Source organism: Streptomyces tendae (genome assembly GCF_008632955.1).
In the GTDB taxonomy this organism is placed as follows: Bacteria; Actinomycetota; Actinomycetes; order Streptomycetales; family Streptomycetaceae; genus Streptomyces.
The window spans coordinates 3,594,663-4,046,201 of record NZ_CP043959.1 but is presented as its reverse complement, the minus strand read 5'-3'; the positions used below and the strand labels follow the sequence as shown (position 1 = coordinate 4,046,201).

The window sequence follows — 451,539 nt, the reverse complement described above, 5'->3', positions numbered from 1 at the left end:
GCACGAATCGGCCGAGCAGCATCGCGATGCCGAGGGTGGTGTTGAACCACTGGGTGTCCGCGTTCAGGCCGGCGAAGGCCGAACCGTTGTTGTTGGAGGCCGACGTGTAGGCGTACAGGATCTCGGAGAATCCGTGCGCGCCGCTGTTGGTCATCGAGTGGCCGGGGGTGGGCAGGGCCATGGCCGCGGCGGTGAGGACCAGCACGAGTGCCGGGGTGACCAGGATGTACAGGGCCGCCTGCTTGATCTCGCGGGTGCCGATCTTCTTGCCCAGGTATTCGGGGGTGCGGCCGACCATCAGGCCGGCGATGAACACCGCGATGACCGCCATGACCAGCATGCCGTAGAGGCCGGAGCCCACACCGCCGGGCGCGATCTCGCCCAGCATCATGCCGAGCAGGGTGATGCCGCCCCCCAGGCCGGTGAAGGAGGAGTGGAAGGAGTCCACCGCGCCGGTGGACGTGAGCGTGGTCGACACCGCGAAGAGGGACGATCCACCGATCCCGAACCGGACCTCCTTGCCCTCCATCGCCCCGTTCGCCAGCTCGAACGCGGGGCCGTGGTGGGAGAACTCGGCCCACATCATCAGCGAGACGAAGCCCAGCCAGATCGTGCCCATCGCGGCGAGGATCGCGTATCCCTGCTTCACCGAGCCCACCATGACGCCGAAGGTGCGGGTCAGGGCGAACGGGATGACCAGGATCAGGAAGATCTCGAACAGGTTGGAGAACGGGGTGGGGTTCTCGAAGGGGTGGGCGGAGTTGGCGTTGAAGTAGCCACCGCCGTTGGTGCCGAGTTCCTTGATGGCTTCCTGCGAGGCGACCGCGCCTCCGTTCCACTCCTGCGAGCCGCCCGTGAACTGGCCGACCTCGTGGATGCCGGAGAAGTTCTGGATGACGCCGCAGGCGACCAGCACGATCGCGGCGACGAACGCCAGCGGCACCAGGATGCGCACGACACCACGCACCAGGTCGGCCCAGAAGTTGCCCAGCTCACCGGAGCGCGACCGTGCGAAGCCGCGCACCAGTGCCACCGCGACGGCCATGCCGACGGCCGCGGAGACGAAGTTCTGCACGGCCAGACCGGCGGTCTGCACGACGTGGCCCATGGCCTGCTCGCCGTAGTACGACTGCCAGTTCGTGTTCGTCACGAACGACACGGCCGTGTTGAACGCCTGGTCGGGATCGATCGAGGCGAAACCGAGCGAGCCGGGCAGAACACCCTGGAGCCGCTGGAGGGCGTAGAGGAGGAGGACGCCGGCCAGGGAGAAGACGAGGACACCGCGCAGATACGCGGGCCAGCGCATCTCTGTGTCCGGGTCGGCACCGATGCCCTTGTAGATCCACCTCTCGACGCGCAGGTGCCGCTGGGAGGAGTAGACCCTGGCCATATAGGTGCCGAGGGGGATGTAGACGAGCGCCAGAGCGCCCGTCAAGGCGAGCAGTTGAAGCACGCCGGCGGTTACGGGACCCATGCTGTGGCTCAGAACCTCTCCGGGAAGAGCAGAGCGAATACGAGATAGCCCAGCAGGGTGACGGCCACGACCAGGCCGACGACGTTCTCGGCGGTCACAGCTTCGTCACCCCCTTGGCGATGAAGGCCACCAGCGCGAATCCCGCGAGCGCGGTGACGACGAAGGCCAGATCGGCCATCGCGCACTCCTGAAGTCGGTCGAACGGAACGGACAACAAGAGGAAAACGCCTCCGCGGTCGGATCGCGGCAGGCGTTGACGGCTCCCTGACGGCATCGCGGGGCATCTTGACGGAACGCATACGCCACCCGCCCCTACCCGTGAGTAACGGACCGATGTGCAGGTGAGACGCCTCACAGCAGCCGAAACCGGCAGACCGGTGCGTCCGGCTCCCGGACGCTCCACGGCCAGCGGACCGGTTGGCGTCTGGCGAAAACGGGGTGCAGGGGTGGGTGGAGGTGCGATCACCGCACTCCTCGTGGGCCACAAGGACCGTTGTCAGAGGCGATGGGCAAAATCGCCGCCATGAACGCCACTCCTGTCACTCCGCCACGGCCGGTCGATGTTGTCGCGGTCTTTCCCCAACCGGCCCCGTTGGCCCGCACGGCGACCCGTCTGCACCCCCGCCCCGGGACGCCGACGTGGCACGACAGCTCGATCGGCGGGCCGATGCTGTGGCCTGCCGAGGAGTCATGGCCGCACTGCGAGGAACCGCATGTGGTGGACGGCATCAACCCAGCCCTGTCCCCGGCGGATCTGCGAGTGGAGCGGCGGATCTTCGCCGCATCGCACGGCCGGGACCTGACTCCGGAGGAACGGGAGACTCTCGAGCGGATCCGGCCCCCTCGGACCTGTCCTCTGAGGCCGGCGGTCCAGTCGTACGACGGCCCCCTGGCGATGCTTCCCGTGGCGCAGCTGTACGCACGGGACGTGCCCGATCTGAGCCCGCCGGAGGGCAAGGACCTTCTGCAGGTTCTGTGGTGCCCCTTCGATCATCCGATCATGCCAAGGACCCTGCTCTTCTGGCGTTCGGCAGCCGCCGTCACCGACATCCTCGACACGCCCCCCGAACCGTCCGTAGTGCAGTTCGACGGGTATCTGCCGGAGCCGTGCGTGCTCGAACCGGAGCAGATCACCGAGTACCCCGACCACCTGGAGCTGAGCGAGGAACTGCGGGAGCAGCTCAAGCGCTGGAAGGTGCCGCAGGCGGCGGAGGAAGACATGGACCCGGACACGTACTACGACTGCGTGCTGTCCAACGCACCCGGCTGGAAGGTCGGCGGCTGGCCCGCCTGGAACTCCACCGACCCCAGCCAGCGGTCCTGCTCCGAGTGCGGCACCGGCATGGAGGTCCTGATGACCGTCGCCACGTTCGAGGAAGGGGACGACGCCGGGAACAGCTGGTCTCCGCACCCCCACCCAGGTGCCGGACCGTACCCCGGCCACCGCGGCTACAACGCGACCGGGGTCCAGATTGGCAGCGGCTACCGGCAGCACCTGTTCGTCTGCCCGGCGGAGCCCGAGCATCCGCACATCGAGTTGATGACGTGACCCGTCCGCGGCGTGCAGCCAGGGCGTCACGGAGCGGGCATGCCGTGACGCCGGGCGGCCAGAAGACTCCCGGTACCGGACAGAGGACCCATGGGTTGCCGAACCCGGCGTTTCGACGCTCATGACCGGGCCGCGTCACCTGCCGCCGCGCGGCGGCGTCACGTTCGGCCGCACCCTGCCGGACCCCGGTCGCCGACCGAGCCGGCGGGGCCGGCGGGGCCGGCCACCGGACGGTTCGTCTGGTGTTCCGCGGTTCGGACGGACAGCCTTCGGTCGCTGGTGGCAGGCGCTTTCAGGGGCGGGCGGTTGTCGACGGACGGCGTGGCGGCCGCCGGGCGCGTCGGGACCTGACCGGATCGGACGTCCCGTTGGAGGGCGGGCAGCGTCAGCTGCCACCAGTCGGAGAGACGGCCGGTGAGCGCGTGGGAGCCTTCCAGCGCCTCCGTGAGGGTGCAGAACCCGTAGAAGGCCCGGACCAGGGTGCGGGCGGTGGCGGCCGGGCGGACACCGGCCGGCAGGGACCCCTCGGCCCGGGCCTGGGCGAGCAGGCGTGTGGCCGCGGCCGTCCAGAGAACGAAGGGGTCGGGAAGATCCACGTTGATGGTGTGGCGCTCGGCCCAGAGGCGGGCACCCGCGCGGGTCAGGGAGTCCTCGGCGAGGGCGCGGGCGATCTCGTAGCTCAGTGCGACGAGGCGCTCCAGGGGTGGCACGCTCGGGTCGTCGTACCGGGGTACGAGGCTCGGCCAGGTCGCGAAGCCGTCCCGGACGACCGCCTGGGCGATGCCTTCCTTGCTGGCGTAATGGAAGTACACGGATCCGCTGGTCCGTCCCGACCGGGCGCTTATGTCGTTGACGCTCGTGCCGGCGTAGCCCTGCTGGGCGAAGAGGCAGGCGGCTGCCTCCAGGAGTGATCTGCGGGTTGCTCTGGCCCGTTCCTGCAAGATCTCGCGCACCTCGTTCGGCTCCGTAGTGAACGGCCCACAATGTAGTGCGCCCGCGTACGCCTGGAGCAATGAACTGGCAGTCTCACGCAGCGATTGCGGTATTTCTTTCGAATCTGAACACCAAAGAGTGGATATTGCCTTCCGGGGTGCCGCTCCTGGTTCGCTCATTCTCTTTTCCGTCGCATACCGGGGCGTGGTCTCTCGCCGCCCGCATATGCCGCAACTCGCTTTGCCCGCAGCGGGGATGACGCTGCACCAACAGCGTGTGAGTGGCGGGCCGAGGCACGCACTTACACCCTGATCGCCTGCGGGGCGAGTACTCGAAACGGTGATTGCGCCGTTTTTCGCGAGTTAAATATCGTAGCCGTTGCAATGTTTTCTCTTTGCGGCTGATGCCCCGAAATACGAGTCGTCCTGGCCGGTGAGTTCCCGAAGCGCATCGGCCCTCGTCGCGCCCGTCGTCGCGTGGCCTCCGCCGCCTCACCCGCGTAGTCGCGCGCTCCCGCGACTCGTGTGCCCACTCCCGCCCTCTCGCCCAGGAGGCCACCATGACGCCACCCCTTCGAACCCTGTCGAACTGGTCACCTGAGGCCGTTGTCTTCGACTGCGACGGCACGCTGATGGACACGGAACGGCATTGGCAGGACGCGCGGAACCGCGCTTTCCGTGAGTTCGGTCTCCTGCCTCCGCCGGGCTTCGCCGAACGCGCCAAAGGCGTGCACTACGTCGATTGCGGCCGCCTGATGGCCGAGGAGACCAACAAACCCGAGCTGGCGGCGGACCTGACCACGGCGCTCCTCGCACACTTCATGTCTCTCGTGGCGGAGGACCCCCTCACCATGCCGGGTGCAAGTGAGATGGTGCGCCTCCTGTCCGGGCGGCTGCCGCTGGCCGTGGCCAGCAACTGCCCGCTCGAAGTGGTGGAGGAGAGCCTCGGCCGCGCCGGGCTGCGCCGCCACTTCCACCACATCGTCGTGCCCGGGGTGCCGCCGGGGGATCGCGTCGAGGGCGATTCCGGGAAGGACGCCGAGCGACCGCAGGCGGTACGGCCCAAGCCATGGCCGGACGTGTACACCACGGCGGCACGTCTGTGCGGAGCCCGGCCGGAAACCGCCCTGGCCGTCGAGGACTCCCTCACGGGCATCGAGTCGGCGTGGCGTGCCGGTCTGCGGATCCTCGGCGTGGGACCGCTGCCTGACGACGGGAACACCGGGCATGCAGATGCCTGGGTGCCGGCCCTGGACCGTCCGGAGGTACTCGGGTGGGTGCGGAACTGGCGGCCTGCCTCGTTACCGGGCGCCGAGAGGGATCACGACCGTCACCGCCCGCTCTGACCGACCGACTCGGGGTTCGTCTTCGGCCGGGCACCAGGTGTCCGGGGTCCCACTCCGCCGCCCGGTTGCCGGGGCGACCTGGACACCGAGGCCACCGCTCCCGGACCGGTTCCCGTGGGTGCCTACCGGTCGGCGGGAGTGATGCGCTTGCCTGTGACGCGCGTGGGCCGGATCGCCACCCAGACATCCCGCTTACCGCCCGCCCACGGATCCGTGTGGGCGCGCCGGGTGAGCTCACGCACGGTGTCGGGTTCGGTGACGACGCTCGCGGGACCGACGGCGAGGACGCTCCATCCACGGCTCATCGCTTCGTCGACGTGGTCGACCTCGAAGGCGACCTCGGTGCCGGCCGCGGCCGCCGGCACGGAGCCGGGCTTGGTGCGGAAGACGATCTCGTCGTCCACGACCTCGTAGTTGACCGGGACGACCGCGGGATGTCCGCCGGACGCCGTCACGGCGATACGCCCGACGCCGTGCGTGGACAGCAGCCGCCGGCATTCCTCCGGGCCGAGGTCACGCAACTGCGGACGCAGCAGCGCATGTCCCTGACCGGGTGGCAGATCGACACCCGCTCCGCGCAGTGCCGTGACGGTGGTGCCCAGTGCGGCGGCCAGCGTCAGGAGGGTCGCCATGCTCGGGTCGGCCGACTGTTCCTCCAGGTACGCCAGGTACTGCGGCGAGATGCGAGCTCGGCGCGCCGTCTCCTCCCGGCTCAGCCCCTGCCTGCGGCGTTCGAGGGCCAGGCGCCGGCCGATGTCGCCTGGATTCAGTTCCTCCGGCACCGGGCCGGTCGCGGCAGGAGGGAAGGGCACGTCGGCGGCGTCGGCATGTCCGTGCTCGGTGTCGAGGTGCTGGATGTGCGCGTCGGGGCCTGGGAACACGAGCGTGATGTCGTCCGTGTCCGACCAGCGCACGTCGTAGGGAGGCGTTCCGTCGTCATGGCGCAGTCCGACGATCTCGCCGTCGCGCCTGACGACGCCGGTCGCCGGGCTCTCCACGACGAGCCGGTCGCCAAGGTGAGCTCGCATGACCGCCGCCCTCTCCTCGGAATGCCGCTGTATCCAACGTGCCACGGTCGGCACCCCGCCGCACGGCATGACCGGACCGGACGGTGCCCGGCCGTCCGCGCGCCCATCCGTAGGGCCGTCGCCGCCTGCCCCGCTCACCGAACCGCGGACGACCGGACGCGTGCGCGATCCCCCGCAGGCCCTCGGCACGGCACCGGACATCCCTGGCACCGTCCCCGGCGCTGCGGTGTCATGGAAAGAGCACGTCGGGGCGCCCCGCACGCCGGTGCGTGCGGGACGGCGCGGCGGGCTGTCGAGGGCGGGGAGGCGGCGGGTGCCCTCCGGCTCGGGGAGATCCCCCTTCACACTGCCGGTACGGGTGTATCCCCCTCGGCGGAGACGGTCGGACGAGCCGGGGACGGGCAGCCGGGGACGGAAGGTGTGACACCTGGTCCCTTCGGCCTCGCCCCGGTGTATGACCGGACGGCACCGCGGGTACCCGGTCCACCCGAGTTTCGTACCGACGGAACACTCCCACCGAGGAGATGACCCGGATGCTCATACTCGGACTGCTCCTCGTCGGAGCCGTAGGGGCCTTCACCGGCCTGGTGATCGCCGGCAACCTCTCCGGTGGCCCCCAGTACACCGTGTCCGTACTCGGCCAGGACATCGCGACCATGAACACGCTGGCCGTCTTCTGCGCAGGGCTGACCCTCGGCCTCCTCTTCTGCCTGGGCCTGGCCGCGGTGGCGAGCTCCGTGGTTCGTCGCCGCCACGGCCGCCCTCGCACATACCCGGCCCACTCCCGTCGGCCGCCCGAGTGAGCGGCACCGGAGAAGATCTGGGACAGCGGTGACCCGGCCTTGATTCGGCGTGCCTAGTCGGCCCGGCCCCGGGAAAGGCGGGCGTCCACGGCGACGACCCCGTCGACGCCCTGACACAGGCCCACGATCACCGGGACGAGACGCGCCTGCGGCACCTGTCCCCGAAGGGTGACGACACCGTCTCGGGCTTCGACGGTGACGCTGCCCTCGTCCAGGCCGAGCATGCGCCCCAGGATGTCCTGCTCCACCTGACCGCGGATCTCGGCGTCCGGGCGGATGAAGACGTCGAGCAGGTCGCTGCGGGTGACGATGCCGGTGAGGAGCCCGTCGGCGTCGACCACCGGCAGCTGCTTCACGTGCCGCCTGCGCAGTTCCCGTGCGGCCCGGGGGATCGTCCAGTCGGCGCGGGCGGTGAAGACGGGGCTGCTCATGAGTTCGCCCGCGGTCTGTGCCCGGGCCTTGCTCCAGACGTGCTCGCCGGTCCCGCCCCGCCCCTGCGGATCAGGCGTGCCGGTCTCGTGCCGCAGCACGTCGGACGCGGACACGACGCCGACGAGATCGCCGGCGTCGTCGACGACCGGTGCCGCGACGATGTCGTTCGCGTCCAGCAGGGCGGCTGCCTCGTGGAGCGGTGTGGTGGGGCGAAGGGTGACGACCTCCTCGGTCATCACGTCTCCGACCGTGTGGCGGTGCAGCATGACGTCAGTCTCCTCGTCCGCATCACGACGAGCGGCTGTGGCCGGACCGCCCGCGCGGACCACGTGCGATGCGTCGACCCGTACCCGCCGTCTCCCCCACCCATGACAACACCGCGCCGCTCAGGCGACCAGTGAGGTTCGGCCCGGCGGGGCGGCCGGACGGTCCTGAGGCCAGGGACGCGACATCGTGCGCAGCCGAACGGCCAGATGGTGGTCGTCGGTGTGGACGGTCGGCGTCGAGTCTGACAGCGGTGGAGGCGCCGACGCGGGAGACCCGACCGCGCGAGGCCCTGTCCCGGCCCGCTGAGCGGGCCGGGACAGGGCCCAGTGGCCCGGTTCCGGGCCGGTCGGCCCTGGCCGGGGTGATCGCGTGCCGGGAGGGTGGAACCGACGCGCCGCACTTCCGCGGCCTGTCCCAGAGGGAGAGTCCAGTGAGTGATCCGGTCATCGTAGGGGCGGACGGTTCGGCGTCCAGCCTCACCGCTGTCGATGTCGCGGCCCGCGAGGCACACCTACGGGGCACATCGCTGCGCATCGTCCACGCCATCGGCAGCCCGTCCGCACACCTGCCGCCCGGCGCGGCGCCATGGAGCCCGGCCGATCACGGCCTGGAGGCGATGGTGCACGGGCTACCGGCCCGGGCCGAAGAGCGGGCGCACGCGGTCGCGCCGGGCCTCGAGATCACTCGCTCGGTGGTGACCGGTGACGCGATCGAGGTCCTGGAGATCGAGTCCCGATCAGCGGCGCTGACCGTGGTCGGCAGTCGCGGCCTGACGGGCTTCTCCGGGCTGCTGCTCGGCTCGACGGCCGTGCATCTGGCCGCGCACGGCCACGGCCCGCTCATGGTGGTACGCGGCCGTCCGGACCCGGCCGGCCCCGTGCTGTGCGCCGTGGACGGGTCCCCTGCCGGGGAGCGGGCGGTGGACTTCGCGTTCGCCGAGGCCGCGCTGCGCGGTGCCCCGCTGGTGGCGCTGCACGTGTGGAACTCCTGGAGCGCACGCGCCTGCGAGGGACCCGGCGATCCGCCGGCCGCGGTGGTGGCGGACGCCGACCGGCTGCGGGAGGCCGAACAGCGGCTTCTCGACCGGGCCGTCGCCGGCGGGCAGGCGAGCTACCCGCAGGTCACCGTCGAACGGCGCCTGGTGCGGTCGCGGATCCGCACCGCGCTGATCGACGCCAGCCGGGAGGCCCAAGTGGTGGTGGCCGGAGCCCGGGGCAACGGCGGCTTCACCGGCCTGCTCGTGGGATCGGTCAGCCAGGCGCTGCTGCACCACGCCCACTGCCCCGTCACCGTCGTCCGCGGCCAGGGGTGACCCTGCTGATCGGCACTGAGGGCAGTAACACTTCAGCGAAGGGGATTTTCCTTCGCCCGGCTGGGGTTCACACCTTCGATACGATACCCAACGGGGTATATCGAAGGAGTGTGGGTTGTTGTGGAGCTGGCGATGGCGGCTGAGGAACTCAAGACTGCGCTCAACCGGCTGCGCCGGGCGCAGGGTCAGATCGCGGGTGTCATCAAGATGATCGAGGACGGACGGGACTGCGAGGACGTCGTCACCCAGCTCGCCGCGGCGTCCAGGGCCTTGGACAAGGCCGGTTTCGCGATCATCGCCACGGGACTGCAGCACTGTCTGACCGATGCGGACATGGCCGCTTCCGGTGACCGGGAGCAGATGCGTACGCGGCTGGAGAAGCTGTTCCTCTCCCTGGCCTGAGCCGGTGCCCGCGGTACCGGATCACCCGCCCGTTCACGGCGGGTGATCCCATGCTGCGGCATGCGAAAGGGGAGGAACCCAAAGCCGGGTCCCTCCCCTTCATCGTGTGGTTCAGCGGTTGCGCAGCGCGGCCAACGACTTGTCGAGGTCGGCCGCGCGGGGACGGTTGTGGGGGAGCCTGGCGAGCATGGCGGCCATGCCGCAGGTGTTGGTCAGGGCGGAGAAGACCAGGCCGGCCGCGATGCCCGCGGAGAGGAGCTGGAAGGCGGGGTGGACGACGAGCCCGAGCAGCAGGCCGAGCAGCACGATCACTCCTGCGGTGAGCCGCACCTGCCGCTCCATTCCCCAGGAGGTACGGGAGGCGCCCTGGGGGCGGTGGAGTTCGTGGCCGTCGGCCGCCCAGGCGCCGGTTCCTCCCGACAGGGTGGCGGCGGTGACACCGTTCTCCGCGAGGATCTTGCAGGCGTTCTCGGAGCGGGCGCCCGAGGCGCAGACGACCAGGACGTCGCCGTGTCCGGTGGCGTGACGGATGTCGGGCAGCGCGCGCCGGATCTGGTCGAGGGGGATGTTGAGCGCGCCGGGGAGATGGCCGCCGGCGTATTCGCCCGGGGTGCGCACGTCGATGACGGTCAGTTCGTGCAGGCGCGTGCGTGCCTCGTCGGTGGCGAGGGCCGTGGGTGTGGTCATGGCAGATGTCATCCTTGCGTGTCGGAGTGGTGGGCTTGATCTCAGGGGAGCCGGCCCCAAGGCGGCCTTGAGATGCGTGGTGGGCTGGAGAAGGTGTCCTGGTCCCTGGTCCAGCCGTTGGCGGCACTGGCGTTCAGACGATCACGTCGACGAGCATGAAGGCCGCCACCGCCAGCAGGACGCCGGCGAAGGTTCTCTGAAGGGTGGTGCCGGAGATCTTCGTCGCGAGTCGTTTGCCGTCCCAGGCGCCGAGGATCGCCGCGCCGGTGAAGGGGCCGATGATCTCCCAGTGGAGCCCGCCGGTGGTGCCGGTGCGAGCGGCAAGCGCGGCGAGTGAGTTCACGGTGATGACGAGCAGGCTGGTGCCCACCGCCCGGCGCATGGCCAGTCCCAGGACACTCACCAGTGCGGGCACGGCGAGGAATCCCCCGCCGACCCCCAGGAAGCCCGTCACGGCGCCGAGTCCGGCACCGGCGCCGGCCGCCTTGCCGGGACGGATCCGGTCCGGCGGCAGGGACGGGGAGGGCCGCAGCATGCGCAGGGCCGCCAGCGCGGCGACGACCGCGAAGGCCGCCGTCAGTAGCGCTTCGGGCAGGCGCCCGGCGGCAGCGCCGGCGAGGAAGGCGGGGACGATGCCCGCCGCGGCGAACAGCGCGCCCGTCTTCCATGCCACGTTTCCGTCGCGGGTGTGGGCGTACAGGGCGGTGGCGGAGGTGGCAGCGACGATGAGCAGGCTGGCGGTGGTGGCGGCGGCCGGAGTGAAGCCGAGCAGGTAGATCAGTGCCGGCACGGCAAGGACGCTGCCACCGCCGCCGAGCGCTCCGAGGGCGAGACCGATGACGGCCCCGGCGACGAGGGCGAGTACGAGTACGGTCACGCTGTTCGGCCGCTGTTCCCGCGTTCGTCGACGACCGGGTGCCCGGCGGCGGCCCACGCGTTCATGCCGCCCTCGACGTCCACCGCCCGCGCTCCGCGTTCGGCGAGAAGACGCGCGGCGTGTGAGGAGCGGTGACCGCTGCGGCAGATCACCACCGGCGGACGGCCCTGCGCCTCGGCCGGCAGCGTGGCGCCGAGGAAGAGTTCCGCCAGCGGTATGTGGACGGCGCCCAGGGCGTGGCCCGCGGTCCACTCGGGCTCTTCGCGGACGTCCAGCAGGACCGCGTCGGCCTGGTCGCCGTGGGGACGGCTGCGTGCCTCGTCGACCGTGACCCGGTGCCCGTTCCGGACAATGAGGGGCATCACGTGCTTCCTTCCTTGTGCTTCCTCGCGGGGGTAACGGCCGGGATCAGCCGGAGGCCAGGGACAGTCCGGCTTCCGTCGCGGCGTCGAAGCCGTCGTCGACGGCGACCACATCCCGGCCGGCGGCATGCAGCAGGGAGGCGGCGATCGCCGCGCGCATTCCGCCCGCGCAGTGCACCCACACCGTGCCGTCCGGCACCTCGCCGATGCGCCCGTGCAGTGCGTGGACCGGGATGTGGACCGAGCCGTCGATGTGGCCGCCCGCGCGCTCCGAGTCCCGGCGCACGTCCAGCACGACCACGTCGTCGCCGCGTCGGCGGGCATCGGCGAGGTCGGCGAAGCGGGCCCGCGGGAAGGAGACGAGGTGCTCGCCTTCACGGACCCAGCCGGCCGGGTCGCCGGTGGCGGCGGCGGCCGGGCGGTCGATGCCCACCCGCGCCAGCTTCCGCTGCGCGTCGGCGACCTGCTCGGGGGTCTCGGCCAGCAGGGTGACGGGCTTCCCCCACGGGATCAGCCAGGCCAGGTAGGTGGCGAGCTTGCCCTCGCCCTCGAAATTGAACGACCCGGCCACATGCCCCTCGGCGAAGGCCATCCGGCTGCGCAGGTCCACGACCCACTCGCCGGCGGCCAGCCGGGAGGAGATCTCGCCTGCGTCGGCACGCTCGGGCGGGGTCAGGTCGACGGGGGCGGGGCCCGCGGCGTTGGCCGGTCCCATGTGCGCGTAGTAGGCGGGCACGTCCTCCAGCCCGGCGAGCATCCGCTGAACGAAGGTGTCCACGTCCAGGGTGAACGCGTCGTTGCTGGTGCGTTCCTTGCCGATGGTGCTCGCGTCCCCGCCGGCCTGGGCGGAGGAGCAGAAGCTGCCGAACCCGTGGGTGGGCAGCACCGGCACGTCGTCGTCCAGTTCGGCGGCCAGGCGGTGGGCGGAGGCGTGCTGGGCCCGGGCCAGCTGCTCGGTGAGCCGGGGCTCCACCAGGTCGGGGCGGCCCACCGTGCCGATCAGCAGCGATCCGCCGGTGAACGCCGCCACACCGCGTCCGACCTCCTCCAGGACGTAGGAGGTGTGGTGCGGGGTGTGCCCGGGCGTGGCGATCGCACGCAGGACCAGGCCCGCGTCCACGTCCTCGGTGTCGCCGTCGGCGACCGGGGTGCGGGCGAAGGAGACGTGCGCCGCAGCCGGTACCAGATAGGCGGCGCCGGTGACACGGGCCAGCTCCAGACCACCGGTGACGTAGTCGTTGTGCACGTGGGTCTCCGCCACGTACGCGATGCGTACCCCGCGTCTGGCGGCGTCGGCGATCACCTGGTCGATGTCGCGCGGCGGATCGATGACCACCGCGGCAGCGGCTCCGCCGGCCAGGTAGCTGCGGTTGCCCAGGCCCTCGAACTCGAGGGTGTCCACGAAGAACACGGCTACGGCTCCTCCACAAGAGACTATGTACCCCGGGGGGTATTCAACGTCCACCTTAACAGGAATACCCCCGGGGGTATTCCTGTGTGAGTGTTCGCCACTGTCCGGCTGCGGCATTGCGCCCACTGCGCCGGGTACCCGCTGGGGTATCAAGGAGCCGGGTTCAACGTTTCACCGAAGGAGCAGCGCACCGTGTCCTACGACCGCACCGTCCGCCTGGCCGAGACCGACTTCGGCACCGCCACCGCCGCCGTCCGCCAAGCCCTGGCCGACCAGGGGTTCGGCATCCTCACCGAGATCGACGTCCAGGCCACACTGAAGGCCAAGCTCGGCCACGACATGGAGGACTACCTCATCCTGGGCGCCTGCAACCCGCCGCTCGCCCACCAGGCCCTGGAGGCCGACCGCTCCATCGGTCTGCTCCTGCCGTGCAACGTCGTCGTCCGCCGCGACGGCGACCACACGCTCGTCCAGGCCCTCGACCCGGGCACCATGGTCACCCTCACCGGCCTGGATGCCCTCAAGCCCGTCGCCGACGAAGCCACGGCCCGACTCGACGCCGCGCTCAGCGCGCTCAGCGCCACCTGACCCCTCCCCGGCTCAGCGTCTGCCCGCCCAGGCACGCGGTGCCGCAGTCCCTCTCCCGGCCGGTGCCGCGCGGCCCTGCCGCACCCGGTCCAGCCGGACGAGGGCTCACCGACGCCCGGCCACAGAAAGCGACCCCGCAGCGCGAGATCAAGAGCGAAGAGACCGACCACGTTGCCGTGGACGGGGGAAGCACACTGGAGGAGAGCTGATGCCGTCGGCTTTCGCGCCCGCCCACGTGGGCAGCTCCACGCTGCCCGAAGAGCGGGACAAGCCGTGACGGCGTGACACGGAGATGTGATGACGAACCGCGTGCACACCATCGGGCATTCGACCCGCACCTTCGACGAGGTGCTGTCGATGCTGCGGAAACATGACGTCACCGACCTGGTGGACGTCCGTTCCTATCCGGCCTCGCGCACGTTCCCGCAGTGGAACCAGGAGGCCGTCATCGAGAATCTCCCACCGGACATCCACTATCGGTGGATCCGGGAGCTGGGCGGCAGACGTCACACCCCGAAGGGCGTCGAAAGCGTCAACACCGCGTGGCGGGTGAAGGCGTTCCGGGACTATGCCGACCACATGATGAGCAGCGAGTTCGCGAAAGGGCTGGATGAGTTGCTCGACCTCGCCGCGCACGGGCGGCCGGTGATCATGTGCAGTGAGGCCGTGCCGTGGCGCTGCCACCGCAGACTCATCACCGACGCGCTGCTCGTCGCGGGTGTCGAGGTCGTACACATCATGTCCGCCACAGTGACCAAGCCGGCTCTCTTGAACGAGAACGCGGACGTTCACCATGGCCGCATCACCTACCCTGCGCCCCGAGGTGCGTGAGATGAGTACGGACATCGTCGCGGAGGTCCGCGCGGAGGTCGCAGCCATCCCGGCAGGCAGCGTCGCTTCCTACGGCGACATCGCGGAATGGATCGGAACGAGCCCCCGGCAGGTGGGACGCGCGATGAGTCTGCTCGACGAAGGCGTGCCCTGGTGGCGCGTGGTCCACGCCGACGGGACGCCCGCGACGTGCCACCAGGGTCAGGCGCCTCGGCTGCTGGCCGACGAGGGGATTCCGATGCGCGGCACACGAGTGGACATGCGACGCGCACGGCACCGCAGAGAGGGGCCCGTCCCGCCGTCGCCGTGATCTCCGACGCGCACGGGAACGGTCCTTCGCAACGGCATACCGACGCCGTCCCGGCCCGCCGGTCAGGCCGGTCAGGCCGGTCAGGACGTCGTCGCGCGGGCCAGGGCGATGGCGCCCGACAGCCGCTCCCCCGCCTCGTACACCATGTACGGCACGCCCCCGTCGGTGCCGAACGACGGCGACGCCGCGCGTCCGTTCTCCGGCGCCGCGCCGCCCGAGGCGTAGAACACGCCGAGGTGGTCGCGGCGGGAGAAGTCGCTGCCCACCTCGGTGATCAGGATGTCGCCGCCGCTGCCCTTGTCGGTGTTGTAGACGACGTACGCGCTGCCGCCGCGGGTGAGCAGGTGCGGTCCGCCGACGTTCACCGCGCCGACCGCGGCGTGGTCGATCAGGGGCCGGTCGGAGAACTCCCAGGTGCGGCCGTCGGGTGACCAGCCCCAGCCGATGTCCCGGTGGTCGGCGGTGGTGTTCCACATGAAGAGCATCACGTAGCGGGCGCCGCGCGCGGGCAGGTCGTGCCGGAAGACCCGGGCGTAGGAGGTCTCGGTGGTGCCCGCCGGCATCATCGACGTGCTGAGGACCGTCTTGTCGTAGGTGAAGTGCACGCCGTCCTTGGAACGGGCGAGGCGGGTGGTGGTGTTCTCGCCGTGGAAGTACAGCCACAGCTCACGGACGTCGGCGTTCCACAGCACGTGCGGTGAGGAGACGTGGCTGACCTTGTAGTGCGGGGACCAGGTGTTGCTCACGATCGGGTTGCCCGGGTACTCCGTGAACGGGCCCTCCAGGGAGTCGCCATGGGCGAGGCAGATGCCGCCCGGCGCGTCGTGCGGCGCGTAGTACAGGTAGTACCGGCCGAGCGGGGCGCTCAGCTTGTCGTAGACCCCGCGCACGCACGGGAAGATGATCTCCCCGGTGGGGTTGTAGGAGAGCTGTCCGGCCGTGAGCAGGGTGCGGACGTGGCGGTAGTCGGGGAAGCCGCCGGGGGCGGCGGCGGCCTGGCCGGCGCCCTGCGCGCCGAAGGCGAACACGGCGCCGCCGGCAGTGGCGGTGCGCAGGAAGGTGCGGCGGTCGAACGTCATGGGGTCACGGCTCCTTCGGACGGGGGGGGCGGGGGTACGGATCGTGTGCGGCTCACAGTTGGGTGGCGGCGGTGACGACCAGACCGCCGAGGGCGACGCACCACACGTAGGGCAGGGTGCGCAGCATCACCTGCTGGGGGCCGACGCCGGAGTACTGCGCCGCCCACACGGTCTGGGTGCTCGTCGGGTCGCTGACGCCGAACACCTGGTTGTAGGAGGCGGTCAGGCCGAGCACGGCCACGGCCGGGTAGATGCCCGCGGCGATGAGGACGCCGGCGATGCCCGCGCCGAGGCCGTAGACGTTGAGCGGCCCGCGGTACAGACACAGCGGCACCAGCAGCGTGAAGACCAGCACGAAGACGATGGGGTTGCCCGGCGCGACGGCTTCGACGAGCGGGTTCAGGGCCTTCACCGCACCGGGAAGTTTCACCGCGGCGAGCAGGACGCCGATCGCGACGAAGAGCGCGATGGGAGGGGCGGCGATCTCGAAGCCTCCGTAAAGGGTGCGCAGGAGCCTCTTGTTGAGGTGCCCGGGCCGGGTCGTGGTCAGCAGGGCCCACAGCACACCGGCGAGCATCGACGGGATGATGGCCACGTCGAAGCCGAGCGCGAGGACCAGCGGCACGAGGGGGGCGACCAGCGCGTACCAGGGGGCGTCGCCCATCCGGCGGGCGCGGGCGCGCCGCCGCTCCCGCGGGCTTCCGCCGCCGTCGCGCTCGGCTGCCGACGCGAGCGACCAGGCGTGTTCGACGCCCTTGCGGCGGGACTCCACGAGCACGAACAGCACCGCGAAGAAGGCCGCGAACGGGAACAGCTTGAGCATGAAACCCTTCACCGTGTCGACGGGCAGTTCCAGCGCGGTGGAGAAGAACTGCCAGACGGGCAGCTCGAAGGGCATGCCGGCGGCGATACCCATCAGAATCGTGCCGGCGGCGGTGGTCTTCGGGACGCCCACCGCGATCATCGCGGGGATGCCGATGATGCCCGCCATCATCGCCGCGGGCGCGGAGCCGGTGACGGTGCCGACGAGGGCGGAGACGGTGAGGACACCCAGGGCGACGACGGTGGGGCGGTCGCCGCCGAACTCGACGATCTTGCGGACCAGGGTGCCCGCGATGCCGGTCTCCTCCATCAGTTTCCCGAGCCACGAGCCGATCAGCACGGCCAGCATGGTCGCGGCGAGGGCCGGGGCACCTTCCTGGAGAACCGTGTCGAGGATGCTGTTCTCCCCGGTGAGCGGCGCTCCGGCGGCGACCGCGATGGCGACGCCGAGGAGGACCAGGGCGAAGGCGGTGGGGAGCACGCGGGCCAGCATGAGCCCGACCCCGGCGAGCATGAGCAGCAGGATGACTATTCCCATGGCGGGCCTCAGTCCTCTCGGAGGGCCTGGACCGCGCCCATCAGCGCGGCGGTGAGCAGGAGCGGGGTGCGGCGCAGGCCGCAGACGGCGCCCGCGTAGGCGTGCGCGACGAGTTCGCCGGCTCCGGCGACGTGCCCGGGGACGCGCAGCGGGCCGATCCGCAGGGCCGTGTGTCCGAGCCGGTCGCGCAGCGCCCGACGCGCGCCGGCGTCCTCGTGCAGCAGGCAGTGGGCCCGCTCGTGGGCGAGGGCCGCGGCCCTCAGGGAGCCGGCGGGGTACAGGGGCCGCCAGCCGAGGAGGTCCACCAGGTGCTCGCCGAGGGCGAGGGTGTCGGTGAACAGCTCAACGGTGGGCACGGGCCGGGAACGGTACCGGGCCAGGAGCAGCCGGTCCGCGCCGCCGGTGGTCTCCACGACGCGCGTCCGCGGGGCTGCGGGGCCGTTGCCGGCCGGTGCGTCGGCGGCCAGCTCCGTGCCGAACTCCGCCGCCGCCCGGGCCCATTCGGCCAGCAGTGTCTCGTCGCGCGTCTCGTGCCCCGGGGTGCTGGCGAGCAGCCGTACGCCGAACTCCGTGTCGTCCAGTGCCGCGAGGCGCGCGCAGGCGGCGCGCAACTCCTCCCGGCGGGCCGGGGAAAGCGTGCGGAGTGGGGAGCCGGCCGGGACCGGGGCCCGGTGTGCGCGGCCTAGCGGTGTCGGTGACTTGCTGCGGCGGGCTCGCGGGTCCGGGGCCTGGTGTGCGCGGCCGGACAGGGCCGTCGCCCGGTGTACGCGGGCGTTCATGTGCGTACCTCCAGGACCGCGACGACCGGCTCGTCGGCCGCGCGGGACCGCAGTTCGCTGCGGGCGAGGGCCAGCAGCGGTTCCGCCTCCAGGACGCCGGAGAGGTCGGCGATGCGGGAGCCGAACAGCAGCCGCAGCGCGGGGGCCCGCACTCCCCCGTCGCCGTAGGAGGTGGAGTCGCGTACCAGGCCCGCGAGGAGTTCCGGCGCCTCGCCGACGGTGGTCGAGGCGACGGTGGCATCGGCCGCGTGCAGCCGCACCACGCCGTCGGCGTCCAGCACCCGCACCGGGTGCCGGGCCTTGCGGAGACGGCGGCGCCGGACGGTGCCGTACACGGTGTGCGCGGGCGTGGCGGCGAGCACCTCGACGGCGGCCGGGTCGGCCCGCAGGCTGGCGGCGGCCAGTTCGAGCCGTTCGGTGTCGTCGGCGCGGTGGGCCCGGTCCTGGGTGCGCAGTTCGGTGGCTCCGGTGGCGACGGCACGTACGGTGTTGGTCTGCGGGTCGACGGTCACTTCCACCTCCACGGCGGCCGGATCGGCACCCTGGGCGACGACGGCGGCCTCGGCCTCGGCGCGCACGCCGAGGATCTGCTCCTGGGTCGCGCCGGGGACGATCCGCTCGATCTGCTCGCGGACGAGGGCGAGGGCCACCCCTATGGGGCTGATGACCTCGTTGTGCCGGGCGATGCGGCCGGGCAGGCCGGTGTCGGCGGCCAGGTGCGGGGTGACCGAGGCGGCGCCGCCTCCCCCGCCGACCAGCACGGCGGTGTCCCTGTCGAGTCCGTAGTCGCCCATCATCGCCTCGGTGACCTGCCGGACCTGCCGTACGCCCGCGTCGAGGAACCGGGTCGCGGCCCCGTCGACGTCGGTGCCGAGGGCGTCGGCGAGCGGGAGGAGTGCGGCGCGGGCGACCTCGGGGTCGCAGGCGGCGAAGTCGCCGGCGGGGACCCGGCCCAGAGCGTTGGCCGCGCAGGTCAGGGTGAGGGCGAAGCGTCCGCCGGCCGCCTCGACGACCACGTAGTCGTCCGGGTCGCCGTCGAGGGGGGACACGGTGGCCAGGCTGGCGCCGGCCAGGTCGTCCAGGGATGCGAAGCAGGCGTACGGCAGGCCGGCGATGTGGGCGCTGCGCGGGCCGACGGCGTGCAGCCGGCCGTCCGCGACGCGGGCCATGGAGCCGCCTCCGACGCCGACGGTGCGCACGTCGAGCGCGGACAGGTACGACGGTCTGCCGAGAATCGTGGCGTGCCGTACGGCGACCTTGCCGCGGCGGACGACGCTGATGTCCGTCGAGGTGCCTCCGGTCTCCAGGAAGACGCCGTCGCTGACCCGTTCCCGCATCAGCGCGCCGGCGACCCCGGCCGCGGGACCCGACAGCACGGTGAGGAGGGGGCGCCGGCGCATCTCGTCCAGCGACATCACGCCCCCGTCGCAGCGCATCACCATCAGCGGTGCCGTCACCCCGGCGGCGGTGATGCCGCGGTCCACCAGGTCGGCGGTGGCGAGCATCCTGGGCAGGATGGCCGCGTTCACCACGGCGGTGCGTGTGCGTTTGCGCAGTCCGTACAGGGAGGTGATCTCGTGCGCGGCGGTCACCGGCAGTCCCCGCTCGCGCGCCACGTCCCGCACGGCGCGTTCGCCGTCCGGGTCGTCGACGCCGAACGGCTCGGTGGCGACCAGTACATGGGCCCCTGCGGCGACGACCGTGTCGACGGCCGCGCGGACGGCCGCGGTGTCGTCGGGGTCGGCGACGTGGGCGTAGTGCAGCGGAAGCGATTTGCCCGGGGTGAGTTCGAGGGAGGCGAGCCCGGCGAGCCGCCGGGTGGGCAGAGCACCGGGACCGGAGCCGATCCCGATCAGGCCGACGGGTGCGACGTCGCCCTCCAGGAGCGCGTTGGTCGCCTGGGTCGTGCCGTGGGCGAGGAACGCGACGTCGGCGGGGGTGCGGCCGACGTCCTTCAGCAGCCGGTCGAGTGCCTCGACGATGCCGTGGGCGACACCGTCCTCGTGGTGGTGGGTGGTGGGAACCTTCGCCTGGGCCACGAGGTCCAGGGTGACGGAGTCGACGGCCACGGCGTCGGTGAAGGTTCCTCCGACGTCGATGCCGACGCGGATACGGTGCGGGTGCGGGGTCGGGGCCATGGGGAAACACCTCCTTGTGTTCGTGCGCACGGCAACGACGGTGCGGTTCGGCGCGGTGGGCCGGTGCGGGGCTCAGTAGCCGCGTACGTCGGGCCAGTGACGCTGCACGCCGGCCCGGTCCAGCACGCGGGTGAACTCCTCCAGCCGCTTGTCCTCCTCCTGGACCTGGTGCGGGCGGACGCCCTCCTCCAGGCAGTGCGCGGCGAGTGCGCCGGCGACCTCGCCGATGTTCCATTCGACCGGGTGGAGGCGGTAACAGCCGTTGGTGATGTGGGTGGTGCCGATGTTCTTGCCGGCGGGCAGCAGGTTGCGCATCCGGCGGGGCAGCAGGGCGCCGAGGGGGATCTCGAACGGCACCGAACCGATGTCGATGTAGGTGTCGCCGCCGGTGGAGGGGTGCAGGTCGATGCGGTAGCCGCCGACACCCACGGAGTCACGGTGGCGGGTGCCCCCGTAGGGGCCGACGAGGTCGATGGCGACGTCGTGCTCGGTGACGGTGGTGACGGCCTTGATACGGCGGGACTCACGGACGTAGGGCGCCTTGGCGAGACCGTCAGTGGTGCCGGTGACGTCGGGGCGCAGCCGCAGGCCGGGGAAGCCGGTGCCTCCGTCGGTCCTGGGCGCCTCGGTCTGGAGCCAGTACAGGACGGACAGGGAGAGCTGTCGGGCCTCCTCGACGGCGGCGCGGGACGTCTCCTCACCGCCGCCGACGAGCGGCTTGAGCCAGTAGTCGTTCAGCGGCCAGTTGACGAGCGTGATGTCGGAGTCGAAGGCGCCGGGGCGGTGCAGGGCGCGGGCCAGGATGCGGCGGAACCCCCACAGTTCCTTGTCGCCGGCGTCGGCGCTCTGGTCGGCGTCGACGCGCAGGGGGTCCACGTCCGGGTTGGGTACGAAGGTGCGCGGCACCGGGGCGAGGGAGCGGGGGTCGGGGGCGAGGAAGCCGAGGAGCGGGCCCGGCCAGAAGTCGGGCCGGTAGGAACGCCAGAAGCCGTAGTCGGCGGGGCGGTCGATGGTGTGGTTCTCGCCCTCGTGGTGGGAGAGCGCGAAACAGACGGTGATGCCCTGCTGGTTGAGGGGGTCGGCGGTGTCCGGGGCGTGCGGCTCGTCGTACTCGGAGCGGGCCTCGGCGCCCACGGCGTGCTCCACATTCGCGAGTTCGAGCAGTTCACCGGTCTCGGTGGCGTCCAGGACGTAGGGGGCGGCGACGGTGTGCCGGGCGCCGTCGCGGACGTCCTCCACGGTGACGGCGCGCAGGACGTCGCCGTCGGTGTGGGCGGCGACCGGCCGGGTGTGGGTCAGCACGGTGAGCCGGCCGGCCGCGATGTGCGGGGCGAGCATCGACTCCAGGACGGTGAGGGCCACCCGCGGTTCGTGGCAGAGCTTGCTGACCCGGCCGGCGCCGGGGTTCAGGTGGGGCAGGTCCCGGGCCTCGGCGCGGAGCGGATACCACTGCCGGTAGTACGCGCGGATCCCCTCGCGCAGCGCCCGGTAGCCGGCCGTGACACCGAACTGCTCGACCCACGGGTGCTCGTCCGGCGGTACGGCCTGGGCGGTGAGCTGTCCGCCGATCCAGTCGGTCTCCTCGGTGAGGACGACCGTGCGTCCGGCGCGGCAGGCGGCCAGCGCGGCGGCGACGCCGCCCGTGCCGCCGCCCGTGACGAGGACGTCGGTGTCGGTGGGGGTTCCGGTGGGGATGGGCATACGGTGCTGGCTCCTCGCGGGGTGAACGGCGTGCGGTGGAACGCCGTGGTGCGGGCGTGGTGGAGGCGGTGGGACGGGCCGGGGGGTGAAGTGAGCCGCGGTGGTCCGTCGACGCGTCGCGACGGTTCCGTCGGGGTGGGGAAGGCCGTCGACGGCGTGCGGGGTGACGTCAAAGGGTGAGGGGTGCGGTGTGCGGGGTGATGTGGGCGGGCGGGTCGGGCGGAGGTCCGGTTCGGTGGTCCGGGCGGGCCGTCACCCGCCGGCCTCCGGGTCCTGTCGGGGTGCGCGGCCGGGTGGCGGGCCGGTGGTGGGTCCGGGGCGGAAGGCACAGGCCACCAGGGGCTCTTCGTGCTCCTGTCCGGACATCTGGGCGATGAGCAGACGGACCGCGGCTGCGCCCAGGTCGGCACGGGGCACGTCGAAGCCTGTCGGTGACTGGGCGGTGGCCAGATCGGCGGGCGGGGACCCGAGCAGGGCCAGGGACAGGTCACCGGGCACGTCGAGACCGGCCTCGGTGACGGCGGCCTGCAGCGCCCGCCAGACCGCTCCGCTGTCGGTCTCCTCGGTGACGAAGGCGGTGACGCCCTCGTCCAGTCGCGTACGCACCCACTCCGGGGTGATGTCGGCCTCGGGGCGCGAGGTGCGCACCACGACGGCCCGGTCGTCGGCACGGTCCTGGTGGCCGTACCGGGCGAGCCCGGCGCGGAAGCCTCGCTCACGGTCGGTGGACGCCAGGGCGTCGTCGTCCTCGCGCACGAACAGGAGGCGGGTGTGCCCGAGTTCGGTGAGATGCCGGACGACGTGGGCGGACGCGGCGACGTAGTCGGCGCCGACCCAGGCGAGTCCCTGCGGCTCGTCGCGGCGGCCGATGTGGACCGCCGGGTAGCCGTCGGCGACGAGCTTGCCCAGCTGGTCGTCAGGGACGTGACGGCCGAGGAACAGGCATCCGTCCGCGAGCCGCACCCGGTCCAGCGCTCCCGGCTCGTGCGCCTGGGCGCCCCCGGAGCTGGAGCCGGTGAACAGCACCAGGTCGTACCCCTGGGCGGCGGCCTCCTGCTCCACGCCGACCAGGAACGGGTAGTAGGAGTGCTCCACCGCGGTCGGGAAGGTCGCGGTGAAGCTGAACACGCCCAGCAGGTTGTTGCGGGCCGCGGCAAGCCTGCGGGCCGCGGGGTCGGGCACGTAGCCCAGTTCCCGCGCGGCGGCCAACACCCGGGCGCGGGTGTCCTCGTGCAGGGCGATGCCCTGCTTGTTCCCGCCGAGCACCAGCGACACCGTCGTCTGGGACACGCCGGCGAGCCGGGCCACCTCCGCCTGACGGGGCCGACCACGACGCGGCCGCGACGGCACCTTTTCAGCCATGCTCAACCCTCCGGACGGCTCGCGACTAATGCGCATTAGCGGGGGGCCGGACGGGACTCCGGGGGCACTAATGCGGATTAGTGAGCAACAGTGCTCCTGCCCGGCAGGCCGGTCAAGGGACCAGGGACGACTAATAACCGACTAATATTCCGCACCCTCGCTCTGCTGGGCAGTCGGTGCGGGTCCTGTACGTTCTGCGCGTGAACCGGCCCGGACGAACCCCGCCGTCCCGGCCGACGGGCGACGTACCCGGCCATCACACCGACGCGGGCAGCGGAGTTCCCGTCTCCGTGGCCAGGGCAGCGAGCAGCCAGTCGTGGGCGGTGCAGGGCGTCGTTGCGGCCGCCGGCCCGACTCGGTGGCGACCTCGGCCACCAGGTCCAAGTACCGGTCGATCCGCGGGTCGCCCGCGAGCTGCCTGGCCGGCCGGCGTCGAAACTGCGGCTGTGCTGGACGCCGCACGCGTGTGTGTACGCGTCGACCAAGCTGTCCAGGGCCTCGCCAGGCCGTGGGTCCCGCTCCCGCTGGTTGCTGTGAGCCTCGCCCCCGCGTAACACCCCTCACGCCAAGATTTGCTGTGTCGGTGAGCTGGCGATGGCCGGCCTGAAGGGCCGGCGCTTCATGCGGTAACTCCACTGCAGCACCAACCGCATCATCAACGACGTGAAAGCCGTCCTGGTCCTTCACCGCGCCTCGGCGTGAGGTGGAGACGCTCAGCTTGTCCTTCAACCCGCTGCCTCCTGTGGCCGGAGGTCAGAGTGTCGGTGACCGGTGATACCTGTAGGGCATGGAAGATGCGTCTCCGGGTGCGACAGCCCTCCTGCGAGAAACCTTTCCGGCGGAGGTCCGCCACAGCCCTTTGGGCTGGGAGGCGGTTCGGGCATGGGAGCGCAGGAACGGTGTGGTGTTGCCTGAGCCGTACCGCACCCTCGTGGCCGAGATCGCGAACGGTACGGACGACGGGCCGCCTGAGGAGGGTGGTCTGCTGTCCGTGGGGGAGAAACCAGACAGCTGGCCCGTCTGGGAAGCGGACTGCTGGATGAGCCCGGAGCCGTTCGACGGCACCACCGTACGCACACCCGGTCAGCCGTTCCCCCTCGAGGAGGAATGGCAGTGGGAGTACGACTACCACGACCACAACCGGCACTCAACTCTGTTGCACCAGAGCTACCAACACGGCTCCGTGCTGCTGGGCAGCGACAGGCCCGGCGAGTACTGGACGCTGGTGGTGACCGGGCCACAACGCGGTCGGGTGTGGTGGCTCAGAGGCGGATGCGCTGCACCGTATGTCAGCTCCCCGTCCGATCAGCCTGGGGGCGATTTCCTCCACTGGGTGAGGGACTGGCACGTCGGACAGGGCTGGTGGCGGGCCGAGTAGCACCACCTCAGACCACGGTTTCGACCACTCGATCATGCAGAGCGGCAGGCCCTTCCTGACCAGTGGACCGCTTCGACTACTACCGCCTGCTGGAACGCGTGTACCGGGGTGAGGCCACGGTCGAGGACATCAGGAACAGTTCCGAGCGGTTCGACAACCACTACTACGCCAGCCCTCTCTGACAGGCAAAGACAACCGCGACCTGACCACCGTCCGGCGGCGCACGACACCCTGTTGAGCGGCGCGAAAGGCGGCACATCTTCTCGGCAGCCCCTGCTCCGCCGAGGCGGGCGGCAGGATGCCGTCGGCCGTGAGCTCGGCCGACTGTGGTCGCGTGGCCGGCGACAGCCGCCGACCGGCGCCGTGATCAATGGCTTGATTTCATCTACCACCTATCAGCGGCGGCCACGAAGGATACGCATGTCCGGGCCTCGATCGAGGCCCGGTCCGTTCGAGTCCGTGCAGTCCCACCACCCAAGGGAGAAGCATGCGTACCGAGATCGTTCTGTCCCAGGACGCCCCCGAGCTCGACCTCGACCTGGATCTGCGGGTCTCCGATCTGCCGGAGCAGGCCGAGTCGTTCGGGCAGGGCACCTACACCTCGCCGAGCAGCTACGCCATCGGCACGCGCTGCCCCGTTTGTTGCTGACGGGCTGAGGCCCCTTGGGGGCTCTTCCGAGCGGGGCGGTGCCGGTACACCGCCCCGCTCTTCCGTACGACGGCGGCGAGGAGCACACACGTGGCGGCGGAGTCCGAAGCCCACCGGGCGTTTTCAGCATTCGAGGTACGGGAGCCCGTGCTCGTCCGTATGGCGAGCCGGCCGCGCGGCACCGTTCTGGCGGGCGTCGACGCCGCCGATCCGGTGCCCGGAGCACGGCGGCTCGCCTCCGATCCCCTGCTCGGCCAGGCGGTCCGGGTGGCGAGCGGTTCGCCGGCCCACAGTCTGGACCGTCTGACGACCGACGAGGGCGTGGCCGCACTGGGTCGCAAGCGGACCGTGAGCGCCGCGCGGACCCTGACGCGGTACGCCCGCCGCGCCGCGGCGCGTCCGACGCCGTTCGGTCTGTTCGCGGGTGTCGGCAGGGCACGGTTCGGTTCGGCGGCGAAGGCGGAGCCGGGTACCGGTGAGGTCGCGGTGCGGCTCGACGGGGCGTGGCTGCGGCGCCGGGTGCTGGCGTGGCTCGCCGAGCCCTCGGTACGGCGGCGCGTGGACGTCGTCCTCAACGACCTGTCGTTCCTGCGGGACGGTCGGCTGCATCTGCGCACCGGCGGGCAGGAGCAGTCGGTGCGGGACAACGCGCTGGTCGGCGCCGTGCGTGAGCAGGCCAGGACCCAGGTGCCGTACGCCCGTCTGCTCGCCTCGCTGGCCGAGCGCTTCCCGTCGCTGGACGCCGAGCAGCTCGACCGTCAGCTGGCGGAGCTCGTCCGGCACGGCTTCCTGCTCACCTCGATCACCCCGCACCGTATCGACACAGCCCTGCTCGACGGCATCGAGGCGGCCCTCGACGGAGCGCTGCCCGACGACGCCCGTGCGCTGCGGGAGCTCAGGGCCGCTTGTGCGCGGCATCAGGAGGACCCCCCTGGGCTGGGCGGTGACTCCTGGCACCGGCTGCTGGACAAGGTGCGGTGCCTCGACGTTCCCGGCGCGGCCGGGGACACGCGCGGCCGGCCGCCCGTACACGTGGACCTGCGCATCCCCGGCGAGTTCGTCGTTCCGGAGACGGTCGGCCAGGAGGTGTGCCGGTACGCGGGCGCGATCTGGGCGATCACTCCGGAGTGGACGACGCTGTCGTACATGCGGGACTACCGTGACCGTTTCATCGAGCGGTACGGCACCGCCTGCGCCGTTCCGTTGGGCGAACTGGCGGACCCGCACCGGGGGCTGGGTCTGCCTCCGGAGTACGGCTCGGAGCCCGCCTACGCACGCACCGGCCCCGGCGACGAGGCGGACGGTCCCCGGCGGGCGCTCGTCGGGGAGCTGATCCAGGAGGCCGTCCTGTCCGGCGGTGACCTGGTGCTGACCGACGACGTCGTACGGCGTCTCGCCGACGTCGCCCGTCACGATCCCGAGGCCGCGCCGCCGCGCGGTCTCGAACTCTGCTTCCAGGTGCTCTCCGACAGCACCGCCGCCCTGGACCGCGGCGAATTCCAGCTGCTCGGGAGCCCGCACATCGGTGCCTGGGCGGCCGGCGCCACCGCGGGGCGGTTCGCGGAGGTCACGGGTCTCACCGGTGAACTGTCCCGGCTGGCCTCCGAGACGTCCGGCGCCTCGGACGGTGAAGTGATCGCCGCGCAGGTCGAGTTGCTGCCCCGTGAACCACGCGGCCTCAACATCGTCCAGGTGCCCCGGCTGCTGCCGTACCGCATCCCCGTCGGCGTGCCCGACGACCGGGACGATCCCCGTTGCCTGGACTGGCGCTCGCTGCTCGTCGCCGCCGGTTCCGACGGGCTGCGGCTGTTGCACCCCGACAGCGGCCGCCCGGTCCGTCCGGTGCTGCCGCACATGCTGGCCCTGGACACGCAGGCTCCGCCCGTCGCGCGGTTCCTGATGGATCTCGCGACGGCGCGGCCGCGGGTGTGGTCGGGCTGGGACTGGGCGGGGCACGAAACCCTGCCGTATCTGCCCCGCGTCCGGTACGGCCGGGTGGTGGTGATGCCCAAGCGGTGGCTGCCGGGGCGCCGGCTGCGCGACGCGGCGCGGGCCAAGGGCGCCGATGTGTGGGACGAGGGCCTCGATGCCTGGCGCCGGCGACTCGCCGTACCGGACCGGCTGCAGATCGCGCGCAACGACCAGATGTACCCCGTCGACCTGCGCGACCGGTGGGACCGGGACCTGCTGCGCGCCGAACTGACCACTACCCACCCGCGGTTCGTGCTCCACGAGGATCTGACGGCCGACGGCGCGGGGCTCGGCTGGAACGGCGGCCACAGCACGGAGATCGTGGTGCCGCTCGCGGCAGCGCGGCCGTCCGGCGGGCGTCCGGCGACGGCCGGTGACGAGCGGGCGCGTACCGCACCGCCCGTCCGGCGCGCTCCCTCGCGGTTTCATCTGCCGGGCGAGGACTGGCTGTTCGTCAAGTGGTACGCGGAGCCGTCGGCCCACGCCGCCTTGCTCGCCGATCATCTTCCCGCGGTGCTCGCCGAGGCCGAGGACGACGTCGACCGCTGGTTCTTCGTCCGGTACCAGGATCCCGAACCGCATCTTCGCCTGCGCTTCCACGGTGAACCCGGGGCACTGAACGGCCGGGTGCTGCCCACGCTCAGCCGCGCGTCGCGTGTACTCGTGGAGAACGGGGCGCTGCGGTCGATGTCTCTCGACACCTACCGGCCCGAGAGCGACCGGTACGGAGGCGAGGCCCTTCAGGAGGCCGCCGAGCGCCTCTTCCGCACGGACAGCCTGTCGGCGATCGTGCAGGTGCGTGCCGCACGGGGCGCCGCGCGGGTGCTCTCCGCCGACGTGCTCGCCGGAGTCGGGCACGCGGTGCTTCTGGAGTCCCTCGGGGACTGGGACTGGTGCGGCTGGGTCGACCGGATGTTCACCAAGACCGAGGAGCACGAGGTCTACCAGCGGCACCGGGCCCTCGCCGACCGCCTGATCCGGCCGGGGAGCGTGGTGGTGTCAGCCGCGGAAGCGCTGAGGGCACCCGCGCTGGGCGCGCTGTGGTCCGAGGGGCCCGAGCCGCGTGCGTACGGGCGGTTGATCCTGTCGGCCCCGGCGGCCGACCGCGACGAGGCCCTGCTGTCGCTGCTGCACATGCGGCACAACCGTCAGTTCGGTATCGACCGGTCGGCGGAAGCGCGCGGGTACGCGGTACTGCGGGGCGCGGTGCGGAGTCATCTCGGGCGACGGCGGCACGGCAGCGCGGGCGGGAGCGCACGATGAGTGGGGCAGACGTGACCTCCGGCGGCGGAACTCGGGTACGCGTGGACGGTGTGCCGACGGCGAGACTCCGGGAGTGTGCCGGCGCCGTGTCCGGCGACATCCTGGACCGGCTCGCCGACCCCGCAGCCACGATCGCGGCCACGCGCATCCCCGCCGAGGCCGCTGACGACGGGCGCGCCGAGCCGGTCTGGGCGGAGCTGACCCTGGGCAGCGGCACTCCCGGGCTGGCGCTCGCCTTCGCGGGGGCCGCCCGCGACGCGGCGCGGCAGGTGCCGCGCGCCCACGCCTATCTCACGGCGGGCACCCGCGCGGTGTCCGGTGGGTCCGTCGCCGCGAGCGGCATCTTCAAGGGGCCGGGTGCCCTGGCGTTCGCCGTGCTGGTCGCTCACCGCACCACCGGCGGGTACGTCTCCGCGCTCGAGCGGTTCGACGCCTACCAGCGTGATCTCGTACGGACCGTCCTGCCGCCCGTCGAGGACCGGCCGCTGCCGACCATCGGGCACTACGAGGTGGTCCGTGGTCTGACCGGAGTGGGCCGGTATCTGCTGGCGCGGGCGGAGACCTGTGAGGAGCCGCTGCGGGCGGTCCTCGGCCACCTTGTGCGCCTGTCCCTCGGCACCGTGGAGCACCAGGGCGCGCGAGTGCCGCGCTGGTGGGCTCTGGACGCCCCTCGGATCGGCTCGGAGACGGCGTTCCCCGGCGGTCACCTCAACCTGGGTCTGTCGCATGGCGTGGCGGGACCGCTCGCGTTGATGGCCTTGGCGTGGGAGCAGGGTGTGCGGGTGGCGGGGCAGCGGGAGGCGATGGAGGCGACGGCCGGCTTGCTGCGGACGTGGGCGGTGACGGACCGGCACGGTCTCTTCTGGCCCGGTTATCTCTCCTTCGCCGAGTGGTGTCGCGGACCTGCCGCCTATGACGGAACGGCCAAGTGGCCGGGATGGTGCTACGGAGCGCCCGGTGTGTCCCGTGCCCTGCAACTGGCCGGGCGTGCCCTCGGCCGGACGGACCTCTCGGACCTCGCCCGAGCCTCGGTGGAACGGCTGCTCGTCCTCCCCCGGTCGGACTGGGGCGTCAACGACCATGCTCTGTGCCACGGTTGGGCCGGGGCCCTGCACCAGCTCGGCCGGCTCAACGAGGAGTGGCAGGACCCGCGGCTCGCCGTCCTGCGGGACGACATCGCCGCCGAACTCGTCTCCGCCTTCGATCCGGCGCTGCCCTTCGGACTGAGGTTCACGATGACGAAGGTGCCGTTCGGTTCCGACGTCTCCGGTTACCTGGACGGGGCCGCGGGCGCGGCACTCGCCTTGGACGCGTACGCGGTGGACGGCACGCCGGCCGACTGGGACATGCCCCTGATGCTGGCCTGACGCGGGCGGCGGGCCGGGCGTGGGCGGCGGGGCGGGCGTGGCCGGCGCGCCGGCCAGGTCTTCCGTCACCGTCCGGTCGGCACCCACGTGAGGGCTACGGCGGAGCTGCTCACGCCCTGGTATCGCCAAGCGCGTTCGCCTTCCGTCAACTTCTCGCGCGGTGGCGGGAGAAGTCCGTGGACGAGGTCCTCCGGCCGGCGTGTCGGGGCCGACGACACATCGCCGGGTTCCGCTGCTCCGGTGAGGAGGGGGTCCCGGGGCCGTCGTCAACGACGCGCCAGCGCCAGCATGCTCAAGCCGAACATCAGCACCCCCAAGGGAAGATGGACCGACGGAACGTGCGCGATCCCCAACACGACCTGGAGGGAGGCCAGTGCGAGAAATCCCGACGCGTACCAGATCGGCCGGGGCGAGCCGCCCCCCGGCTTCCACGCCAGCACCGCGGCGAGCACGTACAGCATCGACGCCCCGTACATCACGCGTGCTCCGACGCTGTGCAGCGTCTCCCCGTAGGACGCGGTCAGGAGCAGTCCGGCGGAGACCGCCTGAAGAAAGATGGTCAAGGTCTGCAAAGCGACCGCGAACCGCAGGAACGAGGTGCCGCGTTGCGCCTGAACCGTCATCTGAGTGGCCATGTCCTAATCCCCCTGCTCTCCCCTCGGGCCGCGCCGAGGGGTATGGATCGACAGCGTTCACCGACATGACGACGCAGGCAGCCGAAAGGTAAGGCGAGGGACAGCAGGGAGCATGGGAACCGTGGAGACAAGCGCAGCCGATGCGGCCACCGACCGACGGCAACTGATGAGTGTGGCCTACCGGTTGCTGGGGTCGGTGACCGAGGCCGAGGATGCCGTACAGGACGCCTACGCACGCTGGTACGGGCTGCCGCGAAGCCGACGGGAGGAGATCCGTTCCCCCGCCGCCTGGCTGACGACGGTGACCAGTCGTATCTGCCTGGACCTGCTCGGCTCCGCGCGGGCCCGCCGCGAACGCTACGTCGGCGCGTGGCTGCCGGAGCCGCTGCCCGACCGCACCGAGTGGGAACGCGCGGACGGCGTCGACCCGGCGGGGCCCCAGGACCCCGCCGACCAGATCGTCCTCGACGAGTCGGTGACCACGGCCTTCCTCGTCGTCCTGGAGTCGATGACGCCCGCCGAGCGGGTGGCGTTCGTCCTGCACGACGTCTTCCGTTACCCGTTCGCGGACATAGCCGATGTGCTCGGGCGGACCCCCGCCGCATGCAAGCAGCTGGCGGCGTCCGCACGGCGGCGGGTGAGCGTGGCGCGCACCCCGGTCAGGACAGCTCAGGCCGACGTGGTGAGACGCGTCAAGGAGGCGTGGGAGAACAAGGACGTCGCGGCCCTCGTGGGTCTGCTCGATCCGGCAGCGGTGATGACGGCCGACGGCGGCGGCATGGTGGGCACCGTGCTGCGCCCGGTCGAGGGCGACGCCCGCATCGCCCGGTACATGGTCGCGATCGCGGACAAGGCGCCGGGGCTCGAACTGCTGCAGCGGTCGGTCAACGGAGTGCCGGGGCTGGTGGCCCGACGTGACGGGGTCGTCGTCACCGTGGCCTCGTTCGACGTGGTGGACGGGAGCGTCACCCGCATCTGGGTGGTCCGCAACCCGGAGAAGCTTCGGTCGTGGGCCGTGGCGGGCTGAGGTCAGGACATGTCCGACGCGGAGCAGGAGACGGCTCACTGTTGACCTCGCCGGTCCGCTGCGACGTAAGCCGGCCGGATGGGGTGGCGGCGTGGTTGGGCGGCGGCCCCGCTGGGCGGTTGGACGGTCGGAGGCTTGGGCGGTTGGGCAGTTGGGCGGCGACACGCTCAACGCGCGCCTGGCCGCGACAGGGGCTTGTGCGGCACGGGGTCAGGCCGTGCCGCACAAGCGGTCAGTGGCCGACGCCTGCCGTCTCGTTCCGCGGCACGGCGTCGGATTTCGTGCGCAGGACCCCGGCGCCCACGGCGGTGGTCATGCACAGCAGGGTCAGCAGGATGAAGGTGTGGTTGAGGGCCACGACGTGGGTCAGCCAGCCGATGACGGCGGGGCCGGCGAGCATGCCGACGTAGCCGAGCCCGGCGACGCGGGAGACGTTCGCGCCCGCTGCCGCCGGGTCGGCGTGCCCGGCCGCACTGAACAACTGCGGGACGGTACCGGACAGGCCCAGACCGAACAGCGCCCAGCCGGCGAACGCGGTCCACATCCACGGCCCGAGGGCCACGAGCGTGATGCCTACGGCGGCCGTGATCGCGCCGTGGCGCAGCACCGCCATGGAGCCGAACCGGGCGACGACACGGTCGGCCAGCAGACGGCCGATGGTCATGGCCGCCGCGAAGGTGCCGTAGGCGAAGGCGGCGGTGCTGGTGGACGCGCCGAGGACGTCCCGCAGGTGCAGCGCGCTCCAGTCGTTGGCCGCGCCCTCGCACAGCATGACCATCAGCGCCAGGACGGCGAGGAGCCAGACGCGTCCTCCGGCGCTGCGGCCCGCAACGGCCGGTGACGCCTGCGTCTCCACCACGGAGCCGTCCTCGCCGGTCGCGGGGGCGGCGGGCATCAGGGCGCGTACCGAGACCAGGGCGATCACAATGCTCACGGTTCCGATCGCGGCCATGGTGGCGACCGGGCTCACCCCGGCGCTCGTCGCCCCCGCCGCGACAAGTGCGGCGACGACTCCGCCGACGGAGAAGGTGGCGTGGAAGCCCGACATGACGGGCCGGCCGTACGCCTTCTCCACGTGCACGGCGTGGGCGTTCATGCTCACGTCCAGGCCGCCGTTGCAGGCGCCGAAGACCAGCAAGGAGCCCGCCAGCGTCCACGGATCGTGTGCGAGGCCCGGCAGCACCAGGGAGGCGCCGCACAGCACGGCGGTGGCGGGAACCACGACACGCGCGCCGAGCCGGTCGGTCAGTGGACCGGCCACCTGCATCCCGGCGAAGGCGCCGAGCCCGAGCAGTACGAGCAGGCCGCCCAGCGTCGCGTGACTGATGCCCACCCGTTCCTCGACGGCCGGGATGTGCACCACCCAGGCGCCCATCAGGGTGCCGCACAACACGAAATAGACATACGTCGCCACACGGGCGCCGAGAAGCGAGCGTTCCATGCCGCCCACCGTAACGAACAGATCGGATGTTCGGTAGCCCGCGTAACGAACATCTTGAGTGTTCGGTCCCGGGTGGTGTTCAATTCCGGCATGAGCAACGCAGACCGGCACGGGTTGATCACGAAAGTCGTCAGGGACTCCGGTGGTGCCACGGTCCAGCAGCTCGCGGAGCTGACCGGAGCCTCGGAGATGACCATCCGGCGCGACCTCGACACCCTGGCCGCCCAGGGCGTCCTCGAACGCGTCCGGGGCGGGGCACGGAGCCTGCTGCTCAGGGGCGAGGAACCCCCGTTCGCGCTGCGCGCCCACGAGGCGGTCGACACCAAGCGGCGGATCGCCGCCAAGGTCTCCGCTCTCATCGCCGACGGCGAGAGCGTTCTGCTGGACAGCGGCACGACCTGCCTGGAGGTCGCCCGCCTTCTGCGCGAGCGGCCCGTCACCGTGATGCCTCTGTCCCTCCAGGCCATCCAGCTGTTCGGGGCGACACCCGGTCCGGCCACCCTGGTGGTGCCCGGCGGTCAGCCTCGCGCCGCCGAGGGGGCCCTCACCGGCCCTCTCACCCTTGCCTCCTTGGCGGCCCTGCGTTTCGACACCGCCGTCATCGGCTGCTGCGGTCTGAGCGCGACCGACGGTCTGACCGCGTACGACCTCGACGACGCCGCGGTGAAGAAGGCGGGCATCGCCTCCGCCCGCCGCACCCTCCTCGCCTCGGACGGCAGCAAGTTGGGCCGCACCGCCTTCGCCTACGTCGGTCCCTCGACCCTCCTGCACACCCTCGTCACGGACACCACCGCACCCGCCGACGAGGTGACGGCGCTCGAGAACGCGGGCACCATCGTCACCACCGTCTGACCACGCACGCCTGGAGTCGCCCCCAGCCCAAGGCCGCTACGGCCAGCATGGTTGCACGCAGGATCCCAAGGGAGGAACACGTGACCCTTCACGCTGTACGTCTCGACGTGGCCGCAGCAGCCATGGTGGTGCTGTCCGTCGACAGAGTCGTCACTGACTGGACGGCCCGCCACTTCGGGCAGTGGTGGACCGCCGGCGGGGCTGTCCGCTGGGAGCGACGACTCGACCTGCATGACGCCCTCGTCTCACTCGCCTATGGCCTCATCTGCTGGAGACGCCTCAAGACGGCTGGTCCAGGTCGCCCATTAATTGCTTTGCCTGGAAGGCCGCGATCTGGTCCGCTACCGAGAACTCTGACGCACAGGCCGGACAGGTCGTGTGGCCGAACAGATGGGTCAGATGGTCTGCGACCGCTGGCTGCTCGGCCCTGACGGCCAGTCCGTGCATCCTTGACGCCAGCGGTGGCAGGTCCGCGGGGGGCTGCCCTGCGAACCTCGGTGAGTATGGGGCCCTCGTGGCCGACAACCCGAAAGTGCGCGTTCGGGTCCCGATGGCGAGTGCCTCGGAGTCTGCGGGAGAGGTCGATCTCCAAGCTCAGTGCACAGGACGGGCACACCACGGGGTACTCATCGCGGCGCAGGTTACGCCTCCAGATAGGCACCCCCTCAAAAGCCAGAAGGTGCTCCAACCAGTACAGAAAGTCGTCTTCATCGCCCTCGAAGGGCCTTGCAGTCACGTGGTTCTGCGTCAGCTGGTGCAGCTCGTTGATCGCAGCCGGGTAGCGCGCCTGGACGTAGCCAGGCTCGTGAAGCTGCTGTTCCTCGACGACGATGCGGCCAGCCAGCCCAAGCGCCTGCCAACTGCCGCCCGGCTTGCGACCGGTAGCGATGTCCGCCAAAACGGGCACGGCGGCAAAGCTAGCCGAGTACACCGACCTCTGGTGGTAGAGCGAGGCCCAAAACTCATCCCACGCCTCGTCAGCCAGCTCGGGATCACCGATCTCATCGAAGAGCCGTGGTAGGTCGGATGCGAATCCATAGGCGTGCTTCAGACGCGACCAGTCCAGTGTCATGCCCACAATCATCCCAGCAGCATCCGACCGGCGTACCCCACCAAGATCGTGTTACGAGTTCTTAGGGGCGACGGTTCCTGCCGACGGACGAGGACGGAGTCGGCAGGAACCGTCGCTCACGATCAGGGGTTCCAGTAGACGTCTACGAAGGCCCGGTCGAAGCGTCGTGCTGCCAGGTCCTCGCGCTGGATCACCCAGTGGACGGTTGAGCCCTCATAGCCCGCCACGTCCTCGCCGGCGAACCAGTCGGCGAGCAGTACCCAGTCCGCGGGGTCGGCCGAGGCCGCTGCCTCCCAACTGCCCGACGCCGCCGCGTGCTTGACGGCTGACACGGCGGCCTCCACCGGGTCGGCGTACACGGCTTCCTCGTCCGCGTAACCGCCGAGCTGCATCGGCCCCGCGGGGGCGATGTCGTCCCGCGTCTTCTCCCAGACCCTGACGAGTTCTTCAGCACGGGGGTGGCCGGGAAGGAGCACAGAGCGCCGCTCCCCGGGAGGAGTGAAGTGCGCGTGGTACGGGAGCGACACGTCGATCCGCGCGCGCAGCGATCCCTGAGGGTAACTGTCGAACATGGCCCGGTACTCGTCCACGTCTCCGGGGTTCCAGGACTCGTGCTTGTCCCGCTCCGTGACGGTCGCGCCCTCGGGAACGTACACCACCTGGCCTGCGGATTCGGGGAAATCGCCTTCGGGCCAGGCGAAGAAGAGCAGGTGGCCGTCGGGTGGCAGGGGCAGGTCCGTCCCGTCGGCCGGAAGGGCCGCGAGGTCGATGGAGGCGACAAAAGGGTCCCCGGGGGTGGGCATGTCGGCAGGAAGCTCGAGCGGGCCGCCGAACCGGCCCACGACGGGTTCCGGCCCGTCTTCGCGTGTCAGAGTCACGCAGGGGCGAGCGGTGGACAGCCACCGCTCCACGTCGTCGGCCGGTATGCCGCGCGCTAGCGCCTCGTCACGGAAGGGACGTAAGCGGTCTCGCAGTTCAGTGTTCACGGGCGGACTCTAGGGGACGGGTCCGACAACAGCGCTGCCCCGCGTGGCCACGTCCTTCACGGGAGCTGGATCGCGCTCCAGGCGTCGACGTCGCACTGTCCGTCGGCATTGTTTCCCGCGCTCACAACCGTGCCGTCGGCGCGCAGGCCGAGGGTGTGCGTGGAACCGGCAGCCACAACAACGATGTCGGACCAACCGCCGACCTCGCACTGCCCGGAGTGGTTGTCTCCCACAGCGAGCACTCTCCCGGACGCCGTGACCCCGACGGTGTGGTGACTTCCGGCGTCGAGCGCCACCACGTCCTCCCAGTCGTCGACCGCACACGCCCCGCTTGCCCGCTCTCCGGTCGCCACTGCCCGCCCGTCGGCCAGGAGCCCGACGGTATGCAGACATCCGGCCGAGATGGCGGTCAGGTCACGCCACCCCTCGACGGCACACTGCCCTCGTCGGTTGTTCCCCGCGGCCAGTGCGGAACCGTCCGCCGTCACACCGGCCGAGTGCCAGTCACCGCACGACACGGCGACCACCTCGGTCCATGACCGCACGTCGCACTGGCCTTCCGCATTCCGGCCGGCTGCCAGCACATGGCCGTTCGCCAAAAGCCCCAGCGTGCGGCGCCAGCCCGCGGCCACGGCCACGACCGCTCGCCATCGGGGGACATCGCATTGCCCGTCGCCGTTCCACCCCGTCGCCAGCACGGTGCCGTCCGACCGGAGGCCCACCGTATGCGACTTGCCGGTGTTCGACGCCGTATGGACGTTGCCGGCCGCCACCGCGACGACGTCTCGCCAGCGCTCGACGCGGCATTCGGCGGCTGCGGTGTTGCCCACCGCGAGAACGGTTCCGTCACCGCGCCGGCCGACCGAATGACGCCTTCCGGCCGCCAACGCCGACGAGCGAGCGAGCATTTCACCTCCTTGCACGCGCGTCCGTGACATGGGACCGCACCCTATGTCGTCACCCCAGGGCGGCAGCGGGTCAGGGCCCGGCGTCCGAGGAACACGGCGCCCAGCCCCAGCGGGACGGCCACGACGGCGCCGACGAGTCCGTTACCGGTACCGGGACCGCCGCTCGCGGTGGCCAGGTGCAGCACCGCCAGGACCGTGCCGAGCGCTCCCGTCGCGATGGCCCCCATCCCGCCTGCGCGCGTGTTGCCGGTACTGATGCGGCGGCCGGCCCGGGCGAGGGCCAGCCAGCCGATGACCAGCCCGAACGCCCCTACTGCGAGCGCCAAGTTGGCCCCTGTCCTTCCGTCACCGATGATCCCGCCCTCGGCGGCCGCCACCAGTGCCGCTGAAGCACTCATGTCGCATACCTCCCTGTTCCTTCGTCGGTTCCTTCGTCGCCGCTTCCGAGGCGCGAAGTCCGTTCGAGGATGCACGTGGGCCTTCCTGCCCGTCGTCCAGCAGACGGAGGCACTTCCCCCTCCCGCCGCTGCGGCATCCGGATACCGCAGCGGCGGCACGCGGGCGGGCCCCTACCGCACACGCGGTAGCCTGCCGCTCGTCCATGAGCCGGACTCCCCCGCAGCCGCGTCCCGCTACGGTGCACCCATGGACAAAGGACGGTTCACTGTCCCGGCCGAAGTCACCCAATGGGCGACCGCGTTGGGCGTGACGGCGCTGCTGCTGGGCACGGGGCTGTCCGGGCCCCACCCGTCCGGAGGACGCGCACTGCTCGGCTCCGCGCTGCTGGCGGCAGGCGGGTTGGTGCTGGCCGCGCGCCGACGGGCGCCGCTCGTGGTCCTGGCCGTCACCGGACTGTGCGCGGTGGGCCACCTGGGGGCGGGGTTCGACGCGCTCGCCGTCTCCTACCTGGTGGCGGTCTACGGCGCGGTGCGTGCCGGGCACCGCACCGTCACACTGGCTGTCTCCGTGGGCCTTCTCGTCGCACTCCATCTCACGGCCCTGGCCTTCCACGACGGGAACCCGCGCGAGATCGTCGGACAGGCCCGGAACACCCTTGAGCTCGCCTGGCTGATCGCCGCCTTCGCCGCCGGGGAAGCGGTGCGGCAAGCCGAACGACGGGCCGACGAAGCCGAACGCACACGTGAGGAGACCGCGCGCCGCCGGGCCGACGACGAGCGGCTGCGTATCGCCCGGGAGCTGCACGACTCCCTCACTCACCAGATCTCCGTCATCAAGGTGCAGTCCGAGGTCGCCGTCCATGTGGCCCGGCGCCGCGGCGAGCAGGTGCCGGAGACGCTGCTCGCCATCCAGGAAGCCGGCCGGGAAGCGAGCCGGGAGCTACGGGCGACCCTTGAAGTGCTGCGTGACGACGACACCGCCCCGCCGCGCGGACTCGACCACATGAACGACCTGGTCAAAGCGTTCCAAGGACCCGACTTGGAGACGACCCTGACGGTCGAAGGACATCCGCACGAGGTGCCGGCCGCGGTGAGCCGAGCCGCTTACCGGATCGTTCAGGAGTCGCTCACCAACGTCACCAGGCACGCCGCGGCGACCACTGCCTCGGTCCTCGTCGACTATCGGCCGCCGGGCGCACTCGCCATCCGCGTCGACGACAACGGGAACGCCACCGCTCGTCCCGTACCGACGCCCGGTCTCGGGCTGCTCGGCATGCGGGAACGTGTCACAGCCCTGGGAGGCCGTCTGCGCGCCGAGCCACGCGGTACGGGCGGTTTCACCGTCCAGGCCGAACTGCCCACGGACGGAGTTCAGTGATCCGGGTCCTGCTTGTCGACGACCAGCCGCTCATCCGCAGCGGCTTCCGCGCGCTGCTCGACCTCGAGGACGACATCGAGGTGGTGGCGGAGGCCGCCGACGGCCAGGAGTGCCTGGTACTCGTCAAGGAGCACCAGCCTGACGTCGCTCTCGTCGACATTCGGATGCCCGTCATGGACGGCATCGAGGCGACCCGGCGCATTGCCGCGGACCCGGCCCTGGCCGGCGTCCACGTGGTCATGCTGACCAACTACGGCATGGACGAGTACGTCTTCGAGGCGCTGCGCGCCGGTGCCGCCGGATTCCTGGTCAAGGACGTCCTGCCGGACGACTTCCTGCACTCCGTGCGCGTCGCCGCCCGAGGTGACGCACTCCTCGCGCCGACCCTCACCCGCAGGCTCATCGACCGATACGTCACCCAGCTGTCGCCCGCCCGCACCGGCAGCGGGCTGGAGAGTCTGACCGCCCGCGAACGCGAGGCGGTCGCCCTGGCCGCGCACGGGCTGTCCAACGACGAGATCGCCGGCCGCCTGGTCATCAGCCCGGCAACCGCCAAGACCCATATCAACCGAGCCATGGCCAAGCTCCACGCCCGCGACCGCGCCCAACTCGTGGTCCTCGCCTATCAATGCGGGCTGGTGACTCCGCGGGGCACCTGACGCCGCACGCCATGGCGCCCACGGTGTACCGATCAGACGTCGTCCAACTGGACGGTGGTACCGGGCTCGAGGCGCTCGACCGGGATGCCGGTCAGGCCCTTCTCACCGAGAAGGGTGGCGGTGGAGTGCAGGCCGAGGTCGCTGAGCATGAGTTCGTGGATCTGGATGACGCGCTCGGGCTTGACCGTGCGGACGAAGTCGGCGGCTTCACCCAGCTTCGTCCAGGGGCCGCTGGTCGGCAGCAGGAGTGTGCGTACGGAGGCGTCGGGCGCGAAATAGGCGTCGCCGGGGTGGTAGACGGCTCCGTCGTCGATGAGGTAGCCGACGTTGTCGGGGCACGGGATGTCGGCATGGATCAGCGCGTGGCGGTGGCCGTGGACGGTGACGGTGAGGGAACCGATGCTGAAGGTGTCGCCCGCGGTGACGGCGTGGACGCGGCCGTCGTGGCTGCCGAGGGCGGCCGCGACAGTGGCCGTGCCGTAGACCTGCAGGCCGGGCTGGGCTTCGAGGGCGGCGGCGACGAGCTTCTCGTCGAAGTGGTCGAAGTGTTCGTGGGTGATCAGGACGGCGTGGGCCCGGGTGACGGTCTCCGCCGCGTCGGACGCGAAGGTGCCGGGGTCGATGACCAGGCGGGTGCCGTCCTTCTCCAGCGTGACGCAGGCGTGAGCGTGCTTGGTGAGCTGCATGGTGGGTTCTTTCCGAGTGCCGACCAAAATCTACAATCAAACTGTACAGTACAGCTGTAGAAGACATTCTTGGGTCCCACCTACGGAGCATGCATCCAAGCTGTACAGTTTGGTTGACGTATCCGTCTATGCTGATCCGGTGGACGACAAGCAGCTGGCTGAAGAACTTCGCCTGACCATCGGACAGCTCGTACGCACCGTGCGCAGCGCCGACACGATGCCGCCCGGCGAGGCTGCCATCCTGGGCTACCTGGACCGCAGCGGCCCACTGACCACCGCCGACGTCGCACAACAGCGTGGAGTCAGTCATCAGTCGGCTGCCAAGGCGGTCAAAGAGCTCCTGGCTCAGGGTCTTGTGCGTGCCGAGGCTCACCCCAGCGACGGGCGTAAGTTGCTGCTCCACCTGACGTCAACGGGAAGAGAGCGTCTTGCCGAAGAGCGTCAACGGCGTGCCGACTGGCTCAGCACCGCGATCGACGGTGCCCTCAGTCCCGAGGAACGCAAGACGCTGGAGGCGGCGTTGCCTCTGCTGACACGACTTGCCTCACACCTGGCCGGCAAATAGCCCAGCGGCCGCGGTATTGACCCGCGCGCCCGGGCACCGGCCGACGGGCAGGAGCTCAGCCGGTCGGGTCCCGTCGCCGTCCGGCGCGATGCCGTCCATCGCGGCGTCCACCCTGCACGCGATTCCACCCTGTACGCGATTCCACAGCGCGGCAGCCGGCGTTGCCCATGGGCCGCCGGGCGGCATATGTTGGCCGGATGAGCGAGCGTCCGCTGCAGGAGCCGACCCTGCTGATCCTCACGGCACTGGCCGACCGGCCGCGCCACGGCTACGCCGTCACACAGGAGGTCAAGGCGCTGTCCGAGGGCCGTGTCGTCCTGCGCACCGGCACGCTCTACGGCGCCCTCGACCGCCTCCTGAAGGACGGCCTGATCGAGGTGCACCGCGAGGAGATCGTCGACGGGCGGGCCCGAAAGGTCTACGCCCTCGCCGCGCCCGGGCGGGAGACGCTGTCGGCGGCGGCCGAGCGGATGGCGGCGACGGCCCGCGAGGCCACCCGCCGGCTCGGGGTCTCCGGCCGTACGGTGCCACAGGCGTGATCGGTCCGGTCCTCCGCCTGTATCCGCGGCGGTACCGGCTCGAGGCCGGGGAGGAGATCCTCGCCGTGTACCGGGAGTCGGTGGCCGATGCCCACGCCGTGGAGCGCGTCAGGGAGGCGGCCGACATCGCCGGGCACGCCCTGCGGATGCGGCTCGGAGTGAGCTCCGCGACCGGCGCCGGACGCTTGCTGGCGGAGGCGGCCCCGCAGGTCGCCGGTGTGGCGGCGGCCTACTGCGGGCTGCACGTGAGCCGCTGGTACGTGGCGGGGTCCCTGTCACCCGCTTTCCCACCCTTCGAGGCCGACACCTGGACCGTACGGCTGTTCGCGTCCGCGCTGGTGACCATCGGCGCCGTCACCGCACTGACGAGCAGGTGGCGCGCGGGGGTGTGCGCGACGGCCGTCGGACTCGTGGCTCTGGCGGTCGCGACCGTCGCCAGCGGGCCCGCGTTCGGCGATCCCGTCGTCACGCCTGTCATGGCGCTGCTCGCGGCGCTGGCCCTGGCGGCCGCCCCTCCCGATCTGCCGCCCGGCGCGCGGGCCCGGGCCACAGCGGGCGTCGTGGCCGCCGCGGTGTGGCTGCCCGTCACCGCGCTGTACGCAGGCGTCCTGCCGGTGAGCACGGACCACGGCCTGTGGCCGCTGCTGGTCCTCGCGGCCTCCGGCGTCGCGCGCGCCCTGCGGCACCGGTCACTCAGGCTCACCGCCACGGCCGCGACAGCCGTCGCCTGCCCACTGTTCCTCGCCTACGCCCACACGATCGGCCCCTGAGCCCCCCTCCCCCACCGGTCCGGATGGCCACCGCGGCACGCGCCCGGACCCCACGTCCCACACCTCCGCCATAGTCAGTTGAACGACATATACTCTCGTACGTCCTATCAGGATCCAGGACGTCCAGCTCGCGTGCCCGCCACCCGGACGCGCCGACTCCGAGGTTGATCACTCGATGCCGTTCACGCTCTCCCACCCGGCCGCCGTACTGCCGTTGCTGCGGCACCCGTTCTCGCCGGCCGCCCTGGTCTGCGGGTCCCTGGCTCCGGACATGCCGTACTTCCTCGGCACGGCCGGCATTCCGGTGAGCGCGCAGTCCTGGTACGAGCCGCTCCTCAACGCAACCACGTCCCACCAGGTGTCCGGCATGGCCGTGCCGGCGGTGTTCGGGACGATGCTGCTGGCGGCGTACGCGCTGGTGCGGCGGCCGGTGGCAGCCCTGCTGCCGGCCGGGCTCCCCCTTGCCGACGGACACGGGCAAGGACGCGTCGGGGGTGCGCGGCGGGTGGGCTGGGTCCTGTTGTCGCTCGTGATCGGCATCGTCACCCACCTCGTGTGGGACTCCTTCACGCACGCCGACGGGTACCTGGTGACCCACCTCGGCGTCCTGCGGTCCTCGCTGGCCGGCGACCTCACGGTGGCTCGCGCCCTCCAGCACCTGAGCACCGCCGTGGGCCTCCTGGCCGTCACGCACCACCTGTGGCGCAAGGCGCGCGGCACCTCTTCGGGAGGCAGCGTCGGGCGGGACACCCTGTCCAGGACCACCCGCCGCGCTTTGGCCGCCGCCCTGTCCGCCACCGTCCTGGCCGGTGCCGCGGCCAACACGGCCTCCTTCTCCGACTACCGGGGAGGCCCCGGTCCGGCCGACCGGAACGGCACGCGGGACGCGACGGAGGCGGTCCTGTCGGACTGGGTGACGGGCGGCGGCGCCGCTCTGGCCTGCGCGGTCCTGGCGTACGCCGGAGGGTGGTGGACGCACCGGGCACTGCGCCGCACCACCGCCCGCCGGTCGGCCCTCACGGGGTGAGGCGCGCCCGGGCCATGCCGAACGTGAGGCTCACCTCCGTGGTGAGCAGGTCCTGTCCCGATGGGCCGTCCTGGTCGGCCAGTCCCTGGGCGGGCACGCCGCCCTGCTCACCGCCGCCGCACACCCCGAACTCGTCCGCGCACTCGTGCCCGTCGAGGCCGGTCCCGGCGGCCGGAACCCGAATGAGCGCGCGGGCGTGGGGAGTTGGCTCGACTCATGGCCGACACCGTTCCCCTCACGCGAAGCGGCCGCCGCGTTCCTCGGAGGCGGATCCGTCGGCGCGTGGGCGGCCGGGCTGGAGGAACGCGCGGACGGGTGGTGGCCGCGCTTCGACCTGGACGTCATGGTCCGCTCGTTGTCGGAGAACGCACAGTGTTCCTTCGTGCACGAGTGGGCGCAGGTCGTCTGCCCCACTCTGGTTGTCCTGGCCCGGTCCGGCTTCATCACCTCCCGGGTAGCCGACGAGATGCTCCGGCGGCGGCCGGCCACCACGGCCGTGACCATCCCGGGCGCCGGCCACGACCTGCATCTGGAACAGCCCGAGATCCTGCACACCGTCATCTCGGACTTCCTCATGAGTCTCACCTGAAGCTGCCCCTTGCCGAGGGCACGAGCTGGGCCGACCGCAGGCCGGCTGGCAGGTGGGCCAGCAGGCAGGCAGGCAGGCAGGCAGCACAAGTCCTGCCCGGACCGGGGTCGTTGAGGTCAATCGGTCGGTGGTGCGGTGGTGTCGCGTGCGGGCAGGGTCAGCTGGGTGCCTGTCCAACGGCTGCGGAGGCGGCGGTCGTGGGAGACGAGCAGGACCGTGCCGGGGTAGTCGGCCAGGGCTTGTTCCAGGTCCTCGACGAGGGCCGGGGAGAGGTGGTTGGTGGGTTCGTCCAGCAGGAGCACGTCGCTGGGGCGACTGAGCAGGCGGGCGAGCGCCAGGCGCCGGCGCTGGCCGGTGGACAGTTCGGTGACGCGGGCCGCGAGGCGTTCGGAGGTGAACAGGCCCAGGGCGAGGAGGCGTTCGGCGTGGTCTTCGGGGTGGCCGGGGAGGCCGCGGGCGTAGGCCTCCAGTACCGTCTCCCCCGGCCTGCCGGGCGCCGGCTCCTGCGGGAGGTGACCGATCCGGCCTCGGCGGGTGATCCGGCCGGTGTCCGGGGTGAGCCGGCCGACCAGCACGCGTAGCAGGGTGCTCTTGCCGGTTCCGTTGGCTCCGGTGATCAGGAGGCGGTCCCCGGCCTTGACGGTGAGGTCGGTGCGGGCGAGGCGACCGGTGACGGCGACGCCGGATGCCTCCAGGACGGTGCCGGAGAGGCGGCCGGCCGAGGGTGGGGTGGGGGTGAAGCTCAGTGGCTCGGGCGGCTTCGGAACCGGGTCGGCGAGCAGGCGGCGCAGGCGTTCCTCGGCGTTGCGGATCCTGCCGGCGACGGACTGCTGGACACGGCCGGCGGCACGGTCGTAGGCCATCTTGTTGCCGTCCTTCATCGCACGGCCGGGGGCGACCCGGCGGGCGGTGACCGCGGCGGCCTCCCGTTGCGCGGCCACGTCCGCCTCCCAGTCGGCGTGTTCCTGTTCCCAGCGGCGGCGGGCGGCGGCCTTCTCCGCGATGTGGCCGGCGTAGCCGTTGCCGTAGCGGGTGACGGTGCGGCGGTCGGCGTCGACCTCGAGGAGGGTGGTCGTGACGCGGTCGAGGAAGGTGCGGTCGTGGGACACCGCGACCGTGGTGCCGGGCCGGGTGCGCAGGTGATCCTCCAGCCAGGTCAGGGCGTGGTCGTCGAGGTGGTTGGTCGGCTCGTCGAGCAGCAGCACCTCAGGGGATGCGGCCAGGAGTGCGGCCAGGCGGAGGCGGACCTGTTCGCCTCCGGAGAGGTCACCGATGGGGCGGTCGCGGGGCAGGTGGGTCAGGCCCAGGCCGTGCAGAGCGCGCTCGACACGGGCGTCGGCCTCGTAGCCGCCGCGCAGTTCGAACGCGGTGAGCAGGTCGCCGTACTCGGCCAGCACGCGGGAGTTGCTGCTCGGGGTCTGGTCGGTGGCCATGGCGGCTTCCAGGCGGCGCATACGGGCCTGCATGGCGCGCAGGTCGCTCAAGGCGTCGTCGACGGCCTGCTGGACGGTGTGGTGGGCGGGCAGGCGGGCGTCCTGCGGGAGGTGGCCGATGCCACCGTCCGCCTGGACGGTGACGGTGCCGCTGTCGGGCTGTTCGACGCCGGCCAGCAGGCGGAGAAGGGTGGTCTTGCCCGAGCCGTTCTCCCCGATGATGCCGGTGCGTTCACCCGTGGTGAGGGTGCAGGTGACCGCGTCGAGGACGAGGCGGCCGTTGTACGACTTCGAGACGGAGCGGGCGGTGATCTGCGTGGGCACGGGAGGTCTCCTGGACGTTCGGGTGACGGACGGCCGCCGTGGCGGGCCGGTGGGTCGGGTGAGCGTCCGGGAAGAGCATCTCCACATCCTTACTGCGACAACAGTTGCGTTAGGATGCTGTCATGACGGCAGGGGGCGCGGCAAGCGCGAAACCCGGAACGGCCGAGGGAGCCGACGGGGCGGGCGAGGGAGGCCGGGGCGGCGGGGCCGTGGTGCGGCGGCCGGGCGGGCGCAGCGCGCGCATCCGGGGGCACGTACTGCGGGCTGTGCGGGAGTTGCTCGTGGAGCGGGGGTACGACGCGTTGAGTGTGGACGCGGTCGCCGAGCGGGCCGCCGTGCACCGCACGACCGTCTACCGGCGCTGGCGTGACGTGGGCGGACTGCTCGCCGACGTCCTCGACGCCGCCGGCAGCGACGGCTGGCAGCCGCCCGACACCGGCACCCTCGAAGGCGACCTGGCCGCCCTCAACTCCGAGGTCGAGGCCGGCCTCACCGGTGAACCTGTCACCGCCGCGCTGATCGCCGCTTCCTTCCGCTCCCCCGAGGCGGCTTCGGCTCTCCGGCGGTTCTGGGAGGACCGGTACGCGCGGTGCGCGGTCGTGGTGGAGCGGGGCGTGGCGCGGGGCGAGTGCCCCGCAGGGACGTGTGCGAGAAGGGTGCTCGTCGCCTCCACGGCACCGGTCTATCAACAGGTCCTGCTCATGCGGGGCGGCGACGATCCCCTCCTCGCGCGACAGGCGGCACGGGGCGCGGCGCTGGCCGCGGCGGGCGGGGTCTTCTTCGGCGGGCGGCAGGGGTAGCGCACAGCACGCCGACGAAGACGGCTTCCTTCCCCTGGGGCGGCTGACGAGGGCGTCAGCCCGGCAGGCGAGCCGGCAGCGTCACGTTCGTGCGGGGCAGTCAGTCGACCGCACGCAGTACGAGCCGCACGACGGTCATGACCCCTCGTCCGATCCACCCGAGCAGACCCGTCTCCACGGCCAGCTCCGCAGCGTCCGCAGCCGCATCCCCCCGGTCCGACCGGGGACGGCAACGGGCACAAGCACGAGGCCAACGACGCTTCTGCGCACCGCAGTTCCTACACAACACCATGACCCCATTCTCCCCCGGCAACTGACACAAAGGGCGCCACCGGCGCCTTTGCCGCCGCGCACTCACTCGCGGGTGGGCCGGTCCCGTGGTCCATGCGTCCTCAGGTGATCACCCGGTGATGTCAGTCATGTCTGCGGCCTACCGCAGTAAACAACAGCCCCAACGGTCCGCTTCAGCGGTCTTCAACGGATCGTCGGGTGCCCGGCCACACGCCCGGGATCGTTGAGGCCATGCAGCGGCGCACCCACTCTCAGGGGGTGTCCGGCAGCTTCTCCGTCACAGCGACGGCGCCCGTCGACTGTCACCCGCGAGGCCTGTCACGTCCCCGGGTGTGGCGCGGTGAGGTAGTGCTGCACGGTGGGTGCGAGCCAAGCCGTGATCTCCTCGGGATGCAGTTCGGCGGCGGGCGGGAAGCGCAGCACGTAGCGGGTGAGCGCCAGGCCCAGCAGCTGTGAGGACACCAGCGCGGCACGCGCGGGCGCCTGTTCGGGGTCGGGGCACACCCGCAGGGCCAGCGGGAGGAGTTGGTCGCTGAAGATGCCCCGCATGCGCCCGGCGCCGGCCTCGTTGGTCACGCCGACCCGCAGCAGCGCGGTGAGCACCTCGTTCTGCTCCCACGTGTCCAGGAAGTGCGTCACCAGCACCCGGCCGGCCTCCTCCCGGGGAAACGAGGCCGGGTCGGGCAGCCGGAGGTCGATGGCGACGGCCGCCGCGAACAGGCCCTCCTTGTTGCCGTAGTAGCGCATGACCATGGACGGGTCGATCTTCGCGTGCTGGGCGATGGCGCGGATGGTGGCGCGCTCGTAGCCGTCGGCGGCGAACCGCTCGCGGGCCGCGTCGAGGATGGCCCGGCGGGTGACGTCGGAGCGGCGGGCGGGGGTGGCGGGCATGCTGTGACTCATGCCAACGATCGTATGCCAACACCCGTAGGCCAACAAGCGTTGACACCCGGGCGGGCACAAGCCTACGGTTGCCAACACACGTTGACCAACAATCGTTGGCCCACAACCGTTGGCGACTGGGAGGTCTCCATGAACGGCACCGACACCGGCGAGAGCACCGGCCGCGCCGCGGGTTACCCGCATCCCGTGATCGTCGTCGGCGCCGGCCCCACCGGCCTCCTCCTGGCGGGCGACCTCGCCGAGGCCGGAGTCCCCGTCACCCTGCTGGAGAAGCGCCCGCACAGGATCAGCAACCTCTCCCGCGCCTTCGGCGTACACGCCCGCACCCTCGAGCAACTGGACGCCCGCGGCCTCGCCGACGATCTGATCGCCACCGGCAGCACCCTCACCGGGCTCCGGCTCTTCCGCCGCCTCTCCCTCGATCTGAGCACGCTGCCCTCCCGCTTCCCCTTCCTCCTGATCACTCCGCAGTACGAGGTCGAGCGCCTGCTGGAGCGTCGTGCGCAGCGGCTCGGCGTTCGGTTCCAGTACGAGAGTGAACTCCTCGCGCTGCGGCAGGACGCGGACGGCGTCGACATCGACGTCCGCACCGGGGACGGATCGACGGTCACCCGCCGAGCCGTCTACGTCGTCGGGACCGACGGCCACCACAGCGCCGTGCGCCGGGCGATCGGCCAGCCCTTCCCCGGTGTCTCCGTCATCACGTCCCTGTTCCTCGCGGATGTCCGGCTCGCCGAGAAGCCCGAGACCGTGCTGACCGTCGACGGCGCGGGCGACGTGTTCGCGATGATCGCCTCGTTCGGCGACGGCTGGTACCGGGTGATGGGCTGGAACCGCCGCCACGAGGTTCCCGACGACGCACCGCTCGACCTCGAGGAGGTCAAGGACGTCACCCGTCGTGCCCTGGGCACCGACTACGGCATGCACGACGCCCGCTGGCTCTCCCGCTTCCACAGCGACGAACGCCAGGCGCCCGAGTACCGGGTCGGACGGGTCTTCCTCGCCGGTGACGCGGCGCACATCCACTCACCGGCCGGCGGGCAGGGCATGAACACCGGCCTGCAGGACGCGGCGAACCTCGGCTGGAAACTCGCGGCCGTCGTCAAGGGGCAGGCGTCCGACAGCCTCCTCGACACCTACCACGCCGAACGCCACCCGGTCGGCAAGGCGGTTCTGCGCAGCAGCGGGGGCCTCGTCCGGCTGGCCCGGGCACAGAATCCGGTTCTGCGCGCGGTACGCGCCGTCGTCTCGGCTCTCGCCAACGCCGCCGCGCCCGCCCGGGCCAAGGCGCTGGCCCAGCTCACCGGCATCGGCTACCGGTATCCCGCCCCGCGAGGCGCCCACCGCCTCGTCGGAACCAGAGTCCCGGACATCGTCCTCGACGGCGGTCACCGCCTGTACGAGGCGCTGCGCGGTGGCCGTTTCGTCCTCGTCACCCCGCGCCCCGCGCACCTTCCGCCCGGCGCCGCCCCGGACGACGGAGCCGACTTCCTGCCGGCCGTCGAGCACTGGGCCGGCAACCGTCGTACGGCCGTGCTCGTCCGCCCCGACGGATACGTCGCCTGGGCGGCGGACGACGCCGGCACCGATGTCCTGGAGACCGCCCTGGCCTCCCGATATCTCACCGCCCGCTGAGCGGCGGTGGCCCCGCCCCACCGCACAGGACACGGTGCGACAACCAGCCTGCTTCGCCGCCTCACATTCTTCCGGCCTGCGTCGTCATGTCGGTGAGGGCAGCGACTGGTGCCCCGGAACGGAGTGAGGAAATGAAGGTTTTCATCGCTGGTGGGCGCGGCCGTGTGGGGTCCCGCCTCGCGGACAACCTGGAGGCCAAGGGCATCGAGGTGGTCTCAGGAGGACTGGAGGACGGAATCGACGTGATCTCGGGTAAGGGGCTCTCCGAGGCTCTCGTCGGAGTCGACACCATCGTGAACGTCCTCAACACCCCCCGTTTTGACGCGGAGGGGGCGATCTCGTTCTTCGAGGGCGCGATCGACAACCTGACTGTGGAAGGCGAGCGGGCAGGTGTCCGCCATCACATCGTGCTCTCCATTGTCGGCGTCGGGGAAGGGGACGCGTCGGAGATCGGGTACTACCTCGGCAAGGTGGCGCAGGAAAAGGCCGTGCGATCCGCTTCGATCCCCGCCACCATTATCCGGGCCACTCAGTTCCAGAGCTACATTCCTGTCCTTATCGACCAGCACACCGTGGACGGGAAGGTTCTCGCTCCGAGGTCCTTCATCCAGCCCGTCGAGCTTGACGAAGTCGTCGATCTGCTCGCCGAGGCCGTCACGACGCTGGAGCCGGGGAGTGTGGTCGAGATCGCTGGACCCGACAGGTTTTACCACGACGACCTGTTCCGTGCCACTCTGGCCCATCGCGGAGACCATCGGGAGGTGGTGACCGTGGACGGCCAGGAGCCCATCGAGGCCATGGTTCCGCGGGGCGCGTACCGGACAGGCAGCGTGCGGTACCCGATCGCGGGGATTCCCACCGCCTGAATGCGACAATGAAGGAATGTGGAACGTCTGACCGTCAGCGATAGGTGAGGCGTGCCGCACTCCACTGGGAAGGGGTGCCCCGTGTCGGAAGATTTCCCTGCCGGATCAGCGGAGTTCGGAGGAGCCGAGCGTGACGAATCACGGGCTCTCGATTCGGTTATGGCGGAGCGACATCGCCTGCTGTCGCTGGCCTTTCGCATGACGGGCACCCTGGCCGACGCCGAGGACGTCGTGCAGGAGACATATGCGAGGTGGTATCGCCTCGAGCCCGAGCAACGCGACGAGATCGCCGTGCCTGCGGCATGGCTGATGCGAGTTGCGAGCCGCATCTCACTCGACCTGCTGGGTTCCGCACGGGCACGGCGGGAGACGTACGTCGGGCAATGGCTACCGGAGCCAGTTCCGGCTGATCTCTTTGCGGACACGGCGAAGGCGCCACTGAACTCCGGTCATCTCGCTGCTGATCCGCTTGAACGTGTCACCCTCGATGATGCCGTCAGCATGGCATTGCTGACGGTCCTTGAGGCCATGACCCCAGCGGAGCGAGTGACATTCGTACTGCATGATGTGTTCGGCGTCCCGTTTGACGAGATCGCGGCTGTGGTAGGGCGTTCAGCGGCGGCAACAAGGCAATTGGCAACGTCCGCGCGCCGCCATGTGCGGCGAGGAAGACGCGCACAGGTTTCTCCACATCAGCATGACGAGGTTGTTCGGGCATTCCGTGACGCAACGGTGGGCGGGGACATCGAGGAGCTGCTCCGCGTGTTGGCTCCGGACGTCGAACTGCGAGTGGACGGCGGCGGCTTCGTCAATGCCGCGCCTCAGGTCATCCGTGGGTCGGATCATGTGGCCCGGTGGTTCTTGGGAGTGTGGCGCAAGCAGCCCGCCCTTCGTCTTGAGCGACGCGATACAGCTGACGGTCTCGGTTACATTCTGCGAGCTGAGGGACATCGATACGGAATGGCTACCTTCGACGTCGGTGATGACGGCGTCACGAGCGTGTGGCTGATGCTGAACCCTATGAAGCTGACGAATTGGCCACTCGACCAACAGCGGCCACCACAGTGACCTGCTGAGGACCCACGCCCTCGCCGACGAAAGCAGAACGCCTCTCCCGAGGCCACCCGCGCGAGAGGGCGTGGACACCGCGGCTCGCTGCCTCTTGCGGGCTTTCGACGAACCGAACCGGCCACCTTTCCCTCACCCGCCGCCTACGGGCATGGCCTTGGCCGCGTACGGGTGAGGCCGTGCCCGACCGCCGGCGTCACCGGGTTGCCAACGCCGGGGTGCGCCGGCGGGGTCGACAGGTGATTCTCGGGTGTCGCCCGGTGCGAACCGCTTGATCACGTCCGCGGGCACTCAGGCAGGGGCGTGGCGGCGGGTGCTCGACACGGCGTGCGGGGCAGCGTGGTGCACCGGACGGCCGGTGGCCGGGACCGCGATGCGCCGCAGGGAGACACTCGCCGTGACGAACAGAGCGGTGAAGACGGCCAGGAGAAGGACGGAGACCCACATCTGCCGCCCGCCGGACGCCTGCCAGCCGCTCCAGGCGGCGGAACCGGCCCACAACAGCATCGCCGCGGCGTAGAAGGAACGGATACGACGCAGCTGCCGTACTGCCCGGAGGAACTGAATACGTTCGGTCTTCTGTGCCATGCGCCCCCGTCTACCCCCGAACGCTGAGCCCATCAGGGTCAGGACGAGATCTTTCGACACGGACGCCACGGTCACGGTGTGGCGTGGCCGCTGGAGCGCGCTCCACAACACGACCGTTCGGACCACGAGCCGTCTCCTCGTGTTCATCCGCCCGGCCCGGCATGATCGCCGGCGGTCCCTAACGTCCCCGCCATGCCACGCACTTCACTCATGTCCCCGCCGGCCCGCACCGCGCGCCCGCGGCGTGCTCCGCGGTCCCGCGTCGCGCTCCTCGCCTCCGTACTGCTCGCCGTGTCCCTCCCCACGGTCGCCAGTGCCGAGGACTCGCCCCCGTCCGCCGACGCCGACACACCGGCAGGCCGAGTGGTCCTCTCCACCGACTTCTCCGGGACCTCACTGCCTCAGGGTTTCAAGGCCGTGGAGGGCGCCTGGCAGGTCAAGGACGGTCGTTTGTACGGCAGTTCCGCGAACGCCTCGCAGCTGAGCCGGATCACCTTCGGCGAACACCTCAACGACTTCCGTATCGAGGTCACCGCTCGTTTCGAGTCGGCCGTCGACGCCGCGCGCTGGACCGCCATGGGGCTCGACCTGCCGGCGAACGGAGCCGTCCCGTGGTCCATCGCGACCATGCGGACCGGCACCACCGCGGCCAACGGCCTGGAGTTCGCCCAGCGCACCCCGGCGAACGCCTGGAATGTCACCGACACCCACGCGGCGCCGTACGCCGCGGGCACCGGCAGGGACGTCAAGATAGCTGCCGAGGTGCACGGCACCAAGGCCGTCTGGTACTTCGACGGCAAGGAGGTCACGCGGACCTCCAAGGTCGCCCGATCCGCCGACGGCGTCCAGGGCCTGCTGGTCAACGGGGCCTCGGCCTCCTACGACGACCTCAAGGTGACGGAGCTTCCGCCGCAGAGCTACATCCGTGCGGCCGGGGCGCCGCTGACCGTCATCGCCCATCGTGGCGCCTCCTCGGCCGCCCCCGAGAACACCCTGGCGTCGCAGGAGATCGCCCGCCGGGGCGGTGCCGACTTCGTCGAGAACGACGTCCAGCCCAGCAAGGACGGCGTGCCGTACGTCCTCCACGACGGCACCGTGGACCGCACCACCGACGGCAGCGGTGCCGTCCGGTCGCTGACGTCCGCGCAGATCGACGCGCTCGACGCCGGCTCCTGGTTCGCTCCGCATTACAAGGGGGCGCGGGTCCCGACGCTGGCGGCCCAGCTGGACGACCTGCGCACGCGTGGCGGCGACCTTCTGCTGGAGATCAAGGGCGCGCACACGAAGGACGAGGTGGCCACCATCGTGGACACCATCCGCGACCACGGTATGACCGGACGCGTGTTCGTGCAGAGCTTCGAGGTGGACGCCCTGCGCTACACCCACGAACTCGCTCCCGACCTGCCGCTCGGCCTGCTGCGCAGCACCCTGGACGCCGACCCGGTCGCCCTTGCGAAGGAACTGCACCTCGCCGCGTACAACCCGGAGGACGGTGCGCTCAGCAAGAAGCCGTCCGTCATCTCCGACCTGCACAAGGCCGGTGTGGCCGTGATGGTGTGGACCGTGGACTCCGCCGACCGTTGGAAGGCACTGGAGAGTGCGGGTGTTGACGGCGTCATCACCAACCGGCCGACCGAACTGAACGGATGGAACAGCGCGTTCCGGCAGAGTCGGTCGGTGCCCCCGGCCAAGCCCGCGGTCCGCATCACCTCCCCCGCCGCCGACGCCGTGCTGGACCGTGCGCAGTCGCCGGTTCCGACGGTGCAGAGCGACAACAGCTCGTCGGTGACGCTCACTCTCGACGGCCGCTCCGTCCCGGCCGGCAAGCCCCTGGAGCTGGCCACCCTCGCCACCGGACCGCACACCCTGCGCGCCGTGGCATCGGGCGAGGGCGGCACCGCCGAGGACACGATGACCTTCACCCTCAAGGCCACACCGACAGGCTTGGCCCACCTCATCTTCACCTCGGGCGCCAAGGACTCCGCCGTCGGCTCGATGACGGCCATGCTCGGACTCAAGCAGTATTCGGTGCTGGCCACCTGGGCGAAGGTGCAGTCGGGCAAGTCCCTGAGCAAGGAGCGGGCGGCACTCATCGCCGAGGACGCCCGCGCCCTCGCCACCGCCCACTGACCCGCCTCGTCCCACCCGGCCGACGTTCACCGGTGTGGGGCGGACCTCTGACACCGGTCGTCCTGTGATGGCACCACCACAGGACGACCGCCGGACGCTGTGCACCGTGGGCACTGCGTGGAGTCGAAGTTCCCCTTCTAGCGCGATGCCGGCCGCTCGGGCAGGGCCGCTGTCAGGTCGACCTCGACCAGTTGTCCGGCGAAGCCGAGCCGGGCGACTCCCAGCAGTGTGCTTGCCGTGGTGAACGCCGGCCCCAGGGCCGAACCGGTCAGACGCCGCCACGCGCCACCGAGCACCGCGCCGTCGTCGCTGACCACGTAGATCACCGAGCGGACGACGCGGTCCGGCCCGGCGTCCACCGCGCTCAGGGCCGCGACGGCGTTGGCCACCACCTGGTCGATCTGGGCGCCCAGATCACCCGGCCCCACCAGCTCCCCTGAGCGGTCGAGGGGGCACTGTCCCGCCAGATAGGCCGTCCGGCCCGCCTCCACGACGGTGATGTGGTGGTACCCCGGAGTCGTGTGCAGTTGGTCGGGATTGATGCGCGTGATCTTGGCCGTCATACGCGCGAGTCTCCCGGACCGGCCGGCTCGGGCGCATCACCTTTTCCGCCCGTCCACACCCCGCACCACCCTCCACCACTGTCGCTCTGGGCACCCGTAGTGCCCCATCGGGCAGCCCGCACTGGCCTCACGCCCGGTGACCGGCCAGGACGGGCCCGGTTAGTGTCTGAGCCCGAGCCGATACGTCCCGCCGGCATCACGCCCCGCCGTGGTGCCGTCGAGGAACTCCGTCGGCCGGTGACCAAGGATCGGGAAGAGGCGGCGTACTCCCGCGTGTCGGGGGACAGCCGGGAACGGACCATGCACAACGAGCCCACGGACGACGGCACGGCACAGCCCGACCCACCTACGCCTGCCACGCAGACGTCCAGCACGGGGACGAACAGCCGTCGTCGTCGCGGCCCCGGCCCCTTCACGCTGATCGTGCTGCCGGGAGTGGTGACGCTCTCCGGGGTCTTCGTCTTCCTCTCCTTGGCCGGCGTCTTCGACACGGCAGTGCCGCAGGATCAGGCGCCGCAGGGGGCGGAGTCGTCCGTCAGCAAGGTGGACGGTTCCTACGTCCCCTGGCTCCGTCGGGCCATCGCGGACTGCCCCGGCATCACCCCCGCGCTCCTGGCCGCGCACATCGACCAGCTGTCCGGGTGGCAGAGCGACAGCGCGAGTCTCTCCGAGCAGGGCCTCGCCCGTTTCACGGCAGCCGACTGGAAGACCTGGGGCCGGGACGACGACGGCAACGGCACGTCCTCGCCACGCGACGCGATCGACGCGATCATGGCGCTGGGGCGGCGGGACTGCTCGCTGGCGGAGAAGATGACCGCACTGCGCACCAAGGGAACCGTCAACGGGGAGGTCGCCGACCTCACCCTCGCCGCGTACGCGGCCGGAGCGGACGAGGTCACGAAGGCCGGCACAGTCCCCCCGTCGGTTCGCGACTTCGTCACCGAGGTACAAAAGCGGCGGCCTCAGTACGACGCCCTGGTCCAGCGGAACCCCGAGCAGGAGAGCGGCCAGGCGACCGGCCCCCTGCTGCAACCGCCCGTCACCATGCTCACCGTCACCTCGCCGTTCGGTACGCGCCGGCACCCGCTGACCGGGGTCACCAAGCTGCACACGGGCATCGACTTCGACGCGCCGCAGGGGGCCCAGGTGTCCGCGGCCCGCGAAGGGCGGGTGGAGTTCGCCGGCATGACACCGGCCTACGGCTACCGCGTGGTCGTCAATCACGGCACGATCGAGGGCAAGCGGCTGGAGACCACGTACAGTCACCTGTCCGCGCTCCAGGTGACCACCGGTCAGAGCGTGGCCACCGGGCAGCCCCTGGGACTTGCCGGTTCGACAGGGCTGTCCACCGGTCCGCACCTGCACTTCGAGGTCCTCCTCGACGGCCAGTACATGGAACCGAGCGCCTGGCTCACGGGCGGCGGCTGAGCCCGGCGCGTGCCGGTTGACCCTCCCCTTACGTCAGGCTCAAAGCTGGGTGCCGACGAAAGGGAGGGTGAATGGGTTACTCCGTGGGGCAGGTCTCGGCCTTCGCCGGTGTGACGGTGCGTACGCTGCATCACTACGACAAGGCGGGACTGCTCTCCCCCGGCGACCGCAGCCACGCCGGATACCGGCTGTACGGTGAGGCCGACCTGGTCCGTCTCCAGCAGATCCTCTTCTACCGTGAGCTCGGCTTCTCCCTGGACGAGATCGCCGAGATCCTCGAGGACCCGCAGGCGAGTCCCGTGGACCGCCTCCGTGACCGGCAACGGCAGTTGCGTGAGGAGATCGCCCGTCTGCAGCGGCTGGCCGAGGTGGCGGAGCGGGCGATCGAGGTCCGGAGAACCGGGGTGCCCATGACTCCCGAGGAACGCTTCGAGGTCTTCGGTGAGATCACCTTCGACCTGAGCTATGCCACCGAGGCGGAGCTGAAGTGGGCGCGTTCGGAGGGGCAGCGCGAGGCGATGGCCCGCGCGGCCGCCCACACCAAGGAGGACTGGCGCCGGCTCATGACAGAGGCCGCGGCCTGGCGCGCGGAACTGCTCGCGGCCTTCGACGAGGGGACGCCGGGCGACGGCGAGCGGGTCATGGACCTCGCCGAGGAGCACCGGCTGCACATCTCACGCTGGTTCACCTCCTGCCCTCCCGACATGCACCGGCGCATCGCCGACGACTTCGTCGCCGACCCGCGCGCTTTCGCTCTGGTCGTACCGCCCGCACAGCAGCGTCCGGGCCTGGCCGCCTACACACGCAGGGCAGTTCACGCCAACGCGGACCGCCAGGCGGGTGGTCACCTCGACCCGAAGGAGAACCGATGAGGATCCTGATCGCCGCAGCCGGATCGCTGGGCGACATCGCGCCCTACACGGGCCTGGGCGCCGAACTGCGCCGGGCGGGACACGACGTGGCCGTCGCCACCACGGACACCTTCGCGCCCCTCGTACGCGGCGCGGGACTGGAGCGAGCGGGTGCCCGCGGCGACGGGCGGGAACGCCCTTGTGGGCGCGGCGGGTTGGAGGTACACCTCAATGCTGGGTGTGCCCGTGGCCGCACCCACTCGCCCTTTCGAAGACGGCGTCGTGCCGGGAGGCCGGAGCCCGCTCACCGTCGTCCCGGCTCCGGCCGCGTCGGACGGGACTCAACTCGACGCGAATTCCAGCAGGTCGGCGTTGAACGTCTCGGCGAACTTGGGCACCATGGCCAGGCCGTGCGGCGCCCCGGGGTACACCTTGTAGACCGCCTGCTCGACCAGTTTCGAGCTCTTGTCGCCGGCGGCGACGATCGGGACGATCTGGTCGTCGTCGCCGTGGACGATCAGAGTGGGTACGTCGATCTTCTTGAGGTCCTCGGTGAGGTCCGTCTCGGAGAAGGCCTTGACGCAGTCGTAGGCACCCTTGATGCCGACGGTCATGCTCCAGAGCCAGAACTCGTCGCGCGTGCCCTGGGTGACCGTGGAGCCTTCACGGTTGGCACCGTAGAACGCCGCGCTCAGGTCCTTGTAGAACTGCGAGCGGTCGGTCTCCACACCTTTACGGATGTCGTCGAAGACGTCGATCGGGGTTCCCTCGGGATTTTCGTCGGTCTTGAGCATGAGGGGCGGGATGGCGCCCACGAGCACCGCCTTGGCGACGCGGTCCGTGCCGTGCCGGCCGATGTAGCGGGTCACCTCACCGCCGCCGGTGGAGTGCCCGACCAGGATCACGTCGCGGAGGTCGAGTTTCTCGATCACGGCGGCGAGGTCGTCGGCGTAGGTGTCGAGGTTGTTGCCCTCCCAGCTCTGGCCGGAACGACCACCGCCGCGCCGGTCGTGGGCGATGGCCCGGTACCCGTTGTCGGCCATCAGCTTCAGCTGGGGATCCCAGGCATCGGCGATGAGGGGCCAGCCGTGGGAGAAGACGACGGGTTGGCCGCTCCCCCAGTCCTTGTAGAAGATGTCCGTACCGTCTTCGGCAGTTACGAAGGACATGAGTCGTCCCTTCACGCTGTTCCGGGAACTCCGCACCGCGGTGGGGTTCAGCACCTGTCGCGGCCGCCGGCCCTCATCCACGTGCACCGCACCTGACGCGCGGTCAGCGACGGCAGGGCCAAGAGCCTGAGACGGCCGAAGGCGCGTCTTTCCGCCAGCCTAACCCGACCGGCGCAATTCCAGCGCGTCGAAAGCCCTTAGCGCCGAGGAGGCGACGGCAGGATCAGAATCCGAGTTCGCTCAGTCCCGGATGCCCCTCGGGGCGGGGACCGAGCGGCCAGTGGTACCGGCGCTCGGACTCGCTGATGGCGAGGTCGTTGATCGAGGCGTGCCGCACCGCCATGAGACCGTCGTCGTTGAATTCCCAGTTCTCGTTGCCGTACGAGCGGTACCACTGCCCTGCTTCGTCATGGCATTCGTAGGCGAATCGCACCGCGATGCGGTTGCCGCCGAATGCCCACAGTTCCTTGATCAGTCGATAGTCCAGCTCCCGGCTCCATTTGCGCGTGAGGAACTCGACTATGCCCTCTCTGCCGGTGACGAACTCATCGCGGTTACGCCACCGGGAATCCTCCGCGTAGACGAGTGACACCTTGTGCGGATCACGGCTGTTCCAGCCGTTCTCCGCCATCCGCACCTTCTGCACTGCCGACTCGTAGGTGAACGGTGGTACCGGCGGATGGTCTGCCATGGCTGCTCCAGCGTTGTGGTGACGTGCCGGTCACTGCGGTCCCGGGCGCTGCTTCGACGCCGATCGCTCTCATCCAACCGTAGAACCGCGTCGCGGTGGCTGCTCACCTGGAGGGGCGGGCGGACCGCGTGTCGCTGGGGCGTGGCGGAAAACCGGCGGCAGGATCGCGGCATGCATCAAGTTCCGGACGACGGCATGATTCTCGTGCCAGGCGGGTCGCTCATCACCTCCACTGCCAACGCCTACTGGCGTTCCTGAGCATCGCAGCCGTGGCCGGCGGTGTGCGCCCCCGACCCTCGGCGAGTGTCCCGCACGGGCGACCGCAGGTAGCGTTGTCCGTCCGGACAGCTCGCCTCTGCCGGCCCGGTCCCACACCGGGACGCGCGAGGCGCGAGATGCACGGAGGTCGGTGTGTCCACGCATCACGAAGTGCGGGTACGACGAGCGTACGAGGAACCCGAGGACACGGACGGCGTGCGGGTGCTGGTCGACCGGCTGTGGCCCCGCGGGTTGGCCAAGGAGAAGGCCGCGTTGGACGAGTGGTGCAAGCAGATCGCGCCTTCCAGCGACCTGCGCACGTGGTACCGGCATGATCCGGACCGCTTCGGTGAGTTCGAACGCCGCTACCGCGAAGAGCTCGCCGCCCCGGAACGGACGGAAGCCCTGGAGCATCTGCGCGAGATCGCGAGCACCCGGACCCTGACCCTCATCACGGCCACCAGGCATCCGGAGATCAGCGAGGCCGAGGTACTGGCACGGGTCCTCAGCTGACCCGTCGCTACAGCCGTCACGACCGCGAGGGACCGCCCTGCCGCCGTCACCCGACGGGCACGGGGTGATCCGGCCCCGCCGGCTCCGTCACGCGTCACGTGGTCCACCTTGATCGGCCGCACGCGCGCCGCTCGGGATCGGCCGCCGTACGGCGTGTCGTCCGCTGCGCAGGGGGACGGCTTCCGCCACGGGTGGGCGCTTGCGGCGTGGGCGCCCGCCCAGGGACCCGGGCCTGCCTAACATCACCGTCATGGCGTCTCCCCACCGTCGTTCGCCGCGCATCTGGTGGGCACCGCGTGCCCCGGCCGCCGGGGCCGCGGTGATGGCGACCGGCATCCTGTCGGTCGGCCTCCACCTGGTCGGTCACGAGGCGCTGTCCCGGGTGGCACTCGTACCGGCGTGCGCCGCCTGGATCCTGCTCGCGGCGAGCTTCGCCCACCTGCTGCTGTCCGACCGGGTGGGGTGGGCGACGCGGACGGACACGCCGGGCGCGCTGACCGCCGTCGCCGCCACGGCTGTGTTGGGCACCCGATTCTCCCTGCTCGGGTGGACCTCCGTGGCGGCCGCCCTCCTGGCTCTCGCAACACTGCTGTGGCCGGCCCTTCTGATGCTGGTCGTGCGCCACTGGGGGCGGCGCATGCCGGGGTCGGTCTTCCTCGGGTGCGTGGCCACGGAAGGACTCGCCGTGCTGGGGGCGACGTTGGCCGCGGCCACCTCGACGGCTTGGCTCGCTCACACCGCGCTGGTGATCTTCTGGTTGGGTCTCCTCCTCTGCGCCGCCGCACTGATGCGGTTCGACGTGCGGGAGGTGGCACGTGGGGCCGGAGATCACTGGGTCGCGGGCGGCGCGTTGGCCATTTCCGCCCTCGCGGGGGCGAAACTGATCGACGCGGCTGACTCCGGCATGCGCCTCTGGAACGACGACGACAGCGCCGTGATGCGGCACGCGACCGTCGCACTTCTGGCGGTGGCCCTCGCGGCGTGGGCGGTCCTCGCGGGCTGTGAAGTAGTGTGGCCGCGGCTTCGGTACGACGTGCGCCGTTGGTCGACCGTCTTCCCTCTCGGTATGACGGCGGCGGCCACCCTGTCGGTCGCCGCCGCCCTCGACGTCGCATGGTTGGAGGGGCCCGGCCAGGCCCTTGTGTGGATCACAGTGGCCGTGTGGTCGGCTGTCGTCCTGGGCGCCGGTGCCTCCATGTGGGCCGAGTATCACGGCACTTCGACGCAACGTGCCGGGGACACCGGCTCCGGGGGAAGGTGAGTGGTGCGTGCCGGGCCCGTCCCCCAGGAGTCCGGTGGTGGGCGTTCCAGCTCGTCAGTGTCTCCGACGTCACGGGGTCGCTCGCCGGGCAGGCGACGCGGGCGTGGGCCTGTGCCCGATGGCCGGCCCACGGCCCGTATTCTGCTGAGCATGAGTGCCGCGCAGCCTGTCCGACGCCGCGACGCGGGAGGCCGGCCCCAGCCCGCTCCCGCATCGCCGGGACCAGGTGCTGGATCATGCGCACGCCTGAGACGACGTTGATGTTGTAGGTGTCGTTCCATTCGGCGGGGCTCGCGTCCGCCCACGAACGGTGGCGGTAGAAGCCCGCGTTGTTGACCAGGATGTCGACGGGTCCGTCGGCCTGGGCCGCGCGGGCCACCTCGGCGGCGCCCTCGTCCGTGGCAAGGTCTCCCAGGGCGGCGGTCGCGGCGCCACGAAGTTCGATGCCCGGCCGGGTCCGACGGAAGCGGACGAAGGAGCGACGGCGGGCTGCGACGGGAGCTGACGGGAAGCTCGTTGACAACACCGTAGTGACGGGTGCGGCTACGCGCGCGCTGAGCGCAGGGCGGCTCACCGTGATTGCCGCACGAATCACCGATGCTTCGCGGTGAGTTCGGCAGCCGCACAGCACCTGACCCATCTCGCGAGGACCCTGTTCAGAAGATCGTGGCGTAGCCGGTGTCAGAAGGCGGGGTTCACGCCCGTGCCGTCCGGGTGCGCCCGGTGGGCGGCGAGGAGGCCACCGGGCCAGCTGGAGGGCGGGGCCTTGTCCGGGAACCGCAGGGCCTGCGCCACCACCGCGTCGCCCAGCGCGGTCTCGATGTCCAGGCGCGGGATGCGAGCGAGGGCACGGGCCAGTGTCTCCCGGTCGCCGGCCTCGATGAGGTCGGTCCTGCCGAAGTCCGCCAGGACCGCCAGCCTGACGAGCCTCGGCAGCGTTCCCATCCGCTCCGCGATACCGGGAGAAGTGTGCAGGGCCACGGCCTCCCAGACCTGCCGCACCAGCGGTTCGGGCCACCCGTGGTCCCTCAGGAGCGTGCTGGCGGCGTCCGCGCCCTCCACCTCGAAGCGCTGCGGACCGTCGTGGGCCGCCGCCGTTCCCGCGTCATGGAACAGGCAGGCCACGGCCAGTGCTTCGCGTTCCTCGCCTTCGAGGCCCTGCTGCCGTCCCAGGTGATCCGCCAGCAGCCATACGCGGACGCTGTGGTTGAGGATCGCGGGATGCAGGATGGCGCGTACGTACGCGTGCGCCAGGCCCCCGATCGCCCCGGCGAAGGTGACGTCCATGACAAACCCTTCCCGTGCGGCAGCCGCCCACGAGGGCGTGCCGTGTGATGTCGCGTGCCGTGAGGTGTCGGTGCCGTTCTAGCCGACGGAGCCGGTGTCGGAAGGGACCGCACAGGATCCGTCGGCGTCACACCCGGCCTGGTCCGCCGTGGCGACGAGCGTGGGCCTGGGTGCGTGATCCCGCCGAGCGCGCTCGAGGACCTGAGCGAAGACCTCCACCGGCTGGGCACCGGAAACACCGTACTTCCCGTCGACGACGAAGAACGGCACGCCGGTGACGCCCAGCCGTGCGGCCGCCGCCTCGTCATCCCGCACCTCGTCGGCGTACGCCTGGCGGTCGGCGAGTACGGCGCGCACCTCGGCCTCGTCGAGTCCGGCGCGGACCGCGAGTTCCACCTGGTGACCGACGTCGTAGATCGAACGTCCGGAGGCGAAGTTCCCCTCGTAGAAGAGGTTCAGCAGGGCGTGCTGCCGGCCTCGGGCCGCCGCCAGGTGCAGCAGACGGTGCAGGTCGAAGGTGTTGCCGTGGTCCCGGTGGTCGACGAGGTAGGTGAGCCCTTCGTCCTCGGCGACGCGTGCGAGGTTCTCCTCGGCCGCCCGGGCCTGTGCCGGGGTCATGCCGTACTTCGCCGCGTGGGCCGTGTCGGTCGTGGAGCGGGTATGCCGCAGCCGGGGGTCGAGTTCGAAGGAGCGGTGGGCCACCTCGACGTCGTCCCGGTGCGGGAACGCGGCGAGGGCCTTCTCGAAGCGGGCCTTGCCGATGAAGCACCAAGGGCAGGAGATGTCGGACCAGATGTCGACGCGCATGACTTTGCTTTCTCCAAGGCTTTCTATCGAGGTGACGACGGGGCGGGGTCCCACCGCCGGACCGCCGGCCGTGGTGACCTTCGCGAGTTTCAGGGCGGGCCACCTCGGAGTCGGGAAGCAGCGCGGCGAGTCGGAGGCGGCACCGTCCCTGCCATGTGGTCCCCCTTCTTCCCGTCCGGCACGGGCGTCCCCCGGAGGGCCGCCGACGGACGAACGAGATCTGACTCCGAAAGTAGCGACACATAGACCGTACGGTCAAGAATTGCGCCGCAACGGCTGCGGCTCGCCATTAACGCACTGCCTGCGGATGATCCACACCCAGCCCCGTTCCCTTTGACCGTTCGTTCACGTAATGGACAACGGTATCGACGCCCGCGCGCGCACGCCGCCGGACTGGTCGGCGTGATCGGCCCGAGCTCGAACGAGGACGACACGCCTGGTCGCATCCGATCGACGTAACTAACCTCTGTATGGCGTTTGACAGGTTAGGCAACGGGGGGTCTACTTGACGCGAGGCAACCCGTCGTCGAGACATTGAGGGGTTAGGCAATGACTGAGGTACGCCACCAGTACGCGACGGTGTCCGGACACCGGGTTCACTACCGTGAGGCGGGTCCCCGGGAGGCGCCCGTGCTCGTCCTGCTTCACGGGTTTCCGACCAGCTCGCGCATGTTCCGCAGCCTCGTACCGGCGCTGGCCGACCGGTTCCGGATCATCGCCCCGGACCACATCGGCTTCGGGCACTCCGACACCCCGGCGCACGACGCGTTTCCCTACACCTTCGACGCCCTGACCGACGTCACCGAGGGCCTGCTGCGTCATCTCGGCATCACGCGGTACGCGATCTACGTCCAGGACTACGGCGCCCCGATCGGCTGGCGGCTCGCCCTGCGCAACCCGGACGCGATCACCGCGGTCGTCACCCAGAACGGCAACGCCTACGAGGAGGGCTTCGTCAAGGAATTCTGGCTGCCGGTGCGGGCGTACTGGGACAACCCCGGTCCGGACACCGAGGCCGGGGTCCGCGCCGCCCTGTCGCTGGACGCGATCCGATGGCAGTACCTGCACGGGGTGGCCCGGCCCGAGCTGGTCGATCCCGAGACCTGGACCGCCGACCACCGGGACGTGAGCCGCCCCGGCAACGACCTCGCGCAGCTCGCCCTCTTCCGTGACTACGCCACGAATCCGCCCCTCTACCCGGAGGTGCACGCCTACTTCCGTGAGAGTCAGGTGCCGTTGCTCGCCGTATGGGGCGCCGGGGACGAGATCTTCGGCCCCGAGGGAGCACGTGCGTTCGCCAACGACCTGCCCGACGCGGAGATCCACGTGATTCCGGGCGGAGGTCACTTCCTCCTCGAAAGTCACCTCGACACCGTGGCCGGGTACATGCGCGGATTCCTCACCGGCGTCGGGCAGCCGTCGGCGTGAGCAGATGCCCGGCAGCCGACGGCTGCGGTGTCCGGCCGGACCGGCTGCCGTGTCCGGCCGGACGCCGCCCGTCGTACGAACGGGCCGTGTCCGTGCGGCACACGTCATCGCGTCCACCGACCCGCACCGGCGACGCCGTGAGGGTGGCCCGGAGCAGCCACGGATGAGAATTTTGACTGTTCATTCCCAAATGGTTACCCTTGCGCCATGGCAAGGGTCAGAGAGTTCGACACCGAGGCGGCGGTGCACGCCGCCATGGACGCTTTCCGCTGCAAGGGCTACGAGGGCACGTCGATCCAGGACCTCGTGGAGGCCACCGGTGTCGGCCGGGGATCCTTGTACGCGGCCTTCGGCAACAAGGACGGCCTGTACCTGGCGGCCATGGACCGCTATCGCCAGCTGTACGCCGTGCCGCTGATCGACATGCTGCGCGCGGGGACTCCGGCGCGTGAGCTCCTGCGTGAGGTGCTGGTGGCGACGGTGGACGACATCGTCCAGGACGGCGCCCGCAAATCGTGCCTCATCGTCGGCGCCACGACCGAGCGTGTCACGCAGGACCCGAAGGTCGCGGCGCATGTGCGGGCGACGACCTCGTCGATCGAGGACGCCTTGCGTGACGTCATCAGTTCGGCGCAGGCCGACGGGCAGCTGCCCGACACCCGCAACGCCCGCGACCTGGCCCGCTACCTCATCGTGACGATGCAGGGCCTCAAGGTGATGGGGGCGATCAACCCCGACCGCGCCTCACTCATGACCGTCGCCGAGACGGCCCTCGACACCCTCGGCTGACCGCGCCCGCTCCCCTCTCCCCCTCCCTCCTCCTCCACGGCTGCGATGTCGGTCCCCTGCCGTAGTGTTCCCGGCGCTCGCATCTACCGGGAGGATCAAGACAATTGACTGGCCTGTCCGCATTTCCGCTGCCGTTCCACGTGACCCCTTCGGCAGCGTTCGCCGCGCCCCGGACGCTCCGGGAGATCGAGATGACGCGGTGCAGCTCGCTTCTGCGGGCGAAGCCGGCGTGGTTCGAGAAGATGCACGACGCGGGCATCGTCGCCCGGTGGACGCGCGAAGCGACCGCCCAGGGACTCACCGAGGCCCAGGTCCGCTACGTGCTCGACGAACTCGCGCACTACGCCGCGCTGCGGGACGGGCACACCGGCATCGAGGTGTCCGCGGTCGACGGGGTGTGGCAGTCGGACACGCTGATCGACGACGCGCTGCGGTCCCGGCTGCGTGAGGCGGTCCGTGTGCTGGAAGAGGTCCCCGAAGAGGAGCTGGACCGGCATCCCGGATCGGACGGTCAGGTGCTCGATCTCGTCCACCCGTCCCTGTTCTGTCTCGTGCGTGAAGTCAGCGGCGGACCGGAGCGGGCCTGGCGCGCTCCGACCGGCCACTACGCGAAGTACGAGTTCTCGGAGCGGTTCCAGTGGCTGCCCACGGACGTCGAGGTGGGTGACGACGGGCAGGTCGCCTTCCTCTCGTACGTCAACAACGTCCACCCCGAGAGGCATCGCGAACTCGCTTCCGTGCTGCCGGAGTTGTTCGCGCGCATGCTGCCGCTGTGGGAGAACGTGCTCACCGACTTGCGCCATCCGCGGCCCCTGCGCATCACAGCCGACCCCTACGGGTGGTACGACTCCGAGCCGGAGTTCCCGGACAGGTCCTCCTACGCCGACGACGCGAGCTTCCAGGAAGCCGTCCGCGCGTACGAGGAGGCCACGGACGACTGGTGGGACAACCGCCGGCCTGTCATACCCGACGCCCCCGTGTTCACCGCGCCCGAGAGGCCCGCCGCGTCGGACAGGGTGAGCCTGCGGGGCCGTCGGCTCCAGGTCGTCGTCAAGCTCGCCACCATCCGTCTCACGCCGGACCGGCCCGAGTACGCGGGTGGTTCCTGGCACGTGGAGGGGATGCTGAACGAACGGATCGTGTCGACCGGCATCTACTACTGGGACAGCGACAACATCACCGAGAGCCGGCTGAGCTTCCGGGCGGCACTCGGCGACCCGGACTACGAGCAGAACGACGACAACGGTCTGCGCGAGGTCTACGGCCTGGAGGACGAGGACGCCCTGAACCAGGTGCGGGGATCGGCGTCCACGCCGGAGGGCCGCTGCCTCGCCTTCCCGAACGTCCTGCAGCACCGCGTCGGCCCGTTCCGGCTCGTCGACCCGGCCCGGCCGGGGCACCGCAAGATCCTCGCGTTCTTCCTGGTGGACCCCTCGGAGAGGATCGTCTCCACCTCCGACGTTCCGCCGCAGCAGCCCTGGGCCGACACCTCGACCATGACGCTGGAGGAGGCCAAGGCGTACCGCGAGGAGCTCATGCGGGAGCGCAAGTTCTTCGTCGACGAACACAACGAGCAGCTCTACGAGCGCGCCTTCTCCCTCTGCGAACACTGAACCGGCGGTCCCCCTCGGCGCATGATCGGATCGGTTCGCAGCGGTCGGGCGGGGGCGGGTCGGCCGCTGCCAGGGTTGACGGCGAAGGGAGGCCTCATGATCTCGGCACTCAACCAGCTCGTCGATCGCGTCGAGGAGCAGCTCACCGGGGAACTCGACGTCAGGAAGCTGGCGGCGGGGCTCGGGACGACCGAGTACCACCTGCGCCGGATGTTCTCGTCGCTGGCCGGCATGCCGCTCTCGGAGTACGTGCGGCGGCGGCGCATGACCGTCGCCGCCGGTGACGTCGTCCGCGGCGAGGAGGACCTGCTGGAGATCGCCGTCCGCCACGGGTACGGCTCACGTGAGGCGTTCGGACGTGCGTTCCGGGCGGTTCACGGTGCCGGTCCCGCGGAGGTGCGCCGCGACGGAGGCCCCCTGCGTACACAGCCGCAGCTCAGGTTCCGCCTGACCGTCGAAGGGACTACCCCCATGGACACCCGCCTCACCGACCGCCCCGCGTTCCGCCTCGTCGGACACTCCACCCGGGTCCCGCTCATCCACCATGGCGTCAACCCGCACATCCAGCAGCACATCGCCGCGATCCCGCAGGAGGAGCACCAGCGTCTCAAGGCGCTCGGCGTCACCGAGCCCGCGGGCCTGCTCCAGGTCAGCGACGACGTCGACCCCGACGCGCGGGAGGGCACCGAGCTGACCTATCTGCACGGCGTCGCCGTCGGCCGGGACACTCCGGTCCCGGACGGGCTCGACGCCATCGAGGTGCCGGCCGGCATGTGGGCGGTGTTCCGTACCAGCGGGCCGCACCCCGAGGCCCTGCAGTCGGCGTGGGCGGCGACCGCGACCGAGTGGTTCCCGTCCAACCCGTGGCGGCTGCGGCCGGGGCCCTCGATCGTCGCGGTCCTCGACCGCGCGGCCGACTTCTCCACCGCGACCTGCGAGCTGTGGCTTCCCGTCGAGCGGCCGTGACACCGCGGCGGGCCTGACGCCGCGGTGGTCGTGGACCGCGCATGGAGTATCTTGAGCGCTCGAACCGGTGGTCAGCGCCGGTCCGGGCGCTCCTCCGCGGCTTGGGCAGCAGCCGCCTGCGCTTAGAATGATCACGCCGTTCTCGCGGACATGACACCGCTCCGGCTCCCTTTCCCCCACGCATGTGGAGCGGTACTCGACGCTGCCCACCAAAGGGATTCGTCCTGTTTTGTTATGGATCGCAGCGTTGGAGAAGTGCGTGCGCAGAAGTAGGAGATCCGCGAGACCCGCGACGGAGTCGCGTCGCGGGCCACGTGGGCGGCAGGAGCGGGGCAACCGGATCGCGATCCTCGATGCGCTACGGCTCATCGCGGCCCTGATGGTGGTCTTCTACCACTATGTCGCCTTCGGTGAAGGGTGGGACGGCCCGCAGGCACAGCTGTTCCCCGTCATCTTCCGGCCCTCGGCGTACGGCTGGCTCGGCGTCCACCTGTTCTTCATGATCAGCGGCTTCGTCATCTGCATGAGCTGCTGGGGACGCACCGTGCCGGACTTCTTCACCTCCCGGGTGATCCGGCTGTTCCCCGCGTACTGGCTGGGTGTGCTGGCGACCACCGCCGTGGTCGCGCTGGTCCCGGGCGGTCTCGAGCCGCACGCGTGGCGTGAGGTGCTGGTCAACCTGACCATGCTCCAGTGGCCGGTCGACATCGAGCACGTCGACGGCGTGTACTGGACGCTCTGGGCGGAGCTGCGCTTCTACCTGCTGTTCGCCCTCGTCGTGTGGCGTGGTCTGACCTACCGGCGTGTCGTCGCGTTCTGCTGTGTGTGGGCCACGGCCGCGCTGCTGGCGAAGGGGTACGGCTCCGGCCCGCTCAGCGACCTGCTCATGGCGCAGTACTGCTGGTTCTTCATCGCCGGCCTGGCCTTCTACCTGATCTACCGCTTCGGCCAGAACATGCTGCTCTGGGGCATCGTGGCCCTGTGCTTCGCCATGGGCCAGCTCACCGCCGCGCGAGGATGGCGGAACACGCTGCAGTACGTCGGCCACAACGTCCCCAGCTGGGGTGTCGCGGTGCTGGTCACCCTCTTCTTCGCCGTCATGGCGGGAGTCTCCCTCGGCTGGTTCCGCCGCGTCGACTGGCGCTGGCTGCCCGCGGCCGGGGCACTCACCTATCCGCTCTACCTGTTCCACGAGTCCATCGGCTGGGAGATCTTCCACCACCTGCAGTACCGGGTGGACCGCTGGACACTGCTCGGCGGCACGGTGGCGGGCGTGCTCGTACTGGCCCACCTGGTGCACCGGTGGGTGGAGCGGCCGGTCTCCCAGCGGCTCAAGCGAAGCCTGAGAACCGCCTTCGCCCAGGTCCGGGCCGCCGACGACGGCAAGGACCGCATGCCGGACAGCGTCCCCCGGACGTTCATCGGCCACGGCGCCGGGCCGCTCCCGCAACCGCCGGCCGGGCCCGAGCCGGAAGGCGTCGCCGCCCCGGCCCTGCGCTGAGCCGCCGCCGTCCGGACATCGCGCCGCCGCGTCGGTGGAGATTGCCGGAAGGCCGACCCTGTTCGACGCTTTTCGATTAGTGTCGGCGCCCGGAGTATCCACCGACGGCGGGCGAGGAGTTCACCATGGCAGAGGTCGTACTGTTCCATCACGTGCAGGGGCTGACCTCCGGAGTCGTCGCCTTCGCCGACGACCTCCGCGCCGTGGGACACACCGTCCACACACCCGACCTGTTCGACGGGCGCACCTTCGCCTCACAGGAGGAGGGCTCCCGGTACGTCGAACAGGTCGGCTTCGGCGAGATCACCGGGCGCGGGGTCCGCGCGGCCGGCCCCCTCCCCGACGACGTCGTCTACGCCGGCTTCTCGCTCGGGGTGCTGCCCGCCCAGAAGCTGGCGCAGACGCGGGCGGGGGCGCGTGGCGCGCTGCTGGTGCACGCCTGCATCCCCGTGTCGGAGTTCGGTCCGGCCTGGCCCGGGAAGGTGCCGGTGCAGGTGCACGCCATGGAGGACGACCCCTTCTTCACCGAGGACATCGACGCCGCTCACGCGCTGGTCGCCGAGCACCCCGACGCGGAGCTGTTCCTCTACCCCGGCGACCGGCATCTGTTCGCCGATCGCTCGCTGCCGTCCTACGACCCGGACGCCGCCAGGCTCCTGACGCAGCGGGCGATCGACTTCCTCGGCCCCGTCGAGGACCGGCGCTGAGCGGTCAGCGTCCGCGGAGGGCGTCGGTCGCGTACTCCCAGAGACGGTCCGCGGCCTGCGGGTCGAGGGCGTGCGCGGCGACGCCGTCGGCCGGATTCTCCTCGTCCGTGACGGTCCGTGCCTCCTGGTTGTCCTCGAAGTAGCGGCCCGTCACCCCCTTGAGGAGGGGCGAGGCGGCGAGCAGGACCGACGTGGCGGCTCCCTGGGCGGGTGTCTTGTAGTACGGGAGCGGCGTCAGGTTGCCCTCGTCGTCCATCACACCGAACGCGCGCATGGTGTCGTCGTCCAGGTGTCGTTGCAGGTTGGTGAGGATGTAGCCGGGGTTCAGCGCGTTCGCGGTGATGCCGTCGGCGGCCCAGCGCCGGGCGCCCACCGCGAGGAGCACGCCGGCTGACTTCGACTGCCCGTAGGCGGCCCAGGGGTCGTAGGGGCGGCGTTCGAAGTGGGGGTCGTCGAAGTCGAAGGGCGCGTTCAGGTGGGCGCCCGAGCTCACCACCACGATGCGGGCGGCGCCGGCCTCGCGCATGCGGGGGTGCAGGCCGGTGGCCAGGGCGAAGTGACCCAGGTGGTTGGTGGCGAGCTGCATCTCCCAGCCGTCGGCGGTGAGGGTGCGGGTGGGCAGGGCCATGATGCCCGCGTTGGCGACCAGGATGTCGAGCGGACCGTGCCAGGCCCGCACGAAGGCGTCGACCGAGGTGAGGTCGGAGAGGTCGAGGGCCGCGGCGTGCACGGGACCGGCGCCGTCGACGCCGGCCAGCTCCCGCACGAGCGGTTCGGCGCTCCGCGGACGCCGGGTCGCGACCGTGACCTCGGCCCCGGCGGCGGCCAGCGCCCGTACGGTCTCGGCACCGAGCCCCGAGGCGCCGCCGGTGACCACGGCGCGGCGGCCGGTGAGGTCCACGCCGTCGATCACCTCCCGTGCGTCGGTGTGGGCGGTGAAGGGCGTGGTCAGGAGGGCGGCGGCGGGATCGTGCCGGGGCGACCGGAGGGCCTGAGGGTTCGTTGTCATGCTTCGACGTTACGGCGGGCGGGCTGGACGAGCTATGGTCGATCGTCCTGCTTTCTTTAGCCGTCGTACGACCCGGGAGGCCGTCGTGGATCCGCTGGAAGACGTGCTCACCCTGGTGGAGACGCGCGGCCATCTGTCGACGAGTCTGGCGGCGGGCGGACGCTGGGCCGTGCGGTTCGAACCGCCGCAGGGGGTGAAGTTCAACGCCGTCCGACGCGGCTCCTGCCTGCTGGAGGTCGACGGTGTGGGTGGGCCGATCGCGCTGGCGGAGGGCGACTGCTACCTTCTCACCGGTCCCCGTTCCTTCACCCTGCGCAGTGACCTGGAGACCTCGCCGGTGCCCGCCGGGCCCTTGTTCGCCCGGGCGGAGGACGGTGTGGCCAGGGCGGGCCTGGGCGACGACGTGTTCCTGGTGGGCGGGCGGTTCTCCTTCGGTGCCCGTGCGCAGGAGCTGCTCCTTGACCGGCTGCCCCCGGTGGTGCACGTCCCCGCCGCCACCCCGCACGCGGAGACGGTGCGCTGGGCGCTCACCGCCATCGACGAGGAGCTGACACGCGGGCAGCCGGCCGCGGGGCTGGTGGCCGAGCACCTCGCCGTCGTCATGCTCGTCCATGTGCTGCGCCTGCATCTCGCGCGCGATCCGGACACGGCCTCGGGATGGCTGGCCGGACTCTCCGATCCGGCGGTCGCCGCCGCGCTGACCTCGCTGCACCGGGAACCGGCGCGTGCCTGGACCGTCGCGGAACTGGCGCGGGCCGCCGCGGTGTCGCGGTCCACGCTGGCCGTACGCTTCAAGACGTCGGTCGGCCAGGGGCCGCTGGAGTACCTCACCCGGTGGCGCATCGAGCTCGCGGCCCGGCAGCTGCGGCAGGGCAGCGCCACCCTCGCGATGATCGCCCGCTCGGTCGGCTACGGATCCGAGAGCGCCCTCAGCGTCGCCTTCAAGAGAGTCATGGGGACGTCTCCCGGCGACTACCGAAGACAGCAGGCGGGGCCGTCGTCACCGCTGCGGGGAACGCCGTCATAAGCTGGGCCGCGCACGCGAGGGACGGGAGAGCGGGATGGCCGAGGCGACGGAGCTGACCGGGGTCATGGCCGAGCTGGCCGCGCTCGACGACCCCAGGATCCGCGCGGTGAACGAGAAGCACGGCGACGACCACGGGGTGAATCTCGGCACACTGCGCGCGCTCGCCAAACGGCTCAGGACGCAGCAGGACCTCGCGCGGGAGCTGTGGGCCACCGGGGACACCGCGGCGCGGCTGCTGGCGCTGTTGGTCTGCCGCCCCAAGGCCTTCGACCGGGACGAGCTGGACGCCATGCTGCGCGAGGCGCGCACCCCCAAGGTGCAGGACTGGCTCGTCGGCTACGTCGTGAAGAAGAGCCCGTACGCGGAGGAGCTGCGCGTTACCTGGTTCGCCGACCCCGACCCGGTGGTCGCGAGCGCCGGCTGGGCGCTCACCACGGAGCGGGTGGCGAAGAAGCCGGAGGGTCTGGATCTGGCCGGGCTGCTCGATGTCGTCGAGGCGGAGATGAAGGACGCCCCGGACCGGCTGCAGTGGGCGATGAACCACTGTCTGGCGCAGATCGGCATCGAGCACCCCGGACACCGCGCCCGCGCGATCGCCATCGGTGAGCGCCTTGAGGTGCTGAAGGACTACCCGACGTCCCCGGGGTGCACGTCTCCGTTCGCGCCCGTGTGGATCGACGAGATGGTGCGCCGGCAGCAGGCCGGGTGACGGCGCGGGTACCTGCCCGGACGGCACGGTCAGCCGGCTTCACCCGTGCCGCGCCGACGAGGTCGCCTGCGCCGGCCGAGGCGGAATACCGGCGGCCCCGGCCGTGTTGGCCGCGATTGTTGATCAACGACGAGGAGAGGTCATGCCTGCGATTCTTCGGCCCCGTGCGCTGCGTCCCGGCGATCTGGTGGTGGTCACCGCGCTGTCGGGCCAGCTCGAGCCGGGAGAGGAGCCGCTGCTCGCGCGTGGTGTGGCGATCCTCGAACGGATGGGTTTCCGTGTGCGGGTCAGTGCGGCGGTCGACCCGGCGCGGAGCCGCTGGTGGGCCGCGGGCACTCCGGCCGAGCAGGCGGCCGAACTCAACTCCCTGCTCCGTGACCCGGAGGTGCGGGCCGTCGTCGCGCACACCGGCGGACAGGCCACCGTCGGGTACCTGGATCTGATCGATCTGGAGGCGATCCGGGCCGACCCCAAGCCGATCGTGGGCTACAGCGACATCTCGCTGCTGCACATGGCACTGCACGCGAGGACCGGCCTCGTGGGCTTCCACGCGGACATCGCCACCCACGGGTTCGGCAGTGACTGGTACACGCTGGGCGACGAGGCCCGTCGCACCGAACTGGTCGACCTCTACACCCGTGTGCTCACCGAGCCCGAAGCGCCGGGCGCGTTGCCGCCGCAGGGAGCCTGGGAAAGCTGGCGGCCGGGACGCGCGGAGGGACCGCTGTTCGGCGGGCTGCTGAACCGCCTGATCCTGCTGCAGGCGACGCCGTTCGCGCCCGACGCCGAACGGTTCGAGGGCGCCGTGCTGTTCTGGGAGGAACTGCAGCGGCCGGTCTCCCGTATCTGGAACGACCTGCACACGCTGCGGCTGTCCGGGGTGCTGGACCGGATCGCGGGGATGGTGGTCGGCGTCCCGACCGAGGTCACTCCGCATGAGGGCGGCGGGGGCCGCGCGGACCTCCGCGACGTCGTGCTCGACGTCCTGGGCGAGCGTGACATCCCGGTGCTCGCTCAGGTCGACTTCGGCCACACCTCGCCGAACCTGCCGCTGCCCCTCGGCGTCCGCGCACGCGTGGACGCCGACAACCGGACGCTTTCCCTGCTCGAACCGGCGGTCGCGGGCAGGTGACCCCCCCTGCGGCCTCGGTCCGGCGTCCGACCCGCGCGCGCCCTCGGTCCGACGTCGCGCCGCCATCCGAGACGGACGGGCCGGCGCTCCGCGTCGGCGGGCAGCGCCGACGCCACGGACCGGCCTCAGGCGTCGGCAGGCGCGGCGGACCGGCCTTACGCGTCGTGAGGCGGCGCGGACAGGGCGGGCCGGCCTACGCCTCGCCGGGCGGCGCGGACGGGGCCGACCGGCCCTGCCCGTCGGCGGGCTGCGCGGGCGTCAGCTGGGCCTGGACGGCGGGGCCGTAGCGTTCGACGGCCTCCTCGACCGGCGTGGCCCTGAGGTCCGTTCCCCGGGCGATGCCGAACATCACGCCGAGGCCGACCAGCGCGGCGAGGGCCAGTTCGGCGCGCAGCCCCGCGTCGGGTCCGGGCAGGCGGGCGGCGAGCCGACCGGTGACCTGAGCGCGGAAGTTGGCGCGCAGGATGTCGCCGTGGTCGCCCTGCAGCGGCGCGAACGCGATCCGCACCAGGGGGTCGGACCCGCGTTCGCGCTGGCTGACCAGGACGTGCCGGACCATGTGCCGGCCCAGGTCGTCCAGCGGCGCGTCGAGGAGCGCGGCGGCGTCCTCGTCGAAGGACATCACGTGGGCGAAGACGGCGTCCTTGTTGCCGAAGTACTTGAGGATCAGCGGCGGGCTGACCCCGGCGCGCTCCGCGACGGCCTTGAGGGTGATGTCGGCGTGGGCGTGGCGGGCGAGGAGGTGGCGGGCGGCGCGCAGGATGGCCGCCTTGGTCGCCTCGGCGTCCCGCCGACCGGCGCGGGGTGCCGCGCCGGGCGGTGGGGTGTCGGTGCTCACGCTTCCTCCATCTTGGTGCCGTCGGCGACGGGCCGGACATCCTTCGCACGGGCGGGCCCCGTCTCGGGGGCCGGGCCGCCGGGGATGAGCAGCGCCACCGCGCAGGCGACGAGGGCGATCGTGCCGGCGATGCCGAAGGCCATGAGGTAGCCGTGGAGCGTGGGCAGCGGGTGGCCGCCGACCGGGCTGGTGTGGTGCACCAGGACGGCGGCGACAGCGGCGCTGGAGACAGCCTGTCCCACGGTGCGCATCAGGACGTTGACGCCGTTGGCGGAGGCGGTCTGCGTGGCGGGGACGGCGCGCAGGATCAGGGCGGGGAGCGCCGAGTAGGCGAGGGTGGTGCCAATGGAGACGACCGTCGCACCCACCATGATCATCACCAGGGAGCGGCTGTCGGCGATGCGCACGCCGTAGCCGGCGGCGATGACCGCGGCGCCCAGGGCGAGGGTGATCCTCGGTCCGCGTGCCGCCGATATGCGGGCGGAGAGCGGGGACAGCAGCAGCATGACGACGCCGCTGGGCAGCAGCACCAGTCCCGTCTGGACGATGGACAGCCCCAGGCCGTAGTCGCTGGCCTCGGGGGCCTGGACGAGCTGCGCGGTGACGAGCGTGTTGGCGTAGAAGGCGAAGCCCGTCAGGAGGGCGGCCACGTGGGAGAGGCCGACGCGCGGGCTGGACACCAGGCGCAGGTCCACCAGCGGGCGTTCGGCGCGCAGTTGGTGCAGCCACCACACGGCGAGGACGAGGACGGCCGCGGCGGACAGGCTCACGACCGGGGCGCTCCCCCAGCCCCACTGGCCGCCCTGCGACACCGCGAGCAGCAGGCAGACGAGGCCGGCGGCCAGCCCGAGGGCGCCGGTGACGTCGAACCGGCCGGACTCACGCACCGGTGACTCGGGCACCGCCCAGCGGATCAGCGCGACACCGGCGGCGCCGAGGCCGGCGGTGACCCAGAACATGGCGTGCCAGTTCGCGTACTGGATGATCAGGGCCGCGGCGGGCAGGCCGAGCGCGGCGCCGATGCCGACGGTGGAGCTCATCAGCGCGATGGCGGAACCGCGTCGCTCCGGGGGCAGTTCGTCGCGCAGGATGCTGATCGACAGCGGTACCACGGAGACCGCGGCCCCCTGGAGCGCCCGGGCGGTGATCAGGAGCGCGATGTCGGTGGTGAGCGCGCAGACCACCGACCCCGCGGTCATGAGGGCGAGCGACAGCAACAGCACCAGGCGCTTGCCGTACATGTCACCGGCCCGGCCGAGCACGGGGGTGAGGACGGCGCCGGACAGCAGGGACGCGGTCACCATCCAGGAGACGGCGGACGCCGACGCCCCGGTCAGGCGGGGCAGGTCGGGCAGCAGGGGGACGACGACGGTCTGCATGACCGCCATGAGGATGCCGCCGTAGGCGAGGACCGGGATCGTGAGCCGGGCCCGCAGTCCGGCGCCGCCGGTCGGGTCGGGTATCGGACGGGCGACGCCATGAACACTCCAGCGACGGAAAGTGTGGTGATAGCGATTCACTTTAGCAGTGAATTCCTATTCACCTGGACGGAAGGCCGCTGAGGACGCAGGGAGCGCTTGCGTCAACGCCACCACCACCTTGCCCACTTATAGATGGATTCGCCACTTTCCTCCTATTCCGTGCAACGCCGTTTGCGCGTTTCTGCTCGAAAGGACGCCTTTTCGAGCACCTATTGACATGTCTCCGTCGGTCCCGTCAGAGTCGTTGCCGCCAGTGATGCCCGGTCGTGGATCGAAGGAGCGTTCACTCATGCCCGAACTTCCCCTGTTTCCCGCCGATTGCTCCTGGGAGGCGCGCTGGCCACCGGCGTGGCGGCCGCCGCCGGCGCGGGTGCGGCGCACGCGGCACCGGCCGCCGGTGCCGGCGCGGCCGTGCCGGTGCGGACCCCGCCGCCGCCCCGGTCAGAGATCCATGATCGACGTGCCCTTCGACGCCCACGAGACCGTCCGCGTCGGGCTGATCGGTCTCGGCAACCGGGGGTCCGGCATGGCCGAAGGCTGGGCCGCCGTCCCCGGGTGCCGGGTGACCGCCGTCTGTGACATCCGCGCCAACCGCGCCACTCCGTGGCGAACCGCCTCGTCGCCCTGGGCAAACCACGCCCCGCCGAGTACGGCGGCTCCGCGGACGCCTACGCACAGATGCTGAAGCGCGACGACATCGACCTCGTGTACATCGCCACGCCCTGGGAGTTCCACCACCGCCAGGGCAAGGCCGCACTGGAGGCGGGCAAGCACGCGATCGTCGAACTGCCGTCGCCACCGAGCTCGACGAGTTGTGGGATCTCGTCGACACCTCCGAGCGCACCCGCCGTCACCTGATGCTGTCGGAGAACTGCTCCTACGGCCGCAACGAGCTGGCCATGCTGAAGATGGCGCACGACGGGCTGTTCGGCGACGTCACCAACGGCCACGGCGGCTACCTGCACGACCTGCGGGACCTGCTGTTCTCCGACACGTACTACACCGACGCCTGGCGGCGGCTGTGGCACACCCGCAGCACCGCGTCGTTCTACCCGATGCACGGGCTGGCGCCGATCGCCGCCGCGATGGACATCAACCGCGGCGACCGCATGACGGTGCTGCGGGCGACCGCCACCGAACCCAAGGGCCTCGCCGACTACCGGGAACGCTTCATCGACAGGTCCCATCCCTCGTGGAAGGAGACCTACATCAACGGTGACCTCGTCACCTGTCTGATCGACACCGCCAAGGGGCGGGTCATCAGGGCGGAGCACGACGTCAGTTCACCCCGGCCGTACAGCAGGATCAACAGCCTGGCCGGCAGCCGCGGGATCTTCGAGGACTACGCGGGCACCTCGGCGACCGGGGGACGGATCTACGTCGAGCCGGACCACAGCGGGCACTCCTGGCGCGACTTCGACTCCTACCGCAAGGAGTTCGACCACTGGCTGTGGAAGAAGATAGGAGACGACGCGGCGAACAACGGTGGCCACGGCGGCATGGACTACGTACTGCAGTGGCGGACCGTCCAGTTGATGCGTGCCGGGCTGGTGCCGGACATCGACGTGTACGACTCGGCCTCCTGGTGCGCCCCCGTGCCCTTGAGCGTCAAGTCCCTTGCCGCGGGCGGCCGTCCGGTGGAGATCCCGGACTTCACGCGTGGCTCCTGGGTGAACCTCCGCATGGGCCTGGACTCCCGTGAGTCGGCCATGCCTCCCGTCGTGTGACCGCCGTACCGGACGACCGAGCTGAGGAGCAGGACGTATGAAGGCGACCCGATGGGTCAGTTCCCTGAGAGCGGTGGCGGTGGCGGCGGCGCTGACGCTGGCCGCCGTGCCCGCCGCCACCGCCGCGGAGTCCCCGGCGCAGTCGCCCGCGGCACGGACCGAGGTGTCGATCTCGCCGGTGGACCTGGACGGTCCGGCCATCGAAACCGTCCAGGTGACGGTGAAGAACGCCGGCCCGCAGCGGATGCGGTCGCTGAAGGTGGCGTTCACGGGCCCGGTCGGCTGGGCGGTCCAGCCGTCCGTCACCGCCGTCTCCGGTTCGTTCGCCGCTGGCGCGACCGCCTCGGCCGAGTTCCGCATCCAGGTGCCGGAGAGGCGGAGCGGGTTCACGCTGCGCACCTTCACCGCCACGGCCACCTACACCGGCGGTGACGGGGCGGGTTCGGCGACCGGCACCCGCACGGAGACCGTCGGCAGCCCGCTGCCCGATCTCGCCGCCGCCTACAACAACGTGGGGGTCACCGACGAGAGCGACACCGCGCCGGGCAACTACGACGGGGACGGCAACAGCTTCTCCGCGCAGAAGCTCGCGGCGGTCGGACTGACGCCGGGCAGCACGGTACGGGCCCTCGGCGCCGAACTGACCTGGCCGGACGTCGAACCGGGCACCAAGGACAACGTGTCGTCCCAGGGCCAGGCGATCACCCTGAGCGGGCAGGGCGGCAGACTCGTCCTCCTCGGTTCCGGTGTCACCAGCGGGGCCACCGGTACGGCGACCGTGTACTACACCGACGGCACCAGCAGCCGGGGCTCGTTCGGCTTCCCCAACTGGTCGTTCGACCCGGCCGACGCGCACGGTGCCACGCTGGTGGCGTCCAGCGACGGCCGCAACCGGCCGGACGGGTACGGCAACGCGGGGATCGACTACCGGATCTTCGCCCACTCCGTGCCCGTGGACGCGACGAAGCAGGTGCGGTTCGTGGTGCTGCCGTCCAACGGCAACGTCCACGTCTTCGCGATGGCCGTCGCCCCCTGAGCACCGAGCGGTCACCGCTCGCCGACGGTTCGCCGCGCCCTGTGGCGGCCGTCGGTGTGGCGGTTCAGACGGCGTGGACCTTGATGCCCGCCTCGGTGAGACGGGCCGCCGTCTCGGCGGGCAGCCCGGCGTCGGTCACCAGCACGTCCACGCGGTCCAGTCCGCAGATCCGCGCGAAGGCGCGCCGGCCCATCTTCGAGGAGTCGGTGACCACGATGACGCGGCGGGCCCGCTCGGCGAAGAGCCGGCTGACGCTGGCCTCGTCCTCCTGGTGGGTCATGAGCCCCAACTGCGGGTCCACGCCGTCGACTCCGAGGACGGCGACGTCGAGGACGACCTCGTTCAGCACTCCCACGGTGAGCGGTCCGACGAGCTCGTACGTCTGCGGGCGGGCCACTCCGCCGGTGACCACGATCTTCACCTGGGGGCGGACCGCGAGTTCCCCGGCGATGTTGAGCGCGTTGGTGACGACCGTGAACGCGGGCGCCGACGTCTCGGCCGGCTCGCGCCGCCCCCGGCCCTCGCGGCTGCCGCCCGCGCGCAGGGCGAGGGCCCGGGCCACCTCGGTGGTGGTGGTGCCGCCGTTCAGGCCCACCACGTCCCCGTCGGCGATCATCCCGGCGACGGCGGTCGCGATGCGCTGCTTCTCGGGAGCGTGCCGGGAGGACTTGTAGCGCAGGGGCAGCTCGTAGGAGACGCCGTGGGCGATGGCTCCGCCACGGGTGCGGACGAGCATCTGCTGTTCCGCGAGCTCGTCGAGGTCACGGCGGATGGTGGCGGGCGAGACGTCGAGTGCGGCGGCCGCGTCGTCGACTTCGATCCTGCCCTCGCCGGCCAGCAGTTCCAGCAGTTTGCTCCACCGATCGTGCTTGGACATGTGTCGGACTCCCTCGGCCTCGGTACTGCGCTCCGGACACGGTAAGGGACACCGTCGTCGACGGGGCCCCGGAGAACCACTGTGCGTGATGTTGCTCGGAACATCGTCACTCCCCGCATGTGCACGCAGCCAGTTCGCCCGTTTTCGCAACGGTCGGGTAACGACGTATGGACCTGACCTGCGGCGTGCCTGAATACTGCCCGACACGACAGGTGCTCATTACTGCTCGAAAAGCTCATCGATTGAGCATGTTCACGCATCGCATGTGGAGACAAGGCGGTAGACGGCAGTGAAGAAGAGAATGCTCGTCCTCTCGGCGGCCTGTGCGGCCGGTGCTCTGGTCCTGACCGCGTGCGGCGGCAGCGGGGAGTCCGCGGACGGAACGGTGACCCTGAAGCTCGTCGCCGCCGACTACGGCGACAAGGCGTCCAACAGCTCGACGGTCTACTGGGAGGACGTGGCCAAGCGTTTCGAGGCAGCCAACCCGAAGATCAAGATCGATGTGCAGGTCGTCAACTGGAACGACATCGACACGCAGGCCAAGACGATGATCCAGAGCGGCAACCTGCCGGACATCCTGCAGACCGGCGGCTACGCCGACAAGGTCGCCGACGACCTTCTCCACAAGGCCGAGGACGTGCTGTCCCCGGCCACCCGTGACAACCTGATCGACTCGTTCGCCGAGGCGGGCGAGGTGGACGGCGTGCAGTACGGCATTCCCTTCGTCTCCTCGGCCCGTGCCCTCTTCTACAACAAGAAGCTGTTCGCCGACGCCGGCATCACCGAGGCGCCGAAGAGCTGGGCCGACGTCAAGTCGGCCGCCGAGCGCATCAAGAAGAAGAACCCGGACGTCGTCCCGTACGCGCTGCCGCTCGGTCCGGAGGAGGCGCAGGGCGAGAGCCTCATCTGGGAGCTCGGCAACGGCGGCGGCTACACCGGCGCCGACGGCAAGTACACCCTCGACAGCGAGGCCAACGTCGAGACCTTCGAGTGGCTGCGCGACAACCTCGTGAAGCCCGGACTCACCTACAGCAACCCCGCCGCCACCGACCGCAAGACGGCCTTCGCCGACTTCGCCGCGGGCAAGGCGGGCATGCTCAACGGCCACCCGTCGCTGATCCAGATGTCCAAGGACGGCAACGTCGACTACGGCGTCGCGCCCATTCCCGGCAAGGACGGCGCCCTCGACTCCACCCTGGGCGTGGCCGACTGGGTGATGGCCTTCAAGGACCGCGGTCACCAGGAGGAGATCAAGAAGTTCCTCGACTTCGCGTACTCCAAGGAGAACACGCTGAAGTTCGACGAGATGTACAACCTGATGCCCGTCACCGAGGACACGCTGCAGGAGATGACCTCCAGCGGCAAGCACAAGGACCTCGAGCCGTTCTTCGAGCTGCTGCCGAAGGCGTCCTTCTACCCCCTCGGCGACACCACCTGGGACGCCGTCTCCGCCGAGATCAAGAAGAGCGGCGGCACGGCGGTCGGGGAGGACCCGGCCAAGGTGCTCGGCGACCTGCAGAAGAAGGCCGAACAGGCCCTCGCGAACCAGTAGATCCGCAGGCACCGACACACGGAAGGCACCCCCGTGTCCAGCAATGTCACCTCCGGCGGCCCCAGGCCGCCCCGCACGGGCCGGAGCGGCGCCCGCCGCTCCGGCCTCGGCCGGCTCGGACCGCTGCCCTGGATCGGGCCCGCCGTCCTGCTCATCGTGGTCGTCGTGCTGTGGCCCGTCTACGAGATGGTCCGCACCTCGTTCCTCAAGATCAGCGTCAGCGGCTTCGTCCGGGGCTGGGCCGGCCTGGACAAGTACCGGCAGCTGTTCGACGAGCCGGGCCTCGGCTCCGTCGTCACCGCCACCGTGGTGTGGACCGTCGGGGTGGTCGCACTGACCATGGTGATCTCCCTGGCCCTGGCCCAGCTGTTCAACCAGCGGTTCCCCGGCCGCCGTCTGACCCGGTGGGCGCTCATCGCCCCGTGGGCCGCGTCCGTGCTGATGACCGCCATCGGCTTCAAGTGGATGCTGGACCGGACCGCCGGTGTGCTCAACACCGTGATGACCGACCTCGGCGTCATCGACTCCCCCAAGGACTGGCTGGGCGACCCGTCGACCGCCTGGCCCTGGATGATGTTCGTGGCGGTCTTCGTCTCCCTGCCCTTCACCACGTACACCCTCCTCGCGGGACTGCAGACCGTGCCCGACGAGGTGTACGAGGCCGCCCGCGTCGACGGCGCCGGCGTGTGGCAGACCTACGTCCGCATCACCCTGCCCCTGCTGCGCCCGGCGTTCCTGGTCGGCGTCGTCATCAACCTGATCAACGTCTTCAACTCGTTCCCCGTCATCTGGGGCATGACCCGGGGTGGCCCGGACAGCGACACGGCGACCACCACCGTGTTCATGTACCAGCTCAAGAACTCCGACATCGGGGAGTCCGCGGCCATGTCCGTCGTCAACTTCGCCCTGGTCGTCGTGATGGTGGCGGCCTTCCTGAAGGTCAGCCGCTGGAACCAGGAGGAGGCGTGATGGCCCAGCAGACGATCCCGGCCCCCCTCACGAAGACCGCGCCGGCGGAGGCGAAGGAACGCAGGCCGGCCCGCCCCCGGCGTGCGCTGCGGCCCCGTACGGTGCTCGTCGCCGCCGTCGCCTGGCTGATCGCCGCCGTGTTCCTGCTGCCGTACCTGCAGATGGTGATCACCGCGCTGCGCCCGGCCGGTGAACTGCGCGACGCCACCTACCTGCCCGACCAATTCGCCTGGTCCAACTTCGTCGACGTCTGGCGGGAGTCGAACCTCGGCAGCAACCTCCGCGTCACCCTCCTCGTGGCCGGCGGCTCCACCCTTCTGGTCCTGCTGGTCGCCGTCCCGGCCGCCTACTACACGGCCCGGGTCAAGTACCGCGGGCGCAAGGTGTTCCTGCTGCTCGTGCTGGTCACGCAGATGTTCCAGCCGACCTCGCTGCTGGTGGGCCTCTACCGCGAGTTCTACCAACTGGGCATGCTCAACTCGGTGTGGACCCTGGTGCTGTGCAACGCCGCGTTCAACCTGGCGTTCGCGATCTGGATCCTCACCGCCTATTTCTCCGCCATACCCGTGCAGTTGGAGGAGGCAGCGATGATCGACGGTCTCGGCCGGGGCGGTGCGCTGCTGCGGGTGACGCTGCCGCTGGCCATGCCCGGCGTCGTCACCGCGGTCATCTTCACCTTCATCGCCGCGTGGAACGAGTTCGTCATGGGCCTGACCCTGTCCACCGTCCCGGAGAGCCAGCCGCTGACCGTCGGCATCAACAGCTTCATCGGCAACTACACCGTCCAGTGGAACTACTTGTTCGCCGCGTCCGTGATCGCGATCGTGCCCGTCGTGGTGCTCTTCGCCTTCATCGAACGCCACGTGGTGTCCGGGCTCACCGCCGGCTCGGTGAAGTAGACGGCCCTTCGCGCCGCGTCCCCCACTCCCCGTTCCTGAAGGAGCACATCGCCTTGTCCACTTCCTCCCGCACCTCGGCCGAGATCGCCTCCCAGCCCACCGTGTGGCGTCAGGCCGCCGCGTCCCTGCCGCGCCAGGCATGGGCCCTGCCGAGGCGGGGCGAGCGCGTCGCCGTCGTCGGCTGCGGCACCTCCTGGTTCATGGCCCAGTCGTACGCGATCCTGCGTGAGACGGGCGGCCACGGCGAGACGGACGCCTTCGCCGCCTCGGAGTTCCCGTCCGGCCGGCAGTACGACCGGGTCCTCGCCATCACCCGGTCGGGCACCACCACCGAGGTGCTCGACCTGCTGCGCCGGGTCAAGGGCACCGTGGCGACCGGCGCGATCACCGCCGACCCGGAGACCCCGGTGATGCAGGCGGCCGACGCCGTCGCCGTGCTGGACTTCGCCGACGAGGAGTCGGTCGTCCAGACCCGGTTCGCCACGGCCAACCTGGCGCTGCTGCGCGCCCACCTGGAGTCGGAGGGTGCGCTGCCCGCCGGTGTCCTGCCGCTGGACGCGGTCGTCCGGGACGCCGAACGGGCCGTGTACGAGGGCCTCGACGCGGCCGTCGTCGGCGCCGAGCAGTTCACGTTCCTCGGCACCGGCTGGACGTGCGGGCTGGCGCAGGAGGCCGCGTTGAAGATGCGGGAGGCGGCGGGCGCGTGGACGGAGGCCTACCCGGCGATGGAGTACCGCCACGGGCCGATCAGCATCACCGGGCCGGGACGGGTCACCTGGGCGTTCGGCCGGCTTCCTGAAGGGCTGGACGACGACGTGGCCCGGGTGGGCGGCACCCTGGTGGCCGACTCCACCGGTACGGCCGGGAGCCTGGACCCGCTCGCCGACCTGATCCGGGCCCAGCGACTCGCCGTGGCCTGCGCCGAGGCGCGCGGCTACGACCCCGACCGGCCCCGCAACCTCACGCGGTCCGTCGTCCTCCAGGACGGTCATGCCTGAGTCCGCGGCCCGGCGCGTGGCGGGCGGTGCCGGTAAGCGGGCGGGCGGACTCCTGCCCGCCGGCACCCGGGTGCAGGGCCGGGCGGCCATGCTGCCGGCCGCCGGTGCGCCGACGGGGAACCGGGCGGCCGGTCCTCTGACCTCCGGTGCGCGGAAGGGGGGCCGTCACCCGTGATCCTCACCGTCACCCTGAACGCCGCCCTCGACGTCACCTACGGGGTCGACAGCCTGCGTCCGCGCACCTCGCACCGCGTGGGCACCGCCCACCGGCGGGCCGGGGGCAAGGGCGTCAACGTGGCCAGGGTCCTCGCCGCCCTGGGGCACGACGTCACCGTCACCGGGCTGGCCGGCGGCCCCACCGGCGCCCTGCTCCGCGAGGACCTGCGTGCCGTGGCGGGGCTGCGTGACGAACTGGTCCCCGTGGCGGGCGAGTCGCGGCAGACAGTCACCGTCGTGTCCGGCGACGACGGCGACGCCACCGTGTTCAACGAGCAGGGCCCAAAGGTGAGTTCGCGGGAGTGGCGGGCCTTCGCCGACCGTTTCGCGGTGCTGGTGCGTGAGGCGTCAGTGGTCACGCTCTGCGGCAGTCTGCCGCCAGGGCTGCCGTCCGACGCGTACGCCCGCCTGGTGCGCACCGCCGCCGGGGCGGGGGCGCTCACCGTGCTGGACACGAGCGGTCCCCCGCTCCTCGACGCGCTGGGTGCCGGCCCCGACGTCGTCAAACCCAATGCCGCCGAACTCGCGGCCGCCACCGGTTGCGCCGACGCCGCAGAGGGGGCGGCGCGGCTGCGTGCCCTCGGCGCCCGCTCCGTCGTGGTGTCGTCCGGACCCGACGGCCTTCTCGCCGACACCCCCGGCGGCCGTCTGCGCGCCGCACCCCCCGAACGGCTGGCCGGCAACCCCACCGGGGCGGGCGACGCCTGTGTCGCCGCCCTCGCGGCGGGGCTCGCCGGCGGCGCGGACTGGCCGGTCGTCCTGCGCGAGGCCGTGGCCCTGTCGGCCGCCGCCGTCGCCCGCCCCGTCGCCGGTGACGTCGACGCCGGCGTCCACCGACGTTTCCGTACCGCCGTGATCGTGGAGGAACTCCATGCCCCTCAGTCCCACTGACGACATCGTCGGCCCCGCCTTCCGAGCCGGCGTCGGCGTCGGGGCGTTCAACGTGGTGCAGCTCGAGCACGCCGAGGCCATCGTGAGCGGCGCCGAGGCCGCCGGGCGGCCCGTGATCCTCCAGATCAGCGAGAACACCGCCCGCTACCACGGTGCGCTCGCGCCGGTGGGCCTCGCGACCCTCGCCGTCGCACGGGCGGCGCTCATACCCGTCGCCGTGCACCTCGACCACGCGGAGTCCGTCGACCTGGTGCACGAGGCGGTACGGCTCGGCTTCTCCTCCGTCATGTTCGACGCCTCCCGGCTTCCCTACGGGGAGAACCTGAGGGCGACCCGGGAGATCACCGAGTACTGCCACGCGCGGGGCGTGTGGGTGGAGGCGGAGCTCGGGGAGGTCGGGGGCAAGGACGGCGCGCACGCTCCCGGGGCGCGCACCGATCCGGTGGAGGCGCGGGACTTCGTCGCCGCCACCGGGGTCGACGCCCTGGCGGTGGCGGTGGGCAGTTCCCACGCCATGACCACCAGGGACGCCGTGCTGGACTTCGCGCTCATCGCCGCCCTGCGCGACACCGTGGGTGTGCCGCTGGTGCTGCACGGCTCGTCCGGGGTGGCCGACGCGGAGCTCGCCCGGGCCGTGGAGGCGGGGATGACGAAGGTCAACGTCTCGACCCACCTGAACAAGGAGTTCACCCGGGCCGCCCGCACCTACCTGCACGCCCACCCGTCGGCCGTCGACCCCCGCAGGTACCTCGGCCCGGCCCGGGACGCGGTGGCGGGTGCGGTGACCCACCTGCTGAAGGTGCTGCACAGCGGGCACGAGTGAGGTACGGCGGGCGGCCTCGGCGGCGGGGGTGTCTGGTGCCCTGAGGGGCGATCAGTGGCATATGTCGCCCGGAGTGTGTTTGATCACGACGTTGTGAGGCTCGCCCGGTTGGAGCGCCCGTCGGGGCATCTGGCAGGCTGGTCCTGCGGCAACCACGCACGGACGACGAGGACCGGCGCCGGACCGCCCCCACCGACCAGGCACCGCTGCCACCGGACGTACACCGGTGACGCGGTGCCGAGCGGTGTGTGCCCACACCCGGCTCCCACTTCGGAAGGCTCTTCCCTGCCATGCCCTTGGCTTTGTTCGCCCTGGCCGTCGTCGCGTTCGGCATCGGCACGACCGAGTTCGTCACAATGGGTCTCCTCCCGCAGATCGCCGACGGCGTGGCGGTGTCCGTGCCGGACGCGGGCAACGTTGTCTCCGCCTACGCCCTGGGCGTGGTCGTCGGGGCGCCGCTGCTGACCGCGATGGGTGCGCGGGTGCCGCACAAGCGGCTGCTGCTGATGCTCACGGGCCTGTTCGTCGTCGGGAACGTCGCCTCCGCGCTCGCCCCGAACTACGGGCTGCTGTTCGCCGCGCGCATCCTCGCGGGCCTCCCCCACGGCGCGCTGTTCGGCGTCGGCGCCGTCGTCGCCTCCAAGCTGGTCGCACCCGACCGGGCCGCCCGCGCGGTGTCGATGATGTTCCTCGGCCTGACGGTCGCCAACATCGTCGGCGTCCCCGCCGGGACCGCGCTCGGGCAGCAGCTCGGCTGGCGCTGGGCGTACGCGGCGGTGGCCGTCATCGGCGTGCTGGCGCTGGCCGCTCTGGTACGGCTCGTGCCCCACCAGCCGCGCGGCGAGCAGGCCGGTGTCCTGCACGAGCTGCGCGCGATGAAGAACAAGCAGGTGCTGCTCGGCATCGTCACGGCGGTCGTCGGATTCGGCGGCTACTTCGCCATGTACAGCTATCTCGTGCCGATGCTGACCCACCTGACCGGCATCTCGGACTCCTCGACCACCCTGGTGCTCGCGCTTTTCGGCGTCGGCATGACGCTCGGCACCCTCGTCGCCGGCCCGCTCACCGACCGGGCGCTGCGCCCGACCCTCTACGGCGGTTTCGCGCTGCTGGCGGCGGCGCTGGTGACGCTGCACTTCGTCATCGGTCACCTGGTGCCCGCGCTGATCGTCATCACGGTGACCGGTGGCCTGAGTGCGCTGATCACCACGCCGGTGCAGATGCTGCTGATGACGAAGGCGCACGAGGCGCCGACGATGGCGGCCGCGTCCAACCACTCCGCCTTCAACCTGGCGAACGCGGGCGGTGCCTGGCTGGGCGGCCTGGTCATCGCGGCCGGCTGGGGCTGGTCCTCCCCCACCCTGGTCGGCGCCGCCCTGGCCCTGGTGGGACTTGCCCTCGCCGCGACCGGCGGCTACCTCGACCGGGGGTCCCGCGCCTCGAAGGTCGTCCTCGCGTCGCCGGGCGCCGACACCCACCGCACACCCGAGAAGACGCCCACGACGGCCTGCCCCCAGGACCCGTCGGTCTGACCCGCCGACCGGCAGCCTCGTCACCCCCGGGCCGGCCCTGGCCGCCCGGGGCGTTGTTTCTCCACCGGCCCTCCGCGGAACCGCGAAGGAGGACGGCCGTTGCCTGGCCGACCAGGCGGCGCCACCAGTCCAAAGGGGTGACGGTGATGGCGCGGCCGGGGTCCTGGTCCCAGGCCGTGGCGTGCCAGTTCCTCCGCGGACACGCGCACGTGCCGCTCCGCGTTCTCCGTCATCACCACGGTCCGAGCATGCGCAGACTCTGGCACACCCCACCGACAACCGGCTTCCGCGTCTGCCCCGAAGCTCTGGACTTGCTCAAAAGGCGCTTCGGACGGCGTGCTCGCGGGGCATCGTGCGAGCAGCCGATGAACGGCATCCGCGGAGGGGACGGTCATGTTGGTGGTGCTTCTGTTGGCCGGAGGGTTCATCGTGGTGATCGCCTCCTTGATCATGTGGTCCGTGCTCCGGACGTTGTCCGGCACCGGGACCCGTCCCGGTCCGCAGCCGGCCGCGCGCCGTTCGCGGGGTGCCGGCGGAGCCTGGACGGGCGCACACAGCTCGCACGGCTCGGCGTCGGCACACGGTGCGGGCAGCAGCGATCCTCAGCCGAGCTGGTGGGACGGGGGCTCGGGCGGGAGCTCCTCGAGCGGATGCTCGGGGGACACGGCGTCCTCGTGCGGCAGCACCTCCTCCTGCGGGAGTTCCTCCTCGTCCTGCGGCAGCAGTTCGTCCTCGTCCTGCGGCAGTTCCTGCTGACCCGAGCCCGAGGCGCCCGGCGCACCGTCACCGCGAGCGCGTCATGACCGGGCGTGGGCGGGCAGCCGTACGCTGCCCGCCCCTGCCCGGTCCGCCGAGTCCGTCAGCCGCGGTCGGCCGCCGACGTCTCCTTGCTGTCCGTGCGGTCCTTGCCGTCGTTGCGGGACAGCGCGCCGGGCCACCACGCCTTGGGGCCGATGTCGATCACCAGCGCGGGCACCAGGAGCGAGCGGACCACGAGGGTGTCCAGCAGCACGCCGAAGGCCACGATGAAGGCGATCTGCACCAGGAAGGCCAGCGGAATGACCATCAGCGCGGCGAAGGTCGCCGCGAGGACCACGCCGGCCGAGGTGATGACGCCGCCGGTCGTGGTCAGTCCGCGCAGCACGCCCTGCCGGGTGCCGTGCGTCAGTGCCTCCTCACGGACCCGGGACATCAGGAAGATGTTGTAGTCGACGCCCAGGGCCACCAGGAACACGAATCCGTACAGCGGGACAGACGCGTCGGTGCCGCTGAAGCCGAAGAGGTGCTCGAAGACCAGCGCGGAGATGCCGAGGGTGGCCAGGAAGTTGAGACCCACGGTCGCCACCAGCAGCACGGGCACGAGCACGGACCGCAGCAGCAGCACGAGGATCAGCAGGATCACGACGAGGATGATCGGGACGATCAGGGTCCGGTCGTCGGAGGCGGTCTGCTGGGTGTCGACCTGCTGGGCGGTGTAGCCGCCGACGAGCGCGTCGGCCCCGGAGATCGCGTGCAGGTTGTCGCGCAGCCGCTGGACGGTCTTCTTCGCGGCGTCGCTGTCGGCGGCGGCCTCCAGCGTGGCGTCGATGCGCGCCCGTCCGTCGACGACCAGGGGCTCCCCGCCGCCGGGCCTTCCGGAGGCGGAGACCGGGTCGGCGGAGGCGACGCCCTCGGTCCTGCGGGCGGCGGCCGTCACCTCGTCGAGGCGGTCGGCGTCGGTGAGGATGACGGCCGGGTTGCCCGATCCGCCGGGGAAGTGCTCGCCGAGCGTCTGCTGGGCGGCGACCGACGGCGCGTCGTTCACGAAGATCTCGTCGAGCGGGGTGCCCTTGGCGGACAGCGACGGGGAGAAGGCCGCGAAAACGGCGAGGACCAGCGCGGTCAGCAGCCACACGCGGCGCGGCCTGCGGTCGACGGTCGCGGCGACACGGCGCCACACCCTGTGCCCCTCGACGGAGGCGTCCGACTCCTTGGGCCTGGCGGGCCAGTACGCGCCGCGGCCCAGCAGGGCCAGTGCGGCCGGCAGGAAGGTGAGCGCCGAGACCACGGCGCACACGATGCCGATGGCGCCGACCGGGCCGAGGGCGCGGTTGTTCGTGAGGTCGCTGGCGAGCAGTGTCAGCAGACCGAGGGCCACGGTGGCCGCGCTGGCGGTGATGGCGCCGAACGACCTGCGGGCGGCGGCCAGGGCGGCCGCGAACCGGTCGCCGCTCACGGCGAGTTCCTCGCGGAAGCGGGCCGCGAGCAGCAGGGCGTAGTCGGTGGCCGCGCCGATGACGAGGATCGACAGGATGCCCTGTACCTGGCCGTCGACCCGCACCACGTCGTGGTCGGCCAGGACGTAGACGACCGCGCAGGCGAGGCCGAGGGCGAAGACGGAGCCGAGGATGATGACGAAGGGCAGCAGGACGCTTCGGTAGACCAGCAGGAGGATGACCAGTACGGCGGCGAGTGCCACGCCGAGCAGCAGTCCGTCGATGCCGGCGAACGCGTCCGACAGGTCGACCTGACTGGCCGCGGGGCCCGCCACCTGGGCCTTCGTGCCGGGAACACTTTCCGCGGCCTCGCGCACCTCGTCGACCACGTCCGCCAGGCCGTCGCCGAGGTCGGTCTTGAGCTGCACGACCGCCTGCAGCGCCTCTCCGTCTCTGGAGGGGAAGGCCGGTGAGGGTGTGCCGACGACACCGGGCCTGCCGGCGAGTGCGGCGACCGCGCGGGTGGCATCGGTGCGCTGGGCGTCGGTGACGCGGTCTCCGTCCGCCGTCCATACGACGATCGCCGGGAGCGTCGCCTGCTGGTCGAACGCCTCACGCTCGTCGAGCACCTGCGTGGACTCGGCGCTCTGCGGCAGGAAGGAGGCCTGGTCGTTGGTGGCCACCTCGCCGAGCTTGCCCGCGTACGGGCCGAGCATCCCGCCCACGCCGAGCCAGACGATCAACAGAGCGAGCGGGACGAGCCAGCGGGCCCGGCGTGGTGCGGTTGTCATGTGAGTTCCTACTGACGCGAGGGTTATGTCACTGATCAATTATGTCAATGATCGAGTGATCCTATACTGGCCCTCATGAGCGGCTCCGAAACCCCCGCATCTCCTCCGCCGGAGGAGTGCCCGACAGGGCTCCAGTCATTCGCGGTGCAACTGCGCCGGATGACTGCCGAGTTCAACCGCATCGTCCAGGAGTTCGCGCAGGAGCACGGCCTGCACCACACGGACATGCAGGCACTGATCGCGATCCTCGACGCCGGCGGGCCGGATGAGCCCATGACGCCGGGTCGCCTGCGCAAGCAGCTCAACCTCACCTCCGGTGCGATGACAGCATGCCTGGACCGGCTGGAGCGGGCGGGTCACATCCGGCGTGTCCGGGCGGTCGACGACCGTCGCGTGGTGCACCTGGAGTACGCGGAGCGCGCCAAGGGGCTGGCCCGGGAGTACTTCCGGCCGCTCGCGCGGAGCACCGACGCCGCCCGTGAGCGCTTCACCAGTGATGAGCTGCGCGTGGTCATCCGGTTCCTCGGCGAACTGAACCAGGAACTGACGCTGCTGCGCCGGCACGGGGACTGACACAAGGGGCGGCGGACGGCCGGACCGGGGCACACGCCCGGCCCGGCCGTCCGCCGTTCCATCTCCGCACGCCACCGGTCGGCGACCTTGCACGCGACCGCCCGGTGACCCGACACACCGTCGGAGCAACCGCATCCTCCCGATGACCGGCATCGAAAAGGATGAGCGTTGTCGCGCCCTGGAGACAGCGGCCCGCGCCCACCCCCTCACCGCCCGGGACGCGGGAGAGGCCGTCGAACAGGGCCCCGCGCAGGCGGTCCTGACGGCTCCCCCGCATCCGTGCCCCAGGTCACCGGTCCGATCACTGGCACGGCCGGCCGCACGCACCGGACCCCGGGACGCGGACGTCCGGATCAGCCGTCCGTGACGGGACGCCGGTCGTCCAGTGCCGGACGCCGGTCGTCCGGTGCGGTGAGCGACGCGTCCAGCACCGGGTGGAGCAGCGGGCGTTTGGCGCTGCGGCCGTCGCCGGAGGACCGGCCCCTCAGCCGGCGGAGCAGCCATGGTCCCAGGAAGCCCGCGGCCCACCGGAGTTCCGTGCCGACGGCGCGCACGCCGGTGGGCAGGGTCTGGGGCGGGAGGGGGTGGGTCCAGGTGTCGTCGCTGCCCGGCAGGGACAGGGCCTGGGCGAGGGCGGCGGCGATGCGCCGGTGACCCAGGGGGCTCGCATGAAGCCGGTCGTGGCTCCACAGCCGGGGGTCGCCCGCCACCGGATGGAGCGCCGTCTCGGCGACGATCACCCCGTGCCGCCGGGCGGTGTCGCGTATGCCCTCGTTGAGCTCCGTGACCCGGGGGATGAGGGGGCGCGCGATCGGGCAGACGCGGGAGAGGTCGGGCACGGTGATCGTGGCGACCAGGGCGCCCTGTGCGGTGAGGGCGCCGAACATGGCGTCCAGGTGGGTGCAGACCTCGTCGGCGTCGAAGCGGGGTCGCAGCAGGTCGTTCACTCCGGCGACGACGGTGGCGAGGTCGGGCCGCAGCGCGAGGGCGGGGGCGAGCTGCTCGGCGTGGATCTGCGCGGCGAGGCGGCCCCGTACGGCCAGGTTGGCGTACTGGAGGGCGGGCTCGTGGCGGGCGAGGTGCTCGGCGAGGCGGTCGGCGAAACCGCGCAGGCCGCCGATGTCGTCGCCGTCGCCGAGGCCCTCGGTCTGGCTGTCCCCGAGGGCGACGTAGCGGAGGTAGGAGGTGTCAGTGCCGGGCACGGCTGTGCCGCCTTCCTTCGAGTACGGCGACGGTCCGCAGGCACCAGTCGCGGTTCTCCTGCTCGAACGCCACGCCGCGGAGGCAGGTCAGGTAGGGGCCGATCCGGTCGCCGTGTCGGAGGAAGTCCTCCTCGTCGCGTTCCCCGCGCAGGCGCCGCAACAGCGCTTCGAACAGCTCGATCCGGGCGCGGGCGATCTCGGCGCGTTCCGTGAGCTGCTCGACGAGGACGGCGGTGTCGACCCGGTCCGCCGCCTGCACCTTGACCATGAGGTCGTCCCGGACGAAGGCGGGCTTGGCGGAGGCGGCCGTGAATGCCTCCAGCTCCGCCAGGCCGGCGTCGGTCACCTGGAACAGCCGCTTGTTGGGCCGGCTCTCCTGGACCACCTCCCGGCCCTCGACGAGGCCCTGCTGCTCCAGCCGGGTCAGCTCGGCGTAGAGCTGCTGAGGCTGTGCGTACCAGAAGTTGGCCACGCCCACGTCGAACGCCTTGGCCAGCTGGTAGCCGCTGAGCTCGCCGTCGAGCAGCGCCGCCAGCACCGCGTGTTTGAGTGCCATGCGATCCCCTCCTGCTCCGCCTCTGTCGCGTCGCAGGCTCCCCATGATAGTCATGAATCTGACTACTCACATCCATGACTATCAAGGTGGTGTGGCCCGTGAACACCGCGGACCGTTTCCGTGCAGCCGTCGACAACCGGGACCTGGCTGCCCTGGAGGACCTGTTCACCGACGACATCCGCCTCTACAGCCCGGTGAAGTTCACGCCGTTCGAGGGCAAGCCGATGGTGACGGGGCTCTTCGGGGTGCTGCTGCGCACCTTCGAGGACTTCCGCTACGTCGGTGATCACACCGGCACCGCGCAGACCAGCGCGGACGGGGCGACGCTGCCGTCCGCGGTGCTGCTCTTCCGCGCCACGGCGGGCGGCAGGGAGATCCATGGCATCGACCTGCTGCACTTCGCCGAGGACGGCCGGATCAAGGAGTTCACCGTGATGGTGAGGCCCCGGTCCGCCGTGGAGGCGCTCGGTCAGGCCGTGCTCGAAGGCCTCGTGGCCGACGGCCTGGTGCCTGCACCGTAGGCCACCGGCCGACACCCAAGGCCACCGGCCGGCACCCAAGGCCACCGGCCGGCACCGTGGGAGACCGGCCGGGCACGCGGTGCGGCCGCTGCTGTTCCCCGAGCTCCGGGCCTTCCGGCGGCGTATTCTGCGGGCGTGGAGCTGCGGTTCGAGACACGCCACTCCGACTCGCCGTGGGTCGACAGCGTCTGGACGTGCACCAGTGAGCAGGTCGCCACCATGACGTCCGTCGCCGGGGTGCGGCTGGGGCTGGTGTTCTGGCAGCAGGACGGCCGGTCGTACGCGGCGGTCACGGGCCCCGAGACCCGTACGGGTACGGCACCCGTGCCCGAGGGGGCCACGTTCACCGGGATCGAGTTCGCCGTGGGCAGCACGCTGCGTATGGTGCCGACCGCGGAGCTGATCGACGGTGGTGTCGCGCTCCCCGACACGTCGCACCGGACGTTCCGGCTGGACGGCGCCCGCTGGGAGACGCCCGGTCCCGACGACGCCGAGGCGCTGGTCGAGCGGATGGTGCGGGCCGGGGTGCTGGCCCGCGATCCGTTCGTCACGGACGTGCTCCGCGGCCATCGGCCCGCCGTCTCGCAGCGGACCGTCGAGCGACGCTTCCGCGCCGCGACGGGGCTCACCCAGGGCGCCGTACGGCAGATCGAGCGGGCGCGCACGGCGGCGCACCTGCTGGCGGCCGGCCATCCGGCGACCGACGTCGCGGTCAAGCTCGACTACTTCGACGAGCCGCATCTGGCCCGGGCCCTGCGGACGTATGTCGGGCGCACCGCCCGGCAGTTGCGTGAGGGCGCGGGCGGTGCGATCGGCCTCGACGTCGATCAGCGCCTGACGTCGTAGACCATTTTGACGATGCCGTTGGAGTACGTCTGCGACTCCCGCAGTGCGAGCATCTGCTTGTCCCGGTCGGCGCGGCCGAACAGGCTCTTGCCGGCGCCGAGCAGCACGGGGAAGACCAGCAGGTTGTACTGGTCGATCAGGCCCGCGTCCGACAGCCGCCGGGCCAGTTCCGCACTGCCGTGGATGAAGATCGCGCCGCCGTCGCCCTCCTTGAGCGCGGCGACGTCCTCGGCCGAGCGCAGGACCGTGGTCGGCCCCCAGCCATCCACCAGGGCGTCCTCGGACAACGTCGTCGACATCACGTACTTCGGCAGGTCGCGGTAGGCGGCGTGGTCCTCCGATCCGGGCCAGACGGCGGCGAACGCCTCGTAGCTGCGGCGGCCGAACATCAGTGCTGTCGTGTCGGCCAGTTCCTCGCCCTTCAGCGACCAGGCCTCCTCGACGAAGTCGAGGTCCTTCACCACCCAGCCGCCGCTGCGGTGCTCCTCCCCCGGCCCTCCGCCGGGCGAGTCCACCACGCCGTCCAGCGACATGAATCCCGTGTACACCAGTTTCCGCACGATGCGCCTCCTCGGTCCCCCTGTGCTTGCGTGTTCACGTTAGAGGGAGGCGGGGACGGCCGTCTTGGACGAAAACGACAGCGACGGCGGTCGGCGGCCTCGTCACGCGGGTCAGCGGCGGCCGGGTGAGGCGTGGGGCTGGAGCAGTTGGTCGACGGGAGCGTGGTCGTCGGTGAGGACGGGGGCGTCGCCAATCCATGAGGTGAGTGCGTCGCCCGTGGCGATCGTCCAGCCCGTGCGGCGGGCGTCGAGCGCCCTCTGGATCGCGCGCAGGTCGACGGTGCGGTCGGAGGCGACGACCACGACGTTGCCGCCGACGGGCTCCTCGGAGCGGGCGAGGCCGATGTCGGTGGGTTCGCCGAGGAGTGCGACATGCTCGAACACCTCGCCGACCGTGACCAGTTCGGCCTTCGTGAAGGACATGTCGCCGTGGTCGATGAGGTTGGCGACGTACAGGCCGTCCGCGGCGAGGACGCGCCGTACCTCCGTCAGCGCCTCCACGGTGGTCAGGTGCCACGGGACACTGACACCTCCGAACGCGTCGCCGACGACGAGGTCGAGACTGCCGGTGTCCAGCCGCTTCAGCCCCAGCCTGCCGTCCTCGGTGCGCACATCGATGCCGGTCCCCGGCGCGAGCCCGAATCGTTCGCGGTCGATGCGGACGACCCCGCCGTCGATCTCGGAGACCACGCTACGCGTGCCGGGGCGGGCGGCCGCGAGATAGCGGGGCACGGTCAGCCCGCCACCGCCCAGGTGGTGGGCGGCGAGCGGCTGATCCCCGGGGTACGCGGCGTCGGCCACCGACGCGACGGCCTTGACGTAGGTGAACTCCAGGTGGGTCGGGTCGTCGACGTCGACGTAGGAGTGCCGCACGCCGTCCAGGACGAGCGTGTGGCCGCCGTCCCGGGCGGGGTCGGCGACGACCTGGGCGCAGTGGTACCTGGTCTCGACGTCACAGTCGCCCGGCGCGACGGAAGCCGCCAGGCCTCCCGCGGCCAGGGCGAGCGCCAGGGCGGCCGGGGCGCCGTTCCGGCCGCGCATCCGCCGGCTGACCGGCACCGAGGCGATCACCAGCAGCGCGCCGAGGCCGATCAGGATGCCGCTGACCGGCAGTCTCGACAGCAGGACGAAGCCGGTCAGGACGGTGCCGACGATCGATCCCACCGTCCCGATGCCGGACAGCCGGCCGACCACGGTGCCGGTCTCGGCGAGGCTGGTCAGGCGCACCTTGGTCACCAGGGTGTCACCGCGGACAGCAGCGCGCCCGGCACCAGGACGGTCAGCGCCGCGACGAGGATCAGCAGCGCCGGCGCCCCTTCCGCCGTGCTGCGGAGCACGGCCGGAGTGAGAGCCACGACCACGCCGGAGATGCCGAGTGCGGGTCCGAGGAGCCGCAGCGGATCGACCTGGTCGGCGATGCGCCCGCCCAGCCAGGAGCCGAGCGCGATCGCCGTGAGGGCGATGCCGATCACCATGGTGCTGGTCTCGAGCGTGAGGCCGAGGTACGGGGCCAGCAGGCGCAGGGCGACGATCTCGACGACCAGCACCGCGGCCGAGGCCCCGAAGACGAGGACGGCGGCGGCCCTGGGGCCCAGGCCGGGGCGGCTGGGCCCCTGCTCGGCGACGGGTGAGGAAGACAATCCGGTCACAGGCGGCATCCTTCCACGCGGGCGTGGACGACATGCCGCTGCGCGCTCCCCCGCCCCGGGAGTCGGGACCCGGTCAGTCCGCGTCCGCGCGGACCCGGTAACTCACTGCCGGGTAAGGGAAGTCACCGGCGTTGAGCGTTCCGGTGCGGTAGGCGAGGTCGCCGGTCCCGCCCGGTGCGCCGGTGCGGCAGCCCGGGTTGAAGAAGACGTCCACGTTCCGGTCCGACACGGCCAGGTACGACGCGGCCGGTGCGGGAAGTTCCCGGCACCCGACCGCGTCGAGGTCGGCGGACATCGCGGCGCCGCCCTGCTGGGCGCCGGTGTAGAACGTCACCCCTGGCCGCCAGTCCGTGGCTCCCGCCTGCGGCGCCGCCGCGACGGTCAGCAGCACGGCCGCGGCCCCCGTCACCAGAGCCGCCGCCTTCCTGAGTCGTGTCATCAAGTGCCTCCCGGTATCTGTGCGTCATGGTCGGTCGTCAGTGTTCGACCACACTGTGATTTCGGTTTCAACGAAAGCGTGAGACGTGAACCGGCCAGGCTCGCCCGCCCTTCGCCGGCTCGAAAGGCCGGGCGCTCCGGCCGTCGCATGCCGCATCATGACCACATGAAGGCTCGCTTCCTCGGTATCGCCGAGTTGACGGATGTCCCGGACGTGGCGGTCGTGGTGGACGTCATGCGTGCCTGCACGGTGGCCGCCTGGGCCTTCGCCCGGGGCGCCGAACGGATCGTCCTGGCCGAGTCCTTGAAGGACGCGCTGGACCTCAAGGCGCGTCATCCCGCGTGGGCCGCGTTGAAGGACGGCCCGCCCGCGCCCGGCTTCGACCTGGTCAACTCCCCCGCCCTGCTGCGGACCGCCGACCTCGGCGGACGCACCGTCGTGCAGAAGACCACGGCGGGTACCGTCGGCGCGCTCGCGGTCAAGGACGCCTCGCTCGTGCTCTGCGCCGGCTTCGTGGTCGCCGAGGCCACCGCCCGGGTCCTGCGCGAACGTGCCCCCAGGAGCGTCACGTTCGTCGTCACGGGCGAGGACGGGCGCGCCGAGGAGGACCTGGCGTGCGCCGAGTACATCGCCGCGCGCGCCGGCGGGGCCGGAACGGACGCCGCGGAGTTCCTGCGCCGTGCCGGTGCGTCGCGTGCCGCCGTCGAACTGACGCAGGGGGTGCGCCGGGGGTCCAGCCCGGAGGACGTGCCGCTCTGCCTGGAGGTCGACCGGTTCCCGTTCGCCATGGCCGCGACGGTGGAGGACTCGCTCATGGTGCTGCGCCGGTACCCCGTGCCCGGACACCCGGCGTGACTCCGGGTGTTGGCTCGACGGGCCGCCGTCGGACCTGACGGTCACTGCCGGCCAGGTCACCGTCGGCCCCGCCGGACAGGTTGCCGTCAGACCTATTGACAACGATGTCAGCAGCGTGATCTAGTCCGCTTCCGTCCCGCCAGGTACCCACGGTCCCGGTGCGAACGGAGGATGCCCGGCCCCCGCGTCCCGCAGGCACGCCCTGTGACCACGTCCGCAGCAACGAGCCCACCCGGCCCGTCCCTTGACGATCGCCTCCCGTGCCGCACCACGGGGCAGGCGAGGAACAGGAGACCGCTTCCATGCACAGACCCCTCCGTCGATGGCGCCGTCGCGCCTCGACCGTCCTCGCCGCACTCGTCGTCACCGGCGCGGGCCTCGCGCCCGTACCGGCCCTCGCCCAGTCCCCCTCGGCAGCGCGGCCCTCCTCGGCCGCCGAGTCCTCCACGGCCGGTGAGCACCTCACCTCGCTCGTCAACCCGTTCATCGGCACCCAGAACTTCGGCAACACCTTCCCCGGCGCGAGCGCCCCGTTCGGGATGGTCCAGGTGAGCCCGGACACCGGCGGCCAGGGCGGTTACGACTACCAGCAGGACAAGATCCACGGGTTCAGCCAGACCCACCTGTCCGGCGTCGGCTGCTCCGTGATGGGCGAGCTGCCCCTCATGCCGACCACCGGTGCCGTCGACACCGTCGATCCCGACGCCTACCGCTCGGCCTACTCCCACGACGACGAGAAGGCCGAACCCGGCTACTACCGCGTCGGGCTGACGACGTACGGCATCGACGCCGAGCTCACGGCCACCCCGCGCACCGGCTGGCAGCGCTACACCTTCCCCGCCACCGACCGCGCCAACGTCCTGTTCAACACGGGCAAGGCCAACCAGCGGGTGTACACCTCGGAGGTGCACGTCGTCGGTGACCGGACGGTCGAGGGCCGGGTCGAGGCGGGCAACTTCTGCGCCGGCAAGGACCGGCACACCGTCTACTTCACGGCCACCTTCGACCGGCCGTTCGGCTCGCACGGCACCTGGCGGGGCAGCACCCGCAGCCCCGGGGCGCGGGACGCGGCCGGTGAGGGCGGCAACGGCGCCTGGGTGACCTTCGACGCCCAGGACGACCGTGACGTCGTCGTCAAGGTGGGCCTCTCCTACACGGGCGTCGAGGGAGCCCGGAAGAACCTGAAGGCGGAGACGGACGACTCCTACGACTTCGACGCCACGCGGGCCGCGCTGCGGGACACGTGGGAGCGCCGGCTCGCCGCAGTGACGGTCGGCGGAGGGTCGGCCGAGCGGCGCCGCGCGTTCTACACGGCCCTGTACCACGCCCAGTTGCACCCGAACCTGGCCGGGGACGTCGACGGCCGGTACGCGGGCTTCGACGGCAAGGCGCACACCGCGTCCGGGTTCACGCCGTACCAGAACCTGTCGTTGTGGGACACGCACCGTCCGCAGAACCAGCTGCTGCAGTTGCTGGAGCCGGAGGTCGCCCGCGACGTCGCGCTGTCGGTCGTCGCGATCGGCCGGGACGGCGGCTGGCTGCCGCGCTGGTCGCTCGCCAACAGCGAGACCAACATCATGACCGGCGACCCCGTGACCCCTTCCTCGTCGAGGCCTGGTCGAAGGGCCTCCTCAAGGGCCACGAGAAGGAGGCGTACGCGCTGCTCCGGAAGAACGCCCTGGAGACACCGCCGGACGAATCCCCTACAACGGCCGTGCGGGATCGCCGCGTACCTGGAGCGCGGCTATGTGCCCAGCGGGCTGGAGCTGGGGAAGGACTGCCCCGACAAGGGGGGTGACAACGACTGCGTCCATCCCGCGTCGGCGACCCTGGAGTACGCGGCGGCGGACGCGTCGCTCGCCCTGATGGCGAAGGGCCTCGGACACAGCGCCGACGCCCGCCTGTTCGCGGCGCGCGGCCAGTGGTACCGCAACCTGTGGGACTCCTCGATCCAGCAGTTCCGGCCCCGCACCACCGAGGGCACCTGGATGACGCCGTACGACCCGGTCGAGGCGGGCACCAGTTCCACGAGGGCGGCGCCTACCAGTACCAGTGGCTGGTCCCGCAGGACCCGGCCGGCCTGGTGGCCCTGATGGGCGGCAAGCGGAAGACGGAGCAGCGGCTCGACGCCTTCTTCGCCTACGACAAGCTGCTGAAGGACCCCGCCGGGACCGCCCGCGACGAGTGGATCTCGGCGCCGTACGACTACTACGGCAAGCCGACCTACAACCCGAACAACGAGCCCGACCTGCACGCGCCCTACATGTATCTGTGGGCCGGCGCTCCCGCCAAGACCGCCACCGTGGTCCGCGCCGCGACGACCTCTTCACCGACGGTCCCGACGGCATGACCGGCAACGACGACCTGGGCACGATGTCCGCCTGGTACGTCTTCTCGTCCCTGGGCCTGTACCCGACGACGAACGGCGGCGACTTCCTCGCCGTGTCCAGCCCGCAGTTCCCCTCGGCGGTGATCCGCATCGGTGCCTACGGGAACCGGCAGGGCGGCACCCTGACCGTGAAGGCGCCGGGCACCAGCGACACCCGACGGTACGTGCAGCGGGCGGAGTTCGGAGGCAAGGACCTGCGCGCCACCTGGCTGGACTGGGACGCCGTCGCCAAGGGCGGGCACCTCTCCTTCCTGATGGGCGACAGGCCGTCGGCGTGGGGCACGGGCAAGGACGCAGAGCCCCCGTCCGTGAACCGGGCGGCCGCCGACTCCCGGCGCCACCTCGACGCCTCGCTCCGTACCGCGGCCGACGTGGTGCCGACGTCCGACAGCGCCCAGAACGTGCGGCTGCACCTGGACGTACTGGGTCAGGCCCCCGGTACGCTCCGTGCGTCGGTCGGCGCCGAGGCACCCGGCGGATGGACGGTGAAGACCTCCGGCCCGCTCACCCTGGCGTCCCAGCGGCTCCCGGTGCAACGGACCGCGACGGTGGACGTGCGCGTCCCCGCCGGGACCGCGCCGGGCACGTACACCGTGCGGATCACGGCGGCCGCGAACGGTGTGCAGAGCGTGCGGCGGGTCGCCACCGTCGAGGTGCGTGAGGCCGCGCGGTGTGCCGGGGACGGCGGTGAGCAGTGTGCCGTCGACCTCGGCGGGGCGCGCAACCACGACGGGACCGCGACCACCGCGGCCTCCGGCGAGGGCGACTTCGACGGGTCCGGGTGGAGCTACGACGGTGACCTGCTGCCCGCGGCGGGACCCGTCGTGTGGGACGGCGTGACCTACGACGCTCCCGATCCGTCCGGTACGGCCGCGAACTTCGTCGAGGCCCGCGGTCAGGCCATGCTCCTGCCGGCCGGGTCGTACGGCACCCTGCGTCTGGTCGGCGCGGCTCACCACGGTCCGGTGACCACCGGCCTCACCGTCCGCTACACCGACGGCACCACCGCGGAGCTGCCGGTCACCGTGGGCGACTGGGCGGGGTCCGCGCCGGCGGGCACCTCCGTCGCATTGGAGATGCCGCACCGCATCAAGCGGGGGCAGGGCGTGGACGGCCCGCCGGTGCGTCTGTTCGCCGACTCGGTGGCCCTCGACGCGACGAAGACGGTCCGCTCGCTCGGTCTGCGGAACGATCCGCGGGTGCAGATCTACGCCGTCACGCTCGGCTAGAGCGCCGGCCAGGCGGTCGGGGGCGGCGTGACCGTGACGGTCACGCCGCCCCCGACGGCACTCATGACACGGGGGCCCACGCTGACGCGTTCCTCCGGTCACGCCCGGTAGCGTGCCCGGTGCAGACGAGACCGGAGCCGCGTGGATCCCAGGGGACCCGTGGACCCCAGTGGATCGAGGTGGCCGCCGATGGGTGACGAAAGTGTCCTGCACCCCAGCCTGATCGTCCCGGTCGGGCATGTCGAACCCGTACCGCGCCGCGTCCGCGGCCTCGTGGACGGGCACGTCGTCTTCGACACCCGCCGCGCCCGGTACGTGTGGGAGTGGCCGGGATACCCGCAGTACTGCATCCCGCCGGAGGACCTGGTCGAGGGCATTCTGATCGACGACGGCCGGACCGGGAAGCTCGGCGCGGGGCCCGCCCGACGCCACTCGCTGCGGGTGGGGGACGCGGTCCGCGAGGGCGCCGCCTGGATCTGGCAGGACGGCGCACCGGAGGCCGTCGTCGGCACCGTCCGCTTCCGGTGGGACGCGCTGGACCGGTGGCTGGAGGAGGACGAGCCGGTCTTCGTCCACCCCCGAAGCCCCTACACCCGGGTGGACGCGCTGCGTTCGTCCAGTGCGGTGCGTGTGGAGCTGGACGGCGTGGTCCTCGCGGACGCCCCGCACTGCGTGAAGCTGTTCGAGACCGGTCTGCCGACCCGGTACTACCTCGACCCCGCCCACATCAACTGGCCGCTGCTGCGCCACACCGACAACGTCACCCAGTGCCCCTACAAGGGGACGACGAGCGGATACTGGTCCTTCGACAGCGAGGCCGGCACCCACGAGAACATCCTCTGGGCGTACGACTTCCCCACCGTCCAGTGCTCCAACATCGCGGGACTGGCGGCGTTCTACAACGAGTACGTCGACCTGTACGTGGACGGCGTCCTCCTGCCCCGCCCGACCGGCACCCCCGGCGTACCGCCCAGGTAACCGCCGCGGCGGGCCTGAGCAGCCGGCGGTTACCTGGGCGGAACGCCGGAAGCCCTCGGGCCCGCGCGGAATATCCGGTGGAGCGGTGTCTCCGTCCGTGGCTACAGTGCTCCGCGTCCCAACCGCCGAGCCGAGGACAGCCCGTTGTACACCCTGTGAGACCTCCCAAGCGCTGATCTGTCGCGCGTCGCCTCTGCAGCGGCGTGCTGATTCCTGCTGCGGATCTCTCGCGGATCTCTCACTGAGAACGGTGTACTTCTGTGCTCAACACCTGGGTTGTCATACCCACCTGCCTGCCGTTGGTCCGGCGCCGCTGCCACACCTGTGCGTCCGGGCGTTTCCGGGCGAGCGGCAAGTTCCGCGTCAACGCCCACCACAAGCTCATCGACGTCTGGCTCCTCCTGCTCTGCACGGGGTGCGGGGAGACGGCGAAGCTCTCGGTGCTGGAGCGCGTGCGTGTGCGCTCCGTGCGGCCCGAGGTGCTGGACCGGCTGCACGACAACGACCTCGGTCTGACGGCCGAGTTGCTCCAGGACCCGGGCGTGCTGCGCCGCAGCCGTGTCGCCCTCGACTGGGCCGGCGCCTGGCGGCTCGACACCGGCGGTTCGGGCCACCTCGACGAGGAGGTGGCCGACGTCTCGGTCCGGTTCGCGGCGCGGGTCCCGGTCCGGCCGGTGCGTCTGGTCGCCGACGGGTTCGGTCTCACGCGGGGTGAGGCGGAACGGCTGGCGGCGGAGGGGAAGTTGGTCTCGGCGGTCCGTCTGGGCAGCCGTCCTTGCGGTGACTTCACCTTCACGCTCAAGCGCTGACCGCGCTGCGAGGCGAGGGGGCCCGCCCGGTGGATCTCGCCGGGCGGGCCCTCTCGGTCATGACGGTGTCTCGGCGCCGAAGAACAGGAACGTGGGGCGGGTGGACAGGTCCCGGAAGGCGTCGGGGAACAGGTCGCGGGCGGCCGGGTCGGGCTGCGGCTCGCTGATCAGGACGCGGTGGAACCCGGCGGTGGTGAAGGCGTCGGTCATGGCGTGCAGCGGTTTCCGCCAGAACCGCATGGGGTGCGACTCCCCCTCGAAGTTCCAGTCGAAGGTGTAGCTGGTGGTGGCGAAGTAGTCGGGCCGGGGCTCCTGAAAGGTGTACGCGACGAACGGGTGGTCCACCGACGCGAACAGCCGTCCGCCGGGCGCGAGCACCCGCCGTATCTCGGTGAGCACCGGCCCCCAGTCCTCCAGGTAGTGCAGCACCAGCGAGGCCACGACGTCGTCGAAGGTACCGTCCTCGAACGGCAGGGGCTCACGCAGGTCGGCCCGGTGCAGGGCCACGTCGTCGCCGAGCCGTTTCCTGGCCAGCGCCAGCATCCGCGCACTGGCGTCGACCCCGGTGACGGTGGCACCCCGGTCGCGCAGTGCGGCGGACAGCGGGCCGGCCCCGCAGCCGACGTCCAGGACCCGGTGGCCGGTCACGTCTCCCGCGAGGGCGAGCATCGCGGGCCGGGCGTAGTACGCGTTCACGGGGTTGTCCTCGTTCTCCCGCACGTACGCCTCGGCGAAGCGGTCGTAGTCGTTCACTCCGTCCGTGTGCGCGTCCGCGTCGGCGGGGAGGGCCGGGCTCTCGGGGTTCTCGGTCGCGTGTCCCATCGGCGCAGCCTAGGGCCTGTCTGACAACTTCCGTCGTCGCCCGGAGGGCGGGGGCGCGGCGTCAGGTGCGTGCTCTCGGCGTGCCTGCCCCAGGCCCTCGTACCGGCTGTACTTGGGCCTGGGGCCGGTGCGGCGAGAGTGCGTGCAGGGCGTCGCGCAGCAGACGGAAATGGTCAGACAGGCCCTAAGGGGAGGCGTTCGCGCCGGGGGCCGGTCAGCGCGCGAGGAGGTCGATCACGCCCGTCAGGTCCTCCTCGCCGCTGCCCTCGGCCAGGCGACGGCGCATCAACGTGAAGTAGGCAGTGAGCAGTTCCGGGCTCACACCCTGCTCCTCGGCGGTGGTCAGGAAGGTCGGTGTGCCAGCCACCTGCATGGCGAGCGTGGAGACGACGTCCTTGGTGTAGTCGCCGCTGCGCAGCTGGTCGGCGGTCTGATGGACGGCGGGGGCCATGGCGACGAGCCAGTCGGCGAGCAGCGGGGCGAACTTCGTGGGGTCGATGTCCTCCCCGCGGATCAGGGCGAAGGCGTGCGCCGCCCCGGCGAACATGCCGTACATGGCGCTGAGCAGGGCCACGTCGTACAGGGCCGCGAAGCCCGCGTCCTCGCCGACGAAGGTGGCCGCGGCCGGGACGGCCAGGGTCTGGCGGTGCTGATCGAACAGCTCGCGTGAGCCGCTGAGGAGGATGTGGGCGCCGGCGTCCGGGACGCCGATCATCGGCGGGACGGCCATGATCCCGCCGTCCAGGTAGCGGGCGCCGCGCTCGCGGGCCCAGGCGGCGCGGGCGCGTGCCTGGGCGGGGGTGCCGGTGGTCAGGTTGACCAGGTCCTTGCCGGTCAGATCGGTCCTGTTCAGTGTCTCCTCGACCGAGGCGTCGTCCAGGAGGCACACGACGGTCAGGGTGTTCGCCGCGACCGCCGTGGCGGCGCTGTCCGCGGCCCGCGCGCCCGCGGCGGTCAGCGCCGCGGCGCGGGAGGGGGTGCGGTTCCACACGGTGAGGGGGTGGCCGGCGGCCAGCCAGGCGCGGGCCAGCGCGGTGCCCATCGCGCCGAGGCCGAGCAGGGTGACGGGAGTCTTCGTCCCGGTGGTGTGCGACATACCGATCAGGCTGGCCGCACCTGCGGTGGTGATCAAGTACGCACTCGCAAGTGGGTGGTTACCTTGGGGTGAGCGAGCAGGTAGAAGGGGTGGGGACATGGCGACGTCGAACCGGCCGGGCGCGTCGGACGGACACGTCTGCGGGATCGACACGGCGATGGAGGTGATCGGCGGCAAGTGGAAGGTGCTCATCCTGTGGGCGCTGCACGAGCACCCTTGTCGCCGCTTCGGTGAGCTGCGCCGGCTGCTTCCCGGCGTCACCGAGAAGGTGCTGGCCTCCCATCTGCGGGAGTTGGAGGCGGACGGCGTGGTGCGCCGGGTCTCCTACGACGAGGTGCCGCCCCGCGTGGAGTACTCGCTGACCGGGGACGGCGAGCGCCTCAACGACGCCCTGGAGCCGCTGGCCGCCTGGGGGCGCGAGCGGCAGGGGCCGGACGGCGGACGGGGGGCGGCGCGATGACGGCCCGGGTGCCCGGGAGCGCCCGCCCCGTCGTCGGGCGGGCGTGTGCGCACCCTGGTCAGTCGGACGCGCCCGGGCCCTGGGGGTCTGCGGCGCCCGCCTGCGCCTGTGCCGTCAGCGCCTCGCGGGCGGCGGTGAGGATCTGCTCCGAGACGGGGTCGCCCTTCGTCGCACGGGACAGCGTCAGGGCCCCCACCATGGTGCAGAGGCGGACGAGGCCATCCTGGTCGTCGTCGGTGAGGGTGTCGGCGAACCTCTGCACGCCCTCGGTGTACACGCGGTGGGCCTCGGACTCGCTGCCCGCCCGCGCCCGGTCGGTGGCGAAGCCGGTGATCGGGCAGCCTCCGCCGCGTCGTCCCGGTGTTCGACGGAGAGGTAGCTCTCGACCACCTCGCGGACGCCGTACTCCGGCGGGTACGCGTCGGCCGTCTCCTCGAAGGCGTACGCGGTGGCCTCGTCGACCAGGGCTTCCTTGGAGGCGAACTGCTTGTAGAAGCCGCCGTGGGTCAGGCCGACGGCCTTCATCAGGTCCGCGACGCTGACGTTCGTGCCCTGCTCACGGAAGAGGCGGGAGGCGGTTTCCACGACCCGCTGCCGGTTCTCCTGCGCCTGCGCCTTCGACACACGGCCCATCGTTCACTACCTCCCAGTAGATGTCAGCTGACATCTTACATCGTGACCCGGCCGCGCGGGTCACACGATGCCCAGGACCGCCTTGCCGTGCATGCGCTCCTCGATCAATCCCTCCCCCGCCCGCGTTCGTCCGCCGCCGAGAGCCGGCGGGCGGGTCCGCGCCGTCGCCCACCAGGCGAGGGCAGGCCCCGCATTGTCCATGGCCCGGCCCCCTGGGCCATCCGAATGCGGCATCCGGGGCGCGTCCGTCCCCGGCGGGCGTGTGGCGTGGCGAGCCCGTCCGGTCGGGCCGAGCATGGGGGGTGCCCTGCCGGACATCGGCCTCCCTCCGCTGTCGTGGGGTACTCCGTCCGCTCGGCCCCTCGACGAGGAAGTGCCCATGTCCTTCAATCCCCTGGAACAGCGTGGTATCCCGCTGGACCGCCAGCTGCGCAACTGGCGCGAGCTGAACGTGGAACCGATCGACCCGGACCGGTGTGACCCGTACACGCGGTGCCGGATCATCACCATGAACGGGATCGAGGTGGAGGCGATCCTGTTCAGCCACCAGCTCGCCCGCCACACCGTCGACCCGGAGATCAAGCGGCAGCTGGCCCGGACCCGGTACATCGAGGCACAGCAGCAGAAGGTGGTGAACTGGCTGCTGCCCGGCCTGTCCTCGGTGCTGGAGACGACCATCGCGTACGAGCAGGTGGCCGTCGACCTGACCGCCTGGGTGGCCCGTATGGAGCCGGACCCGTATCTGAAGCAGGCCTACCAGTTCGGTGTGCTGGAGGACTTCGACCACCTGTACCGGTACGCCAACCTGTACGAGATGATCGAGCACCGCAAGGCGGAGTCCATCGTCGACAACCTCACCGAGGTCATGCCGGGCCGGCCCACGCGGTACCACCACCGCAACCCGGTCGACAACGTCCGCGACCCCTACGCGAAGGACCAGGCCAGCCCGCTGTCCAAGCTGCACGCGTTGACGATCATGTCGGCGGAGCAGCAGACCATGAACTTCTACATGAACACCGGCCCCACCTACATGGAGCCGATCGCCCGCCAGCTGTACCAGGAGATCGGGCTGATCGAGGAGGAGCACGTCACCCACTACGAGTCCCTCGTGGACCCGGGCGAGACGTGGTGGGAGCAGCTGGTCAACCACGAGTACAACGAGTGCTACCTGTACTACTCCTTCATGGAGCAGGAGAGCGACCCGAAGGTCAAGGCCATCTGGGAGCTGCACCTGAACATGGAGCTGGAGCACCTGCACACGGCCTGCGACCTGATGCGCCGGCACGACGGGCGTGAGCCCGCCGAGGTGCTCGCCCCCGAGCTGCCCAATGTGCTCACCTTCGAGCCGAACAAGGCCTACCTGCGCGAGCTGCTCGACACGCAGATGGACCTGACCACGCTCGGGGCCGGTTACGTGCGTGAGGCGCACGAGCGGTTCGAGCAGATGCAGGAGCAGATCCACGGCGGTGAGGCCCCGCCGAGCGACCGGGTGATGCACGAGCACGACGCCATGTTCGGCCGCGAGTACCGCGTGCAGACCGAGGGTGAGCACCCCGACCCCGCCCAGCGCGAGAAGTAGGAAGGGCCCCAGATGTCCGAGTTGCAGACTCCGCAGGCCGGGGACGACCACGCCGCGGACAACGACGTCGTCTCGCTGCTGATGCGCCAGCACGGCGACATCCGCAACCTCTTCGACGAGGTGGAGGCAACCGCCGGAGACGAACGCCGGGACGCCTTCCGGCGGCTGGTGCGGCTGCTGGCGGTGCACGAGACCGCGGAGGAGGAGGTCGTCCATCCCTTCGTCCGCCGGGCGGTGGCGGGCGGCGAGCAGATCGTCGAGGACCGGCTCACCGAGGAGCGCGAGGCCAAGGAGATGCTCGCGTCCCTGGACGAGATGGACCCCGACGACCCGCGGTTCCTCCCGCAGTTGATCCAGCTGCGGCACGACGTGCAGACGCACGCGCGGGCGGAGGAGCGCTACGAGTTCATCCACATCCGCCGCAGCACCGACGTCACCGACCTCGCCGCGATGGCCAGGGCCATCAAGGCGGCCGAGGCGATGGCGCCCACCCGGCCCCATCCGGGCGTCGAGTCCGCTGCGAAGAACATGGCCCTCGGTCCGGTGGCCGCCCTCATGGACCGCACCAAGGACACCGTGCGCAAGGCCATGGGAGGGAGCTGAACCCCCCACGACAGGCGCCGGCCGGCGGGGCTGGCCGGCGCCGTGCGGGGTAGACGGCGAGCGGCAGCCGATCGTTCGGGAGGACGGACCGCACCGTGAGCACCTCTGACCCGTGGACCGACGCGGACACCGCGCGACGCCCGGAGACGCGCCGCTCGTTGCTGGTGTGCGCGCTCATCGGCGCGGCCGTCATGGCGGCCGTGGACGAGATCGTCTTCCACCAGGTGCTGCACTGGCACCACTTCTACGACCGCTCCACGTCGGGCGTGGGTCTGGTGTCGGACGGTCTGCTGCACACCGCGGAACTGCTGGCGCTGGTCGCCGGGTTCTTCCTCTTCGCGGACCTGCGGCGGCGCCGGGCGCTCTCACCCGCGCACGCCTGGAGCGGGGCCCTGCTGGGAGCGGGCGCGTTCCAGGTCTTCGACGGCGTCGTCGACCACAAGGTGCTGCGCGTGCACCAGATCCGCTACGGGGTCGACACCACCCCGTACGACTGGGCGTGGAACGCGGCGGGGTTCGTGCTGTTGCTGGTCGGGGGCGCCCTTCTCGTCCGGGCGAGGCGTGCCGTGCGGACCGGGCATGCCCCGTCCGGGCGGGGAGGGCGACGGCCGTCGTGACGCCTGCCGTGTCCACGGCGTTCGGAGCGCCGGCCGCCCTCGGGTGCGTCCTCGCGGGCGCGGCGTACGTGGCGGGTGCCGTCCGGCTGATCGGGGGCGCCCTTCTCGTCCGGGCGAGGCGTGCCGTGCGGACCGGGCATGCCCCGTCCGGGCGGGGAGGGCGACGGCCGTCGTGACGCCTGCCGTGTCCACGGCGTTCGGAGCGCCGGCCGCCCTCGGGTGCGTCCTCGCGGCGCGGCGTACGTGGCGGGTGCCGTCCGGCTGATCGGGGCGCCTTCTCGTCCGGGCGAGGCGTGCCGTGCGGACCGGGCATGCCCCGTCCGGGCGGGGAGGGCGACGGCCGTCGTGACGCCTGCCGTGTCCACGGCGTTCGGAGCGCCGGCCGCCCTCGGGTGCGTCCTCGCGGGCGCGGCGTACGTGGCGGGTGCCGTCCGGCTGAGACGACGGGTGACGCCTGGCCGCGGTGGCGGACTGCGTCTTCGCCGGCGGCTGCGCGGCGGTCGTCTGGGGTCTCGCGGGACCGGTGCCGGGCGGGCCGTTCACCGCCCACACCGGCCGGCATCTGCTCGTGGCCATGGCGGGTCCCGCGCTGCTCCCGGTCGCCCGTCCGCTCACCCTCGTCCTGCGGCTCCTGCCCCCGGGGACTCTCCGCCGGGGGCTGCTGCGCGTGGCGCACTCCCCCGTCGCCGGGTGGCTGCTGTTCCCGCCGGTCGCCGCCGCCGTCGACATCGGCGGCTGTGGGCGCTGTACCGCACGGATCTGTGGTCCGCCGCCCACCGGCACCCCGTGCTCGGGGGCCTGCTGGAGCTGCACATGCTGCTCGCGGGTCTGCTGTTCGCCATGGCCGTCTGCGCCGTCGACCCCGTGCGCCGGCGGTGGGGACTTCCCCTGCGGGCCGTGACACTGCTGGCGGCCGGGGCGGCTCACGCGGTACTGGCCAAGAGCCTGTACGCGGCCGGCCCGCCGGGCACCACCTTCGCGCCGCCCGACCTGCGGGCAGGCTCACAGCTGATGTACTACGGCGGCGACGCCGTCGAGGTCCTCCTCGCGCTCACCCTCGCCGTCCAGTGGTACGTGACGACGGGACGACGGCGGGCGCGGGAGGCGGTGCGGCCGGAGCGTGTCGGCAGCCCTGCGCGGACGGGGGCGCCCGCCGGGCTGGCGGAACGGGGGCGGGACTGGGCAGGATCCGCTCGGCCGATGCGGTACTCGCGGTGATCCCCCTCATGTGATCCCGTGATCGTTGCCGGACACCGACCGGCGGCGCTCCGAGCGAGAACGGCACCCCGCACGTCGCCCCCACTCGTACGGCAGGCATACTTCCGGCACCCCCCACTGTGTGCGTCACCGCACACCTTCCGGAGGGATTCGCCCAACCATGACACCCCTTGTCCTGCCCTGTCTGCTGCTGCTCTGGTGCTGGCTCGCGTACGGCCTGCTGCCGCTGCGGTGGCAGAACTCGCACCTCGCCGGCCCCGATGCCTCTCTGCAGCGGGCGTGCGAGGCTGCTTCCCGGGGCCGCTGGGAGCCCGCGGCCCGGCTCTTCGAGGAAGCCGGTCAGGACTGGGAGCGCCGTACCCTGTACGCCCAGCGACTGGGAGACGTCGCCGCCGGAGGGCACGACCGCTGGCTGAAGGCGTGGGAGGAGGCCAGGCCAGGGAACCCTGACGCCGCGCTGGTGGCGGGGTGTGCCGGAGTGGCGTACGCGTGGAAGCTGCGAGGCGGCGCGCCCGCGCACAGAACGTCACGGAGCCAGTTCGAGGACTTCCACCGGGAGTTGCGTGCCTCGCGGGACGACATCGAGCGGGCTTCGGCGCTCCGTCCCGACGACCCGTCGCCGCTCGTCGCGGAGATCTGGAGGGCACGCGGACTGGGCTACTCCCATGAGGAGATGCATGCGTTGTGGTCCCGCGTCACGGACCTGGCTCCCCACCACTTCGAGGCGCACAGCGGCGCGCTTCGGTACTGGACCGCGAAATGGCACGGCTCGCGTCAGCTCGTAAGCGAGTTCGCCGAGAAGGCGGCCGCCGGTGCGCCGCCGGGGAGCCTGCTGGCGGTGCTGCCGATGATGGCCTGGTACGAGAACCACTTCGACAAGCTGAGTGCCGCCGACTTCCTCGACCGTGAGGTGCGTGCATTGGTCGACGCGGCAGTCGCCGACGTGGCGCTGGCCGACCCGGATCACCCGAGGCTTCCGGAAGCGCGGCACCTGCTGGGCTACTTCCTGTTCCGGCAGGGCCGGTACAGGGCGGCCAGGGAGCAGTTCCGCCATGTCGACGGCTTCACGGAGGCGCTCCCGTGGCGGTATGCGCACGTGGCATCGCTCCACTACCGAGCCGTCCGTACGAAGACGGGCCGCAAGGCCCTCATGGATCGTCGGATGCGCTGATCACCGATGCGGTCGTGGCCGGGGCCCGGGTTAGGGTGCCTCCGTGGAACGGATAGTGGTCGTGGGTGTCACGGGTGCGGGCAAGTCCACGCTCGCCCTGGCCCTGAGCGGTCGTCTGGGCCTGCCGTACCACGAGATGGACGCGTTGTACTTCAACGGGCCCCGGTGGGCCGTCAACGAGCGCTTCGGCGAAGACGTGTCGCGACTCACCGCGGAACCGCGCTGGATCGTCGACTCCCTCGGTTACCCGGAGGTCCGTGACCTGCTGTGGGACCGGGCCGACACCGTGGTCTGGCTGGACTATCCCAAGCGCGTCGTCATGCCCCGCGTCCTGCGCCGGTCGTTCCGGCGCACCGTCACACGCGAGGTCCTGTTCGGCGGCAACCGGGAGACCGTGGCGGGCTGGCTGAGCCGGGAGCACCCGGCCTGGTGGGCCTGGTCGCAGCACGGGCCCCGCCGCCGCGAGATCGAACGCCGTGTCCACGACCCCCGCTTCGCCCCACTCGACACCCACCGCTTCAGCCACCCCGACGCCACGGCAGCCTGGCTGGCGTCCGTCTGACCTGGCGGGCGACGCGTCCGGCCCGTCCGCGCCAGGCCCTGTGCACCGACCTGGTCCCAGGGCATGAGCCGTTGGACCTGGTTCCACGGCATTGGCCGTTCCTGCGTACTCCCCTGCCGGCGGCGTGCGGGTGCTGTGTGGCGCTGTTTGACGGTTGGGGCGGTATGCGATCCCCTGCGCGTCCGTGCGCCCCTCACGGCTCCTCCCGCGGGCCGGGAGCGGTTGCGCAGGCTCGGACGTATGGGGGACATCACAGCAGACCGCATGTGCGCGGGCCGGGGAGATGGCACGGCCTGCCCGAACGGCGAGACCGACATCCTCGTGGACGGCGTTCGGTGTGAGGAGTGCCTGCACCACTGGGAGCTGGACGAGACCATGCCGTCGCGTCGATCGGTGGAACGGGTCGAGCTGCCGCGCCCGTTGGACGCTCCCTGGGAGGCCGGCCCGGACACCGCCGCCTGACCACGCGCCGTGCGGGACGAAGTCCCGGACGGCGTCACCACTGGCGGTGCACGGTCGCCTTGCCGCCGGTCACCAAGCTGGCCGGCGGGACGTCCTCGGCCACGACCGCGCCGGCGGCGACGACCGCGTCACGGCCGATGCTGACGCCGGGGAGGATCGTGGCGCCGGCGCCGATCCACACGTTCTCCGCCACGTCGATGGGCGCGCCGGTGAGGTACAGCCGCCGCTCCTCCGGGTCGACCGGGTGGCCGCTGGTGATGAACGTGACCTTCGGGCCGATCATCACGCGCTCCCCGATCCGGATCCCGGCGTAGTCCAGGAACGTGCAGTTCTGGTTGATGAAGACGCGTTCGGCGAGGTCGAGATTCAGACCGTGGTCCGTGTAGAAGGGCGGATAGATCGTGACCCGAGACGGCAGCGGCTTGCCCAAAATCTGCTCGAACAGCCTCGCCTTGCCCTCCTCGTCGTCGAACGGCATGACGTTCAGACGGGACGTCAGCTCGGTGACTCGCACGACCCGCTCGGCCATGGCCTGGAACTCGGCGCTGTGGATGCGCATGAGACGGTCGCTGGGCATGTCGTGGTCCCCTCCTCGTTCCGCATGTGCAGGGCGCATGATGCCACCGCATCGCGGCCACGAGCGATCATGCCGTCCGCCGGCCGCCGGTCTTGGTCGGCGGACGGTCGGCCTGCCCCGCCGCACGTTCCGTTGGCGTCCGGCGAGGCCGGGCAGGCATCACTGACGTGGTGCCGCCCTGCGGTGCCGCCCCGCACGCCGTCCACCTGCGGGTCGGATCACGGGTGCCGCTGCGGGGCGGCAGGCCTCGTGGACGCCTCGGCGGTGTCGTACCCGGGCGGGGTGGAGGGCAACTGGGGCAGAACCTCGGCCAGGTCACGGTGGATCCGGTCGGCTTCTCCACGGACCTGGACGGGGATGTCGCCGCGTTCGGCGACGAGGCGGTCATAGACAGGGGTGGGCTGAAACACGATGGGGGCGCTTTCCCTTTCCGATCACACGTTTCCCAGGACTGACGCAGCATACGAGCCGCCCACCGCCCTCCGACGACGGGCCCCGGCCCCTGAATCGCCAGTGAACGGGCTTCACGGAATCTCCACGGCCGGTGTTGCGTGCGTATTACAGTCTTCCCTGTGCGACTGGCTCTTGTGTCGCGCAAGAGATGAATGGGCCGGATTGATTCCATGTGCCCGAGGTGCGCAGTGGGGGGCTTCATGCAGGAAATGGTCAAGGGCGCGAATGTGGCCCTGGCGGACCTCAGCGAGGACGTCGGATCGGTCATCGTCAGTCTGGGCTGGGCCAGCCCGACCGGCGAGGGCGACGCGGACGTGTCGGTACTGCTGCTGGACGCGAACGGCAAGGTGCGCAGCGACAGCGACTTCTACTTCTACTTCTACAACCATCCGGTGGCCGACGACGGAAGCGTTCAACTGCTGGGAAAGACGCCGACGGCGGACGGCAGCGAGGACCGGATCAGTTTCGACCTGACCGCGGTGCCGGGCGAGGTCGAGCGGATCGTCGTCGCAGCGAGCAGGTACGAGGGTGCCAGCTTCGGTGAGCTGGAGGACGTGAGGATCACGCTGGCCGACGCGGCCGGGGAGGGTCTGCTGCGGTTCGCCGTCGATGACGCCGACTCGATGACAGCGGTCATCTTCGGCGAACTGTACCGGCGGGGCGAGGGGTGGAAGTTCCGCGCCGTCGGACAAGGGTACGCGACCGGGCTCGCCGGGCTGGCCACCGACTTCGGCGTGGACATCGAGGACGACGCGGCCACGGAAGCACAGGCGCACGCGGAGGCGGCAGCGGATCCGGAGGCCGGGGAAGAGCCGGAAGCGGTGCTCGATGCCGTTGGCGACAGCGTCGGCGCGGGCGGGCCGGGCGACGTGACGACGTCCGTGCCTGTCGCGGAGCCGGCCGGGCAGGCACTGATGGATGCCGTACCCGCCCCTCGCCGACCCGACGACCACGCGGACAAGCGCCAGGCGGACGAGGCCTGGGCGGACCTGGCCAAGAAGCCGGCCGCCCGGCCACGTACCGCGAAGAAGAAGGTCACCCTTCCCGCGACGGTGAAGAAGACCCTGGCGGAGAACGACTCCTGGAGGGCCGCGAGGCTGTTCCCGGTGTCCGTACTCAAGAGCGACCGGGACCGTGAGATGCGGGCCACCTCCGTGCTGCTGTCGGTGATGGCGCAAGTGCCGGAGTTCAGCCGACGACTCACCGCGGCCTTCGGTGCCCCGGCGGGCCGCATGGAGACGTTCACGGAGGTCTCCCTTCCCCACGGCGACAGTCCGCGCCGCCCGGACGGCGTCATCCGCGTGGAGCGGGCCGGGAAGCTGTGGACCGCCCTGGTGGAAACGAAGACCAACGGCAACGCGCTCAAGGCCGAGCAGGTGCAGGCGTACATGGACATCGCCGCGCGCCGCGGTTACGAAGCCGTGATCACGCTGACGAACGACGTCGCCCTGGAAGGCAGCCCGCTCGTCGACGTCAAGATCGACAGGCGGCGCAAGCACAAGGTCGCCCTGTGGCACTTGTCCTGGGCGGAAGTAGCCCACCAGGCGCAGATGTTGATCAGGCACGAGGGGGTGGGCAACGCCGCGCACGCCTGGCTGCTGCAGGAACTGCTGCACTACCTCCAGCACGAGAACTCCGGCTGCCACGGCTTCCAGAACATGGGGCCCTCCTGGGTCCCCGTGCGCAACGGCATCGACGACGAGACCCTCTGTCAGGGGGACGGCCGGGCGCTGGAGGTCGTCGAGAACTGGGAACGGCTCATCCGCCAGGTCTGCCTCAGGCTGGGTGGCGAACTCGGGCAGAAGGTCCTGCCCGTCCAGCGGGCCAAGCGCGGAACGGACCCGAAGGAACGCCGTGACCGCCTCGCCGACCAGCTGTGCCTCGACGGGCGCCTCCAGGCCGAGCTGCGGATCGACGGCACCCCCGGTGTTCTGACCGTCGGCGCGGACCTGCGCACCGGCAAGTTGCGCACCGCCATCGACGTCCCCTCCCCCGAACAGGGCTACCCGCTGAGCTGGGCCAAGCAGCTCGTCCGGCGTCTGGCGGACGCGCCGGCGGACCTCCATGTCGAGACCCTCGTCGACGGCACCGGCCCGGGTCCGCGCGGCACCCTGGAGCGGCTGCGTCCCGAACCGGCGGATCTGCTCCCCAAGGACGGCGCGACCAAGATCACCGGTTTCCGGCTCTCCCTGTTCAAGGGGATGGGAAGCGGACGCGGCAACGCCGAGACCGGCTTCATCCGCAGTGTCGACGACGCCGTGCACCGCTTCTACACCACGGTCGTCGTCCACCTGGACACCCCCGTGGCACGCCGGAAGCCGACGAAGGACCGCGTGGCGGCGGCGGCCGAGTGAAGTGACGCACCGCCGGTCGCGGGCGAGGTACGACTGCCGCCCGCGGCCGGCGGTCGGCGCCGCGCCCGAGCCAGGTTCACCGTGGGCGCCCCACGCTGCCGTCCGCGGGGCAGGCCGTGCCGTCAGCGAGTTGGTCGGCCAGGGCGTCCAGTGAGCCGGCGTGCAGGTCGAAGCCGTCGGCTGGAGAAAGGGGTCCACCCAGGGGCCGGGCGACGTACGCGCACCGCATACCTGGCCTCTGCGCTCGGCGCGGGTCTCCCAGGCGTGGGCGGCGACCATGAACAGCCGTTGCGGCGGCGTCCCCGAGGCGTCGACGGCCGGCCGGTGGACGGCCGGGTCGGCACGTCGAAGACGAGGGCGTCGATGCTCGAGGGGCGCGGCACGGGGAACTCCAAGGGCAGGACGGAGAGGGACGCTCAGAGGCGTACCACGATCAGGGCGATGTCGTCGCGGCCTCCGTCGGCCACGCCCAGGCGGGTGAGCAGGGTGTCGGCCAGGGGCTCAGGGTCCAGCTGCGCGTGGCCGGCGAGCGCGTCGGTGAGGCGGAGCAGGCCCGCGTCGATGTCCTCGCCCCGGCGTTCGATGAGCCCGTCGGTGTACAGCACGAGGGTGTCGCCCGGCAGGTAGTCGACCGTGGCCTGGGGGCGCGGGGTCCGCTCGGTGAGGATGCCGAGCGGTGGGTCGGTGGCCTGGTCCAGCAGGAGCACCGTGCCGTCCGGGCTTCCCAGGAGCGGTGGGGGGTGGCCGGCGCAGGTGTAGGTGATGCGCCGCCCGCGGGTGTCGACGACGGCCTTGGCCGCCGTCGTCGCGAGCGCGCCCTCGAAGGTGCGGGCGTAGCGGCTGAGGAGATCCATCGCCCCGCCGGGCTCCTGGATGGCGCGTACGGCGGCGGACAGGGCGCTGCGGAGCATGCCCATGACGGCGGCCGCCTCCAGGCCGTGGCCGACGACGTCGCCCACCGCGACGGTGAAGCTGTCGTCCGCCAGGTCCACCACGTCGTACCAGTCGCCGCACACGTTGAGGGACCGGGTGGCCGGCATGTAGCGCACGGCGATGCCGCGGTGGGAGGCCAGGTCCGGGGCGTGCAGCATGACCTCCTGCAGGGCCAGGGCGGTCCGGCGTTCCCAGTCGTGCGCGGCGCGGAGCTTCTCGTTGGTCTCCTGGAGTTCCCGCGCCCGCGCGTACAGCTCTGCCTCCGCCGCGGCCCGGGTCCTGCCCCCGCCCGTCGGCGCGTCGCGCGCCGTGCGGGACAGCAGGAACTCGGTCATGTCCTCGACGCGGTGCACGATCCACGCGATCTCGCCGTCGGGTCCGAGGACAGGTGTGTTGACCGGCGACCACCACCGTTCCTGGAACTCGCCGGGGCGGCCGGGCACCGCGAGGTCGTACCGCTGCACGGCCAGGGAGTCCGGTTCCCCCGTCTCGAGGACCCGCTGGAAGGAAGCGCTCAGGTTGCGGATGCCGTCCGCCGCCGGATCGTCGGGGTTCTCCGGGTAGACGTCGAACAGATGGTGACCGATCAGGTCGTGGCGGGCACGGCCGGTCACACTGAGGTACATCTCGTTGACCTCGACCACCACGAGGTCGGGGTCCAGCACCAGGTAAGGGCTGGGCATGACCGAGAACAAGGCCTGGTAGTCGACCCTCGGTGTGCTCATGTGCGGTCTCCCGTCCGCGCCGGCGCGTCACGGACAGTATGCGCCGTGGAGGACAGCGACGGCCCTCGGCTCGCCCGGCTGCCCGGGCGCGCGCGGGCAGCGCACGGGGAGTTCACGGACCACGCCCGGCCGCGATGAGTTCGCGTGGCCGGACGAGTCACCCTCATCGGACACCTTCATCGGAAGCGGCACACGACGCCGCCCCGGCGGCCAGGAGCGGACACCATGAAGCTGACGACCATCACCAACGTCTCCGTCGACGGGGTCATGCAGGGCCTCGGCGGCTCGGAGGAGGACCGCAGCGGCGGCTTCGAGCGCGGCGGGTGGGCCCTGCCGCTGGTCGACGAGGAGGCGATGGCCCACCTCGGCGAGGTGTACGGGCGCGCCGACGCGTTCCTGTTCGGGCGCCGGACGTACGAGATCTTCGCGGGCTCCTGGGGCGTCATGCCCGACCCGGAGAGCAACCCGGTCGCGGCACCCCTGCACGCCCGGCCGAAGTACGTCGTCTCCTCGACGCTCACCCGCCCGCAATGGGCGCGCACGACCGTCCTCTCCGGTGACCTCACCACCGCCGTCCGCGAGCTCAAGGAGCGGGGGCAGGGCGAGCTGCAGGTGCACGGCAGCGGGCAGCTGGTGCGGTGGCTCGCGGCCCACGGTCTGGTCGACGAGTTCGTCCTGCTCACCTATCCGGTGATCGTGGGCCAGGGGACGCGGCTGTTCCCTCAGGACGGCCCGGACAGCGCCCTCGACCTGGTCGACTGTCGGTCCACACCGGGCGGGGTGACGATCCAGGTCTACCGGCCCGCCGGCCGTCCCCGGTACGCGACGGACACACCGGCCGCCACGTCGTGACGGGCACGCGGGCGCGTGTCAGAACGGCATCTTGCCGCGCGCCCGACGGCCGGCGGAGCCACTGCGGCCGACCGCACGGGAGCTGGAGCTGAAGGGCTTGCTGAGCAGCCGCCCGAGCGGGCCCGGAGCCTTGGAACCTGCCCGGGAGCCGAAGCCGAGCGTGCGTTGCGTGCCGTTCTGAGGGTGCCGCGACAGACGGGGGACGAAGAACGCGAGCACGGCGATGACCACGCAGACGGCGACGATACCGACGACCATCATGAAGGCCTCCTGAGATGTTGCGGTGGAGCTGTGACGTGCGGACCGGGCGGTCCGTGCGACCACTCGTTCCCGCTTCCGGCGCGAACACGCTTCCGTTTCCGGTCGGGTGCCACGCCCGCGCCTCAGCCGTGCACAGCGGCACCGTGATCCCCACGTGATCGCAGGCGCGTAACGTCCCCCGGGCCACGACGACTTCGTGGCGTCGACGGTGAAACCGGGGAGGGGGGCGGCACATGGAGTACCGGTACGCGGCGATACCGGCCGTGGCGGCGGGTTGATGCTGACGCTGCTGCTGTGGTGGGCGGGGCCGGCGCCGACGCCCTGCAGTTGGACGGGGCCGCGGGGGTGCTCGGCATCGAGACGGACGCCGCCCTGCGGAGCTGGCTGTACCCGTGGGCGTACGACCCCTACGCCGGCGCTCTCGCGGACGGGTCCGCCGTGTCGACGTCCGACGGTTCCCACTACCTCGGCCTCCACCACACGGCGATGCAGATCCGCTTCGTCGCCGTGTTCGTGTTCTACGCGGCCGGGGCCCTGCTGCTCGTCCGGCGGATCCCCGCGGAGCGCGGGCGGGTCCGGCCGGCCCTGCTGGCGTTGTGGGCCTGGGGCCTGGTGGCGGGCACCCTGGCGGTGACGGTGTCGTCCCCTGGCTGATCGCCGCTGGGGGACACGGCAGTTACCGCTTCCTGCCACACCTGGCCGGGCTCTCCTCTTCCGGGCGGACGGTTCTGGTGCCGCTGGCGCTGGCCGCGGCGGTGTGGACGGTGTTCGTGACCCGGCTGGCACTGAAGCACGCGGAGCCGCAGCCCCGCGGGAACGTACCGGCACGGGCCGCGCTCGTGGCCGCCACCGTGGGAACGGCGGTGGTCGCGGTGTCGGTGGTCGTGCTGTCGTACCAGGAGAACGCGGCGCGGATCCAGACGGCGTTCACGGGTGCAGGGTTCCTCAGCGAACCGGGCGATCTGCTGCGCCAGTGGCTGGTGCTGAGCGCGTGGTCCGGTCCGGCCGGGGTCCCTTCGGCGACTGGCTGCTGGTCCGGCTCGGAGACGTGCTGCTGCTGGCCGTGGTCTGGTGCGCGCTGCGGTGGCTGCCCGGGGTGCTCACCCATGTCTCGGTCCCGGCGATGGCGGCGGGCGCGGTCTGTGCGGTCGTCCTCGGGCTGCTGGCCCGGCATCTGGTGCGTGTGGCGGTGGTCGACGGGTCGTGGAACTACCGGGGTCTGCTCCAGGCGGCGTCCGGGCTCGGCGACGGGACGAGCGCCGCGGTGCTGTGGGGCACGCTGGCGGGCGTCGCGGCGGCGCTGACGCTGAGGACGTCCGGGAGGGGGATGGCGACGCCGGGCTCAGGGGGGCCTGGCTCGGCGGACCCCGGATCGCCGGTGCCCGGCCCGGCAGGCGATGCCGGCCCGGCGGGCGGCCCCAGCATGGGGAACCTACCCAGCGCTGCCGACGGCCCCATTCCGGACGGCTCCGTAGATGCCCGGGACAGCGGGCACCCTCGCCCCGGCGAGCAGTCCCGGCCCGGCGAGCAGCCCCCACTCCGCTAACGCCCCCGCTGCCACCGGCCCCGACCCGCACGGCCCCGTAGATCTCCGGGAACGGCGGGCAGCCACGCCCCGGCGGGCGGTACCAGTCGGCGGAGGGACCCAGCTCGGTCGGCGTCGCCCACGCTGTCGGCGGCTCCGGCGCGGAGGCGCCCGCGTCGGGGGAGCCCGGGGCGGGCGGATGCCGGACCGGCGGGCTCCGGTTCCGCTTCCGCGCAGGTGAAGGGAGACGGGTAGGGTCGGAGCCGGTGTGTCCGCCGGAGCCGACGAGGAAGCGCATGATCGAAGTCGAGGTGGTCCAGCTTCTGGTGTCGCCCTCCCACCGGCTCGACGGGCGGCCCTCGGACGGGCCCGCGCCCGGCCCGACGACGAGCGTGTCCGCGCGCCGAGGTGCGGGCGAGGCTGGGGCTGGTGGGCGACCGCTACTACGCGCAGCCCGCCCACCGCGACGCCTCCGTGACGATCATGTCCGCGGAGAACCTGCCCACGGACATCGACCCCGCCGTCGACCTACGGCAGACCCGGCGGAACGTCCTGCTCCGCGGCGTCGACATCGACGCGTACGTGGGCGCGACGATCAGTCTGGACTGCGGGCCGGGGCCGGTGCGGTTCTCCGTGAACCGGCCCGCGCGGCCGTGTGCCTGGATGAACGTCACCGTCGGCCCGGGCGCGCAGCGCGCGCTCAGGGACAAGGGCGGGGTCCGGTGCACCCCGCTCGACGACGGAGTCCTGGCCGTCGGGCCCACGCGGTTCGCCGTACTGTCGGAGCCCACCCCGCCCGCCCCGCGCCGCTGACACCCCGCCCGCCCCGCGCCGCTGACGCCGCGGCCGGTCGCGACGGCCGCCCGCCCCAGGGCCGTCGCTACTTGATCACGGCGTTGGCGCCGATGATCACCAGGCCGATGACCATGTCGCCGAGTCCGGCCCGCAGCGACGCCGGCCACCGTCGGCCCGCGTGGCGGGCGGTCCAGACGCCCCACCCGGCGAGGATCAGGGTGTTGAGCACCAGCGCGACATCCACCGCGTCGGCCTCCGACCACCAGTCCGGCACCGCGAACAGCAGCAGGATCACCGTGGGGAGCGCCGCGGCGACGACCGGCCACTCCGCGATCATGGCGCGCAGTCCCGCCGTCAGTCCCCCGGGCTCCGCGGTCATGCGGTGGGAAAGGACGTGTGCGTAGCCGTGCGCGGCCGCGGCGGCAAGGGCGGTGAGCAGGACCCACAGGGCGTCCGAACCGGCGGTGGTCTGCTCGTCCGGGGAGTCCAGAGCGGCCGCCAGGGCGCTGGCCAGGACCAGCCCGTAGACGCCGCTGAGCAGGCGCGGTTCGGGGGGTTGCCGTCCCGTTGTCGGTGGGTCGGCCGGGCGGGGGGACGGCTGGGCGGGTTCGCGCATCGCTGCGGCCTCCGGTGGGAGGGGCGGGACAGGGGGACACGGCACACGTGAGGCGGCCGGAAACCCCGGCCGCCTCACGTGTGCCGTGTTCTGGATCAACTGCCGGATCACCCGGAGGCAACGCCCTGTCCCGGAAGCTGCCCCATTTGCCCGACCCGGCGACGGGCGGCGGGCGGCGGGCGGTGATCCGCGGGCGGCGGCCCGGTGTCCACAGCCCGCAGTTCACCGCCCGGCCGACCGGTCACCCCTCGGCCGTACGGGCCTCCGCCCGCTGCTTGCGCGCCGCCATGACCGCGTAGATCAGCACGCCGGCGAACAGGAAGAGCACCCCCTGGTAGACGGCCTGGTAGCCGGCGCCTGCGACCAGCCACAGCGAGAACGCTGCGGCGACGGACGCGACCACCGCGTCGCGGACCAGGCGGCCCCGGTCGACCCGCTCCCGGTGCCCGGAGACGAGGTGGAACAGCTGCGCGGCGGTGGCGAGCAGGTAGGGCACGGTCGCGGTGAAGGTGGTGACCAGGACCAGCGTCTCGAAGATCCGGGCCGTGCCGGAGGCGTAGTTCCACACGGTGAGCAGGGAGGCGAGGAGCACGGTGACACCGACGCCGACCGTCGGCACCCCGCGCCGCTTGCGGGCGAGGGCGGCGGGGAAGAGTCCGTCCTTGGCCGCGGCGTACGAGGTCTGCGCGCTCATCAGGGTCCAGCCGTTGAGGCAGCCGGTCATCGACACGAGCGCGGCGAGCGCCACCGCCCAGCCGCCCCAGGCCCCGCCGAACATGGCGTTGACGGCGTCCGAGAACGGCGCGGTGGAGTCGACCAGCCGGTTGTGGGCGACCGTGCCGAAGACGGCGAGCGTGCCCAGCAGGTAGACGACCGCCGCTCCGGCGGTGCCGATCACGGTGGCGCGTCCCACGGTCCGCCGGGGGTCGCGCACCTCGCCGGCGCTGACGGCGGCGGACTCCACGCCGAGGTAGGAGAAAAGGAGGATGGCGGCCGCGGCGGAGATCGCGCCCGTCGCGCTCTCCCCGCCGGCGCGGAAGGGGCCGAGGTTGTCCGCGTCGAAGGCGAACAGGCCGCCGACGGCGACGAGCAGCAGGGGCACCAGCTTGAGCACGGTGGAGACCACCTGCACGGCGCCGACGTAGCGGGTGCCGGCGATGTTGGCGAGGGCGGGCAGCCACTGAAGGACGAGGGCGGCGAGACAGGCGGTCCAGCGGTGCTCGTTCACCGGGATCAGCACGTCGAGGTAGCCGACGGCGGCGACGGCGAGGGCCGCGTTGGACACCCAGGTGGTGATCCAGTACGCCCAGGCGGCGAGGAAGCCGGCGAAGTCGCCGAACGCCTCGCGGGCGTAGACGTACGGGCCGCCGGTCCTGGGGTCCCGTTCGGCGAGCCGGCCGAAGACCAGGGCCAGGGCGATGGCGCCGACGGTCAGCACGCCGAAGGCGACGAGGCTGATGGTGCCGTAGGGGGCGATGGAGGCCGGGAGCAGGAAGATGCCGCCGCCGATGATGTTGCCCATGACCAGGGCGGTGGCGACGGGCAGGCCGAACCGGCGGGTGCGCCGTCCCGTGCCGTCAGGGGTGTCGCCGGAGTGGGCGGGGCCGTCGGTGGTGGCCTGCGGGGCCGGAGCCGGTGGGGGGACGGTTCCGGTGACGTGCATGGGGTGGTGCGCCTCTCTTCGAACTGGCGCCCGGGATCGCCGGGCCGGAGCAATGGTCGGACATCCCCGTGGATCCCGCCAAATCGGACGTAATCGTCCGGCGGAATCCCGTCCGGCTCCGGAAAAGGTGCACCGTGAAGGCTCCGGGACGCGCAATCGTCCCGCGGCGCGTCGCACCTCCCGTGGTGGGGCATGACTCAGACGCCGCCCATGCGTATGAGCCACCAGTCCGGGGTGACCGCGGCGTCCGCCGAGCCGTGGGGCGCGACGGGCCGCTCCTCGACGGTGTCCTCGATCCGGATTCTGTCGGGCAGGTGCGAGAAGCGCGTGCGGCGCTGCGCATCCGCCTCGTCCCCGGGTTCGCGTACCTGGTCCATGCGCCTGCTCCTTGTCCGAGGGCTGCCGTGTGACCGGTCAGATCATGACGAGTATGCGTTCCGCCAGCGTCACCTGTCAAACAGGTGACGATGACGCTCTGCGTCGGCCGTTCCCCGGCGGTAGCGTGAGGGGCGACGGCCCGTTCCCGGGCACTGCGGAGGCTGCCCATGCCTACCTGGTCGTTCCGGTTCCAGCTGGGGCAGTACGTCAGGACGAGCCTGTGGATCCTGCCGGTGCTGGGACTGGCCCTGGGGGCCCTTCTCGGCGAGGGCGCGCTGGCCCTGGACGACATGGTGGGGATCCCGACCGGCTGGCGGTACACGGCCACCACGGCGACGGGCGTGCTGACCGCCATCGTCGGTGCCATGGTCGCCCTGCTCGGATTCGTCGTCACGATCGGTGTGCTGGTCGTCCAGCAGGCCACCGGCACGCTGTCCCCGCGCTACATGCGCCTGTGGTACCGGAACCGGCTGCAGAAGGCCGTGCTGTCCCTGTTCGCGGGCACCTTCGCCTTCGCGTTCACGCTGCTGCGCCGGATCGGCCCCGGCACGGTGCCCGATCTCGGCGTCACCCTGGCCGGCCTGGCCGTCGCGGTCAGTCTGGTGATGCTGCTGGTCTACCTCAACCGGTTCGTGCACGACCTGCGTCCCGTGGCCATCGCCGACCGGGTGCGCCGCACCGGCCTGCGGGTGCTGGGCACCTCGCTGCAGGCCCAGGGGCGGTGCACCCTGCTCGACGAGGCGGCCCACCCGGGACACGGCACACCGGCCGAGGTCGTCCGCTCCGCAGACGGCGGGGCCCTCCAGGGGATGGACGTGGGTGGGTTGATGAGGGCCGCCGCGCGCCACGACTGCGTGCTGGTGGTGGCGCACCGCGTGGGTGACTTCGTGCCTCCGGGGGCCGTGCTGATCGAGGTCCACGGGGCGCCCCGCACCCCGCCCGAGCCGCGCCGGCTGGCCGGGCTGGTGGCGCTGGGCGCCGAGCGGACCGTCGAGCAGGACCCCGCCTTCGCGCTGCGCGTGCTGGTCGACATCGCCGTCCGGGCCCTGTCCTCGGCGGTGAACGACCCGACCACCGCCGTCCAGGTCCTCAATCACATCGACGCGTTCCTGCACGAGGTGGGCCGGTCCGAGCTGAGGGGCAGGCACGTGCTCGGCGACGCCGACGGCGCCCCGCGGGCCGTCGTACCCGGCCGGAGCTGGGAGGAGTACCTCGAGCTCGGCGTGACGGAGGTGCGCGAGTACGGCGTCGGCTCGCTGCAGGTGTGCCGGCGTCTGCGGGCCCTGCTGGAGGGCCTGCTGCCGGGTGTCCCGGCGGAGCGGCGTCCGGCGGTGCGCCGCCAGCTCACGCTGCTCGACGCCGCCGTGGAGCGGGAGTTCCCCGACGCCTTCCGCCGCTCGCTGGCCCGCACCGGCGACCGCCAGGGCATCGGGGGCGGGAGCCCCTCCCCCGGCACCCCGCCGCGTCACGGTCCCCGGTAGGTCTCCAGCAGACGCAGCCACACCTCCCCGAGGGTGGGGAAGGCGGGTACGGCGTGCCAGAGCCGTTCGACCGGGATCTCCCCGGCGACCGCGAAGGTCGCCGAGTGGACGAGTTCGGCCACGCCGGGTCCGGCGAACGTGACGCCCACGACGGTGCCGCGGTCCGGGTCCACCAGCATCCGGGCCCGGCCGCGGTAGCCCTCGCCGTACTGGTGCGCTCCGGCAAAGCCCGTCATGTCGTGGTCGAGACGTCGACCCGGCGGCCGGTGCGTTCGGCCTCCATGGTGGTGAGGCCGACCGCGGCGACCTCGGGCACGCCGAAGACCACCTGGGGCACGGCCGCCGTGTCGGCCGTACCGACGTGGGTGCCCCAGGGCGCGTCGTCAACGGGCCGTGCCGCCGCCCGGGCCGCTATGACGGCGCCGGCGATGCGGGCCTGGCACTTGCCCTGGTGGGTGAGGAGCGCGACCGGACGCCCCCTCCGGGTCGCCTTCATCGACGAGGGAAATGAGTCACCGCCCGATACGTCCACCTCGCCGCGCGGTTCGCACCGTCGCAGGGCAGGACGACAAGTTCCGGCTTCAGCTTCATGCGGTGCTGCATCCACTTCGAGAGAGGTGACCGGGACGCCGAGTGCGTCACCGATTGAACTGGTGACGAGGTTGCGGCAGGCTCGCCACCTTTCAAACAAGTGACGAATTGGGTGACGTCCACCGAGGTGGCTGACGGGACGGATCGCTCAGCCGAGGCGGTCGGCGGGCTCAGGAGCGAGGTACTGGTCCCGGCGGGCGGCCACGAACTCCTCGACGGCCTGGGCCGGTACGCCCGTCACCCGCTCGACGTCGTCGGTGACCCGGTCGTAACGGTTCTCGCGGTGCAGCCGGCACATGGTGACGATGTGGTCCTCGATGTGCGGGGGCAGTCCCGCCCGGGAGAGAACCTCCTCCCGCCACCGCTCCAGGGGCACGTCCGTGTAGACGACGGACCGGCCGAGCGCCCGGGAGTACTCTCCGGCCATCTCCGTCATGTCCATCGCGCGCGGGCCGGTCAGCTCGTAGACGTGGTCCAGGTGGCCCCGCCGGTCGGCCAGCAGGCCGGCCACGACCCGGGCGACGTCGGCGACCGCGACGGGCGACGTGCGTCCGCTCCCGAAGGGCAGGGCGAGCGTGCCGTCCGCCATGATCGACCGGGCGGCGAGCGTCGTGAACAGCGGATTGTCCAGGAACGACGTGGGCCGGACGTGCACCACGGGCAGACCGGACCAGTCGAGCACCCGCTCGGCCAGCCAGTGCAGGCGCTGCTGGTGGGACTCGTCGGTGCTGGTGGCGGTCATCTGCGACACCGTCATCTGGGACATGCCGACCAGGACGTCCAGCTCGCCGTACTCCCGCGCCACGCTCGCCACGACGGTCGCGGCCAGCAGGTGGTCACGGGAGACCGGCATGGCGAAGTACATGCGGTCGATGTCCCACAGGCCGGCGGCGACGGTATCGGGTCGGGTGAGGTCACCGAGGACCACCTCCGCGCCGAGCCGGCGGAGTCCCGCCGCCCGCTCGTCGTCGCGACGGACCAGAACGCGTACCGGTACGCCGTCAGCGCGAAGGTGTTCGATCACCGCGCGGCCCACACCGCCGGCGCCGGTGACGAGGACGGACTGACGAGAAGGCATGGTCGGCCTCCCTCCGGCCCGGCCAGGCCCGCCACGCGCCCGTCGGCATCCGTCCGGTGCAGGCCGCCGCCAGGCGCACGGCGCGGTTCCGGCGGGCCCGGTCTCAAGGATGTGACCAGCTTCGCACAGGCGGCCCTGCCCTTCGCGGCGAACGGCGGACGGCAGGCCACCGCGCCCGCCGCGCGTGGACGGCGGATCGTCACCGTGCGGGCGCGGGGCGCGAATGCGCCGGCCGGACCGCCGCGCCTTGAGCAGCCCGTTCGCCCGCTTGCGGGCGCGGTAGGCGGCGGCCTTGAGCTTGTTGCCGCAGGGACCCGTGGCACACCACTCGCGGCGCGCGCCGCGGGACCGAACGTCGTTGCTTGCGGCAACGGCGTGCCGCGCGAACCGGTGCCGTCACGACGCCGGTCCGCGCGACCGCAGTGTGTCCCGGTACCTACTTCTCGGCCGGCAGCGGAGAGGCGTCGGCGCCGCCGGTGCGCAGGAACTCGGTCAGGGTCGCGAGCAGCGCGTCGGGGGCCTGCTCGGCGAGCCAGTGGCCGGCGTCGGGGATCACCGTCCCACGGACATCCGTGGCGACGCCCTTGAACGAGTCGGCCACCGCCGGCCCCCAGCTCTCCGCGCCGCCGATGCCGAGCACCGGCATGGTCAGCTTCGTCGTCGCGCGCTTCTCGTTCTGCGCGAGTGTGTCGTCCCAGGCCCGGTAGAAGCCGAAGCTCCCCGTCAGACTCTCCGGATCGGACAGGAGGCGGACGTAGTAGTCCATGGCCTCCTTGGACACGCCACCGCCCTGTACGGCGAACTCGTAGCCGTAGAAGATGTCCTCCCTGCCCGTGACGAGCCGCTCCACGAGCGGGTCGTCGACCCGGTTGAAGGGGATGTGCCACAGCCTGTTGTTGAGTGGCTCGGGGACGAACAACGGGGGCGAGGGGGTGACGCCCGGAGGTCCGGGAACCTCGGCGAAGGCCACCCGCTCGACCCGCTCGGGGAAGTCGGCGGCCAGTGCGTAGGCGATGATCATGCCCGTGTCGTGGCCGACCAGGGAGAACCGCTCATGACCGAGCGCGTCCATGAGAGCGGTCAGGTCCTTGGCGAGGGTGCCGGTGTCGTATCCGGTGCGCGGCTTCCCGGTCAGGCCGATACCGCGCTGGTCGGGGGCGATTACCGTGAAGTGGCGGGCCAGTTCCGGCATCACCAGCCGCCACGCGTACCAATTTTCGGGCCAGCCGTGCACCAGCAGCAGAGGCGGACCCTCACCGCCGACGACCACGTGCTGGCGCAGGCCGTCGGTCTCGACGAAGCGGTCGCTGAACGTCCGCCTGAACTCCGCGGACAGCCCGGGTGAATTCGCGACGGTACCGAGCGTCTTCGGGGGCACCGTGACGGTGGTGGGCGGGGCGGTGGAGGCGTCACCCGCGGAGGGGCCACCCCGGCGCAGAGAGGCGTCGGCCGTCGTCAGGGCCCACCCGCCGACCAGTGACATGGCCGCGACGGTGGCTATCAGGCCGCCGATCACGGAGCGTCGCCGACGTCTGCGTCCGGCCGGTGGCGAGGGTTCCGGGTCCTCGGCGGATGAAGGGTCTTCTGAAGCGTTGTTCATGTGCTTCTCCTTTCGCGGACCGAACGTAGCATCGGCTCCAATTACCGGCATGTCACTGTTTGTTGTGGAGGGACGGACACAGCCCGTGACGGGGGGCGTACAGCCGTGCCGCGGCCTCTGCCGGGGCGGGTGCGGTTGCGCCGATGGAGTGAGGAGCCGCCCGCCGGACCACCCGCGCCGACGGGGGCGCGGAGGGCCGGGCGGCCTCCGGTCGGGCGGCGGCGGACAAGGGCGCGTGCGCAACGTCGCCGCTCCGTTCGACCTGAGGGCGTTCCGCCGTCATGCTGGGAGGAGGAGGTCTTCCACACTCGTCAGGGGGCCTCGATGAGAGCGATACGAGCTCATGATCGCGACGCACCCGTGGACAGTCTGGTCGCGGAGGAGGCCCCGTATCCGTATGCGGGCCAGGGCGACGTCGTCGTGAAGGTGCGCGCGGCCTGCTTCACCCCCGGTGAACTCACCTGGCCCGCCTCGTGGGTCGACCGGGGCGGCAGGGAGCGGGCCCCCGTCGTACCGGGGCACGAGGTGTCCGGGGAGGTCGCGGAGGTGTCGGTCGGCACCACCGGACTGTCCGTGGGACAGCGGGTGGTGGGCCTGACCGACTGGAACCGGGACGGCACCCTCGCCGAGTACGTGGCGGTGGAGGCGCGCAATCTCGCGCCGCTGCCCGCGGGCATGGATCACGTGCACGGGGCGGCCCTGCCGATGCCGGGTCTCACGGCCTGGCAAGGGCTGTTCGTGCACGGCCGGATCGAGACCGGGCAGAGCGTGCTGGTGCACGGAGCGGGAGGGGGGGTGGGAATGGCAGCCACACAGCTCGCCCGTGACGCCGGTGCGCGTGTGCTCGGATCGGGCCGCGCGAAGAGCAGGGAGCGGGTGCTGGAACTGGGCGCCGAGGAGTTCGTCGACCTGGAGCAGCCGGCGTGGGAGGAAGCCGTGGGCCTCGTCGACCTCGTCTTCGACGCCGTCGGTGGGACGGTGCTCGACCGCTCGGCCGCCGTCCTCAGACCGGGCGGCACCCTGATCAGCATCTCCCGCCCTCCGACCGTACGGCCCGAGGACGGCCGGGCCCTGTACTTCATCGTCGAGCCCGGCCGTGACCACCTCGCGCAGGTCGTCGACCGGTACCGGAAGGGCCGGTGGCGGCCTTTGGTGGGGAGTGTCCGCACGCTTCCCGAGGTGCCGGACGCGTTCCGCACCAAGTCCGGTACGGCCGGCAAGACGGTCGTCGCCGTCGCCTGAGTCCCGTGCGACCGCCGGGACCGGGGCGTCGCACGCCGCTCACGCGCGGACGTGCGGCCCCCCGAGCGACGGCGTCGTGCCGGACTCCGGCCGGCGGAACGGGAGTTCCGTACACGGAAAGCAGACACTCTCATGGATCTGAAGCTCGAACTCATCGTGCTGCCCGTCTCGGACGTCGACCGGGCCAAGGCCTTCTACGAGGGCCTGGGATTCCGCCTGGACCTCGACAAGGCGGCCAGTGAGGATTGGCGTGCCGTGCACTTCACGCCGCCCGGTTCGGAGTGCTCGGTCATCTTCGGCAAGGGCCTGACGTCCGTGCCGCCGGGCTCCGCACAGGGCATGTACCTCGTCGTCGACGACATCGAGAAGAGCCGCGCGGAACTCGTCGACCGCGGTGTCGAGGTGAGCGAGGTCTTCCACGACGCGAACGCCGTCTTCTACCACGGCCACGGCGGCGGGGACTTCACCCACGACCCCGGCCAGGGCCAGGGCCGGCTGCCGGGTCTCCACCCGGACCGGATGTCCTACGGCTCCTTCGCCACCTTCAGCGACCCGGACGGCAACGGCTGGGTGCTGCAGGAGGTGCAGCAGCGGCTCCCCGGCCGCTGACGAGCCGCCGGCCCGCCGCGCGACTCCCCACGGCCGCCGCCCGTTTCGCGCGGGCGGCGGCCGTGCCCCGTCGACAACCACCGCTGGTTCCGTCACCGGCCGGTGCGGGTGTGTGTCCGTCGTCAGGCGGACGCGGGGACCCGCAGGTAGTTCAGGCCGCTCGCGTCGAACCACATGTGCTGCGGGGAGCGGACCATGCGCAGCAACACGTCCTCGCAGCCGGGACAGCGCAGCACCGTACCGGGGCCTCCGAGGTAGGCGTGTGCCTCGGCCAGCATCATGCGCCGGCCGCAGCCCTGGCACTGTCCCGAGGCCATGGTCATGTCGGTGCCGAACAGCGACTCCAGGTCCCCGGCGGCGGCGTTGCCGTCGAGGAAACCTTGCGTGACGGTCATGGGAATCCCGTTCCTTCGTTCATCCGGTGGGTCCGAAACGTTCGGTCCGGATGCGGCCGGGGTCGTGCCCGAGTGCCACGAGCAGACCGGCCGCCGTTTCGACGAATCCGGTGGATCCGCAGACGTAACAGGTCGGCTCGAAGTCCGGCGGCCATCCCGCGGCGGTGAGATCGTTCGCGGTGATACGCCCGGGAGGCCGCGGCCAGCGCTCCGGAGCGGAGCGGCTGTAGAGAAAGGTCTTGTCGAGCCCCGGGTCGTCCGTCCGCAGGTCGCTCACGAACAGCTGCGACGCGGGGCCGCGCAGGCTGTACACCAGCCGGAAGGGGACGCGGCTGCCGGCGGCGCGCCGGGTGCGGATCATGGCCATCAGCGGCACCAGGCCCGAACCGCCGCCGACGAGGAGAACGGGCTCCCGCTGTACGTCGGGCCGCCACACGAACCAGCCGCCGACCGGCCCGCGCAGCTCCACCAGGTCCCCCACCGCGAGGTCGTCCACCAGGTACGGGGACACCTCGCCGTCGTCGACCCGCTCGACGGTCAGCTCGACGCGTTCGCCGTCGCCGGACGCCGAGCCGATGGAGTAGCTGCGCTGCGTGCTGTAGCCGTCCTCCGCCGTGAGCCGCACGTCGACGTGCTGCCCCGCCAGATGGCCCGGCCAGCCGGGTACGTCGAAGACGAGGGTGCGGGCGTTGTCCGACTCGTCCCGTCGCTCGGTCAGGCGGGCCGGCAGCCAGAGCAGCCGCCCGCCTAGTCGCCCTGATACCGCTGCTCGCGCCATGGGTCACCGTAATCGTGGTAGCCGACGGTCTCCCAGAAGCCGCGTTCCTCCTCGTCGAGCAGCTGGATGCCGCGCACCCACTTCGCGGACTTCCAGAAGTACAGGTGCGGCACGAGCAGGCGCGCCGGACCTCCGTGTTCCGGGGGGATCTCGTCGTCGTCGTAGCGGTAGGCGATCCATGCCCGCCCGTCGAGGAGGTCCTCCACCGGGATGTTGGTGGTGTAGTCGCCGTAGGAGTGGACGAGGGCGTACTCGGCGCCGGACTCGACGTCCTCCAGCAGGACGTCCAGGGAGACGCCCTGCCATCGCGTGCCGAACTTCGACCACTTGGTCACGCAGTGCAGGTCGACGGTCGGGGTCTGGGAGGGCAGCGCCAGCAGCTCTTCCCAGTTCCACAGGTGTCGCACACCCGTCTCGGTGCGGATGGTGAACTCCCAGTCGTCGAAGCTCACTTCCGGCGTGGGGCCCGCGGACAGCACGGGGAATCCGGTGGTCTCGTACTGCCCGGGTGGCAGTTCGTGCCCCTTGTCCCGTGCCCGACCGTGGAACCCGCGTGAAATGACGGCCATGTCGCATCCCCATTCTCCGAGCGGGCAGTCCCCATTTTTCAGGAGTCGGGGCGGCCCGGCATCTCGGCGGGACCGTCGCCCTGCGCGGGGGCGGTGCCCGTGCGGCCGAGCAGGGGCAGGGCCACCAGCGGAAAGACGATGCAGGACAGCAGTCCCGCCGCCACCAGCGCCGCCGCGTTCTCCGGCCGGATGGCGTCGAGCCGCACCCCGATCGTCGTGGCCGCCACGATCAGCGGCAGGGACGTGGCCTGCAGGAGTCCGGCGGCGACGAGTTCCGCGCGGGAGAGGCCCGCCCCGCGGTAGAGCAGTGCGGGCAGTCCGCGCACGAGCAGCAGGGCCGCGAGGAACAGCGGCACCCGCAGGACGGTGCCGGCGTCGGCGAACAGCGCCACGAGGTCGAACTGGATGCCGCTGGTGACGAAGAAGACCGGGACGAGGAAGCCGTAGCCGATGCCGTCGAGCTTGGTGTGGAACTGGGGGTGCCGGCTCCCGGCGTCCGGGTCGATCAGGCGGAGCACGGCCCCGGCGACGAAGGCGCCCAGGACGGCCTCGAAGCCGAGGTGCATGGCCAGCGCGGACAGGCCGACGATGAGCAGCATCGTCAGCCGGACCCGGATCTGGGCGCTGGTGTCCGCCAGGCCGGTCACGGTCCTGGACAGCCACCGGGAGCGGGTGGCGCGGATCGACGTGACGACGACGAGCACCGTCAGGCAGGCCAGGCCGAGCAGCAGGAGCAGCCGTGAGGCGAGGCCGGAGGCGTGCTCGGAGAAGAACAGCGACAGCAGGATCACCGCGCAGAACTCCCCGGCGGACGCGCCCCCGATGACCAACTGTCCGACCGGGCGGTCGGCCGCGCCGGCGTCCTTGAGGACCGGGATGAGCAGTCCGAGGGACGTGGCCACCAGGGCGATGCCGACCAGCAGCGGGCTCTCGGCCAGACCGGCGAGGTCCAGCGACCAGCCGACGGCGGCGGCGAGGGCGATCGAGCCGGCCAGGCCCAGGCCGACGAGCCGTGCGGCCGGTCCGCGCCATCGTTCGAAGTCGATCTCCAGTCCGGCGAGGAACAGCAGGAAGCCCAGCCCGATGACCGACAGCGCCTCGACCGTCCCGTCGGGCTGCACCCAGTTCAGGACCGCCGGTCCGAGGACGACGCCGGCCACGATCTCCAGGACCGGGCCGGGCAGTGGCAGGCGGGGCACCAGGGCGAGGAGGAACGGAACGGCCGCGGCCACCGCGAGCACGATGACCAGGTTGTCGTACGACATGGTGGCTCCCGTGGCCTCGGACCCTCCCACCATGCACACGCGACGCGACGCCACGCATCCCGTCCGGACGCCTGGAAAAAATCTTCGCCGGTGATGTCGAGAACCGCCGTCCGGCTCCGTCCCCGCTGTGGACGCGACGACAATGGGTCGCACCAGCACCGAGGAGAGAACCACGATGGCCAAGTACCTGCTGCTGAAGCACTACCGCGGCGCTCCGGACCCGGTGAACAACGTTCCGATGGACCAGTGGACCCCGGAGGAGATCTCGGCCCACGTGCGGTACATGAACGACTTCGCCGCCCGGCTGGAGAAGACCGGCGAGTTCGTCGACGGCCAGGCGCTGGCGCCCGGGGGGTCGTGGGTCCGGTACGACGGCGAGGGGCGTCCGCCGGTGACCGACGGGCCGTTCGCCGAGACCAAGGACCTCATCGCCGGGTGGATGGTGATCGACGTCGACAGCCATGAGCGCGCCGTCGCACTGGCCGGGGAGCTGTCGGCCGCGCCCGGTGCGGGCGGCAGGCCGATCCACGAGTGGCTCGAGGTGCGTCCCTTCCTCACCGCGCACCCCACCGTCACCGAGTGATCGAGCCGATGGACGAGGCGCTGCTGAGGGCGCTCACCCCGCGTGTGCTCGGGATCCTCGGCCGCCGCGGAGCGGACTTCGCGGCGGCCGAGGACGCCGTGCAGGAGGCGCTGGTGGAGGCGGTCCGCGTCTGGCCGGAGGACCCGCCGCGCGATCCGCAGGGCTGGCTGGTCACCGTGGCCTGGCGCCGGTTCCTCGACGCGACGCGGGCCGACACCGCGCGCCGCAGGCGTGAGGACCGGGTCGAGGAGGAGCCGCCGCCCGGGCCCGCGCCCTCGGTGGACGACACGCTCCGGCTGTACTTCCTGTGCGCCCACCCGTCGCTGACGCCGGCGTCCGCGGTCGCGCTCACCCTGCGGGCCGTCGGCGGACTGACCACGCGGCAGATCGCGCAGGCGTACGTGGTACCGGAGGCGACCATGGCGCAGCGCATCAGCCGTGCCAAGCGCACCGTCTCCGGTGTGCGGTTCGACAGGCCCGGCGACGTGTCCACGGTGCTGCGGGTCCTGTACCTGGTGTTCAACGAGGGCTATTCGGGCGATGTCGACCTGGCGGCCGAGGCGATCCGGCTCACCCGGCAGCTCGCGGCCGTGATCGACCACCCGGAGGTGGCGGGGCTGCTCTCGCTCATGCTGCTCCACCACGCGCGGCGGGCGGCCCGTACCGCGCCCGACGGAAGCCTGGTGCCGCTCGCCGAGCAGGACCGCGGCCGGTGGGACACGACCCTGATCGCCGAGGGCATCGGCATCCTCCAGGCGGCCCTGGCCCGTGACCGGCTGGGCGAGTTCCAGGCGCAGGCCGCCGTCGCGGCGCTGCACGCCGACGCGCGCAGCGCCGAGGAGACGGACTGGGTGCAGATCGTCGAGTGGTACGACGAACTCGTCCGGCTGACCGGCAGCCCGGTGGTGCGGCTCAACCGCGCGGTGGCCGTCGGCGAGGCCGACGGGCCGCGCGCCGGGCTGGCGGAGCTCGCGGTCCTGGACGACTCGCTGCCCCGGTACGCGGCGGTCGCGGCGTACCTCCACGAGCGAGACGGGGACCCGGAGACGGCGGCGGCGCTGTACGCCGAGGCCGCGCTGAAGGCCCCGAACCTCGCCGAGCGCGACCATCTGACGCGTCAGGCGGCCCGGCTCAACACCCGCGGACGCCGCTGAGCACACCGCCGGGGAGGCGTTCGTCCTCCCCGGCGAGGGCGAGCCGTCAGCCGCTCGACGGCGGCCTCGATGTTCCCGGGCGGCACACCGGGGGTGTAGTCCAACACCAACTGCCTGCTGTTGGGGCAGCTGTTGGAGAAGGTGACCGGTCTGCCCGCCGCGATCACAGCATTCACGACATGTCGTGGGCGGGCCCCTCGGCGTCCCTGGTCTCGACCGTCTCGGACCTCAACCGCTTCCATGCCCTGCTGCCGGCCGGTGAGATCGTCGGCCCGTCCTCGCCGGCGGAGATGCGGCGCACCGTTCCCGTCGTCTCACAGGAGGGGAGGACGATCGACTACGGCGTCGGTCTGCACCCGCTGGAGACCCCGGGCCCGGGACAGGAGACGTACTGGGGGCACGGCGGCCGGCAGTGGTGCGTCGCTGTCAACCTCCAGCGGTGGAACGCCCTTGACGCCTGCGGCTGTCCGCGACCCCACGCCGTCGACGCGGCGCTGGATGCCTTCCACCGCCTGGCGATGTACGGCTGACGGCGGTCCGGTCACGGACCGCTCCCCCGCGCCCGTCGTCCCAAGCGGCGTCAACTCCCCTTGCCCGTGCGGACGGGCGGCCCTCACACGCTGCTGACACCCTCGTCGCCTACCCTCGTCGCAGGAGACACCGGGAGCGGTGCGGGTCCATGTCGAGGAGGCGGGGGTGTTCGGTAGGGGTGCGTGGTTGCTCGCGGGCGCCGTGGCGGTGACCGGCATGCTGGTGCTGGGTCCCAGCACACCCGTCGGTCTCCCCTTCGCCAGGACGGTGCCGGCCGACGCCGCCAAGGACGTGGTGCCGAACCGGGTCATGACGTGGAACCTCTGCAACCCCTGCGACCAGGACAACGTCGACCGTGCGGCGGAGATCGCCAGGTACGCGCCGCAGATCGTCGGCCTGCAGGAGGCGTGTGTGCGGGACGTCGAGCGGATCAGGGACCACCTGGCCAACCTGCACGGGCTGGACTACCACGTCGAGTACGGTCCGGTGCTGCGCAACTGGAGCCGCTGCGGGGGAGCTCCGTGGAAGCCGGGGGGCTACGGGCAGGCACTGCTGTCTGCGGCCCCGATGACCGACGTCGTCCTCGAGGAGTACCCGCACGGCGGGTCGGAGGACCGCGGTTACCTCGCCGTGACCACCGAGGTGGCCGGACAGCCGGTGCGGGTCTTCAACACGCACCTGGCACAGCGGCGTCAGGAGTCGGTGCGCGAGGAGCAGACCCGGGTGCTCGCGCCGCAGGTCGCGCGGTACGACCGCGCGATCGTGCTCGGCGACTTCAACGCCGTACCGGAGTCCCCCGAACTCGCCCCGATGTGGGCGCTCGCCGAGGACACGGACGCCGGCTGCCGGCCGTCCTCCGCCGGCGACTGCAAGCCGACGACCGACTGGCAGAGCAAGTTCGACTACGTGTTCCTGAGGGGCGTTTCGGCGCTGGGGCACGAGGTGCTGGACAGCGAGTACTCCGACCACCATCTGCTGCACACCGATGTCACGGCGAGCTGACTCCTGTTAGAAGGCGCGAATCGTGGAAACACGTTCGACGAACCGACTACAAGGGAGTCTTTTGATGGGCATCATCGCTTGGATTTTCATCGGTCTGATTGCCGGCGCCATCGCCAAGGCGCTCATGCCGGGCAAGGACCCGGGCGGCATCATCATCACCATGCTCATCGGTATCGCGGGAGGTCTGCTGGGTGGCTTCCTCGGCAAGGTGATCTTCGGGGTGGACTCCATCGACGGCTTCTTCGATCTGTCCACGTGGATCGCGGCCATCATCGGCTCCGTCATTCTCCTTGCCCTGTACCGGGTGTTCGCGGGTCGCAGCCACCGGGGCGGTCACGCGCACGCCTGACCGCGCATGCACCGGTGTGAGGTGACACCACCGCAGGCAGCCGCCTGCCACGCGGAAGGCCCCCGTCCGGAGGACGGGGGCCTTCCGCGTGCTCACGGCCGGTCGCGTCCGGCGCGTGGACCGGTGCGGAGGTGGGCGCGTACGCCCTGGAGGCCGAACAGGACGAGCAGTTCGACCGTGTCGCCGTCCGCGCTGCCCAGCCAGTGCGGCAGGGAGGTGTCGAACTCGGCCGCCTCACCGGGTGACAGCGTCAGGTCACGCTCACCGACGAGGAGCCGCAGCCGGCCGCTGAGGACGTAGAGCCACTCGAAGCCCTCGTGGGTCTGGGGCGTCGGTTCGGCGGGGTCCGGCCGGGCGGGGATGATCATCTTGAAGGCGTGGACCCCGCCCGGGCGGCGGGACAGCGGGACGAAGGTCATCCCGAACCGGGTGACCGGCTTCAGATGGATCCGCGGGTCACCGGTGCGGGGTGCGCCCACGAGGTCGTCCAGCGGGACGTCGTAGGTCCGGGACAGCGGCAGCAGCAGCTCCAGGGTCGCCCGGCGCTGTCCGCTCTCCAGCCGGGACAGGGTGCTCTCGGACACGCCGGTCGTCGCCGCCACGTCCGCGAGGGTGAGTCCGCGGGCCCGGCGCAGGGCGCGGAGCCGTGTTCCCACGGCGTCGAGCACGTCGTCGTCCGTCCGGCGGTCCATCGGGCCAGCTTGCCACAACGGCAAGATTCCGTGCCGGATCGGTGTACGGCTGCCGACACTGGGGCTCCCGACGACCTGAGGAGTCCTGATGAGCACAACCGATGCGGTCACCTTCTGGGACGGCGTCCACGCGGCCCGGCCGGCCGCGGACCGCCCCTCCCCCAATGTCCGCCTGACGGAGACGGTGACGGGGCTGCGGCCCGGCGACGCCCTGGACCTGGGCTGCGGCTCCGGCGGCGACGCGCTGTGGCTGGCCCGCCGGGGCTGGCGGGTCACCGCGGCGGACATCTCGGCCGTCGCGGTCGGGCGGCTCACCGCCCTGGCCCGCTCGCACGGCCTGCACGACCGGGTCACGGCCGTACGGCTGGACCTGCGCGCGTCGTTCCCGCCCGGCACGTTCGACCTGGTCACCGCGCACTACCTGCACACGCCCTACGACCTGGAGCGGTCGGCCGTCCTGAGCTCGGCCGCCCGGGCGTTGCGGACGGGCGGCCGCCTGCTGGTGGTGGACCACGGCTCGACCGCCCCGTGGTCGTGGGACCAGGACCCCGCCATCCGTCACCCGAGTGCGCGGGAGGTCGCGGCGGAGATGGACCTCGACCCGTCGGTCTGGACGGTGGAGCGGGCGGACGCGTCCCGCCGCGTCGCGGCGGGTCCGGACGGCCGCACCGCCGAGGTGACCGACCATGTGCTGCTCGTCCGCCGCACCGCCTGACCGCGCATGAGGGAGGAGACCACCGTGCCCGGCACCGAACGCCGTCGCCGGCGTCGCGACACCCCGCCGCCCCGGACGGGCGGCGGCGAGGCCGAGGTCCTGCGCGCCTTCCTCGACTACCTGCGGGCGTCCGTCGCCGCGAAGGTCGAGGACGCGCCCGAGCCACGGGTGCGCACCGCCCTGGTGCCGTCGGGGACGAACCTGCTCGGCCTGCTCAACCATCTGACGTGGGTGGAACGCTCGCTGTTCCTCGGGGAGACGGTGACGGACTGGCCGTCGACGTTCCGCGCCGCGCCCGAGGACGGCGTCGCCGACGTCGTGGCGCGGTACCGGGAGGCGGTCGAGCGGGCCGACGGTGTCCTCGACCGCTGCACCGACCTCGGCGCCCCTCTCCCCCGGCGTCGTCCGGGCCGCCCGGCCCCCAGCGTCCGCTGGGCCCTCACCCACATGATCGAGGAGACCGGCCGGCACGCGGGACACGCGGACATCCTGCGCGAACTCCTCGACGGCACGACCGGCCGCTGACACTCACCGCGCCGGTCCGGGCGATCCCTCGGTGTCCTCCTCACCGCCGGAGGCGAGGAAGTCGATGACCTCGCGGACGACACGCCCGGGGGCGTCCTCCATGAGGAAGTGGCCGGCGCCGGGGATCACGACGAGCTCGGCGCCGGGGATGTCGTCGCGCAGACGTTCGGCGTAGCGCACGGGCTGCCACTCGTCCTCCGCGCCCCACAGGATGCGGACGGGCAGGGTGAGCCCGCCGAGCCGGTCGGTGATCTCCTCGGTGTACCGGGAGTCGTAGTGGCGTACCTGGTGCTCGAAGAAGGAGGCGCGGCCCAGCCGGGACGCGTGGGGCGCCAGGTAGGCCCGCAGGACGTCGCCGGTCATCAGCGACTTGTCGGCGACCGTCATCGTCAGTTGCCGGGTCAGCAGGTCGTCGAACGCCTCCTGCGGCATGGCCGCGTGGTCGTCCAGGTCCTCGTCGATGATCCGGCGCCAGGTGGCGGAGGGCCACGAGTCGTAGCTGACCGAGTCCATCACCATCAGGCGCCGCACCCGGCCGGGGTACGCGAGGGCGAAGCGCAGGGCGACGGCGCCGCCGATGTCGTGCGCGACGAGACTGACCCGGTCGAGGCCCAGGGCGTCGAGGAGCTGGCCCAGGAGATCGCTCTGGGCGGCGACCGAGGTGTCCCGGTGCGCCGGGCGTTCGGAGAGGCCGTACCCCAGCAGGTCGTAGGTGAGGGTGCGGTGACCGGCCGCTTCCACGTGAGGGACGACCTCGCGCCACTCGTAGGAGTGGGAGGGCGTGCCGTGGATGAAGACCACCGGCTCGCCGCTGCCGCCCTCCCGGTAGGCCACACGGGCTCCGTCGACGATGAGGTGGTCGGTCAAGGTCGTCATCATGCCTTCCTCGAGGGCCGGGGGCGGAGGGACGGTGGCGGCCGTTCGGACGCGCCGCGCCCCGTAGACTAGGTAGACCAGTCTACCCAGTGAGGGGAGGCCATGACCGAACGGCAGCAGGCGCCGGGAACACCGGGCACGGGAAGGCGGCGGCCGGCGCGAGAGCGGATCCTCGTGGCCGCGGGGCGGCGCTTCTACCGCGACGGCGTGACGGCCACCGGCATCGACACCATCACCGCCGAAGCCGGGGTGGCGAAGATGAGCCTCTACAACAACTTCTCGTCCAAGTCCGACCTCGTACGGGCGTATCTGGACGGACGGCACGAGGCCTGGCTGGAGCGGTACCGCGCGCGGGTGGGGCCGTCGCCGGATCCCCGCGACGGCGTGCTCGCCGTGTTCGACACCTACATCGACGGCGCCGACAGCGGGGACGGGGAGGACTTCCGCGGGTGCGGGCTGCTCAACGCCGCCGGGGAGATGCCCGCCGACACGAGGGCCGGACCCAGGTGCGCCGGCACAAGGAGGAGGTGGAGCGGCTGATCGGGGAGCACCTCAGGGCGCTGCTGCCCGGCCGGCCCGACACCGCCCGGACGACCGCGCGGCATGTGGCGTTCCTGCTGGAAGGAGCGATGGTCCGGGCGGGCCTGGAAGGCGACAGCCGGTGCCTGCGGGACGCCCGCTCGATGACGGAGGAGATGCTGGAGCGAGTGTGACCGTACGACCGGGGGCGGTGTGCGTCCGCGACCCTCGCGCGGTGACCATGCGGGCGAATCCCGCGCCGCCCGCGTTGCCCCGGGGACTCCCCGTGGTACGTGGCAGGAGATGTCCACGCCCCCCGATCCGGCCGCCCCGCCCGGCCCCCGCGCACACGGCACCGTCGCGCGGGTGCCGGATGCACTGCGGACCGCCGCCGCGTACGCGTGGCGGCTGATCGCCGTCGGGTTCGTCGTACGGGCCGCGTTCTCGGTGCTGGGGCAGTTCCACCGCATCGCGGTCGCCGTCTTCCTCGGCCTGGTGTTCACCGCGGTGCTCCGTCCCGTGGCCGGCCTGTTCGCCCGGGGCATGCCGCGCGCGCTCGCCGTGGCGGCCGCGGTCGTCGGCGGGTTGGCACTGGTGCTCGGCGGCCTCGCCCTGGTGGCCGAGACCATCGCCGGGCAACGCACCACGCTGGAGAAGGAGTTCGTGTCCGGCGTGGACCGGGTCGAGCGGCGGCTGGAGCAGCCGCCGTTCCGCCTGTCCCCGACCGTGTTCGACGACCTCCAGTCCCGTGTCGGCGATCTGCTGTCCAGCCATCGCGCGACCGTGGTGAGCACCGCGCTCAGCGGTGTGGGGCGGGTGGTGGAGGTCCTCACGGTGCTCGCCCTGGCCCTGTTCTGTGCGGTGTTCTTCATCCACTCCGGGGACCGGCACTGGCGGTGGTTCTGCGATCAGCTGCCCCCGTCGGCGCGGCGGCCCTGGTCGGTCGCGGGCGCCGCGGCCTGGCGGACGTTCACCGGGTACACCCACGGCATCCTGCTGGTGGCCGTGACCAACGCGGTCCTGGTGGGTCTGGCGCTGTTCGCCCTGGGGGTGCCGCTCGCCGTGCCGCTGGCAGTGCTGGAGTTCGTCGCCGCCTTCGTCCCGCTGATCGGCTCCCCCGTGGCGCTGGCGGTCGCCTCCGTCGTCGCGCTCGCGTCCAAGGGGCCGGTGACCGCCCTGATCGTGCTGGCGCTGATCGTGGTCATCGGCCAGATGGAGGGGCACGTGCTGCACCCGCTCGTGCTGAGCTGGGCCGTGCGTCTGCATCCCGTCGTCGTGGCCCTGTCGGTGGTGGCGGGCGCGGTCGCGGCGGGCGTCGTGGGCGCGGTGGTGGCCGTGCCGCTGGTGGCGACGGTGTGGTCGGTCCGCCAGGCGCTGCGGAGCGGGGACGGCGAGGAAACCGCTGCGAAGGCGGGCGGCACGGGCGTCCAACGGCGGGGGGGCGGCCCAGGCCCGCCGACCGCGGAGGGGGCGGCCCGGGCACCGGGCGTCAGGCGGAATGAGGAGGCCGGGCGAGGGGCGGGCGGGGCGGGTCAGGCGGCGAAGCCCACGTTGCTGACGTACTCGTACTGGCCCCACTCCGAACCGAGGTCGACGACGACGTCGCTGATCCACGCCTCGTCGAGCGCCGCGTCGTCCTGCGCGGCCCAGGCGTCGACGACGCGGTCCCAGTGGCGGACGTTGAGCGTGCGGTACGAGATGACGCGCTGGCGGGGCCGGTCGACCTGGGACTGGTTCAGCGGGTGGAACTCGACGCGGGTGCCGCGCCCTCCCGGTTGAGGCGGGCGAGCAGGTAGCGGGCCACGTTCTGGCGGCGCACGGCACGGTAGGCCGTCTCGACACGTTCCAGGTTGAGGCGGGTGGGGGTCCGGCTGCCCTCCAGCCACGCCTTGAGGGTGCGGTCGGTGACGGTCAGGCCGGCCTCCCGGGCCGCCTCTCGGGCACGCTCGGTACGGGTGAGGTAGTGCAGGCGGGCGAGCAGTCCGCGCCGCGCGGTGACGGGGGTGGCGACGAAACCGGCGAGCGCGTCGAGGCGGCGGGCGGCGGCCTCGTGGCCCTTCAGACCACGGGCCCCGAACGCGCCGAACTCGATGTTCCGCTCCGGCACCCCCAGCTCCTCGGCTCTCGTCCGTCGACCGGGCCTTCCGTACGCGCCCGTAGGCCACCGGATCACAAGATCGTCGGGGGCTTGCGGCCGTTCCGTACCCTGGTGGACATGCGTGTGCGCCCCACTTTGAGCTGGACCCCGGCCGACGACCTGCCGCCGGGCACCACGGACCTGGAACCCGTCGTCGAGGCGCTGCGCGCCGGCGGTGTGCTCGTGCTCAGTGGCGCCGGCATCTCCACGGAGTCCGGGATCCCCGACTACCGCGGCGAGGGTGGGAGCCTGAGCCGGCACACCCCGATGACGTACCAGGAGTTCGTCGCCGAGGCCGCCGCCCGGCGCCGCTACTGGGCTCGCAGTCACCTCGGCTGGCGCACCTTCGGGCGCGCCCTGCCCAACGCGGGGCACCGGGCCGTGGCCGCGTTCGCCCGTCACGGCCTGGTCTCCGGCGTGATCACCCAGAACGTCGACGGGCTGCACCAGGCCGCCGGCAGCGAGGGGGTCGTGGAGCTGCACGGCAGCCTGGAGCGGGTGATCTGCCTGTCCTGCGGGACGGTCAGCCCGCGCCGTGAGCTCGCGGAGCGGCTGGAGGAGGTCAACCCGGGGTTCTCGCCGGTCGCCGCGGGCATCAACCCCGACGGCGACGCCGACCTCACCGACGGGCAGGTCGGGGACTTCCGCGTGGTGCCCTGCGCGGTCTGCGGCGGGATCCTCAAGCCGGACGTGGTCTTCTTCGGGGAGACCGTGCCGCCGCAGCGGGTCGAGCTGTGCCGGGGGCTGGTGCGGCAGGCGTCCTCGTTGCTGGTCCTGGGGTCGTCGTTGACGGTGATGTCCGGTCTGCGGTTCGTCCGGCTGGCGGCGGGGGCCGGCACGCCGGTGCTGATCGTCAACCGGGACCCCACCCGGGGCGACCGGCACGCCCTGACCCGGGTCGAGCTGCCACTCGGCCCCGCCCTCACCACGGTGGCCGGCCGGCTGGGCGTCACGGTCGGGGACGCGGCGGCCTGAGCGGGGCGCGGTGCGGCGGCAGGCGGTGCCTCATGTCACCGGACGGGCGCCCGGTGTCACGTGAGGTCACGGGCGGGCGGCCCGGGCGCCCGCGACGTCGCGCGGGAGGCCGCCGGGCGGCGCCCGGCGTCAGACGGCCGCGGCCAGGCGGCGCCTGAGTTCGTCCTCGGAGACGTCCTCGATGTGGGTGAGGAACACCCACAGGTGCCCCGAGGGTCCCGGAGGATCACCGTGCGGTCCCGTGGAACATGTCGGTCGGCGGCTGGAGGATCTCCGCGCCCTCCGCCTCCGCGCGTGCGGCGAGGCTGTCGACGTCCGGGACGAAGACGTGCAGCGTGACGGAGGTGCCACCGCCGAGCGAGGCGGGCGCCGCGAAGGACGCGTTCTCCGCCTCCTCGACGCTCACGTCGCCCAGCATCAGGACCGAGCGGCCCACCGTGATCTCCGCGTGCAGCACTCCCCGCCCGGCGCGTCGACGCGGAAGTCCTCGCGCGCGCCGAACGCCCGTCGGTAGAAGTCGATCGCCGCGGCGGCGTCGTCGACCATGATGTGCGGACCACCGCGTAGTGGTAGCGGTCGGGGATCTCGGCCGGTGCCATGCGCTCGTCCATGACGGACCTCCTCGGGGCGCCACGGTCCGGTACCGCGGCTCTCGGGGACGAACGTAGAAACTCAAGTCCGGTTGAGGTCAAGTTCCCGCAGGTGTCCGGCCGTTGCGCGAGTCAGCCGATCTCTTCGGCCAGGGCGACGATGATCCCCGCGGGGCCCCGGAGGTTGCAGAGCCGGTAGGCGTTCCCGTACCGGGCCACCTCGCCGAGGAGTTCGGCGCCGTGGGGGCGCAGGCGGGTGATCGTGTCGTCGATGTCGTCGACGGCGAACATGACCCGGTGCAGACCCAGTGTGTGGGGCGGCGGCACGGCAGGCTGCGCGGCGACCGCCTCCGGGGCGTGGAACGTCGTCAGTTCGAGCTTGCCGTGGCCGTCCGGGGTGCGCATCATCGCGATGGCGCTGCGGACCCCGTCCAGGCCGAGCATCCGGTCCGGGGTGCTTCCTTCGAGTTCCGCCTCGCCCTCCAGCTCCATGCCGAGTTCGGCGAAGAAGGCGACGGCGGCCTTCAGGTCGTCGACGACGATGCCTACGTTGTCCATGCGCTGAATCGCCACGGGTGCTCCCTCTTCGTCGCTTCGCTCGCCGCGTACCGGACAGTCGTACCCCTGGGACGGAGCCGGCGCCGCGTTCTCGACACCCGGCGTGTGCCAGGGCGCGGAAGGGGGCGGCGGGAGGGAGTCCGGAGGGTCACTCCAGGTCGAAGGCGCGGCGGGCCCGTTCGATCTCGGGCATGTGGGTCGTGGTCCACTCCAGCAGGACGTCGACGGGGCGCCGCATGGTCTTGCCCAGCGGGGTGATCCGGTACTCGACGGCGACCGGGCGGGAACTGACGACCTTCCGCTCCACGATGCCGTTGCGCTCGAGCCGTCGCAGCGTCGCGGTGAGCGACTTCTGGGTCACCGCCGGGACGGCGCGGCGCAGGTCGTTGAACCGGCAGGGCCGTTCGCAGAGTTCGTTGAGGACGCTCAGCGACCACTTGTCCAGCACCTGGTCGAGCAGCTCGCGGTGCGCCATCTCGATCCGCAGCTCGCGGCCCTCTCGGCCGCCGTCGGTTTCCGGCACGATACCTGGTCTCCTTGAAGTGTCCTTCGTACACCAAGTATCAAAGGTATACCTACTTCTTCGACACGAGGAGACCCCCGTGGCCGTCCGCCGTTTCACGCCCGAAGGCATGCTGCAGCCCACCCCGTACGAGCACGTCGCCGTGGGGACGGGCACGCGGCACGTGCACGTCAGCGGCCAGATCGCCCGGACCGCGGACGGGGTGCCGCTCGCGCCGGGGGACCTCGCCGGGCAGGTCGCCCACTCCCTCCGGGCCACGGCGCGCGGCCTGCGGGGCGCGGGCGCCTCCTTCGACGACGTACTGCGCCTGACGTTCTACGTCACCGACTGGGCGCCCGAGAAGATCGGGCCGTTCATGGCAGGCGTCGAGGAGGTCGCTGAGGAGATCGGGCTGAGGGTGCCGCTTCCGCCCTCCTCCCTCATCGGGGTCGACCACCTCTTCGAGCCCGACGTCCTGGTCGAGGTGGAGGCGACAGCCGTCCTGGACTGACCCGGCTGCACCGCCGCCGACGTCTTTGCCTTCTCTTTGCAACGTGGGCCGCCGCTCCCTCGTCTCTCCGCACGATCCATCACCCAGCCCGCCGGGCGACCGTGCGGGCGGACCAGGAAGAGAGCGTTACATGCGCCGAAACGTGTTGAGCGCGGCGGCCCTTGCCTGCACCGCCGTGCTGGCGACTGCCGTGCCGGCCTTCGCCGACGACCCCTCCCCCGTCCCCGACACCGCGGTGTCCACCGAGCAGCCCCGCGACCAGGCGGCCGAGACCGCTCCCAGCCCGGTCCCCGCCGAGCCCGGTACGGGGGCCCCGGCCGAGGACACCGGCAGCGTCAGCGTCGTGCCCCGCGGGGCGCCGGACACCGGTGACGCGCCGGCCTCCGCGCAGGCCGGCGGCGACGGTCTGCTCCTCGGCGGCGGCGGCGCCGCCGCGGTGGCCGCCGCGGGCGGTGCGGTGTTCCTCGTCGTGCGCCGGCGGGCGTCCGGGGCATGACGCCGTTCTCCAGGCGTGCCTTCGTCACCGCGGTGGCGGCCTGCGTGGTCGCCGGCTGCGGGGCGGAGACGCCCCGGACCCGCCGCGGTCCGGGGCGACCGGGCCGCCGGGGACCCGGAACCCGGCCGTGGGGTCCTCCGCCGACGCGCCGCGCCCCTTGGGGCGTTCGGTGCCGGTCGGTCTGGAGATCCCGGCCATCGGGGTCGACACCCCGGTCATGCGGCTGGGGCTGGCCCCCGACCGCACGGTCGAGGTCCCCCCGATCACGGCCGACGACCAGGCCGGCTGGTACCGGCACTCCCCCACGCCGGGGCAGCGCGGACCTTCGGTACTCCTCGGCCACGTCACCGTGGGTGCCTACGGGGACGGGGTGTTCCGTCACCTGGCGCGGCTGCGCCGGGGCGACGGGATCACGGTGCGTCTGGAGAACGGCACGGCGGCCCGGTTCGCCGTCACCTCCGTGCGGACGGTCGCCAAGGCCGACTTCCCACGGAGGCGGTCTACGGCGACGTCGACCGGCCCGAGCTGCGGCTCATCACGTGCGGCGGGCCGCTGGAGGGCGACGAGTACCGCGACAACGTGATCGTCTTCGCGGCGCTGAGCGCCACCACCCCTGACCCGCCCCCTGTGCCGGGCCGTCGTACCGGCGGCCCGGCATCCGTCCCGAGCGGTACCCCGTCACCGGGGCCGCCCCGACCATGGAGAGCATTGAAACGGTCCCGCGAGCAGGCAGCGTCCGAACTTTTCGCTGCCCTCTACCCGCGCCTCGCCGGCTGGTGCCGTCGGCTGGTCGACGACGACGAGACGGCCCACGAGATCGCCTCGGAGGCGTTCACCCGGCTGTGGTCGCGCTGGACCTCCGTGACGGAACCCCGGGGCTTCCTGTACGTCACCGCGGCCAACCTGGTCCGCGACCACTGGCGCCGCCTCGAACGCGAGCGGAAGACCGTACGCCGGGTGGGCACCGAGGCGGCGGTACGGCCGCACAGCGAACCCTCCGACCCCTCGGTGCGGTTGCTGGTGCAGTCGCTGCCGGAACGCCTGCGGGTGCCGATCCTCCTGCACTACTACGCTGACCTGCCGGTCCGGGAGGTGTCCGCGGTGACCGGACGCAAGGAAGGAACCATCAAGGCCGATCTTCACGCGGCCAGGGAGCTGCTCCGTGCCCACCTGAGGAGAAACCTTGATCACACACGCTGACGAGGACCCGGAGTTCGAGCCGGACGACCCGCTGGCCGTGCTGTTGCGGCCCACGTCGGAGCATCTCGGGCCGCCGCCGGGCCGGTTCGAGACGATCCGGCGCCGGGCGGCCCGGCGGCGGCTGGTCCGCACGGCGGTCGGCGCCGGTGTCACGTGCGCCGTCGCCCTGCTCGTCGCCCTGCCGTTGCAGAACGCGGCGACCTCCGACCGGCCCGTCACCCCGACCGTCCCGCTGGCCCCGCCGCCGGTGACCACCACGCCCTCCCCCACGACAGGGCCCACGGTGTCGCCCCGGCCCGCCGAGTCCCCCGTCGACGACCACGCCGGCACGAACGGCCCGCAGTCACGCGCCTCGGAGCCACAGTCACGCGCCTCGGAGCCACAGGCCCGTGATCTCGTCGTGCCCACACCAGGGCCGGTGGTGTCGGACGCGGCCCCGGAGGACCGGCGGAGGCGCTGACGCGAGGTCAAGGGGTGGTACTCGGGGGCGGCGGGCAGCTCGGGTTGGCCGGGAGGTCGGAGGGCGGCTGCGGAGGTGCAGCGGCTCGACGGTCGCGGATGGCCGCGTGACTCCCAGGGTCGTCGCGGTGCGGGACCGGAACCAGGCCGCCGTGTGCCCGGGTGTGCGGCACCCAGGGGAACGGCGACCTGGTGGCCCCCGCCCGCCGGGCCGACCATGGCGTCATGACCAGCAACGACACACCCCACGCCCCGCACCCGCACGTCGGAATGTGGGTGACCGCGGACGGACACATCCGCCAGGAGCTGCTGCCGAACGGCCGCTACGACGAGGCCCGCGGCAACCGCCGGAGCGCCTACACGGGCCGCTACACCGTCACCGGTGACCACATCGACTACGTGGACGACACCGGTTTCACCGCCACCGGCGACGTCCGCGACGGCATCCTGTACCACGAACATCTGGTCCTCCACCGCGAGGACGACCGGCGCGCCCGGGAGGGAAGGCGCGGGTCGCGCGGCTGACCGGTCGCGTGCAAGCGCCGACTCCGGGGCACCGTTCGGTGCCCCGGAGTCGGCGTTGCCGTGAACTCGGGGTGATCACCCCTGTGCACGCCCGGTATGTGTTCAGTCGCGGGTGGCGTCCGTCGCGGTGTCCGGTGCGGGCACGGAAGGGTCGCCGGGTACGGCGCTGAGGGAGCCGAGCAGGACGAGGGCGTCGGCGGAGGGGGTTCCTGGTTCGGCCTGGTAGACCACGAGCTGCTGGGCGGGGGCGCTGTTCACGGTGAACGTCTCGTAGTGCAGTTCCAGGTCACCGACCTCGGTGTGATGGAGCAGCTTGGCGTCGTGGGTCTTGCCGCGTACGTCGTGGCGGGCCCACAGCACGCGGAAGTCCGGGCTTTTCATGGACAGTTCACCCACGAGCAGGCACAGCCGCTCGTTGTCCGGGTCGATGCCGGCCGCCTGCCGCAGGGTCGCGACGGTCGCCTCGGCGGCCCGCTCCCAGTCGCGGTAGAAGTGCGCTGCCGCCCGGTCCAGGAACGCCATACGCAGCAGGTTGTCGGCGTGGGTGAAGTCGGCGAACAGGGCGTGCGCGAGCCGGTTGCGGGCCAGGATGTCCAGGGCGGGGCCCAGGACGAAGGCGGGTGTGTCGTTCCACGTGTCCAGGAGCCGTCGCAGGGGCGGCGCGACGCGTTCGGTGCGCTGCGCCCGGCGCACGCGGCGGGGGGCCGGGCCGGCGACGCGGTGGAGGTGGGCCACCGCCTCGTCGTCCAGCCGCAGGACCCGCGCGACGGCCTCGAGTATCTGCCGCGAGGGGTGGCGTTCACGGCCCTGTTCCAGGCGCGTGTAGTAGTCGGTGCTCACTCCGGCGAGCATGGCGACCTCCTCGCGGCGCAGACCGGGCACCCTGCGGCGGCCGGTCGAGGCGGCGCCCACGTCCTCGGGGCGCAGCCGTGCGCGCCGTGCGCGGAGGAAGTCTCCCATCGCGTTCTCGGCGGTGGGGTCCCTGTCTGTGTCCATGTGTCGAGGCTAGAGCTTCGAAGTGCCGGGTTGGAGGGCTGAAGGGGGGTGCGCTTCACCCAGGGTCCGCGCACCCCGGGAGGGGGGGCGGGGTGCTCAGGCGGCCGGCGTGTACAGCACGTGCGCGCGGGAGGCGTGGACCTCGTCGCGCAGGGCGGCGAGGTCGACGCCGAGGACACGGCCGTCCCACTTGCGGGGCTCGCCGTCGACGAGGACGGCGGTGATGTTGCGTGCGTCGGAGCCCAGGACGACGGTGCCGATCGGATCGTTGAGCGGCATGTTGTTGATGTCCTCGGCCCCGATCACCAGCAGGTCGGCCTTCTTGCCCGGGGTGAGTGAGCCGGTGACGCCGACGAGGCCGTTGGTGCGGGCGCCCTGGAGGGTGGCGAAGTCCAGGACGTCACGGGTGGTGATGCGGCGGGGTGCCTCGTCGGTGCCGTACGTGGCGTTGACGGCGCGCATCCGCTGGATGGTGTGCAGGGCCCGCATCTGCGTGAACATGTCGCCGGCCAGGGCGACCTCGACGTCGATGCTCAGTCCGGGGCGGATGCCGGCGGCCAGTGCCTCGTCGACGGCGGGAACCGCGGTCTCCAGGCCGATCTGGGCGTCGGAGGTGGGGGCGAGTGCCACGGTGGTGCCGGTCTCCCCCATCGCCTTCCACGCCTTCGGGGTCAGCCCGGTCGCGTGGATCAAGGTCACGTCGGGGCCGAGGAGGCCGTCCTCGGCCCAGCGCGCGATCGCCTCGGAGGAGGTGGCGCCGAAGACGGCGTCCACGCTGACTCCGAGGCCCAGGTCGTCCGCGACGCGCGCGAGTCGGGGACCGTAGGCGAGGGCCGGTCCGGCGACCTCGTCGGTGGCCAGGGCCGCCAGGCGGAGGGTCAGCAGCTGGTCGTCGCTGCTGAAGTACTGGTTTCTGAGGCGGGCGAGGTCGCCGGGCCACTGCCCGTCCCAGTCCCCGAAGTGCGGGCCCATGGAGGCGTGCACGCCCCGGATGCCGGTGTCACGGAGCGCCTCGACGGCGGCGTCGGAGTGCGCGCGGGAACGGGAGTTGTGGGAGAAGTCGAGCATGGTGGTGATGCCGCTGTCGATCGCGGTGAGGGCGGCGAGCTTGGTGCCGGTGTACATGTCCTCGGGCCGGTAGACGGTGGCGTAGCCGGCCAGCGTGGACATCACGTAGCCGCCGAGGTCGTCGACGTCCGGCATGATCCGCCGCAGCTGGGCCTCCCAGGCGTGCCGGTGGGTGTCGACGAACCCGGGGCTGAGGATGCTGCCGGTGACGTCGACGACGACGGCGTCCCCGGCGCTGAGGTCCGTCCCGACGGCGGTGATGGTGTCGCCCTCGACGAGGAGGTCTCCGTGGTCGATGACGCCGAGGTCAGGGTCCATGGTGACGAGGGTCGCGCCCCGGAACAGCACGCGGCGTTCCGCGGCGGGGCGACGCCTGAGCTGTTCGAGGACGGCGGCGCTGGTGGTGTCGTTGACGTGCATGGCGGATCCTTGATCGGTGGGCTGCGGCGTGGTCACCGCTCGGCCCTCAGCCTCGATCGCCCCGGCCACGACAACCAGACCGCCGTCATCCCAGGTGCCGGGCACCCTGGGTGGGGGCGGCAGGGGGCGGGGATGCCGTGAGCGCGATGATCACTGACATCACGGTCCGCCCGGGCGTCCTGAGCATCCGGCTCGATCTGCTGCTGGTGCCGGGCCACCGGGAGTACGGGGCCGCTTCGCCCCGGCGGAGGACCACGATCGCCTTCTCCTCCGTGCTTGAGCTGCACCGGACGGGCCGGGGCGTCGTCGAGCCCGCGGTCGCTGCGAGCGGCTCGCCCGGCTTCGGTTCGGTCGGCTCGCTGACGCGCGACGGGAACGCCTACGAACTACCGGACGACTGGGGCACCATGCTGCTGATGCCGTCCACGCCGTCCCTGGCCGTGGAGGTCCAGGAATCGCGAAAGTGGCTGTGCGGGGCGCGTGACCACGTCTCAAGCCCGCACCGCCCTGACGGCCGGCATGACCTGCTGCGGCCGCCCGCCGGGCCGTCCCGGTAAATGAGTCGACAGTGTCTCTCCGTGCGCGGCAGAGTGGCCGTCCGTGACGACCAGTGAGCTGTGGAGCCGTGCGGCCGCCGAACGCTATGACGCCGAGGACACCGAGATGTTCTCGGCCGCCGTCCTCGGGCCGACCGTGGACTTCCTCGCGGAGCTGGCCGGGGACGGCCGGGCCCTGGAGTTCGCCATCGGGACCGGGCGCGTGGGGGTACCTCTGCGGGAACGTGGTGTGCCGGTGACGGGCATCGAACTGTCCGAACCCATGGCGGCCGTACTGCGGCGCAAGGTCGACGAGGACACACTCCCCGTCGTCATCGGGGACATGGCCACCACCGTCGTGCCCGGCACCTTCACCCTCGTCTATCTCGTCTACAACACCATCTCCAACCTGCTCACGCAGGACGAGCAGGTCGAGTGCTTCCGCAACGCCGCACGTCACCTGGCACCCGGTGGCCGATTCGTCGTCGAGTTGGGCGTGCCTCCGTTGCGTTCGCTGCCGCTCGGGCAGGTCGCCGTGCCGTTCGACGTCAGCGAGCGGCATCTGGGCTTCGACACGTTCGACCTCGTCGAGCAGATGCTCGTCTCGCATCACTTCACCCGCGACAGGGACGACGGTCGCTACCGCCGCGACGCCTCCCGGCACCGCTACGCCTGGCCGGCGGAACTCGACCTCATGGCGCGGATCGCCGGGCTCGGACTGGAGCGCCGCGTCGCGGACTGGGACGGGTCACCGTTCGCCCAGGACTCCCCCAAGCACATCTCGGTGTGGCGCAGGCCGGCCTGAGCCCGGCCAGCCCAACCACCACGTACACGCCCACTCCTGCACGGCGTGCCACTCCCCTGGTGACCCCAGGCTCCCCGTCCGCGCGAAGTCCCGGACGACGCCCCACGCTGGTCAGGATGCACGCGTCGATCCTGCCGCCCCGTCAGCGATGACTTTGCTGCGAGGTGAGGGTCTGACCCTGGACAGCACCGCTGGTGACAGGAGTGCAGGGGCTTATGAGTCGTTCGGTAACGGCAGCACGACGACCACGTGACACCGAGGTGTGGGGCCTGGTTCACGCCGAGCGGGCCGCCCTGGCCGACGATCTCCGTGAGCTCACGGACGATCAGTGGGCGACGCCCTCGCTCTGCGACGGGCTGACCGTACGCGAGGTGCTGGCGCATCTGACCGCGGGGGCGAGTCTCGACACCGTCAGGTGGCTCGCGGGCGTCCTCCGCTGCCGGTTCGACTTCGACAAGCAGGTGGCCCTGCGGCTCGCCCAGCAGCTCGGGGCCGGCCCCGGTGAAACCCTCGACCGTTTCCGGCAGGCCGTGCCGAGCACGACCAAGCCCCCGCTGCCCGTCATCGCGATGCTGGGCGAGACCGTGGTGCACGGGGAGGACATCCGGCGTCCGCTCGGCACACGGCGCGCGTATCCCACCGGGACCGCCACGGCCCTGGCCGAGTACTACAGCGGCACGGACCTCGTCGTCGTCGCCAAGGGGCGTATCGGTGGGCTGCAACTCGTCGCCGACGACGGCCCCTTCGCCGCCGGGGCCGGGCCGCTCGTGTCCGGGCGCACCGTGGATCTGGTCATGGCGATGACGGGGCGTGCCGCCTGCTGCGACGAACTCCACGGCGAAGGCGTGGAGTTGTTGCGGAGGCGGTGCGGAACACCCGGGACGCCCGGGTGAGGGCGTGAGCCCGACTCCCCGTCCCCCCACGGGCGGGGAGTCGGGCTCACGGTTCAGGGGTCAGGCCGCCGGCAGGACGCCCGTGCGGGCGACCTCCGCGTACCAGCGTGCGCTGGCCTTGGGGATGCGGGTGCCCGTCGGGTAGTCGACGTACACCGCGCCGAAGCGCTTGCTGTATCCGTGCGCCCACTCGAAGTTGTCCAGCAGGGACCACAGGAAGTAGCCCCGGACGTCGGAGCCGTCCAGGATGGCCCGGTGGACGGCGGCCAGGTGCTCGCGGACGTAGGAGATGCGGGCCGGGTCGTTGACGTTGCCGGACGGGTCGGCGTAGTCGTCGAACGCGGCACCGTTCTCGGTGATGACCAGCGGCAGCTTCGGGAAGTCGCCGGACAGCCGGCGCAGCAGGTCGTACAGGCCGGTGGCGTCGACGGCCCAGCCCATGGCGGTGCGCTCGCCGGGCGGCTGGTGGAAGGCGACCCGGTCGGCGGCCGGCCACGGGCTGTGCGGGCTGTTGCCGTGTCCGTCGGAGGTGTGGGTGCCGCTGCCGTCCGTCTCGGAGACGACGGTGGGCGTGTAGTAGTTGACGCCGAGGAAGTCCAGCGGCTGGTTGATCTGTTCCAGGTCGCCGTCCTTCACGAAGGACCAGTCGGTCAGGCCGGCCGTGTCCTTGAGGAGGTCCTCCGGGTAGGCGCCCTGCAGCATCGGGCCGGTGAAGACCCGGTTGGCCAGGGCGTCGATGCGGCGCACGGCGTCCGCGTCGCCCTCGCTGCCGGTGAGCGGGCGGACGTGGTGGATGTTGAGGGTGACCGAGCACTGGGCGGCGGCCGGGAGACGGTCGCGCAGGGCCTGGACCGCGAGTCCGTGGCCGAGGTTGAGGTGGTGGGCGGCGCGCAGGGCGGCGACCGGGTCGGTGCGGCCGGGGGCGTGCACGCCGGAGCCGTAGCCGAGGAAGGAGCTGCACCAGGGTTCGTTGAGGGTGGTCCATGTCTTCACCCGGTCGCCGAGGGCGTCGGCGGCGATGGCGGCGTACTCGGCGAAGCGCTCGGCGGTGGCGCGCTCGGGCCAGCCGCCGGCGTCCTCCAGCTCCTGGGGCAGGTCCCAGTGGTAGAGGGTGGCGACGGGCTGGATGCCCTTCTCCAGCAGCTCGTCGGCCAGGCGCCGGTAGAAGTCCAGGCCCTTCTGCACGGCGGGGCCGCGGCCGGTGGGCTGGATGCGGGGCCAGGCGAGGGAGAACCGGTAGGCGCCCAGGCCGAGTTCGGCCATGAGGGCGACGTCCTCGCGCCAGCGGTGGTAGTGGTCGGTGGCCACGTCACCGGTGTCGCCGTTGCGGACCCGGCCGGGGGTGCGGGAGTAGGTGTCCCAGATGGACGGTGTGCGTCCGTCCTCGGAGGCGGCCCCCTCGATCTGGTAGGAGGCGGTGGCGGAACCCCAGAGGAAGCCCTTGGGGAAGGTGCGGGCGGCGTCCGGGGCGGACGCGGTCTGCTGTGCTGCGGTGACCACGTAAGTCCTTTCGAGGTGGCGGGCCCGGTTCACGGGGGTGCGCGAACCGGCCCGGTGGGGGTGTCGGTTCGGGGCTGCGGAGGGGCGGTCAGCCCTTGACGGCGCCGGCCATGATGCCGCTGACGATCTGGCGTCCGAAGACGATGAACATCGCCAGCAGCGGCAGGGTGCCGAGCAGCGCGCCGGCCATGATGAGCGACTGGTCGCGGACGTAACCCGCGCTGAGCTGGGTGAGGGCGACGGGGACGGTCGGGTTGGTCATGTCGAGCACCACGAACGGCCAGAAGAAGTCGTTCCACGCGTGCACGAACGTGATCATGAACAGGACGGCCATGGCGGGCCGCGCCACCGGCAGCACGATGCTCCAGAAGATGCGCAGCGAGTGCGCCCCGTCCACCCGGGCCGCCTCGACGAGTTCGTCGGGCAGCGCCTCGGAGAGGTACTGCCGCATGAAGAACACGCCGACGGCGCTGACCAGCGTGGGGAAGATGACGGCGGGCAGCTGCTGCGACCAGCCGAGCTCCGACATCATCATGAACAGCGGGACGACGCCGAGCTGCGGCGGCACCATCATGGTGCCGATCACCAGCATGAGCAGGATGTTGCGGCCCTTGAACCGCAGCTTGGCGAAGGCGAAGCCGGCGAGCGTCGCGAAGAACACGGTGGACAGGGCGATCACCCCGGCCACGATCGTGCTGTTGATCATGGCCTTGCCCATCGCCGCCTCGTCCCAGGCGCGGGCGAGGTTGCTGAACAGGTTGGGGCCGGGCAGGAAGGGCGGCGGCGTCTGGCTGACCCGGGTGTTGTCGGTGGAGGCCGCCACCATCGTCCAGTACAGCGGGAAGATGGACAGGATCGCCATGATGGCGAGCAGGACGTAGGCGAGCGGTCCCGCGTGGTGGGTGCGCCCGGCGCGTTCGCGCAGCAGACGGCGTCCGCCGCGGCGGGCGGGCTTGTCGGGTGCGGTCCGGACCGGGGTGTCCGTCCGGACCGGGAGGCTGTCGGTGGTCATGGCGTCTCCAGGTCAGGACTTACGGGAGCGCAGGCGCTTGATCAGGTGCTGCGTCACGAACGCGAGGACGAGCAGCATGAACATCGCCCAGGCGACGGTCGCCGAGCGGCCCATCTGGTAGTTCTTCCAGCCCTCTTCGTACAGCAGCAGGCCGAGCGTCTGGTACTGGTTGTCCGCGCCGCCGGTGACGCCGTTGGGGCCCTGGCCGAAGATCAGCGGCTCACCGAACAGCTGGGTGGCGCCGATCGTGGAGAGCACGATGGTGAAGACGATGGTGGACCGGATACCGGGCACGGTGACGTGCGTGAACTGCTGCCAGCGGGAGGCGCCGTCCAGGGAGGCGGCCTCGTACCGGTCGGCGGGGATGGCCTGCATGGCCGCGAGGTACAGCAGGGCGTTGTACCCGGTCCAGCGCCAGATGACGATGGTGGAGATCGCGGCCTGGGCGGGCCACTTGTCGGCCTCCCAGTTCACCGGGTCGATCCCGACCGTGCCGAGCGCCCAGTTGATCATGCCGAAGTCACGCTCGTAGATCATGGTGAAGACGAGCGCGGCGGCGCCGACGGACGTGGCGTACGGGACCAGCGACGCGACGCGGAAGAACAGCGAGGCGCGCATGCGGTAGTTGAGCAGGTGCGCCATGCCCAGGGCCATCAGCAGCTGCGGCACCGTGGAGATGATGCCGATGGTGATGGTGTTCTGCAGGGCGTTCCAGAACCGCGAGTCGCCCCACAGCTCGACGTAGTTGTCGAACGCCACCCACTCCATGATGTCGAGCGTGGCCAGTTCCACGTCGTGCAGGGAGATCCACGAGGTGTAGATGAGCGGGTAGAAGCTGAACGCGGCGAAGACGACGAAGAACGGAGCGATGAACGCGTACGGCGCGCCCTTGACGTCGAGGCGGTGCAACCAGGCGCCGCGCCACCGCGAGTTCTCCTTCCCGTCTCCCGTGCGGGACGGGCCCGGCGGCTCCTCGCCGGCCAGGGCCTTGGTGGTGGAGGTGGCCACCGGACTTCCTTCCTCAGAACGGATGGGGAGCCGTCCCGGGCCCGCTGCCCCGAAGGGCGGGGCGGGCCCGGGACGGCCGCTGTGCGACGGTCAGCGGACCGCCTTCTCAATGCGGTTCGCGGTGGTCTTCCATGCCTCGTCACGCGGCGTCCCCTGCTCGACCAGGGCCAGGCCCTGGGAGAAGGTGTCCTTGATGGTGCCGTCCTTGCGGCCGAGGACCTGCTTGTCGGGGATGTCCTGCGCCGCGGCACCGAAGATCTGGCCGAGGGGCGCACCGCTGAAGTAGTCGGACGTCGCGTTCTTCACGGTGGGGTCCTCGAGGGCCTTCTGCGAGGACGGGATGTTGCCGAGGTCCTTGAAGATGCGGGCCTGCTGCTCGGGCGCGGTCAGCCAGGCGACGAGCTTCTGGGCCTCCTCCTTCACCGGGCTCTTCTCGATCACGCCGAGGAAGGAACCGCCCCAGTTGGCGCCCTTGGGCGCGCGGGCCACGTCCCACTTGCCCTTGTTGGCGTCACCGGCCTTCTCGCTGATGTGGCTCAGCATCCAGGCGGGGCACACGGCGGTCGCGAAGGTGCCGTTGGACAGACCGGGGTCCCAGCCGGGCTGGAACTGGCGCAGCTTGGCGGTCAGGTCCTCCTCGGCCGCGTCCGACGACAGCTCCCAGGCCTCCTTGACGGCCGGGTTCGTCTCGTAGATCAGGTCGCCCTGCTCGTTGTAGTACTGCTCGGGGTAGCCGTAGACCATGGCGTTGAACAGGCCGCTGGCGGAGTCCGTGTAGGCGACGTCGCCGCCCTTGTAGTTCTTCTTGAAGGTGCGGCCGACCTCGACGTACTTCTTCCAGTCGCCTTCCCACAGCTTGGCGACCTGCTCGCGGTCGGTCGGCAGGCCGGCCTTCTCGAAGTAGTCCTTGCGGTAACAGACGGCCATCGGGCCGATGTCGGTGCCGAGGCCCAGCACCTTGCCGTCCTGGGTGGTGATCTGCGACTGCTTCCAGGGCAGGAAGTGGTCGGTGCCCGCCACGCCCTTGAAGTCGGCGAACATCTTCGCCCGGGTCTCGGTGATCTCCTTGGCCCGGCCGATCTCGATGCCCTGGATGTCCTTCAGGCCCTTGCCGGCGGCGAGCTTGGTCTGCAGCGCGGTGTAGTAGGTCTGCTCGTCACCGGCTATCTCGGCCTTGATCGTGACGCCGGGGTTCTGCTTCTCGTACTCCTCGAGGAGGCCGGTCTCCTTGATCCCCATGACGCCGAACAGGCCCATGGTGATGGTGACCTTGTCGCCGTCCTTGCTGCCACCGGTGACCGAGTCGCCGTCGCCGCTGCAGCCGACGACGAGCGCGAGCGCGCCGACGGCCGCGGCTGACGCCACCGCCTTCCTGCGCAACGAACCGAGAGTGCCCATGGATCTCCTCCTAGCGACGGCGCTGACACATCGGAGTGACGAGTTCTGCGATGACTACAGCGGCTCTGAATCGAGTGGGAACGTGCCCAACTCTGGGTGGGCACGTTCCCACCGCGCAACGAAGACTCGTAGCAGCGGCGCAATCTGTCAATAACTTGAAAGCAACTTCCGCGTGCGAGGCGGGCCGCGTGTTCGCCTTCCGGACCCTGGGGGTGCTGTGCCGACGCGGACGTCTGCAAGAATTGCCGCAGGTCACCTCCGCGGCAGAGAACGCCGCCGCGGCCGCCGAGGGGGGAGTGCATGACCGGCAACCGCCGTCCCACGATCAAAACCGTCGCCGCCCGCGCGGGCGTGGGTCGCACCACCGTCTCCCGTGTCGTCAACGGTTCGGATCTCGTCAGCGCCGACGCGCGGGCCAGGGTCCTGGCGGCGATCAAAGAACTGAACTACGTCCCCAACTCGGTCGCCCGCGGCCTGGTCACCAACCGCACCAACGCCGTGGCCCTGGTCATCCCGGAATCGGAGAGCCGGCTCGGTTCGGAGCCGTTCTTCGCCGCGCTCATCCGGGGTGTGAGCGGCGCGCTCGCCGAGAGCGGCACCCAGTTGCAGCTGATGCTGGTGCGTGACCAGGCCGAACGCGACCAGCTCACCGAGTCGGTGGCCACCCGCCGGGTGGACGGCGTGCTGCTGGTCTCCGTCCACTCCGAGGACCGGCTGCCCGGCATCCTGGAGGAGATGGGCCTGCCCACCGTGCTCGCGGGCCGCCGCGACGCGGGCGAGCAGCTCAGCTACGTCAACTCCGACAACGCCGGGGGTGCCGCCGAGGCCGTACGGCATCTGCTCGGCCGCGGCAGGCGGAGGATCGCGACGATCAGCGGCCCCCAGGACATGGACGTGGGCCGTGCCCGTCTCGCGGGGTGGCGCACCGCGCACCAGGAGGCCGGCGTCCCGGCGGACGAACTGCTGCTGGAGACAGGGGACTTCTCGGAGGACAGCGGCGGCCGTGCCATGCGTTTGCTTCTTGAACGCGCGCCGGATCTGGACGCCGTCTTCGCCGCCTCCGACCTCATGGCGGTGGGCGCCCTGGCCGAATTGCGCCGCCAGAAGCGCCGCGTGCCGGACGACGTCGCCGTGGTCGGCTTCGAGGACTCGGTGCTGGCCCGGCACACCAACCCCCCGCTGACCACGGTGCGTCAGCCCGTGGAGGAGCTCGGCCGCACGATGGCACGTATCCTCACCGACATCACGTTGAACGACGCCCCTCGCCGGCAGATCACGCTCCCCACGGAGCTGGTCGTGCGCGAGTCGTCGTAGGGCTTGGGGAGGACGTCATGGTGCGGGGCTGGGTCCTGCCGTTGCTGATCGTGGTGGCCGGCGTCGCCGCCGCGGCCGGGCTGCACGCGGACCGGAACGACGGCGGGGCGGTGGTGGTCCTGCTGGCGTTCGTGGCGTTCGCGGCGGTGAACTCGCCCCTGATCTTCCCGAAACCGGCCGGCGCGCTGGAGGCGCAACGCCGCAGCGAGGAGGACGGCCGGCCGGTCGTCTACTGGCGGCCGGGCTGCCACTACTACAGGCGACTGCGGTTCCGCCTGGGCCGGGACGCCCGCCGGGCGCACTGGGTCGACATCTGGCGCGACCCGGCCGGCGCGGCGGTGGTGCGGTCCTTCGCGGAAGGGAACGAGACGGTGCCGACCGTGGTCCTGACGGACGGGCGGGGGTACGTCAATCCCGACCCGGAGTGGGTACGCGAGCGCCTCTGACACACCCGCCCGCACCGCCGCCCAGGTGTGTCAGTCCGGCTCGTGTCCCGTTCCGGCCGGGGCGGGGTCGCCGACGGTGTAGACGTCCTTGACCTTCACCTCGGTGACACCGCGCCCCTCCGGGAACACGGCGCGCCAGTCGCCGGTCACGTGCAGCTCGTCGGTGCCCATCGCGCGGACGACCGTCAAGCCCTCGTCGTGGGCGCGGTGCGCCTTCCACCACAGGTTCACGAACGCCTGGGAGCGGATGAGGTGCATCCAGTCCGTGCGGTACAGCTCCCGGTTGTAGTTCGACTCCCCCATCGTGGAGACGAACTTGGAGTACATCGCCTTCACGTACTCCAGGGTCACCTCGTCGTCCTCGGCGATCGCGCGGTCCCGGACGTCCCGGAGCGCGACGCGGAACTTCTCCAGCAGGCTCTCGGTGGCGCCGGACGTCCACGACTCGTGGATCTCCGGCGGGTCGCAGAGGGCGTACCGGGGACCCGAGTGGCGCAGCAGCAGGCGCAGGGTCGGCTCGGTCACCCACAGCGGACCCGGCTCGTCGCGGCTGCCGATCGGGTTCGGCAGGACCGCGTCGTGCTCCCAGGCGGGAGGGGTGATCAGATGGACCCCCGCCCGCCGCCGGTCGTGCCGGTTGCCGGTGGAGTGCTCCAGCTGGCCGAGCGGCAGGTGGGTCTTGAGGGCGGACAGGTAGGCGCCGTTGATGTCGAGCGCCGTCACCTCGTGCCGGCCGGGCGGGAGTTCGGGCCGGGTCCAGCGGGGGCGTGCCTCCCAGATCCGGTCGGCACCGCGGGCGCTCTGCTTGCGGAGGATGTCGGGGCGGTCAGTCGCCGTCCGGGGCGGTGAGCCAGGCGACGAGGGTGCGCCAGCGTTCGGGCTGGTCGGTGTCGCGGGGGCCGACCAGGTACACCTCCTCGACGAGGTCCTGTGAGCGCAGGCCGTGGCGGGCGGCGTAGGAGCCCACGGCGGCATAGGTGAGGTCGAGGTCGTCGTGCGGGCCCTGGTGGGTGGCGACGGCGGCGGTCCGGCCGGGCAGAAGGAGTTCGCGCACGGTGTCCGGTGCGTCCGTGGGCAGCGGTGCCTCGGCGGGGAGGTAGACGGTGGCGTGGCCGTGGCCCTCGGTGAACAGTTCGTGTGCGTAGCGGCCGCCGGGTGGGAGTACCGGGCGGTGTCCGGCGGCGGCGTCGAGGTCGCGCATCGCCGCGTCGTACCAGTCCAGGCCGGCGCCCTCGGGGACGTCGAGGGACACCGCGTACACGCGCCGGGGCGGGAGGACCTCCAGGGTCACCGTCCGCTCGGCGCCGGGGTCGAGGAGTTCCCGGAGGGCCTCGACGGCTCGCTGGGTGCGGCCGAGCCGGTCCTCCAGACGGCGCAGATGGGCGGCCACGACCTGCCGGGCCGTGTCACGGTCCGCCTCGCCGCGCCGGCCGTCGTCCTCCTCCGCCGCCAGGAAGCGCCGCAGGTCCGCCAGCGGGAGGTCGAGGTCGCGGAACCGCCGGATGGTCTGGGCGGGCCGTACCTGTGCGGGCGCGTAGTAGCGGTAGCCGGTCACGGGGTCGACCTCGGCGGGGACCAGCAGGTCCTGCTCGTGGTACCGGCGCAGTGTGCGGATGCTCAGGTGGGTGATGCGGGAGAACTCCCCGATCGTCAGCCGCTCCGTCATGGAGTCCTCCTCCTGTCCGTCCCGGTGGCCGGTGTCGTCGTGTGCCGGCCTGCCCTGGGACCGGCCTCCGTGCCGGCCGGTTCCAGGGTGCACCGTGTGTCGTCAGGGTGTGATCTCCAGCCGGGTGATCCTTCCCCGTGCGTCGCGCTCGAAGGTGAAGCGGAGTGTCACGGGGCTGCCGGGGAAGTCCCCCGACACCTCCGCGACGGCGCGGCAGGCGGCGGCCGTGCCGGTGACCTCACGGACGTCGTACTCCACGGGCGGCACCTGGTCGCGCCAGCGCGCGACCTCGACGAGCCCGCGATGGGTACGGCCTTCGTCGCGTACGACGACATTGTCGTCGAAGAGCGCGAGATGGCGCTCGCGGTCGCCGGCCGTGGCCGCGGCGACGTACTCCTCGACGAAGGCGCGGGCCTCCCGGGTGGGGCGGCTCGGCGCCTGCGCGCCCGTGCGGTGGGTGGGGTCGGTCTGCATGGTTCTCTCCGATGTCGGCCGGCCGTACGGAACCGCACGGCCGGTGCGGTGTGCGGGGTTCAGACGGCCCGTACGGTGCCGCCGTCCACGGTGTACTCGGCGCCGGCCACCGCGGCCGCCCGGTCCGAGACCAGGAAGGCGATCACCTCGGCGACCTCCTCCGGTTCGGCGGGCTGCCCGAGCGGGATGCCGCCGAGGACGCGCATCAGCTCGTCGAGGGCGGCCTCGCGGCTGATGCCGCCCTCCTTCATCCGACGGGTGAGCATGCCCTCGGCGCCCTCGGTGCGGATGAAGCCCGGGGCGACCGAGTTCACCCGCACCCCCGCCGGCGCCACCTCGTTGGCGAGTCCCTTGCTGTACGTGGTGAGGGCGGCCTTGGCCGCCGCGTACGCCAGGGTCGAGTCGTGCAGCGGCATGCGGCGCTGGATGGAGGTCACGTGCACGACGGCGCCGGTGCCGCGGGCCACCATGCCGGGGAGCAGGGCGCGGTCGAGCCGGACGGCGGACAGCAGGTTGAGTTCCAGCTCCCGGGCCCACAACGTGTCGTCGAGGGCCGCGTAGCCTCCGGCCGGTGAGCCGGAACCGCCGACGACGTGCACGAGGACGTCCGGGACGCCGACGCGTTCGGTGACGGCCGCGGCCGACGCGGCCACGCCCTCGGCGGTCCCCAGGTCGCCCTGGACGAAGATCGCGTCGCCCGCCCGGGGTGGCGTACGGGCGATGGTGACGACCTTCGCCCCCGCCTGCCGGAGCCGCTGCGCGGTCGCCAGTCCGGTGCCCTTGCTGCCGCCGGCCACCACGGCGACGCGTCCTTCGAGATCGGTGTCGTTCATGTCCGCCACCCTGGACCCTCTCCCGGGGGGAGACTCAAGCGTCCGCCGTCGACGGCACCGGGGACGGACCTGCGGCAATAGTCATGGACACGCTGCACGGGTGATGGGATAAGGTCCGGAAGCTGATCACTCGTTTGTGATCTTCGCGTGGCGTCCTGGGGAGGGTGCGCCACACTTCCATCGCCTTTCAGGGGGGTCCTCCATGGCTCATCCACCCATGCCCATGACACCGATGCCAGCGCCCGGTCCGGTCCTGCGCTCGCCCGTGGGTCTCTCGCACGCCGTGACCGTGCTGCTCGGCCTGGTGATGCTCGCCGACGTGCTGAACATGGCGGCCGCGTTCTTCATGCGGTCGCAGATGGACCGGATCACCTCCGGCGTCGGGGACGTCGACCTGACGGACCTCGACCGGGCCGATTCCGCGCTCGCCGGCACCGGCGTGTTCTACCTGCTGGCGCTGCTGGCGACGGCCACGGTGTTCATCATCTGGTTCCACCGGGTGCGCCAGAACGCGGAGGTGTTCGCTCCGGACACGCAGCGCCGGTCCGCCGGCTGGGCGATCGGCGCCTGGTTCATCCCGTTCGCCAACCTGTGGATCCCACGCGGCATCGCCCTCGACGTGCTGCGGGCCGGCGAGCCCGACCCCTACGGGGGCACGGTGCGGCATCAGGGCCTGCTCAACGCCTGGTGGGGGGTGTGGATCGCGTCGAACGTGTTCGACCGTTTGGCGACCCGGCGGTACGACGACGCCGAGAGCCCTCAGGCGGTCCACGACGCCACGGGGTGGCTGATCACCGGGTCGCTCCTCGACATCGTCGCGGCGGTGCTGGCCGTGCTGTTCGTCCGCAGGCTGACGGCCGCTCAGAACGCCAAGGCGCTGGCGGGGCCGGGTCTGCCGGTCGGCTGAACCGCCTCACCCGCGGAATGCCACCTCGACCGCGGAACGCCACCTCCGCCGCGAACGCCCCCTCGCCGGGCGGCCGGCACCCGCACCGGGACGCCGGGCGCCCGGCGAGGGCGTGTGGCGGCCGGTCCGGCGTCGGGTGTCGGGCGAAGGGCGTGCCGCGGCCGGTCCGGCGTCGGGTGTCGGGCGAAGGGCGTGTGGCGGCCGGTTCGGCGTCGGGTGTCGGGCGACGGGGCGAGGGCGCTCCGGAGAGGGACGCCTAGCGTCCCGCGTACGCGCACGTCCAGGCCGACATCCCCTGCAGCGCGGCGAGACGTTCGGCGACGGCGATCTGTTCCTTGCGGGTGGCCAGGTCCGCGCGCCGAGCGTACTTGAGCCCGCCGGCCGCGACCCAGCTGGACTGCGAGAACTGCAGCCCGCCGTAGTGGCCGTTGCCCGTGTTGGCCTTCCAGTTGCCGCCCGACTCGCACCGGGCGATGGCGTCCCAGTCCGGTCCGGAGCGGCCCGCCTGGGAGGCGGTCGCCTCCCCGGCGGCGCCGAGGGCGGTCGCGGCGGCCAGAACCATCACGGCGGCCCCCGCGCGGAATCCGCGCGCACGGCGCCCGGTGACCTGAGAGGCGTTTCGTCTCGATGTCATACACCCACTGTTATGTCACCGAAGGGTGTGACGGCATGCCGGCCGACCGCTCCTTACGCCGGTCGGAGTAGGCGGCGTCCGCGCCCCGGACGGGCCCCGCATGGTCTAGCCTGCCTCTCATTCCCTTGACCGAGAGGTGAGTTCGTGGCTGCGACACAGGGCGACACGGCAGGGCCGGACGGAGCGCGGACGCCGCGGGGCCGTACCCGCTGGGGTGTGGTCACCGCGATCCTCGGGCTCCCGGCCCTGGTCGTGTTCACGTTCCTGCTGATGACGGCCGTCTGGGTGCTGGTCCCTGACGGCTCCTGATCCCGGTCCGTGATCCCGCCGGACACATGACTCTCCGGCGGGTCACGGTGGGCCAGGCGGTCAGGTGGAGGCCTCCACGGCTTCCTTGATGCGGCGGCCGAAGGCGGGGGCGTCCTTGCGGGACGCGCCGGCCGCCAGCGGGAGCAACAGCTTTCCCACGCCGTGCCCTTCGAGCACGTTGAACAGGCGCAGCCGGGTCCCGCCGTCCGCCGTGGGCTCGAGGTCGTACCCGCCCTCCTTGGCGGTGATGGAGTTGTGCGACACCTCGTGCCAGCGCAACCGGGTGGGCGCCGTCAACTCGCTGATTTCGAAGTCCCGTTGGGAACGCATTCCGGCGTCCTTGACAGTGCTGTGGAACACGGTGCCCACATGGGTGTCGCCGTCGGGGCTCTTCTCCATCCTCAGGACGCGGGGGCTGAACTCGGGGTCGTGCCGGCCGTCGGCGAGATAGTCGAAGACGTCCTCTATGGGCCGGTCGATGTCCACGACGACCTCGAACTGATTACTCATGGTTTCTCTCCCACTCCCAGGCGCTCCGGGGAAGGGCCCCGGACAAAGGGGTCATTCCCACGGTAACCGGACGTGCGGGACCTGCCCAGACGGCGGGGTCGCGCGGCCGCCGGTGCACGGCTCGGCCGGCAACCGGCGAGGGCGGGGATCAGTCGGTGGCGGCGAGTGCCTTCCGCAGGGTGTCAGCGGTGGCGGTGGGGTCGTAGCCGTCGGGGACGCCCTCGACGAGGACGATGTCGCCCTCGATGTGCCGGGACCGCAGGGGCGCTATCTCCCGGTAGGCGGGCGAGTCCCACCACTGCCGTGCCTGGTCGATGCCCGGGAAGCCGATCACCACCAGGTCTTCTGACCAAGTGCCCTCCTTCACCTCGTGCTGGGTGGCGTGCACCAGGAAGCGGCCACCGAACGGCTCGAACGTGGCGGGGATGCGCTCGATGTACTCCGCGATGTCCGGGTGCGGGGCGGCCGGCCGCAGGCGGGCGATGGCGTAGGCGGGCATGGTGTCCTCCACGGTGCGTCGGTCCGGTTGACGCGCATGGTGCGTCGGTCGGGTACGCGGTGATCGTGGCACTCGGACTAGGGCCGGGTCGATGACCTGGGAGGTAAGGAAGCGGGCAGCGCACCCTGCCGGGAGGGACCGTCGGCGGCGACCGGGGGACGGGGTCCGTCACCCGGACGAGCGCACTGACCGGACGGGTGGCACAGCAGGCGGACGATGCGACAGGCGGCCTGTCGGGGCGCGTAGCACAGTGGGTCCATGAACCGTCACCGACGCCCGCCCCGGCGCGCCCCGTGGATCGCCGGCGGTGCCGCTGTGCTGCTCCTGGGCGGCGTCGGCGTGTGGGCGTGGGTGGCGCAGGACGACGGGACGCCCAGTCCCACGCCGTCCGCCTCGCACGATCTCACCCTGCCGACCCTGGGCCCGCTGCCGACGCCGACGTCCGAGACCTCTCCGTCGGCCACGGCGGAACCGACTCCCACGGGCACCGGGGCGCCCGTGCCGACGGCGTCCCGTCCGGGCCGGCCGGCCGAACCGAGCCGCGGTCCGACGCCGGGTCCGGTGCCGCCGGGCCAGGGACGGACCGCGTCCCCGGGCGCCCCGGACCAGGGCACGGGGACCGGGCCGGCCGTTCCGGACGGCGGGGCGGGCAGCCGGCCACCGGCACCTCAGGAGGGGCGGCCCCCGTCCGAGGCCGCGCCGTCCGGCCGGATTCCGGCGCCGCAACCGCCCGCCGCGACCGGCGGGGCCGACGCGGGCACCCCGCAGGTTCCCCGCACCGCACCGGCGGTGCCCCCGGGGGCGACGCAGCCGGGACCGCGTGTCCCGCCGCCACCCGGGTCGCAGACGCGCGTGCCCACGCCGCCCGCTCCGGCGCTTCCGCCGGCCGCCTCTCCCGGTCCGCACCTGCCACCCCCCGCCCCCACCCGGACGCCGCAACCGAAACCGACCCCGACGACCGCGCCGACCCGCACCACCACGCCAGCCACGCCCACCGCCGAGCCGACCACGGCACCCACGTCCACGCCCACTGCGCCGAAGCCCTCCAGGACACCCGCCGCCACAGCAGTGCCGAAGCCGCCCGCGACGCCGACACCCGAGCCGTCCGGTGCGCACCCGCGGGTGACCACCACGTGGTACACCTCCCGCGCCGCGACGGCCGCCGCGCAGCGCATGGCCGCCGCCGGGACGGTCGGCGACCCGGCCTGCACGATGTCCGCCGTGGGCCGGCCCGACCCCGCGCTGGTGCCGTGGGAGAGCCGGATCGGCATCGGCCACCACGGCGCCTACTGGTGTCTTGTCTGGTGATCCGGTGCGGACCGTCACGGCGTAGGCTGCCCTCGGCACGGACACGGCTGCTCGGGGGAAGACATGACGGCTGGCACGGCACCGACATGGGCGTCGGCACTGGAATCTGTGGTGGTCTACGCGCAGGGCGCGCTCTGCCGCCGCGTGGCCCGGGGCACCGTCCCGGCGGACGGCCGGGTACGGGTGAGGGGACTGCCGCGCTCGCTGGATCCCCACTCGGTGCGGGCCCGCGTCCTCTCCGCGCCGGGTGTCCGGGTCACCGAGGCACGGGCGGAGGCCGAGGCGGAGGTCGTCGACGCGGACGCGGCCGACGAGGCCCGGCGTGAGGTCGACCGGCTGGTGGACGCGTACAAGGCCGTGGAGGCCCGTCGCGAGCGGCAGTTGAAGCGGATCGAGGAGGTCGCCGGGCTGCGCCCGGTCCCGCCCGGCCGCAAGCGGGACGACCCGCACCGCCGCACCCCGGTGGACGCCTGGCTGGAGCTCGCCGACTTCGTCGACGAGCGCCTGGCCGGTCTGCACGCGACGCTCCGCGAGCTGGAGGAGGAACTGCGGCGCGCCGACCACGAGCTCGACGTCGCCCACGACCGGCTGGAGCGGGCCGGCACCGACACACCGCGGTCAGGGGTCGCCTCCTCGTACTGCGCCGTACTGACGCTGGCCGGCGCGGGCGAGGCGCAGGGCGGGTCCGAGGTGGAGGTGGAGATCGAGTACGGCGTGCCCGGCGCCGTGTGGGTGCCGGCCTACCGTCTGGCCCACCGTCAGGGCGAGGACAGCGGGCGGCTGGTGCTGCGCGCCTCGGTCGCCCAGCGCAGCGGCGAGGACTGGACCGGCGTGCGCATCGCCTTCGCCACGGCCGACCTGCGCCGCCGTACCGACCTGCCCCGGCTGCGGTCGGTCCGCATCGGACGCAGCCAGCCCGCCCCCGCACCGTCCCGCTGGCGTGAACCACCGGCGGGGCTCACCGACTTGTTCTCCGGGTACGACACGGCCGGTCCCGCACCCCGGACCGAACCTACGGCGGGCGCCATGATGGTCGCAGGTGCCGTGGCGGGGGGTCCTGTGGCGGGAGGTCCCGCGTACGACGCGCCGCTCCCGCCGCCTCCGGCGCCCTCCGCGCTGCCCGCCCCCGGCGCCGCGTACGGCGCCGCTCCCCAGGGCTTCGCGGACCACGCCCGGTCCGCCGCCCCGAACCGGCCGCGTGGGCGGGCGCGTCCCGGTGCGGGGCCCTCCGTCGCCCGCGCGGCAGCGGCCCCCAAGGCGCCCGCGCCGCCGGCCGCCGGTGCGGCCCCGGCCGCTCCCCCGCCCCCGCCCGTACCGGGCCCGCCCCAGCCGGACGACGCCGAACTCGACTACGTGGCCCTCGTGTTGAGCGGTCCGGACGAACCGGTGGACCGCCGGGGCCGGCTCTTCCCCGGCTCGGGCTTCGACCCGGTGACCGCCGAGTACCGCCGCCGCGCCGAGAAGCCGGCCGCGCTGCCGCTGCCCGGCCACGCCGTGCGGCCCCGTGAGTCGGCGGGTTCGTTCGATCACCGCTACGACGCGGCGGCACCCGCCGACATCCCCTCGGACGGCACCTGGCACACCGTCACCGTCGGCGAGATCCCGGTCGGCCTGCGCACCGAGTACGTCTGTGTGCCGGCGGTGGAGCAGACCGTGTACGCGACGCTGGTGCTGTCCAACGCGACGGACCAGGCGCTGCTGGCCGGCCCGGTCGAGGTGAGCGTCGACGGGGAGTACCAGCTGACCGCCGCGCTGCCGACCCTCGCGCCGGGCGGTGTGCGCCGGCTGGGGCTGGGGCCGGCCGAAGCCATCGGTGTCACCCGCCGGACGCACCTCACCGAGTCGACCGCGGGCCTGCGCAACAACGTCACCGTGCTGGACCACCGCGTCCATGTGGAACTGGCCAACCGGCTCCCAGTGCCCGTCCGCGTGGAGGTGCGCGAGCGCGTGCCGGTCACCTCGGAGGCGGACGTACGGATCGAGGAACGGGCCGACTGGACGGCGCCCGAGGACACCGCCGACCCGGAGCGGCACGCTCCGGGTACCCGGATCTGGCGGGTCGACCTGCCGGCCGGCGGTACGGCCGCCCTCGACGGCGGCCACGAGATCAGGATCCCGGCCGGCAAGGCCCTGACCGGCGGCAACCGCAGGAGCTGACACAGATGTCCACGTCTTCGGAGCCGCTCGCCCCGATCCCCCTTCCCGTCACCGCCGTCACCTGCACGGAGGACCGCGCGCACGTGGAGCGCACCGCCACGCTCGAACTGCGCGCCGGTACGCAGCGGTTGCGGCTCGGACCCGTCAGCGCCCTCGCCGTCGACCGGACGTTGCACGCCGAGCTGACGGCCGACTTCCCGGTGACCGTCCTCGACACGCGGATCGTGCGCGCCTGGACACCACGCGGACCGGGGCCCGCCGCCGACGACTCCCCGCTGCGCCGGCGTGCCGCCGCCCTGCAGGAGGAGCGGCTGGAGCTGGAGCAGCGGCGCGACCGGCTGCGGGCGCGCGGGGACGCGCTCGGCCGGCTCGCCGCCGATCTGCTGCGGGAGATCGGTGAGGGCGCCGGCTTCGGCGAGACCGAACGCGACCGCTGGTCGCGGGAACTGGACCGGGTCGACCGGGAGCGGGAGACGCGGGCCGAGGAACTGCGCGAGGCGGAGGCGCGGCTGACGGCCGTGTCCGGTGAGACGGCGGAGGCGGAGCAGGCCCTCGCCCTGGCCGAGACGGAGCCCGCCGAGCTGGTCGGCCATGTCGAGCTGACCGTCGAGGCGTCCGTCGCGGGGCGGGCCGGGCTGCGGTTGAGCCATCTCACGCCGTGCGCGCTGTGGCGGCCTGCGTACCGGGCCGTGCTCGACGGGGACGACCTCACCCTGGCCACGGAGGCGATCGTCTGGCAGCGCACGGGCGAGGACTGGTCCGGCGTACGGCTGACCCTGTCCACGGCACGCTCCTCGGCGGCCACGGAACCGCCACGCCTCGGTGAGGACCGGCTGACGCTGCAGGACCGCACGGCCGAGGAGCGCCGTACGGTCCGGGTGGACCTGCGGGAGGAGGAGATCGCGGAGCTCGGGCCGGTCCCCGTGCAGGGGCTGCCGGGCGTGGACGACGGCGGGGAGGTACGCGTCCTGCACGCGCCGGCGCCGGTCTCGGTGCCCGCCGACGGCCGCGCGCACCGCATACCGGTGTCCTCCTTCACCACCACCGCGCGCAGTGAGTACGCCTGCGCGCCGGAGCTGTCCCCGCTGGTCACCCAGGTGGTGCGGTGCGACAACCGGTCCGGGCACGCGCTGCTGGCCGGACCGGTGGACCTCGTCCGGGGCAGCGGCTTCGTGGGGCGCGGCACGCTGGACTTCACCGCCCCCGGTGCGCCCGTGGAGCTGGCCTTCGGCAGCCGCGACGACCACCGTGTCGTACGGGAGACGGAGGAGACCCGCGACACCACGGGCCTCACCCAGCGCACCGTGCTCACCCGGACCGTCCGTCTGCACCTGTCCCGCTTCTCCGCCCCGGACGAGCGGGACGACAGGGTCGTCGCCGTCCGGGAACGTATCCCGGTGTCGGAGGTCTCGGCGGTGGAGGTACGGCTGCGCGAGGACGCCTGCTCCCCCGCACCGGCCGCGGTGGACCCGGACGGCATCGCCCGCTGGGACGTCCCGCTCCCACCGGGCGGCCGCCGTACGGTCACCCTGGTCTACGAGATCTCGGCGAGCAGCAAGGTCTCGGGTCTCTGAGAGCCGGTGCCCGGCACCACAGCAGGGTGAGGTGCGCGCGTGAGCACGCGCACCGCGTACCGGGGGCGGTAGTTGCCGTGCCGCTCGACCGCGGGCCGCACGTCCGACACGTGGGACGCGTCCGTGTCCACCGGCCCGTGTCCGGCATGCTCCGGCACTCCCTGTGCGGACGACCGGGCGCCGATCCGTGCCCCTGAGCCCCGCACACCCCTTGGCCGTAACGGCGGTATTTCGCACGCCCGTTCCCCACCCGTACCGGCGGGCGCCGTGCCGGTGTCGTGTGCCGTCTGTCGCATGACGGTGCCAGGGGGCTGGGAACCCGGGGCGTGTTGCTATACAGTTCGTCAGCAAGCGGGTTACCCGTGGTAATGGCGTACGGACTCGACTCGAGGAGGCCCCGGCATGGCCCTCACCACCTCCCGGGCACAGCACCCGGATCAGCCCGCGGACGACGACGTGGCCCGTCGGCTGCTCGACTCGTCCGCGCAGCTCTCCTACGACCCGCTCACCGAGGTCGACTGGGACACCCCGCTGGACAAGGACTTCCACGGGGCCAGCCCGGAGTGGAGCACGCTCTACGGCACCGCGTACTGGGACGAGATGTCCGACGCGCAGCGCAAGGAGCTGACCCGGCAGGAGGCGGCGTCCGTCGCCTGCACCGGCATCTGGTTCGAGATGATCCTGCAGCAGATGATCCTGCGGGACATCTACTCCAAGGACCCCACGGACGACACCTTCCAGTGGGCGCTCACCGAGATAGCCGACGAGTGCCGGCACTCGATCATGTTCGCCCGCGGCGCGAAGAAGCTCGGCGCGCCGGCCTACCGCCCGCGCCGGGTCGCCGTGGAACTCGGCCGGCTCTTCAAGACCACCGCCTTCGGCGAGGCCGCCTACGCGGCGATCCTGGTCGCCGAGGAGGTCCTCGACGTGATGCAGCGCGACTGGATGCGTGACGAACGGGTCGTGCCGTTCGTGCGCACCATCAACAACATCCATGTCGTCGAGGAATCGCGGCACATGATGTTCGCCCGCGAGGAGACCCGTAAGCACCTCGCCCGGGCCGGGCGCGTGCGGCGCCGGATCCACGCGGTGATGATCGCGATCGCCGCGTACGTCATCGTCACCAGCATGGTGAACCGCAAGGTGTACGCGAACGCCGGCCTGGACGAGCAGCGCGCGCTGCGCGAGGCCCAGGCCAACGAACACCACAAGTCCATGGTCCGGGCGAGCTGTTCGGGCCTGATGGAGTTCCTCTCCTCCGTCGGACTGCTCACCCGGCCCGCGCTGTTCTTCTACCGGCGCGCCCACCTCATCTGACCACGTACAGCCTGCCCCCACCGGGCCCTCAGCGGAGCGGACGACCATGGCCTTCGCGATCACCCAGACCTGCTGCAACGACGCCACCTGTGTGTCGGTCTGCCCGGTCAACTGCATCCGTCCCACACCGGAGGAACGCGCCTTCGGCAGCACGGAGATGCTGCACATCGACCCCAAGACCTGCATCGACTGCGGCGCCTGCGCGGACGCATGCCCGGTGGACGCCATCCACCCCGTCGAGCGGCTGACCGGCGGGCAGCGCGAGTACGCGCATATCAACGCGGCGTACTTCGAAGGCGAGGGCGCCCGCCCCGTCGCCGAGGAGGAGCGGACCGACCGGGGACCGGTCTTCCACGACTGGGGGGCGCCGTCGTTCGACCGGGTACTGCCGCCGGACTTCGGGCCGCTGCGGGTCGCGGTCGTCGGCACCGGCCCGGCCGGGATGTACGCGGCGAGGGACCTGCTGCTGCACACCCGCGCCGAGGTCACCCTGGTCGACCGGCTGCCGGTGGCGGGCGGACTGGTGCGGTACGGGGTGGCACCGGACCACCCGGCCACCAAGAAGGTCGGCGAGAGCTTCGCCCGCTTCCACACGCATCCCCGGGTCCGCCTGTGCCTGGGCCTGGAGGTGGGCACCGACGTCTCGGCGGACGAACTCGCCGCCCACCACGACGCGGTGATCTACGCCGTCGGCGCCACGGAGGCCAGGCGGCTCGGAGTCCCCGGCGAGGATCTGCCGGGCAGCGTCTCCGCGACCGAGTTCGTCGCCTGGTGCAACGGGCACCCCGACCTCGCCCCGGACGCGTTCGCGCTGTCGGCGGCACGGGTCGTCGTGGTCGGCAACGGCAACGTGGCGCTCGACGCCGCACGGCTGCTGGTGTCGGACCCGCGGTCCCTCGCCGGGACCGCGATCGCTCCCCACGCACTGGCGGAACTGCGCCGCAGCAAGGTGCGCGAGGTGGTGGTGCTCGGGCGGCGCGGTCCGGAGCACGCGGCGTACACCCGCAGCGAGTTGCGTGCCCTGAAGCACCTGCCCGGCGTGGATCTGCTGGTCGACGACCACGATCCGCGTATCGGCGCGGCGATCGACGTGGCGGCACCGCACGACAAGGCCGCGGCGCTGGAGGGCCTGCCACGGGAGACCGTCGACTGGACCCTGCCCCCGGGCACGGACGGCCGGCGGCGCATCGTGTTCCGTTTCCTCTCCGCGCCCGCGGAGGTGTGCGGGGACGAGGCGGTCCGTGCCGTGCGTGTCTCCGGCGACAGCGGTGAGGCCCGGATACCGGCCGGACTGGTCCTGCGGGCGGTCGGTCACCGCGGGGTGCCGCTGGCGGGGCTGCCGTTCGACGAGGCCGCCGGAACCGTGCCGAACGAGCGCGGCAGGGTGACCGGCAGACCGGGCACGTACGTCGTCGGCTGGGTCAAGCGGGGCGCCTCGGGCGGGATCGGTGCCAACCGGGTGTGCGCCACCGAGACGGTCGGTTCCCTGCTGGACGACGCGGTGGCGGGCCGTCTGCCCACGCCCAGCGGCAGCGTCCGGGCATTCCGCCGACTGGCGCGCCGCAAGGGGCGCTGACCCGCGCGGCGTCCTCCGAGGGAGGCCCGGGTGTATCCCCCGGGCCTCCCTGAGGTGTCCCGGGTGGATCGTGGCGTGCGCCGGTCCCCCGCCCGGCCGAGGTGAACCTGGCGTGCCGTCATGACGTCGTGCGCCCAGGCCGCCGACACCGGCCGAGCGTGCGGGACCGTGGGGGGTGACGGTGTACCGGTGATCGGCGGAAGTCCGGGGTGTCCGCGTTACGGACGTCTCCGAAGGGGGCACTGGAGCCGAATCCGTCGTCCGTGGTGCGGCGAGGGAGAAGGGAGCGTGCCGCGTGCTGCTGAGGACATTCCGCTGGGCCTTCGCCGTGACGGCTGTCGGCCTGGCGGGCGGGGTGCTGTACGACGGCTGGACGGCGCTCGGGATCGTCGCCATCCTCGCCGTGCTGGAGATCTCGTTGTCCTTCGACAACGCGGTGATCAACGCGGGCATCCTCCGGAAGCTCAACGCCTTCTGGCAGCGGATCTTCCTGACCATCGGCATCCTGATCGCCGTCTTCGGCATGCGGCTGCTGTTCCCCGTGCTCATCGTGTCGGTGAGCGCGCGGCTGGCGCCGCACCGGGCGGTCCATCTGGCGCTCACCGACAAGGACCGCTACCAGGAGCTGGTCACCGACGCGCACCCGTCGATCGCCGCGTTCGGCGGCATGTTCCTGCTCATGATCTTCCTCGACTTCATCCTCGAGGACCGGGAGATCAAGTGGCTCGGCCCGGTGGAGCGGCCCCTGGCGAAGCTGGGCAGGGTCGACCTGCTGTCGGTCTGCGTGGCCCTGGTCGTGCTGCTGGTCACGTCCATGACGTTCGCGACCCAGGCCCACCAGCACGGCGGCAGCCATGCCGACAAGGCGCAGACGGTGCTGGTCTCGGGTGTCGCGGGACTGATCACCTACTTGGTCGTGCACGGGCTGTCGGGCTTCTTCGAGGGCCGGCTGGCCAAGGAGGAGGGCGGCGAGGACGCCGCGCAGCCGGGCGACGGAGGCGGGGGCCGTCCGGTGGGCGCCCTGGCGGGCCGGGCGGCCTTCTTCACGTTCCTCTACCTGGAGGTGCTGGACGCGTCGTTCTCCTTCGACGGTGTCATCGGCGCCTTCGCCGTCACCAACGACATCGTGCTGATGGCGCTCGGCCTGGGCATCGGTGCCCTGTACGTCCGGTCGCTCACCGTGTACCTGGTGCGGCAGGGCACGCTGGACGACTACGTGTATCTGGAGCACGGCGCGCACTACGCGATCGGCGCCCTGGCCCTCGTCCTGCTGGTCAGCATCCGGTACGAGATCAACGACATCGTCACCGGGCTGATCGGTGTCACCCTCATCGGCGCGGCCTTCTGGTCGTCCGTCCGCCGCAACCGCGCGTCGGCCGGATGAGCGGCGGACGACCGGCCCACGGTCCCACCACGGCCCGCCCGGCCGTCACGCATCGGACGGCTCACCGCCCGGCGGTCACGCGCCGGACGGCTTGCCGAGGACGTACGGGGACAGGACGTCGGTGACCGTGCGGTTGCGGGGTGCCGGGACGCCGAGTTCGGCGGCGAGGCCGGCCACTCCCCCGCTGAGCCACGGCAGTTCGAGACGGTGGCCGTGCTCCAGGTCGTTGTGCATGGAGGACGTCATGTCCGCGGGGAGGGTGTCGCAGAAGGCGAGCTGACGCTCGGCGAAGTCGTCGGCGAGCGCCACCCCCGACGCCCGTGCGACGGCCACGACCTCCTCCATGACCTCCCGCAGCAGCACGCGCGACCGCTCGTCGGAGCGGACGACACCGAGGGGCTGCCGGACGGCCGTGGTGGTGGCGGACAGGCCGACGAGGAAGACGAACTTCTCCCAGATCACGCGGTCGACGTCGGCGCTCAGCTCGGCGTCGATGCCCGCGTCGACGCAGGCCTGGAGCAACTGGCGTGCGACGGACTCCTGCTCGGGACGGCGGGCGCCGAAGACCATGCGCTGCAGGGAGCCGTTGTGCCGGACGACCCCCGGTTCCTCGATGAAGGCGGAGATGAAGCAGGCGCCGCCGAGCAGGGACTCCGGCGGCAGGTGGCGGCCGAGGACGGTGTCCTTGTGCACGCCGTTCTGCAGCGACAGCACCGGAGTGCCGGCCAGCTTCGACGCGGCCAGCTGACGGGCGACGTCCTCGGTGTCCCAGAGCTTCACGGCGACGACGACCAGGTCCGCGGAGTCCAGCTCCGTGACCGCCCCGGCCACGGAGCCCGGCGGGGTACGGACGTCCCCCAGAGGGCTGCGCACCAGCAGCCCGGAGCCGCGCACGGCCTCCAGGTGACGTCCCCTCGCCACGAAGGTCACCTCGTGCCCCGCGGCGGCCAGTCGCGCCCCGAAGTAACCGCCGACCCCACCCGCTCCGACAACCGCGATACGCATGGCCACCCGTCTCCCTTGATAACCGTATGGGAGGTTACTATCGCCTCATGGGAGCCGTGCCGCAAGCACCGCGTACGAGAGTCACCGCCCGGGTGCGGGACCTCCGGTTCGACGCGGGATCGCTGTCGCTGAATCTCGTGGCGACCGTGGGGCGCAGGCCCGTCGCTCCGGTGGAGCGGATGGGGGACGTCGAGCGGCTCGGCGCGTGGTGCCGCGGGGTGGGGCTGACCCCGGCACCCGGGTGTGCGGGGGAAGCGCTGCTGCGTTCACTGCACGCCCTGCGGGACGCGGCGTTCGACATCGCCTCGTCGGTGCTGGACGGGCACCGCCCCTCTCCGGCGTCGATCGCCCTGGTCAACGAGCTGGCCGCCTTCGAGGCACCGGTCGCCCGGCTGGAATGGACGCCGGAGGGGGTGCGTCCGGCGCCGGGCAGCCTGCCGCTCACCGAGGACGCCCTGCTGTCGGTGGTCGCCCGGGACCTGGCCGGGCTGGTGTCCGACGCGTCCCGCAGGGAGCGGCTGGGCATGTGCGCGTCGGAGTCGTGCCGGATGCTCTACCTCAACCCGGCCGCGGGCCGGTCCCGCCAGTGGTGCTCGATGCGGCGCTGCGGCAACAACGCCAAGGCGGCGGCGCACCGTCGGCGCAGGGCCGACGGAAACAGCTGGAGACGAGACGACTCGTCTTGTTAGAGTGGGGGCATGCGCCACTTCTTCTTTCTCTGAGTCCGGGCGCGGCCGACGCCGCCCTTCCCGCCCACGACACGTCTCACCTCAGGGAAAGTCCCATGCGCGAACGCGCCCACACCGTTGCGTCCGCCCGCTCGGCGCAGCTGTCCGTCAAGGACGTCACCAAGTCCTACGGCCCCCGCACCGTCCTCGAACAGGTCTCGTTCACCGTCCGCACCGGCGAGCGGGCGGCCGTCATCGGGGAGAACGGCGCCGGGAAGTCCACCCTGCTGCGGCTTCTCGCCGGGGCCGAGGAACCGGACGACGGGGAGATCACCGTCCACTTCCCCGGCGGCACCGGCCACCTCACCCAGACCCCCGAGCTCGACCCGGGCCGTACCGTGCGGGAAGCGGTCGACCGGGCGCTCGCTCCGCTGCGCGCCATGGAGCGTCGTCTGCGCGCGGCGGAGGAGCGTCTCGGTGAGGCGTCGGAGGCCGAACTGGCCGAGTACGGCGACCTGTTGACCGCGTACGAGCAGCGCGACGGATACCGGGCGGACGCCCGGGTGGACGCCGCGATGCACGGGCTGGGGCTGGGCGGCGTCACCCGTGACCGGCTGCTCGGCTCGCTCTCCGGCGGCGAGCAGTCCCGGCTGGCGCTCGCCTGTGTGCTGGCCGCCGATCCCGAACTGCTGCTGTTGGACGAGCCGACGAACCACCTCGACGTGGCCGCGGTGCACTGGCTGGAGGAGCGCCTGCGCGCGCACCGCGGCACCGTCGTGGCCGTCACCCACGACCGGCCGTTCATCGAGCGGGTCGCCACGACGATCCTGGAGGTCGACCGGGACACCCGCACGGTGCGCCGGTACGGCGACGGCTGGGCCGGCTACCGGGCGGCGAAGGCGGCCGCGCGGCGCCGCGCCGAGCAGGAGCACGCGGAGTGGCTCGAAGAGGTCGCCCGGGCCGAGGAGTTGCTGGAGGGGGCGGGACGCCGGCTGGCCGGCACGGGCGGGGACCCGCGGCAGGGTTTCGGCAAGCACCGCCGTTCGCACGAGGCCAAGCTGGGCGGGCAGGTGCGGGCGGTGCGCGAGCGGCTGGCCCGGCTGCGGCGCACCCCGGTGCCCGCGCCGCCCGAACCCCTGCGGTTCACGGCCGCTCCGGCCACGGCGGACGATCTGCCTCCCGCCGATACCGTGCTCGCCGAGCTGAAGGAGGTGGGCGTCGGTGAACGGTTGCGGCTGGACGGGCGGTTGACCGTCCAGCCCGGGCAACGGCTGCTGGTCACGGGGGAGAACGGGGCCGGGAAGTCGACGCTGCTGCGGGTCCTGGCGGGTGATCTGGAGCCGGACGCGGGAGTGGTGCGCCGCCCGGCCGGCATCGGCTACCTGCCCCAGGAGCTGCCCGTCCGCTCCGGCCGGCTCCCGCTGCTCGCCGCCTTCGCCGCGCGGCGGCCGGGCGCGCTCGAGGAACACCGCGAGACGCTGCTGTCCCTGGGACTGTTCCGCGAGGAGGATCTGTCCGTGCCGGTCGCGGCGCTGTCGGCGGGACAGCAACGGCGGCTGCAGATCGCCCGGCTGGTGACCCGGCCGGCCGACCTGCTGGTGCTCGACGAGCCGACCAACCATGTGGCGCTCGACCTCGTCGAGGACCTGGAGGCGGCGCTCGCGGCATACCCGGGCGCGGTGGTGGCCGTGTCCCACGACCGCGGCTTCCGCACCCGCTTCCCGGGCGGACACCTCCGGCTGCGGGGCGGCAGACGGGCCTGAACCGCGTGTTCCACTGCCTGGTCACGCCGGGCTGTTCGCACCCCACCTCCTTCGGCCGGGGCGGTCACCCCTCCTCGGCCTGTAGGCGCCGGCGTCCGCCACCGAGGGACGCCGGCGCCGGTGAGGAGGCGGTCGCAGGGCCGTCAGGCTCCGGCCGCACCGGTCCCCGGACGCGTCAGCCCGAGGCGGAAGAGACTCTCCGCGGTGTCGACGATCGTCTGCTAGGCGTCGCGGGGTCCCAGAGGTCAAGCGCGGCCTGGGATCCACCCCGGCGGCGCGGGCCCGGCCGGTGCGACGGCGGCGTGGCCCGCGCCCTCCTTCGACGTGGTGGGTGCGCCGGTCACCGAGCCGGCCGACGGCGGGCCGGCGCGCGCAGGACGAGCCAGCCGGCGGCCGCGCCGATCACGTACCAGAACAGGTCCGGTGCGTTGAACGTGGAGCCGAGGACCAGGCGGGCCGCGGTGCTGCGGGCGGACAGCTCCGCGGGCAGGCCGGTGAGCTGGAGCAGTTCCACCGCCCAGCTCACCGCCAGCGCGACTCCCGCGGCCCGCGCCGGGGGCGTACGTGGGGCCAGCAGGACGACGAGGGTGAGGACCAGCAGCGTGTACAGCGCGTCGCCGCCGTACTTGGCCACGTCCCCCGTCGCCACCGCCCTCAGACCCAGTCCCGCGCCGACGGTCACCAGCGCCGCCGCGGCCGCCACGAGCCGGGTGCGCCCCGTCGCCGTGGTGACGGGTGCCGCGCTCCGGCCTGCGGGCCGTTCCTCTCCGAGAGTCCTGTCGCTCATGGTGGTCGAGTCTGGCACCCGTCGCCCACGCGACCGTTGCCAACCCGTGTCCTACGTGGGCGGAAACGGCTGAACGGCGTGCCCGGCGCGCACGTTAGTGGAGGGCGGACGGCCTCCGCGCCGGCCCATCCCTTCCCTCTCGCACCGGCCACTGCAAGGAGTTTCGCCACCGTGGGCATCACCGACCGGCTCGACCGCCACCAGCCCCTGGTCCTGGGTCTGTTCCGCATCGTCATCGGACTGCTGTTCACCAGTGAGGGCGCGGCCACCCTCTTCGGCGTACTGGACCGGAAGGCCACGCCCGCCGGCGACTGGCCGTTCTGGTACGCGGGGGTGATCGAGCTGGTCTGCGGCGTTCTGGTCCTGCTCGGGATCCTCACCCGTGGGGCCGCCTTCCTCAGCTCGGGTGCCATGGCCTTCGCCTACTTCACCGAGCACCAGCCGGACGGCCTGTTCCCCCTGCAGAACGGCGGCCTGTCGCCTGCGCTGTTCTGCTGGGGGTTTCTGCTGCTGGTCTTCTTCGGGCCGGGTGCGCTGTCCCTGTCGGCACTCGTCCGCCGGGGTCCCGCGTCCACGGGACGGCAGTAGCCGCACGTGTCGTCGCGCGGGCCCGGCATCACCGCCGTTTCCCCGCCGGGCCGAGGGCTCCGCATCACACTCACCGTGGTGCGGGGCCCTTTCCCGTCGGCGCCGGCGGTGACGTCCACGTTGATAGGCAAGCGAGTGCTTGCCTATAGTAGGGGCGTGGCCGACGACGACCTCTACAAAGCCCTGGCGGACGGCACCCGCCGCACCATCCTCGACGAGCTCGCGGAGAAGTCCGGGCAGACCTTGTTCGAGATCTGCGGGCGCCTGAGCATGAAGCACGGGCTCGGCATCTCACGCCAGGCCGTGTCCCAGCACCTCGCCGTCCTGGAGGCCGCCCGGCTCGTCAGGACCCGGCGCGAGGGCCGCTACAAGTTCCACGACCTCGACGTCACGCCACTGCGGCAGATCACCGAGCGCTGGCTCGACCCCACCACCCCGGCACCGGAGGACCCCTCATGAAGATCCACCTGACCAGCGTCTTCGTCGACGACCAGGCGAAGGCCGAGCGCTTCTACACCGACGTTCTCGGCTTCATGAAGAAGCACGACGTCCCGCTGGGTGAGAAGGACCGGTGGCTCACCGTCGTCTCCCCCCAGGACCCGGACGGCACCGAACTCCTCCTCGAACCGGCCGGACACCCCGCGGTCAAAGCCTACCGAGACGCGCTGGCCGGGGACGGCATCCCGCTGGCCCAGTTCGCCGTCGACGACGTACGGGCGGAGTACGAGCGCCTGCGCGAGCACGGGGTCCGTTTCACCCAGGAGCCGCTGAGCATGGGCCCCGTCACCACCGCCGTCTTCGACGACACCTGCGGCAACCTCATCCAGATCGCCACACAGGCGGGCTGACCTCCTAGACCTCACGCACCCCGCACACCGGCAGCGAAGGCCCCTCCGAACCACTCGACACTCCACTGTTGAACGCGTTCAAAACTTCGCGATAGGGTGAGGCAGGCGAAGAGGCCGGAGGGTCCGATGAAGATCGTTCTGCCCGGGGGCACCGGACAGGTGGGCACGGTCCTGGACCGCGCGTTGAGCGCGGCCGGGCACGAGGTGGTCGTCCTGACCAGGCGTCCGGAGCGCCGGCGGGACGTCGGCTGGGACGGCGCGACCCTCGGCCCGTGGGCCGAGGAGATCGACGGCTCGGACGTCGTCGTCAACCTCGCGGGCCGCAGTGTTTCCTGCCGGTACACCCCGGAGAACCTGCGCGCCATGATGGACTCCCGCGTCACCTCGACGCGCGTGGTGGGCGAGGCGATCGCGGCGGCCCGCCGGCCGCCGCGGGTGTGGCTGCAGATGAGCACCGCGACCGTCTACGCGCACCGCTTCGACGCCGCGAACGACGAGGCCACCGGAGTCGTCGGCGGCTCGGAGAGCGGCGTTCCCGACTACTGGGCGTACAGCGTCGAGATCGCCAGGAACTGGGAACGGACGCAGGCCGAGGCGCGGACGCCCGCGACGCGGAAGGTCGCGCTGCGTGCGGCGATGGTGATGAGCCCGGACCGGGGCGGGGTGTTCGACATGCTGCTGCGGCTGGCCCGGCTGGGGCTGGGCGGTCCCGTCGCGGGCGGCGCGCAGTACGTGTCGTGGATCCACGACGAGGACTTCGTGCGAGCGGTGGAGTTCCTCGTCGCGCGGAGGATCTGGAGGGCCCGGTGAACCTCGCGGCTCCCGGCCCGCTCCCCCAGCGCGCGTTCATGCGGGTGCTGCGGGCCGCGTGGGGCGTGCCGGTGGGCCTGCCCGCCACCCGCTGGATGGCCGGGCTGGGGGCGTTCGCGCTGCGCTCGGACACCGAACTGCTGCTCAAAAGCCGCAGGGTGGTCCCCGGACGGCTGCGGGAGGCCGGCTTCGCGTTCACCCCGCCCGGGTGGGAGGAAGCGGCGGCGGACCTGGTGCTCCGGGCGCGGACGGCGCGCGGGGGCGGGTTGCGCGCGCGTGCCGCGCGAGCGCGGGGCGGCGTTGCGCCGGGCCGCTCCTGATTCCTCTCCGGCGACCCCGGACAGCCCGACACCCCCGCACCCCCGCACCACGATCCGCGCCCGCCGGTCCGGCCGTGGCGCCGGCCGCCTCGGCCGGACCTCAGCTGCTCACCGGAAACGCCACAGGTGATCGGCCGTGCCGTTGTCGGCGAACTGGACGACCTGCGCGCTGTCCGCGGTGGACATCCCGTCGACACCCAGCACCTTGCCGCTGTGCCGGTTGCGGATGCGGTACCAGCCGTCCCCGTCGTCCAGCAGCGTCCACAGGTGGTCGGCGGTCCCGTTGTCCTCGTACTGCACGACCCGCGCGCTGTCCGCGGTGGACATCCCGTCGACACCCAGCACCTTGCCGCTGTGGCCGTTGCGGATCAGGTACCAGCCCTCGCCCCGGTCGATCAGCTGCCAGGCGTGGTCGCCGGTGCGGGTGTCGGCGAACTGCACCACGCGGGCGCTGTTCTCGGTCGACATGCCGTCCACGGCGAGGACCTTGCCGCTGTGCCGGTTCTCGATGCGGCGGAACGGCGGCTCGGGCGTCCAGGGCCGCCCGTCCGGGGACGCCGTGGGGAAGGCGGTGATCCGCAGCCGTGCCGCGCCCATCGGGATCAGCGTGACCCGCTCCACCGGTGCCTCGCTGCGGGCGGGACCGTCCTGGAGGGGGGCGACGACGTGCTCGTCGTCGGCGGTCCACTCCGCGATGCGCCGTGCGTCGGCGGTGATGCGGACGGGGGTGGTGGCATGCGTGAACGGGTTGTCGGGGACGGGGCCGACGGTTCGGGACACCTCCGGCCGGGGGGTGGCAGTCAGGCCGTAGTTCCAAGGTGAGGTGGCGTGCACCTCGTAGGCGGGGAAGGTGTCGTCGCCCGCGTAACGGTCGTAACGCTCACCGATCTCGAGGGAGTAGGTGAGGGGTCCGTGCTGGACGCTCACGGCGCCGTGCTGGTCCGGCAGGTGGCCCACTTCGGTGCGTTGCGGCAGGCGGAGCGTGACCACGTCGCCGTCGTGCCAGGTGCGCGTCACGTGCGCCCAGCCCGGTCCGCCGGGTGCCGTCACCGGTCGTCCGGCGACCCGCAGTTCGGGTGCGGAGCACCAGCCGGGCACACGCAGGCGCAGCGGGAAGCGCACCGGGCGCGGGGTGGAGACGGTGAGCCGGACGGTGTCGGTGAAGGGGTAGCCGGTGTCCTCGGTGACGGTGACGGTGGTACCGCCCGCGACCCGCGCGCGGACCGTGCACGGCGCGTACATCGCGGCGGTCAGGCCGCCGTCGTCGCCGGTCAGCCACAGTTCCTCGGTGAAGTACGGCCAGCCCATGCCGTAGTTGTGGGGACAGCAGCGGTACTGGTCGACGCCGGCGTGGAAGGCCTGCATGGCGAAGCCGTTCTGGAACTGGCCCTGCGTCTTCGTCCTGTCGTCCAGGTCCACGCTGTTGGCGCTGGTGATGTAGTGGATCGCCCTGCCCTGCGGGTCGAGGGACGCGGGGAGCATGTTGAACGCCAGGTCCTCGCAGCGGTCCGCCCACACCGGGTCCCCGGTGATGCGGGTGAGCAGTTCGTGGGAGGCCATGAACTCGACGATCCCGCAGGTCTCGAAGCCCTGACGTGGGTCCGTGAAGCCGGGCCGGTAGTTCTCGTCGCCCGCCATGCCGCCGCCCGGGAACCTCCCGTACTCCCCCATGACGGTGTCGTAGGCGCGGTAGGTGGCACGGGTGAGTTCGGCCGAGCCCGTCACCTGGGCGTACTGGGCCGGTTCGCGGAAGCCCTGGGCGATGTTGACGTTGTGCCGCGAGGGTGTCGCGCCCGTCCAGTCCGCGCCCAGGGTGTGCATCTTCGCGGCCAGGTCCAGCAGGAAGGGTTCCCCGGTGCGGCGGTGCAGCCAGACGGCGACGTCCAGTCCGTCGCCCCAGCGGTAGGAGATCCAGCTGGTGTCGAAGGCGCCGGGCCCCTGGGCGTTCATGTACCGCAGGAAGCGCAGCAGGAAGGGCAGGACGCGTTCGTCGCCCGTGAACTCCTCATGTGTACGCAGGGCTTGGAGCAGGGGCAGAAAGGGCCAGAAGTCCGGACCGCCGCCCAGCGAGGTGCGCAGGGCGCGCGGCCCGAAGAAACCGTCGGGCTGCTGCGTGGCGAGGACCGCGTCGATCCACCGGCGTGCGCGGGCCAGTGCGCTCGGGTCACCGGTGGCCACGGCGAGCGGCACGTATCCGCGCAGCCAGTACGGGAGTTCCTCCCAGCCGGGGCGCTCGGGGTGCACCCAGCCGGTGGTGTCGAAGTCGAGGAAGTGGGAGATCTCCTCGTACCGGCCGCACAGGCCGTCGAGCTGGAGCCGCAGTTGTCCGGCCAGCCAGCCGCGTGGGGTGACACTGCCGGCGGGCAGTCTGCGGAAGGCGTCCGGGAGTGGCGTCGCGGCGGGGGGCGGGGAGGCGCCCGGTCGCGGGGAGGCCGCTGCGGCGGTGCGGGTGAGGGGGCCGCCGAGTGCGGCGGTACCGAGCCCCAGGGCTCCGGCCCCGAGGAGTGTGCGTCTGGTGACGGGCATGCGCGGGCTCCTGTTCGACGTCCTGGATCGGTGGGGGGTTCGGAGGACGGGACGGACGGGCGGTGGCTCGCCGTTCGGTCTGCGGAGCGTGTGTATAACGTTGTAAGGCCCAGTCGGGATGACAGCACGGAGCGGGGCGTCTGTCCAGGGTTCCGACACGTCCGCCGGGACCGCCGGTGCGCAATGCGAACAGTCCGGTACCGCGAGCGGGTTGCGGGAAGGGTCGCTACGGGCATGACTGGGGCCGTAGGATCAGGTGATCTCGTGGGGGTGGGCATGCTCAGGCGGCGTCCGGGCACACCGACGCTCGAGGAGGTGGCCGCGCTCGCCGGTGTGGGGCGGGGCACCGTCTCCCGCGTCATCAACAACGCGGCGGGCGTGAAGGACACGACACGCCGCGCCGTGCAGCGCGCCATCGCGGAACTGGGCTACGTCCCCAACCTGGCGGCCCGTACGCTGGCCGGCCGGCGTGCCGACGCGGTCGCCCTGGTCATGACGGAGCCGGACTGGCGGCAGTTCGGTGAGCCCTTCTTCTCGGAGATCGTGCGGTCCGTCGGGGACGCGCTCACCGAGACCGAGGTGCAGCTGCTGCTCACCCTGGTGCGCACGGACGCCGAGCGGCAGCGCCTCGTGGAGTACGCGCGCGGCGGCCGGGTCGACGGCGTCATGCTGATGTCCGTGCACGCCGAGGACGCGCTGCCCGACATGCTGGCCGAGGTCGGCCTGCCCACCGTCCTGCTGGGCCGGCGCTCCAGCGACGAGAGCGTGACCTACGTCGACGCGGACAACGTCGGCGGGGCCCGCAGTGCCGTGGCACGCCTCCTGGACACCGGCCGCCGCGCGGTCGCGACCGTCACCGGGCCGTCCGACATGTACGTGGCCCAGTGCCGGCTGCGCGGCTACCGGGAGGCGCTGGAGCGGGCGGGCGTCGAGGGCAGGGCGTCCTGGATCGCGGAGGGTGACTTCTCCGGTGACAGCGGGTACCGCGCGATGGCCGAACTCATCGAGCGGGCGCCGGAGATCGACGGGGTGTTCGCCGCGTCGGACACCATGGCGGCGGGCGCCCTGGGCGCGCTGCGCGCGGCGGGACGGCGGGTGCCGGACGACGTCGCGGTGATCGGCTTCGACGACTTCCCGCTCGCGCAGCACACCGATCCGCAGCTGACGACGGTGCGCCAGCCGCTGGAGGAGATCGGGCGCACGATGGTGCGGCTGCTCCTGGAGGAGATGGAGGAGCCGGCGGTGGCCTGGCGCCACGTCATCCTCCGCACGGAACTGGTGGTGCGCGGCTCAGCCTGACGACCCGTCGCCCGGTCCGCCGGGCGCACCCGGTGTCCGTCGAATGTTTCGGGAGCGCTCCCGGCACTCCTGGGCCCTCGTTGATCAACGCCCTGACCTGCGTCTTCGAAAGACGTTCGACGGGTTGTTGCGCGCAGGGTTGTCAGGGACATGGACGCCTTCTACAGTCCCGTCCCGGAACACCACTGGGAGCGCTCCCATCAATGGGGAGGCGGGAGCGCTCCGCCGGTAACCCGCACACCTTTCCCGGAGAGGTCCCCACATGCCACGGTTACGGCACCACCCCGCACGCTGCGCGCCGTGTCGGCCGCGCTGCTCACCGCTCTTGCCGCGCTCGCGGCACTGCTGACCGCGACCGCGCCGGCCCAGGCGGACACCACGGTCTGCGAGGAGTTCGGGTCGACGGTCATCCAGGGCCGCTACGTCGTCCAGAACAACCGCTGGGGCACCAGCGCCCGCAGTGCGTCACCGCCACGGACAACGGCTTCCGCCTCACCCAGGCCGACGGCTCGGTGCCGACGAACGGCGCGCCGAAGTCGTACCCGTCGGTGTTCAACGGCTGCCACTACACCAATTGTTCGCCGGGAACCGCCCTCCCCGCGCGCATCAGCGGCATCTCCAGCGCCCCCTCCAGCATCTCGTACGGCTACGTCGACAACGCCGTGTACAACGCCTCGTACGACATCTGGCTGGACCCGACGCCCCGGACCGACGGGGTGAACCGGACCGAGATCATGATCTGGCTCAACAAGGTGGGCCCGATCCAGCCGATCGGCTCGCAGGTCGGCACGGCCACCGTGGCCGGGCGCACCTGGCAGGTCTGGTCCGGCGGCAACGGCACCAACGACGTGCTGTCGTTCGTCGCGCCGTCCGCGATCAGCAGCTGGAGCTTCGACGTGATGGACTTCGTCCGGGCAACCGTCGCCCGCGGACTGGCGGGCAACGACTGGTACCTGACGAGCATCCAGGCAGGCTTCGAACCCTGGCAGAACGGCGCCGGCCTGGCGGTGAACTCCTTCTCCTCCAGCGTCAACACCGGCGGCTCGGGCGACCCGGGCACCCCGGCCGCCTGCACGGTGTCGTACGCGACGAACGTCTGGCCGGGCGGCTTCACCGCGAACGTCACGGTGACCAACAACGGTTCGGCTCCCGTGGACGGCTGGCAGCTCGCCTTCACGCTGCCCTCGGGACAGAGCGTCGTGAACGCCTGGAACGCGTCCGTCTCCCCCTCCTCGGGCGCCGTCACGGCGACCGCACCGGCCGGCAACAGCCGGATCGCCGCCGGGGGCAGCCAGAGCTTCGGTTTCCAGGGCAGCTACAGCGGCACCTTCGCGCAGCCGAACGCGTTCCGGCTGAACGGCACTGCCTGCCGGACCGCGTGAGGCGCACGGCGGGCCGTACCCCGCCGTGACCTCTCGCGCCGGGGCCCGCTCTTCCCTCCCTGCACCGACAGGGTGGGCCCCGGCGACTCCGCACGAGGCGGGCCGGTGAGAGCCGCACACCGCCGCCCTGATCGTCCCGCACCACGAGAACGTCCGCGCCGGCGGCCGGTGTTCACGCACCGGCCTCCCGGCCGGACCCGTTCCGCCGCGGGACGCCCCCAGCCCCCGCCCGGCCGGTCGGCGCCCTCCCGGCCGGGCGGGGTTCCACCCTCATGTCCACCTCTCTTTTCCACCCCTCGCACCGCCCATCACCCCTTGCACCGCCCATGAAGAACTCAGCATCGGGACAGGAGACTCCATGGCTCTGAGAAGCAGACTGGTCTCTCTGGCAGCGGTACTGGCGACCCTCCTCGGAGGGCTCGGACTCAGTTTCCTCTGGCAGAACGACGCCCAGGCGCACGGCGTGGCGATGATGCCCGGCTCACGCACCTACCTCTGTCAGCTGGACGCCGTCACCGGCACCGGCGCGCTCGACCCGACCAACCCCGCCTGCAAGGCCGCCCTGAGCCAGAGCGGCGCGTCCGCCCTGTACAACTGGTTCGCCGTGCTGGACTCCAACGCGGGCGGCCGCGGCCAGGGTTACGTGCCGGACGGCAAGCTGTGCAGTGCCGGTGACCGGTCGCCGTACGACTTCTCCGCGTACAACGCGGCCCGTTCCGACTGGCCCCGCACGCACCTGACGTCCGGGGCGACGGTCAAGGTCCAGTACAGCAACTGGGCGGCTCACCCGGGTGCCTTCCGGGTCTACATCACCAAGCCCGGCTGGTCGCCCACGTCCGCGCTGGGCTGGAACGACCTGCAGCTGATCCAGACCGTGACCGACCCGCCCCAGCAGGGCTCCCCGGGCGCCAACGGGGGCCACTACTACTGGAACCTGCAGCTGCCCTCCGGCCGCTCCGGTGACGCGCTGATCTTCATGCAGTGGGTGCGTTCGGACAGCCAGGAGAACTTCTTCTCCTGCTCCGACGTCGTCTTCGACGGCGGCAACGGCGAGGTGACCGGCATCCGCGGCTCGGGCACGAACCCGGACCCCGGCACGGACCCGACCCCCGACCCGAGCGACGACCCGTCGCACACGGGTGAGTGCATGGCGACGTACGAGGTCGTGAACTCCTGGAACGGCGGCTTCCAGGGGTCCGTCGAGGTGATGAACCACGGCACCTCGGCGCTCAACGGCTGGGCCGTGCGGTGGAAGCCCGGTCAGGGCACCACGATCGGCAGCGCCTGGAACGGCACCCTCAGCACCGGGTCCGACGGCACGGTGACGGTGCGGAACGCGGCCCACAACCGCGTGATCAATCCCGACGGAAGTACCACGTTCGGCTTCACCGCCACGTCGACGGGCAACAACTTCCCCGTGGGCACGATCGGTTGCGTGAATCCGTAGCGCCCTCCAGCCGCGCCGCCCGTCCCGCCCCCACCGCGGGAGGGGCGGCGCGGCGTCATTCCGCGGCCCGGGCCGCGTCCGTCCGGGCCGTCCCTGGGGCCGGTGCGGTGACATGGCGGGCGGCCTCACGGTCGGCCCGGTGCACCGGCGTCAGCACCACGAGGCCGACGACCGCGACGAGGACGAAGAAGGCACCGAACACGACCGCGCCGGTCACCAGACCGGTCATCAGTCCGTGCGCGGTCACCACGGCACCGAGGGCCGGCGCCCCGACGCCCTGGGCGGCGTAGCCGACGAGGTAGCCGCCGGACACCATGCCCGCCCGGTGCGGAGCGGGGGCGAACCGGCTGAGCACCGTGAGCCCGCCGGCGAAGTCGAAGGCGTAGGCGGCTCCGGCGACGGCCGATGCCACGAAGAACAGCGGCAGCGAGTGGCTGACGCCGGTGAGGACGTAGAGCCACACCGCCGCGACGGACCCCACGGCGCCGAGCAGCACGAGCGGCCGGACGTGCAGGTTGCGCCCGAGGAGCGCGAAGAGCGTGATGCAGCCGGCGAAGACGGCCAGCAGGGCGCCGGTGACCAGTGCGTTGGTGGAGCCCGCGAGCTGCTGGGCGATCTTCGCGCCGAGCGGCAGGACGATCGCGCCGATCAGGAAGGACGAGGCGAAGGCGATCGCGCCCGCGACGAACACGGTCCGGCTGCCTTGCGGGACGGTGATGGTGCGTGTGCGCCGCCGGGAGCCGGCTGCCGGGTGCGGGGTGTGCCGCGGCATGCGGGCCACCAGGCAGGCGACGGCCGCTATGGCACCGGCCAGGACGAAGAAGCCGAGGTGGAGAGGGAAGGGCGCGTACTCGGTGAGGGCGCCGCCGACCGTCATGGCGAGGCCGATGCCGAGGGCCGACACGGCGGTGCTGACGGCACCGGCCCGCTTCTCCCGGCCGGGTGCGCTGTGCTCGACCATGGCGAGGCTGGCCGGACCGATGGACAGCCCGACACCGAGACCCATCAGGACCCGGCCTGCCAGCAGCCACGCCACCCCGCCCGCCACCGCGAACAGCAGGACGCCGAGGAGCTGCGCCAGGAGACCGAGGAGCATGGTCACGCGGGTGCCGAGGTGGTCGGCGAGATGGCCGAGCAGGAGCAGTACCGGGATCAGGGTGAGCGGGTAGGCCGCGAAGATCCAGGTGACGGTGGTCGTCGAGATGCCCCATGCGGCCTGGTAGAGCGGGTAGGTCATGGTCGGGCAGGCGCTGGTCCACAGCGCGACGGCCACGACGGCGCCGGCCGTGCGGAAACTGCCGCGGGTGCCGAGGGATGGCACGGGCCTCCAGGGTCGAGGGATGAGGGAGGGGAGAGCGACGGGGCGCGACGAAGGAAAACCGACCGCCCGCTCCGGCTGACTTGCTCATGGAAACCTAGAGCGCCTGGATATCGTTTTGCAACTCACCAGTACACTGGCCGTATGGCCAAGACGCTCGGCAAGGACTCGACCTGCTCCATCGCGCGGAGCCTCGAGGTGCTCGGCGACGCCTGGACGCTGCTGATCGTGCGCGAGGCGATGCTGGCGGGCTCGACCCGCTTCCAGGAGTTCCGGGACGCCCTGGGGATCGCGCCGAACATCCTCACCAAGCGCCTGACGTTCCTGGTGGACGAGGGCCTGATGGAGCGGCGCGGCTACCGTGAGCCCGGGGAGCGGGCCCGCACGGAGTACGTGCTGACGGAGGCGGGACACGGTCTGACCACGGTCATCGCGGCCCTGGCCTCCTGGGGGCGCACCCACCGGCCGCACCCCGAGGGGACGTCTCCGCAGTTCGCGCTGGCGGACTCCGGCACGGCGGCGCGGCTGGCGTTCGTGACCGCCGCCGGGGAGCGGGTGCGGCCCGAGCACCTGACGGCACACCGCCGCCCGGACGCCGCCTCGGACACCGACACGGTGTGAGCGGCCCGGCGATCGTCGCGTTTTCCGGATTGGACTGGACCAAACCCTTGACAGCCTTTTCCGTCACTCCTTAAATCACGAACTGAAGTAAGCAGTGGCACAGCCGCCCGGCCCGCGTACCCCTCCGCCTGCCTGTTCCCCCACCCGACGCGCCGTCGCACAACGGCGACGGCGCGCTGAGCTGTCATATGCATGACACAACAGGAGACACGATGCCCGCATCCACGCGACCACGTCCCGGTGGCCGCTCCGGCACTCCCCCGACGCCCCCTGACCGCCGCCGGTGGACCGCGGTCGTCGCGACCGCCGCCACCGCCGCCTCCCTGCTGGTCGCCGCCCAGTCGGCCCGCGCCGACACCACCGCCGGTGCGGCGGCCGCCGCGGTTCCGTCCGGCTGGTCGACGGTGGTCAACGGCGGCAGCGGCAAGTGTCTGGACGCCCGCGGCGCCGGAACGGCCAACGGCACGGCCGTCCAGCAGTACACCTGCAACGGCACCACGGCCCAGCAATGGAGCTTCACGCCCACCTCCGACGGTTACGTCCGCATCGCCACCCGCAACGACGAGCGGCAGGTGGTGGACGTCAGCGAGGTGTCGGCCGCCGACAACGCGGCCGTGCACCTGTGGACGTACGGGGGCGGCGCCAACCAGCAGTGGCTGCCGGTCGACGAGGGCGGCGGCGCGTACCGCTTCGTCAACCGGCACAGCGGCAAGTGCCTCGACGTGCCGTCCGCCTCGACGGCCGACGGCGTCCAACTGGTCCAGTACGCCTGCAACGGCACGGCGGCGCAGCGCTTCCAGGTCACACCGGTGAGCACCGCGCCCGGCGACGTGGACCTCGGCCCCAACGTGGCGGTCTTCGACCCGTCGATGCCCTCGTCGACCGTGCAGAGCCGGCTGGACTCGATCTTCCGGCAACAGGAGACCAACCAGTTCGGCACCGAGCGCCACGCCGTCCTCTTCAAGCCGGGCACGTACCGCAACGACGTCAACGTCGGTTTCTACACCCAGGTGTTGGGGCTCGGGCAGTCGCCGGACGCGGTGACGATCAACGGCGCCGTGCACGTCGAGGCGGACTGGTTCCCGCCGCAGAACGCGACGCAGAATTTCTGGCGCGGTGCCGAGAACCTGTCGGTCAACCCGACCGGCGGGACGGACCGCTGGGCGGTGTCGCAGGCTTCCGGCTACCGGCGCATGCATGTGCGCGGCGACCTGGAGCTCAGTGACGGCGGCTGGTCCAGCGGCGGTTTCATGGCCGACACGAAGATCGACGGCCAGGTGCGCTCCGGTTCCCAGCAGCAGTGGCTGACCCGCAACTCCCAGCTGGGCAGCTGGAACGGGTCCAACTGGAACATGGTCTTCGTCGGCAGCCGCGGTGTGCCGGCCAACACCTTCCCGCAGCCGCCGTACACCACCGTCGACCGGACGCCGAAGGTGCGGGAGAAGCCCTTCCTGTACGTCGACGCGGCGGGCGCCTACCGGGTGTTCGTGCCCGCGCTGCGCAGCGACTCCACGGGGACGACCTGGGCGGAGGGCAACGCGGCCGGCACCTCGCTCGGCATGGACAGCTTCTACGTCGTCAAGCCGGGCACGGCGAGCGCGGCACAGATCAACGCGGCCCTGGCGGAGGGCAAGAACCTGCTGGTCACCCCGGGTGTCTACCACCTGGACCGGACCCTGAGGGTGACCCGCCCCGACACCGTGGTGCTCGGCCTGGGCCTCGCCACGTTCGTCCCGGACAACGGGGTCACGGCCATGACGGTCGCCGACGTCGACGGCGTGAAGATCGCGGGTGTCCTCTTCGACGCGGGCACCATCAACTCCCGCACGCTGGTGGAGATCGGGCCCGACGGGGCGTCGGCGAGCCACTCGGCGAACCCGACCTCGCTGCACGACGTGTACTTCCGCGTCGGCGGCGCGCACGCGGGGAAGGCGACCACCAGCCTGGTCGTCAACAGCGACCACGTCATCGGCGACCACATGTGGATCTGGCGCGGTGACCACGGCAACGGCATCGGCTGGACCACCAACCCGGCCGACACAGGACTCGTCGTCAACGGCGACGACGTCACCATGTACGGCCTGTTCGTCGAGCACTACCAGAAGGACCAGACGGTCTGGAACGGCAACGGCGGCCGGACGTACTTCTACCAGAACGAGATGCCCTACGACCCGCCGAACCAGGCGGCCTGGATGGACGGTCCGACGCAGGGCTACGCCGCGTACAAGGTCGCCGACCACGTGACCAGCCACGAGGCGTACGGTCTCGGCAGCTACTGCTTCTTCAACGTCAACCCGAGCGTGACGGCGGAGCGCGCCTTCGCGGCACCGAACCGCCCGGGTGTGCGCTTCCGCAACATGGTGACCGTCTCCCTCGGCGGCACCGGCACCATCCGGCACGTGATCAACGACCGGGGAGGCCCGTCCAACGCGGCCACCAACGTGGCGAACCTGGTGAACTACCCGTAGGACGGTGCTGTCCATGGCCGGTGTGGTCCGGGGCCCGCGCCCCGGACCACACCGGCCGCTCCGTCCGGCGGACTCGCGCGGGTCAACGGAGGATCACCGACCGGTCTCGGCGGGACACCGCCGTTCCCTCTTCGAGACGCACCTGCAACACCCCGTACCGCACGTTCCGGCCCACCGCGACGTCACAGTCGGTGAAACGACGTCAACCGTCACCGGGGGTACACAGGATGAAGTGGCACGGGACACGACGACCGGCCGGGGTGCTGCTGGCACTCACCGCGGCGAGCGGTCTGCTGCTCAGCGGGTGCAGCGGGGAGGACGGCGGGACGGGCGCCACCTCGTCCGACCACGGCCGCACCCAGGACGTGCCCCGGCCCGCCCCGGACGGCCCGGGCCGGTACGAGGGCGGTGAGCGCGAGGGCGAGCGGGGGTCCCGCGAGGTGGCGCCCGAACCCGACCACCTGTCGACCTTCGCGCTGGACGTCGACACCGCCTCCTACGGCTACACCCGCCACACCCTCGCCGAGGGACGGCTGCCCGACCCCTCGACCGTGCGTCCCGAGGAGTTCGTCAACAGCTTCCGCCAGGACTACCCGCGCCCCGACGGCGACGGCTTCACCGTCACCGTCGACGGCGCCCGCACCGACGAGGAGGACTGGTCACTGGTCCGGGTGGGCCTCGCCACCCGGGCGGCCGAGCCGGACGACGACCGGCCGCCCGCCGCCCTCACGTTCGTCGTCGACATCTCCGGCTCGATGGCGGAACCGGGCCGGCTCGACCTGGCCCGCGAGGCCCTCGGCACCATGACCGACCGGCTGCGCGACGACGACTCGGTCGCCCTCGTCACCTTCAGCGACGAGGCGGAGACCGTCCTGCCGATGACCCTGCTCGGCGGCCGTCGCGACACGGTCCACGAAGCCGTCGACAGTCTGGAGCCCACCGACTCGACCAACCTCGGGGCGGGGGTGGAGACCGGGTACCGGACCGCCGTGGAAGGACTGCGCGAGGGCGCCACGAACCGGGTCGTGCTGGTCTCCGACGCCCTCGCCAACACCGGGGAGACGGAGGCGGAGACGATCCTGGAGCGCATCTCCGGTTCCCGCCGCGAGCACGGCATCACGCTGTTCGGCGTCGGCGTCGGCAGCGACTACGGCGACGCGCTGATGGAGCAGCTCGCCGACGAGGGCGACGGCCACACCGTGTACGTGTCCGACGAGGCGGACGCCCGCGAGGTGTTCTGCGAGGAGCTGCCCCGCAACATCGACCTCACGGCCCGCGACGCGAAGGCGCAGGTGGCCTTCGACCCGGAGACGGTCGCCGAGTTCCGCCTGGTCGGCTACGACAACCGCCGGGTCGCCGACGAGGACTTCCGCGACGACCGGGTCGACGGCGGCGAGGTGGGCCCCGGTCACACCGTGACCGCCCTGTACGCGGTGCGCACCCGCCCCGGCGCCGAGGGGCATCTCGCCACGGCGACCGTGCGCTACCTGGACCCCGACAGCCGCACCCCGCACGAGGAGACCGGCGACCTGGAGACCGGCCGACTCGTCGACTCGGTGTGGGAGGCGCGGCGCGGGCTGACGGTCACGGCCACCGCCGCCTACTTCGCCGACGCGCTGCGCTCCCCCGGCCGGCGCGGCAGCGCCCTGCCCGGCGCCCCGGACCTCGGTGAGCTGTCCGAACGGGCCGAGTCGCTGGCCGGCCGGACCGAGGACGCGGACGTCCGCGAGCTGGCGGAGGCGATCCGTACGGCCGGCCGGCTGGACCGATCCGCCCCGGCCCGTTGACTCGTCCTTACGCGCGGGTAAGTTTACTGCCGAGTAAGTAGCTAGGGACAGCACCAGCACAGCATCAGCCGCGACCGGGAGCCGTCATGGGCGTACGCAAGGATCTGAAACGGGCGAAGCGACGGGCCGATCTGGCGGGCCGTACCAGGGTGGAGACGGTCAGGGACGAGCGCGGAGTCGTCCGGGAGGCCCGTACCGAGGCACTGGCCGCGCGCCCAGCCACGGGGACCACCGCCGACATCCCGTTCACCAACGCGGCCGAGGCCCCGGACGCGGTCGTGCTGCGGAGGCAGGAGCGGGGCGTCTGGCGTCCGGTCACGGCGGCGGCCTTCGCCGGGGAGGTCACCGCCGTGGCCAAAGGGCTGGTCTCCGCCGGTCTGGAGGCGGGCGACCGGGTCGCCGTGATGTCCCGCACCCGTTACGAGTGGACGCTCCTGGACTTCGCCGTCTGGGCGGCCGGCGGGCGGACCGTGCCGGTGTACCCGACCTCCTCGCCGGACCAGGTGGAGTGGATCGTCCGGGACTCCGGCGCCCGGTACGTCGTCACGGAGACCGCCGACAACACCGCCGCCGTCCGGACGGGCACCGCCGCCCTGCCCTCGCCGCCGCAGGTGTGGGAACTGGACGGGGGCGCCGTGGCGGCCCTGGTCGCACGGGGCCGGGACGTGCCGGACGAGGAGGTCACCAAGCGTCGTACCGCCCTCACCCCGGACACCGTGGCGACCGTCTGCTACACCTCCGGCACCACGGGACGCCCCAAGGGCTGTGTACTGACGCACGCCAACCTGTACGCCGAGGCCGCGAACACGGTCGAACTGCTGCACCCCGTGTTCAAGGCGGTCACCGACCAGGTCGCCTCGACGCTGCTGTTCCTGCCGCTCGCCCACATCCTGGGCCGCACCCTGCAGATCTCCTGCCTGATGGCCCGCATCGAGACCGGCCACTGCCCGAGCATCAAGCCGGACGAACTGCGGCCCGCGCTCAAGGCGTTCCGGCCGACGTTCGTGGTGGGCGTGCCCTACCTCTTCGAGAAGATCCACGACACGGGCCGGGCCACCGCCGAGAAGATCGGGCGCGGTGCCTCCTTCGAGCGTGCCCACCGTCTCGCCGTGCGGTTCGGCCAGGCCCACCTCGACCGCTTCCTGGGCCGCGGCAAGGGCCCCGGCCCCGGTCTGTACGCCGGGTGGGCGCTGTACGACCTGCTGGTCTACCGCAGGGTCCGCAAGGAGCTCGGCGGGCGCCTGCGGTACGCGATCAGCGGCGGCTCCCCGCTGGAACGCGACCTCAACCTGTTCTTCTACGCGGCCGGCGTCATGGTGTACGAGGGGTACGGCCTGACCGAGACGTCGGCCGCCGCCACCATCGTCCCGCCGCTGGGTCCCCGCCCCGGCACGGTCGGCATCCCGGTCCCGGGCACGTCGGTGCGCATCGCCGACGACGGCGAGGTGCACATCAAGGGCGGCATCGTCTTCGGCGCGTACTGGAACAACCCCGACGCCACCGAAGAGGTCCTGGACGACGGCTGGTTCGCGACCGGGGACCTCGGTTCGCTGGACGAGGACGGCTATCTGACCATCACGGGCCGCAAGAAGGACCTCATCGTCACCTCCGGCGGCAAGAACGTCTCCCCCGCCCTGCTGGAGGACCGGCTGCGCAGCCGGCCTCCCGTCGCCCAGTGTCTCGTCGTCGGCGACAACCGGCCCTTCGTGGCCGCGCTGGTCACGTTGGACCCGGAGACGGTCGCGCACTGGCTGTCGGTGCGCGGGATGCCCGCCGACACGCCGCTGTCCGAGGTGGTCCGCGACCCCCGGATGCGCGCCGACGTGCAGAAGGCCGTGGACTACGCCAACGAGGCCGTCTCACGCGCCGAGTCCATCCGTACCTTCGCCCTGGTGGAGGGCGAGTTCACCGAGGAGAACGGCCTGCTGACCCCGTCGCTGAAGGTCAAGCGGAAGGCCGCGCAGGAGGCGTACGCGAAGGAGATCGCGGCGCTGTACGCGTGAGCCGGGCGGCCGGGGCCGTCAGCGCAGGTCGAGCCGCATCAGCACCCGCGGGTGACCGGCCAGGACGGACGTGGTGTCGGCGGCGTGGGTGAAGCCGGCCCGCTCGAAGTTCTTGCGGAGCCCGGCGTACGCCATGGTCAGGTCGACGCGGGCGTCGCCGTTGTCGAGGGGATAGGCCTCGACGGCGGGGGCGCCCTGCGCGCGGGCGTACGCGACGGCGCCGGCGATCAGGGCGTGCGAGAGGCCCTTGCCGCGGTGGCCGGGGCGGACCCGGACGCACCACAGCGACCAGACCGGCAGGTCGTCGACGTGCGGGATCTTGCGATTGCGGGCGAAGGAGGTGTCGGCGCGCGGGGCGACGGCGGCCCAGCCGACGGGCACGCCGTCGTCGTGGGCCAGCACGCCGAGCGGGGTGTCCGAGCGGAGCAGTCCGGCGACGTGCTCCCCTCGTGCGGGACCTCTCAGTTCCCGGTTGAGCCGGGAGGGGATGCGGTAGCTCAGGCACCAGCAGACGTTCGCCTGCGGCGACTTGGGACCGAGTACGGCACGGACGTCCTCGAACTCCGTGGCCGGGCGGACGTCGACGCTCATGGGCCCACGATGTCATGCCCGGTCCGCCGGCGCCTCCGTACGAACGGCGCCGGCGGGCCCTGGCGTCAGTGCGCGGCCGGGGTCTCCTTCAGAAAGTCCGCCAGGCCGTCGAGGAGGCGGTCGACGTCCTCGTCGGAGGTGTAGGGGGCGAGACCGACGCGGAGGCCGCCGGTGTCCCCGAGACCGAGGTGGCGGGACGCCTCCAGGGCGTAGAAGTGGCTGGAGGGCGCGTGGACGTTCCGCCCGGCGAGGAAGCGGTAGGCGTCCTCGGTGCGGCGGCCGTCGAACGTGATCAGCAGGGTGGGGGTGCGCCGGGCCGCCCGGGAGTGGACGGTCACCCCGTCGAGGGCGGCGAGGCCCTTCTCCAGGCGGGCCCGCAGGCGTCCCTCGTGCTCCTCGATCGCCTCGTAGGCGGCGGCGAGCCGGGTCCTGCGGTCACCGTCCGGCAGCCCGCCGAGGCCGGCCAGGAAGTCGACGGCCGCGCGGGTGCCGGCGAGGAACTCGTAGGGCAGTGTGCCCAGCTCGAACCGTTCGGGCACCGTGTCGGCGGAGGGCAGCAGCTTGTCCGGGCGCAGGGTCTCCAGGAGCGCCGGGTCGGCGGCCAGCACGCCGTGGTGCGGGCCGAGGAACTTGTACGGCGAGCACACGTAGAAGTCCGCGCCGAGCGCCCGGACGTCGACCGGCGCGTGCGCCGTGTAGTGCACACCGTCGACGTACAGCAGGGCGCCCGCGTCGTGGACGAGGCGCGCGATCTCGGCGACCGGGGGTTCGGTGCCGATGAGGTTGGAGGCGGCGGTCACCGCGACCAGGCGGGTGCGCCCGGAGAGCTGGGCGCGGATGTGGTCGGCGGTGAGTTCACCGGTGGCCGGGTCGAAGTCGGCGCGGCGGACGGTGACTCCGGCGCGTTCGGCGGCCTGCACCCACGGGCGGATGTTGGCGTCGTGGTCGAGCCGGGTGACGACCACCTCGTCACCGGGCTGCCAGCCGGCGGCGAGGGTGCGGGCGAAGTCGTAGGTCAGCTGGGTGGCGCTGCGGCCGAAGACGATGCCCGCCGGGTCGGCGCCGAGCAGGTCGGCCATGGCGCGGCGCGCCTCGACGACGAGGGTGTCGGCGTGGCGTTCACCGGGCAGTTCGCCGCCCCGGTTGGACAGGGGCCGGGACAGGGCGGCGGCGACGGCCTCGATGACGGGCCGCGGCGTCTGGGTGCCGCCGGGGCCGTCGAAGTGGGCGGTGCCGGCGGCCAGCGCGGGGATCGCTTCGCGCAGTGCGGTGAGGTCGTACGTCACGGGGGGCTTCCTGTGGGTGCGGGTCGGACCGGGGTTCCCGGTGGTCAGGCGGCGGGGGTGTCGGGCGCCGGCGGCCGGGGCGGGTCGGAGAGCTGTTCGCGCAGATAGTTCCAGACGACCGCGACGAGGGCGGCGACGGGCACGGCGAGCAGGCTGCCGACGATGCCGGCCAGGCTGCCGCCCAGCGTCACCGCCAGCAGGACGACGGCCGCGTGCAGGCCGAGTCCGCGGCTCTGGATCATCGGCTGGAACACGTTGCCCTCGAGCTGCTGCACGACGACGATGAGGACGAGCACCAGCACCGCGTCCATCAGTCCGTTGGACACCAGCGCGATCAGCACGGCGACCAGTCCGGCGAACAGGGCGCCGATGATGGGCACGAACGCGGAGACGAAGGTCAGCACCGCGAGCGGCAGGACGAGCGGTACGTCGAGGATCCACAGGCCGAGGCCGATCAGCACGGCGTCGATGAGGCCGACGAGCGCTTGCGACCGGACGAACGCGCCGAGGGTGTCCCAGCAGCGGGCGGCCACGGCCGGTACGTCGTCGGCGAGCCGGCCGGGGAGCTGGCGGCGCAGCCACGGCAGGAAGCGCGGGCCGTCCTTCAGGAAGAAGAACATCAGGAAGAGCGCAAGGACGGCGGTGACGAGGCCGCTGAAGACGGTGCTCACCCCGGTGACGGCGGTGGTGGCGATGGACCCGGCGCTGTCCTGGAGGCGGGCGGTCGCGGCGTCGAAGGCGCCCGCGATCTGAGCGTCGTCGATGTTCAGCGGCGGGCCCTCGGCCCACTCGCGCAGCTTCTGCACGCCCTGGACGACGCCGTCCCCGAGTTCACCGGCCTCCGACGCGACGGGCACGGCGATGAGTGCCACGGTGCCCGCGCCGACCAGCAGGAACAGCACGGTCACCAGCGACGCGGCGACCGCGGGCCGCAGACCGCGGCGGCGCAGCCAACGGGTCGCGGGCCAGGTGAGCGTGGTGAGCAGCAGGCCGACTATCAGGGGCCAGATCACCGACCACATGCGCCCCAGCAGCCAGAGCGCCACTCCGGTCGCCACCAGGACCAGCAGCAGTTCGCCCGAGATGCGTGCCGAGGTACGCAGCGCGGCGCGGGTTTTCCCAGCGTTCAACGTGGCAGACATGAGGGCACCCTATGGTGCCCTGGCCGTCGTGAGTGATCGCGGTCCCCGGTGACGGGCACGGGCGGGCGGACGACCGGAGGTGGCGGCGCGTCCGTCGCGCGCCGCCACCGGGCCGGCTCAAGGGGCGGATGCCCGGGCGGGGCCGGTCAGTCGAACGGGTCGAGCGTCAGGGACGCCTGGCGCGGGTTGCCGTCGTGGACGAGCGACTCGTGGTGGCCCACGTCGTCGAAGGCGAAGCCGTAGGCCTTCCCGTCGGCCATGTGCGCGTGGACGATCCGCGCGTAGTGGTTGGTGACCGGTTCCTGGTAGAAGCCGGCGGCGCTCCGGTCGGGTTGGTGGGGGTTGGCGAGCAGCGTGGTGCGGTTGAAGCCCGCGCACAGGGTGCGTGAGATCGGGCCGCGCACCTGGTCGTTCGGTGCGTCCAGGAGCCGGTGGCAGCCGAAGACGGACGATGCGTCCGGTTTCTGGAAGGTGGTGGCGAGGTTGCCCGAGGTGTCGGTGAACCGCAGGACGCCTCCGGAGACCCGGCCGACGTACCGGACGTCAGGACGGTCTGCGAAGGGCGTGACGACCAGGTCGGTACCGGTGTACTTCTGCCAGACCCGGTTGACGTAGTCGTCCATGACGGACGCCGGGAGGGCGCCGGTCTCCACCCCGTACAGCGGGGACAGGGCGCGCAGCACGGTGCCGTCGGACCGGGTCTGGATCAGGTTCGCCCAGCCGCCGGACTGTCCTCTGAGGGCGTTGAACACCCCGTTGTAGCCGCCGGGACGGAGCCGGCCGGCGCTCACGGTGGTGCCGTCGCCGCGGTGCACCCCGACCGTGTAGGGCGCGGAGAACATGTCGACCTGGGTGCTGTTGATCCACAGTCCGTCGTCGTTGAGGGTGTACTCCGACCAGTTGAACAGGATGTCGCGGTTGGGGTCGGTGGGGTTTTGCACGGCGGGCTGCACCAGGCCGCCGGTGGTCAGCCGGAAGTCCATCTTCCGGCCGTAGGAGAAGTAGATCCGGCCGGAGAACTTGGGGACGCGGATGGTCGTGGACTGTCCGGGTGCCGGGCCCGGTATGGAGGCGTCGGGTGCGGGGGTGGGCGGATTGCCGCCCGCGGGCCAGGGGTGGAAGGTGCCGTTCGCGTCGGCCCAGCCCTGGCGGCCGGTGGAGAGCTGGGTGCCGAGGTTGTACAGGTGGACGGGCTCCGCGCGGCCCGAGTTGTTGGTGACGGTCAGGGGGATGGTGTCCGGGACCGCGGCGTGCGCGGGGGCCGGGACCCCGGTGGCGAGCCAGGTACCGCCGAGCGCGGTGGCGAGGCCCAATGCCACGGCTGTGAGGCGGCGTCCGAAGGTCTGCAGCATGCTCCTGCTCCGTTCGACTGTGGCCGGGAAACGTAGTGAGAGCGCTCTCAGCAGCGTCTCGCCTTGGTATGGACCTGTCAACGGTTCGGGAGGTGGTGGTTCCGCGTTCATCCACCGCGCGGCGCGGCTGCCTCAGTCGCGCTGCACCACGCCGTGCGCCGAGAAACTGACCGGGCCGCGGGAGGGAAGGTCGCCGGGCGGGAAGCCGGGGTGAGGCCCGGGAAGCGGTTCCGCCCGCTCCCCCGCGCCCGTCCGCTCCTCCGCCGGCCCCAGCGCCAGCCGGGAGACGATGCGGTAGCGGTCGCCCCGGTAGAGGGAGTGCACGTACTCCACCGGGCGCCCCGCGGTGTCCGTGGTGAGGCGCTCGAACAGCAGCGCCGGTGACAGCTCGGGCACGTCGAGCAGGGCCGCCTCCGCCCGGGTCACGACCGTCGGCTCGATGGACTGCACGGCCTCGCTGACCCGCACAGCGTGCCGCTCCCTCAAATGTATGTACAGATCACCCTGTTCGAGTTCCGCGCCGGTCAGGCCAGGAACCAGGTCAGCCGGGACGTGCAGGTGCTCGACGGCCATCGGCACCCCGTCCACCAGCCGCAGCCGGGCCACGTACCGGATCCGGGCCGCCGGTGAGAGGCGCAGCCTGCGGCCCGTCCGGGCACCGGCGGGCACGGTACGGAACTCGATGATCCTGCTGGTCCACTCGCCGGAGGCGCGCGGCACGGTGAAGGCGCTGTGCTCCGGGACCAGTTCCTGGGTGATCTTCTCGGCGGCCACGAACATGCCCCGGCCGTGTTCGCGCACCAGCAGCCCCGCGACCACGAGTTCGTCGACCGCGGCCCGCACGGTGGGCCGCGAGACGCCGAGCCGGGCGCAGAGGGTGCGCTCGGAGGGGATGGCGTCCCCGGGGCGGCGGGCCTCGACGAGTTCGAGGAGCGCGTCACGCACCAGCTCCCGCTTGAGCATCGCGCCCGGGACGGCGGGATCGACGGCCACACGGCCTCCCCTCCTCGTCGACCGCCCCGCAGGGAGCGGGTCTTGGGTCACTGGTATGCCCCTGACCTTAGCTGGTCCGGTCACCGCGGACACCGGCTGCGGATCGTCAATTCCCGTTGTCCCGCGTGGGGTTGACGCACACATTGGTCTATGCCACCTTCTCTCGACATCGACTGGTAAGGCCCGGCGGACAACTGGTCAGCCCTGAGGACCGGTCCGTCTCCGCGAGCCCCCGCCGTGCGGCACCCCACGCCTGCCGCGCGGACGACCCACCGTGCGCCACCCCCACCGTGAAAGGACCACGGATGCGTACTCGTCCCACCGGCCGCCGCGCCCGCGCGGCACTCGCCCTCACCGCCCTGCTGGGCGGCGCCGCCCTGACCGGACTTCCCGCCCCGACCGCCTCCGCCACCGCCGGCCCGCTCGCCGTGCAGTACCGCACCAGCGCCGCCGGGGCCACCGCCGACCAGAGCGAACCCTGGTTCAAGGTCCGCAACACCGGCACCGCGCCGGTGCCGTTGAGCCAGGTCAGGATCCGCTACTACTTCAAGGCCGACGCCCAGGACACCGCGTACCGCTTCGCCTGCTCCTGGGCGGTCGTCGGCTGCTCGGCCGTCACCGGCACCTTCGGCACACTCCCCCGGCCCACCGCGACGGCCGACCGCTACCTGGAGATCGGGTTCACCCCGGCCGCGGGGTCGCTGGCGCCCGGCGCCGACACCGGGGACCTGCAACTGCGTTTCCACCGCGCCGACTGGCGGTCGCTGCGGCAGAGCGACGACTACTCCTTCGGCTCCACGCGCACGTCGTACGCCGACTGGGACAAGGTGACCGCGCGGCTTGCGGGCGCCACCGTGTGGGGCGCGGGACCCGAGGGCGACGGCCCGACCGACCCCACGGACCCCACCGACCCGCCCGGTGAGGGCGGTCAGACGCTCTTCGACGACTTCGACTACTCCTCGCACACCGACCCGGCCCTCCCGGCGCACGGCTGGAGCGTGCGCGCCAACGCGGGCGGTCCCGGCGTACCGGGCGCGACCTGGGACCCGTCAAAGGTGACCTTCAGCTCCTCGGGCGGGAACTCGGTGATGGACCTGGAGACGTCCACCGCCGGCACGGGCGCCTCCACCACGCACACCGAGATCCTCACCCGGAGCATGAAGTTCGCGTACGGCACCTACGCGGCCCGGGTGCGCTTCTCCGACGCCCCCGTGTCCGGTCCGGACGGCGACCGCGTCGTGCAGACGTTCTTCACGATCAACGACCTCAAGGCGCCGATGGCCGACGACTACGCCGAGTACGACTTCGAGTACCTGCCCAACGGCGGCTGGGGCGAGCCGTCCTCGATCCTCTACACGACGTCCTGGGAGACCTACGACCCCGACCCCTGGCAGGCCGTCAACCAGCACAGCGAGAGCCGGCGGAGCTTCGCCGGCTGGCACGACCTGGTCGTCACCATCGACGGCAGCGGCATCACCTACTACGTCGACGGCCGGCACTTCGGCACCCACGACGCCGCGTACCTGCCCGAGCGGCCGATGTCGATCAACTTCAACCAGTGGCTGATCGACCTGGACGGACAGCAGTCGGCCACACCCCGCGCCTACCACCAGCAAGTGGACTACGTCCTGCACGTCAAGGACCAGGTGCTGACGCCGGACCAGGTCACGGCGAAGATCGACGCGTTCCGTGCCGCGGGCACCTCCTTCGTGGACGAGGTTCCCGCGTCCTGACGGCCCGTTCCGTCGGCCGGTCCCGCCCGTCGCGGGTCCGGCCGACGGGCCGTGCCGAGCGGCACGTGACTTCCCTCCGGCTTCATTCGATCGTCACCCGGGGCTTCCGCCGACGCGTCCGAGGCGCTGAACTGTGGGCCGCGGCCCCAGCACAGGGCCGCCGCCGGACAACGTTGTCAGCAGCACCTCACGGAAGCAGGGAACACCACCTTCATGTGGAGAGCCACCGAGCCGCCGACGCCGCCGACGCCCCGTCGCAGACCGACGGCGCTGCGTCGCACACTGCTCACCGCCGCCCTGATCCTCGGCGCGACGGCCGCCGGACCGGCCCCGGCCACCGGGGCCGCCGCCTCCCCGGGCCACCGCGACATCGCGGCGTTCGACGCCGTCGACCCGTTCATCGGCACCCGCCTGGACACCTCCCAGAACAAGGGCAACAGCGCCTACGGCAACACGTATCCGGGCGCCACGGTCCCGTTCGGCATGGTCCAGTCCTCCCCCACCACCTACCGCACCTCGGACGGGGACCAGAAGGGCGGATACGAGTACACGGCGGACAGGATCCGCGGCTTCGGGATGACGCGGCTCTCCGGCACCGGCTGCGAAGGCCGGTTCAGCGGCTTCGACTTCCCCGTGCTGCCCTACACCGGGGCGCTGCCCTCCGGCGCCCTGCCCACCAGTCCCGCCGACCGGATCACCGACTACTACCTGGGCTTCGACCACGCCGATGAGAAGGCCGACCCGGGCTACTACTCCGTGGACCTCGCGGGCGGCGTCCGTACGGAACTCACCGCGACCACGCGCACCGCGGTGAGCCGGTTCGCCTTCCCCGCGAACGGCGGCTCGACGCTGCTGTTCGACGTCGCGGGGTCCAACAACCGCGTGTTCGGCAGCGAGGTGAAGGTCGACGGCAACACCGTGAGCGGCTGGGTGGAGGCCGCCTCGGTGTGCGACGAGGGCGGGCGCTACCGGGCCTACTTCTCGACCACGTTCGACCGTCCGGTGAGGTCCCACGGCACCTGGCAGGGCTCCGAGGTGCGCCCCGGGACGGACAGCGCCTCCGGCACCACCGTCAAGCACGGGACCGGCGCCTACCTGGTGTTCGACCGGGGCGCCCGGGTCACCGCGCGGACCGGCCTGAGCTACGTGGGCGTCGAGGGCGCCGCGCGCAACGCGGCCGCCGAGACGCGCGGCAGGTCCTTCGACGCGGTCCGTGCGCAGGCCGCCCGAGTGTGGCGGGACGCCCTGGGCACCGTGCGGGTGGACGGCGGGACCCGGGACCAGCGGGTGACCTTCTACACCGCGCTGTACCACGCCCTGCTGCACCCGAACGTCTTCGACGACGTCAGCGGGGAGTACCGCGGCTACGACGGCACGGTCCACCGGGTCCGCCCGGGACGCCACCACTACGTCACCTACGCGGGCTGGGACATCTACCGCAGCCAGGCCCAGCTGGTCGCGCTGCTGTTCCCCCAGGTCGGCAGCGACATCAACCAGTCGCTCACGGACATGGCGCGGCAGACCGGCACCTGGCCCAACTGGCCGCCCCTCAACCAGTCCCAGCAGAAGATGAGCGGCGACTCGCTGCAGTCGGTGGTCGCCTCGATCGACGCGTTCGGCGGGACGGACTACGACCGGCACGCCGCGCTGGAGTCGATGCGGTCGACGCAGACCCTGCCCGCCGACACCTCCCTGCGCCGGCACGCCTACCAGTACGCGACGGTCGGCTTCGTCGAGAACCGCAAGGGCGACTCGGCGACCTCCAAGACGCTCGAGTACGCGGTGGACGACTTCGGTATCGCGCAACTGGCCAAGCGGCTGGGCGACACGGAGACGTACGACCGGTTCATGGTGCGGGCACAGAGCTGGCAGAACCTGTTCGACGACGTCAGCGGGCACATCCGTCCGCGTGACCGGGCGGGCTTCGACCGGGGCTTCGACCTCGGTGAGCGGGGCAACCAGTTCGAGCAGGCGACCGGCTACCAGTACGGCTGGATGGTGCCGCACAACGTGGGCGCGCTGGTCGAGAAGCGGGGTGGCGTGGAAGCCGCCCTGCGGGACCTGGACGAGCACACCCGTGAGCTGGACGCGGGCGTGTACGGCACGAAGGGCGCGTACCTGAGCAACCAGCCCAGTTTCACCATGCCTTTCGTGTACCACTGGCTGGGCCGGCCGGACCGCACGGGCGAGGTGCTGCGCCGGGCGGTGGACGAGATGTACGGCACCTCGCCCTCGGGGCTGCCCGGCAACGACGACCTCGGCTCGCTGAGCAGTTGGTACGTGTGGGCGAACATCGGTCTGTTCCCCGCCGTGCCGGGCACCGCGGACCTCGCGGTGAGCAGCCCCGTGTTCGAGCGGGTCGTGCTGGACAGCGCCGACAGCCGGCGCCGGATCACCCTGGACGCCCCCGGGGCCGCGCGGGCGCACCACGTGGCGGCGCTGAGGGTCGACGGGCGGGCCACCACCCGCTCCTGGCTCCCCTCGGAGTTCGCCCGCGAGGGCGGCAGGCTCACCTTCCGGATGGCCGCGCGGCCCGGCGCTTGGGGCACCGGTGCGCGGGACGTGCCGCCGTCGTACACGGACGGCACCGACGCCCGGAACAACGTGGGCACCACCCCGGACGGACACGGCGGGCTGGGGTCGCTGGACCTCAGTGACAACTCGCTGTCGAGGGAGCGGCTGGCCCAGGCGGGCGCGGCACCAGGTGCGAGGCTGCCGCTGGGCGACACCGGGATCGAGTTCGTCTGGCCCGACGCCGGGCCGGGCGAGCCCGACAACTGGATCCCGCACGGCCAGCGCGTCCCGCTCGGCGGCCGGCCGGCCACGGGGATCTCCTTCCTGGGCCTGGCCACCAACGGTCCGGCGCAGGGCAGCGCGGTGGTCGAGTACACCGACGGGTCCACGCAGACGGTGCCGGTCGGGTTCACCGACTGGACACCCGGGACGACCTACCAGTTCGGGAACGAGCCGCTGGTGACGACGACCGGCCGCAACCGGGCCGCGGGCGGTTCGGACACCGCGCAGACCAAGGTGTTCGGCACGCGTCCCGTGGCGCTGGATCCGGCGAAGCGGGTGGCCGCCGTGGTGCTGCCGACGGGTACCGACCGGGGGGTGATGCACGTCTTCGACGTGGCGCTCACCGACCGGCCGCTGCCGGGTGCCGGGCGGGACGGCCGGACCGGCTGACCGGCGTGTGAGGGGACGTCCTCGTTCCGGACGGAGCGGGGACTTCCCTTGCCGTCGGCGGGCCGCTGCCGCAGGCTGGACGCATGGGTGCGAGCCCGACGCTCATCTCCTCGGTGCAGCGGGCCTTCCGGCTGCTGGAGGCGGCGAGCGCCCACGAGAACGGCGCGCCGGCCAAGCAGCTGGCGCGGGAGACCGGGCTGCCCCTGGGCACCGCCTACCATCTGCTGCGCACCCTGGTGCACGACGGCTACCTGCGGAAACTCGACGATGGCGGGTTCGTGCTGGGAGACCGGCTGCAGTCCCTGCACTCGGGCGGCCTGGGCCAGACGATGATCGGCCGGGTACGGCCGGCCCTCTCCGCGCTGCGGGACGAGCTGTCGAGTGCCGCCTACCTCACCTTGTACGAGGACGGCGAGATCCGGGTCTCCGAGATCGTGGACGGTCCGCGCGCCCCACGGGTCGACCTGTGGGTGGGTTTCGAGGACGCGGGGCACGCCACCGCCCTCGGCAAGGCCGTGCTGCGGGAGCTGGACGACGAGGAGCGCAAGGACTACCTGTCCCGGCACACCCTGAACGACCTCACCCCGCACACGGTCACCACGGCCGTGGAGCTGGTGCGCCGACTGGAGACCGCCTCCCTCGCCCCGGCCATGACGGACCTCGAGGAGTACGCGCTCGGCACGGTGTGCGTGGCGGTGCCGGTCCACAGCGGCAGCATGCTGGGCTCCATCGGCGTGTCCATGCCCCGCAGCCGGCTCGACCGGCTCGACGAGATCCGCGACCGGCTCGTGCCCACCGCCGGCCGGATCACCCGCACCCTTTCTCTCACTATGTGAAAATCATTCGCTTGTGATACCGGGCACCATCACCTTTTCTTGAAAGAGCACGCATTTCGGACACGCGCGCAGCGCAAAGGTGAGGACACCGGACAGCACATGAGTCACGCCCGTCAGCATGGACGCGACCGTTCGCCGATACGGCCCTACTCACGCGGAAGCAGGCGTTCCTGGTCGCCCCGGGCGCGAGCGGTCGCACACTGGGCCGCCGAGACGTCGGCCCTCCCCGTGCTGATCGTCTCTGTCATCGTGTGCATCGACCTGCTCGCCGGCACCGGGCGCATCTGGCTTCCCCTGCTCGCCACCGGTCCCGCGCTGGCGGCCGCCACCAGCAGGCCCCGGGGTGTGCTGGGCGTGGGACTCCTCGCCTCGCTGCTCGGCGCGGGGATCGCCTACCGGCACGACATGGCCTTCGCGCACCTGGCCGTCGTGCTCGCCGCCCTGGTGACCGTCACCTTGGCGGGCGCCCTCGCCAGCACCCTGCGGGCCCGCCGTGAGCGGGTGCTCGCCGCGGTGCGCTCCGTCGCGGAGACCGCTCAGCACGCCCTGCTGCAACCGGTGCCCGAGACGGTCGGCCCCTTCCAGGTCGCGGTGCGCTACAGCGCGGCGGCCGCCGAGGCCCGGATCGGCGGCGATCTGTACGCGCTCGTCCCCACCCCGTACGGCGTGCGGATGATCGTCGGCGACGTACGGGGCAAAGGGCTGCCGGCCGTGGGGACGGCCGCGCTGGTGCTCGGCGTGTTCCGCGAGGCGGCGTACGACGAGCCGGACCTGCTGGACGTGGTGTGCCGGATCGAGCGGAGCCTGGCCCGCAACCTGGGGGGCGACGACTTCGTGACCGCCGTGGTCGTGGGCTGCCCGGGGACCGGCCGGCTTGAGATGGTCAACTGCGGTCACGCTCCCCCGCTGCTGATCCGGGACGCCGAGGTGGCCGCCGTCGAGACCGACCACCCCGCGCCGCCGCTCGGACTGCGCGCCCTGTCGGACGACTCCCCCCGCCTGCAGGTGATGCCCTTCGGCGACGGGGACCAGCTGCTCCTCTACACCGACGGCGTCACGGAGGCGCGCGACGCCGACCGCGCGTTCTACCCCCTGCCCGAAGGGCTGGCCCGGCACCTGTGCGACGAGCCGGAGCGCACCCTGGCCGCGCTCCACGAGGACCTGCTGGACCATGTGGGCGGGCGGCTCCACGACGACGCGGCGCTGCTCCTGCTGCGCCAGCCGGCCGTCACAGGAGCCGGGGAGTCCGTCACAGAGGCCGGGAAGTCCGTCGCGGTGCGCCCCACGGCGGACGTGGACGACGCCACGGCCGCCTGAGGCGCGTGGCGTCAGGACCGCTGGGCGGCGATCATGCGCCGGTACCAGTGATAACTGTCCTTCGGGGTGCGCCGCTGGGTGTCGTAGTCGACGCGGACGATGCCGAAGCGCTTGTCGTAGCCGAAGGCCCACTCGAAGTTGTCCAGCAGGGACCACACGTAGTAGCCGCGCACGTCGACGCCGGCGTCGATCGCGGCCCGCAGCGCGGTCAGGTGGTCGCGGAGGTACTGCACGCGGGCCGTGTCATGCACGGCGCCGTCGGCGGCCACCTCGTCGTCCTCGGCGGAGCCGTTCTCCGTGATGTGGACGGGCGGCAGCGCGTCCCCGTACTGCTTCCCGAGGTCCATCAGGAGGTCGGTGAAGGTGGCCGGCGCCACCGGCCAGCCCATGGCGGTGCGCCGGACGCCGGGCATCGGCTCCTCCGTGTACCGGTTGTCGGTCGCCACCCGCAGGGCGATGTCGCTCTCCCGGTGGGGGGCGTCGGCCACGACGATCGGGCGATAGTAGTTGACGCCCAGGAAGTCCAGCGGCTGCGCGATCAGCTCCAGGTCGCCGTCGCGGCGGAAGTCCTGCCCGGTGATCAGCTCGCCCCAGGTCTCCTCCTCGGTGTCCGGGTAGCGCCCGGCGAGGATCGGCTCCGTCCACACCAGGTTGTGCAGGGTGTCGGCGCGTACCACCGCCGCCCGGTCGGCGTCGGAGTCCGTCGCGGGCAGGTGGTGGTCGAGGTTGAGGGTGATGCCGGCCTCACGCACCCCCGCCGCGCGCAGGGCCCGTACGGCGAGGCCGTGGCCGACCAGCAGGTGGTGGGCGGCGGCGAGCGCGCCCCGGCCCTCCTGGGCGCCGGGGGCGTGACGGCCGACGGAGTAGCCGAGGAAGGCGCTGCACCACGGCTCGTTCAGGGTGATCCAGCGGGGCACCCGGTCGCCCAGGTGGTCCGCGACGACGGCCGTGTACTCGGCGAACCGCTCCGCGGTGTCCCGCACCCGCCAGCCGCCCCGGTCCTCCAGGGCCTGCGGGAGGTCCCAGTGGTAGAGGGTGACGGCCGGCTCGATGCCGGCGGTGAGGAGTTCGTCGACCAGCCGGGAGTAGAAGTCGAGACCCTTGGGGTTCACCGGCCCTGAGCCGTCGGGCACGATCCGCGGCCAGGCGACGGAGAAGCGGTACGAGCCGACGCCCAGGTCGCGCAGGAGCGCCACGTCCTCCGGGTAGCGGTGGTAGTGGTCGCAGGCGACGTCACCGGTGTCGCCGTTCGCGACCCGGCCGGGGGTGCGGCTGTAGGTGTCCCAGATCGACGGTCCGCGTCCGTCCTCCCGGGCCGCTCCCTCGATCTGGTAGGAGGCGGTGGCGGCGCCGAAGACGAAGCCGGGCGGGAACCGGGGGAAGTCGCTCATGCGGGTCTGGTCCATCTCGGTGTGTGCGGTGGTCACTTGACGGAGCCCCCGGAGATCCCGGCGGCGATGTACTTCTGGGCGAGGACGAGGAGGATCGCGGCGGGCACGGCGGAGAGCACGGCCGCGGCCATCACCGAGCCCCAGTCCCCGACGTGGGCGCCGATGTACTGGTAGATGCCCAGGGTGATCGGCTTGACGTCGTCCGTGGTGTTCAGGGTGAGGGCGAACATGAAGTCGCTCCACGCGAACAGGAAGGCGAACAGCCCGGAGGTGATCAGCGCGTTGCGGCTCATCGGCAGCACCACGCGCAGGAACACCCGTACCGGTCCGGCCCCGTCGATCTCGGCGGCCTCGATCACCTCGCCGGGGATGGACACCATGAAGGAACGCATCAGCACGATCGAGAACGGTATGCCGAGCGAGGCGTCCGCGAGCATCAGGCCGGCGTAGGAGTTCACCAGGCCGAGGTCGACGTAGGAGTTGTAGAGGGCGTTGGCGATGACGATGCCCGGCACCATCTGGGTGATCAGGGTGCCGAAGACCATGGTGCGTGAGCCGCGCAGGCCGAAGCGGGCCAGTCCGTAGGCGGCGGGCGCGGCGATCGCGAGGCAGATCGCGACCGCGCCGACGGACACCAGCAGTGAGGTCAGCAGGTTGGTGCCCTGGTCGGAGACGGCCTTGGAGAAGCCGGACAGGTCCAGGCCGGAGGGCACCGGGTCGACCTGGAGCAGGCCCGACTCGGGCTGGAGCGCGGTGTTGAGCATCCAGTACAGCGGGAACAGCATCACCGCGAGGACGAGCAGACCCGCGACGGTGGAGCCCCAGCGGCGGCGGGGCGCGGTGGGTGCCTGTGCGGCCATGTCGGTCACTTCCCCTCGGTGCGGTTGGCCCGCAGGTAGAACACCGCGAACACGGCGGAGATCAGGATCAGGACGTTGCCGACGACCGCGCCGGCGCCGAAGTCCAGCTCCACGAAGGAGTTCTGGTAGGTGAGCGTGCCCAGGGTCTGGGTGGCGTCGGCGGGGCCGCCGTCGGTGAGGGCGAGGATCAGGTCGAGGATCTTCACCGTCGACATGAAGCCCAGCACCAGCACGACCGTGATCACCGGCTTGAGCATCGGCAGGGTGACGGAGCGGAAGGCCCGCCAGGCCGAGGCGCCGTCCAGGGAGGCCGCCTCGTACAGCTCCCTGGGGATCTCCTGGAGGCCGCCGTAGAGGATGACCATGTTGAACGGGATGCCGATCCAGACGTTGACCAGGACGACCGAGAGCAGCGCCATGTCCGGGCTGGTGAGCCACGGGGTGTGCCCGGCGAGGCCGAGGGTGTCGAGGAAGCTGTTCAGCACGCCGGTGTCCTGGTCGAGGATGCGGCGCCAGACGATGCCGGACACCACCATCGGCACCAGCCAGGGCAGCAGGATCAGTGACCGCAGGACGCCGCCGAGGGGGAAGCGGCGGTTGGCCGAGCAGGGAGCCCGCCGTGAAGACGAGGGTGTGCCACAGGGCCTTGCCGAAGAGGGCGTCGCGGAAGACGGACGACCAGTTGTCGGCGCCGTTGAAGGGGGCCTCGCCGGTGAAGAAGGTCTTCGGCGTGTAGTGCTGGAAGCTCATCACGACGTTGCGGACGAGCGGGTAGCCGAAGAACAGCAGCATGAAGACGACGGCGGGCGCGACGAAGCCCCACTGGGCGAGCCTGCGGCGCCGGCGGGCGCGGGCCGGGTCCGGCGCGGCGGTCTTCGCGGGCGCGGCGGACGGCGGGGCGGTGACGGTGGACATGGTCATGGGGGCGTACCTCAGTTCCCGCTCGTGGCCCGCTGCTGGGCGCGCTTCAGGGCGGCCTCGCTGGACTGGCCGGTCAGGGCGGACTGGAAGGCGCTCTGCAGGGCCAGGGAGACGGCCGGCCAGCCGGCGCCGAGCTGCGCGGTGCGGGAGCGGGCGGCGGCGACCTGGTCGGCCAGCGCGTCCAGTTCGGGCACCCGCGTCCGCCACGCGGCGGCGGCGCGTTCGTCGGCGGGGACCATCCAGCTGTTCAGGGCGTACGTGAGCTGTTCCTTCTCGCTCGCCAGGCAGGCGACGATCCTGCCGGCCATGCGCTGGCGCTCCGTGTCCCCGGTGCGGGGCACGGTGAGCACGGCGCCGCCGAGCGGCCCCACCGAGTCCGCGCCCGCGTCGGGCACGGGGATCTCGGCGATGCCCCAGTGCAACGACGGATCGCCGTTCAGGGTTTCGACCTGCCAGGGGCCGTTGATCATCATGGCGGCGTTGCCGGCCATGAACTGGTCGTTCACGTCGGCCTGGGTCCAGTTGACCGTGGACCGGGAGAGCGAGCCGTCCTTGAGCAGCGCCTTCCAGAAATCGAGCGCCTCGGCCACCTCCGGGCTGTCGAGGTGCCGTTCGTCGCCGCCGTTGGACCACATGAACGGCGTGAACTGGAAGACGCGTCCTCGGCGCCGCCCGCGCTGAGCGCCACGCCGTAGCGCTTGCCGCGGGTGAGCTGCCGTGCCGCGTCCCGCAGTTCGTCCCAGGTGGCGGGGACCCGGATGCCCGCCTCGTCCAGGACGTCCTTGTTGTAGAAGAGCGCGAGCGTGTTCACGGAGCGGGCCGCGCCGTAGTACGTGCCCCGGTAGGAGCCGAAGTCGACGATGCCGTCGGGGACGTGCTCGGTGGACAGGCCGAGGGAGCGCAGGTCGACCAGCCCGCCGGCCTCGGCGAAGGTCGGCATCTCGGAGGCGTCGAACTGCACGACGTCCGGCAGCGACTTGGACGAGGCCATGCGCAGCGCCTTCGTCATGACCTGGGACGCGGGGACGCTCTGCTGCTCGACGGTGACCCCCAGCTGCTTGCCGCAGCGGCCATCGCCTCGGCGTCCCAGCGGTGGTAGGTCTCGTCGGTCGAGGAGTTGAGGACGGTGTACACGTCGTCGTCGCGCTGCTCCGCGCAGCCGGCCGTCAGCGCGGCCGAGGCGACGAGGACCGCGGCGGTGGCCAGCGAGGTGACGGCTCTGCGTGCGCGTCCGCGCGCAGGACGTGCGGCAACCGTTGGATGTGCTGTCACGGTGGGTGCCCCTGTGTGGGACCGGCTCGGCGTGGGCCGGGCCGGCGGCTCTGTGGGATGACTGGTGAAGCGCTTCGACAACGGGCCGCCACAGGCGGGGTCTCGTCTGACGCTGCACCGGGGTGTAATTTGTTTTGCCTGGTTACTAATACGCCAGCGAGAGTCGGTCGCGCTAGCCCCCAGCGACATCTCTCCAGGGCCGGGGCGTGACAGGTCCTACGGGTCCTGTCATAGTTCCTGGTCAGAGGTTCCTCTCGCATCTCCCCCGCCCTCCCGATTCCGAGGAAGACCATGAAATTCACCGACGGCTTCTGGCGCATCCGCGACGGCGTCCAGATCTCGTACGCCACCGAGGTGCGAGATGTCCGCGCGGAATCGAAGCGCTTCACCAGCTATGCGTCGACGAAGACGGTGACGCGCCGGGGCGACACCCTCAACGCCCCGCTGGTCACGGTCGAGTGCTTCTCCCCCGCCGAGGGCGTGGTCGGCGTCCGGGTCACCCACCACGCGGGCAGGCGCCGCCCCGGCCCCGATTTCGCCCTGGCGGGCGTGGCCGAGGGCGCGGGCGAGGTGCGCCGGGACGGCCCCGTCACGGAACTGACCAGCGGTCCCCTGACCCTGCGTCTGGACGGGGACGGCACCTTCGGGCTGACCTTCCTCGACCCGGACGGACGGGAGTTGACCCGGGCCGGCGCCAAGAGCACCGCGTACGCCACCACCGGCGACGGGGCGCACCACGTGCTGAGCCGGCTGTCCCTGGGCGTCGGGGAGCACGTCTACGGCCTGGGGGAACGCTTCACCCCGTTCGTCAAGAACGGCCAGACCGTCGACGTGTGGCAGGCCGACGGCGGCACCAGCAGCGAACAGGCCTACAAGAACGTCCCGTTCTACCTGTCCTCGCGCGGCTACGGCGTCTTCGTCAACCACCCGGGGGCCGTTTCCTTCGAGGTCGGCTCCGAGTCCGTCGGACAGGTGCAGTTCAGCGTCGAGGACCAGTCGCTCGAGTACTACGTGATCGCGGGCCCCACGCCCAAGGAGGTCCTCGGCCGCTACACGGCCCTCACCGGCCGCCCGGCGCTCCCGCCGGCCTGGTCGTTCGGCCTGTGGCTGAGCACCTCGTTCACCACCTCCTACGACGAGGCCACCGTGACCTCGTTCGTCGACGGCATGGCCGACCGCGGCATCCCGCTGTCGGTGTTCCACTTCGACTGCTTCTGGATGCGCGAGTACCAGTGGTGCGACTTCGAGTGGGACCCGGAGGTCTTCCCGGACCCGGAGGGCATGCTGGCCCGGCTGAAGGACAAGGGCCTGCGCGTCAGCGTGTGGATCAACCCGTACATCGCGCAGAAGTCCCCGCTGTTCGACGAGGCCGCCGCGCTCGGACACCTGGTGCGGCGGCCGGACGGCGCCGTGTGGCAATGGGACCTGTGGCAGGCCGGCATGGGGCTGGTCGACTTCACCAGCCCGGACGCCCGCGCCTGGTTCCAGTCCAAGCTCAAGGCGCTGCTCGACCAGGGCGTGGACTGCTTCAAGACGGACTTCGGCGAGCGCATCCCGACGGACGTCGTCTGGCACGACGGCTCGGACCCCGAGCGGATGCACAACTACTACACGCACCTGTACAACCGCACGGTGTTCGAGCTGCTGGAGAAGGAGCGCGGGCAGGGTGAGGCGGTCGTGTTCGCCCGGTCGGCGACCGCCGGCGGGCAGCAGTACCCGGTGCACTGGGGCGGGGACTGCTGGTCGTCCTTCGAGGCGATGGCGGAGTCGCTGCGCGGCGGGCTGTCCCTGTCGCTGAGCGGCTTCGGCTTCTGGAGCCACGACATCGGCGGGTTCGAGGGCACCCCCGACCCGGAGGTGTTCAAGCGCTGGTTGGCCTTCGGCCTGCTGTCCTCGCACAGCCGGCTGCACGGCTCCACGTCGTACCGGGTGCCGTGGGAGTTCGGCGACGAGGCGGTGGACGTCGCCCGGCGGTTCACGCTGCTCAAGCACCGGCTGATGCCGTACCTGTACGGCGCGGCGGCCGAGGCGCACCGGACGGGCGTGCCGATGATGCGGCCCATGATGCTGGAGTTCCCGCGCGATCCGGCGTGCCGCCCGCTGGACCGCCAGTACATGCTGGGCCCCGACCTGCTGGTCGCGCCCGTGTTCAGCGCGGACGGCGAGGTGGAGGTGTACCTGCCCGCGGGCACCTGGACGCATCTGCTCAGCGGCGAGCGGGTGGCGGGCCCCTGCTGGCGCACCGAGCGCCACGGCTACGACAGCCTGCCGCTGTACGTCCGTGAGGGCGCCGTGCTGCCGCTGGCCGACGACGACTCACGGCCGGACGGCGACTGGCTCGACGCGCCGGTGCTGCTGGTCCACCCGCCGGCCGCATCCGACTACGCGGCGGAGGTCACCGTGCCGGACACGGCGGGGCTGCCCGCCGCGGCGTTCCGGGTACGGCGGGACGGGGACCATCTGCGGGTGACGGCCTCCGGCACGGACCGCCCGTTCACGGTACGCGTCCCGGGCGGCGCGGAGGCCACGGGCAGCGACGAGGTGACGCTGCCGCTGGGTGACGGTGCCGCTGCCGCTGGATGACGGTGCCGGGAGCGGTGACACCCTCCAGGGCGTGACGCCACCGGTGGCGCCTCAGTGCCGTGCCGCGCCGCCCGCACCCGTGCCGAGGCGGCGACGCCTCCGGGGCGGTGAGCGGGCGGCGCGGGCACCGCTCCGGGCGGCTCCCTGCCATGAGCGGGCGGGGCAGTGAAACCTCGGTGCCATGAGCACCCGGGCCGCACCGCCGGGGCCGGGACGCCTCCGGGGCCTAAGCGCCCGAGGCCGTGTCGCTGCCCAGCGGTGACGCCTCCGGGGCTTGAACGCTGCGGTGGGGCGGTGAGGGCGGCGCGGCGCCCGGGTCAGGACTCCGCGCGCCGCTGTCCGTTCTCCGGGTGGCTGCCCGGGCCGTGGCCGGGACCCGCGAGGGGGGTCGGCGAGAGGACCGCGGGTTCCTCGCCGGCCTCCAGGAGGGTGTCGGCCGCGCCCACGATCAGCGGGTCCGGCTTGCCGAGCGCCCCGTGGTCCTTGGCCGGGTAGTCGCAGCGGTCGAGGAGGCTGCGCATGGCCTCCAGCCGGCCGCGGCGCTTGTCGTTGTTCTTCACGACCGTCCACGGCGCGTGCGGGGTGTCGGTGGCGCGGAACATCTCCACCTTGGCCTTGGTGTAGTCGTCCCAGCGGTCCAGCGACTCCAGGTCCATCGGCGACAGTTTCCACCGCCGCACCGGGTCGACCTGGCGGATGGCGAAGCGGGTGCGCTGCTCGGCCCGGGAGACGGAGAACCAGAACTTCACCAGCATGATGCCGTCGTCGGTGAGCAGCCGTTCGAACAGCGGGGTCTGTTCCAGGAACAGCCGGTACTCGTCCTCCGAACAGAAACCCATGACCCGCTCGACACCGGCCCGGTTGTACCAGGAGCGGTCGAAGAAGACGATCTCGCCGCGGGCCGGCAGATGAGCCACGTAGCGCTGGAAGTACCACTGCCCCGCTTCTCGCTCGGTCGGCTTCTCCAGGGCGACCACGCGGGCGCCGCGCGGATTGAGACGTTCCATGAACCGCTGGATCGTGCCGCCCTTGCCGGCCGCGTCCCGCCCCTCGCACACCACGACCATCCGCTGGCCGGTGTCCTTCACCCAGCGCTGCATCTTCAGCAGTTCGATCTGCAGCACGCGTTTCGTGCGCTCGTACTCCGACCTGCGGATCTTCCGGTCGTAGGGATGGTTCTCGCGCCAGGTCTCGATCGGGGCGCCGTCGGCGTCCAGAAGCACGGGCCGCTCCGGACGCCGGACGTCCACCTCCAGCCCGTGGAGCAGATCGTCGCCGGTCGTGCGGGACTCGTCCGTCCCCGCGTCCGTACGGCCCTCGTGCGCGTCCGGGTGGTCGGCCGTCACGTCGTCTCCCGCCTTTCCGGTTTCCGTCTCACCGGGGCCCTCCTCAGCAGCGTATGCCCGACGGGCGAGCGCGGTGATGCGCAAGCGGGTGCCCGCCGAGGGCCGACCGAAGCACGGTGACGCGGCGGTGATTCGGCGGCGGGCCGAAGGGGAAGTCGGGGCGGGTCGGAGGCGCGGCCCGCGCGGACGGTGGTCCGCGGGCCGGCCGTCGTATCCGCGCAGGGAAAGGTGAGGACGTGCAGATCGATCTCAAGGGCCGTACAGCGCTGGTCACGGGTTCCACCCAGGGCATCGGAGCGGCGATCGCCACCGGGCTGGCGCGGGCGGGGGCCCGGGTCGCGGTCAACGGACGCTCGGAGGAGCGGGTGCGCGAGGGTGCGGCCGCGCTGGAGCGGGAGGTGCCGGGTGCGGAGGTGGTGCCGGTCGCGGCGGACGTGACCACGGAGGAGGGCGCCGCGCGGGTCGCCGAGGCGCTGCCCCAGGTCGACATTCTGGTCAACAACCTCGGGGTGTTCGGTGTCGCCGACCCACTGGAGATCAGTGACGACGAGTGGCGCCGCTTCTTCGAGGTGAACGTGCTGGCGGCGGTGCGGCTGATCCGCCTCTTCCTGCCCGGGATGACCGAGCGCGGCTGGGGGCGGGTGCAGAACATCGCCAGCGACTCGGCGATCGTCATCCCGGCCGAGATGATCCACTACGGCATGTCCAAGACCGCGCTGCTTGCCCTGGGCCGTGGCTTCGCCAAGCAGGCCGCGGGCACCGGGGTCACGGTGAACTCGGTCATCGCGGGTCCCACCCACACGGGCGGCGTGGAGGACTTCGTGTACGAACTGGTGGACCGCGACCTGCCGTGGGAGGAGGCACAGCGCGTCTTCATGCGGGAACACCGCCCGCAATCGCTGCTGCACCGGCTGATCGAGCCCGAGGAGATCGCCAACATGGTCGTCTACCTCGCCTCCGACCAGGCGTCGGCCACGACCGGAGGGGCGGTTCGGGTCGACGGCGGGTACGTCGACTCGATCCTGCCGTGAAGGGCGGGCCGGCACCCGCGGGACGGGTGCCGGCCTGCCGGTCACGCGCCGCGGGCGCCGTCCGGGGTCCTGATGCGGTCGCGGATCCAGACGCCGGCGGGCTTCAGCGACGCCGTGCCGGACCAGGGGCCGTCGCCGGCGCAGGTGCCCGGCTGGAACACGGCGCCGGAGCGGTGGTCGTCGGAGAAGTTCCAGTTGACCCAGCTGATCTGCTTCCGCGCCATCAGATCCAGGTAGCGCCGGGCCATCGGGAAGTCGTCGGCGTCCTCACCGGCGTAGTTCTGGGTGCCGAACTCGGTGACGAACACGGGGATCCGGTCGGCGGCGCGGGACAGGGCCGCGAGGTACTCGTCCCGGTGCGAGGCGGCGTAGAAGTGGAAGGTGTACATGATGTTCGAGGCGTCGACCGGGTTGTTGACGACCTCCGACTCGTCGGCGCCCTCGGAGACCCCGAACGAGGACCAGGCCCGGGTGCCGACGAGGACGGGCGCGTCGGGGTCGGCGGCGCGGACGACCGGGATGATCCGCTCCGCGTAGTCCTTGATGCGTGACCAGCTCACCCCGCTGGGCTCGTTGGCGATCTCGTAGAGGACGTTGACGCGGTCCTTGTGGCGGCTCGCGATGTCGGTGAAGAACGTCCGGGCCCGGTCCAGGTTGGCCATGGGGTCGCCCGGCTCCAGCATGTGCCAGTCGACGATCACGTACAGGCCGCGGTCGCTCGCCTGCCGGATCAGACGGTCGGCGAGGGCGGTGAAGTGCGCGGGGTCGGTCTCGTAGCCGCCCTCCTGCACGTAGGTGGACACCCGCAGGACGTCGGCGCGCCAGTCGTGGGCGAGGGCGTCGAGGGAGGCGTCGGTCAGGCACTGGGCGTACCACTGGGTGCCGTGCGTGCTCATGCCGCGCAGCTGGACCGGGGTGCCGTGCCGGTCGCAGAGTTTCGTACCGCAGACCCTGAGCTGTCCGTGGGTGTCGACGGGGGTGGCTGCGCGGCTGGTGATCGGCACCTGTGCACCGTACCGGGTGGGGGCCGGTACGGCGGCGGCGGGGACCGCCGCGGTCAGGACGAGGAGGAGGGCACTGGCGAGTGCCACCGCGAGGGCGGCGGGGTGTGTTCGAGGACGTGCCGGTGTCATGTGGGGGGACTCCGTCCGGGCGATGGTTAGGAAAGTTTCCTAACGGGATGGAACTGCAACTCCCCTGCGTTGACAAGGGTGGTGACGAAGCTGTCGCGGACGGCGGAACGCGCCCCCAGGTCAGCGCAGCAGGAGCTGGACGAGAGCGACGGTGCCGACCGCCACGACGAGGGCCCGCAGCACGGCGGGGCGGAAGCGGCGGCCCGTCATCGCCCCGAGCTGACCGCCCAGCGCGGAGCCGGCCGCGATGAGGGCGACGGCCGTCCAGTCGAAGTCGGCGACGAAGAGGAAGAGGGTCGCGGCGACCGTGTTGACGACGGCGACGAGGACGTTCTTGACGGCGTTGAGGCGCTGCAGCGGCTCGTCGAGGAGCAGGCCCATCAGGGAGATGTAGATGATGCCCTGGGCGGCGGCGAAGTACCCGCCGTAGACGCTGGCCAGCGTCAGGCCGGTGGACAGTGGCCATCCCCCGTCCCGCCGGACGGGGCGGTCCGCGGGACGCCGGTTCCGTACCGTGCGGCTGATCAGGGGCTGGAGGGCGACGAGGACGAGGGCCAGACCGACCAGGCACGGCACGATCGTCTCGAACGCCTCGGCCGGCAGGGTGAGCAGCAGGCAGGCGCCCGTGATCCCGCCGAGCGCCGCGCCCACGCCCAGCCTGCGTACGCGCCGCCCCTGTCCCGCGAGTTCGCGGCGGTAGCCGATGGCCCCGCTGACGGCGCCGGGCACGAGCCCGAGGGCGTTGGAGACGGTGGCGGTGAGGGGCGACAGGCCGGCGGCGAGCAGCACGGGGAACGTCACGAGCGTGCCCGAGCCGACGACGGCGTTCAGGGCGCCCGCGCCGATGCCGGCCGCGAACACGCCGAGCATCTCGAGCGGTGTCACACCGCGCCCCCGGTCGCGGCGGGGGCGTCCGGGGGCGAGAGGAGGCGGGCGGGTGCCGGGGAGATGTTCATACGGGCACGCTAGCCCGCGAACGCTTCGGCACCTGCCGAAGGGTCGGTGCCCAGGGGGCCCGGTCGGTCAGGCGCCGGGGCTCTGGGGGTCGGCGGGGCTGCCGAGCATCTCCGAGGCCGCCTCGAGCGGGAGAGGGAGCGCGGGGCCGGGGGCACCGCGTCGGGGTGGGGGTGGCACGTGAAGCCGAGCCGGGCCATGGCCCGCACGACCTCGCCGGCGGTGAAGTCGCGGCGGTCCTGACGGGTGATGACCTGGCCCACCTGCTTCACCGGGTAGCGGCGGCGGCCGATGGTCACGGACTCACCGGTGATCGCTTCGGGGGTGATGCCCTTCATCGACTCCAGTACTCCGGCCTTGGTCAGGTCGAAGGGGTAGCGGGCGATGACACAGCGCATGGTGCCTCACAGGGGAAGAAGGACGGGCCGTCCACCCGGCGGGTGAGCGGGGCGGGCGGCCCACGGAGAACTGCGGTCGGTAACGGGGATACGGGGAGGGGCGTCAGGGCGGCCCGGGACCGCTTCACAGCGGTGCCGGCAGATCACCATGTCGCCTTCTCGTCATGTCGTCACGGGACGCGTCGCAAGACGTCGTCGACCGGAGGACACGCCGTCGGTCACCGGACGCCCGGCTGCGCGCCGGCGCCCGGTGGGCCCGGCGGCCTAGGCCGCGCGGTCCGCGGCCGTTGCGGTACGGGCCCTGCGGTGCTGGGCGCCGTCGGCGCGGCGGGGCCGGCCGGAGCGGTCCTGCGCCGACGCGCTCTGTCCCGTGGTGCCCTGGGCCTTGCCGCCGGTGACCTGACGGCCGCCCTGGGCCGTACCGCCCTGGGCGGTGCCGCCCTGGGTACGGCGTCCCTGGGCGCCCCGGCCGCGGCGGCGGGAGGACGGGGAGGCGGCGCGGCGGGGCCGCTCCACGACCGGCACCGTGATCACGACGGGCACGCCGGACGGCGTGCGGGCGCCGGTGATGCGGTTCAGCTCCTCGTCGCCCGGCCGGACCTCGGTGATGCGCGGGGTGATGCCCGCCTGGGCCATGAGCCGGCTGACGTCGCGCCGCTGGTCCCGCGTGACCAGGGTGATCACGCTGCCGGACTCGCCGGCGCGGGCCGTGCGTCCGCCGCGGTGCAGGTAGTCCTTGGGGTCGCCGGGCGGGTCGACGTTGACGACCAGGCCGAGGTTGTCGACGTGGATGCCGCGCGCCGCGACGTTGGTCGCCACCAGCACGGTGACGTGCCCGTCCTTGAACTGGGTGAGCGTCCGGGTGCGCTGCGGCTGGGACTTGCCGCCGTGCAGACCCGCGGCGCGCACGCCGTTGCTCAGCAGGTGCTTGGTCAGCCGGTCCACCGCGTGCTTGGTGTCCAGGAACATGATGACCCGGCCGTCGCGCGCCGCGATCTCGGTGGTCGTCCGGCGCTTGTCGGCGTCGTCGACGTGGAGCAGGTGGTGCTCCATGGTGGTCACCGCGCCCGCGGACGGGTCGACGGAGTGGACCACCGGGTCGCTGAGGTAGCGCCGGACCAGCTGGTCGACGTTGCGGTCGAGGGTGGCCGAGAACAACAGGCGCTGCCCGTCGGGACGCACCTGGTCGAGGAGCCTGGTGACCTGGGGCATGAAGCCCATGTCGGTCATCTGGTCGGCCTCGTCGAGCACCGTGATGGCGACCTCTTCGAGTATGCAGTCACCCCGGTCGACGAGGTCCTTGAGCCGTCCGGGCGTCGCGACGACGACCTCGGCGCCGGCCCGCAGCGCGGACGCCTGCTTGCCGATCGACAGCCCGCCGACCACGGTGGCCAGCCGCAGCCGCACGGAGCGGGCGTACGGCGTCAGCGCGTCGGTGACCTGCCCGGCGAGCTCCCGGGTGGGGACGAGGACCAGGGCGAGCGGCCTGCGGGGCTCGGCGCGGCGGCCGGCGGTGCGGGCCAGCAGCGGCAGGCCGAAGGCGAGGGTCTTGCCGGAGCCGGTGCGGCCACGGCCGAGGACGTCACGGCCGGCCAGCGAGTTCGGCAGCGTGGCCGCCTGGATGGGGAACGGTGCCGTCACGCCTTCGCTGCCGAGGGCGGCCAGCATCTCGGCGGGGAGCGCCAGTTCCTCGAAGGCCTCCACGGCGGGGAGGGCGGGGGTGGTCGTCACGGGGAGGGCGAACTCGCCGGTCGGCGCGCTCCTGCGGTTGCCGGAGCCCTTGGACTGTCGCGGCGCACCGCCGCGGCCGCCGGCGAAGCCGCCTCGGCGGCCGCCCTTGCCTGCGGTGCGGGTCCGGGACGTTCGATCGTTCGCGCGTGCCTGTGTCACGGAGAACCTTCCTTGATGTGGCGCGTGTCAAGGAATGTCCGCCGCTGTGGAACGCGGGGAATTGCAAGAACGAGCCGGGGTGAAGGGCCGCAGGGCGGTTTCGCCTGTGGGGGGCGCGACCCATGAGAAGCAGCGAGCGGAGTGTGCACCTCTCCGTGTGATCCGTGTGAGATCCAGCTGCGCAGCAGGCGCCGGTGTGGCACAGGGACGGTCCGACCGGCCCTGCGGGTTCGATGACCGCGCGACTACAACAGAGATCGACACTAGCACGGCGGGTGCCCGGCCTGTGCGGGAGATAGGTCACCCCGGGTGGGGGAATGCCGGAGGCCCCTTGCGTGCGGCGGCCCCGCACCCCGGTGGCGGGATGCGGGCCGCCGGTGCCGGCCGGGCCGGGACCTCTCGTCTGGATCATCCCGGCGTCGCGGGCCGGCCGAGGACGCACCGCGCCTCACGGCCGGCCTGATCCGGACGAAAGGTCCTAGCCGCGGGTGGTGCGTCGGCGGCGCATCCACCACACCAGGGCGGCGCCCGCGGCGAGCGCCGCTGCCGCGATGCCCGTGACCAGACCGACCGGGATGCTGTTGCCGGTGTCGGCGAGGCCGCCGTCGGGGTCGGCCGGGGGCTTGTGGCCTCCCCCGGTCTGCGTCGCGCTCGGCGCCGGCGCCGACGGGGTGTCGCTCGGTGCCGGCTCGTCACCGCCGGTCGGCGTCGGGGGGGGTCGGGGGGGGTCGGCGTGCCTCCCCGTCGTCGCTCCTGCCCGCGCTGTTGCCGCCGAGCATGAGCATGCCGTCGCGGTCGGCGTCGTCGGTCGCGGCCTTCACCGCCGTGTCCTTGGTGCGCGGTGTGTAGGGGTTCTCCGCGCGGAACTCCTGGCGCGTGACGTTGCGCTTGGGCTGCTTGGAGAAGTCGACTCCGCCGACGGTGACGACCCAGACCTCTGGCCCTTGGCCAGTTCGTACGTGAACTCACCCTCCTTGAAGATCTTGGCGTACCTGTCGAAGACGTCGGTCTTCTTCCAGTCCTGGTGGGGTGCGCGCAGCGGCCACCGGCCGGCGTCGTTGCTGTTGATGATCCGCCGGTAGTCGGTCGGCTGCTCGGCGTCCTGCTGGCGGATCCATTCGGCGGCGACGCGGGCGGTGTACACGCGGCGCAGATCGGCGTACTCGGGCCGGGTGTTGATCCAGTTCTCGACCTCGGGGACGACGGTGCGCCTGAGGACGCTCTCGTTGTGCTCGATCTCGGCCTTGCTGAGCCGGTCCTGGCAGGACTCGCCGCCGCCCGGTCCGGGGGTGTCGATGTCCATGTACTCGGACTGGAGTTTGAGGGGGGCGTCGAGGATGTAGATCCCGCCGTCCTGTTCACGGACCTTGGCGGTCTTCGGCTCGATCCAGTTGCGCCCGGAGTTCAGGCACGGCCAGCCGTCGACCTTCGCGAGGCCGTCCCAGGCGGCCCTGCCCACCTCGGTCTTGGGGTCCATCGCCCTGAAGAAGTCGTGCTTGAGCTGAAGGTCGGCTTCGAGCAGGACCCGGCCGGCGTCGGTCGAGGCGAACGCGTCGTCCATGATCGTGCCGGGGGTGTCCGGGTTGAGGTTCACCCAGAACTTGTCCGGGGTGAGGGCGAGCCACGTGAAGAAGGCGTCGGAGATCATCTGTGCCTTCTCCTTGCCGCCCCAGCCGCCGGACTCGTCCGGGGCCTTCTTGGCGGAGAACGCGTAGTCCACACCTTCGCCCTTGACAGGCTTACCGACGTACCTCAGGTCCAGGGTGGTGAAGTCGATGCCGCCGGGTCCCTTGGGGAAGCGCCCTCCGGAGGCCTGTTCTCGCCGCTGGAGGAAGTCGGCCATGTCCTTCGGCGTCGGCCTGGACTGTTTGATCTGGTCCACCGCGCCGCCACGGGACCCGCTGCTCCTGGACGGATCGGCGTTCATGTAGGGGGCGTTGTACCGGTGCGGGCTGTTGTTGGCCTTCGCGGGCGCCTTCTCGACGGCGACGGAGCGGTGCTCGTGGACCGTGACGCGTTCGCGGCCGAGGCTGTCCTTGCCCAGGTTCTTGCGCATCTCGTCGAAGAACTTCTGCCCGTTGCCGCCGCGTTCCTCGGCGAAGACGAACCGTATCCGGTAGCCGGACTTCTGCCATGCCTTGTTCCGCGTCAGTGCCAGGTCCTTCGGTTTCTGGCTGTCCTCCGGCTTGTTGTTGGACTTGATCTCCACGATCTCCCGGGTCCTCGTGTTGATCGCGTCCAGGATCCGGCGGTGGACCTTGCCGGTCTTCGGGTCGCGGACCTTGATCTCCTTCTGGCATATCCAGTCGGGTCCGACCAGGCCGTAGTCCTTGACGACCTTCGCCTCGAACGCCTTGCCCCGAGGGTCGTGGCCGGACTGCGGGATGTACTTGCCGTCCCGCCAGCCCTCCCAGTCCGCCGCCCACTTGCTGCCGGGCTTGGCGATCTCCTTGGCGTAGTACGCGTACACGCGCCGCGGGTCGCCCTTGCCGTAGGCGTCCGGGTCGGTGCCGATCTTCTTGAGGAACGCGTCGCGTTCGGCCGGGTCGGCGGGCAGTTCCATGCCGTCGTACTGTTTGCCCGGGTTGACGTAGTCGAACTCGTCCCACTGCGCCTTGGGCCGGCTGGAGTCCTTGGCCGGGAGACTGCCGGGGCGCACGCCCCGCAGCCCGTACAGGTCGTCGCAGCGCTTGCCCGGTGACAGCGGCTTCTCCGCGGCCTCTGCGGTGCCGTTCAGCGCGGGCAGCGCCCCGGTGGCGAGGACGGCGGTGCACACGAAGGCGACGGCGCTCCTGGTCAGGGCGCGCAGGCGGTCCGTTCTGTTCCGGTACTTCACGATGAGCAGGTCTTCCCCAAGGGCCCGCTGGGGGTCGTATCCCGTGCGCCACCAGGGCCCCCGTAGTCATGGGCGGCACACAAGGTGCACCACCATAGGTGCGCAACTTTCCTTTCACACAAGGGATTTGGGCGCGTGTCCGGCGTCCCCCGGGCATGTCCACACGACCCTTACAAGACGGTCCCTGTGTCGCGTTATGGTCACCCCATGGAGGAACAGCGGCGCAGGGACGAGCAGGAGTGGGCGGACAATCCGCGGCTGAACGCGTGGACCGCCGCACAGGCCGCCGTGTTCGAGACGCGCTCGCCGTTCGACGGCGGCGGGTGGGACTTCGGTGTCCGGTCCCTCGACCGGCTGGAGGACCTGCTGCGCCGCCGCTTCGCCTCCTACGAGGACATCCTCACGGCCCACGACACCGAGTTCGTCGGCGTCGCCGCCTGGTACCTCGGGGAGGTCCACGTCCGCCTCCACGGCGCGCAGTGGCAGTGCGGGCCCGATCCGGACCCACGCGGCCCCGGGAACCACGAGCCCTACGTCACCGTCCCGTCCGACCGCGCCGGCGAGTTTCCCCCGGCCGACGACGATCCCGACGAGGACGGCCGCCCGCTGACCGTCCCCCTCCACGAACTGGACGCCCTCTTCCTGCGCGGCCCGGGATGTCACCTCCGCGACACGCTCGACCGCTACCGGCCCCGGGAGCGGTGACCACCCGGCCCGTGCCCGTTCCTCGTCGCTCGCGGCCCTGTTACCGGCCGGGGGCCAGGGTGCGCAGGACGTCGAACTCGTTGCCCTCGGGGTCGGCCATGACCACCCAGCTCCGGCCGGCGCCCTGGCCCACGTCCACCCTGGCGGCGCCCAGGGCGAGCAGCCGGGCCACCTCGTCCTCGGTGGTGCCGTCGACCGGGCTGACGTCCAGATGGAGCCGGTTCTTCACCGTCTTGCCCTCGGGCACCCGGACGAAGACCAGGGTGGGCGGCATCTGGCGGGCCCGGACCTCTTCGACGGTCGGCACCCAGGAGCCGATCTCGACCTTGCCCTCGTCGCGGTCGATCACCTCGAAGCCGAGGACGGCGCACCAGAAGGCCGCGAGCCGCCGCGGGTCGTGACAGTCGACGACCAGCTCGGTGAACCTGCTGGTCATCGTTCCTCCGGCGAGTACGGACGGCGCATCAGCGGACGCGCGCCACGGCCGCGTAGATGCCGCTGTCCTCGGCCGGCGGTACCGGCTCCGAGCGGAACCACTCGGGAGCCGTCACCAGGCCGGGTTCGACCAGGTCCAGGCCGTCGAAGAAGCGGGCCACCTCGTCGCGGGTACGGAAGCCGAGGCGGATGCCGGCCCGGGCGTACTCCTCGGTGACCTGCCGCGCCAGGTCGGAGTGCAGGTCGGACGCGGCGTGCGACAGCACGAGGTGGCTGCCCGGCGGCAACGCGTCCACCAGTTCCCGGACGATGCCCCGCGGGTCCAGGTCGTCGGGGAGGAAGTGCAGGAGGGCGATCAGGGACAGGGCCACGGGGCGTGAGAAGTCGAGGATCTGGCGCGCGTGGCGGAGTATCTCGCCCGGTTCGCGCACGTCGGCCTGGAGGTAGTCCGTGGTGCCCTCGGGGCTGCTGACGAGCAGCGCCTCGGCGTGACGCAGCACGATGGGGTCGTTGTCGACGTATACGATCCGCGCCGCGGGGACCGCGCGCTGGACGATCTGGTGCAGGTTCGGCTCGGTGGGGATGCCGGTGCCGATGTCGAGGAACTGGTCGACGCCCTGGTCCGCGAGCCAGGCGGCGGCGCGGTGCATGAACGCGCGGTTCTGCCGGGCCGCGTCCTTCGCCTCGGCCGGCAGCTTCCGCCCGACGGCCTCGTCGACCGGGTAGTTGTCCTTGCCGCCCAGGAGCCAGTCGTAGACCCGCGCCGGCTGCGCCCTGCTGGTGTCGGTCCGCGGCGGTGTGGGGGATGTGCCCGTCGGCATGCGCGTCCGTCCTTGTGGGTGGGGGTGACCGGAACCCTGACGATCACCGAGTCTGACACACCGACAGGCCCGCCCATAGAGTCGGTTCGTGGTCGCCGACGCGACGGTCGGCGGCCACCGCCCCGGTCAGGTGCGGGCCGGCGGCGGTGCCGTGCTCGCGCGGTGCACCAGGCGGGCCGGGACCAGGCTGGTGCCCCGTTCCGGGCCCTCCTGGCGCATCTTGCGCAGGACCGCCTGCACGCAGAGCCGTCCCACCTCGGCGAAGTCCTGGTGGAGGGTGGTGAGCGGGGGCAGGAAGGAGGATGCCTCGGGGATGTCGTCGAAGCCGACGACGCTCACGTCCTGCGGGACCCGCCGACCGTGCTCGTGCAGGGCCCGCAACAGCCCCAGCGCCATCTGGTCGTTGGCGGCGAAGACGGCCGTGCACTCCTCGCGGGCGGCGAGGTCCAGGCCGGCCCGGTAGCCGGACTCCGCCGACCAGTCGCCCCGGACCAGGGGCGGTGCCTCCCGCCCCGCCTCGGCGAGCGCGGCGCGCCAGGCGTCGGTGCGGCGCTGGGCGGCGAACGAGTCCTCGGGGCCGGCCAGGTGCCACACCGTGCGGTGGCCGAGGCCGAGCAGATGCCGTACGGCCTCGCGGGTGCCGCCGTGCTGGTCGGTGTCGACGACCGTGTAACGGTCGCCGGCGTCGGAGTCGACCACCACCACCTGGACGTGCGGCGGCAGTTGGACCGTCGCCGCGTCGAGGAGGTGGACCTCCATGATGACGATCACGGCGTCGACGGCGAGCTCCTCCAGCCGGGAGAACGCGCCGCGCACCTCGTCCTGGGTGGGCACGGCGACCGGCAGCAGCGTCACCGCGTACCCCTCGCGCGCGGCGGAGGTGGCGATCGCCTCCAGCGTGCGCACGTTGCCCGTGGTGGCGAGGGTGAAGGTGATGACGCCTATCGTGCGGAACTCGCCCCGCTTCAGCGCGCGTGCGGCGCTGTTGGGCCGGTAGCCGAGCTCCTTCATCGCGGCGAGGACCTGACGGCGGGTCTCCTCGGTGACCCCGGGGTAGCCGTTGGACACCCGGGAGACGGTCTGCGCCGAGACCCCCGCGAGCCGGGCCACGTCCGCCATGGAGGCGGTGGCACGGACCCGGGCGCGGCGCCGGGTGGCGGGTGCGCCGGCAGTACCCGCCTCCGCCCCGGCTCCCGCTCCCGCCGTCGCGACGGGCGGGCCGTTCCGGTCCGCCGCCGCTTCGTCGACCGTCTCCACTCGGTGTCCGCCGCCTTCCTGTCTCGCGCGTCACGGTCCACAAGAGGACCCTTGACCGTCGTCCTCGGGGCAGTGTAGACATTCCGCCACCGGATGTTTACGTAAACATAACAGCTCAGTGCGTTTCCGCGACGAGAGATGTTTGCGTAAACATCCGGCCGGGCGACGTGCCGCCCGGCTCCGTGCCGGGTGCCGAGCCGCTGGTGACCGGAACGCCGACGAGCGAGGAACGACCATGACGACGCTGCATCCGCCGGCGGCCGCAGAGCCGCGGCCGGCCCCGCCTCCGGCGAGACGGGACCGGCGCTCCTGGAAGGGCTGGGGGTTCATCGGTCCGTTCGTGGCCGTCTTCGCCCTGGTCTTCCTCGCACCGATCGCCTACTCGGTCTACCTGAGCCTGTTCCGCGACCAGCTCATCGGCGGCAACACCTTCGTCGGGTTCGACAACTACCGGCAGGCGCTCAAGGACGAGCTGTTCTGGGCCTCGCTGGGCCGGGTGGCGCTGTTCCTCGTGGTGCAGGTGCCGATCATGCTGGGCATCGGTCTGCTGGTGGCGCTGGCCCTGGACAGCGGCCGGCTCTACGGCAGAAGCTTCTTCCGCATCACGATCTTCCTGCCGTACGCGGTGCCCGCCGTGGTCGCCACCCTGATGTGGGGCTTCATGTACGGCACCAAGTACGGCCTGGTCGGCGACTTCAACTCGGCCTTCGGCTGGTCGCTGCCCGACCCGCTCTCCGCCGACCTGGTGCTGGCCTCCATCGGCAACATCGTGACCTGGGAGTTCGTCGGCTACAACATGCTGATCTTCTACTCGGCGCTGCGGGTCGTCCCGCACTCCCTGTACGAGGCGGCGGAGATCGACGGCGCCGGCCAGTGGCGGGTCGTCACCGCGATCAAACTGCCCGCCATCCGCGGCGCGCTGGTGATCGCGACGATCTTCTCCGTCATCGGCAGCTTCCAGCTCTTCAACGAGCCGAGCATCCTGCGTCCGCTCGCCCGCAACGCCATCACCACGGACTACACCCCCAACTTCTACACGTACTCGCTGTCCTTCAGCGGCCAGCAGCACAACTACTCCGCGACCGTGGCCATCATCATGGGCCTGATCACGATGGTGGTCGCCTACGTCGTGCAGCTTCGCGGCATGCGCAAGGGAGCGTGACCCGATGACCACCCCTGTCACCACCCCCGCACCCGCCGCCACGGCCCCCGGCGGTGTGCGGAGCGCCCCGCGTCTGCGGCGCGCCAAGCGGCACCGCCCGGGCCGGCCCCGGCGCAGCAAGCTGCTGACCGCGCTGACCTCGCTGGTGGTCCTCTACACCGTGGTCCCGCTGATCTGGCTGGTCGTCAACGCCACCAAGACCCAGTCGGGTCTGGCCAACTCGAGCGGCCTGTGGTTCGCGGACGACTTCGCGCTGTGGGACAACATCCGGGACACCTTCACCTACCACGACGGTGTGTTCACGCGCTGGCTCCTCAACACCCTGCTGTACGTGGTGCTGGGCGCCGGCGGCGCCACCCTGCTGGCGGTGCTCGGCGGGTACGCGCTGGCGAAGTTCGACTTCCCCGGCAAGCGGGGCGTCTTCGCCACGGTCATCGGCGCGGTGGCGGTGCCCGGTACGGCGCTCGCCGTCCCCACCTTCCTGATGTTCAGCAAGATGGGTCTGACCGACACCCCCTGGGCGGTCATCCTCCCGTCGCTGGTGTCGCCGTTCGGCCTGTACCTGATGTGGGTGTTCGCCACCGAGGCGATCCCCACCGAACTGCTGGAGGCCGCCCGGATGGACGGCGCCGGAGAGGCGCGCACCTTCTTCCAGGTGGCGCTCCCGCTGCTCGCCCCCGGCATCGTGACCGTGCTGCTGTTCACCACGGTCGCCACCTGGAACAACTACTTCCTGCCGTTGATCATGCTCAAGGACCCGGACTGGTACCCCCTGACCCTGGGCCTGAGCGCGTGGAACTCCCAGGCGGAGACCGTCGGCGGCGAGGTCGTCTTCAACCTGGTGATCACCGGTTCCCTCATCACGATCCTGCCGCTCGTCGCCGCGTTCCTGTTCCTGCAGAAGTACTGGCAGTCGGGACTCGCCGCCGGAAGCGTCAAGGAGTGACCCGCGGCCCGCCGACCGCCCCGACCCCGCACCCACGTTCGCGCGCCCCCCACCCCATCTGTCCCACCCACGAAGAAGTGGAAGCACACTCATGCGCAGAAGGACCAGCCGCCTGCTGGGCGGTATCGCCCTCGTGACCTCCCTCGCCCTGGGCGCCACCGCCTGCGGCGGCTCGGACGACGGCTCCGGCACCGAGGCGGTCTCCGCCGAGGACATCCAGGCGGCCCTGGACAAGGGCGGCACGGTCACCGTCTGGTCGTGGGAACCCACGCTGAAGACGGTCGCCGCCGACTTCCAGAAGAAGTACCCCAAGGTCAAGATCAACCTGGTCAGCGAGCGTTCCGGCGACAAGCACTACACCGCGCTGTCGAACGCCATTTCCGCCGGCAAGGGCGTACCGGACGTCGCCCAGCTCGAGTACTTCTCGGTCGGCCAGTACTCCCTCACCAAGGGCCTGACCGACCTGTCCGGCTTCGGCGCGGACAAGCTGGCCTCGAAGTACACGCCGGGCCCGTGGAACGCCGTCACCGAGGGCGACAAGGTCTACGGCCTGCCCATGGACTCCGGCCCGATGGCGCTGTTCTACAACAAGCAGGTCTTCGACAAGTACAAGATCACCGTCCCCACCACCTGGGACGAGTACCTGGAAGCGGCCCGCAAGCTGCACAAGGCCGACCCCAAGGCCTATATCGCCAACGACACCGGTGACGCCGGTTTCACCACCAGCCTGCTCTGGCAGGCCGGTTCGCGGCCCTACAAGGTCGACGGCACCAAGGTGAAGATCGACTTCAGTGACGCGGGCGCCCAGAAGTTCACGGCCGTCTGGCAGAAGCTGATCGACGAGAAGCTGCTCGCGCCGGTCACCAGCTGGACCGACGACTGGTACAAGGGTCTCGGCGACGGCTCCATAGCCACCCTGTCGACCGGCGCCTGGATGCCCGCCAACTTCGAGTCGGGCGTGCCGAACGCCTCCGGCCGGTGGCGCGTGGCCGCCCTGCCCGCGTGGGCCAAGGGCGACAAGGCCAGCGCGGAGAACGGCGGCAGCGCGCTGACCGTGCCCGCCCTCGCCGAGAACAAGGAACTGGCCTACGCCTTCGTGGAGTACGCCAACTCCGGTGACGGTGTCGCCTCCCGCGTCTCCGAGGGCGCCTTCCCCGCCACCCAGGCGGAGCTGAAGTCCACCGAGTTCCTCGACAAGGAGTTCTCGTACTTCGGCGGCCAGAAGGCCAACGAAATCTTCGCCGCCTCCGCCGCCAACGTCGCCGACGACTGGTCGTACCTGCCCTTCCAGGCGTACGCCAACTCGATCTTCAACGACACGGTCGGCAAGGCCTACATCTCCGGCACCACGCTGCCGGACGGTCTGAAGGCCTGGCAGGACGCCTCCGTGAAGTACGGCGAGGAGCAGGGCTTCACCGTCGAGAAGTAGCGACACGCACCACCCCGCGGGCGGCGCGCGCACCCGCGCGCCGCCCGATGCGCCCACCCGGAAGGACCGCCATGATCTCCACCCTCCTGTCCCGTACCGGCGGGACGGACGGTGACACCGCCCCCCGTCTCCTCTTCGGTGCCGACTACAACCCCGAGCAGTGGCCCCGGTCCGTGTGGGAGGAGGACGTCCGGCTGATGCGGGAGGCCGGCGTGAACCTCGTGTCCGTCGGCATCTTCTCCTGGGCCCGCATCCAGCCGACGGCGGACACCTGGGACTTCGGCTGGCTGGACGAGGTGCTCGACCTGCTGCACGAGGGCGGGGTCGGCGTCGACCTGGCCACCGCCACCGCCTCCCCGCCGCCGTGGCTGACCACGGCCCACCCGGAGGTCCTCCCGGTCACCGCCACCGGCGAGACCCTGTGGCCGGGCGCCCGCCAGCACTGGCGTCCCACCTCGCCCGTCTTCCGCCGGTACGCCCTGGACCTGGTGCGGAAGATCGCCGAGCGCTACCGGGACCACCCGGCGCTCGTCGCCTGGCACGTCAGCAACGAGCTGGGCTGTCACAACGTCTACGACTACTCCGACGACGCGGCCCGTGCCTTCCGGGAGTGGCTGCGCGAGCGGTACCGCACCCTGGACGCGCTCAACGACGCGTGGGGCACCGCGTTCTGGTCGCAGCGGTACTCCGCCTGGGAGCAGATCCTGCCGCCGCGACTGGCCGCCTCGCACCCCAACCCGACGCAGCAGCTGGACTTCAAGCGGTTCTCGTCGGACGCGCTGAAGGACCACCTGCGCGCCGAGCGGGACGTCCTGCGCGAGATCACCCCGGACGTGCCGGTCACCACCAACTTCATGGTGATGGGCAACACCAAGGGCATGGACTACGCGGACTGGGCGGAGGAGATCGACTTCGTCTCCAACGACCACTACGTGCACCCCGGCCCTCAGGACCGCGACGAGCTGTCCTTCTCCGCCAACCTCACCAGCGGCATCGCCGGCGGCCGGCCGTGGTTCCTGATGGAGCACTCGACCAGCGCCGTCAACTGGCAGCCGGTGAACGTGGCCAAGCGCCCCGGCGAGCTGGCGCGCGACTCCCTGCTGCACGTGGCGCACGGGGCGGACGCGGTCTGCTTCTTCCAGTGGCGGCAGTCGGCGGCGGGCGCCGAGAAGTACCACTCGGCGATGGTGCCGCACGCCGGCGCGGACAGCGACCTGTTCCGCTCGGTGGCCGAACTCGGCGCCACGCTCAAGGCGCTGGCCCCGGTGTCCGGCAGCGAGCGGGAGCCCGCGACGGTCGGCATCGTGTACGACTGGGACTCGTGGTGGGCCAGCGAGCAGGACTCCCATCCCACCTCGCTGCTCGACTACCGGCAGGAGGCCCTCGACTGGTACGCGGCGCTGCTGCGCCTCGGCATCCGCGCCGACCTGGTCACCACCCGGTCCGACCTGCACCGTCACCAGGTGCTGATCGCGCCGGTGCTGCACCTGGTGCCCGCCGACCTGGCCAAGACCCTCACCCGGTACGCCGAGCAGGGCGGCCATCTGATCACCACCTACTTCTCGGGCGTCGTCGACGAGCACGACCACGTGTGGCTCGGCGGCTACCCGGGCGCCCTGCGGGACCTGCTGGGCATCCGGGTCGACGAGTTCGCGCCGTTGCTCGCCGGGGACGGCGTGGAGCTGGACGACGCCACGACCGGCACGCTGTGGACCGACCGCATCACGGTGACCGCCGACGAGACGGAGGTCCTGGTCCGCTACCGCACGGGTGAGCAGGCCGGCCGGCCCGCCGTCACCCGCCGCCCGACGGGCAGCGGCTCCGCGGCCTACGTCTCCACCCGGCTCGGCGTGGACGGGCTCACCGCGCTGCTGCCGCGGCTGCTGGAGCCTTCCGGTGTGGAGAGCGAACTGCCCGCCGTGGCACGGGGATCGGTGGAGCCGGTGGTCCGCCGGGGTCCCGGGGGCCGGTTCGTGTTCCTGGTGAACCGCACCGACGGCACCGTCCCGGTGCCGGGCCTCGGCGGCGAGGTGCTGCTCGGCTCCGCCGACGCCGACGGCACCCTCACCCTCGGCCCGCGCGCCGTCGCCGTACTGCGGCAGCCCGCTTCCTGACGGTCGGCCGAGCGTCGGGAACGCGCCGGGCCGATCAGCCGCCCACGGGTCGAGCGGTCCGGTGAGTGACTCGCCGGGCCGCTCATCCGTGCGGGTCCCCGACGGTGACCACGCGCGCCCACTCGGGCGGGGTGTCCGGCACGTACTCCGGACCGTCCTCGTCGGCGGCCCGGCCGGGGCGGGGGAACAGGCCGACCACCGTCCGGCAGGGGGGACGTGAGGCGGGCCAGCGCGTCCGGCCGTCGGTGAGGACGACCAGCACGTCGGGGCGGGGCCGGGCGGCAAGTGCCCTGGCGAAGCCGGCCCGCAGATCGGTGCCTCCGCCCCCGACCAGGGGGACCCCCTCCGCGCGGCACAGCCGGTGCACCTCGTGGGACGCGGCGTCGCAGGGCACCACCGACACCAGGTCGCGGCGCCCGCCCACGGCACGCGAGATCGCCGTCACCTCCAGCAGCGCGCTGCCCAGTTCGGTGTCGCTGACCGAGCCCGAGGTGTCGACGACGACGGACACCCGGGGCGGCGTGCGCCGCAGGCTCGGCAGCACGGCGCCCGGCACGGAGGCCGACCTCCGGGCCGGGCGGCCGTAGCTGTAGTCGTCGCCCGAACCGGAGGCGGCGACCGCGGAGCGCATCGCCGCGCCGAGCAGGTCCCGCCAGGGCTGCGGCGGGTGGAAGACCTCCTCGGCCCAGCGCCGCCACCGCTTCGGCGTCCTGCCCGGCCGGCCCGCGATGCCCTGTGCCACCCGGAAGCGGACGGCGTCGCGTTCCTGGTCGGTCAGGCCGTGCGCGCCGTCCGGGCCCAGGTCCCACTCCCGTTCGAGGCCGTCGGCGCCGCTGCCGCAGTCCAGCCAGACGAGGGTGCGGGTGTGCGCGCCCAGCCGGAACCGCCGCAGGTACTCCTCCATCAGCAGCCCGGACTCCAGCCCCAGCATCTCCGGCAGGACGATGTCGTCGGGCCGTGGCAGTCCGTCGCCGTACACGTCGTCGTTGATCTCGCAGTCGGCGGCGATGTTCGTCCGCAGCCGCTCCCCGGCCCGTCGAGTCCCTGCTCGCGGGCCACGCGGTCGCCGCGTCCGTGATGGTCGCGCAGCAGGTGGGACACCTCGTGCACCCAGACGCCGGCCAGTTCCTCCAGGGGCGTCGCGGCGACGTACACCGGCGAGACGTAGCACCGCCAGTACCGGTCGACGGCCATCGTGGGCACGTCGCGGGACGCGACGGGGTTCAGGGCGAACAGGGCGGTGGCGAGGTAGGGGCGGGCGCGGACGGCCAGCAACCGGGCGGCGAGCAGTTTGTCGAGGTCGAGCGCGGGGGCCGCGGTCCGCGGCGGGTGCGTGGTCATCGGGTCGGCCCTTCGTCACCCGGGCAAGGGCCTGGGCGGCGCGCCGGGACAGCGACAGGGCGCGGGTGAGCCGTTCGACCGTCGGGGGGACGTCCCAGTCCTCGCGGCGCAGGGCGGCGAGGGTGGTCGCGGGGACGACGACCAGGTCGGGCGCGCCGGTGTCGAGGGCGCGGGCCAGCAACGCCCAGGCGGCGTCCCAGCGGGCCCGTTCGGGACGGGCGCGCACGGCCGCGACCACGGCGTCCAGCGTGGCCTGGCGCAGATCGCCCCGGTCGGGCAGCTCGGCGCCGGCCGGGTCGGCGAGCAGCGTCTCCGGGTCGGGGAGGTCCAGCCGGTCGAGGCTCGCCAGCAGCTCCAGGCCCGGTCCGTCCCGACGGTGCCCCGGACCAGCAGGGAGAGGACGTCGCGGCCGGATCCGGCGGCGGTCGCGAAGGCGATCAGGTGCAGGGTCATCTCCCAGCTGCGCGGTGAGGGCCAGGGTCCGCCGCGGCGGGTCTCGCCGTTGGGCAGCCGGTGCACCAGCGGGGGCCGTGCGGTGAGGAAGGCGCACACCGCGCGGCGGGCGAAGGCCACCGCCTCCGGCATGCGGTGCGGGTCGAGTGCGGGCAGGGTGGCCCGGGGCCAGGTGCCGCCGAGACCCCGGACGACGACTTCGGGGTCGTGCGTCCAGTTCAGGTGGACGAAGCGGTTCGCCAGCGGGGGGCTGAGTTCCCAGCCGTCGGCGGCCGAGGCACGCGGGTTGGCGGCGGCGACGATCCGCACGCCGGGCGGCAGCCGCAGCGCGCCGATGCGGCGTTCCAGGACCAGCCGGAGCAGGGCGGCCTGTACGGCGGGCGGCGCGGTGGAGAGTTCGTCGAGGAACAGCAGACCGCGCCCGGCGCGGACCAGGCGGACCGCCCAGTCCGGCGGGGCCATGGGAACGCCCTGTTCGGCGGGGTCGTCGCCGACGACGGGCAGTCCGGAGAAGTCGGACGGCTCGTGCACGCTGGCGATCACGGTGGTCAGGGGCAGGTCGAGGGCGGTGGCCAGCTGGGTGAGCGCGGCGGTCTTGCCGATGCCCGGCTCGCCCCAGAGGAGTACGGGCAGGTCGGCGGCGACGGCGAGGGTGAGCGCCTCCAGCTGGATGTCGGGGCGCGGTTCGGTGGTGGTGTCGCGCAGCAGGGTGAGCAGGTCACCGGCGACGTCGAGCCGGGAAGGGGCGGACACGGGCATGGGCATGGGTCATCACCTGTGGGTGTGGCGGGAGTCGGGTGAACGCGAGGCCGGGGACCACGTCCCCGGGTGGTCAGCGGCGGGTGGCGTGGCGAGGGTGGGAGCGGTGGTCGCGTCGCCGGGCGGGGGCGGGCAGGACCCGGTGGTCGGCGGGGCCGCTCAGGCCCGCCCGGTACAGCCCGTGGGCGAGCCGCCGCAGCGCGGCCTCTTCGAGGGCGTCCTTCAGCGGCCCGTCGCGCAGGCGCGCCTGTGGCCCCAGCAGATTCCCGACGACGGCCAGCGCGCCGTCGGTGTCTCCGTGGTCCAGGCGTTCGCGAACTCCGGTGAGGCAGTCCGGCCGCCGGTGGGCACGGTCGAGGAACCGCAGGCAGGGCAGCGGGGTGCCGGTCAGTTCGACCAGCAGTTCCTCCCGCCGCATCTCGTCCGGCGTGTGGTCCAGCGGGACCAGGACGCCGTCCACGAGGGCGACCCGGTGCCGGTCCCCCCGGCACTCCACGAGGTGGGGTTGCCCGGGATCCGGTCCCGGCGGCGGTCCGGTGACCGTGTGACCGGGTGCGAGGGCGGCGGCGACCAGCGGGTGCAGCCGTCCGGCCTCGATCGCGCCGGCCCGGAGCAGGTCGAGGTCGGGGAGGACGTACGTCGCCGCGTCCGGCAGCAGGGGCAGCACCGTGAACGCCGTGTCCGCGTCCGGCGGTTCGGCGCGTACCGCCTGCGGTACGGGTCCGGCGCCGGACAGGTGCAGGACGATCCGGTGGCGGGCGTCGATCCGCACGGTCACGGCACCTGCCGTGCGGCCCGTGTCGCGGAGCAGGATGCGGGCCTCCTCGGCCCACCGGTCCACAGCGCAGTGGTGACCCGGCGGCAGCAGCCCGGGCTCCACCGTGACCGGCGCCTGCGCGCCGTCACCGGCCGGGTGGTCCGCACCGGAACGGTGCCGTAGTTCGTGCGCGCGTCGGGCGTCCCACAGATGGCGGTGGAGGTCGAACCGGAACCGCCGGCCGGGGCGGGGGCGCGGGTGTCCGCGGGAGCCGTCGTGGAGCCGTTCGCCGTCCCACAGCGCGAGGCTCATGCGCTGGCCGCCCGCCGCCCACGCGGGCGGGGTGCGGACCACCAGCCACACAGGGCGCGGCCCGTGGGGGCCGTCCGCCGCGTAACGGGCGAGAGTGACGGTGGCGCCCGGCCGCAGCAGCCCGTCGGGGGCGGTCCTCGGCATGTGCCAGCGCAGCAGGTCGGGTGCCAGATGCCGTAGGTCGGCACGCAGTCGGCCCGTGAGGTCACGGCCGTGGGTGCGGGTCAGGTCGCGCGGCCGCAGGTCGACGTCGATGTTCGCGGCGGCGCACGCCCCCGCCCAGTCGCCGACGCTCCGGCGGGCGGTCGCGGTCTCGATCATGGGCGGCGGCACGGCGTACTCGCGCACGCGCCGCCAGAGGGAACGACGAGGATCCTCGTCCACGGGGAGTGGGTGCATCAGCACTCACCTTGCGTGGACGGAACCCCCCTTCTGCGGACGGTTGAAGTGATCATCGCGGTCAGGATAGTGCGCCGCCCGTCACCCTGTCAGGTGACTTTTCCCCGGGCGGGGCGGCCTCTCCACGGGGAACGTGCGGTAGTTGCGGTGTAAACCGACCTCCCCCACGGGCATGCCTTGTCATGAACCTGCCGTCCGGTGGTCGGACCGCGGTCTCATGGAGGTGTGGGATGCACCGAAGAATCGCCACCGCGCTCGCCACCCCGGCCCTCGCCCTCGTCGGTGTCCTCGGCACCGCCACCGCCGCCGACGCGGCACCCGCGGACAAGCCCCAGGTGCTGTCCAGCTGGACCCAGACCGGCGCGTCCAGCCACAACCAGTGGGCCGCCGCCCGCGCCAACCGGTCCGCCTGGTCGGCCTACCAGTTCGACTGGTCCACCGACTACTGCTCCTCCTCCCCCGACAACCCCTTCGGCTTCCCGTTCTCCACCGCCTGCGCCCGCCACGACTTCGGTTACCGCAACTACAAGGCCGCCGGTGCCTTCTCCGCCAACAAGACCCGGCTCGACAGCGCCTTCTACGAGGACCTCAAACGCGTCTGCAACGGCTACGGCCGCGCCGGCAGGACCGCCTGCGACCGCACCGCGTGGACCTACTACCAGGCCGTCAAGGCCTTCGGCTGACCGTCACCGGCCAAGAACACCGCGGGCCCCGTGGCCGGGAGAGGCAACTCCCGGCCACGGGGCCCGCGGTGACGTCCCGCACCGCCTACCGGCGGCTGCGCACCAGCACATGGAGGAAGTACGGCGTGCCGATCACGGCCGTCATCAGACCGGCACCCAACTGCGCCGGGGCGATGACCGTACGGCCCAGCAGGTCCGCCGTGCACACCAGTACGGCGCCCAGCAGCACGGCGACCGGGAGCACCCGGGTGTGCCGCCGGCCGACCAGGGTCCGGGCGGCGTGCGGTGCCACCAGGCCGACGAAGCCGATGGTGCCCGCGGCGGCCACGGCGGTCGCGGTGAGCAGCACGCTCAGCACGAGGAAGCCGAGCCGGCCCCGGGACAGGTCGAGACCGAGCAGCCGGGGGGTGTCCTCGTCCAGCGAGACCAGGTCGAGTTCGCGGTGCCGGACGGCGGCCACCGCGACACCGGCGACGAGGACCAGGGCGAGCGGCACCACGTCCGGCAGGGTCCGGCCGTACGTGGAGCCCGACAGCCAGGTGAGCGCCTTGGTGGCGTTGAACGGGTCGGTGAGCACGATCAGCAGGCTGATCACCGCGGTCGTCCCCGACGCCACGCCGATGCCGACGAGGACCAGCCGGTTCTGCTGGAACCCGCCGCGCGCCGCGAGCCCGAACACCAGGACCGCGGTGAGCGCGGACCCGGCGAAGGCCGCCCCGGCGACGCCCCACCCCCCGGCCGTCGGGACGGTGGTCACGAGGATCACGGCGCCGAGCGCACCGCCGCCGGAGACGCCGAGGACGGACGGTTCCGCCAGCGGGTTGCGGGTGACGGCCTGGACCAGGGTGCCGGCCAGCGCGAGCGCGGCGCCCGCGAGGAGCGCGGCGAACACCCGGGGCGTGCGGGTGTCGAGCACGAACGAGACGGTCCTGCCCGCCCTGCCCTGCGCCCAGTTGACCACGTCGCCCAGCAGCAGCTTGCTGTCGCCGAGCAGCAGGCCCGCCACGGTGACGCCGGCCAGGGCGAGCACCAGCACCGCCAGCGTGGTCAGGAAGACCCTACGGCTGCGGATGCGCAGCTTGTCGGGGGCGGTGGCGCCCCCGGTGTCGCGCAGCCGGGCCGCCATCACCACCAGGAACGTGGCGCCCACGAAGCTGGTGACCACGCCGGTGGGCACCGCCACGGCCGTGTCCGCGTCGACCAGCGCGCGCAGCAGCACGTCCGCCCCGAGCACCAGCGCGGCGCCGACGAGACCGGCGACGGGCGCGCCCGCGCGCAGCCGCCGCAGACCCCTGGACCGGCAGGCGAGGGGGCGGGCGAGCGCCGGGGCGCACAGGCCGACGAAGCCGATCGGGCCGGCGAGGGTGACGGCCGCGGCGGACAGCAGCGTGGCCAGCACGACGGCCGTGACGCGGGTGGCCCGTACGGGTACGCCCAGTCCGCGCGCGGTGTCGTCGCCGAGCGCGAGGGCGTCGACCCGGCGGGCGACGAGGAGCAGTCCGGCGAGTCCGGCCACGACGACGGGCAGCATCTGCAGCACGCCGTCGAAGCCGTTCTGGCCGATGTTGCCCTGGTTCCACTGGTAGAGGCCCTCGGTCTGCCGCGGGAACAGCAGGAGCAGCCCCTCGGTGACGGCGGTGAGTCCGAGCGCGAGCGCGGTACCGGCCAGCACCAGCCGTACGGTGCCGGCGCCGAGCCCCGACAGGCCGAGGACGACGGCCGCCGCGGCGAGACCGCCCGCGAAGGCGATGCCGGACGAGGCAAGCAGCGGCAGCGACAGGCCGGTGACGGCGGCGATGCCGAGCGCGAAGTAGGAACCGGCGTTGACCGCGAGGGTGTCCGGGGAGGCCAGGACGTTGCGGCTGACGGCCTGGAGGGCGAGGCCCGCGATGCCGAGGGCCGCGCCCACGAGCAGCCCGGCGGCGGCCCGGGGCAGTCGCGAGGCGATGACGACGGACGCGTCGGCCGGGTCGGCCCGCCCCGTGAGGGCCTTGAGCACCTCGGCCGGGCCGACCGCGGCCGTGCCCTGGGTGATGTCGACGACGGCGAGGGCGGCGACCAGGAGCACGAGCGCGGTCGTCACCGCGGCCGCGCCCGCCCGGGACGGGACCGTCTCCGGGCGGACGGTGGGAGGGGTGGCGGTGACGGCCATCGCGCTACTTCGTCAGGGCCGCGACGAGGGAGTCGACGTAACGCTCCATGGAGCCGGTGCCGCCGAACATCCAGATGCCGTCGTCCAGGCGGTGCACGTCACCGGACTTCACGAACGGCAGCGACGTCCACACGGAGTTCTTCGCGAGCTCCTTGCCGAACGGGTCACTGCTCGCGTCCTGCTTGTTGCCGATGTAGACGAACTTCGCCTCGCCCAGGCCGCTCAGGCCCTCGACGTCGGTCGAGCCCAGGCCGTAGGCCGGGTCGCCCTCGACCTTCCAGGCGTTCTTCAGGCCGAGCCGCTCGTTGACGCCGCCGATGAGGGAGCCGGAGGTGTAGGGGCGCACGGAGACCTGGTTGGAGGCGACGTAGCCGTCGGCGAAGGCGATCCGGGCGCCCTTCAGGCCGGCCGCGTCAAGGGCCTTGGCGCCCTCGGCGAGCTTCGCGTCGAAGTTCTTCTCCAGGGTGGCCGCCTGCTCGGTGGTGCCGGTGGCCTTCGCGATGAGGTCGACGTTCTCCAGCATGCGCCCGACCGGGTCGGAGGCGTCCGCGGACTTCACCTGGAGGACCGGGGCGATCTTCCGCAGCTGCTTGACCGCGTTCGGCTGGAGGTCCGTGGTGGCGACGATCAGGTCGGGGTCGAGCGCGGCGATGGTGTCCACGCTGGGCTCGCCGCGGGTGCCGATGTCCTTGGCGTCGTTGGTCAGCGGCACAGCGCTGTCCCACGTCTTGTAGCCCTTGACGTCGGCCACGCCGACCGGCTCGACGCCGAGCGATATGAGGTGCTCGACGACGTTCCACTCGGTGCCGACGACCTTCTTGGCGGGGCCGTCGAGTTCCACCTTCGCGCCGGACGCGTCGGTGAGGGTGATGGGCTCGGCCGACGCCTTGGGCTTCTCGTCGGCCGCCGGCTCGGTGGTGCCGCAGGCGGCGAGCAGCAGGGCCGCGGCGGCGGCCAGGGGCGCGGTGCGCAGGAGGCGTCTCATGAGGTGGTGCTGAGCCTTTCGCTTCGGGTGTGGTGACGGCCGATGGCGCGGGTGCGCAGCCGGCCGGTGAGGGGGTCGGTGTCCACCTCGATGCGGATGCCGTAGACCTCGGTCAGCCGCTCGGGGGTGAGGACGTCCTCGGGTGCGCCCTCGGCGACGACGCGTCCGGCCGCCAGGAGCACGACGCGGTCGGCGACGGCTGCCGCCTGGTCGAGGTCGTGCAGCACGACGCCGACGGCGATGCCCTGGTCGTCCGCCAGCTCGCGCACCAGGTCGAGGAGTTCGACCTGGTAGCGCAGGTCGAGGTAGGTGGTGGGCTCGTCGAGGAGCAGCACGCCGGTCTCCTGCGCGAGGCAGCCGGCCAGCCAGACGCGCTGGAGCTGTCCGCCGGAGAGATGTTCGGCGCCGCGGTCGGCGAGTTCGGTGACGCCGGTGAGGGCGAGGGCGCGGTCGACGGCGGCCCGGCCGCCCGGGTCGGTGCCGCCCCAGCGGCCCCGGTGCGGGTAGCGGCCGAACTCCACGACGTCGCGCACGCTCAGGCCGGTCGGGGTGGGCCGGCCCTGCAGCAGCAGGGCGACGCGCCGGGCGAACTCCCGGGGGCCGAGGGCCAGCGCGTCGGTGCCGGTGTCGATCGTGAGGGTGGCCCGCCGGGGCCGCTGCAGGCGGGCGACGGTGCGCAGCAGGGTCGACTTGCCGCTGCCGTTGGGGCCGACGAGGACGGTCACCTCGCCGGGCCGCAGGGTCAGCTCCGCGTCGTGCACGACGTCCGTGCCGTCGTACGCCACGGTCACGCCGGTGGCCGACAGTTCATGCCCGTGCCGGCCGGGAAGCACCTCTTCACCAGGAATCACGAGGCCAGGTTAGCCTAACCTTAGTGCCGGTTGTCACGGGGTGACCTGGGAAAGCCCGGGGAGGCTGTCACCGCCTCAGAAGGCGTACCGGACACCCAGCCACGGCGTACGGCGGGCGATGATGTCGCGCAGCTCCGCGAGCGCCTGGCGTTTGACCCCCGTGTGGTAGCGGAGGTTGAGGGCGCCGTTCTGCGACCGCTTGGTCTCCTGCGCGGCCGGCTGCCACAGCACGTCCTCGCCGCGCGGGTGCCAGCGGAGGTTCACCTCGTGCAGGTCCGCGTTGTGGGTGAGCATGATGACCTCGGCCAGCGCCTGCCGTTTGACCCGCTCCGGCAGGACGTCGTCCATGTGCCGCAGCAGTTCGTCCCAGGCGTCCTGCCAGCCGGGGCGGACGACGACGGGCGAGAGGTTGAAGTGCACCTCGTAGCCCGCGTCGAGGAAGTCCGCGGCGGCGGCGATCCGCCGGTCCACCGGGCTGGTGCGCAGGTCCAGCAGGCGGGAGTCGTCGGCGGGCATCACCGAGAACCGGACGCGGGTACGGCCGCGCGGGTCGAGCTCCAGCAGGTCGGGGTTGACGAACTTGGTGGCGAAGGACGCCTTGGCGGTGGGCCAGTCACGGAAGGCACGGATCAGGTCGGCGGTGTTGTCGCAGATCAGTGCGTCGACCGAGCAGTCGCCGTTCTCCCCGATGTCGTACACCCACGCCTCGGGTCGCACTGGTTCGGCTCCGTCTTCGGGCCCCGCGCGGCGACGTGACGGCCGAGGTGGGCGACGATCGCGTCGATGTTGGTGAACAGGGTGATCGGGTTGGCGAAGCCCTTGCGGCGGGGCACGTAGCAGTACACGCAGGACAGGGCGCAGCCGTTGGAGGGGCCGGGGGCGATCCAGTCGGCGGAGCGGCCGTTGGGGCGGGTGGTGAGCTTTTTCCTCACCCCCAGGACGAGGGTTTCGCGCTTGATGCGCATCCAGCGGTCGGCGCTGCCCTCGTTGCCGTGCAGCTCGGGGATGCGCCAGTGGGAGGCCACCTCGACGAGGCGCGCCTCGGGGAAGCGGGCGAGGATCTGGCGGCCTCGGGGGAGGCGGCCGCGGCCGGTTCGGCGTGGATCTCCTTGACCGCCAGCAGGCGGCGGGCCTGCGGGGAGTCCCGGAAGGGGATGCCGTCGGCGAGGGGCCGGGTGCGTCGTGGGCGCCTGGGGCATCTCGTCGATGCCGAAGAGGGGCTCTTGCGAGCCGTGGGGGTGGGGGGGGGTGGTGGCGCATGGGCGGTCGGCTTCCGGGTGGGGGCTGGCGGACACAGCCGTGAGTTCCACTGTACGGCTGTGTCCGCCGGAGCCCGTGTCGCCTCGGCGGGTGCGGGCCCGGTCAGGGCTGAGCGCGCAGTTCCCCGCGCCCTGAGGGGTGGCAGTCACGGTGCGTGCCGCCCGGCCCCACCCGCCTCCGCGTCCGGGGACCGACGGCACGTCGGCGGGTGCGGTCCCGGTCAGGGCTGAGCGCGCAGTTCCCGCGCCCCTCAAGTGCCACCCGTCCCCGCCGCCTTAGTGCGGGCCCGGTGAGGGCTGAGCGCTCAGTTCCCCGCGCCCTTCGGGGGCGCCGTCTGCGCCGTGTCGGCGACCGTCCCAGCTTCAGGGGCGCGGGGAACTGCGCGAACGGCCCGTGCGGCCCCGCGGCCGCCGACGCGGCCGCCGGCCGCGGGGCCGTAAGCACGCGTACTACGCGCCGGCGGTGAAGCGTTCCCACACCCGGTGGGAGGCCAGCAGCTCGCGCACGCGGTCCAGCACCGCAGGACCGGAGTCGGCGACAACGACACCCGGCGCGTCGACCGGCACCCCCGCCGACGCGAGCGCGGCCTCGCCGCCCGCCCACGCCCCGATCGCCTTGCCGTGCCGGAACGCCTCCTGGAGGAGCTGGGTGACCCGCGGGTCGGGCGCCACCGGCGGAGCGCCGGGAGCCCCCTTGCCGTCCGTCGCGCCGGGCGCGTCCGGCCCCGCGGCCGGCGGCCCGGCGAGCAGCACGGCGTCGAACTCGATCGACCGCGCGGTGACGTGGCTGCGCTGCGCCGTCAGCGCCTGCGCGCCCGTTCCGAGCGTGCCCCCCGTGGGCGCGACGACCAGCGGGACCATGCCCGCCTCGAGGACGGCGTCACGCACCGCGTGCACCCCGTCCAGGTCGCCGTCCGGACCGGCGAGGATGCCGACGACGCGGCCGTCCACCGGCCAGGTCCCGCCGATCTGCGACAGCGCCGGGCTCGGCTCGACGTCGGCGAGCGGCACCGTCGGCTCCGGCGCGGTCATGCCGAGTCCCTCGGCGACCCGGGAGCACAGCTCGGGGTCGATGTTGGCGAGGACCTGGAGGGTCCGCTCGCGGATCGCCTCCTCGTAGCACTTGCCCAGCTCGAAGGTGTACGCGCCGATGATGTGCTCGCGCTCGACCGGGCTCATGCTGAGCCAGAACCGGCGGGGCTGGCTGAAGTGGTCGGCGAACGACTCCGGCGCCTCGCGCACCTTCCGCCCCTCGGGGACGGTCACCGGCGTCTCGATGTAGGCGCTCATGTCCGCGCCCGCGGTGAACGGGCAGCCGCCGTCGAGGGAGTTGGGCTTGTAGGGCGCGACGCCCCGGTGCACGGCCGTCTGGTGCATGCCGTCACGGAGCATGTCGTTGACGGGCGCGTGCGGCCGGTTGATGGGCAGCTGCGGGAAGTTGGGGCCGCCGAGGCGAGTGATCTGGGTGTCGAGGTAGGAGAACAGCCGGCCCGCGAGCAGCGGGTCGTCGGTGACGTCGATGCCGGGCACGAGGTGACCGACGTGGAAGGCCACCTGCTCCGTCTCGGCGAAGAAGTTGGACGGGTTGCGGTTGAGCGTCATCAGCCCGATCGGCTGCACCGGGGCGAGCTCCTCCGGCACGATGTTCGTCGGGTCCAGCAGGTCGATGCCCTCGAAGGTCTGGTCGGGGGTGTCGGGGAAGGTCTGGATGCCCAGTTCCCACTGCGGGTAGGCGCCCGCCTCGATGGCGTCGGCGAGGTCCCGGCGGTGGAAGTCGGGGTCGTTGCCGTTGATGAGCTGCGCCTCGTCCCACACCAGGGAGTGCACGCCCAGCTTGGGCTTCCAGTGGAACTTCACCAGCGTGGTCCCGCCCTCGGCGTTGACCAGGCGGAAGGTGTGGACGCCGAAGCCCTCCATCATCCGGTACGAGCGCGGGATGCCCCGGTCGCCCATGAAGAAGAGGGTGTGGTGGGTGGCCTCGGTGTGCAGCGAGACGAAGTCCCAGAAGGTGTCGTGGGCGCTCTGGGCCTGTGGGATCTCCCGGTCGGGGTGCGGCTTGGCGGCGTGCACGACGTCGGGGAACTTGATGGCGTCCTGGATGAAGAAGACCGGGATGTTGTTGCCGACCAGGTCGAAGACGCCCTCGCTGGTGTAGAACTTCGTCGCGAAGCCGCGGGTGTCGCGCACGGTGTCCGCGGAGCCGCGGGAGCCGACCACCGTGGAGAAGCGCACGAAGACCGGCGTCTCGACGTCCGGGGCGAGGAACCCGGCCTTGGTCACGGCGGACGCCGTGCCGTAGCTCTGGAAGACGCCGTGCGCGCCGGCGCCGCGGGCGTGGACCACGCGCTCCGGGATGCGCTCGTGGTCGAAGTGCATGATCTTCTCGCGCAGGTGGTGGTCCTGGAGCAGGACCGGGCCGCGCGGGCCCGCCTTGAGCGAGTGGTCGGTGTCGTACAGCCGGGTGCCCTGGGCGTTCGTCAGGTGGCTGCCGGACTGGGCCATGCGCGCCTGGTCGGCCCCGGTGGGCTGGCCGGTGGGCGAGACGGTGGCCGGGGCGCTCTGGTCCGGCTTGGGCGGCAGCGGCTCACGCGGCTCCGTCGGCTCCTCCACGGCCGGCGGCTCGGGCGCGGGCCGGCCGGGGATGCCGTCGGCCGGGGCCGAACCGCCGCCCTGCAGGGTTTCGGTGACCTTCTTGGCTACCCGCCGCACGGGGTTGGCCTCGCTCATGTGTGAACTCTCCTCCGCTTCGGACCGGCCACGACGGCGTGGCCGCACTTCGATTGCCGACTGCGGGTGATCCCGGGGACATACGACGCACAAGGGGCGTCCGGCCCCGCCAACGTCTCATGACCGGCCGCCCCGCGCAGGAGACGCCCTCCGACGGAGTGACCCCGGGCCCCCGCACCCCGGGCCAACCCGTACGGGACTCCGCGCACTGTGCCTCCCGATGATCCGACCGCTACCGCCGCGTACCCCTCACATCGGATCCAAGGCACATCCATGTGCCGCCCCGCCGTCACATCCGGTCCCGCCCCCCGTTCCTCCCGTGCGCCAATTCGTGTCCGAGGGCTTGCCCGCGACAACCCTCACCACTTAAATCAACATCTGAACTAAGCCGTGGGGCCATCCAGTTCCCTCCCCGCACGCCCTTTTCCGGAACGAGCCCCGCACCCCCACCCATCCCCACGCCAGAAAGCTGACGCATGAGACACACGGAGCACCCCGGCCTCCTCAGACGCGGAAGCCTGGGCGCGGCGCTTCTCGCCCTGGCCGCGCTCGTCACCCTGCCCTCCGCGCAGTCCCCGGCCGCCGCGGCCGGCGCGCCACTCCCCCAGACCCGTGCGGCCGCCGGCTGCGGCACGGCCGACGCCGCCCGGGGCGGCCCCGCGACGGCGTCCTCCACCGAGCACGCGGGCACCCCGGCCTCCGCCGCCTTCGACGGCGACCCCGGCACCCGCTGGTCGAGCCAGTGGTCCGACCCGCAGTGGCTCCAGGTCGACCTCGGCTCGGTGCGCGAGCTGTGCGGGGTGGACCTCCACTGGGAGGCCGCCTACGGCAAGGACTTCCGGATCGAGGCGTCCCCCGACGGACGGAACTGGACCACGCTCAGGTCGGTGACCGGCGCGACCGGCGGCCGGGCGTCGTACGAGGTGAGCGGCGAGGGCCGGTACGTCCGCGTCCTCGGCACGGCCCGCGGCACCGGCTACGGCTACTCCCTGTGGGAGGTCGCGGTGCACACCACCACGGACGTCACGGGTCCCGTCCAGGGCGGCGGCGACCTGGGGCCGAACGTCATCGTGGCCGACCCCTCCACGCCCGGCCTCCAGCAGAAGTTCGACGAGGTCTTCGCACGGCAGGAGGAGAGCCAGTTCGGCACCGGGCGCTACCAGTTCCTGCTGAAGCCCGGCACGTACAACGGCCTGAACGCGCAACTCGGCTTCTACACCTCGGTGTCGGGCCTCGGCCTCAACCCCGACGACGTGCAGATCAACGGGGACATCACCGTCGACGCCGGCTGGTTCAACGGCAATGCCACGCAGAACTTCTGGCGTTCGGCGGAGAACCTCGCCCTCTCCCCGGTCAACGGCACCGACCGCTGGGCGGTGGCGCAGGCCGCGCCGTTCCGCCGGATCCACGTCAAGGGCGGCCTCAACCTGGCCCCCAACGGCTACGGCTGGGCCTCCGGCGGCTACATCGCCGACTCGCGGATCGACGGCACCGTGGGACCGTACTCCCAACAGCAGTGGTACACCCGGGACAGCTCCGTCGGGGGCTGGACCAACGGCGTGTGGAACATGACGTTCACGGGGGTCGAGGGCGCACCGGCCACCGACTTCCCGAGCGGCCCTTACACGACGCTGGACACCACACCGGTCTCGCGCGAGAAGCCGTTCCTGTACCTGGACGGCGACGCGTACAAGGTGTTCGTGCCCGCCAAGCGCACGAACGCGCGGGGGGTCTCCTGGCCGGCCAACACCGGCGGCACCTCGCTGCCGCTCGACCGGTTCTACGTGGTCAAGCCGGGCGCGACGGCCGCGACGATCAACGCGGCGCTCGACCAGGGCCTCAACCTGCTGTTCACGCCCGGGGTCTACCCGATCGACGAGACGATCCGGGTCGACCGCCCCGGCACGGTGGTGCTCGGACTGGGCCTCGCGACGCTCGTCCCGCAGAACGGCGTCGACGCCGTGCACGTGGCGGACGTCGACGGGGTGCGGCTCGCCGGTTTCCTGATCGACGCCGGTCCGGTCAGGTCGGACACCCTGCTGCGGATCGGACCGCCCGGCTCGTCCGCCGACCACTCCGCCGACCCGACCACCATGCAGGACGTGTTCATCCGCATCGGCGGCGCGGGCCCCGGTCTGGCCACCGACTCCGTGGTGGTCAACAGCGACGACGTCCTGATCGACCACACCTGGATCTGGCGCGCCGACCACGGCGAAGGCGTCGGCTGGGAGACCAACCGCGCCGACTACGGGCTGCGGGTGAACGGCGACGACGTGCTCGCCACGGGCCTGTTCGTCGAGCACTTCAACAAGTACGACGTCGTCTGGAGCGGCGAGCGTGGCCGCACGATCTTCTTCCAGAACGAGAAGGCGTACGACGCCCCGAACGAGGCCGCCATCACCCATGACGGCATCGTCGGCTACGCGGCCTACAAGGTCGCGGACTCGGTGGAGCGGCACGAGGCGTGGGCGCTCGGCAGCTACTGCAACTACACGGCCGACGACACCATCGTGCAGCACCACGGCTTCCAGGTGCCGGTGAAGCCCGGCATCAGGATGCGGCACCTGCAGGTGATCTCGCTCGGCGGCAAGGGACAGTACCGCCACGTCGTCAACGACACCGGCGGCCCCACCTCGGGGACGGACACCATCCCGTCCAAGGTCGTCCAGTTCCCCTGACAGGGGGCCCGCTCCGCGCCGGACTCAGAACAACTGCCCCTGCTGCCCGTCGGGGGCGGTCCGGCGCGGGGTGCGGCGCGGGGCCGGGCGGCGCTCGGGGATCTCGTCGCCGAACAGCGGCTCGGTCCCGTACTCGTCCGGCTCGGCGGGGACGACGGCCGGGCCGGTGCGCACGTGGAGGCACAGCGGGGCCTCACGGTCGAAGTCCCCCGGCGTCATGTCCGTCCAGTCGCGTTCCCGACGCTCACTCACCCGGCGCTCCGCTCCCCGTCCACGCGGCAAGGTTATCGGCCGCTTCGTGCCCGCTGGGCGGGGTGCCGCACGCGGGCACGACAGGATGAGACGTAGGTCACATCAGCTGGGCTGTCACACTCCGCGCGGCCCGTCCGTCAGTGCTACGACACCGCGACGGCGGAAGCAACGACGGACCCGAGGAGAGCACATGAACGCGCGCATCGACTTCTTCGCCAACCCCCTCGCCGGCAAGGTGCTGCGGCACATCAACTCGGCGGGGAAGGCGGTGACGGACTCCGGTCTGCCGCACGCGACCCAGGAGCTGGTGAAGATCCGCGCCAGCCAGATCAACGGCTGCGGCTTCTGCACCGACATGCACACCAAGGACGCCACCGCCGCGGGCGAGACCCAGCAGCGCCTCAACCTGGTCGCCGCCTGGCGCGAGGCCACGGTCTTCACCGACGCCGAGCGCGCCGCCCTCGCACTCGCCGAGGAGGGCACCCGCATCGCCGACGCCGCCGGCGGAGTGAGCGACGAGGTCTGGGCCGACGCCGCCAAGCACTACGACGAGGAACAGCTCGCCGCGCTGATCTCCCTGATCGCGATCATCAACGCCTACAACCGCATCAACGTCATCAACCAGCAGCCCGCAGGCGACTACCAGCCCGGCCAGTTCGGCTGACCCCGCCGGGGCGGCCCGCTGCACCTGCCCGGTGGCTGCACCTCCAGGAGCTGACCGAGCGCGTGACGGGCCCGTGGGAGCGCGTGGTGTCGGGCCCGTGACGGGGGCCGTCCGGGCATGACGACGGGGGCGCACCCGTCGGGCGGGCGCGCCCCCGTGTTCTGTTCCGCTGCCGCGGACGCCTGTCAGGTCAGGACGCCGCGCGCTTCGGCAGGCGCCAGTTGGGGCGCGGGAAGTGGCAGGTGTAGCCCTCCGGGTAGCGCTGGAGGTAGTCCTGGTGCTCCGGCTCGGCCTCCCAGAAGGGACCGGCCGGGACGACCTCCGTCACCACCTTGCCCGGCCACAGTCCGGACGCCTCGACGTCGGCGATCGTGTCCTCGGCGACGCGCTTCTGCTCGTCGTCGAAGTAGAAGATCGCTGAGCGGTAGCTCATGCCGATGTCGTTGCCCTGCCGGTTCTTCGTGGTCGGGTCGTGGATCTGGAAGAAGTACTCCAGGATCGCCCGGTAGTCGGTCTCGGCGGGGTCGTAGGTGATCTCGATCGACTCCGCGTGGGTGCCGTGGTCGCGGTAGGTCGCGTTGGGCACGTCGCCGCCGCTGTACCCCACCCGGGTGCTCAGCACGCCCGGCAGCGTGCGGATCAGCTCCTGCATGCCCCAGAAGCAGCCGCCCGCGAGCAGCGCCCTCTCCTCGGTCCTTGTCATCGTGTGTCGCCCTTCTCCCAGGTGTGCTGCGACGGTCCTCAGTGAGAACCGCGCCGGGACCTGCATTGTTCCGGCCGCGCCTCCCGCGCCGGACACCGGGGCGCACCGTCCGCCCGCCGGGGATCGCGCGGCGTCACGGGCGTCCGTGCCGGGCGCATTCCAGGTCCTCGGGATCGACGGCGTCGGCCATCGCCCGCATGCCCTGGTCGGTGAAGTGCAGGTGGTCGCCGTTGTCGTAGGCGGGCCGGATGCGCTCGGGGTCGTCGGGGTCGCGCACCGCGTGGTCGAAGTCGGCCACGGCGTCGAACGCTCCGCCGGTGCGGATGAACGCGTTGACGTCCTGGCGCACCGCCTCGGCCTTCGCGTTCCACTCCGGCCAGCCCTTGTAGGGGGCGATCGTGGCGCCCACGACGCAGTGGCCGGCCGCGTGGACGCGGTCGACGATCTCCCGGTAGCCGTCGATCAGGTCCGCGGCCGTGACGCCCGTGGGGGCCTTGATGTCGTTCACCCCCTCGAACACCAGCACCGTGCGCACGCCGCGGTGGGAGAGGACGTCGCGGTCGAGGCGGTTCAGGGCGCTCGGCGCGCCGCCGTCGGCGAGCACCTTGTTGGCGGAGATGCCGGCGTTGGCCACGCCCCGGACCGTGGTGCGCGGCGACCGCTGGAGGCGATCGGCGAGCTGGTCGGGCCAGCGGCGGTTGAGGTCCGTGGTGGACTCCCAGCCGTCCGTGATGGAGTCGCCCAGCGCGACCACCGCGCCGGTGCGGGCGAAGGTGCGGACGGTGACCGCGTCCAGGTAGAACCACGAGGTGGTCGTCGTCGTCCACGCGTCGGCGCTCTCGTCGGCGGTGTGATCGCCCTGGGTGACGTACGAGGTCTGCATGGCGAGGCGGTGTCCGGTGGCGGAGCCCGCCGCGTCGGGGCTGTGCAGGCTGACGACCAGGTCGGTGCGGGCCCGGACCCGGCCGGGCAGCGGGTCGCTCAGGACCACCTCACCGGGCGGGACGGTCACGGTGGGCCGGCCGTCGAAGGTGAGCCGGCGGTTGCTGCCGGGGACCAGCTCGGCGCCCTGCCGCCGGACGCCGGCGTACACGCTGTCGAAGGTCAGCGGCCGGTCACCGAAGGCGTTGGTCAGCCGTAACCGTGCCCGGTCCCCGCCCACGCTGGTGTGCACCACGAGCCGGTAGGCGCGGTCGGGCACGCCCGTGCCCAGCCGGAAGGCGCTCGCGGTCCAGGTGACCACGTCGTGCCGGGGTTCCGCCGCGCGGGCCTCCGAGGGGACGGGGACGGGGCCCAGGAGCGCGGCGAGCAGGACCAGGACGGACAGTCCGCGCAGGCGGATCCCCGCCGGGCGGAGTCTTCGGGGGGTGAGCGTCGTGGTGAGCAGTTTCGCCTCCCAGAACTCGACGGCACCCTTCTCGTCGACGGGGAGATCCTCGCGAGTCGGCGTGCGCGATCCGGTGTCCTCGTTACCCGTGACGAGGGTAGCGCCGGGCGCCCGGCCCGGCACGGCCTGCCGGATGCCTTCATCCGCCGTTCACCTCCCGGTACTTGGCGGGCCGGGAGGTCAGCGGCCGACGAAGGACTGGATGGCCGTGGCGGCGGCCCCGCGGGCCCACTCCTCGAACGGCAGCGGGCGGGTGCGGACCTCGCAGCGGGCGGCGGAACCGAAGGCGGCGGCGGCGAAGCCGTCGCGGATCTGCCGGGCGTACAGGTCGTACGCGGCCAGTCCCTCGCCGGAGATGATGACGCGCTGGGGGCCGAGCAGGTTGGCCACGGTGGCGATCCCGCGGCCGATGGCCTCCCCGGCCCGCGCGTAGACGGCGCGGGCGCCCTCGTCGCCCCGGTGTGCCAGGGCGACGGCCTCCGCGGTGCCGGCGACGTCGGACCCGGTGACCTCGCGGACCCGGGCGAGGATCGCCGCGTCGGCCGCGACGGCCTCCAGGCATCCGCGGTTGCCGCAGTGGCAGGGCGGGCCGTCGGGGTCGACGGGGACATGGCCGATCTCTCCGGCGACGCCGTGCGCACCGGAGACGACCCGGCCGTGCACGACGAGGCCGCAGCCGATGCCGGCGCCCACGGTGACGACGGCGAAGTCGGAGAGGCCCACGCCGTCGCCGAACCACTGCTCGGCCACCGTCAGGGCGCGCACGTCGTTGTCGACGGTGACCGGGAGCCCGCTCGCCGCCCCGGCCGGCCCGGCGAGCGGTACGCAGTGCCAGTCCAGGAAGGGCGAGTAGCGCACCGTGCCCTCGGCGCGGTCCACGTCCCCGGCGAGGGCGATGCCGAGGCCGAGGACCGGTACGCCGAACCCGTCGGCCTCGGTGCGCAGCTCGTTGGCCAGGTCCACCGCGACCGCCAGGACGTCCCGAGGGGCGCGGCCGGTCAGAGGGACGCGCCGGGCGACGAGGATGCGGCAGCACAGGTCGGTGAGCACACCGATGATCTCGTCGCCGGTCACTTTCAGCCCGGTGAACAGGGCCCGTCCGCCGTCGACCCGGACCCGGTTGGCCGGGCGGCCGAGGGCCGGGCGGGCCTCCGCGTCCGCGTCCTCCACCAGATAGCCCGCCTCGATCAGGGGCCGTACCGCCTTGGTGACCGCGGCCGGGGACAGGCCGGCCCGCCGGGCCACGTCGAGCCGGGTCAGGGGGCCGTGCGCCAGGACGGTGGTGAAGACCTGGGAGGCCGCCGGGGTGTGCGCCGGGAACGTCTCGGCGGGGAAGGTCGGCTGCATGGCCGGGAACCTACGGGCCTTAATTTCTGCTGTCAATGAAATCAGCCTTCTTTCTTTCGAAGGCAAAAGAGCGCGCGCTGTCGCCTTGAAAACACAAGGGAGGGTCCGCCCTTGACACATGATCGAAGGCCGCGCTTGGGTTTGCGATGCAACCCCCGACGCCGATCGTGAGGCCCCATGCCGCTCATCACCCGCTCCCCCGACATCGGGGTCTGGCTGCTGACCACCCCGCACACGTCGTACGCCCTGCGGATCGACGAGACCGGTGCGCCCTGGCACGTGGCGTGGGACCACGACTCGCCCCGAGGAGGCGGACGCACTCGCGGTGCCCGCCAGGGAACCGGCGAGCAGCTTCGAGGGCCGGCCGGCCGTGGGCGAGGAGCTGCCGGTGGACGGCGGCACCCGCTACGGACCGCCCTCGCTCCAGGTGCGGCACGCCGACGGCTCACGTGCCTTCGAGTGGCAGGCCACCGGGCACCGGGTGGAGGAGCCCGCCCCCGGCTGCGCCGAGCTGGTCCTGGAGTTCCGCGACCGGGTGTTCCCCCTGTCGGTCGCCCTGCACTACCGGGTCCGCGCCGACACCGACGTGATCGAGCGCTGGACCGTGCTGCGCAACGACGGGGACCGGAGCGTGGAACTACTGCGCGCCGACTCCGCGGCGTGGACGCTGCCGCCCCTGCCCGACTACCGGCTGAGCCATGTCACCGGGCAGTGGTCGGCGGAGACCCAGCTGCGCCGCGAGCCCCTGCCCCACGGGGAGACGGTGCTGACCAGCCGGCGCGGTGTCACCGGCCACCACGCCAACCCCTGGACCATGCTCGACGACGGCACCGCCACCGAGGAGAGCGGCCGGGTCTGGAGCACCGCCCTGGCGTGGAGCGGCAGTTGGCGGATGACCGTGCAGCGGACGCCGGACGGCCGGGCGGGTCTGACCGGGGGCGTGGGCCACGAGGGGACGTGCGTGCCGCTCGGCCCGGGCGAGGAGTTCCGCACGCCGGTGCTGGCGGGTCTGTTCACCGACGGCGGTTTCGGCGCGGCGAGCCGGACCTGGCACCGTTACGTCCGCGGCCATGTGCTGCGGCACGCCGGGGAGACGGCACCGGTGCTCTACAACTCCTGGGAGGCCACCGGCTTCGACGTCGACGAGGCGAGCCAGCTGGCACTGGCCGAGCGGGCCGCCCGGCTGGGCGTCGAGCTGTACGTGGTGGACGACGGCTGGTTCGGCGCCCGCCGCAGCGACCGGGCGGGCCTGGGCGACTGGACCCCGGCGCCGGACCGGTTCCCCGAGGGCCTCGGGCCGCTGTCCGACGCCGTGCACCGGCTGGGCATGCGGTTCGGTGTCTGGGTGGAGCCGGAGATGGTCAACCCGGACAGCGACCTGTACCGGGCGCACCCCGACTGGGTGCTGCACCTGCCGGGCCGCCCGCGCACCGAGATGCGCAACCAGCTGGTGCTGAACTTCGCCCGGCGGGACGTGGCCGACTGGGCCTTCGACTGGCTCACCCGGCTGGTCGCCGAGCACCGCGTCGACTTCCTCAAGTGGGACATGAACCGCGCGTTCGGCGAGTCCGGCTGGTCCGGCCCCGACGACGGCAACGACCGCCTGTGGACCCGGTACGTGCGGAACCTCTACGGCGTGCTGGACCGGCTGCGACAGGCGCACCCGGACCTGCGGATCGAGACGTGCAGCGGGGGCGGCGGCCGGGTCGACCTGGGCATCCTCGCCCGTACCGACCAGGCGTGGACGTCCGACAACACCGACGCCGTGGACCGGCTGGCGATCCAGCGGGGGTTCAGCCAGGTCTATCCGGCGCGGGTGATGTCCGCCTGGGTGACCGACGTGCCCAACCAGCTCACCGGGCTGAGCGTGCCGCTGCGTTTCCGCTTCCATGTGGCGATGGCCGGGCTCCTCGGCGTCGGCGGCGACCTCACCCGCTGGAGCGGGGCGGAGCTCACCGAGGGCGCCGCGCTGGTGGCCCGGTACAAGGAGATCCGGCACCTGGTGCAGCACGGGGACCAGTACCGGATCGGCGTCCCGTACGGCGACGGCCCGTCGGCCGTCCAGTACGTGGCGGCGGACGGCGACGAGGCGGTGGTGCTCGCCTTCCGCGGCAGCCCCAGACACGGCACCCCGCGGGTGCCGCTCCGGCTGCGCGGACTGCCGCCGGGCCTGCGCTACCGGGACACGGAGACGGGCGCCGTGCACCACTCCACGGTCCTCACGGAGTACGGCCTGGACCCGGAGTTGCCGGGCGGCGACTGGTCGAGCGCCCTGATCCATCTGCGGCGGGTGCCGGAAGGGGAGCGGCCGCAGGGCTGACGGCCGGGCGGTGCCGTCACGGGACCGCACCCGCGCGGGTGCGGTTCAGGCGGAGAGGGAGATACGGGCGGTGATGCTCTTGCCCTCGGCTTCCTGGCGGATGTCGAGGGCCTGGGTGACGGCCATGACGATCTCCAGGCCGTGCTGCCCCACCCGCCCGGGGTCGGCGTCCCGGGGGCGCGGCGCGTTCGGGTTGGCGTCGCGGACGACCACCTCGACGGTGTCGCTGAAGACGCGCAGGTCCAGGCCGACGGGGCCCGGGGCGTACTTGCGGGCGTTGGTGACCAGCTCACTGACGACGAGCTGGGTGATCTCCACCACACGCTCCGACACCGGCAGTCCGTCCTCCACCCGCGCCCGGGTGAGGAACTCGGCCGCGAGGTGGCGTGCCTGAGCTATCCAGGCGCCCCCGGCGTCCAGGGCGTAGGAGGCCCTCAGCCGGGGTGTGCCTGACACTATCTCCCCCTCGTCGACAGGAACTGGTTCCATCCGGTCCGCCTTTACTCACCGATCACACCGCGCGACTACCCGCATCGCTCCCCCGCACGCCCATGAAGTGTGACAGGTGCCGCCGACAGGTCATCCCGCCAGGTGCCGTTCCAGCCAGTCACCCGCGGTCCGGCGGAACAGCCGGCGGTTGTCGGCGCGGCGGAAGTCGTGGCCCTCGTCACGCAGCAGCAGCAGTTCCGCCTCCAGCCCGCGCTCCCGCGCGGCCCGTACGAACTGCTCTGACTCGCCGGGCGGCACGTTGGTGTCGTACTCGCCGTGCACGGCGAGGACCGGGGCCCGCAGGGCGTCGACGCGGCTCATCGGCGACAGGGAGCGCAGCAGCTCCCGGTCGTGTTCCGGATGCCCGTACTTGTGCGCGGCGGACTGCGCGATCCAGGGCTCGGTGCCCTCGAAGAACGTGTTCAGGTCGGACATGCCGCAGACCGCCACCCCGGTGCGGAACAGGCCGGGGTGCCACACCAGGGCGGCCATCGTCAGATAGCCGCCGTAGGAGCGGCCCATCACGGCCATCCGCCGGGGGTCGGCGAGGCCCCGCACCATGACGTGCGCCGCGCAGTCGGCGACGTCGTTGATGGCGTCGAAGCGTCCGGTCCCGAGGTCGGCGTCGACGAAACCGCGGCCGTGCCCGGACGAGCCGCGGACGTCGGGCGCGAACACGTCGAGGCCCCGGCCCAGCAGCTCCAGGTAGAGCGGGTCGAGCACCGGGCGTTCCTGCTCCTCGGGCCCGCCGTGCAGGTGCAGCACGCAGGGCGCCGCCTCGCCGGGCGAGCGGCCGGGGGCGCGGTAGTACCAGCCGCCGAGGGCGAGGCCGTCGCGGGCCACGGGCCGCACCGGCGTGGGCCGTACGGGCGTCAGTCCCGGCGGGAAGGCGTCCTCGTCGCGGGAGGACCAGGGGGTGCGCAGGGGCGCGCCGTGCGGCAGCCACCACACACCGGCGTGGCGGCGGGATCCGGACAGCGCGACCACGGGCGCGTCGGCGTCGGCGGTGGGGGCGATCCGGGTGACCACCTCGTGGGGCAGGTCGACGCGGCGCGCCGCCCCGGCCGTCGGGGGCGTCCCGTCGCCCGGGCCGGTGCGGCGGGCGGCGTTCAGTCGCACCAGTTCCAGCTCGCTCACCCCGTGCCGGTTCCAGGCGAGCACCGCGCGCCGGCCGTCCCGTCCCAGGGCGAGGAGTTCCAGGCCGCAGTCGGGCCGTTCGGCGACGACCGTGGTCGTACGCAGTTGTCCGCGCGCGTCGAGGCGCGCGGCGAGCAGGGCGGCGTACTCGCGTCCGGCGTCGCTGCGCAGCCAGAGCGTGCCGGCGTCAGGGGAGAAGCCGCCGACCCAGGGGTCGCCGTCGGCGACCGGGAAGGCGCAGGTGACCGAGGAGTCCGTGGTGCGTACGACCAGCGCCTCACGGCGCCCGCGGGGGCCCCGGTAGACCAGGGCGAGGCGGCCGTCGTGGCTGAGGTCGCACACCCGCTGGTTGGCCGCGCCGCGTTCGCTGAACAGCAGGACGGGCGCGGCCGTGCCCTCCGGGTCGACCAGGTAGGCGGACAGCGTCCGCTGCTCGGTGCCGGAGTCCTGTCGCGCGTTCCCGGTGCCGGGCCACCGGCGGCCGCCCGCCGGGTTCAGCAGGACCGCCCGGCCGTCCCGGCCCGCCCAGTGCGGGGCGTGCTCGGTGCCCGGCGGCCCGGGCGCGTCCGCGTGGTGGCGGTCGGCGTGCGCCTGTCCGGGCGGGGCGGACTCGGTCACGGTGACCGCGATCGCGGAGCCGTCGTGCTGCCAGCAGCCGAGCCGTGCGGAGGTGCCCGACTCGCCGCCGGCCAGCAGGTGCCGTCCGCTGCCGTCGGGGCGTACGCACAGCACCCGGGTGAGTTCGCCGCCGCCCGGCGCCGAGGTGTAGGCGATCCACCGTCCGTCCGGGGACCAGGACACCTCCGTGACCGGGTGCGGGTCGCCGTCGAGCAGCCGTACCTGCGCGCCGTCCACCGGGCCGGTCCACAGCTGCGGCACCCCGGCCCGGTCGCAGACGAAGGCGACGTTGCGGCCACTCGGATCGGGCGAGGGGTACCAGCAGCCGTGCACGGCCGGGGGCGGCACGTCGTACGGGGCCGAGGTGTCCGCCAGCGCGGCGGGCTCGGGGGCGTACAGCGGGCCCCTGGGAAGGTCGGTGGCCGTCATCGGATCCCGTGCGCCTGCAGCCATGTCTCCAGCAGCGCGACCTGCCACAGGGTGTTGGCGCCCGCCGGGTGCGGTGCGCGTCGGGCGCGGCCAGCAGCTCGGCGACGTACTCCTCGCGGAACACCCCGCGGGCGCGGGCCTCGGGGGCGTTCAGGGTGTCGCGGACCCGCTGCAGGACAGGGCCTGCCATGTGGCGGATCGCCGGGACGGGGAAGTAGCCCTTGGGCCGGTCGACAACCTCGCGCGGCAGTACCCGGCGGCCGGCGGCCTTCAGCACGCCCTTGCCGCCGTCCGCGAGCTTCAGCTCGGGCGGGCAGGCCGCGGCCAGCTCCACCAGCTCGTGGTCGAGGAACGGCACCCGGGCCTCCAGGCCCCAGTCCATGGTCATGTTGTCGACCCGCTTGACCGGGTCGTCGACCATCATCACCAGCGTGTCGAGCCGGAGCTGGGCGTCGAGGGCGGTGTCGGCGCCGTGCCGCGCCATGTGTTCGCGGATGAACTCCGCCGAGGTGTCGCGGTCCGGCAGCAGCTCGGGACGCAGCACGGCCGCCATGTCGGCGTGCGAGCGGTCGGTGTAGGCGTCGATGTACGCCTCGGCGGCCCGCTCGCGCGGCACGCCCGCCATCTTCGGGTACCAGTCGTAGCCGGCGAACACCTCGTCGGCGCCCTGCCCGCTCTGCACGACCTTGACCTCCTTGGAGACCTGCTCGGACAGCAGGTGGAAGGCGACCACGTCGTGGCTCATCATCGGTTCGCTCATGGCGCGGACGGCCCCGTCGAGCGCGCCGGCCACCCGGTCGGAGGGGACCATCAGCTGGTGGTGGCGGGTGTCGAAGTGCCGGGCCACGAGGTCGGAGTAGTGGAACTCGTCGCCCTCCTCGTCCCCCTCGGACTCGAAGCCGACGCTGAAGGTCGCCAGGTCCTGCTGCCCCTCGCCGGCCAGCAGGGCCACGATCAGGCTGGAGTCCAGGCCGCCGGAGAGCAGCACGCCCACCGGTACGTCGGCCACCATGCGGCGGCGCACGGCGGTCCGCAGGGAGTCCAGGACCGCGTCGGTCCAGTCGTCGGCGGTGAGGTCCGCGTACTCGGGACGGCGGGTGTGCACGGGGTGCCAGTAGCGGCGGTCGCGCTGGGTGCCGTCGGGCTCGACGACGCGCACGGTCGCCGGGGGCAGTTTGCGCACGCCGTTCAGGACGGTGCGCGGCGCGGCGACGGTGGCGTGCCAGCTGAGGTACTGGTGCAGGGCCACGGGGTCCAGCGAGGTGTCGACGTCGCCGCCTGCGAGCAGCGCGGGCAGCGACGAGGCGAACCGGAGGCGCTCCGTGGTCGCGGACAGGTAGAGCGGCTTGATGCCGAGCCGGTCACGGGCCAGCACCAGGCGCCCCGTGTCCTGTTCGACGATGACGAAGGCGAACATGCCGTGGAAGCGGTCGACGCAGTCGGTGCCCCACTCCTGGTAGGCCTTGAGCACCACCTCGGTGTCGGACTCCGAGAAGAAGCGGTGGCCGAGGGCGTGCAGCTCGTCGCGCAGCTCACGGTAGTTGTAGACGCAGCCGTTGAAGACGCCGGTCAGACGGGCCCGAGGGTCCGTCATGGGCTGGGCGCCGTGGTCCGACAGGTCGATGATCTTCAGCCGGCGGTGTCCGAGGGCCACCGGGCCCTGGGACCACAGGCCGCGCCCGTCGGGGCCGCGTGGGGCGAGGCGGTCGGTCATGCGTTCCACCGCCGCGATGTCGGCCGTCCGCCATCGAGCCGGATCTCCCCGCTGAGGCCGCACATCAGTGGTCCCTCCCTTCCTCGGCTCCCGGTCCCTCGGGCGGTGCCCTGGGACGTGCCGCTGTCCTGACCTGTGACGGTGTCCTGACCTGTGACGGCGTGCGTCGTACTGGACATGGGGATGTGCACACTCTCCTCGGATGGGGAACGGGGTGAGGCCCGTGGCCGGTGGTTCGCGGCACGGGCCGGTCCGGTCGGATCAGCCCGGCGTGCCCGGGGTGGCGACCGGGTGCAGGGGGGCGTGGGGCCGGCCGTTCGCGCGCCGGGTGGTGGCCACGGGGCGCGGGCGGCGGGTGCCGCTGCGGGACGGCGCGCGTCCGCCCCGGGTCTCGGCGGCCAGCATGGTGATGCCGGCGAGCAGGTCCTCGTCGCGGACGGCGCGGCGGAACCGGTCGGCGGCACTGCCCGCGGCGAGCGCCTCGTCGAGAAGGTCGCGCACGGTGTCGAAGTCGCCGGACGCCTCCAGCGCCGGACGCAGCCGGTGCAGCATGCGCCGCAGCACCAGCTGGGCCGGGGCGGCGCGGCGGGTCCAGGGATCGACGAGCGGGCCTTCGAGACCGGAGCGCGCGGCGCGCCAGCCGGCGGCGCGCAGCCACTCGTGGTGTCCGTCGCAGCGGGGGTCGGCGCCGCGTTCCAGGCGGTGGCAGGCGTCGCGCACCAGCGCCCGGAAGAGGCCGGCGATCAGTACGACGGTCTCGGCGCGCGGGCAGGCGTCGCAGATGCGCAGTTCCAGGGTGCCCTGGTGGGCCGAGGGGCGTACATCCTGGTACAGCATGCCGGCGTCGCTGATGACGCCCGAGCCGATCAGTTCGGCGACGGCCGCGTCGTACTCGGCGGCGTCCCGGTAACAGCCGGCCGGGCCCGCGGTGGGCCAGCGCTGCCAGAGCATGGTGCGCCAGGAGGCGTAGCCGGTGTCGGAGCCCAGCCAGTACGGCGAGCTGGCGGACAGCGCGAGCAGCGGCGACAGCCAGGGGGACACCAGACACATGGCGCGGACCGCGGTGTCGCGGTCGGGTACGTCGGCGTGTATCTGGGCGCTGCAGATGAGTTGTTCGTCGGCGACCCGCCGGTACTCGTCCGCCATGCGCCGGAAGCGGGGCACCGCGGTGACGTCGCGCGGGGTCACCCGGGCGAGCGGCACGGTGCCCGCGGCCACGACGGCCAGTCCCTGCGCGGAGGCCGCGGCGGCCAGGCGGCGCCGGGTGCCGGTCAGGTCCGCGTAGAGCCCGTCGAGGGTGTCATGGACCTGGCTGTTGCTCTCCACCGCGGACTGCTGCAGCTCGCTGCTGAAACCGGTGTCGCCGAGTCTTTCCAACAGCGCACCGGCCCGTGGCACGAGTCGCCCGCTCTCCGCGTCCAGGACGTGGAATTCTTCCTCTGCTCCGATACGCACCGTCACCGCCGGTTCCCCTTGCCCGTAGTCCTGTGCCGGCCCCGCGACGGCCCTCGGGCCACCGGCGGCGCATTCGGCACACCCCGGGTGCCCCGGATGGCCCAGCCGCAATCGAACAGCCCTCGTCAGCGGATCACCGACGCGGCGCACGGCCCTGACGGGCGGGAGCACGAAGGGCGGGAGCACGAAGGGCGGACGGTCACGACAGCCGGGCTCCGGAAAGCGGGCGGCCGGAACGGACCGGCCCCCGGCCCCGGGGGTCAGCTCGGGTGGGGGGTGAGGGTGTCGCGGATGTCGAAGACCTGGTCCAGGCCGGTCATGTGCAGCAGGCGCCGCAGGGTCTCCGGCACGGCCACCAGGATGACCGCGGCGCCCGCCGCGACCGCGTGGTTGCGGACGGCGATCAGCGCGGTGATGCCGCTGGAGTCGCAGAAGCCCAATGCGCCCAGGTCCACCACGAGCAGCAGCCCCGCGGAGAGGAAGGCGCCCACGGCGGCCCCGCGCAGTTGCTGCGCGTTGCTGTGGTCGAGGTCGCCCGCGACCTCCAGGAGGGAGCCGGTGGGCGTGCGCGACGAGACGATCGTCAGGGGCTTCATGGCGGGGTCACTCTGCTCGTTCCGTGAAACTGCGTCAGGGGTCAGGAGGTGGCGGGCACGCCGATGGCGAGCAGGGCGGTGTCGTCGTCGAGCCCTTCGCCGAAGTCGCGCAGCAGACCGGTGAGGGCCTCGATCAGACGGGGGCTGTCCGCGGGGGCGCGGGCGGCGGCGAACGACAGCAGCGCCTCGTAGCCGTAGAGCTCCCGGCCGGGGCCGACCCGTGCCTCGGTGAGGCCGTCGGTGTACAGCAGCAGCGTGTCGCCGGGGTGCAGGACGGTGCTCACCTCGACGAACTGCGCCGTCGGCAGGACGCCGACCAGCATGCCGCCCTTGGTGCTCAGGTACTCGGCGCCGCCGTCCGCGCGCAGGACCAGCGCGGGCGGATGGCCGCCGGAGGCCAACCGCACCCGCAGCATGTCCCCGCGCGTTCGAACACTCCGGCCACGGCGGTGCAGTAGCGCGGATCATCTCCGGTGTAGCGCTCCATGAGGGCCCGGTTCAGGACGCGCAGGTCGGCGACCGGGTCGGCGTCCTGGATCATGGAGGCGCGCAGGGTGTAGCGGGTGAGCGAGGTCAGCGCCGCGGCCTGCGGACCCTTGCCGCAGACGTCGCCGAGGAAGAAGGCGGTCCGGATGTCGTCCAGCGCGAACAGGTCGTAGAAGTCGCCACCCAGCTCCATCGGGGAGGCCGTGTGGTAGTAACCGGCGACCTCCACCCCGGGGAGGTCCGGCAGGGTCGCGGGCAGCAGGCTGCGCTGGAGCACCGCCAGCGCCTCACGCAGCTGCGCGCGGTCGGCCTCGGCCTGCGCGCGGGCCTCGTCGGCCGCCTGGCGGGCCCGCAGCAGTTCCTTCTCGTAGGCGCGCCGGTCGGTGGCGTCGAAGACGGTCGTGCGGATCAGCAGCGGTTCGCCGTCGCCGCTCCGCTTGAGGGTGGAGGTGACCAGGACCGGCAGCCGCTTGCCGGAGGCCGCCCGCATCTCCAGCGCGATGCCGCCGAGGTGTCCCTGCATGCGGAGCAACGGGGCGAAGTGCGTCTCGTGGTAGAGCCTGCCGCCGACGGTGAGCAGGTCGCTGAAGCGCTTGTGGCCGACCACGTCCTCGCGGCGCAGACCGAGCCATTCCAGCAGGGTGGCGTTGATCTTGGCGACGGTGCCGTCCATGAGGGTGGACAGGTAGCCGCACGGCGCCGACTCGTACAGGTCCTCCGCCGAGTCCTCCAGCAGCGCGCTGAACGCAGCGCTCGTGCCCGGCGCTCCCGCGCCGGGCTCGTCCGGCCCACCGCCGGCGCGGTTCACCGAGCTCCGGCGGACAGGAACGCGCGGATCGCCCCGGCGGTGGCCTCAGGGGCGCTGAGCTGCGGGCAGTGACCGGTGGCCGCCAGGGTGACCAGGTCACTGCCGGGTATCGCGGCGTGGACGTACGCGCCGACCTCGCGGGGCGCGATGACGTCCTGCTCGCACTCCAGGATCAGGGTGGGGACGGTCACGGTCTCGAGGTCCTTGCGGCTGTCCGAGAGGAAGGTGGTGCGGGCGAACACCCGGGCGATGTCCGGGTCGGTGGCGCAGAAGCTGTTGGTCAGCTCCTGACCGAGCTCGGGACGGTCCGGGTTTCCCATGATGACCGGAGCCATGGTCGCGGACCAGCCGAGGTAGTTGGACTCCAGCGACTCCAGGAGTTCGTCGATGTCCTCGGCCGTGAAGCCGCCGCGGTAGTCGTCCTCGTCGATGTAACGGGGCGAGGGGCACACCATGACCAGGGAACCGATGCGGTCCGGGGCGGCGGCCGCGGCCAGCACGCCGGTCATCGCGCTCACCGAGTGGCCGACCACCACGGCGTCGCGCAGGTCCAGCTCCTCGCAGACCTCCACCAGGTCACGGGCGTAGCCGTCGAGGGAGGAGTAGCGGTCCGCCCGCCAGGCGGACAGGTCGGAACGGCCGGCGCCGACGTAGTCGAAGAGCACCAGGGGGTGCTCCTCGGCCAGGAGGGGCTCGACCAGACGCCACATGTTCTGGTCACAGCCGAAGCCGTGCACGAGGACGACGGGACGCCCGGTGGCGGCGCCCGTCACACGGACGTTGTTCCTGCGGAGAATGCTCATCCGCCCATGCTCGCACGCCGGGCGGCGGCCCTGTCGGCGGCCTCAGGCGGGCCGGCCGGGCGCCGGCCGCCCGCGAGCCGGTCGCCCTAGGGGCACCCCGCCGCGTCGTCGTCAGGGTGCGCGCCCACGCCGGCGGCCGGCTCCCCGCGCGCGTCGGCGGTGCGGGCCTCCAGGGCGCGCAGCACCGCCACCATGTCCTCGCCGCCGTACCCGCCGGCCACGGTCTCCTGGAACAGGGTGTGGCAGACATCGAGCAGCGGGGAGGCCACTCCTCTCCCCCGGGCGGCCTCCGCGATCAGACGGTTGTTCTTCAGTACGTCCTCGGCGGCGGCCTGGACGGTGAAGTCCCGGGCGAGCAGCTTGGGCGCCTTCATCCGGGAGACGGCACTGGCCATGGGACCCGCGTCCAGCACGTCGAGGAAGCGGGCGCGGTCCAGTCCGTGGCGTTCCGCGAAGTGGAACGCCTCGGTGAACCCGGTGACCTGGGTGATCAGGAAGAGGTTGACCGCGAGCTTCATCAGCAGCGCGTTCGGCACCGGCCCGCAGCCGAACGACTCACGGCACAGGGGGCCGAGCAGGGGCCGTACGGACGCGAGGGCCGAGTCGTCGCCGGCCAGCATCGCCACCAGTTGTCCCTGTTCCGCGGGAACGCGGGAGCCGGACACCGGGACCTCGGCGTAGGCGCCGCCCGCGGCGCGCACGGCCTGCTCGAGGCCGGCCGAGTACTCCGGCGAGGTGGTGCCCATGTGGACGACGGTGCGACCGGCCACGCGGGCGGCGAAGGCGGGGGTGCCCCGGGCCAGCACCGCGTCGACCGCCGACTCGTCGGCCAGCATCAGCAGGACGGTGTCCGCCCGCTCGAAGACCCCGGCGGGGCTTCCGGCGACCTCGGCACCGGCGTCCCGCAGGGGTGCGCACCGGGCGTGGGTGCGGTTCCACACGACGAGCGGGGTGCCGGCGCGCAGGAGGTTGAGCGCCATGGGCCGGCCCATGACTCCGAGTCCGATGAAACCCACCCGCATGTCGCACCACCGTTCCGGGCGCCGCGCGAGGCCGCCCCGAGCCCTCGTGAAACCGTCGACTATGACACCTGTCATAGTAGCGGCCTCTATGACACCGGTCATAGGCTGTATGGGCCGTGGGGGACGAGAAAACGAGGACGTGCGGGAGGCCGGGATGGCAGAGGCCGAGCGAGGGCCGCGGGAGCGGATGGTCTTCAGCGCCGCCCAGCTGATCCGGCGCGAGGGGGTCGCGGCGACCGGCATGCGCGAGGTGGCCGCCCACGCCCGGGCGCCGCGCGGCTCGCTCCAGCACTACTTCCCCGACGGCAAGGAGCAGCTCGTCAACGAGGCGGTGGGCTGGGCCGGCCGGTACGCCGGCGACCGCGTGGCCCGCTTCCTGGCCGTGCTGCCCGAGCCGACCCCGTCCGGCCTGTTCGCGCAGATGGTCCGCCAGTGGACCGACGAGTACGAGGCCGGGGGCTTCGACGGCGGCTGCCCGGTCGCCGCGGCCACGGTGGACTGCGCCCGGACGGCCGACTCCACCCGGGAGGCGGCGGAAGCGGCCTTCGCCCGGTGGACGGGGGCGGTGGCCGGGGCCCTGACGGACATGGGTGTCCCCCAGCAGCGCAGCGGGCCGCTCGCCACGTTGATGATCAGCTCTCTCGAAGGGGCGATCCTGATCGCCCGGGCGGAGCGCAGCGTCCGCGCCCTGACGACGGCGGCCCGCGAACTCGGTCCCCTGCTCGACGCGGCGGTGACCGTCCCCGGACCGGACGGACGGACGCGCGAACCGGCCGGTGACTGACGCTCCGTTGACTACAGTGATCGCGCCACCATCCGGCTTCCACGGACCTGTGAGGTAATCGCGAACCATGTCGACCGAAACGTTTGAGTTCCAGGTAGAGGCTCGTCAGCTGCTCCAGCTGATGATCCACTCGGTCTACTCGAACAAGGACGTCTTCCTCCGCGAGCTCGTCTCCAACGCCTCGGACGCGCTCGACAAGCTGCGGCTGGCCGCGCTGCGTGACGACACGCTCGACGCCGACGTCTCCGACCTGCACATCGAGCTGGAGATCGACCCGGACGCCCGCACGCTCACCGTGCGGGACAACGGCATCGGCATGTCGTACGACGAGGTCGGCGAGCTGATCGGCACCATCGCCAACTCGGGCACGGCGCAGTTCATGAAGGAGCTGAAGGAGGCGCAGGACGCGGCCGGGGCGGAGGGGCTGATCGGCCAGTTCGGCGTCGGCTTCTACTCCGGGTTCATGGTCGCCGACGAGGTCACCCTGCTGACCCGGCGGGCCGGCGAGCATCAGGGCACCCGCTGGACCTCGCGCGGCGAGGGCACGTACACGCTGGAGCGGGTCGACGACGCTCCCCAGGGCACCTCGGTCGTCCTGCACCTCAAGCCGGCCGACCCGGACAACCAGCTCCACGACTACACCTCGGTGTTCAAGGTCAGGGAGATCGTCAAGCGCTACTCGGACTTCATCACCTGGCCGATCCGGCTGGTCGGGGAGAAGGATGAGCGGGGTGACGACGGCGGGGCGGCCGGGCCCGAGACGCTGAACTCGATGAAGGCGCTGTGGGCGCGCTCGCGCGACGAGGTGTCCGAGGACGAGTACCACGAGCTGTACAAGCACATCGGCCACGACTGGCGGGAGCCGCTGGAGACCGTCCAGCTGCACGCCGAGGGCACCTTCGAGTACCAGGCCCTGCTGTTCGTCCCGTCGCACGCCCCGCACGACCTGTTCCAGCAGAACATGCGGCACGGCCTGCAGCTGTACGTGAAGCGCGTCTTCATCATGGACGACTGCGAGGCGCTGCTCCCGGCGTACCTGCGGTTCGTCAAGGGCGTCGTCGACGCGCAGGACCTCTCGCTCAACGTGTCCCGCGAGATCCTCCAGCAGGACCGGCACATCCGGATGATGCAGCGCCGCCTCACCAAGAAGGTGCTGTCCTCGGTGAAGAGCATGATGACCGGGGACTCGGAGAAGTACGCCACCTTCTGGCGCGAGTTCGGTGCGGTGCTCAAGGAGGGCCTGGTCACCGACCCCGACAACCGGGACGCGCTGCTCGCGGTGGCCTCCTTCGCGTCCACGCACGAGGACGGCGAGGCGGTCACGCTCAAGCAGTACGTGGAGCGGATGCCGGACGGGCAGGACGACATCTGGTTCATCACCGGCGAGTCGCGCGAGGCGATCGACAACTCCCCGCACATGGAGGCCTTCCGGGAGCGCGGCATCGAGGTGCTGCTGCTCACCGACCCGGTCGACGAGGTGTGGGTGGACGCCGTCGACGAGTTCGAGGGCAAGCGGCTGCGGTCGGTCGCCAAGGGCGAGATCGACCTGGCCGCGCGCGAGGACGACCGGAGCGAGGACGAGCAGAAGCAGCAGGCCGAGGCGTACGCCGGTCTGCTCGGCTGGATGCGGGAGCGGCTGGAGGACGACGTCAAGGAGGTGCGGCTGTCGACGCGTCTCACCGTGTCCCCGGCCTGCCTCGTCGCCGACGCGAACGACCTCACACCGGCGCTGGAGAACATGTACCGGGCGATGGGGCAGGAGGTGCCGCGCAGCAGGCGCGTCCTCGAACTGAACCCGGACCACGCCCTGGTGAAGGGCCTCAACGAGGCGTACGGGGAGCGGGAGGACCGCTCGGAACTCACCGACACCGCGGAACTGCTGTACACCCTGGCCGTGGTGGCCGAGGGCGGCCGGCCCAAGGACCCGGCGCGTTTCGTGCGGCTGATGGCGGACCGCCTGGAGCGCACCCTGTGAGGTGACGCCGGGTGATGACGGTCCACGGCCCGTCGTCCCCGCCCGCGGTCAGACGCGGGCGGGTGCGGCGGGCCTCGGCCTGCGCGCGGCCTCCCGCAGACGACGGCCGCGGCGGGTGAGACCCCACGGCTTGAGCACCGAGATCACGGTCATGAAGACGTAGGCGGACAGGGACACGATCGGCCCCATCAGGACGTCGCCGCCGTCGGGCAGCGCGTGACCGGAGGAGACGGCCGCCACCGCGTCCTTCACGCCCGGCCGCAGGACGAAGGCGGTGGCGGTGGTCGTGGCGAGGGTCAGCCAGAACTTGGTCCACACCCAGCGGTGCCGGGCCAGCCCCCAGGGGGTGCCCAGGGACAGGACCAGACCGCTCGCCAGGGTCAGCAGGGCGACCGGCAGCAGGAGCCAGTCGGCGAACAGCTTCATGGCGCGGACGGCCGCCTCCAGCGTGGCCGCCGACCCGGTCGTGTTCGCGGCGAGGCCGAGCGCGAGCAGCCCGGCGGACAGCCCCAGCCAGCCGGCGGAGGCGACGACATGGACGACGAGGAGGGCCCGGCGTGCGGGGCGGTCGAGTGTCACGCCGTCCACGGTGCCGGGCCGCGCCGCCGGGGACATCCCACGGCGGGAGTAACCCCGCGTACCGACACAGGCGTACACGGCGGCGGACCGGCGGGCCGTCCCCGCCCGTGTCGCACGTCACGCGTCATGGCCAGGCATTTCCGGCCGGACGGGCTGCTTGCGCCCGAGAAGGCCGGGGCACACGTGAGCGGTGACCACAGCAGACTTCCTCTTCGCCCTCCTCGGCACGGTCGCCCTCGGCGCCGCCGTGCTGCCGCGGCTGCTGGCCCGCAGGCCGCTGTCCCTTCCCCTGGTGTTCCTCGGCCTCGGCGCCGTCGTCCAGTTGCTGCCCGTCCCGCTGCCGGAGATCGACCCGGTGGCGGACGGGCCGTGGGTGGAGCACCTCGCGGAGATCTGCGTGGTGCTGTCCCTCATGGGCGCGGGTCTCGCCCTGAACCGGCCCTTCGGCCTCGCCAACTGGCAGGGGGTGTGGCGGCAGCTCGGCATCACGATGCCGCTGACCATAGCCGCCGTCGCCGCCCTCACCTGGGGCCTGCTGGACTGGCCCGTCGCCGCGGCGCTGCTGCTGGCGGCCGTGCTCTCCCCACCGACCCGGTGCTCGCCTCCGAGGTGCGCGTCGGGAGCCGACGGACGCGGAGCACGACGAGGACGAGGTTCGCTTCACCCTGACCGGTGAGGCCGGGCTGAACGACGGGCTGGCCTTCCCCTTCGTCGCGGGGGCGATGGCCCTGGCGGCCGCGGGCGGGCAGCTGACCGGCGGCGGTGTCGGCCACTGGCTGCTGGTGGAGGTGCTGTACAAGTGCGCGGCGGGCGTGGCCGTGGGGCTGCTCGTCGGGGCGCTGCTGGGCCGGCTTTTCTTCCGGGCCCGGTGGCAGGCGATGCGGCTGTCCGAGCACAGCGAGGGGTTCGTGGCTCTCGGCGCGACGTTCCTCGCGTACGGGGTGACGGAGCTGGTGCACGGTTACGGCTTCCTCGCCGTGTTCGTCACCGCCTGCCGGATCCGCTCGGCGGAGCGCACGCACGGCTTCCACGGGGTGCTGCACGACTTCGTGGAGCAGATCGAGCGGCTGCTGACGGCGGTGCTGCTGTTCCTCCTGGCGCGTTCGTCGCCCAGGGCGGGCTGGCGCCGCTCAGCTGGCAGGCGCGGTGGTGGGCGTGCTGCTGCTGCTCGTCGTCCGCCCGGTGACCGGGTGGGCCGCCCAGCTCGGCGCTGCGGCGGGCCCCCGGGAGCGGGTGGTCACCGCGTTCTTCGGCATCCGCGGCATCGGCTCCCTGTTCTACCTGGCGTACGCGCTGGACTCCCACGACTTCGGGGTGCCTCCCGAGGTGCTGTGGGCGGTGGTGACCTTCACGGTGGTCGCCTCGGTGGCGCTGCACGGGGTGAGCGCCACGCCGGTCATCTCGCGCCTGGACCGGCTGCGGCTGCACCGCGCCAAGGCGAAGGGCGCGGGGCACGACCCGAAGGACCACGAAGTGGCCGGGGAACGGCTGTGAACGTCCTGCCCGTGACCGCACGACCCGCGGCCCGTCCCGATGTGCGGGGCCGCCGGGTTCGGTGTTGTGTGGGGATCATGCGGCGTGAGGACGGGCGGGCCGGCCCGGTGGACGACGTCGAGGCGGTCCTCGACGAGCTGTACGCGCTGCCGCCGTCGGACTTCGTCGCCCGGCGTGAGGAACGCGCGGCGGCGGCCCGGACGGGGAGGCGGGCCGAGGACGCCCGCCGTATCCACGCCGCCCGCCGTCCCACCCTCGCCGCGTGGGCGGCGAACCTGCTGCGGCGCTCACGGCCCGACGAGGCGCGGCAGTTCCTGGAGCTGGGGCAGGCGCTGCGCGAGGCCTACGCCACCCTGGACCCGAGCGGTCTGAAGGAGCTGTCGGCGCAGCGGAGGCGCATCGTCTCCGAGCTGTCGCGGCAGGCGGCGCAGCTGGCGCGGACGGCCGGGCACCCGCTGTCGGACACGGTCCAGCGGGACGTGGAGACGACGCTGCGCGCGGTGCTCGCCGACCCGGAGGCGGCGGCCGTGTGGGACGCGGGCCGGGTGGAGAACGTGCTCACCCCTCCCTCGGAGTTCGGTGCGGAGGCGGTCGCCGCCGCGCCCGTCCGCCGCGATCCGGCGCCCACCCGGACGTCGCGTGCGGAGCCGCCGACGGCGCGCAGGCGCAAGGACGAGGCGGCCGAGCGGCGGCGTGCCGAACGGGAGGAGCGTGCGGCCCGGGCGCGGGAGGAGGCGCGGGCCGCCGAGGCGCGGCTGGCTGAACGGCGCGACGCCCGCGAAGAAGCCGGGGTGGCGCTGGAACGGGCGGGTGAGCGGGAGCGGGAGGCCGGGGAGCGGGTGGCCGAGCTGGAGGAACAGCTCGGGCGGGCCCGCACCGAACGGGAGCGGACGAGGACCGAACGCGCGGAGGCCCAGGAGCGGGACGACGCCGCCGCGGACGCCCTCGCCGGGGCCGAACGGGAGGCGGCGGCCGCCGCGCGCCGTGCCGAACGGGCGGAGAGGGACAGCGCGTGAGCGACGGCGGACGACCGCGCGAACGGATGCGAGGGTCCCGGCGCCCCGGCTACCCGGGGGCGGTACCCGCGTGCGGACGCGCCGGGGCAGGGGCACCCGGACGGGACGGCGGTACACAGGAGGAGGGGCACCACGTGACCGAGCGGGAACGGGCCGCCCGCCGGACGGGGGGTACGGCATGACACGCGAAGACTTCAGGGACGCGGACACCACAACCGCGGACAGCGGGAACAGGGCGGGCGGACGGACGGTGCCCGGACCGGCGTCGCTGGCCTCGCTGCTGGTGTCCCTCGGCACCGGCGCCTACGTGGTGGACTCCAAGGGCACCGTCGTTGCGGTCAACGCCCACGCCGAGCGGCTGCTGGGCCGGCCCGAGGAGGAGTTCCTCGGCCGCGACGCGCACGACCTGCTGCACCGCAGCCGGTACGGCGCTCCGCTGCCCCGCACCCAGTGCGGGATGCGGCACGCCTACATGGCCGGGCGCACGGTGCAGTCGGAGGAGGAGTGGTTCGAGCGCGGCGACGGTTCCCTCGTCCGGGTGTCCTGGCTGGTCACTCCGTGCCGCACCGACGACGGGGCCGATCGCACCCTGGTGCTCTTCCACACGCCGCACGACCCGGAGGAGGTGCGCGCACCGGGCAGCCGGTTCATCAGTCCCCTGCCCGAGCTGGAGCGGCTCGCCCTGCTGGCCGAGACCACCACCCAGCTCACCGCCACCCTCGACGTCGAGACGGCGCTGCGCAGGCTGGTGCGGCTGGTGGTGCCGCAGCTCGCCGACTGGGCGGTCGTCGACCTGGTCACCGAACGCGGCGAGGTGCGGCGCACCACCGTGGTCCACGCCGACAACGGCGACCTGGTGCGCCGCGAGGATTTGCAGGGCCCCCTGGCCCCCGTGCCGCAAAACTCCCTGATGCCGCTCGCCCGGGCGCTGCGCGGGGTCTCCCCCGCCCTGGCCGATCCCTCGCTGCACCGGACGCCGGACTCCCCCTTCGCGGTGGAGCAGCGCCGGCTGTTCGCGGAGTCCGGCATCCACTCCGCGGCCGTCGCGCCGATCCGGGGGCTGCGCGAGGTGCTCGGGGCGCTGACCCTGGGCCGGGCGGACCGTCCGGACCCGTTCACCGCGGCCGATCTGCCGCTGGTGGAGGACGTCTGCCGGCGGGCCGGCCTGGCGCTGGACAACGCCCGGCTGTACCAGCGGCAGCGCAAGGTCGCCGAGACCATGCAGCGTCACCTGCTGCCGCAGCTCCCGCACGTGCCCGGGCTGGAGATGAGCGCCCGGTACCTGGCCGCGCCCGACGCCTCGCAGGTCGGCGGCGACTGGTACGACGCGTTCGTGCTGCCCGACGGGACCACGGCGCTGGCCGTCGGGGACGTCGTCGGGCACGACCTCGACGCGGCGGCGGGCATGGCGCAGATGCGCAACGTGCTGCGGGCGTACGCGTGGTCCCAGCAGGATCCGCCGAGCAGGATCGTCTCCCGGCTCGACCGGGCGGCCGTGCACATCACCGAAGTCACCATGGCCACGCTGCTGTTCGCCCGGATGTCCCCCGTCGGGGACGGCCGGTGGACGCTGTCGTGGACCAACGCCGGTCACCCCCCGCCGCTGCTGGTCACCCGGGACGGCGAGGCCCGCCATCTCACCGACGGGCACGGCATCCTGCTCGGTTCCGGTACGGACCGCCCCCGCCCCGACGGGGAGGCCGAACTCCTGCCGGGGGCGACGCTGTTGTTCTACACCGACGGTCTCATCGAGGAGCCCGGCCGCGATCTGGAGGAAGGGATGGAGCGGCTGCGCGTCCACGCGGCCGCCCTGGCCCAGCAGTCGCCGGACCGGTTCACCGACCTGGTGCTGGAGCGGGCCCGGCCGGCCGACAACGACGACGACGTCGCCCTGCTGACCGTCCGCGTCCCCGTCGACGGGGCGGCCTCACGGCACTGACGGCGGCCAACTGACTCCAGATGTCCCGAAGTTGGTATGGACCAGTTGTGCCTCAGTAGCTAGACTCCCCCTCGACTCGGGTTGAGAGCGCTCTCACACGCGGTTGTTCCACCCCCACCTCGCTGGAACGACGAAGGGCCACCTTCCATGAGAAGACGCACCGGACTCACGCATGCCGTGGTCGCCGCCGCGCTGCTGATCGGCAGCTTCACCGCCGCGGGCACACTCCCGGCCTCGGCGCACGACGCCCCCGCCACCGCCACCGCCGGCGGCACCGAAGCGGCACCCGCCTCCCCCGGGCTGCTGCGGGCGATGCAGCGCGACCTCGGCCTGACCCGCGCCGAGGCGGAGGAGCGCCTGGCCGCCGAACGCGAGGCCACCGCCCTGGCCCCCAAGGCACGCAAGGCCGCCGGATCCGCCTACGGCGGCTCCTGGTTCGACGCCGGCAACGGGAAGCTCACCGTCGCCGTCACCCCGGACGCCGACGCCACGACCGTGCGCACCCTGCGCGACTCCGGTGCCGCCGTCCGCACCGTGGCGCACACCGAACGGCAGCTGGACGCGGCCAAGTCCCGCCTCGACCAGCTCGACGCCCCGGCGGGCGTGGCCAGTTGGTCCGTGGACCCGGCCGCCAACTCGGTGGTGGTGAACGTGGTCGACGGCCGGCGGGCCGACAACGATGTCCGCGCCTTCGTGGGCAAGGCCCGCGAGGCGGGCCCGGTCACCGTGCGGACCGTGCGCACCTCCCCCAGCACCTTCGCCGCGGGCACGGTCGGCGGCGACCCGTACTACACCGGCAACGTCCGCTGTTCCATAGGCTTCTCGGTGCACGGCGGCTTCGTCACCGCCGGCCACTGCGGCGGCGCCGGGCAGCAGGTGAGGGGCTGGGACGGCTCGTACATCGGCAACTTCCAGGGCTCCTCGTTCCCGGGCGACGACTACGCCTGGGTGAACGTGGGCAGCGGCTGGTGGACCGTGCCGGTGGTGCTCGGCTGGGGCACCGTGCCGGACCAGTTGGTGCGCGGTTCGGCGGAGGCGCCGGTGGGTGCCTCGATCTGCCGCTCGGGCTCCACGACGCACTGGCACTGCGGCCGCGTGCTGGCCAAGAACGAGACCGTGAACTACAGCCAGGGGGCGGTGCACCAGATGACGAAGACCAGTGTGTGCGCCGAGGGCGGTGACTCGGGCGGTTCGTTCCTCAGCGGTGACCAGGCCCAGGGCGTCACCTCCGGAGGCTGGGGCAACTGCTCCAGCGGGGGCGAGACCTGGTTCCAGCCGGTCAACGAGATCCTCAACCGCTACGGGCTGACGCTGCACACCGCCTGACCTTCCGGCAGCGAAAGGGCGGTCCCCGCCGAACGCCTCGGCGGGGCCCGCCTCTTGTGCTGCCCGAGGCCCCTTCGGCTCACCGTCCCCAAAAGTTACCGGTCCGTAACTTACTCGCGGGTTACCGACGGTAAGTGAGCGCTGTTAGTTTTCGGTTTCATCTTCTGCAGTCGCAGCGAGGAGAGAGCCGTGAGCCGTATCAACAGCGTGCTGACCACCGTCGTCGCCACGACGGCCTGCGTGTGCGCGTCCGCGTCACCCGCCGCCGCGACCGACCCGGTCGTGTCGCGGGGCGTCACCATCCCCGCCTTCTACTCCCCGCCTGCCGAACTGCCGTCGGGCAACGGCAAGCTGATCCGCCATGAGCCGCTGCGTCTCGGGCTGAGCCTGCCCGGCCTGGACGGCCGCCGGCTGCCAGGCACGGCCACCCGCCTGATGTACACCTCGACCGACGCGAACGGGCAGCCGGTCGCCGTCACCGGCGCCTACATCGAGCCGTCCGCCGACTGGAAAGGCACCGGGCCCCGCCCCCTGGTCGTCGTCGGCTCGGGCACCATGGGCCAGGGCGACCAGTGCGCCCCCTCCCTCGCCCTGGAGAACCCGCTGACCCTCACCGGGGAGACCCTGTCGTTCGGTTACGAGAACCTGGCGGTCTACCGCCTGCTCGCCACCGGCGCGGCGGTCGTCGTCACCGACTACGTGGGCCTCGGCGCCACCGACCGGCTGCACACCTACGTCGACCGCGTCGACGAGGGGCACGCGATGCTGGACGCCGCCCGGGTGGCGCGTTCCGTACCCGGCGCGTCCGTCACCGCCGCCTCCCGGGTGGGGATGTACGGCTACAGCCAGGGCGGCGGCGCCAGCGCCTCCGCCGCCGAGCTCCAGAGCGGCTACGCGCCCGACGTCCCCCTGGCCGGCACCTACAGCGGCGCGCCGCCGGCCAACCTGACCGACGTGACCAAGGGCATCGACGGCAGCGCCCTGGCCGGCGCGCTGGGCTGGTCCATCAACGGCTTCGCCCAGACCTCGCCGGCCCTGCGGGCGGTGGTCGAGGCGAACATGAACGACGCCGGACGCAAGGCGCTCGAGGACATCTCCACCACCTGCGTCGGTGACGCGATCCTGGGCTACGGCTTCACCAGGAGCACCAAGTGGACGAAGAACGGCCGGTCCGTCGGCGACATCATCGCCGGCGAGCCCGCCGCCCAGGCGGTGCTGGACGACCAGCGCATCGGGCGCCTTCGGCCCACCGGCCCGGTCCGCGTGGTCACCGGCGTGCAGGACGACATCGTGCCGCACGGCCAGGCGCGGCAGATGGCCGTGGACTGGTGCAAGAAGGGCGGCGACGTCACCTACAAGGCGGTCCGGCTGCCGAACCTCGGCGACAAGCTGCTGACCAACCATCTGGCGCCGCTGTTGACCGACCAGGGGGACGCGATCGAATGGCTGACCGACCGGCTCAAAGGCAAGGCCACCAGCTCGAACTGCTGGACGATGCCACTCCAGCCGTGAGCGGCGGGAGATGACACGAGCCCCGTCCCGCGACCGCGGGACGGGGCTCGTGAGCGGAGCGCCGGGCAGGCCTTGCACCTGCATCTCCCCGCAGGAAGCGGGGCGTCTTTCCTTGGACCACCAACGCACGGCCGGGCGGCGGGGTTTCGCTCTCGCCGTGACCTGAGACAATCATAGCGGTGATCGGCCCGACAGTCACATCGGTCACATGACCAGCCCGGCGAGGGCGCCGTCGAAGTTCTTCTCGACCTGTGCCTGCTCGGCCGCGTTCGGCCGGGCGACGGTGCAGGAGGGTCCGGCGCTGGCGCCGGACATCAGGCTGGAGCAGGGGCCGGGTTTGCGGTCGGGCAGACCCAGGACGTGGCCCAGTTCGTGGGCGGCGATGCGGACGGTGGAGTGGCCCGCGTCCACCGCCTGGCGGCCGAGGTGGACGGTCCCGCCCCCCATGGACGAAGGCATGGTGCGCGGCCAGCCGTCGTCCACGACGATCCGTATGTCGGCGCGCTCGCCGGACGTCACCGGGCGCAGTTCCACACCGTCGACGCTGTCGTTCCAGATCGTCGCTCCCCGGTCGACCGCGGACGCGAACTCCCCGGCCCCGCTCGTGTCGTAGGTGAGCACCCGGGTCTCCCCCTCGGGCGCCGCCGGGTCGGCGGTCCTGACCGCCACGGCCTGCCCGCCCACCACGGGTCCGTACAGGAGGAATACGGCGGCCACGGCACCGGTGAGCGTACGGATCCGCATGGTCGACCTCCTGTGGGGGGAAGGCGGCGGGTCGAGGTGCCGCTGCGGAGCGGCTTCCCGCCGCCCGGCCGGTCAATCACCGGACCCCGCGATTCAGACGTGCTGGTGCTCAATCCCATGCGCCGTACCGGTTGGACTTCCGGATCACTCGGGGGCACTGTGGGGCCAGGATCGACACCGTCCCACGGGACACCCCCGCCCGCATCACCGGAGAGCGCGCCGATGAACCACCTCGCCAGTCCCGACCGCTACGACGGCACCATGCGCTACCGGCGCACCGGCCGCTCGGGCCTCGACCTCCCGCTACTGTCCTTGGGCTACTGGCACAACTTCGGTGACGACCGGTCCTTCGAGAGCCAGCGCGCCATCGCCCTGCGCGCCTTCGACCTGGGCATCACCCACCACGACCTGGCCAACAACTACGGCCCGCCCTACGGCTCCGCAGAGATCAACTTCGGCCGGCTGATGAAGCGGGACCTGGCGCCGTACCGCGACGAGATGGTGATCTCCACCAAGGCCGGCTGGGACATGTGGCCCGGCCCCTACGGCCAGGGCGGCGGCTCCCGGAAGTACCTGCTGGCCTCGCTCGACCAGTCCCTGGAGCGCATGGGGCTGGAGTACGTGGACATCTTCTACTCGCACCGCCTCGACGCCACCACTCCCCTCGAGGAGACCATGGGCGCCCTGGACACCGCGGTGCGGCAGGGCAAGGCGCTCTACGTCGGCATCTCCTCCTACGACGCCGAGCGCAGCCGCCAGGCCGCGGAGATCCTGCACGACCTGGGCACCCCGCTGCTGATCCACCAGCCGTCGTACAACATGCTCAACCGCTGGATCGAGACGGACGGCCTGCTGGACGTGGCCCAGGAGGAGGGCTTCGGCGTCATCGGGTTCACCGCCCTGGCCCAGGGGCTGCTCACCGGCCGCTATCTGGACGGCGTGCCGCAGGACTCGCGGGCCGCCGCCGCGACCTCCTTCGACGCCGGCTGGCTGACCGACGACATGCTGCGCCGGCTGCGGGCGGTGAACGACATCGCGGCCCGCCGCGGCCAGACGCTGGCGCAGATGGCCCTGGCCTGGGCGCTGCGTGACCCCCGCGTCACCTCGCTGGTCATCGGCGCCTCGCGCACCGAGCAGCTGGAGCAGAACGTGGCGGCGCTGGAGAACCTCGACTTCACCGCCGAGGAGCTGGCCGAGATCGACACGTACGCCACGGAGGGCGGCGTCGACCTGTGGCGGGACGCCCGTCAGGGCGCGCTGGGCTGACGCCGGGGGCGGGGCCGGCGAGGTGTGCTCCGCCCGGTTCGGGGAACTGAGGTGCGGAGGACCGCTTGGCCCCCACCGCTCGGACGGCCGCCCTATGCAGACCTTCCTTCCCTACCCCGACTTCTGCGGATCCGCGCTGGTGCTCGACCGGAAGCGGCTCGGCAAGCAGCGGGTGGAGGCGCTCCAGGTGCTGCGCGGGCTGATCGTGCCGGGCTACGGCTGGCGCCGCCATCCCGCGGTGCGCATGTGGACCGGGTACGAGGAGGCGCTGGTGCGCTACGGCCTCGACGTGTGCCGGGTCTGGCGCGACCGCGGCCATCAGGACAGCTGCGCCGCGACCCTGGTCGCCGACCTCGCCACCGTCCGGCCCGGCGCCCCGGTGCGCGAGCAGCGGGAGCTGGCGCAGGCCGGTGAGCTGCCGCCGTGGCTGGGCGACGACGCGGTGCACCGCAGTCACCGCTCCGCGCTGGTGCGCAAGGACCCGGACGTGTACCGGGAGCTGTTCCCCGACGAGCCGGACGACCTGCCGTACGTCTGGCCGTCCTCCGACCGCGACCCGGAGGCGGCGGCCGGCTGAGGACCGACGCCCCGGCGCATCTCACGGGAGGTGCGCCGGGGCGTCGGTGGTCACGTCAGCGGGCGGACAGGTACTCCTCGACCCCCGGAGCGGTGTGCGCGTCCTCGGCGTTCACCACGCCGCCGACCGCCTTGGCGTCGGGCTTGAGCACGTACGTCTCCACGCTGGCGGGACGGTTCACGTCGGAGAAGTTCTGCGGCGTGCCGAGCCCGGTGTCGGCGTTGGTCTGCGAGCGGTGCGCCTTGACGACGTCCTCCCGGCTCAGGCCGCCCGCCTCACAGGCCTTGGCCAGGTCGGAGCCGATGAGCTGGGCGGCGTTGTAGCCGGACAGCACACCGGAGTCGACCGGCGAGTCCGGGTACTTCTTCTTGTACGACGCCACCATGCGCTCGACGCCGGGCAGGTCGGAGCTGACCGCGGGCGCGGCGCTGACCACGCTCAGCATCGCCGCGAGAGCGGGCGCGGCGGGCGTCTCCATCAGCTGGGGAGCGAATCCGGGGGCGCTGCTGACGACGGGGACCTTCAGGCCGCGCGAGGCGGCGACACCGACCAGGGAGGCGGTCTGCGCCGGTCCCGCGCTGATCAGGACGGCCTTGACGCCCTGCTTGCGCAGCGCCGAGACCTGCGCCGACAGATCGGTGTCCGTGGCCTGGATCTTCTGGCCGGCCACCTTCATCCCGGCCCGCTCGGCCGCCCAGGTGGAGCCTTCCAGGGCGTTGGCCCCGTAGTCGCCCTCGAAGTAGACGTGGCCTATGGTGTCGCCCTTCTTCAGGCCCTTGGTGCGGGTGAGGAACTCCACCGCGGCGATCATGTCGACGTCGTAGGTGGTGCCCAGCACCTGGACGGCGTCCTTGCCGAGCAGGGAGGCGGCCCACGCCTGCGGGAAGGTGAGCATCTTGTCCCGCTCGATGTCGTCGAGCAGGGCGGCGACCACCGGGGAGCCGATCACCTGGGGCAGCGCCACCACGTCCGGGGCGATGTCCGCGTAGGCGGTGACGGCCTTCTGCACGTCGTAGCCGTGGTCCTTGACGACGATTTCCACCTTGCGGTCGCAGATGCCGCCCTTGGCGTTGGTCTCGTCGGCCCACATCTGCTGGGCCTGCACGATGCTCTTGCCGAGGGTGGCGTAGGGGCCGGTCAGGTCGGTGAGGGCGCCCAGTCTGATGGTGTCGGCGTCGACGCCGGGTCCGGTGCGGACGCCGTCCGCGGCGTCGCCGCCCTTGTCGCCGTCGTCCGCCTTCGAGCTGCATCCGGTGGCCGCGAGCAGCACGGCGAGGGTGCCGGCGAGGACGGCCCCGGCGGCGCGGCGGCGGGGACGGCGGGTGTACGTGGTGTTCACGGGGTGTGCTCCTTGGGTCGTGCGGCCGCGGCCGGCGGCGGGGGCGTGGGAAGGGCGGGGTCCGGTGAGGAGGTCGGGGTGCGGCGGCGCCGCAGGCGGTCGCGGGCCCGGCGGGCCAGACCGTGCAGCCCGTCGGGGGCGTACAGCAGGACGAGGACGATGGCGGCGCCGTACAGGTAGCGGGCGGCCTCGGTGGGGCCGACGGCGCCGTCGGCGGTGCCCGGCGCGGCCACCAGCGGAAGCTGGTCGGCGTAGCGGGTCATCAGCAGCGGGAGCGCGGTGACGAACACGGCGCCCGCGGTGGCACCGGCGACCGAGCCCAGGCCGCCGATGACGATCATGGCGAGGTAGTCGACGGACAGCACCAGCGAGAAGTAGTCGGGCACCACGCGGCGGAAGACCAGCGCGAGCAGCACTCCCGCGAGGCCCGCGTACATCGACGACACCACGAAGGCGGCGGAGCGGTGCCGGGCCACGTCGACGCCCATCACGGCGGCGGCGGTCTCGCTGTCGCGTAGCGCGGCCAGCGCCCGTCCGGGGCGGGAGCGCAGCAGGCCCCGGGCGGTGAACCAGGTGACCGCGAACAGGGCCAGGCCCAGGAACCACAGCCGTTCCTCCGCGCCGAACGGCACGCCCAGGACGGTCAGTTCGTCGCTCCCGTCGAAGGTGAGGCCGCCGAGGGCGAGCGGCTGGACGGAACGGCCGTTGAAGCCGCCGGTGACCGAGTCGGCGGTGAGCAGGACGTGATGGCCGAGGAAGACCAGCGCGAGGGTGGCGATGCCCAGGTAGATGCCCTTGACCCGGCCGGCGACGGGGCTGAACAGCCCGCCGGCGACACCGGCCATCAGCACCGCCAGGGGGGCGGCCAGGGCGGACGGCAGTCCGGGTCCGGGGTCGCCGGCCAGCCAGGCGTAGCCGTACGCCCCGACGGCGAGGAAGAAGGCGTGGCCCAGGGAGAGCTGGCCCGCGGTGCCGCTGAGCAGGGCGAGGCCGACGGCACCGATGGCCGCCGCCATGGAGAACAGGCCGATGCGCAGCCAGAAGGCGTCCAGGTAGAACGGCGGCAGGCACAGGAGCACGGCGACCGTCAGCAGCGTCGCCCGGCGGCGGGTGAGGAGCGAGGTGAGCCGGTCAGACACGGGCCGCTCCCTTCGCGCCGAACAGCCCGTTGGGCCGTACGAGGAGCACCAGCAGCATCACGGCGTACGGGGCGACGTCGCCGAACCCCTCGCCGAGGACGTGCAGTTCGGACTGGTAGCCGATGACGAGGGACTCGGTCAGCCCGATGATGAGACTTCCCGCGAGGGCACCCGTCGGGGAGGCGAGGCCGCCGAGGATGGCGGCGGGGAAGGCGTTGAGCGCGATCTGGCCGGTGGTGCGTTCCAGGCCCGGGGCGGGGAACGCGGCGAGGAACACCGCCGCCAGCGCGGCGAGCGCGCCCGCCAGGCACCAGGCGCCCGCCCGTACCCGGCCCAGCCGTACGCCCATGAGCGCGGCGGCCTCCATGTCCTCCGCCGCCGCCCGCAGGGACAGGCCCCAGTCGGTGAAGCGGAACAGCGCGAACACGCCGCCGATGACCACGGCCGACACGACGATCGCGGCGAGCCTGCTGTCCGCGACGGTCAGCGGCCCGAGTTCGGTCACCGCGTCGCCCCACGGGTCGCCGAGCGTCAGCAGGTCACCGCCGATGCGCCGGGCCAGCTCCGTGAGCAGCACGATGTCGATGCCGATGGTGACGATGGTCTGCACGTGCGCGGAGTGGGCGTCGGTGCCGCCGCGTTGCAGCAGGAACCGGTCCAGCGCCCCGGCGAGGGCGGCCGTGACGAGGACCGCGAGGGCGAGCGCCCCGGCGAAGCCCAGGTCGTCGTGGAGGACGGCGACCAGGTAGCCGCCGAACAGGAGCAGGGAGCCGTGGGCGAAGTTGAGCACGCCCGAGGCCTTGAAGATGACGACGAAGCCGAGGGCGACCAGCGCGTACACCGCGCCGAGGGCCAGTCCGCCCAGCAGGCTGTCCAGGAGGTCCGTCATGCCGCGTCCTCCCCGGTCGCGTCGGTGCCGAGATAGGCGCGCAGCACCTCGGGGTCCTGGCGGACCTCGTCGGGCGTGCCGTGCGCGATGGGCCGGCCGAAGTCCAGCACGGTGACGTCGTCGGCGAGGCGCATCACGAGCCCCATGTCGTGCTCGACCAGGACCACGGACAGGCCGAGTTCGGCGCGGAGTTCACCCACCACCTCGGCGGTGCGGGCGCGTTCGGCGGCGTTCATGCCGGCCACCGGTTCGTCGAGCAGCAGCACACGGGGCTCCAGGCACAGGGCGCGGGCGAGTTCCACGCGCTTGCGGTCGCCGTACGGCAGCAGGCCGACGGGTGTGTCGAAGTGGGCGCCCAGGCCGGTCAGTTCGGCGATCTCGCGGGCTCGTGCGAGGTGGTCCCGCTGTTCCCGGCGGGCGCTCGGCAGCCGCAGGGCACTGGCGGTGAAACCGGCGCGGGTGAGGGCGTGCCGGCCGAGCATCAGGTTGTCGGCGACGGTGCCCTGGGTGGTGACGATGTTCTGGAAGGTACGGGCCACGCCGAGCGCGGCGATGCGGTGCGGGGCGAGCCGGGTCAGCTCGGTGTCGCCGAGCGTCACGCTGCCGGCGGCGGGGCGGCACAGCCCCGACAGCACGTTGAAACAGGTGGACTTGCCCGCGCCGTTGGGTCCGATGAGGGCGTGCACCGAGCCGGGGGCGACGGTGAAGGACACGCCGTCGAGCGCGGTGAGCCCGGCGAAGCGCACGGTGACGTCCCGTACGGCGAGCACGGGCGGTGCGGTGGTGGTGCGGTCGTTCACGCGGCCCCCTGGTCCTGCGCCGACTCGCCCAGGTAGAGGCGGCGTACGGCGTCGGTGCGGGCGAGTTCGTCGGCCGGGCCGGACAGGCGGGTTTCGCCGACCTCGAGGACGTGCGCGTGGCTCGCGAGGGAGAGCGCCATGCCGGCGTTCTGCTCGACGAGGAGCACGGCGGTGCCCTGGGCGTTGATCTCGCGGATCACCTCGGCGATCCGGTACACCATCTGCGGGGCGAGGCCGAGGGACGGCTCGTCCAGGAGCAGCAGCCGGGGGGCGGCCATCAGGGCGCGGCCGATGGCGAGCATCTGCTGCTCACCGCCGGAGAGCAGCCCCGCGGCCTGGTGGGTGCGTTCGGCGAGCCGGGGGAACAGCGTGAAGACGCGGTCGCGGGCCTCCTGGACCTGGGCGCGACCGCGGCGTCCGAGGCCGAGGCCGCCGGAGCGGAGGTTCTCGTCGACGGACAGCCCGGCGAACACCCGGCGGCCCTCCGGGACTTGGACGACACCGGCGCGGACCGCGGCGACGGGGTCCTTGCCGTCCAGCACCGTGTCGCCGTAGCGGATGTGCCCGGCCGTGACGGCACCGCGGTGCAGGCGCAGGGTGCCGGAGACGGCGCGCAGCAGCGTCGTCTTGCCGGCGCCGTTCGCACCGAGCAGGGCGACGACCGCGCCGGGTGGCACGGTCAGGGACACGGAGCGGAGAGCGGACAGCGCGCGCCCGTACGTCACGTCGACGTTCTCGACGTGCAGCGCGGGCAGGCCGTCCGGTGGTGCTTCGGGCATCACGACTCCTCGGGGCCGTCGCGCGGGTCGGCGACGGCTTCGGGGGAAGGGGTGCTCACGACAGCACGGGGGTGACCGGGCGGTACAGCGGTTCGGCTCCGCATGCTGCGGTGTACCAACGGGGGTGGGGGTGGGTTGTGCGGGTGCCCATGCGGGCGGGAGGTCGTTCCCGCGACCACGGGTGGGGTGGTTCTGGTTCGGCGGCGGGTGCGGGGTGTTGAGGGCTGGGCGCGCGGTTCCCCGCGCCCCTGAGTCGCGGGACGCCACGGGTGGAGTGGCGTCCCGCTCGACTGCGCCCAGGGGCGGGGGGCCGCGGTTCGGCGGTGGCTGCGGGGTGTGGGGGCTGGGCGTGCGGTTCCCCGCGCCCCTGGGGGCGAGTGGCGGTCCGCTCGACTGCGCCGGCGGTGGCTGCGGGGTGTGGGGCTGGGCGCGCGGTTCCCCGCGCCCCTTGGGGCGCGGGGTGTGGGTCAGGGGTTGAGGAGGCGGTGGGCCGTGAGGGCGAGGCCGGCTTCGATGAGGTCGGTCGGGCGGGAGAGGGAGCGGCCGGTGAGTTGTTCGTAACGGCGCAGGCGGTTGAGGACCGTGTTGCGGTGGCAGTAGAGGCGGCGGCTCGCCCGCTGGGCGGAGCCGTCGCAGGCCAGCCAGGTGGCGAGGGTGTCCAGCAGGACCTCGGCGTCGGCCGGTTCCAGACCGGCCAGCGGGCCCAGCAGCCGGTCGGCCAGGGCGGCGGCGAGGTCAGGGCTCGACGCCACCAGCGCCGCCGGCAGGTGCTCGGTCAGCCGGACCGTGCCCCCCTGCCCGGGGCACAGCCGCAGCGCCGTGTCCGCCAGTTGCCGCGCCTCCCCCACGGCGGCCAGCCCCTCGACCACGCTGCTGACGCCCACGCGCACGCCGGGCGGTTGCTCGTCCGGGACGATCGCCGCCGCGTCGCCCTCGACGACCAGCACGATGCCGTGGTCGGTGTCCATCCCGGTGTGCCAGTGCACGCGCACACCCGGCGCGAGAGCCGCCTGGGCAGCCGTACAGCCCGCGGACCGGGCCCCCTCGACCGCGACCACGACGTACCGGCCCTGCTCCGGCAGGTCCAGCGCCTGGGCCGCCTCGGGCAGGTCGGCGATGCGGCTCGTGCCGTCCAGCAGGGCCGCGGCCAGCAGACGCACCCTGTTCTCCCTCCGCCACGCCAGTTGCCGTTCGGTCTGCCGGTAGGCGTCGGCGACGATGGTGGAGTGCTCGTCGACGAAGTCCCACACGTCGGACGCCACGTGCACCAGCAGCCGTACGTCCTCCGGCGCCGCCCGGGACGTCTCGTCCACCAGGCCCTGCCACACCAGCGAACCGCCCAGCCGGAAGGCGTGCAGCACCGCGTCCAGCGGCAGGCCCTGCTCGGCGCGGGTGGCGCCGATCTTCCAGGAGCAGCGGCGCGCCCCCTCCCGGGCGCCGCGCGGGTCCAGCAGCGAGGAGATGCTGTGCCGCAGCGAGCGGTGCACCTCCTGCCAGGTGGCGACGGCGTCGCCCTCGACGGCGGTGCGGTAGGCGGGCTCCTGCTCCTGGAGCACGGCGACCAGTCGGTCCGTCAGCTGGGGCAGGTCGTCCAGCAGGACGCGGGCGGCCCGGTGCAGCACCCGCAGCGCGTCGGCGTCGATCAGCGACCGCACACGCGGTGTCCGCGACCGGGGTGCGGGCACGGGTCCGGGGCGCAGCAGGGTACGTGGCCGTACGGCGTGAGGCATGGCGCATTCCCCCCAGGGTCGGGCTTCCCGGCGGCGCCCGTGCGGCGACCCCGTACCGGCGCCCGGCAGGTACGGGGAGCCCGCGGGCCGGCCGCCGTCGGACTCGTCCTGCCCCGAAGGATGGCATACCGTCCGGTCGGTCCCTAGAGTCGTGCACCGGTCTTTTCCTCCTGCTCGACCAGACGCACCAGCTCGACCCGGGAACGGAGACCGAGTGTGGCGAACACGTTCCGCAGGTGGTAGTCGACGGTACGGGTGCTCACGGACAGCCGGAAGGCCACCTCCCGGTTGGTGGCGCCCTCGGCGACGCACCGTGCGATCCGCAGTTGCTGCGGGGTCAGCCGGGCCAGCTCCCCCGCCTCCGTGGCCGCCGCGGGGGCCGCGCCGCCCGCGCGCAGTTCGGCGGCCGCCTGCTGCGCCCACAGTCCCGCGCCGCAGCGTTCGAACCCGATCCGCGCCTCCTCCAGCCGGGTACGGGCCTCACGCAGCCGGCGCCGGCGGCGCAGCCACTTGCCGTAGAGCAGTTCGGTGCGCGCCCGTTCGAAGTCGCCCGCGTCGTCGTGCCGGCCCAGGGCCCGCAGATACAGTTCGTCGGCCGCGTCGGGCGCGGCCAGCAGGGCGCGGCAACGCAGGAGTTGGGCGGCGGCCTGCGGGTCGGCACCGCAGGCCGCCCACAGCGCGAAGTCCTCCACCACCGCGGCAGCGTACTGCGGGCGTCCGGCGGACGCGGCGGCCTCGACGAAGCAGGGGACGGCCAGCATCCACACCGCGAAGTGGCCGCGGCGGGCGCCTGGGCGGACCAGCGGCCCGAGCCGCGCGGCCGCCTCGCGGGGGCGGCCGGCTCCCAGGTCGGCGCGGGCGGCGGCCCAGTGGGCGAGGGTGGCGGCCTGCGCGAGCCCGTGACGGCGGGCGGTGTGCAGGGCCGCCTCGGCGTGCTCGCAGACGAGGTCCACCTCGCCCTCGATGGACGCGGCGAGGGCGAGGACGGCGTGGTGGTGCGCGGCGGTGTTCCGCTGCCCGGCGCGCTCCGCGGTGCGCAGGCCTTCCTCGGCGTGGGTGCGGGCGAGCTGGTGACGTCCGGCGCGCAGCTCGGCGTACGCCAGGTATTCGAGGGCGCGGGGTTCGAGGGCGGCGGACCCCGACGTCCGTGCGGCGGCGAGGGCCCGGGCGCCGGCGCGGCGGGCGGCGGTCACCTCGCCGAGCATGAGGGCGGCGGCGGCGGAACGGAGGAGGGTGGCGGGATCGGTGCCGTGCAGTCCGCGTTCGAGCACGCGTCGCAGCGGGTGCGCGGCGAGATCGAACCGTCCGAGCAGGACGGCGCGCATCCCGTCCCGGTGGTCCCGGGTGACGTCGGCGCCCTGCGGAGGGCCCGAGGGCGGGCCGCCGTCGGGCACGGGAGCGGTCGACGGGATGCCCGCCGCGCGCGGTGCCGTCGCGCCCACCCGTGCCGCCCTGCGGGACGGCTGCCCGCAACGGCGAGGGGTCTTGGCGGCGGATCCTCCCACGCCCCCGGCCAGGGACCCGGCGGGGACGACGGAGGGTTCCGGCGTGTCGGTTCTCGGGACCCGGACGCAGGCGGTGGCCAGCGGGGTGACGGGCGGTGCGTAGGTGGGGGCCAGGGCGGACAGGCAGGCGGCGGGGTCACCGGCGGACCAGGCAGCGTCCGCCGCGCCCAGGGTGGCCCGGGCGGCGGCGTGCGGGGCCGTGGGGGCCAGCAGCTCCGCGGCGAGCAGGAACGACTCGCGGGCGTCGTCGACCGGGCCGTCGGCCAGCAGTACGGCGCCGCGCAGCAGTTCCGCGCCGCCCCGCACCGACGCGGGCTCGGCGGGGCCGCGGGCCAGGTCGAGCAGGCGCCGGGCGTCGGAGGCGCGGCCGGCGAGGAGGGCATGTTCGGCGGCGGCGAGGTTCCGCCGGGCCCGGTCCGCGTCGTCCCGGGCGAGGTCCGCCGCCCGGACCAGGGCATGGTGCCGGAGGGCGGGTGTCGCCGGGCACGCCGGATCGGCCGCTGCCGCCGCCAGCGCGTCCGCCAGGCCGGACGCCGGGCCGGTCACGGCCCAGGAGCGGTGCAGCAGGGCGAGGACTCCGTCCGCCTCCGCCGCCGCGCCGGCCAGGGCGCGGTGCGCCGCACGGCGGTGTTCGGGGAGCGCGCAGGCGTACACCGCCCGGCCCACCAGGGCGCTGCGGAAGCGCAGCCGGCCCTCGGTGCGGGCCAGCACCTCGGGCAGCGGCCCCTCCGCCACGGCGCCGCACGCCCGCTGGACGAGCCCGGCGTCGGCGTCCTCCTCCCCCGTCGCCCGTACGGCCGCCGCCGTGGTCAGCAACAGGTCCCCGCACTCCCCCGGCGGGCCGGGCAGGCGTCCGCCGGCCACCCCGGCCAGCACCTCGGCATCGACGAGCGGCCGGGGCAGCGACCGCGCCCCGGCGAGCTGGGCGGGCGACAGCCGCTGGACCGACGCCCGCAGCAGCGCGGGGTTGCCCTCGGCGGCGGTCACCAGTTCCTCACGCACGGCGGGGTCGACGGCGCCGTCCGTGGCCTCCTCGACCAGCAGCGCCGCGTCGCCGGGCGTGAGCGGGCCGAGCCGCAGCACGGGCAGCCCTGTGAACTCCCGGTCGACAGGCCGGTGTCCGGCGACGGTCAGCAGCAGCACCGCCGGCAGGCCCGACTCCCGTACGCGCGCCGCCGCGTGTCCCAGCGCGGCGCGCGACGGGGCGTCCCACAGGTGGGCGTCGTCCACGCACACGAGCAGCGGCCCGTCGGTGGCGGCCGTCCGCAGGGCGTCGTCCAGCTCGCGTACACGGTCCGCGCCGAGGTGCCGCACCGGCCCGTCGCGGAAGAGGCGGGCGGCGGTCTTGAGGAACGTGGTGCGGCCGCAACCGGGTTCACCGGTCACGACACGGACGCCGCCGTCGGTGTGCAGCGCGTCCAGCAGCTCGGCGACCTGCTGCTGTCGCGCGGTCGTGTGTCCGGTCATTCCCGCGACCTTACTCACGCGTAAGGTCGCGCGGAAGGAGTTCGTCCGAAGGTGCGTGAACGCGCAACGGCCGTGCCATCAGGGGCTTTCCCCGTGCCGCGTACGGTGCGGGGTGTGACGGCGCCCAAGGCGGGCGGCGCCCCTCGGTGCGCGCGCACAACGCCGGTGGCGGCCCGCGTCGTACGCGGACCGCCACCGGTGGGACGGGCGCCGGGTGCCTGGCGCCTCGGATCAGGAGGTGTGCGGGCAGTTGCCCCGCGACTCCTCGATCGTCAGGCTCGGCCGGGGCAGCGGGCAGAGGAACTGCTCGTAGCGGGTGTCGTTGTCGATGAAGCGCTTCAGCCAGGAAATGCTGTACTTCGCGATCGTCGTGTTCGACGAGTTCGGGGTGAAGTGGGTGGCGTTGTTGAGCTCCAGGTAGGCCCGGTCCAGGGACGAGGGCAGGTTGCTGTAGAAGGGCTCGGCGTGGCTGGCGACGGGGGCGATGGAGTCGCCGTCGGCGCCGAAGATGAGCGTGGGGGTCCGGAGTTCGGGCCAGGTCTTGTCGAGGTTCCAGGGCGTCAGCGGGATGGCCGCCTGCAGCGAGGGCCGGTCCTTGGCGGCCTCGAGCGAGCCGCCGCCGCCCATGGAGTGGCCCATGACGCCCAGTCTGCCGCTGTCGACGCGGTTGCGGACGGAGCTGCGCTGGGTGAGGTAGTCCAGCGCCGCCAGCAGCTGGTCGCCGCGGGAGTCGGGCTGGTCGACGGTGGTGTTGGTGTCGATGGTGAACACCACGAAGCCCTGCGAGGCGAGACGCGGGCCGAGCCAGGAGATGGAGGACTCGAGCGCCGTGAAGCCGGGCGAGATGGCGATGGCGCCGAAGGTGCCGTCGGCGGTGGTCGTGGGGTAGTAGATGGTGCCGCCGCCGAAGCCGGTGACGGCGAGCCGGGAGACGGAGGTCTGCGACACCGCGTACGGGCCGCGCAGCGCCTCGATGCTCGATTCGGTGGGCGCCGGCCCGCGCTCGTAGGGGTTGTCCGCCGCCGCGTGGGCGCCCGGGCCGGTGAGCGTGCTGAGGCCGACGACGGCGGCGAGCGCCGCGGTCAGTCCGGCCAGGCGGCCGGTCCTGCGCCTGCTGGTGTGGGGGTGCTGCTGCACGACGAGTGGTCCTCTCTGTCGCGGCGAGCGGCCCGGTCGGCCGGTGCACGGGGTCACGGCGTGGGTGGGGAGCCGTGCGGTGGCCGGGGGCGCCGCCTTCTGACTGGCGGTGCCACTGTCGAGGGGGAGGTGTCGTGCGGGGACCGGCGAAATCACCGGTCTTCAGTGGGGGCGGGGTCGCACCGGGGTGCGGGTGGCGGGTTCTCGCGCAGTTCCCCGCGCCCCTGAGGGGGGTGGTGGCGTCCCGCGCTGTGTGCTTCGAACGAGGCTGGCGCAGGCGCTGCGGGCCCGGCTCGGGGAGAGCGGTGCGGGTCGTGAGGGCTGAGCGCGCAGTTCCCCGCGCCCCCCGAGGGGGTGGTGGCGTCCCGCGCTGTGTGCTTCGAGCGAGGCTGGCGCAGGCGCTGCGGGCCCGGCTCGGGAGAGCGGTGCGGGGTCGTGAGGGCTGAGCGCGCAGTTCCCCGCGCCCCCGAGGGGGTGGTGGCGTCCCGCGCTGTGTGCTTCGAGCGAGGCTGGCGCAGGCGCTGCGGGCCCGGCTCGGGGAGAGCGGTGCGGGGTCGTGGGGGCTGAGCGCGCAGTTCCCCGCGCCCCTGAGGGGGGTGGTGGCGCCGTCTGCCGCAAGCCCCGCGCCCCTCTCGAGCCGAGGCGGACACGGGATGCATGGGCGGGGGTGCCGGGGGTACCCGGACAGGCACGGTCACCGTCGGAGTCGGCGCTGACGGTGGCGGCGACGGCGCCCCCTCGGAGGCGCCGTCGCTTCATGCCGCGTCGTAGACGTGGGCCCGGCCGCCGACCCACTTCACCCAGGCCGGATCGTCCAGCAGCCGCTCACCCTCCGGCAGCCCGACGCGTCGCAGGAACTCCACGACGTCCCGGTCGGCGTAGGCGAGGCCGACGATCTCGCCGCGCACGGTCACGCGCCGGCCGCCCGAGCCGAGCGGCGGGTGCACCACGATCGGAGCCTTCGTCATCACTCCAGGATCCGCCCGTGCCGTCCCGTATGCATGCCGGGCCCCCGTGTCACCCGACTGGCCCGCCGGACGAGCCGTCCGGCTCCCCGCCGTGCTGACATGGAGGCGGCCTCCATGCCTACCCGGAGGGAGCTGGGAATGCACGAGATGTGGTGCGGTGCAGACACTTCGGGGGAGCCGGTCTGGCATGTCCTCACCCCTGACAAGACCTCGACGCTGTGCGGGGTGGAGAAGGAGGAGGAATCACCCCGACGCGACACGACGGACCGGCACTGCTTCTCCTGCATGCGGTCGTTCCAGGCCGTCGTGGCGTCCCGCTGAGGACTCCGGCCGCCCCCACGACGCCGGCGGCCCCGGGAACCACCCGGGGCCGCCGGCGTCCTGTCAATGGCAGGCGCCGTGCGTCTCAAGCCGGCAGAAGCAGGACGCCTCGACGGGTACGTCCGCCAGCGCGGCCGCCTGCCGCAGCTGCCGGGCGACGATCGCGGCCTCCCCGGTCTTGCCGCCACGCAGCAGGCACTCGTGGAAGCCGTGCAGCGCCCAGACGTTGTTCGGGTGCTGCAGGGGCCGGGGCAGGGTGTCGTCCAGCCCCAGATCGGCCCGGTAGACGGCCTCCGCCTCCGCGACCCGGCCCTGCTCCAGGAGCAGCGCCCCGTAGGCGTGCCGGGTGGGCTGCATCCAGCCCCACGGCTCGTCGTAGGGCAGGCTGTCGTCGAGTTCGACGGCCCGCTCCAGTGCGGCGAAGGCGGTGTCGTGGTCACCCTTGCGGTAGGCGAGTTCGCCGTCCAGCATCGCCGACGCGATGGCGAGGAGGTCGTGGCAGGTGTTGTTGAACAGCATCCGGGTCTCGGGGACCCGGTCCACCGCCGCGCGGAACTCCTCCCGCTCGGCGTCGGCCCGCCCGGTGTCACCGGTCACGGCCAGGGCGATGCCCCGGGCGTAGCGCAGCATCGCGGTGGTGACGCAGTACAGCCGCGGATCCTCGGGGAACGGCAGGGAGAGGATGTCGTCCCAGCGGCCGAAGCGGATCAGGACGTGGAAGCGCATCGCCAGGAAGCCCTCCAGCCAGTCGGCCATGGGCGGGCTCTCCACCCGGAGCAGCTTCTCGGGGACGGCGGCCTCCAGCCGTGCGGCGGCGTCCAGGGCCACCGCCGACTGCCCGGCGAACATGGCGCCGTAGAGTCGGAAGTGGTGGTTGTGGCCGCGGTAGAGCGTGTAGAAGTTCATCGCTCCCGCCCGCCGCAGGTACTTCTCGTCGGCGGCGACGGCGGCGGTGTTGTCCGAGACGACCCGGCGGTAGTCGCCGCACAGCACCTCCAGGTGCGAGGGCATGTGGAGCAGGTGCCCGGCGTCGGGGGCGAGGCCGCGCAGCCGGTCGGCGACCGTGAGGGCCGCCTCGGGGGTGGGTGACATCTCCATCAGGTGGATGTAGAGGTGCACCACGCCGGGGTGGTGGGCGCCGGCCTCGGTGGCGAGGGCGCCGTCGAGCACGGCCTTGGCCTCCTCGGTGCGGGCACCGTCGGCGGGCAGTCCGGTCCTGAGGTCCCACAGCTGCCAGGGGGTGAGGTTCATCAGGGCGTCGGCGCAGAGCGCGGCCACGTCGGGGTCGCCCGGGGCGCTCTCGTACACGGCGAGCATGCGGTCCGCGTACGGTTCGTTCCACACCGAGCAGTCCTCGGCGGCGTGGGCCTGCGGGTAGCGGGCGCGCAGGGCCTCCACGAGGGCGCGTTCGACGGGGGTGGCGCGGGCCGCCGCCCGGTGCGCCCGTTCCACCGCGGCGTGGGTCTGCTCGACGGTGGTGGTGAGTTCCTCGCCGTCGAAGGCTTCCCACGGCTTGTTGTAGTTGGGGCCGAGGGCGTAGGCAACCCCCCAGTGGGCCATGGCGCAGTCGGGGTCGGCGTCGGCGGCCCGCCGGAAACACGCGACCGCCTCCTCGTGGTTGAAGCCGTAGGTCCACATCAGCCCACGGTCGAACCAGAGTTGGGCCGCCGGGGAAGTCGTCGTCACGGGCCGTCCGTAGGCGCCGAGGTCGTAGTAGCCGTCCATGGTGCCTGCCTCCCGGGGGAACCGGCCGGACCGGCCGCCGCTCGTCCGGCGGCCGACGTCCCGTGGGGACGAAACCGACGATAGCGGGGCACGGTCGCCCGCGCAGGCGTGGCCGGGCATCCCCTTCCTCCGGGTCCGCGGGTGCGGCCCCGGACGGGTCAGACGCTGACGAGGAGCTGCGGCGACAGCACCTTGATCATCGTGTTGGTCCAGCGCATCTGCCGCAGGGTCTGCGGATGGCAGTCGGAGACCAGCTCCAGCAGTTCCCGGTCCCGGGTGGCCTGTGCCGCCTGGGCCAGCATCTCCCAGTTCAGGGAGTTGCGGACGGCGGCCAGGTGCAGGTCGCGCAGGTCCTCCAGGAGGAGCAGTCCCGTCCCGGGGCGGCGCCCGAGAGCCTGCGCGGTCTTCTCGCGCAGGGCGGTGAGCGCGCCGGGTGCGGTGTGATCGCGCGGGCCGGGCAGGTCGACGCCGTGATCGGGGCCGAGGGCGGCCAGCCGTGCCGCGTGCTCCCGGGACCAGCGGGCCACGTCGGTCGCGACGTGGTGCACCTCGTGCTCGGTGCGGTGGCGCTCGGCTACGGTGAGCAGGTGCGTCTCCAGGTCGCGCTCGCCGTCGTGCAGGGCGCGCAGGGTGATGCCGATGCCGTTCATGCGGTGCTCCCCGTCCTCACGTCGTCCGTGGCCGGCTGCGGGGACGCCCCGCGCCGGGTGACCAGGGTGACGCGGGCGGCGGCCGTCTTGAACAGGGGCTGTTTGGACAGCGGGTCCCAGTCGGTGACGGTGGTCTCGTTCGCGGCGCGCCCGGGCCGGCCGTCGGGCGGCCGGTGGCCCTCCGGGGTGTCCCAGTAGTCGTAGTGGAACGGTCTCGACGTGCCGGCCGCTCTCCCGGACGAGGGGGCGGGTGAGGCGGTCCGGGGTGTGGTTGGCCTGCCAGCCGTAGAGGTCCTTGGGGCCGAGCCGGCCGCGGTTGCCCCGGTCGGCGGTGCGGCCCCGCACGCCCACGATGCGTCCGCCGCGCACCGCGATGTCCATGGCGTCGCCGTTGGAGTGCAGGATCGAGGCGGAGGGCACCCACCGCTCCACGTCGTCCTCCGTCACCCCGTCCGCCAGGTGCAGGTCGGTGCGGGCCGGCCAGGAGGTGGGCGCGTAGGGGGTGCGCACGCCCCACGGGTCGGTGATCCGGTCCGGTGAACCGTCCACGATGGTCCGACCTCCACGACGGCGGTGCTGTCGCGGGGCGGGTATCCCGGCCCCAGCGGTCAGACCATCACTCCACACACTCACCACGACACCCGGAGTGACGACCTGACACACCTTCACCATTCCTTCGGGGTCTTGTTCGCCGACGGGCTGGCAAGGGCCGAACGGCCCTCCCTAAGATGTATTTCCTGTCCAGCCAGTCCAGTTGGCGCGGCACTCCGCAGGGGGAACGATGCACACCGGTAAGCAGCTGTCCACCGAGATCGACGCAACCGTGCCGACGGCCGCGCGTATGTACGACTATTACCTGGGCGGCAAGGACAACTACGCCGCGGACCGGTCCGCGGTCGAGGAACTCGACAAGGTGGTGCCGAGCACCCGCCGGCTGGCTCTGAACAACCGGCGTTTCCTGCAGCGCGTGGTCCGCACACTGACGCAGGAGTACGGGATCCGGCAGTACCTGGACCACGGGTCCGGCCTGCCCACCCAGGACAACGTGCACCAGGTCGCGCAGCGCATCGACCCCACCACCCACGTGGTGTACGTCGACAACGACCCGATGGTGCTGGTGCACGGCCGGGCGCTGCTGGAGCAGGACAAGCGCACCGTGGTCATACAGGCGGACATGCGCGAGACCGACGGGATCTTCGGCCACGCCGAGACCCAGCGGCTGATCAACTTCGACGAGCCGGTGTGCGTGCTGTTCAACTCGGTCTTCCACTGCATTCCGGACAGTGACACCGACGGTCCGATGGCCGTCGCCAACCGGGTGCGGGAGCGGCTGGCGCCGGGCAGCTTCATGGTGATGTGCCAGCTGGTCAGCGAGGACGAGAAGGTCCGCGACTTCGTCACCGGCTTCATGGACCAGGTGACCCAGGGGCACTGGGGCCGGGTGCGTCAGCAGAAGGACGTCGAGGCGCTCTTCGACGGCCTCGAGATCCTGGAACCGGGTCTCGTGGAGGTGTCCACCTGGCGCCCGGACACCGAGGTGGCGCCCCGTCAGCTCACCCAGGAGTGGATCGAGTTCGGCGGCGTGGGCCGGATACCCGGGTAACGCTCCCGACACCGCGACGCCCCTGCCCGGACCTCGTGGGACCGGGAGGGGCGTCGGTACGTCCGGCACGCGTCGCGGAGGCAGGAACCGTCGGTGCTCCTCGGACGCGCGGGGTTCCGCCTACTGCGCGGAGTAGCGTTCCCTTATCGTCCGGCGCAGCAGCTCCACCGACTCACGGGGCTTGAGGGCCTCGTCGGCGAGACGGTCGAGCACGATCCGGTACTCCTCGGTCTCGTCGCGGTCCTCGAGGAAGTTCGCGCTTCTGATGTGCTCCAGGTAGACCACGTCGGGCAGGTCGAGGCCGCCGAAGCGCAGATAGGTGACCGGGATGGCGGGGGCCGAGGCGTTGGTGACGTTCAGCGGGACGATCTGGACCGTGACGTTGGACCGGTCGGCCATCACGGCCAGGTGTTCGAGCTGTTCGCGCATCACCGCGCGGTCGCCGAGGACGCGCAGCAGCACCGACTCGTCGATGACGGCCCACAGCTGGGGGGCGTCCTGGCGCATCAGCAGCTCGGCGCGGCGCATCCGCAGCTCGACCCGCCGCTGCACCTCGCTCGCCGGCGCGTGGGGCAGACCGCGCTCGACCACCGCGCGGGTGTAGGCGGCGGTCTGCAGCAGACCGGGGACATACTGGATCTCGAAGGTACGGATGGTGGCGGCGGCCTCCTGGAGCCCGACCAGGCGGTCGAACCACTCGGGCATCAGCCGCTTGTCGTACCGCTGCCACCAGCCCGGCTCGCCGGCCCGCTGGAGCAGCTTCAGCAGGACGGAGGCCTCGTAGCCGTCGGTGCCGTAGAGGTCGAGCAGTGCCCGTACATCGGTCTCGGTCGGCGGGCGGCGGCCCTTGCCGGACTCGATCCGGGACAGCTTGGCCCCGCTGAAGCCGACGGAACGGGCCGCCTGGTCCTGGGACAGACCGGCGTCCTCACGGAAACCGGCCAGCTGCACGCCCACCAGCATCTTGAGCAAGGTCGGCGCGGGCTCGGGCCTGTCCAGGTAGGGTTCCAGACGGGAGATGCGATGCGACGCGGCGGACATCCTGACTCCCAGCAGACCGGCACAAGGGCGATTCACACTATCGCATCTGACACCGCCTCACCGCACGCGGAAGCGAAATGCCGACCGAAGTGGGGCAGTTGGACTCCGGTTCACCGGCGACGGCCGAGGGCCCGGTGCCGGCTCCACGGCGTTTCCCTGACCGGCCGGCCGACACCCGGGCCAGGGCGTCGGCACCGGACGGGGGGCGGTTATCGGACGAGGTGGTCGAACTCGCCGTCCTTGGCCCCCGCCAGGAAGGCGGCCACCTCGGCGGCGGTGTAGACGAGGGCGGGCCCGTCGGGGTCACGGGAGTTGCGCATCGCGACGTCACCGCCCGACAGCGGCGCGACCTCGACACAGTTGCCCTCGGCGTTGCTGTGCCGGCTCTTGATCCAGCGGGCGTCCAACTGGCTGGCCCGCACTCCGTTCCGCACTCCAGGCACCGCTGTCTCCTTGCTGTTGCCGTTCGCCGCACACGGCCGCCGCCGCACATGGCGAAAATTCTCGCGCAATTTCCCGTGCAATTGCACGCGAGCGCTGACAGCGTGGATAATAGCCGTGGCGTCAACCCCTGTGGGAACGCCCCGTCCTGACGTCGCATCAAGGAGATGCCGTGTCATCACCTGTGCACTTGACGCTCCGGCCGCCGGCCTCGGCCGTGTTACCGGCGGGTGACCCCGGCGCCCGGTCGTACGGCCCGCTTCCGGCGGTGCCACGGATCGAGGACGGGACCCCTCTGCCGACGGTGCCCGCCGCCGCCCCCCACGCGGCGGTGAGCATCACCTGCAGCCGGGAGGGCCTCGCACGGGCGCGGTCCTTCACCCGCGACACCCTCGGGGACTGGTCGCTCACCCACTGCGGTGACGACGCCACCCTGGTCATGACCGAGCTCGCCGCCAACGCCGTCACCCATGCGGCGTCGCGGTGCCCGGGTGCGCCGGACGTACGGCTGGGGTTCCGTCTGGAGCCGGCGCACCTGTTGCTCACCGTCTCCGACCCCGACGACCACCCGCCCGTGGTCTCCCCCGGCGCCGGTTCCGGCCTGGAGGAGCACGGCCGGGGGCTCCGCATCGTCGACGCGCTGTCCGAGGCGTGGGGCTGGACCCCCACCGCCCCGATCGGCAAGACGGTGTGGGCCCGGTTGTCCACCCGCCCGCCCATCTGACACGACTGCCGCGGAAAGGCACCCACGCCATGCGCAGCGCTTCTACGGAACAGCCGAGCAGCGAGCGCCCAGTGCGCCACACCTCCCCCACCGGAGTGGCACGATCCACGCCCCTCACGGCCCTGTCCCAGGTGCCCTGGGCGGACATGCAGGACTCCACCGGATCGGCGGCCGCCATTCCGCTCCTGCTCAACGGCATCGCCTGGGGCGACGCCGGCACGGCCAGGGCCGCCCTGGAGGATCTGCGGAAACGCATCTGCCAGTACGGCTTCGTCACGGAGCAGGCGACCGCCGCCACGGTCCCTTCCTCTGGGAGCTGGCCCAGCTGCCGCATGTCACCTGCCGGGCCGGCATCATCCAGCTCCTCAAGGCCATCGCCGACGCCCGGCAGTGGGAGAGCACGGCCGCCGCGTACCCAAGCTGCTCAACCGCCGTGAGAACCCGGTGGTGTGGGAGCGGGCCGCCCGGCAGGCGGTGCGGGCCCGGCGCGGCGAGCTGAACCGGCTGCTCGCGGAGCCGGACACGGAGATCGCCCGGGCCAGCACGGAGCTTGCGCGCGCCCTGGCCGACTGAGGCCCGCCCGGCGCCGTGGCCGTGGCGCCGCCCTACGCCCACGGTCCCGCACCACGGCCGTGCACCGCCGCGTGCCCCTTGTCTCCGGCCGCGGTGCACGCGCCGCGCCGCACCGGGCGGTGCGTCACGGGCCCGTCAGGGCCGCACACGCCGGGCCCGTCCCGACGGGACGGGCCCGGTCAGGAAGACGCGCGACTGCTCGGGGACGAGTCGCGCGTCGGGGGAGGGTCGCGCGCGGCCAAGGGGGAAAGGCCGCGCGCGACCCGCACACGCATGCGAAGCACGCGGGCCCTGTTGTTCACGCCGGTGCGAATACGCCCCAGGGGCGCGGGGAACCGCGCGAACGACCCCCACGGCGCCGCACGCTTCCTGACGCGTGCGCCCAGGAGGCTGCCCCCGCGGTGATGGGGCGGCTGCGGCTCCGTCTGGGCCGGTCGCGCGGTTTCCCGCGCCCTTGCAGGGGCGAACCGTAGCTTCGAAAGGTGCCGCCCCGGCCTACCCTCGCCTCGGATGGCGTGGCAGTGTAGACATGGCACATGGTCCGACTCATGGGTCGATCCCGGACCCGGTCGCCCCAGCGGTCCGGCGCAGCCGCCTCCGTGCGGCGCCGGCGGCAGGAGAGCGGCCGCTCCGGGTGGCATCCGATGGCGGGGCTGCGGTCGGTGCTGAGCGGGCGCAGCGTCGCCGGACAGGTGTTCGTCCTGCTCCTGGTGATGGTGCTGCTGCTGGTGGTGGCCGCCGTCGTGGCCCTGGTGCTCCAGGTGCAGCGGGACAGCACGCGGGAGGCCCGCAGTCGTTCCCTGGCCGTCGCCGAGGCGTTCGCGAACGCCCCGGGGACCGCCGAGGCGCTGGAGTCCCCCGACCCCACGGCCGTGCTCCAGCCGCGCGCCGAGGCCGCCCGCAAGCGGTCGCACGTCGACTTCGTCGTGGTGATGAACACCGACGGCATCCGCTTCACGCACCCCAAGCCGGACCGCATCGGCCAGAAGTTCGTCGGCACCATCGAACCCGCGCTGGCCGGCGAGCCGGTGGTGGAGGAGATCGAGGGCACCATCGGTCAGCTGGTTCAGGCGGTGGTCCCGGTGGAGGACGCCGACGGCACCGTGGTGGGCCTGGTGTCGGCGGGCATCACCACGGAGCACGTGGGCGGAGCGGCCGAGGACCAGCTGCCGCTGGTGCTGGGCGCGGCGCTCGCCGCACTGGCGCTGGCGACCTGCGGCGCGGCCCTGATCAGGAGACGTCTGATGCGGCAGACCCACGGTCTGGGCCCGCACGAGATGACCCGGATGTACGAACACCACGACGCGGTGCTGCACGCGGTGCGCGAGGGCGTGTTGATCGTCGAGGGCGACGGCACCCTCCTGCTCGCCAACGACGAGGCGCACCGGCTGTTCAGCCTGCCGGACGACGCCGAGGGCCGGCACGTGCGGGACCTGGGGCTGGATCCGGCCACGACCGAGCTGCTGTCCTCGGGCCGGGTCGTCACCGACGAGGTGCTGCCGGTGGGCGACCGGCTGCTGGCGGTCAACCAGCGGGCCACCGACCCCTCGGGCGGCCACGGCGGCAGCGTCATCACCGTCCGGGACTCCACCGAGCTGCGGGCCCTGTCCGGCCGGGCGGAGGAGTCGCGTGAGCGTCTGAACATGCTCTACGACGCCGGCGTGGGCATCGGCACCAGCCTGGACGTGACCCGCACCGCGCAGGAGCTGTCGGACCTGGCCGTCCCCCGGTTCGCCGACTTCGCCACGGTGGACCTGTTCGAGTCGGTGCTGGCCGGCGGTCACCCCGACGCGGCCGCCGCGCTGCGCCGCACGGCCCGCACCGGTGTCACCGACGACGCACCGCTCTACGCGACGGAGCAGCAGATCCGCTTCGTCGCGTCCTCGCCGCAGGGCCGGAGCCTGGCCACCGGCCGGGCGGTCCTGGAGCCGCGGCTCGACGAGGCGCCGGGCTGGCAGGCGCAGGACGTCGAACGCTCCGCGCAGGTCGTGGAGTACGGCGTCCACTCGCTGATCACGGTGCCGCTGCGGGCCGGGGCGACGGTCCTGGGCGTGGTCAGCTTCTGGCGGTTCCGCAAGCCCGACCCGTTCGACGAGGAGGAGCTGGCGCTGGCGGAGGAGCTGGTCGCCCGGGCCGCGGTGTCCATCGACAACGCCCGCCGTTACACGCGCGAGCACAGCATGGCGGTGACGCTCCAGCGCAGTCTGCTGCCGCGCACCCTGCCCGAGCAGAACGCCCTGGACATCGCCTACCGCTATCTGCCGGCGCAGGCCGGGGTGGGCGGTGACTGGTTCGACGTGCTGCCGCTGTCCGGTGCGCGGGTGGCGTTGGTGGTCGGCGACGTCGTGGGGCACGGACTGCACGCGGCGGCCACCATGGGGCGGCTGCGCACGGCGGTGCACAACTTCTCCGCGCTGGACCTGCCGCCCGGGGAGCTGCTCGCGCTGCTCGACGAGCTGGTCGGCCGGATCGACCAGGACGAGGCGCAGGACGAGCACGTGGCGCCGGTCATCGGCGCGACCTGTCTGTACGCCGTCTACGACCCGGTGTCGCGGCGCTGCGGCGTGGCGCGCGCGGGGCATCCGCCGCCGGCGCTGGTCCGGCCGGACGGCCGGGTGGAGTTCCCGGACGTCCCCGCCGGTCCCCCGCTGGGCCTCGGCGGGCTGCCGTTCGAGTCGGCGGAGCTGGAGCTGCCGGAGGGCAGCAGGCTGGTCCTGTACACCGACGGGCTGGTCGAGGACCGCGAGCACGACATCGACGTCGGTCTTGAGCAGCTGCGCGAGGCGCTGGCGCGGGCCGGGGACTCGCCCGAGGAGACCTGCCGGGTCGTGGTGGAGTCCCGGCGTCCGTCCCGGGCCGCGGACGACATCGCGCTGATCGTGGCGCGCACCCGGGCGCTGGCCCCGGACCGGGTCGCCGAGTGGCCGGTGCCCTCCGACCCGGCGGCCGTGGGCGAGGTGCGGGCGGAGGTCACCCGGAAGCTGACCGAGTGGGGGCTGGAGGAGCTGACGTTCAGCACCGAGCTGATCCTCAGCGAGCTGGTCACCAACGCGATGCGGCACGGCGCCGCCCCCATCCGGGTGCGGATGCTGTACGAGCGCCATCTGATCTGCGAGGTCTACGACAGCAGCAGCACCTCCCCGCACCTGCGGTACGCGACGATGACGGACGAGGGCGGGCGTGGACTGTTCCTGGTCGCGCAGATGGCCGAGCGCTGGGGCACCCGCTATCTGGCGGCCGGCAAGGTGATCTGGGCGGAGCAGAACCTTCCCTGAGGGGCTCCCTCCCGACGGGCACACGCCGACCCATAAGGCCACCTGGGGACACGGCATAAGGTCGGCTTATGAGCCCATAGACCGGACCCGCGTACCAGGTAAGGCAAGCCTGAGTTTAGGCTTCCCCACGAGACGCTTGTCATCGCTCGAAGGGAACCTGACCATGCCCCGCCCCCTGCGGGTAGCCATCGTCGGATCCGGCCCCGCCGGGATCTACGCCGCCGACGCCCTGCTCAAGTCCGACGTGGCCGCCGACCCGGGCGTGTCCATCGACATCTTCGAGCGGATGCCGGCGCCGTTCGGACTGATCCGTTACGGCGTCGCTCCCGACCACCCGCGGATCAAGGGCATCATCACGGCCCTGCACCAGGTCCTCGACAAGCCGCAGATCCGCCTGTTCGGCAACGTGGACTACGGCACCGACGTCCACCTCGACGACCTGCGCGCCTTCTACGACGGCGTGATCTTCGCCACCGGCGCCACGGCCGACCGCGCGCTGCCGATCCCCGGCATCGACCTGGACGGCTCCTACGGCGCCGCGGACTTCGTGTCCTGGTACGACGGTCACCCGGACGTGCCCCGCACCTGGCCGCTGGAGGCCGAGAAGGTCGCGGTGCTCGGCGTCGGCAACGTCGCCCTGGACGTGGCGCGCATCCTCGCCAAGACGGCCGACGAGCTGCTGCCCACCGAGATCCCGCCGAACGTGTACGAGGGCCTGAAGGCCAACAAGGCGATGGAGATCCACGTCTTCGGCCGCCGCGGCCCGGCGCAGGCGAAGTTCAGCCCGATGGAGCTGCGGGAGCTGGACCACTCCCCCAGCATCGAGGTGATCGTCGACCCCGAGGACATCGACTACGACGACGGCTCGATCGCCACCCGGCGCGGCAACAAGCAGGCCGACATGGTCGCCAAGACCCTGGAGAACTGGGCGATCCGCGACGTCGGCGACCGCCCGCACAAGCTGTTCCTGCACTTCTTCGAGTCGCCCACCGAGATCCTCGGTGAGGACGGCAAGGTCGTCGGCCTGCGCACCGAGCGCACCGCCCTCGACGGCACCGGCAACGTCAAGGGCACCGGCGAGTTCAAGGACTGGGACGTCACCGCGGTCTACCGTGCGGTCGGCTACCTCTCCGACAAGCTGCCCAAGCTGCCCTGGGACATCGACTCCGGCACCGTCCCCGACGAGGGCGGCCGGGTCGTCCAGGAGACCGGCGAGCACCTGCCGTCCACGTACGTCACCGGCTGGATCCGGCGCGGTCCGGTGGGCCTGATCGGGCACACCAAGGGCGACGCCAACGAGACCGTGGCGAACCTGCTGGCCGACTACGCGGGCGGACGTCTCGGCACGCCCGCCTCCCCGGCCCCCGAGGCGGTGGACGCGTTCCTCGCCGAGCGCGGCATCCGCCACACCACCTGGGACGGCTGGTACCGCCTGGACGCGGCGGAGAAGGCACTGGGCGAGCCGCAGGGCCGTGAGCGCGTGAAGATCGTCGAGCGCGAGGACATGCTGCGCGAGAGCGGCGCCTGACCCGGGAGCCCGCGAGGACCCGTACGCCGGGTGTCCGGCCGGTGTCATGCCGGCCGGACACCCGGCGTCTTCCCGTTCCGGCGCCGGGGCGGCTCAGTCCGGCAGGGTCAGCCGGGCCGTCTCGCCCGGCTCGACGCGCACCACGCGGTGCTCCGGCAGATGCACCTCGATCGGGGAGCGGCCCGACGAGGGCACGGTGATCTCCAGCAGTTCCCTCCGCAGCCGCAGGCGCACGCCCCAGTGACCGTGGTAGCGCACGGTGAAGCCGTAGGAGGACAGCTCCGGCAGGGGCACGGGGTCGAGCCACAGGGCTCCGCCGCGGGTCTCCAGGCCGGCCAGTCCGCGCTGGACCAGGTCGAGGGTGCCGGCCATGGCGCCGAGGTGGATGCCCTCGCCCGTGGTGCCGCCCTGGATGTCGGCGATGTCGGACTGCAGGGCCTCCTGGCAGAACTTCCAGGCGTCCGCGCGGCGGGCCCGGGCGAGGACCCAGCCGTGTACCAGGCCGCTGAGGGTGGAGCCGTGGCTGGTGCGGTGCAGGTAGTGGTCCACCGTGCGCCGCCAGGTCCGTGCGTCCAGGTCCAGTCCCAGCCGGCGGAAGACGCCCTGCAGCTCGGCGGGTGAGAACAGGTAGCCCAGCATGAGGACGTCGGCCTGCTTGGACGCCTGGTAGCGGTTGACGCTGTCGCCCTCGGCCTCCAGGATCCGGTCCAGCCGCCGGATGTCGCCGTACCGGTGCCGGTAGCCCCGCCAGTCCAGCTCGGCGAGTTCGCCGTACCCCTCGAACTGGCTGATGACCCCGTCGTGGAAGGGGACGTGGAGGGTGTGCGAGACCTCTTCCCACTCCTCCAGCTCCGCCGTGTCCAGCCCGGTGCGCTCGGCCAGCTCGCGGCGCCGCGGCTCGGGCAGGGCGCGCAGCACCTCCAGGGTGCGGGTGAGCACCCAGGCGGCCGTGACGTTGGTGTAGGCGTTGTCGTCCAGGCCCGGTTCGGGGGCGTCCGGGTATGCCTCGTGGTACTCGTCGGGCCCCACCACGCCTTTGATCCGGTACCGGCCCAGGTGGTCGTCGAAGGCCGCCCAGCCGGCCCAGAAGCGGGAGATCTGCAGCAGCATCTCGGCGCCCTTGGTGTGCAGGAACTCCTCGTCTCCCGCGGCCTCGCAGTACTGCCACACGTTGTACGCGATCGCCGAGCCCACGTGGTGCTGAAGGTGCGAGTGGTCCGGCAGCCAGCGCCCCGAACGGGGGTTGAGGTGCAGCTGCTGGGTCTCCTCACGGCCGTCGCTGCCGCTCTGCCACGGGTACATCGCGCCGCGCCCTCCGGCGTCGTGCGCGGCGGTGCGGGCGCGTTCCAGGCGCCGGTGGCGGTAGTGCAGCAGTGCCCGGGAGACCTCCGGGAAGTGCAGGTTGAGGTAGGGCAGGACGAACAGCTCGTCCCAGAAGACGTGCCCGCGGTACGCCTCCCCGTGCAGGCCCCTGGCGGGCACCCCCACGTCCAGGTCGGCGGTGTGCGGGGAGAGGGTCTGCAGCACGTGGAAGAGGTGCAGCCGCAGGATGCGGCCCGCCTCGTCGGGCACGTCCGGTTCCGAGCGGCGCCACAGCTGCCGCCAGGCCGTCAGATGGGGTGCCAGCAGGTCGTCGAAGCCGGCGGCCCGGCTCACCCGGTCGACGGCGGCGTGCAGCGGGTCGCTGATCGCGGGGTCGTGGGAGGTGTGCAGGGCGACGACCTTGTCCACGGTGAGGGTCCGCCCGGGCGCCAGGTCCAGCCGTGTCGTCTGCACCGCCCGGGGCCGGTCGTGCCGGACCGAGACGGCCGCCGGCGAGGTCAGCCGGGCGGCGAGGGCGACGCGGATGTCGGAGGTGCGGGTGCGGCAGCGCAGCCACACGGTGTCCCCCGGCGAGGTCCCGGTGAGTACATGGGTGAGGTGGCGTCCGTCGAGGTCGGCGTAGCGCCGTACTCCGGCGTTGGTGACGCCTCCGTCGAGCGCCGCCTCCACCTCGAGCGGACCGGTGAACCCCTCGGCGGTGAACTCGGTGCGCAGGCCCGCGAGATGGGGGTCGGCCATGTGCACGAACCGCAGCTGCCGTACCAGGAGGGCGCGTCCGGACCCGAGTCCGTACCGGGTGCGGCGTTCCATCAGTCCGGAGGACAGGTGCAGGGTCACGGCGTGGTCGGCGACGGCCGCGGTGTCGGGGGTCAGCCAGTCGGCGCCGGGCAGCCGGAAGCGCAGGGGGAGCCAGTTGGGCAGGTTGACGACGTCCTCGTTCTCGACCTGGCGGCCACCGACGGCGGAGGCGAGCCGGTTGTAGATGCCGGCCGCGTAGGTGCCCGGGTAGTGCGTCTCGTCGGCGGAGCACTCGGCGAGGGCGCCGCGGGTGGCGATGTAGCCGTTGCCCAGGGTGCACAGCGACTCCCGCAGCCGCTCGTCGGCCGGGGCGTAGCCCTCGTACTCCCAGGTCCAGCCGGTCACTGCGCCGCTCCTCCCGCCGACGTCCGCCGCGCACGGTGCCGGATGTCCCGTACGGGGACGCCGGGTGCGGTGCCGCAGCGGTCCGGTCCGGCGCCGTCACCGGCGGCGCGTCCTGCCGGCCGCGGCCCGGGTGACCCCGCCGTGGCCGGGACGGCACACCGAGTACCCCCCGCCGCTCCCGGACACACACCGCCGACCGAGCGGCTACTGCTCGCCCACGGGGACCCGCCACACCAGGGTGGTGCCTGCGCCGGGGGTGCCCGTGACATCGAAGGCGCCGCCCAGCTGCCCGGCGCGCTCGGCCATGTTGCGCAGTCCGCTGCGGCGGCCCCCGGGCGGCAGGCCCACGCCGTCGTCCGTCACGGTCAGCCGTACCTCGCGTCCGTCGGTCTCCAGGGCCACCTGGACGCGGCTCGCGCCGGCGTGCCGGGCGACGTTGGTCAGCGCCTCGGAGAGCACGGCCACCAGGTGGTCGGCGGCCTCCTTGGAGACGTGGGTGTCGATCAGGCCCTCCATGCGCACGCTCGGCGCGAAACCCAGCAGCGGCGCGGCCTCGCCCACCAGCCGGACGACGCGGGCACGCAGCCCGGTCCCGGCGCCGCCGGTGGACGCGCGGGATCGCAGCCCGAAGATGGTCGAGCGGATGATCTTGATGGTCTCGTCGAGGTCGTCGACGGCCCGCAACACCCGCTCGGAGGCCTCCTTGTGGTCGATGAACCGGCCGGCGCTCTGCAGCGTCATGCCGGTGGCGAACAGCCGCTGGATGGCCAGGTCGTGCAGGTCGCGCGCGATGCGGTCGCGGTCCTCGAGCACGGCGATCTGTTCCGCGTCCTGGCGGCGCTCGGCCAGCTCCATCGCCACCGCGGCCTGGGCGGCGAAGCCGCGCAGCGGCTCGATCTCCTTGTCCGTGAAGACGTGGCCGCCGCCGGCGCGGACCAGCAGCAGGATGCCGCGCACGCCGTCACCGGAACCGATCGGCACCGCGACGGCGGGGCCGAGGCCGGTGAAGCTCTGCGGGCCCTGGAAGACACGTTCGTCGTGGCCGATGTCCCGCGAGGTGACGGGCGCGGCGCCGGCGAAGGCCCGGCCGAGCAGACTGCCCTCGACCGGCACGACCAGGCCGCGGTGGGTCGCCGCGTCCTGTCCGACGGCCAGCTCCACGGTGAGCGAGTCGGTGCCGGCCATGGGCACCGCCACCACGGCGAGGGATGCGCCGGTGATCTCGCGGGCCCGCTCGGCGACCAGCAGCAGGGCCGTGCCGCGTTCACTGCCGGACATCAGGCCGTGGGTGATCTCGGCGTTGGCCTGCAGCCAGCGCTCCCGCAGCCGGGATTCCTCGTAGAGTCGGGCGTTGTCGATGGCGACCCCGGCGGCGACCGCGAGGGTCGACAGGACGGACTCGTCCTCCTCGTCGAACTGCTGACCGCCGCGCTTCTCGGTCAGGTACAGGTTGCCGAAGACCTGGTCACGCACGCGGATCGGGACGCCGAGGAAGGTGTTCATCGGCGGGTGGTGCGGCGGGAAGCCGTAGGAGGCGGGGTGATCGGAGAGTTTGGGTATCCGCAGCGGCTCGGGATGGCGGATCAGCTCGCCGAGGATGCCGTGGCCCTCCGGGTAGTGGCCGATGCGGGCGATCTCCTCGTCGCTGACGCCGACGGTGTGGAAGGCGGACAGCCGCGTGCCGTCCGGGCCGATCACCCCGAGGGCGGCGTAACGGGCGTCCACGAGCGCCGCGGCGGCCTCCACGATGCTGTGCAGGGCCTGTTCGAGGTCGAGTTCCCGTCCGACGGAGAGGACCGCTTCGAGGAGACTGTGCACCCGGTCGCGGGTGCCGCGGGCCGCGTCGATGCGGGCCTGCAGTTCCTCCAGCAGTTCGTCCAGCCTGAGCTGCGGCAGCCGTGGGCGCGCGTCCTCGTCCCGATCCGGGGCCGTGTCCCGCCCGGCGTCTGTCACCCGTGTGCCTCCTGTCCCCGCACTCCGGTACCGCCCGGCCGGCGTCCTCCCGGGCGGCCGTCGGTAACGGTCCGATAAACGTGACGGTACGGCATCAGGCGGGCCGCACGACCGGCGGGGACCACCGGACGGAGCCCTTCCGCGCCGCCGTTCCGCCGGACGCGGTGCGGGGTTCCCGGAACCGGACCCGGGCGGCCCCGCGACGTCCGTGGCCCCGCGCACCGGTGTGCGGTGCGCGGGGCCACGGACGGGTGAGGGCTCAGACCTCCAGTTCGTTCTCGATCCGGCGCAGCTGGTGGCGCGCCATCGCCAGGTTGGCGCGGGCGGCGTCCAGCACGAGGTACAGGAACAGGCCGTTGCCGCCGCGCCCCTTGAGCAGGCGGATCAGGTGGTACTGGCTGTTGAGGGTGATCAGGATGTCCTCGATCTCCTCCTTCAGCCCCAGCAGTTCCATGGTGCGCAGCTTGGACCGCACCACGTCGGTGTTGCCGGCGGCGGCGACCTCCAGGTTGAGGTCCTTGCCGCCGCCCAGGGTGCCGAGGGCCATGCCGCTGGTGTAGTCGACGAGCGCGGCGGCCGTCGCGCCGTCGATGGAGCTGAGGCATTCCTTGAGCGCGGTCTCGGTGTTGGCCATGAGTGGTGTCCTTTCCGGATCATGAAGGGTGGTGCGGGCCGGCGCCGCTCGGACGGGCGTCCGGCCGGAAGTGAGGTACGGGGTCAGCCGCCGGTCTGGGGCCGGGGCCGGTGGGTGGGACGTTGCGGGGTCCGTACGGGGAGGGTGCCGATGGGCCGGGCCCGGTCCGTGGCGTCCGGGGCGCCGGCGCCCTCCCGGGTCGCGGGCCGGTCGGCGTGCCGGCCGCCGCCGGGACCGATGGCGGTGTCCACCAGTTCCGCGATGCGGGCGCCGCTGCGCCGGCCCTCCAGGTGCAGGCGGCCCACGTTGACCCGGTCGTCGGCGAGGAGGGTGAGCACGGCGGTGGTGCCGGCCGCGTAGGTGGCGATGTAGCCGAGGCTGCCGCGGACCAGGAGTTCACGGAACTCCCCGCGGGCGGCCGCGTCCGTCATCCGGTGGGCGACGCCGAGCGCGGCGGCGGTCAGCGCGGCGAGCCCCTCGGGTTCGGTGTCCGGTGCGTCGTGGGCGAGGACGAGCCCGTCGACCGTGGCCGCGAGGGAGCCCGCCAGCCGCGGGACGCGGGTGCGGAGCCGACGCAGTTCGTCCAGCACGTCGGTCTCGACGGCCATGAGCAGTCTCCTTTCGGCACGCTGCCGGCGCGTGCGGATCACAGTGCCTCCAAGGCGTCCAGGAGCCGTCTCAGCAGCGCTGTGTCGGGCTCGTCCCAGTCGGCGCGGCCCGCGCCGGGGACGGTGTGGACGGGCGGGGCGGGCGCGGGGGGTGCGGGGGCGACCAGTCCGTCGGCGGCGAGCCGGCGCAGCTCGACGAGGATGTGGAAGGTGCGGTGGGCGAGGACCGACGCGATCTGGGCGGCGGTGCGGCCTCCGTCGACCAGGGCGAGGGCGCGCCCCCTGCGCGGCGGCAGGGCGGCCGGGTCGGCGTCGGGCACCCGGGTGAGCGGCGCGGTGTCGACGGCCGGGTCGGGCCATATCCGCTCCAGCAGGTCGCGGCGGCGGTCCGACTCGCGCAGCACGGTCGCCACCGGCACCGGCCGGACCGCGCCGAGCCAGTGCGCGACCCCGGGGCGGAAGCGCAGGGCGGTGCCGTCGTGGGCCAGCGCGAAGTACGCGGCGTCGAAGAGGGCCCCCAGGTGCGCCAGCTCGAGCGCGCCGGTGGTGAGGCGTCCGCTGTCCACCAGCTGGCGGCCGACCCGCTGCCGGGCCCCCGCCCGCTCGACCGCCTCCCACCAGCCGGCCGGGGCCAGGGCGCCACTGCGGGTGAGCAGGTCGCCGAAGTCGGGACTGTGGGCGGACTCGACGTGGACCACGTGCCCGGCCGCGAGATAGAAGACGCCGGACCGGGTGGTGAGCGCTCCGGTGGCCCCGTCGGCGGCGAGCGTGTCCAGCAGCTCGGGGGCGGATCCGTCCGTGCGGGCGGCGGCAGCGGTCATCCGAGCACCATCCGGTCCGCCATCTCGGCCAGCCGGATACGGGCCAGCGCCAGATTGCCGTCGGCGCGGTCCAACGACAAGAACACGAACACCGTGCTGTCGAAGGTGGTGACGACGAACCGCAGCAGGTGGAAGGCGTCCGCGGTGGTGAGGATCAGGTCCTCGACGGGTGGTTCCTTTCCCGCGGCGGTGCCCGACGGGGCGAGGGCGCCGCTCTCCATCGCCAGCCGGGCCAGTTCGGCGGTCTCGGCGGCCGTCGCCTCCACGTCACCGCCCGGCGCCTCCCCGACCGCGCCCAGGGCGAGCCCGCTGATCCAGTCGACCACCAGGGCGCCACGCGCGCCGGGCAGCCGCATGGCTTCCAACAGACTCTCGTCGATTCCGGGCACGCCGGATCCCCCTCCCTCGCACGGCTGTACCGCGAACGTGACGTCGACGCTACGGTGTGTGCTCGACCGTGGTGAGAGCTTTGGCGTTTTCCCGTGGAATATGCGACAGGGCCACCAGGGCGCTGGTAGGGTCGCCGCTTTTCGCCCCGGCACGGGGCGGGACGCGAGGCCCACGGGGCCGGGAACACTACGGACGCGGGAACGGCCGTACGGGCGGGACCCGCCCCGATGCGGATGGTGGGCCGGCCCCGCCCGCGAACGTCATTCTGGTGCCGACGCCGCCCGGGGACCACGGGTGAACGGACGTCACCGTGTGCGCGGCGCGCACACCCCGCGCGCGGCAGGCCGTGCGCGCCCCCGTGGTGGGCCGTCCGGGCGGCGCACGACGGGTCCGGCCGCCGTACGGCGCAACCCCGCGTCCCGTCATCGGGCGCGGGCGACGATACTGGCAGTCGCACGTGCCCCCGCTGATGACTGGACCCATGCCGATCTCTGCCACAGCCCGCCCCACCATCCCTCCCACCGTCTGGGCGACCCGCGGCCGATACGTCGGAGAGCGGGCCGAGGAGACACTCCGCAGCAGTCTCTCCGCACTCAAGGACTCCGGGGACATCGACGACTTCCTGGAGCTCCCGGCGGACGACACCAAGCCCGACCTGGTCTTCGAGTCCCGGACGCGGGTCGGGGACGGAGTCACGGTCCGCGCCCGGCTGAGTCTCACACCCGCCACGGGCAAGGGCCGCGACTGGCTGCTGGTCGCGGAGGCGGAGCGCCCCCGGGACCGCTCCTGGCCGTCCCCCGTCGCCATGTTCTGGCCCCCGGAGCCGGACGCCGGCGGGAGCCACGACCCGGCGAGCGGCCTGCGCCCTGGGGAGATCAGCCCGCTCCCGGAGGACGACAAGGCCGTACGGCGGCTGCTGCGGGACTGCGCGCGCGACCCCTGGTACATCCACGTCGTCGTCCACGAGGCGATGACCACCGACGAACGCGGCCGGGTGCCGCTCGCGCACTGGCTGCCGCCGGGGCTGCGGGACCGGGTGGTCGAGCACCGGGCGACGCCGCAGCAGTACCGGGTGACGAACTGGGCGCTGCGGGACTTCGACGTGGAGGTCCCCAGGGGCGGCGCAGCGGTGCTGCCCGGCCGTCCGGCGCCCGAGGGGTACGAGCCGGACGCGTTCGCCGTGCGCGCGGTGTTCCTCGACGGCACGGAACCCGTCGACCTGGTCGACGCGGTGAGCCGGTACGACGCGCTGCCGAGGGAGCTGCCGGAGGAGGCCGCCGAGGCGCTGACCGCGCTGCGGGAGGACTGGCACCTGCTCACCCTCGCCGAGGAGCTCGAGCGGGAGCGGGCGCTGGTGGCGATGTACGCCGAGGCCCTGGACGCCATGACGAAGTCCCGTGACCTGTACCGCGAGGCCGCCGAACGCGCCCACGAGGCCCTGGAGGCCTACCGCGAGGCAGGCACCGCCACCCCGTCCCCGGTCCAGCCGCCCCGTCCCCGCACCCCGGCCCCGCTCCAGCACTTCACGCGCACGCTGGAGCGTCTGAAGGCGGGCGGGTCCCGCCGCGCGCGCTCGCAGGAGGACACGGACCCGGCGCGCGAGCCGGAACCGGAACCTTCGGACAACCGGTGACCCGTCGGTCCGCCGCGACCGGGAGGGCGTGCCGGAACACGTTCCTCGGGTCCCGGCGTTCCTTGACCCGCTGCGGGCGCCGCTAGTGGCGGGCGGTGCCCCGGACCACCAGGTCGCCGTACCGGGTGTCGTCGGGGCCGACACGGGCGGGGCCGAGCTGCGGGGTGCGGCCGAGCGGGCCCGGCCACGCGGGCGCCCGTGCCTCGGCCCTCGCGGCGGCCCGCGCCGGCGGTGCGACGCGTGCTCCGGTCAGCGCCGCGGCGCGTCACACGGTCCGGCCCGTCTGCTCCTCCATGGCCTCACCCCGACCGCGGTCGCCCGCGGGGCGGGGTGTCCGACGATGAACAACGCCGGGCGCCTTGGGGCGACATGGTGCTGGGCGGTGGACCGGGGGGTGGGGTTGCCTCCACCCCGTCCACCGCCCGCGAGGGCCGGCGGTCAGTCCGTCGCGTGGTGGGGTTCGGCCGGGGCCAGGGGTCCAGCGGGTGCCCGGGCCGGGGCTGCCACGCGGACCACCAGGGCCGCCAGGGCCAGCAGCGCCGCCGCGACGGCGGCCGAGGTGGCCAGCCAGGAGGGTGCGAGGGCCAGGTCGGCCGCCCTGGGCAGGGCGGCGTCGGAGAACGACCCGCCGTAGGCGTGGGCGACGGCCAGCGCCGACGGCACCACGACCGCTCCCATCAGTGCGACCACCGCGGGCCGCACCACCAGGATCAGTGCCAGCACCGTGCAGAGCACCGACAGGCCGACGGCGAGGGCGTGCACGTTGAGCGACACGCCGTCACGTTGCAGCGGGAAGTGGGTGACCGCGCAGACCGCGAGGGCGGCGGCGGCCAGCCAGCTCGTCCAGATCGCGGACCTGGCGACGGTGCCGGGGCGCCGGGCGGGCCGGGGGGTGCGGCGGCTGCTCTTCCGCGCGGCGGGCTTCCGGCGTGCGACGCGCAGGCCGCCACGGGGGGCCGCCGCGCGCACGGCGTCGGGCCGGACGTCCTCCCGCTGCTCCCCGGGGCCCGGCTCGTGCGCGGTCCGGGTCTCGGCCTCCGCCGCGACGCGGAGGTGCTCGGGGGGCCGTTGGGCGGCCAGACGGTCGATCAGTTCGACCAGTTCGTCGACGGAGCGGCCGGTGGCGGCGGCGCGCAGCGCCTCCTCGCGGCAGTGCGGCGCGAGGGGCTCGTTGTGCAGGAGCGCCACCAGGAGGGTCACGTCCTCCACCGAGCGGTGGGCGGCGGCCGCGCGGATGGTCTCGTCGGCGCTGGCGGCGTCGCGGGGCGGGCGGGTCAGCAGGGCGACCAGCCGGGTGACGTCCTCCACGGACCGGTCGACACCGGCGGCGCGCAGCGCGTCGACGACGGCGCGGGTGTGCTCGGGCGACCGTTCGAGCGCGGTGATGAGGTCGACGACCTCTTCGAGGGGGCGGTCGGACACGGCGGCGTGCACCAGGTCGCTCACCGGATCGGCGTACGCCCGTCCGGTCGCCGTCGCCGGGCCGGCGGGGTGCGCGGGCCCCGGCGGACCGGCGGGGTCGCGCGGGTCACGCATGTCGTGTGGCCCTTGCGGGTCCTGGGGTCCTCGTGCGTCCCGGGGCGGCTCCACCGGGTCCACGAGATCGACCGTGGCCACCGGGTCGCGGTGCCCGTCGGCGTGGACGGGAGCGCGTGGGTCGACGGGATCACGCCGGTTGACGGGATCGCGCGGATGGTTGCCGTGCGCGGGATCGCGCGAGTACCTCGTGTCGAACGGGCGGCGGGGACGGCTCTCGTCGGCCGTGTCGCGTGGCCGGCCGACGTCCGCCGGGCCGGGCGGGTGGTCCCTGTCGGCGGGTGCCGTGCGGTCCGCCGCCGGCGGGCGCGCCCATGCCGGTTCCGGCCGGTGCGCGCCGGTCGCGCTGCCCGTCGTGCCGGCGGGCGGGGCGGCGGCCGCGTCGAGGGGTATGCCCGGTTCGTTCGAGGGGGACGAGGAGAAAGTGGTCATGATCGACTCCAGGGGAAGACTGATGACCATTACTAGGCCCCCCCATCCCGTGCTGCCACTTGACTGAGCCACCGGGATGACCTGCGACGATTCCGTGTTTCGGGTGTTGTTCACGGGGCAACGGTCGCCTGCGCGCATGGCCGGTCCCCGCCGCCATACCGGGGCGCTGAGCGGGAATCCGTTTCTTCGAGGACTGTGTCGCGGCGCTGGGCCGCGGCACGCGGCCGTCGGAAGGGAGGGCAGTTCGTTGGACACGACCACTGCGATGTGGGCCGGCGCCGCGCTTCTCGCGGCCGTGGTGCTGGCCGGTGCCGTGACTCTGCTGGTCCGTCTGGTCCGTACGCGGCGGGAGTTGCGGCGGGCGGGGCTGCCCACCGGGCCCCGCTGGGTGTTCTGGGGCGCGGTGCTCTATCTGGTGCTGCCGGCCGATCTGTTGCCCGATCCCGTGTATCTGGACGACATCGGTGTCCTTCTGCTCGCTCTGCGCACCATGCGTGGCTCCCTCGGCGCGGGGGTGCCCGGAGTGCCCGGACGGCGGCCGGTACGGGAACCCGCCGATGATTACGCTCCGTAAGGAAACCAACCACCCGTTCGATTCGTATAAGTCTCTGGAAGCCAACGCAAGTCGGCGGACCAAGCGACGGCGCCCTGAAGGCCGTTGCCTGATCGGCGCAGCACCGACGAGGGAGAGACGATGCAACCGTTCGCGCTCAACTACGCCCGTCCGGCGGTGGAGTTGGCAGTTGCCACACCGTATGCGTATGACTCCGGACTGCAGTTGAACGTCCTCGGTGACGGACGGATCGCGGCCTGCGACCATGCCCTGTTGCGCGAGGTGGGGACGACGACGTCCACCGCGGGCTCCAAGACCCACTTCGACGACTGAACGCGGACCGTAGACCATGACCGTGCTGATCCTCACCTGTGAGGAGGACGTGACCGCCGACATGGTGGTGGTCCATCTGAACGGCGCAGGCGTGCCGGTGGTCCGCCTCGACCCCGCCGATCTGACCGGGGGCGTCTCGCTGTCCGGCGAATACGTCCACGGCCGTTTCCGCGGCCATCTGTCCGCGGGCGGACGGCTGGTGAGCATCGGCGGGCTGCGGTCGGTCTGGGTGCGCCGGCCCGGCACGCCGGCCGGGCGCGCGCCGCAGCCGTCCGGCTGGCTGACCGAGGAGGCCTCGCAGGCGCTCTACGGCATGCTGCGCGGGTGCGACGCGCGGTGGATGAACCACCCGGACGCGGCGCGGCAGGCCCGCCACAAGCCGTGGCAGCTGCGCCTGGCCCAGCGGTGCGGGCTGCCCGTGCCCGCGACGGTGATCACCACGTTCCCGCGTGCCGCGCGGGAGTTCGCGGAGCGCTTCCCGGACCTGGTGGTCAAGCCGGTGTCGGGGGCTCATCCGCAGGATCCGCCGCGGGCGGTGCCGACCAGCAGGGTGGCGCCGGACGCGGACTTCTCGGCGGTCGCCTACGGGCCGACGCTGCTCCAGCGGCGGATCGCCAAGCGGGCCGACATCCGGCTCACCGTGGTGGGCGACCGGCTGCTCGCGGCCCGCAAGACGACGCCGCCGGAGGCCGATCCGGAGGTGGTGGACGTGCGGTTCGCCGCGCCCGGGCCGCCGTGGGAGCCGGTGGAGGTTCCGGCGCGCACCGCGACCGCCGTGCTGGACTACATGGGGCGGGCGCAACTGGCCTACGGGGCCTTCGACTTCGCTGAGGACGCGGACGGGACCTGGTGGTTCCTGGAGTGCAACCAGTCGGGGCAGTTCGGGTTCGTGGAGGTGGAGACGGAACAGCCGATCGCGCGGACCATCGCCGAGTGGCTGTCCCGTCCCGTCCCCGACGAGCCGGCCGAGCTGGACGGGATGAGCACCACGGCGCGGTGAGGGCGGCTCACCGCGGGGCGCCGGTCAGTGCGGCCGGGGCCCGGGGAGCAGGGCGGCGCGCTGCCAGCCGTTGCCCGGAGCCTGCGGCCGGTCGAACCCGGTGCCGTAGCCGGACGACTGCAGAGGCCGCATGACCAGCTCCAGTTCCCTGCTGACGCGTTCGGCCTCGCGGCGCACCTGTGCGGGCACGTCGCCGCACTCCGCGATGAGTCGGTCGTAGATGGGGGAATCCTGGAACACCCTCAACGTGCCTTTCTGCTCGGCGGCCCCGGCGCGGGGTCGCGACTGCCGAGTCTAGGCGTCCATCGGGGGTGAAGTGGGCGTTCCGGGCGTCAAGCACCCGTACTGGAACCGGGGCGGACAATCATGAGCACCGTGACGGTCGCCCACAGAAGATTGAACACACCTGTGAACATGGCGAGTTGCACGGTGGCCTGCCGGTCGACCGGCGTCCGCTCGGCGACCTGCCCGACGAGTTCCTCCTGACGGGGGAGCACGAAGGCGAGGAGTACGCCGGCCGCGACGGCGGTCAGGGTGATCGAGGCGACGAGCCAGGCGTCACCCAGGACACCCATCGCGAGGGCGGTGGCGAGACCGAACGCCGGTACGAGAACACCCAGGCCCGCGTAGACCCGGCAGATGCGGTGGAGGAGTTCCACGGTGCCCGCCGCCCGCGGGGCGGGGCCGGTGCCGTCCACCGGCAGGGCGCGGCGCACGGCCGGCGGGAACATGCTGGCGGCGACGGTCACGGGGCCGACGGCGACGATGGCGGCCAGGACGTGGAGGGACAGGAGCAGCTTGGTCACCGGGACTCTTTCCTTGGTGTGATCGGCGGTGCCCGGTTCACGTTAGAGATCTTCGGGGTGACGGCACAGCGGCTGGATCGACAGTTCCCCACGGATTCCCGCCAACCACGGCTGCCAGTGTGTTCCCGCGCCGGCCGGCCGGACCTCGTGTTCACGCGGGTGGCGGGAATCCGTTTATCGTGGCGTTCATGCACTCCGTGGCGATCCTGGTCCTCGATGGCGTGGTGCCGTTCGACATGGCGGCCCCGATGCAGGTCTTCGACTTCACACGGCTGCCCGACGGCAGGCGCCCCTATCGCGTGCGGCTGTGCGCCGAGCGGCCGGAGGTGGCGGCGGACGGCGGCTTCGTGCTGCGCGTCGACCGCGGCCTCGAGGCGGTGGCCGACGCCGACACCGTCGTCGTGCCGGGTCGCGCGCCGGGCGCCCCGCCGCCCTCCCCGGCGGTCCTCGCCGCGCTGCGGGAGGCGGCCCGGGCGGGGACCCGGATCGCCTCGGTGTGCGTGGGGGCCTTCGTGCTGGCCGAGGCGGGACTGCTGGACGGGCTGCGCGCCACCACGCACTGGGTGGCCGCCGAGGAGTTCGCCCGGACGTTCCCGCTGATCGAGGTGGAGCCGGACGTGCTCTACGTGGACAACGGCCGGATCCTCACCTCGGCCGGGGCCGCAGCCGCGCTGGACATGTGCCTGCACATGATCCGCCGGGACCTCGGCTCGGCGGTGGCCGCGAACGCGGCCCGGATGTCGGTGATGCCGTTGGAACGGGAGGGCGGGCAGGCCCAGTTCATCGTGCACGAGCACCCGCCCGTGCCGCGCGGCTCGGACCTGGAGCCGCTGCTGGAGTGGATCGAGGACAACCTCGCGCACGAGGTGACGCTGGCCGGGATGGCCGCGCGCGCCGGCATGAGCGAGCGCACCTTCAGCCGCCGCTTCCGTGAGCAGACCGGCACCACTCCGCTGCAGTGGCTGCTGCGGGCCCGGGTGCGGCGGGCCCAGTACCTGCTGGAGAACAGCGACCACACGGTCGACCGGATCGCCCAGCAGGCGGGGTTCGGCTCCCCCACGGCGTTCCGTGAGCGGTTCCGCAAGGTGGTGGGCACGACCCCGTACGCCTATCGCATGTCGTTCAAGGGCGGGCGCGCAGGCACCGGCCGGGCGGGCCGGCGGCCGTCCGGCTCAGACGGCCAGGGACAGGCCGCTCTCCCCGTCGCCCTCGGGTGACCGGCCTCCGCCGGCGAGCAGGTCGTCGGCCCGCTCGACGGCCTCGTGGACGGACGACGCGCCCGTCATCGCCCGGAGCGCGTCGGTGACGTCGTCCAGTTCGCGCGCCAGCGCCGGTGAGTGCCGCTCCGCCTGCGCAATCCGTAGCGTGGCGTATCGCGTCAGCAGGTGTCTGACGACCTTCGGATCCGGTACGTGCACGTAGTGCCCCTCTCGTGTTTTCGCTGCGTATGCCCGAGAGAGGCGGAAGCACACCCTTCCTGTTCGCTACTGACCGAATGTGACCGAAAACATTCGCACCATGACCGGACCGTCAGGCCACCTGTCCGCTGTGCAGCGCGGTGTAGGCACCGCCGCGTCGCAGCAGCTCCTCGTGCGTGCCCACCTCCTGGACCGCGCCGTCGGCCATCACCACGATGCGGTCGGCACCGCGCACGGTGGACAGCCGGTGCGCCACGACGAACGTGGTGCGTCCGCGCAGCAGCCGGGCGAGTGCCTCCTGCACCAGCGCCTCCGAGCGGGTGTCCAGCGCCGAGGTCGCCTCGTCCAGCACCAGCACCTTGGGGTCGCGTATCAGCGCGCGGGCGATGGCCAGGCGCTGGCGCTGCCCGCCGGACAGCCGGGCCCCGCGCTCCCCGACCAGGGTGTCGAGACCCTGCGGCAGCCGGTCGACGAACTCCAGCGCGTTGGCGTCGCGCAGCGCGGCCCGGACCGTCTCCTCGTCCGCGTCGTCCATGCCGTAGGCGACGTTCTCCCGCACGGTGCCGTCGAAGAGGATCGACTCCTGGGGCACCACGGACAGGAAGCGCCGGTAGGTGCGCAGGTCGAGGGTGTTCATGTCGGTGCCGTCGAGCAGCAGCCGGCCCGAGGTGGGGCGGATGAAGCCGATGACGAGGTTGAGCACCGTGGACTTGCCCGCGCCGGACGCGCCGACGAGGGCGACCGTCTCGCCCGGGGCCACGTCGAGGGTGAAGCCCCGTACGGCCGGGCGCCCGTCGGTGTCGTAGGCGTGCCCGACGTTCTCGAAGGTGACCGCGCCGCGCAGCGCGGTGAGTTCGGCCTTGCCCTCGTTGTCCTCCAGCTCCGGCGCCTGCAGCACCTCGCCGACCGAGCGGACCGACTCCAGCCCCTTGGTGATGACCGGGGCCAGACCGGCCAGCGTGGTGGTGGAGTTGGTGAGCGTGGTGAGGAAGGCGCTGAGCATCACCACGTCGCCGGCGGTGACGCCCCAGACCTCGTAGTACGAGACGAGGGCGGCGCCGGCCAGCACCATCACGCCGACCACGTTGAGGACGACCCAGGCGAGCGAGCCGAAACGGCCGTTGACCAGGTCCAGGCGCAGTCCGGAGGAGAGCAGCCGGTCCAGGGTGCCGTTCATCCGGCGCAGCGCCTTGACCTCGAGACCGTGGGCGCGGGTGACCGGGATCAGCCGGGTCATCTCGGTCACCCGGGACGACAGGGCCTCCACCTCGTGCCGGAAGTGCTCGTTGTGGGAGCGCAGCCGTGCCCTCAGCCGCGCCACGAGCAGGGCGGCGGCGGGCACCACGACGAGGAAGACGGGGAGGAACTCGGGGGTGCGCACGCCGATGATGACCAGGCCGCCGACGAGCACGGTGAGCGCGCCGAGCCCGGTCTCGGCGGTCTGCTGGACCATCTGTTCGACGGTCTCCACATCCCGCACCACCTTGGCCTGGAGCACGCCGGCGCTCACCCGGGAGTGGTAGCCGATGGACAGCTGCTGCATACGGGTGCACAGCGCGGAGCGCAGGGCGGTGCCCATGCGGCGGACACTGCCGTAGAGCAGGCGGACGTACAGCACGTGCAGCGGGTAGTTGAGCAGCAGGACGGCCAGGATGACGCCGGTGCTGGTCCACAGCCGGGAGACGGGCTGGTGCTGGACGACGGTGTCGATGATGGACGCGGTGATCAACGGCAGCAGCCACACCGGGCTGTGCTTGACCGTGAAGACGACGACGGCCGCGGCGAGCCGGCGGCGGTCCGCCCGGAACAGATAGGCGAGCGTGCGCACCGGGTGCTCGCCCCGGTAGCGGTGGTCGAGCGGTCTTTCCTGCGTGATGCCATGGTCGTTGGGTCCTCCCCCGGTGAACCGGCGCGGTCCGGCACGGGAGCCGCACCGGTCCCCACGCAGGACCGCACCGGTCCGGCACGGGACCGCATCGGTCCGGCGCGCGGGACCCCACCCGGACGCGCGCGAAACGGCGCGCCCGGCGCCCGTCGGGGGCGCCGGGCGCGGGAACGGCCGCTCAGGCCGCGTCGAGCTCCGCGATCTCCCCGGCGCTCAGCACCAGGTCGGCGGCGCGCACGGAGTCCTGGACCGACTCCGGGCGGCTCGCCCCCGGGATCGGCACGACGACCGGCGACTTGGCGAGCATCCAGGCCAGGCACACCTGGTGCGCGCTCACCCCGTGCGCCTCGGCGACCCGCGCGAACGGAGCGAAGGTGGAACCCAGTTCACGGGCCCGGGAGATGCCGCCGAAGGGGCTGAAGGGCAGGAAGGCGATCCCCATGTCGTCGCACAGCTCCAGCTCCGGCTCGCTGGAGCGGAAGGCGGGCGAGAACTGGTTCTGCACGGAGACGAGACGGCCGCCGAGGATCTCCTGGGCCTCCCTGATCTGCGCGGGGTCGGCGTTGGAGATGCCGGCCATGCGGATCTTGCCCTCGTCGAGCAGGTCGCGGAGCGCGCCGACGGACTCGGCATAGGGGACGCGGGGGTCGGGACGGTGGAACTGGTAGAGGCCGATGGCGTCCACCCCGAGCCTGCGCAGGGACGCCTCGCAGGCACGCTTGAGGTGCTCGGGGCTGCCGTCGAGGGTCCAGCTGCCGTCACCGGGGCGCAGATGTCCGCCCTTGGTGGCGACCAGGACGTCCCCGCCCCGCTCGTGGGAGGCGAGCGCCTTGGCGATCAGGCTCTCGTTGTGCCCGACCTCGCCGGCGTCCCGGTGGTAGGAGTCCGCGGTGTCGATCAGGGTGACGCCCGCGTCCAGGGCGGCGTACAGGGTGGCCAGGGAACGGGCCTCGTCGGGACGCCCCTCGATCGACATGGGCATCCCGCCCAGTCCGACGGCGCCGACCTCGGCCTCACCGATACGACGGGTGTGCATGGTGCGTCAGCCCCTTCCGGCTGTCGTGCTGCGCTTGGGGAAAGCGCGTACCAGCCTGGTCGCCGGAGGCCGGGAAATCCAATAGAGGAAAGCGAACGGATTCAGCAGGCGGGGCGCTGAATCCGGTCGGGCGGCTCCGCCGCGCGGGTGTCCGGTCCGGGCGTTACGCTGCGCGGAGTTGACCCTTTTGTCCCGCTCACGGAGGTTCCCATGGCCCCGCTCCTCAACCCGTACCTCAACTTCGACGGGAACGCCCGGCAGGCGATGGAGTACTACGAGGAGGTCTTCGGCGGGGAGCTGAGCCTGCACACGTTCGGCGAGGCCGGCGGAGCCGGGGAGGAGCACGCCGACAAGATCATGCACGGCATGCTCACCGCCACCGCCGACGGGTTCACGATCATGGGTTCGGACATGCCGCCCGGCATGGAGCACACCTCCGGCAACAACTTCGCCGTGAGCCTCAGCGGCGAGGAGGAGGGCACGCTGCGCGGCTACTGGGACAAGCTGTCCGACGGCGGCCAGGTGTCGGTGCCGCTGGAGCGGCAGATGTGGGGCGACATCTTCGGCATGTGCACGGACCGGTTCGGCATTCCGTGGATGGTCAACATCAGCACCCGGCAGGGCTGAGTCCCGGCCCGCAGCGGCGGTCCGGCGGGCGGTTGACACGGCGTTCCGGCAGGGATCATCGTGCAGGCCGGACACGCGCCGACGGGGCGCGCACAGGGAGGCCCGGCGTCGGAGACCGGCCCGGGGAGAGGCGGCGGCATGCGGATCGGACTGCTCGGCACCGGCCCGTGGGCGCGGGCGGCGCACGCCCCCGCGCTGAGCGGGCATCCGGACGTGGACTTCGCCGGCGTGTGGGGACGCAGGCCGGAGGCCGCCCAGGAGCTGGCCACGATGCACGGCGTCCGCGCGTACGACGACGTCGACGCGCTGCTCGCCGACGTGGACGCGGTCGCCGTGGCACTGCCGCCGGCCGTCCAGGCGGACCTCGCGGTGCGGGCCGCGCGGGCGGGCCGGCATCTGCTGCTGGACAAGCCGCTCGCGCCGACGGTGGCGCAGGGGCGTGCGGTGGTCGAGGCCGTCGAGGCGGCGGGCGTGGCCTCCGTGGTCTTCTTCACCACCCGCTTCCAGCCCGAGCCGCAGGCCTGGATCGAGGAACAGGCCCGGGTGGGCGGCTGGTTCACCGGACGGGCGCAGTGGCTCGGCGCGGTGTTCACCTCCGACGGCAACCCCTTCGCCGCCTCGCCCTGGCGGCAGGACAAGGGCGCCCTCTGGGACGTCGGCCCGCACGCCCTGTCCGTGCTGCTCCCGGTGCTCGGCGAGCCGCGGCGGGTGACGGCGGCGGCGTACGGGCCCGGGGACACCGTCCACCTCGTCCTCGACCACGCGAGCGGGGCGTCCAGCAGCAGCACCCTGAGCCTGACCGCTCCCCCGGCCGCGGCCGGCGCCACGGTCGAGCTGCGGGGCGAGGCCGGCGTCACCGTCCTCCCCGAGGCCACGGAGGACGCGGTGCCCGCGCTCGGCCGGGCCGTCGACGCGCTGCTCACCGCGGCCGGCACCGGCACACCGCACCCGTGCGACGCGTCGTTCGCCTTCCAGGTCACCCGGATCCTCGCCGCGGCGGAGACGCTGCTGCACAGCGGGACGCACTGAGGCGCTCCACGCCGGGACGGCACCACGGCCGGCCGTGCCCCGCGACGGGTGCGCAGCGGAGTGCGGCCGGTGCGCTCCGTGGCCGTCGGGCCGGGGCCGGCTTAAACGAAGCTTAAGGACCGGTTAAGCGATCGTGCTCGCTTTGTCGCGCATTCAAGTAGACGCAGGTCAGCGGGCGTCGGGGACAAGTCGGACCGTTGGCGGGCGGGTCCGTGGTCCCTACCATCAGTGCCGCGCGGGTCCCGACGCACGGTCTGAGAGCGCTCTCACCAGCGCCCCGGGCCTGTCGGCCGCGCGCTGCCCGCAACCGCAATCCGCACGACCACTCGGGAGACCCCCCACATGACTCCTCGGCACCAGCGCACCCTCGGCCGCCGCAAGCTCCTTCTCGCCCTCGGCGGGGCTGCCGTGGCCCTGCCCGCGGCGGCGGCGATCGCCCCCCACGCCCTCGCCGGCCAGCCCGACGGGCGGACCGGCACCCAGGCGGCCGGATCGCTGCCGCTGACGATCGTCAACAACAGCGGCGCCTTCGACAACGCCTCGGTGCACCTGTACGTCGTGGGCAACGCCGACGGCCGCCAGGTCCGGCTCACCCCGACGGCACCCTCGCTCCGATCGACCTCGCCGACAACGTCCGGACGGCTTCACCGATTACGCGATCAGTCTGTCGGGCGGTGAGACAACGCTGTCACTGCCGTACATGTCCGGCCGGATCTACGTCGCGCTCGGCGAGAAGCTGAAGTTCAAGGCCGTCGCGGACGGCACCGGCGCCGCGGCGCTGCAGTACCCGGCGGGCTGGGTCTCCTCCGACCCCAACTTCGGCGTGCTGCACGACTGCGCGGAGTTCACCCACAACTCCGCCGGTCTGTTCTGCAACACCACCATGGTCGACATGTTCAGCGTGCCGCTGAGCATCCGGCTCACCGGTGCCGACGAGCAGACCACGGGCACGGTGCGCCCCGGCGGCCGCGCGGCCGCCTTCGCCGCCGTCAAGGAGACGGCGGGGTACTCCCGGCTGGTGGTGGACGACACCCGGATCATCGCGCCCGGCCACGGCCTGGACGCCGGTCTGTTCGCCGCGGACTACCTCGCCCCGTACATCGACGAGGTGTGGAGCACGTACACCGGACGGGACCTCACGATCACCACCAACGCGGGCACCTTCACGGGCCGGGTGCGCGGGGACCGGTTCACCTTCGACGGGCCCGCACAGGTCGCGTTCGACAAGCCGTCCACCCGTGACGTGCTGTTCTGCGACGGCGCCCTGGCCGCGCCCAACGACGGCACCACCGGCCCGGTCGCCGCGGTGCTCGGCGCGGGCTTCAACCGCTCGACCCTGATCAGCCACCCCGAGCAGCCGGCCACCGACCCCGCGCGGTTCTACCTGCCCGAGCTGACCAACCACTACTCCAAGGCCATGCACGCGGCCACCGAGGACGGCCGGGCGTACGGGTTCGCCTTCGACGACGTGGCGGACTTCGCCTCCTACATCCAGGACACGGCGCCGACCGCCGTGCGGCTGACCCTGACGCCCTTCGAGTGAGCGGGCTCCCCCGCCGGGAGGCGGGCCCCCGGCGGGGGAGCAGGTTTCCCCGGGGCCCGGGGAGGTACCCCGGCAGGCAGGGGAGGCTCCGCACCGAGGGGTCTCGGGCGCTCCGCCCAGGGCGCCGTGGGTGCTCCGGATGCGCGGCGGGCCTCCGCGATGAAGGCTGAGTAACGGACCCGGTGTCCGGCACCGGGGCCGTACCAGCGTTCCGGACCCCGAGGAGCCAGAAGATGTCGACGTCCCAGCCCGACGCGTCCCGGCAGACCGAGGACCGCGCCACCCCGGACAGCCTGCTCCACACCCGCACCGGCGGCGACGTGTCGCCGGAGGACCTGGTTCTCGCCAGCGGCAAGGACCTCACCCCGCAGAACCTCGAGTGGGCCAAGCGGAAGCTGGCCGAGGAGGGGCCCTCCGCGATGGAGAAGATCCTTCCCTGATCCCCTCACCTCCCCGCTCCCCCGGCCGCGTCCGGGCAGCGGAACGCCGTCGGCCCGGTGCACCGGTGCACCGGGCCGACGGCGTTCGGCGACGGTTCCCGCACGTCCCGGCTGCCAGGGGCCGGCCGGGCTTCCCAGGACTACTCGGGGAGTTCCGTCTCGTCCTCCACCACGTGCATGGCGGCCTCCTCCGCGCCCGCCGCACCGCCGTCGATGCCCACGTCGTCGGCGACGGACTCCTTGGTGACGTCGCCGTGGGCGCCCTCGTCCGGGGCGACCAGGCGTCCCGCGCGGTCCGTGCCCGCCTCCGCGTCGACGGGTTCGCCCTCGCCGCCGGGCAGGTCCCCGACCCCGTCGCCGTCGGGCGTCGTCGGGTCCGGCACCTCCTGGGCCAGCCGCTCGTCCAGGGTCTCCCCTTCGTGCTGCTCGGCCGCCGTAACGCCGTGCTTGGTGACCCCCACCGCCTTCTCCGGCGGTGAGTAGCCCTCGTCGAGCATGTCGTCGTAGTCCCGCTCGTCGAGGGCGTCCTGCATGTCGAGCGGCGCGCCGTCCTCCTGCTGCTCGTTGTCCCCGGTGGGCTGGTAGACGTCGTCCCCCATCGGTTCGGAGCCCATGGCGTCCTCCCTGTCGCGCTGCTTCGGCGTATGCGGTCTCGTATGTGGGATCCGCGTTTCCCGTCAGGCGATCTCTAACCCCGTCAGCCGTCCTACCTGCAGAAGAAGCGGGGACACCCGGGGTGCGCGCCGCCTCAGCCGCGCGGTGCGTCCACCGAACCGGGGGCGATGCGGATGTCGTAGTCCTCGACCCGGTGGACGGGCCAGGAACGGGCGTACCGGGGCGGCAGGCTGCCGGTGCGGGTGATCTCGGCGACCGGCCTTTCCTTGGCGGTGCTCAGGATGCCGGCGACCGTGATGTTCTCGTTGTTTCCGGTGGTCGCACCGGAGGAGCAGCCCGTGTAGTAGCCGATGGGGATGGACTCGTGCCCGGTGATCAGGCAGGGCGGGTCGACGCCGAGCCGGTGCAGTCCGTCGGCCGTGCGGGCCCAGTCCTCGCGGCCGGCCGTGGAGCGGTCCACGGTGTGCACCAGGACGGTCAGCTGGACCACGAGATGGCCCGCCAGTCCCAGCGCGACCACGGTACGGACGGCCGGCCGCCACTTCCCGCGCGGCGCCGTGACCAGATACCACAGGGCGTCCGCGACGGGGATCGCGAGCAGCGCGTAGGCGGGCTGGAGGAACCGGGGCGCCGCGTACTCGATGGTGAACAGGTACGGCACCGCCGCGGTCGCGGCGCAGGCCAGCGGTACCGCGGTGCGCAGGGCGCGGCCGGCCCGTACGGCGACGACCAGGCCGAGCACGGCGAGCAGCGGCAGCACGAACCACCACAGGGTGATCACCGGATGGGGCATCGACCCGGTGCACGGGCGGCACAGGGCACGTCCGCCCAGGCTGCGCAGCTGGTCGTCGACGGCCATGTGGAGGCCGAGGCCGCCCTGGATGCGGGAGGCCTCCGCCAGCCGCTCCGAGAGCCCGCCGAACGCCACGTACGCCTCGATCACCCAGGGCACGCCGCCGGCCAGCAGCCCGCCCACGGTGGCCGCGAGGAAGCGCGGACGGCGGCCGACCGCGGCGAGCACGAGCAGCGGCAGCGAGACCCAGACCGCGTCGGTGGGGCGCATCCACGCCATGAGCGCGGCGCCCGCCACGACGGCCCACAGCGGGCCGCGGGCCGCCGGGTCGTCACGGTGGCGCAGGTACGCGCCGACGGCGACCAGCGCGCCGATCGCCACCCAGTAGTTGGGCATGGCCTGCGGGCCGTAGAAGAGGGTCACCCAGAGGGAGGCGAAGAAGGCGCCGGCGACGACCAGGACGCGGGTCGGGAACAGGCCGCGCCAGACGCGCAGGGCGAGGAACAGCCCGAGGCCGGAGAGCACGGCGAGGTAGACGCGCAGCAGGGCGGTGGAGTCGGACCAGGACGCCACGGGCGCGACCAGGAAGGAGACGCCCCGGGAGCGGGGAGCGCTGAAGAACGCGGCGGGGTGGTGGGTGGTGACCTGGCTGGTGTAGACGATCTCGTCCCAGCCGAGGCCCAGCACAGGCCGCACCAGCACGAGTTGGGCGACCGTGAAGACGGCGGCGAGGGCCGCGAGCGGCCACGCGCCGTGCAGGCGCCGCGGGCTGCCCGGGCGTGACCGCTGCTCGGGCCGCCGTGTCACGGTCGGCGGGGCGCCGGCGCCTTGGGTCATCGTCCGTCCTTCGTTGCCACGCGGCAGGGCCGCCGGCTCCCAGGGTTCGTAGGGGCCACGAGCCCCGGGGAAGCCGGATGTGCAGGGATCAAGGGCCAAGCTAACCCGGACGGTGCGACCGTGCAGACGGTACACGGCCAAATGTTCCCCTCCCGTGCCGGGGCTGCCCGGTCAGCGTGCGTGCGGGCGCCGGTGCGGCGGCTGTTCGGGCGACGTCCTCGGGGCGGGCACCGGGACCGGGCCCTCGACGGGGGCGTCCACGCGCACGGTGAGCTCACGGCCGTGGTGACGCAGCGTCAGCGGCGGTCCCGAGCGCAGGCGGTACGTGGTCCGGTCGGCGGTCACCTCCACGTGCAGGCACCGCCCGAGGTGGCCCAGGGTGAAGGCCAGCCGGCGCAGCCCGGGCGGCAGCCGCGGGGCGAACCGGAGGCCGTCGCCGTCCCAGCGCATGCCGCCGAACCCGGCGACCAGGGCGGTCCAGGCCCCGGCCAGGGAGGCGATGTGCAGCCCGTCGCGCGTGTTGCGCTCCAGGTCGGCGAGGTCCATCAGCGCGGCCTCGCCGGTGTAGGCGTGGGCCAGTTCCAGGTGTCCGGTGCGCGCGGCGAGGACGGCCTGGACGCAGGCGGACAGGGAGGAGTCGCGGACGGTCAGCGGCTCGTAGTAGGCGAAGTTGCGGGCGATCTGCTCCTCGTCGTGGCGCTCCTCGAACCAGTCGGCCCGGGTGTGCATCGCCAGCACCAGATCGGCCTGTTTGATCACCTGTTTGCGGTAGAGGTCGAAGTACGGGAAGTTCAGCATCAGCGGGTAGTGGTCGGCGCGGGTGCCGGAGAAGTCCCACCGCTGGTAGCGGGTGAAGCCCGCGTGCTGTTCGTGCACACCGAGCTCGTCGTTGTAGGGCAGGTGCACCGCCTCGGCGGCGTCGCGCCAGCTCGCGCTCTCCTCCTCGTCGACGCCGAGGCCGGCCGCCCGGTCGGGGTGGCGTTTGCAGGCGTCGGCGGCGGCCAGCAGGTTCGCCCGGGCCATGAGGTTGGTGTACGTGTTGTCGTCGGCGACGGCGCTGTACTCGTCCGGCCCGGTGACCCCGTCGATGTGGAAGACGCCCCGGTCGTCGTGGTGGCCCAGGGAGCGCCACAGCCGGGCGGTCTCCACCAGCAGCTCCACACCGGTGTCGCGTTCGAAGCGCTCGTCGCCGGTGGCCTGGACGTACCGCACCACCGCGTCGGCGATGCCCGCGTTGACGTGGAAGGCGGCGGTGCCGGCCGGCCAGTACGCGGAGCCCTCCGAGCCCTCGATGGTGCGCCAGGGGAACGCGGCCCCGCGCAGGCCGAGCTGCGCGGCGCGCTCGCGGGCGACGGGCAGGGTGCTCTGCCGCCAGCGCAGCGCCTCGGCGGCGGCCTCCGGAACCGTGCAGATCAGCAGGGGCAGCACGAACACCTCGGTGTCCCAGAAGGCGTGCCCGTCGTACCCGGAGCCGGTCAGGCCCTTGGCCGGTATCGCGCGCCGTTCGGCGCGGGCGCCCGCCTGCAGCACGTGGAACAGGGCGAAACGCACGGCCTGCTGGATCTCCTCGTCGCCGTCGACCTCCACGTCGGCGCGGGACCAGAACGCGTCGAGGTAGTCCCGCTGTTCGTCGAGGAGTCCCTGCCAGCCGCTGTGCGCGGCGGCGGCCAGCGCCGCCTCCACCTGGTCGCTCATCGCCGGCCGGGAGCGGGCGCCGGACCAGCCGTGCGCGACGAGCTTCTCCACCCGCAGCCGCTGTCCCGGCTCCAGGACGGAGGTGACCGTCAGCCGGGCCAGGTCGACGTTGCTCTCGCAGTCGGTGGTGGTGCGGTCGGGTCCGTCGACGACGTGGTCGGCCGCCACGGCGACCCGCAGTCCGCTGCGCCGGGTGCGGTGCACCAGACGCAGCCGGCGGCCCTGGGCGAAGTCCTCCTCCGGTTCCAGCGGGGACCGCAGGGCGCGGGCGGCGCGCGGGTCGCCGTCCGGGCCCGGCAGGGACTCGTTGGCGACGAGTTCGGACTGCAGCACCACGCGGGTGCGGCTGTCGACGGGCTCGACCTCGTAGGCGACGGCGGCGACGGCCCGCTGGGCGAGCGAGACCAGCCGGGTGGAGCGCACCCGGACGGTGGACCCGGCCGGGGAGGTCCACTCGCACACCCGGGTCAGGACACCGCGGCGCAGGTCGAGGGTGCGTTCGTGGTGGACGAGGCGTCCGTAGCGCAGGTCGAACGGTTCGTCGTCGACCAGCAGCCGGATCACCTTGCCGTTGGTGATGTCGATGACGGTCTGTCCGGACTCGGGGTAGCCGTAGCCGGCCTCGGCGTAGGGCAGGGGGTGCAGTTCGTGGACGCCGTTGAGGTAGGAGCCGGGCAGGCCGTGGGGTTCGCCTTCGTCGAGGTTGCCGCGCCAGCCGACGTGGCCGTTGGACAGCGCGAACACCGACTCGCTCTGCGGCAGCCGCTCCAGGTCCAGGCCGCGTTCGCGCACCGTCCAGGGATCGATGTCGTACCAGCGGTGCGTGCTCACCGTTCACCCCCGAGTTCGGCCAGGTCGGTGACGACCCGGTCGGCGCCGTGCGCGTACAGCGCGTCGGTCTGGCCCACGCGGTCCACGCCGACGACGTGACCGAAGCGGCCCGCGCGTCCGGCGTCCATGCCCGCCAGCGCGTCCTCGAACACGGCCGCGTGCGCCGGCTCGACGCCGAGGTCGCGGGCGGCGGCCAGGAAGGTGTCGGGCGCCGGCTTCCCGGGCAGGCCGCGCTCGGCGGCGACGACGCCGTCGATCCGTACGTCGAAGAGGGCCTCGGCGTCGATGGAGCGCAGCACGTCACGGCAGTTGGCGCTGGACGAGACGACCGCGGTGCGCAGTCCGCCCGCGCGGACCGCGTGCAGGTAGCGCAGGGTGCTGTCGTAGGGCTCCACGCCGTCGGTGCGGATCTTCTCCAGCAGCAGTTCGTTCTTGCGGTTGCCCAGGCCGTGCACGGTGGCGGCGTCCGGCGGGTCGTCAGGACCGCCCTCCGGCAGCCGGATGCCGCGCGAGCCGAGGAAGGTGCGCACGCCGTCGGCACGCGGCCGGCCGTCCACGTACGCGTCGTAGTCGGCGCCGCTGAAAGGCGTGAAGGCGTCGCCGTCCCGCTCGCGCAGGAAGGCGTCGAACATCTCCTTCCAGGCGGCGGCGTGCACCACGGCCGTCTTCGTGACGACGCCGTCGAGGTCGAAGAGGCACGCCTCGATGTCTTCGGGCAGACCCAGATCCGTCATACCCGACACCGTTCCCCGTACGGCGCCGGACAGTGAGTGGCGCGGGCCACACGGGTGGTGTGGTCCGCCGGGTGACACACTCTGCCGTGTGGTGCTGACCTTCGACGACCTCCTCCACCGTGCCCGTGCCCTGCCCCGGGGCGGGCGGCGCGCGGTCCTCGGCATCGCCGGCAGTCCGGGCGCGGGCAAGTCCACGCTCGCCGAGTGCCTGGTGCGTGAACTGAACGGCTCCGGGGAGCCGTGGGTGGCGTGGGTGCCGATGGACGGGTTCCACCTCGCGGACGCCGAGCTGGACCGGCTCGGCCGCCGGGACCGCAAGGGCGCCCCCGACACCTTCGACGCAGCCGGGTACGCGGCCCTGCTGCGGCGGCTGCGTGAGGAGGGCGACGACGAGGTGGTGTACGCGCCCGGCTTCGAACGGGACCTGGAGCAGCCGCTGGCCGGCGCGATCCCGGTGCCGCCGGCCGCGCGCCTGGTGATCACGGAGGGCAACTACCTGCTGCTCGGCACCGGCGCCTGGGCGCGGGTGCGGCCACTGCTCGACGAGGTGTGGTTCTGCGCGCCGGACGAGGAGGAGCGGCTGCGGCGGCTGATCGCCCGGCACGAACGCTTCGGCAAGAGCCATGAGGAGGCCGTCGCCTGGGTGCGGCGGTCCGACGAGCGCAACGCCGCACTGGTCGCGGCGACCCGGGACCGCGCCGACCTCGTGGTGCCGGGGTCGGCGGTGCGGTCGGTGCCGTCGGTGCCGACGGTGCCGACGGTGCCGACGGTGCGGGGCTCGGGAGGGTCCGCGGCCGGCTGACGCGGGGTCGGGTGCGAGGAGCGCGGGCGGCCGGATCGCCCGGACGGGCGCCGCGCAGGGCGGGACGGTGCGAGAGTGGGGGCCCATGAGGGGTCTTGTGGCGGCGGGGGCGCCGGACGCGGTCGCCGTCGACGGTGCGGGCGGGGGCGGCGGGTCACCGCTGCGCGGTGCGGTGCGGCGGTGGGGCGTCGTCGTGGCGGTGGTACTGCTGCTGGGGCAGATGGCGGTGGCGATGGTGACCGCCGCCGTGCGGCAGACGCCGACGATCGACGAACCCGTGTACGTGGGGACGGCAGCGGTCTATCTGGACGAGCACAGCCTGCGGTTCAACGCCGAACATCCGCCGCTCGGCAAGCTGGTGATCGCCGCCGGGGTGGCGGTGGCCGATCCCCGTCTCGAGCCAGGATTCGACGGCGACCAGACCGACCTGGGGCGCCGGCTGCTGTACGAGTCGGGCAACGACCCCTGGCGGGTGATGTTCTGGTCGCGGCTGCCGGTCATCGTCCTGACGCTGCTGTTCGGACTGGTGGTGTACGTGTTCGCCCGCGAACTGGCGGGCACGGCAGGCGCGTTGATTGCGCTCGGGCTGTACTGCCTCTCCCCCGACGTGATCGCCCACGGCTCACTGGCCACGCTGGACGTCCCGGCCGCCGGGTTCGTGCTCACCTCGGTGTGGCTGCTGTGGCGGGCACGCCGTCGGCCGTACCTGTATGTACCTCTCGCCGGTGGGGCGTTCGGGGCCGCCCTGGCCACGAAGATGAGTGTGCTACCCGCGCTGCCGGTGCTGGCGGGGCTGGCCGCCGTGTCGGTGTGGCGGGCCGCTCCCGGTGGGCGGAGACGCCGGCTCGGCCGGGCGGCCGGGGGTGCCGTGGTGTTCGGGCTCGTCGCGTGCGCCGCGGTCTGGGCCGCGTATCTCATCGTCGATCCCCGGCTGCGCTGGGGGCCGCCGCACGACGTCCCCGTGGTCGGCGGGATGCGCGGGCTCGCCGTGCAACTGCTGCCGCTCCCCGAACCGTTCCGGGACGGCATGCGGATGCAGTTCGGGTTGGAGAACCGGCCCTGGCAGGGCTTCCTCTTCGGGGAGCTGTACACGGGATCGCTCTGGTACTACCTGCCGGCGGCGCTGCTGGTGAAGACACCGCTGGGCGCGCTGGCGCTGTGGGCGGCGGGGGCGGTCGTCGTGACGGCGCTGCGCCCGCTGCGGCCCGCCGTACCGTATCTGCTGCCCGCGCCCGCGGTGTTGCTGGCGGCGGCCATGTACGGGTCGCGGGACTTCGGCACCCGGTACGCCGTCTTCCTGCCGATGTTCCTCGCGGTGGCCGCCGGGTGCGTGGTGCTGGTGCGGTGGCGGTGGACGCCGGTGGTGGCGGGCACGCTGGTGGCGTTCGTGGCGGTCAGCTCACTGCGGACGTTCCCCTTCTATCTGCCGTACTCCAACGAGGCGTTCGGCGGGCCCGCGCAGACCCGGTACCGGCTGCACGACTCCAACGTCGACTGGGGGCAGGACCTCGGCCGGCTCGCCGACCGGCTGGACGAGCGGTACCGGGGCGAGCGGATCTGGCTGGTGTACAAGGGGGCGGGCGTGCCCGCGTACTACGGGATCGACGCCGACGATCCGCGCCGGGTACCGCCGCACGCGGTGCACGGGGTGCTGGTGGTGTCGGACTCCGCGGCGGCCAAGGCGACCGGGCGGCTGGCCGAACTGATCGGCGGCAGCAGGCGGATCGACCAGGTGGGGCACTCGATCACGCTCTACCGGCGGTGAGGGCCCGCCCACCCGCGGGGGGCGCGGAGCCGCGGCTGACTCAGCCGTCGGCCGGCTGGGCGGCGCGCCGGAAACCGACCGCGCTCACATGCCGCATCACCGTGCTGGCCACGCGGTAACGGCCGTTGGGCACCTCGGAGGAGCGGCGGACGTGCACGGTGAGGGGGCCCGCCCACTCGTAGCCGTGGCGAGCGGCGTGCCGGGCCAGCCGGTCGGTGAGCACCTGCCCGACGCTGTCGCCCCGCCGGGTCAGCTCCTCGTGGACCGGGGCGGCCAGTTCGACGTCGTAGGCGTTGGGGACCATCACCCGTCCCGCGTGGCACACGACGGCGTTACTGTCGCACTCGCGCCGCAGGGCGTCGACGAGTTCGAGCGGATCACGCCCGAACATCCGCGCCCACAGCGCCTCCCATCGGTTCTCCAGTGCCTCTTCCAGCGTGCTGAGGGCGCTCATGCTGTCACCTGCCGAAACTCGGTCGCGTCGGGACGTGGGGGCGGGCGGTGCGGCGGGCATGGCGTTCGGACCAGGCCGCACGGCCGGGGACCGCCGGGCCCCCGCGCCCGCGGCGTGATCCGAGCGGCATGCCCTACCGCTCCTCGTAGTCGTCGGGCCGGATCTCGGCCTCCTCCAGCGCCTCGCGCATGGTCCGGCCGGTGCCGCCCTGCGCCTGCGCGTCGCCCTCGGGCCGCTGCTCGAGGGTCTCGTCGGTGTCGTGGGTCTTCGGCCGGTTCTCCTCGGGGACGGTCATGTCCGCTGTGCTCCTCGTGATCTCAGGGGTCGTGCTCGTGTTCCGGGGCTGTTGAGCGTGGTCGCTGTGCAGCGCTGTGTCGGCGGGTTCCCTGAGCCGGCGGGGATATCCCCCGGCATCGGAAGCGGGCTCGCCCCAGAGGGTGAGGGTGCGGTGCGGGCGTGGTGCCGGTCGGGGATCCGGGGCGGTACGGAGGCCGGTACCGCGCGGGAAGCGGGGGCGGTGCGGGCGCCGGGGGCAACCGGCGTGGCGGGGCCGGAGCGGGATGGTGACGAGGCTGGTCACCCGGGTGTGTGGGCTATGTTGAACCCTCGTGGGAGACGAAGGAGGCGCACCGGTGCCATCGCCGCAGCAGGCACGCGCACAGGCATCCGCGATCACCTCGGGGAAGGCGGGCCCGGACACGGAGTTGTCCCCGACGGCCCAGCTCCGCACCCTCTTCGACCGGCCCCGGCTCTCCCCCGGCCAGCGGCGCATCGCCCAGTACCTGATCGAGCACATCACCGAGGCGGCGTTCCTGTCGATCACCGACCTCGCGGACCGGGTCGGGGTGAGCCAGCCGTCGGTGACCCGCTTCGCCTCCGCGGTCGGCTTCAGCGGCTACCCCGCGCTGCGGGAGAGGCTCCAGGCGATCACCCTCGGCACCCGCTCCGGCGGGCACGCCGAGGAGAACCGGGCCAACGAGCTGCAGGCCGCGGTCGACGCGGAGATCGAGAACCTGGAGAACCTGCGGCGGGACCTCGCCGACACCGACCGGGTCATCGAGGTCGGCCGCAAGCTGTCCGCCTCGGCTCCCCTCACGGTGCTGGGTCTGCGCATCTCCGTCTCCCTGGCCGAGTACTTCGCCTACGCCGCCCGTCGTATCCACCCGGACGTGCGGCTGGTGACGCTGGGCGGCAGCGTGGCCTACGACGCGCTGCTGCAGTCGCGGGAAGCGGGCGGCACCTGGGTGCTCGCCTTCTCCATGCCGCGGCACGCGCAGGAAACCCTGACGGCGATCCGGGTGGCGCGCAGCGCCGGGCTGAAGGTCGCGCTGATCACCGATCTGGCGCTGGGGCCGCTCGCGGACGAGGCGGACGTCACGTTCGCCACCGGTACCGGCTCCCGTCTGGTGTTCGACTCCTACGCCGCCCCCGGTGTGATGTGCGCGGCGCTGCTGCAGGCCATGACGGACGCCGATCCGGAGCGGACCCAGGCCCGGCTCGAGGACTACGAGCAGGTGGCCGACGAGCATCAGTTCTTCCTCCGGGACTGAACCCGTACCCGCCGGTCGTCACCGTCACCGCCCGCTTCGAAGCAGGCATGAATGTTTTCATGCGTCTTGAAAAGCGGATGGCATATATAAATACTGCTCACGGATCACGGACCGGCCGCTCCGGACCGCGCTCCGCCCACCGCACCCGCTCGCCCCCTGGAGGCCTACGGCCGCCATGCGCTGCACGCACCGACACCGCGGCCCGGCACCGGTTTCCACCGGGCACCCGCGCGAACACCCGAAGCCGCCGGCTCCTACCCGCATCGGCGGCCAGGGTGTTCGGCCGGGCTTCCCCGGCCCGGCCACCCGTGGCGGCCCCGGTCATCCCCTGGACCGGGGCCGCCCCACCCCGTCGCCCGCGACGCCGTACACCCGGAAGCGATGATCATGCCCCTGACGTCCACGCGCCTCAGTCCAGACTGGCCCTGCCAGGTCAAGACCCCCGGGAGCTACGACTGGGAACGCTCGGCGGCCAAGTGGCTGCGCGAGCTGGTACCAGCGCGGTACGCGAGCTACCCGGCGTTCATCCGGCACCCCGTCCTGCTGGCCCGGCACGCGCAGATCCAGGTCGAGCACGAGATCCGGGTGGCGCGCACCGCCCTGCAGACCGCACGGGCCGACCTGCCCCGGCTGGGACTGCACGAGGGCGTGATCGAGCACACGATCAAGCTGTATGCCGCCGAGCTGATGCAGCTCCAGCACATCGCCCGCAGCGTGCGGGCGGTGACGCAGGCCCTGGACGAAAGCGGCCGCTGACCCGCACAGGGATCCGTCCCCCACCGGGCCCGCGCCGGTGCGGGCCCCCGTGGGTGGTGCCCCGGCCGGCGTGGCCCCCCATGCAGGGCCGTCTTCTTCGCGCGGTCGGTCCTGCGTGCGCCGCGTGTGCGCCGCGAGGGCCGGTGCGAGCACCGTGCGCGCCGCCCGAGGTGGGGCTGCTGGGGTTCATGGGGCCGGAGGCTCACGCACGTGGCCCCGCGTCCGGACGGGGCGCCGTGATCGGACGGTGCCGGGAATCCGTAGGAACAAGCCGGTCAACGAACCGGTGCAGGTGTGCAATGCTCGGGACGTGAAGAGCGATCGCCTTGCCCCGGTCGAGCCCGGAACGGTCCCGGACCTGGTCGAACTGGCCAGGGTCGTCGCCCAGCAGCGCGCGGAGATGGACCGGCTGCGCGAGCGGGCCGCCACGACGGTCGTCGTGGAGCGCGCCAAGGGCGTTGTGATGGCTCTCACGGGCTGTACCGCCGACGCCGCGGAGGAGACCCTGCACGGGCGTGCCAAGGCCGCCCGCCGCACCCTGCTGGAGGAGTGCTGGATCACCTCGGCGGGCGGACGCCCGCCCGGTCCAGCACCGGCGCGACCACCGCCGGCCCCGACTCCGGCAACGAGGACGCGGCGGCCGCAGCGCCCGTGGACGCCCCGGCACCCCTCCCGCGCCCGACGACGTCGCCGACGCCCTGGCCCGCCTCGGCCGCGCCTGGTCCACGTGGACACGCACCAGACCCTCGCCCGGTGCCTGCTGGACCACCTCGCCCCGGAGCTGGACGCGGACTCGGTGCTGATCTACGCCCGGCGGCCCGGAGGCGGCCTGGAACTGGTCGGGCACGCCGGCGTCGACGAAGGGCTGGCCGCCCGATGGCGTCAGGTCCCGCCGTTCAGCGGGGTCGCCGTGCTGGACGCCCTGCGCTCCGGTGAACCGTGCTGGCTGGAGAACTTCGCCGAGGACAGCACGCGGTACCTGCTGATCGGCGAGCCGCCCGAGCGCTGGCAGTCCCGGGTCTGGCTGCCGCTGTCCGACGGCGACGACTCCGACCTGTGCATCGGGGTGCTGCGCGGACGCCCCGGCGTCTTCTCCCCGCGCGACCGCACGCACCTGCACGCGATGATCCGGCTCTGCGCCGGCCGCCTGCGCACCTTCACCGCCCCGTCGGAGGCGGCCGCCGACACGCACACGGACGCGGTCCAGGCCCTGTTCGCGGCCCTGCCCGTCCCGGCGATGCTGCTCACCCCGCTGAGCGGAGCGTCCGGCGACGTCGAGGACTTCCGCGTCGACGCCGCGACGGCCCAGGCCGCCGATCTCCTGGGCAGCCCCTCGGGCGAACCGACCGGACGGCGGCTGCGGGAGGTGCGGCCCGACCTGACCGACCTGCCGATGTGGCAGGGCTGCCTGGACACCCTGGCCGGCGGCGGGCCGTACGAGAGCGAGCCGTTCGCGCACCAGGAGACCGTGGACGGCGTCCTGGAACTGGCCACCTATTCGGTGCGGGTGTCGCGCCTGGAGGACGCGCTGGTCGTCACCTGGGTCCGCCACGCCTCCTCGGACCGGCAGGAGCAGCGGCTGGCCGAGCTGCAGCGGCTGGGCAACCTCGGCTGGGCCAACTGGAACCTCTCCACGGACGAGGCGTCCTGGTCGGCGCAGGTCTTCACGATCCTGGACCGGGACCCGGCGGACGGGCCGGTACGGCTCGTCGACGTCCCCGCGCTCGCGCTGTCCGACGACCGGCCCTCGCTGGATGCGGCCGTCAAGGCACTGCTGCGCGAGGGGCAGCCGTTCGACGCCTCGTTCCGGGTCCGCGGCGGACGCGACGTACGGCATCTGCGGCTCGTCACCGAGGTGGTGGCGGACTCCCACGGCACGCCCGTCGAGGTGCACGGGGTGGTGCAGGACCTGACCGCGCGACGGCGGGCCGAGCTCGCCCTGGTGGAGAGCGAGCGGGCGATCCTCACCCAGCACGACGTGCTGCAGTCCGAGCGGGTCCTGGTGGCGCGGCTGCAGAACGCCCTGCTGCCGCTGCCCGACAAGGTGGTGAACCTGGCGGGGCTGCGCGTCGAGGTCGCCTACCTGCCCGCGCAGGCCGGCATCCATGTCGGCGGCGACTGGTTCAGCGCCGTCGAACTGCCCGACGGGGACGCCCTCTTCGTCGTCGGGGACGTCGCGGGCCACGGCGTGGACGCCGTCGCCACCATGGCGCAACTGCGGTTCACGGCGAAGGGCATGGTCAGCACCGGCTCGTCACTGACCGGCGCGCTGGCCCGGCTCAACACACTGCTGCTGCACTCCCGGGACGCCCACGGCACCGCGACGATGGCCCTCGCCCGCTACCACGCGGCGGACCGGCGCCTGGTCTGGGCGCAGGCGGGCCACACGCCGCCGCTGCTGCTGCGCGGGGGCGAGGCGACGTATCTGCCGCGCCCCCCGGGCATGCTGCTCGGCGCCGCCAACGCCCCGTACTTCGAGGAGAGCGAGTACCTCCTCGAACCGGGCGACCGGCTGCTGCTGTACACGGACGGTCTGGTCGAGCGTCCGCCGGAGAACATCGACGTGGGCCTGGCCCGCCTCGCGGACGCCGCGATCACCCACCCCGCCGACGGCGCCGGCGCCCTCGGGACGCTGCTGGCCGCGATGCTGGAGGGGGAACGCCGGGACGACGTGTGCGTCCTGGACATCCGCGTACCGCAGGACTCCTAGCCCGCTTCGGGGACACCGCCCGGGAGGTCATGGGCCGCCCGTGTGGGTCTCCAGGGCCCGGCGGGTGTCGTCGCCGTAGACGCCGGTCTCGTCGCCGCGGACGCCGTACCAGAGCTGGAAGCGGGCGACCGCCTCGGTGAGGGTGGTGTCGTAGCGCCCGTCCGTGGTGCCGTCGCGGTAGACGTCCGGGACACGCAGCAGCCGCTCCTGGAGGGTGACCACCTCGGGTCCCGTGTCGCCCTCGCGGAGGAAGCCCGCCTCGGCCGGGGCAGGCGGGGCGGTCGTCGCCGGGGCGCCGGTCGTGGGGGCCGTCGCCGGGGCGGCCGGTGCCGCTTTGTCGTCGCGCGGGGGCTCGGTGAACAGGAGCGCGCCGCCGAAGCCGGCCAGCGCGGCGACGGCCACCACGAGGGCCGGTGCGGCACGGCGCAACCGGGACGGGCGGGGAGGGGCCGGCGCAGGGCCGGGGGGCACCGGCGGGAGTTCGCGGGTGATCTCCTCGGACCCCTCCGGCGGCGGAGGGGACGCCACCTCCTCGTCGTCGCCCCGCTCGATGTCCCGGAACAGCTCCGCGAGGGCGTCGGTGCGGCGCGGTCGCAGCACGCGGACGGGTTCGAGGGGTGGTCCGTCAGAGGGCTCGGGCCCCTGCGCTGTCGTCACGTCGCTCTCCTTCCGTACCGGACGGGGGAGTCGATCCGTCTACGGCATGAGGTACGTGCCAGGGGCCCCGCCGGTTCAGCCCCGTGAGCCGGCGGCCTCGCGCAGGAAGTCACGCAGGGAGGCCGACATCGCGGCGACGAACGCGTCGCGCCGCGCGTCGTCGAGGGCGTCGAGGGAGAGGTACGGGTTGAGGTCCTCCAGCTCGACCAGCAGCAGTTCCCCGCCGGGCGCGCGACAGGCGTCGACCCGCTGGATGCCGTGGTCGAGGGTGTTCCACTCGATGAAGCGGCGGGCGAAGTCCAGGTCGTCCGCGGTCGGCCGGTACGGTTCGAGGCGCCAGCGCCGCGCGGGGTCGGGGGCGTGGAGGGCGTACTGGAAGGAGTGGTCGACGAAGTAGAAGGAGACCTCGTACACGAAGTCGATGTACGGCTGCACCAGGACGTCGCCGTCGGCCGGGGCGGCCACCTCGCCGGCCGGGACGACGCGCAGTCCGTGGGAGTCGGCACCGAGCCGGGGCTTGACGACGTACCGCTCGGCGCGGGGCAGCCGGTGCAGGTCTCCGGCCGGCGGACGGTGGGGATCACCGGGAAGCCGGCCTCGGTGAGGTCCAGCAGGTACTGCTTGCCCGCCATGTCCCCGCGTCCGGTGAGCGGGTTGTAGACCGGGGTGCCCGTCGCGACGGCGTGCGCGCGGAACGCCTCGTAGGCGTCCAGGTACCCCAGCACCGGCCCGCTGTTGCGCACCACGACGCCGTCGAACCCGCCCATCAGGGCGACGGCGTCCCGGGATGACACAGGGCGAGGTCCAGGTCCGCGCGCAGCCGGGAGGTGAGGAAGATGTCCTCGTCGCAGTAACGCCGCCCACGGGCCGGTAGGCCAGGTCGGTGACGTACAGGATCCGCGGGCGGACGGACGGCATGGGGGCTCCTCGGGGCGACGTGGCTCGCGCATGAGAATGGCACGGACGTGCGACTCATCATGACGGCCGTCGGCCGCCCTCGATCACCGGAGGCCCTGCGGCGGGCGGTGTTCAGTGCACGGTGGGGCGGTAGACGCATTCCTGGATGCGGTTGTCCAGGGTGCGGCACTCGATCAGTTCCAGGTCGAAGTCGGCCGCGCCCTCGAAGATCCGGTTCAGGCCGGTGCGGCCGGTGATCACCGGGAAGATCGTCACCTGGAGGCGGTCGACCAGGCCGGCCTCCATCAGGGCCCGGTTCATCGACAGGCTTCCGTGCGAGCGCAGCGGCACGTCGGACTCCTCCTTGAGGCGGGCCACGACGTCGACGGCGTCGCCTTGACCACCGTGGCGTCCGGCCAGTCGAGCGGCTCCTGGAGGGTGTTCGACACCACCGTCGCCGGCAGGGCGCGCATCCGGGTGACCCAGGGGTCGCGTACGTCCGACTCCTCGGTGCTCGTGGCCAGCATCTGGGCGAAGGCCCGGTAGGTGTGGGCGCCCATGACCATCCGCTGCTCCCCCGCGTACTGGGCGAGGCGGTGGTCGAGCAGTTCGGGGCCCTGTTTGCCCCAGTATCCGGTCCAGTCGCCCCCGGCGCCCCCGTATCCGTCGAGGCTGGAGAAGACGTCGAAGGTGTAGGTGGCGGTCATGGCGGGCTCCTCGGGGGTGTGCGTCGGCGTGAGGGCGACGGCGGACGGGCGGGGTGCCGGTCACACAGGGAGGACTCCGCCCGCGTGCGAAGCTCATCGCCTCGTCCGCCACCGTTCCTCAGGTGTTCCGCCCGCGCACGTCAGAGGGCGATCCGCGCCGCCACCGGGAGGTGGTCGCTGCGGGTCGCGGGACGAGGATCTGGTCGATCCAGGTGAGCCGAAGGTGGCGCCGCGACGTCCCCCGACGAGGATCTGGTCGATCCGGACCACCGGGAAACCGGACGGCCAGGTGAAGCCGAACCCCGCGCCCGACGTGGCCTGCGCGGAGGCGAAACGGGAGGTCAGAGGACGCAGCGCCCGGTCGTCGGCGGAGCCGTTGAAGTCGCCCAGCACCACCGCCCGGGGGGCGTCCTCCGCCCGGATGAAGCCGGTCAGCCGGGCGAGCGCCGCGTCACGGGCGCCCGTGGTGAATCCGGCCGCGGGGCTCACCCGCACCGACGGCAGGTGCGCCACGTACACGGCCAGCGGCCCCCGGGGTGTCTCGGCCGTGGCGCGCAGGGCGCGGGACCAGGGCATGATCGGCAGGCTGCGCGCGTCGTGCAGGGGGAAGACGCTCCAGATGCCGACCGTTCCCTGGAAGAAGTGGTAGCGGTAGGCGGGCGCCAGGGTGCGTTCGTAGACGGGTGCCGTCCCTGGGCTCAGCTCCTCGAGGGCCAGGATGTCCGCGTGTGCCGCGGCCAGTTGGCGAGCGGTGCCCTCCGGGTCGGGGTTGTCCTGGTTGACGTTGTGGCTGACGACCGTGAGGTCGCCGCCGCCGGCGGACTTGTCGGTGAGCGTGCTGCCGAAGGCCGTCAGCCACAGGACGAGCGGCAGGGCCACGGCGGCTAGGGCCGTACGGGAGCGGCGGACCAGGGCAGAGACGAGCAGCAGGGGGAGCGTGAGGGCCGTCCAGGGGAGCAGGGTGTCGGCCAGGCTGCCCAGGTGTCCGGGGCTGTCGGGCAGCAGACCGGGGCAGGCGAGGAGCGCGGCGAGGAGGACGGCGCAGGCGGTCGTCAGCGCGCCTCGGCGACGCCGTCTCCGGGGCGGCCGGGGCTCGGCCGTCGTCATGGGCCGGTCCGGGGCCGGGGTGATGGTCATCGCCGTTCAGCCCTCCGTCCGTACCGGCAGCAGCCGGCCGCGGAGGCCGTCGATCAGGGCGTGGGCGGCCTCCAGGGCGGCTGCCAGTCCCTCGCTCGGGGTGGTGTCCGCCCGCTGGTGCAGCACCGCGCCGAGGAGGAGGCGGGTGCGGTCGCCGGTGTGGATCTCCGACGCCCACAGGAGGTTGCCGCCCGCCGGAGTGCTGGAGCCGGTTTTGAGGCCGACGACGCCCGACGTACCGAGCAGCGTGTTGCTGTTGCTCACCCGGCCGACCCCGGGGACGGTGGCCTCGCGGGACGCGACGATGTCGCGCAGGACGGGGTTCCGCATCGCCCGGCGGGCCAGCTTCAGCTGGTCGGCGGCGGTGCTGATGGTCGTCACCTCGATGCCGCTGGCGCCCGTGTAGGTGGTGTCGTGCATGCCCAGCTCGTCCGCGGCGCGCTGCATCTTCCGCACGAACGCCTCCTGGCTCCCGGCGTCCCAGCGCGCCAGCAGGCGGGCGATGTTGTTCGCCGAGGGGAGCAGCAGCAGTTCCAGCAGGTCACGCTGGGTGTGGCGGTCGCCGGCCGTGACGACGGCGGTGGACTCGTCGCCCACGCCGGCCTCGTACGCGGCCTCCCGGTCCACCTCGATCCGGGGTCCCTCCTCACCGGGCCGCAGCGGGTGGCCGGTGAGGACGACGTAGGCGGTCATCACCTTGGTGAGGCTGGCGATCGGTACGGGCCGCTGCGCGCCGCGCGTCACCACCGGGCCGGTGCCCTCCAGGGCCACGGCGGTCTGGCCCTCCTCCGGCCACCGGACACCGTCGTCGTCGGCGATCTCCCCGAGGCCGCCCTTCGGCCACGCGGGGCGGTGTCCCGCCCGGCGGAGCCGCCCGCCCCGCTGAGTCCGGCCGGGAACACGGCGAACAGGACGACCAGTGCCGTCAGGCCGGTCATGACGAGCAGCGTGCCCCTCGTGCGGTGGCGAGGGACGGGGAACAGGGACATGCGGGGTGCCACCTCCGGGCTGACGTACGGCGGGTACGGCAGCAAGGCTGCGGGGGTGGTGCGTCCGGAGGACGGGCGGCGGAGCACCGGAGGCGCTCGGTGACACGTCAGTCGTGTATCAACGGCGGGCGGCACTCATCGGGGGGCGTATGGCCTCGCCTGCCGGTCGCCGGGTGGGCGCGGCAAGCGAGGCCATACGTGGGGGGAAAGCGACCGACACGCGACGGCCATCCCCGGGAGGGGAGGCGACCGACACGCGACGGCCATCCCCGGGGGGAAGCGACCGGCAGGCGGGCGTCCGGGGGTGCGACCCGCAGGCGGCGGGCCACGCGCTGCGGGTTGGTCACCGGCCGGGTGGCGTGGCCCCGTCCGGCAGGTGCAGTTCCGCCACCGCTCCCCCGTCCACCGGGTGGTTGCGGAGGTCGAGCCGGGCGCCGATGACCTTCGCCTGGCCCCGGGCGATCGTCAGGCCCAGCCCGTGTCCCCGGCCGCGCTGCTCCGCTCCCGTGCGGAACCGCTGCGGGCCGTGGGCCAGGAGGTCCGCCGGGAAGCCGGGGCCGTGGTCGCGCACCGTGACCGTCAGGCCGGAGACCGTGATCTCCACGGGTCCGGCGCCGTGCCGGTGGGCGTTGACCACCAGGTTGGTGACGATGCGGTCCAGCCGGCGCGGGTCCGTCTCGGCGGCCGGCGCGCCGGTCGCGGTGACCGTCGCCGGGAGGCCGGTCCGGGCCACCGACTCCTCGACCAGGTCGGCGAGGGCCACCCGCCGGGGCTGGACGTGTTCGACGCCCGCGTCGAGGCGGGAGATCTCCAGCAGGTCCTCGACGAGGTCGCGCAGCACCCGCACCCGGTCCCGCACCAGCTCCGTCGCCTCTCCCTCGGGGAGGAGGCCGGCCGAGGTGACCAGGCCCATCAGCGGGGTGCGCAGTTCGTGGGCGACGTCGGCGGTGAACCGCTGCTCGCTGACGATGCGCTCGCGCAGGCTGTCGGCCATGGAGTCGACCGTCGCCGCGATCCCGGTGATCTCGTCGCCGCCCCGCCGGCCCATCCCGGTGCGCGCCTCCAGGTCGCCCGCCGTGATGCGGCGTGCCGTGCGGGCCACCCGGCGCAGCCGCCTGGCCGGCAGCTCCGTGGCGAGTGCCGTCGCCGGGATGACGACGGCGAGGGTGACCAGCGAGTACTTCCACAGGTGCCGGTCCAGGGCCTGCCGGGTGAGCAGGTCCGCGGTCATGTCGGTCTTGAGGGCGTAGAGCTGCCCGTCCTTGCGTTCGGCGGCCCAGTAGGCGGGCGCGGGCGGCCCGTCCTCGTAGAGGGTGCCGCTGCCGTGCCGCTCGACCTGGCGCAGCAGGGACTCCGGGAGCTCGCCAGGGGTCGCCAGGGGCGGTGCCTGGCCGGTGCGGCGGGCGTCCTGTTCCGCTCGGTGGAGCTGGTCGGCGGCCCTGAGGGCTCCCTCGTGCATCGACCGGGCCAGCGTCGACTCGTGCACCAGCACCCCGACGGTGAGGGCCATGGTGGCGCAGGCGACGCTCACCAACAGGATGATCTTCCAGTGCAGGGAGCGCAGGTTGAGCAGCGCCCGTACGATCGGCATGTCCGGCTCTCCGGGTCAGCGGCGCAGTTTGTAGCCGAAACCGCGGACGGTCTCGATGCGGTCGGCGCCGATCTTCTTGCGCAGCCGTTGCACGCACAGGTCGACGACCCGGGAGTCGCCGTCCCAGCCGTAGTCCCACACGTTGCGCAGCAGGGTCTGCCGGTCCAGCACGATGCCGGGGTGCTCGGCGAACTCCAGGAGCAGCCGCAGCTCGGTCGGGGCGAGCTCGACCTGCGCGCCGTCCCGGTACACCTCCAGTGCGGCGGGGTCGATGGCCAGGTCGCCGAAGACGAGCCGGTCCGGTGTGCCGGGCGGGCCGCCCGCCGGCGCGGGCGTGAAGGTGGCGCGGCGCAGCAGGGAGCGGATACGGGCCACGAGGACCGCGGTGTCGACGGGCTTGACGACGTAGTCGTCGGCGCCCGCCTCAAGGCCGGACACCACGTCGAGGGAGTCGCCGCGCGCCGACATCATCAGGATGGGTGCGGTGCTGGTCTCCCTGATCCGGCGGCACAGGCCGATGCCGTCCAGACCGGGCAGCATCACGTCGAGGAGCAGCAGGTCGTGGTGGCCCTCCCGGAACAGTTCCAGCCCGCCGAGCCCGTCGGCGGCCGTGACCACGTGGTAGCCGTAGCGCTCCAGGGCCAGGGCGACGGACCGGCGGATCACCTCGTCGTCCTCGACAAGCAGGACGGTGACGGCTGGGGTCTCAGGCATGTGCTTCCAACGGGGCGTCGCGGGGTGGGTAAGGGCGGCAGGCAGGCCGGGGCCGGGTTCGGGGCCGGGGACCGGTACTCCATGATGCCTCGCCGCGCCGGTGATCCTGATGCCGTCGGAGGTGGGGTAAGCCTCACGAACGCCCGGCCGAGCTGGGAGGACGCGGGGCGGATGCACAGCCGATACACAGCCGTGCGGTCGCCCGACACACAGTCGCCGCACAGCTGCCGCACACCCGAGCCGTCACCGACACCTCGGCGTCCCGGAGGGTGGCCGAAGTGCGGGGCCCGCGTGCGGCCATCCTTCCGTCCAGTTCCTGCTCGGCTGCTCCCGTCGACTCCTGCGGCCTGACGGAGAACACCGCGACCCGGGCCTGCGACTGACGACACCGGGGGCCCGGCGCCGTGCGTGCGCCGGGCCCCCGGTCGGGGTCACGTCAGCGTCTGCGGGGCCGGCCGGCCCCGATGCCCGCGACATGCAGGGCCAGGGCGGTCAGCCCCAGCAGCATGACGTTGACCGAGGAGAACACCTCGTTGGTTCCGATCTCTGCCGCGTTGATCAAAAAGGCGATGAAGAACAGCACCGCCGCCACTATGCCGAGCATGAACGAGCTCCTCTCGTCGGGATGTTGCCCGTATGCCCGGCCATCGCGGACCCAGACCCGTCACATGCCGCGAGGCTTCGAAAGCCGCCCTCGCTCCGCACAAGAGGGTACTGAGTGCCTTTACTCGTGGCACTCAGTGCCATAATCTGTGGCTGTGCGCGGTGGCACGGCCACCGGGCAGGCGCGTGCCCGGGCGACCGAGCGCGTGGAAGTCCGGCCGAGTGCAGGGAGTTGACCAGCGTGTACCACTTCTCAGGGAACGTCGCTCAGCAGGCAGCCGGTTCCGCTACGCGCCTGCTCGAACCGCGGGGCACGGACCAGGACGCCATGCTCTTCCAGCGTTGCACCTGGTGCGGCACGGCGATGTACCACCGGTTGCTGTGCCCGGTCTGTCAGGGCAGCGACCTGCGGACGGAGCGTAGCGAGGGCCTCGGCACCGTGCGCCACTCGACGGTGCTGCACCGCAACACCCCGGCGGCACGCAATGTGTCACTGATCGAGATGGCCGAGGGGTTCGTGGTGCGCGGGCGGGTCATGGGCCCGCCCATCGGCATCCACAGCGGCGACCGGGTGCGGCTGTCGACGGCGGAGGACCCGGTGCGCGGCGAGCCGGTGTTCCAGCTCGTGGACGAGCCGCTGCGGGCCTGGACCTGACACGGCCCTCCTGACTCAACTGCCGTGCGCCGGGCGCGAGTCAGAGGGTGACGCGGATGCCCACCGTACCGCTCGCACCGCGGCGCAGACGGCTGCCCAGCAGCGTCAGCCGCCCCATCACGCCGTACTTGCGGGCGATCAGCTCCCGGTAGCGCGCCGTGGTGTCCGCGTCGCAGACCTCAGCGGTGGCCGGTACCTGGTCACCGGTCGGGTTGCCGCGTACGTCGCACGGCCCCACGAGGACGTCACCGCGGGCACGGACGCGCTTCACCTTCCAGGAGTCGGCGGCGGTCCACACCCCGAGCGCGTCGCCGTCGCGCACCACCCACACCGGTGTGGCGACGGGCGTGCCGTTCTTCCGGAAGCTGGTGAGCAGGAGGTACTTCCCCGCCCCGAGCCGGTCCCGCAACGCGTCGTCCATGCCCCGAGTGTAGGCCCGTTCGCGCCCGTACCGCCGGGAGTCGCCCCGCACCGTGACCGGAAGCGATCGCAGGACTCCGCGGGCGGAGGCGGGCGGCGGGAAATCGGGATGCGGTGCGAGGGGTGGTCTGCGACAGTCTCGCGCTGTGAACAGTGATGATGTCGTTCTTCGCCGTGCCGGCCGTACGGACGCACTCGGCGCGGCCGACGTCTGGCTGCGTTCCTTCGCCGCCGCCCTGCCGTCGGTGCGCCGCGCGCATGACGACGCCGAGGTACGGGCCTGGTTCCCGCACGTGGTCGTGCCCCGTCACGAGACCTGGGTGGCGCTCGTGGACAACGGTGTGGTGGGGGTCCTCGTGCTGGAGGGAGGAGAACTGGAGCAGCTCTACCTCGAACCGTCGTGGCGCGGGCGGGGGTTGGGCGACCGTTTCATGGCCCTGGCCAAGCGGCGGCGGCCGGACGGGCTGTCGCTGTGGACCTTCCAGGTCAACGAACCGGCCCGGCGCTTCTACGAACGGCACGGCTTCCTCGCGGTCGAGCACACGGACGGCTCGGGCAACGAGGAGCGCGAGCCGGACGTCCGTTACGTCTGGCGACCCCGGCACTCCGGCTGAGCCGTGACCGCCGTACACATGACCTGTCACCTCCGGTACCGCTGCGCCACCGCCGTGAAGGCGGCCTTGGGTTCCCATTCCATGTCGGCGTAGGTCTGCCCGCGGCGCCCTTCGAGGAGTTTCACGATGCCCAGGCCGGCCCACCCGGTGAGTCCGCCGGCCGCGCGGGACCGGCCGCTCCTTCGCAGGAGGCCGGGACCCTAGCCCTCCGGCCGGCGCGCGACGAACACGAACTCGCGGCCCGGACGGTCAGGGGCGTCCCGTACGTCCTCCAGGACGTAGCCGTGGTCGGCGAGGTCCGCCTCGACCTCCTCGCGTTCACGGAACCGCAGGATCGAGTCCGAGGTCAGGACCGCTCCGTCCGACGCGAACACGAACGTCGTGCGGAACGACACCAAGGGGCCGTCCACGTCGGTCACTTCGTGCCAGCTCTCGACCCCGCCGACACCCGGCACGTCGGCGTGGGCGTAGGAATGCTCGCGGGTCCAGCGTTCCCACGCGCGCCGGGCCGGGTCGCGGGTCTCGAAGACGAGGTGACCGCCGGGCCGCAGTGCCGCCCGGGCGCCGCGCAGGGTGGCGTGCCAGGTGCCCGGGTCCGCGATCGCCTGGGCGACGTTCGCCGTCATGGTGGCGAGGTCGGCCCGGAGCGGCGGCAGGTCCGTCGCATCGCCCTCGATCCAGCGGACCCGCGCGGCGCCCGGCTTGGCGCGGGCGACGTCGAGGGACGCGGCGGCGGGGTCGACGCCCACGACGCCCAGGCCGTGGTCCGCGAGGAGCAGGGCGAACACCCCCGTGCCGCAGCCGATGTCCAGCACCTGGCGCGCTCCGAACTCCCGGGCGATGCGCAGATAGGGCGCGAGGTCGCCGCGGTCGGCGTCGAGCGGGTCGTAGAGGGCCGCGAGCCGGGGGTGGGCGAAGCAGTCGTCAGCCACGGGCGCCGCCCGCCGCCCGCGCGGCTTCGGCCATCCGCCGTACCGCCTCCGTGAGCACCTCGGGCGAAGTGGCGAGGTTCAGCCGGGCGTGGCCCGCGCCGCCGGTACCGAAGGGCAGCCCGCCGGTGAGCGCCACCCGGCCGTGTGCGAGGAACGCCGCGGCGGGATCGTCGCCCAGGCCGAGGTCGCGGCAGTCGAGCCAGGCGAGGTAGGTGCCGTCGCCCGGCCGGTACCGGACGGCCGGCACGTGTTCGGCCAGGAGGCCGGTGAGCAGCCTGCGGTTGGCGTCGAGACCGGCGAGCAGGGCGTCCAGCCAGGCGGTGCCGTCCCGCAGGGCGGCGGTGTGGGCGAGGATGCCGACATGGCTCGGTCCGTGGCCGACGATCTCGGGCATCCGCGCCAGTTCGTCGCCCGCCCCGGGTCCGGCGACGGCGAGGGCCGCCTTCAGTCCGGCCAGGTTCCACGCCTTGGACGCCGACATCAGCGACAGCCCCCGCTCGCCGCCGGGCACGCTCAGGTACGGCACGAAGCGGGCGTCACCGAGCACCAGGGGCGCATGGATCTCGTCGGCGACGACGCGCACCCCGTACCGCTCGGCGAACGCCGCCACCGCCGTGAGCTCGTCGGCGGTGTGCACGGTGCCGGTCGGGTTGTGCGGGCTGCACAGCAGGTAGGCGGCCCGACCACCGCCGGCCGTCACCTCCCGGAAGGTGTCCTCCAGGACGTCGAGGTCGAGCCGTGCGTCCGCGCCGAGCGGGGCCTCGGCCACCCGGCGCTCCGCGTGCCGCACGAAGTCGAAGAAGGGCGGGTAGACGGGCGGGTTCACCACGACCGCGTCGCCCTGTCCGGTGACCAGCCGCAGCATCTCGACCACGCCCAGCATCACGTCGGGCACGATCGCGGTGCGCTCCACGGCGAGCTCGGGCCAGTCCCAGCGCTTGCCCGCGAAGGCGGCCAGCGCCTCGGCGTAGGCGGTGCCCGCGGGATACCCGGTGTCGCCGGTCCGCATCGCCTCCGTGACCGCTCGTACGACCGGTTCGGCCACGGGCACGTCCATCTCGGCCACCCACACGGGCAGGACGTCCTCGGGATGGGTCCGCCACTTCATGCTGGTGCGGCGGCGCAGCTGATCCAGGGAAAGCGCCGTGAGGGGATTCGGTTCACCGGACGTGTCGTGCGGGATCCTGGTCATGAAACACACGATAGGGGGCGTGGTGTGGACCCACATCAGCATTTCCGGGCGCCGCCCGGAGACGGTGACGGGACAGTCCTGGAGATCGCCTGCGACGAGTCGGGGTCGGACGGCGAGAACCTGACCGGCGGGAACACCGACGTGTTCGCGCACGCCGGTGTGCACGTCCCCGTCCCCGTCGCGGCCGGCGCGCTGCGGGAGATCCGCGAGCGGATCCGCTCACCGGCGTCCGAGTACAAGGCGACCCATCTGCTGCGGGAGAAGCACCGGGCGGTGCTGGAGTGGCTGCTCGCGCCCGGCGGTCCGCTGCACGGGGCGGCGCGGGTGCACCTCACCGAGAAGTCGTTCTTCGTGGTGGACCGGCTGGCCGCCGTGCTGCTGGAGGACCCGGGCGCCGCGGCGGAGCTGTTCCGTACGGGGCGTGAGGCGCTCGAGGCGCAGGGGTGGCAGCGGTTCCTGTCCGTGGCCAACCGGCTGCTGCGCAGCCGTAACGGCGCGGAGCCGGGGTCCTCCGTGCCGCTGTTCTTCGAGACGCTCGACGACCTGTGCCGGGCCTACGCCGGTACGGCGGCCGCGCCGGTGCTGGCTCGGCTGACGGCGGGGCGCGAGCGGGCCGAGGCCTACCGGGCGGAGCTGCTCGGCGGCCCGGCGGCGCGCATCCCCGTCCTCAACCCGCTGCTCCCGGCGATCGTCGCCACGGCCGCGTACTGGAGCGGGCCCGGGCACCGTCCGGTGCGGCTGGTGCACGACCGGCAGAACCTGCTGACGCCCGAGCGCATCGCCTGGATCGAGGACACCGCCCGGCGCTCCGGTGTCGCACTGCGGGAGGTGCGGCTGGTCGTCGCGCGGGACGATCCGCGGGTGCAGCTGGCGGACTTCCTCGCCGGGATCGCCCGGAAGGCGGCCGGTGAAGCCGCTCGAGGCCTCGGCGACCCGCGGCTCGTCCCGCTGCTGCGTCCCTACGTGGACCCGGCGTCGGTGTGGGGGACGCCCGCAGCGCGGCCGTGCTGGGCCTCGCGCGCCCCGACTCCTCGGCGCGTACGGCCGGTTGAGCGCGAGGCCGCGCACATCGACATGCGTCCGGACTGAACGCGGGGGGCCCCGGGGCCGTATGGACGAGGGGCACTCGGCTCGGAGGAGGCCCCGCGGTGCGCCGCACCGCGCTGTCGAGGTTCTGGAGCCATGCATGAGGCACGCACGACGACGGGTGGTCCGGCGAGTGACACGGCTGGCGGCCGTCGGCGGACTCCTGCTGGGCGCCACGATGGTCACGCGGGCCGTGGCCAGTGAGCCGGGCACGCCCGACGCCGTCCCGTTCTCCACCGCGTCGCCCGCCGACAAGGCCGCCGCCGGACCGGGCGCGGCCCTGGTCCAGCGGCTCGGCACGTCCCGTACGGCGGGCAGCTGGATCGGGTCGGACGGCAGGACGGTGGTCGCGGTCACCGACGAGGACGCGGCGGCCGAGGTGCGGGCTGCGGGCGCCGAGCCGAAGATGGTGCGCCACAGCATGGACGACTTCGACTCCGCGACGAGGACGCTGAGTTCGGCGCGGCGCGTGCCCGGCACCGCCTGGCTCAAGGACTACCGGACCAACCAGGTGGTGGTGCGCGGCGACACCACGGTGACCGCGGACGACTGGTCGGCGCTGACCGACGTCGCGGACGGCATCGGGGACTTCGTGCGGATGGAGCGGGTCCGGGGCGCCTTCACCACCCGCCTCAACGGGGCCCTGCCGATCCTGTCGACGGCCGGGCGCTGTTCGGCCGGGTTCAACGTGACCGACGGGGAGAAGGACTTCATCCTCACGGCCGGTCACTGCGGCCCGCAGGGGTCGGTGTGGTTCGCCGACAACGGGGGCCGGCAGGCGGTCGGCACGACCGTCGGGCGCAGTTTCCCGGGGGACGACTACTCGCTGATCGCGTACGCCGGCGGCACGGCGGGCGCCGACCCCGGTGTGGTCGCGGTGGGCGGCGGCAAGGGGGTGCGGATCACCGGGGTGGCCGACCCGACCGTGGGGCAGCGGATCTTCCGCAGCGGCAGCACCAGCGGGCTGCGCGACGGGGAGGTGACCGCGCTCGACGTGACGGTGAACTACCCGGAGGGCACGGTCGGCGGGCTGATCGAGTCGGACGTGTGCGCGGAGCCGGGTGACAGTGGCGGGCCGATGTTCTCGGAGGGTGTCGCGCTCGGCGTCACGTCCGGTGGCAGCGGCGACTGCCGCGCGGGCGGTACGACGTACTTCCAGCCGCTGACGAAGGCGCTGACCGACCTGGACGTGCGGCTGATCGTGGCGCCCCAGGAGGGCGGGGGCGCGGCGGACCCCTCTCCCGCGCCGTCGCAGGCGCAGGGGGTGGCGGCGCCGGACTCCGCCTCGCCGGGGTCGTCGGCCCCGGTACGGGACATCCTGCCGGATCCGTCGACGCTGCTGTCGCGGCTGGCCGACCCGCGGAACGTGGGGCCGGGGCTGCTGGTGATGGGCGGGAGCCTGGTCGCGCTGGTGGCGTCCCGCTGGATCAGGGCCGAGCAGGACCGCAAGGCGTACCGGCGGCAGTACTCGGCGATGTGGGGCTGAGAGGTGGGAAGGGCACCCGTGCGCTCACGGGTGCCCGATCGTGATACCGAGGACGGTCAGGCTGCCGTGGCCGCCTGCGGGAGGGCCGAGGCCCACTCCTCGACCAGGCGCTGGTACTCCTCGCGCTGTTCGACGCTGAGTGTCCCGCCCGACCGGAGCCACAGGGCCCGGATCTCCTCGTTGACCTCGGCAGCCGATCGCTCGGAGGAAGGTTCAACACTGGTGGACATACCGTGAAGCATACGGCCCCGGAGGTGAAGGCGCTGTGAGTAATCGCACGCCCATCGGGCATTTCGGACAGTGTTGCTGATCACGTCCATCTGGCAAGCAACGTGGGCGAGTTCACACCCGACGCGCCGCGTGGCGCCCGGCCGCGGGCCGGGCGCCGGGGGACCTCAGGTGCCCGGCTTGCGGCCGTACACGTAGACGTCGTCGCCCTTCTTCAGCAGCGACCAGTACCTCACGGCCGCGGTCTTGGTCATGTTGACGCAGCCGTGCGAGCCGGGCGGGTTCCACATGCTGACACCCACGGAGTGGAAGGCCTGCCCGCCGTCGAAGAACTGGCTGTACGGCATCGGCACGTCGTAGATGGTCGAGACGTGGTTCTTGTTCCGCCAGTAGACCTTCTTCAGGCCGGTGCGGGTCTCGTACCCGTTGCGTCCGGTGCGGACCGGCACGGGGCCGTAGACCAGCTTCTTGCCGTCCTGGATCCAGCTGAGCTGGAGGGACAGGTTGACGCAGGCGATACGCCCCTTGTTGGTGGGGCACTTGCCGGCCTTGTTCGGGTTCTTGCCGACGGCCTTCTGCTTGTTCATCAGATCCATGACGCCCCAGGTCACGGGGCCCGCGTATCCGATGTTCGGCCGGATGCCGTGCTTGTTCTGGAAGGCACGGATCGCCTTGCAGTCGGTAGCGGACTGCTTGCCGTCGACCGGGCGGCCGAGGAACTTCTCGACCTTCTTCTGGTACGGCCCCGCCGAGGTGGTGCAACTCGCGGCCTGAGCCGGCGACGCGCCGAGCACGAGCGTGAGCGGGGCCACCAGTGCGGTGACCCCCAGGGCGACGACACCCCGTCTACGTATGTCCCCCATGGTCCGTTTCGCCTTTCCCGCGAAGGTGTGCGCTGGCCCGCGCACAGTCTGCCAGTATGTAGAACGCGCTGCCAGGTAGACGGCTTGGAGGAAATTCGGTTGTACGCGCAACCGGACCGTTATGTCCGGCGCTCCGGGCACTTCGCCGTGAGCCGCCTCACGCCTAACGACCCGCTTGCACGGCCCGTCACCTCCCGGGGTGGTCCACCGCCCGGTGGAAGCCGTGGTTGACGGCCGTGATGCCGCCGTCCACGACCAGGGTGGTGCCGGTGATCCAGGACGCGTCACGGGAGGCGAGGAACGTGACGGCGGCGGCGATGTCCTCCGGCTCGCCGACCCGGCCCAGGGGTAGAGCTTCGAGATCGCCGCCATGTCGTCGTCCCGGCCCGCCAGGCGCGGGTACGGACCGTCCCGGGCGCCACCAGGTTGACCCGGACGCCCCGGGGTCCCGCGTGACCGGCGAGGGTGCGGGTGAGGGAGAGCAGACCCGCCTTGGCGGCGCTGTAGGCGTGGTTGCCGAAGTCCTGCAGCCCGTTGACCGAGCCGACGGTGACGATCGCGCCCCGGCCGGACGCCTCCAGGTGTGCCAGGGCGGCGCGGCAGCACCGGTAGGCGCCGGTGAGGGTGACGTCCAGGTCCACGGCCCACTCCTCCTCCGGCTCGTCCTCGAAGCGGGGCGCGTCCGGGGTGCAGTGCGCGGCGTTGTTCACCAGCACGTCGAGCGAACCGAAGCGGCGGACGGCGTGGGCCACGGCCGCCTCGACGGACGCCCGGTCGGACACGTCGCAGGCGACGGCCTGCACCGTCAGTCCGCGTCCGCGCAGCTCCGCCGCCGTGTGCTGGCCCGCTTCCGGGTCGGCGTCGGCGATCAGGACGCCCGCTCCCTCCTCGGCGAACCGCGTGGCGGTGGCGGCGCCGATGCCGCGTGCCGCCCCGGTGATGAGAACCCCGTACCCCGCGAAGCGTCCTGTGTCCGTCGTCATGGGGTGAAGGTAGCCGCTCCTACGATCACCACGGCAAGCCCTTTTCGCACCGCCCGCCCCGGATTTCAGCGGTAGCCGGTGACGTCCGCCGGGCGGCCCGGGTCCTGCACCTCCACCAGGTACCGCCAGGCGTCGGGGCGGCTGCCGTCGAGGTCGGTGAAGCCGTACTCCTGGGCGACGCCGCCGCTGGAGAGGGAGGTGCCGTTGAAGCGGGCCACCTCCGGGTCGGCGGCGAGCGCGGCGACGGCGCGGCCCACGTAGCGCGGTGTCTCGGAGATGGCGAAGTGCGGCACCTTCTCCAGCGCGTCGCGCCAGTTGTCCTCCCGCACGCCGAAGTGCTCGAGCATGATCTCCGAGCGCAGCCAGCCCGGGGTGAGGGCGACGGCGGTCGCGCCACGCGGGCCGAGTTCGTGGCCGAGGGCGAACGCCATGCGGAGCACCGAGGACTTGGCCAGGTCGTAGAAGAACGACACCCGGTAGTGGTCGCGGTTGTACTCGGCGGTGCCGTCGGTGACCTCGACGACCAGTCCGCCGGGGCGGCGCAGCAGCAGCGGCAGCGCGTGATGGCTGGTGATCGCGTGGGTCTCCACCGCGAGGCGCAGCAGCCGCAGGCCCTTGTCGAGGTCGTGCTCCCAGACGGGGGCCTCCCACGCGAAGAGCGTCTCGCCGCCCCAGATGTCGTTGACGAGGACGTCGAGCCGGCCCTGTTCGGCGGCGATCCGGTCGACGAGCGCCTTCACCTGCGCCGGTTCCAGGTGGTCGGTGGGTACGGCGATACCCCGGCCGCCGGCCTCGGTGACCAGATCGGCGGTGTCCTCGATCGTCTCGGGACGGTCGTACTCGGAGCGGCGGGCGCGGGTGCTGCGGCCCGTGACGTACACCGTGGCACCCGCCGCGCCGAGTTCCACGGCGATGCCCCGTCCGGCTCCCCGGGTCGCCCCGGCCACCAGCGCCACCTTGTCCCGCAACGGCTGTGTCATGTGTTCCCGGCCTTCCGTTCCCTGTGTCTCGTCCGTCGACGACGAGCCTGACGGGTAAGCCGGACATCCTCTGTCTCCTTTTCGCCGAGGATCACCCGGGGCGCCGACGGGTTCACCCGGACGCGCCCGCGCGGCCGTGCGGGGGGCGCGCGCCGACGCGTCACGCGCCCGGACGCCGGTGCGTCCGGGCGCGTGGCCTCCCGGTCAGTGGCCGCGGGCGATCCACTCCTCCAGGTGCGGGGCCTCGGCGCCGATGGTGGTCGGATCGCCGTGGCCGGTGAGGACCTTCGTCTCGGGCGGCAGGGTCAGCAGCCGGTCCCGGATCGAGTCGATGATCGTCGGGAAGTGCGAGAAGGAGCGGCCGGTGGCGCCCGGGCCGCCCTGGAAGAGGGTGTCGCCCGTGAACACGGCGGCGAGCCCCGGGTCGTACAGGCAGACCGCGCCGGGTGCGTGTCCCGGGGTGTGCAGCACGGTGAGGTCGGCGCCGCCGGCCTCGATCACCTGCTCGTCGGCGAGCCAGGCGTCGGGGTCGCGGTCCGGGTGGGTCTGCTTCCACAGGTGCAGGTCGTCGGGGTGCAGCCAGATCGTGGCGCCGGTGCGGTCGGCGAGGGCGGGGGCGGCGTCGATGTGGTCGTTGTGGGCGTGGGTGCACACGATGGCGGTCAGGCGCCGGTCGCCCAGGGCCTCGACGATGGCGTCGGCGTCGTGGGCCGCGTCGATGACGACGGCCTCGTGGTCGTCGCCGACGATCCAGACGTTGTTGTCGACGTCCCAGGTGCCGCCGTCGAGGCTGAACTGGCCGGAGGTGACGAGTCGTTCGATGCGGGCGGTCATCACAGCACCACCACCGAACGCAGCACGTCGCCGCGGTGCATCCGCTCGAACGCCTTCTCCACCTCGTCCAGGGCGATGGTCTCGGTGACGAACGCGCCGAGGTCCAGGCGGCCCTGGAGGTGGAGGTCGATCAGCATCGGGAAGTCCCGGGAGGGCAGACAGTCGCCGTACCAGGAGGACTTGAGGGAGCCGCCGCGGCCGAAGACGTCGAGCAGCGGCAGTTCGATCTTCATCTCGGGGGTGGGCACGCCGACCAGGACGACCGTGCCGGCCAGGTCGCGGGCGTAGAAGGCCTGCTGGTAGGTCTCGGGGCGGCCGACGGCCTCGATGACGACGTCGGCGCCGAACCCGCCGGTGAGTTCCCGGATCGCCTCCACCGGGTCCGTCTGACGGGAGTTGACGGTGTGGGTGGCGCCCATGGAGCGCGCGGTGTCCAGCTTGCGGTCGTCGATGTCGACGGCGATGATCTTCGCCGCGCCGGCCAGCCGGGAGCCGGCGATCGCCGCGTCCCCGACGCCGCCGCAGCCGATGACGGCGACCGAGTCGCCGCGGCCCACGTTGCCGGTGTTGATCGCGGCGCCGATGCCGGCCATCACGCCGCAGCCGAGCAGCCCGGCCACCTCCGGCGCGACGGCGGGGTCGACCTTGGTGCACTGTCCGGCGGCGACCAGCGTCTTCTCGGCGAAGGCGCCGATGCCCAGCGCCGGCGACAGCTCGGTGCCGTCGGTCAGGGTCATCTTCTGTTTGGCGTTGTGCGTGTCGAAGCAGTACCAGGGGCGTCCGCGCAGACAGGCGCGGCAGGTGCCGCACACCGCGCGCCAGTTGAGGATCACGAAGTCCCCGGGCGCCACGTCGGTGACGTCGTCACCGACCGACTCGACGACGCCTGCGGCCTCGTGGCCGAGGAGGAAGGGGAAGTCGTCGTTGATGCCGCCCTGTTTGTAATGCAGGTCCGTGTGGCACACCCCGCAGGCCTGGACGCGCACGACCGCCTCGCCGGGTCCCGGGTCGGGTACGACGATCGTCTCGATCCGTACCGGCTCGTCCTTGCCGGGTGCGATCACGCCGCGTACTTCCTGGGCCATGGTGCTGACTCCTTAGTCGGCCGGGTCCGTCTCCCCCGTCGTCTCCCGACCCTACGTGGGAATGATCGGCTCCGCCGCCCACCGTGCGGGGCGGCCGCCCGGCCGACGTAGCCTGAACATCCGTCCGACGCCGAGGGGGCCACGTGAGCATCGCAGGGGAACAGACCGGCCGGCCGGCCTGGCGACTGCTTCTCGGGTACGTACGGCCGCACCGGTGGGCGTTGCTGGGCGGTGCGGCGCTGTCCCTGGTGACCGGTGCGACGGGGCTGGTGCTGCCGCTGGTGGCCCGGGAGCTGATCGACGACCTCGCCAACGACCGGACCGTGACCGGTGCGCTGCTGCTGATGTCGGCCCTGGTGATCGCCAACGCGGTGCTGGGCGCGGTGGGTTCCTACGTGCTGCGGCGCACGGCGGAGTCGGTGGTGCTCGGGGCGCGGCGCACGCTGTCCTCGTATCTGCTGCGGCTGCGCATCGCCGCCGTGGACCGCGCCGAGCCGGGCGACCTGATGGCCCGCGTCACCTCCGACACCACGCTGCTGCGCGAGGTGACCACCGATTCGCTGATCGGTCTGGGCACCGGGGGCCTCACGCTGGTCGCCACCGTGGTGCTGATGGGCTTCGTGGACCCGGTGCTGCTGGCGGTCACCCTCGGCGTGATCGCGCTGGCGGGGACGATGCTCGGGGTGATCGTGCCCCGGATCCGGCGGGCGTCCCGGCAGGCGCAGGACGCGGTGGGCGTGATGGGGGCCTCGCTGGAGCGGGTGCTGGGCGCGCTGCGCACCGTGAAGGCGTCGGGTGCCGAGCCGCGGGAGGAGCACACGCTGCACGAGGCCGCGCGGGAGTCGTGGCGGATGAGCGTGCGGGCCGCCAAGTGGTCGGCGGCGGCGGGCAACACGGCGGGGCTCGCGATGCAGCTGGCGTTCATCACGGTGCTGGCGGTGGGCGGCGCGCGGGTGGCGACGGGAGCCATCGACATCGGGACGCTGGTGGCGTTCCTGCTGTTCGTGTTCTATCTGATGGCGCCGATCTCGCAGGTCGTCGGCGCGGTCACGCAGTACCAGGCGGGCAGCGCAGCGCTCGCCCGGATCCAGGAGGCGCTCCGGCTGCCCGCCGAACCGGACGCCCGCCCGGCCGAGTTGCCGACGCCCGGTGCCGCCCCGGCGGCCGTCGCCTTCGAGGACGTGCGGTTCCGCTACGCCGACGACCTGCCGTACGTCCACCACGGGGTGACGTTCACCGTGCCCGCGCAGGGGCTCACCGCGTTCGTCGGCCCGTCCGGCGCGGGCAAGACCACGGTGTTCTCCCTCATCGAGCGGTTCTACGACCCCGAGTCCGGCGTGATCTCCGTCGACGGGCGGAACCTGGCCGACTGGGACCTGCCGGAGCTGCGGGCCGCGATCGGGTACGTGGAGCAGGACGCGCCGGTGCTGTCGGGTTCCCTGCGGGACAACCTGCTGCTGGGCAACCCCGGGGCGGACGACGCCGCGCTGACTCGGGTGCTGAAGACCACCCGGCTCGACGGCCTGGTCTCCCGGCTGCCGGACGGCCTCGACACCCTCGTCGGACATCGCGGCACCAAGCTGTCGGGCGGTGAGCGGCAGCGGGTCGCCATCGCCCGCGCCCTGCTGCGCCGGCCCCGTCTGCTGCTGCTCGACGAGGCGACCTCGCAGCTGGACGCGGTGAACGAGGCGGCGCTGCGGGACACCGTCGCCGACGTGGCCCGCACGACCACGGTGCTGGTGGTCGCGCACCGCCTGTCCACGGTGACGGCGGCCGACCGCATCGTGGTGATGGACGCGGGCCGGGTCCGGGCCACGGGCACCCACCGGGAACTGGTCGCCTCGGACCCCCTGTACGCGGAGCTGGCCGCGACGCAGTTCCTGGCGACGGCGGGCTGACGCCTGGGGGCACGGCCCCGTCCGGCGGTGGGGCTTGCCCAAGCCCCTGGGGCGGAGGAGGCTCGTAGGAGAGGCCGTAGGGGCCCGCCGGAGTTCCGGGCCGCGGCCTCGGAGGAGGTGGGTCAACATGACGACCGCCGCACACCCTGCCTTCGGCACCGACACCCTGCGCCGGGGCATCGAGGCGGACACGCCGGCGATGCTGACGTCGCTCTACGCGGACGACGCGGAGCTGCGCGTCGTGGACCACGTGAGCGGGCCGAGCCACCCGAAGGTGCTCCACGGCAAGGACGAGATCGCCGCCATGCTGGACGACGTCTACAGCCGCGACATGGCGCACGCGCTGGAGGCGTGCGTCGTGCAGGGCGACCACGCCGCCTACTGCGAGAGCTGCCGCTACCCCGACGGGGTGCGGGTGCTCTCGGAGTCCATGCTGACGCTGCGCGACGGGCAGATCACGGGGCAGGTGATGATCCAGGCGTGGGACGAGTGACACCGCGGGCGCGGGGTCCCGCCGGAAGCGTCAGGCCCGCGTCGCGTCCGGCTCGGTGAGCGTCGTCCTCGTCGCGTCCACGAAGGTCTCGACGAGCGGCGAGGGGCGGTCGCCGTCCCACGCGAGCGCCACCTCCCCGGGCGGTGCGTCGGTGACGGGCAGGTAGGCGATGTCGGGGCGCGGGAAGACCGCCGCGACCGACTCCGGCACGAACACCACACCGCTCCCGGCGCGGACGTACGCCAGGATCTCCTCCATGTCGTGCACGTCCGGCCCGCGCCGCCACCGGGTGCCGTCGGGCCGGGGGTCGGCGTTCCAGACGGCCGACCACGCGGGGGCGGCGCCCGCGTACCGCAGCAGCGGCTCGTCGGCGAGGTCGCGCAGCCCGACCGCGGCCTCGCCGGCCATCGGATGGCGGACGGGCAGCACCGCGCACAGCCGCTCCCGGTACAGCGGCAGCACGCTCAGCCGGTCGGAGTCGACGGGCAGGCGGACGAAGCCGACGTCGGCGGTGCCGTCGGACAGGTCGGTCGCCTGGCTCCACCAGCGCAGCCGGACCAGTTCGATGCGCGCCTCCGGCCGGCGCGCGGAGAATGCGTGCAGCGGCGCGGTGATGTCGGAACTCAGCATGAAGCCGATCTTCAGCACGCCCTCCCCCGCGGCGATCCGCCGGGCGCGGTTCCGCGCGGCGCGGGCGGCGGCCAGGAGCTCCCGGGAGTCGTGGAGGAACTGCTCGCCGGCGGGCGTGAGGGCGACCTCCCGGCTGCTGCGGTGGAAGAGGACCACGCCGAGGTCGTGCTCCAGCTGCTGGATCTGCCGGGAGAGCGCGGGCTGGGTGACGTGCAGGGCCGCCGCGGCCTGACCGAAGTGCAGCCGTTCGGCGACGGCGACGAAGGACCGCAGCCGGCGCAGGTCCAGATCCGTTTGTCCGCCGTCCATGCCGCCTTCTCCCCTGCTGCCTGCGCCGATGCACTGACGTCATCGTAGGCACCGAAGGAAGCATTGGACCTCCGGGAAACCCCAGGTCACGCTGGTCTGTGTACCGCGGGCGACACCGGTCCTCCGCCCGCCCCCTCCCCCTCTCCTGGAGTGTTCGTCATGATGCGTGCCGCCGTCGCCGTCGGGGCCGACGCCCCCCTCGCCCTGCAGGACCTGGAGGTTCCCGAACCGGGTCCGGGCGAAGTGCTCGTCAAGGTCACCGCATGCGGGGTCTGCTTCACCGACCTCAACCTGCTGCGCGGCCACTATCCGTTCGCCCGTTTCCCGGTCGTGCCGGGCCACGAGATCACCGGCGTGGTCACGGCCGTGGGACCCGGTGTCACCTTCCCCGAGGTCGGCACCGCCGTGGGCGGCCAGTTCCTGTACGACTCCTGCGGTCACTGCGACTACTGCGTGCGCGGCGACCAGATCCTCTGCCCGCGCAAGGTGATCACCGGCATCGTCGCGGACGGCGGTTACGCCCCGTACGTGCTGCTCAAGGCGGGCTTCGTCACGCCGCTGCCGCACGGGCTGGACCCGGTGGCCGCCGCGCCGCTGATGTGCGCCGGACTGACCGCCTTCAACGGGCTGCGCCAGGGCGGGATACGGGCCGGTTCCCGGGTCGCCGTGGTGGGCGCCGGGGGCGTGGGCGCCCTGGCGGTGCGGTACGCCGTCGCCATGGGGGCGCGGGTCGCCGTCGTCGGCCGGTCCCGGCGCGGCGAGGACGCGGCGAAGGCGCTCGGCGCGGAACTGTTCGTCGCGGCCCAGGAGTCGGACCCGGCGCCGGCGCTCAAGGCATGGGAGGGCGGCGCGGACCTGGTGCTGAACGCGTCCCCGTCCACCGAGGCGGCCACCGCCACGCTCGGCGGGCTCGCCCCGGACGGCACCCTGATGCTGTGCGGCTACGGCCCGGAGCCGCTGGTGCTGCCGACCCAGCCGATGATCCTCAACCGGCTGCGGGTGGGGGCGTCCCCGTCCGGCTCGCCGCACGACCTGCGCGACACCCTGGCCTTCTCGGCCGCGCACGACATCCTTCCCGACGTCACGCCGATCGGCCTGGACGAGGCCCCGGCCGTGCTGGACGCGATGAACGCGGGCACCTCGCACGGCCGCAGCGTCATCGTCTTCTGATCCCGCTCCCCGCCCCCTCGCCTTCCCCAGGAGCACATCATGTCCGCTCACGTCATCCTGATCACCGGCGCCTCCAGCGGCTTCGGGGCGCTGACCGCCCGTGCCCTCGCGGACGCCGGGCACACCGTCTACGCCGGGATGCGGCACACCACCGGGCGCAACGCGTCTGCGGTCGCCGAGGCCCGCGCGTACGCGGAGGAGCACCAGGTCGACCTGCGCACCGTCGAACTCGACGTCTCCCGCCAGGAGTCGGTGGACGCGGCCGTCGCCTCGGTCACCGCAGAGGCGGGACGCGTCGACGTGGTCGTCCACAACGCCGGCCACATGGTGCTCGGCCCCGCCGAGTCCTTCACCCCCGAGCAGCTCGCCGAGATCTACGACACCAATGTGCTGTCCACGCAGCGGGTCAACCGGGCGGTGCTGCCTCTCATGCGCAAGCGCCGGGACGGCCTGCTCGTGTGGGTGGGCTCCACCAGCACCTACGGCGGCACGCCGCCGTACCTCGCCCCGTACTTCGGCGCCAAGGCGGCGATGGACCACCTGGCGAAGAGCTACGCCGTGGAGCTGTCCCGGTTCGGCATCGACACCTCGATCGTCGTGCCCGGTTCGTTCACCTCCGGCACCAACCACTTCGCGCACGCGATGCATCCCGAGGACACGGCGACGGCCGAGGCGTACGACGAGCTGTACGAAGGGCTGATGGACGACGTCGGCAAGCGGCTGGCCGCGCTGTCGCCGCCGGACGCGGACGCGGGCGAGGTCGCCCGCACGATCGTGGCGGTGGTCGACGCGCCCAAGGGCGAGCGACCTTTCCGGGTGACCGTCGACCCCGCCGACGACGGTTCGGAGAGGGTCAGCGAGGTGGCCGACCGGATCCGCTCCGAGTTCTACGACCGCATCGGTCTCACCGACCTCCTCACCACCGGGACACCGGCCGACGGCTGACCCCGGGCTGGTATGACTGGGTGCATGCATGCAGACACCGCCCGGTCGGCCATCGACACGTTCATCTCGGCGTTCAACGCCTCCGACGACGCCTACGTGACCTCGCTGCTGTCCCAGGCGCTCACCTCGGACGTGGTCTTCTGGGGTCCGCTGGGCCGCAGCGAGGGCATCGAGGCGGTGGAGCGGTTCGTGCTGGACATCCGGCGGCACCCGGCCGGGTCCGGCACGATGGTCCGCTGCTCGGGGGTGGACATGCCCGACGAGTGGGCCCGGTACCGGTGGGTGTTCACGACCCCCGACGACGGGCCCCGGCTGGCCGGGACGGACGTCGTCCACCTCAGGCGGGGACTGATCGACCAGATGATCATCTTCGCGGGCGACATCGCCCCGGCCGGTTGACGCTCCGTCAGCCGGCCGGCCTCGGCGTCTCCGGCGGACGGAGGATCGCCAGGAGCTGGCGGACCAGTTCGTCCACCACCTCGTCGAGGTTGGCCTCGACCCACCCCGCGTTCCAGTCGTGCAGCAGCCCGTTGACACTGCCGATGAACCCGGTCGCGGCGAGGCGGTGGTCGCGGGGCGGCGCCTCGCCGCGGGCGACGGCGGCCTCCGCCTCGGCACAGATGAGGTCGACCCAGCGGGCGCGGCGGGCCAGCCGCTGTTCCTCCAGGCGCGTGCTCACCCCGATGATCTCCACGAAGGCGATGCGGATGCGGCGCGGGTCGCGGGTGACGTCGGCGGCGTAGGCGCGGAAGATCGCCGCGGCGCGTTGCGCGATCGGCGCGCCGGCCGCCTCGGCGGCCGCGGTCAGGACCGCCGCCTCGGCCCAGTCGTTGACCTGGAGGTGCAGCGCGGCGAGGACGTCCTCCAGGGTGCGGAACTCCTCGTAGAACTGACGGGTCGACAGTCCCGCCGCCTCGCTGAGGGCGGCGACGGTGGTGGACCGGTACCCGGGTCCGCCGCCGAAGAGTTCGAGGGCCGCGTCGAGGAAGCGCCGGCGCCGCTCGGCCTTCCGCTCCTCGGCGGACTTCCCGGCGTACCGGCCGCTCGGTGGGCCCAGTCTGCCCGCCATCGGCCCCCCCTCCTCGCTCCCGGCGATTTTGTCGTGTCCGCGGTCTTGTGGAGAAGCCCCGCCCGTACCTACTTTTCAGTAAGTTAACTCTGAAAGCACGTCTGTTCAGATTCCCCTCCCGCAATTGGCATGTCCCACTCATGGTGCCCCCACCCGAAGAGGAGACCCCGCCATGCCGATCCGCAGCAGACACCTGTGCACCCTCGCCGCCGCTCTCGCCCTGACCGTCACCGCCCCCGCCGGCGTCGCGAGCGCCGCCGGCCAGGCGCCCTCCGCCGACCTGCGGGAGGTGCTGTTCGTGGGCAACAACTGGGACGGCACCGCCGACGTCATCGAGTCGGGCGGTGACTTCGGCCGGATCGGCCGGATCGACGTGGTCCCCGACAAGGCGCAGCGGATGGCGGAGATCAACGCCAACCCGATCCGCTGGATCTACTTCATGGCCATCCGTAACAGCGTCGGTGAGGGGCACGACCAGTTCGTCGACGACATGTACTCCACCCCGGACGGCACCGCTGTGGTGGTCTCCCGGCCCAGCTTCGCCGACGTCGTCTCGCTCGACCTGGCCACCGGAAAGGTCAACTGGCGTTTCGCCGTGTCCGGTTACCGGGCCGACCACATGGCCGTGTCGCCCGACGGCACCCGGGTCGCCGTCTCGGCCTCGACGTCCAACACGGTGCACGTCCTCGACATCACGACCGGCGAGCAGGTCGGCTCGTTCAAGACGGGCGACAAGCCGCACGAGAACGTCTTCAGCAGCGACGGCCGCTACATCTGGAACATGTCCATCGGCGAGGTGAACACCGACCTGGACGCCCCCTGGCTGGACTGGACGAAGGGCGACCGCAAGATCACGGTCGCCGACGCGCGGACGTTCCAGCAGGTCAAGGTCATCGACATGCGGGACCGGCTGAACGCGGCCGGGTTCAAGGACCACTCCGACGCCGTCCGCCCGGCGGCCTTCTCCCCCGACGAGTCGAAGCTGTACTTCCAGGTGTCGTTCTTCAACGGCTTCTTCGAGTACGACGTGGCGGCCGACCGGATCACCCGCGTCAAGACCCTGCCGAAGAACCCGGCGACCAGCGAGGACCGCACCACCTGGGTCAACGACTCGCGCCACCACGGCATCACCATGAAGCCCGACGGCGCGAAGCTGTGCGTGGCGGGCACGATGGACGACTACGCGACGGTGGTCGACCGCGACACCTTCGAGCACGGGCCGCTCGTCCCGGTCTCCAAGCCGTACTGGGCGACCGTGAGCGGTGACGGCGAGTCCTGCGTGGTCTCCGAGAGCGGGGCCGACCGGGTCACCGCGATCGACTTCGCGACCGGCGAGAAGACCGTGTCGGTCCCCGTCGGCGACCACCCGCAGCGGGTCCGGCTCGGCCATGTGCGCGAGGGCTGGACCGCCCCCTCGGGCGGCTGAACCGGCCGGGGCGGCGGGTGGGCGGCGCACCTCAACCACCCACCCGCCGCACCACGTTGAGCAAGTACTCCCTGCGGTTCAGCGGGTTGTGGTCGGTGCGCGGGCGGTGCGGCACCGGGCCGTGCCTGACGGGCGCGTAATGCCCGAACCGGGTCTCCAGCTCGCCCTCGCCCCGCGTCAGCCCCGGCAGCCGCTGCTCCAGCTCCCGCACCCGGGCCGCCGGCACCGTGCCGTCCAGGACGCCGAGTGCGCCCCGGGTGCCGGTGCTCCGCGGCACGGCGCCCAGTCCGCCGAGCACCGGCAGCAGGGCGCCCAGGGTGTCCGCCGGGGCCTCGATCCGAAAGCGGTGCACGGGCTCGTGCACCACGGTGCCGGCCCGCCGCAGCGCGTCCATCAGCACCAGCGGGGTGAGCCCGCGGAAGTCCGCGCCGGTGCTCGACATGCTCTTGTCGAAGCGCTGGTGGGCGTGACTCTGGCGGGGCCAGTACCCGCAGTGCGTCATGGTGACCGCGCAGTCGGTGACCTGCCAGCCGTGCGGCCCCTGCCCGAGCGTGGCCCGCACGGTGTCCTCCACCGCCTTGAAGAAGGCGTACGGCATGGCGCCCAGCTCGACCTCCAGCCGGAAGTCCGTGCCGGAGCCGGGCGACGCGGGGTCGACCCGCAGCCCGACCGTGGCGATGAAGGGGTTGCCGTCCTGCTTGATGAACTCGGCGGCCGCCCCCGACCCGGCGAGCCGCTCCACACACAGCGGGGTGGTGCCGCGGAAGGTGACGTCGAGCCCGTACTCCTCGGCGAGGGTGGCCTGGACGATCTCCTTCTGCACCTCGCCGTAGAGCGACACGGAGGTCTCGCGCCGCCGTTCGTCGTGGCGCAGCCCGATCAGCGGGTCCTGTTCGGCGAGCTGGGCGAGCGCGAGGTGCAGCCGGCCCGGGTCGACGCCGTCCCCGGGCACCACGACGGTCTCCAGGGTGGGCGGTGCGAAGAAGTGCCCGTACTCCCTGGCGGGTTCGCCGATCGCGTCGCCGACGCGGACGTCCGTCAGGCCCCACAGCCGGGCGATCCTGCCCGCCTCCACGGCGTCCGCGCGGGTGTCGGTGCCGCGGTCGAAGACGCTGACCCCGGTGACCCGGCCCTCCGTGGTGTCCCCGGCGCCGAACGGGACGCGGTCACGGGCGCGGAGCGTCCCGGAGAACAGGCGCGCGTAGGCGATCTTCTCCCCCGCGGGTCCCCGCTCGACCTTGAACACCGTCCCGGAGACCGGCCCTTCGGGGTCGCCGCTCGCCGGGGGCAGCAGTTCCCGGACGCCGGTAAGCAGCGCGTCGACACCCGCGCCGGTGGCGGCGGAGCCGAAGTGGACCGGGTGGACGAGGGCCTGCCGGGTCTGCGTGACGAGGGCGTCCCGCAGCAGGTCCCCGGTGAGCGTGCCGTCCAGGTAGGCGGCGAGCAGGCCGTCGTCGTGCTCGGTGAGCGCGTCGAGGGCGGCCGGCTGGACGCCGGGGACGAAGCGGGCCTGCGGGGTGCCGAGCCCTTCGGTGGTGCCCATGGGCGCGAGCGAGGGGGTCAGGCGCGCCGCCATCTCGCGGAGCAGCTCCGCCTCGCGCGCCCCGCGCCGGTCGATCTTGTTGACGAAGATCAGGGTGGGCAGGGACAGCCTGCGTAGGATGCGCATCAGCACCCTGGTCCGTGCCTGGACGCCCTCGACGGCGGAGAGCACCAGCACGGCGCCGTCCAGCACGCCGAGCACCCGCTCCACCTCGGCGACGAAGTCCGGGTGGCCGGGGGTGTCCAGCAGGTTGACGGTGACGTCGTCGAGCGGGAACGAGACGACGGCCGACTTGATGGTGATGCCGCGCCGGCGCTCCAGCGCGAGGGTGTCGGTGGTGGTGCTGCCGTCGTCGACGCTGCCCACCTCGTCGATCACGCCGGCGGTGTGCAGCAGCCGTTCGGTCAGGCTGGTCTTACCGGCGTCGACATGGGCGAGGATTCCCAGATTGAGCACGTGCACGAAGCGTCATGTCCTTCGGAGAGAGGGGTGTTCCTTCCTGGGGGGACATGAACGTTCCTCGCACTGCTGCTCCTCGGTTCCCGACTGCGGTTCCGGATCAGTGGACCAGACGGGGACGGGCGGCACAACGGATTATTGGCGGCCGTGCTGGCGGGGCGGCGGGGGTGACCGGTGTGCACGGTGCCCCGTCCCCGAGCGGCGTGGCGGCCGGTGACGTGCCGGACCCGGCCGCCCTGCTCCTCGGGTTCGCCCGGCGGCTGCGCGCGGCCGGCGCGGACGTCAGCGGGGAGCGGGTGCGAGCGTACCTGCGGGCTGTGGAGACGCTGCGGCCGTGGGCGCGGCTGGGCGGGGCGGCTGACCCTGCGCCGCGGCCCGGACGACCTGGCCCGCCACGACCGGGACTTCGCGGCGTGGTTCGGCACCGGAGGTCCGTCCGCGCCCGGCCCGGTCCCGGCGCCGCCGCGTCCGCGCCCGGTCCTGCGGAACGCGGCGACCCCGACCGGCGGGCCCGGCACCCCCGTGGAGCGGGCGCCGCGGCTGCCGTCGTGGGCCGCCTCCACCGACGTGCTGCGCCACCGTGACGTGGCGTACCTGAGTCCGGCCGATCGGGAGCAGGTGCGGTGGTTGCTGGCCGCGTTCACGCTGCGCGGCCCGGTGCGGCGCACCGCCCGGCGGCGGCCGGCCCGGCGCGGGGAGGCCGATCCCCGCCGCACGGTGCGGGCCATGCCGCGCGGCGGCGAGCCGGTGCGGCCGCTGCACCGCGTGCGGGCGGAGCGGCCCCGCCGGGTGGTGCTCCTCGTGGACGTCAGCGGGTCGATGGCGCCGTACGCGGACGCGCTGCTGCGGTTCGCGCACGCGGCGGCACGCGACCGGCACACCGAGGTGTTCACCGTGGGCACCCGCCTCACCCGGGTCACCCGCGCGAGGGCGCACCGGGATCCGGACACGGCGATGGCGGCCGTGGCGTCGGCGGTGCCCGACTGGCGCGGCGGGACCCGGCTCGGGGAGCTGCTGAAGGGGTTCCTGGACCGCTGGGGCGGCGCGGCACCGCCCGGGGCGCGGTCGTGGTGCTGCTGTCGGACGGGTGGGAGCGTGGCGATCCGGAGCTGCTCGCCGAGGAGATGCGACGCTTGCACCGGCTCGCGCACCGCGTGATCTGGGCCAATCCGCTCAAGGCGCGGCCCGGGTACGCGCCCCTGGCGGCCGGGATGGCGGCGGCGCTGCCGAGCGTGGACGGGTTCGTCGAGGGGCACAGCCTCGCCGCGCTGGAGCGGCTGGCGCGGGTGGTGCGCGGAGGCCTCCCGGTGGAGGGGGTGCCCGTGGAAGGAGCGGATGGTGCGTGACGTACTCCCGGTGCTCGGCCGCTGGTACGCGGCCGGAGCGCCGTTCGGTCTGGCCACGGTGGTCGAGGTGAGCCGCAGCGCGCCGCGCGACCCGGGTGCGGCGATGGCCGTCGGCCCCGACGACGAGGTGGTGGGCAGCGTTTCCGGCGGCTGTGTGGAGGGCGCCGTCTTCGAGCTGGCGCGGGAGGTGGTCGCCGAGGGCGAGGCGCGGCTCGAGACCTTCGGCTACAGCGACGAGGACGCCTTCGCGGTCGGGCTGACCTGCGGTGGCGAGCTCACCCTGCTGGTGCGTCCGGTCACGCCGGAACTGGACCCGGCGTTCGGTGACGTCGCCGCGTCGGTGGCCGCGGCGGAACCGGTGACGGTGGCCACGGTCACCGGGGGTCCCGCGCGGCGCGGGGCCACCCTCGCCGTGTGGCCGGACCGGGTCGCCGGCGGTCTCGGCACGCCCGGTCTTGACGTGGCGGTCACCGCGGACGCGCGCGGTGAACTCGCCCTCGGTGCCACCGGGTTGCGGCACTACGGGCCGCAAGGGCAGCGCCGCGAGGACACGGTGGAGGTGTTCCTGCAGAGCTTCGCGCCGCCGCCGCGCATGCTGGTGTTCGGCGCGATCGACTACGCGGCGGCCGTGGCCCGCATCGGTGCCTTCCTCGGCTACCGGGTCACCGTGTGCGACGCCCGCCCGGTGTTCGCCACGCCCCGGCGCTTCCCCGCGGACGTGGAGGTGGTCGTCGCGTGGCCGCACCGGTACCTCGCCGGCACGGACACCGACGAGCGCACGGTGATCTGCGTGCTCACCCACGACCCCAAGTTCGACGTGCCGCTGCTCACCGAGGCGCTGCGCCGGCCGGCCGCCTACATCGGCGCGATGGGCAGCCGCCGTACGCACGAGGACCGCGCCGGCCGCCTGAAGGAGGCCGGGTTCACCGAGCGGGAGCTGGCCCGGCTGCGTTCCCCGGTGGGCCTCGATCTCGGCGCCCGTACGCCGGAGGAGGTCGCCGTGTCGGTGGCCGCCGAGATCGTCGCCCTGCGCTGGGGCGGTTCGGGCGCCCCGCTCACCACGACCCGGGGCGCGGTCCATCCGCCCCGGCCGTCCGCCGGTTCAGCCCGCTGACAGGAGGAAGCCATGGAACTGCGTCACGAGTTCACCGTGCCCGTCCCGGTCGACGACGCCTGGAGGGCCTTCCTCGACGTCGAACGGGTCGCGCCGTGCCTGCCCGGGGCGAGCGTGGAGGCGTACGACGACAACACCGTGACCGGTTCGGTGCGGGTCAAGGTGGGCCCGGTCACCGTGACGTCCAAGGCACCGCCGTCTTCGAGGAACGGGACGAGGAGGCGCGCCGTCTGGTGCTGGTCGCCGGCGGCCGGGACGCCCGGGGGCAGAGCACGGCCCGCGCCACGGTGACCGGCACCCTGAGCGAACGGGACGGGCTCACGGTGGTGACCGTGCACACCGATCGACGGTGACCGGACGGCCGGCCCAGTTCGGGCGGGGTGTGCTGGCGGAGGTGGGCGAGCGGATCATCGGCCGGTTCGCCGCGTGTCTCGCGGAGCGGCTGACCGAGCCGGCGGCCGGCCGGGAGGACACGCCCGGGGACGCAGCTCGCGGGCAGGCGGCCGACGAGGCGAAGTCCGCCGCCGCCACGGCACCGGAGCGGCCGGCGCGCGGGTCGCAGGAGCCGCTGGACCGCTGCGCACGGCCGGGCTGCCGGTCGCCGCCCGCGCCGCCGCGGTGGTGACGGCGGCCGTGGCGGTGGCCGTCTCCGTACTGCGGATACGCCGGCGCAGGCACGCCCGGAGGAATGCCGTCGGGGGTGTGTGAGGTCCGCGGGCAGGGGTAGTCGCCCCGTATCACCTCCGATGGTTGGAAGGAGGTCCGTGGAAGAGTCGCATCTACTCGTAGCGCCCGGGCCGTTTCCACCCAGGCGGGACGGCCCGGACCGTCAGCGCGGCGGCAGCCGGTGGAGGTCCACCTCGGACAGCCGGCCCCCGGTGATCGCGGCGGTCATGTAGGTGCAGTGGGGCTGCCGGCGGCGATCCGTCGGAGACCCCGGATTCAGCAGTCGAAGTCCCGTGGGCGCCGTGGTGTCCCACGGGATGTGGCTGTGTCCGAACACCAGGACGTCGAGATCGGGGAAGCGTGCGGCGCACCGCTGCTCCCGCCCCTGCGCGGCGCCGGTCTCGTGGACCACCCCGAGGCGCAGCCCGCCGAGTTCCGCGCGGGCGACCTCGGGCAGCCGGGCCCGCAGCGCGGGCCCGTCGTTGTTCCCGTACACGGCGAGGAGCCGGCGGCTGCGGCTCTCCAGCAGGTCGAGGGTGTCGGTGTCGACCCAGTCCCCCGCGTGCACGACGACGTCGGCGCGGGGAATCTCCTCCAGCAGCGGCTCGGGCAGTTGCCTGGCGCGTTTCGGCAGGTGGGTGTCGGACATCAGGAGCAGACGCACGGTGGGCAGCCTAGGGGTCGGTGGCGGCGGAGGCGCGGAGTCCGCGCACAGGCCGCCGGGCCGCGCACCCCGGTGGATGCGGGCCCGGTGGTGGCGGCGGGGTCCCTGGAACCGGGCGGCACGACGGCCGTCGGCCGGGCGGGTCCGGACCCCGGACCCGCCCGGTCAGTCCTCGCCGCGGACGATGTTCTCCTCGGCCCAGGTGACCGGGGCGGCCGTCGTGGTGTTCCGGTCGACGGCGGGCAGGCAGGTCCGCAGCGGCTCCTGGCCGCGCAGGCGCCGTGCTCGCGCCCAGCCGGTCTCCGGACGACGGGTCCGGGGCTTGTCCATGCTCTCCGTGATCACGTCACATCATCTTCCTTCTGCGGTCACCGGCCGGCCGGGTCCCCGACCCCGCGGCGCCCAAACCCCACATTCACACATCCGTTCACCTCCTCTACGACAACGGCTCCTTACGTGTGCGGCCTGGCCACACTGATGTCGCCGAGGGCCGACCGGGGGTCGCGCTCCATGGCGACGTCCCCCAGCGACACGACGCCGACCGGGTGCCGGCCCTCGACCACCGGGACGCGGCGCACGGCGTGTTCCCGCATCAGCCGCACCGCGAGGTCCAGCTCGTCGTCGGGCCCCACGGTCACCAGGTCGTCGCTGCAGGCGCCGGCCACGGTGGTCTCCTCCGGGTCGACGCCCTCGGCGATCGAACGCACCACGAGGTCCCGGTCGGTGACCAGTCCCCGCAGCCGCCCGTCGTCGGTGACCAGGACGGCGCCGAGGTCGCGGTCCCGCATGATGCGGGCGACCTGGGCCACGGAGGTGTGCGGCCCGACGGTCACCGGCGCGGCGGTCATGATGTCGCGGACGTACTGGGTCATGGCGTGTCCTTCCCTTGCCCGTCTCGGTGAGGCGGACCGGGTACCCGCCGGACGGCGACCCCCGCAGCCCGTCACGTCCGTACGGTGAACTCCGCCCACACCTGCTTGCCGCCGCTGACCGGCAGCGTGCCCCAGGTCGCCGACACGGCCTCGACGAGCAGGATGCCGCGGCCCCCGGTCGCCTCCCAGCCGATGCTGGTGGGCTTCACCGGGGAGCGGGGTGAGGCGTCCGCGACGGCGAGCCGCAACCGGTCGCCGACCAGGGAGAGATCGAGGCGGACCTGTCCCTCGGTGTGCACCAGGGCGTTGGTGACCAGTTCGGACACGGCGAGCAGCGGGGCGTCGATCTCGTCGGTCACGCCCCAGGAGCGCAGGGTGCGCCGGGTGAAGCGGCGGGCGTGCCCCACCGCCTGCGGCACCCGCCACACGGTCCAGCTCTCCCGCAGCGGGCGGGTCTCCATGCCGTCGTAGCGCATCAGCAGCAGCGCCACGTCGTCGCTGCGCGGCGCCCTGCCGAGCAGCGCGTCCGCGACCGGCCCGAGACGGGCCGGGTCTGCGGCGGACACCTGACGGGCGAACCGTTCGAGCCCCTCGTCGATGTCGGAGTCGGGCGACTCGACCAGGCCGTCCGTGGTGAGGGCGACCAGCGTGCCGGGCTGGAGCCGCAGCGGGCTCATGGGGAAGTCGCACTGCCGCACCACCCCTAGCGGCGGGCCGCCCTCCGCCTCGGCGATCTCGGTGCGCCCGTCCGGGTGGCGCAGCACCGGCGGCAGATGGCCGGCGCGGACGCACCAGGCGGCGCCCGCCTCCATGTCGACGTCGACGTAGCAGCAGGTGGCGAACAGGTCCGTCTCCATGTCGACGAGGAGCCGGTTGGCGCGCGAGACCACCACGTCCGGGGGGTGGCCCTCGACGGCGTAGGCGCGCAGGGCGGTGCGCATCTGCCCCATGAGGGTGGCGGCGCCGGCGCTGTGCCCCTGGACGTCCCCGATGACGAGGGCGACGTGGTTGTCGGGCAGCGGGATGACGTCGTACCAGTCGCCGCCGAGTTCCAGCCCCGCGGTGCTGGGCAGGTAGCGGGCGACGGCGACCGCGCCGGGCAGCCGGGGCAGCCGGCGCGGCAGCAGCTGCCGCTGGAGCATGCCGACCAGTTCGTGCTCGGCGTCGAAGGCGCGGGCCCGCATCAACGCCTGACCGGCGAGATTGGCGGCGGCGGTGAGCAGGGTGCGCTCGTCCGCGCCGAAGTCGTGCGGGGCGTCCCAGCCGACCAGGCACGCTCCGGCCATGCGGTTGCCCGCGGCCAGCGGCAGCACCGCCAGTCCGCCGGGGCCGACCCCGGCCAGGGCGGGCTCCAGCGGGGAGCCCGCGGGCCAGATCCCGGGGCGGCCCTCGCGCAGCGCGGCGGCCAGGGTGGGCATGGTGCGCACGGGCGCGTCGGGCCACTCGGTGCGCCACTCCGACCGCCACACCTCGGGCCAGGCCTCAGGCTCGGGCGGGTCGAGGACGGTGACGACGAGCCGGTCGCTCTCCAGCTCGGCGAGGGCCATCCGGTCGGCGCGCAGCGGGCGGCGCAGCGCGGCGACCACGGCCTTGCCGACGTCCCGCACGGTCACGGCGGTGGACAGCGCGGCGGCCAGCCGCTGCACCCGGGCCACGTCCGTGACGTCGGCGCGCAGCGAGGAGGCGTCGGTGACGGAGCCGACGAGCCGGGCCGGGCGCCCCTCCCCGCCGGGGGCCAGCCGGCCGCGCAGCCGGAGCCATCTGGGCGGGCCGGCGGGCTGGAGCACCCGGAACTCCAGTTCGCGGTCGCCGATGGTCATGTGGTCGGCCTCGACCACGGACATCAGCGAGGGCAGGTCCTCGGGGACGGTCAGGCCGAGCAGGGTCTCCACACGCCCGTCGAAGTCGTCCGGGTCCACCCCGAACAGGTCCAGGACGTCGTCGTGCACCCGCAGCCGCCCGGTGTCCATGGCGAGGCTGAAGCCGCCCGGCGGCAGGTCCGCGCCGTCGGCGGGCACGGGCGGCGCGGGGGCGGCGACCGCGGCGGCGACCAGGCCGAGGCACGCCCGCTCGTCGGCGTCGAAACCGCCGGGCCGCTCGCTCACCGCGAGCAGACAGCCGTCGTCGTGCCGCACCGGCAGGGCGGCCAGGTGGAAGTCGCGGCGGGGGGTGCGCCGGGACTGGGCCTGGGCGGCCAGGTCCCTCGGGCCGAGCCACACGGTCCGCCCGCGCGCGGCCTCGGCGACCGGGCTGCGGCCGGTGGCGGAATAACAGTCACGCACCCCGCACAGGGTCCTCGGCACCCCGGCGGTCTCCGTCAGGCAGAGCAGTTCACCGTCCTCGCCGGGGGTGTAGACGCCGGCGAACGCGGCACCGGCGAAGACCAGTGCCTGCTCCAGGATCCTGCGCAGCCGTTCGGGTGAGTCCGGGTCCGCCGCGATCGCCGTCAGGGCACCTTCGGCGCGCAGCGTTCTCGTGCTGCGTCCCGCAGCGCCCTCACCCACCACGTTGGCCATTACAGCGCTTATGGGACAGGTGCGCAGCCCCTGTGCACGAACGGGGCGCGGCCGGCCGCGCCGGTTTTCACGCGGGGTATGCGCCCGGCTCGCGATACGCATGCCCGGGGCGGAGCCCCGCCGACGCCACTCCGGACGTCCGCGGGGCTCCGCCCCGGACCCCGACCCTGAAGCGCGGGACCGGCTGATGTCAGCCCGTCCGGCGCTTCAGGACGAGACCTGCCAGGGCCGACAAGGGGGCTCACGACCGCGGAACGGGGTATTCGCACAGATGCGCGCTCAGAGCGTCCCGCTCGCCGTGCGGGACGCACTCCCGCGGGGGAGATTGGGTGCGGGTCGTGCGAGGAGGTGGTCGGCGTGTCCGAGGGACAGGCGTCCGCGCAGTCGCGCGCCCCCGTGGGCCGTCCGTTGCTGTCGCTGACGCTGGCCGCGCTGATGGACGAGGTGCACGCCCACTCCGGGGCGGTGTACCTGCTCTCGCCCGACCAGCCCGTGCTGGAGATGGCGGTGATGGCGGGACTGCCCCGTGCCTTCGCGGCGCCGTGGGAGCGGGTGGGGCTGAGCGCGCCGATCCCCGTGTCCGACGCGGTGCGTGAACGGCGGCTGGTGTGGGTGGGCGGCGAGGAGGAGATGGCCCGCCACTACCCCCGGATCGCGATGGTGCTCCCCTATCCCTTCTCCCTGGCCGCTCTCCCGGTGGCGACGGCGGCGAAGGTGTACGGCGCGGTCTTCGTGACCTGGCCGGGCTCGCACCCGCCGGAGCTGTCGGACCGGGAACGCGAGCACCTCACCGCGGCGTGCGACCGGCTGGCGGTGCGGCTGGAGCGGGCCGCCGAGCACAGCCTGCCGCTCGCGCCGGAGCCGGACCTGCTGGCCGCGCCGGTGGTCGGCGGGGCGGCCGGCACGCTCGGCACCGTGGAGGCGGCCCGGATGGTGTCCCGGCTGCCGTACGGCCTGTGCTCGCTCGACCTGCACGGACGCATCGCCTTCGCCAACGCCGCCGCCTCCGAGCTGCTGGGTGTCCCGTCGCAGCGCCTGGTGGGGGCGCAGATGTGGGCGGCGGTGCCGTGGCTGAACGACCCGGTGTACGAGGACCGGTACCGGGCGGCGCTGTTCAGCCAGCACGTCACCTCGTTCGTCGCGCTGCGCCCGCCCGACGAGTGGCTGTCCTTCCGGCTGTACCCGAGCACCACCGGCCTCAGCGTCCGGATCAGCAGGGCGCGCGCGGTCAGGGAGATGAACCGCGCCACGCCCCGGCGGGGGACGGCCCCGGAGCGGCTGGTGACCATCACCCAGGTGCTCAGCCTGGCCGGTGCGCTGACCGAGGCGGTCGGCGTGCAGGACGTGGTGCAACTGGTCGCGGACGAGATCGCCCCGGCGGTGGGCAGCCAGGCGCTGGTCGTGCTCGGCTCCCGGGCCGGCCGGCTGCGGGTGCTGGGGCACCGCGGGTACGCGGACCCGCTGGTCGTGGAGCGGTTCGACGGGATGCCGCTGTCCCGGGCCACCCCGGGCGGGCAGGTGCTTCGCTCCGGCGTGCCCGCCTTCTTCGAGACCCGGGGGGAGCTGGAGCGGCTGTACCCGGCGCTGCAGACCCACCCGTCCGAGTTCTCGGCGTGGGCGTACCTGCCGCTGATCGCCTCCGGCCGGCCGGTCGGGACATGCGTGCTGTCCTACGCGGCGCCGCACCACTTCACGACGGAGGAGCGGGCGGTGCTGACCAGCCTGGCGGGGCTGATCGCGCAGGCCCTGGAACGGGCCATGCTGTACGACGTCAAACACCGCCTGGCGCACGGGCTGCAGGAGGCGCTGCTGCCGCACACCCTGCCGTCGCTGCCGGGGATCGAGGCCGCCGCCCGCTATCTGCCGGCCACCCGGGGCATGGAGATCGGGGGGGACTTCTACGACCTGGTGCCGACGCAGGGCACGGCGGCGGCGGTGATCGGGGACGTGCAGGGGCACAACGTGACGGCGGCCGGGCTGATGGGCCAGGTCCGTACGGCGGTGCGGGCGTACACGGCGGTGGGGCAGGCGCCGGACGAGGTGATGCGGAGTACCAACAGGCTGCTGCTGGACCTGGGTTCGGAGCTGTTCGCGAGCTGTCTGTACCTGCGCCTCGATCCGGTGCGCAGGCGGGCCGTGATGTCCCGTGCGGGGCACCCGCCGCCCCTGCTGCGCAGGCCGGACGGGCGGGTCCGGGTGCTGGACCTGGCCGGCGGCCCGCTGCTCGGCATCGACGGGGCGGCGGTCTATCCGTCGACCGAGGTCGTGCTGGAGCCCGGTTCGCTGCTGGTGCTGTACACCGACGGCCTGGTGGAATCCCCGGGCACGGACCTCGAGGACGCCCTCGGCGACCTGTGCCGGCGGCTGACCGACCTCGGCGACCTGCCTCCGGACGACCTCGCCGACGCCCTGGTCCGGCACGGCCCTCGCACGACGGACCGCCTGGACGACACGGCGGTACTGCTGCTCAGGTCGGTACCGGTGCTCTGACGGCGCCGCGCCGGGCGGGGGTGCGGACCGCGCGACCGGCCGGTACCGGGGACCCCCCGCCACCGGCCGGTCGTCGGCCTCAGTGCGTCGAGGTCGGCCCGGAGCCGTGTCCGTGACGGCCGGAGCCGCGATCGTGGTCGGCGTCCTCGCCGGCCTGCCCGTCACCGGCATCCTGACCCGCGTCCGCGTCCTCACCGGCGCCCGCGTCCGCGTCCTGCTCACCGCCCGCCGGGTCACCGGCGCCCGCGTCCTGGCCGGCGCCCGCGTCCTGGCCGCCCGCCTGGGCGCCCGCGCCCGCGTCGCCCCCCGCGCCGAGGGTCGCGCCGACCGCCTCCAGGGCGGTGGTCACCGGCTGGAAGAACGTCTCCCCGCCGGACGTGCAGTCGCCGCTGCCGCCGGAGGTGAGGCCGATGGCGAGACCGTCCTGGGTGAACATCGAGCCGCCGCTGTCGCCGGGTTCGGCGCAGACGTCGGTCTGTATGAGGCCGGTGACCGTGCCCTCGGGGTAGTTCACCGTGGCGTTCAGGCCGAGGACCTGACCGTCGGCGAGACCGGTGGTGCTGCCCATGCGGAACACCTGCTGGCCGACCGCGGCCTCGGCGGCCTGGACGATCGGGACGATCTGCCCGCCGACGTTCACCTCGCTCGGGGCCTCGACGGCGGGGTCGTTGTAGGTGACGAGCGCGAAGTCGCCCGCGCCGGGGAACAACGCCTGGTCGACGGTGGCGATCGGCTGTCCGCCCTGCTGGTCCGACCACTCGTCACCGGCGGCGGCACAGTGCCCGGCGGTGAGGAAGGCGGGCGTGCCGTCGGCCGCGGTGACGTTGAAGCCGAGCGAACAGCGGGCGCCGCCCGCGAAGATGGCGTCGCCGCCGGAGGCGAAGGTCCGGAAGGTGCCCGCGGACTTCTTGATGGTGGCCATGCCGGAACCGAGGCTCTCCACGGTGGACTCCAGCCGGTCCCACTTGTTCCCGGTCACCGTGCTGTCCGCCGTGACGAGGATCTTGTTGGTGCGCGGGTCGACCGCCCAGGACGTACCCGGGATGGTCGCCTGCGACTTCAACGTCTGTGCCCCGGAGTCGAGTTCGGCCATGCTGTTGTCGACCTCGCGGACGGCCGCGCCCGCGCTCCTCGCCCGCAGGGCCATGTCGCCCTCGCCGCGCACCACGTTGACGACCAGCCGCTTGCTGTCGCCGTCGTAGTAGGCACCGGCGTACGCGTCGCCGAGCATTCCGGCGAGGCGAGTGGCGAGATCCGAGGCGTCGCCCGCCTTCAGTGTCCTCGGCGCGGCCGCGGCGTCGTCCGGCGCGCCGTCCTGTGACGCGTTGGCGCTGGGGAGCAGGATCGCGGCGGCGCCGAGGGCCACCACACCGCCCACCGCCATCGCGGCCTTGCGCTTCGGAATTCGCTTGTGACTCAAACTTCTCGACCTCCTGGGGGGACCGGAGTCGTGCCGCCGTGGGGGCGGCTGTCGGGGCGCCTGGATGGCCGTTGGTACGCAAGGGAGTTGAGGAGCGTTCAACGCCCTCACGACCTCACTTTCCGCCACCGGCCGCGAACGCTCGGTGGCCGGTGCCGACTTGAATCCCGGCTTCGGTGAATCTGCACACCGAATGCCCAACCCGGTCACCGGAGCGAGGTGCATGCGCGAGACATGCATCCGGGAAGCACCCTTGCGGCCGGTGTGTCGCTTTCCGGCCACGGGGGCGCAAGGGGCCGGATGGGGCGATGCCGTGGGGCCATGTGAAGAAGTCGCCGCCGAGCCGTGCCCCCGTCTGCACGCTTGGGTGCCCCGTGGACGCAAGTTGCCTGGTGAGACGCCCGGACGATTGGAAGCCCGCAGCGGCGGCGTGCTTTGATCCATCGCACCGCAAGGCCGTTCCGGGCTCCCGGCGACGGGCGTCCGACGCCCGCGGTCGCGGCTTCATCTGTCCCAGAGGGGGCCGCTCCCCCTTGTGAACATCCATACGAAGGGAAGTTCCCCCATGAACTCCACCCCGCAGGTCGAGACCGCCGAGATCTCCGACGCCGACCTCGACGCCGTCTCCGGTGGCCTGTCGGTCAACGCCGTGAACACCCTCACCGGCGCCCTGGACGGCATCGCCCCGGTCTCCGGCCTGGTCGACACGGCCGTCGGCACCGTCGAGGGTGTCACCGGCCTGAACACGGCCCCGGTCACCAACCTGGTCGCCGGTCTCTGATCGCGTCCTCGTGTCACCGAGTCCCGGAGCCGTACCCCGGCTCCGGGACTCAGTGGTGCGTCCGCAGTCTCCCCGTCACGTCGCACAGTTCACCCAGGTGAGGGAAGACCCGTGCAATTCCGCCAACAGGCCCTCGCCAAGCTCCAGTCACCGGAGGAACTCGACCTCCCGGTGCGCTTCGCCCGCCCGCAGGGCTGGCTGGTGCTGTCCGTCACCGTGATCGCGATGGCCGCCGCGTCCGTGTGGGCACTGACAGGTTCGGTCACCTCCACCGTCCAGGCGCCCGCCATCCTCACCTACGGGCACGGCAGTTACATCCTGCAGAGCCCCGTCGCCGGGCAGGTCACCGCCGTACTCGCGCGCGAGGGCGAGCGGCTGCCGGCCGGCTCCCCCGTACTCAAGGTCCGTACGCCGGACGGTGACCAGGTCGTGCGGACCCTCCAGGCGGGGCGGATCACCGCGCTCGCTGCGAGCGAAGGGCAGATCATCGCGACCGGCGCGGACGTCGCCGCGGTGGAGAAGGTCCGCGGCGCCCAGTCCCCCCTGTACGCCACGGTGTACGTCCCCGCCCAGAAGGCCGCCGGCATCCCCGCGCACGCCTCCGTCGACCTGACGGTGCAGTCGGTGCCGAGCCAGGAGTACGGCGTCCTGCGCGGCGAGGTGACGGAGGTGGACCGCTCCGCCCAGTCCCCACGGCAGATCACCGGGTTCCTCGGCGACACCCAGCTCGGCGAAGAGTTCACCCGGGACGGCAGGCCGGTGGCCGTGACCGTGAAGCTGAAGCGGTCGACGGCGACGGAGAGCGGATACGCGTGGTCCTCGGCCGAGGGCCCGCCGTTCGAGCTGACGTCGATGACCCTGGCCACCGGTTCCATCCGGCTGGCCGACCGGCGTCCCGTGGATTGGCTGCTGCCGTGAGCACCGCACAGGAGACGCGCGGCAGACGCCGTGCCGCCGCCCCGCCGCAAGGTCCCACGTCCAGGGTCAGGACGGTCCGTACGCCCACCGTGCTCCAGATGGAGGCCGTGGAGTGCGGTGCCGCCTCCCTCGCGATGGTGCTCGGACACTACGGCCGCCATGTGCCGCTCGAGGAGCTGCGCATCGCCTGCGGTGTCTCGCGGGACGGCTCGCGCGCCAGCAACCTGCTGAAGGCGGCCCGCGGTTACGGGCTGACCGCCAAGGGCATGCAGATGGACCTGGCCGCCCTCGCCGAGGTGGCGGCGCCGGCCATCCTGTTCTGGGAGTTCAACCACTACGTCGTCTACGACGGCATGGGCCGCCGGTTCGGCCGTCGCGGGGTGTTCGTCAACGACCCCGCCAAGGGGCGCCGGTTCGTGCCGCTGGAGGAGTTCGACGGCAGCTTCACCGGTGTCGTGCTGGTGATGGAGCCCGGCGAGGACTTCAGCCGGGGCGGACGCAGACCGGGCGTGCTCGGCGCCCTGCCGGCCCGGCTCCGCGGCACCGCGGGCACCATGCCCGCCGTGGTGCTGACCAGCCTGCTGCTGGTGGCGGTGGGCGCGGCCGTGCCGGGACTCAGCCGCACCTTCATCGACGACTTCCTGATCGGACAGCAGACCTCGACGCTGGACGTACTGTTCCTGTCGATGGGCGCCTGCGTGCTGCTCACGCTGCTGCTGACCTGGCTGCAGCAGGCCAACCTGCTGAGCGGCCGGCTGATCTCGTCCACCCTGTCCAGCGCGCGGTTCCTGCGCCATCTGCTGCGGCTGCCGGTGACGTTCTTCTCCCAGCGCAGCCCCGCCGATCTGGTGCAGCGCCTCCAGTCCAACGACGCGGTGGCCGAGACCCTGGCCCGCGACCTGTCGGCGGCGGGCGTCGACGCGGTGGTGGTCGTGCTGTACGCGGTGCTGCTGTACACGTACGACCCGCAGCTCACCTTCGTGGGCATCGGGGTGGCACTGCTGAACATCCTGGCGATGCGGATCGTCATCCGGCTGCGCGCCACCCGTACGGCGAAGCTGCGGGCGGACACGGCGCGGCTCACCAACACCGCGTACACCGGGCTCCAGCTGATCGAGACGCTGAAGGCGACCGGCGGCGAGGACGGCTACTTCCGCAAGTGGGCCGGGCAGCACGCGACCACGCTGGAGGAGCAGCAGCGGCTCGGGGTGCCGAGCGCGTGGCTCGGGGTCGTCGCGCCGACGCTCGCCACGCTGAACAGCGCGCTGATCCTGTGGATCGGCGGCATGCGGGCGGTCGAGGGGCACATCTCGGTCGGGCTGCTGGTCGCCTTCCAGGCGCTGGTCACCCGGTTCACCGCGCCGCTGACCCGGCTGAACGGGGTGGCGGGCCGCATCCAGGACTTCGCCGCCGACGTGGCCCGGCTGAAGGACGTGGAGAACTTCCGGGCGGACCCGTTGTACGGCCGTCCCGAAGCCGGTGAGTCGACGCGGCGGCTGCACGGCCATGTCGAGCTGCAGAACCTCACCTTCGGCTACAACCCGCTGGACAAGCCGCTGCTGACCGGGTTCGACCTGACCGTGGGGCCGGGACAGCAGGTGGCGCTGGTGGGCGGTTCGGGCAGCGGCAAGTCGACGGTGTCGCGGCTGATCTCGGGGCTGTACACCCCGTGGGACGGCGTGATCCGGATCGACGGGCAGCGCATCGAGGACATCCCGCGCGGGGCGCTGGCCGCGTCCGTGTCGTTCGTCGACCAGGACGTGTTCCTGTTCGAGGGCACGGTGCGGGACAACGTGGCGCTGTGGGACCCGTCGATCCCGGACGAGGCGGTGGTGGAGGCGCTGAAGGACGCGGCGCTGTACGACGTGATCGTGCGCCGGCCGGGCGGCATCCACAGCCCGGTCGAGCAGGACGGCCGGAACTTCTCCGGCGGTCAGCGCCAGCGTCTGGAGATCGCGCGGGCGCTGGTGCGGCGGCCGAGCATCCTGGTGCTCGACGAGGTGACCAGCGCGCTGGACGCCGAGACGGAGCTGGTGGTGATGGACAATCTGCGCCGGCGCGGCTGTGCGTGCGTGGTGATCGCGCACCGGCTGTCCACGGTCCGCGACAGCGACGAGATCGTCGTCCTGGACCAGGGCACGGTCGTGGAGCGCGGGCGGCACGAGGAGCTGGTGGCGCGCGGCGGCGCGTACGCGGCGCTGGTCAGGGAGCGATGAGATGACTGCCGTGCAGGAGGGGCAGGGCGGCGACGTCGTCCTGGGCGCGCTCGGCGCGCTGGGCACCCCGATCGACTGCTCCGGGTTCGGACGTCTGGACCTGGAGGGGCCTCAGGTGCTGTGGCTGATCGTGTCCGGCGCCGTGGACCTGTTCGCGGTGGACGCCGAGCAGCAGGGTCACTGGCACCACCTGGGCCGCCTGGAGGCGGGCTCGCTGGTGCTGGGCCCGGTGGCGGGTCCGGCGCACACACTGGTTGCGCGGCCGCTGCGGGACTGCGTGGTGCACCGCGTCGCGCTGCGCGAGCTGTACCAGTCGGCGGGAACCCAGACCTGGTCGTACGACGAGTACGGCAACCCGCAGTACGTGCCGCCCACGACGAGCCCGCTCGAGTACGCCCTCGCCCTGGGCGTGGGCCGGAGCCTGGCCGTGCTGTTCCAGGCCCCGATGGCGACGGAGCGGGCGGCGGCCCCCACCGACGACGACGTGTTCTGGATGCAGGTGCCGCCGGGCAGCGTGCAGTACGGCTCGCTGTACGGGGCGGAGGCCGCGGCGGACCTGTTGATGGACCCGGCGCTGTGGCAGACCATGGTCGACCAGCAGTACCGGCTGATGACCACGCTGGACCGGTGGATCGAGCAGCTGGAGGAGACCCACGAGTCGCGCACCGCGCAGGGCATCGCGGCCGGCGAGGCGGTACGGGCGCAGGCCGACCGGACGCTGCTCGCGGCGATCGGCAAGCGGTCGGGGCGGAGCACGACGGCCGCCGACGCGGACGCCACGTACGCGGCCTGCGAGCTGGTGGCGCGGGCCGCCGGCATCACGCTGGCCGCGCCCGCGCAGGCCGGCACCGGCGGGGACCGGCTGGACCCGGTCGAGCAGATCGCGCTGGCCTCACGGCTGCGCACCCGGGTGGTGCGGCTGGACGACCGGTGGTGGCGGGACGACGTGGGGCCGCTGGTGGGCCGTCGCGCGCTGTCGGGGGCGCCGGTGGCGCTGCTGTGGCGGCGCGGCGGCTATGTGGCCGTGCATCCGGCGACCGGCCGGGAGACCCCGGTCGAGAAGGCGAACGCCGGGGAGTTCGAGCCCCGGGCGGTGATGTTCTACCGGCCGCTGCCCGAGCGGCGGCTGAGCCCGCTGCGGCTGATGCGCTTCTGCGTGTCCGGCACCCGGGGTGACCTGACCGGGCTGCTGCTGAGCGGCCTGGTGACGGTGGCGCTCGGGACGCTGGTGCCACTCGCGACCGGCAGGGTGCTCGGCGAGTACGTGCCGACGGCTCGGACGGACCTCATCGTGCAGGTGTGTCTCGCGGTGATGCTCAGCAGTGTGGTCGCCGCCGCCTTCATGCTGCTGCAGAACCTCACCCTGCTGCGGCTGGAGGGCCGGGTGGAGGCCACGCTCCAGCCGGCGGTGTGGGACAGGCTGCTGCGGCTGCCGACCCGGTTCTTCACCGAGCGGTCCACGGGTGAGCTGGCGAGCGCGGCGATGGGGATCAGCGCGATCCGCCGGATGCTGGCCGGGGTGGGCCCCACGGTGACCCAGTCGGTCACCGTGGGCGCGGTGAACCTGGGGCTGCTGCTGTGGTTCAGCGTGCCGATGGCGCTGGCCGCGCTGGGCATGCTGGTGGTGGTCGCGAGTGTGTTCCTGGGGCTCGGGCTGTGGCAGGTGCGCTGGCAGCGGCGGCTGGTGGTGCTCACCAACAAGCTGAACAACCAGGCCTTCCAGACGCTGCGCGGGCTGCCGAAGCTGCGGGTGGCGGCGGCGGAGAACTACGCGTACGCGGCGTGGGCGTCGCAGTTCGCGCGCAGCCGTGAGCTGCAGCAGAAGGCCGGGCGGATCAAGAACCTGACGGCCGTGCTGGGCGCGGTCTATCTGCCGCTGTGCACGCTGGGGATGTTCATGCTGCTGGCCGGTCCGGCGCGCGGGTCGATGACGGCGGCGGAGTTCCTCACCTTCAACACGTCGGTGACGATGGTGCTGACGTCGGTGACCCAGCTGACCGGGTCGTTCGTCTCGGCGGTCGCCGCGCTGCCGCTGTTCGAACAGATCCGGCCGGTGCTGGACGCGACGCCCGAGGTGCGTACGGCGAGCACCCGGCCCGGGCCGCTGACCGGGGCGCTCGAGGCCCGGCGGGTGTCCTTCCGCTACTCCGACGACGGTCCGCTGGTGCTGGACGACGTGTCGTTCGAGGCGCGTCCGGGCGAGTTCGTGGCGGTGGTGGGCCCGAGCGGCTGCGGCAAGTCGACGCTGCTGCGGCTGCTCATCGGCTTCGACCGGCCGCAGTCCGGCTCCGTCCTGTACGACGGGCAGGACCTGGCGGCGCTGGACCGGTCGGCGGTGCGCCGGCAGTGCGGTGTGGTGCTCCAGCACGCCCAGCCGTTCACCGGGTCGATCATGGACGTGATCTGCGGGAGCGAGCCGTACACGCCCGAGGAGGCGATGGCGGCCGCGGAGATGGCGGGGCTGGCCGAGGACATCCGCCGGATGCCGATGGGGCTGCACACCATCGTCTCGGGCAGCGGCGCGGTCTCCGGTGGTCAGCGGCAGCGGCTGATGATCGCCCAGGCGCTGATCCGCAGGCCGCGGATCCTCTTCTTCGACGAGGCGACCAGCGCCCTGGACAACGAGACGCAGCGCACGGTGATCGAGAGCACCAAGGCCCTGCGGGCGACCCGTGTCGTCATCGCGCACCGCCTGTCGACGGTCCTGGACGCGGACCGGGTGGTGGTGATGGAGGCCGGCAAGGTGGTCCAGCAGGGCACCCCCGCCGAACTGCTCGCCGACACCCGGGGCCGCCTGCACGAGCTGGTGCGCAGACAGCTGGCCTGATCCGTCAGACGTCCGCGCCGGGGTACGGCGCTCCCGAGGGCATCCCGGCCGCGACGTAGGCCTCGTACAGCTCCCGGGCGGGTGCCTCGGGGCCGGCGTGCGGTCCCTCGAAGCGTTCGCCGCGCGCACGGGCGTCCAGCGCGGAGAGGCACACGTCCCAGCCGGCGCTGTTGCGGGCGGCGGTGTTCTCGGTCCCGAGGACGTTCGTGAGGGTGAGCCGGGTGCGCTTGCCGGCCAGTTCCTCCAGGTCGAAGTGGATCTCGTCGTCCTCCCAGGTGAAGGAGAGGTGGCGGGGCGGGTCGACGGCGATCACCCGGCCGCCGGAGTCCTCCAGTGCGGGGTCCCCGGTGAAGGTGACGGCGCCTCCGGGGCGCAGGTCGATCTCCGCGCGGGAGGGGAACCAGTGGGCCAGCTCGTCGGGGTCGGTGACGAACCGCCACACCCGGTCGACGGGGTGGCCGTACTCGCGGCTGAAGCGGACGGCCGGGCGTCCGTCGTCCAGGGTGAGGAAGGTGCCGGTGGGTTCGGCGGGCATGGGGATCAGTCCTCCGGTGTCGGTTCGGTGGCGGCCGGCCGCTCGTCCAGGCGGCGGCCCAGCGCGTCAAGGCTCTCGCCCCACAGCTTCCGGTACGGAGCCAGCCAGGCGTCCAGGGCGGCCATGGGAGCGGGGTCCAGGGCGTACACCCGGCGCTGCGCCTCCTGCCGTACGTGGACCAGGCCGGCCTCGCGGAGCACCTTGAGGTGCTTGGAGGCGCCCGGCTGGCTCAGGCCGCACTCCCGCGCGATCTCCCCCACCGGCCTCGGGCGTGCCAGCAGCAGGGCGACGACGGCCCGTCGACGCGGGTCGGCGAGGGCGGTCCACAGGTCGGCGGCGGGCATACAGCCACTATGCCTCCGTGGTTATATTCCCGTCAAGGAATATACGGCCGTGGCGTGTCTTCGCCGTCCGTCGCGGTCCGGCCGTTGGGCGGGGCGGGAAATGGGTACCCACGGGCCATGCGGACCAGCGTGGTGGATGTCGGGTCGAAGACCGTCAGGCTCGTCGTGTCGGACACGGAGGGCGGGGCGCCGCTGCCCGTGCACACCGCCAAGTGGCGTCTGCGGCTGTCCGAGCAGGTCACGCCCGGCGGGGAGGTGCCCGAGCGGGCCGTGGAGGACCTGGTGGACGCCGTGGCGGCGGCGGACCGGGCCGCGGAGCGGTGGGGCGCCGCCGGTCCCCTGGCCTTCGCCACGGCCGTGGTGCGCGGTGCCCCCAACCGGCAGGAGGTGCTGCGCACGGTGCGGGAACGGACCGGCGTCGAGCTGTGCACCCTGCCCGGCGAGGTCGAGGCGGAACTCACCTTCCTCGCGGCGCGCCGCTGGATGGGCTGGCGCTGCGGGCCGCTCGCCCTGCTGGACATCGGCGGCGGCTCACTGGAGGTCGCCTTCGGACGCGGCCGGCTGCCCGACTTCGCCACCTCGCTGCCGTTGGGGGCGGCCCGGCTGACTCACGAGTACTTCGAGGACGAGGACCCGCCCTCGCCCGACCGGGTACGGACCCTGCGCCGCAGGGTCCGGCACCAGCTGCGCGACGCGGCGGCCCGGATCCGCTGGGAGGGCCCGCGTACGGCGGTCGCCACCTCCCGCACCTTCCAGCAGCTCGGGCGGCTGTGCGGGGCCGCGCCCGGCCGGCACGGCCCGTTCGTGGAGCGGGAGCTGTCGGCATCCGACCTGCGCGTGGCGATCGACCGGCTGGCCGCGCTGTCCGCGGCCGAGCGCGCCCGGCTGCCCGGCATCTCCGCGCCCCGCTCACTGCAGAGCCTGGCGGGCGCGGTCGTCGCGCACACCGCCATGAAGCTGACCGGCCTGGCGACGGTGACGATCTGTCCCTGGGCGCTGCGCGAAGGGGTGCTGCTGCGCCATGTCGAGGACGGTCCGTCCTGGTGGGCGGAGGTCACCCGGAGCAACGAGAAGGAGGCGGCGGGCGCCGGTCCCGTGCCCCTGCGCATCCCCGCCGCACGCCACTGAGCCCGCCCACGGGGCGGCACCGACCGGTACGACCAGCACGACGTGAGGAGAGCCCGTGTCCGAGCACGACGACACCCCCAAGGACGAGTCGGCCGTCGACGAGGTGCTGCGCGAGGTGGAGGAGGCCGAGCGCCGGACCCGGGACACCGAGGAGGACCGCCGGCACCGCGGTGAGGCGGGCGAGGCCGTCACGCCCAACACCGAGGCGCAGGAGCAGGCCGAGGGCGAGTAGCACGTCGGGGCTGCCGCCGGGGCCCGGCGGCAGCCCTGACGCCCGGCCCTACTGCGGAGGGGCGCCGAGCGGCCGGGCCGCGAGAGCGCGGGCGACACCCAGCAGGTTCACCGCCATGGCGCGGCCCGTGCTGCGTGACCAGTCCTGGCCGCCGCCACCCTCCAGGAAGGACGGGCCCCCGGCCCGGACCATGGTTCCAGTACGTCCACGCCTGCCCGGGATGGTGTACCCGATGTCCTGGAGCCCGCCGGTGATCTCGCTGATCACATGGTGGGCGCCGTCCTCGTTGCCGGTGACGACGACGCCGGCGACCCGGTTGCAGGCGACCGGGCGGCCCTCTTGGTCGGTCTCGGACAGCATCGCGTCCATCCGTTCCAGGACCCGCTTGGCCACCGACGACGGCTGGCCCGGCCAGGTCGGCGAGGCGATGACGAGGATCTCGGCCGCGAGAAGCTTCTCGTGCACCCGGGGCCAGTCGTCGCCCTCGTGCACGGCCTCGCTGACCACGCCGGGGGCGATCTCCAGGTCCACGGCGCGGACGACGTCGACCTCGACGCCCTCCTGCTCCAGCCGCTCGGTGACGGTCCGGAACAGCGCCTCGGTGTGGGAGGTCTCCGGTGACTTCTTGAGCGTGCAGTTGATCACCAATGCCTTCATGACGTCATGGGGTACCCCGCGGGCGCGCCCCCGCCATGCCGCCGGGCGTTTCCGTCCGCCGTCCGGGTACTCGGGGCCCATGGACGACCCCCGAGACGAACCTCTGCTGCCCGGACCGCGCGGGCCGCTCAGCCGCGGCGTGACGACGTATCTGCGGGGCGCCGGCCCGCTGCCCTCCGAGGAGGACGTGGCGGCGGCCGCCGTGTACGGCGAGGACCTCCAGCTCGCCCTCTACCTCTGCTACGAGATGCACTACCGCGGTTTCGCGGACGTGGCGCCGGCCCTGGAGTGGGACCCGGACCTACTTCGCACCCGGGCCGCCATGGAGCGCCGCTTCCTCGCCGCCCTGCGCGCGGACGCCCCGCACCACGAGAGCGTCGACGACGCGCTCGCCGGGATCCTCGTGGAGCCGGTGGACGGCACGGGCGTCAGTCACTTCCTGCGCGACAAGGGCGAACTGTGGCAGCTGCGCGAGTACGCGGCACTGCGCTCGCTGTACCACCTCAAGGAGGCCGACCCGCACGCCTGGGTGCTGCCGAGGCTGCGCGGCCGGGCCAAGGCGGCGATGGCGGCCGTGGAGTTCGACGAGTACGGCGGCGGGCGGGGCGACCGGGTGCACGCCCGGCTGTTCGCCGACCTGATGACCGACCTCGGACTGGACACCACGTACGGCCGGTATCTGGACGCCGCCTGCGCGGAGCTGCTGGTCACGGTGAACCTGATGTCGCTGTTCGGCCTGCACCGCACGCTCCGGGGCGCCCTGGTGGGTCATTTCGCGACGGTCGAGATCACGTCCTCGCCGGGGTCCCGGCGGCTCGCGGAGGCCATGCGCCGCGCGGGCGCCGGTCCCGCCGCCGAGCACTTCTACGACGAGCACGTGGAAGCGGACGCCGTGCACGAGCAGGTCGTCCGCAAGGACGTCATCGGCGGTCTGCTGGAGGACGAGCCGCTGCTCGCCCCGGACATCGCGTTCGGTGTGGCGGCCACGGTGTTCACCGAGGACCTGCTCGGTGACCGGCTGCTCGCCCACTGGCGGGAGGGCCGCTCGGCCCTGCGTGTTCCGCTGTCACAGGAGGTGACCCATGTCTCTTGACCAACGGGGTACTCGGCCGCCTGTGAAAAGTCTGGCACTCCCGGGCGTGTACGCCCCTCAGGAGGACACCGAGCTGCTCGCCGCCGCCCTGGCCGACGAGCCCGTCCCGCCGGGCGCCGACGTCCTGGACGTCGGTACCGGCTCCGGCGCCCTGGCCCTGGCGGCCGCCCGGCGCGGCGCCCGTGTGACCGCCGTCGACGTGTCACGGCGGGCCGTGTGCACGGCCCGGCTGAACGCGCGGCGGGCCGGTCTCTCCGTCCAGGTCGTGCGCGGAAACCTGTTCGATCCGGTGCGGGGCCGGACGTTCGACCTGGTCCTCACCAATCCCCCTACGTTCCCGCGCCGCCGGGCACCGGCCGCCACGCGGCGCGGCCCGCGCCTGGGACGCGGGCGGTGACGGCAGGCTGGTGCTGGACCGCGTCTGCCACGAGGCCCCCGGGCTGCTGCGGCGGGGCGGTGTGCTGCTCCTCGTGCAGTCGGCGCTCAGCGATCCGGAGCTGACCGTGGACTGCCTGCGGACCGCCGGACTGAAGTCCGCGGTCACGCAGCGGCGGCGGATCGCCTTCGGTCCGGTGCTGCGGACCCGGGAGAAGTGGCTGCGGGAGCGGGGGCTGCTGTCCCCCGCCGACAACGAGGAAGAGCTGGTGGTGGTCCGTGCCGAACTCCCCGTCTGACCCCGCGCCCTCCCCCGCCGGGTCGGCGCCCTCCCCGTCCGGGCCCCCGGGTGACCCGCGCCGCGTCACCATGCGGCGCAAGGGGCCGATGCTGGTGGAGGGACCGGTGGAGGTGGAGCTGGAGGACGGCTCGGTCGTGTCCTCCGACCGCTTCCGCGTGGCCCTGTGCACCTGCCGGCGCAGCCGGCGCTACCCGTGGTGCGACACCAGCCACCGCGACCGCGCCTGAATCCTTCCCGACACGGCCCGGAGGCCGGCGGGCGGCCCCACTCCGCCCGCCGGCCTCCTTGTGGGATCGCACTGTCCGCGCGGTGCCCCGTACTCCCCAGTCCGCGGGCCGCCACACGGTCACGGGAACGCGCGATCCCGGTCTCAGAAGGCGAAGACGCTCGACCCGTGCGCGTTCAACTCGCACGCGTTGGAGAACGAGCGCTCGTAGGAGACGCGCTTGCCCTGCCAGACGCCGTCCACGGTGACCAGCACCGGGTCGTACACCATCGGGCACATGACGTCGTCGCTTCTCGTCAGCGCGTTGAGGTCGCCGCCGACGACGGTCAGGTCCGCGCAGGCGGAGGCGGCGGCCGGGTGGGTGCCCGAGGGTCCCGGGGCACAGGTCAGGGTGACGGCGCGTTCCGGCGTGACGGCCGTCGCGCTGACTCCCTTGCCGACCGTGAGCACCAGGGCCGAGGGGGCGTAGAGCGCGGACGGGGCATGACCCGGGGCGGCGAGCGCGGCCCCGGAGAGGGGGGCGCCGACGGCGGTGGCCGTGAGACCGAGGGTGATGGCCCAGCGCGCGGTGTTCCGCATTGTGTGCATCCTTCCGCTTCGTTTTCTTCCGGTTGCCGGCCCGTGCTCGGTTGGTGCCGAACCAGCGTGCCGGAGTCTGCCGAGTCCCCGGCGGAAACTCACGTCGACCCCATGCATTTCAGTAACATTGCGTATTGAATCAGTGGCGCGAAGTGACCAAGTGGACGCGCGTGGACCCGGTAACCGGGCGGTTGTCACGGGTGCCGCACAGCGCGGTGGCCGAATTCCCGTCGCTCGTTAATCGGCCTGAAACATTCCGATTCCGTCGTACGCAGGCCGAACAGAAACCCCTTGCGGTCATGAAAGGGTCACTCGCCGGTCATCCGACGGCTTTCCGCGAGGCACGCGGGCACAGCGGACATCCGCCTCCGGGCGCTGGACGCCACCGGCACATACCGGCCAGTATGCGTCGGACCATGTGGCACGAGGAGACAGGGCGGGACGGATGGCGAAGCACTGGGCCGACTTCCAGTACGAGATCTACCTGAACGGCATGACGGGCGCCGTACCGCGGTTGCCGACCGACCTGACCCGACTGGAGGAATTGACCGAGCGGCGCCTCGGCCCCGGTCCGGTCGGCTACGTCGCCGGCAGCGCGGGCGACGGCGGTACCGCCCGCGCCAACCGTGCCGCCCTGGACCGCCGTCGGATCGTGCCGCGCATGCTGCGCGACGTCCACGAGCGGGACCTGTCGGTGGAGGTGCTGGGCCGCCCCCTGCCCGCCCCGCTCGCCCTGGCCCCGGTCGGGGTGCTGTCGATCATGCATCCGGAGGCCGAGTCGGCGGCCGCCCGGGCGGCCGCCGCTCAGGGGGTGCCGTTCGTGCTGTCCTCGGCGTCCAGCACGCCGATGGAGCAGGTCGCCGAGGCGATGGGGGACGCCGAGCGCTGGTTCCAGCTGTACTGGCCGAAGGACGTGGAGGTGGCGCGCAGCTTCCTCGGCCGGGCCAAGGCGGCCGGATACACGGCGCTGGTCGTCACCCTGGACACTCCGCTGCTGTCCTGGCGCCCGCGGGACCTGGACCAGGCGTACCTGCCGTTCCTGCGGGGCGTGGGCACCGCGAACTACTTCTCCGACCCCGCGTTCCGGGCGGGGCTCGCCAAGCCGGTGCACGAGGACCCGAACGCGGCGGTGATGCACTTCGTGGGCATGTTCTCCGACCCCGCGAAGACCTGGCCGGACCTGGCGTTCCTGCGGGAGAACTGGGACGGTCCGATCGTCCTGAAGGGCGTGCTGCACCCGGACGACGCCCGGCTCGCCGCCGACGCGGGGATGGACGGGGTCGTGGTGTCCAACCACGGCGGCCGTCAGGTGGCGGGCGCGATCGGGGCGGCGGACGCGCTGCCCGGTGTGGTGCGGGCCGTCGGGGACCGGCTGACCGTGCTGTTCGACAGCGGGGTGCGCACCGGCGACGACATGTTCAAGGCGCTCGCGCTGGGCGCGCGGGCCGTGCTGGTGGGCCGCCCGTACGTGTACGGGCTGGGCCTCGACGGGCAGGCGGGCGTGGAGCACGTGATCCGCTGCCTGCTCGCCGAACTCGACCTCACCCTCGCCCTGTCGGGCCACTCCGGTCCGAGCACCGTCGGGCCCGACGACCTGACCGGGACCGTGGTCTGACGCCGTCCGGGCGGCCCTCGGGCCGCCCCGGGGCGCGCCGTCAGCTCACGGGCTCGGCCAGGTCCGCGTACCGGGCGGACGAGGTCGTCGGACCGGTGACGGAGAGGGAATCCGTGGCCGAGCGTACCGGCTCGGCGGCCCAGCGCTGCTCCACGGTCCGGTCGCGCACCTTGACGACGATGTCGGCGTTCGCGTCAGGCGTCGCCGGGGCGAGCGCCAGCTGGACGTCCCAGCGGGGCACGAGTTCGCCCTGCACCGTGAGGTCGTAACGCACGTCGTCGGCGGTCCGGTCGCCGGTGTCCGCGCACGTCCCGAGGACCACGACACCGGCGTCCTTGTGGGAGTCGAGGCACAGTCCCGGATCGGCGACGCTGCGCAGCAGGCCGTCCTCCTCGTACGTCCACTGCTGGCTCCACGCCGAGGAGCACTTCGCCAGCCGGGTACCCGTTCCGTCCTGCGGCTCGTCCCGGGCGTCCAGGCACAGGCCCGAGGCGATGTTGCGCAGCCGGGTGCGGCCGGGCGCCGAGGGCAGGCCGGCCGCGCCGGGCGGTGAGGCGGACGGAACGGCGGCGCGCCCGCCCGCGCCGGTGGCGCCCGTCGGATCGGCGGTGCCGCCGTCCGGGGTGGACGACCCGGCGATGAGCACGCTGACCAGCACCCCGGCGGACACCGCGCCGAGTCCGGTGAGCAGCGTGCGGGTGGAACGCACCGGGTCGGGCAGCGTGATGTGGCCGAGCCGCTCGGGCACCGGGAACCGGGACAGCAGCCGGTGCCGGCTGTGCCCGGCGTCGCCGCCCCCGCCCTTGCGCCGGCGGCGGGTGGCACGTCCGGTGCGCGGTCCCGCCGTGGCGCGGCCGGGACGCGAGTCGAGGTAGCGCCGAGCCCCCCACCCGAGCACCGCCTCCGCGATCAGCGTGCCCAACGCGCTCTCGAAGTGGCTCAGTTGCTCGGCCGCGTTGCGGCAGTAGCGGCACTCGCCCAGGTGCTGGCGGACCTCGGGCAGCAGCGCCCCGCCCCGGCGGATGGGGACGTCGAGCAGCCGGTTGTAGAAGCGGCACTCCTGGGTGGGTGCCAGTTCCTGATGGGCACGGACCAAACCCTGACGGAATTTGTCTCGTGCCTGATCGAGCGCGCCCGACGCGATGTCGGGATCCGTGCCCAGCAGACCCGCGGGTACGGAAATGGGCTCGGCCTCGACCTCGACGTGCCAGAGCAAACAGCGCGCGAGTGCGGGCAGGGAACGGAATGCCCGCTGGGCGAGTGTGCGGTTTTCCGGCGTCATGGTCGTCGCCGCGCGCATGCCGCGTCCGCCCGCCGGTTTCAGCAGCCCCGGCAGAACGTCGGCTATTCGGTCGTCGGCGGCCCACTCGCGGACCGTGTCCCGCACCCCCACCAGCAGGACCGGACGGAGCGCGACGGCGGACTCACCGACGGCGACCCGGTCGAGCACCCGGTGCAGGGCGGCCCCGGTCACCATGGCGGCGGTCTGCCCGCCCGAGGCGAGGCACACGGTCGCGTAGTCGTGCATCGCGTGCCAGTGCCGCGCCGTCAGCAGGGCGACGGAATGGGCGGCCTCGCTCTCCGGGCGGCCCCGCAGCCGCGCGGCGAGTGCCTCGTCGGATTCCCCCGGATCACCGCCCGGCGGGGGATAGGGAGGTCGAGGGGGGTGGGGGGTGTGCACGGAGATTGGTTCCTTCCCGCAGCGCATGTGACATTCGAGCGTTTCCGGCACCGAAAAGGGACGCCCGATTGGTTCATACCTCTTTGGTGTGGCGCGGGGGGCGGGAATTCACCGACGGCTCATCCGACCCGGTTCATCAACTCGCGTGCGTCCCCGGCCTTTACCCCCACACGGGTGGCTCACTCTCGCACAACCCGCACGCGGCCAACAAGGCGGTCGGACAACCTGCCCACGTTGACAGAAAGTCAAAAGGACAAGGCCGTCCGCGGCGATCGGTCCGGCATTCGCGTCGCCTTTTCCCGGGGTTCGCACCGGGTGCTGCGAAAAGGGCGTGACCGGAAGCCGGGGAACACCACTCCCCCGGCATGCGCGCGCCATCGTTTCCGCACCGCGCACGCCGTGTGAACGGCCCGCGCCGAGCCCGGAGGCGGGGGCGTCAGATCTGCCAGGAGCGCAGCCGGTCGGCGGCGCCGTAGACGTCGGTCGCGCCGGAGATCAGGTCGCGGGCGAGGTCCACCAGGGCGCCGTAGGGCGCGTCGATGCCGGCCCCGCTGGCGTACATGTAGGCCACCGCCGTGGCACAGGCGAACCGGGCGTTGGCGGAAGGCAGCGGGCGCAGCACGGCCAGGGTGTGCAGCAGGGCGGCGGCCCGCCACGCGGCGTCGGAGTTCACACCCAGGCGGGGCGGGTCGACGCGATGCCGGGCGACGGCCGCCACGAGCGCGGAGAAGTCGTTGACCGTGGGCTGGTCCGGGAGGACCTCCTCGTGCCGCTGGAGCAGCCACGGCACGTCGATGTGCAGCACGGGTGCCATCGGTCAGGCGGCCCGCCCGGCGCCCGTGGCGGGCGGCTCGTCGTCGGGGAAGGCGGCGGCGAACTCGTCGGCGTGCGTGGCGAAGAACCGGCGGAAGGCCTCGGCACCCTCCTGGAGGGCGCGGTGGCGGGCGATGTCCGCCGCTGCCGCCTCCCGCACGAGCGCCTTCATGGACGTACCGCGTTCCTTGGCGATCTGCCGCAGGTCCTCGAGCTCGCGGTCGCTGAACTCCACGTTGAGAGCTGGCATGGACTTACGGTACCGCTCGGGTACTGATCAGTAAATACCCGCAGGTCAGAGCGTACGTGGTGGGGTACCGCCGGACACGCGTGCGGGCCGGTGACCGCATCGGTCACCGGCCCGCACGAGGAGCGGTGGGTCAGCCCTGGTCGGCCACGAAGGAGGCCATGCGGGTCAGGGCGGCGTTCCAGTTGATGGTGTGCTCGTTGGTGGACCAGGACTGGATGTCGTCGATGAAGCAGAACTGTCCGAGACAGCCCTGCAGTTTCGACTGGGCGAACGGATCCTGGATGCTGGAGTTGGGTCCGCCGGACAGCGTGCCGGGGGGCGGGCCGGGCAGGTTCGGGTCGAGCTGGCGGGCGTACCACCGGCTGTGCTGGTTCTTGGCGTGGACCTCTCCGTAGCCGGTGACGTAGGACATGTTCAGGGCGTTGCGGCCGAGGATGTAGTCCATGCTCTGCAGCGCGCCGTCCCGGTACTTGGCCGCGCCGGTGAGGTCGTAGGCGGTGGCGAGGACGACGGCGTTGTTGAGGATCTGGTGGCTGGAGCCCCAGTCGTAGAGGTTGCCCTGCGGCGCGTACGGCATCCCGTACGGGTGCGCCGTCAGGGTGGCCAGGTAGGCGTCGGCGCCCTCGATCACGGAACGGCGGACCTGGTCGAGCCCGGGCAGCTTGTTCGGCACCGTGGCGAGGTCGAGCCGGCCGGCCGCGGCGGTGCGCGCCCAGTCGAAGCCGATCGGGCCGAAGATGTCCGCGGTGTGCACCGGGGACGTCAGCAGGTACTCCTTGAACGCGCGCTCGCCCGTGGTGAGGTAGAGCTCCGCGGCCGCCCAGTAGAACTCGTCGGACACGGTGTCGTCGGGGTAGGCGCCGCCGCCGATGCCGTCGTCGGGGTCGGCGAGCAGGTCCGGGTGGGCCAGTGCGGCCGCCCAGGCCGTGCGCGCGGCGGCCAGCGCGCGGTCCGCGAACTTCTTGTCGTAGGGGCGGTAGAGCCGCGCCGCCTGGGCGGCCGTGGCGGCGAGGTTGAGGGTGGCGGCGGTGGTCGGCGGGTGCAGTTCCCGCTTCTGCGGGTCGTCGCTGGGCAGCAGGGGCAGCCCGGTCCACTGCTCGTCGTGGATCTTGTGGTGGGCCATGCCGGCCAGCGGCTCACCGGCGGGCACCTGCATCTTCAGCAGGAACTCCAGTTCCCAGCGGGCCTCGTCGAGGATGTCGGGGACCTTGTTGCCGCTCTCCGGGATGTCCAGCGTCCGGTCGCCCAGCTTGTGCGCGTTGCCGGTGCGGGCGTGCCGGGCGCGCTCGTAGGTGCTGAGCACCTCCCAGGTGCTGATGCCGCCGTTGACGACGTACTTGCCGTGGTCGCCGGCGTCGTACCAGCCGCCGGTGACGTCGAGGGTGTAGTCGCACTCCCCGGGCCGGCAGGGCACCGCGCCGTCGCCCTGGTTCGGGGCGACGTCCACGTGGCCGGCCGGGCGGCCGTAGCCGGGGCGCAGGTCCTCGCGGATCGCGACGCCGCTGCGCTGGGTGTAGTAGTACTTCGCCGAGTCCAGCCGCAACCGCTCGTAGGCCTTCGCGTCGATGTCGAAGGGGTGGCTGGTCTCTCCGTCGGCGGTCAGGGTGAAGCCGGTGCCGTGGCCCCGGTAGGAGCCGAAGTCGACGGAGTGCACGTTCTGTCCGGAGGAGCCGTCGACGCCGCGCGGCACGGTCCAGCCGGTGCGGACCACCCGGCCGCGGCCGTCCTTGAGCTGCCAGGGCAGCTTCTTGGTGGCGTCGGTGACGAGCGTGGCGTTCTTCGGCCCCGCGGGCAGGTAGCCGACCTGGTTGACCCGGACACGCGGCCCGGTGTCCGGCTCGTACGGCTCGGGGGCGACGCCGCCGAGCAGCGACACGTCGTCCACGCAGAACCGCCAGGGGTCGGGACTGCCGCCGAGCTGGAAGCCGACCTGGGCCTGCGCGGTGTCGACCGGCGAGGTGAAGGTGTACGAGTAGCTGTCGCCGGAGACGCTGAGCTGCGGCGACACCTCGTGGTAGGTGTCGTACGGGTCCACCTGGAGGCCGACGATCGCCCGGACCACATGGCCCGCGGGCGAGCCGGTCGCGGTGAAGGAGAACCGGTACGTCTCCCCCTCCACCAGGGTGATGTCGTTGTGGCCCACGATCGCGTCCCAGCGGTTGGCCGTGCCGCCGGGCACGTCGGCGCACAGGCGGCCGTCGGAGGCGCCCGCGGTGACGCCCTCGGAGGCCCACCAGGGGTCGGTGCCGTTGTCGAACGTACCGTTGCGGACCTGCTCGACCTCGTCGGCCCCGGCCGGGGCGGCGGGCAGCGCGGTGAGCGCGGTCGCCAGCAGACCGGTGAGGGTCAGCAGAGCGGTTCTGCGTCTGTTCACGTCTGGGCTCCTCTGCGGAGGTGCGGGGGACGAGAGCGCAATGGGAGCGCTCCCAACTCCGTGCGCCGACCATGGTTGTGGCAGATGTGACGCGCCGTCAACGGTCGTGACACGAACAACCGTGCTCACTTGGCGCGGAGGCGAGGGGCCCCGGTTCCCGTTCATGTCGCGCCCCGACGCACTAGGCTGGGTCTCTGGCGATGCACCGGTTCACGGTGAGTGTGCGCAATGGAGTGGCGACGATGAGGCCGGACGACCCGTTCGACGATGCCGTGACGGCCAGGGCCGTCATCGCCGCCGACGGCACGCTCGCGCGGTGGAGCGAGGGCGCGCGCCTGCTGCTGGGACACCGGGCCGAGGAGATCGTCGGCCGCCCCGCCGCCGAGCTGCTGGCCGACGGTTCGGGACCGCTCCCGCTGCCCGCCGACCGCTGGAGCGGCACGCTGGTGCTGCGGCACCGCGACGGCGGCACGGTGAGCGTGTGGGTACTCGCCCACCACCGGAAGCCTGCCGGCGACGGCCCCGGCGAGTGGCTGGCGGTGACCCCGCTGGAGGCCACCGACCACGAGCTGCCCGACGATCCGCTGGTCAGGAAGGCCGTCTTCCAGTCGCCGTGCGCCACGATGGTGTTCGACCAGGCGCTGCGGCTGCGCGGGGTCAACGACGCCATGGCCCACCTCCTCGGACTGCCCGCCGACCACCTGCGCGGACTGCGGCCCACCGACATCGGGGGACGCCCGCAGCACAGCGAGCTGGAGCGGCAGCTGCGCCAGGTGCTGCGCACCGGACGGCCGCACGACATGCAGACGTACATGAAGGCCACCAGCGAGAACCACGCGCACGCCTGGCTCGCCCGGATGGCCCCGCTGACCGACCGGTCCGGCCGGGTGCGGGGCGTGTGCGTCACCGCCCACGACTTCACCGAGCAGTTCCGGGCCCGGGAGCGGCTGCAACTGGTCAACGAGGCCAGCATGCGCATCGGCTCCACCCTGGACGTCACCCGGACGGCGCAGGAGCTGGCGGAGGTCTGCGTGCCCGCGCTCGCCGACTTCGTGAGCGTGGAGCTGCTGGAGCCGGACGAGGCCGGGGGCGAGCCCGCCGGTCCGCTGTCACCGCCGGTGTCGCTGCGCCGCGTCGCCCAGCAGTCCCTCACCGCCGGCAGCCCGGAGGCCGTCGCCGACGTGGGCGAGGTGGTCGTCTACCCGGAGGCCTCGCCGCAGGCGGACTCGCTGCTCACGGGGCACAGCATCGTCGCCTCGGTGCCCTCCGGCGACCTCGACCCCTGGCTGTCGGTGGACACGATCCGCGCCCGGCGGATCGAGGAGTACGGCGTGCACTCCATGCTGTCCGTCCCGCTCCAGGCGCGCGGTACCACCCTCGGCGTGGCCGCGTTCACCCGGTTCAGCCAGCCCGAGGCGTTCACCCACGACGACGTGCTGCTGGCCGAGGAGGTCACCGCCCGGGCCGCCGTCTGCATCGACAACGCCCGCCGCTACTCACGCGAGCGGGAGACCACCCTCGCCCTGCAGCGCAGCCTGCTCCCCCGCACGCTGCCCCGGACGGCGGCGCTGGAGGCGGCCACCCGCTATCTGCCGGCCGCGCGCACGGGGGTGGGCGGCGACTGGTTCGACGTGATCCCGCTGTCCGGGATGCGGGTCGCGATGGTGGTGGGTGACGTCGTCGGGTACGGCATCCAGGCGTCGGCGACGATGGGCCGGCTGCGCACGGCGGTGCGCACCCTCGCCGACATCGACCTGGCCCCCGACGAGCTGCTCACCCACCTCGACGACCTGGTGCTGCACCTGTCGGAGGAGGCGGGCGGCGATTCCGGCCCCGGGGAGGTCGGCGCGACCTGCCTGTACGCGGTGTACGACCCGGTGTCGCGGCGCTGCACGCTGTCCCGGGCGGGGCACCCGGCGCCCGTGCTGATCCCGCCGGGCGGACCGCCCCGCCACCTGGAACTGCCCTCCGGGCCTCCGCTGGGGCTGGGCGGGCTGCCGTTCGAGTCGGCCGAGTTCGAACTGCCCGACGACAGCGTGCTGGCGTTCTACACCGACGGACTGGTCTCCTCCCGGGAGCGCGACCTCGGACAGGGCGAGGCGCTGCTCCGCGAGGCGCTGTCCGGCGCGGCCGGCCCGCTCGACGAGACCTGCGACCGGGTGCTGAACAGCGTGTTGTCACCGGGCGGCGCGACGGACGACGTGGCGCTGCTGCTGGCCCGTATGCGGGGGCTGCCGTCCTCGCAGGTCGCCACCTGGGACATCCCGGCCGACCCGGCGCTGGTGGCCCCCATCCGCAAGCAGGTCCTCGACCAGCTGGCCGACTGGTCGCTCACCGACGCGTCGTTCACCGCGGAGCTGGTGGTGAGCGAGCTGGTCACCAACGCCATCCGGTACGGCGCCCCGCCGATCCGGCTGCGGCTGATCCATGACGCCTCGACGCTGATCTGCGAGGTGTCCGACACCAGCCACACGGCCCCGCACCTGCGGCGCGCCAAGACCTGGGACGAGGGCGGCCGGGGCCTGCTGCTGGTCGCGCAGCTCACCCAGCGCTGGGGCACCCGGCACACGGCCGAGGGCAAGACGATCTGGGCGGAGCTGACCCTGACCGACACGCCGTGACCGCTCGGCGGGGCGCCCCCGCCAAGGCGCCCCGGCGTGGGAGGCCGCGCCGGGGCCGGGCGTTCAGTGGCCGGCGATGGGGTGGGGCGTGTAGGGCTGTTCGAGTTCCTCGATCTCCTTGTCGGTGAGTTCGAGGTCGACGGCGGCCACGGCGTCCTCGATGTGCCCGGGCTTCGCCGCTCCGACGATGGGCGCGGTGACCGTGTCCTGGTGGAGCAGCCAGGCGAGGGCGACCTGGGCGCGCGGCACACCGCGGGCCTCGGCGACGCGGGCCACCGCCTCCACGATCGCGCGGTCACCCTCCTGGTACAGGGTGCTGCCGAACTGGTCGGTGGCGCTGCGTTCGGTGGTGGCGTTCCACTCCCGGGTGAGCCGGCCGCGGGCGAGCGGGCTCCACGGCACCACGCCCACGCCCTGGTCGGCGCAGAGCGGCAGCATCTCCCGCTCCTCCTCGCGGTAGAGGAGGTTGTAGTGGTTCTGCATGGACACGAACGTCGTCCAGCCGCGCAGTTCGGCGGTGTACTGCGCCTTGGAGAACTGCCAGGCGTACATCGAACTGGCCCCGATGTAGCGGACCTTGCCCGCCTTGACGACGTCGTGCAGCGCCTCCATCGTCTCCTCGACGGGCGTGTGCGGGTCGAAGCGGTGGATCTGGTAGAGGTCGACGTAGTCGGTGCCGAGGCGGCGCAGGCTGTGGTCCAGCTCCGTCATGATCGCCTTGCGGGAGAGGCCGGCGCCGTTGGGTCCGGGCCGCATCCGGCCGTTCACCTTGGTGGCGAGCACGACGTCGTCACGGCGGGCGAAGTCGCGCAGGGCCCGGCCGACGATCTCCTCGCTGGTGCCGTCGGAATACACGTTCGCGGTGTCGAAGAAGGTGATCCCCGCATCCAGCGCCTGCCGGATCAGCGGCCGGGACGCCTCCTCGTCGAGGGTCCACTCGTGGTTGCCGCGGCCGGGATCGCCGTAGGTCATGCATCCCAGGCAGACGCGCGAGACCTCCAGGCCCGTCGAACCGAGCTTCACGTACTGCATCGTTGCTGCTCCTGCCGTCGGGAACGGTTCCTGTCGCAGGAGCGTACGTGTTCGTGCGCACTCGAAGCCGGGTGCGGCTCAGGCTCGCCGCAGCAGGTCCAGGGCACTCTCCCAGCGGAACTCCCGCCGTACGCCGTCCGCTTCGGGCCCGCCGGCGTAGGGGTCGCCGAAGCGGACGCCCATGCCGCGCAGCCGGGCGACGCTGTCCCGGTAGGCCGGGTGGGCGGCCAGGGCATCGGCGACGCAGGGCAGGACGGCGATCGGCACCCCGAGCCCGGCGGCCTCGCACAGGGTGCCGACGGCGAGGGTGTCGGCGATGCCGGCCGCCCACTTGTTGACGGTGTTGAAGGTGGCCGGCGCGACCACCACGGCGTCCGGCGCCGGGAAGGGGCGCGGGTCCTCGGGCCTTCGCCAGGCGGAGCGGATGGCGCGGCCGGTCCGCGTCTCGACGGCGGCGGCGTCGAAGAAGCCGTTCGTCGCCGTCGGCGTGGCGATGACACCGACCTCCCAGCCGCGCTCCTGCGCGGCGGTGATCAGCTGGTGGACGTCCGCGGCGACACCGGCGGCGCAGACGACGACGTAGAGGAAGGGCTTGTCGGTCACCCGGGCACCCTAACCACCCCCGGCCCGGGACCCGGACGGAAAACCGATTGCCGGTGCCGGGGGGCAGGCTCCAGGATCCTGCCCATGTCCACGTACACGCTTCCGCTGCCGTCGTCCGCCCTCGCCGTCGTCGCGGGCCGACAGCAGCAGTCCGGCGCCGGGGAAGGTCCGACTCCCGCGCGCTCGTGACGGCCGCGCTGCTCGCGGGGCTGCTGGCCGGCTACGGCATCGCCGTCCCCGTGGGCGCCGTCGGCACCTACCTCGTCTCCCTCACCGCCCGTACGTCCCTGCGCACCGGGGTGTGCGCGGCCCTCGGCGTCGCCACGGCCGACGGTCTGTACGCGCTCACCGCCGTCCTCGGCGGATCGGCCCTCGCCGGCGCCCTGCGTCCGGCGCTGGGACAGCTGCGCCGGGTGTGCGTGCTGGTGCTGGCCGCGCTGGCGGCCTGGGGCGCTGCCACCGCCGTACGGCAGTACCGCGGCCGGCGGCTCGCCACCCAGGCCGGTGCCACGCCCCCGAGCTCCGTGCGGGCGTATCTGGCGCTGCTGGGGATCACCCTGCTCAACCCGACGACGGTGATCTACTTCGCGGCGCTCGTGCTCGGCTCGCAGGGCGGGGCGGCTGCCGGGGCCGCGGAGCGCGCCGTGTTCGTGACGGCCGCGTTCGCCGCCTCGGCGAGCTGGCAGGTGCTCCTCGCCGGCGGCGGTGCCCTGCTGGGCCGGGCGCTGACGGGCCACCGCGGACGATTGGCGACGGCGCTGGTCGCGAGTGCCGTCATGACGGCACTCGCGCTGCGCATGGCCCTGTCCCCGTCCTGACGGACCGCGCCCGCCCCCACGGCCCGACGGACGTCACGCGCCCGGCCGCACGGCACCGGAACCGCCCCACGCACGGCACGCGGGCGGCCGCATCGCACCGGATCCCGCCCCACGCACGGCGGGCACCGGCCGCACCGCGCCGGAACCCGCCCCACGCACGGCAAGCGACCGGTCGCACGGCATTGCGTTCCGCCGGATGGACGGCACGCGGGCGGCCGGTCTCACGGCCTGGGCTCGTCCGGCGGACGGGGCGGGCCGCAGGGCCGAGGGGTCCGGGGCGCAGCCCTGGGACGGGGCGGGAAGGGGCGGCGGGGGCGACCCGACCCAGCCGCCCGGGCCGACCGCAGGGCACCGTCCCCCTGGAACGACGGTCAGTGGGTGCGGGCCAGGAGGAGGGTGACGTCGTCCCGGGGGGTACGGGTGGGCAGCGTTTCGACGACCTCCGTGCACAGGTCGTCCAGGGACGGTGTGGTCCGCCCCCGGGCGAGTGCCTCCCGCACGCGTTCCATCCCCACGTCGATGTCCTGCCGGCGGTCCTCGACGAGCCCGTCGGAGTACAGGGCGATCAGCCCGCCCGCCGGCAGGTCGAGGACCGTCGACTCGTACGGCAGCACGCCGTAGCCGAGCGGTGTGCCCGGGGGCAGCTCGGGGAAGGCGACGTGGCCGTCGGGGTGGGCCACGACGGGTGGCGGGTGCCCGGCCAGGGCCACCGCGCACGTCCGGGCGGCCGGGTCGTACACCGCGTAGACACAGGTGGCCCCGATGGTGCACCGCTCCGTCTCGCTCGCGTCGTTGTCCGCGGACAGGTGGACGGACGTCCGGTCCAGGCTGGCGAGCAGGTCCGCCGGGGAGAAGTCGAGGTCGGCCAGCGTCCGTATCGCCGTGCGCAGCCGTCCCATGGCTGCCGCCGCGGCGATGCCGTGTCCGACCACGTCGCCGACGACGAGCGCCGTCCGTCCGCCGGGCAGCCCGAAGACGTCGAACCAGTCGCCTCCCGCGCTGTACTCGGCGTCCGCGGGGAGGTAGCGGGCGGCCACCTCCAGGGCGTCGCCGCCGTCCACGCGGCGCGGCAGGAGACTGCGCTGCAGGGTGAGCGCCGCCGTGCGTTCGCGGGTGTAGCGGCGGGCGTTGTCCAGGCTGAGAGCGGCGCGGGAGACCAGTTCCTCGGCGAGCAGCCGGTCGCCGTCGTCGAAGGGGGCCGGATTGCCCGCCCGCACGAAGACCGCCACGCCCATGAGGAGGCCGCGGGCCCGGACCGGGACGACGAGCAGGGAGTGCATGCCGTACTGCTCGATCTTCTCGGCCCGTGCCGGGTCGCTGTCCAGCCAGCTGCCCGGGGAGGTGTCGAGGCGCGGCTGGAGCAGCGGGCGGCCGGACCGGAGGACCTGCATGAACGGGGACGCCTCGGGGACGTAGACGCCCTCGCCGGTGGCCCACAGGGACTCGGGGGTGCCGTCGAGGACGGAGGCGACGCCGGCCCGCCGGAAGGTCGGCACGCGTCCGTCGGCCGAACCGAGCAGCTCCAGCGGCTCGCCGCCGAGCCGTACCGCCTCGGTCAGGTCGACGGTCACGTAGTCGGCGAGCAGGGGAACGGAGAAGTCGGCGAGTTCCTGTGCCGTGCGCATGACGTCCAGGGTGGTACCGATCCGGGCGCCGGCCTCGCTGATCACGGCCAGCCGGTCCCCCACGCCCCGGCCGTTCCTGACGTCCAGCACCAGCAGGCACACGCCGAGTGGGCGGCCGTCCGTGTCGCCCAGCCGGAGGAAGGACGCGGTGAGGACCCGGGGCGCCCGTTCCCCGGGGCCGGGCGGGACGCGGTACTCGCGGCCGACGGCGCAGTGGCCGGTGGCGAGCACCTCCCGCATGACCGCCTCCAGCCCGGCGGCGTCGCCGGCGAGCGCCTGATGCGGTGGCCGTCCGAGCCGCCGCTCACGGGGGATGCCGTCGTATCGGCCGACGACGTCGTTGGCCCAGACACAGCGCAGACCGGTGTCCCACACGGCGAGTCCGAGATCGGAGCAGGTCAGCAGGGCCCGAAGGGCCGGGCCGGCCCGTTCGCCCGCCGTCCGGATCGCGTCCGCGACGCCCGGCGGTTCGGCTGCGGGATCCGCTGCTGCCACGATGTCCAGCCTCCCGGATTCGATCACGTCCTGGGCTTCGCGGGCCTTCGTCCATCAAATCGGCGCTCCGCCGACGGGGCAACTCGCCCGGCCGCCGCCCGGGACGCGGCAGGGTGCCGGGGCGACTCCGGCCGCCCGTGGCCGGGACACGCCGGTTCGGACGACTTCCGCGTGCGGCGGTGTGGGAGAAATGATCGACTCGGCCGCACAACGCGAGAACGATGGGACGGATGCCATGCCTCTCGAAGGCGAGTACGAGCCCAGCCCGACGGCCTGGGTGCGGGATCAGGTGGACCTGTACGAGCGGTCCGGCGGTACGGAGGGGACGACGCTGCAGGGCAGGCCCGTCGTCGTCCTGACCAGCCGGGGCGCGAAGAGCGGCAAGCTGCGCAAGACCCCGGTCATGCGGGTGGAGCACGGGGGCCGCTACGCGGTGGTGGCCTCGCTGGGCGGAGCGCCCAAGCATCCGGTCTGGTACTTCAACGTGCAGGCAGATCCGCATGTCGAACTCCAGGACGGCCCCTCCAAGTGGGACATGACGGCCCGTGAGGTCACCGGGGAGGAGAAAGCCGAGTGGTGGAAGCGCGCGGTGGAGGCGTACCCGCCGTACGAGGACTACCAGAAGAAGACCAGCCGTGAGATTCCGGTCTTCGTTCTGGAGCGGTCCGGGCAGGGCTGACGGATGCGGTGCGACGGGCCGGGAGAATCTTCCGGCCCGGTGCGCATGAAGCCCCGGCCCCCGGGCACACGAGCGTCAGGCCCCGCCGCGTTCCCCCGTCGCGGCGGGGCCCTCCCATGCCTCCACGGCGCCCCGGTCGGTGACGTCCAGGAACACCTGCTCCGCCTCGGGGACCGTCCGGACGATGGAGCGCTTGATGCGTACGGCGACCTGTTCGACCCGCTCGCTGTCGAGGCCCGGAACCAGATCGATCCGCGCGGCCACCAAGGCGGTGTCGAGCCCGGTCTTCATCGTGAACAGCGCCTCGACGCTGTCTATCTCGGGCTGGGCGCACAGGAGTTCACGAATTCGCTCGGTCGCCCGCGGGTCGGCGGCCTCGCCGATCAGCTGGTCGCGGGCCTCGCGGCCGAGCCGGTAGGCGACGTACACCAGCAGGACGCCGATGGCGAGCGAGGCGGACGCCTCCCACACCACCTGTCCGGTGCGCATGTGCAGGGCCATGCCGACGATGGCCAGGGTGACGCCGATCACCGCGGTGCCGTCCTCGGCGATGACCGTGCGCAGCGCCGGGTCCCCGAGTCCGCCGCCCTGCCGGCGCACCTGGTAGAGGGCGCGCAGCAACGAACCGCCCTCGGCGAGCAGGGCCACGCCGAGCACGACGAGTCCGGCGACGTAACCGCTCAGCTCTTCCTCTCCTCCGTTCCGCAGGGCGTCGATCCCCTGGTAGAAGGAGAAGCAGCCGCCCATCACGAAGATCCCGACGGCCGCGAGCAGCGACCAGAAGAACCGTTCCTTGCCGTAGCCGAAGGGGTGACGGCGGTCGGCGGGGCGCCGGCTGCGGCGCAGGGCGGCCAGCAGGAAGATTTCGTTGACGCTGTCGGCCACCGAGTGCGCCGCCTCCGACAGCAGCGCCGGGGAGGCGGCGGCCAGACCGCCGACCGCCTTGGCGGCCGCGATCACCAGGTTGGCCGCGAGCGCCACCAGCACGGTGACCCGCGTCTTGCGATCCGATCGTGTAGTCACGCGAGGCGATTGCCCCGGTCGGCCCAGCTCATACCGTGCCGTCGAGGGAAAACGGGGAACGCGGTCACAGGGACGTACCGACGACAGAGGGAGACGACCATGAGCGGCCGCGACGACGGAGGCGGCGGCAACAGCTCCTACGGGAAGAAGGCGTTCAAGCGGTCCAGGGCCCACTTCGCGGACCGGATCACGGCGGACGGCCGCGACGGATGGCCGGTGGAGGCCGGGCGCTACCGCCTGGTGGTGAGCCGGGCCTGCCCGTGGGCGAGCCGCGCGCTGGTCTCACGGCGGCTGCTGGGGCTGGAGGACGCGGTGTCCCTGGCCGTCACGGACCCGATCCAGGACGACCGCAGCTGGCGCTTCACGCTGGACCCCGGCGGCCGTGACCCGGTGCTCGGCATCCGGTACCTGAGCGAGGCCTACGACCGGCGGGAGACGGACTACCCGGGCGGGGTGAGCGTGCCGGCCGTGGTGGACGTGCCCAGCGGACAGCTGGTCACCAACGACTACCAGCAGAGCACCCTGGACTTCGCGACCGAGTGGACGGCCCTGCACCGCGAGGGCGCGCCCGACCTGTATCCCGCGGAGCGGCGCGACGAGATGGACGCGCTGATGGACGACGTCTTCCACGACGTCAACAACGGTGTGTACAAGGCGGGTTTCGCGAACGGGCAGGAGAAGTACGAGACCGCCTGCACGGCGCTGTTCCGGCGTCTGGAGTCGCTCGGGCGCCGGCTGGAACGGCAGCGGTACCTGGTGGGCGACACCATCACCGAGGCGGACATCCGGCTGTTCACCACGCTGGTGCGGTTCGACGCGGTGTACCACGGCCACTTCAAGTGCAACCGCTGGAAGCTGACGGAGAGCCGGGTGCTGTGGGGTTACGTCCGTGACCTGTACCAGACGCCGGGGTTCGGCGACACCGTGGACTTCGACCACATCAAGCGCCACTACTACCAGGTGCACACCGGCATCAACCCGTCCGGCATCGTCCCGCTCGGGCCCGACCTGGCCGGCTGGACGACTCCCCACCACCGGGAGGAGCTGGGCGGCCGGCCGTTCGGTGACGGCACCCCTCCGGGGCCGGTGCCGGCCGGTGAGGAGGTCGCGGCGCGCGGGCGCCCCTGACTTCCGGGCTTTGAGTTCCGGCCCCCGGCCTGTGGCCCCTGGGCCGACCGACCATTCATCCACGAGACGACGCAGCCGACCGAGGAGAGCGACGTGGCGAAGAAGAGCAAGAAGGCGAAGAAGAAGCTGCCCCTGGCGTACAAGCCGATCGGGTTCGCGCTGGGCTGGACCAGCGGCACCGTGGCGGGCATGGCCTTCCAGAAGACCTGGAAGGTGATCAAGAAGGAGGACAACGCGCCGGACGCGCTGGACCGGGACCGCCGCTGGAGCGAGATTCTGCTGGCCGCGGCGATCCAGGGAGCGATCTTCGCGGTGGTGCGCAGCGCGGTGGATCGCGCGGGGGCGAAGGCGATCGAACGGTCCACGGGGACCTGGCCGGTCCCCGACCAGGGTGGCCGCGACTGACCCCGCCCGTTACGGGTCTCCGGCCGCAAGTCGAGCGCCGGAGGGGCTGACTCCTGTCAGCCCCTCCGGCGTTCTCATCCCTGCTTCGGGGCCGTAGGCACGCCCCGCCGCACCGTGAAGGAGTGTCCCGCCGGGTCGGCGTACCCGCGCTCCTCGGTGGGTCCGGAGGAGTCACCGCTCTCCATCGGGCGGCCGCCCAGGCTCACGATCCGCCGCTCCACCCCGTCCAGGTCGTCCGTCACGAACTCCAGGTGCGCCTGGAGGGAGTTTTCCGGGCGGGGCCAGCTCGGCGCGGTGGCGTTGACGTCCCGGCGCAGGGCCAGGCGGAAGCCGTCGGCGGTCCGGATCTCCACCCGGTTGGCACTCGCGTCGACGTCGTCAGCCTCCAGCAACTCCCGGTAGAACTCGGCGAGTTTTTCGGGTTCGGCGCAGTCGAGCACCACCACACCCGCGGTCACCAGTGCCATGTCTCCTCCGAAGCGTCCGTGCGGGGCGCTCCGTCCCCGCCTCCAGGGACACCTGTCCGCGCTCGCCGCTTTCAGTCACCGCGCAGAGTGGCGAACGACTCGGTCACCCGGCGACGACATATGTCATTCGAACATGCTCGAATGCAGTCGTTGGCGGGTAACTTGCGGGAGGAGGACCGGTGTTGAGGCCAGGTGGCCCGTCCTCGTGACACGGAGCAGGCTTGGAGGCGATGGCGTCGTGCGGTACGAACCCCCGCCGTTGACCCGGTACCTGCGCGTGCGCCGCGAACGGGGCCACACGGTGCTGGAGTTCCGCGGCGAGATCGACATCGCGGCCGCCTCGGAGATCGTCCCGCACCTGGATCTGGCCACCGCCGAGGCGGACACCCGGGTGGTCATCGACCTGACCCACATCGAGTTCTTCGACGCGTCCGGCCTGCGTCTGCTCCAGCGCGCCCGGCACCGGCTGGCGCACGGGCGGCTGCTGCTGGTCTGCGCCCACCCGCTGACCCTGCGCATGCTGCGGATCACCGGCCTGTCGCGGCTGCTGCCGCCGTCGCCCGACCTGGACACGGCGCTGGCGCGGCCCGGGTCCCGCTCCGGCCCCGACTAGCCTGCTCCCGGGTCGGCCGCCCGCTGTCCGGCCGTGCGCCCCCGCGTGCTCCCGTTGCCGGGGCCTGTCCTCCAACTGCCTTGTCTGTTCCGTGGGATGGCGGGCATGCGGACGGGAGGAAGGAGGGCCGTCGCCATGACGACTCCGGTGAAGGGACGGGCCGCGCGGGTGCCCGGCTGGGTGAAGGTGCTGGGCTCCGTGGTGGTGCTGCTGGCCGTGCTGTTCGCCGGGATCCGGCTGAGCGTGCTGCCGGGGCTGAAGGACGTGTTCGGCACGGAGACCCGCGACCGCTCCGGGCCCGCGCTCCTCGAGTCCATCCAGGACATCAGCCGCTACGACGCCGCCTCGGGCAACTTCCAGGTGGTGGTGGACCTGGAGAAGGACACCAAGTTCCTGCCCGACGCCGTCCGCGGCAGCCGCACCCTGTACGTGGGCGCGGGCACCGTCGACGCCTATGTGGACCTCGGCGGGCTGAGGGAGGGCGACGTACGGGTCGACGAGGACCGCACCTCGGCCACCCTGCGGCTGCCCCGCGCGCGCCTCGGCACTCCGGCACTGGACGTGGACCGCTCCTACGCGGTGTCCAAGCAGCGCGGGCTGCTCGACCGGCTCGGGGACCTGTTCTCGGACAATCCCAACAGCGAGCAGGCCGTGCAGAAGCTGGCGGTGCGGCACATCCGGGAGGCGGCCGAGGAAAGCGAACTCACCGCCCGGGCGGAGGCCAACACCCGGGAGATGCTGCAGGGCCTGCTGCGTTCCCTGGGCTTCGAACGGGTGCGGATCAGCTTCGCCGGCTGACCGGACTGACCGCCCCGGCCGGGGGTAACCGCCGTATCACTTACGAACGTTGACGACTGGAGGACATTCGATGGCCCGCGCCGCCCCCCACCAGCTCCCGTTGCCCCTGCGGCTTCTGGTGCTGCTGTGCGCCTTCGTCTTCATGGTGGTCTTCGCGGTGGTTCTGGCCCGGCTCACGTTGCAGCCGTCCCCCGCCTCGGAGGCCCTGACGCACACCAACCTGCACCCGGGCCGCTCCCTGCGGGCCTATCTGGACCAGCCGGCGCTGAGGGACGCGGTCAAGCAGATCGGCGGCAACATCCTGCTGGGCGTCCCCTTCGGGGTGCTCGCACCGGTGATCGCGCCGCGCACCCGGGGCTTCCTGCGGATCCTGGTGCTCACGGCCGTGGTGATGCTCCTGGTCGAGGTCGCGCAGGGCGCGCTGGTGACCGGGCGCGCCTTCGACGTCGACGACGTCATCCTCAACACCGCTGGGGCGCTCATCGGCTACCTGCTCCTCGGCCGGCGGATGAGCCGGGCCGTGCACGCGCGCCGCACCAGGGAGTGAACCGGGCCGCCGCTCGTCTCCGCCTCCCGACGGGCGGGGACGAGCGGCGCGCTACGGCTCCTTCTTCTGCTCCTCGGGGACCCGGGGGGCCTGACGCGAGGACCAGGTGAACTTGTCCCCGCCCACCCAGCGGACCGTGTCCGGGTCGTCGAGGTCGTGCACGGTGATGCCGTACGCGACGGCGGCCTGCAGCACGTCGGTGACCGACCTGGCCTCACCGACGACCTGTCCGTCGATCTGCACGATCCGGAACGGCGGCGGCCCGGGCTGCACCCCGAGCACCATGATCCGCGGCTGCGACATGTACGGGCTCGCGCTTTCGGTCATGAGTCGAGAGTAGAGCGCGAAGGGCGCGAACGCGGCATCCGGGACACGGCACCCCGTACGCACCCCTCAGGGACGCCGCCAGTCGTCGCTGGTCAGGTGCGACCCGGCCTGCGGTCCCATCCGGAGCATCCCGCCGTCCACGCTCCACGAGGCACCCGTGACGTACGAGGCGTCGGGCCCGGCGAGGAAGGCGATCACCGCGGCGACCTCGCGGGCGTCACCGGGCCGCCCGAGGGGGATGCCGGGGCGCCTCTCGGTGTGCGGATCGGCGTCCTCCTGGCCGGTCATGGGGGTGGCGATCTCGCCGGGGGCGACCGCGTTCACGGTGATCCCGTGCTCGGCGAGCTCCAGCGCCATCACCTGGGTGAGCAGCCCGAGACCGCCCTTGGCCGCGCAGTACGGGGCGGCCCCCACCCGCGGCTGGTGTTCGTGCACGGACGTCACGTTGACGATGCGGCCGCCGTCACCCTGCCGGATCATGTGCCGCGCCGCCTTCTGCCCGCACAGGAACGGGCCGAGCAGGTCGACGTCAAGGACCTCCCGCACCTTCTCCGGCTCCAGGTCGAGGAAGGGTGTCATCGTGCCGGTGCCGGCGTTGTTGACCAGGACGTCGACGCGCCCGAGCCGGGCGCACAGCTCGTCGACGGCGCCGGCGGCGCCGGGCAGCCGGGTCAGGTCCAGATGGGCGACCTCGGCACGGCATCCGTGGGAGCGGACCTCCTCGGCGGTCCGCTCCGCGCCCTCGCGGTCGCTGTTCCAGGTGATGCCCACGTCCATCCCCGCCGCGGCGAGGCGTACGGCGGTGGCCCGGCCGATACCCGAGTCCGCGCCGGTGACCACGGCGACCTTGCCGTTGACAGGAGTGGAGAGTGACATGCGGGCCTCCTCGTCGTCGCTGTGCGGGATGCCGGGTCGCAGTACCCCCGCGGACGCGGGCCAACCGTCCCGGCCGCGGCGTGCGGCCCCGTCCGCCCTGGGGAACCCTGGAGCGAGGAGGTGACCATGGACCCCGTCGAGGCCCTGGACGACATCGCGTTCCTGCTGGAGCGGTCCCTGGCTCCGACCTACCGCGTGCGTGCCTTCCGCACGGCGGCGCGCGCGCTGAAGGAGCTGGGCCCGGACGAGGTGCGCGAGCGGGCCGCCGCCGGGACGCTGGAGCGGCTCAAGGGGGTGGGGCCGAAGACCGCCCAGGTGGCGCGGGAGGCGCTGGCCGGGGACGTGCCGGAGTATCTGCGCACACTGCGTGAGGAGGCGGACCGGGAGCCCGCGGACCGGGCGGGCGGCGAGCTGCGGGCGCTGCTGCGCGGCGACTGCCATCTGCACTCCGACTGGTCGGACGGCGGCAGCCCGATCGAGGAGATGGGCCGGACCGCCGCCGCGCTGGGGCACGAGTGGGCGGTCCTCACGGACCACTCCCCCCGGCTGACCGTCGCGCGCGGGCTGTCGGCCGGCCGGCTGACCGAACAGCTGGACGTGGTGGCGGAGCTCAACGAGACCTGGGCCCCGTTCCGGCTGCTGACCGGAATCGAGTGCGACATCCTCGACGACGGCTCCCTCGACCAGGAGCCGGAACTCCTCGCGCGGCTGGACGTCGTGGTGGTGTCCGTGCACTCCAAGCTGCGGATGGACGCCCGGTCGATGACCCGCCGGATGGTGGCCGCCGTACGCAACCCCCACTCCGACGTCCTCGGGCACTGCACCGGGCGGCTGATCACCGGGCGCGGCCGGCCGGAGTCGCAGTTCGACGCGGACGAGGTGTTCGCGGCGTGCGCGGAGACCGGCACCGCCGTGGAGATCAACAGCCGGCCCGAGCGGCTCGACCCGCCCCGGCGGCTGCTGCGGCAGGCGGTGGACGCGGGCGTGCTGTTCTCGGTGGACACCGACGCGCACGCCCCGGGCCAGCTGGACTGGCAGATCCTCGGGTGCGCCCGCGCCGAGGAGTGCGGGGTGCCGCCCGGACAGGTGGTCACCACCTGGTCGGCGGACGAGCTGCTGGCCTGGACCCGGGACCGGGCCACGCCGGCCGGCGTGGCGAGCGGCGGAGGTGGTACCCGTACCGGTCCACGAGGAGAGGAAGGACCTTCATGACACGGGCGGCGGTCTTCGACGTCGACGGCACTCTGGCCGACACCAACCATCTGCACGTCACGGCCTGGTGGGAGGCGTTCCGGCAGGCCGGGCACCAGGTGCCGACGCACGCGATCCACCGGGCCGTGGGGCTGCCCTCCACCGACCTGATCGCGCATCTGCTGGGCGAGGACCGGGACACCTCCCGGGACGACGAGCTGAGCGCCGCGCACAAGACGCTGTACGGGCAGTACTTCGACCGGCTGCCGGCCCTGCCGGACGCCGGACGGCTGCTGGAGCGGCTGCACGACGACGGCTGGACGGTGGTGCTCGCCACCTCGGCCGGCGGGGCGGAACTCGGCGCGCTGCGCCGGGCGATCGACGCGGACCGGGCGATCACCGCGACCGCGAGCGCCGACGACGTCGACGAGGGCAAGCCCGCACCGGAGCCCGTCGAGCATGCCCTGGAGCTGGCCGGGGTGCCCGCCGAGCGGGCGGTGTTCGTCGGCGACACGGTGTGGGACATGCGGGCCGGCTCCCGGGCCGGGGTGCGCTGCGTGGGTCTGCTGTGCGGGGGCATTCCGCGCGCCGACCTGACGGAGGCCGGCGCGGACGTGGTGTACGACGGTCCGGCGCAGCTGCTGGCGTCGCTGACGGACTCCCCGCTGGCGTGAGATTCCCCATGCGTGACCGGCGGTGGCGCGGGGAAACCCGCAGCTCATGACGCGGGTGATCGACGAGACACGGGACAGGGGCTCCGCCGGGCGGGTGGCCCGCGCGGCGGACGCCGTGCGGTGGGAGGCGCGCTCGGTGGGCCGGGCGGCGCGGGCCGTCGTCCGCGGTCCGGGGCGGGAGCGGGACCTGCTGGTCCAGTCGCTGAAGGCCGCGCTGGCGGCGCTGCTGGCCTGGCTGGTGGCGCAGGTCTGGCTCGACGACCCGATGGCGCTGATGGCGCCCTGGGTGGCGCTGGTGCTGGTGCAGGCCACCGTCTACAGCTCGCTGGTGCAGGGGGCGCGGCAGTTCGCCGCGATCTGCGTCGGCGCGCTGGTGGCGTCGGGCGCGCAGGCGGTCACCGACGACAACACGGGTGCCATCGCCCTGTCGGTGCCGGTGCTGGTGCTGCTGTCGAACTGGCCGCGCTTCGGTGACCAGGGCATCTACGCCGCCACGACGGCCGTGTTCACCATCGCGTCCGGGACGGTGAGCGCGACCGCCGTGGGGCACCGGCTGGGGCAGGCGGCACTGGGTGCGGCCATCGGGGTCGCGGTGAACGCGCTGATCCTGCCGCCGGTCCATCTGCGGGACGTACGGGAGAACCTGGCGGCGCTCGCCCGGGAGGCGGGCGAGGTGCTGCACGCCGTCGCCGGGGACCTGAAGGAGGACGAGTGGGACGCGCAGTCGGCCGTCGGGCGGCTCGACACGGCGAAGCGGCTGCAGGACCGGCTGGACGCGCTGCACTCGGCGCGTGGCTGGAGCCGGGAGAGCCTGCGGCTGACCTCGGGCATCCTGCGCTCCCTGCACCGGGCGCCGACGGAGGCGCTGCCGGCGGAGGACGAGGACGAACGCTTCAGCCGCATCACCGGCCATGTCACGGCGCTGACCCGCACCCTGGCGGTGGCCGCGGACGAGGAGCGCTCGCCCGTCGCGCCGGACGCCGAGGTGCTGCGCTCCTACGGGAAGCTGCTGGAGCTGCTCGGCGACAGCTGCCACGCGGAGGCGCACCGGTTGCTGGGCGAGGAGGGGGCGGCGGACCCGCTGCTGGACGAGCGGACCGAGGCGGCGATGCGGGACCTGCACACCCGGCTCCAGGAGGGGCTGACGGAGCAGGCGGGCAAGGGCGCGGCGCGGACGGCGGTGCTGGGCACGCTGGTGCTCCAGGCGGAGAACCTGTGGTCCGACCTGGACCCGGGGGCGCGGGGCCGCTGACCTCCCGCGGAACGTGGTGACCCAAGTCACCGCCCCGGGGCGCCGTCGGCGGAACACATCGGGGCCGTTGCCCGTTGAACAGTCCGTGGGTGCGGATGGGACAGTGTCCCCGGGCCTCACCATTCGCCCACAGGGACGATCGTTCGGCTGAAGCCCTGTGGAGCCCTTCGCCGAGAGGCGACCGCCATGCGCACCCACCTCTGGCCGCCCCGGCCGTGATTCCCCCGTCACGGCCGGGGCTTTCCACTTCCCCCTCCCGGGTACCCGGGAGCCTCCGCGGAGCGTTCCGGCCGGAGGGAGCGGAAGGTGAGCAGCGCAGCAGGCATCAGGGTCGTCGTCACCGGCGCCACCGGCAATGTCGGGACCAGCGTGGTGCGGGCCCTCGCGGAGGAACCGGAGGTCGGCTCCGTCCGGGGCCTGGCCCGGCGGATCCCCGACTGGTCGCCGCCGAAGACCGAGTGGTCGGCGGTGGACCTGGCGTCGGACCGGTTCGACCTGGTCCAGGAGTTCGCGGGAGCCGACGCGGTCGTCCATCTGGCCTGGGCGTTCCAGCCCACGCACGATCCCGCGACCACCTGGCGCAGCAACGTGCTCGGCAGCATGCGGGTGTTCGACGCGGTGGCGCGGGCGGAGGTGCCGGCGCTGGTGCACGCGTCCTCGGTGGGGGCGTACTCCCCCGGCCCGAAGGACCACACGGTCGACGAGTCCTGGCCTACGCACGGCTGGCCGGACGCCGCGTACTGCCGGGAGAAGGCGTACCTGGAGCGGGGCCTGGACATCGTGGAGCGCGACCGTCCCGCGCTGCGGGTGGTGCGGATGCGGCCCGCGTTCCTCTTCAAGCGCGAGTCGGCGAGCGAACAGCGGCGCATCTTCGGCGGCCGCTGGCTGCCGGGGCAGCTTGCCCGGCCGGACCTGCTGCCGTTCCTCCCGGACATCCCGGGGCTGCGGATGCAGGTGATGCACACCGACGACGCGGCGCGGGCGTACCGGCTGGCCGTGCTGTCCGCGGACGCGCGCGGGCCGTTCAACCTCGCGGCGGAGCCGACGGTCGACGTGGAGCTGCTGGGTGAGATGTTCGGCACCCGCCGGGTACGGCTGCCGCGCACCGCGGCCCGGTCGGCGGTCGCCGCGGCCTGGGGGCTGCGGCTGCTGCCCGCCTCTCCGCACCTGTTCGACGCGGTGCTGCGGCTGCCGCTGATGGACTGCACCCGGGCACGGGTGGAGCTCGGCTGGCGGCCGACGCGCGCCGCGACGGAGGTGGTGGAGGAGTTCCTGCTGGGCATGCGGCAGGGCGCCGGAGAGCGGACGGAACCCATGCGAGGCCGCGCGGTGGGCTGAGCGGCGCGGTTTCGCGCGCCCCCACGGAGGTACCCGCGAGGGCCGTACGGATGAAGGGAGAGGGTCGTGACCGACCACCGCCTCGAGGGACCCGGTGAGAACGGCGTCGGTATCCCCCGGGATCTGCCCGACCAGCAGGCCGGACCCGACGAGGACCCCTGGGAGGTCGCGCCGGCCGCCGCGGAGCGGGAGAGCGAGCGCAAGGCCGAGGAGGCGAAGGGGCGCGACCCCGACGAGGACGGCGAGGACGGTGAGGACGTCCCCGACACGGACGAGGCGGGCACCGGCCGCCAGGGTGCCCCCCACTCGGCGGCGTCCTACCCGGAACATCCGGTCCCGGACGAGTCCACGGGCTGACCCGACCTCGGTGCCGTGCGCCTCAGCGCGAGGGCGTGGCCCTGGGGCGGACAGGTGGCGGGGCCCATCCGCCCCGGCAGGCGACGCGGTGCGGCTCACCTCCGCGTGGATGTGCGCCGTGCGCTGTGGGGCCCACCACGCCGGCCCGGGACACTCCAGCCGCAAGGGACGCGTCGCCGTAGACGGGTCGACCGGGCGCGGGACGTGTCACCGGGCCACTCGCCCGGCGCCGAACGCGCTCCGGCCTCGCTCCGGGCGGTCCCCCAGGGGCCCGCGGCAGCGCGCGGCGCGACACCGCAGCTTCCGCCCCGATGCCGAGCGGCATCCCGTGTCCCGCCCGGCTCGGGACGCGTCTCCGGACGGGCCCCGGCTCAGCGTGGGCGCGAGTCGGGCACCCCGGCGCGGAACATACCTCCCAGGTTCCATCCCGCGCAGCACGCGGGCCCAAGCTCCTCCCCCCCCCGGCGGGGGGTGCGTTACCGCGAAGCCCCGCGGCTCAGCGGGGGAGGCGTTCCTGGAGGGCCGCGTGCCAGGCGGGGGCCGGGACCGTCGGGTCGGGGGTGGGGCGGCGGCCGCCTCGGGTGAAGAAGTCGGCGAGGGGCAGGATCGCGGCGCCCACGGTGACGGCGTCCGGGCCGAGCCGGCCCAGTTCGATCGTCACCTTCTGCGCCGGGTGGCGCAGCGCGTACGACAGGGCGTGCCGGCGCACGGCCGGCAGGAAGCGGGAGCCGAGCTGCAGGCCGGCCCAGCCGCCCATGAGGATGCGTTCCGGCTGGAAGAGGTTGATCAGGTCGGACAGGCCCGCGCCCAAGTACTCGGCGGTCTCCTCGAGGACCGACAGGGCGACGGGGTCGGCGGCGGCCCCGTCGGCCGGGTAGGCGGCGGCGAGCATCCCGGTGAGCGCCGTCTCCTCGTCCGTGCCCTCCGGCACCCGGCCGCCCTCCTCACGCCAGCGGGCGAGCAGCGACTCGGCGCCCGCGTACGCCTCCAGACAGCCCAGGGCGCCGCAGCGGCAGCGGCGGCCCCGGACCCGTACGGTCAGGTGCCCCCATTCCACCGCCCGGCCGTGCTCCACCTGCGGGGTGACCAGGCAGGCGCCGACGCCGGAGCCGAACAGGACGACCAGGGCGTTGCTCGCGCCGCGTCCCGCGCCGAACCACATCTCGGCCTGTCCGAGCGTCTTGGCACCGTTGTCGATGAAACAGGGGACGCTCCCGGGCAGCGGGGAGCCGTCGCGGAGCAGGGACTCCAGCGGTACGGCGTCCCAGCCGATGGTCTGGCCGTGCACGACGGCGCCCCGGTCGGGGGTGTGCTCGACGATGCCGGGGACGCCGATGCCGACGCCGAGGAGCCGCTCGGGAGCGAGGTCCGCGGCGGCGAGCACCTCGTCGATGCCGGAGCGGATGTGGTCCACGATGACCTCGACCTCGTACCGCTGGTGCTCCAGCGGGCGCTCGGCGCGGGCCAGCTCGGTGAGGGTCAGGTCGAACAGCTCGATGCGGACCCGGGTCTCGCCGACGTCGACGCCGATCATGTGGCCGCTGAGCGGGGCGACCCGCAGCAGGGTGCGGGGGCGGCCGCCGTCGGAGTCGACGCTGCCGGCCTCCTCGACCAGCCCGTCGGCGACCAGGTCGGCGACCACGTTGCTCACGGAGCCGGAGCTGAGGCCGGTCGCGGGGCCGAGTTCGAACCGGCTGAGGGGGCCGTCGAAGTAGAGCCGCTGCAGCACGGCCGCGCGGTTGGCCCGTCTGAGGTCGCGCACCGTGCGCCCGTTCCGCCCCGCCATGTGGCTCCTCCCGAAACCCTGCCCGACCTGCAACATACCGCCGGACGGTTGCCCGGCGCGACTTTTCCGCACCCTTAGTTCATGCTGTGAACTTGGCCGTGGTGAGTGCGGCGATCTCGTCCAGCACGGCCTCCAGGTGCGGGCCGACCCGCTCCCGGACCCGCCCCGCGGCCTCCGCGCCGACGGCCCGCGGCACCGTCTCGGTGAGCATGATCAGGTCGAGGTAGGCGCGGTACTGGGCGAGCCGGAGCCGGGCTCCGTCGTCGAGGACCAGGCGGCCGCCCTCCCGCGCGTAGCCGGCGAGGAACGCCTCGTCCCGCCGGATGTCGTCGAGCAGCGCCAGGGAGGCGAGGTCGGCGAGCGGGTCGCCCCAGAACATCCGCTCCCCGTCGATCAGGCCACCGATCCGGGCCGGGCCGTCCGCCGGGCGGTCCACCAGGATGTTCCCGGGCCACAGGTCGAAGTGGACCAGCACGGGCACGGTCACCTCGTCCAGCGCCGGAGCGGCGGCCCGCAGCACGGCGGCCACCTCGTCGACGGGGCGGGGCAGCCAGGGGCGGTGGTCGCGCGCGTCGGCGAGCACGGCGTCGGTCATGGCGGTGAAGGCGGTACGCCAGTCGGGGGCGAGCGGGCCGAGCGCGCCCGAGGGGTAGCCGTAGGCGGTGCCGGTGACCCGGTGCAGCCGCGCCGTCCGACGGCCCAGTTCGGTGCGCAGCACGGTCCGCTCCGCCGGGGTGGGTTCCGCCTCGGGCCAGGGCACGCCCGGGCAGGCGGTCATCAGCAGGTGCGGTACGGCGTCGTCCGCGGCGAGGGACACGACGCGCGGCGCGGGCACCCGCGCCTGGGCCGCCCCCTCGTAGAACGCGGCCTCCGCGACCAGCAGGCGCCGCTCGTGGCGCAGGCCGGGGGCGGTGGGCGGGGGCGGGACCTTCAGTACGTAGCGGGTACCGTCGCGGAGGGTGATCTCCTCGACGGTGTTGTAGGTGCCTCCGGCCAGCGGGCGCACCCCGGCCGGCGCGTCGGACGGCAGACCCGCGCGGGCGAGCACCCGCCGGGCACGGTCCTGCGAATCCCCCATCGTGCGCTCCCCTCCCCTGGGTGACTGCGGTACAGCGTACGGAACTCCCCCGGGCCCGGTGTCCGGGGGAAATTCGGTGGCCCGTACAGGGGGTGGGTCCCTACGCTGACCGACGAAACCTAGACCCCCTAGGTTTCCCTCGGGCTTGACCCCATCGCACAGGAGACGACCTCATGAGAGCACTCACCGAGCAGGACATCCGCGGTTCCTTCATCAACTGCTCGAAGGGTGAGGCGAAGCGGCTGAACGTACCCCGGGACCTGGCCGAGCGTCCGTGGGACGACCTGGACTTCCTCGGCTGGCGCGACCCGGGGGCGCCCGACCGCAGCTATGTGGTCGTCGAGCGGCAGGACGGGCTCGTCGGGGTGGCCATGCGCTTCCAGCCCGCGCAGCGGGGTTTCCTGCACCGCAGCATGTGCTCCCTGTGCCTGACGACCCATCCGCGGGGCGGGGTGTCGCTGATGACCGCCCGCAAGGCGGGCCCGGCGGGCCGTGAGGGCAACTCGGTCGGCGCCTACATGTGCACCGACCTCGCCTGCTCCCTGTACCTGCGCGGGCTGAAGGTGCCGGAGACCGGGGCGCGGTTCGAGGAGAGCCTCACGCTGGACCAGCAGATCGACCGCACGAGGGGCAATCTCCTCGCCTTCATCGCCAAGCTGTAGTCCGTTGCCCGTCCCCCGGGCGACTGCCGTCACACGGCAACACGTTCGTCACACGGCCGGAGGGGGAACCGTCCGAGGATGCACGTTCGCCAGATGATCACGCCTGCCGTCCGGCTCGTCAAGCAGCACCGGGACCCGCTGACCGTGCAGTTGGTACGGTCGGCGGCCGCGGCCACCCTGGCCTACATCATCGCGGTCCGGCTGAGCCCGGAGGCCGCGCCGCTCACCGCCCCGCTGACGGCACTGCTCGTCGTGCAGGTCACCCTGTACTCCACCCTCACCACCGGCCTGCGCCGGGTGAACTCGGTGGTGACCGGCGTGGTGCTGGCGATCCTCTTCAGCCTGCTGGTGGGTCTGACCTGGTGGAGCCTCGGGCTGCTGATCCTCGCCGCGCTGTTCGTCGGCAAGCTGGTGCGGGCGGGCGAGTTCGTCCAGGAGGTGGCGATCAGCGCGATGCTCGTGCTCGGGGTGACCACCCACGGGGACACCGCCTGGGCCCGGATCGTCGAGACGCTGATCGGCGCCATCGTCGGGATGGCGTTCAACCTGCTGTTCGCGCCTCCCGTGTGGGTGGAGGAGGCCGGCCGGTCGATCGAGGAGCTGGCGCGCCGGGTGCGGCAGCTGATGCTGCGGATCGGTGAGGAGGCGGCGGGCCGCCCGCCCGCCTCGCGCGCGGCGGCCCGGCTGCACGAGGCGCGTCGCCTGGACCACGACATCAGCGAGGTGGACGCGGACCTGCGGCAGGCGGAGGAGAGTCTGCGGCTCAACCCGCGGGTGCGCGAGGGTCTGCTGCACCGGGTGGTGCTGCGCACCGGTCTGGACACGCTGGAGATCTGCACGGTGGTGCTGCGGGTCCTGGCGCGCACCCTGACCGACCTGGCCAAGGAGCGGGAGCCGGAACGTCTCTTCGAGGAAGAGACGGGGGCGGTCTTCGAGCAGTTGCTGGCGGAGATCGCCGACGCCGTCGTGAGCTTCGCCGTGCTGGTCACCACGAGCGTGAGCGCCAACGCCGAGTCGGCGGAGGAACGGCTCGCCTCGCAGCTGCGCCAGGCGGAGGGGACCCGGGACAAGCTGGCGGAGCTGCTGTACGCGGAGGCGGGGCGCGACCCGCAGCGCTGGCAGCTGCTCGGCGCCCTGCTGACGGAGGTCAACCGCATCCTCGACGAGATGAACACCGAGCACCGCACCCGGCGGCTGTTCGAGGAGCTGGACCGGCACTCGCGGGAGCAGCGCGAGCGGCTGCCCCGGCTGACCCGGATGCGGGACCGGATGAGCGTCCCGGACCGGCTCCGGCGTGACCGCCGCGCGACATCGGGACGTCAGCGGTGAGCCGGGCACCCCGCCGGTGCGGCACCGTAACCGGCGGGGAGGCCCGGCTCCTGCTTCGGGCGCCGCGCCCGGCCCGCACGACCGGGTGTCCCTTGCAGACGGCCGGTGAGAGGGACGCCCGGCCGGTGAGAGGGACACCCGACCGTGGCGCCGCGCCCAACCGGGGCGACACCGTGCCCCCCGTGCCCGGCCAGGGCCACGACCGGCTCCGGTCTCGGGCGACGCGACCCGCCCCATGACCGGGTGCCCCTTGCACTCGACCGGTGGGAAGCACACCCGCCCGGTGTCACCGTGCTCAGCCGGTGAGACGGACACCCGGCCGGGGCGGCACCGTGCCCGGCCAGGGCAACGACCGGCTCCGGTCTCGGGCGACGCGACCCGCCCCATGACCGGGTGCCCCTTGCACTCGGCCGGTGAGATGCACACCCGGCCGGTGTCACCGTGCCTGGCCGGTGGGAGGCACACCCGGCCGGTGACGCCGTACACCCGGTGCGGCACCTGGCCCGCCGGCCGGGTGCGGCACCGTGCCGGGCCAGGGGGCACCGTGCCCCCAGGGGCCTGAGCGGTCGGCCTCGGCGTGGGACGCCACGAACCGCCCGCGCCTGCGGGTGTCCCTTGCGTCCGGTGGGTGATCGACGTCAAGGTGGCCGTGGCGAGCGGGACGGGAGACGACCGAAGGTGCGAGTGATGAACAGGGCCGACTTGAGCAGGCGCCGCTTCGTGGGCGCGTTCGCGGGGACGGCCGCCGGGATGACGCTGCCCGCCTGTGACGACGGCTCCCCGCCGTCCGGGGCGCCGACCCCCTTCGCCCCGGCGACGGTGACCGGCCCCCCGTCGCCGAGCGGGACGCCCACGGGACCGCGCCCGCTGTACCTGGGCACGTACACCTCGGTCGACGGCGGCGGCGAGGGCATCGGGCTGGCGGTCTACGACCCGGCGTCGGGACGGATCACCGGGTCGGGCACGATCGGTGACGTCGCCGACCCGTCGTACCTGGCGGTGCACCCGGACGGCCGGACGCTGTACGCGGTGAACGAGCGGGAGGACGGCGCGGTGACCGCGGTCCGGCTGTCCGACCGGAAGGTCCTGGGCGGCGCAGGCACCGGCGGCTCGTCCCCCTGCCATCTGTCGGTGCATCCGGGCGGCCGGTACCTGCTGAGCGCCGACTACGGCTCGGGCACCGTCGCGGTGCACCGTATCGAGGAGTCGGGGGCGGTGGGCGAGCGCACGGCACTGGTCACGCACTCCGAGCCGGCCCCGGGCCCGGGACAACAGGGCCCGCACGCACACCAGTTCGTCACCGCGCCGGACGGGGGCCACGTGCTCGCCGTGGACCTGGGCACCGACACGGTGTACACGTACCGCCTCGACGAGCGTGCGGGCACCCTGACCGAGGTGGCGCGGGCGAGCGCCCGGCCCGGCGCCGGACCGCGCCATCTGACCTTCCATCCCGGTGGGCGGTTCGCCTACCTCGCCAACGAGCTCGACAACACGGTGACGGTGTGCGCGTACGAGCCCGGTTCGGGCCGGCTGCGGATCGGCGAGGCACAGCCGACGGGCACGGGGTCCGGCACCAGCTACCCGGCGCAGTTCGTCGTCACCGGCGACGGGCGGTACGCGTACCTCGCCAACCGGGGGCACAACAGCCTCACGCGGTACGCCGTCGAGGCGGACGGGGCCCGGCTGCGGCTGCTGGACACCGTGCCCGTGGGCGGTGACTTCCCTCGGCACATCGCCCTCTCCCCCGGCGGCGGGCTGCTGTTCGCGGCGAACCAGAGGTCGGGCGACGTCACCGTGTTCCACGTGGACGGCGACAGCGGCGAACTGCGCCCTGCCGGTGAGCCGTTCGCGTCACCCGTCGCCGTCTGTGCGCTGCCGCTGTAGCGCACGGGGGCGGGAGACGGCGCTCGCCTGGGTGAGCAGCACGTGCATGCGTTCGGTGAGCTGGGAGACGTCGTCGGCGGGCGCGTGGAACGGCAGCCGTACGTCGCCGTCGGTGCGCAGGCGTTCGATGCGCAGGGTCAGTCCGTGCCGGTCCACGGCGAGCGGCCGCACCCGGACCGCGCCCTGCAGGCCGGCCGGGTCCACCAGGCGGGTCAGCCGTTCTACGGCGTCGCCGTGGCAGTCCGCGAGGTGGGTCAGCAGCCGTGCCTCCGCGCCTGCCAGCGGGTCGGGCGCGGCGGTGGCGAACTCGTCGCGGCCGACGATCAGCGCGCCGGACGGCCGGCGGAGCACCACACGGGTGGGTTCGAAGGCGAGTCCGCCGCCCTGGACGGCGAACCATCCGGCCAGCCAGACCCGGGCGCGGATGCGGTCGCGTACGGGGACGGGCGCGACGTCGGCGAACTCCAGCACGGCTGACGGCTCTCCGCGGGGTGCGCAGATCGCGGCGGTGAGCAGCGTGCTGTCCTCGGCCACGTCCAGCAGCACCCGCCCGTCGTCCGTGACGGTGTGCGCGCCGACGAGTTCCTCCCGGGTGCCCTCCGCGGTCACCGTGCAGGACCAGGCGGCGGCGAGCACCGAGCGGGCCCGCTCCGCCGCACCGGGCGCGGCGGCCCAGCCGTGCGTGTGGTCACCCATCCCAACCTCCTCTTAGGTAAGCCTTGCCTAACCTATCGGAAGTCCGGGTGCGCGCCAACCGCCCCGGTGATCTTTTCGAGACCTTTCAGGGCGTGAGAACGCCCAGCAGGGCGCGTGCGCACAGGTCACGCACCTGGTCGCGCCCCAACTCCGAGCCGCGCAGCCACTCCAGACACACCGCCGTGGTGAAGGCCAGCCAGCCGCGCACCGCGAGCCGGGTGTCCGGCCGGGTGCCCAGCACCGGACCGAACTCGGGGTCGGCGGCGAGCGCGGCGAGGATCTGCCGCTCCTGCGCGGCCAGCGCCCGCCGGTAGACCCGCCGCACCGCCTGGTCCCCCGCCGCGTCGGCGCGGTGGAACGCCCGGTAGCCGTGCGCGTGGGCCTCCACGTACTCCAGATAGGCGTCGAGGCCCGCCGTCAGCTGCTCGCGCACCGGCACGCCGGGCACCGCCGCCGTCATGCGCAGCATCCGCTCGCTCTCGCGCTCCACCACGGCCGCGAAGAAGTCCCGTTTGGCGGGGAAGTAGTGGTAGAGCAGTCCGCGCGACACCCCGGCGATCTCGGCGACCTGCTCGATCCACACCTCGTCGTAGGGGCTCTCCGAGAACAACCGCGCGCCCACCGCGAGCAGTTGCTCCCGACGCTCCTCGGTGCTGAGCCGACGGCGTGTGCGCCCGCCCTCTGTCGCGGCCATTCCCGCACTGTAGTTGACGCCGCTCCGGCGGCCGGACCAGACTGGGCCCGCGTTATTGAACTCATGTGCAACACGTCGCACTCGCTCGCCGGATCGAAGGAGATCGCGCCATGGCGGAGACGACGGAACGGGCCGTACTGCCGAAGGGATTCCGCAGCGCGGAGCAGGGCTGGCCCGCGCTGCACCGCATACCGCACCCGCCGCACCGGCTCCCCGTGCTGGGCGACGTCATCGGGTCGAGCAGAAGCACCCCCGTGCAGGACTCGGTGCGTCTCGCCCGCCGGCTCGGCCCGATCTTCCGGCGCAACGCGTTCGGCAGGGAGTTCGTGTTCACATGGGGCGCCCGGCTGGTCGCCGACCTGGCCGACGAGTCACGGTTCGCCAAACACGTGGGGCTCGGCGTGGCCAACCTGCGGCCGGTCGCGGGCGACGGGCTGTTCACCGCCTACAACCACGAGCCCAACTGGCAGTTGGCGCACGACGTGCTGGCGCCCGGGTTCAGCCGGGAGGCCATGGCCGCCTACCACCCCATGATGCTGAGCGTGGCCGCGCGCCTGACCGAGCACTGGGACCGCGCGGCGGCCGACGGCCGCTGGGTGGACGTGCCCGGCGACATGACCAAGCTGACGCTGGAGACGATCGCGCGCACCGGCTTCGGGCACGACTTCGGCTCCTTCGAACGGGCCCGTCCGCACCCGTTCGTCACGGCGATGGTCGGCACCCTCAGTCACGCCCAGCGGCTGAACAACGTCCCGCCGCCGCTGGCCCCGCTGCTGCTGCGCCGGGCCAACCGCCGCAACACGGCGGACATCGCGCGGCTGGAGCACATCGTCGACGAGGTGGTCCGCCGCCGGCGCGCGGACGGCCACGCCGAGGGCGACCTGCTGGACCGCATGCTGGAGACCTCGCACCCGCGGACCGGCGAGCGGCTGTCGCCGGAGAACGTCCGCCGGCAGGTCATCACCTTCCTGGTCGCCGGACACGAGACCACCTCGGGCGCGCTCTCCTTCGCCCTCCATTACCTCTCCCTCCACCCCGGGGTGGCGGACCGCGCCCGCGACGAGGTGGACCGGGTCTGGGGAGAGTCGCCGGAACCGGCCTACGAGCAGGTCGCCCGGCTCCGTTACGTGCGGCGCGTCCTCGACGAGTCGCTGCGGCTGTGGCCGACGGCACCGGCCTACTCACGCGAGGCGACCGAGGACACCGTGCTGGCCGACGAGCATCCGATGCGGCGCGGCGCGTGGACGCTGGTGCTGACGCCGATGCTGCACCGCGACCCCGAGGTGTGGGGCGCGGACACCGAACGCTTCGACCCCGACCGCTTCGACCCGCGGGCGGTACGGTCCCGGCCGCCGCACACCTACAAGCCCTTCGGGACGGGCGCGCGGGCCTGCATCGGCCGCCAGTTCGCCCTGCACGAGGCGACGTTGGTCCTGGGCCTGCTGCTGCGCCGCTACGACCTGCACGCCGATCCCGGGTACCGCCTGCGCGTGACGGAACGGCTCACCTTCATGCCGCGAGGACTGCGGCTGCGCCCGGACCGCCGCCGCGCGCCCCGCCCGGACGCGCCGGGCAGGCCGGTGGGCGACGGGGCGGAGCCGGTGGGCGAGGAGCGCCGGACCGGAGGCTGAGCCCGACGGCACGGCGCCCCGTGTCAGTGGTGGGCCGTGGGATCGAAGCCCTCGGGGGCCCGGTCGAGGAAGGCGGTGATCGCGCTGATGCGGCCGTCCTCGTCGAACTCGATCACGTCGGTCCCCGTGGCGAAGGACGTGCCGTCGCCGGTGAGGATCTCCCACCGCAGCCGGGCCCGGCCGTGGTGCACCTCGGGCCGCTCGCGCCGGCGGACCGTGGCGGGTCCCCGGTGCGACACGAACTGGTCCCGGAAGTCCGCGAGCGCCGCGGCCCCCCGCAGGAAGCCGACGGCGGCGCGGTACTCGACCGTGTCGGTGAAGACCTCCGAGGCCAGGCGGTGCCGTCCGCCCTCCGGGCCGGTGTTCCAGAAGCGCGTGTACCGCTCCAGCTGCTCGAACGCGTCGGCGGCGCCCTCGTTCCGCTCCGCCGCCGGTGCTGTCGTTCCGCTCATGACGGGTGTCCCTTCGTCCGGCGCGGTGCCGTGCGGCGCACCGCGCTCCGGTCTCCGACTGTGCGAGCCCGCGGGCCGGCTGTCGATGACCTGCCAGGTCATTGCCGTCGTGCGCCCCACGCGTCAGCCTGGGGCCATGACGACGACCACCGCACCGGTCGGGGCGCAGCTGCGGCAGTGGCGCGAGCGCCGCCGCCGTTCCCAGCTGGACGTGTCGCTCGCAGCCGAGCTGTCCACCAGGCACCTGAGCTGCGTCGAGACCGGGCGCGCGAACCCGAGCCGGGACATGATCCGCCGGCTGTGCGACGAACTGGACGTGCCGCTGCGGGAGCGCAACCCGCTCTACCTCGCCGCCGGGTTCGCCCCGGTGCACGGCGAGCGGGCGTTCGCCGATCTGGGCGCGGCACGTGCCGCCGTGGAGGCGGTGCTCACGGGGCACGAGCCGAACCCGGCGCTCGCGGTCAATGTGCGCTGGGAGCTGCTGGCCGCGAACCGCGCGATGGAACAGTTCCTCGGCGACGTGGGGCGGGAGCCGTCGGAGCCGCCGTTCAACGTGCTGAAGGCGACCCTGCGTCCCGACGGGATGGCCGGGCGCATCCGCAACCTCGCGGAGTGGCGCGCGCACGTCCTGCGCCGGGTCCGCCGCCAGCTGGAGCGGACGGCCGACGTCGGTCTGGCCGAGCTGCTCGCCGAGCTGGAGAGCTACCCGGCCCCGCCGCGGACGGACCCGCCCGCCCCGGCCGGTGAGGCGAACGACCTGGTCGTCCCGCTGCACCTGGCGTCCGAGCACGGGGAACTCGCGCTGCTGTACACCACGACGGTCTTCGGCTCACCGCGTGACGTGACGCTGGACGAGATCGCCATCGAGACGTTCTTCCCCGCGGACCGCGACACGGCGGCCCTCATGCGCGAACTGTCCGGCTGACGCCCCCGGCCGGTGCCGTGAGGTGGGCCGGCCGCGAGCCGGTCAGTCGGCCTCGGGTGGCAGGGCCAGCCCCTTCAGGCGGGCAGGGTCGGCCAGGATGTAGAGGGCCGTGATGCGGCCGTCCTGGACCGTGACGGACATGACCGAGCCGACGCGGCCGTCGACCACGCCGACCAGGCCGGGTGCGCCGTTGACGAGGACCGTGCGGGCCCGCGCGTTGAAGCGGGCGAACATCATCGCCGACTCGGCCACCTGCCGCGCGCCCCGCAGCGTCTTCGAGCCGGCCACGCCCCGGACCAGCGCGCCCGCGTCCGCGCGCAGCACCACGTCCGGGTGCAGCACCGCGACCAGCGCCTCGAAGTCGCCGGTGCGTGACGCGGCGCGGAAGGCGTCGAGGGCCTGCCGCTGCCGTCCGGCGTCGGGATCGGCCGGCGGGGTGGAGTCGCGGACCCGGCGGCGGGCCCGGCTGGCGAGCTGCCGGGTCGCGGCCGCGCCGCGCTCCACCACCGGGGCGATGTCGTCGAAGGGCACGGCGAACATGTCGTGCAGCACGAACGCCAGCCGCTCGTCGGGGTCCAGCGCCTCCAGCACGACCAGCAGCGCCACGCCCACCGAGTCGGCCTCCAGCGCCTCCTTCTCCGGGTCCACCCGGGACAGCGGCCGGATCACCGGGTCGGGCACGAAGGTGTCGTCCATCGGCTGCTCACGGCGGGCGCTGCGCGAACGCAGCAGGTCCAGGCAGATCCTGCCGGTCACGGTGGTCAGCCAGCCGCCCAGGTTGTCGATACCGCCGGGCTCCACCCGGCCCAGTCGCAGCCACGCCTCCTGCACGGCGTCCTCCGCCTCGGAGACCGAGCCGAGCATCCGGTAGGCGACCGCCATGAGGTGGGCCCGGTGGTCCTCGAAGGCCCGCGCGAGCCGCTCCTCGTCTCCCCCCACGGCGGTCACCGCGGAAACAGCTCGAAGGCGACCGCGGGGCGGTTCCCGAACCGCTTCCCGGTCTCCTCCGCGAAGCCGGTCAGCAGCGTGCGCGCGTACGTCTCGGGGTCCTCGTCGGTGAGCGCCTCGATGTAGGTGCGGTGCTCCAGCAGGGAACGCACCGCCCGCTCCAGCCCCGCGGTCGCGTCCACGGCGTGGGTGGGCGCGCCGGATCCGGCGACCGCCACCCAGCGCACGCCGTCCCAGGGTTCGAGCCCCTGCTCGGTCAGCTCGGGGAAGATCCAGCGGTTGCCGGCGTCCCCGGCCGCGTCGAGCGTGGCCCGGCCGACGGCCACGTGGTCCGGGGTGTTCCAGGCGGTGCCGCCCCAGGTGTCCCGGTGGTTCAGGGTGATCACCAGCTCGGGCCGGTACCGGCGGATCGCCGCCGCGATGTCCCGGCGCAGGGCCGGACCGTACTCGATCACGCCGTCCGGGTGGTCGAGGAAGGCGACCTCCGAGACGCCCACCACGGCGGCGCTCGCCCGCTGCTCGCGCTCCCGGAGCGGTCCGCACGCACTCGTTTCCAGGGTGTCGATGCCCGCCTCGCCGCGGGTCGCGAGGACGTAGGAGACCTCACGGCCGGCGTCGGTCCAGGCGGCGATCGCCGCCGCGCACCCGTACTCCAGGTCGTCCGGGTGCGCGACCACGGCCAGGGCGCGCCGCCAGTCGTCGGGCAGGGGCGGGAGTTGACTGATCGTCGGCTCGGTCATGACCGGCAGACTAACCCCGTGCACCGACAGCGCACGGGGGCGCGCGGTCAGGCCTCGTCGCGGGCGAGGGCGAGCAGCCGGTCCAGGACCCGGGGGCCGCCGACGCGGACGCCGTCGTGCTCGAACTCGTCGGTGACCCAGGTGCGCAGTCCGCGGATCGCGCGGGCGGTGGCCAGCGCGTGTGCGGTGTCGACGTACATGTCGTCGTGGTAGACGGCCGCCGCGACCGGGACCTCGTTGGCGGCCAGGCGCGCCGGGTCGTACAGCGGGGTCCAGTCGGTGCGCGCGGCGAACAGTTCGGCGGTCTCGCGCAGCGGGCGCAGCGCCGGGTCGCAGTCGAAGACCCAGGGGTGGATGGTCTCACCGGTGAACAGCAGCGGCTCGTCGCCGGCGAGCGCCTTGGCCGCGTCGAACCGCGGGAACTCGGACCGAACGCGTTCGGCGGACCAGGCGGTGGGCCGGGCGTCCTGGGCGTAGATCGCCTCGTGCACCAGGGCGTACAGCGGGTGTCCGGCGAACGACAGCAGCGCCTGTGCCTGCTCCTGGAAGGCGTCGGAGAGCGCGGGGCCGCCCGGGGTGGGGACGAACGCGTCCTCCAGGAGGTGGTGCAGGCGGTGGCTGCCGTCGCCGCCGCCGAGCATCATGCCGAAGGACTGGAACGCCTCGACGGTGAACCGGTAGCCGTTCGGCAGGACCACGTCGTGGGTGAGGAGGTGGTCGGCGATACGGCGGGCGCGCTCGACGTCCTGCGGGTAGCGGGCGTAGTGGGCGGCGACCTTCCGCTCGATGCGCGGGTAGGCGGCCCGGTAGACGTCGTCGGCGTGCGCGTCGAGGGAGGGCAGGCCGCCGGTGATCAGGGCGGTGTCCAGGCCCTCCGGGGCCAGGGAGAGGTAGGTGACGGTGCAGAAGCCGCCGAAGCTCTGGCCGAGCACGGTCCACGGGGCGCCGCCGGTCACCTGGGGGCGGATGACCTCGCAGTCCCGCACGATCGAGTCGGAGCGGAAGTGCGTGAGGTAGCCGGCCTGCTCGGCGGGGCCGCCGCGGAGCGGGAGCGTCTGCCGGTTGGCGGGGGTGGAGCTGCCGGTGCCGCGCTGGTCGAGCAGGAGCACCCGGTACTCCTCCAGGGCGCGGCCGAGCCAGGCCGGCTTTCCGACGAAACGGTTCGCCCCGAAGCCGGGGCCGCCCTGGAGGTAGAGCAGCCAGGGCAGGTCCTGGCCGGCCTTGTCACTGGCGACGACCTCGCGCGCGTACAGCTCGATCGTCTCCCCCGAGGGGTTGGCGTGATCGAGGGGCACGGCGAACCGGCGGTCGGTGAGGACCACGCCGGGCTGGCGGTAGGTGTCGGTCAACGGGACTCCCGGGACGAACGGATTGTCGGGCCGCGACCCAGTTCAGCACATGTTCCTGCGGCCAACGACCCCGGGATCATGAAAATGTTCCCGGGCGACGGTCAGCGGGCGGAGAGGCTGGAGCGCCGGACCACCAGTTCCGGGGCGAGCACGACCCGGCGGTGCTCGTGCGGCGTGTCCGTCTCCTCGGTCTCCTCCAGCAGGAGTCCGGCCGCCAGCGCGCCCATGGTGACGGCGGGCTGGCGCACCGAGGTGAGCGGTACGGCCGCCGCGGCGGCGAACTCGATGTCGTCGTAGCCGACGATCGCCAGGTCGTCGGGGACGCCGACGCCGGCCGCGTACATCGCCTGGAGCACGCCGAGGGCGAGCAGGTCGTTGGCGCAGAACACGGCCGTGGGGCGGCGGGACAGTCCGAGGAGCCGGGCGCCCGCGTCTCGTCCGGCGGCGACGTCGAGTCGCTCGGTGGGCAGTTCGTGCAGGCTGTCGGGGCCGAGTCCGGCCTCGGCGAGGGCGTTCAGGGCGCCGGTGCGGCGGTCCCTGACCTGGTTCAGTCCGGGCGGGCCGCTGACGTACGCGACGGAGCGGTGCCCGGCGTCGACGAGGTGCCGTACGGCCAGGGCGCCGCCCGCCACGTCGTCCACGGAGACCGAGCACTCGGTGGTGCCCTCGGCGACCCGGTCGACCAGCACGAACGGGATGCCGTGCCGGCGGAACGCCCCGATGTTGCGGCCGGTGGCGTCGGCGGGGGTGAGCAGCACGCCCCGCACCCGCTGCTCCGCGAAGAGGGACAGGTACTCGGCCTCCTCGCCGGGGCTCTGGGCGCTGTTGCAGACCATGACGCCCAGACCCGCCTGGCGGGCGGCGCGCTCGGCGCCGCGGGCGACGTCGACGAAGAAGGGGTTGCCCATGTCGAGGACGAGCAGGCCCATGATGCGGCTGCGGCCGGCGCGCAGCTGGCGGGCGGACTCGCTGCGTACGTAGCCGAGCCGGTCGATGGCGGACAGCACCCGGGCCCGGGTCTCGGCGGCGACCGTGTCCGGGCGGTTGATCACGTTGGAGACGGTGCCTACCGAGACTCCGGCGACGCGGGCGACGTCCTTGATACCCACCGACTGGGCCATCGGACAGGGACCTCCAGTGGTACGAGGGGGCGGGGGGCGGCGCGGCGGGCCATCACACTACCCGCACGGCCGCCCCTTTCCGGTCACGGGCGAGGTGGGGACGTGCCCGTCGGCCGAGGTGGAATGTCTCGGTGAGCTGGGTCGTCGCCTCGTCGGGCCGGGATCCGTCGAGGGGCCCGAAGAAGGGTGCCCTCTCGGCCCGCCGGCGGGCGTTGGCCCCGGTGGCCTCCGTGCCGGCCTTCGCCGCCTTCGAAGTCGTCGGTCCGAGGAAACACACGCGTCGCACGGGCCGCGCCTTTCCGCCGGGCCGGGTGACGGGTCAGAAGTCGAACCGGTCGATGTTCCCGGCGTTGAAGACGGTGGGCTTACCCAGGTTGATCACTCCGTCCTTGCCGATGGTGTACTCGCCCATCGCGCCGGCCGTGAACGTCTCGCCCTCCTGGCCGGTGATCTGGCCGGACGCGAGCGCGACCGCGGTGCGGGCGGCCAGTTCGCCGAGCTTGGCCGGGTCCCACAGCTCGAACGCCTCGACGGTGCCGTTCTTGACGTACTTGCGCATGTCGTTGGGAGTGCCGAGGCCGGTCAGCTTGACCTTGCCCCGGTACTTGGAGCCGGACAGGTACTGGGCGGCGGCCTTGATGCCGACGGTGGTCGGGGAGATGATCCCCTTCAGGTTCGGGTACTCCTGGAGCAGGCCCTGGGTCTGCTGGAAGGACTGCTGGGCGTCGTCGTTGCCGTAGGCGACCTTGACCAGCTTCATGTCCTTGTACTTGGGATCCTTGAGCTCGTCCTTCATGAACTCGATCCAGGTGTTCTGGTTGGTCGCGGTCTGCGCGGCGGACAGGATGGCGATCTCGCCCTTGTGGCCGATCTGTTCGGCGAGGAGCTGCACCTCGGTGCGGCCCAGGTCCTCGGCGGACGCCTGGGACACGAAGGCGTTGCGGCAGCCGGGGGTGGTGTCGGAGTCGTAGGTGACGACCTTGATGCCGTTCTTCATGGCCTGCTTCAGCGCGGTGCACAGGGCGCCGGGGTCCTGCGCGGACACGGCCATCGCGTCGACCTGCTGCTGGGTGAGGGTGTTGACGTAGGAGACCTGGCCGGCGGTGTCGGTGGCGCTGGTGGGGCCGACCTCCTTGAAGGTGGAGCCGAGTTCCTTCACGGCCTTCTCCCCGCCCTTGTCGGCACTGGTGAAATACGGGTTGTTGACCTGCTTGGGCAGGAAGCCGACGGTCAGGCCCTTCCTGGTGGCCGCGTCCGGGTCGGCCTTGCCCGCGGAGCGGGCCGCTTTGCCCTCGTTCTTGACGTCCTCCTTGGTGGTGCCGCCGCAGGCGGTGACGGCCAGGGCGAGGGAGGTGACGGCGGCGAGCGCCGCGCAGGGACGGCTCAGGGATGCCTTGCGCATGGTGGGTTCCTTAGGGACGAGGACGGTTCAGGAGGTCGGTGCGGTCGTCCTGGGTGCGGGCGCCGTGGGGCCCGGGGGTGGTGCGGCGGCGGCCCGGCGTGCGGCGCGGGCGACGGCGGTCTGCCGGGCGACGCGCGGGCCGAGGACGGACAGCACCAGCAGCACGCCGGTGACGACGGTCTGGGACTGGGCGGAGACGTCCCTCAGGCTCATCACGTTCTGCAGCGCGCCCAGCAGGAACACCCCGGCGATCGCGCCGCCGAGGGTGCCCTTGCCGCCGTCGAAGTCGATGCCGCCGAGCAGCACGGCCGCGACGACGGACAGTTCGAGGCCGGTGGCGTTGTCGTAGCGGGCGCTGGCGTAGTGCAGGGCCCAGAAGACGCCGGTGAGGGCCGACATCAGGCCGGTGACCGTGAACAGGATCAGCTTCTGGCGCCTGACGCGGATGCCGGTGAACCGGGCGGCCTCCTCGCCGGCCCCGATCGCGAACAGCGACCGGCCGAAGGGGGTGGCGTGCAGGGCGACGACGGCGATCGTGAGCAGCGCCAGGAACGGCAGGAAGGCGTACGGGACGAAGGTGTCGCCGACGCGTCCGGCGGCGAAGTCCAGGTAGGCGGCGGGGAAGTCGGTGACCGCGTCGGAGCCGAGCACGATCTGCGCGATGCCCCGGTAGGCGGCGAGGGTGCCGATGGTGACGGCGAGGGAGGGCAGCCCGAGCCGGGTCACCAGCAGGCCGTTGACCAGGCCGCACACGACGCCGATGAGCAGGCAGACCGGGATGATCGCCTCGATGGCCATGCCCTGGTTCCACAGGGCGCCCATCACCGCGCCGGACAGGCCCGCCGTGGACGCCACGGACAGGTCGATCTCGCCGGACACCACGAGCAGCGTCATGGGCAGGGTGATCAGCGCGATCGGCAGGGTGTTGCCGATGAGGAACGACAGGTTGAGGGCGTTGCCGAAGCCGTCGACGGTGGTGAAGGACAGCAGCAGGACGACGACGAGCAGGGCGCCGACGACCGTGTCCCAGCGAACGGCGCGCGTGAGGGAGTCAGGCATGACGGGCGTTCCTCTTCTTCAGGGCGGAGGCCACGCGCAGCGCGACGATCCGGTCGACCGCGATGGCGAGGACGAGCAGGACGCCGTTGATGGCGAGCACCCACACGGAGCTGACGCCGAGGGCGGGCAGCACACTGTTGACCGAGGTCAGCAGCAGCGCGCCGAGGGCGGCTCCGTAGACGCTTCCTGAGCCGCCGGTGAAGACGACACCGCCGACCACGACGGCGCTGACGACGGTGAGTTCGTAGCCGGTGCCGGTGCCCGAGTCGACGTTGCCGAAGCGCGCGAGGTACAGCGCGCCGGCCAGACCGGCGAGGGCGCCGCAGAAGGTGTACGCGGCGAGGATCCGCACCCGGACGGGGATGCCGGCGAGCCGGGCCGCCTCCGGGTTGGAGCCGAGCGCGTACAGCTCGCGCCCGCCGCCGAAGTGCCGGAGGTAGTACGCCGTCGCCACCAGCACCACGAGCGCGATGAGCGCCAGGTACGGCACGGCGGAGACGCCGCCGGAGCCGAAGTCGACGAAAGTGCCCGGGAGATCGGCGGCGGTGATCTGGCGGGAGCCGACCCAGATCGAGTCGATGCCGCGGATGATGTACAGCGTGCCCAGGGTGACGACGAGGGCGGGTACCTGGCCGAGGGAGACGAGCGCGCCGTTGAGCAGGCCGAAGCCCATGCCGAGCAGGACGGCGAGGGCGACGGCGACGACCGGGTTCCCGCCGCCCTGGAGGTGGAGGCCGGCGGCGAAGGCGCTGATGCCGAGGGTGGAGCCGACGGACAGGTCGACGTTGCGGGTGATGACGACCAGGGACTGGCCGGTGGCGACCAGCACCAGGATGGTCGCGTTCAGCAACAGGTCCTTGATGCCCTGTTCGGACAGGAACTCGCTGTTGCCGGCCTGGGTGACGGCGATCATCACCACGAAGACGGCGAGGATGGCGAGTTCGCGCATCTTGAAGACGCGGTCGGCCAGCCGGGCGGCGCCGACCTTCGGCACCTCGGCGACGGGGGCTTCGTCGGGAGCGGTGACCGTCATGCGGTGCCCCTTTCGTTCGCTTCTCCGCCCGGGCGGCGCAGAGGTGCGGGCGTCGTGTCCGTCTGCGGGCCGGTGGCCGCACGTGCTCCCCCACTGCCTGAAGGGCGTGGGCGGTACCCCCGTCTCACGCGGCCCTCCCGGTGGCTGCGGCCATCACGGTTTCCTCGGTGGCGTCGGTGCGGGGGATCTCGGCGGTGAGCCGGCCCTCGTGCATCACCAGCACGCGGTCGGCCATGCCGAGGATCTCGGGCAGGTCGGAGGAGATCATCAGGACGGCCACGCCGTCGGCGGCGAGCTGCGACAGCAGCCGGTGCACCTCGGCCTTGGTGCCGACGTCGATGCCGCGCGTGGGCTCGTCGACGATCAGCACCTTCGGGTTCGTGGCGAGCCACTTGGCGAGGACGACCTTCTGCTGGTTGCCGCCGGACAGGGTGTTCACCGAGTCGGCGATCCGGGCGTACTTGACCCGCAGTTTGACGGCCCAGTCGAGGGAGCGGCTGCGTTCGGCGCCGCGGTCCATCAGGCCGGCCCGTACGGTGGTGCCGAGGCCGGTGAGGCCGATGTTGCGCTCGATGGACAGGTCCGTCACCAGGCCCTGGGCGCGCCGGTCCTCGGGGACCAGGGCGAGTCCGGCGGCCATGGCGGTGGAGGGGGCGCCGTTGGTCAGCTTCTGCCCGTCGACCTCCACCTCGCCGGCGTCCCGGCGGTCGATGCCGAACACCGTGCGGGCCACCTCGGTACGTCCTGCGCCGACGAGTCCGGCGAGCCCCACGATCTCGCCGCGCCGTACGTCGAAGGAGACGTCGGTGAAGACACCCTCGCGGGTCAGGCGGCGCACGCGGAGGGCGACCTCTCCGGGCGTCACGTCCTGCTTGGGGTAGAGCTCGGCCAGGTCACGTCCGACCATGCGGCGCACCAGGTCGTCCTCGGTCATGCCGTCGAGGGGTTCGCTCGCGATCCGGGCGCCGTCGCGCAAGGTGGTGACGCGTCGGCAGATCGCGAAGATCTCCTCGAGCCGGTGCGAGATGAACAGCACCGCGGCGCCCTGGTCCCGCAGGGTGCGGACGACGCCGAAGAGACGGGCGACCTCGCTGTGGGTGAGGGCGGCGGTGGGCTCGTCCATGATCAGGACGCGGGCGTCGAAGGAGAGCGCCTTGGCTATCTCGACGATCTGCTGGTCGGCGATGGACAGTCCGCGGGCCGGACGGTCCGGGTCGAGTGCGACGCCGAGCCGCTTCATCAGCGCGGCCGTGGCGTCGCGGGTGCCCTTGTGGTCGATCCGGCGCAGCGCGCGGCGGGGCTGGCGCCCCATGAAGATGTTCTCGGCGATCGACAGGTCCGGGAAGAGCGTCGGCTCCTGGTAGATGACGGCGATGCCGGCGTCGCGGGCGTCGCCCGGCCCGTGGAAGACGGCTGGCCTGCCGTCGAGCAGCACCTGGCCCGCGTCCGGCCGGTGCACTCCGGCGAGCGTCTTGATGAGGGTCGACTTGCCGGCTCCGTTCTCACCGGCCAGGGCGTGCACCTCCCCGGCGAACAGCTCCAGGGAGACGTCCCGCAGCGCGCGGACCGCGCCGAAGGACTTGGAGATCCCCTTGAGTGCGAGAACCGGGGCCGGACCCGTGTCGGACGGGTGGGTCATGAGGGCTCCTCGACTACGCCGGCGGGTCGGCCCTCACGGCGTCGTGAAAGGTTTCAACTGGGTTGCCGGGACGGTAGGCGCGTCACCCATGTCACGTCAATGGGTCCCGGTCGAAAAACTTTCGACTGCCGTGGGCGATAACCAGGTCACGGCGGACCGACGTCGCCACGGGGGTTGACACCCCTTCGGAGGGCACCTAGCTTCGCGTTCTGAATCGTTTCATCCAGTGGTCGTCACGACCCGATGTCACAGGAGCCCCTGACGTGACCGAGCTCGCCGCGGTGAAAGCCGCCCTCAAGACCCAGGCAGTCGAGACGCCGTCGTGGGCGTACGGGAACTCGGGCACCCGGTTCAAGGTGTTCGCGCAGCAGGGTGTCCCGCGTGATCCGCGGGAGAAACTGGACGACGCGGCCAAGGTCCACGAGTTCACGGGCGTGGCGCCGACCGTGGCGCTGCACATCCCCTGGGACACGGTCGACGACTACGCGGCGCTGGCCCGGCACGCGGAGGACCGCGGGCTGCGGCTGGGCACGATCAACTCCAACACGTTCCAGGACGACGACTACCGGCTGGGCTCCGTCTGCCACCCGGACGCGGCCGTGCGCAGGAAGGCCGTGGACCATCTGCTGGAGTGCGTCGACATCATGGACGCGACCGGCTCCAAGGCTCTCAAGCTGTGGTTCGCGGACGGCACCAACTACCCGGGGCAGGACGACGTCCGGGCGCGGCAGGACCGGCTGGCCGAGGCGCTCGCCGAGGTGTACGGGCGGCTCGGCGCGGACCAGCGCATGCTGCTGGAGTACAAGCTGTTCGAGCCGGCGTTCTACGCGACGGACGTGCCGGACTGGGGGACGGCCTACGCGCACTGCCTCAAGCTGGGGCCGAAGGCGCGGGTCGTGGTCGACACCGGGCATCACGCGCCCGGCACCAACATCGAGTTCATCGTGGCGACGCTGCTGCGGGAGGGGAAGCTCGGGGGGTTCGACTTCAACTCGCGGTTCTACGCCGACGACGACCTGATGGCCGGCGCGGCCGACCCGTTCCAGCTGTTCCGGATCATGTACGAGGTGGTACGCGGGGGCGGGTTCACGGCGGACGTGGCGTTCATGCTGGATCAGTGCCACAACGTGGAATCGAAAATTCCCGCGATCATCCGGTCCGTCATGAACGTGCAGGAGGCCACCGCCAAGGCGTTGCTCGTCGACCGGTCGGCGCTGGCCGACGCTCAGCGGGCGGGGGATGTGCTGGGGGCCAACGCCGTGCTGATGGACGCGTTCGACACGGACGTGCGGCCGCTTCTGAGGGAGGTCCGGGAGGAGATGGGGCTGGATGCCGATCCCATGGCGGCGTACGCGCGGTCGGGATGGGCCGAGAAGATCGTCGCTGAGCGGGTGGGCGGGGAGCAGGCCGGCTGGGGGGCGTGAGGTTCCGCTCCCTCACGGGGTGCGGGTCCGTCGTGGTCGAGCGCGCAGCTCCCCGCGCCCCTGAAGTACGTGCGCTCACCCCCCTCTTCACAAGGACTGGTTGTCATGGTCAACGGCGAAGTCGCTGCTCTGCTCGCTCGGTCGCATCGGCTGGGGAGCGATCCCCGGAACACCAACTACGCCGGGGGGAACGCCTCCGCGAAAGGTGCCGAGGCCGATCCCGTCACCGGGGGTGATGTGGAGCTGATGTGGGTCAAGGGGTCCGGTGGGGATCTCGGGACGCTCACCGAGGACGGGCTGGCCGTGTTGCGGCTGGACCGGCTGCGGGCGCTCGTCGACGTGTATCCCGGCGTGGAGCGCGAGGACGAGATGGTGGCCGCGTTCGACTACTGCCTGCACGGCAAGGGAGGTGCCGCGCCCTCCATCGACACCGCGATGCACGCACTGGTGGACGCCGCCCACGTCGATCACCTGCACCCCGACTCCGGCATCGCGCTGGCGTGTGCCGCCGACGGGGAGAAGCTGACCGCCGAGTGTTTCGGGGACACCGTGGTCTGGGTGCCGTGGCGGCGGCCCGGGTTCCGGCTGGGGCTGGACATCGCCGCCGTGAAGGAGGCCAACCCGCAGGCCGTCGGCTGTGTGCTGGGCGGACACGGGATCACCGCGTGGGGCGACACCTCCGAGGAGTGCGAGCGGAACTCGCTGCACATCATCCGCACCGCCGAGCGGTTCCTCACCGAGCGCGGCCGACCGGAGCCGTTCGGTCCGGTGGTCGACGGGTACGAGGCGCTCCCCGAGGAGGAGCGGCGGGTGCGGGCGGCAGCTCTGGCGCCGTTCGTGCGGGCGATCGCCTCGCAGGACCGGCCGCAGGTGGGGCACTTCGACGACTCCGGCACCGTCCTGGACTTCCTGGCGCGGGCCGGGCATCCGCGGCTGGCCGCGCTGGGGACGTCGTGCCCGGACCACTTCCTGCGCACCAAGGTGCGTCCGCTGGTGCTGGATCTGCCGCCGTCCGCGCCGCTCGACGAGGCGGTGACCCGGCTGGAGGAGCTGCACGCGGACTACCGCCGCGAGTACGCCGCCTACTACGAGCGGCACGCGGAGCCGGACTCCCCCGCGATGCGCGGCGCCGACCCGGCGATCGTGCTGGTGCCGGGCGTCGGCATGTTCAGCTTCGGCAAGGACAAGCAGACGGCGCGGGTGGCCGGGGAGTTCTACCTCAACGCGATCAACGTGATGCGCGGGGCCGAGGCGGTCTCCAGGTACGCGCCGATCGAGGAGTCGGAGAAGTTCCGCATCGAGTACTGGGCGCTTGAGGAGGCCAAGCTGCGCCGGATGCCGCCGCCGAAGCCGCTGGCGACCCGGGTGGCGCTGGTGACCGGGGCGGGCAGCGGGATCGGGAAGGCCATCGCGCGGCGCCTGACCGCCGAGGGCGCGTGTGTCGTCGTGGCCGATGTGAACGCGGAGAACGCGGCCCTGGTCGCGGAGGAGCTGGGCGGGCCGGACAAGGCCGTCGCGGTGACCGTGGACGTGACCGACGAGGAGCAGGTCGCCACCGCGTTCGAGGAGGCGGTGCTCGCCTTCGGCGGCGTGGACCTGGTGGTGAACAACGCCGGGATCTCCCTCTCCAAGCCGCTGCTCGAGACGACGGCCGAGGACTGGGACCTCCAGCACGCCGTCATGGCGCGCGGTTCCTTCCTGGTGTCGCGGGAGGCGGCGCGGGTGATGACCGCCCAGCGCCTCGGCGGCGACATCGTGTACATCGCCAGCAAGAACGCGGTGTTCGCCGGCCCCGACAACATCGCGTACGCGGCGGCCAAGGCCGATCAGGCGCACCAGGTGCGGCTGCTGGCGGCGGAGCTGGGTGAGCACGGCATCCGGGTCAACGGCGTCAACCCCGACGGTGTGGTGCGCGGTTCGGGCATCTTCGCGGGCGGGTGGGGTGCTCGGCGGGCGGCCGTGTACGGGGTGCCGGAGGAGAAGCTGGGCGAGTTCTACGCGCAGCGGACGCTGCTGAAGCGCGAGGTGCTGCCGGAGCACGTGGCGAACGCCGTGTTCGCGCTGACGGGCGGTGACCTCACCCACACCACCGGGCTGCACGTCCCGGTCGACGCCGGCGTCGCCGCCGCGTTCCTGCGATGAGCGGCGGGGCGGGGGCGTACGCGGCGGTCGACCTCGGTGCGTCCAGCGGGCGCGTCATGGTCGGCCGGGTGCGCCCCGGCAGCCTGGAGCTGACCGAGGCGCACCGCTTCCCGAACCGTCCGGTGCGGGTACCGGAAGGGCTGCGCTGGGACGTACTGGGGCTGTACGCCGGGGTGCTGGACGGGCTGCGGGCGGCCGGCGCCGTCGATTCGGTCGGCATCGACAGCTGGGCCGTCGACCACGGGCTGCTCGACGCGGACGGGGCGCTGCTCGGCAACCCGGTGCACTACCGCGACGGCCGGACCGACGCGGTCGCCGAGAAGGTGTGGGCGACCGTGCCGGCCGGGGAGCTGTACGCGGCGACCGGGCTGCAGTACGCGCCGTTCAACACGTTGTACCAGCTCGTCGCGGCGCGCGGCACACGGCAGTTCGCGCAGGCCGAGCGGGTGCTGCTGATGCCCGACCTACTGGCGTACTGGCTGACCGGGGAGCAGGGCACCGAGCTGACCAACGCCTCCACCACCCAGCTGATCGACCCGCGCACCCGCACCTGGGCGCACGGGGTGGCGCGGCGGCTGGGCATCGACCTCGGGCTGTTCCCGCCGCTGCGCCTGCCCGGTGACCCGGCCGGGCTGCTGCGGCCCGGGGTGCTGGAGGAGACCGGGCTGACCGGCCCGGTGCCGGTGACGGCGGTCGCCTCCCACGACACGGCGTCGGCGGTGGCCGCGGTGCCGGCGGACGGCGAGCGGTTCGCGTACATCTGCACCGGCACCTGGTCGCTGGCCGGGCTCGAACTGGACGCGCCGGTGCTCACCGAGGAGAGCCGGGCCGCCAACTTCACCAACGAACTGGGGCTGGACGGGACCGTCCGCCACCTGCGCAACATCATGGGGCTGTGGCTGCTCCAGGAGTGCCTGCGGTCCTGGGGTGATCCGGACCTCGGCCCGCTGCTGCGCCGGGCGGCGGAGGTGCCGGCGCTGCGGTCGGTGGTGGACGCCGGGGACACCGCGTTCCTCGCGCCGGGGCGGATGCCGGAGCGGATCGCCGAGGCGTGCCGCGCCACGGGCCAGCCGGTGCCGGACTCCCCGGCCGCGACGGTGCGCTGCGTCCTCGACTCGCTCGCCCTGGCCCACCGCACCGCCGTGGAGGACGCCCAGCGGCTCACCGGACGGACGGTGGACGTGGTGCACGTGGTGGGCGGCGGCACCCGCAACGCCCTGCTGTGCCAGCTGACCGCCGACGCGTGCGGGCTGCCGGTGGTGGCCGGACCGACAGAGGCGGCGGCACTCGGCAACGTCCTCGTCCAGGCCCGCGCCGCCGGACGGGTCGGCGACCTCCCCGGCATGCGGCGGCTGTTGGCCGCCACCCAGCCGCTGATCCGGTACGAGCCGCGTGGCGGCACCCGGCCGTGGGCCGCCGCCCGCGCCCGGCTCGCCCGGGACTGACCGGGTCTCCCCCGGGCCGCCGGCTCCGCACTACCCTGCATCTCACCCGATGATCGACTGGACGAGGAGCCGCGATGCGCGTCGCTCTGTTCCTGACCTGCGTCAACGACACGCTCTATCCGGACACCGGGCGGGCCGTGGTGAAGCTCCTGACCCGGCTCGGTGTCGACGTCGACTTCCCCATGGCGCAGACCTGTTGCGGCCAGGCCCACTACAACACCGGGTACCGGCACGAGACGGAGCCGATGGCCCGCCACTTCGCCGACGTCTTCCGGCACTACGAGGCCGTCGTGACGCCGTCCGGGTCCTGCGGGGCGATGGTGCGGGAGCTGTACCCGCGGATGGGTGAGCGGGCCCGGTCCGAGGGGCGCGGCGACACCCTCGCGACGGTGCTCGCGCCGGTGGTGCCCAAGACGTACGAACTCACCGAGTTCCTGGTGGACGTGCTGGGGGTGACGGACGTCGGGGCGTACTACCCGCACCGGGTGACGTACCACCCGACCTGTCACGGGCTGCGCTCGCTGGGGCTGGGCGAACGGCCGCTGCGGCTGCTGCGGGCGGTGAAGGGGCTGGAGCTGGTGGAGCTGCCGGGCGCGGACGAATGCTGCGGGTTCGGCGGCACCTTCGCGCTGAAGAACGCCGACGTGTCGGCTGCGATGGGCGCCGACAAGGTGCGCAACGCCGAGTCGACCGGCGCCGAGGTGCTGTGCGCGGCGGACAACTCCTGCCTCATGCACATCGGCGGCACGATGACGCGGCTGCGCACCGGCATGCGGCCGGTGCACATCGCGGAGATCCTGGCGAGCACGGAGGAGGAGCCGGCCCTGTGAGCGGAACCTTTGTCGGTATGCCCGCGTTCCCGGCGGCGGCCCGGGAGGCCGTACGCGACACCACCCTGCGCGGCAATCTGCGGCACGCCACGCACACCATCCGCGCCAAGCGGGCCCGGGCGGTGGCGGAGCTGGACGACTGGGAGCGGCTGCGGCAGGCGGGGAAGCGGATCAAGGACCGCACGCTGCGTCATCTCGACCGTTACCTGGAGCAGTTGGAGGAGTCGGTGACGGCGGCGGGCGGCACCGTCCACTGGGCCGCCGACGCCGACGAGGCCAACCGGATCGTCGCGGAGCTGGTGAAGGCGACCGGTGAGACGGAGGTCGTCAAGGTGAAGTCGATGGCCACCCAGGAGATCGCCCTGAACGAGGCGCTGGAGGCCCGGGGAATCCACGCGTACGAGACCGATCTGGCCGAGCTGATCGTCCAGTTGGGCAAGGACCGGCCGTCGCACATCCTGGTCCCCGCGATCCACCGCAACCGCGGGGAGATCCGGGAGATCTTCACCCGGGAGATGGGCGAGTGGGGCCGTCCCGCGCCCGAAGGGCTCACCGACACGCCCGCCGACCTCGCCGAGGCGGCGCGGCTGCACCTGCGGGAGAAGTTCCTGCGCGCCAAGGTCGGCATCTCCGGCGCCAACTTCATGGTCGCCGAGACCGGCACGCTGGTGGTGGTGGAGTCCGAGGGCAACGGGCGGATGTGCCTGACCCTGCCGGAGACGCTGATCTCGGTGGTGGGCATCGAGAAGATCGTGCCGACCTGGCAGGACCTGGAGGTGTTCCTGCAGACCCTCCCCCGCTCCTCCACCGCCGAGCGGATGAACCCGTACACCTCGATGTGGACCGGGACGACGGACGGGGACGGTCCACGCACCTTCCACCTCGTCCTGCTGGACAACGGCCGCACCGACACCCTCGCCGACCAGGTGGGCCGGCAGGCGCTGCGCTGCATCCGCTGCTCCGCCTGCCTGAACGTCTGCCCGGTGTACGAGCGGGCCGGCGGCCACGCCTACGGCTCGGTCTACCCCGGACCCATCGGCGCCATCCTCAGTCCCCAGCTCCGGGGCACGGGAAGCGAGATCGACGCGTCGCTGCCGTACGCGTCGTCGCTGTGCGGGGCCTGCTACGAGGTGTGCCCGGTCGCCATCGACATCCCCGAGGTGCTGGTGCACCTGCGGGAGCGGGTGGTGGAGGGCGGCGAGGCCGTCCGCGAGGGCAACAAGGTGCGGCTGCGGCCCGCGAAGGGGCACGCCGCGGAGCGGGCGGCGATGCGCGCGGCCCGCTGGGCGTTCACCCGCCCCGGAGTGCTGCGCACCGGGCAGCGGGTCGCCTCGCGCAGCCGCCGGCTGCATCCCCGCACCCTGCCCGGGCCGGGCCGGGCGTGGAGCGGCACCCGGGACCTGCCCGCGGTGCCTGCGGAACCGTTCCGTGACTGGTGGCAGCGGACGCGCGGCGGAAAGGGCGGTGGGGCGTGAACAGCAGGGAGCGGATCCTGGGCCGGGTGCGGCGCGCGCTGGCGGACGTACCGCCGGGTGAGGACACGCCGGTCGAGCGGGACTACCTGCGCGAGCACGGGGAGCGGACCGCCGAGGAGACGGTGGACCTGCTGGCGGACAACCTGGCGGACTACCGGGCGGTCGTGCACCGCACGGACTCGGAGGAACTGCCGTACGTGATCATGCGGTTGCTCGCCGAGCGCGGACCGCAGTACGTGCTGGTGCCGCCGGGGCTGCCGCCGGAGTGGATGTCGGCCGCGGATCCCACGCGCGTGCACGACCGCGAGGTCAGCACCGCGCGGGAGCTGGACAAGGTGGAGAGCGTGGTGACGGGGTGCGCCGTGGCGATCGCCGAGACGGGCACGATCGTCCTCGACGGCTCCCCCGACCAGGGCCGGCGCCGGATCAGCCTGGTCCCCGACCACCACATCTGCGTGGTCCGCGTCCCGGACCAGGTGGTCGCGTCCGTCCCGCAGGCCTTGGAACGCCTCGACCCCACCCGCCCGTTGACCTGGATCTCCGGCCCGTCGGCGACCAGCGACATCGAACTCGACCGGGTCGAGGGCGTGCACGGGCCGCGCACCCTGGAGGTCGTCCTGGTCCGGTGACCCCCCTGCCGGGGGTGTCGGTGCGTACACCCCCAGGACGGGCACTGCGCCCCGTGTGGGCGGCTCTCCTCCTCCGTAGCGTCGTGACCAGGGCACAGGGCGTGCCGGACGGAGGAGATGACGATGGTGCGCAACAGGGCACGGCACATGCCCGGTACCGAACCCGCCGCCGAGGCGCTGCGCCTGGTGAAGGTCACCAAGTCGTACGGCGCGGACGGCAGCGCCGTGACCGCCCTCGACGGGGTGACGCTGGGCCTCGCGCGGGGCACGTTCACGGCGGTGATGGGGCCGTCCGGTTCGGGCAAGTCGACGCTGCTGCAGTGCGCGGCGGGTCTGGAGCGGCCGGACAGCGGGATCGTACGGGTCGACGGGACCGAGCTGACGGGTGCCGGCGAGACGGAGCTGACGACGTTCCGGCGCGGGCGGGTGGGGTTCGTGTTCCAGCAGTACAACCTGCTGGAGACGCTGACCGTCGCGCAGAACACCGTGCTGCCGCTGAAGCTGGCCGGCCGGCGGGTGGACCGGCGGCGGGCCACCGAGATCCTCACCGCCGTGGGCCTGGGCGACCGGCTCGGGCACCGCCCCGACCAGCTGTCGGGCGGTCAGCGGCAGCGGGTGGCGATCGCGCGGGCCCTGGTCACCGAGCCGCGGGTGATCTTCGCGGACGAGCCGACCGGCGCGCTGGACACGCGCAGCGCGCGGGAGGTGCTGGAGCTGCTGCGGCAGGCGGTGCGGGTGCACGGGCGGACCGTGGTGATGGTGACGCACGACCCGGTCGCGGCCTCCTGGGCGGACAGTGTGCTGTTCCTCGCGGACGGCAGGCTGGCCGGGCGGATGGACGCGCCGACGGCGGACGCGGTGGCGGAGCGGCTGGCGCACCTCGGCGACGAGACGTCCGTGGGGGTGTGAGCGATGCTCGTACTGGCTCTGCGGTCGGTCCGGGAGCGGCCCGGACGGTTCCTCGCGACGCTGCTGTCCGCGTTCCTGGGCGCGGCGATCGTCATGACGTTCAACTCGATGCACGACACCGCCGGGCAGCCGGGCGTGGACGCGGTCAGCTCGGAGACCCTCCGCACGGCGGCCGGTGTGGTCGGCGGTTACGGGACGCTGCTGGTGTTCTTCGCCGTCGCCTCGGCGCTGACGGTGAACGTGCGGCAGCGGGCGGCCGAGCTGGAGCTGCTGCGCTGCTCGGGGGCGACGCCCGGGCAGATCAGGCGGATGGTGGTGGGCGAGGCGGTGGTGGTGGCCCTGGTGGGCACGGCGGCGGCGACGCTGCCGGCGGTGCTGGGCGGGCGGCTGCTGCTGGAGGTGTTCCAGGACACCGGGCAGGTCGCCGGGTCGGTGGACCATTCCTTCGGTGCCGTCGCGCTGTCGTCCGGCGTCGGCATCACCCTGGTCGCCTCGGCGGGTGCGGCGCTGCTGGCACTGCGCCAGGTCTCGCGGGGGCGGCGCCCGCGGGGCGCGGGACGGCGGCGGCCGTTCCTCGCGTACGCGGCGCTGGTGGCCGGCGGGGCCGCGGCGTGCTCCACGTTCGCGTTCTCCGCGACGGACGACATGCTGATGGCGTTCCCGGCGCAGGGCGCGATCCTGCTGTCGGTGGGGTGCGCGCTGCTGGCGCCGCGGCTGCTGACCGGCGTGCTGGGCCGGCTGGCGCCGGGCGGCGCGAGCGGCTGGCTGGCGGTGCGGAACCTGCGGCAGCGGGCCGACGAGCTCGCCGGGACCCTGATGTCGCTGATCCTGTTCACGGCGGTGTCCACGGCGACCCTCACCATGCAGGCGCTGGAGAGCGACGAGGTGGCCGCCTCCGGCCTGGTGAAGTCCGTCGATGCCAAGAACCTCGAGACCCTCAACTACACCGTGGTCGGCATCGTCGTGGTGTTCGTCTGCGTGATGCTGGTCAACTCGCTGTACGCGGCGACCACGTACCGGGGCCGGGAGTTCGGGCAGCAGCGTCTCGCCGGGGCGACGCCCGGGCAGGTGCTGGGCGTGGTGGGAGCCGAAGGGCTGGTCCTGACGGTCGTGGGGCTGCTGTTCGGCACGCTGGCTGCGCTGGCCGGGATCGTCCCGTTCACCGTGGTCCGCAGCGACGCGGTGCTGCCGGGACAGCTGGCGGGCGTGTGGCCGGCCGTGGCCGCGGTCGGCGCGGCGGCGACCGTCGGCACGCTCCTGTTCACGGCGCGGCGCGTGCTGCGCACCCCGGCGGTGCGAGCGGTGGGCGCGACCGCGTGACACAGCGGTGAGCAAGCGCTTAGATAGGTGTCCGGGCACTCACGGGGTGCCCGGACACCGTCGTTCCCGCGCCCAGCCGGAGGCCGCAGTTGTTCACTTCCGTCGAAGACGTCTCCGCACGCCTCGCCGAGACCGGCTACCTGGCCTCCCCCGCCGTCGCCACCACCGTCTTCCTCGCCGCCCGGCTCGGCAAGCCGCTGCTGGTGGAGGGCCCCGCCGGGGTCGGCAAGACCGAGCTGGCCAAGGCCGTCTCCCGCGCCTGCGACGCCCGGCTGGTCCGGCTCCAGTGCTACGAGGGCGTGGACGAGTCACGCGCGCTGTACGAGTGGAACCACGCCAAGCAGCTGCTGCGGATCAGTGCCGGCCGGGGCGAGACGTGGGACGAGGCCCGCACGGACATCTTCGGTGAGGAGTTCCTGCTGCCGCGTCCGCTGCTCACCGCGATCCGCGGCGACGACCCCAAGGTGCTGCTGATCGACGAGACCGACAAGGCGGACGTCGAGATCGAGGGGCTGCTCCTGGAAGTGCTCGGTGACTTCCAGGTGACGGTCCCCGAGCTGGGCACGGTCACCGCGGCCCGGAAGCCGTTCACCGTCCTCACGTCCAACGCCACCCGCGAGCTGTCCGAGGCGCTGCGCCGCCGCTGCCTGTTCCTGCACATCGGTTTCCCCGACGCCGAGCTGGAGCGGCGGATCGTCCGGCTGAAGGTGCCGGACATCGACGCTGCGCTGGCCGAGTCCCTCGTGCGGGTGGTGGGCGCGCTGCGCGCGATGGACCTGCGCAAGGCGCCGTCGGTCGCCGAGACCGTCGACTGGGCCCGCACCCTGCTGGCGCTCGGCGCGAGCACCCTCGACGAGACGGTCGTACGGGACAGTCTGGGCGTGGTCCTCAAGCACCGGGACGACATCCGGAAGGCGGCGGCCAAGCTGGACCTGGACGCGCTGTGAGCACCACCGCGGACACGGATCTGGTGACCAGGCTGACCGGCCTTGTCGACGCGCTGCGCGGGCACGGCCTGCGGATCGGCACCGGGGAGACCGTGGACGCGGCGCGCGCGGTGGAGGCGCTCGGCCTCGACGACCGGGAGCTGCTGCGCGAGGGCCTGGCGGCGACCCTGCTGCACGGCGCCGACGCGCGCCCGGTGTTCGACGCGGTCTTCGACCTGTACTTCCCGCGCGGGGTGGGCCTGCCGGAGACCGGCGGCGACACCGACCGCGACGCGCTGCGCGACCGGCTGGCCGAGGCGCTCGCCGCGAACGACACCGCGGCGATGGCCCGGCTCGCGGTGGAGGCGGTCGACGGCTTTGGCGGATACGGCAGTTCACCCGGTTCGGACGGCTGGTCGTCGTACCAGGCGCTGGACCGGCTGCGCCCGCAGACGCTGTTGGCCCGGGTGCGCGACGAGGTGCGCGGACGCGAGGGGTCCGGGCACTTCGGCGACCGGCTCCTGGAGGACGAGATCCGGCGCCGTATCGAGGAGTTCCGGCGGCTGGTCACCGCGGAGGCGCGGCGCCGGGTCGCGGAACGCCGGGGCCGCGACCAGGTCGCCCGCCGCGCGGTGGCCCCGACCGCCGACCGGGTCGACTTCCTGTTCGCGGGCAAGGACCGGCTGGCCGAACTGCGCCGCACGGTGCAGCCGCTGGCCCGCAAGCTGGCGACGCGGATGGCCGCACGGCGCCGCAGGGCCGCCCGCGGCACCATCGACCTGCGCCGGACGCTGCGCGGCTCGCTGTCGACGGGCGGGGTGCCCGTACGTCCGGTGCTGCGCCGGCGCCGGCCCGCCCGGCCCGAACTGGTGCTGCTGTGCGACGTGTCGGGCTCGGTGGCCGGCTTCTCCGACTTCACGATGCTGCTGGTGCAGGCGCTGCACGACCAGTTCTCCCGGGTGCGGGTGTTCGCCTTCGTCAACCGGGTCGACGACGTGACCCGCCTGCTGGAGCACGGCGCGGCCGACCCGGAGGGCCTGGGTGCCCGCATCCGCGCGGAGGCCGAGCTCACCGCCTGGCACGGCAGCAGCGACTACGGCGCCGCCCTGGGCGAGTTCACCGAGCGGTACGGCGACACCGTGGGCCCGCGCACCACGGTGTTCGTGCTCGGTGACGCCCGCACCAACATGTCCGACCCGAACCTGCCGGCCGTTCGCGACCTGGCCCACCGCGCCCGCCGCGTCCACTGGCTCAACCCCGAGCAACGCGCCCTGTGGGGCACCGGCGACTCCGCCGCCCCGGCGTACGCGGACGTCGTCGACATGCACGAGTGCAGAAACGTACGGCAACTGGACGCGCTGGTGGGGCGGTTGCTGCCGGTGTGAGGTCGCACCCGACGTCGGTCAGGTCGGTGTCGGGGTCCAGCGTTGGGCGTCGGTGGCGTTGCAGTCGTGGATCTGGAGCGGGGTGCCGTCCGCGGTGCTTGCGGCCGGGTCGTCCAGGCAGCGGCCCGACCGGGGGTTGATCAGGGACGAGTCGGGGCCGGTGACCCAGCGCTGGGCTCCGGTGCCGTTGCACTGCCAGAGCTGGACCTTGGTGCCGTTCGCCGTTCCGCCGTCGCTGACGTCGAGGCAACGGCCCAGGGCTCGCAGCGTGCCGCCCGGGCCGGGGAGGAACGTCCACCGCTGGGCCGCCGTGCCGTTGCAGGTCCAGAGCTGTACGGGGGTGCCGTCGGCGGTGCCGGAGGCGCGGACGTCGACGCACTTGCCGGGGACGGCGGAGCGGAAGGCGGCCGTACGGGTCAGGCCGTCGGACGCCAGGGCGGACCGCACCAGCGCGGCCGCCGCCCTCATCCCCGCCTCGTTGGGGTGGTAGGTGGAGCGGCCCGCGGCCGGGCGGTAGGACTCCACCCAGGGGGTCGCGGAGCACGCGTCATGGCCGCGGCTCGCCCCGGCCAGGTCGACCAGGGCCGCCCCCGTCGCGGCGGCCGCGTCGGCGGTGGCGGCCGCCAGGCGCGCGGCGATGTCCCGTTCGTACGCCGCCTGTTCGCCGGTCAGCGGCGCGTCGGCGCATCCCCGGAGTCCGGCAGCAGGGTGAAGTAGGTGACCAGGTGGACGCGGGCCTCGGGCGCGCGGCGCGGACCGCGTGCACGATGTCCGCGATGCGGCCGGGCAGTTCGGGGAAGGTCCGCTCGATGGCGTCGCGGTTCACCGTCGGGCAGGTGGTGCCGCCGCTCGCCTGGCAGGAGTAGGCGTTGATGCTGCCGAGGTAGTTGACGTCGTTGCCGCCGATCGTGAGGGTGACCAGGCGGGTCGCCGAGGTCACGGCCTCGATCTGCGGCGGCCGGGTGCCCTGCCGTTCCCTCAGCACGTGCGCGGTGGTCGCGCCGCTGCACGAGACGTCCGTCAGGTTCGCCCCGATCTCCCGGGCGACGACGCCGGGGTAGTTGTTGGCGGACCGGGAGCAGTCGGACGCGCCGTCGCTCGTCTGAAGGGCGGGACACCGGGTCCGGCGGCGAAGGAACTGCCCAGTGCCACATAGTCCGTGCCCGCCTCGGCTGCGGCCTCGGCGGCAGCGGCGTGCGGCCCCGCGGAGGCGGACGCGGCCGGGGCGGCGACGGCCGCGGCCCACACCACCGCCAGCGCGCACACGGCTCGCGCCCAGGTCCGGGCCCGTAAGCGGTTGGTCGCGTGCGAACCCGGCATCGGCATCCTCCACGAAAGTCCGTGACCGTCACACAACGTTGTAAACGGACCCTAGCCGCGTCCTCGGGCCACGCCAAGACCGTCTGCCCGCCCTGGTGCGAGAGGATCGGGGCATGGCCGACTCCTCCTCAGCCCGGATCAACGCCCTCATCGTCGACGCGACGGACCCCGAGCGGCTCGCCGCGTTCTGGGCCGAGGTGCTCGGCCGCCCGGTCGTGGGACGCACCGGCCCCTACGTCTGGCTGCGCCGGATGAACGACCTGGGCCTGGGCTTCCAGCGCACCGACGCGCCCAAGGCCGGCAAGAACCGGATGCACTTCGACATCGCCGCACCCGATCCGGTCGCGGAGCAGCGCCGGATCGAGCGGCTCGGTGGGCGACGGCTGACGGAGTACGACGACGGCGGATTCCTGGTGATGGCGGACCCCGAGGGCAACGAGTTCTGCGTCATCCCGGCGGGACCCTTCGAACTCGACGACGAGGGCCGCGCGCACTACCTCGACCGACGTCGGGAGGGACGTGCCCGGCATGTGCACCGGACGACGCTCCCCTAGGGCCTGTCTGACCATGTCCGTCTGCTGCGCGACGCCATGCACGCACTGACGCCGCGCCCTCGCCCTCCGGGCGACGACGGAAATGGTCAGACAGCCCCTAGTCCGCCTTCGCGTAGTCCTGGGCCATGCCGCCCGCGAAGTCGTGGACGACGACCTGTTCGTCGCCGACGACCCACGCGTCGTGGCCCGGCGGGCAGACGAAGACGTCGCCCGGGCCGACCTCGCCCTCGGCGCCGTCGTCCATGCGGATGTGCAGGCGGCCCTGGAGCACGTAGCCGTTGTGGTGGATCCCGCAGGTCTCCGTGCCGGCGATCGGGCCGACCGACTCGGACCAACGCCATCCCGGCTCGAACGTGGCGACCGCGAAGTCCAGCCCCGTGAGGTGGACGGCTTCGAGGTGGCCCCTCGGGAAGTCGCGCCGCTCGTCGGCCTTGTCCAGCGTCTTCACCTCGAGCATGACCCTGCTCCCTTCCCGTCACCGGCCCGGCGGGACCAGGGCCGGCTCCTACCCCTTCATCGTCCGCCCGTCCACTCGGGGACGCCATCCGGGTGACGGTCCTGCACGGGCCCGCTCAGTCGGCGGGGCCGCAGAGCCGGGCGAAGCGTCCGGCGTCCACGTTGCCGCCGGAGAGGATCAGTCCGACGCGGGGCGGGAGCGGGCCCGCGCGCCCGGTGAGCAGCGCGGCGAGCGGAGTGGCCCCGCTCGGTTCGAGGACGATCTTCAGCCGGGTGAAGGCGAACCGCATCGCGTCCTTGATCGCCTCGTCGTCGACCAGCACGACGCCGTCCAGCAGGCGGCGGTTGACCGCGAAGGTCAGTTCGCCCGGGACGGGGACGGCCTGGCCGTCGGCGATGGTGCGGGCACGGGCACGGTGATCCGCCGCCCGGCCTCCAGGGACCGCTTGGTGTCGTCCCCCGCCTCCGGTTCGACGCCGATCACCCGGGTCGCCGGGTGCGGGCCCTTGACCGCGGTGGCGCTTCCGGCGATCAGTCCCCCGCCGCCGACCGGCACGACCAGTGCGCCCAGCTCACCCGTCTCCTCGACGAGTTCGAGTGCGGCGGTGCCCTGTCCGGCGATGACGTGCGGATGGTCGTAGGGCGGTACGAGGGTCAGGCCCCGTTCGGCGGCGAGGGCCTCGGCGACGGCCGCGCGGTCCCCGGTGTACCGGTCGTAGGTGACGATCGTCGCGCCGTATCCCTCGGTGGCCGCGCGCTTGGACGGCGGGGCGTCCTCCGGCATGACGACGACGGCGGTGGTGCCCAGTTCCCGGGGCGAGGGCGACGGCCTGGGCGTGGTTGCCGGAGGAGTAGGCGACCACCCCCCGGGACAGTTGCCCGGGGGTGAGCCGGGACACGGCGTTGTAGGCGCCGCGGAACTTGAAGGCGCCGACCCGCTGGAAGTTCTCGCACTTGAGGTGCACCTCGGCGCCGACGTGTGCGTCCAGGGTGCGGGAGCGCAGCACCGGCGTGCGGTGGGCGACGCCGCGGAGACGGGCGGCTGCGGAACGGATGTCGTCCAGGGTGATCGGCGGGGTGGTGGGCGTCACGCGGTCCCTCCGCAGGAAGTCGGTGGGTCCAGCCTACGCATCGGGGTCCGGCGACGTGCCCGGTCACGGCGGTCCGTGCCGGGGAATACCGGGTGCCCGGTCCGGTTGTCAGGCGCGAAGGAGGTGCCGAGTGGACACGACGTACTACGACCACGGAACGCCCGCCGAGCGCTGGGAGCGCGCCGGGATGTTCTTCGACGCCAAGGACTACACCGCCGCCGCACGGGTCCTGGGCGGCCTGGTCGAGGAGGTGCCGGAGCAGACCGGACCGCGTCTGCTGCTCGCCCGCGCCTACTACCACTCGGCCCAGCTGCGCCGCGCGGAGGCCGAGTTGCGGGTCATCGTGGACCGCGACCCGGTGGAGCACTACGCGCGGCTGATGCTGGGCCGCACCCTGCAGCGGCAGGGGCGGGACGACGAGGCGCAGCCCCATCTGCGGCTCGCGGCCGCGCTGGCGGGGAGTTCGACGACGTGTAGGCCGAAGGCCCGCGACACCGGTGCCCGGTTCCCCTCGGGAGCCGGGCACCGCGCGTCGAGGGCGCCGCGGAGCCACCGCCGTGCGGCCGCGGCGGTGGGCGATCCGCGCGGTCCGGGAGCGGTGGTGTGCCCCGGGAGGGACGTGTGAGCTGCGGCGCGCGCCGGCGGCGCATGCGATCCTGGCGGGATGGGAACTCCGAGCGATCGCGTGCCGTTGGCCGAGCGGGTCGAGCAACTGCTCGACGGAGAAGGTCCGTTGCGCATCGTCGCGGCGGGCGACCCGGTGCTGCGGGGCGGCACCGAGCCGTACGACGGCCAGTTGGACCCCGCGCTGTTGGCGCGGTTCGTGCGGGCCCTGCGGATCACCATGCGGACGGCCCCGGGTGTCGGGCTGGCCGCGCCGCAGGTGGGGTGGCGCTGCGGATCGCGGTGATCGAGGACCCGGCGCCGGTGCCCGAGGAGGTGCGGATCGCGCGCGGGGGTGCCGCAGCCGTTCCGGGTGCTGGTGAACCCCGCGTACGAGCCGGTCGGAGCCGAGCGGGCCGCCTTCTTCGAGGGGTGTCTGAGCGTGCCGGGCTACCAGGCGGTGGTGGCCCGGCCCGCCGCGGTGCGGTTGACCGGGCAGGACGAGCAGGGGCGGGCGCTGGACGAGGTGTTCACCGGCTGGCCCGCCCGGATCGTACAGCACGAGACCGACCACCTGGACGGCACGCTGTACCTGGACCGGGCGGAGCCGCGCTCGCTGTCCTCCAACGAGGCGGCGGCACGGAACTGGGCGCA

Annotated in this window: 394 protein-coding genes and 39 pseudogenes (2 of these 433 running past the window's edge); 219 read left to right on the top strand and 214 right to left on the bottom strand. The window is 72.7% G+C overall.

Annotation, left to right across the window (positions count from 1 at the left end; all coding sequences use genetic code 11):
• Both kdpA and kdpF read right to left on the bottom strand, forming a co-directional pair.
• Positions 1-1,474: the 5' portion of a potassium-transporting ATPase subunit KdpA gene (gene kdpA / locus F3L20_RS18555; RefSeq protein WP_150155327.1), read on the bottom strand. The gene continues 188 nt to the left of window position 1, outside the view; the window shows 1,474 of its 1,662 coding nt (coding positions 1-1,474); its start codon is at positions 1,472-1,474; the stop codon falls past the left edge of the window.
• 8 nt (positions 1,475-1,482) lie between these two features.
• Positions 1,483-1,572, bottom strand: coding sequence for a K(+)-transporting ATPase subunit F (gene kdpF / locus F3L20_RS18550; protein ID WP_033274247.1), 90 nt, complete (start codon positions 1,570-1,572; stop codon positions 1,483-1,485).
• Positions 1,573-2,474: 902 nt separating this feature from the next.
• On the opposite strand from kdpF, the gene F3L20_RS35445 reads away from it, so the two are divergent.
• On the top strand, positions 2,475-3,023 hold the full coding sequence (locus tag F3L20_RS35445) for a hypothetical protein (RefSeq protein ID WP_346768023.1): 549 nt from the start codon (positions 2,475-2,477) through the stop codon (positions 3,021-3,023).
• 365 nt (positions 3,024-3,388) lie between these two features.
• Here F3L20_RS35445 and F3L20_RS18535 read toward each other — a convergent pair.
• Positions 3,389-3,976, bottom strand: a pseudogene (locus F3L20_RS18535) (ScbR family autoregulator-binding transcription factor); the annotation flags it as partial.
• Between the two features lie 539 nt (positions 3,977-4,515).
• Between F3L20_RS18535 and F3L20_RS18530 the strand changes: the two are divergent.
• Positions 4,516-5,301: an HAD family hydrolase gene (locus tag F3L20_RS18530; protein ID WP_150155324.1), complete on the top strand. Its 786-nt coding sequence runs from the start codon at positions 4,516-4,518 to the stop codon at positions 5,299-5,301.
• A gap of 122 nt (positions 5,302-5,423) precedes the next feature.
• Here the strand turns inward: F3L20_RS18530 and F3L20_RS18525 are convergent, their stop codons facing one another.
• Complete coding sequence (locus F3L20_RS18525) at positions 5,424-6,329, bottom strand: pyridoxamine 5'-phosphate oxidase family protein (protein WP_150155323.1); 906 nt, start codon at positions 6,327-6,329, stop codon at positions 5,424-5,426.
• Between the two features lie 533 nt (positions 6,330-6,862).
• Here F3L20_RS18525 and F3L20_RS18520 point away from each other — a divergent pair.
• Entirely contained in the window at positions 6,863-7,132 is a 270-nt protein-coding gene (locus tag F3L20_RS18520) for a hypothetical protein (protein ID WP_150155322.1), read from the top strand.
• Between the two features lie 53 nt (positions 7,133-7,185).
• Here F3L20_RS18520 and F3L20_RS18515 read toward each other — a convergent pair whose 3' ends face one another.
• A complete protein-coding gene (locus F3L20_RS18515; protein WP_150155321.1) occupies positions 7,186-7,830 on the bottom strand; it encodes a CBS domain-containing protein in 645 nt (214 codons plus the stop codon).
• 431 nt (positions 7,831-8,261) lie between these two features.
• On the opposite strand from F3L20_RS18515, the gene F3L20_RS18510 reads away from it, so the two are divergent.
• Together F3L20_RS18510 and F3L20_RS18505 are read left to right on the top strand one after the other, a co-directional pair.
• The gene (locus F3L20_RS18510; protein ID WP_240810688.1) at positions 8,262-9,143 is read left to right on the top strand and encodes a universal stress protein; all 882 of its coding nucleotides are present in this window, start codon (positions 8,262-8,264) and stop codon (positions 9,141-9,143) included.
• Positions 9,144-9,263: 120 nt separating this feature from the next.
• Entirely contained in the window at positions 9,264-9,545 is a 282-nt protein-coding gene (locus tag F3L20_RS18505) for a metal-sensitive transcriptional regulator (RefSeq protein ID WP_033274251.1), read from the top strand.
• 111 nt (positions 9,546-9,656) lie between these two features.
• On the opposite strand, the gene F3L20_RS18500 is transcribed toward F3L20_RS18505, so the two are convergent.
• From F3L20_RS18500 to F3L20_RS18485, 4 genes are all read right to left on the bottom strand, one after another.
• Positions 9,657-10,232, bottom strand: a complete 576-nt coding sequence (locus tag F3L20_RS18500) for a rhodanese-like domain-containing protein (RefSeq protein ID WP_150155319.1) — start codon at positions 10,230-10,232, stop codon at positions 9,657-9,659.
• Between the two features lie 133 nt (positions 10,233-10,365).
• Positions 10,366-11,109, bottom strand: coding sequence for a sulfite exporter TauE/SafE family protein (locus F3L20_RS18495; RefSeq protein WP_150155318.1), 744 nt, complete (start codon positions 11,107-11,109; stop codon positions 10,366-10,368).
• A complete protein-coding gene (locus F3L20_RS18490; protein ID WP_167534550.1) occupies positions 11,106-11,471 on the bottom strand; it encodes a rhodanese-like domain-containing protein in 366 nt (121 codons plus the stop codon). Before F3L20_RS18490 ends, F3L20_RS18495 begins: the two co-directional genes overlap by 4 nt.
• Positions 11,472-11,517: 46 nt before the next feature.
• Positions 11,518-12,882 carry an MBL fold metallo-hydrolase gene (locus F3L20_RS18485; RefSeq protein ID WP_150155316.1) on the bottom strand — a complete coding sequence of 455 codons (1,365 nt, stop codon included), beginning with the start codon at positions 12,880-12,882 and terminating at the stop codon, positions 11,518-11,520.
• 192 nt (positions 12,883-13,074) lie between these two features.
• On the opposite strand from F3L20_RS18485, the gene F3L20_RS18480 reads away from it, so the two are divergent.
• The 3 genes from F3L20_RS18480 (at position 13,075) to F3L20_RS18470 (ending at position 14,611) form a co-directional block, all read left to right on the top strand.
• Positions 13,075-13,470, top strand: a complete 396-nt coding sequence (locus F3L20_RS18480) for a DUF302 domain-containing protein (protein WP_150155315.1) — start codon at positions 13,075-13,077, stop codon at positions 13,468-13,470.
• Positions 13,471-13,767: 297 nt separating this feature from the next.
• Positions 13,768-14,301, top strand: coding sequence for a DUF488 family protein (locus F3L20_RS18475; protein WP_150155314.1), 534 nt, complete (start codon positions 13,768-13,770; stop codon positions 14,299-14,301).
• A 1-nt stretch (position 14,302) separates the two neighbouring features.
• Positions 14,303-14,611 (top strand): MGMT family protein, encoded by a 309-nt coding sequence (locus tag F3L20_RS18470; protein WP_150155313.1) that lies wholly within the window; start codon positions 14,303-14,305, stop codon positions 14,609-14,611.
• An 80-nt stretch (positions 14,612-14,691) separates the two neighbouring features.
• On the opposite strand, the gene F3L20_RS18465 is transcribed toward F3L20_RS18470, so the two are convergent.
• From F3L20_RS18465 to F3L20_RS18440, 6 genes are all read right to left on the bottom strand, one after another.
• Complete coding sequence (locus tag F3L20_RS18465; RefSeq protein WP_033274257.1) at positions 14,692-15,690, bottom strand: hypothetical protein; 999 nt, start codon at positions 15,688-15,690, stop codon at positions 14,692-14,694.
• A 52-nt stretch (positions 15,691-15,742) separates the two neighbouring features.
• Positions 15,743-17,050 (bottom strand): TRAP transporter large permease subunit, encoded by a 1,308-nt coding sequence (locus F3L20_RS18460; RefSeq protein WP_150155312.1) that lies wholly within the window; start codon positions 17,048-17,050, stop codon positions 15,743-15,745.
• A gap of 8 nt (positions 17,051-17,058) precedes the next feature.
• Positions 17,059-17,661 carry a hypothetical protein gene (locus tag F3L20_RS18455; RefSeq protein WP_150155311.1) on the bottom strand — a complete coding sequence of 201 codons (603 nt, stop codon included), beginning with the start codon at positions 17,659-17,661 and terminating at the stop codon, positions 17,059-17,061.
• A 164-nt stretch (positions 17,662-17,825) separates the two neighbouring features.
• On the bottom strand, positions 17,826-19,967 hold the full coding sequence (locus tag F3L20_RS18450) for a hydantoinase/oxoprolinase family protein (RefSeq protein WP_150155310.1): 2,142 nt from the start codon (positions 19,965-19,967) through the stop codon (positions 17,826-17,828).
• 72 nt (positions 19,968-20,039) lie between these two features.
• Positions 20,040-21,668, bottom strand: a complete 1,629-nt coding sequence (locus tag F3L20_RS18445; protein WP_150155309.1) for an FAD-dependent oxidoreductase — start codon at positions 21,666-21,668, stop codon at positions 20,040-20,042.
• A 252-nt stretch (positions 21,669-21,920) separates the two neighbouring features.
• Positions 21,921-23,030 (bottom strand): LacI family DNA-binding transcriptional regulator, encoded by a 1,110-nt coding sequence (locus F3L20_RS18440; RefSeq protein WP_150155308.1) that lies wholly within the window; start codon positions 23,028-23,030, stop codon positions 21,921-21,923.
• A gap of 931 nt (positions 23,031-23,961) precedes the next feature.
• Between F3L20_RS18440 and F3L20_RS18430 the strand changes: the two genes are divergently transcribed.
• From F3L20_RS18430 to F3L20_RS18410, 5 genes and pseudogenes are all read left to right on the top strand, one after another.
• Positions 23,962-24,408 (top strand): SMI1/KNR4 family protein, encoded by a 447-nt coding sequence (locus tag F3L20_RS18430; protein ID WP_240810687.1) that lies wholly within the window; start codon positions 23,962-23,964, stop codon positions 24,406-24,408.
• Positions 24,409-24,470: 62 nt separating this feature from the next.
• Positions 24,471-24,590 (top strand): annotated as a pseudogene (locus F3L20_RS18425) (cupin domain-containing protein); the annotation flags it as partial.
• 305 nt (positions 24,591-24,895) lie between these two features.
• A complete protein-coding gene (gene lanA / locus F3L20_RS18420; protein ID WP_058915350.1) occupies positions 24,896-25,057 on the top strand; it encodes an SCO0268 family class II lanthipeptide in 162 nt (53 codons plus the stop codon).
• 90 nt (positions 25,058-25,147) lie between these two features.
• Complete coding sequence (locus tag F3L20_RS18415; RefSeq protein ID WP_150155306.1) at positions 25,148-28,291, top strand: lantibiotic dehydratase; 3,144 nt, start codon at positions 25,148-25,150, stop codon at positions 28,289-28,291.
• On the top strand, positions 28,288-29,658 hold the full coding sequence (locus tag F3L20_RS18410) for a lanthionine synthetase C family protein (RefSeq protein WP_346768022.1): 1,371 nt from the start codon (positions 28,288-28,290) through the stop codon (positions 29,656-29,658). Before F3L20_RS18415 ends, F3L20_RS18410 begins: the two co-directional genes overlap by 4 nt.
• Positions 29,659-29,924: 266 nt before the next feature.
• Here F3L20_RS18410 and F3L20_RS18405 read toward each other — a convergent pair whose 3' ends face one another.
• A complete protein-coding gene (locus tag F3L20_RS18405; protein WP_150155305.1) occupies positions 29,925-30,293 on the bottom strand; it encodes a hypothetical protein in 369 nt (122 codons plus the stop codon).
• A 112-nt stretch (positions 30,294-30,405) separates the two neighbouring features.
• Here F3L20_RS18405 and sigJ (F3L20_RS18400) point away from each other — a divergent pair, with 112 nt between their 5' ends.
• On the top strand, positions 30,406-31,320 hold the full coding sequence (sigJ, locus tag F3L20_RS18400) for an RNA polymerase sigma factor SigJ (RefSeq protein ID WP_150155304.1): 915 nt from the start codon (positions 30,406-30,408) through the stop codon (positions 31,318-31,320).
• A 232-nt stretch (positions 31,321-31,552) separates the two neighbouring features.
• On the opposite strand, the gene F3L20_RS18395 is transcribed toward sigJ (F3L20_RS18400), so the two are convergent.
• Positions 31,553-32,761 (bottom strand): MFS transporter, encoded by a 1,209-nt coding sequence (locus F3L20_RS18395; RefSeq protein ID WP_150155303.1) that lies wholly within the window; start codon positions 32,759-32,761, stop codon positions 31,553-31,555.
• Positions 32,762-32,851: 90 nt separating this feature from the next.
• On the opposite strand from F3L20_RS18395, the gene F3L20_RS18390 reads away from it, so the two are divergent.
• The gene (locus F3L20_RS18390; RefSeq protein ID WP_150155302.1) at positions 32,852-33,613 is read left to right on the top strand and encodes a DeoR/GlpR family DNA-binding transcription regulator; all 762 of its coding nucleotides are present in this window, start codon (positions 32,852-32,854) and stop codon (positions 33,611-33,613) included.
• Between the two features lie 736 nt (positions 33,614-34,349).
• Entirely contained in the window at positions 34,350-34,634 is a 285-nt protein-coding gene (locus F3L20_RS18385; RefSeq protein WP_150155301.1) for a hypothetical protein, read from the top strand.
• 173 nt (positions 34,635-34,807) lie between these two features.
• Here the strand turns inward: F3L20_RS18385 and F3L20_RS18380 are convergent, their stop codons facing one another.
• The 3 genes from F3L20_RS18380 to F3L20_RS18370 all read right to left on the bottom strand — a co-directional run bounded on the left by F3L20_RS18380 (position 34,808) and on the right by F3L20_RS18370 (position 36,977).
• Positions 34,808-35,527, bottom strand: coding sequence for a DUF1963 domain-containing protein (locus F3L20_RS18380; protein ID WP_431193196.1), 720 nt, complete (start codon positions 35,525-35,527; stop codon positions 34,808-34,810).
• Between the two features lie 200 nt (positions 35,528-35,727).
• Entirely contained in the window at positions 35,728-36,579 is an 852-nt protein-coding gene (locus tag F3L20_RS18375) for an RCC1 domain-containing protein (protein ID WP_150155299.1), read from the bottom strand.
• 41 nt (positions 36,580-36,620) lie between these two features.
• On the bottom strand, positions 36,621-36,977 hold the full coding sequence (locus F3L20_RS18370; protein ID WP_150155298.1) for a DUF6223 family protein: 357 nt from the start codon (positions 36,975-36,977) through the stop codon (positions 36,621-36,623).
• 247 nt (positions 36,978-37,224) lie between these two features.
• On the opposite strand from F3L20_RS18370, the gene F3L20_RS18365 reads away from it, so the two are divergent.
• A complete protein-coding gene (locus tag F3L20_RS18365; protein ID WP_150155297.1) occupies positions 37,225-38,355 on the top strand; it encodes a sensor histidine kinase in 1,131 nt (376 codons plus the stop codon).
• The gene (locus tag F3L20_RS18360) at positions 38,352-39,014 is read left to right on the top strand and encodes a response regulator (protein WP_150155296.1); all 663 of its coding nucleotides are present in this window, start codon (positions 38,352-38,354) and stop codon (positions 39,012-39,014) included. Before F3L20_RS18365 ends, F3L20_RS18360 begins: the two co-directional genes overlap by 4 nt.
• A 32-nt stretch (positions 39,015-39,046) precedes the next feature.
• On the opposite strand, the gene F3L20_RS18355 is transcribed toward F3L20_RS18360, so the two are convergent.
• A complete protein-coding gene (locus tag F3L20_RS18355) occupies positions 39,047-39,700 on the bottom strand; it encodes an MBL fold metallo-hydrolase (protein ID WP_150155295.1) in 654 nt (217 codons plus the stop codon).
• Positions 39,701-39,839: 139 nt separating this feature from the next.
• Here F3L20_RS18355 and F3L20_RS18350 point away from each other — a divergent pair, with 139 nt between their 5' ends.
• The 5 genes from F3L20_RS18350 to F3L20_RS18330 all read left to right on the top strand — a co-directional run bounded on the left by F3L20_RS18350 (position 39,840) and on the right by F3L20_RS18330 (position 43,190).
• On the top strand, positions 39,840-40,265 hold the full coding sequence (locus F3L20_RS18350; RefSeq protein ID WP_150155294.1) for a MarR family winged helix-turn-helix transcriptional regulator: 426 nt from the start codon (positions 39,840-39,842) through the stop codon (positions 40,263-40,265).
• Between the two features lie 197 nt (positions 40,266-40,462).
• Positions 40,463-40,804, top strand: coding sequence for a PadR family transcriptional regulator (locus tag F3L20_RS18345; RefSeq protein ID WP_150155293.1), 342 nt, complete (start codon positions 40,463-40,465; stop codon positions 40,802-40,804).
• Positions 40,801-41,574, top strand: coding sequence for a hypothetical protein (locus tag F3L20_RS18340; protein ID WP_150155292.1), 774 nt, complete (start codon positions 40,801-40,803; stop codon positions 41,572-41,574). The genes F3L20_RS18345 and F3L20_RS18340 overlap by 4 nt, the downstream gene beginning before the upstream one ends.
• 175 nt (positions 41,575-41,749) lie before the next feature.
• Positions 41,750-42,601 carry a DUF4184 family protein gene (locus tag F3L20_RS18335; protein ID WP_150155291.1) on the top strand — a complete coding sequence of 284 codons (852 nt, stop codon included), beginning with the start codon at positions 41,750-41,752 and terminating at the stop codon, positions 42,599-42,601.
• Positions 42,602-42,653: 52 nt separating this feature from the next.
• Positions 42,654-43,190 (top strand): alpha/beta fold hydrolase, encoded by a 537-nt coding sequence (locus F3L20_RS18330; protein ID WP_150155290.1) that lies wholly within the window; start codon positions 42,654-42,656, stop codon positions 43,188-43,190.
• Between the two features lie 116 nt (positions 43,191-43,306).
• Here F3L20_RS18330 and abc-f (F3L20_RS18325) read toward each other — a convergent pair whose 3' ends face one another.
• A complete protein-coding gene (gene abc-f / locus F3L20_RS18325; RefSeq protein ID WP_206338795.1) occupies positions 43,307-44,947 on the bottom strand; it encodes a ribosomal protection-like ABC-F family protein in 1,641 nt (546 codons plus the stop codon).
• Between the two features lie 122 nt (positions 44,948-45,069).
• On the opposite strand from abc-f (F3L20_RS18325), the gene F3L20_RS18320 reads away from it, so the two are divergent.
• Positions 45,070-45,747, top strand: coding sequence for a TetR/AcrR family transcriptional regulator (locus F3L20_RS18320; protein ID WP_150155288.1), 678 nt, complete (start codon positions 45,070-45,072; stop codon positions 45,745-45,747).
• 609 nt (positions 45,748-46,356) lie between these two features.
• On the opposite strand, the gene F3L20_RS18310 is transcribed toward F3L20_RS18320, so the two are convergent.
• Complete coding sequence (locus F3L20_RS18310) at positions 46,357-46,941, bottom strand: TetR family transcriptional regulator (protein ID WP_240810684.1); 585 nt, start codon at positions 46,939-46,941, stop codon at positions 46,357-46,359.
• Between the two features lie 129 nt (positions 46,942-47,070).
• Here F3L20_RS18310 and F3L20_RS18305 point away from each other — a divergent pair, with 129 nt between their 5' ends.
• From F3L20_RS18305 to sigJ (F3L20_RS18295), 3 genes are all read left to right on the top strand, one after another.
• Positions 47,071-48,576: an FAD-dependent monooxygenase gene (locus F3L20_RS18305; protein ID WP_150155286.1), complete on the top strand. Its 1,506-nt coding sequence runs from the start codon at positions 47,071-47,073 to the stop codon at positions 48,574-48,576.
• A gap of 131 nt (positions 48,577-48,707) precedes the next feature.
• Positions 48,708-49,442 carry an SDR family oxidoreductase gene (locus tag F3L20_RS18300; protein ID WP_150155285.1) on the top strand — a complete coding sequence of 245 codons (735 nt, stop codon included), beginning with the start codon at positions 48,708-48,710 and terminating at the stop codon, positions 49,440-49,442.
• A gap of 81 nt (positions 49,443-49,523) precedes the next feature.
• Positions 49,524-50,510 (top strand): RNA polymerase sigma factor SigJ, encoded by a 987-nt coding sequence (sigJ, locus tag F3L20_RS18295; protein ID WP_150155284.1) that lies wholly within the window; start codon positions 49,524-49,526, stop codon positions 50,508-50,510.
• Positions 50,511-50,801: 291 nt separating this feature from the next.
• Here sigJ (F3L20_RS18295) and F3L20_RS18290 read toward each other — a convergent pair whose 3' ends face one another.
• Positions 50,802-51,098 carry a hypothetical protein gene (locus F3L20_RS18290; RefSeq protein WP_145824397.1) on the bottom strand — a complete coding sequence of 99 codons (297 nt, stop codon included), beginning with the start codon at positions 51,096-51,098 and terminating at the stop codon, positions 50,802-50,804.
• Between the two features lie 192 nt (positions 51,099-51,290).
• On the opposite strand from F3L20_RS18290, the gene F3L20_RS18285 reads away from it, so the two are divergent.
• On the top strand, positions 51,291-53,228 hold the full coding sequence (locus F3L20_RS18285) for a glycerophosphodiester phosphodiesterase (protein ID WP_240810683.1): 1,938 nt from the start codon (positions 51,291-51,293) through the stop codon (positions 53,226-53,228).
• Positions 53,229-53,365: 137 nt separating this feature from the next.
• Here F3L20_RS18285 and F3L20_RS18280 read toward each other — a convergent pair whose 3' ends face one another.
• Positions 53,366-53,791, bottom strand: a complete 426-nt coding sequence (locus F3L20_RS18280; protein ID WP_150155283.1) for a RidA family protein — start codon at positions 53,789-53,791, stop codon at positions 53,366-53,368.
• Positions 53,792-54,028: 237 nt separating this feature from the next.
• On the opposite strand from F3L20_RS18280, the gene F3L20_RS18275 reads away from it, so the two are divergent.
• From F3L20_RS18275 to F3L20_RS34720, 3 genes and pseudogenes are all read left to right on the top strand, one after another.
• The gene (locus F3L20_RS18275) at positions 54,029-55,219 is read left to right on the top strand and encodes a M23 family metallopeptidase (RefSeq protein ID WP_240810682.1); all 1,191 of its coding nucleotides are present in this window, start codon (positions 54,029-54,031) and stop codon (positions 55,217-55,219) included.
• A gap of 71 nt (positions 55,220-55,290) precedes the next feature.
• Positions 55,291-56,091: a MerR family transcriptional regulator gene (locus tag F3L20_RS18270; RefSeq protein WP_150155282.1), complete on the top strand. Its 801-nt coding sequence runs from the start codon at positions 55,291-55,293 to the stop codon at positions 56,089-56,091.
• Positions 56,088-56,276: pseudogene (locus F3L20_RS34720) on the top strand (glycosyltransferase); the annotation flags it as partial. The gene F3L20_RS18270 and the pseudogene F3L20_RS34720, both read left to right, overlap by 4 nt.
• A gap of 135 nt (positions 56,277-56,411) precedes the next feature.
• Here F3L20_RS34720 and F3L20_RS18260 read toward each other — a convergent pair.
• The gene (locus tag F3L20_RS18260) at positions 56,412-57,239 is read right to left on the bottom strand and encodes an alpha/beta fold hydrolase (protein ID WP_150155281.1); all 828 of its coding nucleotides are present in this window, start codon (positions 57,237-57,239) and stop codon (positions 56,412-56,414) included.
• A 223-nt stretch (positions 57,240-57,462) separates the two neighbouring features.
• Positions 57,463-57,930: a DUF1348 family protein gene (locus F3L20_RS18255; RefSeq protein ID WP_150155280.1), complete on the bottom strand. Its 468-nt coding sequence runs from the start codon at positions 57,928-57,930 to the stop codon at positions 57,463-57,465.
• A gap of 429 nt (positions 57,931-58,359) precedes the next feature.
• On the opposite strand from F3L20_RS18255, the gene F3L20_RS18250 reads away from it, so the two are divergent.
• Both F3L20_RS18250 and F3L20_RS18245 read left to right on the top strand, forming a co-directional pair.
• On the top strand, positions 58,360-58,701 hold the full coding sequence (locus F3L20_RS18250) for a DUF488 domain-containing protein (RefSeq protein WP_240810681.1): 342 nt from the start codon (positions 58,360-58,362) through the stop codon (positions 58,699-58,701).
• Positions 58,702-58,951: 250 nt separating this feature from the next.
• Positions 58,952-59,962 (top strand): hypothetical protein, encoded by a 1,011-nt coding sequence (locus F3L20_RS18245; RefSeq protein WP_150155278.1) that lies wholly within the window; start codon positions 58,952-58,954, stop codon positions 59,960-59,962.
• Here F3L20_RS18245 and F3L20_RS34715 read toward each other — a convergent pair.
• The 3 genes from F3L20_RS34715 to F3L20_RS18230 form a co-directional block, all read right to left on the bottom strand.
• On the bottom strand, positions 59,850-60,602 hold the full coding sequence (locus tag F3L20_RS34715; protein WP_240810680.1) for an SDR family NAD(P)-dependent oxidoreductase: 753 nt from the start codon (positions 60,600-60,602) through the stop codon (positions 59,850-59,852). The two genes, F3L20_RS18245 and F3L20_RS34715, sit on opposite strands and share 113 nt — an antisense overlap.
• A 41-nt stretch (positions 60,603-60,643) precedes the next feature.
• A complete protein-coding gene (locus F3L20_RS18235; protein ID WP_150155277.1) occupies positions 60,644-61,249 on the bottom strand; it encodes an HD domain-containing protein in 606 nt (201 codons plus the stop codon).
• Positions 61,250-61,327: 78 nt separating this feature from the next.
• A complete protein-coding gene (locus F3L20_RS18230) occupies positions 61,328-62,056 on the bottom strand; it encodes a DsbA family oxidoreductase (protein WP_150155276.1) in 729 nt (242 codons plus the stop codon).
• Positions 62,057-62,605: 549 nt separating this feature from the next.
• Between F3L20_RS18230 and F3L20_RS18225 the strand changes: the two genes are divergently transcribed.
• From F3L20_RS18225 to F3L20_RS18200, 6 genes are all read left to right on the top strand, one after another.
• Complete coding sequence (locus F3L20_RS18225) at positions 62,606-63,484, top strand: alpha/beta fold hydrolase (protein ID WP_150155275.1); 879 nt, start codon at positions 62,606-62,608, stop codon at positions 63,482-63,484.
• A 207-nt stretch (positions 63,485-63,691) separates the two neighbouring features.
• Positions 63,692-64,273 (top strand): TetR/AcrR family transcriptional regulator, encoded by a 582-nt coding sequence (locus F3L20_RS18220; protein WP_150155274.1) that lies wholly within the window; start codon positions 63,692-63,694, stop codon positions 64,271-64,273.
• Between the two features lie 104 nt (positions 64,274-64,377).
• Positions 64,378-65,886 carry a DUF4246 domain-containing protein gene (locus F3L20_RS18215; RefSeq protein ID WP_150155273.1) on the top strand — a complete coding sequence of 503 codons (1,509 nt, stop codon included), beginning with the start codon at positions 64,378-64,380 and terminating at the stop codon, positions 65,884-65,886.
• A 96-nt stretch (positions 65,887-65,982) separates the two neighbouring features.
• A complete protein-coding gene (locus tag F3L20_RS18210; protein WP_150155272.1) occupies positions 65,983-66,852 on the top strand; it encodes an AraC family transcriptional regulator in 870 nt (289 codons plus the stop codon).
• Positions 66,853-67,231: 379 nt separating this feature from the next.
• Positions 67,232-68,353 carry an acyltransferase family protein gene (locus F3L20_RS18205; RefSeq protein ID WP_240810679.1) on the top strand — a complete coding sequence of 374 codons (1,122 nt, stop codon included), beginning with the start codon at positions 67,232-67,234 and terminating at the stop codon, positions 68,351-68,353.
• A 125-nt stretch (positions 68,354-68,478) separates the two neighbouring features.
• The gene (locus F3L20_RS18200) at positions 68,479-69,060 is read left to right on the top strand and encodes a dienelactone hydrolase family protein (protein WP_150155270.1); all 582 of its coding nucleotides are present in this window, start codon (positions 68,479-68,481) and stop codon (positions 69,058-69,060) included.
• Positions 69,061-69,064: 4 nt separating this feature from the next.
• Here F3L20_RS18200 and F3L20_RS18195 read toward each other — a convergent pair whose 3' ends face one another.
• The gene (locus tag F3L20_RS18195) at positions 69,065-70,069 is read right to left on the bottom strand and encodes an SDR family NAD(P)-dependent oxidoreductase (protein WP_150155269.1); all 1,005 of its coding nucleotides are present in this window, start codon (positions 70,067-70,069) and stop codon (positions 69,065-69,067) included.
• Between the two features lie 85 nt (positions 70,070-70,154).
• On the opposite strand from F3L20_RS18195, the gene F3L20_RS18190 reads away from it, so the two are divergent.
• The 3 genes from F3L20_RS18190 to F3L20_RS18180 all read left to right on the top strand — a co-directional run bounded on the left by F3L20_RS18190 (position 70,155) and on the right by F3L20_RS18180 (position 72,937).
• Positions 70,155-71,096: an AraC family transcriptional regulator gene (locus F3L20_RS18190; RefSeq protein ID WP_150155268.1), complete on the top strand. Its 942-nt coding sequence runs from the start codon at positions 70,155-70,157 to the stop codon at positions 71,094-71,096.
• A 34-nt stretch (positions 71,097-71,130) separates the two neighbouring features.
• On the top strand, positions 71,131-71,805 hold the full coding sequence (locus F3L20_RS18185; RefSeq protein WP_150155267.1) for a DNA alkylation repair protein: 675 nt from the start codon (positions 71,131-71,133) through the stop codon (positions 71,803-71,805).
• Positions 71,806-71,947: 142 nt separating this feature from the next.
• On the top strand, positions 71,948-72,937 hold the full coding sequence (locus tag F3L20_RS18180; protein ID WP_150155266.1) for a S66 peptidase family protein: 990 nt from the start codon (positions 71,948-71,950) through the stop codon (positions 72,935-72,937).
• A gap of 193 nt (positions 72,938-73,130) precedes the next feature.
• Here the strand turns inward: F3L20_RS18180 and F3L20_RS18175 are convergent, their stop codons facing one another.
• Together F3L20_RS18175 and F3L20_RS18170 are read right to left on the bottom strand one after the other, a co-directional pair.
• Positions 73,131-73,775 carry a TetR/AcrR family transcriptional regulator gene (locus F3L20_RS18175; RefSeq protein WP_150155265.1) on the bottom strand — a complete coding sequence of 215 codons (645 nt, stop codon included), beginning with the start codon at positions 73,773-73,775 and terminating at the stop codon, positions 73,131-73,133.
• Positions 73,772-75,238, bottom strand: a complete 1,467-nt coding sequence (locus F3L20_RS18170) for an MFS transporter (RefSeq protein ID WP_150157398.1) — start codon at positions 75,236-75,238, stop codon at positions 73,772-73,774. The genes F3L20_RS18175 and F3L20_RS18170 overlap by 4 nt, the downstream gene beginning before the upstream one ends.
• Before the next feature lie 336 nt (positions 75,239-75,574).
• Between F3L20_RS18170 and F3L20_RS18165 the strand changes: the two are divergent.
• Positions 75,575-76,983 (top strand): annotated as a pseudogene (locus tag F3L20_RS18165) (Gfo/Idh/MocA family protein).
• A gap of 37 nt (positions 76,984-77,020) precedes the next feature.
• Positions 77,021-78,019, top strand: a complete 999-nt coding sequence (locus F3L20_RS18160) for an NEW3 domain-containing protein (RefSeq protein WP_150155264.1) — start codon at positions 77,021-77,023, stop codon at positions 78,017-78,019.
• Between the two features lie 64 nt (positions 78,020-78,083).
• Here F3L20_RS18160 and F3L20_RS18155 read toward each other — a convergent pair whose 3' ends face one another.
• Entirely contained in the window at positions 78,084-78,896 is an 813-nt protein-coding gene (locus tag F3L20_RS18155) for a DeoR/GlpR family DNA-binding transcription regulator (protein WP_150155263.1), read from the bottom strand.
• 301 nt (positions 78,897-79,197) lie between these two features.
• On the opposite strand from F3L20_RS18155, the gene F3L20_RS18150 reads away from it, so the two are divergent.
• The 8 genes from F3L20_RS18150 to F3L20_RS18110 all read left to right on the top strand — a co-directional run bounded on the left by F3L20_RS18150 (position 79,198) and on the right by F3L20_RS18110 (position 87,579).
• Positions 79,198-80,448 (top strand): extracellular solute-binding protein, encoded by a 1,251-nt coding sequence (locus F3L20_RS18150; protein ID WP_206338927.1) that lies wholly within the window; start codon positions 79,198-79,200, stop codon positions 80,446-80,448.
• Between the two features lie 33 nt (positions 80,449-80,481).
• Entirely contained in the window at positions 80,482-81,417 is a 936-nt protein-coding gene (locus tag F3L20_RS18145; protein WP_150155262.1) for a carbohydrate ABC transporter permease, read from the top strand.
• Positions 81,417-82,316 carry a carbohydrate ABC transporter permease gene (locus F3L20_RS18140; RefSeq protein ID WP_150155261.1) on the top strand — a complete coding sequence of 300 codons (900 nt, stop codon included), beginning with the start codon at positions 81,417-81,419 and terminating at the stop codon, positions 82,314-82,316. Before F3L20_RS18145 ends, F3L20_RS18140 begins: the two co-directional genes overlap by 1 nt.
• Before the next feature lie 53 nt (positions 82,317-82,369).
• Positions 82,370-83,314: an SIS domain-containing protein gene (locus F3L20_RS18135; protein ID WP_431193161.1), complete on the top strand. Its 945-nt coding sequence runs from the start codon at positions 82,370-82,372 to the stop codon at positions 83,312-83,314.
• Positions 83,315-83,485: 171 nt separating this feature from the next.
• The gene (locus F3L20_RS18130; RefSeq protein WP_150155260.1) at positions 83,486-84,421 is read left to right on the top strand and encodes a 1-phosphofructokinase family hexose kinase; all 936 of its coding nucleotides are present in this window, start codon (positions 83,486-83,488) and stop codon (positions 84,419-84,421) included.
• Entirely contained in the window at positions 84,402-85,244 is an 843-nt protein-coding gene (locus F3L20_RS18125; RefSeq protein WP_150155259.1) for a class II fructose-bisphosphate aldolase, read from the top strand. Before F3L20_RS18130 ends, F3L20_RS18125 begins: the two co-directional genes overlap by 20 nt.
• A 290-nt stretch (positions 85,245-85,534) precedes the next feature.
• Complete coding sequence (locus tag F3L20_RS18120) at positions 85,535-86,776, top strand: MFS transporter (RefSeq protein WP_150155258.1); 1,242 nt, start codon at positions 85,535-85,537, stop codon at positions 86,774-86,776.
• 650 nt (positions 86,777-87,426) lie between these two features.
• Positions 87,427-87,579 carry a hypothetical protein gene (locus F3L20_RS18110; RefSeq protein ID WP_206338794.1) on the top strand — a complete coding sequence of 51 codons (153 nt, stop codon included), beginning with the start codon at positions 87,427-87,429 and terminating at the stop codon, positions 87,577-87,579.
• Between the two features lie 56 nt (positions 87,580-87,635).
• Here F3L20_RS18110 and F3L20_RS18105 read toward each other — a convergent pair whose 3' ends face one another.
• Positions 87,636-89,762, bottom strand: a complete 2,127-nt coding sequence (locus F3L20_RS18105) for an MMPL family transporter (RefSeq protein WP_150155256.1) — start codon at positions 89,760-89,762, stop codon at positions 87,636-87,638.
• A gap of 75 nt (positions 89,763-89,837) precedes the next feature.
• On the opposite strand from F3L20_RS18105, the gene F3L20_RS18100 reads away from it, so the two are divergent.
• Positions 89,838-90,335 (top strand): MarR family winged helix-turn-helix transcriptional regulator, encoded by a 498-nt coding sequence (locus F3L20_RS18100; RefSeq protein WP_150155255.1) that lies wholly within the window; start codon positions 89,838-89,840, stop codon positions 90,333-90,335.
• Between the two features lie 353 nt (positions 90,336-90,688).
• On the opposite strand, the gene F3L20_RS18095 is transcribed toward F3L20_RS18100, so the two are convergent.
• Positions 90,689-91,537 carry an SGNH/GDSL hydrolase family protein gene (locus F3L20_RS18095; protein WP_150155254.1) on the bottom strand — a complete coding sequence of 283 codons (849 nt, stop codon included), beginning with the start codon at positions 91,535-91,537 and terminating at the stop codon, positions 90,689-90,691.
• Positions 91,524-92,093, bottom strand: a complete 570-nt coding sequence (locus F3L20_RS18090; protein WP_150155253.1) for a PadR family transcriptional regulator — start codon at positions 92,091-92,093, stop codon at positions 91,524-91,526. Before F3L20_RS18090 ends, F3L20_RS18095 begins: the two co-directional genes overlap by 14 nt.
• A gap of 74 nt (positions 92,094-92,167) precedes the next feature.
• Between F3L20_RS18090 and F3L20_RS18085 the strand changes: the two genes are divergently transcribed.
• Positions 92,168-92,614, top strand: a complete 447-nt coding sequence (locus tag F3L20_RS18085) for a nuclear transport factor 2 family protein (protein ID WP_150155252.1) — start codon at positions 92,168-92,170, stop codon at positions 92,612-92,614.
• A gap of 135 nt (positions 92,615-92,749) precedes the next feature.
• On the top strand, positions 92,750-93,460 hold the full coding sequence (locus F3L20_RS18080) for a helix-turn-helix domain-containing protein (RefSeq protein ID WP_150155251.1): 711 nt from the start codon (positions 92,750-92,752) through the stop codon (positions 93,458-93,460).
• Here the strand turns inward: F3L20_RS18080 and F3L20_RS18075 are convergent.
• The 3 genes and pseudogenes from F3L20_RS18075 to F3L20_RS18065 all read right to left on the bottom strand — a co-directional run bounded on the left by F3L20_RS18075 (position 93,442) and on the right by F3L20_RS18065 (position 96,108).
• Positions 93,442-94,020: a dihydrofolate reductase family protein gene (locus tag F3L20_RS18075; protein WP_150155250.1), complete on the bottom strand. Its 579-nt coding sequence runs from the start codon at positions 94,018-94,020 to the stop codon at positions 93,442-93,444. The genes F3L20_RS18080 and F3L20_RS18075 overlap by 19 nt on opposite strands.
• A gap of 111 nt (positions 94,021-94,131) precedes the next feature.
• A pseudogene (locus tag F3L20_RS18070) lies at positions 94,132-95,669 on the bottom strand (fused MFS/spermidine synthase).
• A 73-nt stretch (positions 95,670-95,742) separates the two neighbouring features.
• Entirely contained in the window at positions 95,743-96,108 is a 366-nt protein-coding gene (locus F3L20_RS18065; protein ID WP_150155249.1) for a hypothetical protein, read from the bottom strand.
• 165 nt (positions 96,109-96,273) lie between these two features.
• On the opposite strand from F3L20_RS18065, the gene F3L20_RS18060 reads away from it, so the two are divergent.
• The 5 genes and pseudogenes from F3L20_RS18060 to F3L20_RS18045 all read left to right on the top strand — a co-directional run bounded on the left by F3L20_RS18060 (position 96,274) and on the right by F3L20_RS18045 (position 102,368).
• On the top strand, positions 96,274-96,963 hold the full coding sequence (locus tag F3L20_RS18060; protein WP_150155248.1) for a 2-phosphosulfolactate phosphatase: 690 nt from the start codon (positions 96,274-96,276) through the stop codon (positions 96,961-96,963).
• Between the two features lie 302 nt (positions 96,964-97,265).
• Positions 97,266-99,555, top strand: a pseudogene (locus tag F3L20_RS34710) (GH92 family glycosyl hydrolase); the annotation flags it as partial.
• Between the two features lie 51 nt (positions 99,556-99,606).
• Positions 99,607-100,581 carry an NEW3 domain-containing protein gene (locus tag F3L20_RS34700; RefSeq protein WP_240810947.1) on the top strand — a complete coding sequence of 325 codons (975 nt, stop codon included), beginning with the start codon at positions 99,607-99,609 and terminating at the stop codon, positions 100,579-100,581.
• Positions 100,582-100,770: 189 nt separating this feature from the next.
• A complete protein-coding gene (locus F3L20_RS18050; protein ID WP_150155247.1) occupies positions 100,771-101,559 on the top strand; it encodes a DUF427 domain-containing protein in 789 nt (262 codons plus the stop codon).
• A 260-nt stretch (positions 101,560-101,819) separates the two neighbouring features.
• Entirely contained in the window at positions 101,820-102,368 is a 549-nt protein-coding gene (locus F3L20_RS18045; protein ID WP_150155246.1) for a DUF1062 domain-containing protein, read from the top strand.
• 57 nt (positions 102,369-102,425) lie between these two features.
• Here F3L20_RS18045 and F3L20_RS18040 read toward each other — a convergent pair whose 3' ends face one another.
• Together F3L20_RS18040 and F3L20_RS18030 are read right to left on the bottom strand one after the other, a co-directional pair.
• Positions 102,426-103,190 carry a class I SAM-dependent methyltransferase gene (locus F3L20_RS18040; RefSeq protein ID WP_150155245.1) on the bottom strand — a complete coding sequence of 255 codons (765 nt, stop codon included), beginning with the start codon at positions 103,188-103,190 and terminating at the stop codon, positions 102,426-102,428.
• A gap of 214 nt (positions 103,191-103,404) precedes the next feature.
• A complete protein-coding gene (locus tag F3L20_RS18030) occupies positions 103,405-104,286 on the bottom strand; it encodes an NAD(P)-dependent oxidoreductase (protein ID WP_150155244.1) in 882 nt (293 codons plus the stop codon).
• A gap of 97 nt (positions 104,287-104,383) precedes the next feature.
• On the opposite strand from F3L20_RS18030, the gene F3L20_RS18025 reads away from it, so the two are divergent.
• The gene (locus tag F3L20_RS18025; protein ID WP_150155243.1) at positions 104,384-104,746 is read left to right on the top strand and encodes a winged helix-turn-helix transcriptional regulator; all 363 of its coding nucleotides are present in this window, start codon (positions 104,384-104,386) and stop codon (positions 104,744-104,746) included.
• A gap of 58 nt (positions 104,747-104,804) precedes the next feature.
• On the opposite strand, the gene F3L20_RS35675 is transcribed toward F3L20_RS18025, so the two are convergent.
• The 3 genes from F3L20_RS35675 to F3L20_RS34020 are packed head-to-tail and all read right to left on the bottom strand — an operon-like array spanning position 104,805 to position 105,580.
• Complete coding sequence (locus tag F3L20_RS35675) at positions 104,805-104,945, bottom strand: hypothetical protein (protein WP_431193160.1); 141 nt, start codon at positions 104,943-104,945, stop codon at positions 104,805-104,807.
• Positions 104,930-105,379: a TetR/AcrR family transcriptional regulator gene (locus tag F3L20_RS18020; protein WP_431193159.1), complete on the bottom strand. Its 450-nt coding sequence runs from the start codon at positions 105,377-105,379 to the stop codon at positions 104,930-104,932. Before F3L20_RS18020 ends, F3L20_RS35675 begins: the two co-directional genes overlap by 16 nt.
• A 60-nt stretch (positions 105,380-105,439) precedes the next feature.
• Positions 105,440-105,580: a hypothetical protein gene (locus F3L20_RS34020; protein ID WP_167534548.1), complete on the bottom strand. Its 141-nt coding sequence runs from the start codon at positions 105,578-105,580 to the stop codon at positions 105,440-105,442.
• 178 nt (positions 105,581-105,758) lie between these two features.
• On the opposite strand from F3L20_RS34020, the gene F3L20_RS18015 reads away from it, so the two are divergent.
• The 8 genes and pseudogenes from F3L20_RS18015 to F3L20_RS17985 all read left to right on the top strand — a co-directional run bounded on the left by F3L20_RS18015 (position 105,759) and on the right by F3L20_RS17985 (position 111,591).
• Complete coding sequence (locus F3L20_RS18015) at positions 105,759-106,958, top strand: hypothetical protein (protein WP_150155242.1); 1,200 nt, start codon at positions 105,759-105,761, stop codon at positions 106,956-106,958.
• A 12-nt stretch (positions 106,959-106,970) separates the two neighbouring features.
• Positions 106,971-107,561: a hemerythrin domain-containing protein gene (locus F3L20_RS18010; protein WP_150155241.1), complete on the top strand. Its 591-nt coding sequence runs from the start codon at positions 106,971-106,973 to the stop codon at positions 107,559-107,561.
• Positions 107,562-107,656: 95 nt separating this feature from the next.
• Positions 107,657-108,178 carry a DUF2243 domain-containing protein gene (locus F3L20_RS18005; protein WP_150155240.1) on the top strand — a complete coding sequence of 174 codons (522 nt, stop codon included), beginning with the start codon at positions 107,657-107,659 and terminating at the stop codon, positions 108,176-108,178.
• Between the two features lie 463 nt (positions 108,179-108,641).
• Positions 108,642-108,851 (top strand): annotated as a pseudogene (locus F3L20_RS35310) (cytochrome c oxidase assembly protein); the annotation flags it as partial.
• A 17-nt stretch (positions 108,852-108,868) separates the two neighbouring features.
• Positions 108,869-109,396 (top strand): cytochrome c oxidase assembly protein, encoded by a 528-nt coding sequence (locus tag F3L20_RS18000; RefSeq protein WP_276615852.1) that lies wholly within the window; start codon positions 108,869-108,871, stop codon positions 109,394-109,396.
• 160 nt (positions 109,397-109,556) lie between these two features.
• Positions 109,557-110,567: a hypothetical protein gene (locus F3L20_RS17995; RefSeq protein WP_150155239.1), complete on the top strand. Its 1,011-nt coding sequence runs from the start codon at positions 109,557-109,559 to the stop codon at positions 110,565-110,567.
• 43 nt (positions 110,568-110,610) lie between these two features.
• Complete coding sequence (locus F3L20_RS17990; protein ID WP_150155238.1) at positions 110,611-111,129, top strand: adenylate kinase; 519 nt, start codon at positions 110,611-110,613, stop codon at positions 111,127-111,129.
• A gap of 240 nt (positions 111,130-111,369) precedes the next feature.
• Positions 111,370-111,591, top strand: a complete 222-nt coding sequence (locus F3L20_RS17985; protein WP_240810677.1) for a hypothetical protein — start codon at positions 111,370-111,372, stop codon at positions 111,589-111,591.
• 34 nt (positions 111,592-111,625) lie between these two features.
• Here F3L20_RS17985 and F3L20_RS17980 read toward each other — a convergent pair whose 3' ends face one another.
• On the bottom strand, positions 111,626-112,168 hold the full coding sequence (locus F3L20_RS17980) for a DapH/DapD/GlmU-related protein (RefSeq protein WP_167534547.1): 543 nt from the start codon (positions 112,166-112,168) through the stop codon (positions 111,626-111,628).
• Positions 112,169-112,386: 218 nt separating this feature from the next.
• Positions 112,387-112,578: a hypothetical protein gene (locus F3L20_RS17975; RefSeq protein WP_150155237.1), complete on the bottom strand. Its 192-nt coding sequence runs from the start codon at positions 112,576-112,578 to the stop codon at positions 112,387-112,389.
• 243 nt (positions 112,579-112,821) lie between these two features.
• Here F3L20_RS17975 and F3L20_RS17970 point away from each other — a divergent pair, with 243 nt between their 5' ends.
• Positions 112,822-114,975, top strand: coding sequence for a TerD family protein (locus F3L20_RS17970; protein ID WP_150155236.1), 2,154 nt, complete (start codon positions 112,822-112,824; stop codon positions 114,973-114,975).
• A gap of 416 nt (positions 114,976-115,391) precedes the next feature.
• Here the strand turns inward: F3L20_RS17970 and F3L20_RS17965 are convergent, their stop codons facing one another.
• On the bottom strand, positions 115,392-116,633 hold the full coding sequence (locus tag F3L20_RS17965; RefSeq protein WP_150155235.1) for a PP2C family protein-serine/threonine phosphatase: 1,242 nt from the start codon (positions 116,631-116,633) through the stop codon (positions 115,392-115,394).
• A 225-nt stretch (positions 116,634-116,858) separates the two neighbouring features.
• Between F3L20_RS17965 and F3L20_RS17960 the strand changes: the two genes are divergently transcribed.
• Positions 116,859-117,485, top strand: a complete 627-nt coding sequence (locus F3L20_RS17960; protein ID WP_150155234.1) for a dihydrofolate reductase family protein — start codon at positions 116,859-116,861, stop codon at positions 117,483-117,485.
• 18 nt (positions 117,486-117,503) lie between these two features.
• On the opposite strand, the gene F3L20_RS17955 is transcribed toward F3L20_RS17960, so the two are convergent.
• Positions 117,504-117,746 (bottom strand): DUF6411 family protein, encoded by a 243-nt coding sequence (locus tag F3L20_RS17955; RefSeq protein ID WP_150155233.1) that lies wholly within the window; start codon positions 117,744-117,746, stop codon positions 117,504-117,506.
• Between the two features lie 233 nt (positions 117,747-117,979).
• Here F3L20_RS17955 and F3L20_RS35670 point away from each other — a divergent pair.
• Positions 117,980-119,118 (top strand): annotated as a pseudogene (locus F3L20_RS35670) (hypothetical protein); the annotation flags it as partial.
• Between the two features lie 582 nt (positions 119,119-119,700).
• Complete coding sequence (locus F3L20_RS17940; protein WP_240810676.1) at positions 119,701-120,084, top strand: molybdenum cofactor biosysynthesis protein; 384 nt, start codon at positions 119,701-119,703, stop codon at positions 120,082-120,084.
• A 67-nt stretch (positions 120,085-120,151) separates the two neighbouring features.
• On the opposite strand, the gene F3L20_RS17935 is transcribed toward F3L20_RS17940, so the two are convergent.
• From F3L20_RS17935 to F3L20_RS17925, 3 genes are all read right to left on the bottom strand, one after another.
• On the bottom strand, positions 120,152-120,682 hold the full coding sequence (locus tag F3L20_RS17935) for a hypothetical protein (protein ID WP_150155232.1): 531 nt from the start codon (positions 120,680-120,682) through the stop codon (positions 120,152-120,154).
• Positions 120,683-120,923: 241 nt separating this feature from the next.
• Positions 120,924-122,345 (bottom strand): amino acid permease, encoded by a 1,422-nt coding sequence (locus tag F3L20_RS17930; RefSeq protein ID WP_150155231.1) that lies wholly within the window; start codon positions 122,343-122,345, stop codon positions 120,924-120,926.
• A gap of 197 nt (positions 122,346-122,542) precedes the next feature.
• Positions 122,543-122,722: a hypothetical protein gene (locus F3L20_RS17925; protein WP_150155230.1), complete on the bottom strand. Its 180-nt coding sequence runs from the start codon at positions 122,720-122,722 to the stop codon at positions 122,543-122,545.
• Positions 122,723-122,890: 168 nt separating this feature from the next.
• Between F3L20_RS17925 and F3L20_RS17920 the strand changes: the two genes are divergently transcribed.
• Positions 122,891-124,204, top strand: a complete 1,314-nt coding sequence (locus tag F3L20_RS17920; protein ID WP_150155229.1) for a DUF2254 domain-containing protein — start codon at positions 122,891-122,893, stop codon at positions 124,202-124,204.
• Here F3L20_RS17920 and F3L20_RS17915 read toward each other — a convergent pair.
• The 4 genes and pseudogenes from F3L20_RS17915 to F3L20_RS17900 all read right to left on the bottom strand — a co-directional run.
• A pseudogene (locus F3L20_RS17915) lies at positions 124,189-124,670 on the bottom strand (pyridine nucleotide-disulfide oxidoreductase); the annotation flags it as partial. The gene F3L20_RS17920 and the pseudogene F3L20_RS17915 sit on opposite strands and share 16 nt — an antisense overlap.
• Before the next feature lie 273 nt (positions 124,671-124,943).
• Entirely contained in the window at positions 124,944-125,873 is a 930-nt protein-coding gene (locus F3L20_RS17910) for an NAD(P)H-binding protein (protein WP_150155228.1), read from the bottom strand.
• A 279-nt stretch (positions 125,874-126,152) separates the two neighbouring features.
• Positions 126,153-126,212 (bottom strand): annotated as a pseudogene (locus F3L20_RS35665) (CGNR zinc finger domain-containing protein); the annotation flags it as partial.
• 97 nt (positions 126,213-126,309) lie between these two features.
• Complete coding sequence (locus F3L20_RS17900; RefSeq protein WP_240810675.1) at positions 126,310-127,473, bottom strand: alpha/beta fold hydrolase; 1,164 nt, start codon at positions 127,471-127,473, stop codon at positions 126,310-126,312.
• 324 nt (positions 127,474-127,797) lie between these two features.
• Between F3L20_RS17900 and F3L20_RS17895 the strand changes: the two genes are divergently transcribed.
• Together F3L20_RS17895 and F3L20_RS17890 are read left to right on the top strand one after the other, a co-directional pair.
• Positions 127,798-128,715, top strand: a complete 918-nt coding sequence (locus tag F3L20_RS17895) for an NADP-dependent oxidoreductase (RefSeq protein ID WP_206338793.1) — start codon at positions 127,798-127,800, stop codon at positions 128,713-128,715.
• Positions 128,716-128,847: 132 nt separating this feature from the next.
• Positions 128,848-129,324 carry a VOC family protein gene (locus tag F3L20_RS17890; RefSeq protein WP_150155227.1) on the top strand — a complete coding sequence of 159 codons (477 nt, stop codon included), beginning with the start codon at positions 128,848-128,850 and terminating at the stop codon, positions 129,322-129,324.
• 122 nt (positions 129,325-129,446) lie between these two features.
• Here F3L20_RS17890 and F3L20_RS17885 read toward each other — a convergent pair whose 3' ends face one another.
• The 4 genes from F3L20_RS17885 to F3L20_RS17870 are packed head-to-tail and all read right to left on the bottom strand — an operon-like array spanning position 129,447 to position 132,331.
• A complete protein-coding gene (locus F3L20_RS17885) occupies positions 129,447-129,719 on the bottom strand; it encodes a DUF6510 family protein (RefSeq protein WP_145824458.1) in 273 nt (90 codons plus the stop codon).
• Positions 129,720-129,738: 19 nt separating this feature from the next.
• A complete protein-coding gene (locus F3L20_RS17880) occupies positions 129,739-130,497 on the bottom strand; it encodes a ferredoxin reductase (RefSeq protein WP_150155226.1) in 759 nt (252 codons plus the stop codon).
• The gene (locus F3L20_RS17875; RefSeq protein WP_150155225.1) at positions 130,467-131,066 is read right to left on the bottom strand and encodes a sulfite oxidase-like oxidoreductase; all 600 of its coding nucleotides are present in this window, start codon (positions 131,064-131,066) and stop codon (positions 130,467-130,469) included. Before F3L20_RS17875 ends, F3L20_RS17880 begins: the two co-directional genes overlap by 31 nt.
• 38 nt (positions 131,067-131,104) lie before the next feature.
• Positions 131,105-132,331 carry a cation:proton antiporter gene (locus tag F3L20_RS17870; RefSeq protein WP_150155224.1) on the bottom strand — a complete coding sequence of 409 codons (1,227 nt, stop codon included), beginning with the start codon at positions 132,329-132,331 and terminating at the stop codon, positions 131,105-131,107.
• A 175-nt stretch (positions 132,332-132,506) separates the two neighbouring features.
• Between F3L20_RS17870 and F3L20_RS17865 the strand changes: the two genes are divergently transcribed.
• The 5 genes and pseudogenes from F3L20_RS17865 (at position 132,507) to F3L20_RS17845 (ending at position 135,950) form a co-directional block, all read left to right on the top strand.
• Positions 132,507-132,914 (top strand): YciI family protein, encoded by a 408-nt coding sequence (locus F3L20_RS17865; RefSeq protein ID WP_150157390.1) that lies wholly within the window; start codon positions 132,507-132,509, stop codon positions 132,912-132,914.
• A gap of 8 nt (positions 132,915-132,922) precedes the next feature.
• Complete coding sequence (locus F3L20_RS17860; RefSeq protein WP_150157391.1) at positions 132,923-134,068, top strand: RNA polymerase sigma factor; 1,146 nt, start codon at positions 132,923-132,925, stop codon at positions 134,066-134,068.
• A gap of 75 nt (positions 134,069-134,143) precedes the next feature.
• Positions 134,144-134,598, top strand: a pseudogene (locus tag F3L20_RS17855) (hydrolase); the annotation flags it as partial.
• Positions 134,599-134,764: 166 nt separating this feature from the next.
• Complete coding sequence (locus tag F3L20_RS17850; RefSeq protein WP_150155223.1) at positions 134,765-135,601, top strand: endonuclease/exonuclease/phosphatase family protein; 837 nt, start codon at positions 134,765-134,767, stop codon at positions 135,599-135,601.
• A 64-nt stretch (positions 135,602-135,665) separates the two neighbouring features.
• Positions 135,666-135,950, top strand: coding sequence for a GlsB/YeaQ/YmgE family stress response membrane protein (locus F3L20_RS17845; protein ID WP_150155222.1), 285 nt, complete (start codon positions 135,666-135,668; stop codon positions 135,948-135,950).
• Between the two features lie 92 nt (positions 135,951-136,042).
• On the opposite strand, the gene F3L20_RS17840 is transcribed toward F3L20_RS17845, so the two are convergent.
• Complete coding sequence (locus tag F3L20_RS17840; protein ID WP_150155221.1) at positions 136,043-136,642, bottom strand: helix-turn-helix domain-containing protein; 600 nt, start codon at positions 136,640-136,642, stop codon at positions 136,043-136,045.
• A gap of 88 nt (positions 136,643-136,730) precedes the next feature.
• On the opposite strand from F3L20_RS17840, the gene F3L20_RS17835 reads away from it, so the two are divergent.
• A complete protein-coding gene (locus F3L20_RS17835; protein ID WP_150155220.1) occupies positions 136,731-137,357 on the top strand; it encodes an SAM-dependent methyltransferase in 627 nt (208 codons plus the stop codon).
• Between the two features lie 24 nt (positions 137,358-137,381).
• A complete protein-coding gene (locus F3L20_RS17830; RefSeq protein ID WP_240810674.1) occupies positions 137,382-137,882 on the top strand; it encodes a DinB family protein in 501 nt (166 codons plus the stop codon).
• A gap of 3 nt (positions 137,883-137,885) precedes the next feature.
• Here the strand turns inward: F3L20_RS17830 and F3L20_RS17825 are convergent, their stop codons facing one another.
• Positions 137,886-138,761, bottom strand: a complete 876-nt coding sequence (locus F3L20_RS17825) for an alpha/beta fold hydrolase (protein WP_240810673.1) — start codon at positions 138,759-138,761, stop codon at positions 137,886-137,888.
• Between the two features lie 99 nt (positions 138,762-138,860).
• Between F3L20_RS17825 and F3L20_RS17820 the strand changes: the two genes are divergently transcribed.
• From F3L20_RS17820 to F3L20_RS17815, 3 genes and pseudogenes are all read left to right on the top strand, one after another.
• Complete coding sequence (locus F3L20_RS17820) at positions 138,861-139,298, top strand: TetR/AcrR family transcriptional regulator (RefSeq protein WP_431193158.1); 438 nt, start codon at positions 138,861-138,863, stop codon at positions 139,296-139,298.
• Positions 139,286-139,471, top strand: a complete 186-nt coding sequence (locus F3L20_RS35660; protein WP_431193157.1) for a hypothetical protein — start codon at positions 139,286-139,288, stop codon at positions 139,469-139,471. Before F3L20_RS17820 ends, F3L20_RS35660 begins: the two co-directional genes overlap by 13 nt.
• 109 nt (positions 139,472-139,580) lie before the next feature.
• Positions 139,581-140,675: pseudogene (locus F3L20_RS17815) on the top strand (AI-2E family transporter); the annotation flags it as partial.
• Positions 140,676-140,809: 134 nt separating this feature from the next.
• Here F3L20_RS17815 and F3L20_RS17810 read toward each other — a convergent pair.
• Positions 140,810-141,384, bottom strand: a pseudogene (locus F3L20_RS17810) (transcriptional regulator).
• A 108-nt stretch (positions 141,385-141,492) separates the two neighbouring features.
• Between F3L20_RS17810 and F3L20_RS17805 the strand changes: the two are divergent.
• A complete protein-coding gene (locus tag F3L20_RS17805) occupies positions 141,493-142,389 on the top strand; it encodes an NAD-dependent protein deacetylase (protein ID WP_150155218.1) in 897 nt (298 codons plus the stop codon).
• A 226-nt stretch (positions 142,390-142,615) separates the two neighbouring features.
• Here F3L20_RS17805 and F3L20_RS34690 read toward each other — a convergent pair whose 3' ends face one another.
• The 4 genes from F3L20_RS34690 to F3L20_RS17790 all read right to left on the bottom strand — a co-directional run bounded on the left by F3L20_RS34690 (position 142,616) and on the right by F3L20_RS17790 (position 144,012).
• Positions 142,616-142,825, bottom strand: a complete 210-nt coding sequence (locus tag F3L20_RS34690; protein ID WP_240810672.1) for a hypothetical protein — start codon at positions 142,823-142,825, stop codon at positions 142,616-142,618.
• Positions 142,807-142,935, bottom strand: a complete 129-nt coding sequence (locus F3L20_RS35305) for a VOC family protein (RefSeq protein WP_276615851.1) — start codon at positions 142,933-142,935, stop codon at positions 142,807-142,809. Before F3L20_RS35305 ends, F3L20_RS34690 begins: the two co-directional genes overlap by 19 nt.
• A gap of 176 nt (positions 142,936-143,111) precedes the next feature.
• Positions 143,112-143,552 carry a VOC family protein gene (locus F3L20_RS17795; protein WP_167534546.1) on the bottom strand — a complete coding sequence of 147 codons (441 nt, stop codon included), beginning with the start codon at positions 143,550-143,552 and terminating at the stop codon, positions 143,112-143,114.
• A 133-nt stretch (positions 143,553-143,685) separates the two neighbouring features.
• A complete protein-coding gene (locus tag F3L20_RS17790; protein WP_145824984.1) occupies positions 143,686-144,012 on the bottom strand; it encodes a winged helix-turn-helix transcriptional regulator in 327 nt (108 codons plus the stop codon).
• Between the two features lie 127 nt (positions 144,013-144,139).
• On the opposite strand from F3L20_RS17790, the gene F3L20_RS17785 reads away from it, so the two are divergent.
• From F3L20_RS17785 to F3L20_RS17760, 6 genes and pseudogenes are all read left to right on the top strand, one after another.
• On the top strand, positions 144,140-144,550 hold the full coding sequence (locus F3L20_RS17785) for a RidA family protein (protein WP_150155217.1): 411 nt from the start codon (positions 144,140-144,142) through the stop codon (positions 144,548-144,550).
• Positions 144,551-144,680: 130 nt separating this feature from the next.
• The gene (locus F3L20_RS17780; RefSeq protein WP_150155216.1) at positions 144,681-145,046 is read left to right on the top strand and encodes a hypothetical protein; all 366 of its coding nucleotides are present in this window, start codon (positions 144,681-144,683) and stop codon (positions 145,044-145,046) included.
• Positions 145,043-145,655: pseudogene (locus F3L20_RS17775) on the top strand (class F sortase); the annotation flags it as partial. The gene F3L20_RS17780 and the pseudogene F3L20_RS17775, both read left to right, overlap by 4 nt.
• Positions 145,656-145,754: 99 nt before the next feature.
• The gene (locus F3L20_RS17770; protein WP_024887039.1) at positions 145,755-146,246 is read left to right on the top strand and encodes an RNA polymerase sigma factor; all 492 of its coding nucleotides are present in this window, start codon (positions 145,755-145,757) and stop codon (positions 146,244-146,246) included.
• Positions 146,230-146,706 carry a hypothetical protein gene (locus F3L20_RS17765; RefSeq protein ID WP_240810671.1) on the top strand — a complete coding sequence of 159 codons (477 nt, stop codon included), beginning with the start codon at positions 146,230-146,232 and terminating at the stop codon, positions 146,704-146,706. Before F3L20_RS17770 ends, F3L20_RS17765 begins: the two co-directional genes overlap by 17 nt.
• Before the next feature lie 224 nt (positions 146,707-146,930).
• A complete protein-coding gene (locus F3L20_RS17760) occupies positions 146,931-147,230 on the top strand; it encodes an Atu4866 domain-containing protein (RefSeq protein ID WP_150155215.1) in 300 nt (99 codons plus the stop codon).
• 102 nt (positions 147,231-147,332) lie between these two features.
• Here the strand turns inward: F3L20_RS17760 and F3L20_RS17755 are convergent, their stop codons facing one another.
• Together F3L20_RS17755 and F3L20_RS17750 are read right to left on the bottom strand one after the other, a co-directional pair.
• Positions 147,333-148,226: a helix-turn-helix transcriptional regulator gene (locus F3L20_RS17755; protein WP_150155214.1), complete on the bottom strand. Its 894-nt coding sequence runs from the start codon at positions 148,224-148,226 to the stop codon at positions 147,333-147,335.
• A 96-nt stretch (positions 148,227-148,322) separates the two neighbouring features.
• Positions 148,323-149,714, bottom strand: a complete 1,392-nt coding sequence (locus F3L20_RS17750) for an amidohydrolase family protein (RefSeq protein ID WP_150155213.1) — start codon at positions 149,712-149,714, stop codon at positions 148,323-148,325.
• A 146-nt stretch (positions 149,715-149,860) separates the two neighbouring features.
• Between F3L20_RS17750 and F3L20_RS17745 the strand changes: the two genes are divergently transcribed.
• The 3 genes from F3L20_RS17745 to F3L20_RS17735 all read left to right on the top strand — a co-directional run bounded on the left by F3L20_RS17745 (position 149,861) and on the right by F3L20_RS17735 (position 151,948).
• Complete coding sequence (locus F3L20_RS17745; RefSeq protein WP_150155212.1) at positions 149,861-150,271, top strand: hypothetical protein; 411 nt, start codon at positions 149,861-149,863, stop codon at positions 150,269-150,271.
• A gap of 43 nt (positions 150,272-150,314) precedes the next feature.
• Positions 150,315-151,055, top strand: a complete 741-nt coding sequence (locus tag F3L20_RS17740; RefSeq protein WP_150155211.1) for a class I SAM-dependent DNA methyltransferase — start codon at positions 150,315-150,317, stop codon at positions 151,053-151,055.
• Between the two features lie 215 nt (positions 151,056-151,270).
• Complete coding sequence (locus tag F3L20_RS17735) at positions 151,271-151,948, top strand: maleylpyruvate isomerase family mycothiol-dependent enzyme (protein ID WP_150155210.1); 678 nt, start codon at positions 151,271-151,273, stop codon at positions 151,946-151,948.
• A gap of 60 nt (positions 151,949-152,008) precedes the next feature.
• Here the strand turns inward: F3L20_RS17735 and F3L20_RS17730 are convergent, their stop codons facing one another.
• From F3L20_RS17730 to F3L20_RS17715, 4 genes are all read right to left on the bottom strand, one after another.
• Positions 152,009-153,448 carry a GH1 family beta-glucosidase gene (locus F3L20_RS17730; RefSeq protein ID WP_150155209.1) on the bottom strand — a complete coding sequence of 480 codons (1,440 nt, stop codon included), beginning with the start codon at positions 153,446-153,448 and terminating at the stop codon, positions 152,009-152,011.
• A gap of 88 nt (positions 153,449-153,536) precedes the next feature.
• Positions 153,537-154,460 (bottom strand): carbohydrate ABC transporter permease, encoded by a 924-nt coding sequence (locus F3L20_RS17725; protein WP_150155208.1) that lies wholly within the window; start codon positions 154,458-154,460, stop codon positions 153,537-153,539.
• Positions 154,461-154,472: 12 nt separating this feature from the next.
• Complete coding sequence (locus F3L20_RS17720) at positions 154,473-155,468, bottom strand: carbohydrate ABC transporter permease (protein ID WP_150155207.1); 996 nt, start codon at positions 155,466-155,468, stop codon at positions 154,473-154,475.
• A gap of 90 nt (positions 155,469-155,558) precedes the next feature.
• Complete coding sequence (locus F3L20_RS17715) at positions 155,559-156,866, bottom strand: ABC transporter substrate-binding protein (RefSeq protein WP_150155206.1); 1,308 nt, start codon at positions 156,864-156,866, stop codon at positions 155,559-155,561.
• 300 nt (positions 156,867-157,166) lie between these two features.
• Here F3L20_RS17715 and F3L20_RS17710 point away from each other — a divergent pair, with 300 nt between their 5' ends.
• Entirely contained in the window at positions 157,167-158,180 is a 1,014-nt protein-coding gene (locus tag F3L20_RS17710) for a LacI family DNA-binding transcriptional regulator (protein ID WP_150155205.1), read from the top strand.
• 17 nt (positions 158,181-158,197) lie between these two features.
• The gene (locus F3L20_RS17705) at positions 158,198-158,626 is read left to right on the top strand and encodes a hypothetical protein (protein WP_150155204.1); all 429 of its coding nucleotides are present in this window, start codon (positions 158,198-158,200) and stop codon (positions 158,624-158,626) included.
• A 30-nt stretch (positions 158,627-158,656) separates the two neighbouring features.
• Here the strand turns inward: F3L20_RS17705 and F3L20_RS17700 are convergent.
• The 4 genes and pseudogenes from F3L20_RS17700 to F3L20_RS17685 all read right to left on the bottom strand — a co-directional run.
• A pseudogene (locus F3L20_RS17700) lies at positions 158,657-159,448 on the bottom strand (transcriptional regulator); the annotation flags it as partial.
• A 4-nt stretch (positions 159,449-159,452) separates the two neighbouring features.
• Positions 159,453-160,292, bottom strand: coding sequence for a MerR family transcriptional regulator (locus F3L20_RS17695; protein WP_150155203.1), 840 nt, complete (start codon positions 160,290-160,292; stop codon positions 159,453-159,455).
• A 102-nt stretch (positions 160,293-160,394) separates the two neighbouring features.
• The gene (locus F3L20_RS17690) at positions 160,395-160,766 is read right to left on the bottom strand and encodes a nuclear transport factor 2 family protein (protein ID WP_150155202.1); all 372 of its coding nucleotides are present in this window, start codon (positions 160,764-160,766) and stop codon (positions 160,395-160,397) included.
• A gap of 59 nt (positions 160,767-160,825) precedes the next feature.
• Positions 160,826-161,599: an SDR family oxidoreductase gene (locus F3L20_RS17685; protein ID WP_150155201.1), complete on the bottom strand. Its 774-nt coding sequence runs from the start codon at positions 161,597-161,599 to the stop codon at positions 160,826-160,828.
• 223 nt (positions 161,600-161,822) lie between these two features.
• Here F3L20_RS17685 and F3L20_RS17680 point away from each other — a divergent pair, with 223 nt between their 5' ends.
• Positions 161,823-162,506 (top strand): DUF4328 domain-containing protein, encoded by a 684-nt coding sequence (locus F3L20_RS17680; RefSeq protein ID WP_150155200.1) that lies wholly within the window; start codon positions 161,823-161,825, stop codon positions 162,504-162,506.
• A 256-nt stretch (positions 162,507-162,762) separates the two neighbouring features.
• On the opposite strand, the gene F3L20_RS17675 is transcribed toward F3L20_RS17680, so the two are convergent.
• Positions 162,763-163,140 (bottom strand): transglycosylase family protein, encoded by a 378-nt coding sequence (locus F3L20_RS17675; RefSeq protein WP_150155199.1) that lies wholly within the window; start codon positions 163,138-163,140, stop codon positions 162,763-162,765.
• 144 nt (positions 163,141-163,284) lie between these two features.
• Between F3L20_RS17675 and F3L20_RS34015 the strand changes: the two genes are divergently transcribed.
• Entirely contained in the window at positions 163,285-163,449 is a 165-nt protein-coding gene (locus F3L20_RS34015; RefSeq protein WP_167534545.1) for a hypothetical protein, read from the top strand.
• 60 nt (positions 163,450-163,509) lie between these two features.
• Here F3L20_RS34015 and F3L20_RS17670 read toward each other — a convergent pair whose 3' ends face one another.
• A complete protein-coding gene (locus F3L20_RS17670; protein ID WP_145824482.1) occupies positions 163,510-163,959 on the bottom strand; it encodes an SRPBCC family protein in 450 nt (149 codons plus the stop codon).
• Positions 163,960-164,107: 148 nt separating this feature from the next.
• Positions 164,108-164,458, bottom strand: a complete 351-nt coding sequence (locus tag F3L20_RS17665; protein ID WP_150155198.1) for a DUF1330 domain-containing protein — start codon at positions 164,456-164,458, stop codon at positions 164,108-164,110.
• Between the two features lie 1,122 nt (positions 164,459-165,580).
• On the opposite strand from F3L20_RS17665, the gene F3L20_RS17660 reads away from it, so the two are divergent.
• The 6 genes from F3L20_RS17660 (at position 165,581) to F3L20_RS17635 (ending at position 173,774) form a co-directional block, all read left to right on the top strand.
• Positions 165,581-165,766 carry a hypothetical protein gene (locus F3L20_RS17660; RefSeq protein ID WP_150155197.1) on the top strand — a complete coding sequence of 62 codons (186 nt, stop codon included), beginning with the start codon at positions 165,581-165,583 and terminating at the stop codon, positions 165,764-165,766.
• 63 nt (positions 165,767-165,829) lie between these two features.
• Positions 165,830-167,923, top strand: coding sequence for a DUF4139 domain-containing protein (locus F3L20_RS17655; RefSeq protein ID WP_167534544.1), 2,094 nt, complete (start codon positions 165,830-165,832; stop codon positions 167,921-167,923).
• 5 nt (positions 167,924-167,928) lie between these two features.
• Positions 167,929-169,497 (top strand): mucoidy inhibitor MuiA family protein, encoded by a 1,569-nt coding sequence (locus F3L20_RS17650; protein ID WP_150155196.1) that lies wholly within the window; start codon positions 167,929-167,931, stop codon positions 169,495-169,497.
• A gap of 402 nt (positions 169,498-169,899) precedes the next feature.
• Positions 169,900-170,814, top strand: a complete 915-nt coding sequence (locus F3L20_RS17645; protein WP_150155195.1) for an AurF N-oxygenase family protein — start codon at positions 169,900-169,902, stop codon at positions 170,812-170,814.
• A 46-nt stretch (positions 170,815-170,860) separates the two neighbouring features.
• Entirely contained in the window at positions 170,861-172,390 is a 1,530-nt protein-coding gene (locus tag F3L20_RS17640) for an FAD-dependent oxidoreductase (protein WP_150155194.1), read from the top strand.
• Positions 172,391-172,685: 295 nt separating this feature from the next.
• On the top strand, positions 172,686-173,774 hold the full coding sequence (locus F3L20_RS17635; RefSeq protein ID WP_150155193.1) for a DUF475 domain-containing protein: 1,089 nt from the start codon (positions 172,686-172,688) through the stop codon (positions 173,772-173,774).
• 75 nt (positions 173,775-173,849) lie between these two features.
• On the opposite strand, the gene F3L20_RS17630 is transcribed toward F3L20_RS17635, so the two are convergent.
• Positions 173,850-174,779 carry a ketopantoate reductase family protein gene (locus F3L20_RS17630; RefSeq protein ID WP_150155192.1) on the bottom strand — a complete coding sequence of 310 codons (930 nt, stop codon included), beginning with the start codon at positions 174,777-174,779 and terminating at the stop codon, positions 173,850-173,852.
• Positions 174,780-174,826: 47 nt separating this feature from the next.
• Between F3L20_RS17630 and F3L20_RS17625 the strand changes: the two genes are divergently transcribed.
• Positions 174,827-175,468, top strand: a complete 642-nt coding sequence (locus F3L20_RS17625; protein ID WP_150155191.1) for a CGNR zinc finger domain-containing protein — start codon at positions 174,827-174,829, stop codon at positions 175,466-175,468.
• Between the two features lie 95 nt (positions 175,469-175,563).
• Positions 175,564-177,210 (top strand): ribosomal protection-like ABC-F family protein, encoded by a 1,647-nt coding sequence (gene abc-f, locus F3L20_RS17620; RefSeq protein WP_150155190.1) that lies wholly within the window; start codon positions 175,564-175,566, stop codon positions 177,208-177,210.
• A 340-nt stretch (positions 177,211-177,550) separates the two neighbouring features.
• On the opposite strand, the gene F3L20_RS17615 is transcribed toward abc-f (F3L20_RS17620), so the two are convergent.
• Positions 177,551-177,997 carry a DUF2809 domain-containing protein gene (locus F3L20_RS17615; protein ID WP_240810670.1) on the bottom strand — a complete coding sequence of 149 codons (447 nt, stop codon included), beginning with the start codon at positions 177,995-177,997 and terminating at the stop codon, positions 177,551-177,553.
• A gap of 171 nt (positions 177,998-178,168) precedes the next feature.
• Here F3L20_RS17615 and F3L20_RS17610 point away from each other — a divergent pair, with 171 nt between their 5' ends.
• The 4 genes and pseudogenes from F3L20_RS17610 to F3L20_RS17595 all read left to right on the top strand — a co-directional run bounded on the left by F3L20_RS17610 (position 178,169) and on the right by F3L20_RS17595 (position 180,563).
• Positions 178,169-178,585 carry a DoxX family protein gene (locus F3L20_RS17610; protein WP_150155189.1) on the top strand — a complete coding sequence of 139 codons (417 nt, stop codon included), beginning with the start codon at positions 178,169-178,171 and terminating at the stop codon, positions 178,583-178,585.
• Positions 178,586-178,741: 156 nt separating this feature from the next.
• Positions 178,742-179,044, top strand: coding sequence for an ArsR/SmtB family transcription factor (locus F3L20_RS17605; RefSeq protein ID WP_150155188.1), 303 nt, complete (start codon positions 178,742-178,744; stop codon positions 179,042-179,044).
• Entirely contained in the window at positions 179,041-179,433 is a 393-nt protein-coding gene (locus tag F3L20_RS17600; protein WP_150155187.1) for a VOC family protein, read from the top strand. Before F3L20_RS17605 ends, F3L20_RS17600 begins: the two co-directional genes overlap by 4 nt.
• A gap of 126 nt (positions 179,434-179,559) precedes the next feature.
• Positions 179,560-180,563 (top strand): annotated as a pseudogene (locus F3L20_RS17595) (TIGR01777 family oxidoreductase).
• A gap of 108 nt (positions 180,564-180,671) precedes the next feature.
• On the opposite strand, the gene F3L20_RS17590 reads toward F3L20_RS17595, so the two are convergent.
• Positions 180,672-183,089, bottom strand: a complete 2,418-nt coding sequence (locus F3L20_RS17590; RefSeq protein ID WP_150155186.1) for an RICIN domain-containing protein — start codon at positions 183,087-183,089, stop codon at positions 180,672-180,674.
• Between the two features lie 276 nt (positions 183,090-183,365).
• On the opposite strand from F3L20_RS17590, the gene F3L20_RS17585 reads away from it, so the two are divergent.
• From F3L20_RS17585 to F3L20_RS17570, 3 genes and pseudogenes are all read left to right on the top strand, one after another.
• A complete protein-coding gene (locus F3L20_RS17585) occupies positions 183,366-184,388 on the top strand; it encodes a LacI family DNA-binding transcriptional regulator (RefSeq protein WP_150155185.1) in 1,023 nt (340 codons plus the stop codon).
• Positions 184,389-184,679: 291 nt separating this feature from the next.
• A pseudogene (locus F3L20_RS17580) lies at positions 184,680-185,770 on the top strand (GH12 family glycosyl hydrolase domain-containing protein).
• A gap of 358 nt (positions 185,771-186,128) precedes the next feature.
• Entirely contained in the window at positions 186,129-187,217 is a 1,089-nt protein-coding gene (locus F3L20_RS17570) for a lytic polysaccharide monooxygenase (protein WP_145824504.1), read from the top strand.
• A 55-nt stretch (positions 187,218-187,272) separates the two neighbouring features.
• Here F3L20_RS17570 and F3L20_RS17565 read toward each other — a convergent pair whose 3' ends face one another.
• The gene (locus tag F3L20_RS17565) at positions 187,273-188,538 is read right to left on the bottom strand and encodes an MFS transporter (RefSeq protein ID WP_150155183.1); all 1,266 of its coding nucleotides are present in this window, start codon (positions 188,536-188,538) and stop codon (positions 187,273-187,275) included.
• A 141-nt stretch (positions 188,539-188,679) separates the two neighbouring features.
• Between F3L20_RS17565 and F3L20_RS17560 the strand changes: the two genes are divergently transcribed.
• From F3L20_RS17560 to F3L20_RS17545, 4 genes are all read left to right on the top strand, one after another.
• Positions 188,680-189,156: a winged helix-turn-helix transcriptional regulator gene (locus F3L20_RS17560; protein ID WP_150155182.1), complete on the top strand. Its 477-nt coding sequence runs from the start codon at positions 188,680-188,682 to the stop codon at positions 189,154-189,156.
• Positions 189,157-189,368: 212 nt separating this feature from the next.
• Positions 189,369-191,624 (top strand): RICIN domain-containing protein, encoded by a 2,256-nt coding sequence (locus F3L20_RS17555; RefSeq protein ID WP_206338792.1) that lies wholly within the window; start codon positions 189,369-189,371, stop codon positions 191,622-191,624.
• A gap of 227 nt (positions 191,625-191,851) precedes the next feature.
• Complete coding sequence (locus F3L20_RS17550) at positions 191,852-193,411, top strand: vWA domain-containing protein (protein ID WP_150155181.1); 1,560 nt, start codon at positions 191,852-191,854, stop codon at positions 193,409-193,411.
• 86 nt (positions 193,412-193,497) lie between these two features.
• A complete protein-coding gene (locus F3L20_RS17545; RefSeq protein ID WP_150155180.1) occupies positions 193,498-195,414 on the top strand; it encodes an AMP-dependent synthetase/ligase in 1,917 nt (638 codons plus the stop codon).
• Positions 195,415-195,432: 18 nt separating this feature from the next.
• On the opposite strand, the gene F3L20_RS17540 is transcribed toward F3L20_RS17545, so the two are convergent.
• The 5 genes from F3L20_RS17540 to F3L20_RS17520 all read right to left on the bottom strand — a co-directional run bounded on the left by F3L20_RS17540 (position 195,433) and on the right by F3L20_RS17520 (position 200,748).
• A complete protein-coding gene (locus tag F3L20_RS17540) occupies positions 195,433-196,005 on the bottom strand; it encodes a GNAT family N-acetyltransferase (protein ID WP_150155179.1) in 573 nt (190 codons plus the stop codon).
• Between the two features lie 65 nt (positions 196,006-196,070).
• Complete coding sequence (locus F3L20_RS17535) at positions 196,071-197,291, bottom strand: cysteine desulfurase-like protein (RefSeq protein ID WP_150155178.1); 1,221 nt, start codon at positions 197,289-197,291, stop codon at positions 196,071-196,073.
• Positions 197,292-197,335: 44 nt separating this feature from the next.
• Positions 197,336-198,433 carry an AI-2E family transporter gene (locus F3L20_RS17530; protein WP_150155177.1) on the bottom strand — a complete coding sequence of 366 codons (1,098 nt, stop codon included), beginning with the start codon at positions 198,431-198,433 and terminating at the stop codon, positions 197,336-197,338.
• 146 nt (positions 198,434-198,579) lie between these two features.
• A complete protein-coding gene (locus tag F3L20_RS17525) occupies positions 198,580-199,785 on the bottom strand; it encodes a glycoside hydrolase family 64 protein (RefSeq protein WP_150155176.1) in 1,206 nt (401 codons plus the stop codon).
• A gap of 132 nt (positions 199,786-199,917) precedes the next feature.
• Positions 199,918-200,748 carry a GntR family transcriptional regulator gene (locus tag F3L20_RS17520; RefSeq protein WP_167534699.1) on the bottom strand — a complete coding sequence of 277 codons (831 nt, stop codon included), beginning with the start codon at positions 200,746-200,748 and terminating at the stop codon, positions 199,918-199,920.
• Positions 200,749-201,083: 335 nt separating this feature from the next.
• Between F3L20_RS17520 and F3L20_RS17515 the strand changes: the two genes are divergently transcribed.
• The 4 genes from F3L20_RS17515 (at position 201,084) to F3L20_RS17500 (ending at position 207,850) form a co-directional block, all read left to right on the top strand.
• The gene (locus F3L20_RS17515; RefSeq protein ID WP_150155174.1) at positions 201,084-202,511 is read left to right on the top strand and encodes a cellulose binding domain-containing protein; all 1,428 of its coding nucleotides are present in this window, start codon (positions 201,084-201,086) and stop codon (positions 202,509-202,511) included.
• Positions 202,512-202,724: 213 nt separating this feature from the next.
• On the top strand, positions 202,725-205,697 hold the full coding sequence (locus tag F3L20_RS17510; RefSeq protein ID WP_150155173.1) for a GH92 family glycosyl hydrolase: 2,973 nt from the start codon (positions 202,725-202,727) through the stop codon (positions 205,695-205,697).
• Positions 205,698-205,780: 83 nt separating this feature from the next.
• Complete coding sequence (locus F3L20_RS17505) at positions 205,781-206,533, top strand: IclR family transcriptional regulator (RefSeq protein WP_150155172.1); 753 nt, start codon at positions 205,781-205,783, stop codon at positions 206,531-206,533.
• A 99-nt stretch (positions 206,534-206,632) separates the two neighbouring features.
• Positions 206,633-207,850: a PP2C family protein-serine/threonine phosphatase gene (locus F3L20_RS17500; RefSeq protein ID WP_206338791.1), complete on the top strand. Its 1,218-nt coding sequence runs from the start codon at positions 206,633-206,635 to the stop codon at positions 207,848-207,850.
• Between the two features lie 11 nt (positions 207,851-207,861).
• Here the strand turns inward: F3L20_RS17500 and F3L20_RS17495 are convergent, their stop codons facing one another.
• The 4 genes and pseudogenes from F3L20_RS17495 to F3L20_RS35300 all read right to left on the bottom strand — a co-directional run bounded on the left by F3L20_RS17495 (position 207,862) and on the right by F3L20_RS35300 (position 212,294).
• Entirely contained in the window at positions 207,862-209,241 is a 1,380-nt protein-coding gene (locus F3L20_RS17495; RefSeq protein ID WP_150157384.1) for a GH1 family beta-glucosidase, read from the bottom strand.
• Positions 209,242-209,273: 32 nt separating this feature from the next.
• Positions 209,274-210,101, bottom strand: a complete 828-nt coding sequence (locus tag F3L20_RS17490) for a carbohydrate ABC transporter permease (RefSeq protein ID WP_145824516.1) — start codon at positions 210,099-210,101, stop codon at positions 209,274-209,276.
• 5 nt (positions 210,102-210,106) lie between these two features.
• Positions 210,107-211,022, bottom strand: a pseudogene (locus F3L20_RS17485) (carbohydrate ABC transporter permease).
• 11 nt (positions 211,023-211,033) lie between these two features.
• Positions 211,034-212,294 (bottom strand): annotated as a pseudogene (locus F3L20_RS35300) (ABC transporter substrate-binding protein).
• Between the two features lie 291 nt (positions 212,295-212,585).
• Here F3L20_RS35300 and yicI point away from each other — a divergent pair.
• A complete protein-coding gene (yicI, locus tag F3L20_RS17475; protein WP_150155170.1) occupies positions 212,586-214,877 on the top strand; it encodes an alpha-xylosidase in 2,292 nt (763 codons plus the stop codon).
• 317 nt (positions 214,878-215,194) lie between these two features.
• On the opposite strand, the gene ppk2 is transcribed toward yicI, so the two are convergent.
• A complete protein-coding gene (gene ppk2 / locus F3L20_RS17470) occupies positions 215,195-216,223 on the bottom strand; it encodes a polyphosphate kinase 2 (protein ID WP_206338790.1) in 1,029 nt (342 codons plus the stop codon).
• 236 nt (positions 216,224-216,459) lie between these two features.
• Between ppk2 and F3L20_RS17465 the strand changes: the two genes are divergently transcribed.
• Entirely contained in the window at positions 216,460-217,254 is a 795-nt protein-coding gene (locus F3L20_RS17465; protein ID WP_150155169.1) for an SDR family NAD(P)-dependent oxidoreductase, read from the top strand.
• A 41-nt stretch (positions 217,255-217,295) separates the two neighbouring features.
• On the opposite strand, the gene F3L20_RS17460 is transcribed toward F3L20_RS17465, so the two are convergent.
• The 6 genes and pseudogenes from F3L20_RS17460 to F3L20_RS17440 form a co-directional block, all read right to left on the bottom strand.
• Positions 217,296-218,387: a glycoside hydrolase family 5 protein gene (locus tag F3L20_RS17460; protein WP_240810668.1), complete on the bottom strand. Its 1,092-nt coding sequence runs from the start codon at positions 218,385-218,387 to the stop codon at positions 217,296-217,298.
• Positions 218,388-218,507: 120 nt separating this feature from the next.
• Positions 218,508-219,272, bottom strand: coding sequence for a sulfite exporter TauE/SafE family protein (locus tag F3L20_RS17455; RefSeq protein ID WP_150155168.1), 765 nt, complete (start codon positions 219,270-219,272; stop codon positions 218,508-218,510).
• Positions 219,273-219,410: 138 nt separating this feature from the next.
• Positions 219,411-219,739: pseudogene (locus F3L20_RS17450) on the bottom strand (SCO5918 family protein).
• 264 nt (positions 219,740-220,003) lie between these two features.
• Positions 220,004-221,629, bottom strand: coding sequence for a DEAD/DEAH box helicase (locus F3L20_RS17445; protein WP_150155167.1), 1,626 nt, complete (start codon positions 221,627-221,629; stop codon positions 220,004-220,006).
• Positions 221,630-222,321: 692 nt separating this feature from the next.
• Complete coding sequence (locus F3L20_RS35295; RefSeq protein ID WP_276615850.1) at positions 222,322-222,450, bottom strand: hypothetical protein; 129 nt, start codon at positions 222,448-222,450, stop codon at positions 222,322-222,324.
• Positions 222,447-224,465: a hypothetical protein gene (locus F3L20_RS17440; protein WP_150155166.1), complete on the bottom strand. Its 2,019-nt coding sequence runs from the start codon at positions 224,463-224,465 to the stop codon at positions 222,447-222,449. Before F3L20_RS17440 ends, F3L20_RS35295 begins: the two co-directional genes overlap by 4 nt.
• 207 nt (positions 224,466-224,672) lie before the next feature.
• On the opposite strand from F3L20_RS17440, the gene F3L20_RS17435 reads away from it, so the two are divergent.
• Positions 224,673-225,170, top strand: coding sequence for a hypothetical protein (locus tag F3L20_RS17435; RefSeq protein ID WP_150155165.1), 498 nt, complete (start codon positions 224,673-224,675; stop codon positions 225,168-225,170).
• A 40-nt stretch (positions 225,171-225,210) separates the two neighbouring features.
• On the opposite strand, the gene F3L20_RS17430 is transcribed toward F3L20_RS17435, so the two are convergent.
• The 3 genes from F3L20_RS17430 to F3L20_RS17420 form a co-directional block, all read right to left on the bottom strand.
• Entirely contained in the window at positions 225,211-225,606 is a 396-nt protein-coding gene (locus F3L20_RS17430) for a VOC family protein (protein ID WP_150155164.1), read from the bottom strand.
• A 28-nt stretch (positions 225,607-225,634) separates the two neighbouring features.
• On the bottom strand, positions 225,635-226,426 hold the full coding sequence (locus F3L20_RS17425; protein ID WP_150155163.1) for an SAM-dependent methyltransferase: 792 nt from the start codon (positions 226,424-226,426) through the stop codon (positions 225,635-225,637).
• A 126-nt stretch (positions 226,427-226,552) separates the two neighbouring features.
• Positions 226,553-227,545, bottom strand: a complete 993-nt coding sequence (locus F3L20_RS17420) for a LacI family DNA-binding transcriptional regulator (protein WP_150157381.1) — start codon at positions 227,543-227,545, stop codon at positions 226,553-226,555.
• 373 nt (positions 227,546-227,918) lie between these two features.
• Between F3L20_RS17420 and F3L20_RS17415 the strand changes: the two genes are divergently transcribed.
• From F3L20_RS17415 to F3L20_RS17400, 4 genes are all read left to right on the top strand, one after another.
• On the top strand, positions 227,919-228,845 hold the full coding sequence (locus F3L20_RS17415) for a carbohydrate ABC transporter permease (protein WP_150155162.1): 927 nt from the start codon (positions 227,919-227,921) through the stop codon (positions 228,843-228,845).
• Positions 228,846-228,849: 4 nt separating this feature from the next.
• Entirely contained in the window at positions 228,850-229,791 is a 942-nt protein-coding gene (locus tag F3L20_RS17410) for a carbohydrate ABC transporter permease (RefSeq protein ID WP_150155161.1), read from the top strand.
• A 91-nt stretch (positions 229,792-229,882) separates the two neighbouring features.
• The gene (locus tag F3L20_RS17405; RefSeq protein WP_150155160.1) at positions 229,883-231,220 is read left to right on the top strand and encodes an ABC transporter substrate-binding protein; all 1,338 of its coding nucleotides are present in this window, start codon (positions 229,883-229,885) and stop codon (positions 231,218-231,220) included.
• Positions 231,221-231,291: 71 nt separating this feature from the next.
• Complete coding sequence (locus F3L20_RS17400) at positions 231,292-233,334, top strand: beta-galactosidase (protein ID WP_150155159.1); 2,043 nt, start codon at positions 231,292-231,294, stop codon at positions 233,332-233,334.
• A gap of 82 nt (positions 233,335-233,416) precedes the next feature.
• Here F3L20_RS17400 and F3L20_RS17395 read toward each other — a convergent pair.
• From F3L20_RS17395 to F3L20_RS17385, 3 genes and pseudogenes are all read right to left on the bottom strand, one after another.
• Positions 233,417-234,675 (bottom strand): annotated as a pseudogene (locus F3L20_RS17395) (vWA domain-containing protein).
• 10 nt (positions 234,676-234,685) lie between these two features.
• A pseudogene (locus tag F3L20_RS17390) lies at positions 234,686-235,893 on the bottom strand (AAA family ATPase); the annotation flags it as partial.
• Between the two features lie 67 nt (positions 235,894-235,960).
• Entirely contained in the window at positions 235,961-237,355 is a 1,395-nt protein-coding gene (locus F3L20_RS17385; RefSeq protein ID WP_150155158.1) for a hypothetical protein, read from the bottom strand.
• A 230-nt stretch (positions 237,356-237,585) separates the two neighbouring features.
• Here F3L20_RS17385 and F3L20_RS17380 point away from each other — a divergent pair, with 230 nt between their 5' ends.
• A complete protein-coding gene (locus F3L20_RS17380; protein WP_150155157.1) occupies positions 237,586-238,038 on the top strand; it encodes a phospholipase in 453 nt (150 codons plus the stop codon).
• Between the two features lie 85 nt (positions 238,039-238,123).
• On the opposite strand, the gene F3L20_RS17375 is transcribed toward F3L20_RS17380, so the two are convergent.
• From F3L20_RS17375 to F3L20_RS17355, 5 genes and pseudogenes are all read right to left on the bottom strand, one after another.
• Entirely contained in the window at positions 238,124-240,190 is a 2,067-nt protein-coding gene (locus tag F3L20_RS17375) for an iron ABC transporter permease (RefSeq protein ID WP_150155156.1), read from the bottom strand.
• A gap of 4 nt (positions 240,191-240,194) precedes the next feature.
• Positions 240,195-241,175: an iron-siderophore ABC transporter substrate-binding protein gene (locus F3L20_RS17370; RefSeq protein ID WP_150155155.1), complete on the bottom strand. Its 981-nt coding sequence runs from the start codon at positions 241,173-241,175 to the stop codon at positions 240,195-240,197.
• Positions 241,172-242,026 (bottom strand): ABC transporter ATP-binding protein, encoded by an 855-nt coding sequence (locus tag F3L20_RS17365; RefSeq protein ID WP_150155154.1) that lies wholly within the window; start codon positions 242,024-242,026, stop codon positions 241,172-241,174. The genes F3L20_RS17370 and F3L20_RS17365 overlap by 4 nt, the downstream gene beginning before the upstream one ends.
• A gap of 75 nt (positions 242,027-242,101) precedes the next feature.
• Positions 242,102-243,225, bottom strand: a pseudogene (locus tag F3L20_RS17360) (spore photoproduct lyase family protein).
• Positions 243,226-243,735: 510 nt separating this feature from the next.
• Positions 243,736-246,012, bottom strand: a complete 2,277-nt coding sequence (locus F3L20_RS17355) for a catalase (RefSeq protein WP_150155153.1) — start codon at positions 246,010-246,012, stop codon at positions 243,736-243,738.
• A gap of 476 nt (positions 246,013-246,488) precedes the next feature.
• Between F3L20_RS17355 and F3L20_RS17350 the strand changes: the two genes are divergently transcribed.
• Entirely contained in the window at positions 246,489-248,690 is a 2,202-nt protein-coding gene (locus tag F3L20_RS17350; RefSeq protein ID WP_150155152.1) for a discoidin domain-containing protein, read from the top strand.
• A gap of 24 nt (positions 248,691-248,714) precedes the next feature.
• Here F3L20_RS17350 and F3L20_RS17345 read toward each other — a convergent pair whose 3' ends face one another.
• Positions 248,715-248,942, bottom strand: coding sequence for a hypothetical protein (locus tag F3L20_RS17345; RefSeq protein ID WP_145824542.1), 228 nt, complete (start codon positions 248,940-248,942; stop codon positions 248,715-248,717).
• Positions 248,943-249,132: 190 nt separating this feature from the next.
• On the opposite strand from F3L20_RS17345, the gene F3L20_RS17340 reads away from it, so the two are divergent.
• Positions 249,133-249,606, top strand: a complete 474-nt coding sequence (locus tag F3L20_RS17340) for a carboxymuconolactone decarboxylase family protein (protein ID WP_150155151.1) — start codon at positions 249,133-249,135, stop codon at positions 249,604-249,606.
• 190 nt (positions 249,607-249,796) lie between these two features.
• Here F3L20_RS17340 and msrA read toward each other — a convergent pair whose 3' ends face one another.
• The 3 genes from msrA to F3L20_RS17325 form a co-directional block, all read right to left on the bottom strand.
• A complete protein-coding gene (msrA, locus tag F3L20_RS17335; protein WP_024888315.1) occupies positions 249,797-250,309 on the bottom strand; it encodes a peptide-methionine (S)-S-oxide reductase MsrA in 513 nt (170 codons plus the stop codon).
• Between the two features lie 133 nt (positions 250,310-250,442).
• Positions 250,443-251,606 carry an SGNH/GDSL hydrolase family protein gene (locus tag F3L20_RS17330; RefSeq protein WP_240810945.1) on the bottom strand — a complete coding sequence of 388 codons (1,164 nt, stop codon included), beginning with the start codon at positions 251,604-251,606 and terminating at the stop codon, positions 250,443-250,445.
• Between the two features lie 270 nt (positions 251,607-251,876).
• Positions 251,877-253,043: an ROK family transcriptional regulator gene (locus tag F3L20_RS17325; protein ID WP_150155150.1), complete on the bottom strand. Its 1,167-nt coding sequence runs from the start codon at positions 253,041-253,043 to the stop codon at positions 251,877-251,879.
• Between the two features lie 177 nt (positions 253,044-253,220).
• Here F3L20_RS17325 and F3L20_RS17320 point away from each other — a divergent pair.
• Positions 253,221-255,363, top strand: a pseudogene (locus F3L20_RS17320) (alpha-galactosidase).
• A 45-nt stretch (positions 255,364-255,408) separates the two neighbouring features.
• Here the strand turns inward: F3L20_RS17320 and F3L20_RS17315 are convergent.
• From F3L20_RS17315 to F3L20_RS17280, 8 genes and pseudogenes are all read right to left on the bottom strand, one after another.
• On the bottom strand, positions 255,409-255,852 hold the full coding sequence (locus F3L20_RS17315) for an ATP-binding protein (protein WP_150155149.1): 444 nt from the start codon (positions 255,850-255,852) through the stop codon (positions 255,409-255,411).
• 90 nt (positions 255,853-255,942) lie between these two features.
• Positions 255,943-258,036: a S9 family peptidase gene (locus F3L20_RS17310; RefSeq protein WP_150157379.1), complete on the bottom strand. Its 2,094-nt coding sequence runs from the start codon at positions 258,034-258,036 to the stop codon at positions 255,943-255,945.
• Positions 258,033-259,815 (bottom strand): annotated as a pseudogene (locus F3L20_RS17305) (N-acetylglutaminylglutamine amidotransferase). Before F3L20_RS17305 ends, F3L20_RS17310 begins: the two are co-directional and overlap by 4 nt.
• 196 nt (positions 259,816-260,011) lie before the next feature.
• Entirely contained in the window at positions 260,012-261,205 is a 1,194-nt protein-coding gene (locus tag F3L20_RS17300; protein ID WP_431193156.1) for a carboxylate-amine ligase, read from the bottom strand.
• A 260-nt stretch (positions 261,206-261,465) separates the two neighbouring features.
• Positions 261,466-261,801: an STAS domain-containing protein gene (locus F3L20_RS17295; protein WP_150155147.1), complete on the bottom strand. Its 336-nt coding sequence runs from the start codon at positions 261,799-261,801 to the stop codon at positions 261,466-261,468.
• A gap of 41 nt (positions 261,802-261,842) precedes the next feature.
• A pseudogene (locus F3L20_RS17290) lies at positions 261,843-263,095 on the bottom strand (PP2C family protein-serine/threonine phosphatase).
• Entirely contained in the window at positions 263,092-263,898 is an 807-nt protein-coding gene (locus F3L20_RS17285; protein ID WP_150155146.1) for an alpha/beta fold hydrolase, read from the bottom strand. The pseudogene F3L20_RS17290 and the gene F3L20_RS17285 overlap by 4 nt, the downstream one beginning before the upstream one ends.
• Before the next feature lie 86 nt (positions 263,899-263,984).
• Positions 263,985-264,920, bottom strand: coding sequence for an NAD(P)-dependent oxidoreductase (locus tag F3L20_RS17280; protein WP_150155145.1), 936 nt, complete (start codon positions 264,918-264,920; stop codon positions 263,985-263,987).
• A 154-nt stretch (positions 264,921-265,074) separates the two neighbouring features.
• Between F3L20_RS17280 and F3L20_RS17275 the strand changes: the two genes are divergently transcribed.
• A complete protein-coding gene (locus tag F3L20_RS17275) occupies positions 265,075-265,704 on the top strand; it encodes a TetR/AcrR family transcriptional regulator (RefSeq protein WP_150155144.1) in 630 nt (209 codons plus the stop codon).
• Between the two features lie 67 nt (positions 265,705-265,771).
• Positions 265,772-267,679 (top strand): molecular chaperone HtpG, encoded by a 1,908-nt coding sequence (htpG, locus tag F3L20_RS17270; protein ID WP_150155143.1) that lies wholly within the window; start codon positions 265,772-265,774, stop codon positions 267,677-267,679.
• A gap of 48 nt (positions 267,680-267,727) precedes the next feature.
• Here the strand turns inward: htpG and F3L20_RS17265 are convergent, their stop codons facing one another.
• The gene (locus tag F3L20_RS17265; protein WP_206338789.1) at positions 267,728-268,294 is read right to left on the bottom strand and encodes a DUF2269 family protein; all 567 of its coding nucleotides are present in this window, start codon (positions 268,292-268,294) and stop codon (positions 267,728-267,730) included.
• A 154-nt stretch (positions 268,295-268,448) separates the two neighbouring features.
• On the opposite strand from F3L20_RS17265, the pseudogene F3L20_RS17260 reads away from it, so the two are divergent.
• The 5 genes and pseudogenes from F3L20_RS17260 to F3L20_RS17240 all read left to right on the top strand — a co-directional run bounded on the left by F3L20_RS17260 (position 268,449) and on the right by F3L20_RS17240 (position 275,545).
• Positions 268,449-269,752 (top strand): annotated as a pseudogene (locus F3L20_RS17260) (cation:proton antiporter).
• A 77-nt stretch (positions 269,753-269,829) separates the two neighbouring features.
• A complete protein-coding gene (locus F3L20_RS17255) occupies positions 269,830-270,768 on the top strand; it encodes a hypothetical protein (RefSeq protein WP_150155142.1) in 939 nt (312 codons plus the stop codon).
• Positions 270,769-270,946: 178 nt separating this feature from the next.
• A complete protein-coding gene (locus tag F3L20_RS17250; RefSeq protein ID WP_150155141.1) occupies positions 270,947-272,707 on the top strand; it encodes a SpoIIE family protein phosphatase in 1,761 nt (586 codons plus the stop codon).
• 147 nt (positions 272,708-272,854) lie between these two features.
• Positions 272,855-274,033, top strand: a complete 1,179-nt coding sequence (locus F3L20_RS17245) for a S1 family peptidase (RefSeq protein WP_150155140.1) — start codon at positions 272,855-272,857, stop codon at positions 274,031-274,033.
• A gap of 189 nt (positions 274,034-274,222) precedes the next feature.
• The gene (locus F3L20_RS17240) at positions 274,223-275,545 is read left to right on the top strand and encodes a lipase family protein (protein WP_150155139.1); all 1,323 of its coding nucleotides are present in this window, start codon (positions 274,223-274,225) and stop codon (positions 275,543-275,545) included.
• 204 nt (positions 275,546-275,749) lie between these two features.
• Here F3L20_RS17240 and F3L20_RS17235 read toward each other — a convergent pair whose 3' ends face one another.
• Positions 275,750-276,289: a snapalysin family zinc-dependent metalloprotease gene (locus F3L20_RS17235; protein ID WP_150155138.1), complete on the bottom strand. Its 540-nt coding sequence runs from the start codon at positions 276,287-276,289 to the stop codon at positions 275,750-275,752.
• A gap of 222 nt (positions 276,290-276,511) precedes the next feature.
• Here F3L20_RS17235 and mgrA point away from each other — a divergent pair, with 222 nt between their 5' ends.
• Together mgrA and F3L20_RS17225 are read left to right on the top strand one after the other, a co-directional pair.
• Positions 276,512-277,555 carry an L-glyceraldehyde 3-phosphate reductase gene (gene mgrA / locus F3L20_RS17230; RefSeq protein WP_150155137.1) on the top strand — a complete coding sequence of 348 codons (1,044 nt, stop codon included), beginning with the start codon at positions 276,512-276,514 and terminating at the stop codon, positions 277,553-277,555.
• Between the two features lie 94 nt (positions 277,556-277,649).
• Positions 277,650-278,132: an MSMEG_6728 family protein gene (locus F3L20_RS17225; RefSeq protein WP_150155136.1), complete on the top strand. Its 483-nt coding sequence runs from the start codon at positions 277,650-277,652 to the stop codon at positions 278,130-278,132.
• A 55-nt stretch (positions 278,133-278,187) separates the two neighbouring features.
• Here F3L20_RS17225 and F3L20_RS17220 read toward each other — a convergent pair whose 3' ends face one another.
• From F3L20_RS17220 to F3L20_RS17180, 9 genes are all read right to left on the bottom strand, one after another.
• Positions 278,188-279,471 (bottom strand): ABC transporter substrate-binding protein, encoded by a 1,284-nt coding sequence (locus F3L20_RS17220; protein WP_150155135.1) that lies wholly within the window; start codon positions 279,469-279,471, stop codon positions 278,188-278,190.
• On the bottom strand, positions 279,468-280,610 hold the full coding sequence (locus F3L20_RS17215) for a branched-chain amino acid ABC transporter permease (RefSeq protein ID WP_150155134.1): 1,143 nt from the start codon (positions 280,608-280,610) through the stop codon (positions 279,468-279,470). Before F3L20_RS17215 ends, F3L20_RS17220 begins: the two co-directional genes overlap by 4 nt.
• Positions 280,603-281,499: a branched-chain amino acid ABC transporter permease gene (locus tag F3L20_RS17210; protein WP_145824567.1), complete on the bottom strand. Its 897-nt coding sequence runs from the start codon at positions 281,497-281,499 to the stop codon at positions 280,603-280,605. Before F3L20_RS17210 ends, F3L20_RS17215 begins: the two co-directional genes overlap by 8 nt.
• The gene (locus F3L20_RS17205; protein WP_150155133.1) at positions 281,496-282,299 is read right to left on the bottom strand and encodes an ABC transporter ATP-binding protein; all 804 of its coding nucleotides are present in this window, start codon (positions 282,297-282,299) and stop codon (positions 281,496-281,498) included. Before F3L20_RS17205 ends, F3L20_RS17210 begins: the two co-directional genes overlap by 4 nt.
• Positions 282,296-283,078 carry an ABC transporter ATP-binding protein gene (locus F3L20_RS17200; protein ID WP_145824569.1) on the bottom strand — a complete coding sequence of 261 codons (783 nt, stop codon included), beginning with the start codon at positions 283,076-283,078 and terminating at the stop codon, positions 282,296-282,298. Before F3L20_RS17200 ends, F3L20_RS17205 begins: the two co-directional genes overlap by 4 nt.
• A gap of 467 nt (positions 283,079-283,545) precedes the next feature.
• The gene (locus F3L20_RS17195; protein ID WP_150155132.1) at positions 283,546-284,808 is read right to left on the bottom strand and encodes a helix-turn-helix domain-containing protein; all 1,263 of its coding nucleotides are present in this window, start codon (positions 284,806-284,808) and stop codon (positions 283,546-283,548) included.
• 143 nt (positions 284,809-284,951) lie between these two features.
• On the bottom strand, positions 284,952-287,780 hold the full coding sequence (locus tag F3L20_RS17190) for a helix-turn-helix transcriptional regulator (RefSeq protein WP_150155131.1): 2,829 nt from the start codon (positions 287,778-287,780) through the stop codon (positions 284,952-284,954).
• A gap of 231 nt (positions 287,781-288,011) precedes the next feature.
• Positions 288,012-288,917 (bottom strand): dienelactone hydrolase family protein, encoded by a 906-nt coding sequence (locus F3L20_RS17185; RefSeq protein WP_145824572.1) that lies wholly within the window; start codon positions 288,915-288,917, stop codon positions 288,012-288,014.
• Positions 288,918-289,672: 755 nt separating this feature from the next.
• The gene (locus F3L20_RS17180; RefSeq protein ID WP_206338788.1) at positions 289,673-289,885 is read right to left on the bottom strand and encodes a hypothetical protein; all 213 of its coding nucleotides are present in this window, start codon (positions 289,883-289,885) and stop codon (positions 289,673-289,675) included.
• Between the two features lie 114 nt (positions 289,886-289,999).
• On the opposite strand from F3L20_RS17180, the gene F3L20_RS17175 reads away from it, so the two are divergent.
• On the top strand, positions 290,000-290,206 hold the full coding sequence (locus F3L20_RS17175; RefSeq protein WP_150155130.1) for a hypothetical protein: 207 nt from the start codon (positions 290,000-290,002) through the stop codon (positions 290,204-290,206).
• A gap of 63 nt (positions 290,207-290,269) precedes the next feature.
• Here F3L20_RS17175 and F3L20_RS17170 read toward each other — a convergent pair whose 3' ends face one another.
• The 3 genes and pseudogenes from F3L20_RS17170 to F3L20_RS17165 all read right to left on the bottom strand — a co-directional run.
• Positions 290,270-291,931, bottom strand: a complete 1,662-nt coding sequence (locus F3L20_RS17170) for a tetratricopeptide repeat protein (protein WP_150155129.1) — start codon at positions 291,929-291,931, stop codon at positions 290,270-290,272.
• 158 nt (positions 291,932-292,089) lie between these two features.
• Positions 292,090-292,581 carry a hypothetical protein gene (locus tag F3L20_RS34010; RefSeq protein WP_167534698.1) on the bottom strand — a complete coding sequence of 164 codons (492 nt, stop codon included), beginning with the start codon at positions 292,579-292,581 and terminating at the stop codon, positions 292,090-292,092.
• A gap of 210 nt (positions 292,582-292,791) precedes the next feature.
• Positions 292,792-293,130, bottom strand: a pseudogene (locus tag F3L20_RS17165) (nitrate reductase); the annotation flags it as partial.
• Between the two features lie 232 nt (positions 293,131-293,362).
• Between F3L20_RS17165 and F3L20_RS17160 the strand changes: the two are divergent.
• Positions 293,363-294,184: an SAM-dependent methyltransferase gene (locus tag F3L20_RS17160; protein ID WP_150155128.1), complete on the top strand. Its 822-nt coding sequence runs from the start codon at positions 293,363-293,365 to the stop codon at positions 294,182-294,184.
• A gap of 120 nt (positions 294,185-294,304) precedes the next feature.
• Here the strand turns inward: F3L20_RS17160 and F3L20_RS17155 are convergent, their stop codons facing one another.
• Both F3L20_RS17155 and F3L20_RS17150 read right to left on the bottom strand, forming a co-directional pair.
• Positions 294,305-295,225 (bottom strand): helix-turn-helix domain-containing protein, encoded by a 921-nt coding sequence (locus F3L20_RS17155; protein ID WP_145824578.1) that lies wholly within the window; start codon positions 295,223-295,225, stop codon positions 294,305-294,307.
• A 209-nt stretch (positions 295,226-295,434) separates the two neighbouring features.
• On the bottom strand, positions 295,435-295,668 hold the full coding sequence (locus F3L20_RS17150; RefSeq protein ID WP_145824579.1) for a DUF397 domain-containing protein: 234 nt from the start codon (positions 295,666-295,668) through the stop codon (positions 295,435-295,437).
• Between the two features lie 188 nt (positions 295,669-295,856).
• Here F3L20_RS17150 and F3L20_RS17145 point away from each other — a divergent pair, with 188 nt between their 5' ends.
• From F3L20_RS17145 to F3L20_RS17130, 4 genes and pseudogenes are all read left to right on the top strand, one after another.
• Entirely contained in the window at positions 295,857-296,390 is a 534-nt protein-coding gene (locus F3L20_RS17145) for an ATP-binding protein (protein WP_382684749.1), read from the top strand.
• A gap of 29 nt (positions 296,391-296,419) precedes the next feature.
• Positions 296,420-296,963: pseudogene (locus tag F3L20_RS17140) on the top strand (hypothetical protein).
• A gap of 644 nt (positions 296,964-297,607) precedes the next feature.
• Positions 297,608-300,238, top strand: coding sequence for a SpoIIE family protein phosphatase (locus tag F3L20_RS17135; protein WP_206338926.1), 2,631 nt, complete (start codon positions 297,608-297,610; stop codon positions 300,236-300,238).
• A gap of 163 nt (positions 300,239-300,401) precedes the next feature.
• On the top strand, positions 300,402-301,766 hold the full coding sequence (locus tag F3L20_RS17130; RefSeq protein ID WP_150155126.1) for an FAD-dependent oxidoreductase: 1,365 nt from the start codon (positions 300,402-300,404) through the stop codon (positions 301,764-301,766).
• A 93-nt stretch (positions 301,767-301,859) separates the two neighbouring features.
• Here F3L20_RS17130 and F3L20_RS17125 read toward each other — a convergent pair whose 3' ends face one another.
• The 6 genes from F3L20_RS17125 to F3L20_RS17100 all read right to left on the bottom strand — a co-directional run bounded on the left by F3L20_RS17125 (position 301,860) and on the right by F3L20_RS17100 (position 308,637).
• Positions 301,860-304,232, bottom strand: a complete 2,373-nt coding sequence (locus tag F3L20_RS17125; RefSeq protein WP_150155125.1) for a glycoside hydrolase family 65 protein — start codon at positions 304,230-304,232, stop codon at positions 301,860-301,862.
• Positions 304,233-304,436: 204 nt separating this feature from the next.
• The gene (locus F3L20_RS17120; RefSeq protein ID WP_150155124.1) at positions 304,437-306,185 is read right to left on the bottom strand and encodes a sensor histidine kinase; all 1,749 of its coding nucleotides are present in this window, start codon (positions 306,183-306,185) and stop codon (positions 304,437-304,439) included.
• Between the two features lie 259 nt (positions 306,186-306,444).
• Positions 306,445-306,819 (bottom strand): hypothetical protein, encoded by a 375-nt coding sequence (locus tag F3L20_RS17115; protein WP_145824585.1) that lies wholly within the window; start codon positions 306,817-306,819, stop codon positions 306,445-306,447.
• 83 nt (positions 306,820-306,902) lie between these two features.
• On the bottom strand, positions 306,903-307,427 hold the full coding sequence (locus F3L20_RS17110; RefSeq protein WP_150155123.1) for a roadblock/LC7 domain-containing protein: 525 nt from the start codon (positions 307,425-307,427) through the stop codon (positions 306,903-306,905).
• 38 nt (positions 307,428-307,465) lie between these two features.
• Entirely contained in the window at positions 307,466-308,248 is a 783-nt protein-coding gene (locus F3L20_RS17105; protein ID WP_145824587.1) for a hypothetical protein, read from the bottom strand.
• Positions 308,245-308,637 carry a hypothetical protein gene (locus F3L20_RS17100; protein ID WP_150155122.1) on the bottom strand — a complete coding sequence of 131 codons (393 nt, stop codon included), beginning with the start codon at positions 308,635-308,637 and terminating at the stop codon, positions 308,245-308,247. Before F3L20_RS17100 ends, F3L20_RS17105 begins: the two co-directional genes overlap by 4 nt.
• A gap of 482 nt (positions 308,638-309,119) precedes the next feature.
• Between F3L20_RS17100 and F3L20_RS17095 the strand changes: the two genes are divergently transcribed.
• Positions 309,120-310,271 (top strand): hypothetical protein, encoded by a 1,152-nt coding sequence (locus tag F3L20_RS17095; protein ID WP_150155121.1) that lies wholly within the window; start codon positions 309,120-309,122, stop codon positions 310,269-310,271.
• Between the two features lie 438 nt (positions 310,272-310,709).
• Here the strand turns inward: F3L20_RS17095 and F3L20_RS17090 are convergent, their stop codons facing one another.
• Positions 310,710-312,239: a hypothetical protein gene (locus F3L20_RS17090; RefSeq protein ID WP_150155120.1), complete on the bottom strand. Its 1,530-nt coding sequence runs from the start codon at positions 312,237-312,239 to the stop codon at positions 310,710-310,712.
• A 247-nt stretch (positions 312,240-312,486) separates the two neighbouring features.
• Here F3L20_RS17090 and F3L20_RS17085 point away from each other — a divergent pair, with 247 nt between their 5' ends.
• The 3 genes from F3L20_RS17085 (at position 312,487) to tgmB (ending at position 314,125) form a co-directional block, all read left to right on the top strand.
• Entirely contained in the window at positions 312,487-312,813 is a 327-nt protein-coding gene (locus F3L20_RS17085; RefSeq protein ID WP_167534543.1) for a YkvA family protein, read from the top strand.
• A 120-nt stretch (positions 312,814-312,933) separates the two neighbouring features.
• Complete coding sequence (gene tgmA / locus F3L20_RS17080) at positions 312,934-313,125, top strand: putative ATP-grasp-modified RiPP (protein ID WP_004935783.1); 192 nt, start codon at positions 312,934-312,936, stop codon at positions 313,123-313,125.
• 16 nt (positions 313,126-313,141) lie between these two features.
• Positions 313,142-314,125 (top strand): ATP-grasp ribosomal peptide maturase, encoded by a 984-nt coding sequence (gene tgmB / locus F3L20_RS17075; protein ID WP_150155119.1) that lies wholly within the window; start codon positions 313,142-313,144, stop codon positions 314,123-314,125.
• 24 nt (positions 314,126-314,149) lie between these two features.
• Here the strand turns inward: tgmB and F3L20_RS17070 are convergent, their stop codons facing one another.
• On the bottom strand, positions 314,150-314,365 hold the full coding sequence (locus F3L20_RS17070) for a hypothetical protein (RefSeq protein WP_150155118.1): 216 nt from the start codon (positions 314,363-314,365) through the stop codon (positions 314,150-314,152).
• A 92-nt stretch (positions 314,366-314,457) separates the two neighbouring features.
• Positions 314,458-314,931, bottom strand: a complete 474-nt coding sequence (locus tag F3L20_RS17065; RefSeq protein ID WP_150155117.1) for a hypothetical protein — start codon at positions 314,929-314,931, stop codon at positions 314,458-314,460.
• A 188-nt stretch (positions 314,932-315,119) separates the two neighbouring features.
• Between F3L20_RS17065 and F3L20_RS17060 the strand changes: the two genes are divergently transcribed.
• On the top strand, positions 315,120-316,148 hold the full coding sequence (locus F3L20_RS17060) for a GlxA family transcriptional regulator (RefSeq protein WP_150155116.1): 1,029 nt from the start codon (positions 315,120-315,122) through the stop codon (positions 316,146-316,148).
• On the opposite strand, the gene F3L20_RS17055 is transcribed toward F3L20_RS17060, so the two are convergent.
• The 3 genes from F3L20_RS17055 to F3L20_RS17045 all read right to left on the bottom strand — a co-directional run bounded on the left by F3L20_RS17055 (position 316,104) and on the right by F3L20_RS17045 (position 319,270).
• Entirely contained in the window at positions 316,104-316,349 is a 246-nt protein-coding gene (locus tag F3L20_RS17055; RefSeq protein WP_145824595.1) for a DUF5133 domain-containing protein, read from the bottom strand. The genes F3L20_RS17060 and F3L20_RS17055 overlap by 45 nt on opposite strands.
• A 112-nt stretch (positions 316,350-316,461) precedes the next feature.
• A complete protein-coding gene (locus tag F3L20_RS17050; protein WP_150155115.1) occupies positions 316,462-318,225 on the bottom strand; it encodes an ABC transporter ATP-binding protein in 1,764 nt (587 codons plus the stop codon).
• Positions 318,226-318,412: 187 nt separating this feature from the next.
• The gene (locus F3L20_RS17045; protein WP_150155114.1) at positions 318,413-319,270 is read right to left on the bottom strand and encodes an aldo/keto reductase; all 858 of its coding nucleotides are present in this window, start codon (positions 319,268-319,270) and stop codon (positions 318,413-318,415) included.
• 210 nt (positions 319,271-319,480) lie between these two features.
• On the opposite strand from F3L20_RS17045, the gene F3L20_RS17040 reads away from it, so the two are divergent.
• The 4 genes and pseudogenes from F3L20_RS17040 (at position 319,481) to F3L20_RS17025 (ending at position 322,909) form a co-directional block, all read left to right on the top strand.
• Entirely contained in the window at positions 319,481-319,897 is a 417-nt protein-coding gene (locus tag F3L20_RS17040) for a VOC family protein (protein ID WP_145824598.1), read from the top strand.
• A 138-nt stretch (positions 319,898-320,035) separates the two neighbouring features.
• Positions 320,036-320,926, top strand: coding sequence for a Gfo/Idh/MocA family protein (locus tag F3L20_RS17035; protein ID WP_150155113.1), 891 nt, complete (start codon positions 320,036-320,038; stop codon positions 320,924-320,926).
• Positions 320,927-321,268: 342 nt separating this feature from the next.
• Positions 321,269-322,469: pseudogene (locus tag F3L20_RS17030) on the top strand (glycoside hydrolase family 64 protein).
• Positions 322,470-322,702: 233 nt separating this feature from the next.
• Positions 322,703-322,909: a hypothetical protein gene (locus F3L20_RS17025; RefSeq protein ID WP_024888251.1), complete on the top strand. Its 207-nt coding sequence runs from the start codon at positions 322,703-322,705 to the stop codon at positions 322,907-322,909.
• A 140-nt stretch (positions 322,910-323,049) separates the two neighbouring features.
• Here F3L20_RS17025 and F3L20_RS17020 read toward each other — a convergent pair whose 3' ends face one another.
• The 4 genes from F3L20_RS17020 to F3L20_RS17005 form a co-directional block, all read right to left on the bottom strand.
• Positions 323,050-323,523, bottom strand: a complete 474-nt coding sequence (locus F3L20_RS17020; protein WP_145824601.1) for a DUF5709 domain-containing protein — start codon at positions 323,521-323,523, stop codon at positions 323,050-323,052.
• 134 nt (positions 323,524-323,657) lie between these two features.
• Positions 323,658-325,154: a hypothetical protein gene (locus F3L20_RS17015; RefSeq protein ID WP_150155112.1), complete on the bottom strand. Its 1,497-nt coding sequence runs from the start codon at positions 325,152-325,154 to the stop codon at positions 323,658-323,660.
• A gap of 171 nt (positions 325,155-325,325) precedes the next feature.
• Entirely contained in the window at positions 325,326-327,680 is a 2,355-nt protein-coding gene (locus F3L20_RS17010; protein ID WP_150155111.1) for a glycoside hydrolase family 65 protein, read from the bottom strand.
• Positions 327,677-328,414 carry an HAD family hydrolase gene (locus F3L20_RS17005; RefSeq protein ID WP_150155110.1) on the bottom strand — a complete coding sequence of 246 codons (738 nt, stop codon included), beginning with the start codon at positions 328,412-328,414 and terminating at the stop codon, positions 327,677-327,679. Before F3L20_RS17005 ends, F3L20_RS17010 begins: the two co-directional genes overlap by 4 nt.
• A gap of 88 nt (positions 328,415-328,502) precedes the next feature.
• On the opposite strand from F3L20_RS17005, the gene F3L20_RS17000 reads away from it, so the two are divergent.
• The gene (locus tag F3L20_RS17000) at positions 328,503-329,216 is read left to right on the top strand and encodes a nucleoside/nucleotide kinase family protein (protein WP_150155109.1); all 714 of its coding nucleotides are present in this window, start codon (positions 328,503-328,505) and stop codon (positions 329,214-329,216) included.
• 220 nt (positions 329,217-329,436) lie between these two features.
• A complete protein-coding gene (locus F3L20_RS16995) occupies positions 329,437-330,981 on the top strand; it encodes a phospholipid carrier-dependent glycosyltransferase (RefSeq protein WP_240810944.1) in 1,545 nt (514 codons plus the stop codon).
• Positions 330,982-331,021: 40 nt separating this feature from the next.
• Here F3L20_RS16995 and F3L20_RS16990 read toward each other — a convergent pair whose 3' ends face one another.
• Both F3L20_RS16990 and F3L20_RS34005 read right to left on the bottom strand, forming a co-directional pair.
• On the bottom strand, positions 331,022-331,435 hold the full coding sequence (locus F3L20_RS16990; RefSeq protein ID WP_150155107.1) for a DUF3662 domain-containing protein: 414 nt from the start codon (positions 331,433-331,435) through the stop codon (positions 331,022-331,024).
• 133 nt (positions 331,436-331,568) lie between these two features.
• Positions 331,569-331,730, bottom strand: a complete 162-nt coding sequence (locus F3L20_RS34005) for a hypothetical protein (protein WP_167534542.1) — start codon at positions 331,728-331,730, stop codon at positions 331,569-331,571.
• A gap of 337 nt (positions 331,731-332,067) precedes the next feature.
• On the opposite strand from F3L20_RS34005, the gene F3L20_RS16985 reads away from it, so the two are divergent.
• The 3 genes from F3L20_RS16985 (at position 332,068) to F3L20_RS16975 (ending at position 336,451) form a co-directional block, all read left to right on the top strand.
• Complete coding sequence (locus F3L20_RS16985; protein ID WP_167534541.1) at positions 332,068-332,985, top strand: MurR/RpiR family transcriptional regulator; 918 nt, start codon at positions 332,068-332,070, stop codon at positions 332,983-332,985.
• A gap of 381 nt (positions 332,986-333,366) precedes the next feature.
• Complete coding sequence (locus tag F3L20_RS16980) at positions 333,367-333,741, top strand: hypothetical protein (RefSeq protein ID WP_206338787.1); 375 nt, start codon at positions 333,367-333,369, stop codon at positions 333,739-333,741.
• Positions 333,742-334,051: 310 nt separating this feature from the next.
• The gene (locus F3L20_RS16975) at positions 334,052-336,451 is read left to right on the top strand and encodes a SpoIIE family protein phosphatase (protein ID WP_240810667.1); all 2,400 of its coding nucleotides are present in this window, start codon (positions 334,052-334,054) and stop codon (positions 336,449-336,451) included.
• A 27-nt stretch (positions 336,452-336,478) separates the two neighbouring features.
• Here F3L20_RS16975 and F3L20_RS16970 read toward each other — a convergent pair whose 3' ends face one another.
• The 8 genes and pseudogenes from F3L20_RS16970 to F3L20_RS34000 all read right to left on the bottom strand — a co-directional run bounded on the left by F3L20_RS16970 (position 336,479) and on the right by F3L20_RS34000 (position 343,747).
• Positions 336,479-337,108, bottom strand: a complete 630-nt coding sequence (locus tag F3L20_RS16970; RefSeq protein WP_150155106.1) for a peptidoglycan-binding domain-containing protein — start codon at positions 337,106-337,108, stop codon at positions 336,479-336,481.
• Between the two features lie 75 nt (positions 337,109-337,183).
• Positions 337,184-338,026: pseudogene (locus tag F3L20_RS16965) on the bottom strand (hypothetical protein).
• Positions 338,027-338,137: 111 nt separating this feature from the next.
• Positions 338,138-338,712 (bottom strand): annotated as a pseudogene (locus F3L20_RS16960) (dihydrofolate reductase family protein).
• Between the two features lie 93 nt (positions 338,713-338,805).
• Positions 338,806-339,849: an endonuclease/exonuclease/phosphatase family protein gene (locus F3L20_RS16955; RefSeq protein WP_346768015.1), complete on the bottom strand. Its 1,044-nt coding sequence runs from the start codon at positions 339,847-339,849 to the stop codon at positions 338,806-338,808.
• A gap of 6 nt (positions 339,850-339,855) precedes the next feature.
• Positions 339,856-340,620: a D-alanyl-D-alanine carboxypeptidase family protein gene (locus F3L20_RS16950; RefSeq protein ID WP_346768014.1), complete on the bottom strand. Its 765-nt coding sequence runs from the start codon at positions 340,618-340,620 to the stop codon at positions 339,856-339,858.
• Between the two features lie 561 nt (positions 340,621-341,181).
• Positions 341,182-342,429, bottom strand: a complete 1,248-nt coding sequence (locus F3L20_RS16945; protein ID WP_150155105.1) for a sensor histidine kinase — start codon at positions 342,427-342,429, stop codon at positions 341,182-341,184.
• Between the two features lie 15 nt (positions 342,430-342,444).
• The gene (gene cseB / locus F3L20_RS16940) at positions 342,445-343,143 is read right to left on the bottom strand and encodes a two-component system response regulator CseB (RefSeq protein WP_145824615.1); all 699 of its coding nucleotides are present in this window, start codon (positions 343,141-343,143) and stop codon (positions 342,445-342,447) included.
• Between the two features lie 436 nt (positions 343,144-343,579).
• Complete coding sequence (locus tag F3L20_RS34000) at positions 343,580-343,747, bottom strand: hypothetical protein (protein ID WP_167534540.1); 168 nt, start codon at positions 343,745-343,747, stop codon at positions 343,580-343,582.
• 240 nt (positions 343,748-343,987) lie between these two features.
• Between F3L20_RS34000 and F3L20_RS16935 the strand changes: the two genes are divergently transcribed.
• Positions 343,988-344,401 (top strand): Zn-ribbon domain-containing OB-fold protein, encoded by a 414-nt coding sequence (locus F3L20_RS16935; protein ID WP_150155104.1) that lies wholly within the window; start codon positions 343,988-343,990, stop codon positions 344,399-344,401.
• 40 nt (positions 344,402-344,441) lie between these two features.
• Here the strand turns inward: F3L20_RS16935 and F3L20_RS16930 are convergent, their stop codons facing one another.
• Positions 344,442-344,822 (bottom strand): PPOX class F420-dependent oxidoreductase, encoded by a 381-nt coding sequence (locus F3L20_RS16930; protein ID WP_150155103.1) that lies wholly within the window; start codon positions 344,820-344,822, stop codon positions 344,442-344,444.
• 145 nt (positions 344,823-344,967) lie between these two features.
• On the opposite strand from F3L20_RS16930, the gene F3L20_RS16925 reads away from it, so the two are divergent.
• Positions 344,968-345,435 (top strand): GNAT family N-acetyltransferase, encoded by a 468-nt coding sequence (locus tag F3L20_RS16925; protein WP_150155102.1) that lies wholly within the window; start codon positions 344,968-344,970, stop codon positions 345,433-345,435.
• 200 nt (positions 345,436-345,635) lie between these two features.
• On the opposite strand, the gene F3L20_RS16920 is transcribed toward F3L20_RS16925, so the two are convergent.
• Together F3L20_RS16920 and F3L20_RS16915 are read right to left on the bottom strand one after the other, a co-directional pair.
• The gene (locus F3L20_RS16920) at positions 345,636-346,367 is read right to left on the bottom strand and encodes a class I SAM-dependent methyltransferase (protein WP_150155101.1); all 732 of its coding nucleotides are present in this window, start codon (positions 346,365-346,367) and stop codon (positions 345,636-345,638) included.
• Positions 346,360-347,559, bottom strand: a complete 1,200-nt coding sequence (locus tag F3L20_RS16915; RefSeq protein WP_150155100.1) for a MalY/PatB family protein — start codon at positions 347,557-347,559, stop codon at positions 346,360-346,362. Before F3L20_RS16915 ends, F3L20_RS16920 begins: the two co-directional genes overlap by 8 nt.
• A gap of 24 nt (positions 347,560-347,583) precedes the next feature.
• Between F3L20_RS16915 and F3L20_RS16910 the strand changes: the two genes are divergently transcribed.
• Positions 347,584-348,648 carry a hypothetical protein gene (locus F3L20_RS16910; RefSeq protein ID WP_240810666.1) on the top strand — a complete coding sequence of 355 codons (1,065 nt, stop codon included), beginning with the start codon at positions 347,584-347,586 and terminating at the stop codon, positions 348,646-348,648.
• A 97-nt stretch (positions 348,649-348,745) separates the two neighbouring features.
• Positions 348,746-350,131: a S1 family peptidase gene (locus tag F3L20_RS16905; RefSeq protein ID WP_167534539.1), complete on the top strand. Its 1,386-nt coding sequence runs from the start codon at positions 348,746-348,748 to the stop codon at positions 350,129-350,131.
• Positions 350,132-350,187: 56 nt separating this feature from the next.
• Here the strand turns inward: F3L20_RS16905 and F3L20_RS16900 are convergent, their stop codons facing one another.
• The 6 genes and pseudogenes from F3L20_RS16900 to F3L20_RS16875 all read right to left on the bottom strand — a co-directional run bounded on the left by F3L20_RS16900 (position 350,188) and on the right by F3L20_RS16875 (position 355,104).
• Entirely contained in the window at positions 350,188-350,373 is a 186-nt protein-coding gene (locus F3L20_RS16900; RefSeq protein WP_145824623.1) for a hypothetical protein, read from the bottom strand.
• A 153-nt stretch (positions 350,374-350,526) separates the two neighbouring features.
• Complete coding sequence (locus F3L20_RS16895) at positions 350,527-351,222, bottom strand: L,D-transpeptidase family protein (RefSeq protein ID WP_150155099.1); 696 nt, start codon at positions 351,220-351,222, stop codon at positions 350,527-350,529.
• A 187-nt stretch (positions 351,223-351,409) separates the two neighbouring features.
• A pseudogene (locus tag F3L20_RS16890) lies at positions 351,410-352,205 on the bottom strand (SDR family NAD(P)-dependent oxidoreductase).
• Positions 352,206-352,270: 65 nt separating this feature from the next.
• On the bottom strand, positions 352,271-353,185 hold the full coding sequence (locus tag F3L20_RS16885; protein ID WP_150155098.1) for an SDR family oxidoreductase: 915 nt from the start codon (positions 353,183-353,185) through the stop codon (positions 352,271-352,273).
• A 204-nt stretch (positions 353,186-353,389) separates the two neighbouring features.
• Positions 353,390-354,019 (bottom strand): MBL fold metallo-hydrolase, encoded by a 630-nt coding sequence (locus F3L20_RS16880; RefSeq protein ID WP_150155097.1) that lies wholly within the window; start codon positions 354,017-354,019, stop codon positions 353,390-353,392.
• Complete coding sequence (locus F3L20_RS16875) at positions 354,019-355,104, bottom strand: S-(hydroxymethyl)mycothiol dehydrogenase (protein ID WP_150155096.1); 1,086 nt, start codon at positions 355,102-355,104, stop codon at positions 354,019-354,021. The genes F3L20_RS16880 and F3L20_RS16875 overlap by 1 nt, the downstream gene beginning before the upstream one ends.
• Positions 355,105-355,247: 143 nt before the next feature.
• Between F3L20_RS16875 and F3L20_RS16870 the strand changes: the two genes are divergently transcribed.
• Both F3L20_RS16870 and F3L20_RS16865 read left to right on the top strand, forming a co-directional pair.
• Positions 355,248-357,002, top strand: coding sequence for an ABC transporter ATP-binding protein (locus tag F3L20_RS16870; protein ID WP_150155095.1), 1,755 nt, complete (start codon positions 355,248-355,250; stop codon positions 357,000-357,002).
• A 127-nt stretch (positions 357,003-357,129) separates the two neighbouring features.
• The gene (locus F3L20_RS16865; protein ID WP_150155094.1) at positions 357,130-357,495 is read left to right on the top strand and encodes a nuclear transport factor 2 family protein; all 366 of its coding nucleotides are present in this window, start codon (positions 357,130-357,132) and stop codon (positions 357,493-357,495) included.
• A 30-nt stretch (positions 357,496-357,525) separates the two neighbouring features.
• Here F3L20_RS16865 and F3L20_RS16860 read toward each other — a convergent pair whose 3' ends face one another.
• The gene (locus tag F3L20_RS16860) at positions 357,526-358,434 is read right to left on the bottom strand and encodes a LysR family transcriptional regulator (RefSeq protein ID WP_150155093.1); all 909 of its coding nucleotides are present in this window, start codon (positions 358,432-358,434) and stop codon (positions 357,526-357,528) included.
• A gap of 159 nt (positions 358,435-358,593) precedes the next feature.
• On the opposite strand from F3L20_RS16860, the gene F3L20_RS16855 reads away from it, so the two are divergent.
• Genes F3L20_RS16855 through F3L20_RS16845 form a run of 3 tightly spaced genes read left to right on the top strand, consistent with a single transcriptional unit; the run spans position 358,594 to position 360,948 of the window.
• Complete coding sequence (locus F3L20_RS16855; RefSeq protein WP_240810665.1) at positions 358,594-359,604, top strand: alcohol dehydrogenase catalytic domain-containing protein; 1,011 nt, start codon at positions 358,594-358,596, stop codon at positions 359,602-359,604.
• A 39-nt stretch (positions 359,605-359,643) separates the two neighbouring features.
• A complete protein-coding gene (locus F3L20_RS16850) occupies positions 359,644-360,549 on the top strand; it encodes an SDR family oxidoreductase (protein WP_150155092.1) in 906 nt (301 codons plus the stop codon).
• Positions 360,550-360,573: 24 nt separating this feature from the next.
• Positions 360,574-360,948 (top strand): nuclear transport factor 2 family protein, encoded by a 375-nt coding sequence (locus tag F3L20_RS16845; RefSeq protein ID WP_150155091.1) that lies wholly within the window; start codon positions 360,574-360,576, stop codon positions 360,946-360,948.
• Positions 360,949-360,955: 7 nt separating this feature from the next.
• Here the strand turns inward: F3L20_RS16845 and F3L20_RS16840 are convergent, their stop codons facing one another.
• Positions 360,956-361,618 (bottom strand): TetR/AcrR family transcriptional regulator, encoded by a 663-nt coding sequence (locus F3L20_RS16840; RefSeq protein ID WP_150155090.1) that lies wholly within the window; start codon positions 361,616-361,618, stop codon positions 360,956-360,958.
• A 172-nt stretch (positions 361,619-361,790) separates the two neighbouring features.
• Here F3L20_RS16840 and F3L20_RS16835 point away from each other — a divergent pair, with 172 nt between their 5' ends.
• A complete protein-coding gene (locus F3L20_RS16835) occupies positions 361,791-363,044 on the top strand; it encodes a YncE family protein (RefSeq protein WP_150155089.1) in 1,254 nt (417 codons plus the stop codon).
• A gap of 31 nt (positions 363,045-363,075) precedes the next feature.
• Here F3L20_RS16835 and F3L20_RS16830 read toward each other — a convergent pair whose 3' ends face one another.
• The gene (locus tag F3L20_RS16830; protein WP_150155088.1) at positions 363,076-365,049 is read right to left on the bottom strand and encodes an elongation factor G; all 1,974 of its coding nucleotides are present in this window, start codon (positions 365,047-365,049) and stop codon (positions 363,076-363,078) included.
• A 519-nt stretch (positions 365,050-365,568) separates the two neighbouring features.
• On the opposite strand from F3L20_RS16830, the gene F3L20_RS35290 reads away from it, so the two are divergent.
• The 4 genes and pseudogenes from F3L20_RS35290 (at position 365,569) to F3L20_RS35655 (ending at position 368,214) form a co-directional block, all read left to right on the top strand.
• A complete protein-coding gene (locus tag F3L20_RS35290; RefSeq protein WP_276615849.1) occupies positions 365,569-366,204 on the top strand; it encodes a VWA domain-containing protein in 636 nt (211 codons plus the stop codon).
• Positions 366,114-366,392, top strand: coding sequence for a VWA domain-containing protein (locus F3L20_RS35285; RefSeq protein ID WP_346768013.1), 279 nt, complete (start codon positions 366,114-366,116; stop codon positions 366,390-366,392). Before F3L20_RS35290 ends, F3L20_RS35285 begins: the two co-directional genes overlap by 91 nt.
• Positions 366,385-367,506: an XdhC family protein gene (locus tag F3L20_RS16820; RefSeq protein ID WP_150157371.1), complete on the top strand. Its 1,122-nt coding sequence runs from the start codon at positions 366,385-366,387 to the stop codon at positions 367,504-367,506. Before F3L20_RS35285 ends, F3L20_RS16820 begins: the two co-directional genes overlap by 8 nt.
• A gap of 12 nt (positions 367,507-367,518) precedes the next feature.
• Positions 367,519-368,214, top strand: a pseudogene (locus F3L20_RS35655) (SRPBCC family protein).
• 121 nt (positions 368,215-368,335) lie between these two features.
• Here the strand turns inward: F3L20_RS35655 and F3L20_RS16810 are convergent.
• The 4 genes from F3L20_RS16810 to F3L20_RS16790 all read right to left on the bottom strand — a co-directional run bounded on the left by F3L20_RS16810 (position 368,336) and on the right by F3L20_RS16790 (position 372,224).
• On the bottom strand, positions 368,336-368,836 hold the full coding sequence (locus F3L20_RS16810; RefSeq protein ID WP_150155087.1) for a metallophosphoesterase family protein: 501 nt from the start codon (positions 368,834-368,836) through the stop codon (positions 368,336-368,338).
• Positions 368,837-369,001: 165 nt separating this feature from the next.
• Positions 369,002-369,181, bottom strand: a complete 180-nt coding sequence (locus tag F3L20_RS16800; protein WP_024883425.1) for a hypothetical protein — start codon at positions 369,179-369,181, stop codon at positions 369,002-369,004.
• Positions 369,182-369,288: 107 nt separating this feature from the next.
• Positions 369,289-369,708: a CBS domain-containing protein gene (locus tag F3L20_RS16795; RefSeq protein ID WP_145824639.1), complete on the bottom strand. Its 420-nt coding sequence runs from the start codon at positions 369,706-369,708 to the stop codon at positions 369,289-369,291.
• Between the two features lie 71 nt (positions 369,709-369,779).
• On the bottom strand, positions 369,780-372,224 hold the full coding sequence (locus tag F3L20_RS16790) for a SpoIIE family protein phosphatase (protein WP_150155085.1): 2,445 nt from the start codon (positions 372,222-372,224) through the stop codon (positions 369,780-369,782).
• A gap of 357 nt (positions 372,225-372,581) precedes the next feature.
• Between F3L20_RS16790 and F3L20_RS16785 the strand changes: the two genes are divergently transcribed.
• Positions 372,582-374,714: a SpoIIE family protein phosphatase gene (locus tag F3L20_RS16785; RefSeq protein WP_150155084.1), complete on the top strand. Its 2,133-nt coding sequence runs from the start codon at positions 372,582-372,584 to the stop codon at positions 374,712-374,714.
• Positions 374,715-374,793: 79 nt separating this feature from the next.
• Here the strand turns inward: F3L20_RS16785 and F3L20_RS16780 are convergent, their stop codons facing one another.
• Positions 374,794-376,134: a S1 family peptidase gene (locus tag F3L20_RS16780; protein WP_150155083.1), complete on the bottom strand. Its 1,341-nt coding sequence runs from the start codon at positions 376,132-376,134 to the stop codon at positions 374,794-374,796.
• A 565-nt stretch (positions 376,135-376,699) separates the two neighbouring features.
• Here F3L20_RS16780 and F3L20_RS16775 point away from each other — a divergent pair.
• The 4 genes from F3L20_RS16775 to F3L20_RS16760 all read left to right on the top strand — a co-directional run bounded on the left by F3L20_RS16775 (position 376,700) and on the right by F3L20_RS16760 (position 382,876).
• The gene (locus F3L20_RS16775; protein ID WP_145824643.1) at positions 376,700-376,915 is read left to right on the top strand and encodes a type A2 lantipeptide; all 216 of its coding nucleotides are present in this window, start codon (positions 376,700-376,702) and stop codon (positions 376,913-376,915) included.
• A gap of 111 nt (positions 376,916-377,026) precedes the next feature.
• Complete coding sequence (locus F3L20_RS16770) at positions 377,027-377,833, top strand: HlyD family efflux transporter periplasmic adaptor subunit (protein WP_150155082.1); 807 nt, start codon at positions 377,027-377,029, stop codon at positions 377,831-377,833.
• A complete protein-coding gene (locus tag F3L20_RS16765; protein ID WP_150155081.1) occupies positions 377,830-380,049 on the top strand; it encodes an NHLP family bacteriocin export ABC transporter peptidase/permease/ATPase subunit in 2,220 nt (739 codons plus the stop codon). Before F3L20_RS16770 ends, F3L20_RS16765 begins: the two co-directional genes overlap by 4 nt.
• 1 nt (position 380,050) lies before the next feature.
• Positions 380,051-382,876, top strand: a complete 2,826-nt coding sequence (locus F3L20_RS16760; protein ID WP_150155080.1) for an NHLP bacteriocin export ABC transporter permease/ATPase subunit — start codon at positions 380,051-380,053, stop codon at positions 382,874-382,876.
• A 4-nt stretch (positions 382,877-382,880) separates the two neighbouring features.
• Here F3L20_RS16760 and F3L20_RS16755 read toward each other — a convergent pair whose 3' ends face one another.
• On the bottom strand, positions 382,881-383,411 hold the full coding sequence (locus F3L20_RS16755) for an SRPBCC family protein (protein ID WP_150155079.1): 531 nt from the start codon (positions 383,409-383,411) through the stop codon (positions 382,881-382,883).
• A gap of 5 nt (positions 383,412-383,416) precedes the next feature.
• On the bottom strand, positions 383,417-383,755 hold the full coding sequence (locus F3L20_RS16750; RefSeq protein WP_150155078.1) for an ArsR/SmtB family transcription factor: 339 nt from the start codon (positions 383,753-383,755) through the stop codon (positions 383,417-383,419).
• Positions 383,756-383,872: 117 nt separating this feature from the next.
• On the opposite strand from F3L20_RS16750, the gene F3L20_RS16745 reads away from it, so the two are divergent.
• Both F3L20_RS16745 and F3L20_RS33995 read left to right on the top strand, forming a co-directional pair.
• Entirely contained in the window at positions 383,873-384,883 is a 1,011-nt protein-coding gene (locus F3L20_RS16745) for a Ppx/GppA family phosphatase (RefSeq protein ID WP_150155077.1), read from the top strand.
• A gap of 55 nt (positions 384,884-384,938) precedes the next feature.
• Complete coding sequence (locus tag F3L20_RS33995; protein ID WP_167534538.1) at positions 384,939-385,115, top strand: hypothetical protein; 177 nt, start codon at positions 384,939-384,941, stop codon at positions 385,113-385,115.
• A 48-nt stretch (positions 385,116-385,163) separates the two neighbouring features.
• Here the strand turns inward: F3L20_RS33995 and F3L20_RS16740 are convergent.
• A pseudogene (locus F3L20_RS16740) lies at positions 385,164-385,772 on the bottom strand (flavodoxin family protein).
• 79 nt (positions 385,773-385,851) lie between these two features.
• On the opposite strand from F3L20_RS16740, the gene F3L20_RS16735 reads away from it, so the two are divergent.
• The 3 genes and pseudogenes from F3L20_RS16735 (at position 385,852) to F3L20_RS35650 (ending at position 387,768) form a co-directional block, all read left to right on the top strand.
• Positions 385,852-386,865 carry an iron-containing redox enzyme family protein gene (locus tag F3L20_RS16735; RefSeq protein WP_150155076.1) on the top strand — a complete coding sequence of 338 codons (1,014 nt, stop codon included), beginning with the start codon at positions 385,852-385,854 and terminating at the stop codon, positions 386,863-386,865.
• Positions 386,855-387,539 (top strand): annotated as a pseudogene (locus F3L20_RS16730) (HemK2/MTQ2 family protein methyltransferase). Before F3L20_RS16735 ends, F3L20_RS16730 begins: the two are co-directional and overlap by 11 nt.
• Positions 387,520-387,768: a CDGSH iron-sulfur domain-containing protein gene (locus F3L20_RS35650; protein WP_382687156.1), complete on the top strand. Its 249-nt coding sequence runs from the start codon at positions 387,520-387,522 to the stop codon at positions 387,766-387,768. Before F3L20_RS16730 ends, F3L20_RS35650 begins: the two are co-directional and overlap by 20 nt.
• Positions 387,769-387,911: 143 nt before the next feature.
• Here F3L20_RS35650 and F3L20_RS16720 read toward each other — a convergent pair whose 3' ends face one another.
• Positions 387,912-388,346: a subtilase-type protease inhibitor gene (locus tag F3L20_RS16720; RefSeq protein ID WP_150155075.1), complete on the bottom strand. Its 435-nt coding sequence runs from the start codon at positions 388,344-388,346 to the stop codon at positions 387,912-387,914.
• 445 nt (positions 388,347-388,791) lie between these two features.
• Here F3L20_RS16720 and F3L20_RS16715 point away from each other — a divergent pair, with 445 nt between their 5' ends.
• On the top strand, positions 388,792-389,961 hold the full coding sequence (locus tag F3L20_RS16715; RefSeq protein ID WP_150155074.1) for a lactate 2-monooxygenase: 1,170 nt from the start codon (positions 388,792-388,794) through the stop codon (positions 389,959-389,961).
• A gap of 40 nt (positions 389,962-390,001) precedes the next feature.
• Here F3L20_RS16715 and F3L20_RS16710 read toward each other — a convergent pair whose 3' ends face one another.
• The 4 genes from F3L20_RS16710 to F3L20_RS16695 all read right to left on the bottom strand — a co-directional run bounded on the left by F3L20_RS16710 (position 390,002) and on the right by F3L20_RS16695 (position 395,079).
• Complete coding sequence (locus F3L20_RS16710; RefSeq protein WP_150155073.1) at positions 390,002-391,642, bottom strand: RICIN domain-containing protein; 1,641 nt, start codon at positions 391,640-391,642, stop codon at positions 390,002-390,004.
• Between the two features lie 436 nt (positions 391,643-392,078).
• Positions 392,079-392,456, bottom strand: coding sequence for a toxin Doc (locus F3L20_RS16705; protein WP_150155072.1), 378 nt, complete (start codon positions 392,454-392,456; stop codon positions 392,079-392,081).
• 3 nt (positions 392,457-392,459) lie between these two features.
• Entirely contained in the window at positions 392,460-392,705 is a 246-nt protein-coding gene (locus F3L20_RS16700; protein ID WP_037722460.1) for a hypothetical protein, read from the bottom strand.
• A 130-nt stretch (positions 392,706-392,835) separates the two neighbouring features.
• Positions 392,836-395,079, bottom strand: a complete 2,244-nt coding sequence (locus tag F3L20_RS16695; RefSeq protein ID WP_150155071.1) for a glycoside hydrolase family 9 protein — start codon at positions 395,077-395,079, stop codon at positions 392,836-392,838.
• Positions 395,080-395,321: 242 nt separating this feature from the next.
• On the opposite strand from F3L20_RS16695, the gene F3L20_RS16690 reads away from it, so the two are divergent.
• Positions 395,322-397,700 (top strand): SpoIIE family protein phosphatase, encoded by a 2,379-nt coding sequence (locus F3L20_RS16690; RefSeq protein WP_150155070.1) that lies wholly within the window; start codon positions 395,322-395,324, stop codon positions 397,698-397,700.
• Positions 397,701-397,763: 63 nt separating this feature from the next.
• Here the strand turns inward: F3L20_RS16690 and F3L20_RS16685 are convergent, their stop codons facing one another.
• Positions 397,764-398,732, bottom strand: coding sequence for an aldo/keto reductase (locus tag F3L20_RS16685; RefSeq protein ID WP_150155069.1), 969 nt, complete (start codon positions 398,730-398,732; stop codon positions 397,764-397,766).
• Between the two features lie 78 nt (positions 398,733-398,810).
• Positions 398,811-399,335 carry a flavoprotein gene (locus tag F3L20_RS16680; protein WP_150155068.1) on the bottom strand — a complete coding sequence of 175 codons (525 nt, stop codon included), beginning with the start codon at positions 399,333-399,335 and terminating at the stop codon, positions 398,811-398,813.
• 185 nt (positions 399,336-399,520) lie between these two features.
• On the opposite strand from F3L20_RS16680, the gene F3L20_RS16675 reads away from it, so the two are divergent.
• Positions 399,521-400,153 carry a LysE family transporter gene (locus F3L20_RS16675; protein WP_150155067.1) on the top strand — a complete coding sequence of 211 codons (633 nt, stop codon included), beginning with the start codon at positions 399,521-399,523 and terminating at the stop codon, positions 400,151-400,153.
• A gap of 371 nt (positions 400,154-400,524) precedes the next feature.
• On the opposite strand, the gene F3L20_RS16670 is transcribed toward F3L20_RS16675, so the two are convergent.
• A complete protein-coding gene (locus F3L20_RS16670; RefSeq protein WP_240810664.1) occupies positions 400,525-402,273 on the bottom strand; it encodes a SpoIIE family protein phosphatase in 1,749 nt (582 codons plus the stop codon).
• Between the two features lie 235 nt (positions 402,274-402,508).
• Between F3L20_RS16670 and F3L20_RS16665 the strand changes: the two genes are divergently transcribed.
• The gene (locus tag F3L20_RS16665) at positions 402,509-402,952 is read left to right on the top strand and encodes a nitroreductase family deazaflavin-dependent oxidoreductase (RefSeq protein WP_150155066.1); all 444 of its coding nucleotides are present in this window, start codon (positions 402,509-402,511) and stop codon (positions 402,950-402,952) included.
• Positions 402,953-403,027: 75 nt separating this feature from the next.
• Here the strand turns inward: F3L20_RS16665 and F3L20_RS16660 are convergent, their stop codons facing one another.
• The gene (locus F3L20_RS16660; RefSeq protein ID WP_150157369.1) at positions 403,028-403,939 is read right to left on the bottom strand and encodes a cation diffusion facilitator family transporter; all 912 of its coding nucleotides are present in this window, start codon (positions 403,937-403,939) and stop codon (positions 403,028-403,030) included.
• Positions 403,940-404,074: 135 nt separating this feature from the next.
• On the opposite strand from F3L20_RS16660, the gene F3L20_RS16655 reads away from it, so the two are divergent.
• Both F3L20_RS16655 and F3L20_RS16650 read left to right on the top strand, forming a co-directional pair.
• The gene (locus tag F3L20_RS16655; RefSeq protein ID WP_150155065.1) at positions 404,075-405,103 is read left to right on the top strand and encodes a glutathione S-transferase family protein; all 1,029 of its coding nucleotides are present in this window, start codon (positions 404,075-404,077) and stop codon (positions 405,101-405,103) included.
• Positions 405,104-405,196: 93 nt separating this feature from the next.
• A complete protein-coding gene (locus F3L20_RS16650; RefSeq protein ID WP_145824666.1) occupies positions 405,197-405,508 on the top strand; it encodes a DUF4235 domain-containing protein in 312 nt (103 codons plus the stop codon).
• A gap of 74 nt (positions 405,509-405,582) precedes the next feature.
• Here F3L20_RS16650 and F3L20_RS16645 read toward each other — a convergent pair whose 3' ends face one another.
• The gene (locus F3L20_RS16645; protein ID WP_145824667.1) at positions 405,583-405,975 is read right to left on the bottom strand and encodes a VOC family protein; all 393 of its coding nucleotides are present in this window, start codon (positions 405,973-405,975) and stop codon (positions 405,583-405,585) included.
• A gap of 238 nt (positions 405,976-406,213) precedes the next feature.
• Here F3L20_RS16645 and F3L20_RS16640 point away from each other — a divergent pair, with 238 nt between their 5' ends.
• From F3L20_RS16640 to F3L20_RS16630, 3 genes are all read left to right on the top strand, one after another.
• Positions 406,214-406,588: an STAS domain-containing protein gene (locus tag F3L20_RS16640; protein WP_206338786.1), complete on the top strand. Its 375-nt coding sequence runs from the start codon at positions 406,214-406,216 to the stop codon at positions 406,586-406,588.
• Between the two features lie 135 nt (positions 406,589-406,723).
• On the top strand, positions 406,724-407,386 hold the full coding sequence (locus F3L20_RS16635) for a DUF4230 domain-containing protein (protein ID WP_150155063.1): 663 nt from the start codon (positions 406,724-406,726) through the stop codon (positions 407,384-407,386).
• A gap of 70 nt (positions 407,387-407,456) precedes the next feature.
• Complete coding sequence (locus F3L20_RS16630; RefSeq protein WP_150155062.1) at positions 407,457-407,933, top strand: VanZ family protein; 477 nt, start codon at positions 407,457-407,459, stop codon at positions 407,931-407,933.
• A 51-nt stretch (positions 407,934-407,984) separates the two neighbouring features.
• Here the strand turns inward: F3L20_RS16630 and F3L20_RS16625 are convergent, their stop codons facing one another.
• Together F3L20_RS16625 and F3L20_RS16620 are read right to left on the bottom strand one after the other, a co-directional pair.
• Complete coding sequence (locus F3L20_RS16625) at positions 407,985-408,260, bottom strand: hypothetical protein (protein WP_145824671.1); 276 nt, start codon at positions 408,258-408,260, stop codon at positions 407,985-407,987.
• Between the two features lie 66 nt (positions 408,261-408,326).
• Positions 408,327-409,136, bottom strand: coding sequence for an SDR family oxidoreductase (locus F3L20_RS16620; protein ID WP_150155061.1), 810 nt, complete (start codon positions 409,134-409,136; stop codon positions 408,327-408,329).
• A 126-nt stretch (positions 409,137-409,262) separates the two neighbouring features.
• On the opposite strand from F3L20_RS16620, the gene F3L20_RS16615 reads away from it, so the two are divergent.
• From F3L20_RS16615 to F3L20_RS16595, 5 genes are all read left to right on the top strand, one after another.
• Positions 409,263-410,348 (top strand): PHP domain-containing protein, encoded by a 1,086-nt coding sequence (locus F3L20_RS16615; RefSeq protein ID WP_150155060.1) that lies wholly within the window; start codon positions 409,263-409,265, stop codon positions 410,346-410,348.
• The gene (locus F3L20_RS16610) at positions 410,345-411,001 is read left to right on the top strand and encodes an HAD family hydrolase (RefSeq protein ID WP_150155059.1); all 657 of its coding nucleotides are present in this window, start codon (positions 410,345-410,347) and stop codon (positions 410,999-411,001) included. The genes F3L20_RS16615 and F3L20_RS16610 overlap by 4 nt, the downstream gene beginning before the upstream one ends.
• Before the next feature lie 46 nt (positions 411,002-411,047).
• Positions 411,048-412,253: an FUSC family protein gene (locus tag F3L20_RS16605; RefSeq protein ID WP_150155058.1), complete on the top strand. Its 1,206-nt coding sequence runs from the start codon at positions 411,048-411,050 to the stop codon at positions 412,251-412,253.
• Between the two features lie 306 nt (positions 412,254-412,559).
• Positions 412,560-413,591, top strand: coding sequence for an SDR family oxidoreductase (locus tag F3L20_RS16600; RefSeq protein ID WP_150155057.1), 1,032 nt, complete (start codon positions 412,560-412,562; stop codon positions 413,589-413,591).
• 66 nt (positions 413,592-413,657) lie between these two features.
• A complete protein-coding gene (locus F3L20_RS16595; protein WP_150155056.1) occupies positions 413,658-413,948 on the top strand; it encodes a hypothetical protein in 291 nt (96 codons plus the stop codon).
• 496 nt (positions 413,949-414,444) lie between these two features.
• Here F3L20_RS16595 and F3L20_RS16590 read toward each other — a convergent pair whose 3' ends face one another.
• Together F3L20_RS16590 and F3L20_RS16585 are read right to left on the bottom strand one after the other, a co-directional pair.
• Positions 414,445-415,734 (bottom strand): ROK family transcriptional regulator, encoded by a 1,290-nt coding sequence (locus tag F3L20_RS16590; protein WP_150155055.1) that lies wholly within the window; start codon positions 415,732-415,734, stop codon positions 414,445-414,447.
• 79 nt (positions 415,735-415,813) lie between these two features.
• A complete protein-coding gene (locus F3L20_RS16585; protein WP_150155054.1) occupies positions 415,814-416,812 on the bottom strand; it encodes a phosphotransferase family protein in 999 nt (332 codons plus the stop codon).
• 173 nt (positions 416,813-416,985) lie between these two features.
• Between F3L20_RS16585 and F3L20_RS16580 the strand changes: the two genes are divergently transcribed.
• From F3L20_RS16580 to F3L20_RS16570, 3 genes are all read left to right on the top strand, one after another.
• The gene (locus F3L20_RS16580; protein ID WP_150155053.1) at positions 416,986-417,474 is read left to right on the top strand and encodes an FBP domain-containing protein; all 489 of its coding nucleotides are present in this window, start codon (positions 416,986-416,988) and stop codon (positions 417,472-417,474) included.
• 78 nt (positions 417,475-417,552) lie between these two features.
• On the top strand, positions 417,553-418,803 hold the full coding sequence (locus F3L20_RS16575) for an FUSC family protein (RefSeq protein ID WP_150155052.1): 1,251 nt from the start codon (positions 417,553-417,555) through the stop codon (positions 418,801-418,803).
• A 687-nt stretch (positions 418,804-419,490) separates the two neighbouring features.
• Entirely contained in the window at positions 419,491-420,687 is a 1,197-nt protein-coding gene (locus tag F3L20_RS16570; protein ID WP_150155051.1) for a lactonase family protein, read from the top strand.
• Here F3L20_RS16570 and F3L20_RS16565 read toward each other — a convergent pair.
• Together F3L20_RS16565 and F3L20_RS16560 are read right to left on the bottom strand one after the other, a co-directional pair.
• Positions 420,655-421,383: a DUF2470 domain-containing protein gene (locus tag F3L20_RS16565; protein ID WP_150155050.1), complete on the bottom strand. Its 729-nt coding sequence runs from the start codon at positions 421,381-421,383 to the stop codon at positions 420,655-420,657. The two genes, F3L20_RS16570 and F3L20_RS16565, sit on opposite strands and share 33 nt — an antisense overlap.
• 85 nt (positions 421,384-421,468) lie before the next feature.
• Positions 421,469-422,077 (bottom strand): TetR/AcrR family transcriptional regulator, encoded by a 609-nt coding sequence (locus F3L20_RS16560; protein ID WP_150155049.1) that lies wholly within the window; start codon positions 422,075-422,077, stop codon positions 421,469-421,471.
• A gap of 110 nt (positions 422,078-422,187) precedes the next feature.
• Here F3L20_RS16560 and F3L20_RS16555 point away from each other — a divergent pair, with 110 nt between their 5' ends.
• Positions 422,188-423,708 carry a cytochrome P450 gene (locus tag F3L20_RS16555; RefSeq protein ID WP_150155048.1) on the top strand — a complete coding sequence of 507 codons (1,521 nt, stop codon included), beginning with the start codon at positions 422,188-422,190 and terminating at the stop codon, positions 423,706-423,708.
• Positions 423,709-423,731: 23 nt separating this feature from the next.
• Here the strand turns inward: F3L20_RS16555 and F3L20_RS16550 are convergent, their stop codons facing one another.
• Positions 423,732-424,160: a nuclear transport factor 2 family protein gene (locus tag F3L20_RS16550; protein ID WP_150155047.1), complete on the bottom strand. Its 429-nt coding sequence runs from the start codon at positions 424,158-424,160 to the stop codon at positions 423,732-423,734.
• A gap of 136 nt (positions 424,161-424,296) precedes the next feature.
• On the opposite strand from F3L20_RS16550, the gene F3L20_RS16545 reads away from it, so the two are divergent.
• Positions 424,297-425,085, top strand: coding sequence for a helix-turn-helix domain-containing protein (locus F3L20_RS16545; RefSeq protein ID WP_150155046.1), 789 nt, complete (start codon positions 424,297-424,299; stop codon positions 425,083-425,085).
• 42 nt (positions 425,086-425,127) lie between these two features.
• Here the strand turns inward: F3L20_RS16545 and sigJ (F3L20_RS16540) are convergent, their stop codons facing one another.
• The 8 genes from sigJ (F3L20_RS16540) to F3L20_RS16500 all read right to left on the bottom strand — a co-directional run bounded on the left by sigJ (F3L20_RS16540) (position 425,128) and on the right by F3L20_RS16500 (position 434,376).
• Positions 425,128-426,033, bottom strand: a complete 906-nt coding sequence (sigJ, locus tag F3L20_RS16540) for an RNA polymerase sigma factor SigJ (protein WP_382687190.1) — start codon at positions 426,031-426,033, stop codon at positions 425,128-425,130.
• Positions 426,030-426,773 carry a PIG-L deacetylase family protein gene (locus F3L20_RS16535; RefSeq protein ID WP_150155044.1) on the bottom strand — a complete coding sequence of 248 codons (744 nt, stop codon included), beginning with the start codon at positions 426,771-426,773 and terminating at the stop codon, positions 426,030-426,032. The genes sigJ (F3L20_RS16540) and F3L20_RS16535 overlap by 4 nt, the downstream gene beginning before the upstream one ends.
• Positions 426,774-426,820: 47 nt before the next feature.
• A complete protein-coding gene (locus F3L20_RS16530; RefSeq protein WP_150155043.1) occupies positions 426,821-428,122 on the bottom strand; it encodes an alpha/beta fold hydrolase in 1,302 nt (433 codons plus the stop codon).
• A gap of 101 nt (positions 428,123-428,223) precedes the next feature.
• Positions 428,224-429,243, bottom strand: a complete 1,020-nt coding sequence (locus F3L20_RS16525; protein WP_150155042.1) for a LacI family DNA-binding transcriptional regulator — start codon at positions 429,241-429,243, stop codon at positions 428,224-428,226.
• A 319-nt stretch (positions 429,244-429,562) separates the two neighbouring features.
• The gene (gene rhaS / locus F3L20_RS16515) at positions 429,563-430,645 is read right to left on the bottom strand and encodes a rhamnose ABC transporter substrate-binding protein (RefSeq protein ID WP_150155041.1); all 1,083 of its coding nucleotides are present in this window, start codon (positions 430,643-430,645) and stop codon (positions 429,563-429,565) included.
• Between the two features lie 27 nt (positions 430,646-430,672).
• Complete coding sequence (locus F3L20_RS16510; protein ID WP_150155040.1) at positions 430,673-431,704, bottom strand: ABC transporter permease; 1,032 nt, start codon at positions 431,702-431,704, stop codon at positions 430,673-430,675.
• Positions 431,697-432,737 carry an ABC transporter permease gene (locus tag F3L20_RS16505; protein WP_150155039.1) on the bottom strand — a complete coding sequence of 347 codons (1,041 nt, stop codon included), beginning with the start codon at positions 432,735-432,737 and terminating at the stop codon, positions 431,697-431,699. Before F3L20_RS16505 ends, F3L20_RS16510 begins: the two co-directional genes overlap by 8 nt.
• 124 nt (positions 432,738-432,861) lie before the next feature.
• The gene (locus F3L20_RS16500; protein ID WP_150155038.1) at positions 432,862-434,376 is read right to left on the bottom strand and encodes a sugar ABC transporter ATP-binding protein; all 1,515 of its coding nucleotides are present in this window, start codon (positions 434,374-434,376) and stop codon (positions 432,862-432,864) included.
• Positions 434,377-434,639: 263 nt separating this feature from the next.
• Between F3L20_RS16500 and rhaI the strand changes: the two genes are divergently transcribed.
• The 10 genes from rhaI to F3L20_RS16450 all read left to right on the top strand — a co-directional run bounded on the left by rhaI (position 434,640) and on the right by F3L20_RS16450 (position 446,861).
• Positions 434,640-435,800: an L-rhamnose isomerase gene (gene rhaI, locus F3L20_RS16495; protein ID WP_150155037.1), complete on the top strand. Its 1,161-nt coding sequence runs from the start codon at positions 434,640-434,642 to the stop codon at positions 435,798-435,800.
• 105 nt (positions 435,801-435,905) lie between these two features.
• A complete protein-coding gene (locus F3L20_RS16490) occupies positions 435,906-437,942 on the top strand; it encodes a bifunctional aldolase/short-chain dehydrogenase (RefSeq protein WP_150155036.1) in 2,037 nt (678 codons plus the stop codon).
• Positions 437,939-439,387, top strand: coding sequence for a rhamnulokinase (locus tag F3L20_RS16485; RefSeq protein ID WP_150155035.1), 1,449 nt, complete (start codon positions 437,939-437,941; stop codon positions 439,385-439,387). Before F3L20_RS16490 ends, F3L20_RS16485 begins: the two co-directional genes overlap by 4 nt.
• 74 nt (positions 439,388-439,461) lie before the next feature.
• The gene (locus F3L20_RS16480) at positions 439,462-440,217 is read left to right on the top strand and encodes a (Fe-S)-binding protein (RefSeq protein ID WP_150155034.1); all 756 of its coding nucleotides are present in this window, start codon (positions 439,462-439,464) and stop codon (positions 440,215-440,217) included.
• A complete protein-coding gene (locus F3L20_RS16475) occupies positions 440,214-441,692 on the top strand; it encodes a LutB/LldF family L-lactate oxidation iron-sulfur protein (RefSeq protein WP_150155033.1) in 1,479 nt (492 codons plus the stop codon). The genes F3L20_RS16480 and F3L20_RS16475 overlap by 4 nt, the downstream gene beginning before the upstream one ends.
• Positions 441,689-442,321: a LutC/YkgG family protein gene (locus F3L20_RS16470; protein WP_150155032.1), complete on the top strand. Its 633-nt coding sequence runs from the start codon at positions 441,689-441,691 to the stop codon at positions 442,319-442,321. Before F3L20_RS16475 ends, F3L20_RS16470 begins: the two co-directional genes overlap by 4 nt.
• A 117-nt stretch (positions 442,322-442,438) precedes the next feature.
• Entirely contained in the window at positions 442,439-443,230 is a 792-nt protein-coding gene (locus F3L20_RS16465; protein ID WP_382687210.1) for an ABC transporter ATP-binding protein, read from the top strand.
• A gap of 3 nt (positions 443,231-443,233) precedes the next feature.
• Entirely contained in the window at positions 443,234-444,550 is a 1,317-nt protein-coding gene (locus tag F3L20_RS16460; RefSeq protein ID WP_150155031.1) for an FtsX-like permease family protein, read from the top strand.
• An 89-nt stretch (positions 444,551-444,639) separates the two neighbouring features.
• Positions 444,640-445,497 (top strand): AAA family ATPase, encoded by an 858-nt coding sequence (locus F3L20_RS16455; RefSeq protein WP_150155030.1) that lies wholly within the window; start codon positions 444,640-444,642, stop codon positions 445,495-445,497.
• A complete protein-coding gene (locus tag F3L20_RS16450; RefSeq protein WP_206338785.1) occupies positions 445,494-446,861 on the top strand; it encodes a vWA domain-containing protein in 1,368 nt (455 codons plus the stop codon). The genes F3L20_RS16455 and F3L20_RS16450 overlap by 4 nt, the downstream gene beginning before the upstream one ends.
• A gap of 18 nt (positions 446,862-446,879) precedes the next feature.
• Here F3L20_RS16450 and F3L20_RS34665 read toward each other — a convergent pair whose 3' ends face one another.
• Both F3L20_RS34665 and F3L20_RS34660 read right to left on the bottom strand, forming a co-directional pair.
• Positions 446,880-447,386 carry an RICIN domain-containing protein gene (locus F3L20_RS34665; protein ID WP_240810662.1) on the bottom strand — a complete coding sequence of 169 codons (507 nt, stop codon included), beginning with the start codon at positions 447,384-447,386 and terminating at the stop codon, positions 446,880-446,882.
• Positions 447,387-447,408: 22 nt separating this feature from the next.
• The gene (locus F3L20_RS34660) at positions 447,409-448,107 is read right to left on the bottom strand and encodes a GDSL-type esterase/lipase family protein (protein ID WP_240810943.1); all 699 of its coding nucleotides are present in this window, start codon (positions 448,105-448,107) and stop codon (positions 447,409-447,411) included.
• A gap of 187 nt (positions 448,108-448,294) precedes the next feature.
• On the opposite strand from F3L20_RS34660, the gene F3L20_RS16440 reads away from it, so the two are divergent.
• Positions 448,295-448,735 (top strand): VOC family protein, encoded by a 441-nt coding sequence (locus F3L20_RS16440; RefSeq protein ID WP_150155029.1) that lies wholly within the window; start codon positions 448,295-448,297, stop codon positions 448,733-448,735.
• Positions 448,736-448,832: 97 nt separating this feature from the next.
• Here F3L20_RS16440 and F3L20_RS16435 read toward each other — a convergent pair whose 3' ends face one another.
• The gene (locus F3L20_RS16435; protein WP_150155028.1) at positions 448,833-449,192 is read right to left on the bottom strand and encodes a cupin domain-containing protein; all 360 of its coding nucleotides are present in this window, start codon (positions 449,190-449,192) and stop codon (positions 448,833-448,835) included.
• A gap of 115 nt (positions 449,193-449,307) precedes the next feature.
• Positions 449,308-450,282: pseudogene (locus tag F3L20_RS16430) on the bottom strand (pyridoxal-phosphate dependent enzyme).
• Between the two features lie 130 nt (positions 450,283-450,412).
• Here F3L20_RS16430 and F3L20_RS16425 point away from each other — a divergent pair.
• A pseudogene (locus F3L20_RS16425) lies at positions 450,413-450,742 on the top strand (tetratricopeptide repeat protein); the annotation flags it as partial.
• A 204-nt stretch (positions 450,743-450,946) separates the two neighbouring features.
• Positions 450,947-451,539 (top strand): annotated as a pseudogene (locus tag F3L20_RS16420) (peptide deformylase) (it continues 49 nt past the right edge of the window).

What these genes read in the sequence shown, in the direction of transcription:
- F3L20_RS35445 (WP_346768023.1), top strand. Translation starts at nt 2,475, where the DNA reads ATGCCAAGGACCCTGCTCTTCTGGCGTTCGGCAGCCGCCGTCACCGAC.
- F3L20_RS18530 (WP_150155324.1), top strand. Translation starts at nt 4,516, where the DNA reads ATGACGCCACCCCTTCGAACCCTGTCGAACTGGTCACCTGAGGCCGTT.
- F3L20_RS18525 (WP_150155323.1), bottom strand. Translation starts at nt 6,329, where the DNA reads ATGCGAGCTCACCTTGGCGACCGGCTCGTCGTGGAGAGCCCGGCGACC.
- F3L20_RS18520 (WP_150155322.1), top strand. Translation starts at nt 6,863, where the DNA reads ATGCTCATACTCGGACTGCTCCTCGTCGGAGCCGTAGGGGCCTTCACC.
- F3L20_RS18515 (WP_150155321.1), bottom strand. Translation starts at nt 7,830, where the DNA reads ATGCTGCACCGCCACACGGTCGGAGACGTGATGACCGAGGAGGTCGTC.
- F3L20_RS18500 (WP_150155319.1), bottom strand. Translation starts at nt 10,232, where the DNA reads ATGACCACACCCACGGCCCTCGCCACCGACGAGGCACGCACGCGCCTG.
- F3L20_RS18490 (WP_167534550.1), bottom strand. Translation starts at nt 11,471, where the DNA reads ATGCCCCTCATTGTCCGGAACGGGCACCGGGTCACGGTCGACGAGGCA.
- F3L20_RS18475 (WP_150155314.1), top strand. Translation starts at nt 13,768, where the DNA reads ATGACGAACCGCGTGCACACCATCGGGCATTCGACCCGCACCTTCGAC.
- F3L20_RS18470 (WP_150155313.1), top strand. Translation starts at nt 14,303, where the DNA reads ATGAGTACGGACATCGTCGCGGAGGTCCGCGCGGAGGTCGCAGCCATC.
- F3L20_RS18465 (WP_033274257.1), bottom strand. Translation starts at nt 15,690, where the DNA reads ATGACGTTCGACCGCCGCACCTTCCTGCGCACCGCCACTGCCGGCGGC.
- F3L20_RS18460 (WP_150155312.1), bottom strand. Translation starts at nt 17,050, where the DNA reads ATGGGAATAGTCATCCTGCTGCTCATGCTCGCCGGGGTCGGGCTCATG.
- F3L20_RS18450 (WP_150155310.1), bottom strand. Translation starts at nt 19,967, where the DNA reads ATGGCCCCGACCCCGCACCCGCACCGTATCCGCGTCGGCATCGACGTC.
- F3L20_RS18445 (WP_150155309.1), bottom strand. Translation starts at nt 21,668, where the DNA reads ATGCCCATCCCCACCGGAACCCCCACCGACACCGACGTCCTCGTCACG.
- F3L20_RS18440 (WP_150155308.1), bottom strand. Translation starts at nt 23,030, where the DNA reads ATGGCTGAAAAGGTGCCGTCGCGGCCGCGTCGTGGTCGGCCCCGTCAG.
- lanA (WP_058915350.1), top strand. Translation starts at nt 24,896, where the DNA reads ATGCGTACCGAGATCGTTCTGTCCCAGGACGCCCCCGAGCTCGACCTC.
- F3L20_RS18410 (WP_346768022.1), top strand. Translation starts at nt 28,288, where the DNA reads ATGAGTGGGGCAGACGTGACCTCCGGCGGCGGAACTCGGGTACGCGTG.
- F3L20_RS18405 (WP_150155305.1), bottom strand. Translation starts at nt 30,293, where the DNA reads ATGGCCACTCAGATGACGGTTCAGGCGCAACGCGGCACCTCGTTCCTG.
- sigJ (WP_150155304.1), top strand. Translation starts at nt 30,406, where the DNA reads ATGGGAACCGTGGAGACAAGCGCAGCCGATGCGGCCACCGACCGACGG.
- F3L20_RS18395 (WP_150155303.1), bottom strand. Translation starts at nt 32,761, where the DNA reads ATGGAACGCTCGCTTCTCGGCGCCCGTGTGGCGACGTATGTCTATTTC.
- F3L20_RS18390 (WP_150155302.1), top strand. Translation starts at nt 32,852, where the DNA reads ATGAGCAACGCAGACCGGCACGGGTTGATCACGAAAGTCGTCAGGGAC.
- F3L20_RS18375 (WP_150155299.1), bottom strand. Translation starts at nt 36,579, where the DNA reads ATGCTCGCTCGCTCGTCGGCGTTGGCGGCCGGAAGGCGTCATTCGGTC.
- F3L20_RS18370 (WP_150155298.1), bottom strand. Translation starts at nt 36,977, where the DNA reads ATGAGTGCTTCAGCGGCACTGGTGGCGGCCGCCGAGGGCGGGATCATC.
- F3L20_RS18365 (WP_150155297.1), top strand. Translation starts at nt 37,225, where the DNA reads ATGGACAAAGGACGGTTCACTGTCCCGGCCGAAGTCACCCAATGGGCG.
- F3L20_RS18355 (WP_150155295.1), bottom strand. Translation starts at nt 39,700, where the DNA reads ATGCAGCTCACCAAGCACGCTCACGCCTGCGTCACGCTGGAGAAGGAC.
- F3L20_RS18345 (WP_150155293.1), top strand. Translation starts at nt 40,463, where the DNA reads ATGAGCGAGCGTCCGCTGCAGGAGCCGACCCTGCTGATCCTCACGGCA.
- F3L20_RS18335 (WP_150155291.1), top strand. Translation starts at nt 41,750, where the DNA reads ATGCCGTTCACGCTCTCCCACCCGGCCGCCGTACTGCCGTTGCTGCGG.
- F3L20_RS18320 (WP_150155288.1), top strand. Translation starts at nt 45,070, where the DNA reads ATGACGGCAGGGGGCGCGGCAAGCGCGAAACCCGGAACGGCCGAGGGA.
- F3L20_RS18310 (WP_240810684.1), bottom strand. Translation starts at nt 46,941, where the DNA reads ATGAGTCACAGCATGCCCGCCACCCCCGCCCGCCGCTCCGACGTCACC.
- F3L20_RS18305 (WP_150155286.1), top strand. Translation starts at nt 47,071, where the DNA reads ATGAACGGCACCGACACCGGCGAGAGCACCGGCCGCGCCGCGGGTTAC.
- F3L20_RS18300 (WP_150155285.1), top strand. Translation starts at nt 48,708, where the DNA reads ATGAAGGTTTTCATCGCTGGTGGGCGCGGCCGTGTGGGGTCCCGCCTC.
- F3L20_RS18290 (WP_145824397.1), bottom strand. Translation starts at nt 51,098, where the DNA reads ATGGCACAGAAGACCGAACGTATTCAGTTCCTCCGGGCAGTACGGCAG.
- F3L20_RS18285 (WP_240810683.1), top strand. Translation starts at nt 51,291, where the DNA reads ATGCCACGCACTTCACTCATGTCCCCGCCGGCCCGCACCGCGCGCCCG.
- F3L20_RS18280 (WP_150155283.1), bottom strand. Translation starts at nt 53,791, where the DNA reads ATGACGGCCAAGATCACGCGCATCAATCCCGACCAACTGCACACGACT.
- F3L20_RS18270 (WP_150155282.1), top strand. Translation starts at nt 55,291, where the DNA reads ATGGGTTACTCCGTGGGGCAGGTCTCGGCCTTCGCCGGTGTGACGGTG.
- F3L20_RS18260 (WP_150155281.1), bottom strand. Translation starts at nt 57,239, where the DNA reads ATGTCCTTCGTAACTGCCGAAGACGGTACGGACATCTTCTACAAGGAC.
- F3L20_RS18255 (WP_150155280.1), bottom strand. Translation starts at nt 57,930, where the DNA reads ATGGCAGACCATCCGCCGGTACCACCGTTCACCTACGAGTCGGCAGTG.
- F3L20_RS18245 (WP_150155278.1), top strand. Translation starts at nt 58,952, where the DNA reads ATGGCGTCTCCCCACCGTCGTTCGCCGCGCATCTGGTGGGCACCGCGT.
- F3L20_RS34715 (WP_240810680.1), bottom strand. Translation starts at nt 60,602, where the DNA reads ATGGGTCAGGTGCTGTGCGGCTGCCGAACTCACCGCGAAGCATCGGTG.
- F3L20_RS18235 (WP_150155277.1), bottom strand. Translation starts at nt 61,249, where the DNA reads ATGGACGTCACCTTCGCCGGGGCGATCGGGGGCCTGGCGCACGCGTAC.
- F3L20_RS18230 (WP_150155276.1), bottom strand. Translation starts at nt 62,056, where the DNA reads ATGCGCGTCGACATCTGGTCCGACATCTCCTGCCCTTGGTGCTTCATC.
- F3L20_RS18225 (WP_150155275.1), top strand. Translation starts at nt 62,606, where the DNA reads ATGACTGAGGTACGCCACCAGTACGCGACGGTGTCCGGACACCGGGTT.
- F3L20_RS18220 (WP_150155274.1), top strand. Translation starts at nt 63,692, where the DNA reads ATGGCAAGGGTCAGAGAGTTCGACACCGAGGCGGCGGTGCACGCCGCC.
- F3L20_RS18210 (WP_150155272.1), top strand. Translation starts at nt 65,983, where the DNA reads ATGATCTCGGCACTCAACCAGCTCGTCGATCGCGTCGAGGAGCAGCTC.
- F3L20_RS18205 (WP_240810679.1), top strand. Translation starts at nt 67,232, where the DNA reads ATGGTGGTCTTCTACCACTATGTCGCCTTCGGTGAAGGGTGGGACGGC.
- F3L20_RS18200 (WP_150155270.1), top strand. Translation starts at nt 68,479, where the DNA reads ATGGCAGAGGTCGTACTGTTCCATCACGTGCAGGGGCTGACCTCCGGA.
- F3L20_RS18195 (WP_150155269.1), bottom strand. Translation starts at nt 70,069, where the DNA reads ATGACAACGAACCCTCAGGCCCTCCGGTCGCCCCGGCACGATCCCGCC.
- F3L20_RS18185 (WP_150155267.1), top strand. Translation starts at nt 71,131, where the DNA reads ATGGCCGAGGCGACGGAGCTGACCGGGGTCATGGCCGAGCTGGCCGCG.
- F3L20_RS18180 (WP_150155266.1), top strand. Translation starts at nt 71,948, where the DNA reads ATGCCTGCGATTCTTCGGCCCCGTGCGCTGCGTCCCGGCGATCTGGTG.
- F3L20_RS18160 (WP_150155264.1), top strand. Translation starts at nt 77,021, where the DNA reads ATGAAGGCGACCCGATGGGTCAGTTCCCTGAGAGCGGTGGCGGTGGCG.
- F3L20_RS18155 (WP_150155263.1), bottom strand. Translation starts at nt 78,896, where the DNA reads ATGTCCAAGCACGATCGGTGGAGCAAACTGCTGGAACTGCTGGCCGGC.
- F3L20_RS18150 (WP_206338927.1), top strand. Translation starts at nt 79,198, where the DNA reads ATGCTCGTCCTCTCGGCGGCCTGTGCGGCCGGTGCTCTGGTCCTGACC.
- F3L20_RS18140 (WP_150155261.1), top strand. Translation starts at nt 81,417, where the DNA reads ATGGCCCAGCAGACGATCCCGGCCCCCCTCACGAAGACCGCGCCGGCG.
- F3L20_RS18125 (WP_150155259.1), top strand. Translation starts at nt 84,402, where the DNA reads ATGCCCCTCAGTCCCACTGACGACATCGTCGGCCCCGCCTTCCGAGCC.
- F3L20_RS18120 (WP_150155258.1), top strand. Translation starts at nt 85,535, where the DNA reads ATGCCCTTGGCTTTGTTCGCCCTGGCCGTCGTCGCGTTCGGCATCGGC.
- F3L20_RS18110 (WP_206338794.1), top strand. Translation starts at nt 87,427, where the DNA reads ATGCTCGGGGGACACGGCGTCCTCGTGCGGCAGCACCTCCTCCTGCGG.
- F3L20_RS18105 (WP_150155256.1), bottom strand. Translation starts at nt 89,762, where the DNA reads ATGACAACCGCACCACGCCGGGCCCGCTGGCTCGTCCCGCTCGCTCTG.
- F3L20_RS18100 (WP_150155255.1), top strand. Translation starts at nt 89,838, where the DNA reads ATGAGCGGCTCCGAAACCCCCGCATCTCCTCCGCCGGAGGAGTGCCCG.
- F3L20_RS18090 (WP_150155253.1), bottom strand. Translation starts at nt 92,093, where the DNA reads ATGGCACTCAAACACGCGGTGCTGGCGGCGCTGCTCGACGGCGAGCTC.
- F3L20_RS18085 (WP_150155252.1), top strand. Translation starts at nt 92,168, where the DNA reads ATGACTATCAAGGTGGTGTGGCCCGTGAACACCGCGGACCGTTTCCGT.
- F3L20_RS18065 (WP_150155249.1), bottom strand. Translation starts at nt 96,108, where the DNA reads ATGACACGACTCAGGAAGGCGGCGGCTCTGGTGACGGGGGCCGCGGCC.
- F3L20_RS18060 (WP_150155248.1), top strand. Translation starts at nt 96,274, where the DNA reads ATGAAGGCTCGCTTCCTCGGTATCGCCGAGTTGACGGATGTCCCGGAC.
- F3L20_RS34700 (WP_240810947.1), top strand. Translation starts at nt 99,607, where the DNA reads ATGGGCGACAGGCCGTCGGCGTGGGGCACGGGCAAGGACGCAGAGCCC.
- F3L20_RS18050 (WP_150155247.1), top strand. Translation starts at nt 100,771, where the DNA reads ATGGGTGACGAAAGTGTCCTGCACCCCAGCCTGATCGTCCCGGTCGGG.
- F3L20_RS18040 (WP_150155245.1), bottom strand. Translation starts at nt 103,190, where the DNA reads ATGGGACACGCGACCGAGAACCCCGAGAGCCCGGCCCTCCCCGCCGAC.
- F3L20_RS18030 (WP_150155244.1), bottom strand. Translation starts at nt 104,286, where the DNA reads ATGTCGCACACCACCGGGACGAAGACTCCCGTCACCCTGCTCGGCCTC.
- F3L20_RS18025 (WP_150155243.1), top strand. Translation starts at nt 104,384, where the DNA reads ATGGCGACGTCGAACCGGCCGGGCGCGTCGGACGGACACGTCTGCGGG.
- F3L20_RS35675 (WP_431193160.1), bottom strand. Translation starts at nt 104,945, where the DNA reads ATGGTGGGGGCCCTGACGCTGTCCCGTGCGACGAAGGGCGACCCCGTC.
- F3L20_RS18020 (WP_431193159.1), bottom strand. Translation starts at nt 105,379, where the DNA reads ATGGGCCGTGTGTCGAAGGCGCAGGCGCAGGAGAACCGGCAGCGGGTC.
- F3L20_RS34020 (WP_167534548.1), bottom strand. Translation starts at nt 105,580, where the DNA reads ATGGACAATGCGGGGCCTGCCCTCGCCTGGTGGGCGACGGCGCGGACC.
- F3L20_RS18015 (WP_150155242.1), top strand. Translation starts at nt 105,759, where the DNA reads ATGTCCTTCAATCCCCTGGAACAGCGTGGTATCCCGCTGGACCGCCAG.
- F3L20_RS18010 (WP_150155241.1), top strand. Translation starts at nt 106,971, where the DNA reads ATGTCCGAGTTGCAGACTCCGCAGGCCGGGGACGACCACGCCGCGGAC.
- F3L20_RS17995 (WP_150155239.1), top strand. Translation starts at nt 109,557, where the DNA reads ATGACACCCCTTGTCCTGCCCTGTCTGCTGCTGCTCTGGTGCTGGCTC.
- F3L20_RS17985 (WP_240810677.1), top strand. Translation starts at nt 111,370, where the DNA reads ATGGGGGACATCACAGCAGACCGCATGTGCGCGGGCCGGGGAGATGGC.
- F3L20_RS17980 (WP_167534547.1), bottom strand. Translation starts at nt 112,168, where the DNA reads ATGCCCAGCGACCGTCTCATGCGCATCCACAGCGCCGAGTTCCAGGCC.
- F3L20_RS17970 (WP_150155236.1), top strand. Translation starts at nt 112,822, where the DNA reads ATGCAGGAAATGGTCAAGGGCGCGAATGTGGCCCTGGCGGACCTCAGC.
- F3L20_RS17965 (WP_150155235.1), bottom strand. Translation starts at nt 116,633, where the DNA reads ATGAGCACACCGAGGGTCGACTACCAGGCCTTGTTCTCGGTCATGCCC.
- F3L20_RS17960 (WP_150155234.1), top strand. Translation starts at nt 116,859, where the DNA reads ATGAAGCTGACGACCATCACCAACGTCTCCGTCGACGGGGTCATGCAG.
- F3L20_RS17955 (WP_150155233.1), bottom strand. Translation starts at nt 117,746, where the DNA reads ATGATGGTCGTCGGTATCGTCGCCGTCTGCGTGGTCATCGCCGTGCTC.
- F3L20_RS17935 (WP_150155232.1), bottom strand. Translation starts at nt 120,682, where the DNA reads ATGCGCGAACCCGCCCAGCCGTCCCCCCGCCCGGCCGACCCACCGACA.
- F3L20_RS17930 (WP_150155231.1), bottom strand. Translation starts at nt 122,345, where the DNA reads ATGCACGTCACCGGAACCGTCCCCCCACCGGCTCCGGCCCCGCAGGCC.
- F3L20_RS17925 (WP_150155230.1), bottom strand. Translation starts at nt 122,722, where the DNA reads ATGGACCAGGTACGCGAACCCGGGGACGAGGCGGATGCGCAGCGCCGC.
- F3L20_RS17920 (WP_150155229.1), top strand. Translation starts at nt 122,891, where the DNA reads ATGCCTACCTGGTCGTTCCGGTTCCAGCTGGGGCAGTACGTCAGGACG.
- F3L20_RS17910 (WP_150155228.1), bottom strand. Translation starts at nt 125,873, where the DNA reads ATGCCTTCTCGTCAGTCCGTCCTCGTCACCGGCGCCGGCGGTGTGGGC.
- F3L20_RS17900 (WP_240810675.1), bottom strand. Translation starts at nt 127,473, where the DNA reads ATGAACAACGCTTCAGAAGACCCTTCATCCGCCGAGGACCCGGAACCC.
- F3L20_RS17895 (WP_206338793.1), top strand. Translation starts at nt 127,798, where the DNA reads ATGAGAGCGATACGAGCTCATGATCGCGACGCACCCGTGGACAGTCTG.
- F3L20_RS17890 (WP_150155227.1), top strand. Translation starts at nt 128,848, where the DNA reads ATGGATCTGAAGCTCGAACTCATCGTGCTGCCCGTCTCGGACGTCGAC.
- F3L20_RS17885 (WP_145824458.1), bottom strand. Translation starts at nt 129,719, where the DNA reads ATGACCGTCACGCAAGGTTTCCTCGACGGCAACGCCGCCGCCGGGGAC.
- F3L20_RS17880 (WP_150155226.1), bottom strand. Translation starts at nt 130,497, where the DNA reads ATGGCGCGAGCAGCGGTATCAGGGCGACTAGGCGGGCGGCTGCTCTGG.
- F3L20_RS17875 (WP_150155225.1), bottom strand. Translation starts at nt 131,066, where the DNA reads ATGGCCGTCATTTCACGCGGGTTCCACGGTCGGGCACGGGACAAGGGG.
- F3L20_RS17870 (WP_150155224.1), bottom strand. Translation starts at nt 132,331, where the DNA reads ATGTCGTACGACAACCTGGTCATCGTGCTCGCGGTGGCCGCGGCCGTT.
- F3L20_RS17865 (WP_150157390.1), top strand. Translation starts at nt 132,507, where the DNA reads ATGGCCAAGTACCTGCTGCTGAAGCACTACCGCGGCGCTCCGGACCCG.
- F3L20_RS17860 (WP_150157391.1), top strand. Translation starts at nt 132,923, where the DNA reads ATGGACGAGGCGCTGCTGAGGGCGCTCACCCCGCGTGTGCTCGGGATC.
- F3L20_RS17845 (WP_150155222.1), top strand. Translation starts at nt 135,666, where the DNA reads ATGGGCATCATCGCTTGGATTTTCATCGGTCTGATTGCCGGCGCCATC.
- F3L20_RS17840 (WP_150155221.1), bottom strand. Translation starts at nt 136,642, where the DNA reads ATGGACCGCCGGACGGACGACGACGTGCTCGACGCCGTGGGAACACGG.
- F3L20_RS17835 (WP_150155220.1), top strand. Translation starts at nt 136,731, where the DNA reads ATGAGCACAACCGATGCGGTCACCTTCTGGGACGGCGTCCACGCGGCC.
- F3L20_RS17825 (WP_240810673.1), bottom strand. Translation starts at nt 138,761, where the DNA reads ATGATGACGACCTTGACCGACCACCTCATCGTCGACGGAGCCCGTGTG.
- F3L20_RS17820 (WP_431193158.1), top strand. Translation starts at nt 138,861, where the DNA reads ATGACCGAACGGCAGCAGGCGCCGGGAACACCGGGCACGGGAAGGCGG.
- F3L20_RS17805 (WP_150155218.1), top strand. Translation starts at nt 141,493, where the DNA reads ATGCGTGTGCGCCCCACTTTGAGCTGGACCCCGGCCGACGACCTGCCG.
- F3L20_RS35305 (WP_276615851.1), bottom strand. Translation starts at nt 142,935, where the DNA reads ATGGTCGACGACGCCGCCGCGGCGATCGACTTCTACCGACGGGCGTTC.
- F3L20_RS17790 (WP_145824984.1), bottom strand. Translation starts at nt 144,012, where the DNA reads ATGGCGCACCGCGAGCTGCTCGACCAGGTGCTGGACAAGTGGTCGCTG.
- F3L20_RS17780 (WP_150155216.1), top strand. Translation starts at nt 144,681, where the DNA reads ATGCGCCGAAACGTGTTGAGCGCGGCGGCCCTTGCCTGCACCGCCGTG.
- F3L20_RS17760 (WP_150155215.1), top strand. Translation starts at nt 146,931, where the DNA reads ATGACCAGCAACGACACACCCCACGCCCCGCACCCGCACGTCGGAATG.
- F3L20_RS17755 (WP_150155214.1), bottom strand. Translation starts at nt 148,226, where the DNA reads ATGGACACAGACAGGGACCCCACCGCCGAGAACGCGATGGGAGACTTC.
- F3L20_RS17750 (WP_150155213.1), bottom strand. Translation starts at nt 149,714, where the DNA reads ATGCACGTCAACGACACCACCAGCGCCGCCGTCCTCGAACAGCTCAGG.
- F3L20_RS17745 (WP_150155212.1), top strand. Translation starts at nt 149,861, where the DNA reads ATGATCACTGACATCACGGTCCGCCCGGGCGTCCTGAGCATCCGGCTC.
- F3L20_RS17735 (WP_150155210.1), top strand. Translation starts at nt 151,271, where the DNA reads ATGAGTCGTTCGGTAACGGCAGCACGACGACCACGTGACACCGAGGTG.
- F3L20_RS17725 (WP_150155208.1), bottom strand. Translation starts at nt 154,460, where the DNA reads ATGACCACCGACAGCCTCCCGGTCCGGACGGACACCCCGGTCCGGACC.
- F3L20_RS17715 (WP_150155206.1), bottom strand. Translation starts at nt 156,866, where the DNA reads ATGGGCACTCTCGGTTCGTTGCGCAGGAAGGCGGTGGCGTCAGCCGCG.
- F3L20_RS17710 (WP_150155205.1), top strand. Translation starts at nt 157,167, where the DNA reads ATGACCGGCAACCGCCGTCCCACGATCAAAACCGTCGCCGCCCGCGCG.
- F3L20_RS17705 (WP_150155204.1), top strand. Translation starts at nt 158,198, where the DNA reads ATGGTGCGGGGCTGGGTCCTGCCGTTGCTGATCGTGGTGGCCGGCGTC.
- F3L20_RS17695 (WP_150155203.1), bottom strand. Translation starts at nt 160,292, where the DNA reads ATGACGGAGCGGCTGACGATCGGGGAGTTCTCCCGCATCACCCACCTG.
- F3L20_RS17690 (WP_150155202.1), bottom strand. Translation starts at nt 160,766, where the DNA reads ATGCAGACCGACCCCACCCACCGCACGGGCGCGCAGGCGCCGAGCCGC.
- F3L20_RS17685 (WP_150155201.1), bottom strand. Translation starts at nt 161,599, where the DNA reads ATGAACGACACCGATCTCGAAGGACGCGTCGCCGTGGTGGCCGGCGGC.
- F3L20_RS17680 (WP_150155200.1), top strand. Translation starts at nt 161,823, where the DNA reads ATGACACCGATGCCAGCGCCCGGTCCGGTCCTGCGCTCGCCCGTGGGT.
- F3L20_RS17675 (WP_150155199.1), bottom strand. Translation starts at nt 163,140, where the DNA reads ATGACATCGAGACGAAACGCCTCTCAGGTCACCGGGCGCCGTGCGCGC.
- F3L20_RS17670 (WP_145824482.1), bottom strand. Translation starts at nt 163,959, where the DNA reads ATGAGTAATCAGTTCGAGGTCGTCGTGGACATCGACCGGCCCATAGAG.
- F3L20_RS17665 (WP_150155198.1), bottom strand. Translation starts at nt 164,458, where the DNA reads ATGCCCGCCTACGCCATCGCCCGCCTGCGGCCGGCCGCCCCGCACCCG.
- F3L20_RS17655 (WP_167534544.1), top strand. Translation starts at nt 165,830, where the DNA reads ATGACGGCTGGCACGGCACCGACATGGGCGTCGGCACTGGAATCTGTG.
- F3L20_RS17650 (WP_150155196.1), top strand. Translation starts at nt 167,929, where the DNA reads ATGTCCACGTCTTCGGAGCCGCTCGCCCCGATCCCCCTTCCCGTCACC.
- F3L20_RS17645 (WP_150155195.1), top strand. Translation starts at nt 169,900, where the DNA reads ATGGCCCTCACCACCTCCCGGGCACAGCACCCGGATCAGCCCGCGGAC.
- F3L20_RS17640 (WP_150155194.1), top strand. Translation starts at nt 170,861, where the DNA reads ATGGCCTTCGCGATCACCCAGACCTGCTGCAACGACGCCACCTGTGTG.
- F3L20_RS17630 (WP_150155192.1), bottom strand. Translation starts at nt 174,779, where the DNA reads ATGCGTATCGCGGTTGTCGGAGCGGGTGGGGTCGGCGGTTACTTCGGG.
- F3L20_RS17625 (WP_150155191.1), top strand. Translation starts at nt 174,827, where the DNA reads ATGGGAGCCGTGCCGCAAGCACCGCGTACGAGAGTCACCGCCCGGGTG.
- abc-f (WP_150155190.1), top strand. Translation starts at nt 175,564, where the DNA reads ATGCGCGAACGCGCCCACACCGTTGCGTCCGCCCGCTCGGCGCAGCTG.
- F3L20_RS17615 (WP_240810670.1), bottom strand. Translation starts at nt 177,997, where the DNA reads ATGAGCGACAGGACTCTCGGAGAGGAACGGCCCGCAGGCCGGAGCGCG.
- F3L20_RS17600 (WP_150155187.1), top strand. Translation starts at nt 179,041, where the DNA reads ATGAAGATCCACCTGACCAGCGTCTTCGTCGACGACCAGGCGAAGGCC.
- F3L20_RS17590 (WP_150155186.1), bottom strand. Translation starts at nt 183,089, where the DNA reads ATGCCCGTCACCAGACGCACACTCCTCGGGGCCGGAGCCCTGGGGCTC.
- F3L20_RS17585 (WP_150155185.1), top strand. Translation starts at nt 183,366, where the DNA reads ATGCTCAGGCGGCGTCCGGGCACACCGACGCTCGAGGAGGTGGCCGCG.
- F3L20_RS17570 (WP_145824504.1), top strand. Translation starts at nt 186,129, where the DNA reads ATGGCTCTGAGAAGCAGACTGGTCTCTCTGGCAGCGGTACTGGCGACC.
- F3L20_RS17560 (WP_150155182.1), top strand. Translation starts at nt 188,680, where the DNA reads ATGGCCAAGACGCTCGGCAAGGACTCGACCTGCTCCATCGCGCGGAGC.
- F3L20_RS17555 (WP_206338792.1), top strand. Translation starts at nt 189,369, where the DNA reads ATGCCCGCATCCACGCGACCACGTCCCGGTGGCCGCTCCGGCACTCCC.
- F3L20_RS17550 (WP_150155181.1), top strand. Translation starts at nt 191,852, where the DNA reads ATGAAGTGGCACGGGACACGACGACCGGCCGGGGTGCTGCTGGCACTC.
- F3L20_RS17545 (WP_150155180.1), top strand. Translation starts at nt 193,498, where the DNA reads ATGGGCGTACGCAAGGATCTGAAACGGGCGAAGCGACGGGCCGATCTG.
- F3L20_RS17540 (WP_150155179.1), bottom strand. Translation starts at nt 196,005, where the DNA reads ATGAGCGTCGACGTCCGCCCGGCCACGGAGTTCGAGGACGTCCGTGCC.
- F3L20_RS17530 (WP_150155177.1), bottom strand. Translation starts at nt 198,433, where the DNA reads ATGTCTGCCACGTTGAACGCTGGGAAAACCCGCGCCGCGCTGCGTACC.
- F3L20_RS17525 (WP_150155176.1), bottom strand. Translation starts at nt 199,785, where the DNA reads ATGCTGCAGACCTTCGGACGCCGCCTCACAGCCGTGGCATTGGGCCTC.
- F3L20_RS17520 (WP_167534699.1), bottom strand. Translation starts at nt 200,748, where the DNA reads ATGCTCAAGCGGGAGCTGGTGCGTGACGCGCTCCTCGAACTCGTCGAG.
- F3L20_RS17515 (WP_150155174.1), top strand. Translation starts at nt 201,084, where the DNA reads ATGCGTACTCGTCCCACCGGCCGCCGCGCCCGCGCGGCACTCGCCCTC.
- F3L20_RS17510 (WP_150155173.1), top strand. Translation starts at nt 202,725, where the DNA reads ATGTGGAGAGCCACCGAGCCGCCGACGCCGCCGACGCCCCGTCGCAGA.
- F3L20_RS17505 (WP_150155172.1), top strand. Translation starts at nt 205,781, where the DNA reads ATGGGTGCGAGCCCGACGCTCATCTCCTCGGTGCAGCGGGCCTTCCGG.
- F3L20_RS17500 (WP_206338791.1), top strand. Translation starts at nt 206,633, where the DNA reads ATGAGTCACGCCCGTCAGCATGGACGCGACCGTTCGCCGATACGGCCC.
- F3L20_RS17495 (WP_150157384.1), bottom strand. Translation starts at nt 209,241, where the DNA reads ATGAGCGACTTCCCCCGGTTCCCGCCCGGCTTCGTCTTCGGCGCCGCC.
- F3L20_RS17490 (WP_145824516.1), bottom strand. Translation starts at nt 210,101, where the DNA reads ATGGCCGCACAGGCACCCACCGCGCCCCGCCGCCGCTGGGGCTCCACC.
- yicI (WP_150155170.1), top strand. Translation starts at nt 212,586, where the DNA reads ATGAAATTCACCGACGGCTTCTGGCGCATCCGCGACGGCGTCCAGATC.
- F3L20_RS17460 (WP_240810668.1), bottom strand. Translation starts at nt 218,387, where the DNA reads ATGACACCGGCACGTCCTCGAACACACCCCGCCGCCCTCGCGGTGGCA.
- F3L20_RS17435 (WP_150155165.1), top strand. Translation starts at nt 224,673, where the DNA reads ATGGAGGAACAGCGGCGCAGGGACGAGCAGGAGTGGGCGGACAATCCG.
- F3L20_RS17430 (WP_150155164.1), bottom strand. Translation starts at nt 225,606, where the DNA reads ATGACCAGCAGGTTCACCGAGCTGGTCGTCGACTGTCACGACCCGCGG.
- F3L20_RS17425 (WP_150155163.1), bottom strand. Translation starts at nt 226,426, where the DNA reads ATGCCGACGGGCACATCCCCCACACCGCCGCGGACCGACACCAGCAGG.
- F3L20_RS17420 (WP_150157381.1), bottom strand. Translation starts at nt 227,545, where the DNA reads ATGGCGGACGTGGCCCGGCTCGCGGGGGTCTCGGCGCAGACCGTCTCC.
- F3L20_RS17415 (WP_150155162.1), top strand. Translation starts at nt 227,919, where the DNA reads ATGACGACGCTGCATCCGCCGGCGGCCGCAGAGCCGCGGCCGGCCCCG.
- F3L20_RS17410 (WP_150155161.1), top strand. Translation starts at nt 228,850, where the DNA reads ATGACCACCCCTGTCACCACCCCCGCACCCGCCGCCACGGCCCCCGGC.
- F3L20_RS17405 (WP_150155160.1), top strand. Translation starts at nt 229,883, where the DNA reads ATGCGCAGAAGGACCAGCCGCCTGCTGGGCGGTATCGCCCTCGTGACC.
- F3L20_RS17400 (WP_150155159.1), top strand. Translation starts at nt 231,292, where the DNA reads ATGATCTCCACCCTCCTGTCCCGTACCGGCGGGACGGACGGTGACACC.
- F3L20_RS17385 (WP_150155158.1), bottom strand. Translation starts at nt 237,355, where the DNA reads ATGCACCCACTCCCCGTGGACGAGGATCCTCGTCGTTCCCTCTGGCGG.
- F3L20_RS17380 (WP_150155157.1), top strand. Translation starts at nt 237,586, where the DNA reads ATGCACCGAAGAATCGCCACCGCGCTCGCCACCCCGGCCCTCGCCCTC.
- F3L20_RS17375 (WP_150155156.1), bottom strand. Translation starts at nt 240,190, where the DNA reads ATGGCCGTCACCGCCACCCCTCCCACCGTCCGCCCGGAGACGGTCCCG.
- F3L20_RS17370 (WP_150155155.1), bottom strand. Translation starts at nt 241,175, where the DNA reads ATGAGACGCCTCCTGCGCACCGCGCCCCTGGCCGCCGCCGCGGCCCTG.
- F3L20_RS17355 (WP_150155153.1), bottom strand. Translation starts at nt 246,012, where the DNA reads ATGAGCGAGGCCAACCCCGTGCGGCGGGTAGCCAAGAAGGTCACCGAA.
- F3L20_RS17350 (WP_150155152.1), top strand. Translation starts at nt 246,489, where the DNA reads ATGAGACACACGGAGCACCCCGGCCTCCTCAGACGCGGAAGCCTGGGC.
- F3L20_RS17340 (WP_150155151.1), top strand. Translation starts at nt 249,133, where the DNA reads ATGAACGCGCGCATCGACTTCTTCGCCAACCCCCTCGCCGGCAAGGTG.
- msrA (WP_024888315.1), bottom strand. Translation starts at nt 250,309, where the DNA reads ATGACAAGGACCGAGGAGAGGGCGCTGCTCGCGGGCGGCTGCTTCTGG.
- F3L20_RS17325 (WP_150155150.1), bottom strand. Translation starts at nt 253,043, where the DNA reads ATGCAGCCGACCTTCCCCGCCGAGACGTTCCCGGCGCACACCCCGGCG.
- F3L20_RS17315 (WP_150155149.1), bottom strand. Translation starts at nt 255,852, where the DNA reads ATGGAACCAGTTCCTGTCGACGAGGGGGAGATAGTGTCAGGCACACCC.
- F3L20_RS17310 (WP_150157379.1), bottom strand. Translation starts at nt 258,036, where the DNA reads ATGACGGCCACCGACCTTCCCAGGGGCCCGCTGTACGCCCCCGAGCCC.
- F3L20_RS17295 (WP_150155147.1), bottom strand. Translation starts at nt 261,801, where the DNA reads ATGAAGCCCCTGACGATCGTCTCGTCGCGCACGCCCACCGGCTCCCTC.
- F3L20_RS17285 (WP_150155146.1), bottom strand. Translation starts at nt 263,898, where the DNA reads ATGAGCATTCTCCGCAGGAACAACGTCCGTGTGACGGGCGCCGCCACC.
- F3L20_RS17280 (WP_150155145.1), bottom strand. Translation starts at nt 264,920, where the DNA reads ATGCGGGTGGGTTTCATCGGACTCGGAGTCATGGGCCGGCCCATGGCG.
- F3L20_RS17275 (WP_150155144.1), top strand. Translation starts at nt 265,075, where the DNA reads ATGGCAGAGGCCGAGCGAGGGCCGCGGGAGCGGATGGTCTTCAGCGCC.
- htpG (WP_150155143.1), top strand. Translation starts at nt 265,772, where the DNA reads ATGTCGACCGAAACGTTTGAGTTCCAGGTAGAGGCTCGTCAGCTGCTC.
- F3L20_RS17265 (WP_206338789.1), bottom strand. Translation starts at nt 268,294, where the DNA reads ATGTCCCCGGCGGCGCGGCCCGGCACCGTGGACGGCGTGACACTCGAC.
- F3L20_RS17255 (WP_150155142.1), top strand. Translation starts at nt 269,830, where the DNA reads ATGCGGCGTGAGGACGGGCGGGCCGGCCCGGTGGACGACGTCGAGGCG.
- F3L20_RS17250 (WP_150155141.1), top strand. Translation starts at nt 270,947, where the DNA reads ATGACACGCGAAGACTTCAGGGACGCGGACACCACAACCGCGGACAGC.
- F3L20_RS17245 (WP_150155140.1), top strand. Translation starts at nt 272,855, where the DNA reads ATGAGAAGACGCACCGGACTCACGCATGCCGTGGTCGCCGCCGCGCTG.
- F3L20_RS17235 (WP_150155138.1), bottom strand. Translation starts at nt 276,289, where the DNA reads ATGCGGATCCGTACGCTCACCGGTGCCGTGGCCGCCGTATTCCTCCTG.
- mgrA (WP_150155137.1), top strand. Translation starts at nt 276,512, where the DNA reads ATGAACCACCTCGCCAGTCCCGACCGCTACGACGGCACCATGCGCTAC.
- F3L20_RS17225 (WP_150155136.1), top strand. Translation starts at nt 277,650, where the DNA reads ATGCAGACCTTCCTTCCCTACCCCGACTTCTGCGGATCCGCGCTGGTG.
- F3L20_RS17210 (WP_145824567.1), bottom strand. Translation starts at nt 281,499, where the DNA reads ATGACGGACCTCCTGGACAGCCTGCTGGGCGGACTGGCCCTCGGCGCG.
- F3L20_RS17200 (WP_145824569.1), bottom strand. Translation starts at nt 283,078, where the DNA reads ATGCCCGAAGCACCACCGGACGGCCTGCCCGCGCTGCACGTCGAGAAC.
- F3L20_RS17195 (WP_150155132.1), bottom strand. Translation starts at nt 284,808, where the DNA reads ATGCCTCACGCCGTACGGCCACGTACCCTGCTGCGCCCCGGACCCGTG.
- F3L20_RS17190 (WP_150155131.1), bottom strand. Translation starts at nt 287,780, where the DNA reads ATGACCGGACACACGACCGCGCGACAGCAGCAGGTCGCCGAGCTGCTG.
- F3L20_RS17180 (WP_206338788.1), bottom strand. Translation starts at nt 289,885, where the DNA reads ATGACGAAGGCTCCGATCGTGGTGCACCCGCCGCTCGGCTCGGGCGGC.
- F3L20_RS17175 (WP_150155130.1), top strand. Translation starts at nt 290,000, where the DNA reads ATGCCTACCCGGAGGGAGCTGGGAATGCACGAGATGTGGTGCGGTGCA.
- F3L20_RS17170 (WP_150155129.1), bottom strand. Translation starts at nt 291,931, where the DNA reads ATGGACGGCTACTACGACCTCGGCGCCTACGGACGGCCCGTGACGACG.
- F3L20_RS34010 (WP_167534698.1), bottom strand. Translation starts at nt 292,581, where the DNA reads ATGAACGGCATCGGCATCACCCTGCGCGCCCTGCACGACGGCGAGCGC.
- F3L20_RS17160 (WP_150155128.1), top strand. Translation starts at nt 293,363, where the DNA reads ATGCACACCGGTAAGCAGCTGTCCACCGAGATCGACGCAACCGTGCCG.
- F3L20_RS17155 (WP_145824578.1), bottom strand. Translation starts at nt 295,225, where the DNA reads ATGTCCGCCGCGTCGCATCGCATCTCCCGTCTGGAACCCTACCTGGAC.
- F3L20_RS17135 (WP_206338926.1), top strand. Translation starts at nt 297,608, where the DNA reads ATGGCGGGGCTGCGGTCGGTGCTGAGCGGGCGCAGCGTCGCCGGACAG.
- F3L20_RS17130 (WP_150155126.1), top strand. Translation starts at nt 300,402, where the DNA reads ATGCCCCGCCCCCTGCGGGTAGCCATCGTCGGATCCGGCCCCGCCGGG.
- F3L20_RS17115 (WP_145824585.1), bottom strand. Translation starts at nt 306,819, where the DNA reads ATGGCCAACACCGAGACCGCGCTCAAGGAATGCCTCAGCTCCATCGAC.
- F3L20_RS17110 (WP_150155123.1), bottom strand. Translation starts at nt 307,427, where the DNA reads ATGGCCGTCGAGACCGACGTGCTGGACGAACTGCGTCGGCTCCGCACC.
- F3L20_RS17105 (WP_145824587.1), bottom strand. Translation starts at nt 308,248, where the DNA reads ATGACCGCTGCCGCCGCCCGCACGGACGGATCCGCCCCCGAGCTGCTG.
- F3L20_RS17095 (WP_150155121.1), top strand. Translation starts at nt 309,120, where the DNA reads ATGCCGATCTCTGCCACAGCCCGCCCCACCATCCCTCCCACCGTCTGG.
- F3L20_RS17090 (WP_150155120.1), bottom strand. Translation starts at nt 312,239, where the DNA reads ATGACCACTTTCTCCTCGTCCCCCTCGAACGAACCGGGCATACCCCTC.
- tgmA (WP_004935783.1), top strand. Translation starts at nt 312,934, where the DNA reads ATGCAACCGTTCGCGCTCAACTACGCCCGTCCGGCGGTGGAGTTGGCA.
- tgmB (WP_150155119.1), top strand. Translation starts at nt 313,142, where the DNA reads ATGACCGTGCTGATCCTCACCTGTGAGGAGGACGTGACCGCCGACATG.
- F3L20_RS17060 (WP_150155116.1), top strand. Translation starts at nt 315,120, where the DNA reads ATGCACTCCGTGGCGATCCTGGTCCTCGATGGCGTGGTGCCGTTCGAC.
- F3L20_RS17045 (WP_150155114.1), bottom strand. Translation starts at nt 319,270, where the DNA reads ATGCACACCCGTCGTATCGGTGAGGCCGAGGTCGGCGCCGTCGGACTG.
- F3L20_RS17040 (WP_145824598.1), top strand. Translation starts at nt 319,481, where the DNA reads ATGGCCCCGCTCCTCAACCCGTACCTCAACTTCGACGGGAACGCCCGG.
- F3L20_RS17035 (WP_150155113.1), top strand. Translation starts at nt 320,036, where the DNA reads ATGCGGATCGGACTGCTCGGCACCGGCCCGTGGGCGCGGGCGGCGCAC.
- F3L20_RS17025 (WP_024888251.1), top strand. Translation starts at nt 322,703, where the DNA reads ATGTCGACGTCCCAGCCCGACGCGTCCCGGCAGACCGAGGACCGCGCC.
- F3L20_RS17020 (WP_145824601.1), bottom strand. Translation starts at nt 323,523, where the DNA reads ATGGGCTCCGAACCGATGGGGGACGACGTCTACCAGCCCACCGGGGAC.
- F3L20_RS17015 (WP_150155112.1), bottom strand. Translation starts at nt 325,154, where the DNA reads ATGACCCAAGGCGCCGGCGCCCCGCCGACCGTGACACGGCGGCCCGAG.
- F3L20_RS17005 (WP_150155110.1), bottom strand. Translation starts at nt 328,414, where the DNA reads ATGACGGATCTGGGTCTGCCCGAAGACATCGAGGCGTGCCTCTTCGAC.
- F3L20_RS16995 (WP_240810944.1), top strand. Translation starts at nt 329,437, where the DNA reads ATGGCGGTGGCGATGGTGACCGCCGCCGTGCGGCAGACGCCGACGATC.
- F3L20_RS16990 (WP_150155107.1), bottom strand. Translation starts at nt 331,435, where the DNA reads ATGAGCGCCCTCAGCACGCTGGAAGAGGCACTGGAGAACCGATGGGAG.
- F3L20_RS34005 (WP_167534542.1), bottom strand. Translation starts at nt 331,730, where the DNA reads ATGACCGTCCCCGAGGAGAACCGGCCGAAGACCCACGACACCGACGAG.
- F3L20_RS16980 (WP_206338787.1), top strand. Translation starts at nt 333,367, where the DNA reads ATGATCATGCCCCTGACGTCCACGCGCCTCAGTCCAGACTGGCCCTGC.
- F3L20_RS16955 (WP_346768015.1), bottom strand. Translation starts at nt 339,849, where the DNA reads ATGACCATCACCCCGGCCCCGGACCGGCCCATGACGACGGCCGAGCCC.
- F3L20_RS16945 (WP_150155105.1), bottom strand. Translation starts at nt 342,429, where the DNA reads ATGCCGATCGTACGGGCGCTGCTCAACCTGCGCTCCCTGCACTGGAAG.
- cseB (WP_145824615.1), bottom strand. Translation starts at nt 343,143, where the DNA reads ATGCCTGAGACCCCAGCCGTCACCGTCCTGCTTGTCGAGGACGACGAG.
- F3L20_RS34000 (WP_167534540.1), bottom strand. Translation starts at nt 343,747, where the DNA reads ATGCTCGGCATAGTGGCGGCGGTGCTGTTCTTCATCGCCTTTTTGATC.
- F3L20_RS16930 (WP_150155103.1), bottom strand. Translation starts at nt 344,822, where the DNA reads ATGGACGACGCGTTGCGGGACCGGCTCGGGGCGGGGAAGTACCTCCTG.
- F3L20_RS16915 (WP_150155100.1), bottom strand. Translation starts at nt 347,559, where the DNA reads ATGACCAGGATCCCGCACGACACGTCCGGTGAACCGAATCCCCTCACG.
- F3L20_RS16905 (WP_167534539.1), top strand. Translation starts at nt 348,746, where the DNA reads ATGAGGCACGCACGACGACGGGTGGTCCGGCGAGTGACACGGCTGGCG.
- F3L20_RS16900 (WP_145824623.1), bottom strand. Translation starts at nt 350,373, where the DNA reads ATGCTTCACGGTATGTCCACCAGTGTTGAACCTTCCTCCGAGCGATCG.
- F3L20_RS16895 (WP_150155099.1), bottom strand. Translation starts at nt 351,222, where the DNA reads ATGGGGGACATACGTAGACGGGGTGTCGTCGCCCTGGGGGTCACCGCA.
- F3L20_RS16885 (WP_150155098.1), bottom strand. Translation starts at nt 353,185, where the DNA reads ATGACACAGCCGTTGCGGGACAAGGTGGCGCTGGTGGCCGGGGCGACC.
- F3L20_RS16880 (WP_150155097.1), bottom strand. Translation starts at nt 354,019, where the DNA reads ATGACCGCCCGCATCGAACGACTCGTCACCTCCGGCCAGTTCAGCCTC.
- F3L20_RS16875 (WP_150155096.1), bottom strand. Translation starts at nt 355,104, where the DNA reads ATGGCCCAGGAAGTACGCGGCGTGATCGCACCCGGCAAGGACGAGCCG.
- F3L20_RS16865 (WP_150155094.1), top strand. Translation starts at nt 357,130, where the DNA reads ATGACGACCGCCGCACACCCTGCCTTCGGCACCGACACCCTGCGCCGG.
- F3L20_RS16860 (WP_150155093.1), bottom strand. Translation starts at nt 358,434, where the DNA reads ATGGACGGCGGACAAACGGATCTGGACCTGCGCCGGCTGCGGTCCTTC.
- F3L20_RS16855 (WP_240810665.1), top strand. Translation starts at nt 358,594, where the DNA reads ATGATGCGTGCCGCCGTCGCCGTCGGGGCCGACGCCCCCCTCGCCCTG.
- F3L20_RS16850 (WP_150155092.1), top strand. Translation starts at nt 359,644, where the DNA reads ATGTCCGCTCACGTCATCCTGATCACCGGCGCCTCCAGCGGCTTCGGG.
- F3L20_RS16845 (WP_150155091.1), top strand. Translation starts at nt 360,574, where the DNA reads ATGCATGCAGACACCGCCCGGTCGGCCATCGACACGTTCATCTCGGCG.
- F3L20_RS16840 (WP_150155090.1), bottom strand. Translation starts at nt 361,618, where the DNA reads ATGGCGGGCAGACTGGGCCCACCGAGCGGCCGGTACGCCGGGAAGTCC.
- F3L20_RS16835 (WP_150155089.1), top strand. Translation starts at nt 361,791, where the DNA reads ATGCCGATCCGCAGCAGACACCTGTGCACCCTCGCCGCCGCTCTCGCC.
- F3L20_RS16795 (WP_145824639.1), bottom strand. Translation starts at nt 369,708, where the DNA reads ATGACCCAGTACGTCCGCGACATCATGACCGCCGCGCCGGTGACCGTC.
- F3L20_RS16790 (WP_150155085.1), bottom strand. Translation starts at nt 372,224, where the DNA reads ATGGCCAACGTGGTGGGTGAGGGCGCTGCGGGACGCAGCACGAGAACG.
- F3L20_RS16775 (WP_145824643.1), top strand. Translation starts at nt 376,700, where the DNA reads ATGAACTCCACCCCGCAGGTCGAGACCGCCGAGATCTCCGACGCCGAC.
- F3L20_RS16760 (WP_150155080.1), top strand. Translation starts at nt 380,051, where the DNA reads ATGACTGCCGTGCAGGAGGGGCAGGGCGGCGACGTCGTCCTGGGCGCG.
- F3L20_RS16755 (WP_150155079.1), bottom strand. Translation starts at nt 383,411, where the DNA reads ATGCCCGCCGAACCCACCGGCACCTTCCTCACCCTGGACGACGGACGC.
- F3L20_RS16750 (WP_150155078.1), bottom strand. Translation starts at nt 383,755, where the DNA reads ATGCCCGCCGCCGACCTGTGGACCGCCCTCGCCGACCCGCGTCGACGG.
- F3L20_RS16745 (WP_150155077.1), top strand. Translation starts at nt 383,873, where the DNA reads ATGCGGACCAGCGTGGTGGATGTCGGGTCGAAGACCGTCAGGCTCGTC.
- F3L20_RS16735 (WP_150155076.1), top strand. Translation starts at nt 385,852, where the DNA reads ATGGACGACCCCCGAGACGAACCTCTGCTGCCCGGACCGCGCGGGCCG.
- F3L20_RS16720 (WP_150155075.1), bottom strand. Translation starts at nt 388,346, where the DNA reads ATGCGGAACACCGCGCGCTGGGCCATCACCCTCGGTCTCACGGCCACC.
- F3L20_RS16715 (WP_150155074.1), top strand. Translation starts at nt 388,792, where the DNA reads ATGGCGAAGCACTGGGCCGACTTCCAGTACGAGATCTACCTGAACGGC.
- F3L20_RS16705 (WP_150155072.1), bottom strand. Translation starts at nt 392,456, where the DNA reads ATGGCACCCGTGCTGCACATCGACGTGCCGTGGCTGCTCCAGCGGCAC.
- F3L20_RS16700 (WP_037722460.1), bottom strand. Translation starts at nt 392,705, where the DNA reads ATGCCAGCTCTCAACGTGGAGTTCAGCGACCGCGAGCTCGAGGACCTG.
- F3L20_RS16690 (WP_150155070.1), top strand. Translation starts at nt 395,322, where the DNA reads ATGAGGCCGGACGACCCGTTCGACGATGCCGTGACGGCCAGGGCCGTC.
- F3L20_RS16685 (WP_150155069.1), bottom strand. Translation starts at nt 398,732, where the DNA reads ATGCAGTACGTGAAGCTCGGTTCGACGGGCCTGGAGGTCTCGCGCGTC.
- F3L20_RS16665 (WP_150155066.1), top strand. Translation starts at nt 402,509, where the DNA reads ATGCCTCTCGAAGGCGAGTACGAGCCCAGCCCGACGGCCTGGGTGCGG.
- F3L20_RS16655 (WP_150155065.1), top strand. Translation starts at nt 404,075, where the DNA reads ATGAGCGGCCGCGACGACGGAGGCGGCGGCAACAGCTCCTACGGGAAG.
- F3L20_RS16645 (WP_145824667.1), bottom strand. Translation starts at nt 405,975, where the DNA reads ATGGCACTGGTGACCGCGGGTGTGGTGGTGCTCGACTGCGCCGAACCC.
- F3L20_RS16635 (WP_150155063.1), top strand. Translation starts at nt 406,724, where the DNA reads ATGACGACTCCGGTGAAGGGACGGGCCGCGCGGGTGCCCGGCTGGGTG.
- F3L20_RS16630 (WP_150155062.1), top strand. Translation starts at nt 407,457, where the DNA reads ATGGCCCGCGCCGCCCCCCACCAGCTCCCGTTGCCCCTGCGGCTTCTG.
- F3L20_RS16625 (WP_145824671.1), bottom strand. Translation starts at nt 408,260, where the DNA reads ATGACCGAAAGCGCGAGCCCGTACATGTCGCAGCCGCGGATCATGGTG.
- F3L20_RS16620 (WP_150155061.1), bottom strand. Translation starts at nt 409,136, where the DNA reads ATGTCACTCTCCACTCCTGTCAACGGCAAGGTCGCCGTGGTCACCGGC.
- F3L20_RS16615 (WP_150155060.1), top strand. Translation starts at nt 409,263, where the DNA reads ATGGACCCCGTCGAGGCCCTGGACGACATCGCGTTCCTGCTGGAGCGG.
- F3L20_RS16610 (WP_150155059.1), top strand. Translation starts at nt 410,345, where the DNA reads ATGACACGGGCGGCGGTCTTCGACGTCGACGGCACTCTGGCCGACACC.
- F3L20_RS16605 (WP_150155058.1), top strand. Translation starts at nt 411,048, where the DNA reads ATGACGCGGGTGATCGACGAGACACGGGACAGGGGCTCCGCCGGGCGG.
- F3L20_RS16590 (WP_150155055.1), bottom strand. Translation starts at nt 415,734, where the DNA reads ATGGCGGGGCGGAACGGGCGCACGGTGCGCGACCTCAGACGGGCCAAC.
- F3L20_RS16585 (WP_150155054.1), bottom strand. Translation starts at nt 416,812, where the DNA reads ATGGGGGATTCGCAGGACCGTGCCCGGCGGGTGCTCGCCCGCGCGGGT.
- F3L20_RS16580 (WP_150155053.1), top strand. Translation starts at nt 416,986, where the DNA reads ATGAGAGCACTCACCGAGCAGGACATCCGCGGTTCCTTCATCAACTGC.
- F3L20_RS16575 (WP_150155052.1), top strand. Translation starts at nt 417,553, where the DNA reads ATGCACGTTCGCCAGATGATCACGCCTGCCGTCCGGCTCGTCAAGCAG.
- F3L20_RS16570 (WP_150155051.1), top strand. Translation starts at nt 419,491, where the DNA reads ATGAACAGGGCCGACTTGAGCAGGCGCCGCTTCGTGGGCGCGTTCGCG.
- F3L20_RS16565 (WP_150155050.1), bottom strand. Translation starts at nt 421,383, where the DNA reads ATGGGTGACCACACGCACGGCTGGGCCGCCGCGCCCGGTGCGGCGGAG.
- F3L20_RS16560 (WP_150155049.1), bottom strand. Translation starts at nt 422,077, where the DNA reads ATGGCCGCGACAGAGGGCGGGCGCACACGCCGTCGGCTCAGCACCGAG.
- F3L20_RS16555 (WP_150155048.1), top strand. Translation starts at nt 422,188, where the DNA reads ATGGCGGAGACGACGGAACGGGCCGTACTGCCGAAGGGATTCCGCAGC.
- F3L20_RS16550 (WP_150155047.1), bottom strand. Translation starts at nt 424,160, where the DNA reads ATGAGCGGAACGACAGCACCGGCGGCGGAGCGGAACGAGGGCGCCGCC.
- F3L20_RS16545 (WP_150155046.1), top strand. Translation starts at nt 424,297, where the DNA reads ATGACGACGACCACCGCACCGGTCGGGGCGCAGCTGCGGCAGTGGCGC.
- F3L20_RS16535 (WP_150155044.1), bottom strand. Translation starts at nt 426,773, where the DNA reads ATGACCGAGCCGACGATCAGTCAACTCCCGCCCCTGCCCGACGACTGG.
- F3L20_RS16525 (WP_150155042.1), bottom strand. Translation starts at nt 429,243, where the DNA reads ATGGCCCAGTCGGTGGGTATCAAGGACGTCGCCCGCGTCGCCGGAGTC.
- rhaS (WP_150155041.1), bottom strand. Translation starts at nt 430,645, where the DNA reads ATGCGCAAGGCATCCCTGAGCCGTCCCTGCGCGGCGCTCGCCGCCGTC.
- F3L20_RS16510 (WP_150155040.1), bottom strand. Translation starts at nt 431,704, where the DNA reads ATGCCTGACTCCCTCACGCGCGCCGTTCGCTGGGACACGGTCGTCGGC.
- F3L20_RS16505 (WP_150155039.1), bottom strand. Translation starts at nt 432,737, where the DNA reads ATGACGGTCACCGCTCCCGACGAAGCCCCCGTCGCCGAGGTGCCGAAG.
- F3L20_RS16500 (WP_150155038.1), bottom strand. Translation starts at nt 434,376, where the DNA reads ATGACCCACCCGTCCGACACGGGTCCGGCCCCGGTTCTCGCACTCAAG.
- F3L20_RS16490 (WP_150155036.1), top strand. Translation starts at nt 435,906, where the DNA reads ATGGTCAACGGCGAAGTCGCTGCTCTGCTCGCTCGGTCGCATCGGCTG.
- F3L20_RS16485 (WP_150155035.1), top strand. Translation starts at nt 437,939, where the DNA reads ATGAGCGGCGGGGCGGGGGCGTACGCGGCGGTCGACCTCGGTGCGTCC.
- F3L20_RS16480 (WP_150155034.1), top strand. Translation starts at nt 439,462, where the DNA reads ATGCGCGTCGCTCTGTTCCTGACCTGCGTCAACGACACGCTCTATCCG.
- F3L20_RS16465 (WP_382687210.1), top strand. Translation starts at nt 442,439, where the DNA reads ATGACGATGGTGCGCAACAGGGCACGGCACATGCCCGGTACCGAACCC.
- F3L20_RS16460 (WP_150155031.1), top strand. Translation starts at nt 443,234, where the DNA reads ATGCTCGTACTGGCTCTGCGGTCGGTCCGGGAGCGGCCCGGACGGTTC.
- F3L20_RS16440 (WP_150155029.1), top strand. Translation starts at nt 448,295, where the DNA reads ATGGCCGACTCCTCCTCAGCCCGGATCAACGCCCTCATCGTCGACGCG.
- F3L20_RS16435 (WP_150155028.1), bottom strand. Translation starts at nt 449,192, where the DNA reads ATGCTCGAGGTGAAGACGCTGGACAAGGCCGACGAGCGGCGCGACTTC.